At 64.5% G+C, this 438,745-nt stretch carries 457 protein-coding genes, 8 tRNA genes, 1 other RNA gene and 13 pseudogenes (2 of these 479 cut by a window edge); 255 read left to right on the forward strand and 224 right to left on the reverse strand.

The annotated features are described in order from the left end of the window. Together P1K32_RS13185 and P1K32_RS13190 are read right to left on the reverse strand one after the other, a co-directional pair. On the reverse strand, nucleotides 1-310 hold the 5' end (the start) of the coding sequence (locus tag P1K32_RS13185; protein ID WP_276250174.1) for a phytoene desaturase family protein. The gene continues 1,214 nt to the left of window position 1, outside the view; the window shows 310 of its 1,524 coding nt (coding positions 1-310); it begins with the start codon at nucleotides 308-310; the stop codon falls past the left edge of the window. 41 nt (nucleotides 311-351) lie between these two features. Continuing rightward, a complete protein-coding gene (locus P1K32_RS13190) occupies nucleotides 352-1,428 on the reverse strand; it encodes a Brp/Blh family beta-carotene 15,15'-dioxygenase (RefSeq protein WP_276250175.1) in 1,077 nt (358 codons plus the stop codon). Between the two features lie 198 nt (nucleotides 1,429-1,626). On the opposite strand from P1K32_RS13190, the gene P1K32_RS13195 reads away from it, so the two are divergent. Next, a complete protein-coding gene (locus tag P1K32_RS13195; protein ID WP_276250176.1) occupies nucleotides 1,627-2,244 on the forward strand; it encodes a zinc ribbon domain-containing protein in 618 nt (205 codons plus the stop codon). Here P1K32_RS13195 and P1K32_RS13200 read toward each other — a convergent pair. From P1K32_RS13200 to P1K32_RS13215, 4 genes are all read right to left on the reverse strand, one after another. Beyond that, nucleotides 2,226-2,678, reverse strand: coding sequence for a type II toxin-antitoxin system VapC family toxin (locus P1K32_RS13200; RefSeq protein WP_276250177.1), 453 nt, complete (start codon nucleotides 2,676-2,678; stop codon nucleotides 2,226-2,228). The genes P1K32_RS13195 and P1K32_RS13200 overlap by 19 nt on opposite strands. Next, entirely contained in the window at nucleotides 2,678-2,941 is a 264-nt protein-coding gene (locus tag P1K32_RS13205) for an AbrB/MazE/SpoVT family DNA-binding domain-containing protein (RefSeq protein ID WP_276250178.1), read from the reverse strand. The genes P1K32_RS13200 and P1K32_RS13205 overlap by 1 nt, the downstream gene beginning before the upstream one ends. 293 nt (nucleotides 2,942-3,234) lie before the next feature. Then, on the reverse strand, nucleotides 3,235-6,072 hold the full coding sequence (locus tag P1K32_RS13210; RefSeq protein ID WP_276250179.1) for a DEAD/DEAH box helicase: 2,838 nt from the start codon (nucleotides 6,070-6,072) through the stop codon (nucleotides 3,235-3,237). 85 nt (nucleotides 6,073-6,157) lie between these two features. After that, nucleotides 6,158-6,328: a DUF7331 family protein gene (locus P1K32_RS13215; RefSeq protein WP_276250180.1), complete on the reverse strand. Its 171-nt coding sequence runs from the start codon at nucleotides 6,326-6,328 to the stop codon at nucleotides 6,158-6,160. A gap of 632 nt (nucleotides 6,329-6,960) precedes the next feature. On the opposite strand from P1K32_RS13215, the gene P1K32_RS13220 reads away from it, so the two are divergent. From P1K32_RS13220 to P1K32_RS13235, 4 genes are all read left to right on the forward strand, one after another. Next, nucleotides 6,961-7,371: a CoA-binding protein gene (locus tag P1K32_RS13220; RefSeq protein ID WP_276250181.1), complete on the forward strand. Its 411-nt coding sequence runs from the start codon at nucleotides 6,961-6,963 to the stop codon at nucleotides 7,369-7,371. 100 nt (nucleotides 7,372-7,471) lie between these two features. Continuing rightward, nucleotides 7,472-7,768: a HalOD1 output domain-containing protein gene (locus P1K32_RS13225; protein ID WP_276250182.1), complete on the forward strand. Its 297-nt coding sequence runs from the start codon at nucleotides 7,472-7,474 to the stop codon at nucleotides 7,766-7,768. Between the two features lie 80 nt (nucleotides 7,769-7,848). Continuing rightward, nucleotides 7,849-8,082 carry a BolA/IbaG family iron-sulfur metabolism protein gene (locus tag P1K32_RS13230; RefSeq protein WP_276250183.1) on the forward strand — a complete coding sequence of 78 codons (234 nt, stop codon included), beginning with the start codon at nucleotides 7,849-7,851 and terminating at the stop codon, nucleotides 8,080-8,082. 38 nt (nucleotides 8,083-8,120) lie between these two features. After that, nucleotides 8,121-8,459: a glutaredoxin family protein gene (locus P1K32_RS13235; RefSeq protein WP_276250184.1), complete on the forward strand. Its 339-nt coding sequence runs from the start codon at nucleotides 8,121-8,123 to the stop codon at nucleotides 8,457-8,459. 55 nt (nucleotides 8,460-8,514) lie between these two features. On the opposite strand, the gene P1K32_RS13240 is transcribed toward P1K32_RS13235, so the two are convergent. Next, nucleotides 8,515-8,688: a DUF5786 family protein gene (locus tag P1K32_RS13240; RefSeq protein ID WP_276250185.1), complete on the reverse strand. Its 174-nt coding sequence runs from the start codon at nucleotides 8,686-8,688 to the stop codon at nucleotides 8,515-8,517. Between the two features lie 191 nt (nucleotides 8,689-8,879). Between P1K32_RS13240 and P1K32_RS13245 the strand changes: the two genes are divergently transcribed. Further along, nucleotides 8,880-10,802 carry a beta-CASP ribonuclease aCPSF1 gene (locus P1K32_RS13245; RefSeq protein ID WP_276250186.1) on the forward strand — a complete coding sequence of 641 codons (1,923 nt, stop codon included), beginning with the start codon at nucleotides 8,880-8,882 and terminating at the stop codon, nucleotides 10,800-10,802. Here P1K32_RS13245 and P1K32_RS13250 read toward each other — a convergent pair whose 3' ends face one another. Continuing rightward, nucleotides 10,803-11,855: a DHH family phosphoesterase gene (locus P1K32_RS13250; protein ID WP_276250187.1), complete on the reverse strand. Its 1,053-nt coding sequence runs from the start codon at nucleotides 11,853-11,855 to the stop codon at nucleotides 10,803-10,805. Between the two features lie 322 nt (nucleotides 11,856-12,177). Between P1K32_RS13250 and P1K32_RS13255 the strand changes: the two genes are divergently transcribed. Further along, on the forward strand, nucleotides 12,178-12,546 hold the full coding sequence (locus P1K32_RS13255) for a DUF7344 domain-containing protein (RefSeq protein WP_276250188.1): 369 nt from the start codon (nucleotides 12,178-12,180) through the stop codon (nucleotides 12,544-12,546). A gap of 12 nt (nucleotides 12,547-12,558) precedes the next feature. On the opposite strand, the gene P1K32_RS13260 is transcribed toward P1K32_RS13255, so the two are convergent. Further along, nucleotides 12,559-13,440, reverse strand: coding sequence for a universal stress protein (locus P1K32_RS13260; RefSeq protein ID WP_276250189.1), 882 nt, complete (start codon nucleotides 13,438-13,440; stop codon nucleotides 12,559-12,561). A gap of 173 nt (nucleotides 13,441-13,613) precedes the next feature. On the opposite strand from P1K32_RS13260, the gene P1K32_RS13265 reads away from it, so the two are divergent. From P1K32_RS13265 to P1K32_RS13280, 4 genes are all read left to right on the forward strand, one after another. After that, on the forward strand, nucleotides 13,614-14,150 hold the full coding sequence (locus P1K32_RS13265) for a hypothetical protein (RefSeq protein ID WP_276250190.1): 537 nt from the start codon (nucleotides 13,614-13,616) through the stop codon (nucleotides 14,148-14,150). A gap of 244 nt (nucleotides 14,151-14,394) precedes the next feature. Next, the gene (locus tag P1K32_RS13270) at nucleotides 14,395-14,940 is read left to right on the forward strand and encodes a hypothetical protein (protein WP_276250191.1); all 546 of its coding nucleotides are present in this window, start codon (nucleotides 14,395-14,397) and stop codon (nucleotides 14,938-14,940) included. Nucleotides 14,941-15,245: 305 nt separating this feature from the next. Beyond that, entirely contained in the window at nucleotides 15,246-15,788 is a 543-nt protein-coding gene (locus P1K32_RS13275) for a hypothetical protein (RefSeq protein WP_276250192.1), read from the forward strand. A 164-nt stretch (nucleotides 15,789-15,952) separates the two neighbouring features. Next, a complete protein-coding gene (locus tag P1K32_RS13280; RefSeq protein ID WP_276250193.1) occupies nucleotides 15,953-16,492 on the forward strand; it encodes a hypothetical protein in 540 nt (179 codons plus the stop codon). A 120-nt stretch (nucleotides 16,493-16,612) separates the two neighbouring features. Here P1K32_RS13280 and P1K32_RS13285 read toward each other — a convergent pair whose 3' ends face one another. Together P1K32_RS13285 and P1K32_RS13290 are read right to left on the reverse strand one after the other, a co-directional pair. Further along, the gene (locus P1K32_RS13285; RefSeq protein ID WP_276250194.1) at nucleotides 16,613-17,215 is read right to left on the reverse strand and encodes a class I SAM-dependent methyltransferase; all 603 of its coding nucleotides are present in this window, start codon (nucleotides 17,213-17,215) and stop codon (nucleotides 16,613-16,615) included. Nucleotides 17,216-17,264: 49 nt separating this feature from the next. Further along, nucleotides 17,265-17,987: a profilin-fold protein gene (locus P1K32_RS13290; RefSeq protein ID WP_276250195.1), complete on the reverse strand. Its 723-nt coding sequence runs from the start codon at nucleotides 17,985-17,987 to the stop codon at nucleotides 17,265-17,267. Nucleotides 17,988-18,506: 519 nt separating this feature from the next. On the opposite strand from P1K32_RS13290, the gene P1K32_RS13295 reads away from it, so the two are divergent. Together P1K32_RS13295 and P1K32_RS13300 are read left to right on the forward strand one after the other, a co-directional pair. Further along, on the forward strand, nucleotides 18,507-18,737 hold the full coding sequence (locus P1K32_RS13295; protein WP_276250196.1) for a hypothetical protein: 231 nt from the start codon (nucleotides 18,507-18,509) through the stop codon (nucleotides 18,735-18,737). Nucleotides 18,738-18,746: 9 nt separating this feature from the next. After that, nucleotides 18,747-19,163: a PIN domain-containing protein gene (locus P1K32_RS13300; RefSeq protein ID WP_276250197.1), complete on the forward strand. Its 417-nt coding sequence runs from the start codon at nucleotides 18,747-18,749 to the stop codon at nucleotides 19,161-19,163. 169 nt (nucleotides 19,164-19,332) lie between these two features. Here P1K32_RS13300 and P1K32_RS13305 read toward each other — a convergent pair. Beyond that, nucleotides 19,333-19,407 (reverse strand) — tRNA-Arg (locus P1K32_RS13305). A gap of 207 nt (nucleotides 19,408-19,614) precedes the next feature. On the opposite strand from P1K32_RS13305, the gene P1K32_RS13310 reads away from it, so the two are divergent. Next, the gene (locus P1K32_RS13310) at nucleotides 19,615-20,241 is read left to right on the forward strand and encodes an RAD55 family ATPase (protein WP_276250198.1); all 627 of its coding nucleotides are present in this window, start codon (nucleotides 19,615-19,617) and stop codon (nucleotides 20,239-20,241) included. On the opposite strand, the gene P1K32_RS13315 is transcribed toward P1K32_RS13310, so the two are convergent. Next, on the reverse strand, nucleotides 20,238-20,549 hold the full coding sequence (locus P1K32_RS13315; RefSeq protein WP_276250199.1) for a DUF5798 family protein: 312 nt from the start codon (nucleotides 20,547-20,549) through the stop codon (nucleotides 20,238-20,240). The two genes, P1K32_RS13310 and P1K32_RS13315, sit on opposite strands and share 4 nt — an antisense overlap. A gap of 125 nt (nucleotides 20,550-20,674) precedes the next feature. On the opposite strand from P1K32_RS13315, the gene P1K32_RS13320 reads away from it, so the two are divergent. Both P1K32_RS13320 and ffs read left to right on the forward strand, forming a co-directional pair. Beyond that, entirely contained in the window at nucleotides 20,675-21,088 is a 414-nt protein-coding gene (locus tag P1K32_RS13320; RefSeq protein WP_276250200.1) for a DUF7548 family protein, read from the forward strand. A 90-nt stretch (nucleotides 21,089-21,178) separates the two neighbouring features. Beyond that, nucleotides 21,179-21,489, forward strand: an RNA gene (ffs, locus tag P1K32_RS13325) — signal recognition particle sRNA. Nucleotides 21,490-22,220: 731 nt separating this feature from the next. On the opposite strand, the gene P1K32_RS13330 is transcribed toward ffs, so the two are convergent. Genes P1K32_RS13330 through P1K32_RS13340 form a run of 3 tightly spaced genes read right to left on the reverse strand, consistent with a single transcriptional unit; the run spans nucleotide 22,221 to nucleotide 23,683 of the window. Further along, a complete protein-coding gene (locus P1K32_RS13330; RefSeq protein ID WP_276250201.1) occupies nucleotides 22,221-23,102 on the reverse strand; it encodes a mechanosensitive ion channel family protein in 882 nt (293 codons plus the stop codon). Beyond that, complete coding sequence (locus tag P1K32_RS13335) at nucleotides 23,102-23,350, reverse strand: YhbY family RNA-binding protein (RefSeq protein ID WP_276250202.1); 249 nt, start codon at nucleotides 23,348-23,350, stop codon at nucleotides 23,102-23,104. Before P1K32_RS13335 ends, P1K32_RS13330 begins: the two co-directional genes overlap by 1 nt. Before the next feature lie 45 nt (nucleotides 23,351-23,395). Beyond that, complete coding sequence (locus tag P1K32_RS13340; RefSeq protein ID WP_276250203.1) at nucleotides 23,396-23,683, reverse strand: ribonuclease P protein component 4; 288 nt, start codon at nucleotides 23,681-23,683, stop codon at nucleotides 23,396-23,398. A gap of 88 nt (nucleotides 23,684-23,771) precedes the next feature. On the opposite strand from P1K32_RS13340, the gene P1K32_RS13345 reads away from it, so the two are divergent. Both P1K32_RS13345 and P1K32_RS13350 read left to right on the forward strand, forming a co-directional pair. Then, nucleotides 23,772-24,821, forward strand: a complete 1,050-nt coding sequence (locus tag P1K32_RS13345; protein WP_276250204.1) for a glycosyltransferase family 4 protein — start codon at nucleotides 23,772-23,774, stop codon at nucleotides 24,819-24,821. Between the two features lie 81 nt (nucleotides 24,822-24,902). Next, nucleotides 24,903-26,009, forward strand: a complete 1,107-nt coding sequence (locus P1K32_RS13350) for a glycosyltransferase (protein ID WP_276250205.1) — start codon at nucleotides 24,903-24,905, stop codon at nucleotides 26,007-26,009. Between the two features lie 56 nt (nucleotides 26,010-26,065). Here P1K32_RS13350 and P1K32_RS13355 read toward each other — a convergent pair whose 3' ends face one another. The 3 genes from P1K32_RS13355 to gatC all read right to left on the reverse strand — a co-directional run bounded on the left by P1K32_RS13355 (nucleotide 26,066) and on the right by gatC (nucleotide 27,974). Further along, nucleotides 26,066-26,233 carry a hypothetical protein gene (locus P1K32_RS13355; protein ID WP_220587967.1) on the reverse strand — a complete coding sequence of 56 codons (168 nt, stop codon included), beginning with the start codon at nucleotides 26,231-26,233 and terminating at the stop codon, nucleotides 26,066-26,068. Between the two features lie 181 nt (nucleotides 26,234-26,414). Further along, nucleotides 26,415-27,695, reverse strand: coding sequence for an Asp-tRNA(Asn)/Glu-tRNA(Gln) amidotransferase subunit GatA (gene gatA, locus P1K32_RS13360; protein WP_276250206.1), 1,281 nt, complete (start codon nucleotides 27,693-27,695; stop codon nucleotides 26,415-26,417). Further along, on the reverse strand, nucleotides 27,696-27,974 hold the full coding sequence (gene gatC, locus P1K32_RS13365; RefSeq protein WP_276250207.1) for an Asp-tRNA(Asn)/Glu-tRNA(Gln) amidotransferase subunit GatC: 279 nt from the start codon (nucleotides 27,972-27,974) through the stop codon (nucleotides 27,696-27,698). It abuts the gene before it with no gap. 225 nt (nucleotides 27,975-28,199) lie between these two features. On the opposite strand from gatC, the gene P1K32_RS13370 reads away from it, so the two are divergent. Together P1K32_RS13370 and P1K32_RS13375 are read left to right on the forward strand one after the other, a co-directional pair. Beyond that, entirely contained in the window at nucleotides 28,200-29,168 is a 969-nt protein-coding gene (locus P1K32_RS13370; protein ID WP_276250208.1) for a transcription initiation factor IIB, read from the forward strand. 120 nt (nucleotides 29,169-29,288) lie between these two features. Continuing rightward, entirely contained in the window at nucleotides 29,289-29,771 is a 483-nt protein-coding gene (locus P1K32_RS13375) for an NUDIX domain-containing protein (RefSeq protein WP_276250209.1), read from the forward strand. A gap of 291 nt (nucleotides 29,772-30,062) precedes the next feature. Here the strand turns inward: P1K32_RS13375 and P1K32_RS13380 are convergent, their stop codons facing one another. The 4 genes from P1K32_RS13380 to P1K32_RS13395 all read right to left on the reverse strand — a co-directional run bounded on the left by P1K32_RS13380 (nucleotide 30,063) and on the right by P1K32_RS13395 (nucleotide 33,500). Next, nucleotides 30,063-31,145: an asparagine synthase C-terminal domain-containing protein gene (locus P1K32_RS13380; RefSeq protein ID WP_276250210.1), complete on the reverse strand. Its 1,083-nt coding sequence runs from the start codon at nucleotides 31,143-31,145 to the stop codon at nucleotides 30,063-30,065. 3 nt (nucleotides 31,146-31,148) lie between these two features. Beyond that, on the reverse strand, nucleotides 31,149-31,835 hold the full coding sequence (locus P1K32_RS13385) for a PHP domain-containing protein (RefSeq protein WP_276250211.1): 687 nt from the start codon (nucleotides 31,833-31,835) through the stop codon (nucleotides 31,149-31,151). A gap of 127 nt (nucleotides 31,836-31,962) precedes the next feature. Next, the gene (locus P1K32_RS13390; RefSeq protein WP_276250212.1) at nucleotides 31,963-33,174 is read right to left on the reverse strand and encodes a TIGR04347 family pseudo-SAM/SPASM protein; all 1,212 of its coding nucleotides are present in this window, start codon (nucleotides 33,172-33,174) and stop codon (nucleotides 31,963-31,965) included. After that, the gene (locus P1K32_RS13395) at nucleotides 33,171-33,500 is read right to left on the reverse strand and encodes an Htur_1727 family rSAM-partnered candidate RiPP (RefSeq protein WP_276250213.1); all 330 of its coding nucleotides are present in this window, start codon (nucleotides 33,498-33,500) and stop codon (nucleotides 33,171-33,173) included. Before P1K32_RS13395 ends, P1K32_RS13390 begins: the two co-directional genes overlap by 4 nt. Before the next feature lie 325 nt (nucleotides 33,501-33,825). On the opposite strand from P1K32_RS13395, the gene P1K32_RS13400 reads away from it, so the two are divergent. From P1K32_RS13400 to P1K32_RS13415, 4 genes are all read left to right on the forward strand, one after another. Continuing rightward, a complete protein-coding gene (locus P1K32_RS13400; RefSeq protein ID WP_276250214.1) occupies nucleotides 33,826-34,203 on the forward strand; it encodes a helix-turn-helix domain-containing protein in 378 nt (125 codons plus the stop codon). Nucleotides 34,204-34,205: 2 nt separating this feature from the next. Continuing rightward, nucleotides 34,206-34,505 carry a DUF7521 family protein gene (locus P1K32_RS13405; protein WP_276250215.1) on the forward strand — a complete coding sequence of 100 codons (300 nt, stop codon included), beginning with the start codon at nucleotides 34,206-34,208 and terminating at the stop codon, nucleotides 34,503-34,505. Between the two features lie 64 nt (nucleotides 34,506-34,569). After that, a complete protein-coding gene (locus P1K32_RS13410; RefSeq protein ID WP_276250216.1) occupies nucleotides 34,570-34,863 on the forward strand; it encodes a DUF7521 family protein in 294 nt (97 codons plus the stop codon). Nucleotides 34,864-34,869: 6 nt separating this feature from the next. After that, nucleotides 34,870-35,139 (forward strand): glutamyl-tRNA reductase, encoded by a 270-nt coding sequence (locus P1K32_RS13415; protein ID WP_276250217.1) that lies wholly within the window; start codon nucleotides 34,870-34,872, stop codon nucleotides 35,137-35,139. On the opposite strand, the gene P1K32_RS13420 is transcribed toward P1K32_RS13415, so the two are convergent. Then, the gene (locus P1K32_RS13420) at nucleotides 35,136-35,546 is read right to left on the reverse strand and encodes a thiol-disulfide oxidoreductase DCC family protein (protein ID WP_276250218.1); all 411 of its coding nucleotides are present in this window, start codon (nucleotides 35,544-35,546) and stop codon (nucleotides 35,136-35,138) included. The genes P1K32_RS13415 and P1K32_RS13420 overlap by 4 nt on opposite strands. Beyond that, nucleotides 35,543-36,250 (reverse strand): YqjF family protein, encoded by a 708-nt coding sequence (locus tag P1K32_RS13425; RefSeq protein WP_276250219.1) that lies wholly within the window; start codon nucleotides 36,248-36,250, stop codon nucleotides 35,543-35,545. The genes P1K32_RS13420 and P1K32_RS13425 overlap by 4 nt, the downstream gene beginning before the upstream one ends. An 83-nt stretch (nucleotides 36,251-36,333) precedes the next feature. Here P1K32_RS13425 and P1K32_RS13430 point away from each other — a divergent pair, with 83 nt between their 5' ends. Beyond that, on the forward strand, nucleotides 36,334-36,930 hold the full coding sequence (locus P1K32_RS13430; protein WP_276250220.1) for a TetR/AcrR family transcriptional regulator: 597 nt from the start codon (nucleotides 36,334-36,336) through the stop codon (nucleotides 36,928-36,930). A gap of 60 nt (nucleotides 36,931-36,990) precedes the next feature. Further along, nucleotides 36,991-39,153 carry a phosphoribosylformylglycinamidine synthase subunit PurL gene (purL, locus tag P1K32_RS13435; protein WP_276250221.1) on the forward strand — a complete coding sequence of 721 codons (2,163 nt, stop codon included), beginning with the start codon at nucleotides 36,991-36,993 and terminating at the stop codon, nucleotides 39,151-39,153. Nucleotides 39,154-39,171: 18 nt separating this feature from the next. Here purL and P1K32_RS13440 read toward each other — a convergent pair whose 3' ends face one another. After that, nucleotides 39,172-39,363 (reverse strand): DUF7550 family protein, encoded by a 192-nt coding sequence (locus tag P1K32_RS13440; RefSeq protein ID WP_276250222.1) that lies wholly within the window; start codon nucleotides 39,361-39,363, stop codon nucleotides 39,172-39,174. Nucleotides 39,364-39,486: 123 nt separating this feature from the next. Between P1K32_RS13440 and P1K32_RS13445 the strand changes: the two genes are divergently transcribed. Then, nucleotides 39,487-40,488: a LamG-like jellyroll fold domain-containing protein gene (locus tag P1K32_RS13445; protein ID WP_276250223.1), complete on the forward strand. Its 1,002-nt coding sequence runs from the start codon at nucleotides 39,487-39,489 to the stop codon at nucleotides 40,486-40,488. A 112-nt stretch (nucleotides 40,489-40,600) separates the two neighbouring features. Further along, a complete protein-coding gene (gene hisF / locus P1K32_RS13450) occupies nucleotides 40,601-41,416 on the forward strand; it encodes an imidazole glycerol phosphate synthase subunit HisF (protein WP_276250224.1) in 816 nt (271 codons plus the stop codon). Here hisF and P1K32_RS13455 read toward each other — a convergent pair whose 3' ends face one another. Continuing rightward, nucleotides 41,417-41,665: a HalOD1 output domain-containing protein gene (locus tag P1K32_RS13455; protein WP_276250225.1), complete on the reverse strand. Its 249-nt coding sequence runs from the start codon at nucleotides 41,663-41,665 to the stop codon at nucleotides 41,417-41,419. Between the two features lie 164 nt (nucleotides 41,666-41,829). On the opposite strand from P1K32_RS13455, the gene P1K32_RS13460 reads away from it, so the two are divergent. Further along, complete coding sequence (locus tag P1K32_RS13460; RefSeq protein ID WP_276250226.1) at nucleotides 41,830-42,666, forward strand: hypothetical protein; 837 nt, start codon at nucleotides 41,830-41,832, stop codon at nucleotides 42,664-42,666. Nucleotides 42,667-42,668: 2 nt separating this feature from the next. On the opposite strand, the gene P1K32_RS13465 is transcribed toward P1K32_RS13460, so the two are convergent. After that, the gene (locus P1K32_RS13465) at nucleotides 42,669-42,953 is read right to left on the reverse strand and encodes a DNA-directed RNA polymerase subunit L (protein WP_220587942.1); all 285 of its coding nucleotides are present in this window, start codon (nucleotides 42,951-42,953) and stop codon (nucleotides 42,669-42,671) included. Nucleotides 42,954-43,056: 103 nt separating this feature from the next. Here P1K32_RS13465 and P1K32_RS13470 point away from each other — a divergent pair, with 103 nt between their 5' ends. Continuing rightward, complete coding sequence (locus P1K32_RS13470) at nucleotides 43,057-43,227, forward strand: hypothetical protein (protein WP_276250227.1); 171 nt, start codon at nucleotides 43,057-43,059, stop codon at nucleotides 43,225-43,227. Beyond that, nucleotides 43,224-44,201, forward strand: coding sequence for a magnesium/cobalt transporter CorA (gene corA / locus P1K32_RS13475; protein WP_276250228.1), 978 nt, complete (start codon nucleotides 43,224-43,226; stop codon nucleotides 44,199-44,201). The genes P1K32_RS13470 and corA overlap by 4 nt, the downstream gene beginning before the upstream one ends. On the opposite strand, the pseudogene P1K32_RS13480 reads toward corA, so the two are convergent. The 6 genes and pseudogenes from P1K32_RS13480 to P1K32_RS13505 all read right to left on the reverse strand — a co-directional run bounded on the left by P1K32_RS13480 (nucleotide 44,196) and on the right by P1K32_RS13505 (nucleotide 48,702). Next, nucleotides 44,196-45,421 (reverse strand): annotated as a pseudogene (locus P1K32_RS13480) (tripartite tricarboxylate transporter permease). The gene corA and the pseudogene P1K32_RS13480 overlap by 6 nt on opposite strands. Before the next feature lie 140 nt (nucleotides 45,422-45,561). Continuing rightward, the gene (gene rpl12p / locus P1K32_RS13485) at nucleotides 45,562-45,897 is read right to left on the reverse strand and encodes a 50S ribosomal protein P1 (protein ID WP_276250229.1); all 336 of its coding nucleotides are present in this window, start codon (nucleotides 45,895-45,897) and stop codon (nucleotides 45,562-45,564) included. 18 nt (nucleotides 45,898-45,915) lie between these two features. Then, entirely contained in the window at nucleotides 45,916-46,959 is a 1,044-nt protein-coding gene (locus P1K32_RS13490) for a 50S ribosomal protein L10 (protein WP_276250230.1), read from the reverse strand. Between the two features lies 1 nt (nucleotide 46,960). Beyond that, nucleotides 46,961-47,599: a 50S ribosomal protein L1 gene (locus tag P1K32_RS13495; protein WP_276250231.1), complete on the reverse strand. Its 639-nt coding sequence runs from the start codon at nucleotides 47,597-47,599 to the stop codon at nucleotides 46,961-46,963. A gap of 188 nt (nucleotides 47,600-47,787) precedes the next feature. Further along, complete coding sequence (locus P1K32_RS13500; RefSeq protein ID WP_276250232.1) at nucleotides 47,788-48,276, reverse strand: 50S ribosomal protein L11; 489 nt, start codon at nucleotides 48,274-48,276, stop codon at nucleotides 47,788-47,790. Nucleotides 48,277-48,501: 225 nt separating this feature from the next. Continuing rightward, nucleotides 48,502-48,702: a VNG_1110C family protein gene (locus tag P1K32_RS13505; protein ID WP_276250233.1), complete on the reverse strand. Its 201-nt coding sequence runs from the start codon at nucleotides 48,700-48,702 to the stop codon at nucleotides 48,502-48,504. 134 nt (nucleotides 48,703-48,836) lie between these two features. On the opposite strand from P1K32_RS13505, the gene P1K32_RS13510 reads away from it, so the two are divergent. From P1K32_RS13510 to artA, 5 genes are all read left to right on the forward strand, one after another. Further along, nucleotides 48,837-49,946, forward strand: a complete 1,110-nt coding sequence (locus tag P1K32_RS13510; protein WP_276250234.1) for an OBG GTPase family GTP-binding protein — start codon at nucleotides 48,837-48,839, stop codon at nucleotides 49,944-49,946. 67 nt (nucleotides 49,947-50,013) lie between these two features. Beyond that, the gene (locus P1K32_RS13515; protein ID WP_276250235.1) at nucleotides 50,014-50,460 is read left to right on the forward strand and encodes a TIGR04206 family protein; all 447 of its coding nucleotides are present in this window, start codon (nucleotides 50,014-50,016) and stop codon (nucleotides 50,458-50,460) included. Nucleotides 50,461-50,511: 51 nt separating this feature from the next. Continuing rightward, nucleotides 50,512-51,264 carry a VOC family protein gene (locus tag P1K32_RS13520; protein WP_276250236.1) on the forward strand — a complete coding sequence of 251 codons (753 nt, stop codon included), beginning with the start codon at nucleotides 50,512-50,514 and terminating at the stop codon, nucleotides 51,262-51,264. 759 nt (nucleotides 51,265-52,023) lie between these two features. Then, complete coding sequence (locus P1K32_RS13525; RefSeq protein ID WP_276250237.1) at nucleotides 52,024-54,246, forward strand: DUF7827 domain-containing protein; 2,223 nt, start codon at nucleotides 52,024-52,026, stop codon at nucleotides 54,244-54,246. A 127-nt stretch (nucleotides 54,247-54,373) separates the two neighbouring features. Next, nucleotides 54,374-55,375 (forward strand): archaeosortase A, encoded by a 1,002-nt coding sequence (gene artA, locus P1K32_RS13530; RefSeq protein WP_276250238.1) that lies wholly within the window; start codon nucleotides 54,374-54,376, stop codon nucleotides 55,373-55,375. On the opposite strand, the gene dph5 is transcribed toward artA, so the two are convergent. Then, complete coding sequence (dph5, locus tag P1K32_RS13535; RefSeq protein ID WP_276250239.1) at nucleotides 55,372-56,142, reverse strand: diphthine synthase; 771 nt, start codon at nucleotides 56,140-56,142, stop codon at nucleotides 55,372-55,374. The genes artA and dph5 overlap by 4 nt on opposite strands. 76 nt (nucleotides 56,143-56,218) lie before the next feature. On the opposite strand from dph5, the gene P1K32_RS13540 reads away from it, so the two are divergent. The 3 genes from P1K32_RS13540 to P1K32_RS13550 all read left to right on the forward strand — a co-directional run bounded on the left by P1K32_RS13540 (nucleotide 56,219) and on the right by P1K32_RS13550 (nucleotide 57,875). Further along, a complete protein-coding gene (locus P1K32_RS13540) occupies nucleotides 56,219-57,199 on the forward strand; it encodes a class I SAM-dependent methyltransferase (protein ID WP_276250240.1) in 981 nt (326 codons plus the stop codon). Nucleotides 57,200-57,275: 76 nt separating this feature from the next. Next, a complete protein-coding gene (locus P1K32_RS13545) occupies nucleotides 57,276-57,689 on the forward strand; it encodes a universal stress protein (RefSeq protein ID WP_276250241.1) in 414 nt (137 codons plus the stop codon). Between the two features lie 112 nt (nucleotides 57,690-57,801). Then, nucleotides 57,802-57,875, forward strand: a tRNA-Thr gene (locus tag P1K32_RS13550). 250 nt (nucleotides 57,876-58,125) lie between these two features. On the opposite strand, the gene P1K32_RS13555 is transcribed toward P1K32_RS13550, so the two are convergent. Continuing rightward, complete coding sequence (locus tag P1K32_RS13555; RefSeq protein WP_276250242.1) at nucleotides 58,126-58,650, reverse strand: DUF8173 domain-containing protein; 525 nt, start codon at nucleotides 58,648-58,650, stop codon at nucleotides 58,126-58,128. 78 nt (nucleotides 58,651-58,728) lie between these two features. After that, nucleotides 58,729-59,769: an NAD(P)-dependent alcohol dehydrogenase gene (locus P1K32_RS13560; protein ID WP_276250243.1), complete on the reverse strand. Its 1,041-nt coding sequence runs from the start codon at nucleotides 59,767-59,769 to the stop codon at nucleotides 58,729-58,731. Between the two features lie 219 nt (nucleotides 59,770-59,988). Between P1K32_RS13560 and P1K32_RS13565 the strand changes: the two genes are divergently transcribed. Then, on the forward strand, nucleotides 59,989-60,285 hold the full coding sequence (locus P1K32_RS13565; RefSeq protein ID WP_276250244.1) for a DUF7562 family protein: 297 nt from the start codon (nucleotides 59,989-59,991) through the stop codon (nucleotides 60,283-60,285). Between the two features lie 4 nt (nucleotides 60,286-60,289). On the opposite strand, the gene P1K32_RS13570 is transcribed toward P1K32_RS13565, so the two are convergent. Both P1K32_RS13570 and P1K32_RS13575 read right to left on the reverse strand, forming a co-directional pair. Further along, a complete protein-coding gene (locus P1K32_RS13570; protein WP_276250245.1) occupies nucleotides 60,290-60,532 on the reverse strand; it encodes a DUF7385 family protein in 243 nt (80 codons plus the stop codon). A gap of 32 nt (nucleotides 60,533-60,564) precedes the next feature. Continuing rightward, the gene (locus P1K32_RS13575; protein ID WP_276250246.1) at nucleotides 60,565-61,422 is read right to left on the reverse strand and encodes a cytochrome c oxidase subunit 3; all 858 of its coding nucleotides are present in this window, start codon (nucleotides 61,420-61,422) and stop codon (nucleotides 60,565-60,567) included. Between the two features lie 386 nt (nucleotides 61,423-61,808). Between P1K32_RS13575 and P1K32_RS13580 the strand changes: the two genes are divergently transcribed. Together P1K32_RS13580 and P1K32_RS13585 are read left to right on the forward strand one after the other, a co-directional pair. Next, the gene (locus P1K32_RS13580) at nucleotides 61,809-63,185 is read left to right on the forward strand and encodes a hypothetical protein (protein WP_276250247.1); all 1,377 of its coding nucleotides are present in this window, start codon (nucleotides 61,809-61,811) and stop codon (nucleotides 63,183-63,185) included. After that, complete coding sequence (locus tag P1K32_RS13585; protein WP_276250248.1) at nucleotides 63,182-63,439, forward strand: DUF7410 domain-containing protein; 258 nt, start codon at nucleotides 63,182-63,184, stop codon at nucleotides 63,437-63,439. The genes P1K32_RS13580 and P1K32_RS13585 overlap by 4 nt, the downstream gene beginning before the upstream one ends. Nucleotides 63,440-63,461: 22 nt before the next feature. On the opposite strand, the gene P1K32_RS13590 is transcribed toward P1K32_RS13585, so the two are convergent. The 3 genes from P1K32_RS13590 to P1K32_RS13600 all read right to left on the reverse strand — a co-directional run bounded on the left by P1K32_RS13590 (nucleotide 63,462) and on the right by P1K32_RS13600 (nucleotide 66,316). Continuing rightward, nucleotides 63,462-64,205 carry a DUF6517 family protein gene (locus tag P1K32_RS13590; RefSeq protein WP_276250249.1) on the reverse strand — a complete coding sequence of 248 codons (744 nt, stop codon included), beginning with the start codon at nucleotides 64,203-64,205 and terminating at the stop codon, nucleotides 63,462-63,464. Nucleotides 64,206-64,293: 88 nt separating this feature from the next. Further along, a complete protein-coding gene (gene cysS, locus P1K32_RS13595; RefSeq protein WP_276250250.1) occupies nucleotides 64,294-65,784 on the reverse strand; it encodes a cysteine--tRNA ligase in 1,491 nt (496 codons plus the stop codon). 58 nt (nucleotides 65,785-65,842) lie between these two features. Beyond that, complete coding sequence (locus P1K32_RS13600; protein ID WP_276250251.1) at nucleotides 65,843-66,316, reverse strand: DUF7523 family protein; 474 nt, start codon at nucleotides 66,314-66,316, stop codon at nucleotides 65,843-65,845. Nucleotides 66,317-66,557: 241 nt separating this feature from the next. On the opposite strand from P1K32_RS13600, the gene P1K32_RS13605 reads away from it, so the two are divergent. The 3 genes from P1K32_RS13605 to P1K32_RS13615 all read left to right on the forward strand — a co-directional run bounded on the left by P1K32_RS13605 (nucleotide 66,558) and on the right by P1K32_RS13615 (nucleotide 70,070). Next, a complete protein-coding gene (locus tag P1K32_RS13605; RefSeq protein ID WP_276250252.1) occupies nucleotides 66,558-67,880 on the forward strand; it encodes a hypothetical protein in 1,323 nt (440 codons plus the stop codon). A gap of 82 nt (nucleotides 67,881-67,962) precedes the next feature. Next, the gene (locus P1K32_RS13610; protein WP_276250253.1) at nucleotides 67,963-68,841 is read left to right on the forward strand and encodes a CbiX/SirB N-terminal domain-containing protein; all 879 of its coding nucleotides are present in this window, start codon (nucleotides 67,963-67,965) and stop codon (nucleotides 68,839-68,841) included. A 149-nt stretch (nucleotides 68,842-68,990) separates the two neighbouring features. Then, nucleotides 68,991-70,070, forward strand: coding sequence for a DR2241 family protein (locus P1K32_RS13615; protein WP_276250254.1), 1,080 nt, complete (start codon nucleotides 68,991-68,993; stop codon nucleotides 70,068-70,070). On the opposite strand, the gene P1K32_RS13620 is transcribed toward P1K32_RS13615, so the two are convergent. From P1K32_RS13620 to P1K32_RS13630, 3 genes are all read right to left on the reverse strand, one after another. Next, on the reverse strand, nucleotides 70,067-70,627 hold the full coding sequence (locus tag P1K32_RS13620; protein ID WP_276250255.1) for a DUF7524 family protein: 561 nt from the start codon (nucleotides 70,625-70,627) through the stop codon (nucleotides 70,067-70,069). The two genes, P1K32_RS13615 and P1K32_RS13620, sit on opposite strands and share 4 nt — an antisense overlap. Nucleotides 70,628-70,668: 41 nt before the next feature. Then, the gene (locus P1K32_RS13625) at nucleotides 70,669-70,863 is read right to left on the reverse strand and encodes a methytransferase partner Trm112 (RefSeq protein ID WP_220587893.1); all 195 of its coding nucleotides are present in this window, start codon (nucleotides 70,861-70,863) and stop codon (nucleotides 70,669-70,671) included. Nucleotides 70,864-70,926: 63 nt separating this feature from the next. Continuing rightward, a complete protein-coding gene (locus P1K32_RS13630) occupies nucleotides 70,927-72,303 on the reverse strand; it encodes an adenylosuccinate synthase (protein ID WP_276250256.1) in 1,377 nt (458 codons plus the stop codon). A 247-nt stretch (nucleotides 72,304-72,550) separates the two neighbouring features. Between P1K32_RS13630 and P1K32_RS13635 the strand changes: the two genes are divergently transcribed. After that, entirely contained in the window at nucleotides 72,551-72,856 is a 306-nt protein-coding gene (locus P1K32_RS13635) for a hypothetical protein (RefSeq protein WP_220587891.1), read from the forward strand. Between the two features lie 12 nt (nucleotides 72,857-72,868). Here the strand turns inward: P1K32_RS13635 and P1K32_RS13640 are convergent, their stop codons facing one another. Then, nucleotides 72,869-75,193 carry a DUF7527 domain-containing protein gene (locus P1K32_RS13640; protein ID WP_276250257.1) on the reverse strand — a complete coding sequence of 775 codons (2,325 nt, stop codon included), beginning with the start codon at nucleotides 75,191-75,193 and terminating at the stop codon, nucleotides 72,869-72,871. A gap of 140 nt (nucleotides 75,194-75,333) precedes the next feature. On the opposite strand from P1K32_RS13640, the gene P1K32_RS13645 reads away from it, so the two are divergent. The 3 genes from P1K32_RS13645 to ctaD are packed head-to-tail and all read left to right on the forward strand — an operon-like array spanning nucleotide 75,334 to nucleotide 77,966. Beyond that, nucleotides 75,334-75,729 carry a DUF7541 family protein gene (locus tag P1K32_RS13645; RefSeq protein WP_276250258.1) on the forward strand — a complete coding sequence of 132 codons (396 nt, stop codon included), beginning with the start codon at nucleotides 75,334-75,336 and terminating at the stop codon, nucleotides 75,727-75,729. A 47-nt stretch (nucleotides 75,730-75,776) separates the two neighbouring features. Next, the gene (locus P1K32_RS13650) at nucleotides 75,777-76,118 is read left to right on the forward strand and encodes a DUF6684 family protein (RefSeq protein ID WP_276250259.1); all 342 of its coding nucleotides are present in this window, start codon (nucleotides 75,777-75,779) and stop codon (nucleotides 76,116-76,118) included. Nucleotides 76,119-76,172: 54 nt separating this feature from the next. Next, nucleotides 76,173-77,966, forward strand: coding sequence for a cytochrome c oxidase subunit I (gene ctaD, locus P1K32_RS13655; protein WP_276250260.1), 1,794 nt, complete (start codon nucleotides 76,173-76,175; stop codon nucleotides 77,964-77,966). Nucleotides 77,967-78,051: 85 nt separating this feature from the next. Here the strand turns inward: ctaD and P1K32_RS13660 are convergent, their stop codons facing one another. Beyond that, nucleotides 78,052-78,207, reverse strand: a complete 156-nt coding sequence (locus P1K32_RS13660) for a hypothetical protein (protein WP_276250261.1) — start codon at nucleotides 78,205-78,207, stop codon at nucleotides 78,052-78,054. 231 nt (nucleotides 78,208-78,438) lie between these two features. Between P1K32_RS13660 and P1K32_RS13665 the strand changes: the two genes are divergently transcribed. Next, the gene (locus P1K32_RS13665; protein ID WP_276250262.1) at nucleotides 78,439-78,717 is read left to right on the forward strand and encodes a DUF7520 family protein; all 279 of its coding nucleotides are present in this window, start codon (nucleotides 78,439-78,441) and stop codon (nucleotides 78,715-78,717) included. Between the two features lie 133 nt (nucleotides 78,718-78,850). Here P1K32_RS13665 and P1K32_RS13670 read toward each other — a convergent pair whose 3' ends face one another. The 7 genes from P1K32_RS13670 to P1K32_RS13700 form a co-directional block, all read right to left on the reverse strand. Further along, nucleotides 78,851-79,714: a hypothetical protein gene (locus P1K32_RS13670; protein WP_276250263.1), complete on the reverse strand. Its 864-nt coding sequence runs from the start codon at nucleotides 79,712-79,714 to the stop codon at nucleotides 78,851-78,853. A gap of 57 nt (nucleotides 79,715-79,771) precedes the next feature. Next, the gene (locus tag P1K32_RS13675; protein ID WP_276250264.1) at nucleotides 79,772-81,460 is read right to left on the reverse strand and encodes a methylmalonyl-CoA mutase family protein; all 1,689 of its coding nucleotides are present in this window, start codon (nucleotides 81,458-81,460) and stop codon (nucleotides 79,772-79,774) included. Between the two features lie 168 nt (nucleotides 81,461-81,628). Further along, nucleotides 81,629-82,420, reverse strand: a complete 792-nt coding sequence (locus P1K32_RS13680) for a CBS domain-containing protein (RefSeq protein ID WP_276250265.1) — start codon at nucleotides 82,418-82,420, stop codon at nucleotides 81,629-81,631. A gap of 37 nt (nucleotides 82,421-82,457) precedes the next feature. After that, on the reverse strand, nucleotides 82,458-83,969 hold the full coding sequence (locus P1K32_RS13685; RefSeq protein WP_276250266.1) for a DHHA1 domain-containing protein: 1,512 nt from the start codon (nucleotides 83,967-83,969) through the stop codon (nucleotides 82,458-82,460). A gap of 34 nt (nucleotides 83,970-84,003) precedes the next feature. After that, nucleotides 84,004-84,432 (reverse strand): HTH-type transcriptional regulator LrpA1, encoded by a 429-nt coding sequence (gene lrpA1 / locus P1K32_RS13690; RefSeq protein WP_220587882.1) that lies wholly within the window; start codon nucleotides 84,430-84,432, stop codon nucleotides 84,004-84,006. A gap of 161 nt (nucleotides 84,433-84,593) precedes the next feature. Further along, nucleotides 84,594-85,532 carry a thiamine pyrophosphate-dependent enzyme gene (locus P1K32_RS13695; protein ID WP_276250267.1) on the reverse strand — a complete coding sequence of 313 codons (939 nt, stop codon included), beginning with the start codon at nucleotides 85,530-85,532 and terminating at the stop codon, nucleotides 84,594-84,596. A gap of 3 nt (nucleotides 85,533-85,535) precedes the next feature. Then, nucleotides 85,536-87,434, reverse strand: coding sequence for a 2-oxoacid:acceptor oxidoreductase subunit alpha (locus tag P1K32_RS13700; RefSeq protein WP_276250268.1), 1,899 nt, complete (start codon nucleotides 87,432-87,434; stop codon nucleotides 85,536-85,538). Between the two features lie 329 nt (nucleotides 87,435-87,763). On the opposite strand from P1K32_RS13700, the gene P1K32_RS13705 reads away from it, so the two are divergent. Together P1K32_RS13705 and P1K32_RS13710 are read left to right on the forward strand one after the other, a co-directional pair. After that, nucleotides 87,764-88,486 carry a DICT sensory domain-containing protein gene (locus P1K32_RS13705; protein WP_276250269.1) on the forward strand — a complete coding sequence of 241 codons (723 nt, stop codon included), beginning with the start codon at nucleotides 87,764-87,766 and terminating at the stop codon, nucleotides 88,484-88,486. After that, entirely contained in the window at nucleotides 88,483-88,662 is a 180-nt protein-coding gene (locus P1K32_RS13710; RefSeq protein ID WP_276250270.1) for a hypothetical protein, read from the forward strand. Before P1K32_RS13705 ends, P1K32_RS13710 begins: the two co-directional genes overlap by 4 nt. On the opposite strand, the gene P1K32_RS13715 is transcribed toward P1K32_RS13710, so the two are convergent. Next, nucleotides 88,659-89,444, reverse strand: a complete 786-nt coding sequence (locus tag P1K32_RS13715) for an N-acyl homoserine lactonase family protein (RefSeq protein ID WP_276250271.1) — start codon at nucleotides 89,442-89,444, stop codon at nucleotides 88,659-88,661. The two genes, P1K32_RS13710 and P1K32_RS13715, sit on opposite strands and share 4 nt — an antisense overlap. A gap of 104 nt (nucleotides 89,445-89,548) precedes the next feature. Between P1K32_RS13715 and P1K32_RS13720 the strand changes: the two genes are divergently transcribed. Together P1K32_RS13720 and P1K32_RS13725 are read left to right on the forward strand one after the other, a co-directional pair. Continuing rightward, nucleotides 89,549-89,764, forward strand: a complete 216-nt coding sequence (locus P1K32_RS13720; protein ID WP_276250272.1) for a DUF7557 family protein — start codon at nucleotides 89,549-89,551, stop codon at nucleotides 89,762-89,764. After that, on the forward strand, nucleotides 89,765-90,166 hold the full coding sequence (locus P1K32_RS13725; RefSeq protein ID WP_276250273.1) for a type II toxin-antitoxin system VapC family toxin: 402 nt from the start codon (nucleotides 89,765-89,767) through the stop codon (nucleotides 90,164-90,166). It begins immediately after the preceding gene. On the opposite strand, the gene P1K32_RS13730 is transcribed toward P1K32_RS13725, so the two are convergent. The 4 genes from P1K32_RS13730 to P1K32_RS13745 all read right to left on the reverse strand — a co-directional run bounded on the left by P1K32_RS13730 (nucleotide 90,167) and on the right by P1K32_RS13745 (nucleotide 94,566). Further along, on the reverse strand, nucleotides 90,167-91,321 hold the full coding sequence (locus P1K32_RS13730; protein WP_276250274.1) for an acyl-CoA dehydrogenase family protein: 1,155 nt from the start codon (nucleotides 91,319-91,321) through the stop codon (nucleotides 90,167-90,169). Nucleotides 91,322-91,443: 122 nt separating this feature from the next. Further along, nucleotides 91,444-93,120, reverse strand: a complete 1,677-nt coding sequence (locus P1K32_RS13735; protein ID WP_276250275.1) for a long-chain fatty acid--CoA ligase — start codon at nucleotides 93,118-93,120, stop codon at nucleotides 91,444-91,446. Between the two features lie 76 nt (nucleotides 93,121-93,196). Then, entirely contained in the window at nucleotides 93,197-93,796 is a 600-nt protein-coding gene (locus tag P1K32_RS13740; RefSeq protein ID WP_276250276.1) for a chemotaxis protein CheC, read from the reverse strand. A 101-nt stretch (nucleotides 93,797-93,897) separates the two neighbouring features. After that, nucleotides 93,898-94,566 (reverse strand): O-methyltransferase, encoded by a 669-nt coding sequence (locus P1K32_RS13745; RefSeq protein WP_276250277.1) that lies wholly within the window; start codon nucleotides 94,564-94,566, stop codon nucleotides 93,898-93,900. Between the two features lie 215 nt (nucleotides 94,567-94,781). Here P1K32_RS13745 and P1K32_RS13750 point away from each other — a divergent pair, with 215 nt between their 5' ends. Then, nucleotides 94,782-95,051: an HPr family phosphocarrier protein gene (locus P1K32_RS13750; RefSeq protein ID WP_276250278.1), complete on the forward strand. Its 270-nt coding sequence runs from the start codon at nucleotides 94,782-94,784 to the stop codon at nucleotides 95,049-95,051. A 1-nt stretch (nucleotide 95,052) separates the two neighbouring features. On the opposite strand, the gene P1K32_RS13755 is transcribed toward P1K32_RS13750, so the two are convergent. From P1K32_RS13755 to P1K32_RS13780, 6 genes are all read right to left on the reverse strand, one after another. Then, the gene (locus P1K32_RS13755; protein ID WP_276250279.1) at nucleotides 95,053-95,433 is read right to left on the reverse strand and encodes a PTS-dependent dihydroxyacetone kinase phosphotransferase subunit DhaM; all 381 of its coding nucleotides are present in this window, start codon (nucleotides 95,431-95,433) and stop codon (nucleotides 95,053-95,055) included. Next, nucleotides 95,433-96,137, reverse strand: coding sequence for a dihydroxyacetone kinase subunit DhaL (gene dhaL / locus P1K32_RS13760; protein ID WP_276250280.1), 705 nt, complete (start codon nucleotides 96,135-96,137; stop codon nucleotides 95,433-95,435). The genes P1K32_RS13755 and dhaL overlap by 1 nt, the downstream gene beginning before the upstream one ends. Then, the gene (dhaK, locus tag P1K32_RS13765; RefSeq protein WP_276250281.1) at nucleotides 96,134-97,132 is read right to left on the reverse strand and encodes a dihydroxyacetone kinase subunit DhaK; all 999 of its coding nucleotides are present in this window, start codon (nucleotides 97,130-97,132) and stop codon (nucleotides 96,134-96,136) included. The genes dhaL and dhaK overlap by 4 nt, the downstream gene beginning before the upstream one ends. Nucleotides 97,133-97,240: 108 nt before the next feature. Further along, nucleotides 97,241-97,831 carry a thioredoxin family protein gene (locus P1K32_RS13770; RefSeq protein WP_276250282.1) on the reverse strand — a complete coding sequence of 197 codons (591 nt, stop codon included), beginning with the start codon at nucleotides 97,829-97,831 and terminating at the stop codon, nucleotides 97,241-97,243. A 158-nt stretch (nucleotides 97,832-97,989) separates the two neighbouring features. Beyond that, on the reverse strand, nucleotides 97,990-99,246 hold the full coding sequence (locus P1K32_RS13775) for an MFS transporter (RefSeq protein ID WP_276250283.1): 1,257 nt from the start codon (nucleotides 99,244-99,246) through the stop codon (nucleotides 97,990-97,992). 56 nt (nucleotides 99,247-99,302) lie between these two features. Further along, the gene (locus P1K32_RS13780) at nucleotides 99,303-99,623 is read right to left on the reverse strand and encodes a hypothetical protein (protein ID WP_276250284.1); all 321 of its coding nucleotides are present in this window, start codon (nucleotides 99,621-99,623) and stop codon (nucleotides 99,303-99,305) included. 116 nt (nucleotides 99,624-99,739) lie between these two features. On the opposite strand from P1K32_RS13780, the gene P1K32_RS13785 reads away from it, so the two are divergent. From P1K32_RS13785 to P1K32_RS13800, 4 genes are all read left to right on the forward strand, one after another. Further along, entirely contained in the window at nucleotides 99,740-100,234 is a 495-nt protein-coding gene (locus P1K32_RS13785) for an Lrp/AsnC family transcriptional regulator (RefSeq protein ID WP_276250285.1), read from the forward strand. Then, complete coding sequence (locus P1K32_RS13790) at nucleotides 100,231-101,376, forward strand: pyridoxal phosphate-dependent aminotransferase (RefSeq protein WP_276250286.1); 1,146 nt, start codon at nucleotides 100,231-100,233, stop codon at nucleotides 101,374-101,376. Before P1K32_RS13785 ends, P1K32_RS13790 begins: the two co-directional genes overlap by 4 nt. A gap of 195 nt (nucleotides 101,377-101,571) precedes the next feature. Next, a complete protein-coding gene (locus tag P1K32_RS13795; RefSeq protein WP_276250287.1) occupies nucleotides 101,572-104,106 on the forward strand; it encodes a type II/IV secretion system ATPase subunit in 2,535 nt (844 codons plus the stop codon). Beyond that, the gene (locus P1K32_RS13800) at nucleotides 104,103-106,166 is read left to right on the forward strand and encodes a type II secretion system F family protein (protein WP_276250288.1); all 2,064 of its coding nucleotides are present in this window, start codon (nucleotides 104,103-104,105) and stop codon (nucleotides 106,164-106,166) included. The genes P1K32_RS13795 and P1K32_RS13800 overlap by 4 nt, the downstream gene beginning before the upstream one ends. 178 nt (nucleotides 106,167-106,344) lie before the next feature. Here the strand turns inward: P1K32_RS13800 and P1K32_RS13805 are convergent. Continuing rightward, nucleotides 106,345-106,416: transfer RNA gene (locus tag P1K32_RS13805), tRNA-Ala, on the reverse strand. Between the two features lie 150 nt (nucleotides 106,417-106,566). Here P1K32_RS13805 and P1K32_RS13810 point away from each other — a divergent pair. From P1K32_RS13810 to P1K32_RS13830, 5 genes are read left to right on the forward strand one after another with little or no spacing between them, the layout of a single operon-like run. Next, a complete protein-coding gene (locus P1K32_RS13810; protein WP_276250289.1) occupies nucleotides 106,567-107,148 on the forward strand; it encodes a DUF7287 family protein in 582 nt (193 codons plus the stop codon). A gap of 1 nt (nucleotide 107,149) precedes the next feature. Further along, nucleotides 107,150-107,734 (forward strand): DUF7288 family protein, encoded by a 585-nt coding sequence (locus P1K32_RS13815; RefSeq protein WP_276250290.1) that lies wholly within the window; start codon nucleotides 107,150-107,152, stop codon nucleotides 107,732-107,734. Further along, nucleotides 107,722-108,720 carry a DUF7261 family protein gene (locus P1K32_RS13820; protein ID WP_276250291.1) on the forward strand — a complete coding sequence of 333 codons (999 nt, stop codon included), beginning with the start codon at nucleotides 107,722-107,724 and terminating at the stop codon, nucleotides 108,718-108,720. The genes P1K32_RS13815 and P1K32_RS13820 overlap by 13 nt, the downstream gene beginning before the upstream one ends. Then, on the forward strand, nucleotides 108,713-109,153 hold the full coding sequence (locus P1K32_RS13825) for a DUF7266 family protein (protein ID WP_276250292.1): 441 nt from the start codon (nucleotides 108,713-108,715) through the stop codon (nucleotides 109,151-109,153). The genes P1K32_RS13820 and P1K32_RS13825 overlap by 8 nt, the downstream gene beginning before the upstream one ends. Further along, nucleotides 109,146-109,892, forward strand: a complete 747-nt coding sequence (locus P1K32_RS13830) for a DUF7289 family protein (RefSeq protein WP_276250293.1) — start codon at nucleotides 109,146-109,148, stop codon at nucleotides 109,890-109,892. The genes P1K32_RS13825 and P1K32_RS13830 overlap by 8 nt, the downstream gene beginning before the upstream one ends. A gap of 252 nt (nucleotides 109,893-110,144) precedes the next feature. On the opposite strand, the gene P1K32_RS13835 is transcribed toward P1K32_RS13830, so the two are convergent. Then, on the reverse strand, nucleotides 110,145-111,980 hold the full coding sequence (locus P1K32_RS13835; RefSeq protein ID WP_276250294.1) for a DUF7289 family protein: 1,836 nt from the start codon (nucleotides 111,978-111,980) through the stop codon (nucleotides 110,145-110,147). A gap of 92 nt (nucleotides 111,981-112,072) precedes the next feature. Beyond that, nucleotides 112,073-113,803: a DUF7289 family protein gene (locus P1K32_RS13840; protein WP_276250295.1), complete on the reverse strand. Its 1,731-nt coding sequence runs from the start codon at nucleotides 113,801-113,803 to the stop codon at nucleotides 112,073-112,075. Nucleotides 113,804-114,087: 284 nt separating this feature from the next. Here P1K32_RS13840 and P1K32_RS13845 point away from each other — a divergent pair, with 284 nt between their 5' ends. The 4 genes and pseudogenes from P1K32_RS13845 to P1K32_RS13860 all read left to right on the forward strand — a co-directional run bounded on the left by P1K32_RS13845 (nucleotide 114,088) and on the right by P1K32_RS13860 (nucleotide 116,566). Further along, entirely contained in the window at nucleotides 114,088-114,549 is a 462-nt protein-coding gene (locus tag P1K32_RS13845) for a 30S ribosomal protein S15 (RefSeq protein WP_276250296.1), read from the forward strand. Then, a pseudogene (locus P1K32_RS13850) lies at nucleotides 114,549-115,660 on the forward strand (hypothetical protein). The gene P1K32_RS13845 and the pseudogene P1K32_RS13850 overlap by 1 nt, the downstream one beginning before the upstream one ends. Next, nucleotides 115,657-115,932, forward strand: a complete 276-nt coding sequence (locus P1K32_RS13855; RefSeq protein ID WP_276250297.1) for a KEOPS complex subunit Pcc1 — start codon at nucleotides 115,657-115,659, stop codon at nucleotides 115,930-115,932. Before P1K32_RS13850 ends, P1K32_RS13855 begins: the two are co-directional and overlap by 4 nt. Next, nucleotides 115,925-116,566: a 30S ribosomal protein S3ae gene (locus tag P1K32_RS13860; protein ID WP_276250298.1), complete on the forward strand. Its 642-nt coding sequence runs from the start codon at nucleotides 115,925-115,927 to the stop codon at nucleotides 116,564-116,566. The genes P1K32_RS13855 and P1K32_RS13860 overlap by 8 nt, the downstream gene beginning before the upstream one ends. Before the next feature lie 62 nt (nucleotides 116,567-116,628). Here the strand turns inward: P1K32_RS13860 and P1K32_RS13865 are convergent, their stop codons facing one another. The 5 genes and pseudogenes from P1K32_RS13865 to P1K32_RS13885 form a co-directional block, all read right to left on the reverse strand. Continuing rightward, on the reverse strand, nucleotides 116,629-117,108 hold the full coding sequence (locus P1K32_RS13865; RefSeq protein WP_276250299.1) for a plastocyanin/azurin family copper-binding protein: 480 nt from the start codon (nucleotides 117,106-117,108) through the stop codon (nucleotides 116,629-116,631). Between the two features lie 135 nt (nucleotides 117,109-117,243). Further along, nucleotides 117,244-118,029, reverse strand: a complete 786-nt coding sequence (locus P1K32_RS13870) for a HAMP domain-containing protein (RefSeq protein ID WP_276250300.1) — start codon at nucleotides 118,027-118,029, stop codon at nucleotides 117,244-117,246. Then, nucleotides 118,022-118,570, reverse strand: coding sequence for a heme NO-binding domain-containing protein (locus P1K32_RS13875; RefSeq protein WP_276250301.1), 549 nt, complete (start codon nucleotides 118,568-118,570; stop codon nucleotides 118,022-118,024). The genes P1K32_RS13870 and P1K32_RS13875 overlap by 8 nt, the downstream gene beginning before the upstream one ends. A 179-nt stretch (nucleotides 118,571-118,749) precedes the next feature. Next, nucleotides 118,750-119,908, reverse strand: a pseudogene (locus P1K32_RS13880) (5-(carboxyamino)imidazole ribonucleotide synthase). A gap of 136 nt (nucleotides 119,909-120,044) precedes the next feature. Next, complete coding sequence (locus P1K32_RS13885; protein WP_276250302.1) at nucleotides 120,045-122,105, reverse strand: flippase activity-associated protein Agl23; 2,061 nt, start codon at nucleotides 122,103-122,105, stop codon at nucleotides 120,045-120,047. A 91-nt stretch (nucleotides 122,106-122,196) separates the two neighbouring features. Between P1K32_RS13885 and ribH the strand changes: the two genes are divergently transcribed. Genes ribH through P1K32_RS13900 form a run of 3 tightly spaced genes read left to right on the forward strand, consistent with a single transcriptional unit; the run spans nucleotide 122,197 to nucleotide 124,345 of the window. After that, nucleotides 122,197-122,601, forward strand: a complete 405-nt coding sequence (gene ribH / locus P1K32_RS13890) for a 6,7-dimethyl-8-ribityllumazine synthase (protein ID WP_276250303.1) — start codon at nucleotides 122,197-122,199, stop codon at nucleotides 122,599-122,601. Then, complete coding sequence (locus P1K32_RS13895; RefSeq protein WP_276250304.1) at nucleotides 122,598-123,758, forward strand: pyridoxal phosphate-dependent aminotransferase; 1,161 nt, start codon at nucleotides 122,598-122,600, stop codon at nucleotides 123,756-123,758. Before ribH ends, P1K32_RS13895 begins: the two co-directional genes overlap by 4 nt. Nucleotides 123,759-123,799: 41 nt before the next feature. Beyond that, a complete protein-coding gene (locus P1K32_RS13900; protein ID WP_276250305.1) occupies nucleotides 123,800-124,345 on the forward strand; it encodes a hypothetical protein in 546 nt (181 codons plus the stop codon). Here P1K32_RS13900 and P1K32_RS13905 read toward each other — a convergent pair. Beyond that, on the reverse strand, nucleotides 124,342-124,773 hold the full coding sequence (locus P1K32_RS13905) for an FAD synthase family protein (RefSeq protein ID WP_276250306.1): 432 nt from the start codon (nucleotides 124,771-124,773) through the stop codon (nucleotides 124,342-124,344). The genes P1K32_RS13900 and P1K32_RS13905 overlap by 4 nt on opposite strands. Further along, complete coding sequence (locus P1K32_RS13910) at nucleotides 124,770-125,267, reverse strand: Mov34/MPN/PAD-1 family protein (protein ID WP_276250307.1); 498 nt, start codon at nucleotides 125,265-125,267, stop codon at nucleotides 124,770-124,772. The genes P1K32_RS13905 and P1K32_RS13910 overlap by 4 nt, the downstream gene beginning before the upstream one ends. A gap of 570 nt (nucleotides 125,268-125,837) precedes the next feature. On the opposite strand from P1K32_RS13910, the gene P1K32_RS13915 reads away from it, so the two are divergent. Then, nucleotides 125,838-127,751, forward strand: coding sequence for a Hef-associated nuclease (locus P1K32_RS13915; protein ID WP_276250308.1), 1,914 nt, complete (start codon nucleotides 125,838-125,840; stop codon nucleotides 127,749-127,751). 108 nt (nucleotides 127,752-127,859) lie between these two features. Here the strand turns inward: P1K32_RS13915 and P1K32_RS13920 are convergent, their stop codons facing one another. Beyond that, entirely contained in the window at nucleotides 127,860-129,539 is a 1,680-nt protein-coding gene (locus P1K32_RS13920) for a phospholipase D-like domain-containing protein (protein ID WP_276250309.1), read from the reverse strand. Nucleotides 129,540-129,578: 39 nt separating this feature from the next. Continuing rightward, nucleotides 129,579-130,859: a HEAT repeat domain-containing protein gene (locus P1K32_RS13925; protein ID WP_276250310.1), complete on the reverse strand. Its 1,281-nt coding sequence runs from the start codon at nucleotides 130,857-130,859 to the stop codon at nucleotides 129,579-129,581. Between the two features lie 100 nt (nucleotides 130,860-130,959). Between P1K32_RS13925 and P1K32_RS13930 the strand changes: the two genes are divergently transcribed. From P1K32_RS13930 to P1K32_RS13955, 6 genes are all read left to right on the forward strand, one after another. After that, a complete protein-coding gene (locus P1K32_RS13930; protein ID WP_276250311.1) occupies nucleotides 130,960-131,619 on the forward strand; it encodes an AIR carboxylase family protein in 660 nt (219 codons plus the stop codon). Nucleotides 131,620-131,764: 145 nt separating this feature from the next. Further along, nucleotides 131,765-132,178: an NADH-quinone oxidoreductase subunit A gene (locus tag P1K32_RS13935; RefSeq protein WP_276250312.1), complete on the forward strand. Its 414-nt coding sequence runs from the start codon at nucleotides 131,765-131,767 to the stop codon at nucleotides 132,176-132,178. Next, nucleotides 132,171-132,863: an NADH-quinone oxidoreductase subunit B gene (locus P1K32_RS13940; protein WP_276250313.1), complete on the forward strand. Its 693-nt coding sequence runs from the start codon at nucleotides 132,171-132,173 to the stop codon at nucleotides 132,861-132,863. The genes P1K32_RS13935 and P1K32_RS13940 overlap by 8 nt, the downstream gene beginning before the upstream one ends. Further along, nucleotides 132,860-134,536: an NADH-quinone oxidoreductase subunit D gene (locus P1K32_RS13945; protein WP_276250314.1), complete on the forward strand. Its 1,677-nt coding sequence runs from the start codon at nucleotides 132,860-132,862 to the stop codon at nucleotides 134,534-134,536. The genes P1K32_RS13940 and P1K32_RS13945 overlap by 4 nt, the downstream gene beginning before the upstream one ends. Before the next feature lie 50 nt (nucleotides 134,537-134,586). After that, nucleotides 134,587-135,582, forward strand: a complete 996-nt coding sequence (locus P1K32_RS13950; RefSeq protein ID WP_419181069.1) for a complex I subunit 1/NuoH family protein — start codon at nucleotides 134,587-134,589, stop codon at nucleotides 135,580-135,582. Between the two features lie 37 nt (nucleotides 135,583-135,619). Continuing rightward, nucleotides 135,620-136,081, forward strand: a complete 462-nt coding sequence (locus P1K32_RS13955) for a NuoI/complex I 23 kDa subunit family protein (protein ID WP_220587819.1) — start codon at nucleotides 135,620-135,622, stop codon at nucleotides 136,079-136,081. A gap of 39 nt (nucleotides 136,082-136,120) precedes the next feature. Here P1K32_RS13955 and P1K32_RS13960 read toward each other — a convergent pair whose 3' ends face one another. Together P1K32_RS13960 and P1K32_RS13965 are read right to left on the reverse strand one after the other, a co-directional pair. Then, a complete protein-coding gene (locus P1K32_RS13960; RefSeq protein ID WP_276250316.1) occupies nucleotides 136,121-136,867 on the reverse strand; it encodes a response regulator in 747 nt (248 codons plus the stop codon). Nucleotides 136,868-136,996: 129 nt separating this feature from the next. Then, nucleotides 136,997-137,494 carry a PPC domain-containing DNA-binding protein gene (locus tag P1K32_RS13965; protein WP_276250317.1) on the reverse strand — a complete coding sequence of 166 codons (498 nt, stop codon included), beginning with the start codon at nucleotides 137,492-137,494 and terminating at the stop codon, nucleotides 136,997-136,999. 206 nt (nucleotides 137,495-137,700) lie between these two features. Here P1K32_RS13965 and P1K32_RS13970 point away from each other — a divergent pair, with 206 nt between their 5' ends. Genes P1K32_RS13970 through P1K32_RS13995 form a run of 6 tightly spaced genes read left to right on the forward strand, consistent with a single transcriptional unit; the run spans nucleotide 137,701 to nucleotide 143,922 of the window. Next, a complete protein-coding gene (locus P1K32_RS13970; protein ID WP_220587816.1) occupies nucleotides 137,701-137,970 on the forward strand; it encodes an NADH-quinone oxidoreductase subunit J in 270 nt (89 codons plus the stop codon). Further along, nucleotides 137,967-138,419: an NADH-quinone oxidoreductase subunit J family protein gene (locus P1K32_RS13975; protein ID WP_276250318.1), complete on the forward strand. Its 453-nt coding sequence runs from the start codon at nucleotides 137,967-137,969 to the stop codon at nucleotides 138,417-138,419. Before P1K32_RS13970 ends, P1K32_RS13975 begins: the two co-directional genes overlap by 4 nt. After that, nucleotides 138,419-138,724 carry an NADH-quinone oxidoreductase subunit NuoK gene (gene nuoK, locus P1K32_RS13980; RefSeq protein ID WP_276250319.1) on the forward strand — a complete coding sequence of 102 codons (306 nt, stop codon included), beginning with the start codon at nucleotides 138,419-138,421 and terminating at the stop codon, nucleotides 138,722-138,724. Before P1K32_RS13975 ends, nuoK begins: the two co-directional genes overlap by 1 nt. Nucleotides 138,725-138,726: 2 nt before the next feature. Continuing rightward, on the forward strand, nucleotides 138,727-140,832 hold the full coding sequence (gene nuoL, locus P1K32_RS13985) for an NADH-quinone oxidoreductase subunit L (protein ID WP_276250320.1): 2,106 nt from the start codon (nucleotides 138,727-138,729) through the stop codon (nucleotides 140,830-140,832). Then, nucleotides 140,833-142,362 carry a complex I subunit 4 family protein gene (locus P1K32_RS13990; protein ID WP_276250321.1) on the forward strand — a complete coding sequence of 510 codons (1,530 nt, stop codon included), beginning with the start codon at nucleotides 140,833-140,835 and terminating at the stop codon, nucleotides 142,360-142,362. It begins immediately after the preceding gene. Continuing rightward, nucleotides 142,363-143,922, forward strand: coding sequence for an NADH-quinone oxidoreductase subunit N (locus P1K32_RS13995; RefSeq protein ID WP_276250322.1), 1,560 nt, complete (start codon nucleotides 142,363-142,365; stop codon nucleotides 143,920-143,922). It abuts the gene before it with no gap. On the opposite strand, the gene P1K32_RS14000 is transcribed toward P1K32_RS13995, so the two are convergent. Together P1K32_RS14000 and P1K32_RS14005 are read right to left on the reverse strand one after the other, a co-directional pair. Next, the gene (locus P1K32_RS14000) at nucleotides 143,914-144,864 is read right to left on the reverse strand and encodes an MBL fold metallo-hydrolase (RefSeq protein ID WP_276250323.1); all 951 of its coding nucleotides are present in this window, start codon (nucleotides 144,862-144,864) and stop codon (nucleotides 143,914-143,916) included. The two genes, P1K32_RS13995 and P1K32_RS14000, sit on opposite strands and share 9 nt — an antisense overlap. A 63-nt stretch (nucleotides 144,865-144,927) precedes the next feature. After that, nucleotides 144,928-145,071, reverse strand: a complete 144-nt coding sequence (locus tag P1K32_RS14005) for a hypothetical protein (RefSeq protein WP_276250324.1) — start codon at nucleotides 145,069-145,071, stop codon at nucleotides 144,928-144,930. Between the two features lie 109 nt (nucleotides 145,072-145,180). On the opposite strand from P1K32_RS14005, the gene P1K32_RS14010 reads away from it, so the two are divergent. From P1K32_RS14010 to P1K32_RS14040, 7 genes are all read left to right on the forward strand, one after another. Next, nucleotides 145,181-145,450 (forward strand): DUF7553 family protein, encoded by a 270-nt coding sequence (locus P1K32_RS14010; RefSeq protein ID WP_276250325.1) that lies wholly within the window; start codon nucleotides 145,181-145,183, stop codon nucleotides 145,448-145,450. 46 nt (nucleotides 145,451-145,496) lie between these two features. Beyond that, a tRNA-Val gene (locus P1K32_RS14015) sits at nucleotides 145,497-145,571 on the forward strand. 477 nt (nucleotides 145,572-146,048) lie between these two features. Next, a complete protein-coding gene (locus tag P1K32_RS14020; protein WP_276250326.1) occupies nucleotides 146,049-146,360 on the forward strand; it encodes a helix-turn-helix domain-containing protein in 312 nt (103 codons plus the stop codon). Further along, nucleotides 146,353-146,844 carry a pescadillo ribosomal biogenesis factor family protein gene (locus P1K32_RS14025; protein ID WP_276250327.1) on the forward strand — a complete coding sequence of 164 codons (492 nt, stop codon included), beginning with the start codon at nucleotides 146,353-146,355 and terminating at the stop codon, nucleotides 146,842-146,844. Before P1K32_RS14020 ends, P1K32_RS14025 begins: the two co-directional genes overlap by 8 nt. Then, the gene (locus P1K32_RS14030; RefSeq protein WP_276250328.1) at nucleotides 146,841-147,077 is read left to right on the forward strand and encodes a hypothetical protein; all 237 of its coding nucleotides are present in this window, start codon (nucleotides 146,841-146,843) and stop codon (nucleotides 147,075-147,077) included. Before P1K32_RS14025 ends, P1K32_RS14030 begins: the two co-directional genes overlap by 4 nt. After that, on the forward strand, nucleotides 147,074-147,391 hold the full coding sequence (locus P1K32_RS14035; protein ID WP_276250329.1) for a DeoR family transcriptional regulator: 318 nt from the start codon (nucleotides 147,074-147,076) through the stop codon (nucleotides 147,389-147,391). Before P1K32_RS14030 ends, P1K32_RS14035 begins: the two co-directional genes overlap by 4 nt. Nucleotides 147,392-147,455: 64 nt before the next feature. Beyond that, on the forward strand, nucleotides 147,456-147,800 hold the full coding sequence (locus P1K32_RS14040) for a hypothetical protein (protein WP_276250330.1): 345 nt from the start codon (nucleotides 147,456-147,458) through the stop codon (nucleotides 147,798-147,800). 540 nt (nucleotides 147,801-148,340) lie between these two features. Here the strand turns inward: P1K32_RS14040 and P1K32_RS14045 are convergent. After that, entirely contained in the window at nucleotides 148,341-148,967 is a 627-nt protein-coding gene (locus tag P1K32_RS14045; RefSeq protein WP_276250331.1) for a tyrosine-type recombinase/integrase, read from the reverse strand. A gap of 881 nt (nucleotides 148,968-149,848) precedes the next feature. Further along, on the reverse strand, nucleotides 149,849-150,049 hold the full coding sequence (locus P1K32_RS14050; RefSeq protein ID WP_276250332.1) for a hypothetical protein: 201 nt from the start codon (nucleotides 150,047-150,049) through the stop codon (nucleotides 149,849-149,851). 298 nt (nucleotides 150,050-150,347) lie between these two features. On the opposite strand from P1K32_RS14050, the gene P1K32_RS14055 reads away from it, so the two are divergent. Further along, nucleotides 150,348-151,340 (forward strand): hypothetical protein, encoded by a 993-nt coding sequence (locus tag P1K32_RS14055; RefSeq protein ID WP_276250333.1) that lies wholly within the window; start codon nucleotides 150,348-150,350, stop codon nucleotides 151,338-151,340. An 81-nt stretch (nucleotides 151,341-151,421) separates the two neighbouring features. On the opposite strand, the gene P1K32_RS14060 is transcribed toward P1K32_RS14055, so the two are convergent. Next, a complete protein-coding gene (locus P1K32_RS14060) occupies nucleotides 151,422-152,435 on the reverse strand; it encodes a tyrosine-type recombinase/integrase (RefSeq protein ID WP_276250334.1) in 1,014 nt (337 codons plus the stop codon). Nucleotides 152,436-152,817: 382 nt separating this feature from the next. Here P1K32_RS14060 and P1K32_RS14065 point away from each other — a divergent pair, with 382 nt between their 5' ends. Continuing rightward, complete coding sequence (locus P1K32_RS14065) at nucleotides 152,818-153,381, forward strand: hypothetical protein (RefSeq protein WP_276250335.1); 564 nt, start codon at nucleotides 152,818-152,820, stop codon at nucleotides 153,379-153,381. Here P1K32_RS14065 and P1K32_RS14070 read toward each other — a convergent pair. The 3 genes from P1K32_RS14070 to P1K32_RS14080 all read right to left on the reverse strand — a co-directional run bounded on the left by P1K32_RS14070 (nucleotide 153,378) and on the right by P1K32_RS14080 (nucleotide 155,445). Further along, the gene (locus P1K32_RS14070) at nucleotides 153,378-153,725 is read right to left on the reverse strand and encodes a TRAM domain-containing protein (RefSeq protein ID WP_276250336.1); all 348 of its coding nucleotides are present in this window, start codon (nucleotides 153,723-153,725) and stop codon (nucleotides 153,378-153,380) included. The genes P1K32_RS14065 and P1K32_RS14070 overlap by 4 nt on opposite strands. A 155-nt stretch (nucleotides 153,726-153,880) precedes the next feature. Beyond that, a complete protein-coding gene (locus P1K32_RS14075; RefSeq protein WP_276250337.1) occupies nucleotides 153,881-154,255 on the reverse strand; it encodes a hypothetical protein in 375 nt (124 codons plus the stop codon). A 143-nt stretch (nucleotides 154,256-154,398) separates the two neighbouring features. After that, a complete protein-coding gene (locus P1K32_RS14080) occupies nucleotides 154,399-155,445 on the reverse strand; it encodes a phytoene/squalene synthase family protein (protein ID WP_276250338.1) in 1,047 nt (348 codons plus the stop codon). Nucleotides 155,446-155,630: 185 nt separating this feature from the next. Between P1K32_RS14080 and P1K32_RS14085 the strand changes: the two genes are divergently transcribed. The 3 genes from P1K32_RS14085 (at nucleotide 155,631) to P1K32_RS14095 (ending at nucleotide 158,306) form a co-directional block, all read left to right on the forward strand. Further along, nucleotides 155,631-155,864, forward strand: coding sequence for a DUF7996 family protein (locus P1K32_RS14085; protein ID WP_276250339.1), 234 nt, complete (start codon nucleotides 155,631-155,633; stop codon nucleotides 155,862-155,864). A 120-nt stretch (nucleotides 155,865-155,984) separates the two neighbouring features. Beyond that, the gene (locus P1K32_RS14090) at nucleotides 155,985-157,295 is read left to right on the forward strand and encodes a glycoside hydrolase family 68 protein (protein WP_276250340.1); all 1,311 of its coding nucleotides are present in this window, start codon (nucleotides 155,985-155,987) and stop codon (nucleotides 157,293-157,295) included. Nucleotides 157,296-157,400: 105 nt separating this feature from the next. Further along, nucleotides 157,401-158,306, forward strand: a complete 906-nt coding sequence (locus tag P1K32_RS14095) for a hypothetical protein (RefSeq protein ID WP_276250341.1) — start codon at nucleotides 157,401-157,403, stop codon at nucleotides 158,304-158,306. 21 nt (nucleotides 158,307-158,327) lie between these two features. On the opposite strand, the pseudogene P1K32_RS14100 reads toward P1K32_RS14095, so the two are convergent. Both P1K32_RS14100 and P1K32_RS14110 read right to left on the reverse strand, forming a co-directional pair. Next, nucleotides 158,328-160,441, reverse strand: a pseudogene (locus P1K32_RS14100) (GH32 C-terminal domain-containing protein). Between the two features lie 305 nt (nucleotides 160,442-160,746). Further along, on the reverse strand, nucleotides 160,747-162,573 hold the full coding sequence (locus P1K32_RS14110) for a hypothetical protein (RefSeq protein WP_276250344.1): 1,827 nt from the start codon (nucleotides 162,571-162,573) through the stop codon (nucleotides 160,747-160,749). A gap of 211 nt (nucleotides 162,574-162,784) precedes the next feature. On the opposite strand from P1K32_RS14110, the gene P1K32_RS14115 reads away from it, so the two are divergent. Continuing rightward, nucleotides 162,785-162,964, forward strand: coding sequence for a hypothetical protein (locus P1K32_RS14115; RefSeq protein ID WP_276250345.1), 180 nt, complete (start codon nucleotides 162,785-162,787; stop codon nucleotides 162,962-162,964). Between the two features lie 57 nt (nucleotides 162,965-163,021). On the opposite strand, the gene P1K32_RS14120 is transcribed toward P1K32_RS14115, so the two are convergent. Both P1K32_RS14120 and P1K32_RS14125 read right to left on the reverse strand, forming a co-directional pair. Further along, nucleotides 163,022-164,128, reverse strand: a complete 1,107-nt coding sequence (locus P1K32_RS14120; RefSeq protein WP_276250346.1) for an actin-like salactin — start codon at nucleotides 164,126-164,128, stop codon at nucleotides 163,022-163,024. A gap of 81 nt (nucleotides 164,129-164,209) precedes the next feature. Further along, a complete protein-coding gene (locus P1K32_RS14125; protein WP_276250347.1) occupies nucleotides 164,210-164,707 on the reverse strand; it encodes a FlaD/FlaE family flagellar protein in 498 nt (165 codons plus the stop codon). A gap of 172 nt (nucleotides 164,708-164,879) precedes the next feature. Here P1K32_RS14125 and P1K32_RS14130 point away from each other — a divergent pair, with 172 nt between their 5' ends. The 5 genes from P1K32_RS14130 to P1K32_RS14150 all read left to right on the forward strand — a co-directional run bounded on the left by P1K32_RS14130 (nucleotide 164,880) and on the right by P1K32_RS14150 (nucleotide 168,454). Beyond that, entirely contained in the window at nucleotides 164,880-165,773 is an 894-nt protein-coding gene (locus tag P1K32_RS14130) for a ParA family protein (RefSeq protein WP_276250348.1), read from the forward strand. 451 nt (nucleotides 165,774-166,224) lie between these two features. Further along, nucleotides 166,225-166,878: a chemotaxis protein CheW gene (locus P1K32_RS17695; RefSeq protein ID WP_349682120.1), complete on the forward strand. Its 654-nt coding sequence runs from the start codon at nucleotides 166,225-166,227 to the stop codon at nucleotides 166,876-166,878. Between the two features lie 80 nt (nucleotides 166,879-166,958). Further along, nucleotides 166,959-167,798, forward strand: coding sequence for an ion transporter (locus P1K32_RS14140; protein WP_276250349.1), 840 nt, complete (start codon nucleotides 166,959-166,961; stop codon nucleotides 167,796-167,798). A gap of 254 nt (nucleotides 167,799-168,052) precedes the next feature. Then, nucleotides 168,053-168,208, forward strand: coding sequence for a hypothetical protein (locus P1K32_RS14145; RefSeq protein WP_276250350.1), 156 nt, complete (start codon nucleotides 168,053-168,055; stop codon nucleotides 168,206-168,208). After that, on the forward strand, nucleotides 168,209-168,454 hold the full coding sequence (locus P1K32_RS14150) for a DUF7861 family protein (RefSeq protein WP_276250351.1): 246 nt from the start codon (nucleotides 168,209-168,211) through the stop codon (nucleotides 168,452-168,454). 15 nt (nucleotides 168,455-168,469) lie between these two features. On the opposite strand, the gene P1K32_RS14155 is transcribed toward P1K32_RS14150, so the two are convergent. Next, entirely contained in the window at nucleotides 168,470-168,997 is a 528-nt protein-coding gene (locus P1K32_RS14155) for a TrmB family transcriptional regulator (RefSeq protein WP_276250352.1), read from the reverse strand. 156 nt (nucleotides 168,998-169,153) lie between these two features. On the opposite strand from P1K32_RS14155, the gene P1K32_RS14160 reads away from it, so the two are divergent. Continuing rightward, nucleotides 169,154-169,447 (forward strand): DUF5658 family protein, encoded by a 294-nt coding sequence (locus P1K32_RS14160; protein ID WP_276252195.1) that lies wholly within the window; start codon nucleotides 169,154-169,156, stop codon nucleotides 169,445-169,447. A gap of 88 nt (nucleotides 169,448-169,535) precedes the next feature. Further along, nucleotides 169,536-171,332, forward strand: a complete 1,797-nt coding sequence (locus P1K32_RS14165; protein WP_276250353.1) for an L-aspartate oxidase — start codon at nucleotides 169,536-169,538, stop codon at nucleotides 171,330-171,332. 60 nt (nucleotides 171,333-171,392) lie between these two features. On the opposite strand, the gene P1K32_RS14170 is transcribed toward P1K32_RS14165, so the two are convergent. Next, nucleotides 171,393-172,424: a hypothetical protein gene (locus P1K32_RS14170; RefSeq protein ID WP_276250354.1), complete on the reverse strand. Its 1,032-nt coding sequence runs from the start codon at nucleotides 172,422-172,424 to the stop codon at nucleotides 171,393-171,395. Between the two features lie 149 nt (nucleotides 172,425-172,573). Here P1K32_RS14170 and P1K32_RS14175 point away from each other — a divergent pair, with 149 nt between their 5' ends. Further along, complete coding sequence (locus P1K32_RS14175) at nucleotides 172,574-173,185, forward strand: translation initiation factor IF-2 subunit beta (RefSeq protein ID WP_220587787.1); 612 nt, start codon at nucleotides 172,574-172,576, stop codon at nucleotides 173,183-173,185. Between the two features lie 42 nt (nucleotides 173,186-173,227). After that, nucleotides 173,228-173,635: a hypothetical protein gene (locus P1K32_RS14180; protein ID WP_276250355.1), complete on the forward strand. Its 408-nt coding sequence runs from the start codon at nucleotides 173,228-173,230 to the stop codon at nucleotides 173,633-173,635. Here the strand turns inward: P1K32_RS14180 and P1K32_RS14185 are convergent. Continuing rightward, the gene (locus P1K32_RS14185) at nucleotides 173,632-174,333 is read right to left on the reverse strand and encodes an SOS response-associated peptidase (RefSeq protein WP_276250356.1); all 702 of its coding nucleotides are present in this window, start codon (nucleotides 174,331-174,333) and stop codon (nucleotides 173,632-173,634) included. The two genes, P1K32_RS14180 and P1K32_RS14185, sit on opposite strands and share 4 nt — an antisense overlap. Nucleotides 174,334-174,418: 85 nt before the next feature. On the opposite strand from P1K32_RS14185, the gene P1K32_RS14190 reads away from it, so the two are divergent. Next, nucleotides 174,419-174,802: a hypothetical protein gene (locus P1K32_RS14190; protein ID WP_276250357.1), complete on the forward strand. Its 384-nt coding sequence runs from the start codon at nucleotides 174,419-174,421 to the stop codon at nucleotides 174,800-174,802. A gap of 34 nt (nucleotides 174,803-174,836) precedes the next feature. Here the strand turns inward: P1K32_RS14190 and P1K32_RS14195 are convergent, their stop codons facing one another. The 3 genes from P1K32_RS14195 to P1K32_RS14205 form a co-directional block, all read right to left on the reverse strand. After that, nucleotides 174,837-175,583, reverse strand: a complete 747-nt coding sequence (locus P1K32_RS14195; protein ID WP_379691437.1) for a pirin family protein — start codon at nucleotides 175,581-175,583, stop codon at nucleotides 174,837-174,839. Between the two features lie 54 nt (nucleotides 175,584-175,637). Further along, a complete protein-coding gene (locus P1K32_RS14200) occupies nucleotides 175,638-176,561 on the reverse strand; it encodes an LLM class oxidoreductase (RefSeq protein ID WP_276250359.1) in 924 nt (307 codons plus the stop codon). Nucleotides 176,562-176,743: 182 nt separating this feature from the next. Beyond that, the gene (locus tag P1K32_RS14205; protein WP_276250360.1) at nucleotides 176,744-177,454 is read right to left on the reverse strand and encodes a DUF502 domain-containing protein; all 711 of its coding nucleotides are present in this window, start codon (nucleotides 177,452-177,454) and stop codon (nucleotides 176,744-176,746) included. 167 nt (nucleotides 177,455-177,621) lie between these two features. On the opposite strand from P1K32_RS14205, the gene P1K32_RS14210 reads away from it, so the two are divergent. Further along, nucleotides 177,622-178,905 carry an ornithine cyclodeaminase, nickel-pincer nucleotide-dependent gene (locus P1K32_RS14210; RefSeq protein ID WP_276250361.1) on the forward strand — a complete coding sequence of 428 codons (1,284 nt, stop codon included), beginning with the start codon at nucleotides 177,622-177,624 and terminating at the stop codon, nucleotides 178,903-178,905. Nucleotides 178,906-179,159: 254 nt separating this feature from the next. After that, nucleotides 179,160-180,293, forward strand: a complete 1,134-nt coding sequence (locus P1K32_RS14215; RefSeq protein ID WP_276250362.1) for a YihY/virulence factor BrkB family protein — start codon at nucleotides 179,160-179,162, stop codon at nucleotides 180,291-180,293. An 83-nt stretch (nucleotides 180,294-180,376) separates the two neighbouring features. Here P1K32_RS14215 and P1K32_RS14220 read toward each other — a convergent pair whose 3' ends face one another. Next, complete coding sequence (locus P1K32_RS14220) at nucleotides 180,377-180,649, reverse strand: DUF7553 family protein (RefSeq protein ID WP_276250363.1); 273 nt, start codon at nucleotides 180,647-180,649, stop codon at nucleotides 180,377-180,379. Between the two features lie 359 nt (nucleotides 180,650-181,008). On the opposite strand from P1K32_RS14220, the gene P1K32_RS14225 reads away from it, so the two are divergent. From P1K32_RS14225 to P1K32_RS14235, 3 genes are all read left to right on the forward strand, one after another. Continuing rightward, nucleotides 181,009-181,554, forward strand: a complete 546-nt coding sequence (locus P1K32_RS14225) for a metal-dependent hydrolase (RefSeq protein WP_276250364.1) — start codon at nucleotides 181,009-181,011, stop codon at nucleotides 181,552-181,554. A gap of 106 nt (nucleotides 181,555-181,660) precedes the next feature. Then, nucleotides 181,661-181,906, forward strand: coding sequence for a DUF7127 family protein (locus P1K32_RS14230; RefSeq protein WP_276250365.1), 246 nt, complete (start codon nucleotides 181,661-181,663; stop codon nucleotides 181,904-181,906). Between the two features lie 90 nt (nucleotides 181,907-181,996). After that, nucleotides 181,997-182,992: a DUF368 domain-containing protein gene (locus tag P1K32_RS14235; RefSeq protein WP_276250366.1), complete on the forward strand. Its 996-nt coding sequence runs from the start codon at nucleotides 181,997-181,999 to the stop codon at nucleotides 182,990-182,992. Between the two features lie 6 nt (nucleotides 182,993-182,998). Here P1K32_RS14235 and P1K32_RS14240 read toward each other — a convergent pair whose 3' ends face one another. Genes P1K32_RS14240 through crtD form a run of 4 tightly spaced genes read right to left on the reverse strand, consistent with a single transcriptional unit; the run spans nucleotide 182,999 to nucleotide 187,377 of the window. Beyond that, complete coding sequence (locus P1K32_RS14240; RefSeq protein ID WP_276250367.1) at nucleotides 182,999-184,099, reverse strand: NADH:flavin oxidoreductase/NADH oxidase; 1,101 nt, start codon at nucleotides 184,097-184,099, stop codon at nucleotides 182,999-183,001. 53 nt (nucleotides 184,100-184,152) lie between these two features. Continuing rightward, entirely contained in the window at nucleotides 184,153-185,019 is an 867-nt protein-coding gene (gene cruF, locus P1K32_RS14245) for a bisanhydrobacterioruberin hydratase (RefSeq protein WP_276250368.1), read from the reverse strand. Beyond that, nucleotides 185,012-185,893 carry a prenyltransferase gene (locus P1K32_RS14250; RefSeq protein WP_276250369.1) on the reverse strand — a complete coding sequence of 294 codons (882 nt, stop codon included), beginning with the start codon at nucleotides 185,891-185,893 and terminating at the stop codon, nucleotides 185,012-185,014. The genes cruF and P1K32_RS14250 overlap by 8 nt, the downstream gene beginning before the upstream one ends. After that, nucleotides 185,890-187,377, reverse strand: coding sequence for a carotenoid 3,4-desaturase (crtD, locus tag P1K32_RS14255; protein WP_276250370.1), 1,488 nt, complete (start codon nucleotides 187,375-187,377; stop codon nucleotides 185,890-185,892). Before crtD ends, P1K32_RS14250 begins: the two co-directional genes overlap by 4 nt. A 149-nt stretch (nucleotides 187,378-187,526) precedes the next feature. Between crtD and P1K32_RS14260 the strand changes: the two genes are divergently transcribed. Further along, a complete protein-coding gene (locus P1K32_RS14260; RefSeq protein ID WP_276250371.1) occupies nucleotides 187,527-188,399 on the forward strand; it encodes a ZIP family metal transporter in 873 nt (290 codons plus the stop codon). A gap of 35 nt (nucleotides 188,400-188,434) precedes the next feature. Here the strand turns inward: P1K32_RS14260 and P1K32_RS14265 are convergent, their stop codons facing one another. Further along, on the reverse strand, nucleotides 188,435-188,677 hold the full coding sequence (locus tag P1K32_RS14265; RefSeq protein WP_276250372.1) for a hypothetical protein: 243 nt from the start codon (nucleotides 188,675-188,677) through the stop codon (nucleotides 188,435-188,437). 216 nt (nucleotides 188,678-188,893) lie between these two features. Here P1K32_RS14265 and P1K32_RS14270 point away from each other — a divergent pair, with 216 nt between their 5' ends. Continuing rightward, nucleotides 188,894-189,433, forward strand: a complete 540-nt coding sequence (locus P1K32_RS14270) for a cupin domain-containing protein (RefSeq protein ID WP_276250373.1) — start codon at nucleotides 188,894-188,896, stop codon at nucleotides 189,431-189,433. A gap of 466 nt (nucleotides 189,434-189,899) precedes the next feature. On the opposite strand, the gene P1K32_RS14275 is transcribed toward P1K32_RS14270, so the two are convergent. The 5 genes and pseudogenes from P1K32_RS14275 to P1K32_RS14295 form a co-directional block, all read right to left on the reverse strand. Continuing rightward, nucleotides 189,900-190,217: a transcription factor S gene (locus P1K32_RS14275; RefSeq protein WP_276250374.1), complete on the reverse strand. Its 318-nt coding sequence runs from the start codon at nucleotides 190,215-190,217 to the stop codon at nucleotides 189,900-189,902. A 32-nt stretch (nucleotides 190,218-190,249) separates the two neighbouring features. Beyond that, entirely contained in the window at nucleotides 190,250-190,885 is a 636-nt protein-coding gene (locus P1K32_RS14280; RefSeq protein WP_276250375.1) for a DUF8135 domain-containing protein, read from the reverse strand. After that, on the reverse strand, nucleotides 190,878-191,777 hold the full coding sequence (locus P1K32_RS14285) for a TFIIB-type zinc ribbon-containing protein (RefSeq protein ID WP_276250376.1): 900 nt from the start codon (nucleotides 191,775-191,777) through the stop codon (nucleotides 190,878-190,880). Before P1K32_RS14285 ends, P1K32_RS14280 begins: the two co-directional genes overlap by 8 nt. Before the next feature lie 69 nt (nucleotides 191,778-191,846). Then, entirely contained in the window at nucleotides 191,847-192,683 is an 837-nt protein-coding gene (locus P1K32_RS14290) for an RAD55 family ATPase (protein ID WP_276250377.1), read from the reverse strand. An 80-nt stretch (nucleotides 192,684-192,763) separates the two neighbouring features. After that, a pseudogene (locus P1K32_RS14295) lies at nucleotides 192,764-193,734 on the reverse strand (beta-ribofuranosylaminobenzene 5'-phosphate synthase family protein). Nucleotides 193,735-193,861: 127 nt separating this feature from the next. On the opposite strand from P1K32_RS14295, the gene ilvD reads away from it, so the two are divergent. Together ilvD and P1K32_RS14305 are read left to right on the forward strand one after the other, a co-directional pair. Then, a complete protein-coding gene (gene ilvD, locus P1K32_RS14300; RefSeq protein ID WP_276250378.1) occupies nucleotides 193,862-195,589 on the forward strand; it encodes a dihydroxy-acid dehydratase in 1,728 nt (575 codons plus the stop codon). Nucleotides 195,590-195,925: 336 nt separating this feature from the next. Beyond that, nucleotides 195,926-196,168, forward strand: a complete 243-nt coding sequence (locus P1K32_RS14305; RefSeq protein WP_276250379.1) for a hypothetical protein — start codon at nucleotides 195,926-195,928, stop codon at nucleotides 196,166-196,168. A gap of 5 nt (nucleotides 196,169-196,173) precedes the next feature. On the opposite strand, the gene P1K32_RS14310 is transcribed toward P1K32_RS14305, so the two are convergent. Next, a complete protein-coding gene (locus P1K32_RS14310) occupies nucleotides 196,174-197,286 on the reverse strand; it encodes a glutamate-cysteine ligase family protein (RefSeq protein ID WP_276250380.1) in 1,113 nt (370 codons plus the stop codon). A gap of 485 nt (nucleotides 197,287-197,771) precedes the next feature. Between P1K32_RS14310 and P1K32_RS14315 the strand changes: the two genes are divergently transcribed. Together P1K32_RS14315 and P1K32_RS14320 are read left to right on the forward strand one after the other, a co-directional pair. Then, nucleotides 197,772-198,230, forward strand: coding sequence for a hypothetical protein (locus P1K32_RS14315; protein ID WP_276250381.1), 459 nt, complete (start codon nucleotides 197,772-197,774; stop codon nucleotides 198,228-198,230). Between the two features lie 49 nt (nucleotides 198,231-198,279). Then, entirely contained in the window at nucleotides 198,280-198,954 is a 675-nt protein-coding gene (locus P1K32_RS14320; protein WP_276250382.1) for a 2,5-diamino-6-(ribosylamino)-4(3H)-pyrimidinone 5'-phosphate reductase, read from the forward strand. Here P1K32_RS14320 and P1K32_RS14325 read toward each other — a convergent pair. The 9 genes from P1K32_RS14325 to P1K32_RS14365 all read right to left on the reverse strand — a co-directional run bounded on the left by P1K32_RS14325 (nucleotide 198,951) and on the right by P1K32_RS14365 (nucleotide 207,971). Beyond that, nucleotides 198,951-199,235, reverse strand: a complete 285-nt coding sequence (locus P1K32_RS14325; protein WP_276250383.1) for a DUF7545 family protein — start codon at nucleotides 199,233-199,235, stop codon at nucleotides 198,951-198,953. The two genes, P1K32_RS14320 and P1K32_RS14325, sit on opposite strands and share 4 nt — an antisense overlap. Before the next feature lie 153 nt (nucleotides 199,236-199,388). Next, nucleotides 199,389-201,164 (reverse strand): histidine kinase N-terminal 7TM domain-containing protein, encoded by a 1,776-nt coding sequence (locus tag P1K32_RS14330; protein ID WP_276250384.1) that lies wholly within the window; start codon nucleotides 201,162-201,164, stop codon nucleotides 199,389-199,391. A gap of 76 nt (nucleotides 201,165-201,240) precedes the next feature. Then, nucleotides 201,241-202,137 carry a DMT family transporter gene (locus P1K32_RS14335; protein WP_276252196.1) on the reverse strand — a complete coding sequence of 299 codons (897 nt, stop codon included), beginning with the start codon at nucleotides 202,135-202,137 and terminating at the stop codon, nucleotides 201,241-201,243. Between the two features lie 16 nt (nucleotides 202,138-202,153). Next, a complete protein-coding gene (locus P1K32_RS14340; protein ID WP_276250385.1) occupies nucleotides 202,154-203,104 on the reverse strand; it encodes a DMT family transporter in 951 nt (316 codons plus the stop codon). Between the two features lie 16 nt (nucleotides 203,105-203,120). After that, nucleotides 203,121-203,876, reverse strand: coding sequence for an ABC transporter ATP-binding protein (locus P1K32_RS14345; RefSeq protein WP_276250386.1), 756 nt, complete (start codon nucleotides 203,874-203,876; stop codon nucleotides 203,121-203,123). Between the two features lie 2 nt (nucleotides 203,877-203,878). Then, complete coding sequence (locus tag P1K32_RS14350) at nucleotides 203,879-204,682, reverse strand: ABC transporter ATP-binding protein (protein ID WP_276250387.1); 804 nt, start codon at nucleotides 204,680-204,682, stop codon at nucleotides 203,879-203,881. Next, nucleotides 204,679-205,830, reverse strand: a complete 1,152-nt coding sequence (locus P1K32_RS14355) for a branched-chain amino acid ABC transporter permease (protein ID WP_276250388.1) — start codon at nucleotides 205,828-205,830, stop codon at nucleotides 204,679-204,681. Before P1K32_RS14355 ends, P1K32_RS14350 begins: the two co-directional genes overlap by 4 nt. A 1-nt stretch (nucleotide 205,831) precedes the next feature. Beyond that, entirely contained in the window at nucleotides 205,832-206,740 is a 909-nt protein-coding gene (locus tag P1K32_RS14360; RefSeq protein WP_276250389.1) for a branched-chain amino acid ABC transporter permease, read from the reverse strand. Nucleotides 206,741-206,747: 7 nt separating this feature from the next. After that, nucleotides 206,748-207,971 carry an ABC transporter substrate-binding protein gene (locus P1K32_RS14365; protein ID WP_379691209.1) on the reverse strand — a complete coding sequence of 408 codons (1,224 nt, stop codon included), beginning with the start codon at nucleotides 207,969-207,971 and terminating at the stop codon, nucleotides 206,748-206,750. A 168-nt stretch (nucleotides 207,972-208,139) separates the two neighbouring features. On the opposite strand from P1K32_RS14365, the gene P1K32_RS14370 reads away from it, so the two are divergent. Beyond that, a complete protein-coding gene (locus tag P1K32_RS14370) occupies nucleotides 208,140-208,967 on the forward strand; it encodes a proline dehydrogenase family protein (protein ID WP_276250391.1) in 828 nt (275 codons plus the stop codon). A 1-nt stretch (nucleotide 208,968) separates the two neighbouring features. On the opposite strand, the gene P1K32_RS14375 is transcribed toward P1K32_RS14370, so the two are convergent. After that, nucleotides 208,969-209,691 carry a helix-turn-helix domain-containing protein gene (locus tag P1K32_RS14375; RefSeq protein ID WP_276250392.1) on the reverse strand — a complete coding sequence of 241 codons (723 nt, stop codon included), beginning with the start codon at nucleotides 209,689-209,691 and terminating at the stop codon, nucleotides 208,969-208,971. A 169-nt stretch (nucleotides 209,692-209,860) separates the two neighbouring features. On the opposite strand from P1K32_RS14375, the gene P1K32_RS14380 reads away from it, so the two are divergent. The 3 genes and pseudogenes from P1K32_RS14380 to P1K32_RS14390 all read left to right on the forward strand — a co-directional run. Then, the gene (locus P1K32_RS14380; protein WP_276250393.1) at nucleotides 209,861-211,384 is read left to right on the forward strand and encodes an aldehyde dehydrogenase family protein; all 1,524 of its coding nucleotides are present in this window, start codon (nucleotides 209,861-209,863) and stop codon (nucleotides 211,382-211,384) included. A 317-nt stretch (nucleotides 211,385-211,701) separates the two neighbouring features. Then, on the forward strand, nucleotides 211,702-213,117 hold the full coding sequence (locus P1K32_RS14385) for an FG-GAP repeat protein (RefSeq protein ID WP_276250394.1): 1,416 nt from the start codon (nucleotides 211,702-211,704) through the stop codon (nucleotides 213,115-213,117). A gap of 55 nt (nucleotides 213,118-213,172) precedes the next feature. After that, nucleotides 213,173-213,340: pseudogene (locus tag P1K32_RS14390) on the forward strand (aldehyde dehydrogenase family protein); the annotation flags it as partial. Between the two features lie 188 nt (nucleotides 213,341-213,528). On the opposite strand, the gene P1K32_RS14395 reads toward P1K32_RS14390, so the two are convergent. Further along, nucleotides 213,529-213,717 carry a hypothetical protein gene (locus P1K32_RS14395; RefSeq protein ID WP_276250395.1) on the reverse strand — a complete coding sequence of 63 codons (189 nt, stop codon included), beginning with the start codon at nucleotides 213,715-213,717 and terminating at the stop codon, nucleotides 213,529-213,531. A gap of 444 nt (nucleotides 213,718-214,161) precedes the next feature. Continuing rightward, nucleotides 214,162-215,208, reverse strand: a complete 1,047-nt coding sequence (locus P1K32_RS14400; protein ID WP_276250396.1) for an NAD(P)/FAD-dependent oxidoreductase — start codon at nucleotides 215,206-215,208, stop codon at nucleotides 214,162-214,164. 102 nt (nucleotides 215,209-215,310) lie between these two features. Here P1K32_RS14400 and P1K32_RS14405 point away from each other — a divergent pair, with 102 nt between their 5' ends. From P1K32_RS14405 to P1K32_RS14420, 4 genes are all read left to right on the forward strand, one after another. Then, nucleotides 215,311-215,595, forward strand: a complete 285-nt coding sequence (locus P1K32_RS14405; RefSeq protein WP_276250397.1) for a DUF357 domain-containing protein — start codon at nucleotides 215,311-215,313, stop codon at nucleotides 215,593-215,595. A 78-nt stretch (nucleotides 215,596-215,673) separates the two neighbouring features. Continuing rightward, the gene (locus P1K32_RS14410) at nucleotides 215,674-216,507 is read left to right on the forward strand and encodes a DUF4397 domain-containing protein (RefSeq protein WP_276250398.1); all 834 of its coding nucleotides are present in this window, start codon (nucleotides 215,674-215,676) and stop codon (nucleotides 216,505-216,507) included. Nucleotides 216,508-217,131: 624 nt separating this feature from the next. After that, nucleotides 217,132-218,115, forward strand: a complete 984-nt coding sequence (locus P1K32_RS14415) for a transcription initiation factor IIB (RefSeq protein ID WP_276250399.1) — start codon at nucleotides 217,132-217,134, stop codon at nucleotides 218,113-218,115. A gap of 59 nt (nucleotides 218,116-218,174) precedes the next feature. Continuing rightward, nucleotides 218,175-218,354, forward strand: a complete 180-nt coding sequence (locus P1K32_RS14420) for a DUF7836 family putative zinc-binding protein (protein WP_276250400.1) — start codon at nucleotides 218,175-218,177, stop codon at nucleotides 218,352-218,354. A gap of 8 nt (nucleotides 218,355-218,362) precedes the next feature. Here the strand turns inward: P1K32_RS14420 and P1K32_RS14425 are convergent, their stop codons facing one another. Then, entirely contained in the window at nucleotides 218,363-218,773 is a 411-nt protein-coding gene (locus P1K32_RS14425; RefSeq protein ID WP_276250401.1) for a translation initiation factor IF-2 subunit beta, read from the reverse strand. Between the two features lie 175 nt (nucleotides 218,774-218,948). On the opposite strand from P1K32_RS14425, the gene P1K32_RS14430 reads away from it, so the two are divergent. After that, complete coding sequence (locus tag P1K32_RS14430) at nucleotides 218,949-219,185, forward strand: UPF0058 family protein (protein WP_220587732.1); 237 nt, start codon at nucleotides 218,949-218,951, stop codon at nucleotides 219,183-219,185. Between the two features lie 44 nt (nucleotides 219,186-219,229). Here P1K32_RS14430 and P1K32_RS14435 read toward each other — a convergent pair whose 3' ends face one another. Together P1K32_RS14435 and P1K32_RS14440 are read right to left on the reverse strand one after the other, a co-directional pair. After that, nucleotides 219,230-219,679 carry a DUF555 domain-containing protein gene (locus P1K32_RS14435; protein WP_276250402.1) on the reverse strand — a complete coding sequence of 150 codons (450 nt, stop codon included), beginning with the start codon at nucleotides 219,677-219,679 and terminating at the stop codon, nucleotides 219,230-219,232. A gap of 45 nt (nucleotides 219,680-219,724) precedes the next feature. After that, nucleotides 219,725-220,663, reverse strand: a complete 939-nt coding sequence (locus tag P1K32_RS14440; RefSeq protein WP_276250403.1) for a DMT family transporter — start codon at nucleotides 220,661-220,663, stop codon at nucleotides 219,725-219,727. A 227-nt stretch (nucleotides 220,664-220,890) separates the two neighbouring features. Here P1K32_RS14440 and P1K32_RS14445 point away from each other — a divergent pair, with 227 nt between their 5' ends. Further along, entirely contained in the window at nucleotides 220,891-221,679 is a 789-nt protein-coding gene (locus P1K32_RS14445) for a helix-turn-helix transcriptional regulator (RefSeq protein ID WP_276250404.1), read from the forward strand. Nucleotides 221,680-221,688: 9 nt separating this feature from the next. Here P1K32_RS14445 and P1K32_RS14450 read toward each other — a convergent pair whose 3' ends face one another. Continuing rightward, entirely contained in the window at nucleotides 221,689-222,312 is a 624-nt protein-coding gene (locus tag P1K32_RS14450; protein ID WP_276252197.1) for a uracil-DNA glycosylase family protein, read from the reverse strand. Nucleotides 222,313-222,464: 152 nt separating this feature from the next. Here P1K32_RS14450 and P1K32_RS14455 point away from each other — a divergent pair, with 152 nt between their 5' ends. The 5 genes from P1K32_RS14455 (at nucleotide 222,465) to P1K32_RS14475 (ending at nucleotide 228,771) form a co-directional block, all read left to right on the forward strand. Then, the gene (locus P1K32_RS14455; protein ID WP_276250405.1) at nucleotides 222,465-223,379 is read left to right on the forward strand and encodes a DUF6159 family protein; all 915 of its coding nucleotides are present in this window, start codon (nucleotides 222,465-222,467) and stop codon (nucleotides 223,377-223,379) included. A gap of 163 nt (nucleotides 223,380-223,542) precedes the next feature. After that, nucleotides 223,543-225,093, forward strand: a complete 1,551-nt coding sequence (locus tag P1K32_RS14460) for an acyl-CoA carboxylase subunit beta (protein ID WP_276250406.1) — start codon at nucleotides 223,543-223,545, stop codon at nucleotides 225,091-225,093. A gap of 93 nt (nucleotides 225,094-225,186) precedes the next feature. Further along, the gene (locus tag P1K32_RS14465) at nucleotides 225,187-227,037 is read left to right on the forward strand and encodes an acetyl/propionyl/methylcrotonyl-CoA carboxylase subunit alpha (RefSeq protein ID WP_276250407.1); all 1,851 of its coding nucleotides are present in this window, start codon (nucleotides 225,187-225,189) and stop codon (nucleotides 227,035-227,037) included. A gap of 93 nt (nucleotides 227,038-227,130) precedes the next feature. Then, entirely contained in the window at nucleotides 227,131-227,793 is a 663-nt protein-coding gene (locus P1K32_RS14470) for a DUF6517 family protein (RefSeq protein WP_276250408.1), read from the forward strand. A 36-nt stretch (nucleotides 227,794-227,829) separates the two neighbouring features. After that, nucleotides 227,830-228,771 carry a biotin--[acetyl-CoA-carboxylase] ligase gene (locus P1K32_RS14475; protein ID WP_276250409.1) on the forward strand — a complete coding sequence of 314 codons (942 nt, stop codon included), beginning with the start codon at nucleotides 227,830-227,832 and terminating at the stop codon, nucleotides 228,769-228,771. Here P1K32_RS14475 and P1K32_RS14480 read toward each other — a convergent pair. The 4 genes from P1K32_RS14480 to P1K32_RS14495 form a co-directional block, all read right to left on the reverse strand. Continuing rightward, nucleotides 228,766-229,224: a universal stress protein gene (locus P1K32_RS14480; RefSeq protein WP_276250410.1), complete on the reverse strand. Its 459-nt coding sequence runs from the start codon at nucleotides 229,222-229,224 to the stop codon at nucleotides 228,766-228,768. The genes P1K32_RS14475 and P1K32_RS14480 overlap by 6 nt on opposite strands. A gap of 62 nt (nucleotides 229,225-229,286) precedes the next feature. Then, nucleotides 229,287-230,306 (reverse strand): amidohydrolase family protein, encoded by a 1,020-nt coding sequence (locus tag P1K32_RS14485; RefSeq protein ID WP_276250411.1) that lies wholly within the window; start codon nucleotides 230,304-230,306, stop codon nucleotides 229,287-229,289. Between the two features lie 21 nt (nucleotides 230,307-230,327). Beyond that, entirely contained in the window at nucleotides 230,328-231,551 is a 1,224-nt protein-coding gene (locus P1K32_RS14490; protein WP_276250412.1) for an HD domain-containing protein, read from the reverse strand. Between the two features lie 48 nt (nucleotides 231,552-231,599). After that, nucleotides 231,600-232,130 (reverse strand): protein-tyrosine phosphatase family protein, encoded by a 531-nt coding sequence (locus tag P1K32_RS14495; protein ID WP_276250413.1) that lies wholly within the window; start codon nucleotides 232,128-232,130, stop codon nucleotides 231,600-231,602. Between the two features lie 141 nt (nucleotides 232,131-232,271). Between P1K32_RS14495 and cofD the strand changes: the two genes are divergently transcribed. The 5 genes from cofD (at nucleotide 232,272) to P1K32_RS14520 (ending at nucleotide 235,828) form a co-directional block, all read left to right on the forward strand. Next, the gene (cofD, locus tag P1K32_RS14500) at nucleotides 232,272-233,264 is read left to right on the forward strand and encodes a 2-phospho-L-lactate transferase (protein WP_276250414.1); all 993 of its coding nucleotides are present in this window, start codon (nucleotides 232,272-232,274) and stop codon (nucleotides 233,262-233,264) included. Further along, nucleotides 233,264-234,010 (forward strand): tRNA-dihydrouridine synthase, encoded by a 747-nt coding sequence (locus P1K32_RS14505; protein ID WP_276250415.1) that lies wholly within the window; start codon nucleotides 233,264-233,266, stop codon nucleotides 234,008-234,010. The genes cofD and P1K32_RS14505 overlap by 1 nt, the downstream gene beginning before the upstream one ends. Further along, nucleotides 234,007-234,846, forward strand: coding sequence for a triphosphoribosyl-dephospho-CoA synthase (locus P1K32_RS14510; RefSeq protein WP_276250416.1), 840 nt, complete (start codon nucleotides 234,007-234,009; stop codon nucleotides 234,844-234,846). Before P1K32_RS14505 ends, P1K32_RS14510 begins: the two co-directional genes overlap by 4 nt. Then, the gene (locus tag P1K32_RS14515; protein ID WP_276250417.1) at nucleotides 234,843-235,436 is read left to right on the forward strand and encodes a DUF447 domain-containing protein; all 594 of its coding nucleotides are present in this window, start codon (nucleotides 234,843-234,845) and stop codon (nucleotides 235,434-235,436) included. The genes P1K32_RS14510 and P1K32_RS14515 overlap by 4 nt, the downstream gene beginning before the upstream one ends. A 200-nt stretch (nucleotides 235,437-235,636) precedes the next feature. Beyond that, the gene (locus P1K32_RS14520; protein WP_220587714.1) at nucleotides 235,637-235,828 is read left to right on the forward strand and encodes a 30S ribosomal protein S17e; all 192 of its coding nucleotides are present in this window, start codon (nucleotides 235,637-235,639) and stop codon (nucleotides 235,826-235,828) included. A gap of 41 nt (nucleotides 235,829-235,869) precedes the next feature. Here the strand turns inward: P1K32_RS14520 and P1K32_RS14525 are convergent, their stop codons facing one another. After that, nucleotides 235,870-236,973 carry an Mrp/NBP35 family ATP-binding protein gene (locus P1K32_RS14525; protein WP_276250418.1) on the reverse strand — a complete coding sequence of 368 codons (1,104 nt, stop codon included), beginning with the start codon at nucleotides 236,971-236,973 and terminating at the stop codon, nucleotides 235,870-235,872. 332 nt (nucleotides 236,974-237,305) lie between these two features. On the opposite strand from P1K32_RS14525, the gene moaA reads away from it, so the two are divergent. After that, nucleotides 237,306-238,319 (forward strand): GTP 3',8-cyclase MoaA, encoded by a 1,014-nt coding sequence (moaA, locus tag P1K32_RS14530; protein ID WP_276250419.1) that lies wholly within the window; start codon nucleotides 237,306-237,308, stop codon nucleotides 238,317-238,319. A gap of 1 nt (nucleotide 238,320) precedes the next feature. On the opposite strand, the gene P1K32_RS14535 is transcribed toward moaA, so the two are convergent. From P1K32_RS14535 to P1K32_RS14545, 3 genes are all read right to left on the reverse strand, one after another. Beyond that, a complete protein-coding gene (locus P1K32_RS14535; RefSeq protein WP_276250420.1) occupies nucleotides 238,321-239,016 on the reverse strand; it encodes a hypothetical protein in 696 nt (231 codons plus the stop codon). A 115-nt stretch (nucleotides 239,017-239,131) separates the two neighbouring features. Continuing rightward, nucleotides 239,132-240,922 carry an Ig-like domain-containing protein gene (locus P1K32_RS14540; RefSeq protein ID WP_276250421.1) on the reverse strand — a complete coding sequence of 597 codons (1,791 nt, stop codon included), beginning with the start codon at nucleotides 240,920-240,922 and terminating at the stop codon, nucleotides 239,132-239,134. A gap of 465 nt (nucleotides 240,923-241,387) precedes the next feature. Then, nucleotides 241,388-241,693, reverse strand: a complete 306-nt coding sequence (locus tag P1K32_RS14545) for a hypothetical protein (RefSeq protein WP_276250422.1) — start codon at nucleotides 241,691-241,693, stop codon at nucleotides 241,388-241,390. 179 nt (nucleotides 241,694-241,872) lie between these two features. On the opposite strand from P1K32_RS14545, the gene P1K32_RS14550 reads away from it, so the two are divergent. From P1K32_RS14550 to idsA3, 23 genes are all read left to right on the forward strand, one after another. Beyond that, nucleotides 241,873-241,957, forward strand: a tRNA-Ser gene (locus P1K32_RS14550). Between the two features lie 19 nt (nucleotides 241,958-241,976). Further along, nucleotides 241,977-242,504 (forward strand): 30S ribosomal protein S13, encoded by a 528-nt coding sequence (locus P1K32_RS14555; RefSeq protein ID WP_276250423.1) that lies wholly within the window; start codon nucleotides 241,977-241,979, stop codon nucleotides 242,502-242,504. Next, nucleotides 242,504-243,019, forward strand: a complete 516-nt coding sequence (locus P1K32_RS14560) for a 30S ribosomal protein S4 (RefSeq protein ID WP_220587708.1) — start codon at nucleotides 242,504-242,506, stop codon at nucleotides 243,017-243,019. The genes P1K32_RS14555 and P1K32_RS14560 overlap by 1 nt, the downstream gene beginning before the upstream one ends. Next, a complete protein-coding gene (locus tag P1K32_RS14565) occupies nucleotides 243,016-243,405 on the forward strand; it encodes a 30S ribosomal protein S11 (protein WP_004516802.1) in 390 nt (129 codons plus the stop codon). The genes P1K32_RS14560 and P1K32_RS14565 overlap by 4 nt, the downstream gene beginning before the upstream one ends. Nucleotides 243,406-243,408: 3 nt before the next feature. Further along, nucleotides 243,409-244,191 carry a DNA-directed RNA polymerase subunit D gene (locus P1K32_RS14570; protein ID WP_276250424.1) on the forward strand — a complete coding sequence of 261 codons (783 nt, stop codon included), beginning with the start codon at nucleotides 243,409-243,411 and terminating at the stop codon, nucleotides 244,189-244,191. 102 nt (nucleotides 244,192-244,293) lie between these two features. Beyond that, nucleotides 244,294-244,378 (forward strand) — tRNA-Leu (locus P1K32_RS14575). A 24-nt stretch (nucleotides 244,379-244,402) separates the two neighbouring features. After that, on the forward strand, nucleotides 244,403-244,753 hold the full coding sequence (locus tag P1K32_RS14580) for a 50S ribosomal protein L18e (RefSeq protein WP_220587705.1): 351 nt from the start codon (nucleotides 244,403-244,405) through the stop codon (nucleotides 244,751-244,753). Then, on the forward strand, nucleotides 244,750-245,187 hold the full coding sequence (locus P1K32_RS14585; RefSeq protein WP_276250425.1) for a 50S ribosomal protein L13: 438 nt from the start codon (nucleotides 244,750-244,752) through the stop codon (nucleotides 245,185-245,187). The genes P1K32_RS14580 and P1K32_RS14585 overlap by 4 nt, the downstream gene beginning before the upstream one ends. Further along, entirely contained in the window at nucleotides 245,181-245,579 is a 399-nt protein-coding gene (locus P1K32_RS14590; protein ID WP_276250426.1) for a 30S ribosomal protein S9, read from the forward strand. Before P1K32_RS14585 ends, P1K32_RS14590 begins: the two co-directional genes overlap by 7 nt. Nucleotides 245,580-245,591: 12 nt before the next feature. After that, nucleotides 245,592-245,792 carry a DNA-directed RNA polymerase subunit N gene (locus P1K32_RS14595; RefSeq protein ID WP_166970841.1) on the forward strand — a complete coding sequence of 67 codons (201 nt, stop codon included), beginning with the start codon at nucleotides 245,592-245,594 and terminating at the stop codon, nucleotides 245,790-245,792. Then, a complete protein-coding gene (locus tag P1K32_RS14600; RefSeq protein ID WP_135303168.1) occupies nucleotides 245,789-245,968 on the forward strand; it encodes a DNA-directed RNA polymerase subunit K in 180 nt (59 codons plus the stop codon). The genes P1K32_RS14595 and P1K32_RS14600 overlap by 4 nt, the downstream gene beginning before the upstream one ends. After that, the gene (gene eno, locus P1K32_RS14605; RefSeq protein WP_276250427.1) at nucleotides 245,965-247,170 is read left to right on the forward strand and encodes a phosphopyruvate hydratase; all 1,206 of its coding nucleotides are present in this window, start codon (nucleotides 245,965-245,967) and stop codon (nucleotides 247,168-247,170) included. Before P1K32_RS14600 ends, eno begins: the two co-directional genes overlap by 4 nt. Then, complete coding sequence (gene rpsB, locus P1K32_RS14610) at nucleotides 247,167-247,985, forward strand: 30S ribosomal protein S2 (RefSeq protein ID WP_276250428.1); 819 nt, start codon at nucleotides 247,167-247,169, stop codon at nucleotides 247,983-247,985. The genes eno and rpsB overlap by 4 nt, the downstream gene beginning before the upstream one ends. A 157-nt stretch (nucleotides 247,986-248,142) precedes the next feature. After that, a complete protein-coding gene (locus P1K32_RS14615; RefSeq protein WP_276250429.1) occupies nucleotides 248,143-248,514 on the forward strand; it encodes a DUF5518 domain-containing protein in 372 nt (123 codons plus the stop codon). A gap of 48 nt (nucleotides 248,515-248,562) precedes the next feature. Beyond that, nucleotides 248,563-248,943 carry a DUF5518 domain-containing protein gene (locus P1K32_RS14620; protein WP_276250430.1) on the forward strand — a complete coding sequence of 127 codons (381 nt, stop codon included), beginning with the start codon at nucleotides 248,563-248,565 and terminating at the stop codon, nucleotides 248,941-248,943. A 50-nt stretch (nucleotides 248,944-248,993) separates the two neighbouring features. Further along, nucleotides 248,994-250,364 (forward strand): outer membrane protein assembly factor BamB family protein, encoded by a 1,371-nt coding sequence (locus tag P1K32_RS14625; RefSeq protein WP_276250431.1) that lies wholly within the window; start codon nucleotides 248,994-248,996, stop codon nucleotides 250,362-250,364. A 96-nt stretch (nucleotides 250,365-250,460) separates the two neighbouring features. Then, the gene (locus tag P1K32_RS14630; RefSeq protein ID WP_276250432.1) at nucleotides 250,461-251,798 is read left to right on the forward strand and encodes a cytochrome P450; all 1,338 of its coding nucleotides are present in this window, start codon (nucleotides 250,461-250,463) and stop codon (nucleotides 251,796-251,798) included. Between the two features lie 79 nt (nucleotides 251,799-251,877). After that, on the forward strand, nucleotides 251,878-252,255 hold the full coding sequence (locus P1K32_RS14635; RefSeq protein WP_276250433.1) for a ribbon-helix-helix domain-containing protein: 378 nt from the start codon (nucleotides 251,878-251,880) through the stop codon (nucleotides 252,253-252,255). Nucleotides 252,256-252,307: 52 nt separating this feature from the next. Next, on the forward strand, nucleotides 252,308-253,291 hold the full coding sequence (mvk, locus tag P1K32_RS14640; RefSeq protein WP_276250434.1) for a mevalonate kinase: 984 nt from the start codon (nucleotides 252,308-252,310) through the stop codon (nucleotides 253,289-253,291). Then, the gene (locus P1K32_RS14645; RefSeq protein WP_276250435.1) at nucleotides 253,288-254,031 is read left to right on the forward strand and encodes an isopentenyl phosphate kinase; all 744 of its coding nucleotides are present in this window, start codon (nucleotides 253,288-253,290) and stop codon (nucleotides 254,029-254,031) included. Before mvk ends, P1K32_RS14645 begins: the two co-directional genes overlap by 4 nt. 46 nt (nucleotides 254,032-254,077) lie before the next feature. Next, on the forward strand, nucleotides 254,078-255,271 hold the full coding sequence (locus tag P1K32_RS14650; protein ID WP_276250436.1) for a hypothetical protein: 1,194 nt from the start codon (nucleotides 254,078-254,080) through the stop codon (nucleotides 255,269-255,271). A gap of 275 nt (nucleotides 255,272-255,546) precedes the next feature. Then, nucleotides 255,547-256,893, forward strand: coding sequence for an RNase J family beta-CASP ribonuclease (locus P1K32_RS14655; RefSeq protein ID WP_276250437.1), 1,347 nt, complete (start codon nucleotides 255,547-255,549; stop codon nucleotides 256,891-256,893). A 2-nt stretch (nucleotides 256,894-256,895) separates the two neighbouring features. After that, nucleotides 256,896-257,936, forward strand: a complete 1,041-nt coding sequence (gene idsA3 / locus P1K32_RS14660; protein ID WP_276250438.1) for a geranylfarnesyl diphosphate synthase — start codon at nucleotides 256,896-256,898, stop codon at nucleotides 257,934-257,936. A gap of 44 nt (nucleotides 257,937-257,980) precedes the next feature. Here the strand turns inward: idsA3 and P1K32_RS14665 are convergent, their stop codons facing one another. After that, a complete protein-coding gene (locus tag P1K32_RS14665) occupies nucleotides 257,981-258,316 on the reverse strand; it encodes an OB-fold nucleic acid binding domain-containing protein (protein WP_276250439.1) in 336 nt (111 codons plus the stop codon). A gap of 109 nt (nucleotides 258,317-258,425) precedes the next feature. Between P1K32_RS14665 and P1K32_RS14670 the strand changes: the two genes are divergently transcribed. Together P1K32_RS14670 and P1K32_RS14675 are read left to right on the forward strand one after the other, a co-directional pair. Beyond that, nucleotides 258,426-259,355, forward strand: coding sequence for an ArsA family ATPase (locus P1K32_RS14670; protein WP_276250440.1), 930 nt, complete (start codon nucleotides 258,426-258,428; stop codon nucleotides 259,353-259,355). A gap of 45 nt (nucleotides 259,356-259,400) precedes the next feature. Next, nucleotides 259,401-261,131: a glutamate--tRNA ligase gene (locus P1K32_RS14675; RefSeq protein ID WP_276250441.1), complete on the forward strand. Its 1,731-nt coding sequence runs from the start codon at nucleotides 259,401-259,403 to the stop codon at nucleotides 261,129-261,131. Here P1K32_RS14675 and P1K32_RS14680 read toward each other — a convergent pair. Next, nucleotides 261,128-263,488, reverse strand: coding sequence for a PAS domain S-box protein (locus tag P1K32_RS14680; RefSeq protein ID WP_276250442.1), 2,361 nt, complete (start codon nucleotides 263,486-263,488; stop codon nucleotides 261,128-261,130). The genes P1K32_RS14675 and P1K32_RS14680 overlap by 4 nt on opposite strands. 219 nt (nucleotides 263,489-263,707) lie before the next feature. Here P1K32_RS14680 and P1K32_RS14685 point away from each other — a divergent pair, with 219 nt between their 5' ends. Both P1K32_RS14685 and P1K32_RS14690 read left to right on the forward strand, forming a co-directional pair. Beyond that, complete coding sequence (locus tag P1K32_RS14685; protein ID WP_379691220.1) at nucleotides 263,708-264,079, forward strand: Hsp20/alpha crystallin family protein; 372 nt, start codon at nucleotides 263,708-263,710, stop codon at nucleotides 264,077-264,079. 92 nt (nucleotides 264,080-264,171) lie between these two features. Beyond that, nucleotides 264,172-264,996 (forward strand): alpha/beta hydrolase, encoded by an 825-nt coding sequence (locus tag P1K32_RS14690; RefSeq protein WP_276250444.1) that lies wholly within the window; start codon nucleotides 264,172-264,174, stop codon nucleotides 264,994-264,996. Between the two features lie 153 nt (nucleotides 264,997-265,149). Here the strand turns inward: P1K32_RS14690 and P1K32_RS14695 are convergent, their stop codons facing one another. The 11 genes from P1K32_RS14695 to P1K32_RS14745 form a co-directional block, all read right to left on the reverse strand. Further along, a complete protein-coding gene (locus tag P1K32_RS14695; RefSeq protein ID WP_276250445.1) occupies nucleotides 265,150-266,223 on the reverse strand; it encodes an outer membrane protein assembly factor BamB family protein in 1,074 nt (357 codons plus the stop codon). Between the two features lie 335 nt (nucleotides 266,224-266,558). Then, a complete protein-coding gene (locus tag P1K32_RS14700; protein ID WP_276250446.1) occupies nucleotides 266,559-267,821 on the reverse strand; it encodes an outer membrane protein assembly factor BamB family protein in 1,263 nt (420 codons plus the stop codon). Between the two features lie 276 nt (nucleotides 267,822-268,097). Beyond that, nucleotides 268,098-271,226, reverse strand: a complete 3,129-nt coding sequence (locus P1K32_RS14705) for a DUF7286 family protein (RefSeq protein WP_276250447.1) — start codon at nucleotides 271,224-271,226, stop codon at nucleotides 268,098-268,100. Next, nucleotides 271,223-272,197 (reverse strand): DUF7284 family protein, encoded by a 975-nt coding sequence (locus P1K32_RS14710; protein ID WP_276250448.1) that lies wholly within the window; start codon nucleotides 272,195-272,197, stop codon nucleotides 271,223-271,225. The genes P1K32_RS14705 and P1K32_RS14710 overlap by 4 nt, the downstream gene beginning before the upstream one ends. Next, on the reverse strand, nucleotides 272,197-272,586 hold the full coding sequence (locus tag P1K32_RS14715) for a DUF7285 family protein (protein ID WP_276250449.1): 390 nt from the start codon (nucleotides 272,584-272,586) through the stop codon (nucleotides 272,197-272,199). The genes P1K32_RS14710 and P1K32_RS14715 overlap by 1 nt, the downstream gene beginning before the upstream one ends. A 46-nt stretch (nucleotides 272,587-272,632) precedes the next feature. Beyond that, the gene (locus P1K32_RS14720) at nucleotides 272,633-273,121 is read right to left on the reverse strand and encodes a DUF7283 family protein (protein ID WP_276250450.1); all 489 of its coding nucleotides are present in this window, start codon (nucleotides 273,119-273,121) and stop codon (nucleotides 272,633-272,635) included. A gap of 85 nt (nucleotides 273,122-273,206) precedes the next feature. Further along, entirely contained in the window at nucleotides 273,207-274,934 is a 1,728-nt protein-coding gene (locus P1K32_RS14725) for a secretion system protein (RefSeq protein ID WP_419181049.1), read from the reverse strand. A gap of 6 nt (nucleotides 274,935-274,940) precedes the next feature. Further along, nucleotides 274,941-276,857 carry a type II/IV secretion system ATPase subunit gene (locus P1K32_RS14730; RefSeq protein ID WP_276250452.1) on the reverse strand — a complete coding sequence of 639 codons (1,917 nt, stop codon included), beginning with the start codon at nucleotides 276,855-276,857 and terminating at the stop codon, nucleotides 274,941-274,943. A gap of 31 nt (nucleotides 276,858-276,888) precedes the next feature. Beyond that, nucleotides 276,889-277,341, reverse strand: a complete 453-nt coding sequence (locus P1K32_RS14735) for a DUF7311 family protein (protein WP_276250453.1) — start codon at nucleotides 277,339-277,341, stop codon at nucleotides 276,889-276,891. Then, nucleotides 277,338-277,973 carry a DUF7310 family coiled-coil domain-containing protein gene (locus tag P1K32_RS14740; RefSeq protein WP_276250454.1) on the reverse strand — a complete coding sequence of 212 codons (636 nt, stop codon included), beginning with the start codon at nucleotides 277,971-277,973 and terminating at the stop codon, nucleotides 277,338-277,340. The genes P1K32_RS14735 and P1K32_RS14740 overlap by 4 nt, the downstream gene beginning before the upstream one ends. A 131-nt stretch (nucleotides 277,974-278,104) precedes the next feature. Continuing rightward, the gene (locus P1K32_RS14745; protein WP_276250455.1) at nucleotides 278,105-279,160 is read right to left on the reverse strand and encodes an ATP-binding protein; all 1,056 of its coding nucleotides are present in this window, start codon (nucleotides 279,158-279,160) and stop codon (nucleotides 278,105-278,107) included. 74 nt (nucleotides 279,161-279,234) lie between these two features. On the opposite strand from P1K32_RS14745, the gene P1K32_RS14750 reads away from it, so the two are divergent. From P1K32_RS14750 to P1K32_RS14785, 8 genes are all read left to right on the forward strand, one after another. Beyond that, a complete protein-coding gene (locus P1K32_RS14750) occupies nucleotides 279,235-279,747 on the forward strand; it encodes a hypothetical protein (protein ID WP_276250456.1) in 513 nt (170 codons plus the stop codon). Between the two features lie 138 nt (nucleotides 279,748-279,885). Next, entirely contained in the window at nucleotides 279,886-282,498 is a 2,613-nt protein-coding gene (locus P1K32_RS14755; RefSeq protein ID WP_276250457.1) for a CARDB domain-containing protein, read from the forward strand. Between the two features lie 342 nt (nucleotides 282,499-282,840). Then, nucleotides 282,841-283,533 (forward strand): competence/damage-inducible protein A, encoded by a 693-nt coding sequence (locus P1K32_RS14760; RefSeq protein WP_276250458.1) that lies wholly within the window; start codon nucleotides 282,841-282,843, stop codon nucleotides 283,531-283,533. 220 nt (nucleotides 283,534-283,753) lie between these two features. Further along, nucleotides 283,754-284,827, forward strand: coding sequence for an ATP-NAD kinase family protein (locus tag P1K32_RS14765; RefSeq protein ID WP_276250459.1), 1,074 nt, complete (start codon nucleotides 283,754-283,756; stop codon nucleotides 284,825-284,827). Between the two features lie 104 nt (nucleotides 284,828-284,931). Continuing rightward, the gene (locus tag P1K32_RS14770; RefSeq protein ID WP_276250460.1) at nucleotides 284,932-285,966 is read left to right on the forward strand and encodes a phosphate uptake regulator PhoU; all 1,035 of its coding nucleotides are present in this window, start codon (nucleotides 284,932-284,934) and stop codon (nucleotides 285,964-285,966) included. Between the two features lie 150 nt (nucleotides 285,967-286,116). After that, nucleotides 286,117-286,344, forward strand: a complete 228-nt coding sequence (locus tag P1K32_RS14775) for a DUF7525 family protein (protein ID WP_276250461.1) — start codon at nucleotides 286,117-286,119, stop codon at nucleotides 286,342-286,344. Between the two features lie 45 nt (nucleotides 286,345-286,389). Next, nucleotides 286,390-286,614, forward strand: coding sequence for a DUF7123 family protein (locus tag P1K32_RS14780; protein ID WP_166970245.1), 225 nt, complete (start codon nucleotides 286,390-286,392; stop codon nucleotides 286,612-286,614). A gap of 55 nt (nucleotides 286,615-286,669) precedes the next feature. Further along, entirely contained in the window at nucleotides 286,670-287,101 is a 432-nt protein-coding gene (locus tag P1K32_RS14785) for an SRPBCC family protein (protein ID WP_276250462.1), read from the forward strand. A gap of 50 nt (nucleotides 287,102-287,151) precedes the next feature. On the opposite strand, the gene P1K32_RS14790 is transcribed toward P1K32_RS14785, so the two are convergent. Next, nucleotides 287,152-287,862, reverse strand: a complete 711-nt coding sequence (locus tag P1K32_RS14790) for a DUF4382 domain-containing protein (protein ID WP_276250463.1) — start codon at nucleotides 287,860-287,862, stop codon at nucleotides 287,152-287,154. A gap of 58 nt (nucleotides 287,863-287,920) precedes the next feature. On the opposite strand from P1K32_RS14790, the gene P1K32_RS14795 reads away from it, so the two are divergent. Next, nucleotides 287,921-288,727, forward strand: a complete 807-nt coding sequence (locus P1K32_RS14795) for a carbon-nitrogen family hydrolase (RefSeq protein WP_276250464.1) — start codon at nucleotides 287,921-287,923, stop codon at nucleotides 288,725-288,727. Between the two features lie 303 nt (nucleotides 288,728-289,030). Here the strand turns inward: P1K32_RS14795 and P1K32_RS14800 are convergent, their stop codons facing one another. Beyond that, nucleotides 289,031-291,238: an AAA family ATPase gene (locus P1K32_RS14800; protein WP_276250465.1), complete on the reverse strand. Its 2,208-nt coding sequence runs from the start codon at nucleotides 291,236-291,238 to the stop codon at nucleotides 289,031-289,033. A 160-nt stretch (nucleotides 291,239-291,398) separates the two neighbouring features. Between P1K32_RS14800 and P1K32_RS14805 the strand changes: the two genes are divergently transcribed. Continuing rightward, nucleotides 291,399-291,533 (forward strand): DUF7128 family protein, encoded by a 135-nt coding sequence (locus P1K32_RS14805; RefSeq protein ID WP_276250466.1) that lies wholly within the window; start codon nucleotides 291,399-291,401, stop codon nucleotides 291,531-291,533. Between the two features lie 126 nt (nucleotides 291,534-291,659). On the opposite strand, the gene P1K32_RS14810 is transcribed toward P1K32_RS14805, so the two are convergent. Continuing rightward, complete coding sequence (locus P1K32_RS14810; protein ID WP_276250467.1) at nucleotides 291,660-292,088, reverse strand: DUF5796 family protein; 429 nt, start codon at nucleotides 292,086-292,088, stop codon at nucleotides 291,660-291,662. Between the two features lie 94 nt (nucleotides 292,089-292,182). Between P1K32_RS14810 and P1K32_RS14815 the strand changes: the two genes are divergently transcribed. Together P1K32_RS14815 and P1K32_RS14820 are read left to right on the forward strand one after the other, a co-directional pair. Continuing rightward, complete coding sequence (locus tag P1K32_RS14815; RefSeq protein ID WP_276250468.1) at nucleotides 292,183-293,055, forward strand: shikimate kinase; 873 nt, start codon at nucleotides 292,183-292,185, stop codon at nucleotides 293,053-293,055. Then, nucleotides 293,052-293,339, forward strand: coding sequence for a chorismate mutase (locus P1K32_RS14820; RefSeq protein WP_276250469.1), 288 nt, complete (start codon nucleotides 293,052-293,054; stop codon nucleotides 293,337-293,339). Before P1K32_RS14815 ends, P1K32_RS14820 begins: the two co-directional genes overlap by 4 nt. On the opposite strand, the gene P1K32_RS14825 is transcribed toward P1K32_RS14820, so the two are convergent. From P1K32_RS14825 to P1K32_RS17700, 4 genes are all read right to left on the reverse strand, one after another. Next, nucleotides 293,336-293,689 carry a type II toxin-antitoxin system PemK/MazF family toxin gene (locus P1K32_RS14825; protein ID WP_276250470.1) on the reverse strand — a complete coding sequence of 118 codons (354 nt, stop codon included), beginning with the start codon at nucleotides 293,687-293,689 and terminating at the stop codon, nucleotides 293,336-293,338. The two genes, P1K32_RS14820 and P1K32_RS14825, sit on opposite strands and share 4 nt — an antisense overlap. Before the next feature lie 3 nt (nucleotides 293,690-293,692). Further along, the gene (locus P1K32_RS14830) at nucleotides 293,693-293,959 is read right to left on the reverse strand and encodes an AbrB/MazE/SpoVT family DNA-binding domain-containing protein (RefSeq protein WP_276250471.1); all 267 of its coding nucleotides are present in this window, start codon (nucleotides 293,957-293,959) and stop codon (nucleotides 293,693-293,695) included. A gap of 48 nt (nucleotides 293,960-294,007) precedes the next feature. After that, the gene (locus P1K32_RS14835) at nucleotides 294,008-295,066 is read right to left on the reverse strand and encodes a hemolysin family protein (RefSeq protein WP_276250472.1); all 1,059 of its coding nucleotides are present in this window, start codon (nucleotides 295,064-295,066) and stop codon (nucleotides 294,008-294,010) included. Nucleotides 295,067-295,555: 489 nt separating this feature from the next. Beyond that, a complete protein-coding gene (locus P1K32_RS17700; RefSeq protein ID WP_349682121.1) occupies nucleotides 295,556-295,729 on the reverse strand; it encodes an amphi-Trp domain-containing protein in 174 nt (57 codons plus the stop codon). 307 nt (nucleotides 295,730-296,036) lie between these two features. Between P1K32_RS17700 and P1K32_RS14845 the strand changes: the two genes are divergently transcribed. Further along, complete coding sequence (locus P1K32_RS14845; protein ID WP_220587664.1) at nucleotides 296,037-296,324, forward strand: PadR family transcriptional regulator; 288 nt, start codon at nucleotides 296,037-296,039, stop codon at nucleotides 296,322-296,324. On the opposite strand, the gene P1K32_RS14850 is transcribed toward P1K32_RS14845, so the two are convergent. Beyond that, on the reverse strand, nucleotides 296,321-297,568 hold the full coding sequence (locus tag P1K32_RS14850; protein ID WP_276250473.1) for an AI-2E family transporter: 1,248 nt from the start codon (nucleotides 297,566-297,568) through the stop codon (nucleotides 296,321-296,323). The genes P1K32_RS14845 and P1K32_RS14850 overlap by 4 nt on opposite strands. Nucleotides 297,569-297,646: 78 nt before the next feature. On the opposite strand from P1K32_RS14850, the gene P1K32_RS14855 reads away from it, so the two are divergent. Continuing rightward, nucleotides 297,647-298,915: an MgtC/SapB family protein gene (locus P1K32_RS14855; RefSeq protein ID WP_276250474.1), complete on the forward strand. Its 1,269-nt coding sequence runs from the start codon at nucleotides 297,647-297,649 to the stop codon at nucleotides 298,913-298,915. On the opposite strand, the gene P1K32_RS14860 is transcribed toward P1K32_RS14855, so the two are convergent. After that, nucleotides 298,912-299,241, reverse strand: coding sequence for a ribbon-helix-helix protein (locus P1K32_RS14860; protein ID WP_276250475.1), 330 nt, complete (start codon nucleotides 299,239-299,241; stop codon nucleotides 298,912-298,914). The genes P1K32_RS14855 and P1K32_RS14860 overlap by 4 nt on opposite strands. Before the next feature lie 81 nt (nucleotides 299,242-299,322). Here P1K32_RS14860 and P1K32_RS14865 point away from each other — a divergent pair, with 81 nt between their 5' ends. Beyond that, nucleotides 299,323-300,252, forward strand: a complete 930-nt coding sequence (locus tag P1K32_RS14865; protein ID WP_276250476.1) for an HhH-GPD family protein — start codon at nucleotides 299,323-299,325, stop codon at nucleotides 300,250-300,252. Between the two features lie 5 nt (nucleotides 300,253-300,257). Here P1K32_RS14865 and P1K32_RS14870 read toward each other — a convergent pair whose 3' ends face one another. The 3 genes from P1K32_RS14870 to P1K32_RS14880 are packed head-to-tail and all read right to left on the reverse strand — an operon-like array spanning nucleotide 300,258 to nucleotide 303,014. Further along, a complete protein-coding gene (locus tag P1K32_RS14870; RefSeq protein ID WP_276250477.1) occupies nucleotides 300,258-300,983 on the reverse strand; it encodes a universal stress protein in 726 nt (241 codons plus the stop codon). A gap of 2 nt (nucleotides 300,984-300,985) precedes the next feature. Continuing rightward, the gene (locus tag P1K32_RS14875) at nucleotides 300,986-302,416 is read right to left on the reverse strand and encodes an APC family permease (RefSeq protein WP_276250478.1); all 1,431 of its coding nucleotides are present in this window, start codon (nucleotides 302,414-302,416) and stop codon (nucleotides 300,986-300,988) included. Nucleotides 302,417-302,474: 58 nt separating this feature from the next. Next, a complete protein-coding gene (locus P1K32_RS14880; RefSeq protein WP_276250479.1) occupies nucleotides 302,475-303,014 on the reverse strand; it encodes a hypothetical protein in 540 nt (179 codons plus the stop codon). Nucleotides 303,015-303,098: 84 nt separating this feature from the next. Here P1K32_RS14880 and P1K32_RS14885 point away from each other — a divergent pair, with 84 nt between their 5' ends. From P1K32_RS14885 to P1K32_RS14905, 5 genes are all read left to right on the forward strand, one after another. Beyond that, complete coding sequence (locus P1K32_RS14885) at nucleotides 303,099-303,677, forward strand: NADPH-dependent FMN reductase (protein WP_276250480.1); 579 nt, start codon at nucleotides 303,099-303,101, stop codon at nucleotides 303,675-303,677. Between the two features lie 214 nt (nucleotides 303,678-303,891). After that, nucleotides 303,892-304,530 carry a YIP1 family protein gene (locus tag P1K32_RS14890; protein ID WP_276250481.1) on the forward strand — a complete coding sequence of 213 codons (639 nt, stop codon included), beginning with the start codon at nucleotides 303,892-303,894 and terminating at the stop codon, nucleotides 304,528-304,530. A 96-nt stretch (nucleotides 304,531-304,626) separates the two neighbouring features. After that, nucleotides 304,627-304,890 (forward strand): hypothetical protein, encoded by a 264-nt coding sequence (locus P1K32_RS14895; protein WP_276250482.1) that lies wholly within the window; start codon nucleotides 304,627-304,629, stop codon nucleotides 304,888-304,890. A gap of 75 nt (nucleotides 304,891-304,965) precedes the next feature. Continuing rightward, a complete protein-coding gene (locus P1K32_RS14900; protein ID WP_276250483.1) occupies nucleotides 304,966-307,164 on the forward strand; it encodes a DHH family phosphoesterase in 2,199 nt (732 codons plus the stop codon). 119 nt (nucleotides 307,165-307,283) lie between these two features. After that, the gene (locus tag P1K32_RS14905) at nucleotides 307,284-307,772 is read left to right on the forward strand and encodes a cupin domain-containing protein (RefSeq protein ID WP_276250484.1); all 489 of its coding nucleotides are present in this window, start codon (nucleotides 307,284-307,286) and stop codon (nucleotides 307,770-307,772) included. On the opposite strand, the gene P1K32_RS14910 is transcribed toward P1K32_RS14905, so the two are convergent. Beyond that, complete coding sequence (locus P1K32_RS14910; RefSeq protein WP_276250485.1) at nucleotides 307,757-307,897, reverse strand: hypothetical protein; 141 nt, start codon at nucleotides 307,895-307,897, stop codon at nucleotides 307,757-307,759. The two genes, P1K32_RS14905 and P1K32_RS14910, sit on opposite strands and share 16 nt — an antisense overlap. 108 nt (nucleotides 307,898-308,005) lie before the next feature. On the opposite strand from P1K32_RS14910, the gene P1K32_RS14915 reads away from it, so the two are divergent. The 5 genes and pseudogenes from P1K32_RS14915 (at nucleotide 308,006) to P1K32_RS14935 (ending at nucleotide 313,395) form a co-directional block, all read left to right on the forward strand. Continuing rightward, entirely contained in the window at nucleotides 308,006-309,667 is a 1,662-nt protein-coding gene (locus tag P1K32_RS14915) for a tRNA uridine(34) 5-carboxymethylaminomethyl modification radical SAM/GNAT enzyme Elp3 (RefSeq protein WP_276250486.1), read from the forward strand. Between the two features lie 8 nt (nucleotides 309,668-309,675). Continuing rightward, nucleotides 309,676-310,137, forward strand: coding sequence for an SRPBCC family protein (locus P1K32_RS14920; protein WP_276250487.1), 462 nt, complete (start codon nucleotides 309,676-309,678; stop codon nucleotides 310,135-310,137). 68 nt (nucleotides 310,138-310,205) lie between these two features. Next, nucleotides 310,206-310,919 (forward strand): MBL fold metallo-hydrolase, encoded by a 714-nt coding sequence (locus tag P1K32_RS14925; RefSeq protein ID WP_276250488.1) that lies wholly within the window; start codon nucleotides 310,206-310,208, stop codon nucleotides 310,917-310,919. 51 nt (nucleotides 310,920-310,970) lie between these two features. Continuing rightward, complete coding sequence (locus P1K32_RS14930) at nucleotides 310,971-312,005, forward strand: NAD(P)/FAD-dependent oxidoreductase (protein ID WP_276250489.1); 1,035 nt, start codon at nucleotides 310,971-310,973, stop codon at nucleotides 312,003-312,005. A gap of 26 nt (nucleotides 312,006-312,031) precedes the next feature. After that, a pseudogene (locus P1K32_RS14935) lies at nucleotides 312,032-313,395 on the forward strand (glycerate kinase type-2 family protein). A 35-nt stretch (nucleotides 313,396-313,430) separates the two neighbouring features. Here the strand turns inward: P1K32_RS14935 and P1K32_RS14940 are convergent. Further along, nucleotides 313,431-313,808: a truncated hemoglobin gene (locus tag P1K32_RS14940; protein ID WP_276250490.1), complete on the reverse strand. Its 378-nt coding sequence runs from the start codon at nucleotides 313,806-313,808 to the stop codon at nucleotides 313,431-313,433. A gap of 92 nt (nucleotides 313,809-313,900) precedes the next feature. Between P1K32_RS14940 and rqcH the strand changes: the two genes are divergently transcribed. The 6 genes from rqcH (at nucleotide 313,901) to P1K32_RS14970 (ending at nucleotide 320,924) form a co-directional block, all read left to right on the forward strand. Next, complete coding sequence (gene rqcH, locus P1K32_RS14945) at nucleotides 313,901-316,045, forward strand: ribosome rescue protein RqcH (protein ID WP_276250491.1); 2,145 nt, start codon at nucleotides 313,901-313,903, stop codon at nucleotides 316,043-316,045. 104 nt (nucleotides 316,046-316,149) lie between these two features. Then, the gene (locus P1K32_RS14950; RefSeq protein ID WP_276250492.1) at nucleotides 316,150-316,851 is read left to right on the forward strand and encodes a DUF4013 domain-containing protein; all 702 of its coding nucleotides are present in this window, start codon (nucleotides 316,150-316,152) and stop codon (nucleotides 316,849-316,851) included. A 123-nt stretch (nucleotides 316,852-316,974) separates the two neighbouring features. Next, on the forward strand, nucleotides 316,975-317,721 hold the full coding sequence (locus P1K32_RS14955; RefSeq protein ID WP_276250493.1) for a DUF4013 domain-containing protein: 747 nt from the start codon (nucleotides 316,975-316,977) through the stop codon (nucleotides 317,719-317,721). A 120-nt stretch (nucleotides 317,722-317,841) separates the two neighbouring features. Further along, nucleotides 317,842-318,555, forward strand: coding sequence for a DUF4013 domain-containing protein (locus tag P1K32_RS14960; protein ID WP_276250494.1), 714 nt, complete (start codon nucleotides 317,842-317,844; stop codon nucleotides 318,553-318,555). 38 nt (nucleotides 318,556-318,593) lie between these two features. Continuing rightward, nucleotides 318,594-319,661, forward strand: a complete 1,068-nt coding sequence (locus P1K32_RS14965; protein WP_276250495.1) for an mRNA surveillance protein pelota — start codon at nucleotides 318,594-318,596, stop codon at nucleotides 319,659-319,661. A gap of 105 nt (nucleotides 319,662-319,766) precedes the next feature. Continuing rightward, nucleotides 319,767-320,924, forward strand: coding sequence for a GAF domain-containing sensor histidine kinase (locus P1K32_RS14970; RefSeq protein WP_276250496.1), 1,158 nt, complete (start codon nucleotides 319,767-319,769; stop codon nucleotides 320,922-320,924). A gap of 3 nt (nucleotides 320,925-320,927) precedes the next feature. On the opposite strand, the gene P1K32_RS14975 is transcribed toward P1K32_RS14970, so the two are convergent. Both P1K32_RS14975 and P1K32_RS14980 read right to left on the reverse strand, forming a co-directional pair. Further along, nucleotides 320,928-321,689: an MBL fold metallo-hydrolase gene (locus P1K32_RS14975; RefSeq protein WP_276250497.1), complete on the reverse strand. Its 762-nt coding sequence runs from the start codon at nucleotides 321,687-321,689 to the stop codon at nucleotides 320,928-320,930. Nucleotides 321,690-321,878: 189 nt separating this feature from the next. Further along, nucleotides 321,879-322,733 carry an ArsR/SmtB family transcription factor gene (locus P1K32_RS14980; RefSeq protein ID WP_276250498.1) on the reverse strand — a complete coding sequence of 285 codons (855 nt, stop codon included), beginning with the start codon at nucleotides 322,731-322,733 and terminating at the stop codon, nucleotides 321,879-321,881. Between the two features lie 104 nt (nucleotides 322,734-322,837). Here P1K32_RS14980 and P1K32_RS14985 point away from each other — a divergent pair, with 104 nt between their 5' ends. Continuing rightward, complete coding sequence (locus tag P1K32_RS14985; RefSeq protein ID WP_276250499.1) at nucleotides 322,838-325,576, forward strand: ATP-dependent helicase; 2,739 nt, start codon at nucleotides 322,838-322,840, stop codon at nucleotides 325,574-325,576. Nucleotides 325,577-325,694: 118 nt separating this feature from the next. Here P1K32_RS14985 and P1K32_RS14990 read toward each other — a convergent pair whose 3' ends face one another. After that, nucleotides 325,695-326,612 carry a spondin domain-containing protein gene (locus P1K32_RS14990; RefSeq protein ID WP_276250500.1) on the reverse strand — a complete coding sequence of 306 codons (918 nt, stop codon included), beginning with the start codon at nucleotides 326,610-326,612 and terminating at the stop codon, nucleotides 325,695-325,697. Nucleotides 326,613-326,763: 151 nt separating this feature from the next. Between P1K32_RS14990 and P1K32_RS14995 the strand changes: the two genes are divergently transcribed. Next, the gene (locus P1K32_RS14995; protein ID WP_276250501.1) at nucleotides 326,764-327,225 is read left to right on the forward strand and encodes a PH domain-containing protein; all 462 of its coding nucleotides are present in this window, start codon (nucleotides 326,764-326,766) and stop codon (nucleotides 327,223-327,225) included. Continuing rightward, the gene (locus P1K32_RS15000) at nucleotides 327,222-328,793 is read left to right on the forward strand and encodes a PH domain-containing protein (RefSeq protein WP_276250502.1); all 1,572 of its coding nucleotides are present in this window, start codon (nucleotides 327,222-327,224) and stop codon (nucleotides 328,791-328,793) included. Before P1K32_RS14995 ends, P1K32_RS15000 begins: the two co-directional genes overlap by 4 nt. Nucleotides 328,794-328,806: 13 nt before the next feature. Here P1K32_RS15000 and P1K32_RS15005 read toward each other — a convergent pair whose 3' ends face one another. The 7 genes and pseudogenes from P1K32_RS15005 to P1K32_RS17820 form a co-directional block, all read right to left on the reverse strand. Next, entirely contained in the window at nucleotides 328,807-331,527 is a 2,721-nt protein-coding gene (locus tag P1K32_RS15005; protein WP_379691237.1) for an AAA domain-containing protein, read from the reverse strand. A 46-nt stretch (nucleotides 331,528-331,573) separates the two neighbouring features. Then, entirely contained in the window at nucleotides 331,574-331,948 is a 375-nt protein-coding gene (locus P1K32_RS15010; protein WP_276250504.1) for a DUF2237 family protein, read from the reverse strand. A 44-nt stretch (nucleotides 331,949-331,992) separates the two neighbouring features. Beyond that, entirely contained in the window at nucleotides 331,993-333,255 is a 1,263-nt protein-coding gene (locus P1K32_RS15015; protein ID WP_276250505.1) for an AAA family ATPase, read from the reverse strand. A 106-nt stretch (nucleotides 333,256-333,361) separates the two neighbouring features. After that, on the reverse strand, nucleotides 333,362-334,705 hold the full coding sequence (locus P1K32_RS15020) for a DUF7519 family protein (protein ID WP_276250506.1): 1,344 nt from the start codon (nucleotides 334,703-334,705) through the stop codon (nucleotides 333,362-333,364). 101 nt (nucleotides 334,706-334,806) lie between these two features. Further along, a pseudogene (locus P1K32_RS17810) lies at nucleotides 334,807-336,113 on the reverse strand (DUF58 domain-containing protein). A gap of 367 nt (nucleotides 336,114-336,480) precedes the next feature. Further along, nucleotides 336,481-337,032: pseudogene (locus tag P1K32_RS17815) on the reverse strand (DUF7269 family protein); the annotation flags it as partial. Next, a complete protein-coding gene (locus P1K32_RS17820; RefSeq protein ID WP_419181050.1) occupies nucleotides 337,029-337,670 on the reverse strand; it encodes a DUF4129 domain-containing protein in 642 nt (213 codons plus the stop codon). The gene P1K32_RS17820 and the pseudogene P1K32_RS17815, both read right to left, overlap by 4 nt. Before the next feature lie 1,198 nt (nucleotides 337,671-338,868). Between P1K32_RS17820 and P1K32_RS17825 the strand changes: the two genes are divergently transcribed. The 3 genes from P1K32_RS17825 to P1K32_RS15050 all read left to right on the forward strand — a co-directional run bounded on the left by P1K32_RS17825 (nucleotide 338,869) and on the right by P1K32_RS15050 (nucleotide 340,522). Beyond that, a complete protein-coding gene (locus tag P1K32_RS17825; RefSeq protein ID WP_419181051.1) occupies nucleotides 338,869-339,276 on the forward strand; it encodes a hypothetical protein in 408 nt (135 codons plus the stop codon). A 360-nt stretch (nucleotides 339,277-339,636) separates the two neighbouring features. Continuing rightward, entirely contained in the window at nucleotides 339,637-340,182 is a 546-nt protein-coding gene (locus P1K32_RS15045; protein WP_276250510.1) for a hypothetical protein, read from the forward strand. Between the two features lie 13 nt (nucleotides 340,183-340,195). Then, nucleotides 340,196-340,522, forward strand: a complete 327-nt coding sequence (locus P1K32_RS15050) for a hypothetical protein (RefSeq protein ID WP_276250511.1) — start codon at nucleotides 340,196-340,198, stop codon at nucleotides 340,520-340,522. An 8-nt stretch (nucleotides 340,523-340,530) separates the two neighbouring features. On the opposite strand, the gene P1K32_RS15055 is transcribed toward P1K32_RS15050, so the two are convergent. Further along, complete coding sequence (locus P1K32_RS15055) at nucleotides 340,531-341,481, reverse strand: zinc-dependent metalloprotease (protein WP_276250512.1); 951 nt, start codon at nucleotides 341,479-341,481, stop codon at nucleotides 340,531-340,533. Between the two features lie 43 nt (nucleotides 341,482-341,524). Further along, nucleotides 341,525-341,785, reverse strand: coding sequence for a hypothetical protein (locus P1K32_RS15060; protein ID WP_276250513.1), 261 nt, complete (start codon nucleotides 341,783-341,785; stop codon nucleotides 341,525-341,527). 159 nt (nucleotides 341,786-341,944) lie between these two features. Between P1K32_RS15060 and P1K32_RS15065 the strand changes: the two genes are divergently transcribed. The 6 genes from P1K32_RS15065 (at nucleotide 341,945) to P1K32_RS15090 (ending at nucleotide 347,018) form a co-directional block, all read left to right on the forward strand. Beyond that, nucleotides 341,945-343,003 (forward strand): M20/M25/M40 family metallo-hydrolase, encoded by a 1,059-nt coding sequence (locus P1K32_RS15065; protein ID WP_276250514.1) that lies wholly within the window; start codon nucleotides 341,945-341,947, stop codon nucleotides 343,001-343,003. Nucleotides 343,004-343,140: 137 nt separating this feature from the next. Further along, complete coding sequence (locus tag P1K32_RS15070; RefSeq protein WP_276250515.1) at nucleotides 343,141-344,289, forward strand: AI-2E family transporter; 1,149 nt, start codon at nucleotides 343,141-343,143, stop codon at nucleotides 344,287-344,289. A 77-nt stretch (nucleotides 344,290-344,366) separates the two neighbouring features. Continuing rightward, on the forward strand, nucleotides 344,367-344,549 hold the full coding sequence (locus P1K32_RS15075) for an LSM domain-containing protein (protein ID WP_220587619.1): 183 nt from the start codon (nucleotides 344,367-344,369) through the stop codon (nucleotides 344,547-344,549). After that, a complete protein-coding gene (locus P1K32_RS15080) occupies nucleotides 344,546-344,719 on the forward strand; it encodes a 50S ribosomal protein L37e (protein ID WP_220587618.1) in 174 nt (57 codons plus the stop codon). The genes P1K32_RS15075 and P1K32_RS15080 overlap by 4 nt, the downstream gene beginning before the upstream one ends. Nucleotides 344,720-344,728: 9 nt before the next feature. Further along, nucleotides 344,729-346,171, forward strand: a complete 1,443-nt coding sequence (purF, locus tag P1K32_RS15085) for an amidophosphoribosyltransferase (protein WP_276250516.1) — start codon at nucleotides 344,729-344,731, stop codon at nucleotides 346,169-346,171. A gap of 139 nt (nucleotides 346,172-346,310) precedes the next feature. Further along, the gene (locus P1K32_RS15090; protein WP_276250517.1) at nucleotides 346,311-347,018 is read left to right on the forward strand and encodes a DUF2270 domain-containing protein; all 708 of its coding nucleotides are present in this window, start codon (nucleotides 346,311-346,313) and stop codon (nucleotides 347,016-347,018) included. 83 nt (nucleotides 347,019-347,101) lie between these two features. Here the strand turns inward: P1K32_RS15090 and P1K32_RS15095 are convergent, their stop codons facing one another. The 3 genes from P1K32_RS15095 to coxB all read right to left on the reverse strand — a co-directional run bounded on the left by P1K32_RS15095 (nucleotide 347,102) and on the right by coxB (nucleotide 349,153). Beyond that, nucleotides 347,102-347,659, reverse strand: coding sequence for a DUF420 domain-containing protein (locus P1K32_RS15095; RefSeq protein WP_276250518.1), 558 nt, complete (start codon nucleotides 347,657-347,659; stop codon nucleotides 347,102-347,104). 45 nt (nucleotides 347,660-347,704) lie between these two features. Beyond that, nucleotides 347,705-348,262: a DUF420 domain-containing protein gene (locus P1K32_RS15100; RefSeq protein ID WP_276250519.1), complete on the reverse strand. Its 558-nt coding sequence runs from the start codon at nucleotides 348,260-348,262 to the stop codon at nucleotides 347,705-347,707. A 69-nt stretch (nucleotides 348,263-348,331) separates the two neighbouring features. After that, nucleotides 348,332-349,153 carry a cytochrome c oxidase subunit II gene (gene coxB, locus P1K32_RS15105; RefSeq protein ID WP_276250520.1) on the reverse strand — a complete coding sequence of 274 codons (822 nt, stop codon included), beginning with the start codon at nucleotides 349,151-349,153 and terminating at the stop codon, nucleotides 348,332-348,334. A 175-nt stretch (nucleotides 349,154-349,328) separates the two neighbouring features. Between coxB and P1K32_RS15110 the strand changes: the two genes are divergently transcribed. From P1K32_RS15110 to P1K32_RS15120, 3 genes are all read left to right on the forward strand, one after another. Then, complete coding sequence (locus P1K32_RS15110) at nucleotides 349,329-351,596, forward strand: DUF6789 family protein (RefSeq protein WP_276250521.1); 2,268 nt, start codon at nucleotides 349,329-349,331, stop codon at nucleotides 351,594-351,596. Between the two features lies 1 nt (nucleotide 351,597). Further along, complete coding sequence (locus tag P1K32_RS15115; protein ID WP_276250522.1) at nucleotides 351,598-352,119, forward strand: DUF7979 domain-containing protein; 522 nt, start codon at nucleotides 351,598-351,600, stop codon at nucleotides 352,117-352,119. Between the two features lie 111 nt (nucleotides 352,120-352,230). After that, on the forward strand, nucleotides 352,231-352,614 hold the full coding sequence (locus P1K32_RS15120) for a hypothetical protein (protein WP_276250523.1): 384 nt from the start codon (nucleotides 352,231-352,233) through the stop codon (nucleotides 352,612-352,614). A 24-nt stretch (nucleotides 352,615-352,638) separates the two neighbouring features. Here P1K32_RS15120 and P1K32_RS15125 read toward each other — a convergent pair whose 3' ends face one another. The 3 genes from P1K32_RS15125 to P1K32_RS15135 form a co-directional block, all read right to left on the reverse strand. Further along, nucleotides 352,639-353,457 (reverse strand): cytochrome c oxidase subunit 3, encoded by an 819-nt coding sequence (locus P1K32_RS15125; protein ID WP_276250524.1) that lies wholly within the window; start codon nucleotides 353,455-353,457, stop codon nucleotides 352,639-352,641. A 233-nt stretch (nucleotides 353,458-353,690) separates the two neighbouring features. Next, entirely contained in the window at nucleotides 353,691-355,952 is a 2,262-nt protein-coding gene (locus P1K32_RS15130; protein WP_276250525.1) for a CDC48 family AAA ATPase, read from the reverse strand. After that, complete coding sequence (locus tag P1K32_RS15135; RefSeq protein WP_276250526.1) at nucleotides 355,953-356,198, reverse strand: DUF7127 family protein; 246 nt, start codon at nucleotides 356,196-356,198, stop codon at nucleotides 355,953-355,955. A gap of 149 nt (nucleotides 356,199-356,347) precedes the next feature. Here P1K32_RS15135 and P1K32_RS15140 point away from each other — a divergent pair, with 149 nt between their 5' ends. Next, the gene (locus P1K32_RS15140) at nucleotides 356,348-357,130 is read left to right on the forward strand and encodes an alpha/beta fold hydrolase (protein ID WP_276250527.1); all 783 of its coding nucleotides are present in this window, start codon (nucleotides 356,348-356,350) and stop codon (nucleotides 357,128-357,130) included. Here the strand turns inward: P1K32_RS15140 and P1K32_RS15145 are convergent. Continuing rightward, nucleotides 357,127-357,813, reverse strand: a complete 687-nt coding sequence (locus P1K32_RS15145; protein ID WP_276250528.1) for a protein sorting system archaetidylserine synthase — start codon at nucleotides 357,811-357,813, stop codon at nucleotides 357,127-357,129. The genes P1K32_RS15140 and P1K32_RS15145 overlap by 4 nt on opposite strands. A gap of 194 nt (nucleotides 357,814-358,007) precedes the next feature. On the opposite strand from P1K32_RS15145, the gene P1K32_RS15150 reads away from it, so the two are divergent. Continuing rightward, nucleotides 358,008-358,541, forward strand: coding sequence for a DUF7504 family protein (locus P1K32_RS15150; RefSeq protein WP_276250529.1), 534 nt, complete (start codon nucleotides 358,008-358,010; stop codon nucleotides 358,539-358,541). A gap of 1 nt (nucleotide 358,542) precedes the next feature. Here P1K32_RS15150 and P1K32_RS15155 read toward each other — a convergent pair whose 3' ends face one another. Continuing rightward, nucleotides 358,543-358,983 (reverse strand): SRPBCC domain-containing protein, encoded by a 441-nt coding sequence (locus tag P1K32_RS15155; protein ID WP_276250530.1) that lies wholly within the window; start codon nucleotides 358,981-358,983, stop codon nucleotides 358,543-358,545. 121 nt (nucleotides 358,984-359,104) lie between these two features. On the opposite strand from P1K32_RS15155, the gene P1K32_RS15160 reads away from it, so the two are divergent. Further along, nucleotides 359,105-359,410 carry a PRC-barrel domain-containing protein gene (locus P1K32_RS15160; protein WP_276250531.1) on the forward strand — a complete coding sequence of 102 codons (306 nt, stop codon included), beginning with the start codon at nucleotides 359,105-359,107 and terminating at the stop codon, nucleotides 359,408-359,410. Here P1K32_RS15160 and P1K32_RS15165 read toward each other — a convergent pair. Beyond that, nucleotides 359,407-360,861 carry a DHH family phosphoesterase gene (locus P1K32_RS15165; protein ID WP_276250532.1) on the reverse strand — a complete coding sequence of 485 codons (1,455 nt, stop codon included), beginning with the start codon at nucleotides 360,859-360,861 and terminating at the stop codon, nucleotides 359,407-359,409. The two genes, P1K32_RS15160 and P1K32_RS15165, sit on opposite strands and share 4 nt — an antisense overlap. 165 nt (nucleotides 360,862-361,026) lie before the next feature. Here P1K32_RS15165 and P1K32_RS15170 point away from each other — a divergent pair. Both P1K32_RS15170 and P1K32_RS15175 read left to right on the forward strand, forming a co-directional pair. Next, nucleotides 361,027-361,100 (forward strand) — tRNA-Lys (locus P1K32_RS15170). 340 nt (nucleotides 361,101-361,440) lie between these two features. Next, nucleotides 361,441-361,677, forward strand: a complete 237-nt coding sequence (locus P1K32_RS15175; RefSeq protein WP_276250533.1) for a hypothetical protein — start codon at nucleotides 361,441-361,443, stop codon at nucleotides 361,675-361,677. 2 nt (nucleotides 361,678-361,679) lie between these two features. Here P1K32_RS15175 and P1K32_RS15180 read toward each other — a convergent pair whose 3' ends face one another. Beyond that, nucleotides 361,680-362,117, reverse strand: coding sequence for a GNAT family N-acetyltransferase (locus P1K32_RS15180; RefSeq protein WP_276250534.1), 438 nt, complete (start codon nucleotides 362,115-362,117; stop codon nucleotides 361,680-361,682). 43 nt (nucleotides 362,118-362,160) lie between these two features. Further along, nucleotides 362,161-363,645: an IMP dehydrogenase gene (gene guaB / locus P1K32_RS15185; RefSeq protein ID WP_276250535.1), complete on the reverse strand. Its 1,485-nt coding sequence runs from the start codon at nucleotides 363,643-363,645 to the stop codon at nucleotides 362,161-362,163. A gap of 267 nt (nucleotides 363,646-363,912) precedes the next feature. Between guaB and P1K32_RS15190 the strand changes: the two genes are divergently transcribed. The 7 genes and pseudogenes from P1K32_RS15190 (at nucleotide 363,913) to P1K32_RS15220 (ending at nucleotide 368,934) form a co-directional block, all read left to right on the forward strand. Next, on the forward strand, nucleotides 363,913-364,077 hold the full coding sequence (locus P1K32_RS15190; RefSeq protein WP_276250536.1) for a hypothetical protein: 165 nt from the start codon (nucleotides 363,913-363,915) through the stop codon (nucleotides 364,075-364,077). A 6-nt stretch (nucleotides 364,078-364,083) separates the two neighbouring features. After that, a pseudogene (locus P1K32_RS15195) lies at nucleotides 364,084-364,970 on the forward strand (DUF5794 domain-containing protein). Between the two features lie 506 nt (nucleotides 364,971-365,476). Further along, entirely contained in the window at nucleotides 365,477-365,704 is a 228-nt protein-coding gene (locus P1K32_RS15200; RefSeq protein ID WP_276250537.1) for a DUF5795 family protein, read from the forward strand. A 180-nt stretch (nucleotides 365,705-365,884) separates the two neighbouring features. Beyond that, nucleotides 365,885-366,065 (forward strand) — tRNA-Trp (locus P1K32_RS15205). A gap of 173 nt (nucleotides 366,066-366,238) precedes the next feature. After that, the gene (locus P1K32_RS15210) at nucleotides 366,239-366,445 is read left to right on the forward strand and encodes a DUF7563 family protein (protein WP_276250538.1); all 207 of its coding nucleotides are present in this window, start codon (nucleotides 366,239-366,241) and stop codon (nucleotides 366,443-366,445) included. A 121-nt stretch (nucleotides 366,446-366,566) separates the two neighbouring features. Next, complete coding sequence (locus tag P1K32_RS15215) at nucleotides 366,567-367,097, forward strand: hypothetical protein (protein ID WP_276250539.1); 531 nt, start codon at nucleotides 366,567-366,569, stop codon at nucleotides 367,095-367,097. Nucleotides 367,098-367,293: 196 nt separating this feature from the next. Further along, nucleotides 367,294-368,934, forward strand: coding sequence for a DUF7845 domain-containing protein (locus P1K32_RS15220; protein ID WP_276250540.1), 1,641 nt, complete (start codon nucleotides 367,294-367,296; stop codon nucleotides 368,932-368,934). 359 nt (nucleotides 368,935-369,293) lie between these two features. Here P1K32_RS15220 and P1K32_RS15225 read toward each other — a convergent pair whose 3' ends face one another. From P1K32_RS15225 to P1K32_RS15290, 14 genes are all read right to left on the reverse strand, one after another. Then, nucleotides 369,294-371,189 carry a hypothetical protein gene (locus tag P1K32_RS15225; RefSeq protein ID WP_276250541.1) on the reverse strand — a complete coding sequence of 632 codons (1,896 nt, stop codon included), beginning with the start codon at nucleotides 371,187-371,189 and terminating at the stop codon, nucleotides 369,294-369,296. 1 nt (nucleotide 371,190) lies between these two features. Further along, nucleotides 371,191-371,457, reverse strand: a complete 267-nt coding sequence (locus tag P1K32_RS15230; RefSeq protein WP_276250542.1) for a hypothetical protein — start codon at nucleotides 371,455-371,457, stop codon at nucleotides 371,191-371,193. A 244-nt stretch (nucleotides 371,458-371,701) separates the two neighbouring features. Continuing rightward, nucleotides 371,702-372,850: an ATP-binding protein gene (locus P1K32_RS15235; protein ID WP_276250543.1), complete on the reverse strand. Its 1,149-nt coding sequence runs from the start codon at nucleotides 372,848-372,850 to the stop codon at nucleotides 371,702-371,704. Further along, nucleotides 372,847-373,596, reverse strand: coding sequence for a hypothetical protein (locus P1K32_RS15240; RefSeq protein WP_276250544.1), 750 nt, complete (start codon nucleotides 373,594-373,596; stop codon nucleotides 372,847-372,849). Before P1K32_RS15240 ends, P1K32_RS15235 begins: the two co-directional genes overlap by 4 nt. Next, the gene (locus P1K32_RS15245) at nucleotides 373,589-375,271 is read right to left on the reverse strand and encodes a hypothetical protein (protein ID WP_276250545.1); all 1,683 of its coding nucleotides are present in this window, start codon (nucleotides 375,269-375,271) and stop codon (nucleotides 373,589-373,591) included. Before P1K32_RS15245 ends, P1K32_RS15240 begins: the two co-directional genes overlap by 8 nt. 1 nt (nucleotide 375,272) lies before the next feature. Continuing rightward, a complete protein-coding gene (locus P1K32_RS15250; protein WP_276250546.1) occupies nucleotides 375,273-375,596 on the reverse strand; it encodes a hypothetical protein in 324 nt (107 codons plus the stop codon). Continuing rightward, a complete protein-coding gene (locus P1K32_RS15255) occupies nucleotides 375,589-375,825 on the reverse strand; it encodes a hypothetical protein (RefSeq protein ID WP_276250547.1) in 237 nt (78 codons plus the stop codon). The genes P1K32_RS15250 and P1K32_RS15255 overlap by 8 nt, the downstream gene beginning before the upstream one ends. Next, complete coding sequence (locus P1K32_RS15260; RefSeq protein WP_276250548.1) at nucleotides 375,815-376,288, reverse strand: hypothetical protein; 474 nt, start codon at nucleotides 376,286-376,288, stop codon at nucleotides 375,815-375,817. The genes P1K32_RS15255 and P1K32_RS15260 overlap by 11 nt, the downstream gene beginning before the upstream one ends. Continuing rightward, on the reverse strand, nucleotides 376,278-376,682 hold the full coding sequence (locus tag P1K32_RS15265) for a hypothetical protein (protein ID WP_276250549.1): 405 nt from the start codon (nucleotides 376,680-376,682) through the stop codon (nucleotides 376,278-376,280). The genes P1K32_RS15260 and P1K32_RS15265 overlap by 11 nt, the downstream gene beginning before the upstream one ends. Nucleotides 376,683-376,764: 82 nt before the next feature. Beyond that, nucleotides 376,765-377,046: a hypothetical protein gene (locus P1K32_RS15270; protein ID WP_276250550.1), complete on the reverse strand. Its 282-nt coding sequence runs from the start codon at nucleotides 377,044-377,046 to the stop codon at nucleotides 376,765-376,767. Between the two features lies 1 nt (nucleotide 377,047). Further along, a complete protein-coding gene (locus tag P1K32_RS15275; protein ID WP_276250551.1) occupies nucleotides 377,048-377,497 on the reverse strand; it encodes a hypothetical protein in 450 nt (149 codons plus the stop codon). After that, nucleotides 377,487-377,831: a hypothetical protein gene (locus tag P1K32_RS15280; RefSeq protein ID WP_276250552.1), complete on the reverse strand. Its 345-nt coding sequence runs from the start codon at nucleotides 377,829-377,831 to the stop codon at nucleotides 377,487-377,489. Before P1K32_RS15280 ends, P1K32_RS15275 begins: the two co-directional genes overlap by 11 nt. Nucleotide 377,832: 1 nt before the next feature. Continuing rightward, entirely contained in the window at nucleotides 377,833-378,288 is a 456-nt protein-coding gene (locus P1K32_RS15285; RefSeq protein ID WP_276250553.1) for a hypothetical protein, read from the reverse strand. Between the two features lies 1 nt (nucleotide 378,289). Next, a complete protein-coding gene (locus tag P1K32_RS15290; protein WP_276250554.1) occupies nucleotides 378,290-379,747 on the reverse strand; it encodes a hypothetical protein in 1,458 nt (485 codons plus the stop codon). A 388-nt stretch (nucleotides 379,748-380,135) separates the two neighbouring features. On the opposite strand from P1K32_RS15290, the gene P1K32_RS15295 reads away from it, so the two are divergent. Next, entirely contained in the window at nucleotides 380,136-380,393 is a 258-nt protein-coding gene (locus P1K32_RS15295; RefSeq protein WP_276250555.1) for a DUF8053 family protein, read from the forward strand. A gap of 298 nt (nucleotides 380,394-380,691) precedes the next feature. On the opposite strand, the gene P1K32_RS15300 is transcribed toward P1K32_RS15295, so the two are convergent. Then, nucleotides 380,692-380,943, reverse strand: coding sequence for a DUF7692 domain-containing protein (locus P1K32_RS15300; protein WP_276250556.1), 252 nt, complete (start codon nucleotides 380,941-380,943; stop codon nucleotides 380,692-380,694). 871 nt (nucleotides 380,944-381,814) lie between these two features. On the opposite strand from P1K32_RS15300, the gene P1K32_RS15305 reads away from it, so the two are divergent. The 6 genes from P1K32_RS15305 (at nucleotide 381,815) to P1K32_RS15330 (ending at nucleotide 386,010) form a co-directional block, all read left to right on the forward strand. Beyond that, entirely contained in the window at nucleotides 381,815-382,021 is a 207-nt protein-coding gene (locus P1K32_RS15305) for a hypothetical protein (RefSeq protein WP_276250557.1), read from the forward strand. Nucleotides 382,022-382,149: 128 nt separating this feature from the next. Next, complete coding sequence (locus P1K32_RS15310) at nucleotides 382,150-382,380, forward strand: hypothetical protein (RefSeq protein WP_276250558.1); 231 nt, start codon at nucleotides 382,150-382,152, stop codon at nucleotides 382,378-382,380. Then, on the forward strand, nucleotides 382,377-383,372 hold the full coding sequence (locus P1K32_RS15315; protein ID WP_276250559.1) for a Cdc6/Cdc18 family protein: 996 nt from the start codon (nucleotides 382,377-382,379) through the stop codon (nucleotides 383,370-383,372). The genes P1K32_RS15310 and P1K32_RS15315 overlap by 4 nt, the downstream gene beginning before the upstream one ends. 171 nt (nucleotides 383,373-383,543) lie before the next feature. After that, nucleotides 383,544-383,822 carry a hypothetical protein gene (locus P1K32_RS15320; RefSeq protein ID WP_276250560.1) on the forward strand — a complete coding sequence of 93 codons (279 nt, stop codon included), beginning with the start codon at nucleotides 383,544-383,546 and terminating at the stop codon, nucleotides 383,820-383,822. A gap of 2 nt (nucleotides 383,823-383,824) precedes the next feature. Beyond that, nucleotides 383,825-384,589 carry a DNA adenine methylase gene (locus P1K32_RS15325; protein ID WP_276250561.1) on the forward strand — a complete coding sequence of 255 codons (765 nt, stop codon included), beginning with the start codon at nucleotides 383,825-383,827 and terminating at the stop codon, nucleotides 384,587-384,589. An 83-nt stretch (nucleotides 384,590-384,672) separates the two neighbouring features. Then, entirely contained in the window at nucleotides 384,673-386,010 is a 1,338-nt protein-coding gene (locus P1K32_RS15330) for a restriction endonuclease (protein WP_276250562.1), read from the forward strand. Between the two features lie 55 nt (nucleotides 386,011-386,065). On the opposite strand, the gene P1K32_RS15335 is transcribed toward P1K32_RS15330, so the two are convergent. The 5 genes from P1K32_RS15335 to P1K32_RS15355 are packed head-to-tail and all read right to left on the reverse strand — an operon-like array spanning nucleotide 386,066 to nucleotide 393,026. Next, nucleotides 386,066-386,797, reverse strand: a complete 732-nt coding sequence (locus P1K32_RS15335) for a M48 family metallopeptidase (protein WP_276250563.1) — start codon at nucleotides 386,795-386,797, stop codon at nucleotides 386,066-386,068. Then, a complete protein-coding gene (locus tag P1K32_RS15340) occupies nucleotides 386,794-389,763 on the reverse strand; it encodes a type I restriction endonuclease subunit R (protein WP_276250564.1) in 2,970 nt (989 codons plus the stop codon). The genes P1K32_RS15335 and P1K32_RS15340 overlap by 4 nt, the downstream gene beginning before the upstream one ends. After that, entirely contained in the window at nucleotides 389,763-391,103 is a 1,341-nt protein-coding gene (locus P1K32_RS15345) for a restriction endonuclease subunit S (protein ID WP_276250565.1), read from the reverse strand. Before P1K32_RS15345 ends, P1K32_RS15340 begins: the two co-directional genes overlap by 1 nt. Then, a complete protein-coding gene (locus tag P1K32_RS15350; RefSeq protein ID WP_276250566.1) occupies nucleotides 391,100-392,671 on the reverse strand; it encodes a type I restriction-modification system subunit M in 1,572 nt (523 codons plus the stop codon). Before P1K32_RS15350 ends, P1K32_RS15345 begins: the two co-directional genes overlap by 4 nt. 10 nt (nucleotides 392,672-392,681) lie before the next feature. Then, nucleotides 392,682-393,026, reverse strand: a complete 345-nt coding sequence (locus P1K32_RS15355; RefSeq protein ID WP_276250567.1) for a hypothetical protein — start codon at nucleotides 393,024-393,026, stop codon at nucleotides 392,682-392,684. Between the two features lie 161 nt (nucleotides 393,027-393,187). Here P1K32_RS15355 and P1K32_RS15360 point away from each other — a divergent pair, with 161 nt between their 5' ends. After that, on the forward strand, nucleotides 393,188-396,343 hold the full coding sequence (locus tag P1K32_RS15360) for an SIR2 family protein (protein ID WP_276250568.1): 3,156 nt from the start codon (nucleotides 393,188-393,190) through the stop codon (nucleotides 396,341-396,343). A gap of 199 nt (nucleotides 396,344-396,542) precedes the next feature. Here P1K32_RS15360 and P1K32_RS15365 read toward each other — a convergent pair whose 3' ends face one another. The 3 genes from P1K32_RS15365 to P1K32_RS15375 form a co-directional block, all read right to left on the reverse strand. Next, nucleotides 396,543-396,725 carry a hypothetical protein gene (locus P1K32_RS15365; RefSeq protein ID WP_276250569.1) on the reverse strand — a complete coding sequence of 61 codons (183 nt, stop codon included), beginning with the start codon at nucleotides 396,723-396,725 and terminating at the stop codon, nucleotides 396,543-396,545. Continuing rightward, entirely contained in the window at nucleotides 396,722-397,030 is a 309-nt protein-coding gene (locus P1K32_RS15370; protein ID WP_276250570.1) for a hypothetical protein, read from the reverse strand. Before P1K32_RS15370 ends, P1K32_RS15365 begins: the two co-directional genes overlap by 4 nt. Nucleotides 397,031-397,176: 146 nt before the next feature. After that, entirely contained in the window at nucleotides 397,177-397,551 is a 375-nt protein-coding gene (locus P1K32_RS15375; RefSeq protein WP_276250571.1) for a hypothetical protein, read from the reverse strand. 432 nt (nucleotides 397,552-397,983) lie between these two features. Here P1K32_RS15375 and P1K32_RS15380 point away from each other — a divergent pair. The 8 genes and pseudogenes from P1K32_RS15380 to P1K32_RS15415 form a co-directional block, all read left to right on the forward strand. After that, nucleotides 397,984-398,295, forward strand: a pseudogene (locus tag P1K32_RS15380) (PadR family transcriptional regulator); the annotation flags it as partial. 259 nt (nucleotides 398,296-398,554) lie between these two features. Then, nucleotides 398,555-399,181 (forward strand): hypothetical protein, encoded by a 627-nt coding sequence (locus P1K32_RS15385; RefSeq protein ID WP_276250572.1) that lies wholly within the window; start codon nucleotides 398,555-398,557, stop codon nucleotides 399,179-399,181. Further along, the gene (locus P1K32_RS15390) at nucleotides 399,178-399,444 is read left to right on the forward strand and encodes a hypothetical protein (RefSeq protein WP_276250573.1); all 267 of its coding nucleotides are present in this window, start codon (nucleotides 399,178-399,180) and stop codon (nucleotides 399,442-399,444) included. The genes P1K32_RS15385 and P1K32_RS15390 overlap by 4 nt, the downstream gene beginning before the upstream one ends. Further along, a complete protein-coding gene (locus P1K32_RS15395; RefSeq protein WP_276250574.1) occupies nucleotides 399,441-399,623 on the forward strand; it encodes a hypothetical protein in 183 nt (60 codons plus the stop codon). The genes P1K32_RS15390 and P1K32_RS15395 overlap by 4 nt, the downstream gene beginning before the upstream one ends. 169 nt (nucleotides 399,624-399,792) lie before the next feature. Beyond that, nucleotides 399,793-400,380: a J domain-containing protein gene (locus P1K32_RS15400; protein WP_276250575.1), complete on the forward strand. Its 588-nt coding sequence runs from the start codon at nucleotides 399,793-399,795 to the stop codon at nucleotides 400,378-400,380. Nucleotides 400,381-400,419: 39 nt separating this feature from the next. Next, a complete protein-coding gene (locus tag P1K32_RS15405; protein WP_276250576.1) occupies nucleotides 400,420-401,472 on the forward strand; it encodes a tyrosine-type recombinase/integrase in 1,053 nt (350 codons plus the stop codon). Nucleotides 401,473-401,824: 352 nt separating this feature from the next. Next, nucleotides 401,825-402,391, forward strand: a complete 567-nt coding sequence (locus tag P1K32_RS15410) for a DUF389 domain-containing protein (RefSeq protein ID WP_276250577.1) — start codon at nucleotides 401,825-401,827, stop codon at nucleotides 402,389-402,391. A 214-nt stretch (nucleotides 402,392-402,605) separates the two neighbouring features. Then, entirely contained in the window at nucleotides 402,606-402,881 is a 276-nt protein-coding gene (locus P1K32_RS15415) for a DUF8101 family protein (RefSeq protein ID WP_276250578.1), read from the forward strand. A gap of 32 nt (nucleotides 402,882-402,913) precedes the next feature. Here P1K32_RS15415 and P1K32_RS15420 read toward each other — a convergent pair whose 3' ends face one another. After that, nucleotides 402,914-403,267: a DUF7522 family protein gene (locus tag P1K32_RS15420; RefSeq protein WP_276250579.1), complete on the reverse strand. Its 354-nt coding sequence runs from the start codon at nucleotides 403,265-403,267 to the stop codon at nucleotides 402,914-402,916. A gap of 204 nt (nucleotides 403,268-403,471) precedes the next feature. On the opposite strand from P1K32_RS15420, the gene P1K32_RS15425 reads away from it, so the two are divergent. Next, complete coding sequence (locus tag P1K32_RS15425; RefSeq protein ID WP_276250580.1) at nucleotides 403,472-404,875, forward strand: FAD-dependent oxidoreductase; 1,404 nt, start codon at nucleotides 403,472-403,474, stop codon at nucleotides 404,873-404,875. Between the two features lie 333 nt (nucleotides 404,876-405,208). Then, nucleotides 405,209-406,561, forward strand: coding sequence for a DNA polymerase IV (gene dinB, locus P1K32_RS15430; protein ID WP_276250581.1), 1,353 nt, complete (start codon nucleotides 405,209-405,211; stop codon nucleotides 406,559-406,561). 24 nt (nucleotides 406,562-406,585) lie between these two features. Here the strand turns inward: dinB and P1K32_RS15435 are convergent, their stop codons facing one another. Then, nucleotides 406,586-406,933, reverse strand: coding sequence for a hypothetical protein (locus P1K32_RS15435; protein ID WP_276250582.1), 348 nt, complete (start codon nucleotides 406,931-406,933; stop codon nucleotides 406,586-406,588). Between the two features lie 211 nt (nucleotides 406,934-407,144). Between P1K32_RS15435 and P1K32_RS15440 the strand changes: the two are divergent. Next, nucleotides 407,145-408,919: pseudogene (locus tag P1K32_RS15440) on the forward strand (ATP-binding protein). A 72-nt stretch (nucleotides 408,920-408,991) separates the two neighbouring features. Here the strand turns inward: P1K32_RS15440 and tpiA are convergent. Next, a complete protein-coding gene (gene tpiA, locus P1K32_RS15445) occupies nucleotides 408,992-409,639 on the reverse strand; it encodes a triose-phosphate isomerase (RefSeq protein WP_276250583.1) in 648 nt (215 codons plus the stop codon). 110 nt (nucleotides 409,640-409,749) lie between these two features. Between tpiA and P1K32_RS15450 the strand changes: the two genes are divergently transcribed. Continuing rightward, a complete protein-coding gene (locus tag P1K32_RS15450; protein WP_276250584.1) occupies nucleotides 409,750-410,307 on the forward strand; it encodes a response regulator transcription factor in 558 nt (185 codons plus the stop codon). Here P1K32_RS15450 and P1K32_RS15455 read toward each other — a convergent pair. From P1K32_RS15455 to hisC, 4 genes are all read right to left on the reverse strand, one after another. Next, nucleotides 410,304-410,837 (reverse strand): multiprotein bridging factor aMBF1, encoded by a 534-nt coding sequence (locus tag P1K32_RS15455; protein ID WP_276250585.1) that lies wholly within the window; start codon nucleotides 410,835-410,837, stop codon nucleotides 410,304-410,306. The two genes, P1K32_RS15450 and P1K32_RS15455, sit on opposite strands and share 4 nt — an antisense overlap. Nucleotides 410,838-410,966: 129 nt before the next feature. Further along, nucleotides 410,967-411,575, reverse strand: coding sequence for a CDP-alcohol phosphatidyltransferase family protein (locus P1K32_RS15460; RefSeq protein ID WP_276250586.1), 609 nt, complete (start codon nucleotides 411,573-411,575; stop codon nucleotides 410,967-410,969). Further along, nucleotides 411,572-412,078 (reverse strand): adenylate kinase family protein, encoded by a 507-nt coding sequence (locus P1K32_RS15465; protein ID WP_276250587.1) that lies wholly within the window; start codon nucleotides 412,076-412,078, stop codon nucleotides 411,572-411,574. The genes P1K32_RS15460 and P1K32_RS15465 overlap by 4 nt, the downstream gene beginning before the upstream one ends. Then, a complete protein-coding gene (hisC, locus tag P1K32_RS15470; protein ID WP_276250588.1) occupies nucleotides 412,075-413,157 on the reverse strand; it encodes a histidinol-phosphate transaminase in 1,083 nt (360 codons plus the stop codon). The genes P1K32_RS15465 and hisC overlap by 4 nt, the downstream gene beginning before the upstream one ends. A gap of 133 nt (nucleotides 413,158-413,290) precedes the next feature. Between hisC and P1K32_RS15475 the strand changes: the two genes are divergently transcribed. Together P1K32_RS15475 and P1K32_RS15480 are read left to right on the forward strand one after the other, a co-directional pair. After that, the gene (locus P1K32_RS15475) at nucleotides 413,291-414,013 is read left to right on the forward strand and encodes a chemotaxis protein CheC (RefSeq protein WP_276250589.1); all 723 of its coding nucleotides are present in this window, start codon (nucleotides 413,291-413,293) and stop codon (nucleotides 414,011-414,013) included. 60 nt (nucleotides 414,014-414,073) lie between these two features. Beyond that, on the forward strand, nucleotides 414,074-414,523 hold the full coding sequence (locus tag P1K32_RS15480; RefSeq protein ID WP_276250590.1) for a transporter: 450 nt from the start codon (nucleotides 414,074-414,076) through the stop codon (nucleotides 414,521-414,523). 3 nt (nucleotides 414,524-414,526) lie between these two features. Here P1K32_RS15480 and P1K32_RS15485 read toward each other — a convergent pair whose 3' ends face one another. The 4 genes from P1K32_RS15485 to P1K32_RS15500 all read right to left on the reverse strand — a co-directional run bounded on the left by P1K32_RS15485 (nucleotide 414,527) and on the right by P1K32_RS15500 (nucleotide 419,974). After that, complete coding sequence (locus P1K32_RS15485; protein WP_276250591.1) at nucleotides 414,527-415,930, reverse strand: PAS domain-containing protein; 1,404 nt, start codon at nucleotides 415,928-415,930, stop codon at nucleotides 414,527-414,529. Between the two features lie 3 nt (nucleotides 415,931-415,933). After that, complete coding sequence (locus P1K32_RS15490; protein WP_276250592.1) at nucleotides 415,934-417,403, reverse strand: ATPase domain-containing protein; 1,470 nt, start codon at nucleotides 417,401-417,403, stop codon at nucleotides 415,934-415,936. Between the two features lie 84 nt (nucleotides 417,404-417,487). Next, nucleotides 417,488-419,125, reverse strand: a complete 1,638-nt coding sequence (locus P1K32_RS15495; protein WP_276250593.1) for a GMC family oxidoreductase — start codon at nucleotides 419,123-419,125, stop codon at nucleotides 417,488-417,490. A 75-nt stretch (nucleotides 419,126-419,200) separates the two neighbouring features. After that, nucleotides 419,201-419,974 carry a fumarylacetoacetate hydrolase family protein gene (locus P1K32_RS15500; protein ID WP_276250594.1) on the reverse strand — a complete coding sequence of 258 codons (774 nt, stop codon included), beginning with the start codon at nucleotides 419,972-419,974 and terminating at the stop codon, nucleotides 419,201-419,203. Between the two features lie 315 nt (nucleotides 419,975-420,289). Between P1K32_RS15500 and P1K32_RS15505 the strand changes: the two genes are divergently transcribed. Together P1K32_RS15505 and P1K32_RS15510 are read left to right on the forward strand one after the other, a co-directional pair. Next, complete coding sequence (locus tag P1K32_RS15505) at nucleotides 420,290-421,024, forward strand: NAD(P)-binding domain-containing protein (protein ID WP_276250595.1); 735 nt, start codon at nucleotides 420,290-420,292, stop codon at nucleotides 421,022-421,024. Beyond that, a complete protein-coding gene (locus tag P1K32_RS15510; RefSeq protein ID WP_276250596.1) occupies nucleotides 421,021-422,442 on the forward strand; it encodes a small ribosomal subunit Rsm22 family protein in 1,422 nt (473 codons plus the stop codon). The genes P1K32_RS15505 and P1K32_RS15510 overlap by 4 nt, the downstream gene beginning before the upstream one ends. Nucleotides 422,443-422,454: 12 nt before the next feature. On the opposite strand, the gene P1K32_RS15515 is transcribed toward P1K32_RS15510, so the two are convergent. Further along, nucleotides 422,455-423,468 (reverse strand): alcohol dehydrogenase, encoded by a 1,014-nt coding sequence (locus tag P1K32_RS15515; protein WP_276250597.1) that lies wholly within the window; start codon nucleotides 423,466-423,468, stop codon nucleotides 422,455-422,457. 221 nt (nucleotides 423,469-423,689) lie between these two features. After that, on the reverse strand, nucleotides 423,690-425,462 hold the full coding sequence (locus tag P1K32_RS15520) for a hypothetical protein (RefSeq protein ID WP_276250598.1): 1,773 nt from the start codon (nucleotides 425,460-425,462) through the stop codon (nucleotides 423,690-423,692). Between the two features lie 174 nt (nucleotides 425,463-425,636). Here P1K32_RS15520 and surE point away from each other — a divergent pair, with 174 nt between their 5' ends. The 4 genes from surE (at nucleotide 425,637) to P1K32_RS15540 (ending at nucleotide 429,148) form a co-directional block, all read left to right on the forward strand. After that, the gene (surE, locus tag P1K32_RS15525; RefSeq protein WP_276250599.1) at nucleotides 425,637-426,428 is read left to right on the forward strand and encodes a 5'/3'-nucleotidase SurE; all 792 of its coding nucleotides are present in this window, start codon (nucleotides 425,637-425,639) and stop codon (nucleotides 426,426-426,428) included. A 138-nt stretch (nucleotides 426,429-426,566) separates the two neighbouring features. Then, nucleotides 426,567-427,616 (forward strand): lysylphosphatidylglycerol synthase transmembrane domain-containing protein, encoded by a 1,050-nt coding sequence (locus P1K32_RS15530; protein WP_276250600.1) that lies wholly within the window; start codon nucleotides 426,567-426,569, stop codon nucleotides 427,614-427,616. 79 nt (nucleotides 427,617-427,695) lie between these two features. Continuing rightward, nucleotides 427,696-428,406 (forward strand): carbonic anhydrase, encoded by a 711-nt coding sequence (locus P1K32_RS15535; protein ID WP_276250601.1) that lies wholly within the window; start codon nucleotides 427,696-427,698, stop codon nucleotides 428,404-428,406. A gap of 22 nt (nucleotides 428,407-428,428) precedes the next feature. Further along, nucleotides 428,429-429,148, forward strand: coding sequence for a DUF7117 family protein (locus P1K32_RS15540; protein WP_276250602.1), 720 nt, complete (start codon nucleotides 428,429-428,431; stop codon nucleotides 429,146-429,148). On the opposite strand, the gene P1K32_RS15545 is transcribed toward P1K32_RS15540, so the two are convergent. The 4 genes and pseudogenes from P1K32_RS15545 to P1K32_RS15560 form a co-directional block, all read right to left on the reverse strand. Continuing rightward, complete coding sequence (locus P1K32_RS15545) at nucleotides 429,145-429,510, reverse strand: DUF5789 family protein (protein ID WP_276250603.1); 366 nt, start codon at nucleotides 429,508-429,510, stop codon at nucleotides 429,145-429,147. The two genes, P1K32_RS15540 and P1K32_RS15545, sit on opposite strands and share 4 nt — an antisense overlap. A gap of 65 nt (nucleotides 429,511-429,575) precedes the next feature. Beyond that, complete coding sequence (locus P1K32_RS15550; protein WP_276250604.1) at nucleotides 429,576-430,469, reverse strand: bifunctional methylenetetrahydrofolate dehydrogenase/methenyltetrahydrofolate cyclohydrolase; 894 nt, start codon at nucleotides 430,467-430,469, stop codon at nucleotides 429,576-429,578. A gap of 76 nt (nucleotides 430,470-430,545) precedes the next feature. Beyond that, the gene (locus P1K32_RS15555) at nucleotides 430,546-431,763 is read right to left on the reverse strand and encodes an outer membrane protein assembly factor BamB family protein (protein ID WP_276250605.1); all 1,218 of its coding nucleotides are present in this window, start codon (nucleotides 431,761-431,763) and stop codon (nucleotides 430,546-430,548) included. Between the two features lie 78 nt (nucleotides 431,764-431,841). Then, nucleotides 431,842-432,398 (reverse strand): annotated as a pseudogene (locus P1K32_RS15560) (hypothetical protein). A gap of 173 nt (nucleotides 432,399-432,571) precedes the next feature. On the opposite strand from P1K32_RS15560, the gene P1K32_RS15565 reads away from it, so the two are divergent. Together P1K32_RS15565 and P1K32_RS15570 are read left to right on the forward strand one after the other, a co-directional pair. Next, entirely contained in the window at nucleotides 432,572-434,020 is a 1,449-nt protein-coding gene (locus tag P1K32_RS15565; RefSeq protein WP_276250606.1) for a sulfatase, read from the forward strand. Continuing rightward, on the forward strand, nucleotides 434,020-435,465 hold the full coding sequence (locus P1K32_RS15570; protein WP_276250607.1) for a sulfatase family protein: 1,446 nt from the start codon (nucleotides 434,020-434,022) through the stop codon (nucleotides 435,463-435,465). Before P1K32_RS15565 ends, P1K32_RS15570 begins: the two co-directional genes overlap by 1 nt. A 36-nt stretch (nucleotides 435,466-435,501) precedes the next feature. Here the strand turns inward: P1K32_RS15570 and glyA are convergent, their stop codons facing one another. Further along, nucleotides 435,502-436,749, reverse strand: coding sequence for a serine hydroxymethyltransferase (gene glyA / locus P1K32_RS15575; RefSeq protein WP_276250608.1), 1,248 nt, complete (start codon nucleotides 436,747-436,749; stop codon nucleotides 435,502-435,504). A gap of 162 nt (nucleotides 436,750-436,911) precedes the next feature. On the opposite strand from glyA, the gene P1K32_RS15580 reads away from it, so the two are divergent. Beyond that, nucleotides 436,912-438,745, forward strand: partial view of a hypothetical protein gene (locus tag P1K32_RS15580; RefSeq protein ID WP_276250609.1) — the 5' portion only. Its footprint extends 242 nt past the window's final position; only the first 1,834 of its 2,076 coding nucleotides appear in the window; its start codon is at nucleotides 436,912-436,914; the stop codon falls past the right edge of the window.

The following is a 438,745-nucleotide window of genomic DNA, read 5'->3' on the forward strand; positions in this document are numbered from 1 at the left end:
GGTCGCCGTCCTTGTAGAAGACCCGGTACTGCGGGTCGAGCCGCGTGAGTTCGTAGTAGTCCGCGACCGACCGGTCGAAGTGGTCGAAGAACCGTTCGAAGGTCCCGGGCATCAGATACCACGACGGGCCGGTGTCGAAGGTAAACTCGCCGAGCTCCAGCCGGTTAGTGACCCCACCGAGCGAGTCGGTCCGCTCGAGGACGGTCACGTCTGCGCCGGCGTCGGCGAGCGTACAGGCGGCGGCCAGCCCGCCGACACCGCCACCGACGACGGTCACTGTCTCCTCGGTAAGCGGTGAGTTATCAATCATTGGTGATGGGCGTGTAGTAGATTATCCGCTATGCCGACCGGTCAGGGGACGTACCAGATGCCGCGCTCGCGGTCTGCCAGCCCCCCGACGACGACGTGTGGCAGCGCGATGATGCTCACGAAGATGCTCCAGAACGCCACGAGCCCCGGTAGCAGGCTGGCACCGCCGAGCGGCTGTGGGGCGAGCGTCCAGACGAGGGCCGCCAGCCCGAACGTGGCGATGCTGCCGGCGATGAGCACGCCCCACGCCCCCAGCGCGACCAGCCGCGGGTCGTCGGCATCGAGGAAGTCGAGCCAGCCGCGTTCGTCGGCCTCGACGGCCTCGTCGTCGATGGCCGTCGTCCGGGCGACCTGTCGGGCCGAGTACCAGAGCGGGAAGTACAGCCCGACCGCGACGACGACGGGGACGACCGCGAAGTACGTCACCAGCAGGAGCGTCTCCGCGGCGTCGGCGACGAAGGAGCCGGTTCCGGCCGACCGCCAGTACCCCAGTCCGAGGTGGGTAGCGAGCAGGCCGCCGAAGCCGACCCCGAGTGCGAGCCGCCTCGCCTGGAGGTCCCCGGCCACACCGGCGAGAGCACCGGGCTCGAAGATGCTCACCATGATGCTGCTGAAGGCATAGAACGTCTCCGGCCAGAATACCATGGGGACAATCATCACCGTCCCCCCACGGACCGCGGCGGCGAGCCACCGCTGTGGCCCCGTCCGGAGGTGGCCGGTGCCGTACAGCGCGTCCATGGCCTTCAGGCCGCCCAGGCCGCCTTTCGCCATCGCGACACTCACCGCGAGTGCCAGTCCGGCGACCGGGGCGAGCAGGAGGAGCCCGACGAACAGCGCGACCGAGAGCAGATACGCGCCGACGTAGCCCCGCTGGAAGGCCGCGGCTCGTCGTCTGAGGTTCTCGAAGTGTTCGTACCCGCCGTGGGGGAGGTTCATCGCGACCATCCCGAGCAGGTAGACGCCCGCCTGGACGCGCAGCGACAGCTCCACTCCGGCCAGTCTGCCGACCGCGAACCCGACCGCAAGCAGCAGTATCGCGACACGGGACACCGTCACGGGCGTTCCCCCGGCCGTGTCGCTGGCCGGGCGGTCGCGCCAGAATCGCCGTGTGTAGCTCATAGGTGACATTTGGTCGGAAAGCAGAATGAAATGGCCCCCCAAATCACTGGGTATCAACCAGCATAAATTACTTCTAACGGTCAGGAGTGACAACCACAGGCAGGCGGCAAGCGGACAGCTACCTCGGGGCCCAGTATGGATGGGAGACAGACCACACAAGCCGGACCACTCAAGCCCCTGGCGCCAGTACACCGGCCCATGGACGAGGGGACGGAATCGCTGACCTGTCCCGCCTGCGGCGTCGAGCTGGAACGGGCGGCGGTGAACTGTCCGGAGTGTGACGAGCAGCTGGTCTCCGAGGAGGTGGTGGAGCTACTCGACGAACGGATGGACGTGGCCTTCGAGTCGGGGCGTGCGACGACGCCCCGCTGGGCGGTCGTGCTGACGGGGCTGTCACTCGGTATCGCCGTGGCGCCGCTCGTCGTCTACGCGGCCGTCATCGCCGTTCCCGACCTCCCCGCCGAGGTGGTTGTCGGACTGGGACTGGCCGGCTGGCTCTTGCCGGCGGCAGCGCTCTCGCGGCTGCCGAACCCGAGCGCGGTGCTCTCCAGGGGCCTCTATCTCGTGGTCGGCGGTATCGGCGCGGTCGTCGTCGCTGTGGCGTACGACATGGTGTCGGCTGGGCCGTCTGCGCTGGGGGGCAACTCCGCCGCGGTCGCAGTTCTCGCTGTCCCGGCAGCACTCGCGCTCCTGCTGGCCCGCCGCGTCGCTGGCCGGGCGGCTCGACAGGCCCGCGGGGAACCGGGGCCGCTCCACGAGCGGGCGGGTATCGAGCCGGAGGACGACGCCTCCGAGCCTCAGGGCGAGACCGAGTGAAACTCCGAGAGAACTGCCTCGGGGACCGGGTTCACGTACTCAAAGGACTCGTCCGCACAGAGTCGCTCGAAATCCCGGTCGGTCGTGACGACCCTGTCGGCCTCTGATTGCCTGGCGAGTGCAATGTAGAAACAGTCGTAGACATCGTGGTTCTTCTCGGCGCTTATCTCGTAGGCGTCGAGGACTGTCTGCGTGTCGACAGTGGTCGATTCCATCGGATACTGCAGTAGCGAACTTACCGCGTTTCTCGCCTCGACCGTCTCGAACCCGATGTCTTCGAGTACCCACTGGACCCGAAGCGGTAGATACCCGAACATCAGGAGTGTCCGCTCGCCCTCCAGCGCGGGCACGAGCTCGCTCGCGACGTACTCGTGGCCCGGATGGTCGTCGACGAGCTGAATCGACAGCGCGTTTATATCAGGTAGTACCCGCATCACTGGCCACCGAACGTCGACTCGCCGGCGTCGCGGAACGCGTCCTCGCCCCACTCGTCCCTCGATTTTCCGGAGGAAAGTGTCTGTAACTCCGGGAGGTCACGGACGAGTCGGATATCGGTTCCCTCTCGTACGACGGTAAAGGACGTCCCCGCATCGAGCTGTAGTTCGTCACGTAGTTCCTTGGGAATCGTCAGTCGACCGCGGTCGTTGATTTCGGCCTCGCCGTACTCCTCGTCTCCCTGGCCGTCGGTCGAACTCATTTAATCATCACTGTGTGATCTGTGTGGACAAATCACCATAAATTCTGGTGACTACTATGGTCGTGTTCGTCTTCGGTGCTGTATCTGAGGGCCCGCTTCCGGTCTGTGGACTCTTCGGGTCCACTCAATGCTGTGCGACTCCCTTCGGTCGTCTGTCGTCTTTCGCGAAATCGGAGGTTTCGCGCAGTTCCAGATGACGCTACGCGCCATCTGTCTTTCGTCGAGCCGGGGGCTCGACTCAGTCCCGAAAGACGCTCCGCGTCTTTCGTCCTTCGCGAACGCCGAGCGTTCGCTCAGTCCCAGAAAGATTGCGTTCGCGCGTACTCGCGTTCCTGCCGGAGAATGTCCCGGTAGAACTCGTCTTCGTCCTCGCGTAAGCGATTGATGATACGGGCGGCGTTGTGCGGGCCGACGCCGCGGGCCGCCAGGGCGACGACGGCCTGCTTGCCGTGAGTCTGGACGAGCGACCCCGAGCGGTAGGCCCGCTCGGTCATCTTTTCCTGTTCTTCGTCCTTGTCGTCGGCCCGTACCGCCGTGACTACCTCGTCGGCCCAGGGGTTCAGGGCGGCCACCCTGGTCGAGCCACACTGGGGACACTCGGGCTGGTCGCGCACCCGGCCGACCTGCTGGCGCCGGTCCCACTCCTTGCAGTGCAGACACAGCAGGATGACGCGGTCGCTCTGGATGCGTTCTTTCACGGTCTGGATGACCGAGGCGTCGGCGTTCTCCGGCGAGAGCAGCTCCCGGCCCGAGGAGCGTCCGCCGGTGCCGATGGGGGTGTGCTCGCTCACCGTCTCCAGGGCGACGGCGCCGGACTGGAGGTCCGCGAGCAGTTCGCTCGTCTCGCTGATAGCGAGGTCCTCGTGGCGCACCTCGCGCAGGGCCTCCTCGTACATCGGCGTGTCTTCGAGCGCCGCGAGCAGTCGGTCGCGGCCAAACTCCGTCGAGCCGCGGCCGCGCCACCGTTTCAGCGAGCCGAACTTCGTGGCGACCTGGGCCAGTTTGAACTTCAGGGCGTCGGCGTTCTTCAGGCTCAGCTCGACCAGCGCGGCCAGGTGGTCGGGGTCCGTCTCCTCGAGTACCTCGAGTACGTCCCCGGCGGTGATACCCCGCGGAACCTCGAGTTCGACGCGGTAGGGGTCGACGTCCATCGCGACCGACGACCCCACCCGCTGGCCCAGCAACGCAGACAATACGCGCCCGAGCGTCTCGTTTATCTTGTGGCCCTGGCAGGCGTTGACCACGACTTCGCGGCCCTGGAACTCCACGAGCATCGTGTTCTCGTCGGGAATCGGGGGCTCGTGGCCGGCCAGTTGCGAGAGGCCGTCCGCGACGGTCTCGGCGTCGGCGTCGTAGCGACCGGCGACGTGGCTCGCGACCGAGTCGAGGGGCGCGCCGTCCTGGAGTTGCGTCCCGGCGACGCGCCGCAGTTCGCCGACTTCCTGGGCGACGGCCTTCGGGACCGGAATCTCCGAGCCGGTCCAGGACGGGACTTCGCCGGCGGGGTCCTCGATGGGCGAGACGGTGACGGTCTCCTCTTCCTCGTCGATGGTCGTGATGTGCCACATCTCCCCGCGCTGGACGAACACCTCGCCGGGCGTCGCGAAGTTGACGACGAACCGCTCGTCCAGGGTCCCGACCTGTTTGCCGGAAGCGACGTCCTCGACGTCGTAGGTCGCCTCGTCCGGAATCATCGAGAGGTTCTGATAGAAGTACTGCCAGGTGCCTCGTCGCTTCTCTAGCTGGTCGTGGTCCTCGTCCAGCCAGACGACGTTGTTGCGGGCGAGCTCGCGGACGACCGATTTGAACTGTGCCTCCTCGAGGTCACGGAACGGGTACGCCCGCGCGAGGATTTCGTAGGCCCGCTTGGCCCGAATTTCGCCGGCGTCCATCACCAGCCCGGCAATCTGGTTGGCCACGGTGTCGAGGCTGCCGTCGTGGATTCCCGCCGGTTCGACCTCCCCGGCGCGGGCCTGTCTGGCGATAGCCAGCGCTTCGAGGGTGTCGTCGGCGTGAGTCGTGACGACGGTCCCCGAGGAGCGCTGGTCGCGTCGGTGGCCCGCTCGGCCCACTCGCTGGACGAGCCGGGAGACCTGCCGGGGGCTGCCGTACTGGACCACGTGGTCGACCCGTCCCACGTCGATACCGAGTTCCATCGAGGAGGTACAGAGTAGCGCGTCGAGCTCGCCGGCCTTGAACTGGTCTTCGACCTCGATGCGGGCTTCCTTGGACAGCGAGCCGTGGTGGACCCCGAGGTCCGTCCCGAGTTCCTTGAATCGCGAACCCAGTGCCTCCGCTGTCTGGCGAGTGTTGACGAACACCAGCACCGATTCGTGGTCGTCTATCAGGTCGTCGATGAACCGGACGTGGCTGGCCGTCTCGGCGTCGGTGACGAGTTCGCTGGAGAGCCGTTCGTCGCGGTCGGTGACCCGCGGGCGGACGACTCGAACGTCGAGGCGGCTCCCGATATCCACCTCGATTATCGAGCAGGGGCGGCCGCCGGTGAGGAACTGTCCCACGGCGTCGGGGTCCCCCACGGTCGCTGAGAGCCCGATGCGCTGGAACTTGCCGGCCACTTCCCGCAATCGCTCCAGCCCGACGGTCAGCTGTGCGCCGCGTTTGGCCGCGGCGAGTTCGTGGACCTCGTCGACGACGACGTGGTCTACGTCTTCGAGTGCGACCCGCAGCTTCGACCCCGTCAGCATCGCCTGCAGTGTCTCCGGGGTCGTGACCAGGACGTCCGGCGGGTCGTCTGCCTGCTTGCCGCGCTGGTACTGTGTGGTGTCCCCGTGGCGAACGTCGACCTCGAGGCCGAGTGTCTCGCCCCACCACTCCAGGCGCTCTCGCATATCCCGGTTCAGTGCCCGTAGCGGCGTGATATACAGCGCACCGACGCCGAAACGGTCGTCGGTCTCGCTGGCGAGGGCATCCAGCACCGGGAGCATCGCCGTCTCTGTCTTCCCGGTGCCCGTGGGGGCGACGACGAGTGCGTCCCGGCCCTGGGCGAGGGTGGGGATGGCCTTCCGCTGTGGTTCGGTCGGCGTCGAAAAGCCCCGCTCGGAGAGTGCGCTCCTGACCGCCGGCCCCAGCTCGGTGAAGGCGTCGCGTCCTTGAGTCGCCCCGTCGCTCATCGGTACTCCGTAGCTACTACAGGCGGTTAAGCACATTGCGTCGGGCGGCGACGGAACCGTCAGCCGTCCCGTCCTGGGGCCGCCCTTACCGCCACTCGTCTAAGAGAACTGCGCTGTCGGCCTGAACCCAGGCGTTGTCGCTTTCAGTGTCGTAGATTATCTCACTGCTATCGGTCTTGAGGTGGCTGTACCGGTCGAAGCTGTCGGCGTCGACCGGTGCCAGGCCCTCGTCAGTGTCAGTCGGTCTGGTAGGCATAACGTTCCTGTCACCGTACAGTTCGATGCGAGCGTGTATAGCTGCGCGGTAACAGTACCGTTACCGGCCTGAAGCGTCAGGAAGGACGGTGCTACTATGATGCAGATAACAGCCGTGCGTCCCGGTTCGCCGTGTCGGGACGGGGCGACCGCTTGCTCACCGGTCGCATCGACCGGTCCGCTCGTCGTCGCAGTTCTAGTGACTGCGTCGCGCCAGCTGTCTGACCGAGTAGTGACTGTGTCAACAGCGGTGTAATTTCCAGCTGAAAACCACGCCGCTGCCCGGACGAAATATCATTTGGTTTAACAGAAGTGGCGTCGCGCTGGCACCGGGCAGGCGGCCGTCGGACCCCGCCCTCGCACACTCGAGCGGTGTCGCCCGGCGCCTGGCCGGCCCTCAGCTGGCCGCAACGACTGAGGGTGTTTGCCATCGGGTGTCTGACCACCGTGATTTGCCGAGTAAATGGTTCCTAACCGCCGCCTCGCCCTGTCGACCGCCGACGGAGTTCTCTCATACTGTTGGCTGTAAGTACGTGGAGATATTCGGCGCCTCGGGGCGCCGAATTCTTCCGTAATGTTACAGCCGACAGTATCAGCCGAAATGATTTTCCTCGGCCGAGGACAACTCTGTGTATGCCTGTCACAGACGAGGCCGAACTCAGTGAGATACTCGCTCTGGACCGCGTCGCGGTCGTCGGCTGTTCGACGACGGCCGGCAAGGACGCCCACGAGATACCGAAGTATCTCATAGAGCACGGGTACGACGTCGTGCCGGTCAACCCCTTCGCCGACGAAATCTTCGACCGCGAGTGTTACGACAGTCTGGCCGACATCCCCGGTGACGTGGATATCGTCGACGTCTTCCGCCCGAGCGATGAAGTGGCCGATATCGTCGACGCGGCGCTCGCTCGGGACGACGACGCCGTCATCTGGCTTCAACTTGGTATCCACGACGACGAGGCGGTGGCCCGAGCCGAGGCAGCCGGGCGACGCGTGGTACAGGACCGCTGTATGAAGCCGACCCATCAGGCGTTACTGGGCTGACTTGTAACGGTTCAAGTGAAGGTTTCTCTCGAGCTGACGGTAATTTTAACACTGTACTAACATATGATTATATGTGGGTGAAGCGCTACCGCAGTTTCGTATGGAAAACAGCAGTTCGCGGGTGGACGGGGGGCGGGATGGGGCCGGCCAGACGATTTCCAAGACGTTCGACTGGAGTGAGACGCCGCCCAGTGTCGCCGTCGTTCGACTCCTGAGCGTCGCGACGAACTCCGACCCGACGGCCGTCGAACCGCTGGCGGAGGCGATCGACCCCGACGCGCTCGACCGACTCCTGCCGTCGATGGACGCGGACTCGCACCTCGAGTTCACGCATAGCTGTTTTGCGGTTTCGCTGTACGGGGACGGACGGGTCGCAGTCGAGCCCGAGGATTGCTGACACCGGTTTATCGCTGGCCCGCGTTCGCCAGGCGCGTCGAGAGCCCAACTGTTTTGACCGCCTGCGGCGTTCCTGGGAATATGAACGCAGACGAAGTCGCAGCTATCATCGAGCGCGAGATCCCGGACGCGACTGCGACGGTGACCACACCGCGTGACCCAGACGACGACAGCCACTACGCGGTCGACGTGGTCTCGCCCGCCTTCGAGGGCCAGTCGCTGGTCGACCAGCACCAACTCGTCCACGACGCGCTGGGTGAGCATCTCACTCGGGACATCCACGCTATCGAGTTGACCACCAGCACGCCGGAGTGAGCGGTACGCATTTCCCTGCCGCCCCGTAACAGGCAGCTATGAGCTTCGAACCGGAGCAACTCTCCCGCGAGGAGGCCCACGCGAACGTCGAAGAGACCATCGAGAACAACGAGGTGGCCCTGTTCATGAAAGGGACCGAGATGATGCCCCAGTGTGGCTACTCCCGGAAGGCGCTCGGCCTCATCGGACAGTATCGCGACGACGTCGCGACGGTGAACGTCCTGATGGCGACGGAGGCCTACCGCGAGAAACTGGCGGAGTACAGCGGCCGCGAGACCGTCCCCCAGACGTTCGTCGACGGGGAGTTCGTCGGCGGGAGCGACATTCTGGAACAGCTCGACGACAACGGCGACCTGGCCGAGACGCTGAACGCGTAAAAACGGGGTCGGGCCGGGCTACTGGCGTCGCGTCGAAATATAGAACGGTTTCTGGCTAGTCGTCGTCTTTCATCTCGCCGAGTTTGTCGACGAGGTCGCTGGTCGACCCTTCGACTTCGAAGGAGACGTCCCCGTCGTGTTCGTTCTCGTGGACAGCGACGCCGTCGCTGTCGTCAGTGTCCACATCTTGGTCCTTCTGCTCGGACTCGTCGTAGCTACCAAAACCCATGTTGGATAACTGTGGCGACGAGTACTAAAAACGGTCGGTAGGGCCGGCTCTCGGCCCGTGGTAGCGAGTCCCAGTCCGATTTCCCGGGAGGGGAAGTTTCTTATCTGTGGTTGTCTTTCGGTATGACAACGACATTCGATAGCCGTTCGTTTTCGGACGGCCGACTCTCCAATCGTCGCTTTCCCCCATTCATGAGTACTGCAGACGAGACCTTAGAGAAGATCAAAGCACAGGTCGAGGACGAAACGCCAGACGATATCACAATCGCATCTGTCTCCTTCGAGGGGCCGGAACTGGTCATCTACACGCCCGAAGCCAAGGAGGTGGCCACGCGTGACGGTATCGTTCGGAACCTGGCACAGACGCTCCGGAAACGAATCAACGTCCGCCCGACCCAGGGCGCACTCGTCCCCGAAGCGGAGGCCGAGGCCATCATCGAAGACACCATTCCCGAGGACGCCGGCGTCCAGAATCTAGACTTCGACGGCGACACCGGCGAGGTGTTCATCGAGGCCGAAAAGCCGGGGCGGGTTATCGGGCGCCACGGCGAGACGCTGGACCAGATATCAGCGAGCGTCGGCTGGACGCCCGAAGTGGTCCGGACGCCGCCGATGGAGTCAAACACCGTCTCGAACGTCCGGAACTTCCTGAAACAGGAACGCAACGAGCGCCGGGACATCCTAGAGCGGGTCGGCCGCCAGATAAACCGGCCGAAAACGGCGGATGACGACTGGGTCCGCCTGACGACGCTTGGCTGCTGTCGCGAGGTCGGCCGGGCATCCTTTATCCTCTCGACGCCCGAGTCGCGCATCCTCATCGACTGCGGCGACAAGCCGGGCGCCGAGGGCGAAGTCCCCTACCTCCAGGTCCCGGAAGCCCTCGCGGCGGGGCCGAACTCCATCGATGCCGTCGTCCTGACACACGCCCACCTGGACCACTCCGCACTCCTCCCAATCCTGTTCAAGTACGGCTACGACGGACCCATCTATACCACCGCACCGACACGTGACCTCATGGGTCTCCTGACGCTGGACTATCTGGACGTGGCAGCCAAAGAGGGGCGAGCCCCACCCTACGAGAGCCAGCAGGTCAGAGACGCCCTGAAACATACGATTCCCCTGGAATTCGGCAACGTCACGGACATCGCCCCCGACATCAAGCTCACGATGCACAACGCCGGCCACATTCTGGGCTCGGCGGTCTGTCACTTCCACATCGGCGAGGGCCGCTACAACGTCGCCTTCTCCGGGGACATCCACTACACGGACACCCGCCTACTCGACGGCGCGGTCAACGACTTCCCGCGCGTGGAGTCGCTCATCCTCGAGTCGACCTACGGCGGGAAGAACGACTACCAGACCGACCAGGAGGACTCCGAGCGCGTCCTCAAGCGCGTCATCAACGAGGCCCACGAGAAGGAGGGGAAGATTCTCATCCCCGCCTTCGCCGTCGGTCGCTCCCAGGAACTCATGCTCGTGCTGGAGGAGGCGATGTCCTCTGGCGATATCCCGACGATGCCGGTGTATCTGGACGGGATGATACGGGAGGCGACGGCTATTCACACGGCCTATCCGGAGTATCTCCGCGAGAGTCTGCGGGACCGCATCCTCTATCAGGACGACAACCCCTTCCTCGCCGAGCAGTTCCAGCAGGTTGACGGCGGCGAGGAGATGCGACAGGACATCGTCGACGAGGAACCGGCCATCATCCTCACCACCTCCGGGATGGTGACCGGCGGCCCGGTCATGTCCTGGCTCCGGCTGCTCGGTGGGGACCCGGACAACACGATGGTCTTCGTCGGCTACCAGGCCGAGGGGACGCTGGGTCGCCAGATTCAGCGCGGCCAGGACGAGATCACAATGTCCGACAAGAGCGGCCCCCGGGCCGAGCGCGTGAGCTTGAAGATGGGTATCGAGACCGTCGACGGCTTCTCCGGCCACGCCGACCGCCAGGGTCTGGAGACGTTCGTCGAGACGATGCATCCGCGACCGGAGAAGGTCCTCTGTGTCCACGGCGACGAGAGCTCCACGAATCAGCTGTCCTCGGCGCTGTACCAGAAGTTCAACATGCGGACGTTCAATCCGAAGAACCTCGAGACGTTCCGCTTCGTGTAGCTACCCGTCATCCGCCTCGCCCACCCCATCGATGTTCAGCGCGCTCAGCAGCCTCGCCGTGATGACCTGGTCGACGATACCCATAAGCTGGGCGTCGTCGGTGGTGTACCCGGAGAAGATGCCCAGTTCGATAGTGCCGCCGGCCATCTCGCGGTGGCCCCCCGCGCTGCCGACGTCGTCGAACGCGCTGTCGAGCACCGACCCGATATGCACCCGCGAGTCGGTCGACCGGGCACTAATCTGAATCGTGTTCTCGACCAGCCCGAAGACGATGGCCGTCTCGACACCTTCCAGGGTCATCAGGTAATCTGCGGCCTGGGGAAGCGCGTCGCGCTCGCTGGTCCGGCCGACCTGCGAGATGAGCACCGACCCCGTGACCTGTCGGTTCTCGATGGCGTGGGCGATCGTGTCGACGGTCGCGCTGCTGACGGCGGGCGTCGAGAGCTGTCGGACCATCTTCGTCTCGCTGTACTCGTGGAGGTAGGCGGCGGCCTCGTACTCTTTGCGAGTGACGCCCCGAAGGAAGTCGAGCGTCTCCCGGCGGATGGCAAAGAGGAGGGCGGTAGCGACGCGTGGCGTCGGCTCTATCGGGAGCGCCCGGATGTACTCGGTCATGATGGTCGCCGTCGCCCCCACGGCCTCGCGGTTGTCGACGAACTGCGCCGAGATATCCTCGACCGGATGGTGGTCGATGACGACGTCGATACTGGTCTCGGGCGGTACGCGATTGTTCTCGCCGGGAATCGAGTGATCGACGAAGGCAAGCAGGTCTTCGGGCGGACGGTCTCGGACCATCTCGGGGCGGAACGGCTCCAGTTCGATATCGAGCAAGTTCACCAGCGCCCGATTTTGCTGGTGTGATATCTCCCCGCTGTAGAGGATGTGTCGCTCGTCGATGCCCGCGGCGGCGGCGATGGTGCCCAGGCCGACGGCGCTGGCCAGACAGTCGGGGTCGGGGTTGTCGTGGCAGACGATAGTGAGCGTCCCGCTGTCGCCCAGTAGCTCCCAGAGCCGCCGTGGTTTGCTAACAGAGAGTTCCGGATCAGGGCTCATACTTGTCTATTGGGTGGTCGACACCCGCCTTGAGACACCGCCGGCGGCTGCCCGCTCCCAAAAAGAAATTGGATATGCGACATAATAAACCCGTTCTCCGTGCCCGACATCGGGTGGTCTCGGACCGGGCTGGCCTGTCGGTTCGGGTCGCGTAAGCGGCGCCTACCGAATCAAGCACCGCGTTACCGGACGCGGGTCGGGGATTCGGGTGATATAACAAAACATCTGTGGGACATATTGATCGTACCGTGACGGAGACACCGCACTTCGATAGCGTCGCCAGGACCGGGCCGACCGCGGCTGTGGACGGGGGGACCTGACGATGGGTGGATTCGCCGACCAATCGGACGCGCCCGACGCCGAGACACTGCTTTCCAACCGGCGTCGTCGCTACCTGCTCTACTGCCTCCACCTGTACGCGAACCCGCTTGCGCTCCCGGACATCGCTCATCAGGTGACCGTCTGGGAACGACCTGACAGCCCGGGTGTATGCCTGAAAACCCGGCTCAAGACGTACATGTCCCTGTATCACGACCACCTGCCGAAGCTCGCGAGCGCCGACCTCGTCCGGTACGAACAGGACGAAGACATGGTGGAGCTGGGACCCAGCGTCGGCCGGATTACGCCGTCACTGGAGACGCGACTCCGGCGTGACATCGACGACTTGCTCGGCGCCGAGGGGTCGTTTTGAGCGGCCCCGTGCTCAGTCGCCGCCCTCGCTCACCGTCAGTACCGGCACCTCGGCGCGCCTGACGAGCGCTTCCGCGGTGCTCCCGAGCAGGACCCTGTCCAGTCCCGTTCGACCGTGGGTTCCCATCACCACGAGGTCGACGTCGTGGTCCGCGACGTACTCCAGCAAGTCGTGTTTGGGCCGTCCAGTCCGTACCGCAGTCACGGCCTCCACACCGGCCGCCGCCGCCTCGGTCGCGATGGACTCGGTCGCGTCCGTCGCCGCGGCTTCGAGTTCTTCGAGCAACCCGGCCGGGACGCTGACCTCGGCGCCCGTCGCGATGTCTCCGACGTTGACGACACTGACGGCGTGGACAGTGCTTCCGAAGGCGTCTGCGACCGCCACCGCGTGGCCCACCGCGGCCGCCGCCCGCCCGCTCCCGTCTGTCGGCACGAGGATATCGCCGTAGCCGTTACCTACCTCGCTTGCGTCGGTGGCTCGCACCGTCAGCACGGGCACCGGCGACAGTCGCAACACCCGTTCGGCCACGCTGCCCGTGAGGTACCGCCGGAGCCCGCTGCGCCCGTGGGTTCCCATCACCACGAGGTCGACGTCGGTGTCGCGGACGTACTCGAGTATCCCCTCGGAGGGTTTCCCAGTCGTCACCGCCGTCTCGACGTCGCCGTCGACTTTGGCCGCACGCTCTTCCAGCGCGTCGCGCTCGCTGGCGGTCCGTTGCTCGATGTAGTCGTCGTCGACACCGCCCGCCGAGAACGGGCCCGCGGCCGCCTCGATGTCGACGACCGTTAGCAGGTGGACCGTCGCGTCGAACGCCCCGGCAAGCAGTGCCGCGTGGTCGGCCGCGCGGTCGGCGTGGTCGCTCCCGTCGGTCGGCACGAGAATGTGGTCGTACATCTGTGCTTGTAGTTGGTTCGCTGGGCTGATAGTTGTGGGTGACAGTCGTCGTGTGTGGCCTGCTTGATTCCACTACTGAGAGGGTGTCCCAATCTCTCCGTGTGAGGCCAGTGGCTGTGATTTGACACTGCCGACTCCGAACTATTTTATTTCGACTTTGAATACAGCGTATCATGGGTGTTTCCCTCCCAGCGGTGCTTACTATCGCAACCGGGGTTGGACTGCTAGTTCTCGGAGTTGACGTGTCATTTCCTCGACGGGTGCGGTCAGCGGGCCGGTTCGACCTTATTGTGGGTGCGTTTCTCGCCGGCCTTGGGACTGGTATCGTATTACGACCGTTACCATCGAGCAAAAACCTTCTTTTACTCCCGTTTACGTTCCTCGTCGTCGGCATCTTCCTGTACCGGAATTATCTTCTGAAACCCACCCAGCACCGGGATAGAGACCTGTACAATTCGGCTCTCTCGGCTATTCCGGGTCTGGTTGGTATGATCGGCGCTGTTGTTGGCTCAGTTGCAATAGCTGTAGTCACGTATCTGATGGTTTTTCTGGTCTTTCTTGTCGGGTTAGCGAGCCTTCTATACGATGTCATTCGCCTCGCTCGAGGGAAGCAGGTGTACAAGCGCGATTTGGTGGTAGCGGCGACGCTTACACTGAACGGATATCTGTATGTTTGGATACCGTTTGCCAGTTTCTACCCGCCGCCGTGAGCTGGTGACAGCAGGACTGCGTTGACAAGTCTGTTACTGGCGCAGGAGTATCTCACAGCAACGTACTCTAAAGCTTCCGACACTGAACTCGCCATATCGTGGATGGTTCGATTTCTGCGGTTCTGCAGTGGTAACCATGACGTCCGGCCTGGGCAAAAATGAACGGCGCAGGCCGTCTCTGTTACCGGATTGCTGGTCGGGAGGCTGTCAGAAGTTTTTAATTCCTCTGAATAGGTTTGCAACTATGGCTGGCCACTCTATCGAATTCGGCATTTTGACTATCCTAACGGGGGTGGGACTGCTGGGACTCTGGGGAGAGCTATCGGACCGTCGGTGGCTTCGTTCCGCTGGGCAGTTCGACCTCGTCGCTGGCGGCGGCCTCGTCGTGCTCGGAATAAGTATATTGATCGTCGGCCTCCACGAGGACGGTGGTCCGTATCTGTTATACGTTCCGATATTCCTCGTAGGGTTGCTACTGCTCAGAACGTACTACGCACTGGAGCCTGCCGACCAGCGACGAGAGAGAGACGGTCTCAACGCGGCACTTCTGTCCGTTCCCAGCGCGTTTGCGATGCTCGGGTGCATCAATGGACTCGCTCTGATTGGGTTGGTGGCTCCGCTGGCGGCTACGCTGGCCAGTATTCTCGCGCTGTTGAGCATCCCGTACGACGCGTTTCAGCTGGCCAGAGGCGAAGCCGTGTACATCCGGGATGTCGTGACTGCGATACTGGTTCTGCCACTACCGTGGCTCTATCTCGTATATCTGCTGATGGGTGTGTACCCCGCCTGAGTAATCAGTGAGTTCGACTGGCGGTCGATTTGTCGATAGAAACCAGGGGTGCCGTTGCCATACCGTACGTTTCTACTGATAGGTGTCGACTTCCCGACGTGAGGACTGCGAACTTCACCGATTCTGGGACTCTTTGACGGTTCTGTGAACTCTGATAGATTGATTCGGGGGTAGATGATTTGGGCAATTAGTTCACGAGACACTCAATTTTATGCCGGTTGACTGACACCGGCCCAGTTACTGGTGTTCAGTCGGGTATACGACCGACCCAAACCATTTTATTACGATACTGGATGGGGTGTATCATGGACGTTTCGCTGCCTGCGGTTTCTACTATCGCAATCGGAGTAGGGCTACTGGTACTCGGTGTGGACTTCTCACTTCTACGCCGGGTGCGGTCAGCGGGACGGTTCGACCTCGCCACTGGTACCATTCTCGTCGTCCTCGGGACGATTATTCACGTGCGCGGACTGCAAGGAGCGACTCATTTTTTCATCATCCCACTTGTTTACTTTCTCATCGGAGTGGCCGTATTTCGGACGTATTACGAGCTAAATTCCGGCACTAGCCGGCGAGACAGAGATCTCCTCACTACGGCATTACCCGGAATTTTCGGTGTCTGTGGCCTGGGTAGTACAGTCCTGGAGGGGATTGAGGTATTCATAATAACGTATTTACTGGCGATTCTGACCAGTATCGTCGCTCTGGTGAGCCTGTTGTACGATGGGAGCCGCCTCGTCAGGGGCCTCGACGTGAAGAAACGTGACGTGCTGGTCGAAACGGCTTCGGTACCACTGGGTTATGCGTATACATATCTGACATTTATGGATTTTTACCCGCCACCGTGAACTGGCGGTGAATTCGGACCCCGATGGATATCTCTACCGCCGGTTCATGATATTGTATCAGATACGCAGTTTGGACAAAATACTCGTCACGACTGCTATATCCAATGTTGCAGTGCTCCCCATCTTCCCAAAGAATTTATTTCGAACTATACATCCCGAAAAGCATGGGCGACGGAACGGTCCTGTTTGGCATGTCGGCCGTCATTACGGGCCTCTTGTTCTATCTCCTCGGGACAGGGAAGATACGAATCCGGCCGGCAGGCTGGTTTGATTTTGTCGTCGGTACGTCGCTGGTCGGATACGGGACGTTCATGATATGGCGCGGCATCGGTCGCTTCGCTAGTTTCTATCCCGTCTTCTTTCTGTATCTGCTCGGTGCTCTCTTTCTAGTTCGGACGGACTATGTCAACGCCGCTGGCGCTGACCGGCGACGACGTGACCTCTTGAACGCGGCACTGCTAGGGATGCCGGGTGCGGGAGGTATGCTCGGTGTCCTCTGGGAAGGGAACGTGCTCTTTTACAGCTATCTACCCGCGGTCCCCGCCGCACTCGGTGGTGTATTGCTGTTGCTATGGGATACTGTTCGCGCGGCTCGCGGCGGAAACCTATACGTGCGCGACGTAATCGCAGCGGTGCTCGCTGTCCCGCTCCCCTTACTCTATTATTTCATGTTCCTGTTTGCCCTGGCAGGGATGGCTCCGTGATGTGTGTCATCTCGGAGCCGGAGTTGCGCGACCACCTCACATCGCAGAATTACTTCGACCAGCGCCGACTGCTGCCGGAGTGGCTGCACCGTCGCTGACCGCGGAATCGGTCGCAGGCGCTCACTGGTCCCGACGGAACACCCGCACCGTATCACGCTTGCGCTCTACTACCTCCGCCTCCTCGAACCCGAGGTCAGTGAAAATCGTTCGCCAGTCCCGGTAGTACAGCGGCAACTCGTCGTCGACGTGATTGGCGGTCCCGTACTCGCCGCTCTCGTTCTCGACGGTGATCAGTACATCGCCGGTGACTCGCGCCAGCTCGTCGAACACCCAGGTCTCGTCCGGATGGATGTGCTGCAGTGTCTCGACAGAGAAGACGGCGTCGAAGGCGTCCGTTTCGACCCCTTCCAGATACTCCTCGATGGTCGCCGCGTGGAACTCCCCCTCGGCCGCGAGCTCGGGGTACGTCTCGCGTAGGACATCGAGGGCGTCCGCGTTCACGTCGACACCCGAGAGCGCCGAGAACCCACTCTCTGCCAGCGCCGCGAGGTGGCGGCCGACGCCACAGCCAACCTCGAGCACACGTGCGTCCGGGCCCACGTACTGCGCTATCTTCGACCGAACCAACTCGCTCGTCTCGTCCGGGCCGTAGTGGGCGTAGTAGGTCGGCGAGTACTCGCCGGACCGGTCTGCCCACGCCTCCCGGACGTCATCTGAATCCACGTTCGTTCCCGGACCTCGCCGGGTATAGATGTACCGACACGCACAGCCCCTACAGTTCGACCGTCTCCAGGTCCGATTCCAGGCCAGCGACGTGGTCGTTGTACGCCGCGACGAAATCCGCAAAGAGCGGGGCATACTCGCGGATGTCCGCCGCCGACGGGGCCTCGTACTGCGAGAGCAGATACAGCCCGCCGGTGCCGCCTACCCGGAGATACGATGTCCCGTCCCGGTCCCACTTGAGCTCCCAGCGGGTCCCGCCGACCCGTTCGGTGAAGGTCCCGTAGTCCCCGCCCTCGTAGCGCTGGAGCTGTCGCGCGATGCGGTCACAGACGTCCCGGACCCGACCCAGTACCCTGTCGCGCTCGGCGACGACGCCGTCGGTGGTCGCCACCTCGGGGAAGTCGGTCGCGACGTCGTCGAGGACGCCCTCGTGAGTCGCGACGAAGTCGTTGAACCCCGCGACGAAGGCGTCGTAGTCGACCAGCGCGTCGGCCAGCGGCCCCGGCTCGGGCGGCTGCTTGGTCGAGATGACGTACACCTCATCGTCGCGTCCCGGGTCGTACCGCAGGTACTCCAGGTCGCCGCCCTCGTACTTGACGGTCCACTCGCCCCGGTCGGTCTCGATGGTCGCGGAGCCGTAGTCGCCCCCCTGCAGCCGGGCCAGTTGGTAGGCTATCTGTCCCGCGTGGTCCCGGACGGCCGCGACCAGTTCGTCTCGGTGTTGTGCGACCGCCGCGGCGTCGGCGGGGTCAGCCGGTGGCCACTCTGTCACACCTGCTCCTGTGCCCCGACGGAAATAACTGTGTGGGAACGGCCGGTCGGGCGTCTGTTCATACAGAAGTCACGGCGCTGCGGGATTTGAACCACGCGAACACCTCGCTGCGCTCGGTGCTCTCTAGTTCAAATCCCACAACCGACGCTCCTCAGCGCTCACTGTCGTTCGCGCAGAAGTCACGGGCGCCGAGGGATTTGAACCGAAGGAAGACTCGCTTCGCTCGTCTTCCAGGGTCCAAATCCGCAGTGCCGGTTCACGTCACCGACTCGCTACGCTCATCGGTTCGTTGCACGGGCGCTGAGGGATTTGAACCACGGTCGGAGCAAGCTCCTCCCTGATGCAAATCCCTCAGCCGACGCTCTTTGCTCGTCACGTCCGTTCCTCGCAAAATCACGGGCGCTGAGGGCGCTCGCTCGTCTGGCGAACGAATCCCCTTTTTCGGCGTGTGGCCGCTGAATTCGAGGGTCCCAAAATACACCGAAAGACACAGTAATCTGTGTGCCCGTAGGTTCCTGTATGCCTAGTATCACGGTCAACGTGGATGACGACCTCAAAGAACGAATGGAGGGCCACCCGGAAATCAACTGGAGCGAGGTCACGCGACAGGCCATAAAAGAAAAAATCGAGACGCTCGAAGTGATGGACGAGCTCACCCGTGAAAGCGAACTCACCGAGAGCGATGTGCAGGAAATCGCCGATAAAATAAACGAGAGTGGGCGTAAGCGCGTTGACGAGGAGTCGGCGTAGAGACGACGAATGAAGCTGGTTATTGATGCTAATGTCGTCATTTCTGCACTCATCGCTGATTCGAAAACGCGAGAACTCATCGTCACACTCGAACCCGACCTTCTGACACCCGCGTTCGTCCATGACGAAATCGAGAACTACGAGGAACTGATCGTGAAGAAGTCCGGGATGGAGCCGGACCGAGTGACTCAGTTCATCGACCTTCTGTTCCAGTATATCGAAGTCGTTCCTGCTGGTGACTTCCACCCGGCTATCGAGAGAGCAGACGCGGCAATCGGGGACACTGACCCAGACGATGTGCTCTATTTGGCGTGTGCGATTGCAAGCGATGCGGCTATCTGGAGTGACGATTCCGACTTCGACGAGCAGAATCTGGTCGAAACGTACTCGACGAGCGACGTCATTGACTCGTTCGACACACGCTGAACGTCTATTGATTTACTCACCGGTCCGCAGTGTAGATGAAGGAGAAACACCGGACGACACCACCTCTATTCGGAACCGTTCGCTGAACGAACGAAGGGAACTGTGATTCTAAACCCGAATTCGGACTTAGAAGCCTTTTGAGTCGAAAATTCGGGCGTATAAGCTGATACGGGCGCTGAGGGATTTGAACCCCCGACGGTTTGGTCCGAAGCCAAGCACTCTGTCCAGGCTGAGCTAAGCGCCCTGTGTTCAGACATAGGCCGGTGTTTCGGTTTAAACCAACCGATTCGTATCGGCGATGTGGGACCGACACACTGTGTGACCAGATGTCACTGGATAAATCAGGGGACGTGACCCTGGTCACATGGTAAATTCCGCCCCGAGCGAGCCAAAAACTCTATATGTATGTCAGGGGCACATGGTGGTACTTTCCGCCCTATCGTCCCAGTCTATGTACGAACTAGGTCCTCCGTTCAGCGACACACAGGTTCCACCGGGAACGAATATCCTGGTTTCGGGACCGCCACTGTCTGGCAAGCGCTGCCTAGCTATGGAGACACTCGCTGTCGGTGCCCGGCGCGACCAAGGGACGATTATCGTCTCGACGCGCGACAGCGCGGCCCGCGTCCACGATATGTTCGGGCCACTCGTCGACGGCGAGACCGACGTCGCTATCGTCGATGCCGTCTCCCAGCATATCGGCCGGTCTACCGACATCGACATGACGTCGTACGCATCCTCCCCGCGGGACATGAGCGAGATCGGTGTCAAGTTCTCCGAGTTCATCCAGTCGTTTTACACGGACCAACAGCGCGAGCACAACCGCGTCATGGTGGATTCACTGACGGCGCTGCTGCTGTACTCGAACCTCCAGACGGTGTTTCGGTTCCTCCACGTGTTCACCTCCCGCGTCGAGAACGTCGACGGGCTGGGGCTGTACCCCATCGAGTCGACTGCCCACGACGCCGAGACCCTCTCCACGCTCGACCAGCTGTTCGACGGGACTATCGAACTCGACGCCGACGGGACGGCGACGCTAAATCTACCCGACACCGACATCCGGACCGTGAGGCTCTAGTCGGTCGTCTCGGGCGCGGACTGGCTCTCGGCTGTCGTGACTGCGGAGTCGTCGGTCACCTCGGCGTCCTCGATGACTGCCTCGGTGAGAATCGCGTCCGTATCGAGGCCCTGCTCCTCCGCGATGGCTTCGAGCAGCGCCCGCTGTTCGGTCTGCTCCCGGTCGATATCCTCGACGCGGTCGCTGGTCTCCTCGACAGTGCTCCGGAGCTCCTGGAGCTGTTCCCGTTGCTCGTTCAGCTTCGTGTAGAGGTCGTCGGCCATGTCGGCGACTTTCTGGAGCTTCTTCGTGGTGGAACCAAGGCCCATACCCGGGGTATGTCCAGGGGCCATTTGCCGGTTTCGCTCGATGACCGGGCGAGGCGGACGTTCAGCTGTCCCCGGACCGCCAGCGTAACGTCGCTGTTAAGACGCCCGCGGCCCCAGCGCGGGGTATGAACGGGCTCCGGACCGGCCCGACGGTCGGTATCGTCGGGTGTGTCGCCTACCTGCTGGTTCTGGTCGCGCCGTATCTCATCGTCGAGACGACGAGCGCCGTCGGCGCCTACTACGGCGCGGGCGCGCTCTCGCCGGCGGTCGCAGCCGTCTTCGCACTGCTTGCGATTATCGTCCTCGCCGCCGGCCGCGAGGGTCGGACCGACCCGAGTCTCGCCGCCGGCGCGGGGCTCGTGCTGGGCGTCTGTATCCTCGGCGTGTCCCTCCTTTGGGCGACGACGGTACCGACGAGCCTGGTGTTGGGCCTGACCGAGTCGACGCTCATCGAACAGCACCGCTGGGCCGTGGTGGCCGCTGCCGTCCCGATACCACTGGGCGCCGTCTGGTTCGCCGTCGGGCTGGACCTCTTCTGAGGTTTGGGGCCGTCCCGCCGACAGCCAGGCCCCCGTCGGCGTGCGGTTTCGAAGTTTCGAAAGGCCCTTATGCGGTGGTGGCGGAATTCAGGATGGACTAGGTCGGGGGGTTTGGCCCCCCTCACTACCCGCACTATGGTCATCAGCGGGGACCGAACCCGGGGGCGTCCGGTCAGACGGACGCGGACCCCGTGAGCCAACGTGGAAGCCTCGTCCCGCGGGGACGGCGGTCCACGTGGTCGCATCTGCAGGGATGCGCTCACGTGGTTAAACGATGGCAGCCCGCCAGGCACGGAAGTGAGCAGCGGACCATCGAACACCCGTCGCTCGTGGGGTCGCGGGGTGGAGGAGGCAAACGGGATTACCCGCGTCCGAACGCCGGGCAATCCCGCTGTCCGTTCCATTCATCCAGCACCCACTTTTTACGTCGAGGGGTATCCTCGCGCCGCTACGCGGCGCTGCGGGTACCCCTCTCGCAAAAACTTGGGGAAAAACTGCCGGACGCTCATTTCATTCGCGTCCGGTGAAACCGCTCGCTAACGGCGAGCGGTATGCTCCCGCTGTGTTCCTGCCCTTCCCCGAGTCGCGACACGGCGGTCGCTCCCGGCCGGACGCTGTATACTGCCCAATTCTCACCGCTTAGAGCCTCAAATAGGGACTTATTGGTCATCTGTCTTCGGTGTGAACCGGCGGCCACAGTCCCCACACCGGTAGACTGGGCGCCAGCCGCCCCCGGTCTCGTACCGCTTCATATAGGCGTCGACTGCACCACAGTCCGGGCAGACTTCTGGTGGGTTCGACCTTCGATTTCCCATAGCGGTCCTTGTGGAGTTGCCACTGTAAGCGTGTGCAGTGTGCGTTCCGATAGGGGTGGCAGGGCCGCGAGTGCGCTCCGTCGCGCGAGCCGGGGAAGGGTAGGCTGGGCTCTAGCTGACAGAGAAATTTTCAAGTGCAGGTAGTATCCGGCGGCTGTGGCGCCGGTTCGACCGCGGCGAGGCGACCACCGCGTGCCTTCGGCACGCGACGGGAGCCGAAGCCGCGATTTTCCCCAAGTATTTGCCGCGGAGTCTTGTCGAGCGCAGTACGCTCGACCGCCGGAGCGTGCAAAAAGTGGGTAGCCGAAAAGTGGTCGTTAGTCGTTTACGGGCTCCGCGACGCTCTCGAAGTCGCCGACTTCCAGCCCGCCGCTGATAGTGCGGTTCGGGTAGGGGATGTCGATGCCCTCTTCGTCGAACCGCTCTTTGACCGCTTTGACGTACTCGGCGCGGGTCTTCACGAAGTCCGAGCGGCTGGGGTTGTCAATCCAGATGCGGGACTGCAGGCCGACCGAGGAGTCGCCCAGTTCCGTCAGGCGGACCGACGGGGCGGGGTCTTCGAGGATGCCCTCGTGAGCCTCGGCCTCTTCGAGGATGATGTCGGTCGCCCTGTCGATGTCGTCGTCGTAGCCGATACCGAAGAGGAACTTCAGCCGGAGCTGGTCCTTGGCGACGGGGTTCTTGATGACGTCGTCGGTCAGGTTCGAGTTCGGAACGGTCAGCAGTTCGTTGTCGAATGTGCGCACGCGGGTGACCCGGAGGCTGATGTCCTCGACGACGCCCGCGTTGTCGTCCCACTCGATCCAGTCGCCGATGCGGAACGGCTTGTCGGTGAAGATGAAGACGCCGGCGGCGAAGTTCTTCAGCACGTCCTGCAGGGCAAAGCCGATAGCCAGCGTCGCCGCGGCGCCGACGGTGGCGAGCGATTGCAGGAAGTCGTCGAAGCCCGCCATTCCGAAGGCGACAGTGACAGCGACAAACAGCAGCAGTATGCTAAAGACTTTCTTGATAGGTTTGCGCGCGTGCTGGTCGAGGTCCCGCGAGGAGAGCGACCGGTCGACGATGGGGGTCAGGACGAGCCGGCCGAAAAAGTAGACGGCGACGAACGCCCCGACGAAGACGATGGTGCTCGCGATGGTGTCCGCCACGCCGGCAGGGAGGAAATCGTCGAGTACCGCCGAGATCGCCGGGACCTGCATTATCGCTCGAACACAGCGGTATGTCCGCGGACCTGGACGACGTCAGCGCCCACGTGGTCGGCGAGGTCGTCGGCGAGTTCCTCGGTCGTGGTCCCGCCGCGAGCGGCGCGGAGGAACTTCACCTTCACGAACTGGCTGTCCTCGAGCTGGTTGCCGAGTTCGTCGGCGACTGACTCGACGCCGTGCTTGCCGACTCGGAGTGTCGCATCGAGGTCGTGTATCCGCTGGTCTCTGGATTTCGATGGCATAGTCGGACACTGACTATGGAGTTATTTAAATCCCGCACCAACAGGTCACGCGTAGGGATAGCGTGCCTGTTCGCCACAGTCACAGGTCACGACGACGTGGCCCGACTGGGTGCGCACTCGGGCGTTGTTTCCGGTGACGAGGAACGTATCGCAGGAGCGACAGATAGAGTGTGAAAAGTCCCGCGGGAGGCGCAATCGATGCCGCTCGGCGATACGGCGTGCCCGCCGGACGTACTCGCGGGCCCGTTCGTCACGCCCCTCGCGGACGGCGTCGCGGGCCATCGACTGCAGGCGTTCGATGCGCTCGCGGGCGATGGTCTCCTCGTCTGTCATCGGTCGGGAGTCCGGTCGCGGGGCCCAAACCCCTTCCGGACGGCGACGAGGCGGTAGCGTTTTGCTCGCGGCCGCTTTCCGACCGGTCGTGCGCGTCCTGAACTATCTGGAACTCGAAGACCGGCTCGACCGGTCGGGTATCGCCACCTCTGTCGACCACCAGCGCCAGGCGCTCGCCGACGCCGGTGTCGACGTTGTGACGTCCCCGTGGACGGACGGCCATCCGGGGTGGGCCGTCGGTGGGAAGCTGGCCTTCGACGACCCGGTCTTCGAGACGTACGACATCGCTCACTGCAACATGATCGGCCCGGGGTCGGTCGCGGTGGCCCGCCACGCGAAGCGCAACGACATCCCGCTCGTACTACATGCGCACGTCACTCGCGAGGACTTCCGGGGGAGCTTCCGCGGCTCGAACCTGGTCGCGCCGGCACTGGGCGAGTATCTGCAGTGGTTCTACTCACAGGCCGACCAGGTGCTGTGTCCCTCCGAGTACACGAAAGGCGTCCTCGAATCGTATCCCGTCGACGCCCCCATCGAACCAGTGACGAACGGTATCGACACCGAGCCACTCGACGGGTTCGATGCCTTCCGCGAGGAGTACCGCGACCGCTACGACCTGGAGGGGATGGTCGTCTTCGCCGTCGGGAGCGTCTTCGAGCGCAAGGGGCTGACGACGTTCTGCGAGCTGGCCCAGGGGACCGACTACGATTTCGCCTGGTTTGGCACCTACGACGACGGCCCACACGGCTCCGACGCGGTCAGGAAGTGGACCAGTGACCCGCCGGAGAACGTCACGTTCACCGGCTGGGTCGAGGACATCCGCGGGGCCTACGGTGCGGGCGACGTCTTCCTCTTTCCTTCGAAGGTCGAAAACCAGGGTATCGTCGTCCTGGAAGCGATGGCCTGTGGGAAGGCTGTCGTACTTTCGGATATCCCCGTCTTCCGGGAGTACTACGAGAACGGGCACGACTGTCTCATCTGCAGCGACCAGCGGGAGTTCCGCGAGGCGCTCGCACAGCTCGAAGCGAACCCCGACCTGCGCGAGCGCCTGGGCGAGAACGCGAAGGCGACGGCACGCGAGCACGGTCTCGACCGCGTCGGTGACCGGCTAGTCGAGGTGTACGAGGGCCTATTCTGAACCCAGGGCCGCGATTTCGGTCCGGTAGGGCCTAGCGGTCAATGGCAAGGGTTTAGCCGTTGGTCTGTCTACGCCGTCGCCATGGCACTGCCGCAGGTCGCTGCGTTCACCGACACCTACCTCCCGACGGTCAACGGCGTGACCTACACGGTCCAGACCTGGCGCGACCACTGGCAGGCCCGCGGCGGCCGCATGGACGTGGTCTACCCGCAGAGCGACCACGTTCCCGTGGCTGGCGAGTATCCCGTCCGGAGCCTCCCGTTCCCGTTCTACGAGGGGTACCGGCTCGGGATGCCACAGATTCCGAGCAAGGTCCGCAACGCCGACGTGGTCCACGCACACACCGCCTTCAGCCTGGGGATGGCCGGCAAGCGTCTGGCCGGGAAGATAGACGCACCGCTGGTCGCCTCGTACCACACCCCGACCGGCGAGTACGCCGAGTACGTCTCGAAGACGCACCTCGTCGAGTCGGCCGTCCAGTCCAGCGCCGAGCAGTACGAGCGGTGGTATCTCGACGGCGCCGACCGCATCATCACGCCGACCGAGCGCACCGCAGAGTACGTTCGCCGGACGCTGGGTGCCGACACGGCTGTCGAAGTCGTCTCCAACGGTGTCGACACGGACTTTTTCGCCCCGCCCGAGACCAACGACTTCCGCGAGCGATATGACCTGCCCGACGGGCCGCTGGTGGGTTACACTGGTCGACACGGCCACGAAAAGTGTCTGGGTGACATCCTCACGGCCTGTGCCGGGCTGGACGTGACCGTCGTCTTCGGCGGCGACGGCCCCGCGCGCGAGGAACTCGAATCGGCGGCCGCGACCAGCGACCTCGACGTCCGCTTTCTGGGCTTTCTGGACCGCGAGGAACTTCCGGATTTCTACGCGGCACTCGACGTCTTTGCCTTCCCGAGCCCGGTCGAGACCCAGGGACTTGTCGCCCTGGAGGCCAACTGCTGTGGGACGCCCGTCGCCGGCGTCGACGCGGGCGCCCTCAGCGACACTATCGACGACGGCGAGACCGGCTACAGCTACGAGGAGGGCGACATGGACGGGTTCCAGCGGGCCATCGAGCGGGTGCTCGACGAGATGGCGACGCTTCGGGACCGCTGTCTGGCCCGGCGCGAGGCTGTCAGTGTCGGCCACGCCGTCGACCGGCTGGTCGAGGTGTACGACGCGGTCCTGCAGTAGGTGCGGACGCCGATGCCGGTCACTGTTCGGTGGCGGTCGGCCACGAAAAACGGCGGTTACGACGTGTACGACCGGCCGATGGCGAAGCCGAGTCCTGACATGGCCCCCAGTACGAGGCCGAAGACGAAATCCCCCGTGGCGACGCCGTAGATGCTCCCGAGACCGGTACCTGCGGCGACGGATTTCGCCACCAGCGGCCAGCGAATAAAGTCGAGGGCGCTCATACCCTCACAGAGAGAGGCGGTCGGTAAAAACCTGTCAGTCCACCTTTTTCCTGCGGACACCCCCCACTTGGAAAAACGGAGTCTCGTCGAGCGCAGCGAGACAAGGCTCGTCAGAGCCTTCTCTAACGGTGGTCACAAAGGCCGAATTCTCGCCAAGGGCGCGAATTCGGTTCGGAAACAGTCAGGCCAGCGCGCTGCCGGCCCGGATAATCGTCTTCTCGCCGAAGGCCGGCCCAACGAGCTGGAGGCCGACAGGGAGCCCGTCGTCGGTCTCGCCGGCCGGGACCGAGATGGCCGGCAGGTTCGCCAGGTTCACCGGCGTCGTGTTGGCGTCGGCGAGATACATCGTCAGCGGATCGTCTAGGCTCTCCCCGCGCTTCATCGGCGGCACCGGCATCGTCGGTGAGGCGAGCACGTCGGCATCGGTTAGCGCCTCGTCGAAGTCCTGTTTGACCCACGCGCGGGCGTCCTGGGCCTTCTTGTAGTACTTGTCGTGATAGCCCGCCGAGAGCGCGTAGGTTCCGAGCAGGACCCGACGTTTGACCTCCTCGCCGAAGCCCGCCTCGCGGGACTGGGCGAACGACTCGTTCCAGTTGCCTTCGCCGCCGTCTTGTCCGTAGCGGACGCCGTCGAACCGAGCGAGATTCGAGGACGCCTCGCTCATGGCGATGACGTAGTAGGCCTCGACGGCGTGTTCGACGCTGGGGAGGTCGACCTCGTGGTAGCTCGCGCCCTGGGCCTCCAGCTCGTCGATAGCGTCCCAGAACGTCTCGACGACACGTTCGTCGGCGCCGTCCAGTAGCTCGGTCGGGACGCCGAGGGAGAGCCCGTCGACGTCGCCGTCTGCGGCCGCGGCGAAGTCGTAGTCGGTGCCGTGTTCGCGGGCGTCACGTGTCGTCCCGTCGCGCTCGTCGGGGCCGGCGATGACTTCCAGTAGCTCCGCGGCGTCCTCGACGGAGCGGGCGATGGGCCCTATCTGTTCTAAGCTGTTGGCGTACGCCACCAGGCCGTACCGGGAGACCAGCCCGTAGGTGGGCTTGATACCGACGACGCCGCAGAAGGCGGCGGGACAGCGGACCGAGCCGCCGGTATCACTGCCCAGTGCCATGTCCGCGTCGCCGGCGGCGACGACAGCAGCGGACCCGCCCGAGGAGCCACCGGGGACCCGCCCTTCGGCGGCCGGGTTCTCGACGGCGCCGTAGGCCGACGTCTCCGTCGTGGTGCCCATTCCGAACTCGTCCATGTTGGTCTTCCCGGGGATGGTCGCGCCGGCGTCTTTCAGGCGTTCGACGACCGTCGCGTCGTAGGGCGGGACGTAGCCGTCGAGCATCGCCGAGCCACAGGTGGTCTGGACGCCTTTCGTGGAGATGTTGTCTTTGACTGCGACGGTGCGGCCGGCGAGTGGCCCGTCGTCGGCGCCCTCGATGGTGTCGGTGGCGATGTAGGCGTTGTAGTCGGTCATCTACGACACCTTCGGGCCTTTGAACTGGCCGGCTTCCGAGTCGGGGGCGTTCTGGAGCGCTTCCTCCTGGGTCAGGCCCTCACGGACCTCGTCGGGGCGCATCACGTTGGTCAGGTCGGCCTCGCGGTCGGTCTCTGGCACCTCGTCGAGGGCCTCGAACGCGGCCAGAATCTCGCCGAACTGCTCGGTGAACCGCTCGACCTCCCCGTCGTCCAGGTCGATGCGGGCGAGGTCGGCGATGTGGGCGACCTCGTCGCCGTCGACAGCGTTGTCGCTCATGCGATTTCCGAGTACTGGCCCGGCGGTAAGCGTTTCGGAACCGCGAGCCCAACTCTTTTGGGTGGTTCACCATGCAGCAGTAATTTGCGCCGTAAACGCGAACAGTGGTTCGGAAAACAAAATCATAGCTTTGTGATTTGGGAAAAGTTTTAAGTTGCTCAGGCCACAACAGAAGAGTACAAGAGACGTTTCTCGGGTCCCCAGACCCGCCTGTTCGCCCAACCAATGACCGATACCACCATCCGTCGATACACGAGTGAGCGCGAAACCGAAGAGGAGCAGACCGAGGAAGACGAGTCACTGGTCTGTCCAGAGTGTGGTGGCTCGCTGCTCTCCGACAGTGAACGCGGCGAGACTGTCTGTGAAGACTGCGGTCTGGTCGTCGAGGAAGACGAAATCGACCCAGGCCCCGAGTGGCGAGCGTTCGACTCCAAAGAGAAAGACCAGAAGTCCCGCGTCGGCGCCCCCACGACCAACATGATGCACGACAAGGGGCTGTCGACCAACATCGGCTGGCAGGACAAGGACGCCTACGGAAACTCCCTGTCCTCACGCCAGCGCGAGAAGATGCAGCGCCTGCGGACCTGGAACGAACGCTTTCGCACCCGCGACTCGAAGGAGCGCAACCTCAAGCAGGCCCTCGGTGAGATCGACCGGATGGCCTCCGCGCTGGGGCTGCCCGAGAACGTCCGGGAGACCGCGAGCGTCATCTATCGGCGTGCCCTCGACGAGGACCTGCTGCCGGGCCGCTCCATCGAAGGCGTCTCGACGGCGTCGCTGTACGCCGCCGCCCGCCAGGCCGGGACACCCCGCTCGCTTGACGAGATCGCCAACGTCTCCCGCGTCGACAAGGACGAGATCGCTCGTACTTACCGATATGTGGTCCGGGAACTCTCGCTGGAAATCCAGCCTGCCGACCCCGAGAGCTACGTCCCCCGCTTTGCCTCCGACCTGGACCTCTCCGAGGAGGTCGAACGGCGCGCCCGCCAGCTCCTCCAGAACGCCAAGCAGGAGGGCGTCCACTCCGGGAAGTCGCCCGTCGGTCTCGCTGCGGCGGCCGTCTACGCCGCCTCGCTGCTGACAAACGAGAAAGTCACCCAGAGCGAGGTCAGCGAGGTCGCGAGCATCTCCGAAGTGACAATTCGGAACCGCTACCACGAGCTCCTAGAAGCCGAAGACAGCGTCCACCCCTAAGTTTCGGAGGCTGCTCTTCAGTGAGCACCTACTAACCGCGACTTTCTGGCTGGACACACGCCACCAGTCCGGATACGACGCTCCGAAACGCAGTTTTCCCCCGGACACGTCGACGCGCCTATGGAGACGACTCGCCATTTCGTCGCGACTATCTACGCCGTCCACGACGGAGCCGTCGCGTTGCACGAACACGACAAACTGGAGATGTGGCTGCCCGCCGGCGGCCATCTCGACCGGGACGAACTCCCCCACGAGGCCGCGCTGCGGGAGACAGAGGAGGAACTGGGGATGGCAGTCGACCTCGTCGCCCCACAGGAGGCGATTACGAGCGAGACAGTCCGATCGATTCCTCAGCCCCAGCACTTCCTGGTCGAGGATATCAACGTCGACCAGAACGGCGCGGTGGGCCACCAGCACATAGACTTCATCTTCTACGGTCACGCACCAACCAGGGACATCCAGCCCGGGCCCGGCGAGCAGCCGGCCGAGGACTGGACGTGGTTTACCGCCGCGGAACTGGACGCCTGCAGTAACGAGATTCCGGCGGACGTGGTCGAAATCGGTCAACGGGCCATCGAGGCAGTCGCTGACAGTCACACGTAGGTTCAAGTACGAACGGGCGACCACGGCCGCTCGTGCGCTGAGTAGTCATCACGGGCCGGCCTAGCGACGCTGGCGGCCGACCGGCTCGTGTTAGAGGCCGTCCGTTCGCTACTGCTCCGCGGTTCCCTTCGCTTCACGGGTCACTCCGTTCCCCGTCGTCGGGCGGCGTTGCCGCCCGACTGCTTGAGGGGACCGAAGGTCCCTCTCCGTTCCGTACCGAGGGCCGTGCCATGCCCGCCCCTCGCTTCGCTCACCGCATCGCTTCGTGGTCTCTCGGTGTTCGGGACCACGCTACAGCAAGGACTCGATATACTGACCCACGTGGTCGTCCATCCGGCGCTTGTAGCCGGCCTGGCGGGCCAGTCGGTCGAGTTCGCGCGCGGCCAGCGAACCGTACTGGGCGGCCTTCTTGTCCCGCATCGCGATGGCCTCGGGGAGTGACCCCAGCGCCGCCTGTCGGAGCGCCCACTTGCGGGTCTCGCCGTCGACGAGCATCTGGTCGTCGAGCCGCAGCGCGACCGACACGACGCGGTCGTGGAGCAACGGCGTCACTGGCTCGACCCCGGCCCCGCGCAGCGCCAGCACGTCACGGGGCAGCTGCTTGGGCAGCGTGTTGACGACCTCTCGCTGGGCACCTCGGACGGTGTCGGCCTCGACGCGGGGGTCCTCGGGCGCTTTCTCGACCTTGGCGTACCCGCCGAACAGTTCGTCGGCGCCCTGACCCAGCGCGAGGCGGTCGAACCCGTCGGCGGCGACGCGTTCGGCGGTCAGATACAGCGGCAGTGCTATCTGGACCGACATCGCGTCCGTCCGTCCCGTCGCGGCAGCGATCTCGGGAACCGCCCGCTCGATTGCGTCGTGTGTGAGTTCGACGAACCGAAGCTCGCGGTCGAGCAGGTCGGCCGCCGACCGCGCCGCTTCGACGTCGTGACTCTCCGGGAAGCCGGCGACGTACAGCGGCGCGTCGAGGCGAGCGGCAAGCAGTGCGGAGTCGACCCCGCCCGAGAAGGCGATAGCCAGGCCGTCAGTCTCGACCGAGTCGACGCTCGTCTCGACGGCGTCACGGACGCCTTCGACGGCAGTCGCCCGGTCGTCGAAGGGCTCGGGGTCAGGAAGCGTCCAGGCTTCTCGAAGCTCGCCGGTACCCAGAACTCGTCCGGCCGGGAACAGCTGGGGCGCCGGCAGGTCGGTGAGGTCGCGGCTCCAGGCCGGCAGGGTCCCCTCGCTCGCCCCTGCATCGACGAACAGCGGCTCCCGACCGAGCACGTCCCTGACCAGCACGCCGTCTATCGCACCGGCGAAGCCGGTCGTGCCGGGTAGCGGGTCGCCACTGGCCAGCGCGTCGCGCACGACATCTTCCGGTGCGCCACGCATCGGTCACTCCAGCAAGCCGTCAAGACGGCCCGTAATCCGGCGCTTGACGCCGCCGGCGGCCTGCCGTAAGCTGATGCGCCACGGCGTTCGTTCTCCCTCGACGGTGGTCCGTCCCTCGCGGATGGCGGAAAGAATCGCGGCGACCGACGCCTCGTCGGCGTCGACTGTCGTCACCGCCTGCCCGACCATCTCGGCGATGTGGGCGTCGCTCCCGGCGGTCATCGGGAGCCCGCGCCGTCTGGCGAACCGCTCGGCCTGGCGGTTCGAGCGCCCGGTGAGCAGGCGGGAGTTGTACACCTCGATAGCGTCGGCCGTCGCGAGCTCCTCCTTGGATATCTTATCGAGGACGCCGTGGCGGGACTCCTGGAACGGATGGGGAACCACGGCCAGCCCGCCCTGCTCGCGGATGCGGTCGAGCGTCGCTGCGAAGGACAGCCCCGTGGGAATCGCTTCCGTGATACCGATCGCGAGGACGTGTCCGGCCTCGGTGGTGACCTCCATCCCGGGGATGCCCACCAGCCCGTAGTCGGGGGCCAGCTCGGCGGCCCGGAGGCTGGCTTCGAGTTCGTCGTGGTCCGTGACGGCCAGGGCGTCCAGTCCCACGGCGCGGGCCTGTTCGAGGAGCAACTCGATAGGGTCCCGGCCGTCGTGGGACAGCGACGAGTGTGTGTGAAGCTCGACCGACAGCACGCTCTGAGGTAGCAATGGATGGGGCAAAAGCGCCCCGGTCCGCGTCCATACGAATTGTTGTAGAGTGTGAACGGTAGCGCCGGCACTGAGCTCGGCGCATACCGACAATTAGCTACAACATTCCGTATCAGTCCGACGCCACCCCGTCGAAGGGCCTCGAACCGGTCACTTCCTCGTCGGTCAGGTAGCACTGCGGGTCGGGCGCGAATGGGTCGTTTTCGACTGTCAGCGCGCGGAGTCTGGAGGCCCCGCGACACACCTCGGCGTACCGACAGTCCGCACAGCGCCCCGAGAGGTGGGCCTCGCGATTGCGAAGCGCCCCCAGGAGCGGGTTCGACTCGTCATCCCAGATGGCGCCAAAGGAGCGGTCCCGGACGTTGCCCAGCGAGTAGCCCTGCCAGAACTGCGTGAGATGGACGTTCCCCTGGTAGTCGATGTCAGCGACGCGTTCGCCGGTCGGGTCGCCGCCGTTGACCCGGAGATACTCGTAGACCCGTCGGGCCTGGGCCTCGCCCATGTGTTCCCGGGCGTACTCCACAAGATAGGCCGCGTCGGCGTAGTTGCCCACAAGCAGCGTCTCTATCTCTTCGCCTCGGTCGTGGTACGCTCGGGTCATGTCACAGACCTGTGTGACGGCCTCGCGGCGGTCGGCGGGCGAGAGGTCCGCGTCGACGATTTCGGTCCCGCGGCCGCCGTAGTCCAGGTGGTAGAAGCAGAAACGGTCGACGCCGACGTCGGTCAGCACGTCCACCACCCCTTCAAGATCGGCGGCGTTGCGCTCGGTGATGGTGTAGCGCAGGCCGGTCTTCAGGCCGGCGTCGAGGCTGTTCTCGATGCCCTGGACCGCGCCCTCGAAGGCGCCCTCGACGCCGCGGAAGTCGTCGTTTCGCTCGGGCAGCCCGTCGACGGAGACGCCGGCGTAGGCCAGCCCCGCATCGCGGAGCGAGCGAGCCCGCTCGGGAGTGAGTAGGGTCCCGTTCGTCGAGAGAACGGGCCTGATACCGGCGTCGGCCGCGTAGCCGACGAGTTCTTCGAGGTCCTCGCGGACGAGGGGTTCGCCGCCCGAGAACAGGACGACGGGCGCGCCGTAGTCCGCGAGGTCGTCGAGCAGTGCCTTCCCTTCGGCTGTCGACAGCTCCCCGTCGGCGATGCCGGTGTCGGCGGCGGCATAACAGTGGTCACAGTAGAGGTTACACTGCTTGGTGACGTTCCAGACGACGACTGGGCGGCGCTGTTTCCGGTCCCGTATCTGTCGCTTCGTCGATTCGTCGGCGGCGTCGTAGCGCAGGCCGTCCCCCTCGGCGTCAAGCCCGGTCAGCAGTTTCGAGACAGATATCATTCGGCCTCACCCCGGAGCGTCTCGTCGGTCATCCGGTCTGCATCCATCGTGGGCGCCGACTCACCGTCGTCCGGCTCGGCCGCCGCTGTCTCGCTGACGCCGAGGTCCCGCTCCTGGACCCGGACCGTCTCTTCGGCCGGGCAGAGCCACAGCGCAGCGGTCGCGTGTCCGAACAGCGTCGCGGCCTGGTCCCTGGCGACGGCGGCCGTCGGTGCGCTCACGCTGCCGACGTGGGTGAGCGGTTCCGATTCGGTCTCGCGGCAGAACACTTCCCACTCGCGAGTGGTGTCTCCGCGCGGGGCGTCGACGGTCTCCAGCGTTTCCATACCGGTGCCAGGGGTTGTCCGGAAAAAACGCTGCCAGTGCGTTCTCAGCGACTGGGAACCGTCGGGGGATGTCCCGACCCGGCCTGCCGAGGAGCTGTGCGACTCGACTTGGTCGGTCATACGTGGCGTTTCGCGACGGGGTGTCAAACCCTCCGAGGGGTGTTCCCGGACCGACAGAACTGTTCCCGGAAATTGGGAACGCCGGTTGTGTTTATATCACACGCTCTCCAAATTTTATGCCAACTCACCGAAACTACGCTGTAGCGGCCGTCATACTCACGAGCCGGTGAGACTAAATCCGTCGGGACAAGAACGCCTGTCAAGGATGGTCCGGGACCCCGCGGCGGACGACGAGACGCCGACACTGACGACGGTGCTCGACGCGCTGGACGACGAGGACTGTCGGACGATCGTCAGCGTGCTGGCGGAACCGATGACCGCAAACGAGATATCAGAGGCGAGCGGGGTCCCACTCTCTACGACCTACCGGAAGCTGGAACTGCTCACGGACTCCTCGTTGCTGTACGAGGGCGTCGAGGTCCGGTCGGACGGCCAGCACGCCAGCCGCTACGCCATCGACTTCGAGGAGGTCGTCATCGCGCTGGACGACTCCCGCGAGTTCGAGGTCGATATCGCCCACCGGGCCCGGTCGCCGGACCAGCGCCTGGAGAACCTCTGGTCGGAAGTTCGCAAGGAGACCTAACTATGGTACATATCCCAAGCTCGCAGATCGGTATCGTGGTCGCGAAGACACTTATCCTCATCATGGGTGGGCTCATCACCCATTTCTCGTACAGGGCATACCGCCGGACGGGGATGCCACAGCACCGGTGGCTCGCGCTGGGCTTCGGTGTCATCACCGTGGGTGCGATACTCGGTGGCGTGATTGACATCGCCGTCGGGACATACTTCGGCCAGAACCTGCTTTACACCAGCGTCCTCGTCTCGAGTTCGATGACCGCCATCGGCCTCGGAGTCATCCTCTACTCGCTGTACGTCCGGTAGCGTTCCCAGTTTTTGACAACGCGGACGACCGTATTTATTTCAGGGAGTGTCAGTATCGGGTAAGATGCCCTCGCTCAGCACGGTCTTCCTGGTGGCGGCCAAGACACTCACCCTCGCCTGTGGGGTGGTGTTGACGACACTGACGTACAGGGCGTACAGACGCACGCGCTCGACGGCGATGCGGGTCCTCTCGGTCGGTATCGGGCTGGTCACTGCCGGTGCGGTTCTGGCCGGAAGTCTGAACCAGCTGGCCGGAGTCCCCATCGTGGTGAGTACCACTATCGAGAGTGTCTTCACCGCGGCCGGGTTCCTGGTGATGACCTACTCGCTGTACTCGGACCGCCTGGCCGGCACCTGACCGACGATGGCAGTACCGGACGAGCCGGAGTCGACTGGCGTGGCGACGGCGCGAGACCGGCTGGACCGCGAAGCAGCGGCGGTCAGGACCGAGCAACTGGAGCAGGCACTGTCGCGGCTACGGGAAGAGGGAGACCTCACCGACGAGCAACGAGCCGCCGTCGAGGCGTTGAGCGAGCGCCTCGTTGACGGGCTCCTCGCAGCCCCGAGGGCAGGGCTATGCGATTCCGCTGACAGGGCCGCGGCGGCCCGGGCCGTCCTGGCGCTGTTCGACTAGTCCAGGAACCGGTCGCTGACGTCGTCGTCGGGCAGCATACACCGGTCCTTCCGGCCGAACACGTCGTACCGGTTGGCGGCGACGACGTCGTACAGCGTGTCTCGAATCGATTCGGGGACGGCGCGGCCCACAGCCGCGGCCCGGTAGGGCCAGCCGAGCAGTTCGGCGACCCGGATGACAGCGTCCGATTTCCGGTACACCTCGCCGTCCGCGACGAGGACGACGCTGTCGAGGTCACTCGGTGGGAGCCCGTGACCCGACAGCAACGCCTTGCCCGCCGCCGACTGCAACGGGGCGAAGTGGATTCGTCCCTCAGGGTCACGCGGGATGATGAACTGGACGACGCCGTTACAGAGGTTGCAGACGCCGTCGAACAGCAGGACGGGGTAGTCGCCACCGTCGCTCACGGCTCGCCCTCCGCCGGAGCGCGTCTGCTGGGCTCGGCGACCACGTCGAGGCCGGGGCTGTAAAAGCGGACCGGGTCGCTGTCGGGTCGGTCGAACCCGTCAGCCGAGCAGAGCGTGTCGGTCTCGACCTCCGCGCGGGCCGGATACAGCGTCCACGGGTCGTGGGCGACGTCGGTGTACCGGAGGGTGCCGTCCGGCGCCTCGGTGTAGAACCGGTAACGCTCGACGAGGAACTCGCCAAGCGGGTCCTCGGGGGCGCTGAAGGGTTCGCCGGTCGGCCAGTAGGTCGCCTCGTAGTGGGCGGGCCGCGCGCCCGGATGTTTGCGCCGGCTGCGGAACTGCACGCGACCGTCCGTCCACGACAGCGAGATGCGCGCGTAGTAGTACGGCAGGTGGTGGAACAGGCGCGCGCCGACGACGCTGCTGATGCCCTGTGCGTCGAGGCTGAAGAAGTAGACGCTCGGGACGCCATCGCGCGTGACGTAGGTCCGAACGTTGAGTTCGGGAAGCGGGACGCTGGCCCACTGTGGGAGCCCCTTCGGCCGGACATCGACGTTCGTAAACGGGACCACCGACAGCCACGCCGACCCGTCGTGTGTGTCCGGGGTCAACGCCTCGGGCAGGTGCGAGTCCATCAGAGCCGGGTCGACGGGCCAGTTCTCGAAGAGGAGATGGCGCCACCCCATCTCCAGCGGGAGGACCATAGGTATCCTTCGGCACCGAGGAGAAAAAAGGCCCTGTCACAGTACAACGAAACGCTGAAACGACTGAGCGTCTACTTGGCCGTATGACGAGCCCCGATATGGACCCGGAGGCCCGCGAGAGCGTCGCCGTCGCGGTCCAGCGAGCCCTCGCTCAGCACGGCTACGAGCGGCTGACGACGGCGAAAATCGCCGAAGAGTACGAGAACAGCGAGGCGGGGCTCTACTACTACTTCGACACGAAAGACGAGATGATTGCGGCCTTCCTCGACCGCGCCGCCGACTACCTGAGCGAGGACCTGCTGCGGGTCGAATCCGACGACCCGGAGGCGGCGTTGCGTGACGCCTGCGACTTCCTCTTTCGGACCCCCGACCACCAGTACGCCGGTATCGCCGTCGCCATCATGGAGCTGCTCTCGCACGCGCCGTACAACGAGACGCTCCGGGCGCCGCTGCTAGAGCTGGAGACGGCGTGTCTGGACGCGCTGACCGATATCGTCGCCACCGGGGTCGACCAGGGCGTGTTCCGGCCCGTCGAGCCACGCGCGCCCGCCGCGTTCCTGCTGGCGGCGGCCGACGGGTCGACGGGCATCGCCGTCGCCCTCGAGATGGACGTGAGCGACGACCTCCGTCAGGGCTGGACGGCCTACGTCGACAGCCTGGTCGCCGAGCCGGCCGACTGACCCGGGACTATCGCGCCCGCATGGAAAGCGATTTAGCCGGCCGGGGGCCACGCACACCTAATGAGCCTGTCCGACAGCGACCACGACATCGTGGTCGAGGAAATCGGTCGGGAGCCGACGCGAGCAGAGGCCGCGCTCTTCGAGAACCTCTGGAGCGAGCACTGTGCCTACCGCTCCTCGCGTCCGCTCCTGACTGCCTTCGACAGTGAGGGCGACCAGGTCGTCATCGGTCCCGGTGACGACGCCGCTGTCGTCTCCCTCCCGACCTACGACGGCGACGAGATGTACATCACGATGGGCGTCGAGTCCCACAACCACCCCTCCTACGTCGACCCGTTCGACGGGGCGGCCACCGGCGTCGGCGGTATCGTCCGGGACACCCTCTCGATGGGCGCCTACCCCATCGCGCTGGCCGACTGTCTGTACTTCGGCGAGTTCGAGCGGGAACACTCTCAGTACCTCTTCGAAGGCGTCGTCGAGGGCATCTCCCACTACGGCAACTGCATCGGCGTCCCCACGGTCACGGGGTCGGTCGCCTTCCACGAGGACTACGAGGGCAACCCGCTGGTCAACGTCTCCTGTATCGGACTGCTCGAACCCGAACGGACGATTACCGCCGAGGCCCAGGAGCCGGGCAACAAGCTGGTGCTGGTTGGGAACTCGACCGGTCGAGACGGCCTCGGTGGGGCCTCTTTCGCCAGCGAGGACCTCGCCGAGGACGCCGAGACCGAGGACCGCCCGGCGGTCCAGGTCGGCGACCCCTACGCCGAGAAGCTGCTCATCGAGTGCAACGAGGCGCTGCTGGACGAGGAGCTGCTAGAGTCGGCGCGTGACCTCGGCGCGGCCGGCCTCGGTGGCGCGTCTTCCGAACTCGTCGCGAAGGGCGGGCTGGGCGCTCGCATCGAACTGGACCGGGTCCACGAGCGCGAACCCAATATGAACGCCATGGAGTACCTGCTCGCGGAGAGCCAGGAGCGGATGGTGTACGAGGTCGCGCCGGAGAACGTCGACCGCGTGGCCGAACTGGCCGACCGCTACGACCTGGGCTGTTCGGTCATCGGCGAACTCACCGAAGCCGGCACGAACTACGTCTGTACGTTCGAGGGCGAGACGGTCGTCGACGTGGACGCCCACTTCCTCGGCGAGGGCGCACCGATGAACGACCTCCCGAGCGAGGAGCCGCCGATTCAGGAGCGGGACCTGCCGACGACGGCGATGGACGAAGCGTTCGCCCGCATCGTCGCCAGCCCGAACACGGCCTCGAAACGGTGGGTGTATCGTCAGTACGACCACGAGGTCCAGGTCCGGACGAGTATGCTGCCCGGCGACGACGCCGCCCTGCTTGCGATTCGGGAGTCTGGGACCGGACTGGCCTTCTCGGCCGGCGCGGACCCCAACTGGACCGACGCCGCGCCCTACGAGGGCGCTCGCGCCGTCGCCCTGGAGAACGCCACGAACGTCGCCGCCAAAGGTGCCGTGCCCCACGCCGCGGTCGACTGCCTCAACGGCGGCAACCCCGAGAAGCCCGACGTCTACGGCGGCTTCAAGGGTATCGTCGACGGCCTGGCAGACATGTGCAGCGAACTCGACGTGCCGGTCGTCGGCGGGAACGTCTCGCTGTACAACGACTCCGCGACGGGTCCCATCCCGCCGACGCCGACGCTCGCGCTGGTCGGGGTCAAGGAGGGGTACGACGCCCCGCCGATGTCGCTGTCGGGCGAGGGGACGCTCGTGGTCGTCGGCGACCTCGCACTGGAGGGCGAAGCCGACCCGCGACTGGGCGGCTCCGAGTACACGACCCTCTTCGGCGGAACCGACGCCTTCCCCGAACTGCCGGCCGACCCGACCGGACTCGTCGAGACCATCGCCGAAGTGGCCGACGAAGACCACGTGCTCGCCTCCCACGACGTGAGCCACGGTGGCCTCGCGGTGACGCTGGCCGAGATGGTCCACGACGAGGCCGGGGCCAGCGTCGACCTCTCGACAGTCGACCGCGGAACCCGCAAGCGGCTCCTGTTCAACGAACAGCCCGGTCGCGTCGTCTTCGAGACGACCGACCCCGCGGCGGTGCGGGAGGCCTTCGACGGCGTCGCCCCGGTGACCGAAATCGGCGAGGCCGACGGCTCGAACCACCTCTCGATTACAGTCAACGACGACCGGCTCCACTACGACGCCGCCGAGATAGCCGAGCTACGAGACACTATCGAGGACGAACTGGCCTGAAATAGCGGAAAACGTCTTCTACACGAGCGCCAGCGCGATACCGAACGTCAACACGAGGCCGACGAGCGCGACGGCGGCGCCCTGTCCGACCTGTCCCATCGTGAAGTCGCTCTGTGGCGCTGTCGAACGCAGTGGCGGCGCCTTCGCGGGCAGTTCGACGTGTTCTGGGTCGTAGTCGGGCCGGTCCTCGTCGTGGTGGTCGTCTGCCATACCTGATGATGTGAGAGCGACCACCTGTAACTGTCGGAGTCTGGCTCCCGACCGCGAGTAGTGGCGGATATCGACCACTGAAACCACCGAAACGGTTAGCCTATGGTATTGATATATCAGGGTATGTTCCGGGGTTCGGCACGTGGGGCCTCCACGGTCGTGGGAGTGTTACTGCTGGTCGGCGTCGTCGTCATCGTTGGCGGCGTCGTCGCGCTCGGTGCCCTGACATTTCTGGACGGCACCGGCGCGCCCCAGGCCACGGCGACGTTCGACTACGAGCAGACGCCGGCCGGGCTTCGAATGACACCCGGCGCTATCAGCACGACCGTCAGCGTCCAGCTCAACGGCCGCGGCGTGGCGACGTTCGGGCCCGAAAGCGCGGGCCAGTCGGTCCTGCTGCCGACGGCGCCCGGCGACCGGATTACGGTCGTCTCGCGTGACGGCGAACAGTCCGTACTGGTCGACCGGACCGTCGACGACCGCTCCGAAATCGGAGATTTCATCGCCTACTACCAGTTCGACGGCGAGGACGGCGACACGACGCTCGTCGACCGGTCGGGCAACGACAACGACGGTAGCCTTGAGGGCGACCCCGGGTGGAACGACGGCTCGCTCCAGTTCGATGGGACCGACGACTCGGTCGCTGTGCCCGACCTGGAGGCGCCCGAAGAGGGGGTCACCGAATACACTATCGCAATCAGATACCAGCAGGACGGGGGAGGCGACGCCCAGGAGCTGGTCGAACACATCGACGGCGACGACAACTGGCTGGTGACGCTGTGGGACGCTGACGGGGATACCCACAGAGTGCGGTTCCTCGCGAACAAGGGCGGTGGTGGGGGCTGTTCCGCCGGGAACTGTATCCAGACCGAGGATACCATCAGCGAGGGCGAGCAACACGTGGTCGTCGGGACTCTCGACGAGGACGAACTGGCACTGTACGTCGACGGGCGCAAGATAGGCACCGATGACTCTCCGGGTAATATAAGTATGGGCGACTTGCGAATCGGACGGGACAGCGAGACGCCCGGACAGTATTTCAGCGGCGAGATGTACGAGATACGGCTCTACTACACGGCCTTCGACGACGAGGAAGTCGAGGTCCTCACCGGCGCCATGGAGTAGTTGCGGCATACGGAACATTGTAGTCTCGTACCGGTATCGCCGGTAAACAGCTACAATATTCCGTATCAGTCGAAACGATGAAACGGCCGTGTAGCGAACCCACGAGTATTCAATGACGCTCACCAAGCGGATCATCCCCTGCATCGACGTGGACGTCGACGAGAACGGGGACGCGGCCGTCTACACCGGCGTGAACTTCGAGGACCTGGAGTACACCGGTGACCCGGTGGAGATGGCCAAGGCCTACAACGAGTCGGGGGCCGACGAGTTCGTCTTTCTGGACATCACCGCCTCGGCTGAGGGCCGCGAGACGATGCTCGACACCGTCTCGGCCGTGGCAGACGAGGTCTTCATCCCGCTGACGGTCGGCGGCGGCATCCGGACTCGCGACGACATCAAGGAGACGCTGCGAGCCGGCGCGGACAAGGTCTCGATAAACTCGGGCGCTATCGCGAACCCGGACCTCATCGACGAGGGCGCGGCTGCCTTTGGCAGCCAGTGTATCGTCATCTCGCTGGACGCGCGCCGGCGCTTCGACGGGCAGGGCGAACAGTACGTCGAGGTCGACGGCGAGTCCTGCTGGTTCGAGTGTACCGTCAAGGGCGGCCGCGAGGGCACGGGACTAGACGCCGTCGAGTGGGCCAAAGAAGCCGAGCGCCGCGGTGCCGGGGAGATATTCGTCAACTCCATCGACGCCGACGGCACCAAGGACGGCTACGATATTCCGCTGATGAAAGCGGTCTGTGACGCCGTCTCGACGCCCGTTATCGCCTCCTCTGGCTGTGGCGGCCCCGAAGACATGGCGGAGGTGTTCGTCGACGCCGGCGCCGACGCCGGGCTGGCGGCCTCTATCTTCCACTTCGGCGAGTACTCTATCGCGGAGACCAAACAGTATCTCGACGAGCAGGGAATCCCGGTTCGCCTGTAGTCACTCGGTGATAGTGACCGTCAGGTCGCCGTCGACGGTGACCATATATCCGTTGTAGCGCAGCGTTACCTCGACCGGCGAGCGGCCGCCCCGGTTTGCCCCTTCGAGTAAGGTGTCCAGTTCGTCCGGGTCGACAGCGTCGTACAGCGGCGTCTCGAGGTCTAGCGGGTCGACGCCCGCCCGTGCCGCGACCGCTTCGACCACCGCCTGGCTGGCTGATTGTGGCTCCCCCGTTGACCTGGTTCTCATCTAGTTCCTAGCCACGACAGGTGACAGCATAAATACACGGGAACATCTCTGCCCGTGTCATTTGCAACAAACGTCTGACGCGAACGGTTCGAGACGGGCTGGCGACCTCGGCGGGGGCTGCCCATGCCGCGACGCCTTTGTAGCTCGGTCACCTAGGGGCAGTGATGGAATGGCGGTGTGAGTGGTGCGAGAAACCACACGAGGAGAACGACCCGCCCTGTGACAACTGCGGGCACGGCAGTTTCGAGAAGGCGGTGACTCAGGTCAACCACGAGGTCGTCCCCGGCGGGACCGTCTGGATCTGTCAGGACTGTGGGCGGTCTCACCAGCGCAACTCCCCGCCGTGCAAGCGCTGTGGGAGCGCGGACCTACAACTCCGTGAAGGGCCGCCGGAGACGGACCCGCTGGACGAGATCGGCACCCGCTGGCTCGACGTCCTCGAACCGAAGTACGTCGCCGGCTACGCCGTCGTGGCGCTCCTGCTCGGTGTCCTGCTGCTGTCGGCGGTCGGTGTCATCTCACTGCCGACGCTGGGCGGCCCCGACGGACCGCCGCCGGTGCCCGAGGCGCCGGGTAGCGCCGACAGCGTCGGCGGGCTCTCGCTGACCGCGGTCGAGGACGCCTACGTCGCCGAGCTGAACGAGCGCCGCGAGGCCGAGAGCGTGAGCGCACTCGGCCGGAACGCCACCAGCGACGAGGCCGCCGCGTACTACAACAAGGCGACCGTGACCGACGCCGCCGGGGAGGGCGACGGGCCGGACCGGGAAGCCTTCGGCCGGTTCGAGCTCCCGTGTGACCAGCCAAGCGTCGTCAGCTATCGGGTCGCACCGGAGCGGACCGGCCAGCCGATAGGTGACTTCGAGAACGAAACCGCACTGGCCACTGCGCTGGTCGACAGCTACGTCGAGCGGGGCAACGCGTTCAGTGACGGCGACACTGTCGGCGTCGACGTCCACGCCGCGCCCGACGACACCGTCTTCGTCACGTACGTCGTCTGCTAGAATTACGCTGCAGCCTCGAACGCCTCGGTGAGGTTGTCTGCCTTCTCGATGACGCGGTCGGTGCCCGCTTCGAGGGCGTCGAGGGCGTCCACGTCCGACGCCGTCTTGATGGTCAGGACGGGGTCGGTCTGCCCACCGGACTGCTCGGGGTTGACGTCGTAGGTCGCCGCGGTGACGCCTTCGGTCTCCAGCAGCGCACCCTTGATGACGTTCATGAAGGTGTGGTCTTCGCCCGCAATCTCGATAGAGAGCTCCGTCTCCGACTTGTCGATGACGCGCAGGTCCATACCGAAAGCTACCGGCGCTTGTACCCATCAACGTGTCGCTTCTCCACAGGCTCCCCCAGCGGTCGGGAGTACGTTTTTATCTCGCCACGGTGATTTGGGGCGCATGAACGTCCTCTCGGTCCTCGGACTGGCGCTCACCGTCGGTGGGGTGGTCGGCTATATCGCGGGGACGACCGTCGCCTACCCCGGTCGCGCGTTCTCACTGACGGCGGTGATGACCGGCGTGACGCTGCTTGCGGTCGGACGGTCCGACGCCACGGAGGCGGCCGCGTGATATCGGCGCTGGTCTACGCCGGCGAGGAAGCGGTCGCCTACGACGACCTCACTGCGGCGCGACGGGCCGCCGGGACGACCTGGGTCCACGTCGCGGAGGCGAGCGACGAGGAGGTCGCGGCGGTCCAGTCGGCCTTCGACCTCCACCCGCTCGCTATCGAAGATATGCGCAGCGATGCGCGGGCTAAGACAGAGGAGTTCCGGGAGTACACCTTCGTCCTGTTGAAAGCCGTCAGTCTCACCTCCGGCGAGACCACCTTCGAGAAGGAGGTGACGACCAGACCGGTCGGCATCTTCATCGGCCGGGACTGGGTAGTCACGCTCGGCTTCGGCCCGCAGGGGCCGATACAGCGCGTGATGGACGCGGCCGAGCGCGGCGACGAGCGACTGCTCCAGCGGGGGCCGGATTTCACTGCCTGTCGTGCCATCGACGTCATCGTCGACGCGTACTTCGACCTGCTCGACGAGATAGAGACCGACATCGAAGAGATAGAGGAGGAGGTGACGGTCTCGACCGACAGCGAGACCATCGAGAAGATAAACGACGTCCGCCGGGACCTGCTCTCCTTTCGCAAACAGGTGTGGCCGGCCCGCGAGGCCGTCGGCCTGCTGGCACGGGGCGACCCGAAACAGATCCAGCCACAGACGGAGAAGTACTTCCGGGACATCTACGACCACCTCGTCCAGATTGCCGACCTGACAGAGACCTACCGGGACCTCGTCTCCGGCGCGCGGGACATCTATCTCAACACCGTCTCGCAGTCGACCAACGAGGTGATGAAAGTCCTCACCGTCGTCGCGACCATCTTCATCCCGCTCACGTTCGTCGCCGGTATCTACGGGATGAACTTCGCCGGCGGGCCGTACAATATGCCGGAGCTGGGCTGGCGCTTTGGCTACCCGGCGGCGATGCTCGGCATGATTCTGATGGGCGCTACCATGCTGTTGCACTTCCGCCGGCGCGAGTATCTATAGCGCCAGCGGGACCAGCAACACCCCCATGAGTGTCGCCCTCCGACAGCCCGTCGCCGGTGGCAGGTGGCCCAAAAGCGTCGCGGCGGCGAAGATACCGACACCGAGCGGGCCGGCGAAGACGGCCGAGAGAAGGCACAGGCCCACGAGCACGCCGACCGACAGCCTGGCCGGGTCCAGTCGCCCGATACGCCTGAGATAGCGGTCCCCGAGCCGGGGCACGAGCACGGCAGCGACGACCGCCGAGATGGCGACCGCGGCGAGCAACGCTGGCAGTGCGAGCGGGACGCTCGCACGGTCGAGCGCAACCAGGACACCGGTTCGAGGGTCGCCGAAGACGACCAGTGCGAACAGGGCGAACACCGCAGTCGCCGTGTTGACGCCGCTGGTCGTCACGACGAACGCTCGCGGCCCCCGCTGGGCGGTCAGGCCCAGCGCCAGCGTCGCGGCGACAGCACTGGAGACGCCGGGCAGATACCCGACGACGGCCCCGCATAGCGTCCCGATGGTCGCCAGCACAGCGACGGTGCGCCGGGGTGTCGTCACCGCCGCGTCGGCCTGTGGCGGGACGCCCTCGCCCTCGATGGCCGCCAGCAACACCGGCGCGCCGAACAGTCCCGAGAACACCGGGACCAGCACGTCCGCGACGGGGAGGGCCCCCACGACCGGCGCGTCGAGTACGGCGAGCCCGAGGGCGCCGCTCGCCCCCAGCGACACCAGGGCGCCGACTCGGCGGTCCCACCCCGGCTCCGAGAGCACCAGCAGTACCGCGATACTGCCGAGTACCAGCGGCAGGTGTGCGGTGACGAGCGGGTAGAGACGGACCATCAGCCACGTGACTGGGACCGCAAGCGGCACCGCAAGCACCACCGCACTGGCGCTTCCCAGCGCCGAGAGTCGCAACGCCTCCCGGCCCCGCCCCTCGATGACGAGCCGGTGACTGGGCAAGCGCCGGCGGCCATCGCCGGGTCGGGAACGCCCAGGGCAAGCGCCGGCACCACGTCCAGAAAGGTGTGGGTCACTCCCGCGGAAAGCATCGCCGCCCCGACGTAGACGCGCGGGCCCGGCACCGACCCTGCCGTCGCCGCCAGCAGGAGTGCGAGCGTATTGGCGTGGAGACCGGGGACCAGCCCGCTGACGGTCCCCAGACCGATGCCGGCGGCGATAGCCGCGAGCAGGGCGGCGACGCCGACGGGGTCGGCCGCGAATCTAACCGGGAGCATGGCCGGGGCTGGTCGCCCGCCCGTACTTGAACTTCCGTCCGCCGGCGTATCGCCGAGTGACTAACCGCTCCGGACAGCGCGGCCGCTTCCCGATGGCGTCAAAAAAGTATCTGGTTGAGACGGAGTCCGTCTGTGCCGATTTAACCGAACAGCTCGCCGAGGCCTTCGCCGTCTGCCTCGTCGTCGTCATCGTCGTCTTCTTCTTCGGCTTCGGCGACCTCTTCCTCGGACGGCTCGTCGTGGTCGGCCTCGTCGCCACCCTCGGCGGGTGCGGCGGCGCCGCCAGCGGCGACGGGTGCGGCGGCGGCCTGCTCGACGGCCTCCTCGATGTCGACGTCTTCGAGGGCGGCCACGAGGGCCTTGACGCGTGACTCCTCGACGGAGACACCGGCGGATTCGAGCACGTCGGTGAGGTTGTCTTCGTTGATCTCTTCGCCCGATTCGTTCAGGATGAGTGCAGCGTAAACGTATTCCATTGTTCTGTGTTGGTGTGGTTAGAACATCGCTCCGAGCGCGTCGCCGGCGTCTTCGTCGTCATCGTCGTCCTCGGCCTCGTCTGTCTCGGCCTCGGCGTCGTCGGCGTCCTCGGAGTCGGTGTCCTCGGTCTGGTCGTCAGCCTGTTCCTCTGCTGCCGGTGTGGCCTCCACGTCCTGGAGTTCCTCGGGCAGCGCGTCCGGGTCGTCGATCTGCGTGGCCAGGGCACGGAGCTGTGCGTCGGCCTTGCTGATGAGATCGGGGACGACCTCGGGGTCCTCGATGGCGGCCGAGAGCGCGAGGCTCTTGGCGTCGCCGGTCGCGGTCTGCAGCATCGTCGGGAGCGTGGTCGCGGTCGGGTACTCGGCGTTGACCGAGAGGTTGAACGCCCCGCTGACGGCTGCGGTGATGTCGCTCTCGTACTCCTCGACGTCGATTTCCAGCTCTTCGGGGTCAAAGAGCACGCCGTCGGAGAAGACGCCGCGGAGGTCGAGACCGACCTCTTTGGGCTCGATGTCGAGCTCGTTGAGGACGTTCGCGAGGTCCTGTGAGACCTCTTCGCCCGCGTCGAGCACGGTGGAGTCCGAGAGGACCTGAATCGACCCTTCCTGGATGCGAGCGTCCGCGCCGATGGACTGGAGCTCGCCGACGAACGGGCCGGGGTCGACGCCGGTGTCGCCCTCTGGCACGACGATGTCGTTCGGGGCGACCTCGCCGGCGCCGATGGGCGCGGGCGTCTTCGAGGCCTCCAGTTCCTGGTACAGCGAGAACGGGTTGCTGTCGGTGCCAATGAGCCCGACCTGGCCGGCGATGTGCTCGGTCAGGTCTTCGAGGCCGTCGTCGACCTCCTCGAGCGCGCGGACCAGCAGGGTGTTCCGGGAGACCCGAAGCTCCGCGGTGCCGTGCAGGTCACGGCGCATGTCCTGGAGCTGTCGGGACGGAATCCCGGCGATGTTGACGACGCCGACCGAGTCGTAGGACTCGATCATCTCGACGATGTCGTCGACTTCCTCCTGCTTCCACTGCGGGATGGTCTCTGTCTTGCGTTCGCCTTCGGCGCTCATATCAGGCCACCTCCACGGCGGGGCCCATCGTCGTCTTCACGTAGATGGTGTCGACGTTGAGCGGCCCCTTCTCGAGGTCTGCGTGCAGGCGGCGGACGATGACGTCGATGTTGTCCGAGATGTCCTCGGCGGACATGTCCTCGGCGCCCACGCGAGTGTGGAAGGTCCGACGCTCACCGCTGCGCAGCTGCACGGTGTTTTTCATTCGGTTGACGACCTCGACGACGTCGTCGTCGGGGTCGAGCGGTTCCGGCATCTTCCCGCGCGGACCGAGGACGGTCCCCAGATAGCGACCGATGTCCTGCATGAGTCCCTTCTCCGCGATGAAGAAGTCGGTCTCATCGGCCAGATCCTTGGCGGCGTCATCGTCGTCGCCAAGCTCTGCGAGTTCGTCCTCGTCGAGTACGTCGTCTGCAACTTCCTCGGCACGGAGGGCTGTCTCGCCCTCGGCGAAGACCACAATGGTGGTCTCCTGTCCGGTACCGGATGGAAGAACGACGGACTCGTCGACGCGGTTCGACGGGTCGTTAAGGTCTAAGTCGCGCAGGTTCACGGCGAGGTCGACCGTTTCGCGGAAGTTCCGCTCAGGTGCCTCCTCGAGTGCGCGAGAGACTGCGTTCTCAATTTCCTGGTCTGCCATTGTTCACCTCCGTAGTACGCCAAACGGCTTCTACGGGTCAGTGAAACAGGCGGATGCCTGTCTCGTCGGAGAAGAAGCCTATCGGGAACTTAAAGCCGTCGAACCGCCAGTCCGAGCCCCCGCCGGTGGGGACAAAACGGTCGCTGCTCGGATGGAAAACGCGGAGAAGACCGCACAAACCGAGTCGCTTACGCCGACGCCTGGGCCGCAAACTCGTCGTCGTACTCGCCGCCGTCGATGCGCTCCTTGAACTCCCGTGGGTCGTTACCCTCGATGGTGACGCCCAGTGATGCACAGGTGCCGACGACTTCCTTGGCGGCGTTTTTCAGGTCGTAGGCGAGCAGGTCGGACTGCTTTTGCTCGGCGATCTGCATGACCTGGTCGACGGTGAGGTTGGCGACGAACTCCTCGTGGGGCTCGCCACTGCCGGTGTCGAAGCCGGCCTCGTCCTTGACGAGTTCGGCCGTCGGCGGGACACCGACCTCGATGGTGAAGCTGCCGTCGTCGTCGTACTCTACGGTGACGGGGACTTCCGTCCCGTCGAACGCTTCCGTCTGGTCGTTGATATCCTGCACGACTGCCTGCACGTCCACGGGTGTCGGACCCAGCTCGGGACCGAGGGGCGGGCCAGGGTTGGCCTGCCCGCCGGGGACGAGCACTTCGATAGTTCCAGCCATGTCCAAGCAATCCCTCTCGGCGGTTTAAAGGATTGCGTTTCGGGGGGCGCTGCGTGAGGGCGACACACGATGTGGTCGGTAGCGGTAGCTGTAGCGGGAAGCATACCGCTCGCCTCTGGCGAGCGGTTTCCCCGGAATCGCCACAGGCGATTCCGGCCTTTTTCGCGAACGTTTTTCAAGGAGTGGTTCGCGCGAAGCGCGAACCCGACGATGAAAAAGGTTCGTTCACGCGAAGGTAACGCCGTTCATCGCGAGGAAGTCACCGGCATCTTTGATCTCGACGGGGGAGCCGATGATACGGACCTGTTCGTCCTCGGTGCGGACGGTGACGGTAAAGCGGGCTTCCAGCTCGTCACGGATCCCGTTTAACGCACCCGCAGGTAACAGAATCTGCGTGCTGTCACGGAATCGGTCCGCGTTCACCATTATCGGTTGCTGGTGGCGGGCGTCCTATAGGTGTGTCGAAATCTTCGGGGATTAACCATGGTAATCAAGGGGTCACGGGAGGCCTCGGCCAGGGAAGAAAGCCTTATTCGGTGTGCGCGGCCGACGTACACACAATGGGGCTCGAAGAGGAGATTCAGGAACTCGAAGACGAAATCGCCAGTACGCCCTACAACAAGTCGACAGAAGCGCATATCGGTCGGCTGAAGTCGAAGCTCGCGGAGAAAAAAGAGAAGTTAGAACAGCAGTCCGGGTCTGGCGGGGGCGGCGGCTACGGCGTCGAGAAACACGGCGATGCCACCGTCGCCCTGGTAGGGTTCCCCAGCGTCGGAAAGTCCACGCTGTTGAACGCGCTGACGAACGCCGAATCGGAGACGGGGGCCTACGAGTTCACGACGCTTGACGTCTATCCGGGGATGCTCAAACACAAGGGGGCGAACATCCAGATTCTCGACGTTCCGGGACTCATCGAGGGGGCCGCGGGCGGACGCGGTGGCGGCCAGGAGGTGCTGTCGGTTGTCCGCACCGCTGACCTCATCGTCTTCATGGTCTCGGTGTTCGACATCGACCAGTACGACCGCCTGAGCGAAGAGCTGTACCAGAACAAGATTCGCCTCGACGAAGAGCCCCCACGAGTCAACATCCGGAAGAAGGGGAAAGACGGGCTCTCTATCAACAAGGCCGCCGACCTCGAACTGGAAGAAGAGACCATCAAGGGCGTCCTGCGCGAGCACGGCTACGTCAACGCCGACGTGACCATCGGCGAGTCAGTCGACATCGACCGGCTCGTCGACGGCGTGATGGACAACCGCGTCTATCTGCCCTCCATCGTCGTGGTCAACAAGGCCGACCTCATCGAACCCGACTACCTCCCGACCGTGGAATCGGAGCTCGAAGAGCGCGATATCGACCCCGACGACGCTATCTTCATCAGCGCCGAGAAGGAGAAGGGGCTGGACGGACTCGTCGAGCGAATCTGGAACGAACTCGGCCTCATCCGTATCTACATGGACAAGCCGGGTCGGGGCGTCGACCGGGAAGAGCCCCTGATTCTCCGGGAAGGCGACACCGTCGATGACGCCTGTGAGAAACTGGGCGGGAGCTTCGACGAGCGGTTCCGCTTCGCTCGCGTCACCGGCCCGAGCGCGAAACACGACGAACAGCAGGTCGGTCGGGACCACGAACTGGCCGACGAGGACGTGCTTCGTATCGTCGCTCGACGGTAACGGTTCCGCGAAATGCCTCGCGTACGCGCATGACCGTACCTATGTGTCTCCGGTCCTCCGGTCCGGTATGGTCGCTGACTCGCGGCGTCGCCTCGCCGTCGTCGCTGTGCTGGGACTGCTCCCGTGGACAGTTCTGGTCATCGGCAGCGAGTTGACGCTGGTGTTTCCGGCCGGGCTCCTGAACACGAACCCGCTCCAGTTCGTCTCGATATACGACTACTTCCTCAGCTACACCGAGGGCCTGCCGTCGTTCATCCGGTCGTGGCGCACCGGCGTGTTGCTGTACGCTATTGCACTCCTGAGTGCGCTCTCCGGTGTGGTCTGGCGCGAGGACCCCCGCATCACCGCGCTGGCGCTCGTCGGTGCGGCGCTCTCACAGGTCGGCGTGTTCCTCGGGTTCAACAGGCGACTCGGGTCCCTCGCAGTACCGGTCGGGACAGTGTGCATTCTCGTGGCGGTCTGGTGGTACTACTGGCCGTTGCTCACCGCCGACGGAGCGCCGGACGACGACTGACTGACAGGAGCCGTCGGTACGCTTTTCGCCGTTCGGGCCGACCCTTCGACCATGCTGACACTCGACCATACGATGATGCGTGTCGAAGACCTCGAAGCGTCACTGGACTGGTATCAGGACTACCTCGACTACGAGGAGAAGGGGCGCTGGGAGGCCGAGACGTTCACGAACGTCTTCCTCGGTCCCGAAGACGTCCACGAGGAAGGCGCGCTGCTCGAACTCACGTACAATCACGACGACCGCACGTACACGCACGGGGACGCGTGGGGTCACATCGCCGTCCGCTGTGAGGACGTCTACGACGCATACGCGGAGCTGATGGACGCCGGTGTCGAGGACTACCGCGACCCAGACTCCTGTGGCGGCTCGTATGCCTTCGTCAAGGACCCCGACGGCCACGAAGTCGAAATCGTCGAGCGCGACCACGGCGCGAAGTGGAGCCTCGACCACACCATGCTGCGGGTCGAAGACGCCGACAAGGCGATCGGCTGGTACACCCGGAAACTGGACTACGAGATGTTCCGCCGGTCCGAACACTCCTCCTTTGCGCTGTACTTCCTGAAGCCTCGCGACGCCGCCGACGAGGCGATGTCGGTCGAGCTGACCTACAACTACGACGGCCGCAGCTACGACGTGGGCGACGCCTGGGGCCACGTCGCGGTTCGGACAGAGGACCTCCACGACACGTGGGAGACACTGATGCAGCGCAACGCCGAGGACTATCGCGACCCCGAGAGCTGTGACGACCGCTACGCGTTTACCAAGACCCCGCAGGGTCATGAAGTCGAGATTGTTAGGGAGTAGCGAGGTTTGCGCGAGCGGAGTGAGCGCAAACCTCGTACCGAAGCGGCGAACAAAGTGAGCCGCGGAGGAGTAGCGAGGAACGTGACCAACGGGAGTGTTCCTCGCAGCGAAGCGGTGAGTGAAACGAACCGCAGAGCAGTCGCGAGATGTCTCGTTTTGCGAGAAATCCCGTACCGGACCGGTGACCGCAGGGAACCGCAGCGGAGTAGCGAGGTTTTCCACAACGCGTAAAACTCCGAGGCGATGCGGTCAGCGAAGCGAACCACAGAGCAGTAGTGGAGCTCTCTCACTGCGACCAGTGGTGAGGGTTTGCCCACCGCTTTTGCATTGGCACCAGCAGTGAGCAAACGGCACTAAGCTGTGCGCGCTATGTAAACAACGGATAGGTACCAGCGAGTGACACCGTGACCGCCCGGCTGGTCAATGGCCGCAAGGGAGTGCGCTTAGCGGGGGAAATCCGGCTTCCCCTTGGTATTTGAACCCATGCTGTCAGACGCACGAATGACACATATCTGATAGTCGCCACAAAGCCCTTATACTGGCACAGGAGCGGCTCTATGCTTGGAATTCGGGTGTGGGGAACTATGTCATCCCACACCCTTGACCACAAAGCATTTATAACATCCGACGTAGGTTACATCCGTACCCCTACCCATGGCGCCAGAAGTGAGTACACCGGTTCGGTCTATGCGTGGTCGCGGTGACCACGTCCCGACCACGTGGAAAACGGCTGACGCCGCCCGATAGCAACCAACAACTATGACAAACAATTCAGACAAGCTCCGTAGCCTGATTCTGGCTGCGCTGATGGTCTTCTCGGTATTCGCCGGGTCCATCGCGCTGACCGGAAGTGCCGCTGCGCAAGCAGGCAACCTGAATTCTGGTTCCAGCTACTTCGCTGGCCAGGATGTAACGGCAGATAACCTTGACGACACTCAAGATTACCGCGTCCGTGCGGTCGAAGATGGCGAGCCCGGGACGCTCATCCGCACGCTGGATGCGTCTGGCAGCACGATCGAGTTCACGCTCGACGGTGAACTCTCCAGCGGTGACTTCGTCATCGTGGACGAGAGCGGTGACGTCGTGGTGTTCGACGATGGCTCCTTGCAGTCCACTGAAGAACCGACCGAGTCGAACACGAGTGACGCTGAGTTCGAAGTCGTCAGCCAGGACCTCACCGCTGAGTTCGAGGATTCCTCTGTCGGCAACTCCGGTGGCTCCGCCACAGTCGATTACGAGATCGAATCCGACAAGCGTAACGACTACAACGTCAACATCTCCGCCGACGGTCTTGACGATGAGGACCTCCAGGAGATCTTTGGCGACGCAGTCGAAGATGACGTCTCTGAGGACGACGACGTGATCGAAGTCGCTGGTGACACCGAGTTCAACCTCGACTTCGACGGCCAGGACGCTGACACCTACACGTTCGAAGCGAACGTGACGGACTCTGACGCATCCGACGCCGACGACATCGAAGTCACCGACACTGGCGATGCGTCGGCTGACTTCGATGACAACGTCTACGTGGACCAGCGCGGTGACATCGTCAACATCACCGTCGAGATGGAGAACACCGACGAAGCGACGATCCAGCTTGGTCAGGAGTCCAACAACGGCTACGCTCTCGTGGCCGAAGTCACGGACGATGACGAAGACGGTGTCGCATACGTCGAGTTCAACAGCTTCACGGCTGGGAACCCGAACGAGACCGAACTGGTCGCGGGTGACGACGACACGGACGTCACTGTCACGAGCGCTACCGACCTCGGTAACGAGCCGTCCGGTACTGACATCCTCGACTCGACCAACTACGACCTGTTCGTCACCGAGGGCTTCCAGAACTCGGTCAACAGCAACAACGCTGACGCCCGCGCAACGCTTCAGCTGAACGACGCGTCCGTCGACGACCTCCAGGTCTGGACGGCGCCTGAAGACACCTACGACGACCTCGACGGCGAGGATGCCGAGAACATCGACAACTACGTCGACAACAACCTCACGCAGACCGACTCCGTCGCAGCAGGCGACACGGTCGTCGTGCAGGTCCAGGCCTCCGGTCTCGAGGGCGCTCTCGAGAACCGCGACACTGGCGACTCGGCGTCTGTGCTGTACGGTCAGGCCTCCCAGGCTGACGCAAGCGACCGACTGGTCGGCCTGAACTTCGAGGGCCCGCCGGTTCCGAACCAGGACGAGCCGGAAGTTCCGGTCGGTGACCTCACCACCGAGAACTTCTCCGTCATCTACGATGACGAGAACGACCAGCACTTCGTTGTCGTCGACAGCACCGCGATGGTCGACACGTTCGAGAACGATACCGACTACGAGTTCGACGACGGTGACGAGTTCACCGCGAACTTCACGGTCTACGACAACAGTGACCTCGTCGACGACGACGCCACGGTTACTGGTGACTTCGACGTCGAAGACCGCGATGCAGAACTCGACACTAACGAAGACGACGAGATCGTCCTCGAAGCTGCTTCCGAGCAGGAAGTGACTGGTGAGACGAACCTCGCACCGGGCACCGAGGTCGACCTCGAACTCGACAGCGACACGAGCGGCGATCCGTTCGTGAAGCGGCCTGAAGCGGTCGTCCAGCAGGACGGCACCTTCACCGCGACCGCTGACTTCAGCGAGAACAGCGCTGGCTCCGAGTTCACTGCCGTCGTCACTACCGTCGACTCTGACGACTACGACGGTCGACTCGTCGACGCCAGCACTGACCCGGTGACGGATACGCCGGACACGGACACGGCAACGGAGACGCCGGACGAGCCGACGGACACGGACACGGCAACGCCCGAGCCGACGGACACGGACACGGCAACGCCCGAGCCGGACACGGACACGGCCACTGAAGGCGGCGACACCGCGACCGAGACCGGAACCAGCAGTGGTAGCGGGCCTGGCTTCACGGCCGCGCTCGCTCTCATCGCGCTCGTCGCTGCTGCGCTGCTCGCAGTCCGACGCAACAACTAACGGGACCGCCCCGTCCTTGACTTTCGAACTTTTTTGCGCGCTACTCCGGTAGCGGCCGCGCTGGGTGCTCGGCGCACACGTACGCCTAACGACAAAGCATTTAGGCCGGATTGGCAAAGGTAACACAATGCGTCTCCCCGTGCTTCAGTCGACCATCTCCGCTGGCGGGGTCTCTTTCGACCCGCTCGTCTGGTCGGAACCGCTGATGTGGGTCGTTCTCGCGGCGTTTCTGGGTAGTGCTGTCGTGGCCCGGTACGACGTGGAGTGGGCCCGCCGGGTCGCTGTGGCGGGCTGGGTCGCCTTCGGGGCGTTCTGGCTGGTCCTCATCCCGCATTTCACGCTGACACAGAAGAGCCTCATCGAGGGGGTCGGGAGTTTCGCGGCGGTACCGCTGTCGGTCTGGGCGGGTTATCACCTGTATCAGGGCCGGGACTCGCTGTTCGTGCTCACGCGAGCGGTGGGGCTGATGGGGCTGGTGTACGTCCCCTTCCTCACCATCGGCCCGCTACGTCAGGCCATCGTCGAATCTGTCGCCGACCAGACGGCGTTCCTATTGGCGCTGCTGGGGCTGGACCCGCTCGTCGTCGACGGACTATCCCATAACGGCGTCCCGATAGCCGACAAACCGTACCCCTACGACAGCACGTTCTGGTTCGAGGGCAACTCCCAGCCCATAACGTACACGATAATCCTGGCCTGTACCGGCATCGGAAGCATCGCCATCTTCGTGGGCGGTATTCTGTCCGTGTCGGCGCCGTGGCGGCGCAAGCTCCGCGCGCTGGCTATGACGGTGTCAGTCATCTACGTGTTGAACCTGGTCCGAAACGTGTTCATCGCCGTCTCCTTTGGCGAGCAGCGGATGCAGATATTCCCGGAGCTGGTGATGGCGCTGTTCAGTATCGAGGACCCCCAGATGGTGTCGTACTACGTGGCAGACCGTATCCTCGCACAGACGGGCTCGGTCGTCGCCATGGTGGCGATTACGTACTTTCTGGTCCGGGAACTCCCGGAAGTGACCGTGCTGGTCGAGGACCTCCTCTTCTTGGTGACGGGTACCGAATACGATCTGGCAGCGGCGCTCGACCAGAGCGGTGACCCGGAGGACGTCGCGTCCCCGAGCGACGATTAGTCGTCGGCGATAGCCGAAAGCGCCTCGTCTTCTATCGGATGGAGCTGTGCAGGTATCACCAGCAGATGGAGCGGGTCGCCGAAGGTCCGCTTTGCGAGCGCCGACAGTGAGTCGACGGCGACCAGCGGGTCGGGGCTTCCGGCGCGGGCGACGACGACGGCCAGCTGGTCGGGGAACGCCGCGGCGAGCAGTTCGGCAGCCTGGTCGGCGGTCATGTAGGTGTCGTCGCTTGCGGCCCAGTGGGGGTCGTCGACCTTGATGTCGAGATAGACGAGCGTGTGGAGGTCACGAGCCTGGTTGTCTTCGATAGTCGCGACGACGCTGTCCGGGACGCCATCGCCCCCGTGGGCCTTCTCGAAGGGCAGTGTCGTGGCCTTCCCGAAGCGGTAGTTCTGGAGCCCGGTGAGCGAGCCGGCGGCCGTCTGTGCGGTGGTGCCGTGGACGATGCGGGTCTCGATGCCGCGCTCTTCGGCCCGGATGCGCAGGTCGGTGTGGGTCGTCGAAACCATCGTATCCCCGGCGGTGAGGAAGACGACGTCCTCGCCCTGTGCGGCGTCGAGAACCGGCTCGGGGTCCTGTTCGACGCCGGCGCGGTCACGGACCTCGATGTCGGTGTCGTGGAACGCTTCCAGTGTCTCGAGGTCCGTCCCGACGAGGCGGCTGGTGTAGAACTCAGCGAAGATGCGGTCCGCATCGCTGATGGCGTCGCGTCCCTCGATGGTGACGGAGCGTTCGTCGTAGAGGCCGAGGCCGACGAAAGTGAGCATACCCGCCCGTCGGTCGGCCCGGGGGATAAAGGGCGCGAAGCGTCAGGCTTACCGCTCCCGACGGGGGAAAGAGCGCATGGGCGTTCCCTGCGTTCGCGTGCCAGTCACGGAGGGCGAGGCGACTCGCCAGCGACTGGCCGAGGCGGATGCCATCGACGACGGCTACGACATCACTGTCGAGGACGGCGTGCTGTACGTGCCAGTGACGGACCCTTCTGTGGTGCCAGACTGCTTCGATGTCGTGGAGTTCGACGCGCCGGTCCGGGAGGGCCAGACGATGCCGGCCGACGAGCTGGGCTTTGCGCCGAGCTACGAACGGCTCGGGGACCTGGTCATCATCGACGAGGACGACCACGAGCGTGCCCAGCGAATCGCGGACGCCATCGTGGCGTCGGACCTGCCAGTCGAGGGGGTGTTGAACCGCGCCTCGAAAATAAAGGGGACCGAGCGGGTCCGCGACTGGGAGATTCTGGCCGGTGAGACGACCGAAGTCGTCCACCGGGAGTACGGCTGTGCGTTCGAACTCGACCTCGCCGAGGTGTATTTCTCACCGAGGCTGGCGACCGAGCGCCACCGCGTGGTCGAGCAGGTTCGCGAGGGCGAGCACGCGTTCGATATGTTCGCCGGCGTCGGCCCCTTCGTCGTGCCGTTCGCAAAGCGCGGTGCGACCTGCGTCGGAACGGATATCAACGAGCAAGCTATCGAGTATCTCCGACATAATGCAGCGCGAAACGGTGTCATAGACCAAATCACGGCACTCTGTGGTGACGTCCGCGAGCTCGCGGCCGACTACGAGGGGTGGGCCGACCGTCTCGTGATGAACCTGCCACACAGTGCCGACGAGTTTCTGGCGACGGCAGTCGAGCTGGCCGGCGACGACTGCACGATACACTACTACGACATCCAGCCCGACACGGAGCCGTTCGGACCGGGCGAGCGGGCGATTCGGGCGGCTGCAGAGCCGGCCTACGAGGTGAGTATCGAGACCCGCCGGACCGTCCGGTCGTACGCCCCCGGCGAGCACAACGTCGTCATCGACGCCCGATTACGGCGGTGACGACCTGAGTGGCAAAAGTTACGGGGTCCCCCGCTGAATTTTTAGTCAACGGGACCCGACGGTCCCTTCCATTACAATGTACCGGATACTCGTCCCCGTCGATACGGACCCGGACCGAGCCCGCGGGCAGGCCGCCTTCGTCGAGGACCTGCCGACAGACGCGGCGAACATCGAGGTCGTCATCACCCACGCGCTCCCACCGGACGACGTCAAAGACCCCGACGACCCCGAAAGTCTGGCGGAGGTCGAGACTGTCGTCCTCGCGCGGGACTACCTCGAAGAGCGCGGCTACGACGTGACCCTCGCTGGGGCCCGTCTCCCGCCGGCCGACGGTATCCTCGACCTGGCCGAAGACCACGACGCCGACCACATCGTCATGGGGTCGCGAAAGCGCTCGCCGACCGGCAAGGTCATCTTCGGCAGCGTCTCCCAGCAAGTCCTGCTGGAATCGCCCGTTCCGGTCACTATCGTCGGGACGAAACCCGCTTGAAGACGGCCGCGATTCGCAATCCTTATTGCGGTTATCGGCACTATCCTGTATTGCCGAGTGGCACACTGTAGACGTGCTGTCGTAACGCGTGCTTGGTCGGGTGTGCCAATGCGCCGGTGTAGCTCAGACTGGCAGAGCGAATCCTTCGTAAGGATTAGGCCGAGGGTTCAAATCCCTCCACCGGCTTGCTTCTGCGACGAACGGACGTGAAGAGCGAAGCAACCATGTGGGGGATTTGAATCAGGAAGGAGCTCTGCTCCGACCGTGGTTCAAATCCCTCCACCGGCTCTTTCTGACCGAGTAACACGAGGTCGAGAGCGGTCTCTGTGGAGTGATTTGAACTAGACCGAGGTTCTGGGCTACGCGCAGGTTCTCGAGCGTAGTTCACAACCTCCACCGACTTTCTGCTCCGAAAGCGAGAGGGGAGCGACTCGAGTCACCCCAGATAGCCCCGCAACACGGCCCCGAAGCCGGCCGCGCCGATAGCGAACGTGACGATACCGCCGATACCGGTCAGCGTCAGCGCGCCGTTGATGCCGGCCCCGACGAGGAGCGGTTTCACCCAGCCGCCGTCGCGCCCGACGAGGCGCTCGCCGATGGCGATAAAGGCGATGGCGCCGCCGACCGCCCAGACGACGTACAGCACGATTGCGAGCGGGATTGCGACGATGATGCCGAAGATGGTGATCGCGAGCAGGAAGATCACGAGGGCGGAGAAAATCAGCGAGACGAACCCGTAGAGCAGGGAACTACCGGGCTCGTCGAGCAAAGCAGCCATCTTTCGCTCGGTGTAGTCGGGCGCGACGGCGACCAGAATCGCCCCGACGACCAGTGTAGTGAGGAAGGCACCGATAGCGCTCCCGACCAGATTAAGGAACGGGTTCGCGACCGGCTCTACTTGCGGGCCAGGGCCCGGGCCCATCTGTAACGCCCCGGTGACTAGCTGTGACGGAGCGGGCATACCTGTATACAGTCGGGCGGCAGTCAAAAGGGTGGGTGTGAACTAGCTGACGGCACGGTTCTCTGGGACCCTGGTCGCTCACGGAATGATGACTGCCCGCCCCTCTATCTCGCGCTCTTCGAGCTTCACCGCCACGTCGTTGATGTCTTCCAGGTCGTACTGGGTGGTGTGGAGGTCGACGGCGTCGCGTTCGACCAGCGCGACTAGCTCCTGCAGTTCGGCGTAGCGGCCGACGATGTTCCCCTGGTAGGCGAACTCGCCGTTGACGAGTGCCTGTGCGGGTTCGTGGATGTGGCCGCCGTAGCCGATGATGTGGTGGTCGCCGCCGGCCGCGACGATGTCGGGCGCCAGCGATGTCGTCTCGTCGGCGCCGACGAAATCGAGCACCTGGGCGGCACCGACGCCGTCGGTGATGCCCTCGATTTCGTTGGCCACGTCCTCGCTCGTCGGGTCGATGGTGTAGTGGGCACCGATGTCCTCCGCGAGGTCACGCGCGGCCTGTTTGATGTCCACGCCGACGATATCGGCGGCGCTCATCGCGTCGAGACACTGCAAACCGATGTGTCCGAGCCCGCCCACACCGATGACCACGGCCGCGTCGCCGGGGTTGAGGTCCCGGACCGCCTTCTTCGCGGCGTGGTAGGCGGTGATGCCGGCGTCTGCGTGGGGTGCGATATCGGCCGGGTCGACGCCGTCGGGCAGCGGGATGACCGACCGCTCGCTCGTGTGCAGCAGGTCCGCGAAGCCGCCGTCCGTCGTCAGCCCGTTGAACGCGTCGTTCTCGCAGTACATCGTCTCGCCCTGCCGACAGGGGCGGCAGGTCCCGCAGGTCTGGACCGGGTGGCAGATTACCTGGTCACCGGGTTCGACCAGCTGTACCTCTTCGCCGACCTCGACGACGGTCCCCGCGTTCTCGTGGCCCAGCGTCATCGGGAGTGGCTGTGGAACGTACGGTTCCCACATCCCCTCGATGATGTGGTTGTCCGTCTGGCACCAGCCAGCCCCCTCGACCTCGACGATGACGTCGTCGCTGTTTGTTACTGCTGGCTCGTCCACCTCGTCGATGGACAGTCCGTCCTCCATCTCGTCCGTGTACTCGTGTAGTCTGGCGGCGCGCATCTCGTAAATATAGATGATAAATCGTTATAAACTTCCGTCGTTAATTTCTCGGTCAGTGTCCCGAAAGGGCCGTGACGACCTCTCCCGGGTGTGTAGCCGCTCCCCATCACTGATAAACGACCCTCTAAGCTGGGGCACAAGAACGAGTGTGTGGAGCTGTGAACGCACGGACATGGCGACCACCGATGCTGTGTCAATCACGGAGGTGCGTGTGTAGCGATGAGTTTTCGGAACGCCTGGCACCGTGACGAGACGACCGTCACCTGTATCGCCTGCGGGGAGACTGTGGCGCGCTCGGCGGCCCGCGAGTACGACAAGTACGGCGACCGATGGGACCGCGAGCGCAAATCCTTCGAGTACCTCTGCAAGCCCTGTGACCGGGCGTGCTGTCACAGCCCGCGCGACGGGTTGGAGGACAGCCTCGTCGAAGCGGAGGGGGCGGAAACTGCCGAGGCGTTCGTCGCCCGCTACCTCGCGCTCGTTCGCGAGGACAGCGCACCGGCCAGGGAAGAGTGACCAGTCAGTGCGTGAGTACGAGCAGGTTATCGTCGGTCCGGGCGAGACAGAACGACGTACCCGGGTCGTCGAAGCTGTTGGTCCGTCGCTCGCTGACGAACAATCGCTCGAAGGGCTCGCCACAGGCCGGGCAGGCGAACCCCTCACGATTTTCCAGCGTCATCGTCCCGCGGTCCTGTTTGAGCAGTTTCAGCCCGTGGCGGTAGTCGTGGACGTCGAAGCCGTCGCTGACGTCTAACGTTTCCATGCAAACGCAAGAGAGGGGAACGTGCTTAAGCGTTAGACCACGTTCGCGCCGACGTAGAGGACGACGACCAGGAACACCCAGACGACGTCGACGAAGTGCCAGTACATCGAGGCGGTCGAGACCGAGGTGTGGCGCTCGGCGGAGTACTGTCCGTACCAGCCACGGACGAAGACGATACCCAGCAGGACCGCTCCCATCGTCACGTGCAGGCCGTGGAGCCCGGTCAGCCCGTAAAACGCCGAGCCGTAGATACCCTCACCGATGGTAAAGCCCTCGTGGACGATGAACTCGTAGTACTCGTACACCTGCCCGCCGATGAAGACGATGCCCAGCAGGAGCGTCACGCCCATGAGCTTCAGGAAGCGAGAGCGGTTGCCGTTCCGCAGTGCGATGTGGCTGTAGTGGAGGGTGACCGAGCTGGCAATAAGGATGAGCGTGTTGACGATGACGAGCGACCCCCACACCTCGGGGATGTCGGCGGCGAGCCAGACGTCGCTCCCGCGGACGAAGAAGTAGTAGACGAAGCCGGCGCCGAAGGTCGCCACCTCGGAGCCAAGGAACAGCAGCATCGCGAACTTCAGCGTGCGCCCGGAGTGGTGGTCGGTGCCCCGCTCCCAGAAGTCGACGACGAAGGCGTGATACAGCCAGCCGTAGATACCGACCAGGAACAGGCCGATGCTGCCGACGGTGGCGCCGGCGCCGATGGTCGTACTCACGAGGGCGTCTTCGCCCATCGAGAGGACGAACAGCGCCGCCCCAATGTATATCCCCGACCCGCCGATAGCCGTGATGAAGGGCCACCAGCTCGCCTCACCGAAGCCGTGTGGCCAGTCCTCGGTCGCTGGGAGGTGGTGTTCGTGCCCTCCCTCGTGTTCGTCGGATGTACTCATATCGCCCCCTTACGGACGGAGTATCAAAAGCCCATCCCATTGGCGGCGAGGTGCTGACCGGAGGGAAGCACCTCGAAGCGGAACGGCGAGCGGAGCGAGCCGTCGAGCGGGCGAGGATTCGAACGTAGTGAGATTCCTCGAGGCGGAGCGGGCGAGGCGTCGACCGACGGGAGACGTCTCGAAGTGGAACGGTGAACGTAGTGAACCGTGGAACAGGCGAGGAGAGCGAGGTATCGACCGAAGGGAGATACCTCGAGGCGGAACGGCGACCGGAGCACCGTGGATCGAGCGGCTGACCGAAGGGAGATACCTCGAGCCGTGTCTCAGCCGGGGCACGTGGCGCCGATGTCGGAAGCTACAGGGGGACGAGACTCGTAGGGCCGCTGATGACCACGCGACGCCGCGTCGTCGGCTGGCTGGCGGGGACGCTGTCGTTGCTGCTGGCGGCAGGGACCGTCTCGGCCCACGGGGGTAGTCTCGCGGGAGGCGGTCGCGAATCCATCACGGTGCCGACGTGGCTGTTCCTCTCGACGGGCGGCGCCGCCGTCGGAGCCTCGTTCCTGCTGGCCTCTTTCGTCACCGACCGGTCGTTCATCGAGCGTATCCACGACTGGGGTGCGCCGCTTTCGGTAAGCGACTCGCGACTTCCCGTATTGGGTGCCCGCGCCGTCGGCCTCGCCGGGTACGTGACCGTCCTCGGAATCGGCTTTTTCGGGCCGACGACCCCGCAGACGAACCTCGCCATCCTGCTGGTGTGGGTCGGCTGGTGGGCCGGACTGGCCATGACGACGTATCTCATCGGTAACACCTGGCGGCTACTGAATCCGCTCGATACCATCGCGCTGGCGCTCCCGTCGCTTGAGCGGGACTACCCCGCCCGCGTGGGCGCCTGGCCCAGCGTCGTCGGCCTGCTGGCGCTCATCTGGCTCGAAGTCGTGAGTCCGCTGGCCGACGACCCGCGCCTGCTGGCGACCGCCATCGTCGGGTACAGCGTGCTGACGCTGTCGGGGGCCGTCGTCTTCGGACGGGAAACGTGGTTCGCGGAGGCAGACCCGGTCGAACGCGTGTTCCGCTACTACGGCCGCGTCGCGCCCATCGGCCGGGCCGACAGCGGCCTCCGGCTGCGACTCCCCGGGATGGACCTCTCGACGCCGCGGTTAGTCGACGGCCGCGACGAGGTGGCTTTCATCGTCGCCCTGCTGTGGGGGACCACCTTCGACGGGCTGGTGACGACGCCTGCGTTCACCGACCTGACAACGCCGCTGGTGGAGGCCGGCCTCCCGCCACAGCTGCTCTATCCGATCGCGCTGGCCGCCGGATTCGGACTCTTCCTTGGCGCGTACTGGCTCGCCGTCCGGCTGAGCCGCCGGGCCGCCGACACATACCTCGACGAGACCGACCTCGCCGAGCGCTTCGCCCCGCCGCTTCTGGCCATCGCCGCGGGCTACCACTTCGCACACTACCTGGGCTACTTCCTCGTGCTCGCACCGGCGCTGTGGGTCACTCTGCTCTCGCCGCTGTCGGACCCCGGCGCGGTGCCCGTCTACGAGCCGCCGGGCTGGTTCGGTAGTGTCGGAATCGCCGCCGTCGTCGTCGGCCACCTCGTCGCGATCTGGGTGGCCCACGCCGCCGCCTACGAAACCTTCCCGTCACGGCTCCAGGCCGTCCGCTCACAGTACCCATTCATCGCCGTGATGGTGTTTTACACGATGACGAGCCTGTGGGTCATCACCCGACCGGAGGTGTCGCTCCCGTACTTATGACCGACGACTACGACGTCCCCGAGAACGCCGAGGCCCACGAGTGTCGCTACTGCGGGCGCCCCTTCGCCCGTGAGGAGTGGCTCGCCCTGCATCGCGGGCTGGACCACCCAGCACAGCTTGACGACGACGAAATCGCAGCGTTCCGGGCGGCCCACGAGGCAGAGGAGTCGGCGCTGGGGAACTTCCGACTGCGAGCGCTGGGCGCGCTCGTGGTCATCTACTTCTGCCTGTTGATGATCTACGCGCTGGTCTGAGACCGAAAAACGTGGCGCTCGCTCAGTTACCGTTGTGCTCGATACCTTCGAGCAGCTCGTCGACGTTCTCCTCTTCGTCTATCTCTTCCGGGTGGGCACCGACTGCGATGACGACGTCACCTTCGTGTTCGAAGCTGACGACGTGAAGCCTGACGTCTATCTCCTGGCCCTTTAGTTCGGTAGTCGCTGTGAACTCACTGACCTCGCGTTCATCGCCAAGGGACTCGGCGTTCCGGCTTCCGTCTGACTCGATGTCGTCAAGCTGCCCGGTCTGATCTGCCACCTGTTCGAGGATGCGGTCGCTCGACCAGCTCGCCGCGGGGTTGAGCGTCTGACCAGCTACCTTCGCACCCGGCGACGAGACGACAATAAACTGTTTGAGGTCGGCGACCTGGGTGTCACTGCTCGTCTCGTTCTCGATTTCTTGCTGGAGAGTTTCGTTCTCTGCCAGCCTCTCGTCTTCTGGTAGCGTCTCGTTTTCTGGTAGCGTCTCGCTGTCAACGACGTCCGCCAGCGAGCCGCCGCTGGTGTACCTGCTGACCTGGTTGACGATGCGGATAGTTCGCTCCTGGCCCAGGAACTCCACGTCGCGGGTGATAGACTGTTCAGAGGAATTGTTCAGTTCGTAGCCAGCCGAAGAGCGTGCGTCCTCTTCGACCGTAGCGTTGTTGGCCTCGAATTCGACTGTCTCGCCCGTTATCAGCCCGACACAGCCCGAGGAGACGACAACCAAGGCAACAATCGCTGTCAGTAGTATCCGTCGCATACCAGTAGTGAGTACATTACTCGATGATAAGTTTCGTGGCTCGGGCCGCGTAGAAGTCAGACGTTGGTAGGGGGCGACGCTCTCGCAGTCAGTTATTTTCACCGAGACGGTAGGTCGGTCCGTCGTCGGTGTCTTGGACCTCGACGCCCAGCGCTTCGAGTTCGTCGCGCAGTTCGTCGGCGCGTTCGTAGTTGCCCGCCGCTCGTTCGTCCTCGCGGGCCTGGAGGACGAGGTCGACGAGGTCGCCGGCCAGCGACACGTCGCCCCCTTCGTCGCTCTCGCCGAAGGCGAGCCCGAGGACGCCGCCGCCGAACTCCTCGAAGGTCTCGACGGCCCGCCGGAGCGCGACGTAGTCGTACTCGGTGTGGTCGTCGACGTAGGCGTTCACTTCGCCCGTGAGATCCAGCAGCGCGGTCATCGCCTCGCGGGTGTTGAAGTCATCGTTCATCGCTGCTTCGAAGGTCTCGCGTGCCTCGGCGACCGCCGCCCGGAGCCCGTCGTGGGTGACGGTGGCGTAGGCGTCGACGTCGTCACAGGCGTCGACCGCGCGCTCGTAGCCCCGCTGGAGGCGGTCCCAGCGCTCCTGGGCCTCCCCGATGGTCTCCTCGCTGTAGGTGGCTCTGGAGGTGTAGGCCGTCGACAGGAGGAACGTGCGAAGGACGTCCGGACCGAACTCTTCGACGGCTGCGTTCACTGTGAAGAAGTTCCCCAGTGAGGAGGACATCTTCTCGCCTTTCGTCTCCAGCAGCCGGACGTGGAGCCAGTAGTCCGCGAAGCGCTGTCCGGTTGCGGCCTCGCTCTGGGCCACCTCGTTCTCGTGGTGGGGAAAGACCAGGTCCTGCCCGCCGACGTGGATGTCGATGGTCTCGTCCAGATGGGTCATCGACATCGCCGAACACTCGATGTGCCAGCCGGGTCGGCCATCGCCCCACGGCGAGTCCCACGTCTGGGCCGTCTCACAGGCTTCCGCGGCGGGTGCGGCCTCTGGGTGCTGGTGGTCGGCGATGTCCTCCGGGTCGACGCCGCCGGCCTTCCAGAGGGCGAAGTCCGCGGGGTTCCGTTTCTCGCCGGTGGCCGCTCCCTGCGACTGCAGGTCTTCGACCGACTGGCCCGAGAGCTTGCCGTACCCCTCGAAGCTGGTCACGTCGAAGTAGACGGAGCCCGCTACCTCGTAGGCGTGGCCGCTCTCGATAAGCCGTTCGACGAGCGAGATAATCTCGGGCACGTGTTCGGAGACGCGCGGGTACACCTCCGCGCGGTCCAGATTCAGCGCCCGCATGTCCTCGAGTACCTGCTGGACGTAGTGGCGCGCGACGTCCGATTCGCTCTCGCCGTCCTCGCCGACGCGAGCGACGATTTTCTCGTTGACGTCGGTGAAGTTCTCGACGTGGCGGACGTCGTACCCCAACCACTCCAGCCACCGGGCGATCACGTCCACGTGGACCCACCCGCGGGCGTGGCCCAGGTGGGGCGGGTCCGACGTGGTGAGCCCGCAGTAGTACAGCAACACCGAATCGGGGTCGCGTGGCTCGAAGGGCTCTGTCTCGCCGGTCAGCGTGTTCGTCACGCGCAGCGTCATTACCTGCATTCACCAGACCGGGCCGCTTCAAGGCGTCGAAGCGGGCGAGACCGACTCGCTACCGACCGACAGCACCCTCGACGACACGGAGCGCGTCGGGGCCGTCTCGGCGTTCGACCGCGACGACGAGGGTCTCGTCGCCGACGCCGGCGGCTTCGGCGGCGATATCGGCTGCGCGAAGTCGCCCGAGCACGTCCCCGAGCGCCGCGGGTTCGAGGTCGCCGCTGGCGACGATACCGGTCAGCGAGCCGGCCCCGCCAGCCAGGCGGGTGTCGCCCACCACGAAGAGCGCGTCACCGTCGTCGACGTGGCCGAGGCCACTCTGCATCGAGACGCGCGCCTCGCTCTCGTGAGTCGGGTCGTCGGCCAGTTCGTCGGCGAACCGGCGCAATGCGGTAGCGAGGGCGTCGGTGTCGCCGTCGACGTCGAGCGTTCTGGCGGCTGCGGTGTAGTTGACGACACCAGCGGCGAGCGCGTCGTAGAGGAAGGGGCGCTCGCGGACGGCCTCGCGGGTGGCGGCGGCCAGTGACATGTGCCTCTCTGAGTCGGCAGGAACCAAAAGTGTGACCGGCACAGGTGGCGGCCGCGCTACCGGGCGAACCCGGCCAGCGGTCTCGTCGGTATCGACTCGGCCCACGGGGGCCGGGCAGTTCGCTCACAGCGATATCATCTAGTCCGCGTTCGAGCAGTGAAGATTTTTGTCCCTGGAGATGGAACCTTACTTAACTGGTGTCATCTGTGTGGGTGGACGGGTGTCATCTGGGGTGAAAACCGTGGGCCAAATCATCGAGGTAACCGACGACGACTCGCCGTCGGTACTCACCGACCGGGTCAGGGGGGGCTATCTGTCCGGCGAGTACCTGGCGGACGGGCCGGCGATAGACGCCGTCGAGGCCGACGAGACGGTTCAGTACGTGCTGACGAACCGGAAGCAGGGTATCGAGATAGAGAGCGGCACGTCCAGGCACGTGATTCCTGACAGCAGGTATCAGACCGTCGTGGTCGTCACGGACCGCCGGCTAATCGCGCTGGTCGGCAAGGTAGGCGGTGACGACCAGTTCACAATCGATTTCTCGGCCATTACCGGCGTAGCCACGAAGACGGACGGCCGAATCGGGAAGCTGTGTATCGACCGGGACGACGAAACGAGCTGGGGTATTCAAACGGCGGCCGACGGCCTCACCGAGGTGGCGGATTACCTCAAACAGCGGAGTGCGGCGTGTCAGGCCCCTGGTCGCGTACAGAGTGCGACCAAGTCGATTCAGGGCCTGTTCCGGACGACGTTCGGTTCGGCGAAGTCCTTCGAGCGCGACCAGGTGGCCGAACTCATACCGGCGGTGGCGGAGTCCCAGTCCGGGCGACCCGACACGGCGTCGGCTGGCTCCCCGTCGTCCACGGACGGTCGGGCAGCGGACAGGGACGACCAGTCCGACAAACCGGACAGGGAGACGGCGATAGACGACATCCTGCAGGCGCTTGCGAAGACCGACTGGCGGGCCCGTGGCGCCCGGGCCGAGAGCCCGTTCGACCTGCTCGCCGAGCGCGAAGACGAGCTGGTCGGTGTCGTCGTGCACTGCCCCGACGACGGGGAGATAGACCGGGACATAATCAAGCGCTGTGACGCGATTACGGGTGCGGCAGGTACTGACACCGTGATGCTTGCGACGACTGGCACAGTCCGAACCGTTGACGCGCGACTGGCCGCCGACCGTGGGGTCCGGCTCCGTAACGTGGCGACGATGAGTGACACGACGGACCCGCCGATGATTGAGGCCGTGACGGAGATGGTCAGCAGGGTGCTTTCGGATACCGGTTGGTCACTCCGTCCCGAGGCGTCGGGCCCGTTCGACCTGCTCGCCGAGTGTGGGGACGAACTGATGGGTGTCGTCGTCCACAGTCCCGAAGACGGGACTGTCAGGAGCAGCATCGAACACTGCGACGCGATTACGGGGGCCGCCGGAACCGACACGGTGATGCTGGCGACGACGGGAACGGTTCGTGACGCCGACGAGCAGCTGGCCGACGAACTCGGTGTTCGACTCGTCAAGTCGGACTCGCTCGCCCCGCGTCACGTGACGGAGATAGCAGACGAATAGGGCAGTATTGCCAGGGTGTCGCCTGCGTTGGTCCCGTTCGCGTGGCGAAGCCCCTAAGGCCGATTCCGCCTAAGGCCCCCCTATGGAGCAAGCGCTCGTCATCGCCGCCCACGGCTCGCACCTGAACGCCGAGTCGAGTACGCCGACGTTCTCGCACGCCGACACCATCCGCGCGACCGGCGCGTTCAGCGAGGTCAGAGAGTCTTTCTGGAAGGAGGAACCGCACTTTCGGGAGGCTCTTCGCACCGTGGACGCCGACGAGGTGTATCTCGTGCCCCTGTTCATCTCGGAGGGCTATTTCACCGAGCAGGTCATCCCCCGGGAGTTCCGCCTGGACGACTGGGACCCCGAGCTGTGGGACTCCGATGGCACGAGCGCAGATTTCGCCACGGTCACCGCCGACGACACCGGTCAGACCGTCCACTACTGTGGGCCGGTCGGCACCCACGATTCGATGAGCGACGTCATCGTCCAGCGCGCGAAGTCGGTGACCGGCGACCCCGGCGTCGGCGAGGACTTCGGCCTCGCGGTCGTCGGCCACGGCACCGAGCGCAACGAGAACTCCGCGAAGGCTATCGAGTACCACGCCGACCGCATCGCCGAGATGGGCCGCTTCGACGAGGTGAAGGCGCTGTTCATGGACGAGGACCCCGAGGTCGACGACGTGACTGACTTCTTCGAGAGCGAGGACGTCGTCGTCGTCCCGCTGTTCATCGCCGACGGCTACCACACCCAGGAGGACATCCCCGAGGATATGGGGCTGTGTGAGGACTACCGCGACGGCTGGGGCGTCCCCGAGACCGTCGACGGCCACGACATCTGGTACGCCGGTGCCGTCGGGACAGAGCCGCTGATGGCCGACGTCGTCCTGGAGCGGGCGGCCGAGGCCGGCGCCGACGTGAGCGCGGCCATCGAGCAGGTCCGCGGGGAGAGCGGCGCGGGGTCGGCGGCGGGCGACTGATACTGTCGGCTGTAACATTACGGAAGAATTCGGCACTACGGGTGCCGAATATCTCCACGTACTTACAGTCGACAGTATGAACGCCGGGGAGTGGCGGCAAGCCCCGACCGAACCGGCTAGCTTTTTTCACGTGAGTCCCGTGTTCCGGTATGGACGAGGACCCGGTGGACGCGCTGGTGGCTACCGCGCCGGACGGCATCGACTTCGACGGCCTCCGCGTCGAGGTCGGCGAGGACGGCTACACGTTCGAGACACCCGCCGAAGCGACCAGCGGGCTCGACGAGGACGCCCTTCAAGAGAAAGCAGCCGAAGACCCCCACGTGGGGAACTGGTACTTCTGGCACGCGGTCGCGCCACAGACGGACGCCCGGTGGGCGTTCCTGCGCTGGCTGGAAGGCGCCGAGGAGCACACCGTTCCGGACCGCTACGACGCGCTCGCCGACGGTCTGGCGACAGAGTGGGGCCAGCTACAGGTCACCGTCTCGCTCGACGGCGACCGCGGCCGAAGCTACGACCTCAGACACGTCGCGGACGCGGCGACTCCCGCCGACGAGCTGACGGCCCACGAGGACCCCCTCGATGCGCGCGACATCGCCAAGCACGACGACGACGGCGACTACCGCCCGCTGAAGACCGCGCCGTCGCTACAGACCGGCTGGCAGTTCCCCGACCTCGACGCCGCGGACGTCGTGGAAGCCGTCCACGCGTTCTATCCGGCGACGGTCCAGAACTGGCACCGCGAGCGCGAGGGCGAACTCGACGTCGACCACTGGCACGAGACCGTAGAACGCCAGACCGGCATCTACGGCGTCGTCCGCACCTGGGACCGCGGCGAGGGGTACGAACACGTCAACTGGGTCGCCGAGGCCTGTTGTGATGACTCCCAGTGTCTGAAACGCCGCGAGTGGGAGTACGACGAGGAGACGGAACTAGATGTAGACGGCGGCGACGGTGAGTTCCCCTGCCGGGAGCCCTGCTCGCTGGTCATCGCCGCCGCGCGCCAGTGGACGAAACTGGAGGGCGAGCAGGCCCAGACCTACGAGTTCGAACTGACACCGAGCGAGAAAGAGCAGGTCGAGGCGATTATCGACGCCGTCGCCGACGGCCGGGCCGGTGACATCCGCGAGGCCGACGTCTACGACGGCGCGAACCGCTACCGGACGCGGTTCCTGCGCGCGAAACTGTTCGACGACGACGGCAACCTCGCCGGGGTCGAGACAGACGACTAGCGCCGGTTCGCGACCACCACGGCGACGACAATCGAAAGCAGCACCAGCCCGAGGATAGCGACTGCGACGATGCCGCTTCCAGTGACCGCGCCGGCGCCGACCCCGAGCCCGACAGCCGCCCCGCTCGCGGCCAGCAGGGGGCCCAGCGGGACCGACCCGACCGTCGGAAGCTCTCTGTCGTCGGTCCGTGGCTGGGGTTTCGCCAGCTCCTCGTCGACCTCGACCGGTTCATCGGTGGCCACTGGCTCGGTCAGCACCACGTCGACGAGGCGGGTCGTCGCGCCGTAGGCGGTGACCACTTTCAGGTTCCCACGGGCGCGACCGTCATCGGTGCGTCGCACCCGGACTGCGCGTTCACCACCGCCCTCGACGTGGTGATTCGGGGCCTCGACGGCGGCCTGTTCGGAGAGCGCGTCGTCGAGATGGAGGTGGACGTGTGTGGACTCGCCGTGGTTGACCAGCACCACGTCGAAGCTGTCACTCGCCTCGAAGCTGTCGGGGACCGACAGGCTGTGGAGAGACTCCCGATTGACGTGGACAGTCAGGGCGTCGGACACTCTAGACTGTCTGTCACGCCGAAAGAAAAACCTTCAGGCGGTTACGCGGGGGCTTCCTCGCGCATGTCCGGCGGGAGGAGGTTCGGGATGCCGTCCTCGATGGGGAAGCGCTCACCGCACTCCGTGCAGGTGAGGGTGCCCGAGAGAATCTCCTCGTCGTCGCGCTCCGCGACGTCGAGGTCGAGGTCGTGTTTGTCCAGCGGACAGCAGATGATGTCCATCAGGTCCTCTTTCATACCCGCTGGTCGGAGCGGTAGGAATAAAAGGATACTGTCTGCCGACAACCCTGTCGTCCGTGCCTAGAATGGGCGCTCGCGGACGATAGTCTCGCCGCGGCCGGGGCCGACGCCGATGGCGTAGGCCGGCGTGTCCAGTTCGTCCTCGATGTACTCGACGTAGGTCCGCGCGTTCTCGGGCAGCGCCTCGAACCCTTCGCTTGCGGCCGCGCCCCAGTCGACTTCGGGCCAGCCGTCGAAGGTCCGGTAGGTGGCCTCACAGCGGCCCCACTCCTCGGTGGTGGCCGGCAGCGTGTGCAGCTCCTCGCCGTCTAGCCGGTAGGCGTCGCCGACCTTCACCTCGTCCAGTCCGGCCAGGACGTCGAGGTGGTTGATGGCGAGGCCGGTAAAGCCTGAGACGCGCGCGGCGTGGCGCAACATCGGCATGTCGAGCCAGGCGACCCGTCGGGGTCGCCCAGTGACGGTACCGTACTCGCCGCCCTCCTCGCGAATCTGGGTCGCGAGTTCCTCGTTTTCCCCTTCGCCCTGTTCTTCGTAGCCGGGCGTGTCGCCGACGACGCCGCCCAGCTCCGTGGGCAGGGGCCCGCTACCGACGCGGGTCAGGTAGGCCTTGACGATACCGATTACCTCGCCGCCGCCGACGACGCCGGGGCTGAGTCCGGTGCCCGTAGTGGCGCCGCCCGCGGTGGGGTTAGAGGAGGTGACGTAGGGGTAGTTCCCGTGGTCGATGTCGATGGTGGTCCCCTGGGCGCCTTCGAGCATCACGTTCTTTCTCTCGGCCATCTTCTCGCTGAGGAAGACGCTGGCGTTGACGGTCATGTCCTCCTCGGCGAAGCGCTCGCCGTAGTCGCGGAACTCCTCGTAGAGGGCGTCCACGTCCAGCGCTTCGGGGTTCTCCAGGTCGTCGGCGTCCATTCCGTAGACGTCCTCGACCACGGCGCGTTTCTGCGGGACGATGTACTCCAGTCGCTCACGGAGCACGTCGGGGTGTAGCAGGTCGCCGGCCCGGATGCCCCGGCGGCCGGCCTTGTCCTCGTAGGTCGGGCCGATACCCCGGCCCGTGGTGCCGACTTCGCTGTCGGATTCGCTCTTGACTTGCTCTTCGATACCGTCGAGCACGCGGTGGAACGGGAAGATGATATGGGCGCGCTTGGCGATACGCACGTCCGGGTCCAGCCCGCGCTCCTGGAGTGTGTCTAGCTCGTCGAACAGTGTTCGCGGGTTGACGACGCAGCCGTTGCCCAGCACGCCGACCTTGCCGCGGATGGCTCCGCTCGGAACCAGCGAGAGCTTGTACGTCTCGCCCTCGTGAACGACGGTGTGGCCGGCGTTGTCGCCGCCCTGATACCGCGCGACGACGTCCACGTCGTCGCCGTACAGGTCGACGATGCCGCCCTTGCCCTCGTCGCCGAGCTGTGAGCCGACGATGGTTACGGTCATCGACCGGACGTTCCGTCCACCATGATAAACAGATTACGGTCTCACAGTTACGACTGACCGGGGGCCAGGCTGCGCCCAGCGACCACCCGACGTCTCGGAGGCTCCCAGCGTGTGCTCGCGTACGCCAACACGCCCCATGTGAAACGTTACGACGGTTTTATCACCCCCCAATCTGTACAGTGAAACCGGCAAGGTCGGGTGTGTGAGGGTAACTTTTAAACCCACCCAACACAAGTTAACAATTGCCATGATAGACAGGCTTGAGAAGGAAGTCGACATGCTGGAGCGCCATCTGCAGGTGCTTCGCATGGTAATAGAGAACGAGCCTATCGGGATCGTGAAGATGTCCAACGAGACGGGCTACCCACACCACAAGGTTCGTTACTCCCTTCGCGTTCTCGAAGAGGAGAACCTCATCGAGCCCTCCAGCCAGGGCGCGATCACCACAGAACAGACCGGCGAGTTCGTCGACGACCTAGACGAGAAGATCGACGAGATCATCGACAAGCTCGAAGGGATGAAAATCGACGACGCCGCAGAGATAGAGAGCTAAGCGGTCTCTTTTCTAGAGTTCCGGGACGGCGAGGTGGAACTCTTTGTTTCGCGCTTCGAGCAGACAGAGGTGGTAGCCGCCCTTCCGCGAGAGGTTGACGAAGCTCTTGCGTTTGTCGCGGCTGAACAGGCCACTGGACGTGGCCTCCCGCGCCGTCTCCAGGGCCTCCGGCTCGAAGAAACTACTCGTGACGAGAAACGCCGCAGCCAGCGAGTCCGAGGCCGACCCGACTCGCTCCGCGTTGCGGACGATGTCGGTCATCTGGCCGTCGGTCGCGGGCTGGCGGGAGTCGTTGATGTTGGCGACCACGAGCGGATTACCCATCCGGTCGCGGACGACCACGTCGAAGGTCTCCTGTGAGCGGTGTTCCTGGCCGTCCTCGGTGTAGGTCACCGACACCTTCCCGTTGAGTTCGGCGCGGTCGATTTTCGGGATGGCGTCGTAGAGCACGCCCATCGCGCTCTCGTGGCCTGTGGTCTGTATCTCGTACAGCAGCTTCCTGACGAGCCAGTCGACAAAGCGGTACTGGATGCTCCTGCGGAGGAACTCCTCGAAGGCCTCGCCGTCGACGACCGCCTCCTCGGCGTCGAACTGGGTGTGATACTCCAGCCGGAGGTTCTCCTCGACCGACGCTCTGTCTGCGTTCCCGTTCTGGGCCGACTCCAGCGTGGCCTCGCCCTTGGAGTGGTAGCGAACGAAGAGGTTCGTCCCGTCGACGGCCTCCGCAGCCGAGAGCGTCTGTCCGTCCGGGGCGGCGCTCCCGGCCGCTGCCAGCTCCTCTTCCAGTCGCCGTATCTCCGCGCGGGCCTCCTCTAGCTCGCCGAGCAGCCGGTCGCGTTCGGCGGCGAGCTCTTGGTTCTCGGCCGAGAGGTCGCGTATCTCGCCTTCCAGCTCCGCGATCTCGGCCTCGCGGGACTCCAGCGTCGCCTGTAGCTCCGGGGACGGTGCCGACTGGGTGTCCCCGGTCGCTGCCGACGCCTCCGACCGTGGCTCGATCGGCTCGGCGTCAGCCGCTCCCGCCGTCGAGGACCGGTCGGCCGACGCGGGCTCAGCGGACGGAGACTCAGACGATATCGACTGCGTCGCCGTCGTCGTGGTCGTCGTCTGCTCCGGGGTGGAGCTCGACCGTTCGGGGTCCAGCGACGGAATCGACCGGGTTTCGAGGTCGCTGACCGCGTCGCTGTCGACCGCCGCGGCCGCGGTCTGGCGTTCCCCTGGACTCTCGTCCGTCGATACCGTCTCGGTCCTGTCTGTCGGGGGATCGGCCGTCTCGGCCTGCGTAGTCCGGCCGCCGGACGGCTCCGCGGGCTCTGTCCTGGCCGGGGCTGTCCCACCGTCGTCCGGTGCCGGTTCGGTCTCGGTCGGGGCAGGGTCCGCCGACTCGGGCGTTGCAGACTCCGCGTCGGTGGCCGGCGCCTCCGCCGTGGTCCCGCTGTCGGCCCCTGTTGCATTCGTCTCCTCGCGCCGTGTCCTGTCGACGGCCGTCCCCTGACTCGCACCGGCCGCTTTCGACCCCGGCGGGCCGGCCGCTCCGGCCCCTCGTTCGGCGACGTCCGTGGCAGCCGCCGTTCCGGGCCCGGCGTCGTCGCTCGGGCCCGGCCGGTCGCTCGCCATGGCCGCGCTATCGTCGGCGGATGAGTCCGAACCCGCCTCGCTAGCCGGCTCGGCCGCCTCCTCGGCTGGCGCGCTGTCTGGAGTCGTCTCACCCGACGCCGCTGTCACCGTCTCGTCCGCCGTTCCGTCGACCGCTGTGGCCGACCCAGCCACCGTCTCTTCGCTCTCGTCTGCCGATGGCGATGGTTCGGGAATCTCGACGGGCTCGATGTCGGCCGGCATGACCTGGTAGATACCCACTTCGCCGTCGGCCTGTTCGAAGGCGTCCTCGTCCGTGATGAGCCGCTGTGAGTTCCCGACCCATGCGACGCTCATCGAGCGCCCCTGGTGGTAGACCATGTAGTAGTCCCCCGAGAGCACGTTCTCGGACAGCTCGACGTATCCGGTGAAGCTCCCGTCTTCGAGCGTCCGGTCGACGTCCGATATCGGCGTGTCCTCGGTGTAGTACTGTGCCCGCGGGCTGTCGGCCCGGTCTTGCATCACGACCAGCAAGGGCAAGGCATCGTGGGGCGCTGCTCGTGCGGTGCCGTCGGCGCCATCGAAGGCCTCGATATCGCCGTCGAGGACGCCCACGACGGTCCCGTTCAGCATGAACAGCTGTGTGGGGCCAGTCGTGACGGCACCGGAGAAACCCTGGTCGGAGAGGGACCAGAGCCCGTCGTAGCCGCCGTCGAAGGGCACCGTGTCCCACTCGGATACTAGCTCTACCGTACGCATACTCATTACCTTCACCAAGCCGTATCGCAGACAAATAGTTTGTGCCACGTCTGACGCCGCGCGAACACGAGTAGATACTACCTGCTGTGACTACTGGCGGCAGGAGAGTCCGATGGGCATATCACGCCCCACACCCAACTGCGGGTATGGAAGAGCAACCCGGACTGAGCGACCAGTACCGGACGGCGAGTCCGTGGCCGGTGTTCGTCGCGCTGGGCCTTGTCCTCTCGGAGATAGGCGTTTTCATCGGGCTCTTTCCGGTGGCCGTCTTCGGACTCATCCTCTTTGGCGGCTCCATCGCCGGTATCCTCACCGAGTCGGGCTACGTGACGCGCCCGTGGCCGACACTGGTCGGCGTCGGCGTGGTGCTTGCCATCATCGCGGTCGGGCTGGCCGTCGCGTACGTCCCGACGGCCGACATCACGGTCGCCAACATCGGGTCGGGTCCCGTCTTGACCCGCCTCGTGGCCGTCGCGGTCGCCGGCGTCGTGATGGTGGCGATGGGCGGGGTCGGCTCGGTCATGGAACAGACGAAAGTCTGAGACAAACCAACAGCCTATTTACCGCCCCACGTCCAACGGCATGATATATGGGACTGTTCGGGTTCGAAAAGGAGACGCTGCTCGACCTCACTGTTAACGCCATTCCGCTCGGTATCCTCCTCTTTTTCATCGCGGCCTTTGCGGTCGTGAGTCCGTTCGGCCTCGACCCCGTCTTCAGCGGGCTGCAGTTCTCGCTGATGATCTCGATGTTCCTGCTGCTGGCGGTGCTCACGTACTACGCCGGCCGCGCGGTCGAGGACGCCGAACAGGCTGAGGAGGCCGCCGAGATAGCGGAATCGGACGCCAAAGCGGAGAGCCTCGAGGACGGCACAGAGACGACCGACGACGAGGCGGAGCCCGAAGGCGACGACGAGCTCCCCGAAGCGTAACAACCGGCCGGCGGAACCGCCCCTTTCATTATCACTCAGTCCTGACGTGCGTCTATGGCTGTAGGAGATCTAGTGCTGACGGGGTTGATGGCCGTCCTCCTCGTCGGCATCATCGCGTTACTCACGCGCATCGAGAACTGGCGGTCGTACACGCCGCTGGCCGGAGGTGGCACCGCGACTGGTGAGGACGCCGCCGTCCTCAACCGGGAGAAACCCGCGGGTATCATCCGCTGGCTGACGACTGTCGACCACAAAGACATCGGCTTACTGTACGGATTGTACGGCATCATCGCCTTCGCCGTCGGGGGTATCATGGCGATGCTTATTCGCGTCCAGCTCATCGCTCCGGGCGGAGCGATACTGGGAGCGAACGCGTACAACTCCATCCTGACGAGTCACGGCATCACGATGCTGTTCCTCTTCGGGACGCCCATCATCGCGGCCTTTGCGAACTACTTCATTCCGCTGCTTATCGGCGCCGACGACATGGCGTTCCCGCGTATCAACGCCATCGCGTTCTGGCTGCTCCCGCCCGCCGCCCTCCTCATCTGGGCCGGCTTCTTCTTGGCGCCGGTCACGGAGAACATGATCGAGCCGGCACAGACTGCCTGGACCATGTACACGCCGCTGTCCGTTGAGCAGGCTAACCCCGGCGTCGACCTGATGCTGCTGGGGCTGCACCTCTCGGGGGTCGCCGCGACGATGGGTGCCATCAACTTCATCGCGACCGTCTTCACCGAGCGCGGTGAGGACGTCAGCTGGGCGAACCTCGACATCTTCTCGTGGACCATCCTCACCCAGTCGGCGCTCATCCTCTTTGCCTTCCCGCTGCTTGGCAGCGCCATCGTGATGTTGCTCATGGACCGCAACCTCCAGACGACGTTCTTCGCCGTGGAGGGCGGTGGCCCGCTGCTGTGGCAGCACCTGTTCTGGTTCTTCGGCCACCCCGAGGTGTACATCCTCGTGCTCCCACCGATGGGCCTGGTCAGTCTCATCCTCCCGAAGTTCTCGGGCCGGAAGCTGTTCGGCTTCAAGTTCGTCGTCTACTCCACGCTGGCCATCGGCGTGCTATCCTTCGGCGTGTGGGCCCACCACATGTTCTCGACGGGGATGGACCCGCGACTGCGAGCGTCCTTCATGGCAGTCTCGCTGGCAATCGCGATACCGAGCGCCGTCAAGACGTTCAACTGGATTACGACGATGTGGAACGGCCGCCTTCGACTGGCCACGCCGATGCTGTTCTGTATCGGCTTCGTCGCGAACTTCATCATCGGCGGCGTCACCGGCGTCTTCCTCGCCTCGATTCCCGTCGACCTGGTGCTACACGACACCTACTACGTCGTGGGTCACTTCCACTACGTCGTCATGGGCGCTATCGGCTTCGCCGTCTTCGCCGGCATCTACTACTGGTTCCCGGTCTTCACCGGCCGGATGTACCAGCGCACGCTCGGGAAGGCCCACTTCTGGCTCTCGATGATCGGGACCAACCTCACGTTCTTCGCGATGCTGGCGCTTGGCTATCTCGGGATGCCGCGCCGGTACGCGACCTACGAATTCGACGGCGCAATCGCGCCGCTGGCACAGGTCAGCACCTTCCACCTGCTGGCCACTGTGGGCGCCTTTATCCTGCTTGTCGGCCAGCTCATCTTCGTCTGGAACCTGCTGCAGTCCTGGCTCGAAGGGCCGAAAATCGAGGACGGCGACCCGTGGAACCTCGAACGGGACGGGATGCTCGACAAGGAGTGGGAGTGGTACGACCGTAAGCTCGAGACGGCTATCACCGACGGCGGCGAGGACGAAGAGCAGTCCGCACTGACTGACGGTGGAAAGCCGAAATCGGACGATTGAGGCGGCCCTCGTCGGACCCCCGGTCCGACGGCGGTGAGCCCGCTGCGGGCAACCGGCCTGAGGACGACTGAGACAGCGCTTTTCGCTACTCTTCGAGTTGCTCGTAATCGGTCGTGAGCACCAGCAGCGTCCCCAGCCCGGAGGCCGCGACCAGTAGCGACAACGATTCCCCGGTCGATCCGGTGTAGTAGGCCACACCGGTGGTCGCGAAGCCGAGGAGGACGAACAGCGGGAGCCACACGCTTGTGGAGGTCGAGCGGGGCGGCCGTCATCTGGACTGTCTTACACGGACAGCGGGCGCGAAATAAGGCTTGGGGCGGTTCAGCTCGCGCCCGAGACCAGCACGATAGCGGTGATGAACATCATGATAGCGATGCCCGAAAGCACGATAAACAGGAGTTCCTTCTGTGACATACGCGGCCTTGGGGCCGGAAGTGAAAAAGGCTAATCGTCTCGCGCCCCAGTTTGGAGTATGAGTCAAGAGGTCGGCGAGACGCCCGGCGAGAAAGTCGTCGTCCAGATATACGTCATCATCGTCGCGCTGGCGGGCGTGATGGGCTTTGTCCTGGGGTCGATTCGACCCGCAGACCTCCAGCCGGCGCTGTTCGGCGTCATCGACCTGCCGCCGACGCCATTCGGTGTGGCGCTGTACGGGATGGTGACCGTCGGCGTCGGACTCAGTGTCATGCTGGGCCTGGTCATCTACGTCTCGCGCCGGACGGGCGCGGTCGAGAAGCGCGACCCACAGTGACTGGCCGGCCGACGGGCCCGGCGATCGGCGCTAATGTACCACGTAACTGATTTACACACCGACCGCACCGGCATAGTGTGTGCGTGTTGATTTTTGCCAGCTACTATAGACGAACCGGTCGATGTCTCGGCTGTCAGCTGATGTTCGCTACCTGAGCGACAGAGAGCCCGAAGCGGTCGGGCTGGTCGCCCTCTACGGCGTGGATATACAGCGCGGTCGAGATGGGCCCGTCAGTCAGCGACTTGAACGAGGCGGCCGCGAAGAAGCCCGCAAACGGGGAGAGCACGCCCAGTAGCAACACGGTCGTCGGTTCCATCGCCAGCGGGAACACGCCGAGATAGAAGCTCGCGATGATACCGATACCGCCGAACAGCCCGAGGCAAAAGAGAGCCCCCGCGATTTTACCGACGCTGTAGGAGACGGCGAACGCCTCGCCCCACTGCTTTTCGACGGCTTCCGTGACGTGTTGTGCGGTCGCCTGCGCGCTCGCGTCCTCGATGGCTATCGCTGGCGCCATGAACGTCGAGAGGACGTCCGAGCCCGCCATCGTTGCCGTTCCGGCCGCGTTGCCGACGCTGCCCATAGTGCCGGCCGCAAGGCGCCCGCCGTTGAAGATACCGGCGATGATGACGGTGCCGAGGACGATACGTTTGAGGTTCGTGAGTGCCACGAACAGGCCGGCAAGCGGCATCGGTCGACGACCCTGATACAGCTCGTGGAGTTCGTAACAGTAGGCGACTTTCATCGTCGTGATGAGCAAGGGGAGGCCGAGAAACACCATCGGCACGAGCAACACGAAGTAGATGCCCCAGACGACGGTCGAGTCCGGCAGTGTCGGGCCGACCGGCGTGGCCATGAACAGCGCGAGCGACGCAAAGCCCAACAACGTCCCGACGATGCCCAGCCCGGTCAGCATCGGGTAGACCAGGACGAACGGATGGGTGATTAGCGACCGAAAACAGCTTCCCGCGATTTTTAGTTGGTTTCCAAGCCCCATAGGTGGAAAATTCCGAGCCCGATATTAAACGCTATGGAACTGTCGGCTCACGCTCATTTACTTCCGGTAGCTGCCGTACTCCGATTCGAACACAGACATTATCTCACCCATCGTCGACTCGACTTTCACCGCGTCGACGACTGCCGGCATCACGTTCTCATCGGCCACCACACGCTTTCGAACCGCATCCAGTGCGCGCTTGACGGCGCCGTCGTCACGTCGCGCTTTCACTGCCTGGAGCCGCTCGCGCTGGCGTTCCTGGACGGCCTCGTCGACACGCAACAGCTCGGACTCGGGCTCCTCCTCGACCGTGTAGGCGTTGACGCCGACGACCAGTTCACCCTCGCGTTCGACCCGCTGCTGGTACTCGTAGGCCGAATCCTGAATCGCCCGCTGGAAATAACCCTGCTCGATGCCCGCGAGCACGCCGTCGCGCATCGACCCGTCGCCCAGTTCCTCGCGGATGTGCGCTATGTGGTCCATCGCCTTCTGTTCTATCTCGTCGGTGAGCGCCTCGACGGCGAAGCTCCCGCCCAGCGGGTCGACGATGTCGGCCGCGCCGGACTCCTCGGCGATAATCTGCTGGGTCCGCAGGGCGACCCTGACGGCCTCCTCCGAGGGCAGTGCCAGCGCCTCGTCGAAACTGTTGGTGTGCAGGCTCTGTGTCCCACCGAGCACGCCGGCGAGGGCCTGGATGGTCACGCGGACGACGTTGTTCAGCGGCTGCTGAGCGGTGAGTGATTGCCCGGCGGTCTGTGTGTGGAACTTCAGTTGCTTGCTCGCCGGCGCCTCGGCGTCGTACCACTCCTCCATTACCCGGGCGTAGATGCGACGGGCCGCTCGGAACTTCGCGACCTCCTCGAAGATGGCGTTGTGGGCGTTGAAGAAGAAGGAAAGCTGCGGGGCGAAGTCGTCGACGCCCAGTCCCCTCGCGAGGCAGTCCTCGACGTAGGCGAAACCGTCGGCGAGTGTAAAGGCAAGCTCCTCGACGGCGGTCGCGCCGGCCTCGCGGATGTGATAGCCCGACACCGAGACCGGTTTGAATCTGGGTGTCTCCCGGCTCGCGAACTCGATGACGTCGGTGACGAGCTTCAGCGATGGCTCCGGGCCGACGACCCACTCTTTCTGTGCGATGAACTCCTTGAACATATCGTTCTGGAGGGTGCCCCGCAACTGCTCGCGCGGGACTTCTCGTCGGTCGGCCAGGGCCAGATACATCGCGTAGATGACCGGCGCGCTCGGATTGATAGTGAAAGACGTCGACACCTCCGCGAGGTCGATGCCGTCGAACAGGCGCGCCATGTCCTCGAGCGTGTCGACGGCGACACCCTCCTTACCGACCTCGCCGTCGGCCATCGCGGCGTCCGAGTCCAGCCCCATCAGCGTCGGCATGTCGAAGGCCGTCGAGAGACCGGTCTGGCCCTCGTCGATGAGATAGTGAAAGCGCTCGTTTGTCTCCTCGGCGGTGCCAAACCCCGCGAACTGCCGCATCGTCCACTGGCGCCCGCGGTACATCGTCGGGTAGACGCCCCGCGTGTACGGTTCCTCGCCGGGAAAACCCAGGTCCGTCTCGTAGTCGGTGTCGGCGACGTCAAGGGGCGTGTAGAGCCGGTCGACGTCGAGGTTCGAGACCGTGGCGAAGCGCTCGCGCCGCTCGTCGGAGGCGTCCATGGCCGGGCCGAGGGTCTCTGCCTCCCAATCGGCTTTTGCCTCCCGTATCGCCCGTAGTTCCTCGTCGTCGTACATACCATGTGGTACGGTAGCTGTTGACAAGTTTGTTCTGCCCAGGGTTCCGTTCGGTCTCGGAGACGTCTCCCGTCAGTCGACGTCTCCCGCTGGACAGCACCGCACCTCCGCGGCTCCCGGTGGTCGCCGCGTCGGTATTGGAGACGTCTCCCGTCAGTCGACGTCTCCCTACTCTTGTAACCGCTCGGTCGTCTGTACGAGCGGGTGGCGGGCGTAATCGACGACCTCGATGTCGCCGATACACTCCAGTCCGGCCTCAGTGGCCGTCTCGGCCATCCCCAGGTCGACAGTCTCCTCGAGCACGATGACGTTTGCCTCCATCGCCCGGATGTCGAGCCGTTCGGCGGCCTTCACCCGGTGGTGGCCGTCAGCCAGGTAGAGGTGGCCGTCGTTGTCGATGACGACCAGGGGCTCGGCCAGCCCGCGTTCGAGTTCGTACACCCGCCCCTCCAGTTCGTCGGCGTACACCGTCGGCTGGGTCGGCGTGAGCGCGGCGAGGTCGACCATCCGGCGCTCGTCGTGGGTGGTGATGTCGTGGATGTTTGCAAGCGTGCGTGCGAGCTTCTCGACCTTGTCTGGGGTCGCACGCTCTATCTGTGAGCGGATGACGTCTGCGTTGGAGATGATGCCAACCAGGTTGCCGGCGTCGTCGACGACCGGGAGTTTCTGGATGCCAGACCGGAGGATGACCCGGGCGGCGTCCTGGACGGCCATCTCGGGGGCGGCGACGATGATGTCCTCGGTCATCACCCGGAACATCGGTTCGTGGTCCTCGGCGAGCAGGAGGTCCCTGGCGCTGACAAATCCCTCGACGCGTCGCCCGTCGGTGACGGGGAAGCCACTGAAGTCGTCGCTCTCGGCGATGCGTTTGGCCACTTCCGCGACGGTGTCGTCGAGGTCGACGGTCGCGACGTCGCGTGTCATATACTCCCCCACCGTCGGTCGACCCGTGTCTGCCATCACCGACCTTTGCCCAGCGAGTGGCAAAAAGACTCGCCTACCCGCTGTCGTGCTCGTCGGGCTGGGGTCGGGCTAGCCCGGCGTACTCGTCCGGCGTGTACTCCGTCGACCCGTTGACGCGCCCCAGCAGCCGGTGGGACCGGGACTGGACCGCGTCGAGGAAGCGGTCGTTGACGACAGAACTGACGATGCTGTGCAGCGACTCTTCCCGGTCGTCGACGCTGTCGAGCACGCCCAGCGTTATCTGGGCGCCGGCCATGTCGGCGTGGCCGCCCGCGGAGCCTATCTGGCCGAACGCGTCCCGCAGGGCCTCGCCGAGGTCGATATCGGCGCCGCGGGCCCGCGCCGAGACGTAAATCGTCCCGTCGAGAACGCCGTACACCATCGTCGCGTGGATACCCTCGAGGTCGAGCAGCCGGTCGGCGGCCTGTGCCAGCGCGTCGCGGTCCGAGAGCTCGCCGACACAAGAGAGCAACACCGACCCTTCCTCCTCTCGGTTGTCGATAGCGCGGCCGATGATAGCGAGCGTCTCGCCGCTGACGCTCGGGTCCTCGATGCGCTGGAGAGCGTCCATGTCCGCCCGCTGGACGAGCTGGGCGGCCGCTTCGAAGTCCTCTGCCGATACCTCCCGGCGGAAGTCCTTCGTGTCGACACGGATGCCAAAGAGCAGCCCGGTCGCGATGGACTCGGACAGTTCGACCTCCAGCCGCTGGAAGTAATCCACCAGGAGCGTACTCGTCGCGCCGACGCCGCTGCGCAGGTCGACGTAGCGCGCCTCGACCGGGAGTCGCGGCGGGTGGTGGTCGATGACGATGTCTATCGGGAGGTCTTCGGGGAGCTGGTCGTTGACGCCGGGCCGTGAGTGGTCCACCAGGGCGAACCCGTCGTAGGCATCGAGCGCCGCGTCGTCGCCGGGCTCTAGGTTCACCAGGTCGTACTCCAGGAGGTTCACGAACGCGCGGTTCTCCTGGTGGGAGATGTCGCCGTAGTAACACAGCGACACTGTACAGCCGGCTCTGGCGGCGAGTTCGCCCAGCGCGACGGCGCTCGCGATGGCGTCGGGGTCGGGGTTGTCGTGCGTGACGACCGCAAGGTGGCCGTCGATGTCGCGAAGCACCTGCTGGAGCTGTCGGGTGCGCGCGCCCGCCTCACCTACACACCGTTGCAGTCGCTCCGAGAGGACGGCTTCGGGGTCGACCACGCGGTCGGCGACAGCGTCGAGGCGACTGCGCTGGGCGTCGCTGGCCCCGTAACCGCTGTAACACAGCAGGAAGGCCTCGGGGAACAGCTCGGCGACGGTCTCGCCGGCTTCGACGGCGACGGCCGGGTCGTCGGTGGCGACAATCACCGTCGTCGGAGCGATGTCCAGCTTGGCCATCCCCGCCCGGTCGATGTCGTCCGTGACGGAGACGGCGATACCGTCCTCCCGGAGCGTCTCGGCGCGGTGCCCGTCGTCCGTGAGAACCTGCAGCTGCTCGTGGTCGCCGCTCACTGCGTGGATTATCGCTCTCGCTGTCGAACCGGCGCCAACAACCAACCGAGACGGCATAGACTCTCTCTGGTCCGGAGCGTCTAAAAACCCGTTACTTCAGCCGTTCCTGCAGGAAGGAGGGGTGGGCGGCCGTCACGCCGTCGAGTTCGAGTATCTCGTCTTCGATGACTGCGGCGAGGGAGTTCCCGTCGGTCGCGCGCACCTCCGCCATCAGCATATGGTCGCCACTGGAGGTGTACAGCGACTCGACGGCGTCGATATCGGAGAGCTGGCGGGTCGCCTCGACGTAGCGTTCGCTGGCCACGTCGATGCCGACCATGGCGATAGACTGGCCCGAGAGCTTCTTCGGGTCGATATCGGCCGAGTAGCCGACGATGACGCCCTCCTCTTCTAGCTTCTTGATATATTTGCGGACCGTGGGCTTCGAGACTTCCGCCCGGTCGGCTATCTCGGCGTATGATGCCTGCGCGTCCTCTTCGAGGACTGACAGGATACGACGCTCCGTAGACTCGACACTCATAGAGGGATATTTACCGTGGGTGAAAAAATATGTTCCGAATCAGTAACCCACTTTCGGGCCGCCGAGAACTCGCACGGCCTGTCCTCGCGGGCCCACGTCCGCTTCGGGAAACGTGGGGCCAGCGGGCGTCCCGATGTCCGCGTGGTCACAGCGTTGGCTGGTTACTTGTGGTGCTGGAGCAGGTTGTCGTAGGTCCGCTCCCACTCGGCGTCCTCGTCGAAGTACCGCTCTGCGAGCGGTTCCTCCGGCATCTCGCCGATAGAGCGTTTCTCCTGGCCGTAGGAGGGGCGCTCGTCCTCGATGTACATCCGACCGGTCAGCACTTCGCCCTCGTAGAGGCGCTCCTCGGTCTTTCGCATCATCTCGGCGGCTTCCGCCCGGTCCGAGACGTCGAAGTCGAACTCGTCGGACTGCTGGACGTCCGTGTACGGGACGTAGTGTTTCGCGTCCTTGTTCCAGGTCGGACACTGGGTCAGGAAGTCGATGTGCGCGAAGCCGTCGTGCTCGATGGCCTCGGCGATGATCTCCTTTGCCTGGTTCGGGTTGACCGCGGCCGTGCGGGCGATGTAGGTCGCGCCGGCGTTTAGCTGCTGGCTGAGCGGTCGAATCGGCGACTTCGCCGAGCCGTGGGGCTGGGTCTTTGACTTGTGGCCCTTCGGCGAGGTCGGCGAGGTCTGGCCCTTCGTGAGCCCGAAGATCTCGTTGTTGAACACGATGTAGGTCATATCGTGGTTCTCACGAGCGGTGTGGATGGTGTGGTTGCCACCGATACCGTAGCCGTCACCGTCACCGCCGGCGGCGATGACCTCGATTTCTGGGTTGGCTAGTTTCGCGGCCCGGGCGACGGGCAGCGAGCGGCCGTGGATGGTGTGGAAGCCGTAGCTGTTGAAGTAGCTGTTGAGCTTCCCGGAACAGCCGATACCCGTAAAGAGGGCGACCTCGTCGGGGTTCTTGCCCACCTCGGGCATGGCCTGTTTCAACGCCTTCAGGACACCGAAGTCCCCACAGCCGGGACACCAGGTGGCCTGTGGCTCGATGCCGGGCGTGAACTCGTCTCGCTCTATCTCTCGGTCCTCTCCGATTGCGCTGAATGCACTCATAGGTTAGTCACCTGCCGCTGGCAGGTACTTCATGTTGGTCGCGGCGAGGTCCTCGCCGTTGATGCTCGATTCGAACCCGTCGACGATCTCGGCGGGCTCGAAGGGGTTCCCGTTGTACTTCAGGAGGCTCGACATCTTGTCGCCGTACTTGCCGATCTCCTTCTGGGTCAGTCCGCGGAACTGGGCCGTGGCGTTCATCTCGACGACCAGGGCCTGGTCGACGGACTCGAGCCACTCGGAGACCTCCTCGACCGGGTACGGGGCCATGTCCGAGACGCCCAGCGCTTTCACGCTGTGGCCGTTCTCGTTGAGCCGGTCGACGGCCTCGAATGCCGTGTCCTGCTGGCTCCCCCACACGAGGATGCCGTACTCGGCGTCTTCGGGGCCGTGGTAGGTCTGGTGGGAGGCATTCTCGTCGAGGTCGGCGCGGATGTCGTCGAGCTTGTTCAGACGGCGCTCCATCTGAGCGATGCGGTTGTCGGGGTCCTCGCTGATGTGGCCCGACGGGTTGTGTTCGTTCCCGGTCGCGAGGTAGCGCCCGTCCTTCTGGCCGGGGACCGAGCGCGGACTGACGTTCGAGCCGTCTTCGGGCTCGTGGAGGAACCGCTGGAACTTGCCCGACGCGTGGTGGGCTGCGTCCTGAATCTCCTCCTCCGTGAGGACGGAGCCGGGGTCGGCGTTTGGCTCCTCGTCGAAGTGGCTCGCCGGCAGGTTCCGGAGCTCGCCCTGTATCTTCTGGTCGTAGATGACGATGGACGGAATCTGGTACTCGTAGGCGATACGGAACGCCGAGCGGGTCTGCGTGTAACACTCGCGGATGTTCGCGGGCGCGAACACGACCCGTGCGGAGTCGCCCTGTGAGGTGTACAGGACGTGTTCCAGGTCGGCCTGTTCGGGCTTGGTCGGCATCCCGGTCGAGGGACCAGCACGCATCGCTTCGACCAGCACGACCGGCGTCTCGGTCATCTCGGCCAGTCCGAGCGGCTCGGACATCAGCGCGAAGCCACCGCCCGAGGAACCGGACATGGATTTGACCCCCATGTGCGAGGCTCCGAGGGCGAGCGCCGCGGCGGCAATCTCGTCCTCGACCTGCTCTGAGATACCGCCGAACTCGGGCAGGTGCTGGGACATGATGGTGAAGACGTCGGTCCACGGGGTCATCGGATAGCCCGAGATGAACCGACAGCCCTCGTCGAGCGCGCCGTAGGAGATAGCGTTAGAACCCGAGAGAATGACCTGCTCCTCGTCGTGAGAGCCGTCCGGAACCTCGATGTCGTGGTCGATGTCGAGCTCGGAGGCGGCCTCGTAGGCGTCTTCGAGGACGGCGAGGTTGGCTTCCTGCATATCGCCGGCCATGTTCTGTTCGATGAGCGTCTCGAACTCCTCGGTGCCGATATCGAGGATAGCGGCGGTCGCCCCGATACCGGCCGTGTTGCGCATAATCTCTCGGCCGTGCTCTTTGGCGATGCCACGCAGGTCCATCGGAACGACGTGCCAGTCGTTCTCCTCGGCGGCCTCTTCGAGTTCGATCTCCTCGACGTCTTCCTCGTCTAGCAGCCCCTCGTCATAGAGGAGGACACCGCCCTCGCGGAGGTCGTCGAAGTTCTCGTACAGCGGTTTCAGCTCTTCCTTGCCGTAGTAGGCCTCGTCCTGTGGGTTCCGGGCGAAGGAGTCACCCAAGGCGAGCAGGAAGTTGTAGCCGTCACCGCGTGACTGTACATTCTCGTCCTTCGCGCGTACTTCGACGTACGTGTGGCCACCGCGGATACGAGACGGGTAATGCCGGTGTGTGAAAACGTGAAGTCCCGAACGCATCAGGGCCTTCGCGAAGTTCTGACTGGTCGAGTCGATTCCGTCGCCGGAACCGCCAGCGATTCGCCAGATTAGTTCGTTGTCTGTCATTGTGAAATCCTCGGCCCCAGCTCTGGTGCCGTACCGGAAGGTTGGGGGGCCACGACTAAAGATTTTCCACTACATCAAGTCCCATTAATCGTTATTATTCGGGCGAAGGCACCCTATTCTGGGTAAACTGCAATGATTAATCTCCGGAGTTTTCAGCCCGGCCGAAATAGTTGGAGCTCAGACAATTATCGCCCCGAATCTGGCTCGAGACCCGCGGTCGGCTCACACTGGCGACCGCGTGGCATCTCACTTGTCAGCAGGGAGCAGTGGACACCGCAGTCGCACTCGTCGGAAGGCCTAATGCCGTACCGGGCGTCTCTTCGATGTGAATGTCGCTCAGCGAACTCATCGCCGGCGTTGAAGCCCACGAGCAGACCCTGACGGTGTTCAACGCCGACGGGGCGGTCACCGACGACCTTCGGGACCGCTTTGCGGACCGGAACGTCCGGGTCGTCCGGGAGACGACCGGGAGCGGCCGGCCCGGCGAGTTCCTCACCCTCTCGGACGCCGACGGCGTCTACGCGGCGACGGATATCGACTCGTTCTACGATTCACTCGACGACCGCGAGCGCGTGCTGGGCGAGGACGCCGGTCACAGCCTCCTCGACCATCTGGACGAGACCCTCTTTACCTCCTGGTCTATCGAGCGGATGGTCGCCGCGTCCCGTGAGATAGAGGACCGCGCCTGGCGGGTCGGCGAGGGGTCCCTGTACGCCGGCTTTCAGACGCTCTCGACGCTGCAGGGCGAACGCGCGCTGTACGAGCGACTCGGCGATTCGGCAGTCGATGTCCACGCCTACGCGGTGCCCGATATCGACCCGCCGACCCACAGCACGTTCCAGCTTCATCTGGACCGCAGCGAGGAGATAGCGACGTCGTGGTTCGTCGTCTTCGACGACGGGACCGACGACGAGGCTACCACGCAGAAATGCGCGCTGCTGGCCGAGGAGCGCGAGCCCCGCGAGTTCTACGGCTTCTGGACGTACGACCCCGGGACGGTCGACTACATCGTCGACCACCTGGCGTCCCGGTACGGAACGGTCGAACAGTGAGCAGTCCCGTCGCCACGGCGACAGCGTACCGGATTGCAGAGACCGGCCAGCGCGTCAACGCCGTCGAGTTCGAACTGCACTTCCAGTTTGGCCTCTGGACCGTCGTCGACCGCGGCGAGGACCGCTGGGTCGTCCGGACACGCGACGGCGAGCGGTTGACGCTGTCGCCGCTCTAGACAACTGACTCGAACACCGAGAGGTCGTGGCCCAGTAGAGTCTCCGCGCTCGTCTCTCGCTCGATATCCCGACAGCGCGCCAGGCTCTCGCGCCAGGCGGCGTTGCTCCACAGAAGGCTCGTCGCCATCGACTGGCCCGCGTAGTTAGCCTCGACGTAGGCCTCGTCGCCCACCACGAGCAGCGGGTCGCCTGCCCGCTCGACGAGCGCACCCATGAGGCCGGGCGTGTGGCCGGGCAGGTGGAGCAGTTCGACGCCCTCGGCGAGGTGGTAGCTGTCGCCGTGGACTATCTCCCAGTTGAGGTCGTGGTCGAAGTCGCTCGCGAGGTAGGCGATAGAGCCCGCCGCCGTCTTCGCGCTGTAATAGGCGTAGGGGAGTTCCTCGCGATGGACGTAGATTGGCACGTCCGTCCCGGCGAAGTTCTCGAGGCCGCCGGCGTGGTCCAGGTGGAGGTGGCTCATGACGACGGCGTCGATGTCGTCGAGCGCGTAGCCGGCCTCGGCGAGGTCACCCTCCAGGGTATGCTCGTCGGCGTCGACGTGGGCGAAGGCCTCGTACAGCGGTGCGGGCCAGTAGCCGTCGCCGGCCTCGGGATGTGAGCCGGTGTCCCACAGTATCGTGCGCTCGGGCGTCTCGATGAGGAGGTTCCAGACGACGTACTCCTCGTACTCGTGGTCGGGGTCGCGGTTCGACGCCGTCGCGACGCTGGTCCCGTCGACGACGAAGCTCCGGTCGGCCATCACTCGCCCGCGGTCCAGAAACGTGACTTCGGGAGGTTCCATATGGGGTGTAGGGTGGCTGAAAAGAAAAGGGTGGGTCCGAACTAATTAGTATTGTCAGCCGCGTCACCGTAACTCATACAGGTGGCTGTACACACTGTATACACATGAGCACGATACGCGTCAGCGACGAAGTGAAAGAACGGCTCCGGGACCTCAAACGGGACGACGAGACCTTCAACGACCTGCTGGACCGTCTCAGTCGGACCGAGAAAGATGTCGAAGCCATCGCACAGTCCCTGCCATCCGTCGACGAGAGTGATATCGAGCGGATGGACGACGCCCGTGACCGATTGAACGACTCGCTGGAGAACCGCCGGTAGATGCTCGTCCTCGACAGGGATGTGCTGGTGAAGCTCCGCAACTCGGACCAAACAGTGGTCCAGCACCTCCAGCAGTACCGTACCGACGAGTGGACGATTCCGGCCCACGTCGCGTGGGAGTCATTTCAGTACCACGGGAGTCGGACCGATATGGTGCAGGAACTGCAGCATCTCCGAAATAGCTTCGACAGAATCCTCCCGTTCACAGTTGACACTGCCCTCGAAGCCGCGTATCTCGACGAGAAGCTACAGTCCCAGGGTGTCACCCTCGACCCGATCGACCTCCTGAATCTGGCGACAGCGCAGGAAGCAGGTGGCAGGTTCATCACACACAACAAGAACGATTTCGACCGTGGTCCAGTGCGGGACCTTGCGGATATAGATGTCGTACTGACGGACTGATCACTGCGGCGTCTGCCGATAGATGAGATTCCGCTGGATGTCGTTGGCGCCCTCGTAGATGACCGGAATCCGCGCGTCACGGAACACCCGTGAGATGCGGTTCTCCAGCAGCACCGACCGGCCACCGTGGAGTTGCATACCCTTCTGAGAACACTCCGTCGCGGCCTCGGTGCCGGCGGTCTTGGCCAGCGCGGCCCAGTAGCCGGCGTCTTCCTGGTTGGCGACGCGGCGGGCGGCGTCCCACGAGAGCGAGCGGGCCGACTGGAAGGATAGTTGCATATCGGCGAGCTTGTGCTGGACGGCCTGGAACTCGTCGACGGTGCGGCCGAACGCCTCGCGGTCGTGGACGAAGTCCCACGCCTCCTCGATGGCAGCGGCGGCGAGGCCGAGACCGTGGCCCGCGACGATGACCCGGCCGTGGTTGAAGAACTCCGCGAGCATGTAGAAGCCGGCGCCCTCGACGCCGATGAGGTGGTCCTCGGGAATGCGACAGTCGTCGAGGACGATGTGAGCCTGCTTCGAGGCCCGGAAGCCCATCTTCTCGGGGATGTGCTCGGCGTCGTAGCCGGGGGCGTCCGTCGGGACGATGAACATCGAGTAGTTGCCGTAGCGGTTGTTCGGGTCCGACCCTGTCTTCGCATAGAGGGTGACCCAGTCGGCCTCGACGCCGTTGCCGATCCAGTACTTCTCGCCGTTGATGACCCACTCGTCGCCGTCCTTCTCGGCACTCGTGTTCATCCCCGCGAGGTCGCTGCCGGTCTCGGGCTCCGAGACGGCGAGGCCTGTAATCTGTTCGTTCTCGGCGACGGGGCGGAGGAACTCCGCTTTCTGTTCCTCGCTGCCGTGGTCCTCGACGATTTCGGCGCCGAAGCTCGCAAGCTGGAGCGTCAGCGCGATACCGGCGTCGGCCCGGTACATCTCCTCGGCCATAGCTAGCACCTGCAGGAGGTCGTAGCCTTTTCCGCCCACCTCCTCGCCCAGGTCCTGTGCGACGAGGCCGGCCTCCATCCCGGCTTCGAGGACCTCCCAGGGGTACTCCCCGGACTCGTAGTAGTCGGCGGCCACTGGTTCGATGTGTTCCTGGGCGAACTCGCGGGCCTCGGCTTTCACGTCGCGGGCGTGTTCCGGCACCGGATACTCCGAAAGGAACTCCATACTCCTACCCATGTGCGGTGTCACCATATACCTCGTGAAACTGCAGAAAACCCCACTGGAGTTGTTTCTGAGTCCGGACTCGGCGGACTGGCGGCTACTCGCCCTCGAAAGCCCCGGGACGCCTACTCCGGCGCTGCCTCGTCTGGGACACGCCCCTCGACCAGTGACTCGTCGCTGTACTCTTCGCGCAGCACCTTCTTGTCGAATTTCCCCGTCGCAGTCTTGGGTATCTCCTCGACGGTGACGACGTTGTCCGGTACCCACCAGTTCGGGTACGTCTGTCGGATGTACTCCCGCAGCGTGTCGGACAGCGAGTCGACGCCCTCACCGCTCGGCACGACCAGCGCGAGCGGCCGTTCCTGCCAGCGCTCGTGGGGCACGCCGATGACGGCTGCCTCGGCGACGGCCTCGTGGCCCAGCAGTTCGTTCTCCAGTTCCTGTGAGGATATCCACTCCCCGCCGCTCTTGATGACGTCCTTGGCGCGGTCGACGATGTCGATGTAGCCGTCGGGGTCGACGGTGACGACGTCGCCGGTCCTGAGGTAGCCGTCCGCGAACTCCGCTTCGGTGGCCTCCGGCCGGGCGAAGTACTCCGTGGTGACCCAGGGCCCGCGGACGTGGAGTTCGCCGAAGGCCTCCCCGTCGTGGGGGACCGCCTTGCCCTCGTCGTCGACGACCCTGAACTCCAGGCCAGGCACCACGAGGCCCTGCTTGCGCCGCTTCGCCAGTCTGGTGTCGTAGTCGGTGTCGGCGAGGTCGTGTTTGACGTGCGAGACAGCACCGACCGGGGCCGTCTCGGTCATCCCCCAGGCGTGGACCAGCTCCACCCCGCGGTCGTCGAAGAAGCGTATCATCGCTTCGGGCGCGGCGCTGCCCCCGACCACCAGTCGGTCGAGCGAGGAGAGGTCGACATCGTGGTCCTTGACGTACTCCATCAACCCGAGCCACACGGTCGGCACCCCGGCGGTGACGGTGACGCCCTCGTCCTCGATGAGGCCGGCGAGGTCCGCGGGCGAGGGTTTCGGGCCGGGGTAGACGTGTTTCGCGCCGCCGGCGGTCGCCGAGAACGGGAGCCCCCACGCGTTGACGTGGAACATCGGCACGACGGGCATCACGACGTCGTCGTCGGCGAGCGGGATGCCCTGTGGCGACTGGATACCCATCGTGTGCGACCAGAGCATCTGCTGGGTGTACTCGACGCCCTTCGGCTGCCCGGTCGTACCGGAGGTGTAACAGAGTCCCGCAGGGCGGTCCTCGGCGAGTTCGGGCCAGTCGTAGGTCGTCGGCTGGTCGCCGATAAGGGACTCGTAGGCGACGGTGTCGAGGTCGGTCTCGGGGACCGACTCGCCCATCACCACGTACCGCTCGACCGTCTCGAACGGGTCGGGGTCGTCGGCGACGGCTCCCTCTAGTTTCGGCAGGAGCGACTCGTCGACGAAGACGGTCCGGTCGGCCGCGTTCTCGACGATGTACTGGATGTGTTTGTCGGGCAACAGCGGGTTGATGGTGTGCAGTTGCGCGCCCATCCCCGGGACGCCGAAGTAGGTCTCGAAGTGGCGATGGTGGTTCCAGCAGAACGTGGCGACGCGCGCGCCGCCATCACTGTCGGCCGACTCCGCGCTCTCACCGTAGCCCGCCCCGTCGAGGACGTTCGCCAGTTGCGCGACGCGGTCGCCGTACGTGTCGTAGTCGTAGCGGACGATACCCTCGTGTGATCGGGAGACGACCTCTGTTTCCGCGTACAACTGCCGCGCGCGCCACAGGAACGGCCTCAGTGTCTGGGGGGAACCACCTGGCATATGGTACCATACGACCCCGGCACACAAGAGTGTCAGCTAAATTATGGTGAGTGACCCGCACGTTGTCGATGGTCGCCTAGACTTCGATTTCCTGCATCAGACCGACCAGTTCCTCAAGCTCCGGGAACGTGTACACCTTGACGTTGATATCGGAGTCCAGCGCGTGGACCCGGGAGTCGAACATCAGCGCCATATCGTTGTCGCGGTCGCCGACGAGCTGGTCTACCATCCCGCTGCCCGGGCCGAAGGTGAAGTTCGGCGTGGAGATGTCGATAGTCGTATCCAAGACGTTCGCCCAGCCGTCGATGAAGCCGCTGGTCATGATGTTCCCGATCTCCTGGATTGCCGACCGCTCCATGTCGGTGAAGCCGCCCGCGTCGCTCGTCTCGCCCATATCGCCGATCATGCCGTGGGCGAGGTCCTTCGCGCTCCGGGCGTTGAACAGAAAGAGGATGTAGCCGTGGGGTTTCTCGACCATCTCGATGCTGATGCCGATCTGCTTCTCGTCGCCGATGTGGGTCTTGATATCGGGGATGTCGATGAAGTTTATCTTCGTTATCTCCATCTCGGTCTCCATCCCGGTCATCTGGCTCAGGTGGTTGGCGACGGTGTTGCCCCCCTCCTTTGCCATCTTGTTGAAGAGCCCGAGCTTCCTGATATCTATCATCAAACTCATAGTCAGTTGGCCCGAAATTTCGAGGCCTGCCACATAAGCTATACACCCCCATTTTCGATGCCGAGAATCGGAGGCTCCAGTGGGACTGTCCGTCGCCCCGCTCACTGCACCCGAACACTGACGGCGACGCCTTCACCGAGTGGCAGCAGGCCGGTCTCGAAGTCGGGGTCGTTCCGAACGCGTTCCAGATACGCGGCGATACCCTGGCTCGCGTCGCTCGCCTCGACCGACTCGCCGGCAAGCAGGGCCCGGATGTCGGCAAAGTCCAGCGGGCCGGCCTCGACGGCGTTGTCCGCGGCGACGACGCCACCGACCGGCACCTTCTCGCGGACGGCCTCGAACGCCTCGGTGTAGCGCCCTTTCTCGTTGTCGACGAGCACCACGTCGAAGGGGCCGTCGTAGCGGTCGACGACGTCGATGGCGTCGCCGTGTTCGAAGACCGCGCGGTCGGCGTAGCCGCCCCGCTTGAGGTACTCGCGGGCGTCCTCGAGTTCGTCGGCATCGATTTCGGTGAGCACTATCTCTCCGTCCGCGGGTATCTCGGGCGCCAGCCAGTACGCCGAGTAGCCAAAGCCCGAGCCGAACTCGAAGACCCGCTCGGCGTCGGTCAGGCGGGCCAGCAGGCGGAGCCACGCGCCGACGGCTGGACCCACCGTGGGAAAGCCCTCGCGGTCGGCTCGCTCGTCCATCTCCGCGATAATCTCGTCGGGCGCCGGCGCCAGCGTGCGGGCGAACTGCTCGGTCACGTCGGGGATGGGCGTCTCGTCCATACCGGCCGTGTGAGCGGTCGGCGGGTAAATCCTCGGTCACCGGGTCCGACTCTCGGATATGGTTCCAAGCGTGCGAGGGGCCGACCACGTAGCCAACCGATAGCACGACCGATAGATATCCCAGTGGCCGACTCGCGGCCCACTGCAGACGACCTGGCCAGTGAACAGTTTGGCGACCCCCGCATAGTAATGGTCGCCGGGCTCCTTGGTCAGCTATGGAACGAGACGTCGAGATCGTCCCCGAGGCCGGGCTGCACGCCCGACCGGCCTCGAAGTTCGTCCAGACAGTCAACGAGTACGATGCGTCGGTCGAGGTCGGACTCGCCGACAGCGGAGAACTCGTGCCCGCGAACAGTATGCTCTCGGTGACCGGACTGGGCGCGAAACACGGCGACGTGGTACGGCTCGTCGCAGCGGGCGACGACGCGGAAGCGGCGCTCGACGCGCTGGAATCGGTCCTCTCGACGCTGGAAGACGGGGACTGACCTAGAGCTTCTCGACACCGCGGGCCGCCTCGGCCTGCTCGCGGACCGACTCGACGGTGGCTTTCGGACTGGTCGCGGTGACAGCGGCGTTAACCGTCCCCTCCAGTACCGGCGCGTCGGCGATGACCGCATCGACTTCGCTCGACTCTATAGCGACCTCTGCGTTCATCACGGCGCTGCCGAGGTCGACGAGCACGACGACACCGTCGCCGCCGTCTGCCGCCTCGATAGCGGCCTCGATGTCGTCTGCGACCGTGCCGAAGCCGCCCTGGCCGTCACCGCCGACCGACTCGATGCGCGTCTCCCCACCCATCTCGCCGGCCACCGCTGCGATGCCGTCGGCGGCCGTCTGGCTGTGTGAGACGACGACGAGCCCGACCATCAGTCCTCGGTCACCTCGCCGTCAGGGATGGTCGGCGACTCGGCGTGGTCGGGCAGCTCCTCGGGGGCCTCGCCGTACTCCGTGGCCACGTCGAGCAGCTCCTCCATGATGTACAGCGTGCTGGTGGCGCCGGGGTCCTGGTGGCCCACCGAGCGCCAGCCCAGGTACGAGGCCCGACCCTTCGAGGCCCGGATGGGGACGGTGAAGTCCACGCCACGGCCCGCGGCGGCGACGGCCTTCGAAAGCGCCGCCACCGGCTCCATATCGTCGACTTCGACCGACTTCTTGAACGTGTGAACAGCCGGCACCAGCGCGTCGACCATGGTCTTGTCGCCGACGCGGGCGTCGCCGCGGTCCTGCACTTTCTCCAGATAGGTCTCCGCGAACGCGACGGCCGTTTCGGCCGTGATGCCGTCTTCGAGTTCGGGGCTGGCGAAGACCAGCGAACCGCCGTACAGCGGGCCCGACGCGCCGCCGACCTCCGACAGCAGTGTCTTGCCCGCCGTCTTGACGACGGCCATCGGCTCGGGCTCGTCGAGCTCGGCGACGGCCTCTGCGGCGGCGGCCCACCCGCGGGCCATGTTCCCGCCGTGGTCCGCGTCGCCGATAGCGGAGTCGAGGTCCGTCAGGTGGGACCGCTCGGTCTCCAGCCGGTCTGCGACCGCCGCGACCGCGGCGACGACGGCCTCGCCGTCGTCGCTCATTTCACCGTCAGCGCCGGCGTCTCCGCCGGCGCGCCGAGCAGTTCCTTCAGCTCCTCGTCGACGGCACAGACCGTGATAGAGCACCCCTCCATGTCCAGGGAGGTCATGTAGTCGCCCACCCAGGCGTCCCACGTCTCCAGGCCGTGGTCGCCCAGAATCTCCTGGAGCTTGCGGTTGACGACGAACAGCTCCATCTGTGGGGTGCCGCCCATCCCGTTGACGATTGTCATCACTTCCTGGCCCTCGTCGAGGTCGAGGTCTTCGAGGACATTTTGGGTGAGCTCCTCCGTGATATCGTCGGCGCTCATCACGTCGGTGCGCTCGACGCCGGGCTCGCCGTGGATACCGATGCCCAGTTCGATCTCGTCTTCGGGGAGGTCGAACGTCGCCTCGCCCTTCTCCGGTGTGATACAGGACGTGAGCGCCATCCCCATCGTGCCGACGTTGTCGATGACTTTCTGAGCGACCCGCTGGACCTCCTCTAAGTCCGCGCCCTCGGCGGCCTTCGCGCCGGCGGCCTTGTGGACGAGGATGGTCCCACAGACACCGCGGCGGCCCGAGGTGTACAGCGAGTCCTCGACGGCCACGTCGTCGTCGACGACGACCTGCGCGACGTCGGTCCCTTCCATCTCGACCATCTCGCCGGCGGTCTCGAAGTTCATCACGTCGCCCTCGTAGTTCTTGATGACCATGAGGACGCCCTCGCCGCTGTCGGCCGCCCCCACCAGTTCCTCTAACTCGTCCGCTGTCGGGGACGTGAACACCTCGCCGGCCGCGGCACCGTCGAGCATCCCCTCACCGAGGTAGCCCGCGTGGGTCGGCTCGTGGCCGCTCCCACCACCGCTGACGATGCCCACTTTCCCGTCAACCGGGGCGTCGTCCCGTACAAGCACCTTCGTGTCAGGAAGTCGACGAACCTGGTCCGGGTAGGCGGCCACCATTCCGTCTAGCATCTCGTCGACCACATTGTCCGGGTCGTTGATGAGTTTCTTCATAGTCCATGATTATGGACGCCACGCTGATACATAAACCTGCCCAGCAAATTACAACGGTCGTAGTTTTCGTTTAGAACACTTTTCAGAATGGCAGAAATAGACGCGGCCTTAGAGATCCCAGTAATCTGGCTCATTCCCCTCCATCCACTTGATGGAACAGCCCCGCGAGGGCTTCTCCGCGGCGGAAATCTCATCGCCGGACAGCAGCGTCTCGACGTGAGCGGCCATCTCCCGTTCGCTGGGGTCGTCGTCGGGGTTGGGTGCGTCGTCGAGCCGGCCGTGGTAGGCCAGCCGGAAATCGCCATCGTCGTTGTCAAAGAGGAACGGGTCGGGCGTACAGCGAGCGCCGTAGGCGGCCGCGACCGACTGGTCGGCGTCGTGGAGGTAGGCGTCGTAGTCGACGGTCCCGTCGGCCACGACCTCCTGCATCCGTTCGAAGGAATCGTCGGGGTACGCCTTCGGGTCGTTCGAGTTGACACCCACGACGGCGAGGTCGTCGTACTCTGCTGCCAGGCGGTTCAGCTCCGGTATCTTGGCCTTGGCGTACGGGCAGTGGTTGCAGGTGAACACGACGAGCAGCGCCTCGTAGTCGGCGAAGTCCTCGAGCGCGTACAGCCCGCCGTCGGCGCCCGCCAGTTCGAAGCCCGGCGCGCTGTCACCGCGCTGGAGCACGTCGGATTCGGAGTCGAGTGAGACCATGGTATGAGAACCTACACGGCCGGCTTGTAAAAGTCCGTGGCTGCCGGCCAGTGTTTAGTCTAGTAGCTATCGACTCACAGAGCCTGAAAGGGGCGACTGGCTGTTAGCACTCGATTTTCGTAACCAAACACGACACCGGAACGGTAAGACTGGCCCGTTCAATCGCCGGGCTGTGCGCCCCTCGCGACGGCCCGCCCACCGACCGACAGCACCACTCCGGTCAGTCCGATAGCGACGACGCCGAGCCCGGCGATAGCAAAGAAAACCGCCGCGACACCGAAGCGGCCGACGACCACCGACAGCACGGGCGGGGCGACGGCGGCGCCGCCGGAGATACCGATTGTCAGCAGCCCGAAGTTCTTGCCCGCGGAGTCCTCGGCCGAAAGCGCGTCGGCGAGGGCGGCTCTCGCGGGGCGGCTGCCGTCGACAGTCGCCGACAGGACGAGCACCAGCGCGAGCGCTCCGAGGACCGGAAGCGACCCAATCGCCAGCAGCCCGGCGACGGCGACGAGCGCGGCGTAGCCGCCGACGAGTACCGGGCCCGGCGCGTGTCGGTCGGTGAGCCAGCCGCCCCCGAAGATGAGCACCGCGCCGACGGTGAGCATCGCCGAGACGGCGAAGTTCGCAGTCGAGTCCGGAATTGCGTAGCCCGTCGACAGCAGCGTCGCGGTGTACTGTTTGATACCCCACCCCGCGGCCGACGTGCAAAACCACAGGACGGTGAGCGCGACGATGGGCGGCGAGGCGACCACACGCAGGAGCTCCCGACGGACGCGCGTGGTGAGTGGCGGATCACTGGCGGGCTCCGCCGCGGATGGCGCCGCATCGCTCGTCGGATGCGTGATATACCGGTCGACGTAGCGGTCGAAGGCCAGCAGACAGACGACCGCATAGAGGGTGCCGACGGCGGCGATAGCACCGATGGCCAGCCGCCAGTCCAGACCCAGCGTCGACGCCGCCGCGACGATGGCCGGCGGCGCGGCAAAGCCCAGCGCCCCGGTAAAGCCGTGGACGCTGTAGGCCCGCCCCCGCCGCTCGGCCGTCGTCGCCGCGCCGATGAGCGGGTAGTGTGCCGGGTGGTGGCCCGCGATACCAATCCCGGTGACGACGCTCGCCCCGAGCAGCCACGTGTAGCTCTGTGCGGTGGCAGTCAGGAGCGCCCCCAGCGCGCCGAAGGAAAGCGAGATAGCAAGTACCGGGGTCCGACCCCGGGAGTCCGAGAGCGAGCCAAACGGCAACTGCAGCGCCGTCACGACGACGCCGACGACCCCGAGCGCGACGCCGAGCTGGGCGTTCGTCAGACCGAGGTCGGCCCGTAGCGGACCGAATATCGGCGGCAACAGCATGAAATACGCGTGGTTGACCAGATGGGAGCCGCCGACGAGGCCGACGACCAGTCTGGACTGTGAGACCACTGTTTACGATGGTTCGACGGCGCTGACAAAGAACGGTCGGATTCCGTCGTCGACGCTCACTCGTCCAGTCGGGCGGCGATGGCATCGTCGAACGCGACCGCGGCCTCGAAGACCGCCGTCTCCGCGTCGACACTGAACAGTACCTCTTCGCCCTCGTCGGCGTGTTTCTCGAGAAACCCCATCTCGACGAGGTGGTCGAGGGTCCCGTCCAGGTAGAGGGACTTCAGGGCGACGCCGGCCTCGTCGCTGAGTTCGGTCTTCGTGTATCTGGTCGCCGGGTCCAGCCGCAGGAGCGTGTCGATGACGGCCGGCGCGTCGTCGTGAGAAGCGACGTGGCCCCAGCCGGTCTCGGGCGCGTCGTTCGCGTCGTCGAACATTATACTCCCTCTTTGGCTACTCCCAATTAAAACTCGCGTGTGTCTCGATCATTGCAGACTGTCACTGTGTCCCAGCGTTGAGCAAGGCTTTTGATAGTGACTGCCCGCCTCACTGTATGAGCAGCCCACGCGAGATTCTGGACCTGCTGGAGGAGAACGCCCGGTACACCGCCGAGGACCTCGCCCACATGACCGAGTTCACCGAGAGCGAGGTCGAGGACATCCTGGCGGAGCTCGAGGAGAGTGGCGTCATCAGGGGCTATCAGGCCGTGGTCAACTGGGACGCCCTGGAGACCGACGGCGAGCGGGTCCGGGCGACCGTCGAACTCAACGTCGCGCTCGACCGTGAGACCAACTACGGCGACATCGCCGACCGCATCGCGAAGTTCCCCGAGGTGACCTCGCTGCGGCTCGTCAGCGGCGACTACGACTTCGATCTCACCGTCGAGGGCGACTCGATGCGGGAGGTCTCACACTTCATCAGCGACAAGATAGCGCCCATCCCGGAAATCACCCAGACGGTGACCCACTACATCATGGAGTCCTACAAGGAACAGGGCATGGAGTTCGACGACCACGACGACGACGACAGGCTGTCGGTCTCACCATGACACTGGAGCCAGCCGACCGAGTCGACGCCGTGCCGCCGTCGGGTATCCGGCGGTTCTTCGAGCTGGCCGAAGAGATGGACGACATCATCTCGCTCGGTGTGGGTGAGCCGGACTTCTCGGCACCGTGGGCGGCCCGGGAAGCCGCGATTACGTCGCTGGAACGCGGCCAGACCTCCTATACGGCCAACAAGGGGAAACGCGAGCTTCGTGAGCGCATCTCGCGCTATGAGTCGGCACAGCACGACCTCGACTACGACCCGGACAATGAAATGGTCGTCACTGCGGGCGCGAGCGAGGGGCTCGACCTCGCCTTTCGTGCGCTGTTGAATCCCGGCGACAAACTGGCCGTGGCCCAGCCCTGCTACGTCTCCTACGTCCCCGGGGCGACGTTCGCGAGCGTCGACGTGGTCGACGTACCCACCCGCGTCGAGGACGAGTTCAAGCTGACCCGCGACGTGCTCGAAGCGTCCGGTGCGGCCGAGGCCGACGCGCTCGTCTACTGCTATCCGAACAACCCGACCGGGGCGACGATGACGGGCGAGGAGCTGCGCGAGGTGGCGGCGTTCTGCCGGGAGCACGACCTGGCCGTCTTCGCCGACGAGATATACGCCGACCTGACCTACGAGCACGAGCACACCTCAATCGCGACGCTGCCGGGGATGCGCGAACGGACCGTCGTGTTCAACGGGTTCTCGAAGGCGTTCGCGATGACGGGCTTTCGCCTGGGCTATGCGATGGGGCCCGAGGACGCCATCACGGCGATGAACCGCATCCACCAGTACACGATGCTGTCGGCGCCGACGACTGCCCAGTACGCTGCCATCGAGGCGCTTGACAACTGCCTCGACGAGGTCCAGGAGATGACCGCCCAGTACGACCGCCGGCGCAACTACGTCCTCTCGCGGTTCGAGGACATGGGCCTCTCCTGTTTCCCCGCTTCGGGCGCGTTCTATGCCTTCCCGGAGTGTCCGTGGGACGACGCCGGCGAATTCGCCGAGGCGCTTCTGCAGGAAGAGAAAGTCGCTGTGGTCCCCGGCACGGCCTTCGGGGAGGGCGGTGCCGGCCACCTCCGCGTCTCGTATGCGACCGGGCTGGACGACCTCAAGACCGCCATGAACCGCATCGAGTCGTTCGTCTCGTGAACTCCCAGGGTTACGGCCCTGGCTGCCCAACTCGAAACCAACCAGTTATCATCTGGAATATATGTGGCGAAAGTTTAAGTAAGATTGCTGTTGATACACGGGCATACTGTGTCTCACTACTCCGTACTGCCCGGTGTGGACGACAGCACCGAACTGGCGAGTAGATTTTTTACACAGGGCGTGAAGTGAACAACAATGGCAATAGAGGATACTAAATCAGGGACGGACGGGGCCGATGACGGGGTCACATCGCCCGACCGAACCGCGACAGTGGGGGAGTACACGTGGGAGGATCTCCGACGTGAACTCCACGACGGTGGTCCGTTCGACCGAGCCGACTATCTCGGGTTCGACCCCGAGACCATCGCGGACAGGCTCGAGGACGCGGCCGGTCTCGCAAAGGGCGTCAATCAACCGTTCGCCGAGTACATCGACCCGGAGACGACACCGGTCGTCAAGGGCGAGTACACCTGGGAGCACTTCAAACAGGAGTACTACTACGAGGCTGGCGCCAAGCCGTGGAACAACGGCGACCAGCCCCGCGACAAGCAGGGGAACGTCGTCCCTTTCGACGGCGAGTCGTACCTCGGTTTCGAGCCTGAGCAGACGGAGAACCGGCTCTCACAGGCCGAGGACTTCGCCTCCGAGCTGGACAAACTCGTCGACGAACGCACCGTCGACGTCAACCCCGAGCTAGACGAAGACGAGTTCTTCTCCACGCAGGAGGGTCACACGACGGTCGTCAATCGGTACGACCTCGAGAAGGCCGTGCCGCTCTCGAAGAAGTCACACTTCAAAGAGCTGGAGCGGTACTGGGTCAACAAACCGTACGCCTGCGCCATCATCTTCCAGTCCCGAAAAGAAAACGAGAAGAAGTACTACGTCATCGAACCGTATCTCAACCCCATCGAAGAGGACCTGCAGGGCTTCCTCTCGGGCAAACTCAGGACGGCTATCAAGTACTCCGAAGACGACGTCATCGTCAAAGGGTCCAACGCCGACCGGGCACAGGTCATCCAGCGCGAGGCCGAACAGCTCCTCTCGCGGTACGACCTGTATAAAGACTCCATCAGTGCGGGCGCCGGGTCGGGCTCGGGCGGGGGCGGGTTCCTCGACGGGCTCAAGGAGATGTTCAACGACACCGAGACGACCGCGCCGGAGGTGACTGGCCAGCTCGACGGCCTCTCAGTCCGGCCCGAACCGGCTATCCTCGCGGACGACCCTTCGAAGCTCACCGAGTACCAGGTCGAGAAGCTGCTGTACACGCTCAAACGGGACTTCATCGGCTACGGGCTCATCGACCCCATCAAACACGACATCAACGTTGAGGACATCTCCTGTGACGGGTACAACTCGCGGGTGTTCGTCTACCACACCGACTACGAGCAGATTATCTCGAACGTCGAACACGGCGAGACTGAGCTCGACGACTTCGTCGTCAAACTCGCCCAGCGGTCCGGGAAGGGTATCTCCAAGCGGCAGCCACAGATTGACGCCACGCTCCCGGACGGCTCGCGCGCCCAGCTGACGCTCGGTCGTGAGGTCTCCGACCACGGGACCAACTACACCATCCGCCAGTTCAAGGACGTCCCGTTCACGCCAATCGACCTCATCAACTGGAACACCTTCTCACTGGACGAGATGGCCTTTCTCTGGCTCTGTATCGAGAACAACAAGAGCCTCATCTTCGCCGGCGGTACGGCATCCGGGAAGACGACGAGCCTGAACGCCGTCTCGCTGTTTATCCCCTCGAACTCCAAGATCGTCTCCATCGAGGACACCCGCGAGGTCGAACTGCCCCAGCGTAACTGGGTCGCAAGCGTCACTCGCCCCTCCTTCGGGGACGACGACCAGGGCGACGTCGACGAGTTCGACCTGCTGGAGGCCGCGCTCCGCCAGCGCCCCGACTACATCGTCATGGGTGAGATCCGTGGTGAGGAGGGTCGGACGCTGTTCCAGGTCATGTCGACCGGCCACACCACCTACACCACCTTCCACGCCGACTCCGTCGGCGAGGTGATCAAGCGCTTTACCACCGAGCCCATCAACGTCTCGAAGACACTGTTTACGGCGCTTGACCTCGTCTCAATCCAGACCCAGACCCGTGTCGACGGGAGCAAGGTCCGCCGGAACAAATCGCTCACGGAGATCAACGAGTACTCCGCCGAGAACGACGAGATCAACGTCCGTGACGTCTACGAGTGGCGTGCGGAGACAGACGAGTACATCCAGATGGGCAACTCCAACACCCTAGAAGAGATCAAGTTCGACCGCGGGTGGACCCAGGAGAAACTCGACGAGGAACTGTTCAAGCGGAAAGTCGTCCTGGCCCACCTCATAGAGCAGGGCCTCAACTCCTACACGGAGGTCGCCGCGTCCATCCAGGCCTTCATCAACGACCCCGAGACCATCCTGACGCTCATCGCCAACGACCAACTGGAACGCTCCCTGGAGGACCTCCGGGAGATGGAGTCGGTCAAGATAGACATCGACCCCGAAAAGGAGGAGATGGTTCCCCGACCGGAGGCCCCGCCAGAGATGGTCGAGGAGACCAAGCAGGTACTTGACAACGCCGGGCCGCTGTTCAGCAAGTTCAAGAGCGGCGACACCCCGGACATCGTCTCCGCCCTGATGGACGGCAACGCGCTCGAAGACACCGACACCGAGGACGACGTGACGGAGTTCGGCCAGTTCGTCCCGAAGGCCGGCAAGGAGGCCGATAGTGGATGAGTCTGGACACGAAGGGCAAACGGCAGAACACGAAACGCCAGAAGGAGCTCGCGAGCGGTGGCGCCCTGGGTGACGCCTTCTATCCGGCCTACCAGCGGCTGTTCAACGAGGAAGGGGAGTTCGTAAACAGCGTCGAGGACAAGCTCGCCCAGGCCCGGATGGCCGACAACGTCGAGATGTTCCTCGCCCGGGCCCTCGCGGTCGGTATCATCGCCGGGGTCGCGCTCTGGCTCGTCGGGAGCCTGCTTGGCTTTATCGCGGTGAGTCTCTTTTTCGCGGGCAGCGGAGCACCGACGTTCATCGGTATCTCGATACAGAACGAGACGCTCCTGATGCTTATCGACACGCTGAAACTCCCCTTCATGGTCCTCGTGACCGGTGTGGTCTTCGGGGCCATCGGCTTCGGCGTGGGCTTTGGCTCGCTCGTCTCGATTCCCTACTTCCGTGCCAGCGCGCGCGAACGCGAAATCAATATTCTCCTCTCGGACGCCATCTCGTTCATGTACGCCCTCTCCGTGGGTGGGTTGAACCAGCTCGAAATCCTCCAGGCGATGGGCGAGGCCGAAGACACGTACGGTGAGGTCGCCCAGGAGTTCAAATCCATCGTGCTGGAGACGGAGTATTTCGATACCGACTACCGGACCGCGGTGCGCAACCAGGCTATTCAGACACCCTCGGGCGAGCTGTCGCAGTTCCTCACCGATATGCTCTCTATCATCAACTCCGGTGGGGACATGACCTCCTTCTTGGAGGACCAGAAGGAAAAGCACATGCGGACGACCAAGCAGGAACAGGAGAAGATGCTGGAGACCCTGGAGCTGTTCGGCGAGATGTATATGACCCTCTCGCTGTTCCCGCTCTTGCTCATCATCATCCTCGTCATCATGACGATGATGGGTAACGCCCAGCAGATGCTCATCTACGGCACCGTCTACGGGCTCATCCCGCTGACGGGTATCGCCTTCCTCGTTCTGGTCTCGACGGTGACCCAGGACGCTATCGGCGACGGCTACCTCCGACCCAACTCCGACGAGGAAGACGTCGTCGTCGACGAGGGTATCGCGGTGTTCAACCTCGGCCTCATCGAGTCCTACACTGGGACCTACAGCGTCTTCGACCGCATCAAGGGCCGGGAGGGGACCTACGAACTGGTCCAGATACTCAAGAAACCCCACCTGTTCTTCCGCGACCACCCGATGCTGGTGCTCGGGCTGACGATTCCGCTCTCGGTGCTTGCGCTTGTCGTGAGTATCGTCCTCGGTGAGGCACCACTCAGTATCAGCGGGATGGAAACAAATCCCGTCAGCGCCACGTTCTTCTGGGTGTACGTCCCGATGTACATCAACTTCATCCCGCTCGCGGTGTTCTACGAGTGGAACCAGCGCTCGCGGAAGGCCATTATCGGGAACCTCTCCGAGAACCTCCGGAAGCTCGCCTCCGCGAACGACACCGGGATGACGCTGCTCGAATCCATCAAGGTCGTCTCGGAGACCTCCGCCGGCAAGCTCTCCGACGAGTTCGAGACGATGCACGCGAAGGTGAACTACGGGACCAGCCTCAAAGACGCCCTGCGGGAGTTCAACAACAAGTACCACGTCCCGCGGATGGCTCGAACGGTCAAGCTCATCGCGGAGGCCCAGGAGGCCTCCAGTCAGATTCAGGACGTGCTCTCGACGGCGGCCCAGGCCGCCGAGAACCAGGACGACATCGACCGCTCCCGGAAGTCCCGGACCCGGATGCAGACGGTCATCATCATCATGACCTACCTGACGCTACTCGGAGTCATGGCACTGCTGAAGACGCAGTTCCTCGACGTGATGTCGGGGCTGACCCAGCAGGCCAGCGGTGCGGGCGGTGCCGGCGGTGCCGGCGGCGGTCAGTTCGGCGGGAACATCGACACCGACGCGCTGTCGATGCTGTTCTTCCACGCGGTCACGCTCCAGGCGTTGCTGTCGTCGTTCATCGCCGGCTACATCCGAGAAGTGAAGCTGCTGGCTGGCGTGAAATTCGCCGTCATCCTCTCGACGATTGCGCTCGTCGTCTGGATGGCTGTCGGGTAACCCCGTCACTCTCTGGGGCCGTTTTCACCTCGCCCGTTGTCGAAGTCAGTCAGTTCGAGCCGACCAAGAGCCGCGGCGTTAGCGGCCCGCTTATCGCTGACTCGCCGGCCTTTTCGTGAGCAAGGCGACGGAGAAGTGAAGGGGCCATTGGCTGATGGAGCGTAGCGACGGAAAGGAATGGACTCGCCGGGATTTGAACCCGGGGCCTCTCCCATGCCAAGGGAGTGATCTACCCCTGATCTACGAGCCCGCTTCGTATTACAGAGTATCCGACGACCTTTATTAAACCCATCGAACCAACGTCGGGACGGGAGTCGGTAGCGTGGTCAGCCACAACTGATAATAACCTCGGCGATAGTCCTTGATTAAACAGTTGTCGGGTCACAACGAGTCAACACAGATGAATACGCAGCGTAGTGATGAGTCGCAGAACCGTCGGTCGAGCCAGCCGACCGGCGACCGCGGACAGACGACGCTCGATTTCGCCATCGGCGTGAGCGTCTTTCTAGCGGTGTTGCTGTTCATCTTCCTGTTCATTCCAGGCATCCTCTCGCCGTTCACCGCGAGCGCACAGGACGAAACAGTCACGTCGAATCGTGTCGCGGACCAGCTGGCTAAGGGGACCCTAGCGGAGCCGGAAGCGCCGTACGTGCTTGACAGCTACTGCACCGAAGCGTTCTTCGCTGAGGAGAGTCCGTCGGACTGCCGGTTCTCCGATGGGTCACTCAGAACACAGCTTGGTCTGGGTCCGGGCAACCAGCAGGTCAACGTGAGTCTCCGCGGGAATCTCACGGCCAGTGGGGACGGCCAGGAAGTGCTCTACTGGGACACCACCGGCGACGACACGGGCCTGGTCGAGTCGTCGGGCGACACCCATCTCACACGTGGGGACCCGGTGCCGACGTCACGGCCGTCGGTCACGTCGGTCCGGGTGGTCACACTCGACGGCGAGGACGTGACGCTGTTCGTGGAGATGTGGTAAGATGCGAGGGCAAGCACACACACTGGAGGCGACGGTCGCTGGACTGCTCATGCTGTCGAGTCTCATCTTCGCGTTACAGATGACGGCCGTGACGCCGCTGTCCGCGAGTACGTCGAGCCAGCATATCGAGAATCAGCAGGGAGAAACGGGCCAGGGAGTGCTCGCCGTAGCGGCAGAGGCGGGGGCGCTGAAACCGGCGGTCCTCTACTGGAACAATAGCTCGGCACGCCACCACAACGTGGGCGCCCAGCGGTACTACACGAGGGGGCCACCCGAGAACCGATTCGGGGCGATGCTGGAGCGGGCGTTCGACGAGAACGGTATCGCGTACAACGTCTACTTCCGGTTCCAGGCCGCCGATGGCGACGACATCACTCGCGAGTACATTTACAGCGGTGTTCCGACGGACAACGCCGTCACGGCGACACACACGGTGACGCTGTGGGACGACGACCCGCTGTACGAGGAAGACGGCACCCCGAGTTCGACCCGGCTCAACACGGAAAACATGACCTACCCGATTCCCGACACCGGGGACAACCTCTACAACACGGTCCGCGTGGAGGTGGTCGCATGGCGAATCTGAGCCGGGACGACCGCGGGCAGATACTGCTCATTGCCGCGTTCGCGCTGGCAGTCATCTTCGTGGCGATGGCGCTCATCGTCAACTCGGCCATCTTCACCGAGAACCTGGCGACCCGGGGCGAGACAGCGGGCAGTGAGGGCGCGCTCTCGATGCGGGCAGACGTGACGGAAAATGTCGGCGAGGCAGTCGAAGCGGCCAACCGGAACGACGACGGGTCGGTCGACTCCGTCCGGGCGAGTATCCGGAATATCTCCCGGCAGACCGGGTATCAGTCCGCACGCTCCGGTCGGGTCGTCGACGTCTCCTACAAGTCCTCCAGGGAAGGAGAGCGAATCTACCAGGAGAACAACTCGAACTTTACAAACGCGGCGGGCGACGAGCGCTACCAGCTGGTCGGGAACGTCTCCCGGGTCGAGGACGCCAGCGGGACGCGAGCGTTCGTCATCGAGGCGTCCAGTATTGCGGACTCCACTGCACCGTTCGAGATCAGGGTTCAGGACAGCACCGCTGGCGGAAACGAGAACAGCTGGCGGGCTCGCATCTGGGACGCCGGTAGCGACACCGTCCACGTCCAAACGGTGAAAAACGACAGCGGGACCACTGTCACCGAAGACTGCAAAGTCACGACAGATAGTCCGGGAACGAACGTTACAATCGACGTCACTGGCGGGACTATCGACGGCGAGGAGTGTGACGCGCTGGGCACTAACTCGACCGGCGAGAACTTCCACTTTGGCGCCGGAACTGGGGTGACCCCCGGCACCGACGACACCTACGACATCTCCTTTGACAACGCCACCGAGATTACGGGCACGTACTCGCTGGTCGTCCACGATGGACCGGAAGACCTCGAACTCCTCGATGAGTCCGACGGTCCGAAGTCTAATGCCGCGCTCTACAACGTGACGGTCGAGTACACGTATCTCACTGCCGACCTTCGCTACGAGACAGACGTTCGGGTCGCCCCGGGTGAGCCAGATGTCTGATGCGCGTGCAGTCTCGACGACGCTGAGCTACGTGCTGGCTCTGGCTATCGCGACGTTGCTCATCACCGGGTTGATTACCGCCGGTGGGACCTACGTCGACAGCCAGCGCGAGCAGGTCATCAGGGACGAACTCAGGGTCGTCGGGCAACAAATCGCCGCTGACGTCGAACGGACGGACAGGCTGGTCAGGGCCGGTGATTCGGACGACCCGATCGTCACCCTGAACCGGACGCTTTCGAACAGGGTGACCGGCGCCAGCTACGAGACCACGCTGGTGCCGAGCGACCAGACGCTCGTGGTGAACACAACACAACCCGACGTGTCGATTCGAATCGGTCTCACGGTCGAGACTTCACTCAGAGCGACCTCGGCACGGGGTGGCGACGTCCAGATTCGCTACAGGGGCGACAAGCTGGAGGTGCGAAATGTCTGAGCGCGCCGTCAGCGAGGTCGTCAGCTACGTGCTGGTGTTTGCACTCGTCGTCTCCGCCGTGGGCGTGGTCTCCGTGAGCGGGCTGAGCACGCTCCAGGAGACGCGCAACGACGAGCAGATGGCCAACGCACAGAAGGCCTTCAGCGTGCTGTCGGACAACGTCGCCGACGTCCACCGACGCGACGCGCCCAGTCGCGCCACGGAGATCAGCCTCGGCGAGGCGAGGCTGGAAACGGGCAGTAACGTCACGATGCGTGTCTCGGTGCGAAACTCGAGTGACACAGTGCTGGACCGGTCGTGGAAGATACGCCCCATCGTCTACACCGGTGACGAGGGCCGAAAACTCGTATACGAAGGGGGCGCTGTGTTCCGCACCTCCAACGGGGGCGGTATCCAGGTCTCCGACCCGCCGTTCGTCGTCAACAAGGACAGCGTCCTCATCTCCGTGGTCGGATTGAACCGCCCCGACAGCCAGGCCTACAGCGGCTCCACGGTACTCATCCGCACCAAGAACCAGGGAACGTCTGTGGCGTACAGCAACACGGATAACGACGCGGAAAGCGTTACCGTCGAACTGCAAAACACCGATCAGCCAGGGCTCTGGCGGGACTACTTCGAGGGTGTCGGCTTCGACTGTCAGACGTCCGGGGTCGAGTGTTCGTACACCCCCGGATCCGGCTCGACTATCGACCAGACGTACGTCGTCTACCACGACATCGAGGTCGATATCGAGTCCTGACCGCAGACAGCTATCCGCGGACTGGCGTCCGCTCGTCGTGCTTTTGCGCCTCGAATCAGCACAGCTCCAGGAGCGTTTGCGCTTCGAACCAGACTAGCGCAACAAACCGCTGTATCCGTCCCCGATAACCGCTGAACCGGTATGTGGCGTTGGACTGTGCGACCCAGACCTACGACGGATGGTCCTGCCGTCGACGCTGGCAGGACTGTGGCGAACTGGGCCCGCGACGACGGACTCAGAGAGCCACCGGGGTCATCCGTCTTCGACCTGTATCTCGTTCGTCGAGGCGTGGATATACGTCACCCGGGTGATGGCGTCACTCTGTGTCAGCACCTGCTGGGTCCTGAGTGCCCGGTCGTAGTGGATGCTCCCACCGTTCCCTTTGGCGATTGTCGTCGTGCCAGTGAGTACCCCGCCGTAGATGGTCCCTTTGTCGAGCGTGACAGTGCCGGACCCACTGGTCCCTGGGGGCGCGAAGATGACGCCGACGTACTTCGCGAGGCCTTTGCTCCCCCCGCCCCCGTCACCGATCTGGGCGGAGAAGTCCTCCTGTCCGAACATACGGAACTGGGGCGCGTCGTCGCCCGCGTTCGTGATGTTGCTATTGGAGTCCATCGACAGCTGGTTCTCGTTTCCGCCGTCCCCGAGCACATAGACGCTTGCGGTGCCGTCGCCGACCACCTCGATGGTGGCGTTCGATTCGAGGGCGACGTTCTCTTGAACGCCGAGGTAGATGTCGCCCCCGGTAGTGTCGAGCGTTAGCGTGTCTTTATTACCTACTGTGATGTCTTGGAGATAGTACGACCCCGCGGGGAGTTCGGCCGTATCGGACGTGTAACTGACCGTCTCGTCGGTAATCGGGACGCCGTCGTCGTCGTTGTCGTTGTTCTGCTCGGTCTCGTTGACCTGGGTCTGGATAATGCCGTTTATCGCCGGCGCTTTGTCGATGCCGCTTATCTGGTCCACATCGCCTTTGATTTTGGTATTGCCCTCGCAGTTATCGCACCCGTCGGTGTGGCTGATATTGCCGGATATGTCCGGACTCCCGCCGCCGTTACCGACGTACACCTTCCCACCGGAGGTGACGTCACCCAGGATGTCCCCGCCAGAGCCGCCGCCGGAGCCCCCGCTGATATCCACGTCGCCCCCGTAGACGAGGTCGCCCTTCTCGGACGTGTCGCCGTTCGACTGTTGCTCGCAGTACCCCTCGTCCGTCCCATCCGAGTTGTAGCTGTTCGTGTAGATGTCTGGGCCACAGAGGTTCCCGGCGGCCCCGTTTATTTTGAAGGTCCCACTGGCAGAGAGACTCGCCGTCGCGGACGTGACTTTGGTGTTCTCCAGTGGCGTCACCAGCGCCAAAGTCACCTTGTTCTCAGGGTGGTCGTACTCGACTGCGCCGTCGGTTCGCGTCTTGAAGTACTCCCCCCACGCGCGGTAGTACTCGCTCGTGACGGAGACCTCGACGCGAGCGTTCTCCAGCGGATTGCTGTAGGCGCTGTTCTTGGTCCCGTTGGGGAAGTACCGCGTCGTCTGTGCGTTCGAAATGACGGCCCGGTCGCCGATGGTCCCGGAGGACCCGACCGTGACCAGCGGCAGGGTCAGCGTGGCGTCGCGGTAGTGGAACTCGGGCGGTGAGACCATGACGGCGTTGCCGTTCCCGTCGGAGCGCCACACACCGCCGCCCTGGTAGGCGATGGTGTCGCCGTTGTCGGTCTGGTAGCGGATTCGGCCCATTCGTTCCGAGAAGATGGTCGTCTCGTTTCCGTTCGTCTGGTTCGTGTACGACAGTGTCATCCGGCCGGCGTCGGCCTCGACGTCATATGAATTCGCCCGCCCCGAGGAGAGGTCGACACGCTGGACCTGGGAGTTCCCGAGCGCGACCAGTGCGGCCTGGGAGTCCAGTTGTGTCATCGCTTTCTCGGCGCGTTCCTCGTCGAGTGTCTCTTGCGTGCCGCCGATGGCCCCGGACCCGAGCGCCACAATGAGTGTCGTCGCCGCGATGACCAGCGCGAAGACGAGCAGAAATCCGAGTGGTCCGGCTTGCGCCCGTGGCTGGCGCTGGTCACCCTGACCCGAACAGGTTAGCATTGGGAATGTAAACGAAAGAGGGAGTAATAAGCGCGCTGGCCGAACTACCACCGCTGATAGCCGGGTCGAAAACTGTCGGTGGTTGGTCGGCCTCAGTCGGACGTGACGTTGACGCTGTTCTCCGAGATGTGGAGATAGGTCAGCGAGGGGCGCCTAGTCTCGCCGCCCTCGACGGCGGTAGTGTCGGCGAGGGCCTCGTCGTAGTGTATATTACCTTCGTTCATCACCTCGTCGAGATCACCGACGACAGCGCCAAAGATATCGTCGTGATTGTCCAGAGTAACCTGAACTCCGGCTTGGTCATCGTTCCCAGGACCATAGATTACTCCAGTAAAGTCGACGTTATCGGGGTCTTTTTTTCCGCCCTCGAGGTCTGCATCCCCATCCGGATTCATATAGAACCAGAACTGCTTCGCGTCATCTCCTTCGTTCGAAATGGACGTATTGTCATCGAGGGTAACTTCGTCCTCGACATAGAATTCGACTCGCCCGTTACCGATTACCTCTATTCGACTGTCAAGCTTGGGCTCGAAATCGTCTTCGACGTAGACTTCGATAGTCCCACCTTCTGGTTTGAGATACACCTGCCCTCCTCCATCAAAATTGATATTGTCTATATAATACTGGCCTGCAGTGAGGTTACACGGGTCACACGTACCGTCTTTCAGTGCCTCTATGTCATCCGTATGTGTATGGTTATCGTTGCTATTGGTCAAATTCGCCCGTTTATTATCTATCAAACCGGCAACAGAGGATGTTTCCGGAACCTCAGCCCCAGTCGATATCGACCCGTCTACTATGTCTCCATATTTTGATTCGTCGAAATTCCCGCTCACATACTCTAAATCACCACTAATTGTCTGCTGGCTGCCAGTTACGGTGATGTCTCCTTCTGCAACCAGACTTCCCAAGATGTCTACCTTGTTTCTGAGTTTGATGTTCCCTGCTGTGTAGATGGCGCCGTTCTCACCGCTTGAGTTGGCGTAGTCTCCTTCTGCTTCGGAAGAATCGTAACTATCGAAATCACCTTTGTTTTTATAATCAATAGTAGTCCCTGTTCCGCCTGATATCACCCCAGCGTTTACAGTCTGTCCCTCGGTCTCCACGGTGAGTCTGACCGTCGCAGTGTTGTTATCGTGGTCGTAGTCGACGGAGCCGGAGGTTCGCTCCTTGAAATAGCTCCCCCAAGCGCGGTAGAACTCGCTCTCGACGCTGACGGTGACGAGGCCGGAGTCCACCGGGTTCACGTCGTCACCGGTGGGGTAAGCTTTCTGGGTGTCATCGTGGGCGATGACCGCGGAGTCGCCGACGTAGTTCTCTCCGTCGACGGTCACGACCGGAAGGGTCAGCGTGGCGTCCCGGTAGTGGAACTCCGGCGGCGAGATCATCACCGCGTTCCCGTCGCCGTCGGACCGCCAGACGCCGCCGCCCTGATACGCGACCTGGGTGCCGCCGCCCTCGTAGTAGACCTTACCGAGATTCGTTTCCAGTATCTTTTCGGGGGGCCCGCTACTGGTCTCGTGCGTAATCGTCATCTGCCCGGCGTCTTCGTCCAGACGGTAGTCACCATCTTCCGACGTGCCGAACTCAACCATCTGACGCTGCGATTGGCCCAGCGCGACAAGCGACGCTTTGGAATCCAGTTGGGTCATCGCCTTCTCTGCTGACTGGGCGTTCAGTTGGTCCTGCGTGTCCGTGATTGCCAGCCCGCCGACCAGCAAGACCACCGTCGTCGCACCGATGACCAGCCCGAAGATGAGCACCAGCGCTATCGGACTACTCTGTCCCCGCCTTCCTCTATCGCTTGCCCCACCAACGGCCATAATACTTTTAATTAAGATTGCTATTATAAAAATGAGCGGGTCGCCTCACCAGTCGTAATTGGTGTTTTGCTCGGCGTTGCCACCGTCCCCAGATGGCAACGGTTTAGTTCCGTGACCGACGAGGACACGACGGGAACAGCACGACCGCAAATCTGACACGCCGTGGGATTCCACGGCTCGGGATTGCGGCCGTGTTTGGCATCGTAGGAATCGTCCTACAGACTGATGCCGATACGCCTCGCTACCGGCAGCGACGAGCGGTTCGTGCGGTTCCAACGAAAACTATGGCACGAATGCACACACGCCGTCGCGGCTCGTCCGACTCGGACAAGCCGGCGGCAGACGAACCCCCGGAGTGGAGCGACGTCGAGGAAGACGCCATCGAGGAGCGCGTCGTCGAACTCGCCGAACAGGGCCACTCGCCCAGCGAAATCGGCCTGAAGCTGCGCGACGAAGGCGTCCAGGGCACCCCGGTGCCGAACGTCAAGCTCGCGACCGGCAAGAAGGTCACCGAGATTCTCGAGGACAACGACGCCGAACCAGACTTCCCCGAGGACCTCCGGAACCTGATGAAACGCGCCGTCCGACTGCGCGACCACATGGAGGAGAACCCCGGCGACCACCAGAACAAGCGTGCGCTCCAGAACACGCAGTCGAAGATCCGCCGGCTCGTCGACTACTACCGCGGTGACGAGATCGACGAGGACTTTACCTACAGCTACGAGAAAGCTGTCCAGCTCCTGTAATGTCGGCTACCGGTCGGGACCAGGCGCCAGCCCCCTCGCCCAGTGACCTCGCCGCCGCGCTCAACGAGGCCGCCTTCGTGCGGCTCGTCAGCGACGCGACCGGCGACGCGCTGGCCGGTACGGGCGTCCTGGCGCGGGCACTGGCGGCCGACGACACGCCCTTCCAGGCGAGCGTCGTCGCCCCCTTCGCCGACCCCGACCGGACAACCGAGGCCGACGTGACTGTCGCGCTCGGCGCCGGCCACTCCACAGCCGACCACACGCTCTCAGCGCAGCCGGCCGCGACGGCCTTCGCCGTCGCCCGCGAACTCGGCGCAGTCCCGACCCCGTCCTCGCGCTGGCCGGCACGATCGCCGGCGGCGACGTGGACGGGACCGTGGCCGACGCCGCCGAGCGGTCGGGCCTCGAGCGCCGCCCGGGACTCGCCGTCCCGGTCGCGGATATCGCCGACGGACTGGCCCACTCGACGCTGCTGTCGGGGCCGTTCTCCGGTGACGCCGAGGCGGCACGAGCCACACTCGGCGAACTGGACCTGCCGGCCGACCCGACCGACGACGACCGTCGGCGCGTCGCGTCGCTGGTCGCACTAGCCGTGACCGAAGACGCCACTGAGCGGGCGACCGACTCCATCGCTCGGGGACTCCACCCCTACGTCGGCGGCCCCTTCGAGACGGTCGGCGGGTACGCCGACGTCCTCGATGCGGTCGCACGTCAGGCACCTGGCACGGGCATCGCGCTCGCGCTGGGCCACGCGGGTGTCCGCGAGAACGCGCTGTCGGCCTGGCGGACCCACGCCAGCGACGCTCACAGGGCCGTCGCCGCCGCGACCACGGGCCGGTACGACGGCCTGTTCGTCGCTCGCGGCGACGCGATGCCCGTGGGCACCGTCGCCCGGCTCGTCGCGGATTTCCACGCGCCCGAGCCGGTCACGCTCGTCGTCACCGACGGCGAGGCGGCCGCCCGCGCCACCGACGGCCGGGACGTGGCCGCGGCCATGCAGGCCGCGACCAACGCGGTCGGCGGTGAGACGGTAGGACAGGGCGAGCGCGCCCGCGCACAGTTCGACGTTCCGACGTCGGAACTCATCGAAGTGTTCCGGGAGGCAGTATGAGCGGGGTCGATATCCGCACGGATGGCGGCTCGTCCGCCACTGCGGAGCTTCGGACCAGCCACGGCTCGCCGACCGACGCCGAACGCGTCGCCGCGGCCGTCCGCCCGGACAACACCGCCGAGATGACCACCCGCGTCGAGGGCGAGACAGTGGTCACGGAGATAAGGCGTGACTCCACGAGCGGCCTCCAGTCGACCGTCGACGACTACGTCGTCAACCTCCGCGTCGCAGCACAGCTTACGACTGACACAACACAATCCAACCATGAGTGAACGAAGCGTTTCCAAGCGCAAACAGCAGAAACGGTGGTACACCGTGCAGGCTCCCGAGCAGTTCGACCGGGAGACGCTCGGCAAGACCACAGCAGACGAACCGGACAAGGTGCTCGGCCGCACCATCGAGACCACGCTGGGCGAGCTGAACAACGACGCCAGCGAGAACAACACCAAACTCACGTTCAAGATAAACGAGGTCGCCTCCGACACGGCCTACACGGAGTTCGTCCGACACGAGCTGACGCGGGACTACCTGCGCTCGCTCGTCCGCCGCGGCTCCTCGAAGGTCGAGGCCTTCATCACCGTGCTGACGACGGACGACTACCGCGTCCAGATTCAGCCGGTCGCCGTCACGACGAAGCGTGCCGACGCCTCCCAGGAGAAGGCCATCCGACGCGCGATGATCGACCTCGTCGAAGAGACGGCCAAGGACCGGACCTTCGAGGAAGTCGTCGACAGCGTCGTCGAGGGCCGCCTCTCCTCGGCCATCTACGGCGAGGCCAAGGACATCTACCCGCTCCGACGCGTCGAGATTCAGAAGACGACGCTCGAAGCCCGTCCCGAGGAAGTCGCCGCCGAAGAGGAGACGGCCGTCGACGTCGACGAAGAAGACGTGGACGTCGAAGCCTAACCGTTCGGGTCGAACAGTTTCCTTTTTATTGTCGAGCGCTGAGCGGCCGCGCTGTCACTACATCAGGTCGTCGGGGTCGAGTCGTCGTCTGTCGGCGTCCCGCCGCTACTCGTCTCGGTGGTCGCCTCTTCGCCGGTCACGACGATGGTCCCGACCATTTCCCCCGTCTCGTGGGGGATACAGAAGTAGGGGTACTCCCCGGGCACCTCGAAGGTGTGTTCGAACGTGTCGCCCTCGAACATCGTCCCGCCGGAGCTGTTGCCCCAGGCGTCGCGCGCGGCCTCTTCGCTGTCGAAGTCGCCAGAGGCGAAGTAGTCGGCGCCGTCGGGGAGCCCGCTCTCGTAGGCCGTCACCGAGTGGCCCTGCTTGTTCGTGTTGAGCCAGGTGACCGTAGTGCCGGCTGTGACCTCCAGCCGTTCGGGGCGGAACTCCTTCGCCCCCATCCCCACGTCGTAGTCAGTCGGTGTGCTGCCCCCGATACAGCCAGCCAGTCCGACTGCTGCCGTCGGTACCACCGCCCGGAGGAAAGCCCGTCGCTCCATACTCGCGTTCGGGTCCGAACGGACAAATGCCGCTCGGTCTCATTCGGTGCCGTCCGACCTGAATGACCGTCCGACCCCACAGCAGCGCACCCCTCCGGGCCCGCTTGTCGAACCGGCAATGGGAGTGGCCAGTTCCTACTCTTCGACCGCCGTGCTCGCGTTCGACAGGGACGATTCGTTTTCCGAGTCTGTCTCGAACCGGTCGAGGATGGCACTGAGCGGCGTGGCGTACCGCTGGAGGTCGTTCGCACGTCTGGAGACGTCGTTGAGCTCCGCCGACTGCTCTGCCACCGTCGCGCCGACGACCTGGGTCTCGGTCTGGATCCCCTCGCCGATCTTGGCGGCGTCCCGAATCTCGCTGGCCTGTTCTTCGAGACGAGCTATCTGGGGCTCGATGTCCGCGTCGGGGTGGCTCGCAGCGACCTCTTCGAGGGCCGCTGCGACCCCGTCTATGGTTTCGGATGCCGCCTGCAGCTGCTCGCGTTGCTCCCCGATGTCGCCGGAGATCGTCTGCATGGAGTCGATTACGTTGTCGCTGGCACGCCGGACCGTGTCGCTGCTCTCCTCGACGCCCACACCGGCCCCCTCGACTTCGTCGACGTAGGATTTGAGATGGTCTGTCGTCTTCTCCAGTTCGCTGACCATCTCGTTGAACCCCTCTGCGATGCTGTCCATCGCCTCGTCTTCACCTCGCCCCTCCATGCGAACGGTGAGGTCACCGTTTGCACACTGCTGCATGGTATCGGCGTAGGCCTCGGCTGTCCGCTGGGACGGAGCGCTCCGCTCGTCACCACCGGTTCGAGCGGCGTCTTGGTCTGTCTGGGTCTGTTCGGCGTCGTCAGATCCACCCGTGAACGCGTCGCGAATCGCTCCGAGTCCACGAGTCACCACGTTCGAGTTCGTATCTCCCCCGTTACTCATTTTGATGCACCTCGATTCGGCAGATATCGTCACCGTCTTTCATACACTGTGACTCCTCGATTGTCAGCTCTGTCTCGTAATGCGTGGCGGTCCCCTCCAGCAGCCCCTTGCCGAACTCACAGAGCTGTCGGTCGGACCGATAGAGAACGGCCACTCCGCCGTCGCCGATCGGCTCCGTCTCGAGTTCCGGCGGGGTGAAACCGCTGTCGGTGCGGGCCTTGAGCGACTGGTGAATCGTCTCCTCAACGTTGTTTATCAGGTCGAGTGCGCCCCACTCGTCGTCGAAGTAGATTCGGCCGTACATCTCCGCCATCTCAGCGAAGAGGAACTGACCGAACTCCCGCTGGAGCTCCGTGTCAGTCGCCTCTGATTCCTCCAAAAGGACCTGGTATATGTTCAGAAACTCTTCGTCGGGATAGTCGTCCATCCGTGTGAACTGGTTTCGCTCTATACCCGCGGCGTCTTTGACTGCTTCCCAGGTGCTGCGATCGTGCTGTTCGATAACGAACGACCGCAGCCCTGTCATCACGACTCCATGCATCTGAATACACCCATCAATGACTGGGGGCTTAAAAATTTCCTCTTAACTGAAGAAACAAATTGTGTCTGGTAACACAAACCAGGGGGCCGTTCGACCGCAGATCGCCTCATCACCAGGTCTCGGCGGTGCGGGCTGGTACTGCTCGTCCGTCCGTGGTCCGTCGGCGACGTAAACGGTTGTTACTCCGACTGAAAGGTCAGCCTGTCGCGCAGGTCCCGAACGTCTGAAAGCAACGTGGCTCGGTCGTCGTTGTCGTCGCCGGTCAGCGTGAGATGCCCCATCTTCCGGAGCTCGTACACCTCGTGCTTGCCGTACCAGTGGAGATGGGCGCGCTCGGTCGAGAGCACCGTCTCTGCGCCGTGCATGACCGCATCCTGGCGCTCCGGGACGTCGCCGAGGATGTTCGCTGAGACCGTCGGGTCCCGAATCTCGGTGGTCCCGAGCGGGTCACCGAGCACCGCCCGGATGTGCTGTTCGAACTGGGAGGTGTGACAGCCCTCGATGGTCCAGTGACCGGAGTTGTGGGGGCGCGGAGCGATCTCGTTGAGCAAGATCTCGTCGTCGCTCGTCTGGAACAGTTCGATACCGAAGACGCCCCGGCCCGCCATCACGTCGAGGACGTCTACCGCAACCTCGCGGGCACGCTCGCGGACTTCGGGGCTCGCTCGCGCCGGCGCGACGCTCTCGCGGAGAATCTCCTCACGGTGGACGGTCTCGGTGACGGGGAAAGTGTCACGCTCGCCGTCGCCCAGACAGCCCATCACCGCCAGTTCCCGCTCGAAGTCGACCATCGCCTCGACCATCGCGGGCCCGGCGATGTCGGCCATCGCGGCCTCGACCTCGTCGGGACCACCGACCGGAACGTTGCCCCGACCGTCGTAGCCGCCGGTGCGTGCCTTCAGCATGGCGGGATAGCCCAGTTCGTCGCAGGCCTCGCGAAGCTCCTCGGCCGTATCGACGCCGCGGAACTCGGGGACCGGGACGCCGGCCTCGGCGAGTCGGCGCTTCTGGACGAGCTTGTCCTGGATGGTCCGCAGGGTCTCCGGGGCCGGATGGACCGGCGTCCCGGTTTCTTCGGCGACCCGCTCCAGCACGTCGGGGTCGGCCAGTTCGATTTCGAAGGTGAGGACGTCGGCGCGCTCGGCCAGCTCCCGGAAGGTCGATTCGTCCTCGAACCCGCCGACGAGCTGGTCGCGTACCACCGGTGTGGCCGGGCAGTCGGGCGTCGGGTCGGCGACGACCAGCTCGACGCCCAGCGGCGCCGGCTTCGCCGAGCATCCGTCCGAGCTGCCCCCCGCCAACCACGCCCACGGTCGGGCCGGGCGACGTTCGTGTCATACGACGCTCTATCGTTGGGGACCGCTTAAGCCTTTGAATGTTACCCCGCCGTCCCGTTGTCGACGGCGATTGTCAGTCCGCCGTCCCGTTGTCGACGACGCTTGTCAGTCCGCCGTCCCGTTGTCGACGACGCTTGTCAGTCCGCCGTCCCGTTGTCGACGGCGTCCTCGTTCGTCCAGACCGTGAACACGTTCCGGTCGCCGGTGGTGCGCAGCCGGTAGCTCTCGCCCTCGTAGCCGGCCGCACGTAGCTCTTCTTCGGGCACCGTCGGGTCGAAGTTCTGAGTGATGATGACCGGCGAGGTGCGCTGGTCCGCCAGCGATTCGAGGTTCCGTTCGCTGTTCTCGCAGTCGACGTCCATCTCGTCCGCGGCGAAGTACCACGGCAGCGGCAGGGAGTTGTACCACATCAGGCAGGTCGGTCTGGTGTTCCTGTAGGCATCGTCCCACTCGTCGCGTTCCGGGCCGACGTAGGCATTGTAGCGGTCGTGCTGGTTGCCGGACTCGCCGTAGTAGACCACCACGTCACTCGAGCCGTTGTTGGCCGTCGCGAGCCGGTCCATCTCGCGGAGTTCGTCCTTGAGCTCTGCGTTCGGCTGAGCGTACTGGACCATCGGGTTCGAGTCCTCGGTGGTGTTTGTGTACACCTGCCCCACGCCCGCCTGCGTGACCAGCACACAGAGCGCAAAGAGGACCAGCGTGGCGCTGCCGAAGCCGGACAGGTCGTCCGTTGCCAGCGACTGGCTGGCCCAGCGGAAGACGGCGGCCAGCGCGACTGCTGCCGGGACCGCAAGCGGGACGACCATGTGGGCGGCGAGCCACGGTGCGCCGATGTCGGTCCCCAGCGGGTAGCCAAAGATGGAGACAAAGCCCGCGTAGAAACAGAACGGAATCAGGTGCCGAGGCGTGGTGATGCCCAGTCTGTCGAGGAGGTAGCCCACGCCCGCAAGTGCCGCTACGACACGTGATCCCTGTACCAGCGCAGCGGTCGACGTCCAAAAGTGCTTCATATACGTATCGAAGGGCTTCATATCGCTGAACGGCCAGAACCACTTCCCGCTCGACTCCGAGGAGCCTCCCTCGCCGGAGGGCAGCCAGTTGCTCCACTGCTCGACGACGCGGTCGATAGTGGTTTCGAGCAGTTGCGGAAACAGCGCCGGGTTCGTGATACCCTCCCAGAACCCGACGTAGCCGGGGGTGGTAGCCGCCAGCGCCGGATGGCTTTCGATACCGTCGATGCCGGCGCCGCGTGGCGCATAGAAGAACAGCGAGACGAGACCGAACGCGAGAACGGCGAGGACGATGTGTCCGACGTAGGCGCCGGCGGTGAGCAAGGCGTCGTCGTGGCGCGCCCGGAAGCCCCGAACGACACCGACGACCCGTCCCACGTCGCCTTTCACCCGACCGACGATGCGGTTGCGGACCGCGCTGGCGGACGGCGGGCCTGAGGCGAACTCGACGGGGGCGAACCGGTCCGGCAGGACGGCGGCCGCGATGCCGTTGACCTGTCTCGGGAGCAGGAACCCGATGGCGTCCCGAAAGCCGTTCGGTAGTCCCAGAATCTTCGCCAGCAAGAGTCCGGTCGCGCCGAGCCACGTGGCCACGTAGATGAGCGCGTTCTCCTTCGAGGCAAAGCCCAGCGCGAGAAAGACGCCGGCCGCGTACATATACCGGGCTTTCCGGGTGTCGTAGAGCCGAACGAGGAAGGCGAAGGCGGTGAACATGAAGGCCGCGACGAGGACGTCGCTGCGCATGAACCGGGAGTAGTACAGCAACACGGGGTCGAGCGTGAACAGGAGCGCGAGCGCGACGATCTCGCTCCGGTTCAGGTGCTCCCGCAGCAGCAGCGCAGTCAGGGGGAGCAGGGCGCCCACGACGGCGACGGGTAGGCGCATCGCAAAGTCCGAGGGTCCGATGAGCCCGAACAGCCACCGGTCGACGTGCTGGATAAAGGGGCCGTGGATGATGTAGCGGTAGGCGAAGTTACCCGTCTCGCCGTAGTGCCAGGCCCAGTACGCGACCCGCCCTTCGTCGAAGTGGGCCACGCGGTAGCCCAGCGAGACGACACGAAGCGCGAGTCCGAGCAACGTGATAGCGACGACCAGTTTCACCGTCGCGTGGTCGTCGCTGTCGAGCCACGACTGGCCACGGCGACGGAACTGCTGGAGGGCGGGCACGACACCGCTCGACCTAGACATTACCGGGTCCAAGACGAGCGGGGATTAGAATCTTTCTGGTTTCCCGACACGGAACGGTAGTTCTTTACGCCCGAGTGTCCCCACACCGCGTATGGTGCAGCTCGGACTGGTCGTCGCTCAGTACGACAAACACGGGGACGTTATCGACGCGATGCACGAGTCGGCGCGCGCAGCCGCAGAAGATTCGGGCGCAACTATCGCCGAGACGCTCTCAGTCCCCGGGGCCTACGACACGCCGCTTCCGGCCGACCGGCTGGCGCGGCGTGACGATATCGACGCCGTCGCGGTGCTGGGGGTCGTCATCGAGGGCGACACGGACCACGACAAGGTCATCACCGAGGCCGCCGCTGGAGGGCTCACAGACGTCTCTCTCCAGCGGGACACGCCCGTCACGCTGGGCATCATCGGGCCGGGCATGAGCAAGGACGAAGCCGAGGCCCGGACCCACAAAGGTGGGTCGGCCGTCACGAGCGCCATCGAACTCGCAAAACTATGACTATGGACTTCGCTTCACGGGTCGGACGTGTAGAGCCGAGTGCGACACTCGCGATCAGCAACAAGGCCGCCGAACTGGAGGCCGAGGGCAAGGACGTCGTCGACCTGAGCGTCGGCGAACCCGACTTCGACACGCCCGAGAACATCAAGCAGGCAGCGAAAGACGCCCTGGACGCGGGCCACACCGGGTACACCTCCTCGAACGGTATCCCGGAACTGAAGGAGGCCATCGCGGCAAAGCTCCACGACGACGGGCTGACCCAGTACGAGGCCGACAACGTCATCGTCACGCCCGGTGGCAAGCAGGCCCTCTACGAGATATTCCAGACCGTCATCGACGACGGCGACGAGGTCGCCCTGCTGGACCCGGCGTGGGTCTCCTACGAGGCGATGGTGAAACTCGCCGGCGGCTCGCTGACCCGCGTCGACACCGCGCCCCACGACTTCCAGCTAGAGGGTGCGCTCGACGACCTCGCCGACGCGGTGTCGGACGAGACGGAACTGCTCGTCGTCAACTCCCCGGGCAACCCCCACGGAGCAGTCTACTCCGAGGCGGCCCTCGAAGGGGTCCGGGACCTCGCCGTCGAGCACGACATCACCGTCATCTCCGACGAGATTTACAAGGAGATAACCTACGACGGCGTCGAGGCCGTCTCGCTGGGCACGCTCGACGGGATGGAAGACCGGACGGTGACGCTCAACGGCTTCTCGAAGGCCTACTCGATGACCGGCTGGCGGCTCGGCTACTTCGCAGGCCCCGAGGAGCTGGTGTCCCAGGCGGGCAAGGTCCACTCGCACTCGGTCTCCTGTGCGGTGAACTTCGTCCAGCACGCCGGCGTCGAGGCCATCACGAACACCGACGACGCCGTCGAGGAGATGCGCCAGGCCTTCGCCGAGCGCCGGGAGTTCCTGATGGGCCTCTTCGAGGACCACGGCGTCCACGTCCCGGAACCCCAGGGCGCGTTCTACATGATGCCGGAAATCGCACCCGATGGTGACGATACCGAGTGGTGTGACAAGGCCATCTCGGAGGCCCAGGTCGCGACCGTGCCGGGCACCGCCTTCGGCACGCCCGGCTACGCGCGCATCTCCTACGCTAACAGCAAGGAGCGACTCGAAGAAGCGGTCGACCGGCTGGCCGAGCACGGTCTAATATAAGAATACTAACTGTTTTTGCCGCGGGCGACGGAACGGGTGGTATGCCAAGCAGACGTGCAGTGCTGTCGCTGGTCGCCGGTGGCACACTCTCACTCGCCGGCTGTGGCGGGTCCGCCGAAGGAACGGAGCGTGACTTCGGACTGACGACCACTGGGACCGAGGGCGTTTCCGGGCAGGCGGTCGGTATCGAACTGACGGCCCGAGGCGTCGGTGAGCTCACGTACCGCGTCGACGCCCTCCCGTCGGGCTGGCAGGTGACACAGGGGGATTTCGACCCCGGACCGACCTCGGTCCGGGAGATGTACCCGCCGGAACTGCTCTGGGAGCCCCCCATAGGGACGGTGACCGGGTCGTTCATCGTCGAGATAGGCTCGAAAGCCGCGCCCGGAGAGTACTCGCTCCCCGTCGAAGCCCGGGCCGGCGAGTCCGACGAGACCGTCGTCTCGACGGCGGTTATCACCGTCGAGGGACAGACCGGGAGTCCCTCGCCAGACGAGCAGGATGGGACCCCTTCGCCACAGGAGCAAGATGGGGGCCCCTCTCCACAGCAATCGACGGAGCGTCAGTCCCCACGTGGGACTGACTAGTCGCCCCGCTCTGCGAGAATCCGGTCGATGATGCGACCGGTCGAGAGCAGCCGTTCGGGGTCGTCCCTGTCGAGCGGGCTCGCCCGACGAATCTCGCAGTCGATACCACGTTCTGACAGCGCCGTTTGCAGGCGCTCCTCGTCGTGGTGCTGGTCGTACCCCAGCGCGATGACGTCCGGGTCGATACGCTCAATGGGGACGAAGATGTCCTCGGGGTGGCCCAGGTGGGACTCGTCGACGGGTTTCAGCGCCCCCACCATCTCCCGGCGCTGCTCGTCGGGAATCACGGGCGGTTCTTTGTGCGTGACGTTCTCCGAGCGGGCGATGATGACGTGGAGTTCCTCGCCCATCTCGGCGGCGTCTCGCAGATAGTGGACGTGACCGGGATGGAGCAGGTCGAAGGTGCCCTGCGCGACGACGCGGGTCACGAGTCGAACTCCTCCTCCCGGAGCTCCTGGTCGATGTCGTGCTGGTCGAAGTCGAAGAACGTCTCCTCGGGTGGCTCGATGTCCAGAACGGGCAGGTCGACCGGTTCACCGTCGTTGTCGAAGGCCTGCCAGTCCCCGGGCCCGTACGGGTAGCCCACGATGATGTGGACGTCTCCCCGTCCGAAGGTGGCCAGGTCGGCGTCGCTCGGCCGGAGGACGCCATTGGGATGTGAGTGTATCGACCCCGCCGCGCGCATGTCGTTTGGCACCATGTTCGTCTTGAGGGTCGCACTCACCGGGTCCGACTCGGTCCCCGGGATGACGAGCACGTCCGTCAGGACGGTGCCGTCCCGGTCTAGGCCGACCTTGCGGGCCTTGTCGCCCCGCAGCAGTCCCATGTACTCGTTCGGATGCGTGTCCTCGGACGCGGCCCGCGCGAAGTCCAGTGCCGACTCGGCGATACCGAGAATCTCGCCCGAGCGAAACAGCCCCATGCTCTCTGGTGTGTTCGGACCGGTTCTAAGCGTTCCGCTCTAGGACTAGTTGGGGATTCTGGCGACGAGAGCAGCTCTCCGAACTATGACCGCCAGAAAGCCCCGAACCGTTCGGCTCGGGGGGCTCGCTGTCGTCCGAGAGGGCGTAGCCCTCTCGTGATCACGAAAGACGCGCAGCGTCTTTCGAACGACGCGCCTCGCCTCCCGCCGGTCGGCTGCGGTGCTTGCGTCGCCCGCCGTCCTCAGAAATCTACGATTTCTGATGGGCTGCGGGAGAGCAAAGCTCTCCCGAACGTCGCCGAACGGTTCGCCCCTTTCAGTCCCACCCGCAGCCGATTGGGTATCCGGCATGGGCGGGAATGAAAGGGGCGGCGGGCTGAACGAAGGCGGCCGACGCAAGCACCGGAACGAACGAGGTGAGTTAGGAGCGCAGCGAGTCCCCCGAGTTCAGCCCGTCGGGGCTTTCTGGCGGTTGTCATCCATAGTGGCCATTACGACAGTACTGAACCCGATACTTGCTAGCCAGCGATTTCGAAGAGTACAAACCGGCGAGTGTCGAAGTGACGGCAAATGTCTTCGCCAACTGGCACCGACGACGGTGCCGAGGCTCCCGATTCGGGAGCCACCGTCTATGATCTCGCCGCTGGCTGTACCGCTGACGACGTCGACGTGGGTTCGCGCTACCGTGCCACGGTCAACGGCGTCGTCGACTACGGGGTCTTCGTCGACCTCTCCGATGCCGTCTCCGGGCTCGTCCACGACTCGAACCTCCAGGGGACCTACGAGGAGGGCGACACGCTCGTCGTCGAACTCGGGGAAGTGCGCTCCGACGGCGACATGAGCTTCGAGGAGGTCGAGGTGACCGACTACGAGACCGAACACGTCCCCCACGGGACCGCCGCCGATGTCGACGCGCTCGGTGACGCGACCGGCGACACCGTCGTCGTTGAGGGGGAGGTCGTCCAGATCAAACAGACCGGCGGCCCCACCATCTTCCAGGTCCGCGACGGGACCGGCGTCGTGCCGTGTGCGGCCTTCGAGGAGGCCGGCGTCCGGGCCCACCCCGACGTGGAAATCGACGACGTCGTCCGGGTCTCCGGCCGCGCCGAGGAGCGCAACGGCGGCGTCCAGGTAGAAGTGGACGCGCTGGCGCGCCTCGAGGGCGACGAGGCGGTCGACGTCGAAGCCACCCTCGCGGACGCGCTCGAGGCGGCGGCCGAGCCCGCCGACATCGACCCGCTCGTCGAGTGGCCAGCCTTCGAGAAGCTGTGGGAGGACCTCCGACAGGTCGCCACCGAGCTCCGAAAGACCGTTCTGGAGGGCCGCCCCATCCGGATGCGCCATCACGCCGACGGCGACGGCCTCTGTGCGAGCGTCCCGCTGCAGGTCGCCCTCGAACGCTTCATCGCGGACCACTACGAGGACGGCGACGCGCCCCAGCACCTCCTCAAGCGCCTGCCGAGCAAGGCGCCCTACTACGAGATGGAGGACGTCACCCGGGACCTCAACTTCGCGCTGGAGGACCGCACCCGGCACGGCCAGAAGCTCCCGCTGGTCCTGATGCTCGACAACGGCTCGACCGAGGAGGACACGCCGGCCTACCGGAACCTGCGTCACTACGACATCCCCGTGGTCGTCGTCGACCACCACCACCCGGACCCCGAGGCCGTCGAGCCGTACATCACCGAGCACGTCAACCCCTACCTCCACGACGAGGACTACCGCATCACGACCGGAATGATGTGTGTCGAGCTGGCACGGATGATCGCGCCTGACCTCACCGAGGAGCTCCAGCACGTGCCGGCCGTCGCCGGGCTCTCGGACCGCTCGGAAGGCGAGGCGATGCCGGACTACCTCGGGCTGGCGGAGGAGCGAGGGTACGACGAGCGGGACCTGCGGGACATCGGTGAGGCGCTCGACTACGCGACCCACTGGCTGCGCTACAGCTCGGGCGACCAGCTCATCACCGACGTGCTCAACGTCGACTGCGACGACCGACAGCGCCACACCGAGCTCGTCGATCAGCTGGCAGAGAAGGCCGAGCGCGACGTCGACCAGCAACTCGACGCCGCGATTGAACACGTAGAGCACGAACGCCTCGACAACGGCGCGCATCTCTACCAGATCGACGTCGAGAACCACGCCTATCGCTTTACCTACCCCGCGCCCGGGAAGACGACGGGCGAGATCCACGACGCGAAGGTCGCCGAGACCGGCGACCCCGTCATCACCATCGGCTACGGCCCCGACTTCGCCGTCCTGCGGTCTGACGGCGTCCGGCTCGACATCCCCCGCTACGTCACGGAACTGACCGCGGAGGTCGACGGTGGCGGCGTCTCGGGTGGCGGTCACCTCGTCGTCGGCTCGATCAAGTTCGTCAAGGGCATGCGCGAGACGGTCATCGACGCCCTGGTCGAGAAGATGGCCGATGCGGAGATCGACGAGGAACTGGCGAGTTCGACGGCGCTGCCCGACGACGTCTGATACTGTTGGCTGTAAGTACGTGGAGATATTCGGCGCCCCGAGGCGCCGAATTCTGCCGTAATGTTACAGCCGACAGTATGACGCGGCGACGGCACTTTTCAGAGAGCTCTATCGCGTAAAGCGGACGCGCCGAGCGGCCAGCCCGGCGACCACGAGCGCGCCGAGAACGGCGGCCGCGATGCCAAGCGGGACCGACGGCCGCCCGCCGTTCCAGTCGCGCTCGAACACGCGGCCGAAGTACGCCGCGACCTCGGGGCCGTGCAGGACGAGCACCACCTCGCGATTCGCCGTTGCGGCCTGCTCGTTCCAGTTAAGGCTCCCCAGGACGACCCGGTCGCCGTCGAGTATCGCGCCCTTCGCGTGTATCTTCGCGTAGCGGTCGCCCGAGTCGGCCACTTTCGCGGAAAGCGGCGCGCCAGTCCGCTCTGCCCACTCGTCGAACCGCTCGACAGTCTTCCGGTTCTCCTCGCGGACGTACCACGCCGAACTCAGGAGGAGTCGGACCTCGACACCGCGTTTCGCGGCCCGCCGGAGCGCCCGCATGAGCGGGGCCTCCCAGTCCCCGACAGTGGGCTGAATCACGTCGATTGAGTCGTTGGCCGCGTCGATTTCGGCGACCAGCGAGTCCTGGGCGTTGTCGGGCGTCACCAGCAGTTCTGTCCGCTCGACCGGGACCGTCGTCGCGTCGAACCGGGACGGATAGCTGCCGTTTGCCGGTTCCCCGCGCTCGAACGACCGGCCCTCGCGGTAGTCAGCCCACACCACGGCGTCGCGCCAACCGGCGTCCGCGCGGAACGTCGCCGCCAGCCCCTCCACGACACGGGACTGGTTCGTCGTCACGCCCCAGCCGCGACTGCTCTTTCCGCCCGTCCCCGCTGGCTTCCAGTTCTCGGTCAGGACGACTGCGCGGTCGTCGGCGACGGCGTACTTCGCGTGATGGTAGCGATACCGCGCCCGCGGCCCGGCGACGACCCGAACCTCGATACCGGCCTCGTTGAGCCGGTCCAGCGTGGTCGCTTCAGCCCGGGTGCGCCCGCCGACGGGGTCGCCTTCCAGCAGTACGCGAACCTCGGCCCCCCGGCGCTGTGCGTCGATGAGCGCGTCAGCGACCCGGACAGAGGAGAGCGTGTAGCCCGCGAGGTAGACGCGAGCGGTCGCGTTCCGTATGGGTGCGAGCGGTGCCTTCGGCGCGTCCGGAAGCGTGAACGCCCGGACCTCGCCGGGGCCGCCCCTGACGACGGGGCGGTCGGTCGCACCGAGCGGTCGCCAGCGAATCGTCGACCCAGCGACGACGCCCAGCTCGCCCTCTTCGGTGTCGCTGTAACGAACGCTCGCGACTGTGGTGTCGTTCCGGGTGAGCCGGACGCTGTCACCGCCGTTTGCGAGTGACGGCGCGCTGTCCACCCCGACGACGGGATAGTCGGTGAGGTTCCGGACGGCATCGGGAGCGTCGGTCACGGCGACCCGGCCGCTCATCGTTCGGTTCGGGAGCGCTGTCGTCGTGTCGCCGTCGGTGAGCGCGTAGCCACCGAGCGCGGTTCCGTTCGGGAGAGCGAGCACGACGAACTCGCCGCGGTCGCCGCCCCGGACGGGGTCCGGGTAGATGGCGTGGATATCGGGGCGTGTGTTCTGCGTCCCGGACGCTTCCGCGGGTGCGATTGCCGGCCCGGTAGCTGACTTGGTCAGTGATTCCGGGGTGTCGCCAGCGGCCGGGAGCGGGCCGACGAACCCGCTAGTCAGGAGCCCACAGCAGACGAGGACGGCGACGGACAGGCGGCGGAGTCGCATCGGCGGGGCTGGCCCCGCCTTCGGTCAAAAGGGTTCGGCTTACGCGCCGGCGGCCTTCTCGGCTTCGGACTGGACGAGATACGCGCGGTCGTCGGTGTATTTGGCGGCTTCCTCGAGTGCGCCCTCGGTGCCTATCTGGCGGAGCGCCCACGCGGCAGAGGCCCGGACCTCGTCGCTGTCGTCCCCTTCGAGGACGTCGGCCAGGGGCTCGACAGCGCGGGTGTCGCCCAGCAGGCCCAGCGTGCGCGCGGCGACCGAGCGCACCTCGTCGCTCTCTGCCGCGAGCCGGTTCGCGACCGGCTGGACCGATTCTTCGCTCCCGATGGCGCCCAGCGACCGGAGCGTCACCTTCTGGAGTGCGGGGTCGCCGTCGCCCTCGATGAACTCGTGGAGCGTCTCGCAGGCGCGGTCGTCGCCTATCTTCCCGAGCACTTCGATGGGGCCCTTGTTGCGCTTCTGGGCGAGCTCGTGCATCTTCTCGAAGGCCGGTTCGGCGTCGCTGCCCAGATGATAGAAGATATCGAGGAAGTACTCCTCCATGAAATCCGAACCCAGCTTGTCGAAGGCATAGAGGACCAGTTCGAGGTTCCCCTCTTTGGCGTGGAGCTTGGCGGCGTTCCACTCGGGCGGGAAGTCCTTCCGGTTCTCGTTGGTCAGAATGTCGTAAAAGCCCTTGGCGTCGAGCTGTTCCTGAACGGTGAGGTCGCTCCAGACCTCGGCGGCGTCGAGGTCCGCCTCCAGCCCTTCGGCGGCTTCCAGCAGGTCCGCGATGGTGTCTGCGTCCGCGTCGGCGTCGAGGTCGGCGGCAGTGACCGCTTCGGCGACCGAGCCGACGGCGTCGGCAGCCGCCTCGAGGTCCTCGCCGATATCGACGTCGCGGTCGAGATAGTCGGCGACCTCGGCGAGGAACGATTCGACGGCGGCGAGCGCGTCCTCCTCGCCGTCGTCGGTCCACTCGCTGTCGGTGAGCGTCGTCTGTGCGTCTTCGAGAATCCCGACGACGTCCTCGGCGTAGGGCCCGCGCTGTGCCTCGAGGTCGTCCCGAAGGTCCGAGAGCCGCGACTCGATTTCCTCGGCCGGGTCCTCGGCCTCCTCGTCGTCCTCGTCCGGTTCCGGGAGCCCTTCGACGTCGCTCTCGGTGCTGTCGAGGCGCTCCTCGACGCCGTCCAGGGCGGCCTCTGTTTCGGCCGCTTCGAGTTCCTGTTCGGCCTCGTCGAGCCGTTCGTGGAGGTCTTCGGCACTGACCGTCGTGTCAGGCACGTCGCTGGTTTCCTCGTCGGCGGGCTCGGAATCCGCCGTCTCGTCGTCCCCGTTGCTCATGTACGCAGGTGTGTGTGTCCGGGCTAAGAGCGTTTTCCTTTCCGGACCGACGCCAGCCGAAACCGTTTGCATTAGGTGCGACCGGCGTGGATGGCCGACCATGACCGCCGACAGCGTGCAGTCGATAATCGACCAGCTCCACGAGGAAGCCGAGATGGACCTCCCGGCCGGCGAGACGCCCGATATCGGCATCGTCATGGGTTCGGATTCGGACCTGCCGACGATGGCCGGCGGCAAGGGGAAGCGCCCGGGCGCCTACGCCGCCCTCGCCGACGAACTCGGGTTCGAAGAGCAGACAGAGTACACGGACGCCCCGGACGCCCGGTTCACGTTCGAGACGTTCGTCTGCTCGGCCCACCGGACCCCGGACCTGATGTACGCCTACGCGGAGACGGCCGAGGCCCGCGGCATAGACGTCATCATCGCGGGCGCGGGCGGCAAGTCGGCCGACCTGCCCAACATGACCGCCAGCATCGCCTATCCGCTGCCTGTCATCGGCGTTCCCGTTCAGGAGAAGTCCGTCGACTCCGTCATCGGGATGCCACAGGGCGCGCCCATCACCGCCGTCGACGCCGGCAAGTCGTTCAACGCCGCACTGACTGCGGTCCAGATGCTCTCCCGGCAGCACGACGAACTGCGCGACCGGCTCGTGGACTACCACCAGAGCCTGCAAGAGGGGGTCGGCGAGGTCTCACGGGACCTCCACGAACTGGGGACGCCCGGGTTCAAAGACCAGTACTGGGACGCCGACGACGAATAATACCACGGCCTCACTCCTGGGGTCCTGACAGGGGGTCGTACACAGATAGACGTAACTGTCCGAGGCGCCCGAATTCCGCCGCCGTGGCGGTTATCAACCCTTATATGCGAGTACTCCTAACCGTCGCACGATAGGAGATTCCGGAATGAGTAATCCATGGATTGCCATCGGTGCGCTCGCCGTCGTAGCCCTCGCGATACCCATCACGATGATGTTCGTCTCGAGCCTGCTGCGACCGAGCGTCCCCGAACAAGGCAAAACCGCCACCTACGAGTCCGGTGAGGTGCCGACTGGCAGCAGCCAGAAGATCAAGTTCAATATCCAGTACTACATGGTCGCGCTGCTGTTCGTCGTCTTCGACATCGAGACCGTCCTCATCTTCCCGTGGACGGTCATCTACCGCGACGCCGTCGGCGCGGTCGGGATGACGAGGGCGCTCCTGCCGATGGTCGCCTTCATCGGTATCCTCGCCGTCGGACTCGGCTGGGCATGGCGCAACGGTGCAGTCAGATGGGTGCGCAGTTCGCGCGCCACGAAGGGGGCAGACACGTATGAGTAGTGACCAGACACCACCGGCAGTGAAGGACGTATCGACCCAGGAAGCCCGGATGGGCGAGGGTGCGGACGACCGGTTCAACTCGACGCTGCGAGAGGCGTTCGGTTCGACGCCGTTCATCCTCACCAAGTTCGACCAGTTCATGAACTGGGTTCGTGGCTCCTCGATGTTCATGCTGCAGTTCGGTATCGCTTGCTGTAGCATCGAGATGATCGCCACGTACGCCATCAAACACGACCTGGACCGCTTCGGGGCCGGGATTCCGCGGGCGTCGCCGCGACAGGCCGACGTCATCATCGTCCCGGGGACTATCGTCTCGAAGTTCGCCCCGCGCATGAAGCGGGTGTACGACCAGATGCCCGAGCCCAAGTTCGTCGTCTCGATGGGCTCGTGTACCATCTCGGGCGGCCCGTTCCAGGAAGGCTACAACGTCGTCAAGGGCGCCGAGGAGGTCATCCCGGTCGACATCCACGTTCCGGGGTGTCCGCCGCGACCCGAGGCGCTCGTCTACGGCGTCGCCAAGCTCCAGGAGCGCATCGCCAACGGCGAGTCCTCGCCGGTGACGGTCAAGCCTTACGAGCTCGAACAGTTCGGCGACCTGGACCAGGACGAACTCGTCCAGCACCTCGCCGACGAAATCGACGAGGACGACCTCGTGATGCGGTACAACTGGGACGATTCGCCATGAGCCTAGAGAAACCCACCACACCGGCCGAAATCGGCGTCACCGAGGACGGGCTGGACTACGACGCGCTGGCGGACCTGCTCGGCGGTCACGTACTAGACCGCGAAACCCACGTTAACGCGGAAGGGTTCGTCATCCGTCCCGACGAAGTCCAAGACGTCCTCTCGACGCTGAAGACCGAAGCCGGTTTCGACCACTGCGCCTGTGTCACGGCCCAGGAGTACGACGACCGTTACGAGTCTATCTACCACCTGCGGAAGTACGACGACCCGACACAGGAGCTGTCCATCGTCGTGCCCTCGCCCAAGGACGACCCGCACAACCAGTCGGGCGCCCGCGTCTACGACACTGCAGACTGGCACGAGCGCGAGGCCTACGACCTGGTCGGCATCGACTACGACGACCACCCGGACCTCCGCCGCATCCTCCTGCCCGACACCTGGCAGGGCCACCCGCTCAGCCAGGACTACAACCAGAGCCAGCCCCAGATCGTCACGCTGCGGGAGAACGCCAATCCGCTGCAGGACGACAAGCGCAGCGAGGACGACCCCGATACGATGTTCGTCAACATCGGACCACACCACCCGGCCACCCACGGCGTTCTCCACGTGAAGACGGTGCTGGACGGGGAGCAGATAGCCGACATCGACCCGGATATCGGTTACCTGCACCGCTGTGAGGAGCAGATGTGTCAGAACGGGACCTACCGGCACCAGATAATGCCGTACCCGGACCGCTGGGACTACGTCTCTGCGGGCATCCTCAACGAGTGGGCCTACGCGCGTGCGGCCGAGGACCTCGCCGACATCGAGGTTCCCGAGTACGCACAGGTCATCCGGACGATGTCCGCCGAGCTGTGTCGAATCGCCGCGCACATGCTCGCGCTGGGGACCTTCGCACTGGACGTCTTCGGCGACTTCACCGCCATCTTCCAGTACGCGTTCCGCGACCGCGAAGTGGTCCAGAACATCCTCGAGGACCTCACCGGCCAGCGGCTGATGTTCAACTACCTCCGCCTCGGTGGGGTGGCCTGGGACCTGCCCGAGCCCCGCGAGGAGTTCTTCGAGAAGGTCCGTGACTTCCTCGATGACCTCCCCTACAAGCTGGAGGAGTACCACGACCTCATCACGGGCAACGAGATCTTCCAGATGCGCTGTGTCGACACGGGCGTTCTCTCGCCGGAGCTGGCCAAGTCCTACGGCGCGACCGGCCCCGTCGCCCGCGGGTCGGGCGTCGACTACGACCTGCGACGGGACGACCCCTATGGCTACTACGACGAGCTGGACTGGAACGTGGTTACGGAGACCGGCTGTGACAACTTCAGCCGCGTCCTCGTCCGAATGCGCGAGGTCGAGGAGTCGGCCCGCATCATCGAGCAGTGTGTCGACCTGCTCGAACAGTGGCCCGAGGACGACCGTGAGATTCAGGCCAACGTCCCCCGGACGCTGCGTCCGGACCCGGACCGAGAGATATACCGCGCCGTCGAGGCCGCGAAGGGCGAACTCGGCATCTACATCCGCTCGGACGGCACGGACAAGCCGGCCCGGTTCAAGATTCGCAGTCCGTGCTTCTCGAACCTCCAGACGCTGCCCGAGATGTCCCAGGGCGAGTACATCCCAGACATGATTGCCTCGCTCGGTAGCCTCGACATCGTGCTCGGGGAGGTGGACCGCTGATGGCGCCCGAGTCGGCTCCGCTTCCCGAGACGCTCGCGGAACTCGCGGGCATGGACCCCAATAGCGTCCCGGTGATGATTCTGATGAGCCTCATCGGCGCGGCCCTCATCGGCACGCTGATGATGACCAACACGGCCCTTGCGGGACCGTGGGCAAAGCGGAAGATCACGGCCGCGTTCACCGACCGCATCGCGGTCGACCGAATCGGCCCCTTCGGCCTGCTCATCATCGTCGCTGACTCGGTGCGACTCCTCTCGAAAGAGCTCATCGTTCCCGAGGGCGTCGACCGCCCGGCGTGGGACCTGGCACCGCTACTAATCGCGAGCTCTGCGCTGCTTGGCTTTGCCGTCATCCCGATGGGGAACGGGCTGCATCTGGCCGACCCCGAAGTGGGTCTGGCGTACGTCTTCGCCACGGCCTCGATGGCTTCCGTCGGTCTGGTGATGGCCGGCTACGCGTCGAACAACAAGTACTCCTTCCTCGGCGGCCTGCGTGCGGTCGCACAGAACCTGGCCTACGAGATTCCCCTGATTCTGACGGGGGCCTCCGTGGTCATCTTCGCCGGCTCGCTCCAGATGAGCGAGATCGTCGCGGCTCAGAGCCAGACGCTCATCGGCCCGCTTCCGTCGTGGTACGCCTTCGTCAACCCCTTCGCGTTCGCTCTGTTCATGATAGCGAACCTGGCCGAAGTGGGTCGGAACCCCTTCGACATCCCGGAGGCGCCGACGGAGATTGTTGCCGGCTACCAGACCGAGTACTCCTCGGTGTATTTCGTCCTCATCTACCTGGGCGAGTTCATCCACATCTTCCTCGGTGGCGCCATCATCGCCACCATCTTCCTCGGAGGGCCGGCTGGTCCGGTGCTGCCGGGCATCGTCTGGTTCCTCATCAAGATCTGGGGCGTCTTCCTCTTTACCCAGTGGGCGCGCTCGGCCGTCCCGCGTGTCCGTATCGACCAGCTCATCGAAATCGGCTGGAAAGGGATGCTCGTGCTCTCGCTTGCGAACCTGCTGTTGACTGCGGTTATCGTCGGGGTGATCGCCTGATGACCGCCGCGATTGCGACCGCTGGAGGTACCTACCAATGATTGGCATCATGAAATCCATGGCGACGACGATGAAACACGCCCTCGACGGGGAGACGTTCACGGTGGAGTACCCTGACGTCGCCCCCGAGGTGAGCCCCCGCTTCCGCGGCGTCCACAAGTTCAGCCAGGAACGGTGTATCTGGTGTCGACAGTGCGAGAACGTCTGTCCGAACAACACCATCCAGATCGTCCAGGACGACCAGCGCAACGGCGAGCAGTACAACCTCCACATCGGCCAGTGTATCTACTGTCGACTGTGTGAGGAGGTCTGTCCCGTCGACGCTATCCTCCTGACCCAGAACTTCGAGTTCACCGCGGACACGAAAGACGAGTTCGCCTACGACAAAGAGCAACTCAAGAACGTCCCGTGGTACAAGGACATCGACCCGCTGGAATCGCGCGAACCGGACCGCGGTGCGTGGATCGGCGAAGGCGACGGCGAAGTCGACTATCAGTAGCGACTCGCCGCGACCACTTTTTCAGTTCGGTACCATCTGTCACCCGTCCGATTCGTCGAGTTCCGAGACGGCGATACGGAGCCGTCCGTCCTCCAGCGTCGTCACCATCTTCGATTCGGTGAAGGTGGTGCCGTCCGCCCGGAGCCCCTCGCTGTGGCCGCGCCACCTACCCCCGTCCCGGACGACGGGCCAGACGTGTGTTCGGATGTGTTCGACTTCCTCGTCGGGGTGGAGCTCTGCCCAGTGTTTGCCCGGTATCTCCTCGGGGTCGTAGCCGTAACAGTCGGCGTAGCTCTCGTCGGCGTCCCGGTAGTGGCCGTCGCGCCCGACTACACCCACACCGTCGAGTTCGGTCTCGCTCGTCGCGTCGAACTGACCGTCCGAGTCCACGGCGTGTCTGACGCGGCGACCGAGCATGGCGTACTGCTCCGCGCCGTGGCCCTTCCGGAGATAATCGGTGACCTCCGCGCTGATAATCTCTCTGGCGACCTCGTTCGTCTCCTCGCCCGAGAACAGCAAGACGGGTAATTCGGGATGGGTCTCGCGGACGCGTTCCAGCAACTCGATACCGTTCATCCCAGGCATCCGGTAGTCGGAGATGAGACAGTCGACAGTCGCGTCACCGCTCTGGATAGTCTCGAGCACCGCTGTCGCGGACGTCTCGGTCCTGACGCGACAGTCGAGCCCGCTTCGCTCCCGTTCCAGATACAGTTCGACGAGCTCACATAGCCGCGGGTCGTCGTCCACGTGGAGTACGCGTATCGGGTCGCCCGACGAGTCCGACATCGTGTGAACTGATGTCTAGAGGCAAGATAAGCTTTTGCTCGCAGCGCTACCCGGTGAAAAGATCGGGCGGTCGAGAACCCGCAGGCTCACTGGCTTGGTGGAGTCAGCGTGGCGACGGTGGTGACGCAGTCACCGCCACAGTTTGAGCCCAGTGACGGGGTCGGTCTCGCGGTCGCCGTCGTTGACACGCTCGTCCCACGACTCATCGGTTCGCAGCACCGGCGTCTCGGCCGCTTCCCTGGTGAAATCCGTATCGAAAACGCGCATATACACCTCGCCGACGAACACCGTCCCCGCGTTCAGATGGCCGGCGACGACGGAGCCGTCGGACTGCGCGAGCACGGCGTGTGTATGGGCGTACGGTGCGGGTTCGTCGCCCTCAATCTGTGCGACGTTGCCCGCACACGATGCCACTTCCATCGGCTCGTCGAACCTCGTCGGGCCGTACGAACACGACGTCTGGTCGTAGAACGACACCTCCGCGTCCGTGAGACCGCCGATGGCGGTGAACCAGGCCGCATCGCCGTCCGCGGCCGCGTACATCGCTTCCAGTTCTGCGCGCCAGTCCTCGCCAGGTTTCATCGTCCCGACGTACTCTCCGACGGACTGGACGGACCGGATTTCCATTACGCGTATCTAAATTTAATCGGTGAAGTAGCTACCGAAACAGCCGGCAGCCCAGGTGTTCCATCAGCTGTCGACGAGCCGACTGATATCGGGGGCTCTGCGATGTTGTCCCCTGGATTTCACGTCCAGTCGCGTCTATCACGCGCTCGCTCGCGCGAGGCGAAAGAGGAATCTTCAAAGGGCCGCCGCCAAGAGAGTCAACCAAGATGGCACTGTACGAGTCAATCGCGTTCGCGCTGTTCGCTCTGGTGACGGTGGGCAGCGCGGCCGGCGTCGTGTTAGTCCGTGACGTCTGGCATTCGGCGCTGTTACTGGGCGTCTCGTTGGTCAGCGTCGCCGTGTTCTACGTGTTGAACATGGCGGCGTTCGTCGCAACGATGCAAATCCTCGTTTACGTGGGCGGTGTCCTCATCCTCATCACGTTCGCCGTGATGTTGACCCGAGAGGACGAATCCGTCATCGAGGTGACGCCATGACGAACCGACCCCGACTCAACACCGAGGGGAGCCTGGTCGCCGGACTCGCCGCCGTGGCGCTGTTCGTCGTCCTCGGAACCGTTTTCCTGACCGCCTCGTTCCCCGTCCCGGCGGGCTTTCCCGACGGGGCCGCGGTAACGAAGAGCCTCGGCGCGGCGATGTTCGACATCGCGCCGGGACAGCTCATGGACGACGGTGAGGCGGCCATCCCCGGTGAGGGGTTCCTGGTCGCGTTCCTCCTTATCGGCGTCCTCCTCGATGCCGCACTGGACGGTGCGGTGATGCTCGCAAAGCGCGAGGAAGCCGGTGAAAACGTTGGTCTCGGCTCCGGTGCGGACGAGCCAGCGGACGCCGTCGCCGCCGACGGCGGTGAGCAGGCCGATGGTCTGCGAGCCTCGTCGGACCCACGGTCCGACGGCGGCGAACGCGCCGATGGGGGTGACAACTGATGGCGGTCGCTGCTCAGTACTACCTCCTGCTGTCGGCCGCGATCTTCTGTATCGGCCTGTTCGGTGTGCTGACGCGACGGAACGCGCTCATCTTCCTGATGTCGGTCGAGCTGATGCTCAACGCGGCCAACATCAACTTCGTCGCGTTCTCGCTCCAGCACGGCAACCTCACCGGACAGGTCTTTGCGCTGTTCGGGATGGCCATCGCGGCCGCCGAGGTGGCCGTCGGTATCGGCATCATCCTCGTTCTGTACCGCAACTTCAGTGACGTGGACGTGACCAAAGCGACGACGATGAGGTGGTAACGATGGCTGCATTCACATACGCTCCGGCAATCGTCCTGCTCCCGTTCGTATCGTTCCTCGTCGCCCTGTTCCTGGGCGACCGGATGCCCAAAGGCGGCGCCCTCGCCGGTATCGCGGCGACGGGACTGTCGCTCGTGCTCTCTATCTGGGTGGCCCTCGACGTGGCCGGCTTCGTCGGGTCGAGCACGTCCTACAACGAGTTTATCTACACGTGGGTCGCCGGGGTCGATTCCATCACGCTCCGCTTTGGCCTGCTGCTTGACCCGCTGTCGGCGCTCATGCTGCTTATCGTCACCCTCATCGCCTTCCTGGTCCACATCTTCTCGCTGGGCTATATGAACGACGAGGGCGAGACTGGCCTCCCGCGCTACTACGCCGGACTCGGCCTCTTTACGGCCAGCATGCTCGGCTTCGTTGTGGCCAACAACCTGTTGATGGCCTTCATATTCTTCGAGCTGGTGGGGCTGTGTTCGTATCTCCTCATCGGCTTCTGGTTCCGCGAGGACGGCCCGCCAAGCGCCGCGAAGAAGGCGTTCCTGGTCACCCGCTTCGGTGACTACTTCTTCCTCATCGGCGTCGTTGGCATCATCGCCACGTTCGGCACCGGCCTCTTTGCCCCCATCCGCGAGGGCGGCCAGGTCGTCGAACAGAGCTTCCCGGCGCTGGCCGAGGCTGCCATCGTCGACGGCGCGACCGGACCGATTGCCATGCTCGAGACCGTCGGCATGGGCCCGCAGGCGTGGTTCACCGTGCTGGGCCTGCTCGTGCTCGGCGGCGTCATCGGGAAGTCCGCGCAGTTCCCGCTGCACACCTGGCTCCCCGACGCGATGGAAGGCCCGACGCCGGTTTCGGCGCTGATTCACGCGGCGACGATGGTCGCGGCCGGTGTCTACCTCGTCGCGCGGATGTACGGGTTCTACGCAATCTCGCCGACGGCGCTCGCGGTCATCGCGCTGGTCGGTGGCTTTACCGCCCTGTTCGCGGCGACGATGGGCGTCGTCAAACAGGAGCTCAAACAGGTCCTCGCGTACTCCACCATCTCCCAGTACGGCTATATGATGCTCGCACTGGGTTCGGGTGGCTACGTGGCCGCGGTCTTCCACCTGACGACTCACGCCGTCTTCAAGGCGCTCCTGTTCCTCGGCGCGGGGTCGGTCATCATCGCCATGCACCACAACGAGAACATGTGGGACATGGGCGGCCTGAAAGACCGGATGCCAGTGACCTACTGGACGTTCCTCTCGGGCTCGCTGGCACTGGCCGGTATCGTTCCCTTCGCCGGCTTCTGGTCGAAGGACGAGGTCCTGTACGAGGCGCTCATCCACGGGTTCGGGAGCTCGAACGGCCTCGGCCCGGTCTACCTGCTCGCGTACACGTTCGGGCTGCTTGCGGTCTTCATGACCGGCTTCTACACCTTCCGCATGGTGTATCTCACCTTCCACGGCGAGCCCCGGACCGATATCGCGCGTGACCCGGTCTCGGTCGGCTGGAACGTCAAGGGCCCGCTCTCGGTGCTTGGCGTGCTCGCAGCGACGGTCGGCTTTATCAACATGGCGCCGGTCGCGAAGCTGACTGGCGCACATATCGACTTCCTCCACAAGTGGCTCAACGGGCCCGACGAGGGCGGCTGGCCGGCAGCGCTCAACACCGGGTTCCACCACTACGAGGTGCTGCTCAAGGACGTCGCCGGTGTCGGTGTCGGCGAACCGCTGGGCTCTATCGGCACGCTGCTGGGCTCGGCGGCCCTCTCGCTGGCGCTTGCGCTTGCTGGCCTGCTCGTCGCCCGCTCGCTGTACAGCGGGCCCGAGCCGGTCGAACACACGGACAAGCTCGGCGGTGTGAAGACCATACTCATGCACAACTACTACCAGGACGAGTATCAGGTGTGGCTCGCGACCGGGCTCACGTACCCGGTCGCCCGCGCGATGGACAAGTTCGACCAGGGCGTTGTCGACGGCGTCGTCAACGGCGTCTCCTCCGTGAGCCTCTTTGGCGGCCGTCGGGCCCGACGCATCCAGTCCGGCGTCGTCAGCAACTACGCGACGCTACTGACCCTCGGGCTCGTGCTCTTGCTGGTCGTCTTCGGGCTCGCCGGGGGGTGGTTCTGAATGCTGGTCGAGACCCTCCTGCTGGTGACGCTGCTCGGTGCGGGTATCGTCATGCTTGCGCCCGACCGCTTCGCTGGGAAGCTCGCGGCCGGCATCAGCGTGATTCCGGTCGCGCTGACGACCTACATGTACTACGTGTTCCTGACCGACTACAACGGCGCCGGGAACGCCTTGCTCTCGCCCGGTGAGGTCGCCTTCGGGACCCAGATTCCGTGGCTCAACCTGGGCGAGTACACCGTCCAGTACTACGTCGGTCTGGATGGCGTCAGTATGCCGCTGCTCGCGCTGACGACCATCCTGACCACGCTGGCCATCGTCTCGGCCTGGACGCCCATCGACGAGCGCCAGTCCCAGTTCTACGGACTGATGTTACTGATGGAAGTGAGTCTCATCGGTGTCTTCACCGCGCTGGATTTCTTCCTCTGGTTCGTCTTCTGGGAGGGCGTGCTCATCCCGATGTACTTCCTCATCGGCGTGTGGGGTGGCCCACGCCGGAAGTACGCAGCTATCAAGTTCTTCGTCTACACGAACGTCGCCTCGCTGGTGATGTTCGCGGGTCTCTTCGCCCTCGTGTTCGCGACCGACGTGACGACGCTGTCCCTGCCCGCGATGGCGACGGCGTTCCGGGGCGCGACCGGCCTGCCCACCTTCGCCGGCTACAGCCTGGCGACGATATCCTTCGTCTTGATGTTCATCGGCTTCGCGGTGAAGGTGCCCGTCTTCCCGCTGCACACGTGGCTGCCCGACGCCCACGTCGAGGCGCCGACGCCGGTGTCGGTGATGCTTGCCGGCGTCCTCCTGAAGATGGGAACCTACGCACTGCTGCGATTCAACTTCACGATGCTGGAGGCGACGGCCCGCCAGCTGGCGGTGCCGCTGGCCATCGTCGGCGTCGTCTCGGTCATCTACGGCGCAATGTTGGCCCTGGCCCAGCGTGACCTCAAGCGCATCGTGGCGTACTCCTCTATCTCGTCGATGGGCTATGTCATCCTGGGGCTGGTCGCCTTTACCCCGCTCGGGATGGGCGGTGCGACCTTCCAGATGGTCGCCCACGGGCTCATCTCCGGGCTGATGTTCATGACGGTCGGCGTCATCTACAACACGACCCACACGCGCATGGTGGGCGATATGTCCGGGCTCGCAGACCGGATGCCGTGGACGGTCGGCATCTTCGTCGCGGCGGCCTTCGGCTACATGGGCCTGCCGCTGATGGCCGGCTTCGCTGCCGAATTCTTCATTTTCCAGGGCGCGTTCAACGCGGCCACGCTGGGTGCGAGCGCCCCGGTGCTCACGTCGCTGGCGATGTTCGGCATCGTCATCGTCGCGGGCTACCTGCTGTGGGCGATGCAGCGCACCCTCTTTGGCGGCTTCAACCTGGAGACTGACTACGAGGTCGGTCCCGCAGCCGTCCACGACGTGGCGCCGCTTGCTGTCCTCCTGTTGCTCGTCATCGCACTGGGTGTCGCTCCCGACCTCTCGCTGGACATGATACAACACGCTGTTGCCCCACTCACCGGAGGTGGTGCATAGATGGTCGACCCGACGTGGCTCGCGACTGCGCCCGCACTCGCCTTTGGCGCAGCGGCGCTCGTGCTGTTGCTTGCCGACAGCATCGACCCGGACACGACGAACACCACTGTACTGGGCGGTATCGCCGTCGCCGGCTCGCTCGGTTCGCTGGCCGCCGCGGTGTACCTGCTGTACGGCGGCGTCGGCATTCCGACCGGTGAGGGCGGGAGCGGTCCGGCCGTCCTCTTTGGCGGGCAGCTGGTCGTCGACCAGATGGCGCTTTTCTTCATGACCATCGTCGCGAGCGTCACCGCGCTGGTGACCCTCGCCAGCATGGACTACGTGCGCGAACACGCCTACCAGGCGGAGTTCTACTCGCTGGTCCTGCTGTCGGCGACCGGTATGAGCCTGCTCTCGGCCGCGAACAGCCTGGCGACGGGCTTTGTCGCCTTCGAGCTCGTCTCGCTGCCCTCGTACGCCCTCGTGGCCTTCCTGAAGAAGAACCGCGGGAGCGTCGAGGCGGGGCTGAAGTACTTCCTGATCGGTGCGGTCTCGTCGTCGGTGCTGGCCTACGGCATCTCGCTTGTGTACGCTGCGACCGGTGTGATGCGATTCGACGCCGTCGCGACGGCCATCCAGTCAGGCACCGTCCAGACCGTCGTCGACGGGAGCATCGAGGCACAGGCGAGTGGCGCCTCGGTGCAGATGTCCATCCTCGGCGTCGGTATCGTGATGATTATCGGCGGGCTCGCGTTCAAGATGGCCGCCGTCCCCTTCCACTTCTGGGCGCCGGAGGCCTACGAGGGCGCGCCCGCGCCGATATCGGCGTTCCTCTCCTCGGCTTCGAAAGCTGCGGGCTTCGTGATTGCGTTCCGCGCGTTCGCCGTGGCCTTCCCCATCGGCGCGCTGGCCGAGACCGGCGGCGCGGTCGACTGGTTCGTCGTCTTCCAGGTGCTCGCCATCGCGACGATGTTCATCGGGAACTTCGCCGCGGCGACCCAGGAGACAGTCAAGCGGATGCTGGCCTACTCCTCGGTCGGCCACGCCGGCTACGTCCTCATCGGACTGGCCGCGCTGACCGCCACCGGTGACGGCATGGCCCTGTCAATGAGCGCCGGGATGGCCCACCTGCTTGTCTATGGCTTCATGAACACCGGCGCGTTCCTCTTTATCGCGCTGGCGGAGTACTGGGGCGTCGGCCGACGCTTCGAGGACTACAACGGCCTGGGCAAACAGGCACCCGTCGCCTGCGCGGCGATGACGGTGTTCTTGTTCAGTCTGGCCGGCCTGCCCATCGGCGGCGGGTTCTTCTCGAAGTTCTACCTGTTCCAGGCGACCCTGAACGTCAGCGCGTGGTCGCTCGCGGCCGCACTCGTAATAAACAGCGCCCTGTCGCTGTTCTACTACTCACGGGTCGTCAAGGCGATGTGGATAGAGGAGCCCACGGGCGAGCGGACGATCGAATCTTACCCGACGGGGCTGTACACCGCCATCGTCGCGGCGGCGGTCATCACTGTGCTCCTGATTCCCGGCTTCGGCTACGTCTCCGAGGTCGCCTTCCGCGCCGTCGAACTACTGTAGCTCGTACACGAACACGCCGCCGCTCGACCGCTTTTCGACGCGACCCCGTTCTTCCAGCACGTCCAGGTGGCCAACAGCCTCGCTCATGCCCGCGAAATACTCCGTGGCCGGGAGGTCACCGAAGAGGGCCGTCATGACGTCGACGGGTGTCGTCGCGCCCTCACCGACGATGTCGGCCACCTCGCCGCTGCGCTGGTCGTGTTCCTCGAGGACGGCGTCGATACGCGCTCGCGGCGACTCGACCGGCTCGCGGTGGCCCGTCAGAAAGCGGTCGTGGCCCTGCTCCCGGAGCCAGCGTAGCGACTCGTTGAACGCCGGGAGGACTCGTGGCCGCTGGCCGCCGGCCGTCGGCGGTGGCTGCAGGAAGGGATTAGGCGTTATGTCGACAAGCACCGTGTCGCCGACGAGGGCCTCGCGGCGACCCTCGTGGTCGTACGAGAAGATGCGCTCGCCGACGGCGTGGCCGGCGACACTGTCGACCGTGAGGGGTTCGTCGTCGACGGTGAGGGTGTCACCGGCGTCGAGTTCGCGGTCCGTGTCGACGCTCTGTGCGTAGGGCAGAAAGGCCTCGGGAAGCTGTGTGACCGCCTTTGCGGTCTCTCTGGAGATGCCACAGCGCTCGAAGAAGTCCGTGAAGTAGGACTGCTCGTATCGGAGGCGGGCACCGAAATCCCGCATGATGTCGGCCCCTTCAGAGCTGGCCAGTACCCGCGCGCCGGCGTCCCGGAACCGGTGGGCCAGCCCGAAGTGGTCGGGGTGTGGATGTGTGACGAGCACTTGCGAGATGTCGCTGGGCGCCAGCTCGCGGGCTTCGAGAGCCTCCAGCAGCCGGGACCACGCTTCCTCGCTGTCTGGTCCCGGGTCGACGATGGTTCGGCCCGCGATGTAGGTGTTGACCGCACCCACCTGGAACGGCGTCGGAATCGACACCCGTGTGAACATATCCCGACCTAACGCTGTACCGGTGAAAACAGTTCGTACACCGGCGACGGTAGCGTGACCAGTTTACAGGCCGATGAAGTCGTCCAGCTCGACGTCGTCGAGGCGGCCGTCACAGACGGCACACGAATCGATGTGCTCCGGTGCTTGCCCCCCTTCCATGTGCAAGTTGCCACACTCTGTACAGACCTCGAATTTTGCTTGTAGCATACGGGAGAGTGATTTCGCTGTATCTCATTTGTGCCTGCGTCCAATCAAATGCTATCTGGTAACAAAGGTCGCCACAAAGGCTATATCTGTTCTCCGCGAAAGGACAGATATGAATAGACACTTCGAAGACGCTCGGTACTACCTCAAGCGCGCTGGCGAGACCGCAGGCAAAGGCGTCAAAGCGGAGCTCGAACCGGTCGAGGCGCGGTTCCGGGAACTCACTGGGACCGAGGAAGAACCCGAACCGAGCCGACTGGAGGCCGTGAAAGCCGACCTGAAGACGCTCCAGGAGCGCGCCGAGGGTGAGGCCGAGACCGCTATCGGACAGGCCCGCGAGCGAATCGGGAACTACCGCGGGAAACAGGCGCCGGAAGCGTAATCGGAACGCAATTCTTAAAGTAGCCCCTCGTATAGCTACGGGTGCCGGGTTGGTGGTCTAGTCCGGTTATGACATCGCCTTCACACGGCGAGGGTCGGCGGTTCGAATCCGCCCCAACCCATTTCTTCCATTCCTCTTTCCAAAGGACCAGACAGCGCGCCTGTGCTTAAGTACTGCAATGGGTATCACGACTACATTCGATGAAGCCGCTTCCTTGGGGTGTCTCCCGTGAGGTGGTTTCACTCAGGGAACAGAGTATTGAGTAATAAATCTTTGTATGAGGGGGATTTTGCGCGTGCGAGCTAATTCTTAATTGGTGAAGTATCAGTACTGCCACATTATGTCGTGAACACAGGCGGCGTGGCGCGTGTGTGGTCAACACCTGCGTCTCTCAGAACACATACACTATATACAATACACTCGACCAACAGAAATTATCTCTAAAAGTCACTATTAGTGCTTACTGAGCCGCTACCATCACTGATGAGGGTGAATATGAAAACTTGCAAATTACTCATTATCTACAAGCACTTCAACTGTTCTGTACTTTATAATTAGAGACAGTTTAATGCTGGATTAGAGACTTGATAATCAATAGATGACTCAGACGACTGAAGAAGCTGTGTTACTGGCCCTTGAAACAAGAAATGACCTTTTCCAGAGTCTGCATGAAATGCTCAGCAGTGACAATTATGTGGAAGTTCTGATGGCACTTGAAGAGGGGAAGACCCAAACGGAAATTGCAAACGAGGTAGGAACAAGTAGTGCTACTGTCTCTCGTGCGGTGGGTGAGTTGGAAGATTTTGAATTGATTGAGGAAGGAGAAAACGGCTACAAGAAGACCTTGCCCGCACTTGACCATCCCATGATTCAGCACTTCTATCAGACGGAGGTGCTGAACAGTGAGTGAAGATACTGACGATATTTTGCGTGATATACGTCGGTGGCTCAAGATAATAGGAATACAAGAAGCTAAACCTATACTCACAGAAGCTCTCTCATCCGAAGACCCAGAGGAAGAGCGTGACCTCAGAATAACTTATCACCTTACAGATGGAGAGCATGGCACTCGTGATATTGCGGAGCTGATTTCTTACTCAAGATACTGGATTATGTCTCGTTATGAAGAATGGTCAAACATGGGCGTTATTGAGAGAAATGCGCCAAATTCCCCCTACCATCACGTTATTAGCTTAGAGGAAGTGGGAATTGAAGTGCCAGATATACCAGAGCCAGAAGATGATGACTCGGAAGGAGAGGCTGTAGAAAGACAGGAAGACGATGACTCGGAAGAAGAGGCTGTAGAAAGACAGGAAGACGATGACTCGGGAGAAGAGGCTGTAGAAAAGCAGGAAGAAGATGTAAAAGGCGCCTCACTGACGGATTATCAATGATGGATGAAGAATCAAAGGAACTTCTTGAAAGTATTGACAACCGGCTGAAATGGTTACTTCAACTTAGAGTAGAAGAAAAATTCGACGATGGAGCTACGAACAAAGAAAAAGTGAAAATGTTATACCATATGGGTTTTGCGAATGAAGAAATGGCTGAAGTGGTAGGCACTTCGGAAAGTAGTATTCGAGGAACAGTCTCAACGCTTCGCAGTGAGGGAGAGATTAATTCATGACCAACGAAGAGATTCTTGCCGAACTGCGAACCATTCGGACACTGCTTGCGCTTGAGAAAGAAGAAGAATTGAATGGAATACTGAATGGCCTTGACGAAGTTGAGCAAGCCCTTGTTGGAGAAATTGATGATGAATGGGGTTCACTGGCCACCGAGGAGATTGCTGAAGAGTGTGATGTAGGTGAAAGAACCGTCAGAAGGCGAGTCGGAAATTTGGAAGAGATACATCTTATTGAGCGGCAAGGAAATCGTTCTGGAACAAAGTACAGAGAAACTGGCCTGTTGAGAGCCGCAGAGTTGATTACGTCTGAGTAATATCATACTTAAAATGCCAAATGATAATGACCTTCTACGTGAGTTGAATCAAAAAGTGAATAATATGCAGAGAGATATCAATGATATTCAGGGAGACGTGAATATTTTGTCTACACTCAATAAAGAGCGCCACAGAGATGATTTAATCAATCTGATTGAGGGGAAATTTGGGCGCTCAACAAATAAACGACGCGTCTGGTATTACTCGAATGGTGAGCGTGACCCTGAAGACTTGTCTGAGGAGGCAGACATTCCAATTGGCAGTGTATACCAGTGCGTCTCAGATTTGAATCGTGAAGGTCTACTAATAAAGAATGAGCGGGACGGAACAGTGTTCTACGAAAAAGCTGAGATTTCATTAGATATTGGTCTTGAAGACCGTCTCGAAGACGATATTGAAGACCTGTGACTCTCTCACCAACGGTATATTTTGGGGCATGGACGACCGCTCTGCTGGTTTGGGGAACACTATCATACAAATATTACGAAAAGTGGGAAAAGCAACCTTCCAAAGTCGGTGACAAAATTCGTCGGGTAAATGCCCGAAGTGGATATAATCAGAGCGTTGGCAGGGAAGAATTAGTCAAAGGCCTTAGAATACCTTGGAAAAGGAATGAGCTGAAACGATTTGCTGAAAATAATAGTATTAGCGTCTCTGAGTACATTACAGAGATACATCAAAGAGTTGGCCATCCTGAATATCTTTTTTTCGTTTTGTTATTCCATGCTACTGGCTTTGTTTTCACAATTAGCGGAATCTCGTATTTGGCTCCGGGAGGTATCCTCTCAGCAGAAATCTACTTGCTAATGGTCTATAGTTTATTTGTCGTTAGTTTTGGACTCTACTGGCGTTTTTAAACTAAGCTCTCACAATCGAGTAAAATGATGAAACTCAGGAAGACTGAAAATGGGGTAAACACAGGCGACGCACCATCACAGCATGCCCGACCTACACCCGGTCGAAGTGGCTGTATGTCCGTTCTGTAGTTACAATCGTTGCGTGCCTGAGACGCTTTGTAACATCATAGAGTGTATTCCCTTCCTCCCGATTGAGCATCCTATATGCAACGCTGTGACGTAGCGTATGCGGGCCTATCTCCGAAGGTTCTCCTCTTCCTCGAACAGTGTACGGTCGTACCTCAGCGGCTTCTGCGGCTTCTGAGACGACATTACGGACACTCTCTGTAGTCATTCGGTCAGATTGGCGTGATGGGAACAACGCGGGCGATTCACGCCAGCGTGTATTGAGGTACTGCCTCAAAGTCCGCACTGTATCACTGGCAAGCTCAATCTCAGTGTACTGAGGGGTGTTGTCATTTGGATAGTCTTTCTGAACTTCTGCGGGGAGCCTCAATACACCATCATCTAAATCCAGCATTTCCACATCTACAGACACTCCCTCGCCTACTCGAAGACCTGTATCATAGAGGAGTGCTATCAGAGAGTCATTTCTTCCAGCCAAATAGTCGGCACTCTCGCGTGTGGTCGCATCTCGTATATCCTCGACCTGCTCTGGCTTGAGCCATACCTGTGCTTTTGCACCCTGCTCAGTTTGGGAATTTGTAGATTCTGGCATTGAGTGTTTGTCTCTTTATATGCATTCCTCCCCCAATCACTTGTGAGTTTGGGTTTTCATTAATAAAATCCAAAACTCACTTCCCGGACAAATTTACTACAACAGGAAGCACACATTGTCGAAGAAAACATCCGGGGGGTACAGGCTTTTTTTTAAACGCACCAATTCGGTTTAGGTTCTGCGCCCACTAGTCCAGACTCTGAAAATCTTCGAAATATTCCCCAGAAATAGGGTATTTTGATACTGTTAATTGTACGAGAGTTTCTGTGCCCTCATCGGACTGTATCTTAGAAACAACCTCATAGAGCTGTTCTATAATTCACTAATCTCAATCCGAGATACATTGAATGAACCTTCTACAATTACTGCCACTCTGCTCCACTCGATGTGTGAACACAGGGGGACCGACAACGCTAACAGCATAATGCTGTGGCGGTTATGGTCTGCCGCGCCTGTGTTTACTGCGGTTCACTATTAGATGCTATTTTGTGTTGCTCGGCAAGGAGTAGATTCAGTCGGCCAAGCACTTCACCAGACACTACATGGCCGAATTAAGTATCCAGTCGTTGGCAAGTATGGTCGGAGGGCGGCGACGATTCCCTTGCGGTTTCGAGCCGCCCGACTATTTCTTAATAACTCACTTTCTGTATTTCTTCTAAACAGCCTATGAACGTCCCATTGATAGTGTTGCCACAAGGCTGGAGAACCAGTACCAGCAGTAGCCTCTCGACTACTCCTCCCCGCGCCAATGGGGTACGTTCCGTTTCGAAGGTCCTCAAAAGGATTCTTCCATCGTTTCGATGGCCTAACGTCGCTCTGGGGTGTCGCATTGCCTCTCCAAGCTGGCGACCCTTGGCGGATTCAGAACACTGATTTCGAAATCAGCGGTCAGTCAACTGCTCTCGAAGCTCAGCCTGCTTCTGCTTGATTTCTTGTTCATGAGCGGCCTGTTCCTGCTTCTCGGTCGGCCTTGAGTCCCAATGCTTCAGTAGCTTAACAGCGCCATCCTGAAGCGAACCATCGCCTATCGATTCGATACGGTCTTGAACATCAGTACTCAGCACGCAAAGAAAATCACTCATCCTTGTTTAGCACCTGTTCGCAGAATTGTTCAATTGCATCACTATATCGGATATGTGTCGTTCCAAATTCAGCCATACAAGCTCGGTTCAGTTCTTTGTGTGCTTGGTCTGAGAGCATCACAGATTTAGTCAATTTTTCAGTCATATTATAAGAAGATGTGAATAGCTTCACTCTCTTCACTATACTTGTAATAAGAGTTCACTTATAAAGGGGCAAAGGTTATAACCGAAATTCCTCAGCTATGATTTCTTCATAAGGTAACAAAGACTTTTTTGATGGGGATTGTACGGTAATTCCATGACTGAGCGTGTCTATCCGTTCCTAAACTTGACTCTACCTGAAAATGATGTATATACGAATGATGAATATGGTATTAGAATTGAGCCCATTGAGGGCGCTAACGAGTTTGAAGAAAATCGTCGGGAACTTGATTCAGAATACAGGAGTGGATACTGGCACACGGCTAATGTGTACATAGACCAACCGAAGGATGAAGCGGACAAAATCGCCAATGCTCTTTCAATGATTCTTTCGTTCACTCTATCAAGGGATGTAACGTTCAATGGCAGGTTCCCAGAGAATACAGAAGATGCACCCTTCCTTCGAATGTCTACAGCTACGTTTGATATTGATAATACCAACAATCCGTTAGTCAAAGGTCTGATAACAGGTAAACCAAATCCCGGTGTGAAACTTGGTCCGTTTCTTGATGTGGTGCTTGATGAAGTATTACCCCTATCTGAAGCCGAGCGTAAGGATAAATTAAGTCCAATATCGCAATTCTTGGAAGCCAAGGCCTCTGTCTTTGCTTCTACTGAATTTTTACTGATGTGGGTAGCTGTTGAGTCATGTGCGAATGAGAATTATGAATCGTACAAAGAATCTGTTGGTGACCTATTTAATGAAGAAGAGAGGCAACGCATCCAAGATATTGTTATAGAAACAGCTGAACAAGAATTTGATGAAAAGAAGGTTGATTTCTTAGAAAGGCGATTTAGACAAAACTATCTTTATGAGTATGGGATTGACCTAAAAATCAAGATTTTCCTTGAATATCTGGATATCGGGTTTGATATGGATGAGATTGAAGAGATAGTCAAAGAGTCGAAAAAGATACGGAATCTTGTTGTTCACGAAGCTGATTCTGGGAAGCTAATTAATGAAGAATTGAACCGATTAGGCGAATTACGGAAGATACTGATTTATATCATCCTTAGGCGTATTGGGGTGGATAAAAAAATGCAAGAAAGGCTCGTCACTCCAATGTTTCCCGGTCCTGAAATTTCGTAGTCCAATTCTCTGGTCTCTTGTAAAATCCCTTAATTAACCATCCAGAACGTCGAAAATCGACGTTTAGAATAAACCTCCAACTTAGATGTTATCGAGGTAGTCTTTCCGATTCAAGCGCCTATCTTCGAGTGTTCGAGCATCGTAGTGCTCTTCCAGAGTATCCACAGAGACAGACATACGCTCTGAGGCGATTTCTTTGGGAACGTTGCCATTCAGATGTGCAGTAATTGCCCCTCTTCTCACCGGATGAGGTGAGAGGCTTGATGGACATTTTGAGTAACTGTCTGCCATCATCGCTTCGCACTGCTCTGTGTCTCGGTCATGGGGACACTCCTCACCGAACCAACATGGACGTGTAACTTTATATACATGATGCTGAATCGAAGTCGCGTGTAAGCGTCCTTTCCGAGACGTGAGTAGCGGGCGTCTCCCGTGTTCACCCGACACCTCAAAGCGATTCTCTTGTATATAGTCATCAAGAGCTTGCGCGAGTCGGTTATCAGACACGGTGATGTTACGCTCGCCGTCCTCTTTGAGTTTGAGCGGTGTATCAGTCTCGGGCCTATGCCGGACGCTAAGATATCCCTCGGACGAGTGCCAATCATCAACGTCCAAGGCGTGGAGTGCTCCACGTCGCATACCAGAATGCCAGAGAATGTGGAAGATGATATGGCTCCTCGAAGCCCAATGAAACCGACAGAGATAATCAATTAACTTCTCTGCCCGCTCCCTCTCTATATACTCCTCTCTGACCTTCTCACCTTTCGAGACACGGGGCACTATTATTTTGTCAGCTATTCCTTCCTCTACTGCATCGACTGACTCACACCAACGAATGAATACGCGGAAAGTCCGAAGGTGCTGTTCAAGAGTAACAGAGTTTACACCCCCTTCCGAAATCCGCCAATTCTTGAAGACTTCTGCGAGCCTGCCAGTCATATCATTCATATTGTCGAGACCTTCCTCATCGGCCCACAGTCGGAATTGTTTCAGGCGGTAACGGTGGTTCTGGATAGTACTCTTCGTTGCATCATGTTCTCTTGATTTGAGGTACTGTTCTACTGCGTCCTTCGGGGATAGCGGTTCAAGTGACATGGTTGATAGGAAACCATCTCACACGAGATTTTGCCCACGTCGGCGGTTCTTGCGTGTCCTCCGCTTGCTGAGGACCGCAAGGACGAGCGGACGCGTAGCGTGCGCGACTTTCGAATCCGCCCCAACCCATTTCTGACGCCGACTGCGACGGACGAAGTGAGGAGCCAGCGGCGTCTGCATGGGAGACAAGGGTTCGAACCCTGGCAGTCGCGCGCAGCGAAGCGAGCACGTCTGCCTCCGGTGAGAATCCGCCCCAACCCATTTCTACTGCCGTCGCCGGCGGCTCGAAGCCAATAGGGATTAGTGGCAGTGATGGTCGCCGTCGTGCACTCGCGGCTGTCACTGCCAAAATATGTAATTTACTGGGCCCCAGTGCAGGCGTATGGACGACGAGCCCCTCCACGAGCAGATGGAGACGTACGAACACCTTGCGAGTGACGCGGCCGAGGCGGCCAGGAAGCGCGACGAGGCGGCCACTGAGATCGGAGACCGGCTCGCGGCGGCGATCACCGAGGCAGTCGAACAGGAAGGCGCCAACGTCGTCCAGAGCGGTCAGTCGACCGATGGTCATCGGTATCACTTCACCGCGCGGCTCGACCGGGCTGCGCTGGTAGCAGGGTTGACCGAGACGCTGCCGGACGGGTTCGTGGTCTCACACGTCAACGACGACGGGACGATGAGTGTCGAGTGGACCGGCAGCGACAGGACGCCGGGGAAACGAGAGCGTGGCGCCATCCTGAAAGCAATCATCGCTGAGGAGATGGTACTCGACAGCGATGGGCTCATCGAGAGCGTGCCGACGAGAGAGCTGGTGCTCGCTCGGGCGGTCGAGCTGGGGGTCGACGAAGACGATGCGGCGGCCCGGTTGAACCGGCTCGCGACGCTCGACGTCGTGGACCTGGCGGAGGGACGTGTCTACCCCGACGAGAACTTCTCGCGGTACTAGGCTCGCCCCTCGAAGGTCGCGTCGGCAGAGGTGTGGCCGCGGTTAAACGAGGTGACCGTCGCCCGGATGGGTTCGCCGACCGAACACGACGATGGCACGCCGTCGGTAAACAGAACGAATCCTTCGACCTTGCCGACGGCGACGCGGTCGCCGGAGTGGTGGTCGGTAAACTCTGTGATGCCGAACTCGTAGGTCCCACCGATTTCGACCGGCGGGTCACGTTCCTGTGCGGCGTCGTGGGCGCGTTTCGACGCGCTGGCTTTGGCTGACCCGCGCCGCCAGAGCACGACGACTAGTAACAGGACGACGAGGCCGGCGCCGCCGGCGAGCAGTGGGAGTTGCATACGGTGGTCTGGAGCGCCGGGCTCCTAATAGGTTGCAGCATCACGATAGTCAGAGCCCGAACCGGTCGAGCAGGCCGGCGCCGCAGGCGAGCAGTGGGAGTTGCATACGGTGGTCTGGAGCGCCGGGCTCCTAATAGGTTGCAGCATCACGATAGTCAGAGCCCGAACCGGTCGAGCAGGCCGCCGCCGTCGTCTGTCGCAGGCTCGTAGTCCCAGTCGGTCGGCAGCTCTGCGGCCAGTTCGGCGAGCTCCTCGTCGTCGAAGCGCGGATCCTCGCTGGCCGCCTCGAGCCAGTCGGCCCACTCCTCGGCCGAGAGCACCCCGCGGGATTCGGGTTCCCACTGGTCGACGAGTGCCTCGCGGTCACGGAACGGGATGTCCATGCCACTGTCTCCCCAGTACAGCGGCGAGAGCTTGAACGCGTGGTCCTCGCTATCGAGCCACACCAGCCGGTAGGGGTAGTCGTTGTAGAGGAACACGTCTTCGGGCGTTACCTCGTCGCCGTTGGGGAGTTCGAGCGTGTCGGGCATATCGAACGCTTCGGCAAGCCACGGCTTCATACTGCCGGCTGTGGGTTCGCATAGCGTTCCCAAATGGGACAGCCAGTCCTCACAGCGTTCTGTGCGAAAGGGGAATGTCGGGAGTGGCCCGCCCACGGGTGGATTCGGTGTCGTCAGTACTCGTGGAGTGGCTGCTTTCTGATGCGGGTCCGCAGGTCGCCGATGGGTGGCGCACTGTCGCCGATGAACTCCTGGCAGACCGCGTGGACCTCGTCGCGGGTGATCTTGACGTTGCCCTGCTCGATGACGTCGGCGGGCCGTTCGCGGAGTTCGCGGATGGTGCCGACGGCGAGCAGGAACGGGATAGCCCACGCCGAGAGCGTGTTGCCGCGGGTCTCTGGCATCGCTTCGAGCCACGTCTGGGCGCCGTCGAGGTACCCCTCGGCGCGGGCGGTGACGCGCTCGATGACCGGGACCAGCGACTCGACGTTGTCGGAGTCGCCGACGTCGCTGTGGTCTAGGCCCTCCTCGTCCAGCAATTCTAGCGGGAGGTAGACGTTGTTCTCCTCCTCCATATCGGTCGCCGCGTCCTTGGCGACGTTGACGAGTTGGAGCAAGAGCGCGAAGGCGCGGGCGTTGTCCTCCATCTGCTCGGTCTGTTCGGGCGTGGCTTCGTGGGAGACCAGCGCCGTCACGAGTGTCCCGACGGTGCCGGCGGCGTACCAGCAGTACTCCTCTAACTCGTCGAGGGTCTTGATACGCAGACCGCCCTCGTCGGCGTAGCGGTCGACAAACATCGCCATCCCGTCGACGAGTTCGCGAACCGGTCCGCGGATGCTCTCCAGGGCGTGGCTATCGAGCGAGCGGAAGACGCCTACGGCGCGGGCGGCGTTGTCGACGACCTCCCAGTCGTCGGTCAGCGTCGCCGGCAGCCACTCGCCGACGGCGTCGTCGAACGTTCTGACGGACGCGTCGGCGTCCGGGTCGAGGGTCTGGCTGTACAGTCGGAGGAGCTCTGACTGGGCAGCGGGGGGGATGTGTCCGGCATCCTCGATTGTGTCGGCGACACGGCAGAGAAGATATCCGACACAGATATCGCGCGCCATCGGCTCGTCGAGTTCCGAAATTGTCAAGCTAAACGTCCGTGACACTCTGTGGACGGCGTCGTAGCACCACTCAATGTCTTCTTGTGACGGCCGGCCAGTGTGGTTCTGAGACATTCCCGTCACCCGGGTTAAGGCATACTGTAATAAAAATGGGTTGGCTACGGAGTCGCCGTGGGCCACTGTGTCGATGGTGTCCCGACGCTCCGTGTCGGCCCCTGATGTGGCCGAAACGCCACCCCTAAATTCCGCAGTCCCATACGTCGGGTTATGCGAACCGGGCACGCGGCGGGGGGCGGCCGATGAACCGCAACGAGATAATCATCCTCGGGTTGACCGTCGCCGCGGTGGTCATCGTTCCCGGCCTCGCCAACGGCCTTCTGAGCCAGTGGGGGTATCCGTGGGTCGGCAGCGCCGTCTGGGCGATGGGATACGGCCTCGGCGTCGTGTTCATCTGGTACGAGTGGATTCGCCCGCTCGACATCACGGGGCCGGAGGGTGTCGGGTACGAGGAAGACAACTCGGCGGACAAGTAGGGAGGCTGGGTCCAGCACGCTCGCGAGCAAGCCACCCACCGGCCGGCGGGTGGTGAACATATACAACGCCCGTTGTACCCGCTGCGAAGTTTTATTTCGGTCCTTCCCATCCACAGGGGTATGAACGAGTTCTCGCCCGGTGAGGGCGCGCAGGGATTTCGCGCCCGCGCCGGCTGGACACGCGAGCAGGCCGCCGGTCTCGAACGAACCGCGGAGACGACCGCGCCGGTGTTCTACCCGCCCGAAACCGACCAGATGCCACATCTGCACATCTGGGACACGTGGTTCCTCCGCGAGCGCGACGGCACGCTCGCCTCGGTCGACGGCTACCGGGTGTGTTTCTCGCTGACCGCGCCGGCGGCGCTCCTGCCGGGGAAACGCCACGACGTGGCCACAATCCGTGCGTTCTACTCCGCGGACGGCCGCGAGTGGCACGACGCGGGGCCGGTGTTTTCGGATGCGCTGGGACAGCGCCAGTGGGCCGGCTCGGCGCTGTACGACGACGGCGACGTGTATCTGTTCTACACGGCGGCCGGCACGGACGGGGCCGAGGAGCTGACCTATTCACAGCGTATCGTCGGCGCCAGCGGCGGACGGGTCGACACCGCCGACGGCTTCGAACTCCGTGGGCCCTGGACTCACCACGAACTCCTCTCTCCCGACGGCGAGCGGTACGAACGCGAAGAGCAGTCACGGGCGATGATATACACGTTCCGGGACCCGTGGTTCTTCGAGGACCCCGAGACGGACGAGACGTGGCTCCTCTTCGAGGCCAACTCGCCGGTCCCGGAGGGAAGCGACCGCTTCGACGGCGACGCCGCGAAACAGGCGTTCAACGGCAGCGTCGGCATCGCCCAATCGCCGACCGGCGACCCGCTGGAGTGGGAGCTCGAAGCGCCGCTGCTGGACGCCGTCGGCGTCAACCAGGAACTCGAACGCCCCCACGTGGTCTACCGCGACGGGCTGTACTACCTCTTTATCTCCAGTCACCGCCACACCTTCGGCCCAGAGCTTTCGGGCTACGACGCGCTGTATGGTTTCGTCGCCGAGGAGCTCCGCGGCGAGTACGTCCCACTCAACGGCTCGGGCCTGGTCGCGACCAACCCGGCGAACGCGCCGTTCCAGGCGTACTCGTGGATGGCGTTCCCCCACGATGGGGAGCTGTTGGTCCAGAACTTCTTCAACTACTTCGACTTCGCCGGCGAGACGCTCGACGAGATTGCCCACCTCACCGAGAGCGAGCAGCGGCGACGGTTCGGCGGGACGCTCGGGCCGACGCTGCGAGTCGACGTCTCGGGCACACGGACCGAAATCGTCGGCAAACTCGGTCACTGGGAGATTCCGATGGCGGGCGAATCCCTCGGGCCGACCGAGCGCGACCTGCTCGCCGGCGCACAGGCAGACGACGAACGCGGGGGCTACGGGCCCTGAACGGTGCCCGGCGTCCGGGTGGGGACGGCACTCACCTGACAACTGCCCATCAGTCGCCCGTTCAACTTTAGTCCTCATGGGTCATACAGGCCGTACATCCTGTCTATGCGAGGAGAACCCGTCGCCGTTCTGGAGCACCACCAGTCGGTGGTCATCGGCCATGCCGGCGTCGCCTCCGTCGGTGAGACGCTCGGAATGGTCCCCGGCATTACGGCGCTCTCGGAGCCGCCGAGCCCGTCCCAGGACCGCTCCTCTATCACCGTCTTCGCCACCGACTTCGCGAACGGGACCGTCCCGCCGACCGAGTGGCTAGAGCGCCTGACAGAACGGGAGGGCGTGACCATCGCGGTTGTGGGGGCGCCCGCGACGGCGGACGAACTGGACCCCACGACTGCACGGGAGATAGCCCGCCTTCGGTCGGCCGTCGACGCGACCGTGGTCATCCCGCCGGGCTACCATCGGCGGGGCATCCGGTCGGTCGTGACGACGCTCCACGAACTGGTCGCCAGACCGGGGGTCATCAACCTGGACCCGGCGGACGTCAGGACGGTGCTTGGAAGCGGGACGGCGGCGGCCATCACCACCGGTACCGCGCGGGACACCGGCGACGTGGCGGCCGACGCGGTCGAGGCGGTCGAGGCGGCGCTTTCGGCGCCGTACACTGACGTCGACAACCTCGGGTCGATACTGGTCAACCTCGTCGGGGGCGAGGACCTGACGCTGGCGGCCGCCGTGGAGGCCGTCGACGGCATCGAGGCGTCGATTCCCGACGACGCGGTCCTCATCTGGGGCGCCGCCGTCGAAGAGTCCGTCTCGGCGGTCCACGCGCAGGTCGTGGCAAGCAGCGACACCACGCCGATGTTCGACCGCGTCCTGACCGAGGCGCGCCAGCCGGCGGCGGGCGAGAACTGCCCCCGCTGTGGCGGCCACGTCGCCGTCTACACCCTCGGCGAGCGCGAGACCGCCGCCTGTGACGACTGCGGCTACAGCGGCACGAGCACCACCCTGTGAGATAGCGCCAGCCGAGCGACCCTACGAGCGCCAAGCGCTGTCTAGCTCCCAACAGTCGAGGTCGGTCACAGTCGCGCTCCCGCCGACAGTAGCCAGCGAGATACCTGTCGCGTCCGTGCGCTCTGGGTAGACGCGGCTGGTGAGACAGCGGCGTTCGTTGGCGAACACCTCGACGATACTCCCGTCGACGAACACGTGGAGCGACAGCGGCGCGTCGTACGGTGTCACCGTCATCCGCTGGCTGTCGGTCGTCGCTTCGGGCGCCGTGCTCGCCTGCGTGCGGTCGACCACGACCTCGCTGGTCGCGGTGTAGCGTATCGGGGTCCGCTCCTCGCCGTCGGGCGTCTCCAGCACGCGGAGTTCGACGGCGTCGGCGTCCGTCAGCTGGACCGTCGCCTGCAGCTCGAACTGCCGGCTCCGGACGTCGAGTTCGTGGCACCCGCCCGCGCGGAGTCGGATTTCGTCGCGATGGTCGCCGTTGCCGCGCAGTTCGGTGAGTGCCGGGGCGGGCCGCTGTCGGAGCCCGCCGTCTTCGGCCAGCGACAGCTCGCGGGGCACCGACAGCGACCCGGACCAGCCGGCGTCCCACTGGGCGCCGATGTCACGCGCCTCCTTGACCCATCCCCAGGTCAGCGTCCGGCCGTCGTCGGTCCACATGGACTGTGGGGCATAGAAGTCGCCGTGGTCGAGCCGACCCCGCTGCTCGACGGCGAACTCGCCGTCGGCGTACTGGCCGAGAAAGTACACCACGTCCTCGTAGTTCGAGACGTGCAGCAGCTGTTTTTCGCCGAAGTCGAGCAGCTCCGGACACTCCCAGACGGTCCCCGCCGTGTCGCGGTCGCCGGTCAGGACGGGGCCCCGGTATTCCCACTCGCGCAGGTCCGTCGAGACGTACAGCAGCGCCGCGCCACCGCCGTCTTCCATCCCGGCGCCGATGAGCTGGTGCCAGACGCCGTCCTCGCGCCAGACGCAGTGGTCCCGGAACTCGCCGTCCCAGTCCTCGGTCCGTAACACCTCGGGTTCGGCGGGCAACTCGTCGATGACTGGGTTGTCGGGGTCCTTCACCCACGAGGTGAGCGAGTCGTCGGTCGAGGTCGCCAGACACGGGAGCTGTGCGGTGCCGCGCCCGCCGGTGTAGAGGATAGTCGCGACCCCGTCGTCGTCGACCGTACAGCCCGACCAGCAGCCGTCGCGGTCCGGGCCGTCGGGCGACGGCGAGAGGGCGACCGGGCGGTCCTCCCAGTGGACCAGGTCGTCGCTGACCGCGTGGCCCCAGTGTATCGTGCCGTGGAACGGGCCGGTGGGGTTGTACTGGTAGAAGACGTGGTACCGGCCGTTCCAGTGGACAAGCCCGTTGGGGTCGTTGAGCCAGTTCGCGGGCGGGGAGACGTGATAGCCCGGTCGGTGGGGGTCGTCGTCGAGGCGCTCGCGCATGGCCGACAGCGTCGCGCTGCCCTTCGGCCGGCCGGTGAGCGGGACCGACCCCTCGTCCGCCAGGAAGGAGACGGCGTCGGCGACGAGCGTTTCCCGGTTGCCCCGGCAGACGTCGTGGGTCGGCTGCCGAAAGGACAGCGCCGAGCCGATGCCGACGACGCGGCCGGCACCCGGCTGCCAGGAGACGACCGACCGCTCTGTGACCGCCTCGTGGTCGCCCCGGGCCGTGCTGGCCAGCACGTCCCCTCCGTGGGTGCGACCGTCTCGTAGCGGGCGTACGGGGCCGTCACACCGGCGCCCCGGGTATGGACGCGGAGCGTATCGAACCCGGCCGCTATCGGATGGTCGACGTACAGTCGCTTCCACAGCGGGCCCGTCGGTTCGGTGACTTCCGCCCAGCCCACGGCGTCCGGGCCGACGCCGTCGAACCCCAGCGGTTCGACCGCGGTCATCGCGGCAAGCGTCAGCAGGAGTGCGCCGCCATCCTGCACGAACTCGGACAGCGGCCCACCGTTGGTTACTGTCGCCGGGTCGACCGGGTCGACACGGTGCCACCAGAGCACGTCGTACTCGGTCGGGTCGAACGAGTCCGGCCGACAGCGGGCCACCGCCTCGAACCGGGATTTACACCAGTCGTACGCTGCCGACTGCTCGGCGTCAGCGTCGTCGACGAGACAGCCGATGCGGAGCGTGGCTCCCATTGGACACACTCGAACACGCAAATATAAAAACGCTCGGCAACTGTTCGATTTCGCTTCTGCTCGGTTCTGATTGACTCACTGACCGTCGTGTCCGGAATTGTCCGACCGTCGTCAGGCCAGTCGGACGGCGCGGGCCTCGGACTTCCAGTCGATGACCGTCTCGTGACAGCGCGGGCAGACGAACTCCGTGAGCTTGGTTGTCTCGTCGTTGTACGTCATTCGTGTACCACAGGCGGAACAGTCCATTATAGATGATTATACTCCTTGCATGAGAATAAAGCTTCGCCGACCATGGTACACACGGCTCACTGGGCTGGTGCTGGGAGGGTCAACCCCTGCGAGTCCACGATAGCGGCCAGTGACTCCCGGTCGAGCAGGCGGACGTCGCGCTCCGTGGCCGTCTGTTCGACGTCGTCTGGGACCGGCGTCGTGGTCGCGAGCATGACGGCGTCGGTCCCGGCGGCGCCCGTCACCTGTGCGCACTCGGTGACAGCCGCCCTGTCGCCCCCGTCGCTGACGACCACGCCCATCCGGTCGGCCCCGCGCGTGGCCAGGAGGTCGAACGGCGTCCGCGGACTGGCGGCCTGTGTCTCCCACCCGGTCGCGGTCAACGCCTCGGCGACGAGGCCCGTCACCGCCGGCCCGTCGAGTCGCACCAGCCGCTCGACGGTCTGTCCCGGACCGCTGTCGGCCGTCGGTGGTTTGATCGCGTCGGCAATCTCCGTCGGCCCCTCGACGTCGCCCAGCGTCGCCGAGACCTCGTAGGCCGGTTCGTCGTCGGACTCGATGCGGTCCGCCCCGGGGTCCTCACCGTCACGTGCGGCCCGGGCCCGGTCGATGCGTCGCTGGAGCGCCTCGACGTCTGCTTTCAGGTGTGGGACCGCGTCTCGGTAGCTCTCGGCCGCCGTTTCGAGCGCTCCGTCGAAAGCCTCGGCCGCCGTCGCGAACTCCTCCAGTGCGGCCTCGTACTGCTCGGCGTCGGCGTACCAGTCTCCCGCCCGTCTGGCCTCCTCGCCGACGGTCCGCTGGGCCGCCGCGAGGCTCTCGGCGACGGTGGTGATACGCTCCCGGAGCCGGTCGGGGTCGCCCCGATAGAGGCTGTCGCCGTCGCCCTCGGCCGCGGTGAGTGCCAGTCGATAGCCCGACAGCGCCGTCTCCCAGTGGGCGGCGGCCTCAGCCGGGTCGTCCGCCGCCACGGCCGCTCTGTCGGCCGTGATAGCCGACGGCAGCGGTGAGTCGTCGATATCCACGACCAGTCGGTCGACGCGGTTGCGCTCGACGCGTATCGCGTGAGGGTCCTCGAGCCGACGCTCCCCCTCGGTCAGCGCCGAATCGTACTCCTCGCGGGCCCGCTCGAACGCTTCGCGTGCGCCGTCGTAGTTGCCGGCTCGGAACAGGCGGTCGCCCCTGGCCGCCGCGTCTCTGGCTCGCGCGACGTGGATGGCTCCGAGCGTCGCGACCCGCTGTGCGACCACAGTCTGGGTCCGGTCGTGCAACGCGTTCCCGGGATGGTCCTTGCTGAACCCCACAGCTCTCGACCGGGCGCTCTCGACGGCGTCTCGGGTCTCGCGGGCCGCCGAGAGCGCCCGGTCGTACTCACCGTCCCGCTGGAACCGGGCCGCCGCCGAGAGCCCGTCTTCGACCACGGAAAGCGACGCCTCGACCGCTCGCCAGGCGGCGGCCGTCTCTTCTAGATAGGCCGCGAGCGCGTCCAGTCCGTCGGTCCCGGTCGGAATATGCCACGTCGTGTCGTCGTCACGCTCGACGGTGAGCTCGCCGTTCCGCCGGCCGCTAGTCGCCGCCACGTCGGTGACAGTCGACAGGGCGATACTGGTCTGCTCGTCCCCCTCGCCACGCCCCACGAGCACGAGTAGCCGGCGGTCGGTGACGACCACGACGGTCCGATGGCTGCTGTCCGGTTTGACCTGGGCCGTCTCCGTGGCCGATTCGACCGTGACCCCGCGTTTCCGGTTCGTGAGCACGTACTGCATCGTCTCGTCGTCCTTGACGAGCGCGACCGCTGGTTCGTCCGCGAGATAGCCCGTAGAGAGGAACCCACCCCCTCCGGTCCGGCTGAGCACGCCCGGCAGCTCGTCGTCCTCCCAGCTATTTAGATTGATAATCCGACCCATTAGTAGCGGTTACACCACCAGATACTAAGATACTCACTTATCTATTCTGATATTCCGATATTAATGTATCCATTTCTGTGCTAAATATTGCCAACTGGAGCCAGATCCGACCGCTGTCAGCTTTTTTCCCACGTGTGTATCACACTGGCCGGCTGGCCGACTGACGCGCGTCTGACTTGGCTTTAGGTATCAGGGCCCCAAACGGTGACTCATGGCCGGTGTCAGACAGGGAGTCACGGGAGAGCACAACCAGGCTGGGGACGGCGAGGCGCCGTCGGCCCTCCGTATCGACACGGACGTCTTCACAGCGCTGACAGCGACGGCCGGGGACAGCGGCGAACCACTCATCGTCGGCTGGTTCGACTGCTGGCGTTCGAACGATACCAGCTGAAACGATTCACATACCGCCCGCACGAACGCGGTCGGGTCTCGGTTGCGTTGTGATAGATTAGCTGTTCTCGACGAGTCTGGCAGCGATGCGCTGGGCGCCGACAGTGGGCGCCTCGTCGGGCTTTTCGGCCGCCGTCGCCTCGATGTCGCGGTTCAGCTCCTCGCTGAGTCGCTCTTCGAACTCCTCGACGATACCAGGGATACAGGCCATCCCCCCGGTGATGACGATTGGCCGGTCCAGGGCCAGCTGGTACACCTTCATGTAGTCGTTGGCCAGTTCCGGGAGGAAGGTGTTGGCGAGTTCGTCGACGGCGTCGTCGAGATACTCGTCGACGGCGTCCATCACCGACCGCTCGATGGTGAACTCGTGGGTGCCGCCGCCGGGCTGCTGGATGATGTCGGTAAAGGGTTCGAAATCGAGGAAGTCGGCGTGTTCTTCCTTGTACTCGCGGGCGGTTTGTGTGTCGATGTTGACGCGGCCCTGGGTCTCCTCCTCGACGTAGTTGGCTATCATCCGGTCGACCTCGTTGCCGGTTACCGCACCCGTGGTGAAGGGCGCGAGCTGTTCGCCCCGGCGGTACGCCGAGGCTTCGAGGTTCGTCGACCCCATGTTCACCGAGATGAAAATCTCGTCGATGGCCTCGAGGTCGTCGCCGAAGGCGGGGATGGAGCCACACAGGGACTCCGGGTAGCTCTCCATGAGTTTGAGACCGATACCGGAGTCCTCGATGACCGATTTCAGGTTCTCCAGTCCAGCGGGGTTGTCGATAGTCGGAATCGCGTAGACGACGCCGCTGTTTGCGGGGATGTCGTTCGCCTCGATGAGCGCCTCGAAGAACGTCTTGGTCATCTCGGCGCGGTCCTTGTCTTCGGGCAGGCCCGAACGGAGCATGTACTCGACGCGGTCGGGGTACTCGCGGGCGGCCTCTTCGCCGTACAGTACCTTCTCCTCGCCGGTCAGGGCGTCCTCGTAAGTCGCCATACAGGTCAGCGTCCGGATGATGCGGTTCTCGGTGCCGTGGTTGTCGGGCAGGGCGATGACAGTCCGGGTGCTGCCGAGCTTCACACCGACCGGAACCGTCCCCCCGCTCGTACTGGTGTCATCCGAGGAGTCGTCCGCCGTCGACTCCTCTTTGGCGGCCTCCGCCGCGTCGTCGTCACTCATATACGGTCGCCAGTTGTCGCTGCCCCGGTATATAACCTCACGTCAAGAATCAGCGCCGATAATGACCCGCGCGAAGGCCTGTTATGTCATGGCGGTGAGTTTCGCGACGTAGACCAGGCTCAGCATATGATCGTCGACACTGAGGTCGTTGCCGTCGTTCGTCGCCGTCTCGTCGATACCCAGCAGGTAATCCGACAGGTCCGACCGGACCCCCTCGGTGATCCAGTCGATGGACTCGTAGTACGCAAGCGCCTCGTCGGCGCCCTGGTATCCCGAGTGCATCAGCAGGAACTCCAGCCACTCGAAGACGACGAACTCGGCGGCGTAGGTCTCGGGCAACGCGGCGAGATACGGTTTCTCCTGGCTCTCGCCCGAGAGGAAGGGGAGCAACTCCCGATACAGGCCCGACCGGAAGGAACTGCCTGCCAGCATCTCCTCGTCGGCATCTTCCAGCCCCATCTCCAGATTGGCCGGGTCCGGAACGTCCTCGTCCTCGGACAGCCCGCCGTTGCGCTCGCCGCGCTGGCGAGCCATCTTCCGCAGCTCGTCCAGGTCGTAGTCGCGCGGGTTGATAGTCATGCTATCCCTATTTCAACTCCGTGAAGTTAAATCTTGCAGTCGGTCTGACGGCCGTCAGACGCCGCCAGACGGCCGCTCGATGGCGAACCGTATGCAAACGGTGAGTTACGCGTTTGATAATCGGGGGCGTATTTTTATACCGGCCGACCTCCGACATTCGGACAGTTCGACGATGAACCGGGGTTCAACGGCTGGCCCTGCCCGGATCTGCGTGACAAACGCGAAGGGCGGGACCGGCAAGACGACTGTAGCTATCAACGTAGCCGGGGCGTTGAGCGACCGGGGCCGGGACGTCCTCTTCGTGGACCTGGACCCGCAGGGGAACGCGACCGAGGGACTGGGACTCGTCGACGCCTACGACGCCCAGCCCCCGTCGCTGTTCGACGCGCTGACGGGCGACCCCAAGGTACTCTCCGAGATAATCACCGACCACGAGGAGATGGACGTGGTTCCGTCCAACATCGATATGTTGCAGGCGGAACACGAGCTGACCATCGCCGATCTCATCGCCCGCATCGACGGCCGCGGAATCGACGTCGACCCGGCGGTCCTCTCACAGTTCGCGATAAACGTCTCCCCGGAGATGGTCAGTGGGAGCCACGCGCTCGATACGCTGGACCGGGCGCTCGATACGGTGTCGGGTTACGACTACATCATCATCGACTCGCCGCCGTTCTACGGCAACCTGACCGACACCGGTGTCTTCGCGGCCCAGCACGTCCTCGTGCCGGCGCTGGCGGAGGCCACCTCCGAGCGGGCCATCGAACTGTTGATGGACCAGATGGTCGCCCTGGAACAGCAGGCCGACATCCAGGTAGAGATGCTGGGCGTCGTCGCCAACCGCATCGAGACGACCTCCGAGGCCGAGACGATGCTGAAGTGGTTCAAGGCCGCGTTCCCCGACAGCCCGGTGTGGCAGGTCCGCAAACGTGTGGCTCTCCAGCGGGCCTACACCGAGGGGAACTCGATTTTCGGGACCGAGGAACAGTGTGACATGGCCGATGTCTTCAGCGACATCGCGGCGCGGTTCGACGAGAAGTTCGGCTACAACAAGGTGACAGCATGAGCGACGACCGCATGGACAGAGCAGAGCGCATCCGTAATATGCGCGAAGGCAACCGAGGTACCGACGACCAGACAGACGACGATACGGCTGACAATGCCGAGGACGCCCAGTCTGCGTCGACCGACGACGACGGCTCGGCTGCCGAAGCGTCGACGACCGGCGGGACCGAGGACCGTGACACGAGCGCCGACGAGCCCTCGACCGGCGGGACCGACGACACCGGCTTCTCGTCGCTGACGAGCGAGAGCGGCGAGGAGTCGTCGGCGACAGAGACGGCAGGCACGGCCTCGAAGGCCGCCGAGGCGGTCGAGACTGAGACCGATTCTGACGACGGGGTCGACGCCAGCGACGCGCAGGCAGCCGCCCAGCGAGCGGCCGAATCCGCCGCCCAGGTCATGGGCGGCGAGACAGCCCCCAGGGTGGCACAGACGCCGGGGCGGAGACAGACGGCGTGGCGAACACCGAACCGGCTCCAGACGCCGAGGCTGAGAGTGACGGTCCGGCAGTCTCGGCGGGTGCCACGGGCGCCAGCACGGTCCCCGGCGACATCAGCGGCGTCGAACTCCCCGACCAGCAACTGCTGGAGGAGGCGATGGCCACCTCGTCGGTCGAGACCACCGAAGGCGGCGCCCGCGCGGCGATGGAGGGGAACACCACCCAGTCCGAAGAGGTGGTCCGTGTCCTGGAGTTCTCGCTGGGCGAGGAGTACTACTGTCTCGACATCGAGTACGTCGAGGAGATCGTCAAGCGGGACGCGGTCACGCGGGTGCCCAACACGCCCGATTTCGTCGACGGCGTCGTCGACCTGCGCGGCCAGATAACCACCATCCTCGAACCGAAGGAGATGATGGACATCGAGGGCGAGGGCGAGCAGAACCTCATCATCGTCTTCGACCCCGAGCAGTTCGAGGACCAGGGCGCCATCGGCTGGGTCGTCGACGAGGTCCGCCAGGTCGTCCCGGTCCCCGAATCGGACATAAACCATCCGCCGGTCGACGCTGAGTATATCAACGGCGTCGTCGACCGCGAGGAGTACGACCAGTTCGTCATCTGGGTCGAACCCGAGGACGCGCTGGCACAGGCGACCGCGACTGAAGACGACTAGGCCACCTCGCCGTCCGGTCTCGTTCTACGATATCGCTCCGAACCCGAGGGCCTACGTAGCTGCCACTCTCTCAAACGTGTATGCTGGCTGATTCGCCGTCGGCCGACGACGGCTTCCGACAGCAGGTCCGTTTCTACCTCCTGGACCACGAGAGCTATCTCGGGAAGGCTATCGACATCTCGCTGCTCGTGCTCAACCTCCTCTTCGTCGCGGTGTACGTCGCCCAGACGTACCCGCTGGCGTCGGAGACCAGGACGTTACTGTGGCGTCTCGAAGTGGCTATCGGCGTCGTCTTCGCCCTGGAGTACGCGCTTCGGCTCTACGGCGCCGCCGACCGCTGGGCCGAGTTCTTCAACGGCTACACGATGGTCGACCTCCTCGCTATCCTCCCGACGTTCGTCTTGGTCGCGCTCCCGGTCTCGGCGGTCCCGTTCAACGTCGGATTCCTGCGGGTCCTCCGCGTGATTCGAGTCATGCGGTTCTACCGCTTTACCGACGACGCGGAGTTTTTCTTCGGGACGATAGACGACAACACGCTCCGATCGGTGAGGCTCCTGCTGACGGTGCTGGTGCTGTTTTTCGTCTCCGCCGGCCTGTTCTACAGCGCCGAAGTCGGGACCAATCCCGACGTGACCACCTTCGGCGACGCGTTCTACTACGTCGTCGTGGCCATCACGACCGTGGGCTTCGGCGACATCATTCCGGTCACGCAGGCGGGCCGGTGGGTGACGGTCGGGGCGATAATCGTGGGCATCATCGTCATCCCGTGGCAGGCCGGGAAGATTGTCCGGGAGTGGCAAACGAGGGACAAGGTCGAGGTCACCTGCCCTGACTGTGGGCTCTCCAGCCACGATGCCGACGCCTCCCACTGCAAGGCCTGTGGCCACCTCATCTATCAGGAGTACGACTCACGGGAGTAATGACCTCGAACCCAGGTACGAACGCTTTGCCCTCCCGCGAGCGCTGTCGACGCGCGAGGCGTGGCTGGACCCGTTCGACTGGTACGCCGAGATGCGTACCGATTCGCCGGTCCGGTACGACGAAAACCGACAGTGCTGGGACGTGTTCCGGTACGAGGAGGTCGACCGAATTCTCGACGACCCCGAGACGACGCCGAATCGCCCGCCCCCTGAGTGTCGTACGGCTTTTTTATCTCGCCGGACGAGAGTCCTGTATGGCACTCAGCGACTACCTCGACGAGGTCGAGCCGGTGACGATGATGCTCGTCGGCTTCGTCCTGTTCGTGTTCCCCGAACCAGCGACCTCCGCCCTCGGTGCTGGCCTGCTCCTGCTGGGCAGCGTCTGGTGGTTCTACGAGTGGGGCCGGTAAGTGGCCCACGACCGCATCCACGCGAGGGAGCCGACCCACCACGTCGACCGCTGGTCGGTCGGACGAGTCGAGTCCGTCGGTGAACGCGACGGCCACTGCGTGGTCGAGGTCGCGGCGGCCGACGGCGAGACGGTCGAGCTGGTGGTAACCTTCGCTATCCGGGACCTGTTCCTCTCGAGACTCGATATCGAGAAGGGCGACTCACCGGTCGGCGAGCGGGTCTGGTACCGGAAACGCGGCGGGTAGACGACCCGCGAGCGGTTACTCCGGTTCCTCGACCGGCGCTTCCAGCTTCGCGACGTCCAGAATCAGCGTGTTCGACGTGTCGTCGATGGCCTCGATGGTTCCCGCGACGACCAGCCCCGAGAGGGGCAGCGGTCCCGCGGCGACGGCCTGCCCGACGCTGAAGTCGGCGACCGACTGCTGGAGGTGCAACTCGGCGCGACAGCTCTCGGGGTGGTGGACGCTCTTGAACGTGAGCCGGTCGACTGTCACGTCAAGGCGCTCGTAGTCGTGGGCGACGGTGACGGCCGCTGTCTCGTCCAGTGGCTCCCGCCCCAGCGCCTCGAAGGCCAGCTCGGTCGGTTCGTAGCCGCCGGCCGGCCCGGAGACGCCCTCGACGACGCCGAGCTGGGCGAGCCGCTGCATCTGGTTCTGGATGGTACCGAGGCTGCGGTCGACTTCGTCGGCGACGACCTGTGCCTTGACTGGCCCCTCCCCCGGGCGGTGCTGGTTGACCAGGGCAGTCAGGGTCTGCTCCTGACTCGTGGTCAGGTCGATCTGGACCATACCATTGGTAACGCGAGCGCGCTGATATGTGTGTGGATACTGTCGGCGCTTGCACCCGAGCGCTCAAATGCCTCGGGACCTTGCTTTCGGGCAGTGCCGGTCGTCTCCACCGCCGAGAGCGACGACGCGCTGTTGACGCTGCGCCGGGAGCGGCGCATGACCCGGGGCCACGCCGCCCTCTGGGCGCTCATCCTCGCGACTACCGTGGCCGACATCCTCCTGACGATGGTCGGGCTGTCGGCGGGGCTACGCGAGGGCAACGTCGTCATGGCGGCTATGCTCGCCGAGTTCGGCCTCGCCGGACTGTGGCTCGTGAAGTTCGCGGCGATGGCGTGGCTGGTCGCCGGCTGGGCGCTGCTCGACGACCGAAACGCCGCCGTCTTCCTGGCGCTTTTCGCAACTGTGACCAGTGCTGTCGTCGTCTCGAACGCGCTGTTACTGTTCTGGTGACGCTGTGACAGCCGGGTCTACCACGAATAAATAATCTCAATCACACGCGCGCGCGAGGCTTATCAGTGTACAGCCCCTATGTATGTTCATGCGAGACCGCCTGCAGACGGCCGAAACAGTGGCTGATAGCGACGACTTCATCGACCACGAGACGGTGTCGGTGTCGGTGCTCGTCGTGGGCGCGGGCGCGGCAGGTGCCCGGGCCGCGATAGCCCTGGCCGACGCCGGCGTCGAACCGCTGGTCATCGGCAAGAGCGACCACGGCGACGCCCACACGACGTGGGCGGCCGGCGGTATCAACGCGGCGCTGGGGAGCTTAGACCCCGAGGACGACTGGACGGTCCACGCGGCCGACACCCTCGACGAGGGCCACTACATCAACGACCCGGAGGCCGTCGAGCTGACGGCGAAACACATGCCCGACCGCATCCGGGAACTGGCCGACTGGGGGATGCCATTCGACCGGACCGAGGACGGAAAGATAAACCAGCGCTACTTCGGTGCCCAGTCGTTCCGGCGCACCTGCTTCGTGGGTGACCGGACCGGCGAGGCGATGCTCGACACCCTCGTCGCGAAAGCGCGGGACATGGACATCCCCTACCGGGACAACGTGATGGTGACGCGCCTGCTGACCGACGGCGAGCGGGTCGCGGGGGCGATGGGCTTCGACATGGAGAGCGGTGAGTTCGTGCTCTTCCGGAGCGACCACGTGGTGCTTGCGGCCGGGGGGTCCTCGGCACTGTACGAACGCCACTCCTCGCGCGAGGACGAGAACAACGCTGACGGCCCGGCCCTGGCGCTCGGGGCGGGGGCGCGGCTCATGGACATCGAGTTCGTCCAGTTCCACCCGACCGGGATGGTCGGCGCCCGCTACGGCGAGGAGTGGGACGGGCGCCTCGTCACCGAGGCCGTTCGGGGCGAGGGCGGCCGGCTGATAAACGCCGATGGCGAGCGGTTCATGGAGAAATACTCGCCCGACCAGATGGAACTGGACGCCCGTGACGTGGTCGCCCGGGCCATCGCCCAGGAGATACGCGAGGGTCGGGGCACCGACAACGGCGGCGTCTATCTGGACATCTCCCACCGAGACGACCAGTACATCACGGACCGCCTGCCGTCGATGTACGAACGGTTCCAGTCACTCGGCGTCGATATCACCGAGGAGCCGATGGAGGTCGCGCCGACGGCCCACTACTCGATGGGCGGGGTCGACATCGACTTCGCGACGGGCGAAACCGGCGTCCCCGGACTCTACGCCGTCGGCGAGACGGTCGCGGGGGTCCACGGCGCCAACCGGCTCGGTGGGAACTCGCTGGCCGAGACCGTCGCTATCGGCAAGCTCGTCGGCGAACACGTCGCCGAGGTGGTCGACGACCCTGCGCCGCCCGTCACTGACAGTCAGCGCGCGCTCGCCCAGCGGGAGTTCCACGCGCTCGCGGACCTGGCGGACAGCGACGGCCAGGTGACGGCCCGCGAGCTGCTCGCTGACCTGGGGGACATCCTCTGGGAGCACGCCGGCATCCTCCGGGACGAGGCGTCGCTGCGGGAGGGGCTGGCCGAACTCGACGCCCTCCGGGCGCGGACGGCCGACCTCAGTATCGACGGCGACCGCACGAGCCGCGACTTCGAGTTCGCCGTCGACCTCTCCTTTAGCCTCCCGATAGCCGAGGCCATGCTCCGGGGCGCACTCGAACGGACCGAGTCACGCGGCGCACACTACCGGACGGACTACCCCGACACTGACGGCGACTGGCGGCGAAACATCGTCGTGAGCGAGGAGCCGACGGGACTGGACCTGCGGACCCGCGGCGTGGCCGAGCCCAGCCCCGAGGTTCAGGACGCCGTCGACACCGGCTACGAACTGGATTACCACCACCTCGAATAACCGCTCCACCGCTTTTCAGCGCTGTCGGGCGGGCCGTGGAAGCCGACTCTCCCCCGCTCGCTATTCGCGCTCGTCGCCGTCCGCTTCTTTGTCGCTGTCCGCCTCGGCTTCAGTGTCCACTTCGCTGTCCTCCGCATCCTCGCTCGTGTCGGTGGTTTCGCCGTCTGTCTCCGTCGAGTCGTCGGTCGCTTTCGCCGCTGTGGCGTCGTCGGCCGTCGTGTCGTCGTCACAGCTGCCGGTCCGGAGTGTGAGCGGCTCGCGCAGGTCGAGGGCGGTCCGGTCTGGGTCCTCCCGGTCGCCGGAGAGCAGCTCCCACGACGTTATCTCGCCGTCGTTCGGCGTGTCCTCCAGTTCGGCCTCGTCGTTGAACGCGGGCTCGATGCGGAGCTCGAGGTCGTCGACCGCGAGCCCGCGCAGCGCCCCACCGTCGGTCCGGCCGGTGGTCCACCACCAGTCTATCTCGTCGGTTCGCGTGCGCTCTGTGGTCTCGTTCTGGTCCGTCTCGGTCAGGTTGCCCTCATCCTCGGTCTCGTTTTTCTCCGACTCGCTCTCGCTATCGTCATCCTCGATCCCGCTCTGGTCCGTCTCGGTCTCGCTCTCGTTCTCGCCGGACCCGTTGTAGTCGTCCGTTATCGTGCTCTCGTTTGCCTCCAGAACGGTCCCGTTGACCTCCCACGTGTCGACGTTAGTCTCGGCGTCGTAGAGGTCGTCCTTGACCGCCCAGGTCGCCTTCCCGGGAATGCCCGTGATTTCGAAGGAGACCTTTCCGCCAGGGGTCCCGTCGTCGGCCGCGTCGTGGACGACGACGAGACTCAAGCCATCGGGGCCCCGATAGAGACACAGGAGGCTCGTCTCCGGTTCCTGTAACTCACGGGTCCCCTCGGAGCTGTACGAGCGCTCGTCGAGTCCCCACTCGTAGAACGCCTCGACCGGTTCGTCACCCGAGAGCGGAACCACCGGGTAACAGTCGCCGTCCTGCTCGACGGCGAACGTGCGGTGGTCGTCGGCGTCAGTGGTCGTGGCGAGGCCGAGACCCCCGAGGGCGGCCGCCGCTGCAGTCAGGAACCGTCTGCGTGTCCCGTGTCTGGACATACTGCTCGCAACTGGGACGAATTGATTTGTTATCGGGAACTTAGCTTCGGTTGCAGTGGCTTACGAACGAACGCATCTCGGTAGCGACGGACTGTCGGTGCGAGCGGCTATCACGGAACGCCTTTAGGCTCGAACCCCCTCCCTCCGGTATGAACTACGAAGCCGCACTCGACAGAGCATACGACGTGCTCCCGGACCAGCCACGCGAGGCCGGTGAGCGCCTCTCCATCCCGGAGCCGGAGGGACAGACCGACGGCGCGTTCACACGACTGACGAACCTCGAAGCCATCGCCGACGCCCTCTCTCGGGACGCCCAGCACCTCCACAGCACCATTCAGCGCGAGTTCGGGACTAACGGGCAGTTCGACGGCGGCGAGGCCCGCTACAACGGCTCGTTCGACATCGCAGACTTCCAGGCGGCGATCGACGCCTACACCGCCGAGTACGTCACCTGCTCGGAGTGTGGCCTGCCCGACACCGTCCTCAAGACTGAGGACGGCGTGGACATGCTCCGCTGTCAGGCCTGCGGTGCCTTCCGTCCTGTCTCGAAGGGCTCTAGCAACACGACCCAGCAGAACACGCCCACGCTCGAAGAGGGCGAGACCTACGAGGTCAAGATTACCGGTACCGGCCGCGAGGGCGACGGTGTCGCCGAGAAAGGGAAGTATACCATCTTCGTCTCCGGCGCCCGCGAGGGCCAGGTCGTCAACGCCTACATCGAGTCCATCAGCGGGACGCTCGCATTCGGTCGCGTCCAGTAACGCCCCATAGAGATATTACGCCGGGCCGTCGATTGAGTCGCTATGGCGATGGGACAGGCCCGCGCGTACGGAGTCAGTGTGCTTCTCGTTGCGCTCGGTTCGGTGCAACTCGCTGCCGGCACGGTCGAGCTGCTGGTCGGTCTCGAAATGGGACTGACGACAGTCATCGCGGTCGGGAAACTCACCGTCGGTTTCGCCCTGTTACTGGCTGCCCGGTACGTCGCGCAGCTGCGAAAGCGCGGGCTGGCACTGGCACTTCTCGGCCTCTCGGGCGTCGTGGTCGTTTATTTCGGCCCGCTCCTGGCCGGTGAGCGGACGCCGCTCTCGCTTGGTAGTGTCGTCTTCGCGCTGGTTTTGATCGTGTATCTGTTCATTCACGAGGACGCCTTCGGCCCACAGCCAGAGCGCGAACTCACCGAAGAGACGAACACCCACGAGTTCATCCGCTAACCATCGACTGGCTCGATGATATCCGGCGAGTCGTTGCTGGGGCTGTTGACGGCCGTCGATATCGGATAGGTCCGCATCGGGCCGTCGTAGGGGCCAAGCAGTTCGGCGGCGGTATCGGTGTCGCCGGTGAGCCACTGTGATTCCTCGTCCGGGTCCAGAATCACGGCCATCCGATGATGGAGGTCGGCAACTGTGTCGTTTGGCTCCGTCGTGACGATTGTGAACGTCTCGACGACATCGTCCTGGCCACCCTGGTCGCCACTCGCACCGAATTCACCGAGTCCGGTCTGGCGCTGTGGCGGCTCCCACCGCTCGTAGAGACCGGCCATCGCGAAGAGGTCGTCGTCGGGCAGGGCGACGCGGTAGGGCTGTTTGCCGCCGTCTTCCGCCACCCACTCGTACATCCCGTCGGCGGGCACCAGGCATCTTCGGGACTCGTAGGCGTCGGCAAAGGAACGCTTCTCCGAGAGGGTCTCCGCCCTGGCGTTGATGTAGCCGTGGTCGTTCTTCTCCTCGGCGAAGGACGGCACCAGACCCCACTCCATGCGCTGAATCCTGTCGGGGTCCTCGCCGGTGATGACGGGGAGCGACTGGCTCGGGGCGGCGTTGTAGCGGGCCTCGAACTCGAAGTCGAAGGCGGCGTCGAAGCGGGCCTCGATGTCTGCGGGCGGCGCGAACAGGCTGTAGCGGCCACACATACACGTTGGCACGGCCCCACCGGGCAAAAGCCCTCGGCGTTGCCGCCCGCGATTTTAAACGGTATCACGACCTACACTCGCCAAGATGACGGGCGCCCCCTCGTTCTCGATTCCGACCCGGCCGACTCGACGATACCCCCACGGCAGCGGCGTCGAGTACGAGGGCGGCACGGAGTTCGAGCTGATTCCGGACAGCGAGTACACCGAGTCGGAGCTCGCGACCGTGGTCACCGATATCCTCGCCGATGGGCCGTACCGCTACGGCGACTTCCACGACCTTCCGATGCCGCTGTGGCTGGTCCGCGACGAGGACACGACCGACGTGTTTCGCGTGGCGGTCCGGGACGGGACCGTCCGCCTGCACGTTCTCCCCGAGACCGAGTCCGCAGGGCTTCGGCGGTTCTACGAGCGGCTCAGTGCGGCCGACAGCTCGATATCGTGGGCCGTCGACCGGCGGATAAACGGCTGAGTGGTCTCACACGCGTACGTTAAACGAGCCCGTCTCACCGGCCGATTGTGCCCTGCCGCGTGACCGGTGCCGTCGGGTCGATACTGAACGCGACCACCACGGCGTCGGTCGTCGCGGTCATCGTCTCGCCGCCCGACACCAGCAGGCCGCTCTCGGCCCGTTCGAAATCGGTGTCGACGACCGTGACCGCGCCCTCGAAGACGTAGAAATACGTATCCCAGCCGTCGACCGTCGGAAACTCGACACTGGCCCCCTCGGCGAGCCGAACGTCGTGGCAGTGGACCTGGTTGCGGACGAACGCCGGCGCCGCCGTCCCCTCCGGACCGAACAGGTGTCGCCACTCGCCCTCTACCGGCGTCGGAATCGGCTCGTGCTGTATCGTCGGTTCAAGCCCGAGGCTGTGTGGCCGGACGAAGATCTGTAACATACGCAGCGGCGGGTCCCCGGCGAGCGTGCGCTCCTCGTGCCAGAACTCCCGTCCAGCGTTCATCACCAGCAGGTTGTCTGGATCGGTGACCAGTTCGTTGCCCTGCCGGTCGTCGTGGCGCATGACGCCATCGGGGACCCACGAGACGATCTCCTCGTCGCGGTGGGGGTGCATCCCGATGAGCGTGTCCGGGTCCATGAACGACTCGACAACCGTCGCCAGCGGCCCGTAGCCGTGGTCCTCGTGGTCGGGGTGGTTCCGGCCGGGGAAGTTGAAGTGGATGCGGAACTTGCCCTGGTCCTGCGAGATAGTCGTTCTGGGGGCTTTGTACAGCGATTTCGACTGTGTCACGATACCGCAGGTTCGGGCCGGAGCCGGATATACGCCCCGGCAACAGCGCAGCCGGGTTCAGCGTTCCGCGATGATTTCGGTCGCGAACGTCTCCATCGCCGCCCCGGGGTCCTCGGCCTCCAGCCCGACGATGGCGTGGTCGAGCCCGTACGCTTCGAGCCGGCGGAAGTACTTCCGGAACCACTCGACACCGGCGCGGTAGCCAAGATGCAGCGGTTCTGGCTCTGCGGTCGGGTCCTCAGCGAGGGCCACACGGACGGCGATGGCGAAGGGCTTGTCGGTCGTCCGCTCGCGCCAGCGCTCCAGATACGATTCGAGTGTCGATTCGGGCAGATGGTAGAACAGCCAGCCGTCGCCGTGGTCGGCGATCCACTCGTCGGACTGGCGGGCGTTGCCCGTCGGCAAGAGTGGGAGCGTCTCGGTCGTCGGCTTCGGCAGCACGTCGAGCTCGCCGTCCAGACGGCCCCACGACCCCTCGATTTCGGGGAACGCCTCGCGCCAGATGGTCCGAAGCGCGGCGACGCGCTCGCGGACCAGTTCCCCACGCTCCTCGGGATCGACGCCGAAGGCCGGATACTCCGGGTCGCGGTCCCCGGAGGCGACGCCCAGCACCAGTCGGCCGCCGGAGAGCCGGTCGACGGTTGCGGCCGATTTGGCCACGTGGACGGGGTGGCGAAGCGGCAGGACGACACTCGACGTGCCCAGCGCGATCTCGTCCGTGTGGGCGGCCAGATGCGAGAGGAACGGCCACGTGTCGAACGCCCCGCCGGCGTCTCCGAACCGGGGCCAGAAAGTCGGGACGTCCCTGGCCCAGAGGCCATCGAAGCCCAGCGACTCGGCGCGGGTCGCCAGCCGCACCTCCTCGTCGATTGCCGGGGTCGCCTCGCGGACGCCCGTCAGGGGCAGTCCCAGCCCGACGGAGAGTCCGTCACCGTCGAAAAGCCGCCGATAGCCGGCGTTCTCGTAGCCGCGTCGGGTCATTGGCGGCTATACCCGCTGGAGACGTATCCGTGCTGGGGTCGCAGGTTCCGTCGCAGTCCTCGGCTGGAGAGGAACCGTCTGCTGCATACAGGGCGTGTCTCTCGCACAGAATCGTCTCCAGATTCGATGGAATCGGAGCGGTCGAAACAGGGGCACAATGTACCGTCGCGGGTCCGTTCGTATCAGCTGTCTTTTTTCACTTTGTCCAGGTCGACGGGGACATCAGGTGGGTGATCGTCGATTTCGACCGCGACGCCGAAAGAGACGATCGACGAGATTCCCTCCTCGACGGAGAGGTCAAGTCGGTAGACCTCGTCCTCGGACAGGTGGAGAATGAACCCGCCCATAAATGGATTCGGTCCCATCGGCAGGAAGACTGTGAGCATATCGTCCTCTTCCGTTACCCGTTCGATCATCTCTGGGGGGCGTGACGTCTGGAATGCTATCGAATAACATCCCTCTTTCGGATACTCCACGAGGAGTACGTCTTTAAAATTCTGGGTATCCCCTTCGAGCAACATCGTACTGATCTGGTCTAGCGGGCTGTAGATGGATCGAATACCTGGAATCTGTGCCATGGTGGTGTCCAGGCTCCGTTTCAATCGGTCCCCACCGATGCGAGATTCGGTGAACGCCCCCACGAAGAGGATGATACCGAACAGCACGACAACGGCTATCAGCTTTGAGACGAGTGGAGACGTGTCCCCTGGCCCCATCTGAATCGGGATGACCAGTGGATTCAGTAGCTGTGAGAGGAAGTTGACGATAAATAGAAACAAGATTGCGGTGACGAGAACGGGCAGAACAATCGCAGTTCCGGTTACAATCGACTTGCGAAAGTAGTTACGGATACTTAATCTCAGGTTCCCGTATGTCTTGCTATCGTTTCCCACAAATTAGTTCTCTACGATGCGAACTAAAAACTTACCTGTGGCCGTACCTCCCCTGTCGTAGAACGAACAGTGTTGTACTCGGTGAGGCGTCCCGGACCTCGCCCTGAGACGCGCACCGGGGCCGGGCGTACCCTAACCGTCTTTATTTCACGGTACCACGGTACTGTATGACGGTTTCTCGCGAGGTGGAACTGGAGGGCCACATCATCGACTCGGCGACGCTGGGAACCGCCTTCAGTATCGTCATGGACATGGGCGGCTCCTTTACGGTCGAGGCGTTCGATATCGGCCGGCGCAAAGAGGAAGTGTCCTACGCCAGACTGCTCGTCGAGGCCGACGACGAGGCGACGCTGCAGTCTATCGTCCACGAACTCCACCAGCACGGCGCGAACCCGGCCGACCCGACAGATGTGACCCTGGAGCGGGCGCCGGCCGACCGGGTGGTCCCGCACGGATTCTACTCGACGACGAACCACCCGACGTTCGTCCGCTACGAGGACGAGTGGCTCCCCGTCGAACAGATGGAGATGGACTGTGCTATCGTCGTCGAGGACAGCGCGGATCCACCGTCCGTGGACAATGCGAGCGGGCAAAGCCCGCGAGCGAACGGCTCGGATGGCCCACGCGCTTACACCAAGGTCCTGAACGCCGTCGAAGCGGGCGACCGCGTCGTCACGGGCGACACCGGCATCAGGGTCGAACCGCCGGAACGACCTCGGGACTCGGGCGGGGCCTTCGGCTTCATGCAGGGCGGGGTCTCGGCCGAACGGCCCTCCGAGTCGACTATCCGGCAGATAGCGGGCGCGATGCGGGAGACCAACGAGGCGGGTGGGAAGGTCCTCGCCGTCTGCGGGCCGGCGCTCATCCACTCCGGCGCCCGTGAGGACCTCGCTCGCCTCGTTCGAGAGGGCCACATCGATATGCTCTCTGCCGGCAACGGCTTCGCCGTCCACGACATCGAGCGGGACCTCTATGGCACGTCCCTGGGCGTCGATACCGAAACGCTGGACCACGCTCGTCACGGCCACAAACACCACATCTACGCCATTAGCGAGGTCATTCGCGAGGGCGGCATCGAAGCGGCCGTCGAGTCGGGGACAATCGAGTCTGGGGTGATGTACGAGTGTGTCGTCAACGACCGCCCGTTCGTGCTGGCGGGCTCTATCCGCGACGACGGCCCGCTGCCCGACACCATCACCGACGCCGTCGACGCACAGAACGCCATCCGAGCGCAGGCTCACGAGGCCGATATGGTACTGATGCTCTCGACACTGCTGCACTCCGTCGCTGTCGGCAACTGTCTCCCCTCCACGACGCCGGTCGTCTGTGTGGATATCAGTCCCGCCACCGTCACGCAGCTGGTCGACCGCGGCTCCGCGCAGGCGGTCGGGATGGTCACCGACATCGGCACGTTCGTGCCGCTGCTTGCGGATGAGCTGGGCGAGGAGTAGGACCACGAGCGGCCCAACGGGCCGCGAGTGGATTTTTTCGCCCACGTTTTTCGAGGACGGGTGCGCGAAGCGCACCCGACGATGAAAAAGGTGGATCGCGGACGTTCGTGCCGCTGCTCGCGGAGGAACTGGTGGGGGAGTAGAGGCCACGAGCGGCGCGAGCTGGTCGTGGTATGTAGCGAGTAACAACCCCGAAACCACTGGACGTCGAAGTCGCATCACACACTCTTTTCAATATAGCTACTATTCGGGCCATGGTCACTCAGTCCGGCGCAATCGACTTCGGGAAGCGAGTCGTCTCGGACTTCTCCGAGAAGAACGTCTCCTTCATGGCCGCGGCGCTGGCCTACCACGCGTTCATCTCGCTGGCGCCGATGCTCCTCCTGTTGTTTCTGGTCCTGACGACGTTCGGGACCGGGCTGGAGGAGCGAATCGCGGCTATCGCGGGCAGGTGGTTGCCGGGTCCGATAGCAGATATCGTGACACAGCTGTTACGGGGCAACGCTGACGGAACTGGGGCGGGGGTTATCGGGCTCGTCGTCCTCCTGTGGGGGACGCTGAAGATATTCCGCGGGCTCGATACGGCCTTCTCGGAGATCTACGAGACGGTCGATGACAACACGCTGGTGGACAAGTTCCGCGACGGCCTGGTCGTCTTCGTCGCGCTCGTCCTCGCGCTCGTCGCGATGATAGCCTCAAGCATCGTCCTGGGCGGGCTGGTCGCACAGATTCCCTACAGTCAGGCGCTGACGCCCGTGGCGCTGATAGGCGGGCTGGTCATCGCGTTCTACCCGATATACTACGTGTTTCCGGACGTAGACGTCGGCTACCGAGACGTGCTTCCCGGCGTGGTCGTGGCCGCGGTCGGCTGGGGGGCGATGCAGGGCCTGTTCCAGCTGTATCTCTCCGTCGCGGAGCCGGGGTCGGGGAGCTTCTTCGGCGGCGTCGTGGTTGTCGTCACCTACCTCTACTTCTCCGCGCTGGTGCTCCTGCTGGGCGCCGTCATCAACGCGGTCGTCGGCCAGCACTCGCTGGGCGGCCCGGGCGGTGTCGGTCGCTCGGAGGCACACTTCGAGACTGAACGGACGGAGACGCTCGACTCGGCGGAGCTGGTCGCCTACCTCGCAGACCTGCGGTCCGAGTTGCTCTCCGAACACGGGACACGCAGGCGGTCCGACCTCGCCGGGGAGCGTCCCCACCCGACAGGTGATATCGAACTGGTTGAGCGCTCGACGACCGAAGGGGAGTCAAACCAGTGGCAGTTGATACTCCGCTGGCCGTTCTCGGACGACGAGCTCGTCGAGTACATGGCGTCCCGGACTGGCGACGAAGCGAGCGAGCCCGCCGACGCGGGCGCCGCCAGAGGCGAGACGACCGCCGACGACTGATACTACCGGTTGTAACAAACTGACGGAATTCGTCACCCCGGGGTGGCGAATATCTGTACGAACGTACAGCCGGCAGTATGACCTCAGACCCCTTCGAGGTCCGAGCGGTACTCGTTGATAGCGTCGTCCGCGTCGTCGATAGCGTCGGCCACGTCGGCCCCGTCACCGCTCTGGAGGTCGTTCAGCGCCGACTGGATGCGGGCGAGTCGACCGTGGTCGGGGCCGCGGTCGGCGGTCGAGAGCCGCTCTAACTGGCCGGCGAGCTCGCCGAGGCGCTCGCTCGCGTCGTCGTTTCCGGTGTTCCCCGCGGCCGATTCGAGCAGGTCACTGGCTGTCGCGAGTTCGTCGCGTGTCATGCCTTGAGGTTTCGGGATGTGAAGTATAACAGTTCCTTTCGTGGAGGTTCCTGCACCTATCTGTGAGACGGGCCCGATTGCGTCCGCGTCGCACACTGGCGCTCGAGTCGAGGTATCGTCGGCGTCGTATCGGCCGCTGACGCCGCGGTACCCCTGAGGGACGTCTACCCGGAGATCCAAGTAATGGAAAGCGATACATACCGGCAGATGTCGGGACAGGGCTGGGGACCATACGGCTCTGAGGGTGCGTAGCTTCTGTACAGACGACCCTTTCTCGTAACCACTGGGCCAGCTACTGCAGCCGAGCCGGAGCTATCTGGCACGAACCCTTAACCCGTCGTTTCCGAACCAGTAGGACGATGTATCCGCCGGGTCACGTCGGGCTTACCGCGCTCTTGTTCGCGCCGCTTGTGTACTGGTTTCGGGTTCGGGGTCGCCGGGCGGCCGCGACGGAGTGTCTGGGGGTGGCGCTCGCGCTGGCCGTGCTCCCCGACATCGACAAGGTGTGGCCGGGGCTTGTCCACCGCGGTGTCACGCATACACTGCTTGCCGCCGTGGTCGCCGGCGCGCTCGTCGTTCTCCTCTTCCGGGCGCCGGCGGCTGGCTCGCCGGGCCTCGGTGGCGAACATCCCGTCGTCTGCTATCTGGTCGGCGCAGCCGGCGTCGTTTCTCACCTCGTCGGTGACGTCATCACGCCGATGGGCATCCAGCCGTTCTTCCCGGGCTCTCGACTGGTCTACTCACTGGACCTCGTGCAGGCCAGTTCCCCGACGGCGAACCTCCTGCTGATCGTAGCCGGTTGCGCGACGCTGCTGTGCAGTTACCGTATCCCGGTCGGCGCGGTGGTCGAGGCGGGTGGCGCCGAAGAGTCGGCGCCGGTACGCCCGCTCTCAGACCAGCGCTAACCGCCGGACTGCTGTGCCTCGTTCGACCGCGACCCGCGCTGTCGACACGTTCGGCGCCTGCCAACCGTCTCCCTATGCCGGTAGCGACCCTACTGTGGACTGTCAGATGGACGCGACCAAGCAACAACACGAGCTGCACGTCTCGCGCACCGAACACGACGACGGGTGGACGGTCGCCGCGGACCTGCACCCGCTCGCCGACGACGACGTGACCGTCGAACTCATCGATGAGACCGCCGTCGTCGCTATCGACACGCCGATGCTCCGAACCGAAATCGACGTCGACCTGCCCGACAGCAGCGGGACGGCGACGCTGCGAAACGGCGTCCTCGTCGTCGAGCACACCTCGTAACACCGTTTTCTCCGACCGCTCACGGCCGGTAGGAAGTAACGACGCGCGACTCCACAAGAGATTTCACCCGCTTGGCGGTAGCTGTGTGCAATGACAACGCCGCCGGAGAAGCTACCGACGCTCAGTGGCTCCGTGCCGCCGGCACGGGAGTGGGCACGGACGTTCGCTATCGGTATCTGTATGGGCACTGCCGACGCCGTGCCGGGTGTCTCTGGCGGGACCATCGCACTCATCGCCGGCATCTACGGCCGGCTCATCGCGATGATAAACGCCATCACGCCGACCCGCATCGTGACCTTTCTCCGCTCGTTGACGCCGCTTGACGGCGGGCTCGACCTGCGCGGGGCGCTCTCTATCTTCGACGAGATAGATGGCTGGTTCGGGCTGGCGCTGGTCGCCGGCGTCGGGACAGCTGTCGTCCTGGTTACCAGAGCGGTCCACATCCTGAACAAGACCTACCCGACGCTCCTCTTTGGCTTCTTCTTCGGGCTCATCGCCGCCTCCGCGGTGGCCCTGCTGCGGGAGCTCACTGTCGACTCCGCGTTCCAGGTCGCCGCCGGCGTGGTCGGATTCACTATCGCGTTCCTGCTGTCCGGACCCGTCACGTTCCTCGAAAGCGGCGGGCTCGTCGTGATTTTCGTCGCCGGTTCGGTGGCGGTCAGCGCGATGATACTCCCCGGCATCTCCGGTTCGCTCATGCTGGTCATCCTCGGCCAGTACACGTTCATGTCGGACACGCTCAGCCGGTTCATCGACGGCCTCGTCGGGGCCGTAACGGGCGGGGCCACCGCGACGCTCGTCGACGACGCCGTCCTCGTCACCACGTTCATCGCCGGGGGTTTCGTCGGCCTGTTCACCGTCTCGCGGGTCGTGCGACGGGCCCTGGACCGGAACCGTCGTGCGACCATGACGTTTCTCGTTGCGCTGGTCGTGGGGGCGTTGCGCGCACCTGTCCAGGAGGTCCGGAGCGAAGCCGGCTTCTCGACCGAGGTGCTGATTGCCTTTGTCGCCGCCGCAGTGGTCGGCAGCGTCTTCCTGCTCGTGCTGGACTGGTACGCTGTCGACCTCGACTTGGACTCGGTGTGAGTCCGGTCAGAACCCGAACGCACGGCGGTACTGTGGCGGCCCCTCGATGTCGTCGGTCGCGTCGAGCGCCTGTGCCGCGTGGAGTGTGAAGTACGGGTCCCGAAGGTGTTCGCGCCCGACGATGGCCAGGTCCGCCCGGTCATTGGCGATGATGGCCTCTGCCTGCTCTGGCGTGGTGATACCGCCGACCGCGCCGACGGTGATATCGGCCTCGGTCTCTCGGCGGATACGCTCGGCATAGGGAAGCTGGTAGTTCGGCCCTGGGTTCTCAGGCCAGGAGTTCGGGCTGATTCCGCCGCCGCTGACGTCGATGAGGTCCGCGCCCACGTCGGCCAGGTCGTCGGCCAGCCGCACAGAGTCCGCGACGGTCCAGGACTCTCGCTCCGGGAGCCAGTCAGTCGCTGAGATGCGGACGAAGACGGGCCTGTCGTCAGGCCAGACCGCCCGGACCGCGGCGGTGACCTCGCGTGTGAGCCGTGTCCGTCCCTCGAAGTCGCCGCCGTAGCCGTCCTCGCGGTGGTTGGTCACCGGCGAACAGAACTCGTGGAGGAGATAGCCGTGGGCGGCGTGGACCTCCGCGACCTCGAAGCCCGCCGCCAGTGCGCGCTCGGCGGCCGCGCGGAACGAGTCGACGACCGACTCGATGTCGTCTCGGGTGAGCCGCTCTGTCGTCGGCGCCTTGTCGTCGTAGGGCCAGGGCTCCTCGGAGGGGCCGACGACGTCCCAGCCGCCCGCGTCGGGCTTGAGCGGCTCGTGGCCGTCCCAGGGCCGACTCGTCGAGGCCTTCCGGCCGGCGTGGGCCAGCTGGATGCCGGGGACGCTGCCCTGGTCGCGGACGAACTCGGTGATGGGTGCAAGCGCCGCGGTCTGCTCGTCGGTCCAGATACCGAGATCCTCGGGGGAGATGCGTCCGCGGGCCTCGACGGCGGTGGCCTCGGTCATTACGAGCCCGGCGCCGCCGACGGCTCGGGAGGTGAGATGGGTCCGGTGCCAGTCCGTGGCGACGCCGTCCCGTGCGTCACAGGAGTACTGGCACATCGGAGAGACCATCACTCGATTGGGTATCGTCGTCTCTCGCAGCGTCAGGGGGGTAAACAGGGCTGCCATCGACAGACGTTCACCGGCGAGTCTGATAACTGCCGGGGTCCCGGAACCGACCGTTACCGCCAGACGGCGCGGCCAAGACGGGTCTCCGAGAGGTCGAAGTCGAAGCGTTCGGTCTTCAGGAGCCCGGCTCCCAGCAGCGCGGCCAGCGCGACCGGTATCCAGTTGGCGTAGAAGAGGTTGATACCGCCCCACAGGAGGACGAAGCTCACCAGGTCGTCGAGCATAAACTCACACTCCTCGAGCCGGCGCCGCAGGCCGGCCCGGTCGAAGCCGAGGTCGAAACACAGGACGGCGACGGCCCCCGACAGCAGCCAGCCGAGGTAGTTCGACCACGGGACCCCGTAGAACTGCTGGACATCGTAGGCCCAGAACCCGATGCCGACGGCACCGGGGTCTAACACCAGGTCGACGAGGATGACCGTCGCCAGCGTCGCCAGCAGCCGAAGCGGCGTCGATTCGGCCCGCTCACCGAACAGCAGCAGGACCAGCAGGTAGGCGTTCAGGACAAGCGGGAAGAAAAAGACCGGCAGGCCTAGTGGCACCTCGCCAAACAGCATCGGCCCGAGGTCAACACCGTATGTAAATTCGCCGTAAGGCCAGCCGGTGCGGACGCCGATGAGTTCGATACCGTAGGAGTACAGCGTCAGCGCGACGAGTGCGACGGTCGCTTTGCGGTCAAGCAGCGGCGTGACGCCGGCCACCAGCGGCAGGCGCATCACTAAAGTCCCGAAGAGGACGAAGAACGGATTGAACGCCAGCGGCGGCGGTAGCAGCCCCTCGGCGCTGGCCAGCAGCGTCACCGCGCCCACGAGGGGAAAGACGACGGCGATGGTAAAGCGGTGCTCGCGGACCAGCGCGTCGAGTCGCGTGGCCGCGTCGTGGCGGTCCCGCGGCAGTGACCAACTGACCCCATCAGCCATACAGCATCACCCACAGGCCCACGAGCGTAAAGGCCATCCCGACGAGCGTGTTGATGGCCGGATACCACCAGTAGGCCTCGTCGATATCGACGCCGACGGCGAGGATGCCGAAGACGAGCCCCGGATAGACGAGCAGCAGGCCGCCGAACACCCAGTGAGTGTAGGTGAAGACGAAGGCCGCCGAGAGCCAGCACATCACGCAGTAGTAGTAGGTGTTGGACTCGCCCAGGAACGTCGCGGTCGTCTCGATGCCGGCCTCGCGGTCCGGTTCGATGTCGGGAATCGCGGAGAAGGTGTGCATCCCCATGGTCCAGAGCCATGCGCCGGCGACGGCCGTCGCGGGCGGGGCGACCCCCTCGATAGCGGCGTAGGCGACGACGCCCGGGAGGATGTACAGCCCGTTCGACAGCGAGTCCAGAAACGGCGTGGTCTTGAACCGAAGGGGCGGCGCGGAGTACTCTATCGAGAGGGCGGCCCACGCGAGGAGCGCAACCGCGCCCAGAGTCGGAAGCCACGGCAGGAACCCAGCGGCCAGCAGCCCCGAGGCGACGATGGCGGCCACGACGACCCGGTCCCCGCGGTAGCTGACCTCGCGGCCCTCGTCTTTCTTGGGGTTAACCTGGTCGATGTCACGGTCGAAGACGTCGTTGACGCCATAGAGGAAGACGTTCGCCGGAATCGTGAAGTACAGAAACAGCGCGATAGCCAGCGGTGAGAACAGCTCTCCCGGCCCGTCGGCGGCGTACGTGACGGCGACGACGACGGGACCGCCCTGGTAGAGCCAGAAGCGGGGTCGCGAGAGCCAGAAAAGGTAGCCCGGCCGGCTCTCCTCGCCCGGGAGCACGGTACTGAGTCGGTCCGTCACGGTACTCATTCGTGGTCGTCGATGAGGCGCTGTGCCGTGTGTTCGCCGCTGATGAGACACATCGGGACGCCGACGCCGGGCGTCGTAAAGGAGCCGGTAAAGTAGAGCCCGTCAACGGCCGAGGAACGGTTGTTCGGGCGCAGGAGTGCGGTCTGGCGCAGCGTGTGAGCCAGGCCCAGCGCCGTGCCCTCCGTGGCGTTGTACCGCTTCCCGAAGTCGGAGACGGCGAACTGCTTCTCGTAGACGATGCGGTCACGCAGGTCGACGCCGGTGTTCTCGGCGATATCGGCCAGAATCTTCTCGCGGTACTCCTCGCGGACGGTGTCGCCGTCGTGCAGGCCCGGGGCGATGGGGACCAGCACGAAGAGGTTGGAGTGGCCTTCGGGGGCGACGCTCGGGTCGGTCTCGCTGGGCACACAGAGATAATAGGCCGGCTCGTCGGGCCAGTCGGGCTCCTCGAAGATGTCGTCGAAGTGGGGCTCCCAGTCGGTCGGGAGCACGAGCGTGTGGTGGGCCAGCGGCTCCACATCGCCCTCGACGCCCATGTACATGAGGAAGGCGGAGGGCGCGTAGGTCTTTTTCTCCCAGTAGTCGTCGTCGTACTGGCGTTCGTGGTCGGGCAGGAGTTCCCGCTCGGCGTGGCCGTAGTCGGCGTTGACGACGACCTCGTCGGGGTGGTAGGTGTCGCCGCCGACCGTCTCGACGAGGAAGCCGTCCTTGCGACGGCTTATCTCGGTCACCTCGCTGTCGGTCTGGTAAGTCACACCCATGCTCTCGCCGAGTTCGACGAGCGCGTCGACGACGGCACCGATGCCGCCGTCAGGGTAGTAGACGCCGAGGTTGAAATCGACGTGGCTCATCATGTTGTACAGCGCCGGCGTGTTCTTCGGCGACCCGCCGAGGAACACCAGCGTGTACTGCATTATCTGCTGGAGCTTGGGGTGGGTGAAGTAGTCCTCGACGTGGCCCTGCATCGACCCCAGCAACTGGAGCCCGATTGGCGCGGCCGTCATCACGTCCAGGTCGACCCAGTCCCGGAGCCGCGAGCGGTCCTCGTAGACGAACTTGTTCATCGCCGTCTCGTAGTGGGTCTCACTGGTCTCGAGGTACTCCTCGAAGGCCTCGCCCGCGCCGGGTTCGTAGGACTCGAACAGTTCGCGCATCTCGTCGTTGTTCCCGGTCACGTCCAGCCGGTCACCGTCCTTGAAGTAGATGCGGTAGTGGGGGTCAAGCCGTTCGAGGTCGTAGTAATCGCTGGGTTCCTTGCCGAAGTACGCGAAGAAGCGCTCGAAGACATCGGGCATCAGATACCACGACGGCCCCATGTCGAAGGTGAATCCATCGGCCTCCAGCCGGGAGGCACGCCCTCCGACCTGTTCGTTCTTCTCCAGTACTCGGACATTCGCACCGGCGTCGGCCAGATAGCAGGCCGCCGAAAGGCCGCCAAAGCCGCCGCCCACCACGACAACCTCGTCTCCGGACAGGTCACTCATTGTTGGTCTCTCGGGCCCGGAGCGACAATAAAGGCGCGCCAAACAGGGTTGGTGTGCGAAAGCGACTCAGGGCACTCGCTCCGGTCCGGCATCGCAGATACTCGCGAGGACCGACGGACTTATTAGTAACAACAGGTTTATATCGACTAATGGCTATTAACGACCACTCTATTTTTAATAACTCGGGCGGATACTCCCTGCTCGGGGTCGCGAGTGTCGTCGCCTTGCTCGTTCTGTCGGGCCTCGCGGTCACTGGCGGCGCCCAGAAGGTGCTCGTCATCTCCTGGGTCGCCTTCGTGGCGATGGGACTGGGCGCGTGGCTGGGCGCACGCGCGACGGAGACGAGCCCGTACCGACTCGTGTGGGGGTACGGCCTCGCGAGCGGCGCGATGGTCACCTCGGCGGCAATGTTCCTCGTCCCGCAGGCGATGGGGCTTGGCACCGCCGCCGGCACCCCCCGAATCGGCGGTATCGGTATCGCTGCGGGTATCGTCGCCGGCTACGGGACCCATACTATCGGCCACCGGCTCACCCACGTCGAGACGAGCTTCGATACGACGACGGCGGCGATCACCGCCCACGCGCTGTCGGCTGGGCTCATCATCGGGCTGGTGTACGCCTCGATGCCGTCGCTCGGACTGCTGCTCGGGCTGGCTATCGTCTCCCACAAGGGGCCCGCGGGCTATGCCGCTGCCCGCCGACTGGTCCGTGAGAACAACTCCGCGACCGCGCTCTTGCTCCCCGCGGCCGGCGTCGGCCTCACGGCTATCCCGTCGGCGCTCGCCCCGGTCCCGGCCAGCCCGGCTGCCAACGCTATCGTCTTCGGCTTCGCCGCCGGCATCTTCCTCCACGTCGCGATGGACTTTCTGCCGAACTGTGACGCCGGCAGCGAGATAGACGAGGTCTGCTCGCTGGAGGAACACTCCCACGACCTGCTTGATGAACTCCGGACCCACGGCGTCGGCTCGACCGTCCTCGGCGCCGCCGTCGTCGTGCTGGCGTGGGTCGCTCTCTCGGCGTGAACGGCCGTGAAAAAGGAACGGGGCTGTCAGGAAATTCATCGACTGCGGCCGCTGACTGCGGCCTCGTCGGCGCTGTCCGCACCGCCCGGCGTCAGGCCGCGTATCGTCTCGCCGATGCCGTCCATCGCCCCGCCGGGCATCGACCCGATTTCGCCGAGGATATCGCCGACGAACCCGGGAACCTGCTCCGGGAGGCCGCCCGGCGGGCCGACCAGCGCGACCGTCTGTACTGCGTCGTGTACGACCGTGAGAACCGCCAGCGGGTGTGTTTCGAACATTGCAGTTTCCCCTCGTGACGACATCGGTATAACCGGAGGCGACGCTGCAGTCGATTTCTCACCGAATTTCGGCCGGATTCACCCCGTTCAGACCGAGCTAAACAGTTCGTCTCGGCGGCGCTGTTCGAGGCCACCCACTCACGGCCGTCCCGCCGTGGCGCGCGCCGCCCCGGCGAAAAATGTTTTAGCCATTTGTGAGAACCACGTCGCAGTGAAATGTCTGACCAGTCTGACGAGTCACCCGACCTGACCCCGCAAGAACTCGACCACACGCACCTCCCCGACCAGACGATGTACAAAATCGACGTTGCGGCCGCGAGCCACTTCGAACAGGGCGGCGAGGACATCGAGACGTATCCCCTCGCTATCACGAACGAGTTCAAATTGCTCTACTTCGAGATGGCCCCGGGCGCGACCATCGACTGGCACACCCACACGCCGGCATTCGACGAGGTCTGTCTCTGTCTGGCCGGTGAAGCGAGGTTCACGCTCGAACGCGAGGACGGGAGTCACCAGGTCCTCGAAGCGGAGCCGCGCGAATCGATGTATATTCCCGGTGGCGCGCGTCACAAAATCGAGGCCGTCGGCGACGAGCGCCACGAGGGACTCGTCGCGATGCCGTCGGACCCGGTCGCCAGGGTGGAGATGCTCGAAGGGGCCGCGCCCTACCGGATGGAAGACTGGCCCGTCGCGCTGTGGGTCGACCGCAAGCGGGACGAGGTCGTCGAGAAGGACGACGACGCCGTCTCGACGTAACCGATTATTCCAGCGCGGACATTTCCGAAAGAAATATGTATCATAATCAAGCGGTATATTAGAAATGGGAGTTATACAGGCTCTTGGGAAGCGGATGGCTCACGTCGTTGCTGCTACAGCAGTGCTATTAAGTGGAATGTCTCTTAGTGCCTTTGCGGTTAATTCTGGTCGGTGGCTTCTACTTATACCGGGCCTCCTGCTCCTGGTAGGGGGCTGGATTTACTGGCAAATCCTGGTAGAAATATAGGTATATAATATCAAATAGCCAAATTGGGTCTCATTTATCGACGGTGAAGTCACAGCGACGTGATCCAACAGACAGTGTGACACAGTTGTCGTGGACTCTGGAACTGTCTCTTGGTCTAACGGTTGGTTCGACTATTAATAGTATTCGTGCAATTGACTACTCTGTCACAACTCTCAAAACAATCCGCTAATCTTCCGAGAACAGGTTTTCAGACTGGCATCAGTTGTACTCTCGCCACCGGTACCCACACTCCTGGCACTTGAAAAACCGCGTCGGCGGCTCGTCGGCCGCGCCGGTCTGTTTGATGGTGTACCACGCTTTGGTGTGGCCACAGTCGTCACAGACGACGTCGTCGGCCGTCGGTTTGCCCTCGAAGTTGTCGCCCTCCTCGGTCTCGATGAGCTCGTCGCCGGACTGCTCTTGCGTGCTCACGAAATCACCGTCGCTGTCCTGGGCTGTCGTGTAGCCACAGCTCGAACACTGCATCACGCCGTCTTGCTTTTTCATCATCGACCCGCACTCGTCACAGAACTGCATGTGCGGTAATCGACGACCCCCGCAAAAGTGTCTTACCCCTCGTCTTCGAGTTCGCGCTGCTCGGCGACGACGGGACAGTTCAGCAGCCGGACCGTCTCCATATCGAGGTACTCGATTATCTCGGCTTCCTCGTGGGTGCAGTGGGCGTTTGGCGGGCTGGAGAAGAACTCGCACTGCTCGCAAAAGCGGTGTTTCGACACGTCGGTGTAGCGAGTGCCTTCGACGGTCTTCGTCTCGGGCTCTTCGTCCAGCGATTCCCAGACCTCGTCGGCGTCGACGCTCTCCACGTCGACCGACTCGAAGGCGCTCTCGCCCTCGCCGAAGGGGTTTCCATCGCGGCCCTCCATCCCCGCAAACGGGTCCTCGCCGTCGAGCGGGTCGCCCTCGACCGGCTCGCTGGCACCGCTCCCCTCGGCGGGCGTCGTGCCCGGGCCGCTCTCGAAAGGGTCGTCCTCGTCGATGAACTCCTCCTCGAAGGCGGGCTCGTCGGTGTCGCCCGGGTCGGACCTATCCGAATCCTCCGCGGTCGGCTCATCGCCCCCTTCGGAGGCCCCGTCGTCTGCCGTCTCGTCCGGCCCGACGTCACCGAGGCGCTCGAACGGGTCGCCCTCGCGGTCCGCTGGGTCCTCGAGGTTTTCGAACGGGTCGTCGCCGTCGTCGTCACTCATCGGTCGGCCCCGCCTCTAGCTGTGCGGCGGTGACGAGCGACGCTTTCTTGCGGATGATACCTCCCTCGGGCTTGACGTCCGAGACCGTCGAGCCGCAGTGGGGACACTGCGGGTCGGTGAGCAGTCCGATTTCGACGCTCTCGCCGCAGTTCTGACACGATGCCGATGAGATACCCTCCTGTGCGGCGGCGCGTTTGATGCGGTCTATGGCCTTCTGGTGGGCGTCGCGGCCCCCCTGGTCGTCCCGCAGGTCGTTGACGACCCAGGCGACGCGTTTGAGCTTCTCTTCGGTGTCGTCGAGTCGCTTCTCGAACTCGTTGAAGTAGGTCTCCAGCTCGTCGACGCGCTCGGTCTGGGCGGTCAGGTCACCCTCGAACTCGTCGCGGACCGCGACGAGTTCGCGGTTCAGGTCGGTGACGTGCTCGTCGAGTTCGCCGACCGCCTCGAAGGCGTCGTGGTCTGCGGGCGCCTTGCCGTCCAGTTCGCGTTTGAGCTGGACGACCCGCTGGCGAACGTCGGTGATCTTCTCGCCGAAGTCGTCTTCGACCTCGTCCAGCCGCCCCTCGACGCGGGACTCGACCGCGTCGGTGATATCGGGGAGCCGGTCCCGGACTGTCGAGTCGACGCGCTCCTCGAGGACGTCGTCGACGGCCGCCGCGACGGCGGCGTCGAGTTCGTCCTGCATCGCGTCCTCGACGCGGGCCTCGACGTTGAGCGCGGTCGCCAGGTCGCCCCCGTCACGCTCCGTCGTCGTGCGGTACGCCGCCAGCAACTGGGTGACCAGCTCCTCGCGCGGTTCGCCCAGTTCCCGCGAGCGCTCGTCGAGCCACTCGTCGAGCTCCGGCGGTAGTTCGACGGCGACCACCCCCTCGTCGGTCGACTCACTGGCCATTACGTGCCCTTCTACGGACGAGATAGTTAAGGGTTTGCTGCCAATTTCAGGAGACGAGACTGAGAACTGCTAGCGTATCTTCCGGACGTCGCTGATGTCGAAGCCGGCGTCGCCGAGTTCGGTCTCGAACTGGACGATGTTCTCGTCCTCTATCTGGGAGAGGACGCCGCGGAACTGCTTGACGACGAGCGTCCGGGCCCGCGTGGACCCGCCCGACTCCCAGGAGAACTCCATGGTGCCGTGGGCGGCCTCGGAGAGCTGGCCCGTCCGCGTCGCCGAGAGGGTCTCGTGGTTGAGATGCAGGAGGATGAGCCCGCCCCACTGGTGGGCGGCCTTCTGGATGCCCGAGACGAGGAAGGTGATGTCGGCCCAGTCGATGTCTTCGCCCATCGCCGCCACCAGGTCCGACAGGGAGTCGATGACGACGAGGTTGTTCGGGGCGATGTTGCTGAGTCGATTCCCCAGGGCGCCCAGCAGGTCCTCGCGCTCGTGGCGCGCCCTGAGGTCCTTGATGTTGGGAGTTTCGTCGGCGTACCACTCTCTGGGCACCGGACTCATGTGGAAGTACCGCTCGGACATGTCGTGGAACTGGACACCGGCGAGTCCGGCGTCCAGTACCTCATCGTCCATCGCCAGCCGCATCTCGTCGGCGAGCTGGCCCTCGCTCGCGGTAAAGGAGAGGTAATGGACCGCCTCGGGGAGGACCGCCTTCTCCGCGGGGTCGCCGTAGTAGAGGTCGAACAGTTCGGGGTCCTCCTCGGCCATCCCGTTGATGACCGCGCTGGTGTGCATGAACTCCCGCGAGCCGGCACCGGCCTGCCCCGAGAGCAACACGACGCTCCCCGTCGGCGCGCCCCCGTTGATGATGGAATCGAGCTGCTTGACACCGAAGGGGATGCGGTCCATACACGCTTTCGCTACTGTGACCGCTTAAACGCTTGGCCCGGATTCTGGCCGGCGATAATCGGCATCCTCGGCCAGGGCTGTCACTCGTCGTCGTCGAGCGTTGCCCCGGTGTTTCGCGGAGCGGCCACGTGGACCTCGCCGTCGACGCCAGCCGCCTCCAACGCGTGGTAGCCCGCCTCCTTCGCTTCGCCCATCCCGTCGGTGTCGGTCAGGCCCCACACCGTCGGTCCCCACGAGGACTGGCCCGCGCCGGTGACGGTCGGCGCGTCCGCGAGGTGTTCGACGATGCCGCCCGCGGGCGGCCGGTAGACCCCGCCCTGCTCGTCGGCGTACCACGCGCCGTTCAGCCGGCCGAGCCGCGCGGCCGCACCGCCGAACTCACGCCGGCTGCGGGTCGCGATGGCGGGCAACAACCGGCGGGTGAGCAGTGCGGATATCTGGTCAGCGATGCCGGGGTCGGCCCGCTCGATGGCGGTGCGCATACTGCGGTCCTCGGCGCTCCCGCTCTGGCCGGGGTCGGTGTCGGGAACGACGAGGAGAAACCGCCAGTCTGCGGGGACGTGGTGGCTCGCGACGACGGGTGGAACGTCCCAGTCGCCCTCGGCCGGCGGCTCGTGGGTGAACCGCTCGGTCGGATGGCCGCCGTCGACGACGAACCCGCCCTGTTCGAACGTCGCGACGCCGACGCCGCTGCGCCCGCCCCGCCCCAGCCGCGCGCCACGGTCCGGGCGTCGGCGGTCAGGTCGTGTGCGCGGGCGACGGCGATGAGTGTCGCCAGCGCGAGCTGGGTTCCGCTGCCCAGGCCCACGTGGCGCGGGAAGCGCTGGCGGACCCGTACCTCCGCACCGGCCACGTCCAGCACATCTACCACCCGCCGTGCGTAGGGCTCGGCCGCGTCGTCGTCACAGTCCAGCGCGTCGGCCGGCTCGGCCTCGACGATCAGCTGTGGCTCGTCGAGTGCGAGCCCGACACCGCCGTAGAGTCGCTCGTGGGCCAGCGAGAGGTTCTGGAAGCCAAAGTGCAGTCTCGCCGCCGTCGTGACCGTCGCCATTACCGGAGGGTCGCGGTGGCGCGGAAAAGAAGCTACCGTCACCGGAGGGTTTCGCCAGCGCGACCGGGACGTGGGACGGTACCACGAGTACAAGTTGTTTAAGGTTCCCCACAGCCTTCGACGGTGTATGAGCAAGCAGGCAGAGCGTGAGGGGTCGGGCAAGGACCCGAACCTGCGGAGCACCGAAGTCACCGAGGGCGTCGAGAAGGCGCCCCATCGCGCGATGTTCCGGGCGATGGGCTACGACGACGAGGACCTCGATTCGCCGATGGTCGGCGTCGCCAACCCCGCCGCGGACATCACCCCGTGTAACGTCCACTTAGACGACGTGGCCGACGCGGCCTACGAGGGAATCGACGACGCCGGTGGGATGCCCATCGAGTTCGGCACTATCACCATCTCCGACGCGATTTCGATGGGGACGGAGGGGATGAAAGCCTCGCTCATCTCCCGTGAGGTCATCGCTGACTCCGTCGAACTCGTCTCCTTCGGCGAGCGGATGGACGGGCTGGTCACCATCGGCGGCTGTGACAAGAACATGCCCGGCATGATGATGGCCGCTATCCGGACGGACCTGCCGAGCGTCTTCTGCTACGGTGGCTCTATCATGCCCGGCGAGCACGACGGCCGCGAGGTCACCATCCAGAACGTCTTCGAGGGCGTGGGCGCCGTCGCCGACGGGGACATGAGCGAGGACGAACTCGACGAGATGGAACGCCACGCCTGTCCCGGCGCGGGCTCCTGTGGCGGGATGTTCACCGCGAACACGATGGCCTCCATCTCCGAGACTATCGGCCTGGCGCCGCTCGGGTCCTCGGGCGCGCCGGCCGAACACGAGGACCGCTACGAGATCGCCGAGGAGGCTGGCGCCGTCGCCATCGACGCCATCGCGAACGACCGGCGACCCTCGGACATCCTCACGCGGGAGTCCTTCGAGAACGCCATCGCGCTCCAGGTCGCCACCGGCGGGTCGACCAACGCCGTCCTGCACCTGCTGGCGATGGCCGCCGAGGCCGACATCGACCTCGACATCGAGACGTTCAACGAGATCAGCAAGCGAACGCCCAAGATCGCCGACCTCCAGCCGGGCGGCACCCGCGTGATGAACGACCTCTTCGAGGTCGGCGGTATCCCGGTCGTCCTGAAGGCCCTCCTCGAGGCGGACCTGCTCCACGGCGATGCGATGACGGTCACCGGCGAGACGCTGGCCGAGGGACTCGAACGCATCGACCCGCCGGCTATCGAGGACCTCGACGCCGACTTCCTCTACACCGTCGAGGAACCGAAGAACGAACAGGGCGCCATCCGCATCCTCACCGGCAACCTCGCCCCCGACGGCGCGGTCATCAAGATCACCGGCGAGGACCACCTCCACCACGAGGGCCCGGTCCGAATCTTCGACGACGAGGAGAGCGCTATGCAGTACGTCCAGGAAGGGAAAGTCGAGTCCGGCGACGTCATCGGCATCCGCAACGAGGGCCCGCAGGGCGGGCCCGGGATGCGGGAGATGCTCGGTGTCACCTCGGCGGTCGCCGGCCAGGGCCACGCCGAGGACGTCGCGCTGTTTACCGACGGTCGGTTCTCCGGGGCCACTCGCGGGTTCTCTATCGGCCACGTCGCTCCCGAGGCCTTCGCCGGCGGCCCCATCGCCGCGCTGGAGGACGGCGACACCGTCACTATCGACATCGACGAACTGGAACTCTCGGTCGACCTCACCGACGAGGAGATAGCGGAGCGACTCGAAGACCACGAGCCGGAACCCCACTACGACAGCGGGGTCCTCGCGAAGTACCACCGCGACTTCGGCTCCGCGGCCAACGGCGCGGTCACCAACCCCGGCGCGAAGTGGGATTGAGCGAACCCGAAGAGTTCGCGAGGGTCGGAAGACGCGCGGCGTCTTCCGGAACTGAGCGCGGTCAACAGTTTCCGTCCGGAATACCCTTCTGCCGCTGTGAGATAGTGTACGTCGACCGAAGGGAGCCGTTTCTCGGGACCGACCGGAGGGAGGTCCCGCTTTTTCGCCCACGTTTTTCGAGGAGGGGGGTTGCGGGCCGGTGGCCCGCAACCGTATGACGTGGCGGCGCAGCCGCCACGCGGTGCCCGCAGCGCGCTCGAAGAGCGCGCGAGGACACTCGACGAAAAAAAGCTGGATGCGCAACATAGGAGTACGCTGGGACGGTAATGGGGCGTAGTGACCGAGACGTACGTCTGTTCGCACTGTGAATCGACCGTCACCCGCCCCTTCCAGATACGGTCGATAATCCGCACCTGTGACGAGTGCCATGAGAACGGCCGCTTTCTCCACGAGTCGCTGGTCGAGTCGCTTTCCTCGCTGCCCGCCGACGAACTGCCAGAGGAGTGGGAGTCGATGCCGCTGGACGAGCGGTTCGAGACGGCGCTGCGGGAGGGGCTCATCCGGCTGACCCGGGAGTAGCGGCGTCAGTCTGCGCGCATCGACTGTGACTCCGTCAGGTCCCGTTCGAGCATCTCCGCGTATCTGAGCCGGCGCTGCCGTGCCTGGGACACCGACAGCATCCCACGGTCGTCATGCTTGATGGAGATCGGGTCGTAGGCCGCGACGTCGAACCCCATCCGTTCGAGATAGCCACACAGCGACTCGGAGGCGAGCCCGTCACGGATGGCGGCGTTGACGTACTCCAGCACGTGGGTGAACTCCGGGAGGACGATCTGGCCGTCGGTGACACGGCCGGTCTCGCCCTCGATGCGGACCTCGGCGTCTCTGAGGTGGGCGACCGTCCTGGCCACGGTGTCGGCCAGCGCGACGACGCTGCTGGGCAGGGCGGTGTCCGGTGAGCGCCACTCGACGGTCCCGAACTCGGCGCGGAGCTGGACGGGCGTCCAGACCGCGCTCTCGGGATCGAACGAGGACGTGAACGTCTGTCGGTCGATACCCGCCTCCAGTGCCGCCCGCTCGAACTCCTCGTATCGGCGCTGGAGCCGGCGGTCCCAGTCCTCTCGGGACTCGATGTAGCGCCAGAGCCGCCCCTGATGTGCCAGCCCGTCGTATGCCATCCATCGGTAGAGCTTCGACCGGGCGCCGTCGGCCAGTGGCCGGCCGCGGAACCGACGCGCGGAGTTGACGAGCGCCAGCGCGGGGTCTAACGCGACCAGCGTGTTGAGTTGGTCGATGGCACGCCCCGGGAGCTGTTCGACGTGGATGTGGGTACCCGCACAGTGGCGAACGTACTCGAAGTCCGAGCCGATAATCTCCTGCTGTATCCGCGTCCGCTCGCTGGGCAGGTCCGCTATCTCGTCGTGGTTTAACGGTGTCGCGAGTGGGACCAGCCCCAGGCCGTGTTCGTCCGCGACCGCGAGGACCTTGCCGATGCGCTCGAACAGTTCGGCCCGGAGCTGTGGCGTCGTCTCACACGGTGTCGTCTTTATCTCCAGGACCGGTTCGACGAACTCGCGTTCGACGCCCGGAGCGGCAGCGACGAGCGGACCCGGTTCTGTGAGCCGCCCGTCGCTGTCGATGACCCAGTATTCGACCTCGATGCTCCGTCGTATCGGTTCAGGTTGGGTTTCGGACACGGTGCGTGCGGTATCGGTGGCGTCGCGGCCACCTCGTGCGGTGTCGTTCGGTGCCGGTGGGCCCTGCGACTGACCGACCGGCTGGGTATGTCTCGGCGACTGTTCTCGTGCTCGGCCGACCGTAATCGGGGCCCGAGCGGATAGCGGTCCGTCTCAGCCGTCCGGTGTGTGAAGGATGAGCATATCTTAGCACATGGCAGAGGTTGTGTAAAATATTGCGTACATATGGCCCAAAATTCCTATAATACATTAATATCTACGGGTACTTGCCGAGATACGCTTGATAAATTTACGAAGCGGTTCGGAACCCGTCCTGTCAGTCCGCTCTGAGGAAGCCCGTGTTTTTATATCCGATACCGGGGATTCCGTGTGTATGGGTCGCATACCGACGAGGGGAGCTACTGGTGCCGATGGTCCGCGTTCTCGGGCGTCAGGGGGACCGCTGGCCGTGGCTTCAGCCGGTGATACTCGGCGGGTGAGATAGCGTGGGCGGGTTGTTTGGGTCCAAACCCTCCGACGCACACGTCGTCTGGCGGAGCGGTCGGGACAACGACGGCAAGAAGCGGTTCGACTTCGAGTATCTGGAGCTGTGGGCCGCCCACTTCGGCGCGGACTACGAAGAGTGGGAACGCGTTGACCACGCCCGCGGCGACGAGCCGCGCCGCCAGCACGTCTGTGTCTTCGCACGGACACGCGGCGGCCAGACGGCGGTTTCGCTGGGCGGGGAGTCCTGGGACATGGGCGCCGTCGAGAAACCCCGGACGTTCGTCGAGATAGACGAGGCGGGACTGCTCCGCCTCCAGGGGTGGGCGACCGAGACGACACTGGACGTGGACGAGCTGGTCGTCGACGGTGCGACGCTGAAGCTCCGGACGGCCGACGGGGAGACGAAGTCGGTCGACACCCGGAAACTGGCCTCCCGTCCCGACCGGGGGACGGCGTAGGCGAACGGAACCGAAACCCGTTTTCCGGTCACCCCCCTGCGCCCACTGTATGCACGTCGTCGTCAACGCCGCGATGAGCGCGGACGGGAAGCTCGCCTCTCGCCGGCGCGAACAGCTGGCCATCTCCGGGCGCGAGGACTTCGACCGCGTCGACCAGCTCCGGGCCGACAGCGACGCCGTCATGGTCGGCGTCGGGACGGTGCTGGCCGACGACCCGTCGCTGACAGTCAAGGACGCCGACCGACACTCCGCGCGACTCGACCGGGGCGAACCGAGAAACCCGGCTCGCGTCGTCGCCGACTCGCGTATCCGGACGCCGCCGGACGCGACTGTGTTGGACGACGACGCCGAGACGTACCTGCTCACCAGCGAGGCCGCACCGACCGATTTCATCGAACAGATGGAGGAGGCCGGCGCGTACGTCCTGGCGGCCGGCGAGGACCGCGTGGACCTCACGACCGCGCTTGCGAAGCTCGAGGGCGAAGGTGTCGAGCGGCTGATGGTCGAGGGTGGCGGCGAGCTCATCTTCAGCCTCTTCGGGGCGGGACTGGTCGACGAACTCCGCGTCTACATCGGTGCGAAGGTGCTTGGCGGCCGGGACGCGCCGACGCTGGCCGACGGCGACGGCTTCGTCGAGTCGTTCCCGGAACTCTCCCTGGAGACCGTCGAGCGGGTCGACGACGGCGTGTTGCTGACCTGGGCCGTAGAAGAAAGCGACGGTTAGTGGTCGTGACCGGTCAGCTCGGCGAAGGAGGCGCCAAAGCGCTCCTCGAAGAGGTCCAGCGTGAGCTCTTCGAGGTCCTGAATGCCCTGGTCGGCCTCGCCCTGGCCGTGATGGACGGCGCCGTGGATGCGCTGGGCCAGCCCGAACATCGCGATGTCGCCGACGACGGCCGGGTCCGTCTCGTCGTTCTCTCGCAGCAGGTCGAGCAGTTCGGTCGGCACGGTCAGTTCGTCTTCGTCCTCGTCGCTCTCGATGGTGAGTGTGACAGTGTCGTTTGCCATGCACCCCGATTCGCCGACCGGACAGAAGGGTCTGTCGGGTCAGGGTCCCGGCAACACCCCACTGTGACACAACTTCGTGCCCATCGGTAGCGACGACGGGAGTCCCAATCCCGGTCAGGGGCAGGATCACACTCGGGAGGGCACGAGATGGGGCTACCGCGCGGGATCGATACCGGTGATTTCGATCCGGAATCCGCCGGTCGCGCTGTCGGTCGCCCGGACTGACCACCCGTGGCTCTCGACGACTTCGGCGACGATAGAGAGGCCAAAGCCTGTCCCATCCTCGCGGGTGGTGTAGCCGTGCTCGAAGAGGTCCGCGTCCGCCTCTGCCGGAACGCCGGCGCCGTCGTCCTCGACGAACAGTCCGATGGTGCCTCGGCCGTCAGTCTCGAACGTGCCGACCCGAACGGTCACGGGCCGGTCGTTGTGGTCGGCCGCGTTCCGATAGAGGTTCTCGAAGACGTGCAACAACTGGTCGCCGTCGGCAAGAACGGTCGTCTCTTCCAGGTCATCGAGTTCCAGCGTACTCTCTCCCATGGCCGTGTGGCCCCAGGCCGCCCGGGCGAGTTCGGCGAGGGCAACCGGGTCGGTCGGTTCGACGGCGCCACCGGCGCGGGCTATCGTCAGGATGTCCTCGACTATATCCCCCATTCGGTCGAGGTTCCGGGCTATCGGTTCGAAGTGTTCTGAGGAGAGGCGCTGACGCACCAGTGCCAGCCGACTCTGGGCGACCATCAGCGGATTGCGGAGGTCATGTGAGACGACGCTGGCGAACCGTTCGAGACGCTCGTTTTGCTGCTCTAACTGTCGGCTGTACTCGACCTGTCCGGTCACGTCACGGAAGATCAGGAGCTCCCCTTCGCGGTCGGCCGTCGGAGACCGTATCGGGGACACCTGCACCTCGAAGTGCTGTGGACCGCTCGCTGGAACCGGCTCGGGAACCGTGTCTCCGTCGTGGGCGTCGTCCGTCGCCGGTATCGTCACTGTCTCTCCGTCCAGTCCATCGCCGAGGCGATTCTGCACTATGGGTACGGCTGCGAAGAACTCCGCGACGGGCATGAGTCGCCATCCTCGACTGATGCCGACCAGCCCCCGTACAGCCTCGTTGGTGTCGACGACGCGCCGGTCCTCGTCGAGCATGACTACCGGGTCCTCGAGGGCCTCCATGAGCCGCTGTCGGCCGACGGGGACGACCCGGAACAGTCGATACCGGAAGATGGCGATGGCGAAGGCGACACTCGTGACGAGAAAGCCAAAGTCAGAGAGGGTCCACGACGGGGGAACGATACCGAGAAACAGCAGGGTGTTGACGGCTGCTGGGGTCACCATCCCGACGATGAGCGCCCCGGTCTGGCCTGCCTGGAGGTCAGTTCGGTGTCGGATCAGATATCGAAAGAGGATGGCTGCACCCAGCAACGCGGACGCGTAGATAGACAGCTGGTGTATCAGGAACGGCAGCTTCAGGTCCCGTTCGAGGATCACCCACTGCTCGAAGGTGATGCCCAGCACGGACACCGGCCCCCGCGTCGCGAGGCCGACGAAGTCGTACATGAACTCGGGGGCGAGGGTAAGCACGGCGGTGAGTCCGCCCACGTGGACCGCGGCGAGCGCCACGAACCACCGGTTCACCCAGCCCTCGTTCTCGGTGTAGACGAGGATGAACCAGAGGCCGCTGTAGATGCCAAGCGGGATGCTGATGGCGTTAGAGAAGTTATACCCGAGCTTGAGTAGCTCCGGAACCGTCGTGAGCTTGACGAAGATGACGCTCAGTTCCATCAGCGAGAGCGTCGACAGATACCCGACGAACGCGAACAGCACGGGCGACCTGTCGTGTCGCAGATACCGGTAGACGGCGTAGGTCAGCAGCGAAACCAGCAGACAGAAGATTAGTATATTGACGCCAAGAAGCGGCGTAACCTGGAACACCACGATAGGCGATATTGCGCACGTCGGATAATAAGCGTACTCACAGCGCGGTGGGCCGACTGGGGCCACTGTCCTCCGCTCATCCGTCGGTAGCAGTCACCGCGATACCCACGAGGACAGCGACGCCGCCACCGACGGTGAACAGCGTCGGGGCCTCCGACAGCAAGAGGAAGGCCAGCAGGGTCGAGCCGACGGGTTCACCGAGCAGTGAGACCGAAACGACGCTCGACCGGAGGTGCGCCAGCGCCCAGTTGATGACCGTGTGGCCGAAGATACCGGGGCCGAGCGCGAGACCGACAAAGAGGCCCCACTCCCGGCTCGGATAGCCGGAAAGCGGCGCCCCCTGTGCGAGGACGATGGCGAACAGGACGGCGGTACAGACGCTGTAGACGACTACGACGTAGGGGACCAGCGAGACGCGCTGGCGCAGTGACCGACCGGCGAGGACGTAGCCGGCGGCCATCACCGCGCCCAGCAGCGCGAGGGCGTTCCCGTACAGCGGCGCCGGCCCGACGAGCACGCCGGTCAGCAGGTCGCCAAGCGCCATCACCACCATGCCGGCGACGGCGACGAGGATGCCGCCGACGATGCGGAGACCCAGGCGCTCGTCGAGCAGGAGCCACGCCCCCAGCGCGACAAAGAGTGGCTGCGACTGGACGAGGGTGACGCTCGCTGCCACGCTGGTCCAGGTCAGACTCTCGAACCAGGCGGCGAAGTGGACCGCGAGCGCGACGCCCGACAGCGTCGCAAACAGCAGGTCTCGGCGACCGATGCGGCCGAATTCGCTCCGGTAGCGCCAGAGTGCGACCACCGCGAGCGGGAGCGTCGTAAACAGGACGCGGTAGAAGGCAGCGACGGTCGAGGGTGCCTCGCTGAAACGGACGAGGATGGCCCCGGTGCTGACGGCGACGACGGCGACGGCGAGTCCGACGCCGGGTGGTACCGACTCGTCGAGTGAGGCAACGGCCCCGCGCATCTGTCTCCCGTCCGGTTCACTCACGCAGTTCACTCCCGTCACCGTGTCGTTTCCGCGCTGGCTCGTCGGCCCGTTCGCGACTGACGACCCAGACGCCGGCGCCGATAGTGAGGCTTCCGGCGACGAACCACGCACCGACCTGCTCGTCGAGCAGTGCCGCCGCGAGCCCCGTCCCGACGACCGGCTGGAGGAAGTAGAAGACGGCGACGGTCCCGGCCGGGACGTACTCTAGGCCCTTGTACCAGAGGTACCAGGCCGCGGCCGTCGACCCGAACCCGAGAAACGCGACCGAGAGCAGGGACGGCCAGCCGAGCGGTATCGTGGCGATACCGCGACCCAGATACCACAGTTCGACGACGGCGAGGGCACCAAGCATCGGGGTCGCAGCGATGGTCGAGTAGGTCGCGGCGGAAAGCGCCGAGTACTTCCGGACGACCGCCACGCCCCAGACGGTGTAGCCGGCCCACGCGAAACTCGCCACGACGAGCAGCGCCACCCCGGCGGCGTTCCCGACGGCGATACGGCGCAGGTCGTACTGGCCGGCGACGACGACGGCGGTCCCGAAGGCGGCGAGCGCGATACCGAGCGCTTTCGTCGTCGTGACGCGCTCGCCCAGCAGCGCCCCAGAGAGGAGGACCACGAAAATCGGCGTCAGCACCGTCAGTAGCGAGCCCTGGCTCGCGTTCGTGAGCTCGGTGCCGAGAAACTGTGCCACGATAGTGACGGTCACCCAGCCGCCGAGACCAACCAGGGCCGGCCAGTCCTCCCGATCGGGTGTCGCCGTTCCGTCGCCGACGAGCCGGAAGCCGACCCACAGCGCCGCCGCGCCGAGCGCGACACGGAAGAACCCGAGCGTCACCGGCGGGACGAGCGCGAAGCTCCACTTGCTGACGACGAACATCACGCCCCACAGCACGGCCGCGGCGAGCGGGCCGAGAGCGAAGGCGTATCGTCTGAGCCCCCGCACGGTCAGTGAGTACCGGTCATCCGCCGAGGTAGAGCTTCGACACCTCGTCGTTGTCCAGCAGCGAGTCGGCCTCGCCGCCAAAGCGGACGGTCCCCTGGTCGAGGACGTAGCCGCGGTCGGAGATACCGAGCCCCTCCGTGGCGTTCTGTTCGACCATCAGGATGGCCGTGTCCAGGTCGTTGACGGCCTCGACGTGGCCGAAGACGTCTTTGGCGGTGTTGGGGGCCAGCCCCGCCGACGGCTCGTCGATGAGCAACACGTCGGGCTCCATCACGAGCGCGCGAGCGAAAGCGAGCACCTGTCGCTGGCCGCCAGAGAGGGTCTTCGCTTTCGCCGTGCGCTTCTGGTCGAGCAGCGGGAAGCGGTCGTAGAGCGTGTCCATGACCGATTCGAGGCCGCTGTCGCGGGCGACCCCGCCCATCCGGAGGTTCTCGTCGATACTGAGCGAGCCGAAGACGTTGTCCGTCTGTGGGACGTAGCCGATGCCCTCACGGACGATATCTTCGGGCGCCATCCCGCCAATGTCCTCGCCGTGGTACGTGACCGACCCCTCCCAGGGGGTCAACATCCCGAACACCGTCTTGAGGACGGTCGATTTCCCGGCCCCGTTGGGGCCGATGAGACAGACAATCTCCTCTGCGTCGAGATGTAGCGAGCAGTCGTCCAGTACCTGTACTTCGCCGTAGCCGCTGTCGACGCCCGACAGTTCGACGACGTGGTCGGTCGGTTCGGCGCTCGCGGTCTCCTGGGTCGTGGTAGTGTCTCCCGTCATGGTTATCCGAGGTACGCGTCGATGACGCGGTCGTCGCTCTGGACTTCGTCGGGTCGGCCCTCCATCAGCACCGACCCCTGGTCGAGGACGATGACCGGGTCGGCCAGTTCCATCACGAACTCCATGTCGTGTTCGATGAGCAACATCGTCGTTCCCTGCTCGTTGAGCCGGCGAATCTGCTCTGCGAGTTTGTTCCTGAGGGTGGGGTTCACCCCGGCGGCGGGCTCGTCGAGCAGCAAGATTTCGGGCTCCGAGAGCATCGCACGGGCCAGCTCGACCAGTTTCATCTGGCCGCCAGATATCTTGGTCGCGGGCTGGGTGGCCAGATGGTCGATTTCGAACTCCTCCAGGATGCGGTCGACGTCGGCCATGTTCTTCGACTCGGCCTCACCGACCTCGCCGGGAGCGGTAAACAGCTTCAGGAACGACTCACCGGGCTGGTTGCGCGGCCCGACGAGCATCGCCTCCCGGACCGTCATTCCCTCGAGTTTCCGAGGCGTCTGGAAGGTCCGAATCAGGCCGTGGTCGGCTATCTCGTAGGGCTCCTGGCCCGTGACGTCGGTCCCGTTGACCGAGACGCTGCCCTCGTCGGTCTCGTAGAACCCCGAGATGAGGTTAAAGAGCGTCGACTTTCCGGCCCCGTTCGGACCGATGAGCCCCGTGATGGTGCCCCGTTCGACCTCGAAGGTCGCGTGGTCGGTCGCGACCAGCGCGCCGAAGGTCTTGACGAGGCCGTCGACGCTGAGGACCACGTCGTCTTTCGACATCGTCGCTGCCGTCTCCGTGTCGGTGGTTTGCTCGCTCATTTTTCACCTGCCTTGGTCTCTCGCACGCCCGAATCCGGTTGCTGGGGCGTCTCGTCGACGGTCCCTGGCCAGATAAGCTCACGCTGTGGGGGCAAGACGCCCTGCGGACGGAAGCGCATCAGCAAGACGATGATGACCCCGATAGCCAGGAGGCGAATCGGGGCGGCATCGAGCGGCAGGGCTCGTGTCCCCTCCTGGATAGCGACGATGACGACCCCGCCGAAAAGCGCGCCGCGGTTGGAGCCGCTGCCGCCCAGGATGACCGCGACCCAGACGTAGAACGTCGTGATGGGGTCGAGGTCGCCCGGGCTGACATAGAGGTTCAGGTGCGCGTAGAAGACGCCCGCAAGCGCCATGATGAGGCTTCCGAGGACGAACGACTGCATCTTGAAGCTGTACGTGTTCTTGCCCAGCGCGCGGGCGAGGTCCTCGTCGGAGCGAATCGTCCGGAGGACGCGGCCCCAGGGCGACCGGTGCGCACGCCGCAGGACCAGGTAGCTCACGCCGACGAACGCGAGCACCAGCGCGACGTTCGACAGCGCCTGCCAGAACGACGTGCTGAGAACCGTAGCACCGGGGCCGGAGCCGAAGACGAGCGTCGGCATCGTCTCCGGGAACGTCCCCAGGACCGGCCATCCGTCGAAGAAACTCGGGATACCTCGGACCCCGGCGCTGCCGTTGGTCCAGTCGTCCTGGTTGAGGACGATGAGGCGGACGACCTCGGCCAGGCCGATAGAGGCGATAGCGAGGTAGTCGGCCCGGAGCCGGAGCGTCGGGATACCGATGAAAAGCGCCAGTATCGCCGCGAGGGCCAGCGCGGCGAGCAGTCCCACGACGGGGGGGAGGCCGCCCGCTATCGGCGAACCGCTCGCGCTGGCCAGCGCGGTGCCGTAAGCGCCGATACCGAAGAACGCGGCGACACTGAAGTTGATGAGGCCGGAAAAGCCCCACTGGGAGTTCAGCCCGAGCGAGAGCAGCGCGTACATCCCCGCGATGCCGACGAGATAGAGGAAGTACGTCGGGGTGAGCCCGCCGGTGAGCAGGCTCACGAGCAGCGCGCCCGCGAACAGGACGACGCCGGCGGTGACCCCCTTCTCGGCGACGGTGAGGTCGGTCCAGTACCCTTTCGGGTCCTCGACGAGCGACATCTCAGCTCGCCTCCCCGGCGATACCGCTCGGCCGGAACAGCAACACGACCACCATGATGACGAAGGCTATCGCGTTGGCGTACTCGATGCCGATGGGGATGCCGATGTCAGACAGCAGCGGGGTCAGCTGGTTTATCATCCCGATGAGGAACCCGCCGAGCATCGCGCCGTACACTGACCCGATACCGCCGAGGATGACGGCGGCGAAGATGAGCAAGAGGAGATTGAAGCCCATCCGCGGCGTGAGCTGGCTGTACAGCCCGAGGAACGCGCCGCCGGCACCGGCGAGTCCGGCACCGATGACCCAGGTCCACAGTTTGATGCGGTCGGTCCTGATCCCGCTGACGCGAGCCAGGTCCGGGTTGTCGGCCATCGCGCGCATCTTCCGACCGAGGTCGCTGTACTGCAAGAGGACGTGCAGGCCGGTGACCAGCGCGGCCGCGGAGACGACGATTGCCACGTCGTGCTGGGTGACCCGGATGCCGTAGGGAACCAGCGCTTCGATGGGGCGAAGCGACTGGATCCCGTACCGCGTGGACTGCGCGCCAAAGCCGAGCTGGACGACCGAGCGGTAGATGAAGGCCAGCCCGATAGAGGCGATGAGCAGCCCGATCGAGTCCAGGTCCATCCCGTCGTAGACGACCTTCTCCGTGACCACCGCGACGAGTGCGGCCATCGCGATTCCGGCCACTAAGGCGACGAAGAATCCGAACGGCAAGCCGAGGACTGTCCCGCCGAGACCGCCGATGGCGCCGAAGGTGACCAGCGACGTGTAGGCGCCGATGGTCATCGTGTCGCCGTGGGCGAAGTTCGCGAAGTTCGCGATACTGTACACCAGCGACAGGCCGATACTGCCCAGCACGATGATGCTGCTGTATACCAGCCCGCTGGCGAGTTGGTCGAGTACCATCGGTCGGTCAGGAACTGATGAAGTCGACGCCCTCGTAGCTGTGGTCCTGCACCTCGAGAACCTGCAGGAAACCGACCGGGTCACCGTTCTCGTCGAAGTCGATGGGCCCGCTGACGCCCTGGTAGTCCACGTCGCTCGGGCCGCCCCCGTCAGAGAGAATCTCGCTTGCGGCCTCGAAGGTCGTTACCTCTTCGCCCTCTGGTCGGGTCACGTCGCGGACCACGTCACCCAGGGCCGCCCCGGTAAAGGAGTCCGCGGCCTGGATGGCCAGCGCCGCGTTGACGACACAGTCGTAGGCGTAGGCCGCCCAGGAGGACGGTGACTGGTCGTACTCGTCCTCGAAGGCGGAGGCGAAGTCCTTGTAGTTCTGTTCCTCTTCGCGCGCAGAGGGGACGACTATCTTCATGCCTTCCATGCTACCTTCGGGAGTGTTCTCGAGGACGTTGTCGCCCGAGACGGAGTCGGCGCCGTACATCATCGGTTCGTAGCCACTGGAGTAAATCTCGTCAACCATCGTCGAGAACTCCGCCTGATAGGTGATAAACAGCCAGGCGTCGGCGTCGGAGCCGTTCATCTCGGAGATGACCGAAGAGTACGACGACTGCTCCTGGTCGTGGGAGTTGTCGTAGGCGACGGAGCCGTCCCAGGCGTCGAGGAACTCGTCGGCCAGACTCTCCCCGTAGTCGTTGTTCACGTACGTGACTGCCACCTCGTCGTAGCCGTCCTCAGCGATGATGTCGGCGAGTGCGGTCGCCTGCGTGCTCCCGGGCGGTGACATACGCAAGAGCCCGGGGAACTCCGTCAGCCCGAGGCCCGTGGAGTTCTGGCTCAGCTGGACCACGTCCGTCCCTTCGATGACGCTCTCGTAGATAGCCAGCGAAACGCCGGAGCCCACCGCACCGATGAGGAAGGGAACCTCGTTCTGGTTGACCAGCTTCTGGGCGGCCGAAATGCCGCCCTGATTCTCGCTGCCGGAGTCCTCGACAGTGACCTGTAACTCGCTGCCGCCGATACCGACGTCGTTGACCGCCGAGACGGCGAGGTCTTTCCCGCGCTGGTTCCGTTCGCCGAAGGCCGAAAGCGACCCCGTCTGGGCGTCGACCATCCCGATTTCGTACGCTTCCTCGCCGCCCCCGGAGCCGCTGCACCCTGCCAGGCCGGCGATTCCGACACCGCCGGTCAGTTTCAGCATCGTCCGTCGGTCTATCGAACCCGTGTTATATTTTCGCATGGGTGATTCAATGGTCACCATAGATGTGCCTCAATGGTGCCCCTACCATGGTCGGGCGAATCTGATTTCAACGGTGATTCAGCCCCGCTCCCGTTGATTTCTTGTCGTTCCTGTCAGAAAGTTTTGGTAGGGTCCGGATATAGGATGGCAGACTCCGTGTGAACGTGTATGATACCCCCTATCGCGAACAACTTCGTGGCCGGTGAGACCGCGAAGGAAGCGCTGGACCACGTGGAAGAGCTGAACGCACGGGGCGTGAAAGGAATCCTCAATCTGCTGGGCGAACATTACGAGGACCGAGCGGACGCCGACGCGGACGCCGAGGCGTACATCGACCTCGCCGAGGGACTGGCCCGCCGGGACCTCGATGGGTGTCTCTCGGTCAAGCCGAGCCAGATAGGGCTCGAAGTGGGCGACCACGCCTTCGAGGAGAACCTCGAACGCATCGTCGACGCCGCCGACTGCTTCGTCTGGGTCGATATGGAGGACCACGACACCGTCGACGTGACCCTCGACGCCTTCGAGCGCCACGCTCGCGAGACGGACGGTAACGTGGGCGTCTGCGTGCAGGCGAACCTCAGGCGAACCGGCGAGACCCTCGAACGGCTGGCCGACTGTCCGGGGAAGGTCAGACTCGTGAAGGGCGCCTACGACCCGCCGGCCGAGATTGCCTACAAAGAGAAGTCGAAAGTCGACGAGATGTACCGGGAGTATCTGACCTACATGTTCGAACACTTCGACGACGGTATCGCCGTCGGGAGCCACGACCCCGCGATGATAGACCTCGCCAGAGAGCTCCACGAGGAACACGGGACCCCCTTCGAGATTCAGATGCTCACGGGCGTACGCGAGAGCGCCCAGTTCGAACTGGCCGAGGAGTACGAGGTGTACCAGTACATCCCCTACGGGAGCAAGTGGTTCTCCTACTTCTACCGGCGTATCCGCGAGCGCAAGCAGAACGCGCTGTTCGCGCTGCGAGCCGTCGTCAGTTCGTAATCTACGGGTCCAGCAGCTTCGCTTCGGCCTTTCTGAGGTGTTCTAGCAGCGTGGTCTTCGAGACGCCGAGGTCGTCAGCCAGCTCGCGCGTGTCACACTGCCGTGGCCACTCGTAGTACCCCGCCTCGCGTGCGTGCTCGAACACGTCACGCTGTTTGGCGGTGAGCGTATCGAGTCGCTGGTCCCGGGCGGTCGTGTCGGCGGCCTCGCCCGTGGTGATGGAGTCGACTGTGACCTCTGCGCCGGCCTGCTCGCGAACCCGCTCCAGGGCGTCGTCTATCTGGGAGCGCTCGTCCACGAAACAGACCTGCCACTCCTCGCGCCCGTTCTCGATGCGGACCGGGGCGTTGTGGACGAAGCCGTGTTCCAGCAGTGTCGGACAGACCATGTCGTCGGGGTCGTACTCGAGGAAGAACTCCCGGACGACGTTCCCAGGGGCGTTGCGCTCGCGCCCGAAGCGCTCCTGGAGTTCCGAGAGCTCGCCGGCGTGCTCGGAGTCCCGAATCGCGTCCAGGAGATCGCTCACCGCCGATTCGTCGTCGGCGAACGCGGTGAACAGCCCCTTGACCTTGCCACTGTGGTTCCCGTCGGTTTTGGGCGAGGTGTAGATGGAGTGGGCCAGCACGCCGCCGGTGGTCTCCCCGGTCGCCTTGATAGCCCAGCAGTTCGGATGCCACAGGTCGAGGGTGAGCCACGTCGGGGTGGTCTGGTCAATCGCAGCCATAGGTACAATTCACGTTGTAAGTGTATCCCTGTGTTGGCATACCAAACCACCACCGACCATGGTCGGGCGAACGGAAAAAACGGCTCCTGTGACTCCACAGGCGCCCTACTGTCGGTGCCCGTCCATGGTCGGACGGGTGTTTTGGACTGGTACGTCCGTATGTGGACCAATGGCAGAGACGTACCAGCACTACATCGGCGGTGAGTGGGTCACCGGCCACAGCACGGAGACGTTTGAGAGCGAGAACCCGGCGACTGGTGAGTCACTGGGGGAATTCCAGCGCGGCACATCAGCAGACGTCGACCAGGCGATTTCGGCTGCAGATGAAGCCTACGAGGAGTGGCGCGAACTCTCTCGTATCGACCGCGCGGAGTACCTCTGGGACGTCTATCACGAGCTCCGGGCTCGGACAGACGAACTCGGCGAAATCGTCACGAAGGAGTGCGGCAAGGAGATAAGCGAGGGCCGGGCGGACGTGGTAGAGGCCGCCCACATGGTCGAGTGGGCCGCCGGCGACGCCCGACACCCGAGCGGCGACATCATCCCCTCGGAGATAGCGGCCAAGGACGCCTATATGCGACGCAAGCCACGGGGCGTCACCGGCTGTATCACGCCGTGGAACTTCCCCATCGCTATCCCCTACTGGCACATGGCCGTCGCGCTGGTCGAGGGCAACACCGTCGTCTGGAAGCCCGCAGAACAGACGCCCTGGTGTGCCCAGATCGTCGCGGAGATGTTCGAAGACGCCGGCATCCCCGAGGGCGTGTTCAACATGGTCCAGGGCTTCGGTGACGCCGGGGCCGCTATCGTCGACGACGACCGCGTCCCGACCGTTCTCTTCACCGGGTCGGCCGAAGTCGGCCACCAGATTGCGGACTCGGTCGGCGGCGAGTCCGGCAAACGGGCCGCCTGCGAGATGGGTGGGAAAAACGCCGTCGTCATCACCGAGGAAGCCGACCTGGACACCGCCGTCCACTCGGCCGTGATGTCCTCGTTCAAGACCACCGGCCAGCGCTGTGTCTCCTCCGAGCGGCTCATCGTCCACACGGACGTCTACGAGGAGTTCAAGGAACGGTTCGTCGAAATCGCGAGCAAGGTCGCGGTAGGTGACCCCCTGCAGGAGGACACGTTCATGGGTCCCCTCATCGAGGGCGAGCACCTGGAGAAAGTGACCGAGTACCGCGACCTCGCCCGCGAGGAGGGCGTCGAGGTGCTGGTCGACCGGACCGAACTGGACGCCGACGAGATTCCTGACGGCCACGAGGACGGTCACTGGGTCGGGCCGTTCGTCTACGAGGCCGACCCCGACGCCGACCTGCGCTGCACCAAGGAGGAGGTGTTCGGCCCCCACGTCGCCCTGCTTCCGTACGAGGGCGACATCGAGCGCGCCGTCGAGATTCAGAACGACACCGACTACGGTCTGGCCGGGGCTATCGTCTCCGAAAACTACCGCCAGATAAACTACTACCGCGACCACGCCGAACTCGGATTGGCCTACGGCAACCTCCCGTGTATCGGCGCCGAGGTGCAACTGCCCTTCGGCGGCGTCAAGAAGTCCGGCAACGGCTACCCCTCGGCCCGCGAGATAATCGAGGCCGTCACCGACCGGACCGCATGGACGCTGAACAACTCCAAAGAGATTCAGATGGCACAGGGACTGTCGGCCGACATCATCACCGAAGACGATGACTGAGACCGTCACGGTCTGCGGGCAGTGTGGGGAATCGGTGCGGCCACGAAACGGCCTCGAACGCTGCGAGCAGTGTGGCTGGGTTCCCCGCCGTGGTGCGGACTGATAGTGATTATTGTAGCGACTTACCTACCAGGCGACCTCGGGGTCGGCGGTATCCGGAAATAATCTACAATAATCACTATGACGCCAGGGCAGTCGTTTTCCCGGAGATAGGTTTCCCCCGCTACGCTCCAGTGCTTTCCTATTAGGGAGTCCGAGAGTTCACATATTACATTATAAGACAAGGAATTTATTACTATTGTCGCAGACAAAAGGATATGGCGCCATACCGTCGCCGATTCATCGGTTCCTGTATCGCGGCCGGCATCGGTGTACTCGCTGGCTGTTCGACGAGTTCCGAAGACGACAGTGAGTCACCAACCGACGGTCAGCCGACGGAGACGACGACACCGGTTCAATCACCGACAGAAACGCTCAGTACGACTACACCAACCCCGTCGACACCGACTGAAGAAGATTCGGGTAGCAGTGAACAACCCAGACTCTACGCCGAGGACGTCGAGGGGACGACTCTCCTCGGTGGCTCCGTGGCGGTATCGGACGACGGAGATACCGCTCTCGCCGGTGCGTCGTGGGATACGACCAACGGCAGGATGGCGGGCGCGGCGTACGTCTTCGAACGCTCGGGCGGGTCCTGGAGCCAACAGGCCCAACTCCTGGCCGACGAGACCAGCGAGCGTGATAATTTTGGCGGGGCCGTGGCGATGTCGGACGATGGGAGTGTCGCCCTCATCGGCGCCGACAACGACGACGACCCACACGGCGCCGGCGGTGGGTCGGCGTACGTGTTCGAGCGAGCGGACGGGTCCTGGAGCCAACAGGCGCAACTCGCGGCCGACGACGGCACCGGTGGCGTGACCGGCACGTCGGGCGGGAACGACTATTTCGGCGAATCGGTGGCGCTGTCGGGCGATGGGAGCATCGCTCTCGTCGCCGCCGCAGACGAAAACGAAAACGGCACAGGGGCAGGGGCAGTATACGTGTTCGAGCGAGGGGATGGGTCCTGGAGCCAGCAGACCAAGCTCCTGGCAGACGACGGTAGCAGGATCGACCAGTTCGGTTCGTCCGTGGGCCTTTCGAGGGATGGGAGTCTCGCTCTCATCGGCGCCTCGCATGACGGCGACTGGGCCGGGTCGGCATACGTGTTCGAGCGCTCGGGCGGGTCGTGGAGTCAGCAAACCAAACTTACGCCCGATGACGGTGACAGTGATGACCGATTCGGCAATTCAGTAGCGATATCGGACGATGGGAATCTCGCTATCATCGGTGCCCTGTTCGACCGCTCTACCGCCAGTGATGCGGGGTCGGCATACGTCTTCGAGCAGTCGGGGGGTTCATGGAGCCAAGAAGCCAAGCTCACGGCCGACGACGGCGACAGTGAAGACCACTTCGGTTCGTCCGTGGATATATCGGGCGACGGGAGTACTGTCCTGACCGGCGCGTACGGTGACGAGGACCCAAACGGCGAGGAAGCGGGGTCGGCATACGTGTTCGAGCGGTCGAGTGGGTCGTGGAACCAACAGGCAAAACTCGTCGCCGGCGACGGCGAGAGTGAAGACGAGTTCGGCGGTTCAGTTGCGGTGTCTAGTGATGGGAGTACCGGTCTCGTCGGCGCCAAATGGGACAACGAACCCGTCAGGCATGCAGGGTCGGCGTACGTCTTCGACATATAGCCACATCGAACAGCCGACAGACTCAGTCGTCGGCTTCCGCGGTGGCTCCGGACACCACCTCGCGTACGAGAACATCCCGTGTATCGGTGCGGAGGTCCAGTTACACTTCGGCGGCGTGAAGAAGTCCGGCAACGGTTACCCTTCGGCCCGGGAAATCATCGAGGCTGTCACCGACCGGACCGCCTGGACGCTGAACAACTCCAAGGAGATTCAGATGGCCTAGGGGCTCTCCGCGGATATCATCACCGAGGACGATGACTGAGGCCGCCACCGTCTGTGCGCGGTGTGAAGAGCGGATCCACTCCCGGGGCGGGGCCCCGGTCTGTGACGCCTGCGGGTGGGTGCACTGCCGTGGCGCGGACTGACCCGCGCTCGTACGGTACGTACCACCCAAGGCGCTTATTGCGCCGGTTAGCTCGCAATACCGACGCCGCCGCCGAGTATAACCTCGCAGTTCCCGCAGGCAATCACGTACATCTTCTTCGGCGCGCCGAGCGAAAACATTTCGGTCCCCTCTGTATCTATTTCGATAAACTCGACATCGTTGTCGGCCGTGATTGACGCCTCACAACCGGGACACGTAGTTTCGTTACTGTGCATTATTACCCCGCGCCATAGGATCCGACGCCGCCACCCAACATTCGGTTACACTGTCCGCAACTCATGATGAAGTAACTGCTATCCATTCCAAAAGTAATGGAAAGCCCTTCGTCTTCATTCATCTCCGTGAACGTAACGTCTCCGGCGGTCGAGACTGTGTTCCCACAGCCGGGACAATGAGCCATACAGATTGTCATCAGCTGACGAGTATATTTATTTTTTTGGGTCGTGGAACGGTTACAACCGGCTGTGATAATGTCCCTTGTCGGCAACGAGAGTCACGGCAGAACGGGAGCCCACCGACAAGCCCACCGCTTCAGCGGTGGGTCGCTGACACTGGTCGTTTCGCAGTGCCGACGACGCGCTCTGTGTCTCGCACTCCAATCGTAGCAGAACGCACAGCGTACACCGCTCCTGCGGAAAAGCGAGGCTACAACGGCAGTATCAGTCGTCGGCTTCCGCCGCCGCTTCGGATTCCGCGTCGGCTTCGGGCAGGTCTTCGAGGTACTCGTCGGCGTCGATGGCGGCCTTACAGCCCATCCCCGCCGCCGTCACGGCCTGCTGGTAGTGGTAGTCGACGACGTCGCCGGCGCCGAAGATACCCTCGACGTCCGTCGCGGTCTGACCGCCGCCCTTGCCGCCCTTCGCGACGATGTAGCCCGTCTCGTCCAGTTCGACGTCGGTGTCTTCGAGGTAGTCGGTGTTTGGTGTGTGGCCGATGGCCATGAACACGGCGCCGACGTCGAACTCAAAGGTCTCGGTCCCCTCGTCGTCGAGGTTCTCGGAGGGGTACCCCTCGTCGTTCCGGGCGAGGGTGACGTGGTCGACGCCGTCCTCCTGGGAGCCGTGAAGTTCCAGCAGCTCCGTGTTGCGCATAATCTCTATCTCGCCGGCGTCGACTTTCTTCTGGACCTTGTCTATCCAGTAGTCCTCGGCGCGGAACTCCTCGCGGCGGTGGGCGATGTAGACGGTGTCGGCGAACTTCGTGAGGAAGTGGGCTTCCTCCATGGCCGCGTCGCCGCCGCCGACGACGAGCATGTCTTCGCCGCGGAAGAAGGCGCCGTCACAGGTCGCACACGTCGAGACGCCATAGCCCATCAGCTCGTCCTCGCCGGGGACCCCAAGCGTGCGGGCGCTTGCACCGGAGGCAGCGATGAAGGCGTCGCAGGTGTAGACGGTCCCGTCCCGGAGCTCCACCCTGAAGGGGCGCTCGTCGTCCTCGACCTCGGTGACGATGCCGTGTTCCAGGTCCGTTCCGAACTGTTCGGCCTGCTCTTTCATCTTGTTGATGAGGTCCGGTCCCGACAGTCCTTCGGGGAAGCCGGGGTAGTTCTCGACCTCGCTGGTCAGCGTGAGCTGCCCGCCCGGCTCGTTGCCCTCCAGGACGAGCGGGTCGTTGTTGGACCGTGCCGCGTAGATGGCTGCGGTGAGCCCGGCGATACCGGTCCCCGCGACGATGAGCCGTCGGTGTTCGATAGCGTCGTCGGTCATGGCTCCCGGTTGGGTACGATTCGGTTTGTAGGTTGCGCTGTCGTCCCGGGCGCACACGGCCTGGGGCGACAGGCTTAGGGCTGCCCCGTCGTTTCCCCGGATATGGCCGCCGACCTTGCGGAGAAGACCGACCGCTACGAGGGACTGCTCGCCGAGGCCGTAGACGCCGCCGAGATTGCCCCGCCCGAGGGGACGCCGATGCACGACGCCGCCCTGGAGTGTGCGGAGATGGCGACGTCGTATCTGGCGGACGGCCGCCACTTCCGCGAGGAGGAGGACCTCGTCAACGCGTTGGCGGCGTTCTCCTACGGACACGCCTGGCTTGACGCCGGTGCCCGTATCGGCCTCTTCGACGTGCCCACAGAGGGGCACCTATTTACGCAGTGAGCAGTCGGAGCCCAATTCTAGTTAGGTTCTAGGAATGATTTACGTACTATCAGTCCTTTGGCTCTCCTGGGTAATATCATGGAGCCAACAAGACGCGGTGTACTGCGGGGTATCGGAGCGGGAACAGCCGTACTGGTGGTCGGGTCCGGGACCGCAGCCGCCCAGGACGACGAGGGAGACGGCGACGCGAAGGTCCGGGTCGCCCACGCGTCGCCGGACGCGCCGAACGTCGACGTGTTCGTGGACGACGAGAAGGTCCTCGAAGACGTGCCCTACACCACTGTGAGCGGCTACCTCGAACTGCCCGCGGACGCCTACGAGGTGACTATCGCGGCCGCCAGCGACGCCGAGGAACCGGACGACGCCGAGACGGTCGTCTTCCAAGAGGACGTCACCTTCGAGGGCGAGGACTACACCGTCGCGGCCATCGGCGAACTGGAGCCAGACGTGAGCGACGAGGAGTTCCGCGTGGCTGTCTACGAGGACAGCCTCGGCGTCCTCGACGAGGACACCGGCCGAGTGCGTATCGTCCACGCGTCGCCCGACGGCCCCCCTGTCGACGTGAGGGTCGTCGACGACGACGGGGCGACAGTGCTGACGCTCGCGGAGGACATCGAGTTCAGCGAAGCCAGCGAAAACGTCGAGGCTGAGTCGGGGACCTACTCCGTCGCGGTGTTCCCGACCGGTGCCGACGAAGACCTCGACGAGGCTGTCTTCGGCCCTATCGACGTCGAAGTGCGTGACGGAGAAGTACTGACGGTGTTCGCTATGGGCTTTATCACCGAGGACGAAGAGCCGGAGTTCGAGCTGGTGACCGCCGACGAGGAAGCGGCGCCGTTCGGTCGGGGTGGCGGCCGGGGACGCGGACCGCCCGAGGACGCCGACGATTGCGACACCGACTCCGACCACTGAGGGCTACACGCTCGTCGGACGAGTAGGCCTGCCTGGCGGGCGTCTCACGGGGTTGCGTAGTGGGTCTGGCTTCCCGAGTGGTAGCTCCTTGCAGCCGCCACTGGAAACTGAACGGGCGCAAAAACATCCGGCGGACGACGCCGTGATTTCTGTCTCCGTGTTCGTCTCTCTCGGATTTCTTCCGGTACTGAGAGCCTAGCTGTCGGCTGTCGCGTCTCAGTAAACTGCGGGAGAAGGCTCGAAAACTGGGGTCATTTGGGTGACAGTCCGGCTCTAGTTAGGTAACTCGCTTTTTACAATATACGCGTTAAGTAGTGGTGTGCGGAAACTGTCGTGACAGCGCGGATAGCGCTCACCGTCGGTACCTCCGGCCTCGCCGGTCCTGACGACCAGCGGCTCCGCGCCGGGCGCTATCGGTATCGTCGCGCTACTGGCGGTCGTCACCGCGGCGCTGCTCGCCGCCCGGAGCCAGTGATAGCCCCGGAACCATCGGACTCCCACAATGCGATCCGGTACCACGGGTGCCGAAATCTTTATATGCTTTTCGGACTAACTATAGGTAAGAGAAAATCGGTAAGTGATGTTTGAACATTACGGATAAGGCAATACCGGTCCCCCACCATCATGAGTGAATCACCAGTACGCAGCAACACGAGGGAACGAACACAGAACAAGAACGTTAGCGAGGAAGTCGACGAGCAGACGGAGGAGCGCCAGGACGTCTGCCCCGAGTGTGGCGGCGATGTCGCGACGGACACCGAACACGGCGAGACGGTCTGTAAGGACTGCGGGCTCGTCATCGAAGAGGACAGCATCGACCGTGGTCCCGAGTGGCGGGCGTTCGACTCCGCCGAGCGCGACCGCAAGTCCCGCGTCGGCGCCCCCACGACCAACATGATGCACGACAAGGGGCTGTCGACCAACATCGGCTGGCAGAACAAGGACGCCTACGGCCGCTCGCTGTCCAGCGAGCAGCGCCAGAAGATGCAGCGCCTGCGCACGTGGAACGAGCGGTTCCGCACCCGCGACTCCAAGGAGCGCAACCTCAAGCAGGCCCTGGGTGAGATAGACCGCATGGCCTCCGCGCTGGGGCTGCCCCAGAACGTCCGCGAGACCGCGAGCGTTATCTACCGCCGGGCGCTGGGCGACGACCTGCTCCCGGGCCGCTCTATCGAAGGCGTGGCGACGGCCGCGCTGTACGCCTCCGCACGGATGGCAGGCAGCCCCCGGTCGCTCGACGAGATGGCCGTCGTCTCACGGGTGGATAAGATGGAGCTTACCCGGACCTACCGCTACATCGTCCGCGAGCTGAACCTCGAGGTCCAGCCCGCCGACCCCGAGCAGTACCTGCCGCGGTTCGTCTCGGACCTCGAGCTCACCGACGAGACCGAGCGCCGGGCCCGGGAACTCATCGAGCGCGCCCGTCGGGGCGGTCTGCTCTCGGGCAAATCACCGGTCGGGCTCGCTGCCGCGGCCGTCTACGCGGCCGCCTTGCTCACCAACGACAAGGTGACCCAGAGCGAGGTCAGCGCCGTGGCCAACATCTCCGAGGTCACGATTCGGAACCGCTACAAGGAACTGCTCGAAGCCGACGACGTTCCGGCGTAGTCTCGATACTACGGCCGACGGAATCTTTTTGTGAGTTCCCGCGTGTGTCATTGTTACACATGGAAGAAGCCTATGTGCGATTACGCTGTCCGGAGTGTGACAAGGACTGGGAGTCGACCCCGTCGGAGCTCCCGACCCACGACACCGTCTACCACTGTCCGAACTGCCACGCAAGCCGTCGGCTCGCCGTGTTTACCCGGACTGACCAGGATCTCCAGACCCTCAAAGGCCTGCAGTAAGTCGGCGTCTAGTCCTCACTCGGCGTGGCTGATTGGGCACCGCAGGCTTCACATCGCAGCACCGTCACGCCGTTCTCTTTCTCCAGTCGCGTATCGGGGAGGCCACACTCCGAACAGCGGACGAAGCCCTCGACGTACGCCTCGATAGCGTCGCCGATGCGGTCCGCGTCGAAGGCGCCAGTTATCCGGGCGCGACCGCTTTCGTCGATGTGTCCGCTCGTGCCGACCTCCCGCTGGAAGAACTGCAACAGATGACTCGGTTCCCGGCCGAGGCGGTCACACAGCGTCTGGAAGTTCTCGACGACGGTGACCGACCCCTCCTGTCGGACGTCCGGGTCAGGGACGGAGAGTCGTTCGTCCGTGCCGGTGACGTCGGACGTCTCGCTCGCCGCTCTGTCGAGCATGTCGTCGTAGTTCATACACGGTGGTCGTCGGGCAGTCTTGAAAAACCTTTCAACCGCGGAGGGGGTTCCCAGACGGCCCCTGATTTCCGGGTGTTCCGGACCTGTTCTTCACGTTCTATCATGTCGGGGGAGTGTGTTAACCCCCCTCAGAGTAGTACTATAACCCCTCGGTTTCTAGCAGAGGGTGACCATGAAGAAGCAGGAGCTTATTCACCTTCACGGCCTGCTTGCACAAGTACAGAACCACTACGAAGCGGAGTCGGGTTCCGAAGTGGAACACGACGAGTACGCCGAACTCGGCGTCAAGCCGACATCGATCCACAAGTCGAAAACAGACCACAAGGCCGCCGTCTTTGCCATCGCGAACGGTATCACCTCGGAGATGACCGCCGAGGAGAAAGAGCCGGTTTCTGCCGCCGCGGACTAAGATTCGATTTTCTCCACTCCGTCTGCTACCCCCGTAGCGACAGCTCACTCGTCGATAAGCTCTTCGAACTCGGGGAGCACGTCCCCTTCGGCCGACTCCGTGTCCGCATCCGCCGTCTCGCTCTCCTCGTCCGTGTCCGTTGCTTCGTCCTCTTCGTCGGGGAGTCGCTCTATCTCTACGATGTCGAGGGGGATGTTCGTCAGTCGCTGCCCGATCTCCTTGCGCGCGATGCGGGAGGCGTGTTCGTCGCGCTCGACGTTGAACACCGTCATCTCCAGTTCGAGCGCGACGAGGCTCTCGTCGGCCGCGATGAAGGCCGGTTCGAGCTGCTCGTGGCAGTGGGGACACACTCGCTCACCCATGTTGATCTCGACGTAGTTCAGGTCCGGGTTGAGCATCTCGCCAGTCTTCGAGATGGCGATGCGGACGGCCTCGTCGGCCGTGCCCACGTCGTAGACCGGGACGGCAGCCTCGACGACAACTCTGCAGTCCATGGCAGTATGTTCACTGGCCAATAGTAAGAAGGTTCGCCCGGCTGACTAGTCGGCGTCGACGTAGTCGGTGTTCCGACGGGGTGGTTCGTCCGAAAACGGCATCGAGATAGACTCGCTGCCGAGAATTGCGAACCCAGCGAAGACGACCAGGAAGCCGACGCCAGCGAGCGGTGCGATGGTCTCGCCCAGCAGCGCCCACCCGCCCAGCGTCGACACGACTGGGACGACGTAGAACACGAGGTTCCCGTTGGTCGCGCCGGCGCGGTCGAGGAGCCCGAAGTAGGCCACATAAGCCACGGCCCCGGCGAAGACGCCGACGTATCCGAGCGCGAGCACGGCGGGGAGGCCCCACTGAATCGCGGCCACGGATTCGCCCGCGCCCAGGCTGAGGACGTGACAGAGCGCCGCACCGACCGGCAGGCCCCACGCCGTTCGGACCGTGCTGTCGAGCGTGCCACCGCTCCGGCGGATGAGGACGCTGCCCAGCGCGCCGGTGACCGCGCCGCCAAAGAGCAACAGCTTGCCGATGCCACCGTCGGCGAACATCGCCGGGTCGGGGTTGACGACCAGTGCGACGCCGACGAGGCCGACGGCGAGACCGACCGCGCCGCGCGCCGAGAGCCGCTCGTCGGAAAGCAGCAGGGCGGCAAAGACGGGGGTCAGAATCGGGTTGAGGCTAAAGAGGATGGCGCCCACGGCGCTGGTCGCGTCCGCCTGGCCCACGAACAGGAGGGCGTTCGTCAGGCCGAGGACGACCAGCCCGGTCGCGAGGATGCCGGCGATATCCTCACGCCCCGGACGCAGCGCTGCGCCCGAACGCGTGAGGAGGACGTAGGCTCCCAGTACGACCGCGGCGACGTCGTAGCGCAGCGCTACGAACAGCAGCGGCGGGAACTGTGCCAGCCCCGCTTTCGTCGCGACGAAGGTCCCACCAAAGAGGACGCTCACCAGCGCACCGAGCAGGATGGTTTTTCGTGATACCAATATTATACTACCTCCCGAGGGAGAGTGGAAGGGCCGGGATACTTCACCAGAAAACCGAAAGAGGGCGACTGTTCCATTGTACTTCCTCGTACGGTGGGCAGCGGTATAGGTCCGTTCAGAAATCCTTACACGTCGACCGAGATCCGACAGCCTACCCCCTCGATTTCACGGCGTGCAAGGATTTCACGACACGAAAACTGTTTGTGTCGGGCCGGTCACCGAGCGGTATGGAGGAGACGCTTTCGGAGATAGAGTTCCTCGCGCTCTCGCCCAACCGGGTCACCGTGCTCGAGTCCCTCGCGGACGGTCGGCGGAGCCGGTCGGAGCTGGCCGAGGCGACGGGGGCCTCACAGGCGACGCTCGGTCGAATTCTCGGCGACTTCGAGGACCGAGAGTGGGTCGTGCGGACCGAGGGTGCCTACGCGGCGACGGCGACCGGCCGACTCGTCGCCGAGGGGTTTCGCGACCTGCTCGACGTGATGGCGGCCGAACGGGAGCTGCGCGACGTGGTCGCGTACCTGCCGACCGAGGCGATGGATTTCGACCTCCGCCATCTGGCGGACGCGAGAATCGTCACCCCAACCGAGACGCGACCGAACGCGCCGCTCCAGCGACTGCTCGGACTCATGCGGGCGGCGTCGTCGGTGACGGCCTTCTCGCACGCGCTCAACGACCAGAGCCTCTCGGTGGTCGCGGACCGACTCGGGGATCAGGAGTTCGAGGCGGTGCTCACGCGGGGCGCCGTCGACTCACTGGTCGCAGACGACACGCTGCGGAAGCGACTTCGTCGCGTGGTCTCGGCCCCGTCGGCCGGCGTCCGGGTGGCCGAGGACGATATCCCGGTGGCGGTCACCATCGCTGACGACGTGGTCAACGTACTGGTCCGGGACGACCGGGGCGTGGTGCAGGCGTCGGTCGATACGACCGACGACGCGGTCAGGGAGTGGGCCGAGCGGCGCTACGAACACTATCGCGTGCACTCGGAGCCGTTGACGCCGGACTCTCTCGAACCGTAGTCCGGGTCCTCACCGCACCCGCCAGACGTCGTCGTTGGGCAGGAACCGTCCGAGCTCCGCCTCCTGTCGGTAGTCCGTCGCCAGCAGCGCCGTCAGCGCGGCCACCAGCGCGTCCTCGTCGGCGTCGGTCCAGTCGGCCGGCTCCTTGATGGGGTAGACCAGCCAGCCGCTGCCCCGGACCTCCGTCGCGTGGAGCCGCTCCATGTCGACGTCGTCGGCGCGCTCGGGCGTCATGTTCGCGAAGACGTGTCTCGTCGCCCGCTCGCCGACAGGGAACAGGACGTGAGAGGTGATGGCCCGAATCTCCGTGTCCAGCAGCGGTTCGTGGTCGGCGTAGTCCGCCGCCGTTGGGTCGCGGTCCCCACACATGTACAGATAGGAGAGGTACGTCTTCTCGACGGTCGGGGGCGTGCCGGTCTCGCTCAGCAGGCCGCCCGCGACGAGCGCCCGCTGGAGTCGTTCGGCGGCCGGGGTCCCGGTAAATGGGATGCCCGAGTCGGTACCGCCGTGGACGCGGGGGTTGTCACCGATGACGTGGAAGTCGGCGTTGGCGTCACCGTACCCCGGGACGAACGGCTCACACGGCGCCTCGAAGCCAAAGGGGTTGTGCAGCGTTGCCGTGATGTTCTTCACGGACGTGGTGAGGAGCGAGGCGGTCAAAACTTCGACGGTTTCCGCCATTGTTCCGGTTCGATGGTCCCGATTCCGTCACGTCTAGCGACGGAGCCGACCGGCGTCCTCTATCGGACCAATAATCATAAGTACCGTATTGGTGTACCCCGGGTATGTCAATTGGTTCTCAATCCCGGAGCTTCGGGTTCTTCGACCGGCTCAAGACGGGCTGGACGCTGACGAAAGATAGCACCGGTGTGATTCGCACACATCCGAAACTGATGGTGTTCCCGTTGCTTGCGGCGATTTCGAGCGTTTTCTTTCTCGTTCTCCTGTTTCTCCCGCTCGCCCTCGCGGGCGTCATCGGCGGTGGTCTGGAGTACGTCGTCCTCTTTGTGTTATACTTCATCACGACGTTTTTCAGCACCTACTTCTCGGCCGCACTCGTCTACGCGGCCAACGAAGCGTTCCACGGCCGCGAACCGGGCATCCGTGACAGTATGCTCGCAATCAACGGTCGACTCGGTCCGATAGTCGTCTGGTCGCTGATATCAGCGACGGTGAGTATCGTCTTCCGGATGCTCGAAAACTCCGACAATCCAATCGCCGGCATCCTGCGGTCGCTGTTCGCCGTCGGGTGGTCCATTATGACGTTCTTCATCGTCCCGGTCCTCGTCTTCGAGGACGTCTCGGCGCGTTCGATGTTCACGAAAAGCGGGGCCGCGTTCCGGAACACGTGGGGCGAAACGCTGGGTGCCGGGTTCGGTATCAGCGCTATCGTCGTGGGCTTCGGCCTCTGTCTGGTCGCTGTGTCGGTCGCGATCTCGCTCCCGGTCGCGGCTTTTTTCCCCGGGCCTGGAATCCTGATTGGGGTCGTCTTAGTCGCGCTCGCGCTGGTGTTTACGTATCTGGTCAGCCAGACAATCTGGGGCATCGCGAAGACGGCGCTGTACGTCTACGCCGACGAGGGTATCAAGCCTGAACAGTTCGACAACTTCGACTTCGAGACGCTCGGCGGTCGAACCGCACAGAAGGCGACGACGGGAACCCCCTCTGACGGAACTCCGAACACGCTATCCTCCGACTGACTTACGGTCACCGCTGGACGGACCCAGTGAACGGGGACAGCGTTACGTTCGTTTCGCGGGGCTCCGGAGGGGTGTCACTGATCGGGGCCGGCCCGCCGGGCAACGCTTTTCTCACCCGGCCCCCACGCACCGGTATGTTCTGGTCCCGGACCGGTGACCGCAGATGAGCCACGAGGACCGCATCGAGGACCTCCGCGAACGAAAGGCAGCGGCCGAGAGAGGCGGGGGCGAGGAGCGCATCGAGTCCCAGCACGAGAAGGGCAAACTCACCGCACGCGAGCGCATCGACTACTTCCTCGACGACGGCTCCTTCGTCGAGATAGACGCGCTGCGCGAGCACCGCTCGACGAACTTCGACATGGACGAGAAACAGGTCCCCGGCGACGGCGTCGTCGTCGGCTACGGGAAGGTACACGGCGAGCGGGTCTACGTCTTCGCCCACGACTTCACCGTCTTCGGCGGCTCGCTGGGCGAGGCCTTTGCACAGAAGGTCTGTAAGGTGATGGACAAGGCCATCGAGAACGGCTCGCCCATCGTCGGGCTGAACGACTCCGCCGGCGCGCGCATCCAGGAAGGTATCGACTCGCTTGCGGGCTATGCCGATATCTTCCACCGGAATCAAAAGGCAAGCGGTGTCGTCCCCCAGATCTCGGCCATCATGGGCCCGTGTGCGGGCGGTGCGGTGTACTCGCCCGCGATAACGGACTTCGTCTACATGGTCGAGGAGACCAGCCACATGTTCATCACCGGTCCGGACGTCATCGAGACGGTCACCGGCGAGGAGGTCGGCTTCGACGAGCTGGGCGGGGCGAAGACCCACGCCACCGAGTCCGGTGTCGCACACTTCACCGCGGCCGACGAGAAAGACGCGCTGGACGACATCCGTTACCTGCTCTCCTATCTCCCGCCGAACAACGTCGCGGACCCGCCCCGCGTCGACCCCTGGGACGACCCCGAGCGCCGGGACGAGAGCCTGGTCGAGACGGTGCCCGACGCCCCGCAGAAACCCTACGACATGACCGAGGTCGTCGGGAGCGTGCTCGACGAGGACTCCTTCTTCGAGGTCGGGAAAGACTTCGCCCGGAACATCGTCACGGGTTTTGCCCGACTGGACGGTCACTCGGTCGGCGTCGTCGGGAATCAACCGCGCGTGAACGCCGGCACGCTCGACATCGACGCCTCGAAGAAGGGCGCCCGGTTCGTCCGCTTCTGTGACGCTTTCAACATCCCCATCGTCACGTTCGTCGACGTGCCCGGCTTTATGCCCGGCAAGGACCAGGAGAAAAACGGTATCATTACCCACGGTGCGAAGCTGCTCTACGCCTACAGCGAGGCGACGGTACCGCTACTGACGGTCATCACCCGCAAGGCCTACGGCGGCGCCTACGACGTGATGGCCTCGAAGCACATCGGCGCCGATATGAACTACGCCTGGCCGATGGCCGAGATCGCCGTCATGGGCCCCCAGGGCGCCGTGAACGTCCTCTACAGCGACGAACTGAAAGACGCCGAAGACGTCGAGGCCCGACGCCAGCAGCTCATCGACGAGTACCGCGACGCCTTCGCCAACCCCTACACCGCGGCCGAACGGGGCTTCGTCGACGACGTGCTCGAACCCGCCGAGACCCGGCCACGGCTCATATCGGACCTGGAACTCCTGCGGGGCAAGCGCAAAGACCAGCCCGACCGGAAACACGGCAACATCCCGCTGTAGGTGTGCCGTCGCGGCGGCCGCTGCCCTCGTGGGTCGCCGGGCCGGCCGGGCTTTCCGCCTAGGTTTATGAGGCGAGTCTCGGTATGAGCGAGTATGTTTGATAAGGTGCTCGTCGCCAACCGCGGGGAGATCGCGGTGCGTGTCATGCGCGCCTGCGACGAGTTGGGCATCGGGACAGTTGCGGTCTACTCTGAGGCGGACAAACACGCCGGCCACGTTCGCTACGCCGACGAGGCGTACAACGTGGGGCCGGCACGGGCAGCCGACTCGTATCTCGACCAGGAACAGATAATCGAGACGGCCCAGCAGGCCGACGCCGACGCCATCCACCCCGGCTACGGCTTCCTCGCCGAGAACGCGGACTTCGCCCGGAAGGTCGAAGCCGCCGAGGGGCTGACGTGGATCGGCCCCGCCGGCGACGCCATGGAGAAACTGGGCGAGAAGACGAAAGCCCGCAACATCATGCAGGAGGCGGACGTGCCGATCGTCCCCGGGACCGATCCTATCGACGACCCCGAGCGGGTCAAAGAGTTCGGCGAAGAGAACGGCTACCCCGTCGCTATCAAGGCCGAGGGCGGCGGCGGCGGCCGCGGGATGAAGATCGTCCACAGCCCCGACGAGGCCGAAGAGCAACTGGAGTCGGCCAAACGCGAGGGCGAGGCGTACTTCTCGAACGACTCGGTCTATCTCGAGCGCTACCTGGAGAACCCGCGCCACATCGAGGTCCAGATTATCGCCGACCACGAGGGCAACGTCCGCCATCTGGGCGAGCGTGACTGCTCGCTGCAACGGCGCCACCAGAAGGTCATCGAGGAAGGCCCGTCGGCCGCCCTCTCGGACGAGCTACGTGAGAAGATCGGCGAGGCCGCCCGTCGGGGGGTCCGCGCGGCCGACTACTACAACGCCGGGACCGTCGAGTTCCTCGTCGAGGAGGACCCCGAGCGAGGGCCCAACGAAGAACTGGACCCCGACACGAACTTCTACTTCCTCGAAGTGAACACCCGCATCCAGGTCGAACACTGCGTCACCGAGGAGATAACGGGCATCGACATCGTCAAGTGGCAGATTCGGGTCGCCCAGGACGAGACCCTCAGCTTCGCACAGGAGGACGTCGAGATAGAGGGCCACGCGATGGAGTTCCGCATCAACGCCGAGAACGCGGCGAAGGACTTCGCGCCGGCACAGAGCGGCGAACTCGAGGTGTACGACCCGCCCGGTGGCATCGGCGTCCGGATGGACGACGCGCTGCGCCAGGGCGACGAGCTGGTCACCGACTACGACTCGATGATAGCGAAGCTCATCGTCTACGGCGCCGACCGGGACGAGGCCATCGCCCGCGGGAAACGCGCGCTGGCGGAGTTCGACGTCGAGGGGTTCCCCACCGTTATCCCGTTCCACCGGCTGATGCTCACCGACGAGGAGTTCGTCAACTCCACCCACACGACGAAGTACCTCGACGAGACCCTGGAGAAGTCCCGCATCGAGGCCGCCCAGGAGAAGTGGGGCACGGAGACCGAACCCAGCGAGGCCGACGAAGACGAGGAGGTCGTCGAGCGTGAGTTCACCGTCGAGGTAAACGGCAAGCGCTTCGACGTCGATCTGGAAGAACACGGCGCCCCGCCGATAAACGTCGGCGACGTGGATACGTCGGACGGCGCCAGCCGGCCCGACCGCCCCGGCGGTGGCTCCGGCGGCGGCGGTGGCGGGGGCGGCTCCAGCGCGGAGGGCCAGGAGGTCACCGCGGAGATGCAGGGCACGATTCTCGAAGTGAGCGTCGACGAGGGCGACGAGATAGGGGCCGGCGACGTGCTCTGTGTCCTCGAAGCGATGAAGATGGAAAACGACATCGTCGCCGAGCGCGGCGGCGTCGTCAACGAGGTCGCCATCGGCGAGGGCGACTCCGTCGACATGGGCGACCTGCTCTTTGTCATCGGCTCCGAGTAGCACCCCTCACGTTCACCCGTTTTCGCTGTCACGTCCTGCGATTCCGTCTGCGTCTCAAAAACCCTATAAGAGTCACTGGTAGAGTTCCCGACGATGAGACTCAGACGGACCGGGGCGGTCCTCGCTGTCTGCGTGCTCCTGTCGGTTGCGGGCTGTACGGGGTTGCTCCTGCAGGAGGAGACGCGATTCGTCGCGGGTGAGGCGAACGTGAGCGATGCGGACGAACTGGCCTACACCCACAACACCACCGAACGGCAGAACGTCACACGGTCGGTCGAGGCGGCCGGGCAGGAGCGGGAAGTAACAGTCTCGAACCACGCGGAGCTGTACGTCAACCACACCGCAGACGGCTCACCGGGGGCCGCGTTCGCCGTCGTCAGCTCGCCCCAGGTCCGGCTGTTCGGGGAGGAGATGAACCCGGTCGCCGACTGGTCACATCGGGACATCCTGACGGAGGTCTCGGGGCAGTTCGACCAGTACGAGAACCTGACCGACATCGAGGAACGGGAGACACGAGAGGTCACTATGCTCGGGAAAGAGGCAGACGTGCGCGTGTTCAACGCGACGATGGTCGACGATAACGAGACCAGTCACGACGTGGTCGTCAGCGTCGCGAAAGTGGAACACCAGGGGGATTACGTCGTCGCCATCGGCATCCGGGGGATGAACGGCGCCGACCTCTCGGCGTCAGACGGTGACACCGGCGCCCTCGTCCGCAGGGTCGAGCACAAACGGGGCCCCACCGGCACGCGATGACACGCGTTTTTTAGCCCACCGGGCCAAGCGGTCGCTATGCACGAGACACGCGAGCGGGTGCTTGCCGCCATCGCCGACGGGCCGGTCTCCGGGCCGGAGATCGCGTCGCGACTCGACGTCTCCCGGGCGGCGGTCTGGAAACACGTCGAGGCGCTCCGAGAGGCGGGGTTTACCATCACGAGCGAGGACGACGGCTACCGCCTCGCCGGGGTCCCCGATTTCGGCGGGCCGGCCGTGGCGTACGAACTCGACGCCCCCTTCGAGATAGAGTACCACGACGCCATCCCGAGCACGAACGCCCGTGCCCGCGAACTCGCCGACGAGGGCGCGACAGACGTGGTCGTCCTTGCCGACGAACAGACCGGCGGCCGCGGTCGGCTCGACCGGACCTGGCACTCACCCAGCGGCGGTATCTGGCTCTCGGTCCTCTTTCGACCCGACGTGCCGATGGCGGCCACGCCGGTCTTTACGCTGGCGGCCGCCGTCGCGGTCACGCGGGCGGTCCGGGAGGCGGGCGTCGAGGCGGTTATCAAGTGGCCCAACGACGTGCTCGTCGAGGTCGACGGCGAGGAGCGGAAACTGGTGGGTATCCTCACCGAGATGGAGGGGGAGGCCGACCGCGTCTCGTGGGTCGTCGTCGGCATCGGTATCAACGCCAACGTCGACCCCGACCCCCTCCCGAGCGAGGCCGACGCGACGAGCCTCTCGGCGGTCCGGGGCGAGCCGGTGAACCGACGCCGGTTCACCCAGCGGGTGCTGGAGACGTTCGACACCGTCGGCACAGACCCCGAGGCTATCCTAGCGGAGTGGCGCGAGTACGCCTCGACGCTCGGTCGCGAGGTCCGCATCGACACCCCGGACGGCGAGGTCGTCGGCGAAGCCGTCGACATCGAGTATCCGGGCTCGCTCGTGGTCGAAACTGGCGGTGAGCGTGTCACCGTCGCGGCCGGTGACTGCGACCATCTGCGACCGTTATGAGGGAGCGGCTTCGGCCTCCGTCTCACCCTCGCTGATCGGCACCGTGACCACCGGAACCGGGGCGGCGCGCACGACGCGCTCTGCGACGCTCCCCAGGAGCAGCCGGTCGATGCCACCGCGCCCGTGGGTGCCCATGACGATGGTGTCGCAGTCGTGTTCTCGGGCGTACTCGACGATTTCGCCGCTTGGGTTCCCGTCCCTGATTGCGGTTTCGACGCGCGCGTCGCCGGCGCGTTCGGTGAACTCAGACAGCGCCAGTTCGCCCTCTTCTCGGAGCATCTCCGTCACGCCGTCCCACGTCGATTCGACCGGGAGCGTCGCGAAGCTCCCGGTGTCCAAGACGTAGAGACCGTGGAGTACCGCGTCGTGGACGGTGGCGAGTTCCACCGCGTGGTCCACGACTGACTGCATGCTGGGTGACCCGTCCGTCGGTACCAGTATCCGGTCGTACATACGCTATTGTAGGCCCGCCGACAGCATAGTAGTTGGTATGAGCTACCAAACCACGATTTGCCCTACCCAGCCAACACGACCCGCTCCACGTCGGCGGTCTCGGCCCGGCGGACGACGGCCCGGATCGGGTCGTGGACGCCACAGAGGTTGTCCGAATCGCCGTCGAGCACGCAGAGCCGAGCGGGTTGGCCCGCCTCGACGAGGCCACCGTCTATCCCGGCGATATCGGCGCCGTTGACCGTGGCCATCCGAAGGATATCGCGGGCCGAGAGGTCGTACAGTTGCGAGGTCAGCGCCATCTCGCGGAACATCGACGGGCTGTTGAGAAAGACGTTGTCGGTCCCAAGCGCGACCGTCGTACGCTCGGCCAGCGCCTCGACGGGCGGCTGTCCGACGCCGGTGGTACAGTTCGACCGCGGGCAGACGACGACGGGTATCTCGCTGTCGGCGACCCGGTCCATGTGTAGCTCCTCGGCGTGGACCATGTGGACCAAGAAGTCCGGGACGAGGTCCAGCGCCGGGTTGATGTCGGCGCTATCGACCTCGCCGGCGTGGATGCCAAAGAGCTTGCCGGCCTCGCGTGTCGCCCGGCGCTCGGCCCCGAAATCCGCGTCGTTGGCACCGCTGGCCCCGAATCCGTCGGCCCGCTCCATCGCCTTGACCGTCTTCCGACCGAGGACGACGCTCTCCAGGTCCGACCCCTCAAGCGCGGCCATGATGGCTTCTACCCCGTCGACACCGCCCTCGCGGAACTCGACGAACGCGCCGGTTCCGGACTGTTCCATGTACGACAGCGACCGAGCCATCGCCGCGACCAGTTCCTCGTGGTCGGCCGCTCGGAGGAGGCGGTGTTTCAGCCCCTCGGGCGGGGCGACGAGTTCTTGCAGCGTGAGCCCCTCGCCGGCCTCCTTCGCGATGGAATCGCCGATGTGGGTGTGGGCGTTGACGAAGGCCGGACAGACGATGGCGTCGCTGTCGACGCTGGCTTCCTCGACGGCGGCAATCTCGCCGTCCTCGACGACGACGCGGCCCTCGACCGGCTCGAACTCGCGCCCACTGAGGACGATGCCATCGATAATCATACCAGTATCTCTCTGCGTGGCTCAGTTAAATTCGTCGAGGGTGGCGTGGATACCGCGTCGCACGTCGCGGACGCGCGTCCCGTCCAGGTCCAGCCCGAGCTGTCGGACGGCCGCCTCGCCGACCCGCTCGCTGTCTGCCGACGGCGCGTACACGCCCAGCCGCCACTGGTCCGTCTGGGCGGCCCGGATGGCGTTGACCAGCGTCGACTGCTCGCCCAGCCGACGGACCTCCCCGTTGACGAGCACCCGACTGGACGACTCCGTCATCGAGGGCGCCGCGGGGATATCCAGGACGACGGCCGCGGGCGAGACGTTCGCGGCGTCGGCTATCTCCGCTTCCAGCTCGCGGATATCGTCGTGGTCGGCCGCCAGCAGCTCGTCGGGCACGGCCTGTCGTTCGGCCCACACCGCCCGTTTGAACAGGTCGCGTTCGCTCAGTCGCCGGGCGTACTCGCTCGTGGCGTCGCTCCCGCGCAACCCGACCAGCAGGTCGCAGTCGTCCCACCGCCTGAGTTCCCCGGCGGTCACGTCCGTCTCCCGCAGCAGCCGCTCGGTCCCGCGACGCAACATCGACTTGGCGATGCGGGCGACGTGGTGGGCGTAGACGGTCGGGTTCATGAGCGCCCGCGCGAGCAGCAGCGACTCGGCCGTCTGGACGTTCCCCTCGTCGAGCACCAGGTCACCGTCGACGAACCGAAGCTCCCTGACCAGCCGCTCGTGGTCGATGGTGCCGTAGGGGACGCCGGTGTGGTGGGCGTCCCGAACCAGGTAGTCCATCCGGTCGACGTCGAGTTCGCCCGAGACCAGCTGGCCCAGTTCCCCCTCGCCTCCGACCAGCCCAGCGACCTTCGACGGTGAGAGGTCGTGCGCCGACAGCACGCGCGCCACCTCGCCGCGGTCCAGCAGCTCGGCCACGTCGTCGTGGTACTTGCCCGTCTTCCGGTGGATTATCGCCTCGATGTTGTGGCTGTAGGGGGAGTGGCCCACGTCGTGCAGCAGGGCCGCTGCCCGCACTCGCTCGGCCTGTCGCCCCTCGATGCCGAGATGGGAGAGCGCGCGGTCGGCCAGGTGGTAGACCCCAAGCGAGTGCTCGAAGCGAGTGTGGTTGGCCGAGGGGTAGACCATCGTCACGGTCCCCAGCTGCTTGACCCGGCGGAGCCGCTGGACCGGTGGCGTCTCCAGCAGGTCGGCGGCGACGCCCTCGACCGCGATGTGGTCGTGGACGCTGTCCTTGATAGTCGTCATACTCTCCGTTGACCGGCGGCGGGCAAAACAGTACTCCCGGCAGACGGGCTACAGCCGGGCGACAGTACCCAGTAGCGCATACAGTTCGTCTTCGGTCGCGTTACCTGTCTTGACGGCGTCAAGCGGGTCCCGGCCGTTGTCCGTGACCGTCTCGATGGCGCGTTCCGGACCGTAATCCCGGTTGTAGACCAGCCAGGCGGCCAGTACCTGCCCCGTCCGACCGATACCTGCCAGGCAGTGGACGACGACCGGTTGCTCCGCCGCCCGGCTCTCGGCCAGGAACGGGAGTATCTCTTCGACGAGGACCGTCTCGGGAACCAGGTGGTGGTCACGGACTGGCGCGTGCAGGACGTGCTCTGCCTCGAAGGCCTCGTAGTAGTGGTCGAGGATAGCGCCGCAGTCGTCCAGTTGACAGCCAGTCAGCAGACAGCAGACCCGGTCGATACCTTCGGCTCGCATGAACTCTATCCAGTCGTCGATGGCGGCGGTGTGGTTGGCGGCCGAGTGCCAGCCCGGTGTGCAGGCCCCGTAGACGTAGGTCTCGTCCGGGGCCGCCGGCGCGAATCGGTGTGCGTTCACGGTGGATTGACACCTAACACGTCAACGCAGATGGTCAACTGTATTGAGTCTACCCGCGCAGTTCTCAGCAGTGATTCTACGGTGCCTGAGACGACGGCGGGAGGGCCACGCTTATACCGCCTGTCTCCCCTACGTCGGCGTATGGTTACGTTTCTCGCCGGCGGGACCGGCACGCCGAAGCTGCTCTCCGGTGCCGGCGACGTGTTCGCCCCCGAGCGGACCACGGTCGTCGCCAACACCGGCGACGATATCGAGCTGGGCGGGCACCTGGTCTGTCCCGACCTCGACACGGTGCTGTTTCTGGACGGCGGCGAACTCGACCGGGAGACGTGGTGGGGTATCGCCGACGACACCGCGAAGACCCACGACGAACTCCACCGGCTGGCGGCGGCGGCCGACCTCCCGACCGGCCCGCAGTACCTCCCGGCAGACGCCCAGACCAGCGGGCGCGACATCGCCCGACATCGGCGCTTTTCCGGCGTCGCTGAGTTCATGCACATCGGGGACCGGGACCGCGCGGTCCACGTGACACGGACCTCGCTGCTCGATGCGGGCCATTCCCTGACCGAGGTGACCCGGCGGCTGGCAGATGCCTTCGGGCTCGAGCGGGCCCTGCTGCCGATGAGCGACGACCCTGTGGCGACGATGATTCACACGCCCCAGGGCGAGATGCACTTCCAGGAGTGGTGGGTCGGCCGGAACGGCGCACCGGCCGTCGAGGACGTCGAGTTCCGCGGCGGCGATCGGGCGACGGCGACTGACGCCGTCCTGCAGGCGCTCGAGGACTCCGTCGTCGTGGGTCCGTCGAACCCCGTCACGTCGCTGGGACCGATGCTCGCCGTCGACGGCATCCGCGAGGCCCTGAACGAGACGGACGTGGTGGCAGTCTCCCCGTTCGTCGAGAACGAGGTCTTCTCCGGCCCCGCCGCCGACCTGATGGCCGGGACGGGTCGAGAGCCCAGTACGGCCGGCGTCGCTGAGGCGTACCCCTTCGCAGACGCGTTCGTTCTCGACAGCGACGACGGGACGGCAATCGACCGACCGATCGTCCGGACGGACACGACGCTCGATGCCGAGGGCGCCTCCGAGCGCGTGGCCCGCGCGGTGGCCGACGCGCTCGCGGAGGTGGCCTGATGTTCCGCCCGCGGGTCGCACTGGCGAGTCTCAGCGGGGAGGCCGACGCCGACTGGGCGCGGGCCGTCGCCGACCACGTCGGCGGTGCGTTTCTGGGTGGTATCGCGCTGGACGACGCCACCCGCGCGGCCGCCCGGGCGATGACTGACCGGGACCGCTCGGAGTTCCTTCCCGAGGACCCGATTGCATTCGTCGACACACAGCTCGAAGCACTCGCCGAGGCGCCGCTCCGCGGGGCGTTCAACGTCCGCAGCACGACGCTTGGCCCCATCGAGCTCGCCGCTGGCGTCTGCCGGGACCACGGCGCTGTCCTCGAGCTGAACGCCCACTGTCGGCAGGACGAGATGTGCACCGCCGGCGCTGGTGAGACACTATTGAGGGACCCCGAGGCGCTCGCCCAGCAGGTCCGGACCGCCGCGGCGACGGGCGCCACCGTCTCGGTGAAGGTCCGGGCAGAGGTCGATAGCGTCGACCTGCCCGGACTCGCACAGCGACTCGAAACTGCCGGTGCCGACGCCGTCCACGTCGACGCGATGGACACAGAGTCCGTCATCGCCGATATCGCGGCCGCGACCGACCTGTTCGTCGTCGCGAACAACGGTGTCCGGGGCTCGCGGACCGCACGTGAGTACTTCGAGTACGGCGCCGACGCCGTGAGCGTCGGCCGGGCGAGTGACGACCCGGATGTGCTGGCCGCCGTTCGCCAGACGGCCGAGGACTATGTCGCACAGGAGGCCACGGGATGAGCGACCGAACGTCGGTCCAGAACGCCGAACTGGCCCTGTTGCTCGAGGTCACCGGGACGCCAAAGCCCGGCAATGTTGACCGCGAACGGGACTTCGACGACCTGCGCTTCGAGCACTTCATGGCCGGCGCCGTCGGCGCGCGGCCCGGGCTGGCCCTGGCGGCCGACGGCGAGCCGGTGGGACAGGCGTTCGAAGCCGCCGTCGTCGGCATGGCCGACCAGTCGGCGGGCAACACGCAATTTGGGGCCCTGCTCCTGCTTGCGCCGCTGGTCGCCGCTGCGAGCGAGGGGGACCTGACGCCTGCCGGAGCCGACCGCGTGGCCCGAGGGACAACTGTCGCTGACGCGGCCGACTTCTATCGAGCCTTCGAACACGTCGACGTAGCCGTCGACGACCCGCCAGATGGGATGGAACCGCTGGACGTTCGTCGTGGGAGCGAGGCGATTCCGGAGCTAGAAGCGCAGGGGCTCACGCTGTTCGACGTGATGGCCGAGAGCGCCGACGTGGACGGTATCGCCGCCGAGTGGGTTGGGGAGTTCGCGCGGGTGTTCGAAGCGGCCGAGGCGATACTGGCCGACGACGGGCCGGTCCCCGACCGCGCCGCGCGCCTCTTCGTCGAGTTGCTGGCAGAGGACGCCGACACCTTCGTCGTGACGCGCAACGGCCCCGACGCCGCTGCCGAGGTCCAGCGTCGCGCCGAGGCGGTGCTCGACGGCGAGGAAGATGCAACCGCGCTGGCCGAGGAACTGGTCGCCCGCGATATCAACCCCGGAACGACAGCTGACCTGGTGGCCGGCGCGCTGTTCGTCGCACTCGAACGGGGGCTGGTGGTATGACGGACCCGGCCGAATCGGGCTGGCCCGTCGAACTCGCTGGCGTCACGGAGTCTGTGGTGACGACTCTTGGCCCGAACGACCTCTGGAACGTCGCCGCCCTGGGACTACACGAACCCGACGATGGCGGTCCAGTGACGGCGACGACGTGGGGACGGACCCGAACCTGGCGGAACTTCGACGAGCGCGGCGGGGGGTACGTCCAATTCACGCGGGACCCCGTGGACTTCGCGGAGGCGGCGCTGTCGGTCCGCGAGGAGTCCGAGCCGGTCCTCGCGAGTGCCGACGCGTGGGTCCGGGTGAGCGTCGAGCGTCTGGCCGAGGGCGAGGACGGCGGGACACAGTGGGTCGAGTGGGTGCTCCACCCCGAGGAATCGCGGGTCGAACGGCGCGTGGTCCCCACCACGAACCGTGGCCACGCCGCCGTGGTCGAAGCGACCGTCGCCGCATCGCGGCTGGACGTGCCAGCCTACGACCGCGACGAGATGCTTTCTCGGCTTGCGTACTTCGAGTCGGTCGTCGAGACGGCCGGGAGCGAGCGCGAACGGGCGGCGTTCGACCGTGTGCGCGAGCTCGTCGACGCGGAGTGGTAGCCCGGAGATTGCGAGCAGGCGACACCGTGGTGTTCGGGACGAAACACCGGTTCGTGGTGGCGTGCGGTGTCGCACAACCGCGGGACACGCCACCCGTCTGGTCAGCGCATGGGGCCGTCTGGTCCCGTTCCCGGTGATAAACGTTCGCGCGCGGTCACGAAGTCGAACCCTTTTTGAAGGGCAGCAGGCAACATTGGCGCATGGCAATCAAACCCGCCTACGTCAAGAAGACAGGGCGACTCATCATGGAGAAGTACCCAGACGCCTTCGGCGCCGACTTCGAGCACAACAAGGAAGTCGTCACCGAGGTCACGAACATCGAGTCCAAGGGCGTCCGTAACCGCATCGCCGGCTACGTCACGCGCAAGTACAACCGCCCGGTCGAAGCGTAATCCGGTCTTCTATCCAGTTCTCGAACCCCCCGTAGCGGCAGCTACTGCTCGGCCTGACTCTCTTCGTCCGTCTGGTCGGCCTTCGCCGCCTGGTCCGGGACGCTCCGGCTGTCGGACTGGCGCTTGCGGTGGATGATGCCCTGCATATTGGCGGTGTTGGCAGCTATCTCGCGGAACGCGTCGCCGGTCGCGCTCTCGTCGTCGAGCACGAGCGGTTCGCCGCTGTCACCGCCCTCGCGGACGCTGGGGTCAAGCGGGACTTCGCCGAGGAACGGCATATCGGTCTCCGCTGCGAACTGGTGCCCGCCGCCGCTGCCGAAGATGTCGTGGCTGCCGCCACAGTCGGGACAGACGAACGTGGACATGTTCTCGACGATTCCGAGCACCGGTGTCTCGTGGCGGCCGAACATCCGGAGTCCCTTGCGAGCGTCGTCCAGTGCGACCTCCTGTGGCGTGGTGACGATGACGGCCCCGGAGACCGGGACTCGCTGGAGCATTGTCAGCTGTGTGTCGCCGGTGCCCGGCGGCAGGTCCACGATCATGTAGTCCAGGGTCCCCCAGAGCACGTCCGACCAGAGCTGCGTGAGGACGTTGTCGACCATCGGCCCGCGGAAGATGACCGGGTCGTCCTTGCCGACGAGGAAGTCCATGCTCATCAGCTTCATCCCGTACTTCTCGACCGGGATTATCTCGTCTTCTTCGGTGGCTTGCGGGGACTCGTCAGCGTCTAACATCCGCGGCACGTTCGGTCCGTAGACGTCGGCGTCGAAGAGACCGACACGCGCGCCCAGACGCGAGAGCCCGGCTGCGATGTTCACGGCGATAGTCGACTTGCCGACACCGCCCTTGCCGGACGCGACGGCGATGACATTCTTGACGTTTGGCAGTGGGTCTTCCTCCTCGCTGACGCCGCGGTCGACGCTCGCCGAGAGGTCGATGCGCCGGTCGAGGCAGTCCAGCGCTTCTCGGACGGTGTTTGCCATCCCCGTTTCCGTCGGTGAGTAGGGCGCACCGAGCGCGAGGTCGATGCGTATCTCCTCGTCGTCTATCTCGATGCTGTTCACGAGGCCCAGCGTCACGATGTCGTCGCCCAGGTCCGGGTCCTCGACCGCCCGGAGCCGCTCGCGGACGTCCTGCTCGTTCATACCTCCGGTAGGCCGTGGAGGTGCGATAAGGATTGTGACGTGGGGAGAGAGATGACGACCGCAGGGAGTCATCTCTGAGCGCGCGAGCGGCGCAGCCGCGAGCAGCGAGGGACCGAACAAAGTGAGGTCCCTCGTAGCGGAACGGCGAACCAAGTGAGCCGTGGAGCAGCGAGCCGTCGAACGAAGTGAGACGGCTCCGAACAAGCGAGCGGGGAGCGCAGCGACCCGCGAGCAGAGCGTAGCTAAACGCAACTGGACTACCCCCAACGGCAGTCTGGAGAGATTTGGTACTGTGTTGTCGTTTTATACAGTTGGGGCCAGTACGGCCGCCCGTGCTAGAGGACGGTCACGGTCGCGAAGTCTCACAGGTCCGCGTCTCCCTGACCGACCGGTGTAACTTCGACTGCGTCTACTGTCACAACGAGGGGCTGGGGGACACGCGCGGGCCGATGGAGGCCCAGGACCACGAGATGGAGACCGACGACGTGGTCCGGTTTCTGGAGGTCGCCCGTGAGTTCGACGTCGAGGCCGTCAAGTTCACCGGCGGTGAGCCGATGCTGCGTGGTGACCTGGAAGAGATTATCCGCCGGACTCCCGACGGAATGGAGGTGTCGATGACTACGAACGGAACCTTCCTCCCCGGGCGCGCGCCGGACCTCGTCGACGCGGGTCTCGACCGAGTGAACGTCTCCCAGGACGCCATCGACCAGGAGGCCTTCGCCGAGATAACCAAGAGCGGCGCCTACGACCAGGTCATCGAGGGGGTCGAGGCGGCGCTCGATGCGGGCCTTGACCCCGTGAAGCTCAACATGGTCGTCTTCGAACCCACCGCGGGGTACGTCCCCGAGATGGTCGACCACGTCGCGAAAAACGACGGGCTCCGGCTCCAGCTCATCGAGTACATGCCCGAACTCGTCGGCCGCCCGGAGTGGGCCATCGACATCCAGCGGGTCCACGACTGGCTGGCCGAACAGGCCGACCGTATCGAGGTTCGGGAGATGCACGACCGCAAGCGATATTGGGTGGGCGCCGACGACGGATCGGGCGAGGGGATGGTCGAAATCGTCGACCCGGTCGAGAACACCGACTTCTGTGACAACTGCCACCGCGTGCGCGTGACCCACGATGGTAAACTGAAGGGGTGTCTCAATCGCACCGACGACCTCCGCCCGATGGGCGAGATGACGAAAGACGAAATCCGCGAGACCTTTCGCGAGACCGTGGCGAATCGGGTGCCGTACTACGGCGAGTACATGGTCCAGGACGACGACGGCGAGTGGGTCGTCAACGAGGAGTACATAGAGCGCGGCCCGGTCGAGGAGCCGATGGCCGCCGACGACGACTGACTCAGTAGCCGTAGTAGATGGCGAGTGCCTTCAGGATGCCGTAGATGACGGCAATCGGGAGGACGACGAACATGAGCAGCGGCCGGAGCAGCCCCCACGGAATCAAACCGCCATCGCTCTGATCCGCCGTACCGGTTCGCGTCGCGGTCCGCGCGTCACCCCGCATCCGTTCTGTGTTCGTCTCGGTCTCAGCCGCTGGTGTTTCGGCTTGCGGTGTCTGCATCGGTGTACGTGTCGCAGTCGCCGTGGCTGTTGGCGCTGACGTCGGTGTCGGCGTTGCCGTGGGAGTCGGCGTCGGCGTTGCCGTGGGAGTCGACACCTCCCCGTCGAAGCTTCCGTCGGGGAATGTCAGGTCCAGTCGTTCGACCTCGCTCTCGGGGTTTGGGTCTGTCTCCGCGGCCCGTGGTCCGTCCGCGCTTTCGACGTGGAAGGTCACGTTCGAGTCGATACTGCTACTCACGCGGAGTTTCTCACCGCTGGGGTCGGAGCTCCCGTACTCGCCGTTGGAACCGACGGTAATGCTGTCCTGGGCCTCGCCGTTGGCCACGGCGACGATGACTATCCCCCGCGGGGCGTCGGTCCCGTTCTCGGATTCGGCGACGCCGTAGTAGGAGTTGGGCGGGGCCGGCTGTCCGAGGACTGGTCCCGTTCCGACGGTTGCGAGTGCTATGACAGCGAGAACGACGACGAGTACCACGACTGTCCGTTTTACCTCGGCATTCATTTCAGTGGCTTTGAGTGTGGGTCATCATCCGCGGTACAGCAAAATGCATTGCGATTCAGGCAGCAATCGAGGCGTCCGGCGCGCGGTTTCAGCTCCCCTGGCTCGGTTCGTAATCGGCCGCTTCGACGATGCGGACCTCCTCACCGGACTCGACGTAGACGTAGTACCCCTCGTAGGGGCCGACCTTGGCATCGTTGTTCTTCACGAACGCAGAGGCGTCGGTGGTTCCGCTCGGCTCGCTTAGCGGCTCGGTCTCGTCTCGCTCGTAAATGTCCACATTGCTGCTGCTCACGTCGAACGCGTCACCGACGTCCGAGTTGACGCCGACCTCGTCCACATCGTTCAGATCTGGTGTCGCCCCGATGAGGTTGTACCCTTCGTCGAGATACCTGGAGTTGAGTTCGCCGGTCTCTGCGAAGGTGTATCCGACGCGGGCGGAGTCGTTGACGCCGTTGAGGTAGTAGGCCGAGCCGGCCCGCTTTTCCTCCGGCGTCACCCACGACGAACTCTCTGGGTCGTACGTGAGCGCACTGTTGACGTACTGGTACTCGACGGCGGTGGCGTCCATAGGGGTGGATTCGATCTGGTATCCCGCCTCGAGCGCGTTCGCCTCGTGGACGAGTGTCACTTTGTCGGTCGCGGACTCGGCATCTGCTTCGGTGATCTCGACCGTCGTTTCGCCTGTGGTCGTGCTGTTCGCTATCTCGTTCGGGTCGATGGTGGCGTCGATCTCGCCGTCGTCGACATCGACGGTGAACGCCGTTCCGCCGATATCCAGCGTCGCCTGTTCCGTGGCCGCCCCGGGGCCGCTGGCGATAGCGTTTCCGCGGGCGTCGGTGACGCCAGTGGCGGTCACGACCACCGAGCTGTTCGCGTCTTCGACCACGCCGAGGAACTGCTGGTGGACGTTGAGTTTCTCGACCGAGTCGATAGCAGTCTCCAGTGTCAGCGTGTCGCTGCCGGTCTCGCTGTTCCCGAACGCGTCGGTCGCGTTGACGGTCAGCGAGACGTCCCCGTCGCCCGTCGAGAGTTCGGTGACGTTGAACGAGCCGACGTACGTATCGCCCTCGGACTGCACGAGCGTCACCGAATCGGCGGTGTGGAGCGCCGAGGAGTCGACGGTGACTGTGTCGACGCCGGCTGTCGCGTCAGTGACGGTCGCCGAGACGTCGACCTCGTCGCCCTTCTCGACGGTATCGTCGCCGCTCCGCTCGGTGACGTTGACGTCACTGACCGTCGGCGCGGTGGTGTCGACGGTGTAGGTGACTTTGAGCGTGTCGTCGTCGCTGTAGGCCTGTGGTCCGTCGAGATACGAGCGTTTGTTCCCGGCGTCGTCGTAGACGCGCGCGATTACCTCGTAGCTCCCGTCGTCGGTTATCCCGCTGGTGTCGTACGTCCAGTCAGTCGTGCCGCTTGCGGTCACCCACGTCCGCGAGTCCTGCCAGGTGTCGCTTTCGGGGTCGTAGTACCGGCCGTCGCTCTCGTTCTGTATCGAGAGCTCGACCCTGTCGAGGGTGTTCTCGTCGCTGGCGGTGCCCGATATCGTCGGGAACTCGGTTCGGTTCTCGTTCGGAGTCGGCGAGTCGATATCGACGGTCGGCCGCTTCCCATCGATGACGAAAGTCGTCGTGTCCTCCGCGTTGTCGAACGACGCCCCCTCGTCGGCCATCAGTGTCGCCGTTCCGTTGTTGAGCTCCCCGTTGATACCCAGGGCACCCAGGTCGATGGTGGTCGTGAAATTCGTCGAATCGACGGACTTCGTCACCGTCTCCGCGTTGTCGTTCTCGGGGTCCTGGATGAGGAAGGTGACATCTCCGGTACTGTTCACTGTCCCCTCGACCGTAATTGTCCCGTCCGGTGCGACGGGGTCGTCGGTCACGGTCAATGAATCGGTGGCGACCGCCCCTGTGGCGCTACCGGCGAATGGTGCGGTTGCTGCGGACAGTGACACCACCACCAGTATCGAGAGCGTTATGCCCTGTACAGCCGTTCGTGTATTGTGTCGTATCATTTGTGTTGATACCCAGTCCCCACCTGTGGCGTCCGGCGCCGTTCGGTAGCCTGAATACTCCGGTCTATAATCAACTCACGTCCACACTCTGATTAGTAGTTTTGGCTGAAATTATTACAGATGAAAATATCTCCTGGTCGAAGTGGAACGATATGCTGGGATAACTAGCATTACGGGCGTTGGGGCCCATGTTGACCATCGAGTGGCCGATGAAATCGAGTTCAAAAGTAGATATTCGGCCGAACATGATTTTTCCTGTCACTGTCACACAGCCGACACTGCCATCACTGTCGGTGTCGACATCGCGCGCGTACGCACCGAGCGTCATAGCCGCTACGGTCGCCGGAAAGTGTACGTGACGGTCGCGTCGTCCGCGCGGACATGTATCTCGCCGGCGTCGTGGTCGAATCGGAGTTCGTCGGCTGGGCCGTCGAAACCGTGCAGCGGCATCCCGCTGTCGACACATCCCTCGGCGTCGACGGAGAAAAACGCCGACCGGCTAAACTCCACGAAGAGCGTTCCGTCCCGGGTTTCGGTCACGCGGTCCGTGCCGGCGAACTGTTCGAGATGCTTCCGAAGGGGCTCGCGGTCTGTCGGGTCGACAGTCTCGCCACCGTCGGCAGTGGGTTCGTCGGACATACAGACAGTTGGCATGCCGGCCACTACTGGCTTGTGCCAGTGTCACTCATGGTCCACACTCACGCGTCCGAGCCCCTTCGTTGCGTTTAAATACAACCCCGAGATACGTACGAACAGACTCGTGTAGGGGGACCGGCTCCCGAGTCCGTGTGCTGCGGGCGCGAGTATCAAGCAAGCGTGTCGTGGTAGCCAAGCCTGGCCCAAGGCGCAGGGTTGCTAACTCTGTGGCGTACAGCCTCCTGGGTTCGAATCCCAGCCACGACGCTCACCCAACCACCAACATATGAGTGCAGAAGACCCAGACGCGGGCGAAGACGTGGATGAGGAGGAGGACATCCGCTACTTCGTTCGCATCGGACAGACAGACCTCGACGGCACGAAGTCCGTCGAGCGAGCACTGACAGAACTGAACGGCATCGGCCACCGCGCCGCCCGCATCATCGCCCAGCGCGCTGACGTGGACCGCCGCGCGGTCTTCGGTAAGCTGGACGACGACGTCATCGACGAGGTCGTCGACCAGGTCCAGAACTTCGCCGACAACGTCCCCGAGTGGATGACCAACCACCAGAAGGACTACTTCACCGGTGAGACCACCCACGAGACGGGTAACGACCTCCAGCTCACCCGTCGGCAGGACATCAACCGCATGAAGATGATAGACTCCTACCGCGGCGTCCGTCACAAGCGCGGCCAGAAGGTCCGCGGCCAGCGCACGAAGTCCACCGGTCGTACCGAGGGGACCATCGGCGTCAACGTCGAGGCCATCAAGGAAGAACAGGCAGAGGAAGCTGCCGCGGAGGATGACGAATAATGGCGCTCGGTTCCAACACGAAGTTCTACGAGACGCCGAACCACCCCTACCAGGGCGAGCGAATCGCCGACGAGAGCAACCTCCTCGGCCGCTACGGCCTGAAAAACAAGGAGGAGCTCTGGCGCGCCCAGTCCGAGCTGCGTGGCTACCGCCGCGAGGCCCGGAAACTGCTGGGCAGCACCGAGGGGACCGACCTCGAGGCCGAGGAGTTCCTCGCCCGCCTCAAGCGCTACGGCATCCTCAACGAGCAGGACCAGCTCGACGACGTCCTGTCGCTTGACGTCACCGACGTCCTCGAACGCCGGCTCCAGACGGTCGTCTACCGCAAGGGCTACGCGAACACGCCCGAGCAGGCGCGACAGTTCATCGTCCACGGCCACATCGAGCTCGACGACGCACGCGTCACCCGACCGTCGATGAAGGTCGACGTGGCCGTCGAGAGCTCGGTCGGCTTCGACGAGAACAGCTCGCTGTCGGACGAACTACACCCTGAGCGCGCGGAGGCCCAAGAATGAGCGAAGAGACCGAAGACATCTGGGGCATCGCCCACGTCCACGCATCGTTCAACAACACCATCATCACGATTACGGACCAGACCGGCGCGGAGACGCTCGCGAAGAGCTCCGGCGGGACGGTCGTCAAGCAGAACCGTGACGAAGCGTCGCCGTACGCGGCCATGCAGATGGCCGAGGTCGTCGCCGAGAAGGCCCTCGACCGCGGCGTCGAGGGCGTCGACGTCCGGGTGCGTGGCCCCGGAGGGAACCTGCAGACCTCCCCAGGGCCGGGCGCCCAGGCCACCATCCGAGCGCTGGCTCGCGCCGGCCTCGAAATCGGCCGCATCGAGGACGTCACCCCGACGCCCCACGACGGCACCCGCGCACCCAAGAACTCCGGGTTCTAACCAATGACACAGGATTACGAGGTTGAGTTCGTCGAACGCGGCGAGCGGGAGTCGCTCGTGCTCGTTCGTGGCATCACGCCGGCCTTCGCCAACGGCATCCGCCGGGCGATGGTGGCCGACGTGCCCACGTTCAGCATCGACACCGTCCGCGTCATCGAGAACACCAGCGTGATGTTCAACGAGCAGATCGGCCTCCGACTGGGGCTGGTCCCGTTGACTACCGACCTCGACGACTTCGAGCTTGGTGACGAGGTGACGCTGTCGCTGTCCGTCGACGGGCCGAACACGGCCTACTCCAGTGACCTCGTCTCCAGTGACGCACTGGTGGAACCCGCCGACGACAACATCCCCATCATCGACCTGAAAGACGGCCAGCGCCTCGAAGTCGAGGCCGACGCCGTCCTCGATACGGGGAAAGAACACGCCAAACATCAGGGCGGCGTGGCCGTCGGCTACCGACACCTCCAGCGCGTGGAGGTCGTCGGCGACAGAGGCGAGTTCGAGGACGAGGAACCCAACATCCTCCGGGGCGTCATCGAGGAGGGCGCGGCCGAGCACGCCGCAGACCCCGACGCCACGGACGGTGACCTCGTCCCGACGAGCGAGTTCGGCAACGACCTCACCCAGCGGTATCCGGGCAAGGAGGTCGAGGTCACCGACGTCGAGAACGCGTTCGTGTTCCACGTCGAGACCGACGGCTCGTTTACCACCGACGAACTCCTGCTTCGCGCGGTCGAGACGCTACGCGACCGAGCGACAGAGCTGAAAGACGCGGTCCAACTGTAACGCCAATGTCCCGAAACACCCCTTCGACGCCGATGACCGCCCGCTCCCCGAGCGCGAGGACCGAAAGGGGTTTTACGGGGCATCAAGAACCAACTAATGCGAGCAGGGATAGCCAAGTTTGGCCAACGGCGCAGCGTTCAGGGCGCTGTCCCGTAGGGGTCCGCAGGTTCAAATCCTGCTCCCTGCACTTTTACTCCCAAGGAGGAACCCTATGAGCAAGACGAATCCGAGACTCAGTAGTCTCATCGCCGACCTGAAGTCGGCCGCCCGCAACTCGGGCGGCGCAGTCTGGGGCGACGTCGCCGAGCGGCTGCAGAAGCCGCGGCGAACACACGCGGAAGTCAACCTGGGCCGCATCGAGCGGTACGCACAGGAAGACGAGACCGTGGTCGTTCCGGGCAAGGTGCTCGGCTCCGGCGTCCTGCAGAAGGACGTCACCGTCGCCGCCGTCGACTTCTCCGGAACCGCCGAGACGAAGATCGACAAGGTCGGAGAGGCTGTATCACTAGAACAGGCAATCGAGAACAACCCAGAAGGCTCCCACGTCCGGGTGATTCGATGAGCGTCGCCGAATTCGACGCCGACGTCGTCGTCGACGCCCGCGACTGTATCATGGGCCGGGTCGCCTCACAGGTGGCCGAGACGGCGCTCGACGGGCAGACCGTCGCCGTCGTCAACGCCGAACGCGCGGTCATCACCGGCCGCGAAGAGCAGATCAAAGAGAAGTACAAGAAGCGCGTCGACATCGGCGCCGACAACCAGTACTTCTACCCCAAGCGACCGGACGGTATCCTCAAACGCTCCATCCGTGGCATGCTGCCCCACAAGAAGCAGCGTGGCCGCGACGCGTTCGAGAACGTCCGCGTCTACGTGGGTAACCCGCACGACGAGGACGCCGAAGTGCTTTCGGGGACGTCACTGGACCGACTCTCGAACATCAAATTCGTCACGCTCGCGGAAGTGAGCGAGACACTCGGAGCGAACAAGACATGGTAACGAACACGTCTGGCAAAAAGAAGACCGCCGTCGCTCGCGCCACCATCCGCGAGGGCGAGGGTCGCGTGCGTATCGACTCCCAGCCGGTCGAACTGGTCGATCCGGAGCTGGCTCAGCTGAAGATGCTGGAGCCGTTCCGCATCGCAGACGAGGACCTCCGCGGCGACGTCGACGTCGACGTCTCCGTTGAGGGCGGCGGCGTGATGGGGCAGGCCGACGCGGCCCGCACTGCCATCGCCCGCGGCCTCGTCGATTTCACCAACGACGCCGAGCTCCGCGACGCGTTCATGGAGTTCGACCGCTCGCTGCTGGTCAACGACGTGCGCCAGTCCGAACCCAAGAAGTGGGGCGGTCCCGGCGCCCGGGCCCGCTACCAGAAATCCTACCGCTGAGGTGACCAGGATATGATGGTACCGGTCCGGTGTTTCACGTGCGGTAACGTCGTCGGCGAGCACTGGGAGGAGTTCAAGGCCCGCACCCGCGAGGCCGAAGAGCCAGAGGACCCCGAGATGGTCCTCGACGAGCTCGGCGTCGAGCGACACTGCTGTCGCCGGATGCTCGTCTCGCACAAAGACCTGGTCGACATCGTCGCTCCCTATCAATGAACGCACAGGAAAGCCGATACGAGAAGGCCCGCAAACTGGGAGCGCGAGCGCTCCAGCTGGCCCACGGCGCACCCGTGCTCATCGAGACGGAACACACCCAGCCCATCCTCATCGCGGCCGAGGAGTACGACGCTGGCGTCCTTCCGTTCACCGTCAAACGAGGTGACCACAAATGACGCTAATCACTGACATCCGACTCCGCCGCGTCCTCGACTCGCGTGGCAACGCGACAGTCGAGGCCGACGTTCTCACCGAGAGTGGGGGCTTCGGTCGCGGCAAGGCACCGAGCGGCGCAAGCACCGGCGAGTACGAGGCTCTGGAACTGCCGGCTCAGGAAGCCATCGCGAACGCTCGCGAAGATGCGCTTCCCCGCCTCGTCGGCGAGGTTCACGCCGGCAACCAGCGCGACGTCGACAACGCGCTCCGGGCCGCAGACGGCACGGACGACTTCTCCAGCATCGGCGCCAACTCCGCCGTCGCCATCTCGATGGCGGCCGCCGCGGCCGGCGCCGACGTGCTCGGCGCCCCGCTGTACCAGCACCTCGGTGGCACCTTCCGTGGCAACGAGTTCCCGACGCCGCTGGGTAACATCGTCGGCGGCGGCGAACACGCCGCGGACGCCACCAACATCCAGGAGTTCCTGTCGGCTCCCATCGGCGCGCCGAGCGTCGAAGAGGCCGTCTTCGCCAACGCGGCGGTCCACCAGGAAGTCCACGACATCCTCGCCGACCGGGGTATCCCGGCTGGCAAGGGCGACGAGGGCGCCTGGGCGCCGTCGGTTTCGGACGACGAGGCCTTCGAGATTATGGCCGAGGCCGTCGAGACCGTCGCGGACGACGTCGGCTTCGCTATCCAGTTCGGTCTGGACGTCGCCGGTGCGGAGCTGTACGACGACGAGGAGGACGGCTACGTCTTCGACGACGGCGTCAAGTCGACCGACGAGATGATCGACTACATCGCCGAGAAGGTCGAGGAGTACGACCTCGTCTACGTCGAGGACCCCCTCGACGAGAACGACTACGAGGCCTTCGCCGAGCTGACCGACGAAGTCGGCGACCAGACGCTCATCTGCGGTGACGACCTCTTTGTCACCAACGTCGAGCGCCTGCAGACCGGTATCCAGCAGGGTGCTGGCAACTCCATCCTCATCAAGCCCAACCAGATCGGGACGCTCTCGGACGCCGTCGACGCTATCGAACTGGCGACCGAGAACGGCTTCGAGTCCGTTGTCTCCCACCGCAGCGGCGAGACCGAGGACACCACCATCGCACACCTCGCCGTGGCGACCGGCGCGCCGTTCATCAAGACGGGCGCCGTCGGTGGCGAGCGCACTGCCAAGCTGAACGAACTCATCCGTATCGAGGACAACGCAGTATGAGCGGCAACGAGAAAGAAGGTCTCGACGCAGAGGAGTCGGAGTTCGACCCGTCCGAGGAGGACGAGGCAGAGCCCGACGCCGACGCGGAGACCGAAGAAGTCGAACAGCCCGCCGACGCCGACGAGGCCGAGGCAGCAACAGCTGACAAGGAGGCCGCCGACGAGGTGGCAGCCGAAGCCGAGGAAGAGGACGCCCCCCAGCTCGACGAGGACGTCATGCCCGACGAGCAGAGCGAGGCTGACCTCCTCATCCCCGTCGAGGACTACCTGGGCGCCGGTGTCCACATCGGGACCCAGCAGAAGACCCAGGACATGGAGCGGTTCATCCATCGTGTGAGGACCGACGGGCTCTACGTGCTGGACGTCTCGATGACGGACTCCCGGATTCGGACCGCAGCGGACTTCCTGGCCAACTACGAGCCCGAGCAGATTCTCGTGGCTTCCTCGCGCCAGTACGGCCGGTTCCCGGCCGAGAAGTTCGCCGACGCCGTCGGCGCTCGAGCCCGCACGGGTCGATTCATCCCCGGGACGCTGACGAACCCGGACTACGACGGCTACATCGAGCCGGACGTCGTGGTCGTCACCGACCCCATCGGCGACGCCCAGGCCGTCAAGGAGGCCATCACGGTCGGCATCCCTGTCATCGCTATGTGTGACTCCAACAACACCACGTCCAACGTGGACCTGGTCGTCCCGACCAACAACAAGGGGCGAAAGGCGCTGTCGGTCGTCTACTGGCTGCTGGCCAACGAGACGCTCGACCGCCGCGGTGCCGAGCCGTCCTACGGTCTGGACGACTTCGAATCCGAACTCTGATCGGTCGATTTTCCCTTTTCGCGACGGCCACCAGTGCCGACAGCGGCCGTATTGACCACGGACCGAGCGTGCTGGCCACGCTCGCTGGGACGTGTGACTGTAATCGGGTTTTCACTCACCCAAAGCCATACTACCCCCGACGGTGTAGCGAGCGGCGATGGCAGAACACGACACCCTCCTCAACGCCGTCATCGGCGCCGTCGTGAGCATCGTCCTGAGTTTCGTCCCCTTTTCGACGCTGCTGGGCGGGGCAGTCGCCGGCTACCTCGAGGGCGGGACCCGCTCGGACGGGCTTCGAGTCGGGGCTATCTCGGGGGTCCTCGGCCTGGTGGTCGGTGCCGTCTTCTTCGGGCTCTTCGTCCTCTTTTTCGGCGTGTTCTACGTCGGCTCGGGCGCGCCGGGGGCGTTCGGTGCCTTCGGCCTCCTGTTTTTCTTCTTCGCTGCGGTCATGAGCGCGCTCTACACCGTCGGGCTGAGTGCGCTCGGCGGCTGGCTGGGCAACTACGCGAAGTACGAGCTCGACATCTGAGCGGGCGGCCACCACATTATATATCCGCCGACGTCGACACCCATCGGTATGCGTGAGACCTTCGTCGACGCGGGCTGGGGCGCGCTGGTGACGCTGGCGCTCTCTATTTTCCCGTTCTCCTCGGTCGTGGGCGGGGCCGTCGCGGCCAACCGCCACGGCGGTGGCTACCGGAGCGGCCTGTGGGTCGGGACGCTGGCCGGGGTCGCCGCCATGATTCCGCTGCTTGCGCTGTTCGTCCCGTCGCTGTTCGTCGCCGGACTGCTGGGTGTCGGTATCTCACCGTCGTCACCGGGGTACGGTGTCTTCCTCGCTATCGTGTTCGGGTTCTTCCTCGTGTACACCGTCGGGCTGAGTGCCCTCGGCGGGCTGGGCGGCGTGTGGGCCAGAGGGAACACCGACTGGAACCTCGACCCGGTTCGGTGGTTGTAGCTCGTTCCGGGCCGCAAAGATACTTTAATTATCAGGGAGAATGTTCCCGTATGACCGACCGACGACTGACCCGGCGGCGCCTGCTGAAAACGCTTTCACTGGCAGGTGCGGCCGCGCTCTCCGGGTGTTCTGGGCAGACGTCCCCGTCGTCCACGCCGACTATCTCGGGGACCGAAACGAACGAATCAGCCGACGGGGCAAAAGGCGGGATACCGATGTTCCGCTACGACGCGGCGAACACCGGCCACCGACCGGACGGTACGGGACCGACCGCTGAGGGTACAGAGACGTGGCGCGTCGAGACTGACGGTCCGGTACGGTCCAGCCCCGCAGTCGTCGACGGCAGTGTCTACGTCAGCTCGGTGGACGGGGTCGTCTACGCTCTCGGCGACGGTGGCCGGGTGCGCTGGAATACGGAGATCGGACAAGCCGGAATAAGTAGCCCTGCAGTGGTCGACGGGACCGTACACGTCGGAGGCAGTGACGGTCTCTACGCGCTGGCGGCGGCCGACGGTTCAGAGGAGTGGCAGGTCGACACACCCGGCCCAGTTACCAGCAGCCCCACCGTCGTGGACGACGCCGTCTACGTCGGGGACAACGAGGGTACGTTGCTCGCATTCGAGAGGACCGGTGCGGAACGGTGGCGACGCGAGCTGGCCGGGACAACAGAGCGCAACGGTCGGCGGGACCCATCGGAGAATCGACTGTCCGTTGGCGGCCAGCAGGCACAGTCCGCCGGTGACGCCGTGAGTACGCCAGCCGTCGACGACGGCACGGTGTACGTCGCCACTGCGAAAGAGCTGTACGCCGTCGACGCGGACAGCGGGGAGCCACAGTGGTCGTCCCGGTTCGACACCGCTGCAGGTACGGACGGGAGCCGAGTGGAGCGCCTGTCCGGTGGGGACTCGACAACCGGTGTCGAACGGCTCCAGACCACCAGGACCGTCCCGAGCAGTCCCGCAGTGGTCGACGGGGTCCTCTACGTCGGTCAGTATCCGGATACGGCTGCCGTCGACGCCGCGAGCGGTGAACGTGTGTGGCAGGCTGGCACTCCCTCGCGGACCGATGGGGCCGCGGCGGAACCGCCCCAGTCGCGGCTTCAGGTCGCGACTGTGCTGATGGGTAGTCCGGCGGTGGCGGACGGTCGCACCCTCGTCGGTGGTGACCGATTCGTCGGGCTCGAGACCGAATCTGGGACCGTCGAGTGGGAACGGTCCCTGTCGGTCAGGAGCAGTCCGGCGGTCGTCTCGGAGACGGCGTACGTCGGGACGACGGATGGCAGTGTCGTCGGGCTCGACGCGGAGTCGGGAACCACGGAGTGGAGCGTCGACACAGCCGGGTCAGTCGTCAGTAGCCCCGCGGTCCACGACGGCACCGTTTACGTCGGCGACCTCGATGGCTGGGTGTACGCATTCGAGTAGCAGGGCCGTCGTGGGGACGCCACTCCGCGTGGGAACTGCGCCGTCTCGGTCCCATTTGGCACGCAATTCAAACGTGTTGAGTCCTAACCCGGCCCAATGGCAGAAACGCCACCCGGACCGAAAGGCGAACCGCTGTTCGGGAGCAGTCGGACCTACGCCTCGGACCCGTTCAGATTTATCTCGGCGTTAGAGGACGCATACGGCGACGTGGCCTACTTCGACATGGGCCCGTTGGAGACGGTGATGCTGTCGGACCCGACCGCTATCGAGCGAGTGCTGGTCTCGGAGGCCGACCGATTCCGGAAACCGGACTTCCAGGGCGACGCGCTGGGGGACCTGCTGGGCGATGGCTTGCTGCTCTCCGAGGGCGACACCTGGGAGCAACAGCGTCAGCTGGCGAACCCGGCGTTCTCGATGCGCCGGCTGGCGGGGATGGCCGACCGCATCACCGACCACGCCGAAGACCGGCTGGCCGACTGGTCTGAGGGGGACGTGGTCAACGTCGAGCGGGCGATGACACGGACCACGCTCGATGTCATCCTCGACCTGATGATGGGTGTCCAGCTGAGCGAGGAGCGCGTCGAGACGATAGAGGAACAGCTGCTCCCGCTGGGCCAGCGATTCGAGCCGGACCCGCTGCGTTTCGCCGCGCCGGAGTGGATGCCGATGCCCGACGACGCCGAGTTCGACGCGGCCGTCGAGACCCTCGATGGCATTCTCGACGACATTATCGCGGTGCGCGAGCGGACGGCCGGCAGCGGCGACGACGGCCCGATGGACTTCCTGTCGGTGCTCATCCGCGCCCGCGACGACGGCGTCGAGAGCCCTGAGCAACTGCGCGACGAGATGATGACGATGCTGCTTGCGGGCCACGACACCACGGCGCTGACGCTGACCTACACGTGGTTCCTGCTTTCTGAGCACCCCGACATCGAGCGACGGGTCCACGAGGAGCTGGACGCGGTCGTCGGCGAGGGCCGCCCCGGAATGGAACACGTCCGGGAACTGGAGTATCTGGAGTGGGTCATCCAGGAGGCGATGCGGCTGTACCCGCCGGTGTACGTGATGTTCCGCGAGCCCACCGAGGACGTGACGCTGTCGGGCTACCCCATCGAGCAGGGAATGACCCTGATGTTGCCACAGTGGGGCGTCCACCGCTCTGAGCGGTTCTACGACGACCCCGAGACGTTCGACCCGGAGCGGTGGCGACCGGAGCGAGCGAAAGAGCGGCCCCGCTTTGCCTACTTCCCTTTCGGCGGCGGCCCGCGCCACTGCATCGGCAAGCACCTGGCGATGCTCGAGGCCCAGCTCATCGTCGCGGCGACGGCCCAGCAGTACGAACTGGAGTTTCTGGGCGAGACGCCGCTGGAACTGATGCCCTCGCTCACCGCCCATCCCCGCCAGGAGATGTCGTTCCGGGTCCGCGAGCGGTAACTCGCCGCCGGGTCCGAACTGTTGGAAAGCTTGCACGCTGAGGTGAATTTATAATCACGCACTGTCTGGGTCGAACAACGTGGTCAAATCAACAGTTCGCTTCCCCGAGGCGGTGATGGACCGCGTCGAGGAGATGGTCGAGGACGACGTCTTCTCGAGCAAGTCGGAGTTCCAGCGCTTCGCCGTGGAGTACGTCCTCTCGGAACTCGGCGAGTACGAGGCCGAGATGGTCGACTTCGATGAGATACGGAGCGAACTGTTCGCCTCGGGGCCGGCGACCGCTGACGGCCACGACGACGCCGAACTGAACGAGGCCTTCTACGAGAACGCGGCGCGTGTCAGGCAGTACGCCGTCCGGGGCGATATCGAGACCGCCGAGGAGTACATCGATACGGCCTACCCCGTGACCGACCCGCGCTGTCTGTTGCTCGACGACCTGCTAGAGGCATATCGCTGACCGCCGGCCTGCGTCCGAAAACACCTAACACCCTGCACGCACAGGCTGGGGTATGGTCACGTCGAGCGCTCCCGGCAAGGTGTACCTGTTCGGGGAGCACGCAGTCGTCTACGGCGAACCGGCGGTCCCGTGTGCCATCGAACGCCGGGCCCGCGTCACGGCCGAAGAGATAGACGAAGGGCTGGTCGTCCACGCCGAGGACCTCCAGCTCGACGGCTTCACCGTCGAGTACGTCGGCGACGACACCGACCACCCCGACGTCGACGCGGAGAACTCCCTGGTGGAGGCGGCCACGGGCTACGTCAACGAGGCCGTCGCCCAGGTCAGGGACGCAGCAGACGCGCCCGATGCGGGCTTCGAGATATGGATAGAGAGCGATATTCCGCTGGGTGCGGGTCTTGGCTCGTCGGCGGCGGTCGCCTGTGCGGCCATCGACGCGGGCTGTCGCGAACTGGGCGTCGAACTGTCGCCCGAGGAGATAGCCGACCGGGCCTATCAGGTGGAAGCGGCGGTCCAGGACGGGGAGGCCTCCCGCGCGGACACGTTCTGCTCGGCGATGGGCGGGGCGGTCCGCGTCGAGGGCGACGACTGCCGTCGCGTCGATGGGGTCGGGAACCTGCCGTTCGTCATCGGCTACGACGGCGGGGCCGGCGACACCGGACAGCTCGTCGCGGGCGTCCGCGAGCTCCGCGAGGAGTACGACTTCGCGGCCGACACCGTCGAGACAATCGGTGATATCGTCCGGGAGGGCGAGGCCGTACTGAGGACCGAGGACACGGAGACGCTGGGCGAGCTGATGGACTTCAATCACGGCTTACTCGGGGCGCTGGGGGTGTCCTCTCGCTCGCTAGATACGATGGTCTGGGCGGCCCGCGACGCGGGCGCTGTGGGCGCGAAGCTCACCGGCGCCGGCGGTGGGGGCTGTATCGTCGCCCTCGACGAGACGGACGCCGCACTGACGGCACTGAAGTACACGCCGGGCTGTGACGAGGCGTTCCGAGCGGCACTGGACACCGAGGGGGTCCGGGCGGAGTGACCGTCGTCCTGAAACTCGGTGGGAGCGTCGTCACCGAGAAAGACCAGCCCGAGACCGTCGACGACGACGCGCTCGCGTCGGCCGCCGACGCCGTCGCAGCCAGCGACGAGCGGCTGGTCGTGGTCCACGGGGGCGGCAGTTTCGGCCACCACCACGCCGCCGAGTACGGCGTCAGCACGACCGAAGGGACCCACGACGCGGCCGGGGTCACGGCCATCCACGGCGCGATGAAACGGCTCAACGACGCCGTCGTCACGGCGCTGGCCGAGCGGGGTGTCCCCGCCGTCCCGGTCCACCCGCTCTCGGCCGCGAGTCGAGATGCCGCGGGGGCGCTGGCCCTCCCGACCGAACAGGTTCGGACGCTGCTCGCGGAGGGCTTTGTCCCCGTCCTCCACGGTGACCTCGTGGCCCACCGGGGCGAGGGGACCACTGTCCTGAGCGGCGACGAACTCGTGGTCGAACTCACCCCGGCGGTCGAGGCCGACCGGGTCGGCGTCTGTTCGACGGTCCCGGGCGTCCTCAACGACGAGGGCGAGGTTATCGACCGCATAACGGCCTTCGACGAGGTGGCGTCGGCGCTGGGCGCCAGTGAGGCGACGGACGTATCGGGCGGGATGGCCGGGAAGATACGGGCGCTGCTCGCCCTCTCATCGCCGGCCCACGTCTTCGGCCCCGAAGCCCTCGGCACCTTCCTCGCCGGCGGCGACCCCGGGACGACCGTCGCTGGTAACAACGCGTGATACTGCCGTCGTAACCTATTTGACCGCAGTTATCATTTGTGCGACTATGTCTGCTGCTGGGTTATCAGATGTCTACCGATACGGTGTCCGCTTCGTCGGCTATCTCCTCGCGGTGACGCTGGTCGCCGGTGTCTTCGTGGGCGGCGGTGTGGCCATCGTGGGCACGCAGGGACTCAGCTCCGTCACCGGTGGCGGGGCGACCGGTCCCGTCGTGGCGGCTATCGCGCTCGTCGCTATCGGCGTGTTGCTCCTCCTGTCGGGACTGTCCGGGCTGGCGTACAAACTCGTCGCCGACGCGACGATGGCCGGCCTCGTGCAGGGCCGGGCGGTCGACGTGGCGGCCACCGAGACGGCCGACGCGACCGACGACGAGGAGGCGGCTACCGACGATGACACCACTGAGGATACTGCCGGAGCCACAGGTGCAGCCCCACCGGCCACCGACACAGTGGACGACGAGTCATCGTCCGACGGCACCGATGACGTTACCGAGACGGTCCGGGAAGAACCGGAACCCGCCGAGGGCGGGACTGGGACCGACTCGCCGCCGGAGCCTTCCACCGACGAACAGACCGTCGTCGAGTCCCCTGAGCCAGAGAGCCAGCCCGAACCACCAGCGGACGCGACCGGAACTGACGAAGCGGTCACGCCCGCGGACGCTGCGCCCCGGCCCGACGAACCCGTACTGGACGACGAGAGCGGTGCCGTGACCGAGAAGTCCCCGACGGAGACGACCGACTCGACCGAGTGGGTCGAACAGTCGACCACAGCCGGTGAGGACGATGGGATAGCAGCGAGCGACCCCGAGTCGGCTGGGACGACAGAGAGCGACTCCGGACCGACAGAGACCCAGCCAGAGGAGTGGTCGCCGCCGGACCCGTCGGAGTTCGAGACGGCGGTGCCCGCCGAAAGCGAGGCCGATGACTCCGGGGCCACGGGCCCGACAGACGAGTCCTCGTCTGCCGAAGAGTCGCCGGGCTGGGAGATGGAAGAAAGCGGCGACGAGTCACCGGACACCCCCCGGACGGCCGATGACCTCTTCGGCGAGACGGACGACGACGGCGGAGAGGAGTCGGTCGAGGACGTCTCGGGTCTGTTCTCCGGGGACGAGGAGACACCGGAGGGTGACAGCGGTGACGACGAGGGTCCCGAAGACCCCGACGACGAGCCCGGCGAATCGACACCCTTCGAGACGAAATCCGATAGCGATCCCCTCTCTGACGCGCTCGAGGACTCGTAGTCGCCGACGACTCGCGAGGGCGGAACCCACACCGTTTTATGAACTCGCGTTGTAGGCGCTGATAACCGAGCGCACGGCCGCCCGCGACGGGTCGGCGGCCGGCAGACGACGGGACCAGTCGTCGGGACGCGAGTCCTCTGCGACGGACAGCGAGGCTACGGGCGACACCCGGCCGGCCTCGTCGTCCACAGGAACCGAGACGCCGTTTCAGCCGTTACCGTCGTTGCCAGCCCCGACCGCGTGCTCGCGGGCGGCTCCTACTCGGAGCTATAACCATGGAAGTCGAAATCGCAACAATTGGCGGATACGAGGCTGTGGGCCGACAGATGACGGCCGTCCGAGCGGGCGACGACGTCGTCATCTTCGACATGGGCCTGAACCTCTCGAAGGTACTGATTCACGACAACGTCGAGACCGAGCGGATGCACTCGCTCGACCTCATCGACATGGGCGCCATCCCGGACGACCGGGTTATGTCCGAACTCGAAGGCGACGTGAAAGCTATCGTGCCGACTCACGGTCACCTGGACCACATCGGCGCCATCTCGAAGCTGGCACACCGCTACGATGCCCCCATCGTCGCGACGCCGTTCACTATCGAGCTGGTCAAACAGCAAATCAAGGGCGAAGAGAAGTTCGGGGTCCAGAACGACCTCCAGAAGATGGAGGCCGGCGAGACGATGCAGATCGGCGAGCGGACCGAACTCGAGTTCGTCAACGTCACACACTCCATCATCGACGCCATCAACCCCGTGCTCCACACCCCCGAGGGCGCCGTCGTCTACGGCCTCGACAAGCGGATGGACCACACGCCGGTCATCGGCGACCCTATCGACATGAAGCGGTTCCGGGAGATCGGCCGCGAGGGCGAAGGGGTGCTCTGTTACATCGAGGACTGTACCAACGCCGGTAAGAAGGGTCGAACACCGTCCGAGTCCGTCGCTCGACGACACCTCAAGGACGTGATGACGAGCATCGAGGACTACGACGGCGGTATCGTCGCCACGACGTTCTCCTCGCACATCGCCCGCGTGAAGAGCCTCGTCGAGTTCGCCGAGGACATGGGCCGCCAGCCGGTCCTGCTGGGTCGCTCGATGGAGAAGTACTCGGGGACTGCGGAACGACTGGACTTCGTTGACTTCCCCGACGACCTCGGAATGTACGGCCACCGCAAGTCCGTCGACCGCACGTTCAAGCGGATTATGAACGAGGGCAAGGAGAACTTCCTGCCCATCGTCACCGGCCACCAGGGCGAGCCCCGCGCGATGCTCACCCGTATGGGTCGCGGCGAGACGCCCTACGAACTGGACGACGGCGACAAGGTGCTGTTCTCGGCCCGGGTCATCCCGGAGCCGACCAACGAGGGGCAGCGCTACCAGTCCGAGAAGCTCCTGGGCATGCAGGGCGCACGCATCTACGACGACATCCACGTCTCGGGCCACCTCCGCGAGGAGGGGCACTACCAGATGCTCGACGCCTTGCAGCCACAGCACGTCATCCCGGCCCACCAGAGCCTCAAAGGGTTCTCGCCGTACGTCGACCTCGCCGAGGACTTCGGGCTCAAGGTCGGTCGTGACCTGCATATCACCCGCAACGGGAACATGATCCAGCTCACCGAATAAGTATGTCAGAACGCCATCAGCAGGTCGAACAAGCAATCCTCGCCCGTCGCGAGCGGATTAACGAGGCGCTCCCGGAGGAGCTACCGGTCACCCGGCCAGAGGGACTCTACGAGGCGACTCGATACCTGCTCGACGCCGGCGGGAAGCGGCTTCGTCCGACGGTCCTCCTCCTGGTCGGTGAGTCGCTGCTTTCCGTCGAACCGCCGGAGGCCGACTACCGCGCGTTTCCCACGCTCGACGACGGGGAGGCCGACCTGCTGTCGGCGGCTATCGCCATCGAGGTCATCCAGACCTTTACCCTCATCCACGACGACATCATGGACGACGACGACCTCCGACGCGGGGTCCCGTCCGTCCACAAGGAGTACGACCTCTCGACGGCTATTCTGGCCGGCGATACGCTGTACTCGAAGGCCTTCGAATTCCTGCTTTCGACCGGCGCGGCCCACGACCGGACCGTCGCCGCGAACAGGCGCCTGGCCGAGACCTGTACGCGAATCTGTGAGGGCCAGTCGCTCGACATCGAGTTCGAGGCACGCGATGCGGTGACACCCGATGAGTACCTCGAGATGGTGGAGCTCAAGACCGCTGTGCTGTATGGCGCGGCGGCGGCCATCCCGGCGACCCTGCTGGGCGCCGACGAGGAGACCGTCGAGGCGCTGTACAACCACGGCCTCGACGTCGGGCGGGCGTTCCAGATTCAGGACGACCTGCTCGACCTGACGACGCCCTCCGAGAAGCTCGGCAAACAGCGGGGGTCTGACCTCGTCGAGAACAAGCAGACGCTCGTGACGCTGCACGCCCGCCAGCAGGGCGTCGACGTCGCGAACCTGGTCGACACCGACTCCGTCGAGGCGGTCTCCGAGGCCGAAATCGACGAGGCCGTCGAGACGCTCCGGACGGCGGGCTCTATCGAGTACGCCCGTTCTCGCGCCCAGGAGCTGGTCACCAGCGGCAAGGAGAACCTCGAAGTCCTCCCGGACAACGAGGCGCGTGACCTGCTGTCCGGTATCGCGGACTACCTGGTCGAACGCGAGTACTGAGCGGCGACACTGTTACGCGCCCCCAGTGGAGTTCGGGCTAGTCGTTAGTTGACCGAGACGCTCTCTGCGGCTATCGTCACGTTCGCACCGGGCATACTACTCGTATCGCTCGCGACACCCTCGACGGTCACACAGTCGCCCTCGGAGACGTCGTCTTGGCTCTGGACGAACGCCGTATCGGTGCCGTCGTCGATGGTGAACGACCCCTGACCGGTCTCAGTCACTTCGCCGGTGACTGACACCTCCCCGCTCGCCTCGGCTATCTCCGTCTCGCCGGGGCTACATCCGCTGCCGCCGAGTATCCCGCCACACCCAGCGAGGCCGACCATCAGTCCGACTGCTACGAGCCCGTACGTCCGAACACCTGTGTTTCGAGACATATTTCACAGTAATTCTTGTGATATAAAAATCAACGTGTCGGTGTGAGACACAGTCGAACGGTCCCACCGACACCGGAGAGTTATGTCTGTCTGATACTAACGGGGAGCCGTGACAGAGTTCGTCCTCTACGGCGGCAAAGGAGGGGTCGGAAAGACGACCGTCGCGGCGGCGACCGGCTTGGAACTGGCCCGCGAGGGGTTCGAGACACTGGTTGTCTCGACGGATCCGGCTCACTCGCTGGGCGACGCCGTCGAACAGTCCATCGGCGCCGAGCCGGTCGAGATACGCGACCGGCTCTGGGGCGTCGAAATCGACCCGCAAGCGGGTGTCGACCGCTACGAGGTCATCTTCGAGGCGCTGGCCGAGGAGTTCGACGACGCCGGTATCCACCTAGACGAGGAGCAAGTCGCCGAGCTGTTCAGTTCGGGCGTCTTACCGGGCAGCGACGAGCTCGCCGCTATCGACGGGCTGGCGACGTACGTCGACGACGACCGGTTCGAGCGGGTCGTCTTCGACACTGCGCCGACTGGCCACACGCTCCGCCTGCTCGATCTTCCGCAGGTGATGGACCGCGGGCTGGCGACTGCGCTCGATTTGCGCGACCAGGTCCGCCGGAAGGTCGACACCGCTCGGACCATGCTGTTCGGGCCGATGGGACGCAGACGCCGCGAGGAAGCCGACAGCTTCACCCAGATGCGCGACCGGATGGAACGGGTCGGCGAAGTGCTCCGGGACCCCACCCGAACGGAGTTCCGCGTCGTGACCATCCCCGAGACGATGGCCGTCCGCGAGAGCGAACGGCTGGTCGCCCAGCTGCGGGAGTTCGAGGTCCCGGTGGGGACGCTGGTCGTCAACAAGGTCATCGAGGACCCCGGCGACTGTGAGCGCTGTCTGGGAAAGCAGGCTGTCCAGGAGGAGTCGCTGGCCGCACTTCGGGAGTCACTGCCTGTACTGGCGGTCTGGACCGTCCCCGACGAATCCGGCGAGGTGACCGGACTGGCGGCGTTGGAGCGGATCGGTACACATATTGGCGGCTGACCGAACCCGACGGCGTTTTGAGGCCGCCCACCGGACCGTTCGACCATGGACGACGACTTACGCCAGCGTATCGAGGAGGCCGCCGAGACGAACGCCCTCCTCAACGCGGTCAAACACGACAGTGAGGCACAGGTCGGGGCTATTATGGGGCCGCTGATGGGCGAGAACCCCGAGTTCCGGGAGTACGGCGACGAGATTCCCGGTATCATCGCACCCGTGGTCGAGCGGGTCAACGGAATGGATAGCGAACAGCGCCGAGAGCGCATCGCGGAACTCGCCCCCGAGAAGTTAGACGAGATAGAGAGCGAGGACGAGGGCGACGACCACCCGTTGCCGGACCTCCCGAACGCCGAGGACGGCGAGGTGCGGATGCGCGTCGCTCCGAACCCCAACGGCCCGTGGCACATCGGTCACGCGCGGATGGCCGCCGTCATCGGCACGTACAAGGACCGCTACGATGGGGAGTTCATCTGCCGGTTCGACGACACCGACCCCGAGACCAAGCGCCCGGACCTCGACGCCTACGACGCGATTCTCGACGCTATCGAGTATCTCGGCTTCGAGCCCGACGACGTGGTCAAAGCGAGCGACCGCGTCGATGTCTACTACGACCACGCCCGCGAACTCATCGAGCAGGGCGGGGCCTACACGTGTTCCTGTCCGCAGGGGGAGTTTTCCGACCTGAAGAACAGCGGCGAGGCGTGTCCCCACCGCGAGAAAGACACCGAGACCGTCGCCGAGGAGTTCGAAGCGATGGTCGACGGCGAGTACGAGAGCGGCGAGATGGTGCTGCGGGTCCGGACCGACATCACCCACAAGAACCCCGCGCTGCGTGACTTCGTTGCCTTTCGGATGATAGACACCCCTCACCCGCGCGAGGAGGCGGCACAGTACCGCTGCTGGCCGATGCTCGACTTCCAGAGCGGCGTCGACGACCACCTGCTCGGTATCACCCACATCATCCGCGGTATCGACCTGCAGGACTCCGCGAAGCGACAGGGCTTCGTCTACGACTACTTCGGCTGGGAGTACCCCGAGGTCGTCCACTGGGGCCACGTGCAGGTCGATGCCTACGACGTTTCGATGTCGACCTCGACCATCGGCGAGCTCATCGCCGAGGGCGAACTCGACGGCTGGGACGACCCGCGCGCGCCGACGGTCGCCAGCCTCCGACGGCGCGGCATCCGGGGCGAGGCGCTCGTCGACGCGATGGTCGAACTCGGGACCTCCACCTCCGACGTCGACCTCGCGATATCGTCCGTGTACGCCAACAACCGCGAACTAATCGACGACGACACCGACCGCGCGTTCTTCGTCCGCGACGACGAGGCGTTCGGCGGGCTCGTCGAACGCCAGGTCGTCGGTGGTCCGGACGCCGGCCACCCGCCGCTGCATCCCGACTTCGAGGACCGAGGCCGGCGGGACATCCCCGTCGACCCCGGCGTCGTCGTCGAGGGCGACGACCTCCCCGACCACGGCGACCGCGTCTGGCTCAAGGGCTACGGCTGCGTGCGACACACCCGCGACGCGTTCGAGTACGTCGGTGACGACATCACGGCGGTCCGCGAGGAGGGTGTTGACGTGGTCCACTGGGCACCGGCCGACGGCCCCGAGCTCCGACTGCGAACGATGGACGGCGACGTGACCGGCGTCGCCGAGCCGGGCTATCTCGACTACGAGGCCGACGATATGCTCCAGTTCGAGCGAATCGGCTTCGCCCGCGTCGACCGTGTCGACCCCGACGGCGAGTCGGTCGCCTACTTCGCGCATCCCTAGACACTGAACTCGAACCGGGCACCACCGCTCTCACTCTCCGTGACGTCGACGTGCCAGCCGTGGGCGTCCGCGATGGTCTGGACGATTTCGAGCCCGAAGCCCGTCCCGTCCTCGGCAGTCGTAAAGCCTGATTCGAACACCATCTCGGCCGTCCCGTCCGGGATACCCGTCCCGTCGTCGGCGACGTAGAACCCGTCGGGCAGCGCCCCGACGGTCACGGTCACGGGGTCGGCCTCTGTCCCGCCGCCGTGGGTTACCGCGTTGCTGAACAGGTTTTCCAGTAGCTCTACCGCGCGGTCGGGGTCACAGTCGAGGACCGGTGGGTCGGCCACCGCGAGTCTGCCGGCTCCGGTCGCGACGTTGCCCCAGGCCCGTTCGGCCAGTCGCTCTATCGACACGCGTTCGGTCTCGCCGATATCGCGACCCTGTCTGGCCAGCGTGAGCGTGTCCTCGATGAGCGCTTCCATCCGGGTCAGTGCGCTCTCGGCGTCGTCGATATGGGACGTGACGTCGGCGTCGCCCGCCCGCGCCAGCTGGAGATGGCCGGTCGCGACCTGGAGTGGGTTCCGGAGGTCGTGGCTGACGAGGCTGGCGAACTCGTCTAACCGCTCGTTCTGTCGCTCGAGCCGGCGCTGTCTGGCCTTCTGTTCGGTGATGTCCGCGATGATGGAGACGGTGCCGACGATGTCGCCGTCCGTGTCCCGTATCGGTGCGGCCGACACGCTGGTCGGTATCGTCCGCCCGTCCTTGCGCTGCAGTTCGGTCTCCCAGCCTGTGAGGTGTTTCCCGTCCTGTATCTGTTCGTGCTGGTCGAGTAATTCGTCGTAGTTGTCCTCGGGGAGAATCGGAAGCTGCTCGCCCCGGACTTCGTCCGCCCTCCAGCCGAACAGCGACTCCGCGGCGGGGTTCCAGACATCGACGATGCCTGCCGTGTCGTGGGCGATGATGGCAAGCGGTGAGGCCTCGACGAGCGTCTCCAGGCGCTCGGTCGTCTGTGCCAGTTCGGACTCGATGGCCTTCCGCTGGCTGATGTCTCTGATGATACCCACCCGTCCGACGTCGCCCTCGTGGAGTTCGACCGGCGCCAGGTCCAGTTCGCAGGGGACCTCGGTGCCCGAGTCCGTCCGTACCGTCGCCTCGGTGTGGTCACTGAACCCGCCGTCGGTGACCGTCGGCTCCGGCCCGAGGACCACTGATATCGGCTCGCCGACGAGGGCCTCGCCGTCGTACCCCACCAGCTCCGCGAACGGCTCGTTGTACCGGACGATGCGGTCATCATCGTCGAGGACGTAGACCGGCTCGGTGACGGAGTCGAAGATGAGCTTGTACTGTTCGAGGCGCTGCTCGCGGTGTTTCCGGTCGGTGACGTCCCGAAGCACGACCAGCGTGCCGACCTCGTCGTCGAAGCGGTCGGTAAAGGAAGTCGTCTCGACCTCCAGAAACCGTTCCTCGCCGTCGACCGTCACCGACAGCTCCTCCCAGTCCCGGTGGCCGTCCTCACCGGCCTGTAACCGCTCCCAGTCTTCGATCACCGAGCCGATCGGCTGGCCGACGAGTTCCTCGTCTGCGAGCAGCGTTCTGGCGGCAGGGTTGACGTCGCTGACGCGGCCGTCGACGTCGAGAATCAGAGTCCCGTCGCCCATGGTCTCGACGACGGTCGAGTGAGCCGCCGGGACCGGGTCTAGCGTCTTGAACGTGTAGAGCCCGGCCGCCAGTGCCACGCCGGAGATACCCCAGGCGAAGATTGTCGCGTCCTCTGGGACCTGGAGGAAGTACCGCTGGGTGAGTGCGACGGTCCATGGGGCGAGTCCCGCAACGAGCACCGCCGCGGCCTGTGTCCGGTAGAGGTGACGCGACCGAACGAACAGCTGGATGAGAACGGTGGTCCCGGCCAGGGCCGTCACGAGTATGGTCCCCATGTGTACGAGGAACAGTGGCGTTATCTGTGCCTCGGTGGCGTGGAGCAACGAGCCCATCGTCCCGGCCGCCGGTAGTTCCAACAGCCGCATTCCGGGCAGCAGGAAGCCAACCGCGACGAGGAGCGGGTCGAGCGCGAGCAGTCCAACGATGCGCCGTGTCAGCGACCGGTCGAAGTTCGCAAACTGGAGCGCGGCGTAGAGCCACGAGATAGCGACGACGCCCTGTGCGACCGTCGCGACCTGCCAGTAGAGCACCTGCGACGACAGCGACGTCGCGGCGACGTCTCGGGCGTACGTGAACGCGCCGACCGCAAGCGCCACGTGGAACAACACCAGAGGCGTTCCACCGGGGCTGTCACGCCGGCGCCACGCCAGCGCGACGAACAGTGTCGAGACGCCGGCGAGAAAATACAGGGCCAGAACGAACCGCTCGTACATCAATTCCCTAAATATGGGCTATTTCTCTCCTTTGTTCTATCGATACGCCGTGGGCGGTCGTCAAGCACTATGCAACGTGATATCGGCTGGCAGCTGCCCGGTCGATTGTTGCAAAACCCTATGATAGCGGCCGTTCCTGAGGGATGTCGAACAGTAGCATAGTTCGTGGTATTTATTACGAACCGCTAGCAAATCTCGAACATAACAGAGGTGACAGCAATGGCGCTTCCCACGACCACACCGAGTTCGTGGATGCGAGAACTCGACCTTCCGGGACAATTCTTCGAGACAGGTGCGGACGACTACGAACTGTACGAGGAAGACGGTGAGTTCGTACTGAGCGTCGAGCTCCCCGGGTTCGACGTTGCGGACATCGACGTCACGTGGGACGACGGCATGCTGAACATCGCCGCGAAGACCGAGGACGCCCAGCGGAACCAGCGCCGCACCTACCACCGGCGCTTCCGGTTCCCCAAGCGCGTCGACGACGAGGCAATCGGCGCTCGGTACCGCAACGGCATCCTCGAAGTCAGGCTCCCGGTCACACAGGGGGCCACGGCCCGGGGCAAGCCCATCGAAATCGAGGGGTGACGCCCCGCGCCGTCGCGACCGATTTGTTGCTTTCGGACGAGTCGACTGTCGCTCTCAACGCGTTTTTATTTCGGCCGACCGGACTGGCGACCGTGAACACACCCGAGGAGACGACGGTCACCGTCAGGCGAGACGTCCCCTTCCACGCGGTCGACGGTGAGACCCTCCGACTGGACGTGTACGAATCCACGGCGAGCGCCGCACCGAAACCCGCTGCCGTGCTGGTCCGGGGCGGCGGATTCACGGTCGGGGACAAGGGCGAGTTCGCCCGCCACGCCATCGACCTCGCCGAAGCCGGCTATCTCGTCGTCGAACCCCAGTACCGACTCGCGCCCGAGCACACGTTCCCCGCGGCGCTGGTCGACGTGAAGGCTGCTATCGAGTGGTGTCGCACCGAGTGCGAGCAGGTGGACCCACAGCGCGTCGCCGCCGTGGGTCACTCCGCCGGCGCGAACCTGGTGGTGCTCGCAGCGGCGACGGCCGACGACCCGGCGCTCGAACCCGAGATGTACCCCGGCGCGTCGTCGGCACTTTCGGCGGTGGTGGGCTACAGCGGTATCTACGATTTCCGCATGGGACTGGACGACCGCCGGGAGACGTACCTGGGCGGCTCACCGGAAGAACTCCCGGCAGCCTACGACCTCGCCTCGCCGGTCGAGCAGGCCGACATGTCGATGCCGCCCACACTCCTGCTCCACGGCGAGGACGACCGCGTGGTCGACCCACAGCAGTCGGCGATACTGGCCGAGACGCTCGATCCGCTGACCACGGTCGACCATCGCGTGGTTCCCGGCGGTCACGGCTTCCCCTTCGACGGGGCTCACTACGAGTCGACATACGACCGCACCGCGGAGTTCCTGAAAACACAACTGGAGACTCCCGAGCCCGGTGTTCGAGACAACCCGGACGGGTACTGACGGATATTTCGACGTCCGCCACGACGTAGCATCACTGTGGACTGTCTCCGTCGCCCGTTACTCGAACGCGCGAAGCGCGCTTTTGAGGCTCAAAAACACCATACTGGCAGCCGTCTCGAAGGCGCATACTCGCCGTCCTAGCCAGGCGTTCGCTTATTCGATAGCGTGGATATCCCCTCTCCAGGTACTGGCGTATATGGTGCCATCGACGATAGCTACCGGTTCACCCGGGTCGGCGTCGATGTCGTACTCCCATTGCTCGCTCCCGTCCGCTGGGTCGAGTGCTACGAACCCATCGAAGTCTCCGCCGAGATACAGACTATCGTCGGCAACTGTTGGGGAGTATTTCGATGTCCCCGCGTCGACCTCCCACTCGATGGTGCCGTCGTCTTGGGCTAGCGAGAACACGCGACCGTCCGCACCGGCGGCGTAGACGGAGTCGTCGTCGACGGCCGGCTGTCGAGTCTCGGTATCGACCTCGGTCCGCCAGAGTCGGGAGCCGTCGCTGGCGTCGATAGCGTATATCGCCGCTCCACCGTCACCATCATACGGCTTCAGACCGCCGGCGTACAGCGCTCCGTCGTGATACACCGGTCGCTGCAGTAATGCGGTGTCATTTTCCATGAAGGACCTGAAATCCTCGACCCATTCCTCGGAGCCATCGTCGCTGTTGAGGGCGTATAGGAGGGCCTCGTCTTCGAAGTAGACCGTTCCATCAGTGACGATTGGCGCCGAGATAGTCCCAGTCAGGTCCTTGTATTCCCAGCGAACGTCTCCGTTCGAGACGTTGAGCGCGAGCAACTTTCCTTTCGCGTCCCCCCGATAGCTCTGGCCGACATACACCGTGTCATCGACTACAGCGACGCCGCACGATGTCTCGAGACTGGTCGTCCCACTGTCGTGTGTCCATAGTTCCGTTCCATCGGCAGCGTCGATAGCATGGACGACACCGACGTTGTCACCGGCGAATACGGTGCCGTCTGCGACCGCTGGCTCTCCCGGGAAGTCGCCGGGGTCGATATCGTACGTCCATAGTTCGGACCCATCCTCGGCGGATATTCCATACACCGTTCCGCTATCCCGTGAGGTCTGGTAGATGGCGCCATCTGCGACGATGGGGCTGTTGTAGAAAGTGGGCTCGAACTTGACGCTCCATTGCTCGGTCGGGTCGTCCGGGCCGGACTCCTCGGACAGATACCCGTTCCGCTCGGGCTTGCCCCCGAACATGGGATAGGAACCGCTCATGCCACTGTTCGATGTGCTTCCGGACCCGTCGCTCGGACTGTCAGTTCCGTCTTCTGTTCCGCCTCCCGTTCCGTCTTCACCACCACAGCCAGCGAATGCAGCGACGCTGCCCGTAAGTACTGTGCTTAGAAACGCGCGACGACCCGTTCGTGAATTCATAATCATAGGTATCGAGACGATCATTTAAAAATAGTGATTATACCGTTAATCTAAACTCTCTAACCCTGGTTAATTCCATATAGAACGCTCACCATCCAGGACGAGTGCGGCTGTCACCGAGAGGCGTTCCGTCAATATGGGCTTATTCTACGTATCAGTCACTCGATTCTGTGTACAGTTCCTCGATACGTGCTGGCGTAGATAGTTCCGTCGACTACTGCAACCGGTTCACCCGGGTGACCATTAGTGTCGAACCGCCACTGCTCGCTGCCGTCAGTCGGGTCGAGCGACACCACCGTATTGTCATCGCCGCTGACGTAAAGCGCTTCATCCGTGAGCGTGGGAGAGAAGCGTTCGGTGTTCGCGTCGACCTCCCACTCGATGGTCCCGTCGTCCGCGGCCAGTGAGAAAACCTGCCCCTCTGCACCGCTAATGTAGACGGAGTCACCGTCGACAGCGGGTTGCCGAGTGTCGGTGTCGACCTCGGTCCGCCAGATTCGAGAGCCGTCGCTCGCGTCGATTGCGAATACGGCACCAGCCCCGTTCCCGTCGTACGGTCCGAGGCCGCCTGCATACAGTGTACCATCGTGATAGACGGGTCGTTGGAGTAGCGTGGTATCCGATTCTAGATAGGTCAAGATCTCTTTGGACCATTCTTCGGAGCCATCGTCGGTGTTTACGGCGAAGAGGGTACCTTCGTCTTCGAAATAGACGGTTCCGTCAGCGACCACTGGTGCGGACATAATTCCGATCGCTTCCTGGTGTTCCCAGCGGATATCTCCGTTCGAGACGTCGAGTGCGACCAGTTTCCCGTTTGCCCCACCTTGATTGGTCTTGGCTACGTACAGTGTCTCATCGGCTACAGCAGGGCCTCTCAACGTTTCGAAATTACTATTGCCTGTGTCGTAGACCCACTCTCGCTTGCCAGTAGCTGCGTCGATGGCGTGAACCTTTCCGACTTTTCCTCCGACGAACACTCTCCCGTCAGCAACAGCCGGTTCTGCTGGGATCTCTGTACTCTCGAGATCGTAGGTCCACAGTTCGGAGCCATCCTCGGCCGATATCGCATACAGCGTTTCGCTGTCACGGGACGTCTGGTAGATGGCGCCGTCTGCGACGATAGGACTGTTGTAGAAACTGGGCTCGAACTCGACGCTCCACTGTTCGGTCGGTTCGTCTGGCCCGGACTCCTCGGACAGATACCCGTTCCGCTCGGGCTTGCCCCCGAACATGGGATAGGAGCCGTCCATGCCACTGCTCGATGCGTTTCCGGACCCGTCGCTCGGACTGTCAGTTCCGTCTTCTGTTCCGTCTTCTGTTCCGTTTCCTGTTCCGTCTTCACCACCACAGCCAGCGAGTGCAGCGACGCTGCCCGTAAGTACTGTGCTTAGAAACGCGCGACGACCCGTTTGTCGACCCATGCGCGTGAATACTCTGGTCACCATTTAAAAGTTTACATCGACACGACCAAATATAATCGAGGTCCCCGGAGATATTTATGAAAATATTAGCATACTGGAGATGCTGAACATACGTCAATATACATCAGCTGAAAGCTGGTGAACGGTTCGACCCCGGAGTGTCGAATCGGGTCGAGAGTAAATTATCGGGGGCGTTAGACGGATTACGGTAATCTCGTACCGGTATCGCCGACCTCCTGGTCGGTCGATACCCGATCCACGGCACGGCGACCCGTATCAGTCGTCCAGGATGTAGTTACAGCTCCCGTCTCCGCCGTCGTATTCGGGGCCGACTGCGCCCCAGGTATCAGAGCAGTCCCACCAGCCACCGCGACTGGCGCTGCCTCTATCGCCGACACCGAGTTTCCCCCTCGGCATACGGAGTTTACTCGGAACGACCGCGACTACAATCGTGGAACTCTCGAAGTTTATCGGTTTCACCCGACCGACTTCGCGCTTGTCATCCTCGATATCGAGTTCGACGGGCCGGTCATCCCGGACGTAGGTGGTCGACCCGGTCGTGCTCGCGTCACCGGTCTCGGCCCGGACCTCGAAGCGGGCGTACTCCCCGTCGACCTGGACGTTCCACGAACTGAGTGTCATAATCCAGTATCCCGGCGGCCACGGCGTTATCGGCAGACCGGGCCACGGGAGGATGATGTTGTCGTACTTCGCTCCCAGTGGCGCGTGGGCGTCGCGTGCCTCCGAGTCCATCGGGCCCGCGTCAGACCGACGGACAGCGGGTGCTTCACTCGCTGAGACACTGGTTCGCGAGAGATAGGTCGGCGACCCGTCCACCTCGTAGGTGACGTCCCCGAGCTCTGGCGAGCCTTCCAGTTCACCGGGCTCTGTGTCGACACCACCGTTCAGGATGTCCTGGGCCAACCCCAGTGATTCGTCGAGTGCGCTGTCAACGCCTTCGACCTCGTCGCCGATACTGGAATCTATCGCGTCATCGACCTTGCCGGTGGCCTCTTGCTGCTGGGACTCGGTGTATTCGGCCCATTCGATGGTCTTGTCGATGTAATCATTCCGCAGTTGTGCCCGTGCTTTCCCGGGTGCACTGTCGTACCTGCTGTCGACGTCTTCGGTGACGTAGTCGTCACGATCTCCTCTGAGATCGGTTTTCATTTCCGCGAGTGGTTCGTCGGACGTGACCATATCCAGTCGACTCTGTGTGACCGCGTATTCCTCGTCGATGACGTCCTGTCTGGTCTCGGCCAGTTCGTCTTCGAGCCAATCTTCCAGCTCGGCCCTGTCGTTCGGACTGACGCTTACGTCTACATCGGTGCTGTATCCGACCTGGTTCTCCATCTCGCTGGTCGACTCGACATCGGTCGCAGTTATCGAGGAACGGATGGCACTTTCGACGTCAGACTCGCTCGGTCCACTGGCACCGAACACCTGATCCGCAGCGTCCTCGTGCACGTTGCCGAAGTTGTTCGTCCCCGCGGGGCCGTCACCACCCGACTCGTAGGCGTTTTCGATGCCGCGTGACCGAATGTCAGTGTCAGTGCTGTGGTCCGCCGTGACGTCGATACTGACGGAGTACTCGATGTCGGAATCGTCTTCGGTCGTCTTGTCCTTAGTCTCCGTGCAGCCGGTTTCGTTCTCGTCCTCACACGGCACTTCGACTTCTTTCTCCCAGTCGGTTTCGACGTGCACGTTGTTATCGACCGTTACGTCCACGTCGTATACGTCGCTCTCCTGGCTCGTGGTTTCCGTCGGGCCGCGGTCGACGTCGACGGTCACCTCGTTGTTCGTTATCGTCTCATCTGTGTCGACTGCCTCCCATTCCGAGCCCGGTGACGGCGCGCTCGGACTGGTACCGCTGCGGGTCGCACCCCCGTTGTCGGTAGCCGAGACGTCGACAGAGTACACCTCATCGATGGTCTCGTCGATTTTCTCTTCGAAGTCCAAGTCTTCACCGTCCGGCCCGGTCAGGTCCGATACCGAATCTTGCTCCTCCGACGTATCGTTGTCCCCGAATCGATCTTCATAGTTATCAGGCTCCTGGTCGCCGGAAATAGACATCTCTTCTTCGACTTCATTTGCAACGTCCGAGTACCCCGACACTTCGTAGTAAGCCGCCTGCGCGAACGGCTCTACGGTGACTGTCTCTTCCTGTGAGAGCGTATCGGAGTTGCTCGTGAGGATGTCACTGGTCATTTCCTGAACCGTCGGTGCGGAGGGGAACGAGCCGTCGGCGTTACCGAAGAACGTCCACGAGAGACCACAGATATTGTCATCGCTGAACAGCTCTTCTGCGCTGGTCCCTAACTCCTCGGAGAGCGCATTTTCCGTCTCGCTGTCTATATCGTCTTCATCGGTGAGATTATCACCTCTACTGTTGGCGTCTTCGTCCGGATTATCACCAGTGTACGCTTGCTGAACAGAGTGCAACGTTGAGTAGCCAAAGCACATCCACCGGCCGTTCATGACCCTGTCGCTCATGGGGTCTTTGGTACCGAACGTCGACTCCTGGACGGAGTAGATGGCGTCGTTGGCCAGGATTTCCGTGTGTCGGTTCTCGTTGACAGTTGGGAACGCTCTGTCCCAGCTACCCGGCTTGGGGGCGCGGTCGAAGTACGTTCTCGCGTAGGCGTTCGGGTACGCTCTGATAGCGAACTTTCGGCCGAATCCGCGGAACCGTTCGTCACCGCTGAAGCCAGGCTCGAAAAAGCCCATCTCGAGGCGGTCCTCGTAAGTCTGTGTGCGCTCGTGGACCTGGAACACGGTCGAGGCCACGGTTACCGACTGCGACTCGGTCTGTTCGCTGAGTACCTCCCCGTCGCGTTCGACGGTGGTCTCGATGCTATCGATGGAGACCTCGACAGTCCCGTTCTCGATGTCGTCGTTGTCGTATCCGGCGTCGAGTTCGACCCTGTCGATAGCGGCCCTGACGCTGCTCTTGCTGTTTTCGACCTCGGGCAGCGAGCTAGAGACAGTGGTGTTCGAGCTCAGTTCCTGGCTCTGATTTTCCAGCTGCGACTGCATCGTCAGATAGATTCGGAGCTTGATGTATCGCTTGAACACCGCGTCCTCGTACCCTTCGTCGCCCGAATCCAGACTGGGCGGTTCGACGCCGTCACTGACCGGCGTTCCGGTCCCGGCCTCGGTCACTGGGGCTCTGGCGCTGTCACGAAACGCCGTGAGCGCGCTCTGGCGGAGTGTCGCCTCCGAAGTCGACTGCCCTCGTTCCATGGCGGCGCCGACGTTTATCTCCGTTTCGGGGTCTTCGCGCTGGTTCAACACTGTCACTGCAGTGGTACTCGTTATCAACAGCAGTACACCTATCATCGCGAACGGAATGCGGGCCCGTTCGTCGAGATTGAACGATATCGTCTTCGGTCGCTTCTTACTCATGTGTTCCAGGTCTCGATAGTTATTGTCACTCGTTCGGTCGATACTCGGTCGGCCAGCTCGGCTCCGCTCTCGATTTCGTCCGCGTCGTAGCTCTCGTTCATGTCCGCAGCGATGGCGCTCGTCAGATTCCCACCACTGGACGTGGCAAGCCGCTCGTTAGCTGTCGTCGCATCGGCACCGGTCCGGCTGAGCGGGTCCGAACCGTCTTCGGGGTCGAAATCTTCGCCCACGATATCAGCCATCCGGAGATAGCGATACACTGCCAGCGACCGCTCGAAGCGCTGTGCTTCGAGCGACAGCTGCATCTCCTCAGGTGGGAAATACCCCTCGATTATCGCTTTGGCGACGGGTTCGGCGGCCGCCTGCCAGTCGATTCTAGACGGGCTGTATGCGCTCTCTATTTTGCTTTCGTCACTCTTTGGAATCGAGCTCGGGACCGTTATCGTCTCCGTGCTCACGTCGGCATCGCCCGGGGGCGTCGGTCCGTACTGCTGGCGACCCTCTATCTCAGCGTCTTCGTACGGACGCCATATCGCGGTGACCCGCGCGTCCGAGTTCGTCGCACTCAACATCTCGAGGGTCTGTCCCTCGACGGCACGCGAGTATCGCACGCCCTCCTTCGTGAGGAGCTCAGTGTCCCCTGCGTCATCGCCGGCCGTGTCATTGAAGCGGGCGTTCACCACAGTCGCGGCCGCTATCTCCCCGGCGACGGAGCCGTAACTCTGGCGTTCGTAGGCGTCGTCGCTGTATCCCTTATCATCGAACTCCTCCTCGTCCCGAATCGGGATCAGCGAGTAACTCGTGTTCATCGTCGTCCCAGCCAGCGTGTTCGCCGTCCGTTCTGCCGTCTCCGGCGTATTGGCACTCCCGGTGTCCAGAAAAGCCATCACAATCCCGATACTCGCCGTAATCAGGAACAGTGCCATCGCGACGTCGACCACGGTGCTGATTCCGCGTGTTCGAGGTCGCATCAGTCCCAGACCTCCACTGTCAGCGTGCCACCGTCTACGTCGGCGGGCCCGACTTCCACAGGAATCGGTCGCTGTGCGCGCTGGGGGTCGTCGGGGCGCTCGACGTCACTCATTCGCTGGCCGTCGCTGTCGAACTTGTGTTCTTCCTCTGTGACGGTCGTGTCACCTTCTAACCTCGTTACGGAGACGTAGACGATGTTGCCCTCCGGGAACGTCTCCGGTGGAAGGCTGGCAACCGGTGAGCCGTCGTCGGGGTATCGACCGTCCTCGTTGATTTCCTCCCAGACCCGATCGAGGGTTACCTGCTCGATGGCCTCGTCGCTGCCGCCCGGCAGTACGTCGGTGATGACGTTCCCGTACATTGCCAGTCCGACTGCGAGGAACGTCACTGCGATGAGCGCCGCTAGCGGTTCTGTCTGCCCTCGTGTCGTTCCGTCAGAAGTCGACGAGCGTAACACTTGCATCACCCCACGTTACCTTTCGAACTCGAAGCTGTCCACTGGCGGACCGCCACGCTGGGTCACCGTCCGAAAACGCGCTGTCCTGTGCGGTCTCAACGTCGGTCCTGAACGTGCTTTTCGACGTGTACGTATCGTTAATTGAACCGCTGGCCAGTACCTCCGCGAGCTTATCGTTTCCGTGAACCGGTGCTAACGTCCCGAACCGAACCGACGATGTCGACGTGCCGTACTGGTTTTTCAGCCCGATTCGTTTCCCATCGACCCAGAACTGCTCGGCTCGGTGGTCCTGCTTGCCGTACTCCTCATAATTACTGCCGGCGACCTCGTTTATCTGGTTCATAGCCCCCTCTGCATCGGGACTTAAGCCGGACGGAAATCCCAAAGCCACACCAGCGACAGCGACACTGATGATGGAGACGCCGATAAACACGTACCAGGCGTCTGCGGGCGCTTCTAAATCCATGCCGAGATTCGATTCGTGATGGTACTTAAATTCAAGCTAGTATAGAGATTATTTCATATGTAATTCAAAAATAATTCCACTCCGACTACACCGGCGCGTCGGAGCCGGCGATGACGCCGACGGCGACGGAGGCGATGAGGTAGATCGGTATCGCGAAGATGAGCGCGCGCCCGACTCGGTAGCCGATGAGGGAGCGGTCGAGGCCGTGACGGAGCGCCATCGACAGCGTCGTCAGGATAACCGCGAGCGTGATGATGTAGACACCGATGACGATACCGAGCTGGTCCGTCGGCAGCGCCGAGCCGCCTTCGACGGCGTTCGCTCCTTCGCCGACCATTCCGCTTGCCAGTCCGACGGTGGCTCCGCCGACGAGCGGCCCGAAGAAGGAGGCCGTGTTCGTGAGCGTCCCGGTCACCATCGCGAGCTTGCGTTTGGTCCGGCGTTCGACTTCTCGCAGCTCCTCTAGGTGGTCAGCCATCGAGACGATGGCCTTCCCGGCGGGCTGGCCCTCGTCGGCCGCGATCGCCAGCAGCGCAGCGGTCCCTTCCGTTCGAATCGAAGGGATGTCCTTGAGCGCTCCGTACTGCCCGAGGAACGCTTCCTCGACAGTTGTCTTGAGCCGTTTCTGGATACCGGCGGCGTCGTCGAACACGTCGCCCGTCTCGCCCGGGACACGGTGGCCTGCGTGGTCGATCGCCGACTCGACGGCCTCGTTCTCGGAGACCTGTCGACCGACGATGTACAGCGCGTCGACCAGGTGCTCCTCTACGTCTTTGACGTACTCGCGGACCTCCTTGATGGGGCTGAAGTACCCGACCAGGGTGAACCCGGCCCCGAGACCGATGCCGGCAAGCGGTGCGAGATGCCTGGAACCGATGATGATTGCCAGTGCCGCCCCACAGACACCAGCGAGTGCCCCGTAGACGAACGGTGGCCAGGTCCGGTCGGGGACGTCGGGATGAGACCGCTTGACGTCAGGCGGTGGGAACGCGACGGGCCGTCGCACCAGCAGCCAGACACTGGCTGCGATGAGCATTATGGGCAAGACGACGTTGTAGACGACCACGAAGAACCAGATGGAGACCGGATACCCCGCCAGGGAGGCGGCCGGGACGAGCGCGACCAGCGCGAGCGGGAGCATGACGCCGAAGGCGTACAGCGCCGTGGTCGGCCCTCGGATGGCCGCGGTGAACTCCGCCATCTGGTCCCGGGTGCCATTTAGCACCGCTGCCATCGCCCGGCCCAGTGTCCGGTCGCGTTCGCCCTCGGGTGCCTCCTGCGCGGCCGACAGCAGGTGCGAGGACCGACGCAGCGCCGGGAAGTCCTCGGCCCAGTCCTCCGCGAAGCTGATGAGCCCGGATTCGGGCGTCCCGATGGATCGGTCGATGTGTGACTCCAGGCTGGTCGCGAGCGGGCCGTCCCCGGTCTCGGCGGCGAACCGAACGGCGTTCTCCGTCGCCGGTTGGATATGCATCCGCAGGACGGCGCGGCCGATGAGGTCCGGTGTCTCACCCAATGCCCGCGTCCGTCGCAAGGCGGCCAAGAGATGCGGCGCCGAGTGTGCCGCGTGCATGACCAGGAAGGAGACGACCACACAGATGACGAGGACGGCCACCAGCGGGACGGGCGTGTAGACGAGCGGCAGCGGCAGGAAAAAGGCGAAGATGCCCGCGACGTAACCGGCCCGAACGAGCTCTTCGGGCGCGTATTCGGGCTCGATGAAGGCGATGGCCTCGACGAGCTCGTCGCTCACGTCGACGTCGTCCGGATACATCGCGGCCAGCGCCAGCACCAGGCTAGCCATCTTTCCCATCGGTACTCACCCCTGTCTGTGGTCCGCATACGCCGGGGCGACTTCGTGTGGCCCCGTCACGCCGTCTTTCGCGAGGTCCTCGATGAACTCCGTGCGCTCGTCGATGTCTGCCCGGATGTCCGCGTACTCCTCGGCCGGGCCCGTCAGTCGATGGATGAGCCGGCTCTCACCCCGGTCGATGCGGCCCGTCGATTTGGCCTGGTCGCCCTCTATCTCGTAGAGGGACTCAAAGTAGATGCCGTCCTCGCGGACGATGACTTCCTCGATGGCCGAGAGCCGTCGCTTGCGTCCGTTGGGGGTCTTGTACGCCTGCACCGTGACCACGAGGTCCGTCGCGCCGAACGACGAGGGCGGGACGTCGAGGTCGGAGACGACCCGCTCGAAGACGGAGTCGGCCCCGTCACCGTGGATGGTCCCGAGCACCGCGTTGGCGTTTGCACCGACGCGCATCGCCTCGTAGAGCACCTGGGCCTCTTCGCCCCTAATCTCACCGACCACCAGCGCCCCGTCCCCGAGACGCAGTGCGGTCTTCAGCGCGTCCGCGGCCGAAATCTCCGGCCCGCTCCCGGTACCCGTCCGGAGCGCCTGTATGTCCCGGTCCACTTCCTGTAGCGGGTTCACCGGCAACTCCGGGGTGTCCTCGATGATGACTGTCCGTGTGTCCGGGGCGAGCTCGTACAGCAGCGTCCCGAGCAGCGTCGTCTTCCCGGCCCCTCGCGTCCCGGCGATAAGTGCCGCTGCGTTGCGCTCGATGGCCACCGAGAGGAACGCGGCCGCCTCGGCCGGCATCGTCCCGTTGGCGACCAGTCCCGGCAGCGTGAACTTGTCGTCGGCCTGTTCGCGGAAGGCGAAGGCGACGCCTTCCGAGACCGGGTCGGTCACCCCGGCGATACGGACGCCGGTACCGTTCTCCAGGTCGGCCTTGGCGTCCACGGTCGGGCTCGCCCGCGAGAACGCCCGCCCGCTGGTCCGGCGGATACGCGAGGCGAGCGCGCCGACGCCCTTCTCGGTTATGTAGACGTTCGTCGTCATCGCCTGGCCGTCTACGACCACGCGTACCGGGTTCGCGCCGACCGGCGAGGTGACGTAGATGTCCGTGACGCTCGGGTCCGCGAAGATGTCCTCGAGGATACCGTACCCCTCCGTGTGTTTGGCGAGCACGGCGGTCAACACCGGGTCGACGTCCTCGTCGGTCACGTGTTTGATAGCCCTCGAAGCCGCCCGCTCGCCCTCGACGATCCCGTTAGCGATGGCCTCGTAGGCGTCCATGAGAACCGTCCGCTCCTCGCTCGACAGCGTGAGGTCCACCAGGTCAAGCGAGTAAAAGGGAACGCTATCGGACCGCTCGTAGATTCTGGCCTCGCTGCCGGTCTCCAGCTCGCGGACTTCCGAGAGGCGTGCGTCTTCGGTCATCGACCGGTCCACGTAGTAGTTGGCGACCGTCAACCCGACGAACGGGGACAACACCTGCTCGTAGGAGTCGACCCCGCCGCCGGCGCGTACGAGTTCGGACTCGATGCCGATGTCGGCGATGGGGCCGACACGCGAACGGAGCTCTGTCGCGACGCTGAGCGGGTCCTGGGACGCCTCGGTCGCCAGCCGCTGGTCTCGCTTACCGACCAGTTCGATGAACCGACCCGCCGCGGTCAGCAAGTCGACACCGTCCTGCAGGTAGCGGTACTCACGTCCGTTGCGGTGGACGTGTATCCGCTCGACCCCCCTGTCGGTCAGTTCGTCGATGACCGTCTGGCGACACTCGACGCTCTCTGCGAGGTCCCCCGAGCAGTCGTCGGCGTCGACGACCAGTGTCCCGTCGTCGACCGACACCGAACAGTCACATGGGTCCTCGTCCCCGTCGCCTCCGAACATAGAGAGGGAATCGAGGCCGAGCATGGACTGCAGTGAGCTAGCGTTTTCCGACATGCCGGGACTCGCCCCGTCTTCGGACTTAAAATTAGGCGCGGGACAGCACGACGACCGCCGTTTCGTTGTGCCGTTGCAGTTCGAGGCGGTAGTCGCGCTCACCGGTACCCCGGAGCGACGACGTGTTCTCGAACTCGTTGTTGACGATGGGGGCATCGATTGTAGTTTGCTGGTCGGTGCCGCCCTCCAGCCGGTAGCGAAGGATGCTGAAGTTCTCCGAGTGTCGCTCGATGCGGAACTTCGCTAACGGTACCGAGGTCAACGAATCGTCCGGGAACGTGAGTGTGACCGACCGCTGTGGGCCCCTGACACCGTCCGGCGGGACCTGTTCGTTTTCCACCAGCGACACGGACGCCGTGGACAGCTCCGAGACCTGTTGCTCGACGATTTTCTCGCTGTTGGTCATCGCACCGCGCTCTATCGCCGGGACGGAGACACCGATGATAGCGACTGTCAGCAACACGGCGACGACTACGCGTATCATTTAAATAGCGACGCGAGGAACCCGTCGTCTTCGTCGTCCGGTTCCTCCTCCGCCGGTGACTCGCCGTTTACGAGAGTGCCGGACCCCCTTGCGGTCGTCGTCACGGGCTTCTCACTGCTCCCGTTCTTGGACTCGTCGTCGCCGAACACGCCTGTCAGCGACGACATCAGGCCGTCCTCGTCGTCGTCGCTGTCCTCGTCCGGGACGATATCTTCGACCGTCTGTTCGAGGTCAGTCCGGCGCGACCCCGTGTCGTTCGCCTGAATCATCGTGTTCTCGGGGCCCTGGTCTGCGTTGCCCGACGGGGTCTGTGCGGCGGTTTCGCCATCGACCGCCCGTTCGAGGTCGTCCACGCGGTCTTCGAGTCGGTCGACGGCCGCATACGCCGCGCCCGCCTGCTGCTCGACGTTCTCGTTGACCGATCGGACGTTGCTCACGTAGCCGTCCAGCGCGTCGTGTATCCCCTCGAGTTCGGCCACCCGTTCTTCGATAGAGTCGAGACGCTGTTCTACCCGGTCTATATCGTCCGCGAGATCTGTCAGGTCGGCGATGTCGTTCAAGTCGTGGTCGCCGTCGGTGACGGTCCGCTCGACGGCGGCCAGTCGTTGTTCGATCCGATCGATATCCGTCATGGCCTGATTACGCACCTCTTTGTACTTAAACCTCAGATTTTCGAGGCGAGAAAAAGCCTCTCAGACGGTGTGGTGTCGGATGACGCGCACTCGGGGCCGACCCAGACCGGGGCGTCACGACACCGTCTGTCTCACTCCTCCAGGGTGACGTCGCTGGCGTTCGGGCTGTCACCGCCGTGGGGCGTGGCCCGCCGCCGTATCTGTGCCGCGTGGACCGTCTCTGTCGAGTCGTCGATGATGACGACCTCCCCGGGGCCGGTCGGCAGTCGCTCCCCCAGCGACGATTTCATGTACGTCGGCTGGGCGGCGTCGAGCGCCTCCAGGTCCACTTCGGAGGTCAGGCGATGGGAGATGAGGATGTCGGACTGGGAGACGGCCACTTCGGGGACGACGCTCGGGCGCTGGGTCGCCATGATCAGGCTCACACCGGGTGCGCGGCCACGCGTGAGGATAGTCTCAAGCGCCGACCGCGCGACGCCCTCGAAGAAGGTGTGGGCCTCGTCGATGAGCACCCACGGGAGCCTGGGGATATCTCGGTCCACCCGAGCGCGGTACAGCGCCTCGCCGATACCGCGGGCGACGGCGTTCATCGGCGCCGAGTCGAGCCCGGAGACGTCGACGACCGTAATCTCGCTCTGGCCCAGGTCAGCCGCGGTCATACCGTCCTCGTCGAAGACGCCCCACGACTCGGCGAGGCTGATGTGGTTGGTCGCGGCCCGCTTGTCCACTTTCGGTGCGTCGGTCTCCTCGACGTGGGCGCGCATCTCAGCGAGCGAGTCGCAGTTCCCGGCGGCCTGCCAGACGAGCCCGCCCGCCCCGCTCTCGGGGGACAGCCCCAGCAGCGCACACCAGGATTTGGGGTCGAGCGACCGCGGCGTCACGGCCGGGTCGTCGACGACCGTCGTCGGCACCGGCTCGCCGTCGGCCTCCTCGCCCAGCGTGTCGAAGACGCCCATGGGGTCGATGATGACCGGCGCGACGCCTCTCGCCCGCGCGAGCGATTCCGCGATGACGCCCAGGGTGTAGGACTTCCCGTACCCACGCTTCCCGACGATGAGCATGGCGTGGGGACCGTCGAGGTCGATGTGCAGCGGCGCGCCCTCGCTTCCGTCGAGGGCACGGTACGACCCCAGGTCGCCGGCGGGCCCGAAGTCGATGCCCTCCTCTCGTCCGATTACGAAGCTCACGACGGCCTTTGCTGCGGATTCATATTTCAATCTTGGCTCCAAAGTTTAAGTCAGAAGACGGAACCAAACTGGGCATGCAGAGGCTGACAAAGCTCTGGCGTGACAACCGTGGTATCGAAGGACTCCCAATCAGACTGGTCATCGCGCTCGTCGTCGGCGTGGCGAGTCTGGCCATCATGACGAGTATTCTCGGCGGACTGCCGACGTTCGAGACGACTGAATTAACATACGAACTTGACGATGGTGAAGAAGCCACCGTTACCGACGCTCAGAGTCGTTCTTCGGCCAAGGAGCTGAATTTCAATGTTGTGGACGAGAACGGTGAACCAGTCAACGGTGTACAGGTAGTCATCGAAGGTGGGTCGGTCTCGACTGTTGGTGGCACGTACGTCGAAAGCACCGGTGAGGATTCGAACGAAGTCGATATTACGTTCGCTGACGACGACGCCTCGTCGGCAAGCCCGGATGTCGAGACTAACCTCCGCGCCGACCAGAACAAGGGGACGCTGAAAGTTTCCCTCCAGCCACCGTCTGACGGGAACTACGAGGACGAACAAGACAACCCGGAGATTCTCGTTACGGCGTAACTCCGGACTGGCGCCCCTTTTTGAGCGGAGTATTCAGCACCAGAAAGCTTATACTAGCTAATTTTGATACTGTAATCATCCTCCATGCTACTAACCAATAGCCGACTTGGGTCAGCCGTATTCACGGTCGTTCTGGTCGTGAGCACGGTCGCAGTCGGGTTCCCGGGAACAGCCGCGGCACAGGAATCGACACTCGACGAGATGGACGGCAGTGGGACCGAAGAGGACCCGTACGTGGTCACTAACGTCGACGAGCTCCAGGCGATGAACGAGGACCGGGACGCCCATTACGTCCTCGGCAACGACATTGACGCTAGCGATACGGAGAACTGGAACGATGGTGCCGGATTCGACCCCGTCGGTGACGACGAGAACAAATTCACGGGGAGCTTCGACGGCCAGAATCATTCGATAAGCGGACTTACAGTAAACAGGCCGACAGAAGGGTTTGCGGGTCTGATTGGCGTGTCTGACGGCACGGTCGAACACCTTTCGCTCGTGGACGCCTCGATGGTGGGAACCGGGAACGTCGGCACTGTCGTCGGGGCAAACAACGGTGGAACCATCCGAAATGTGCACGCGAGCGGTACCGTCGACGGTGAAGTTACTGTGGGTGGGCTCGTCGGCGGTAACAACGGGCGTATCGTCATGTCGGGGGCTGCTGTCGAGGTCGACGCAGAAAAACGAAATTCCGGTGGACTCGTCGGTACACAGGCTGACGGGACGCTCACTCAGTCGTACGCCTCAGGTGACGTGACTGCCAACAAAGTTGTCGGCGGCCTTGTGGGTTCGGCAATTGGTGGCGAAATGCAGTCGGTCTATGCAATGGGCGATGTCGATACGACAAGGAGAGCTGGCGGACTCATCGGGGAAAACCAGGGTACCAGTGTGGTCGAGGCGTATTCGACCGGTACCGTGACCGCTGAGTACAACGTCGGTGGCCTCGTCGGTTGGGTCGAGACCAGAGAAAGTATCCAGCGCACATACACAACTTCTTCTGTGGCAGGAACCGACGATAGCAACGGCCGATATGGAAACGTAGCGGGCCAGGTACTCAATGATGACCCGTTCACCGATATCTACTACGACACGGACGAAGCGACGCTCGAGAAGACGGTCGGAACCGGTGGTGACGACGTTTCTGATGGAGCGATAACGGGAGTATCTACGGACGAGATGCAGGGAACGGCCGCCCGCGAGAACATGGACGCGCTGAACTTCGGGCCGGCATGGACCGCAACCGACGAGTACCCGGTTCACAACTGGGCCGTCGAGAACGTCTCGTTCTCGCTGAAAGACACCCGCGTGGCACGTGGGAACGCCACCGACGCGACGGTCACACTCGACCTCGCCGATGGTCGCACCGTCACGGCAACGGAGACGGCCAGCTACGAGACCAACAACTCCGTCGCGTCAGTCTCGGATGGCACCGTCGAGACCACAGAGACCGGGACGGTGAACGTTACGGCCTCTATAGCCGGCGAGACGAAAACGGAGACGCTGGAGGTGCTCGAACCGCCGAACATCTCTGCGACCGCTGCCTCGATAGACGAAGACCTCGTGGCCCAGGGTGTGACCGTGCCAATCGAGACGACGGTCGTCAACACTGGCGACATCGCCGGTGAGGACACGGTCGACCTGCGAGTCGACGGCGAAACGGTCACAGAGGTCACCGTCTCGGGCGAGCCCGGTGACGAGCAGAACGTCACGGTCGACTGGGAGCCCGAGTCGCTGGGCAGCTTCGACGTCGCGGTGGACGACGCCAGCGCCGGGACGGTCGAAGTGGTCGAACCACCGGAGCTCACAACGGAGACCGCGTCGACGAACGTCTCTGCGGTCAGCGCCGGCGCGTCGGTGCCGGTGTCGGCGACTATCGCCAACGACGACCGGCTGCGCGGGGCGCGAAACACCACGCTGAGCGTGGACGGCGAGAACGTCACGAGCGAAGAGGTCTCGGTCGACGCGGACAACGAGACGACGACATCGCTCGACTGGACGCCCGAGCAACCGGGCACCTACGACCTCGCCGTGGACGGCGTCGACGCGGGTACCGTCGAGGTTGTCCCGGCCGACTCGGTCGCCGTCGAGAACGTCTCTACCCCGGAGAACGCGACCGCGGGCGAGTCCTTCGATGCGAACGTGACTGTGAACAACACGGCGGATATCACAGTCAGCGAGCGGCTGCGACTGACAAGCGGTGGCGAGACGGTCGGCGCGACGAGGGCGGAACTGCCCGCTAACGAGACGACGACGGTGACGGTCTCGGGTGTCGTCGCCGACGCAGGCGAGACGACGCTGTCGGCCGAATCAACGAGCAGTTCGGCGTCGGCCGACCTGTCGGTGCTGGAACCAGCTTCGTTCGCTATCACGGAACTGGACACGCCGTCGTCGGTGACGGCCGGTGAATCAGACAGCGTCACAGCGACCGTCGAGAATCAGGGCGGCGTCGCGGGCTCACAGACCGTGGCGCTGTCGCTGGATGGCGAGGAAGTCACGAGCGAGACGGTCGAGCTGGCGGCCGGTGGGTCGACGACTGTCTCCGGTGACATCTCGCCGTCGTCCGCTGGCGAGTCACAGGTCACTGCAGAGACCGACGACGACAACCAGACTGCGACGGTGACCGTCGAGGCGGCTTCGACGCCCACCGAGTCAGGCGGGACCGACACCTCCAGCGGGAGCGGCCCCGGATTCGGTGTCGCAGCGGCCCTCCTGGCGCTGCTGGCCGGAGCTGCGCTGCGTCGGCGGCGCTGACTGACGACGTTCGCAGCTCCATCTTCTGCTGTCGCGGTCGTGTTTACTTTCCCAGCGATTGGCGCTGAGAGCCAGAAAGCCCCACCCGTAGCCGGTTGATCAGCCGACATGGGTGGGACTGAAAGGGGCCGCGTTCTCGGCGAACCCCGGCGTCCGCGGCTCCGCCGCGTGGCTCGGGAGAGCGTATCTCTCCCGGTGACGCAAGCACCTACTGGAGCGCAGCGAGCCGCGGGAGCCGAGAACGCGGGGGCTTTCTGGCTGTTCGAACTCCAAGTATCTTAATTACACACGACCGCTGGCGCGAGCAGACAGTATTAGTAGCCGGCAGTCCTACCGCGACCCATGCGCGTCGCGGTGGTCACAGTCGGGGACGAACTGCTCGTCGGCGAGACGGTCAACACAAACGCCGCGTGGCTGGGTGAACAGCTGCGGGACCGCGGTGTCACCGTCGAGCGGATGACCACGCTGCCCGACCGGACCGCCGACATCGCCCGCGTCGTCAACGAGTATCACGCCGACTACGACGCCGTCATCGTCACCGGCGGGCTGGGCCCGACCCACGACGACGTGACCATCGAGGGAGTCGCCGCCGCCTTCGGTCGCGAGGTCGTCGAGAGCGACGAGGCTATCGAGTGGCTGGCCGAGTACGGCGGCTACAGCCGCGCGGACCTGACCGAGGGGACCGGCGAGTTGCCGGCGGGAAGCCGGATGCTCCCAAACCACGACGGCGTCGCGCCGGGCTGTGTCGTCGAGAACTGCTATGTCCTCCCGGGAGTGCCCTCGGAGATGAAGCGGATGTTCGCCGAGGTGGCCGACGACTTTGCCGGCGAGGCCCGCCACGTGGTCACTGTGGACGCGGCCGAACCCGAGAGCGCGCTGCTCGACCGCATCGGGAAAGTCAGGCAACTGTTCCCGGTGAAAGTCGGTAGCTACCCCGGTGAGTACGTGACCGTACGGTTCGAGGGGACCAACGCCGAGGCCGTCGAGGAGGCCGCGGCGTGGCTCCGCGAGCGGGTCGACCCCGTCGAGGAGTGAGACGGTCGGTTGTATCGACGGCCCGGACTACCGGTAGAGGTAGGCCAGCCAGCCGAAGGTCAGGGCGATACCACCGAGGCTGACGAAGGCGCCGGCGGCGTTGATGACGTCGGGCTGGACGCCGGTCGCGAGGGGTTCGAGCATACTGCTCCTTCTATGGCCGCTGTCTTGAAAGACACGCTCCCGTGCGGCTTTTGCCGCCGGGCGCAGTACCCGGTGTATGCGCCGTATCGCTGTCGTCGTCAACCCCATCGCCGGGATGGGCGGCCGGGTCGGACTGAAGGGGACCGACGGGAAGGTCGCGGAGGCACGGGAACGGGGCGCCGAACAGCGGGCCCCCGACCGGGCTCGCGAAGCACTCGACTCGCTGGCCGAGGTCGGCCGGGACATCGAGGTGGTGACCTACGGCGAGCCGATGGGCGCGGCTATCGCGAGGGACGCGGGCTTCGACCCGGCCGTCGTCGGTGAGCCCGAGGACGCCGAGGCGACGGCGAGCGCGGACACGCGGGCGGCTGTCAGGGCGTTCGTAGCGCGGGAGGTGGACTGCATCCTGTTCGTCGGCGGCGACGGCACCGCAGTCGACGTGGCCGAGACGCTCGAGGAACTCGACGCCGATACCCCTATGCTCGGCGTCCCGGCGGGGGTGAAGGTTTACTCCTCGGTCTTCGGCGTCTCGCCGCGGGCCGCCGGACGCATCGTCGCGACCTTCGAGGAGACCGAGCCCGCCGAGGTCAACGACATCGACGAGGACGCCTTCCGCGGTGGTGAGGTGGTGACCGAACTCCGGGCCGTGGCGACGGTGCCGGTCGCCGAGCAGCGCCAGTCGGCCAAACAGCTGGGCGGGGGCACCGTCGAGACGCTCGCAGAGGGTGTCGCCGAGAGCGTCGAGGACGGTGTCACGTACGTCCTGGGGCCGGGCAGCACGGTCGGTGCTATCAAGGAACGGCTGGGCTTCGATGGGACGACGCTGGGCGTCGACGTCTGGCGCGACGGCGAGGTTGTCGCGCTGGACGCCGGCGAGTCGGACATCCTCGCGGCGCTCGGTGACCGGAACGTCATCGTGGTCTCACCCATCGGCGGCCAGGGCTTTGTCTTCGGCCGAGGGAACCAGCAGCTCTCCCCGGCGGTCATCGAGCGCTGTGATATCGAGGTGGTCGCCTCCCGCCGGAAGCTCGACCAGCTGGGCGCGTTGCGGGTCGACACCGGCGACCCAGACCTCGACGCCGAACTCACTGGCTGGCTCAAGGTCCGCGTGGGACGGTACGAACGTCGACTCGTCGAGGTGCTGGCATGACGGTCATAGACTGATGTTTCGCCTTTCTAAATGATTGTATATCCTGCGGCAGATTATATGCCGTATAGTGAAGATTAAGGTGTCCCGTGCGTAACCAAGGGCATATGGAAACGCGGAAAGTTCAACGACTCGGGCCGTCGACGCTGGCGATGACGCTCCCGGCCGAGTGGGCGAGCGCCCACAACGTCGAGAAGGGCGACGAAGTGTCGCTGCGGATGGGTGGGAAAGGGACCCTGACCGTGATGCCGGAATCGGTCCAGACCGAGGAGTCTGAGGCCATCATCCACGCTGAGAACTTAGACTCGGACGCCGTCGAGCGCGCTATTGTCGCACAGTACGTCCTCGGCCGGCGCATAATCCACGTCGAGGCGCCAGAGGACCAGACCCTCGAATCCGCACACATCAACGCCGTCTACAACGCGGAGACCCAGCTGATGGGGCTGGGCGTCATCGAGGAGACTCCAAACAGGATAACAATCCGGTGTTCGGTCGACCCGGAGGACTTCACGCTGGACAACCTGCTCGAACGCCTCGAATCGACCGGCTCGACTATGCGCAACGAGGCCGTCAAGGCGCTGGCCCACGGCAACCCTGACCTCGCAGAGCGGGCGCTTAACCGGGAGCGACAGGCCAACAAGATATTCGTGCTCCTGCTGCGGCTCATCTTCACCTCGTACCAGAACCCGAACCTCGCGCGGGCGGTGGGCCTGGACGACGGCTTCCCGCTCATCGGCTACCGCTCTATCGCGAAGAACCTCGAACTCACGGCCGACAACGCCGAGGACATCGCCGAGATCGCACTGGAGACTAACGACCACTCGCTGGACGTCGATAGCTCGACCATGCGGCGCATCCGAGATTTCACCGAGGAGGTCAACGAGATAACCGAACTCGCCGTGCAGGCGGCCGTCGAGCGCGACTACGACACCGCCATCCAGGTCCGCAAGAGCTACGCCGGCATCGACGACAAGGAACACGACATCCTCACCGACCTTCCGGAGATGGACAACGAGGCCCTGCTCCAGGTCCGCGAGGTGCTGGTGAGCCTCCAGCAGACCGCCGAATACGCCGTTCGGAACGCGGAAATCGCGACGAACCTCGCCCTCGACGAGGAGTCCGAACACACGACGATCCAGTAACTGGGCTCGATGAGCGGCGACAGCGACACCGGCAGGTGTCCCCGCGGAGCGTTCCCAGCGGCCCGGCAACTCGCTCAGTACCTCCTGTCCCGACCGGCGAGCGGTCTGTCCCCCGAATGAACTAAGTGCGCCACGACGGAACTCCCGGCCATGACAACTGAGTCGGCTACCGACATGGGCATCGGGCTCGGCGCGCTGTTTGGCATCGTGGCCCTCCTCGGTGCGGGCGTGACTGCCGTGACCAGCTACAACTACGCCATCCGCGACGCACAGGGACTCGACACCGCGGGGCTGTTGACAAACAGCGGACTCGCCTTCGGGGTCGCGATTGTGGCCGCCTCACTGGCGCTCGTGGCCATTCACGTCTACGCCGAATGATGTGGTAAAAGCAACCATTAAGAACGCTCGGCACGTAATTTGAGTATGGTGGATTTCAGCGAGGAGGACCGCCGCATTCTTGAGTACCTCCGTGAGAGCGTCTCGCGCGGGGAGAGCTACTTCCGCGCGAAGAACATCGCCTCTCAGCTCGGGCTCTCGTCGAAACAGGTCGGTGCCCGACTGCCGCGCCTCGCCGAAGAAGCCGACGAAGTAGATATCGAGAAGTGGGGACGGGCCCGCTCGACCACCTGGCGCGTCACCACGAGCTAGGCGGTCACCGTCGGCCAGTCGGTGGATTCATCCGGGTGCACGCCCGATTAACGGTATGACTGTCCGGGTCGAACGAACGATGAGAGTGGCGGCCAGTCCCGAACGCGTCTGGGAGTTCATCGGCGACCCCGACCAGCGTGCCCGGCCCATCAGTGTCGTGAAAGACTGGGAGATACACGACGCGGACAACGCGACGTGGCACGTTTCCCTCCCGATTCCCGTCATCGACCGGACTATCGCTATCGAGACTGAAGACGTCGAGCGACGGGAACCCGAGTACGTCCGCTTTATCGGTCGGTCGAAGGTGTTGCGGGTCCAGGGCGAACAGGAACTAGTGCCAACCGACGATGGCGGCACGCGGGTGACAAACCGATTCATCGTCGACGGCAAACTCCCCGGTGTCGAGCGCTTTTTCAAAAAGAATCTCGACGAGGAGCTACAGAATCTCGAAGCGGCGCTCAGGGAGTACCTGGAACTGGAGGCCTGAACGGTCTCTCACAGCCGTTCAGTCGTACCGAACCGTTCGGCTGCCGATATCTACGGTGCCCCGTAGGCGACCCGTCTCGTAATCGAGAGTTCGTACGCGTCTCCGGAGAGTGCTTTCCGTGCGGCTATCGTATACGTGAAGTTCTGGTACCTGTCGTCCGAGATTTCCCGCTCCTCGACTTCGGAGACCGGCGGCTCGTAGTCGAACGATGCGGTACCGCCCTCGGAGAGTTCGCTCTCCTGAACGGTGACGTATATGTCGATACTCAAGTACGTACCGCTGGGGAACGGTTCGGTGTCGAGGTAGGTCTTGCCGTCGTCCGGAAGGTCCGCGAAGTCGAGGTCAGTGTCTTCGATGCGGACTGTCACGTCGTCGGTGTCGCTGCCGCCGACGAACTCGATGCGGTCGAAGTCCACGGTGAGCGTCTCGAAGTCCTCGGTTTCACTCTCGATGGCGAAGGTGATTTCGGTGTCCCGCTCGGACGACGTCTCGACTTCGGGTAAACTGTCTTCGGTGTTGGTCGGGGTCGCAGTGTCTTCGCCGTCTGGAGTGTCTTCTTCGTCTCCGGTGTCGCCGCTGGTCGGGGTCGCAGTGTCTTCGCCGTCTGGAGTGTCTTCTTCGTCTCCGGTGTCGCCGCTGGTCGGGGTCGCAGTGTCGTCCTCGTCGCCGCCGGTGTCGGTGTCTCCGAAGCAGCCAGCCAGTGCCGTAGTCACTGCCCCACCGGCGAGACACAGGTACTGTCGTCGTTTCTGTCTGGACATATCACGTAGGCCGAGCGCACCCGTTTATTTTTATCGGGCTAGGTGCGTAACCTGTTCTATGAAGCTCGGACTCGCTCAGTTGCGTATCGAGCCGGCCGATATCTCCGGTAACCGACGACGCGCGACCGAGGCCGTCGAGCGAGCCGCCGCCGCGGGCTGTGACCTCGTCGTCCTCCCGGAGCTGTTCACCGTCGGCTACTTCGCGTTCGAGGCCTACCAGCGCACCGCCGAGGGGCTCGACGGCGAGACGCTCGCGGAACTGCAAAGGGTCGCCGCCGACCGCGACGTCGCGGTACTCGCCGGCAGTCTCGTCGAGGACCTCGAACAGAGTCGGGCGGCCGGCTTCGACGTTCCGGCCGACGACGGGCTGGCCAACACGTCGGTGTTCATCGACCGCGAGGGAAACCGGAGAGCAGTCTACCGCAAGCGCCACCTCTTCGGGTACGACTCGTCCGAATCGGAGCTGCTCGTCCCCGGCGAATCGCTGCCGACCGTTGATTTCGGGGGCTTTACCGTCGGCGTGACGACGTGTTACGACCTCCGGTTCCCGGAGCTGTACCGCCGGCTCGTCGAGGCGGGTGCGACGCTGGTGCTGGTCCCCAGTGCGTGGCCCTATCCGCGCGTCGAACACTGGGAGCTGCTCCCCCGCGCTCGCGCCGTCGAGAACCAGCTGTACGTCGCCGCTTCCAACGGCGTCGGCAGCTTCGAGGAGGCGACGTTGCTCGGCCGGTCGACCGTCTACGACCCCTGGGGGACGACGCTTGCGAGCTCTGACGACGACCCCGCGCTCGTCACCGCCGATATCAGTCCCGAGAAAGTGACAGCGACACGCGAGGAGTTCCCCGCGCTTGCCGACCGGCGCTGACCGCGCCTTTTTTATCCATGGGCGCCAATTATTTATTGCCGGCAAGGCGCTTTTCACGTCAACGCCGGTTACTTAGCCCGTCTCGCTGCTCGGCCACACGGCGTCGCTCGTCCGCCAAAGGCTGTCCGGACAGCCTTTCACCGCTCCTCGCCAGCGACGCCTCGGCCATCGCTTCGAATCCCGTCTCCAGCGCTCTCAGGAGCACGTAGCGCTCACGGTGTGCATAAATCTGCTCTGACAAACTGACGGAATTCCACACCCCCCGGAATAGCGAATATCTTTCCGAACGCACAGCCGGCAGTATTAACGGTCGACAGCCCGCGCTATCGCCCGGCGGAAGTGCTCGCCGGTGATGCGGACCTCGTCGGCCCGGTCGGTGGCTTCCGCGGGCCCCAGCTTGTCGGCCATCTCGCGGATGGCGAGCATCGACGCCTCCCGGACCACAGCCTCCAGTTCGGCCCCCGAGTGGCCGGACAGCTCCGCCGCCAGGTCCGTCACGGAGACGTCCTCGGAAAGCGGTTTGCCGCGGGTGTGGACCGAGAGAATCTCCTCGCGGGCCGCGGCGTCGGGCGCTGGCACCTCGACGTGCTGTTCGAGCCGGCCCGGCCGCAGCAGGGCGTCGTCTATCATGTCCCGCCGGTTGGTCGCCGCCAGCACCACGAGGTTTGGGTTCTCGGTGATGCCGTCGAGTTCGGCCAGCAGCTGTGAGACGACCCGTTCGGTCACTTCGTTGCCCTGCCCGCGGTGGCTCGCGATGGCGTCGATCTCGTCCAGGAAGATGATACTCGGTGCGGTCTGGCGGGCCCGCTCGAACAGTTCCCTGACCGCTTCCTCGCTCTCGCCGACGTAGCGGTCCATGATTTCGGGGCCGGCGACGTGGATGAAGTTCACGTCGCTCTCGCCGGCGATGGCCCGGGCGAGCAGCGTCTTCCCGGTCCCCGGCGGACCGTACAGCAAGATACCGCTTGGCGGGTCGGTGTTCGTCGCCGCGAACAGCTCGCTGTAAGACAGGGGCCACTCGATTGCCTCGGTCAGCGTCTGTTTGGCCTCCGTGAGCCCACCAACGTCGTCGAAGGAGACTTCGGGTGACTCGGCGACGTACTCCCGCATCGCACTGGGTTCGACGAGCGCAAGCGCCGCGTCGAAGTCAGACTGGGTCACAGCCGGCCCCTCGCTGTCTCCACCGTCGCTATCGTCATCAGCGTCTGCTGGCGGGTCCTGGCCCCTCGACCGTTCCGACCGTTCGCGCTCGTTTTCGGCCCGGAGCGAGGACATCGCGGCCTCCGTCGTCAGGGAGGCCAGGTCCGCGCCGACGAAGCCGTGGGTCTGGGCCGCGATGCGGTCTAGGTCGACGTCGTCGGTCAGGGGCATCTCGCGGGTGTGGACGTCCAGAATTTCGCGGCGACCGCTCTCGTCTGGGACGCCGATTTCGACCTCGCGGTCGAAGCGGCCGCCCCGACGAAGCGCCTCGTCGACGGCGTCGACACGGTTGGTCGCACCGATGACGACAACGCGACCGCGCTCTTCGAGCCCGTCCATCAGCGTCAGCAGCTGAGCGACGACGCGGTTCTCCATGTCGGCGTCCTCGTCCCGGGAGCCGGCGATGGAGTCTATCTCGTCGACGAACAGAATCGCGGGGGCGTTCTCCTCGGCGCGTTCGAAGGCCTCCCGCAACCGCTCCTCGCTCTCGCCCTTGTACTTCGAGACGATTTCGGGCCCGGAGATGGTGTCGAAGTAGGCGTCGACCTCGTTGGCGACGGCCTTCGCGATGAGCGTCTTGCCGGTGCCGGGCGGCCCGTGCATGAGGACGCCGCTGGGCGGGTCGATACCAAGCTCGCGGAACCGCTCGGGCTCGGCCAGCGGCATCTCTATCATCTCGCGGATGCGGTCCAGCTCCTCGTCCAGCCCGCCGATGTCCTCGTAGCTGACGCCGGTCGCCGTCTCGGCCGTCCCGGCGTTTGCCGCCATGGCAGACGTGGACTGCTCGGCGCTGGCAGCGTCCCCACTGTGGGTTGACTCGTCGATGTTCGGCAACACCGTCACGTCCGTCTGCGGCGTGACACGCACCGCGCCGTCGGGCTCGGTCGAACGGACGATGAAGGTTCCGAGCCCGTCTATGTGGGTCCGTTCGCCGGCCTGGACCATCTGGTCGACCAGCCGCGTCCGGACCATGTGGGCGTACTCGTCGGTGCCGGGCAGTGGCTCCAGGGGCTGGATGCTGATGTCCGTCGCCTCCGTCACCGACCCCGCCCGGACGCGGACGGTGTCACCGATGTTGACGCCGGCGTTGGCCCGCGTGTCCGAGTCGATGCGGACCGTGGCGCCGTCCCCGTCGCCCGGCCACACCTTCACCACGGTCATCCCCTCGCCCTCGATGATGACGGGCGAGCCGCTCAACACGCCGAGTTCGCTACGCACGGACTCGGGAAGGCGTGCGATACCCCGACCTGCATCGCGCTTGTGGGCGCCCTCGACCGTGAGTTCGACGCTCTCGCCGCCGTTCCCGCTCATACTATCGACTAGCTCTCCACCACCCTTGAGGGTTCCCGTTGACATTTCAGATATCTGTCCGGTTCGCGCTGCCAGGGGTCAGCGGTGGTGCCCTCCCTCGCACCGCTCTCGCGAACTGTCGCGGGAAAACAATTTACCGCCCGACGATAGAGTGTCTCACATGGTGGTCACTACCGAGCGCGACGAGATGACTTGGTACAAGTGTGAGACCTGTGGTCTCATGTTCGACGACCAGGCGGACGCGATACAACACGAGGAACACTGCGACGACGAGGACCCCTCGTACCTCCAGTAAGGGGCAATCAGACAGTCGTTTCGGAGGGACCAGTATTACAGTACCTTGCGCTCGGGTGGCTCCAGCCACGCTCTCGACAGAAACGCGCGCAAAAAAGCGGCTCACTCGCAGGGCTCGCTCGCCGCCCTACTCCGCTTCGACGATTTCGAAACTGCGCTCACCCATTTCGTCTTCTTCGAAGACGAACACGCGGCCGTCGGTCACGTCGTAGTCGACGGTCACCTCGACGCGCATCTGGTGGTCTGTGACCGTGACGCCGGGGAACAGTTCGTCCTCCTCGCCGTCCTCTAAGATGACTCGGCCGACGCCGCTCTCCTCGATGATGTCGTCGTGGGTCCGGAGGTCGTTGACGTACACCATGATACCGGATGTCTCCGTCTTGTCGGTGATGAGGACGTGCGTGTCCTTGCCCGGTGCCGTGGTCACGCTCTCCTCGGCTTTCGTGGGGACGCCGTGGTAGAAGGCGGTCCGGCCGTCGAGGTACTCCACGGCGATGCCGTCCTCAGTCAGCTCCACCGAGACGGTGTCAGGCGGGATGTCCGAACGGTTGGTCATACAGGCCGGTTCTCCCTCCGCGGGCAAAAACGGCGCGCTGTCGGAATGACCGCTTTCGCAGATAGTAAATACGCCGGGCCGGGAGAGACGAGCGATGGAAGGGCAAGCACGAGCGCCGGCGGCCGGGACGGTCCTGAACGCGCTGGCGACGGGACGGGGCTCGGCGTTCGCTATCGACGAGTACACCACTGCGACCGTGGAGCTGTCCACGGAGCGCGAGGACGTGACCGGCGAAGTCGCGGGGGCGCCCGACGCCGATACGCGACTCGTCGAACGCTGCGTCGAGTACGTCATCGACGCCCACGGCGGGGCCGTAGGGATGCCCGCGGTTTCGGGCGGGACGGTTCGCACCGAGAGCGAGGTACCGATGGCCTCCGGGCTGAAGAGTTCGAGCGCGGCCGCGAACGCCACGGTGCTGGCGACACTCGACGCGCTCGACGCGACCGAACGGATGACCCGCGAGGACATGGCGCGGCTGGGGGTGATGGCCGCCCGTGACGTGGGCGTCACGATCACGGGCGCGTTCGACGACGCCTCGGCGTCGATGCTGGGCGGCGTCACTGTCACCGACAACGAGAGCGACGACCTGCTGGCCCGGGCGGAAGTGGACTGGGATGTCCTCGTCTGGACCCCCCCGGAGCAGTCGTTCTCGGCGGACGCGGACGTGGACCGCTGCCGGCAGATTGCGCCTATGGCCCGTCTCGTCGAGGACCTAGCGTTGGACGGCGACTACCAGCGCGCCATGACGGTCAACGGGCTGGCGTTCTGTGCGGCGCTTGGCTTCGACACCGAGCCGATAGTCGAGGGGCTCTCGCAGGTCGAGGGCGTCTCGCTGTCCGGGACCGGCCCGTCCTTTACCGCCGTCGGCGACCGCCAGGCGCTCGAACAGGTCAGGGAGTACTGGGACGAACGACCCGGAAAAACCTTGTTGACGACCACGCAAACGGAGGGAACACAGACACAATGAGCTCGAACCCAGAAGAGATGTCACTGGACGAACTGCGCGAGGAGATACGGACTATCGACCGTGAAATCGTCGAGAAGATCGCCCAGCGGACCTACGTCGCCGACACTATCGCTCAGGTCAAAGAGGAGCAGGGGCTCCCGACGACCGACGAGTCACAGGAACAGGCCGTCATGGACCGCGCCGGCGAGAACGCCGAGCGGTTCGACGTCGACGCCAACCTCGTGAAGGCGACGTTCCGCCTGCTCATCGAGCTGAACAAGGTCGAGCAACGGGAGTCCCGCTAGACTTCCTTCAGACCGAGGCTGTATTCGAGTGCCTCATCGACTTCGTCCATACGAGACTCCGGGACGGAGCCGATATCGGTTTTGATACGATGCTCGACCGAAACCGTGCGAATCTGACTACAGAGAGCGACCGAATCCTCTCGAAGCGGGGACTCCGCTGCAGAGATATATACCTCGAACGGATACAGGTCGTCCCCTCGAGAGGTCGTTAGCGGAACGATGATGGTCGTCGGGGCGTTCTCGTTGCCGATGTCGTTTTGCACGACCAGACAGGGTCGTGTTCCCCGTTGCTCGGAACCTTCCGTCGGGTCGAGCGAAACAATGACGATGTCTCCGCGGCGAACGTCCATAGATTACCACTCAGGGATATCACCGAGGTACTCGTCGGCCTCGCGTGAGACACTGTCCATCTCCTCGGCGATGGCTTCGGATTCCGCTGCGCGTCGCCGGTACCCCTCAGCGAGTTCCTCACGGGAGAGGGGCCTTTCGATGATGATTTTCCCGTCTTCCTCGTGGACCAGTACCTCGTCACCGCCGTGGATACCCAGTTTCTCTCGTAGTTCTTTCGGCAGCGTGACTTGCCCCCGTTCACCGATTTTACGCTCCTTGCTTTGCGTCATACATATTCATATCATATTCATACCCAAGCCTCTTTCGCCTCGGAGGGGTCACTCCTGTAGTTCGATATCGAGGGGGTCTTCGATTTCGCCCATTATCGCTTCGAGCGCATCTGTCGCGGTGACCAGGCCGACGATATCCGAGTTCTCGCTCACGAGCGCGAGTTCCTGGTGTTCGTCCTGAAACCGGTCGACGACGTCGCTTATCGGCGTGTCACTGGGGACGGTCATCGGGGTCGCGGCGATATCCTCGACGGTGACCGCCCCACACCGCAGCTCGTCTATCGCATCGACGACCGACGGGACGTAGACGATGCCGCGGAAATCAGTCAGGTCGTCGCCGACCACCGGGAACCTCGTGTGCGGGCTGTTTCCGATCCGCTGGCGGTTGGTCTCGACGGACGCGGTCGTCGAGAGGAACACGATATCCTCGCGGTCGGTCATGACCTCACTGACGGCCTGTTCACCCACGGTGAAGGCGTTGAGTATCTCGGCTTTCCGTTCGTCGGCGATATCGCCCTTATCGAGCGTGGAGCCGAGCCGGTGGCGCAGGTCGGCCCGGGATTCGATGCGGTCGGTCTCTGTTTCGAGCCACGCACCGGTCATCTCGATACCGAACAGTCGGAGCGTCCACTTGGCGACGCCATCCCCGACCCAGATGACCGGGTACAGGATTTTGGCGAACCAGTACAGCGGTGTCGCACCGTACCGGGCGACGAACTTCGTGCGTTCGACGCCGAGATACGTCGGCGTCTGTTCCCCGTGTGTCAGGTGAAGCAGATTGATGATGAGAAACGCGAGAACGCCACCGGCACCGATGGACGCGAGCAACGTGTTCTGGAAAAACGGGTCGATGAGTGTCGCAAGCGCTGGTTCCGCGACAATTCCCACGGCGATGCTCGTCGCGGAGATGCCGACCTGGCAGCTCGTGAGATAGATCTCGAGATCGCTGGTCATCTCCCAGGCTCGCTGTAACCCCGGCGCATCGAATTCTGATTCCGAGTACTGCCGGACCCGGGTCAGTGCGAACTCGATGGCGACGAAGAACCCGTTTGCCAGGATGAGCAAGAGGCCGGCCGTCAGGCGAAGCGCCAGTTCGAGGCCGTTCATATGGTATCACTTCGAACTGTGGTCTCAAGACATTTGACGGCGCCACGTCACACCCACAGATCGATTAACGGGTCCCGAGCGCTCGGCCGGTCGTTCCCCGAGAGTAGTCGTCAGTCGTCGGCGCCGCCGGGACACCACGTCGAAACGGCCCCGCGGGCCGCTGCATGAACGAACGGAACGCTCACAGAACACTGGCCACTGTCAGTCATCTGGTGTCGAAGCGATTACGCTCGTCCATCACTTGCATGGCCGAAACGTTTCAGACAGCGGCCATATCGCCAGAGGGCCGGTACTTTTAAGTCACTCACTCACTTTCTATCTGATGACGCTTCGCTTGGAGGGCCGAAGCGTCAGCGGGGACCAATTCAGGGCGGCAAGCGGCCGCATTTTCGGCGGCCGCTTTCCACTTACTTCGCTGAGAAATGTCAGACAGCCACGCGACCACGGGGTCGACGTATCTACAGTAACGTACAAGCGACGCGTTCTCGGTTACTCGATGGCGAGACTCCCGCCCTCGCTCACGTTCTCCGGCCACTCCGGCTCTACTTCGATGCCCGGCTCGCCGTTCCCGTCGGTCGGGCCCTCGCGTTCAGCTCTGACCTCGAACGCCACCACGCCCGGCGGGCGCGTGCTGACGGATTGGGCGCCCGCACGCAGCGTCACGCCGGTGCCGGATTCCAGCGAATCCGCGAGCGTCCCAAGTACTCCGGGACGGATGCACGACCCATCAGCTTCTCACTTTCGAACAGCGTCTTTTCTGGCAAAGGAGGTCGCGCCAGGAGATACCAGCACCGCCGCTCAGAAGCCGTCGCATGACGGGAAAATGAACTGTCTTCACAACTCCCCGACATGCCTCTGCCTGGATTTAGAAGTACGCTACGACCGGTCCCGGCCACGCACTTGTGCTTGAAACTCGCCAGTCCGACATATTTAAATGGTTCTGTCCCTGATATATGAGTAGACGCAGACGATGTACGATTTGACCGGCTTTCAACGGGATCTCCTCTACGTTATCTCGGGCCACGAAGAGCCCCACGGCCTCGCTATCAAGGAGGAGCTGGAGGCCTACTACGAGAAAGAGATCCACCACGGCCGGCTCTACCCCAATCTCGACACCCTCGTCGACAAGGGCCTCGTCGAGAAGGGCCAGCGCGACCGACGGACCAACTTCTACACGCTGACCCGCCGCGGCCGACGTGAACTCGACGCTCGCCGTGACTGGGAGAACCAGTACGTCGATACCGAGGCCGACGCCTAGGAAGGGTCTTCGGCACCCGGCGTCGGCGCGGGGTCCTCGTCACGCTGGGGCTCTGGCACGTCGTCTATCTCCGGGTCTCCGACATCTTCGCCCACGAGATTCGTCGGGTCGACGCCGCTGGGGCTGGCTTCCCCCTCGACGATGACTGGCAGGACGAATCTGGCGAAGTGCGCGACCAGTACCAGTATCATCGGCGCGAGGAAGAGCCCGTACCACCCAAAGAGGAACGGGCCCAGAACGTACGCGATCATCAGCGTCCCCGTGTGCAGCCCGGGGTTCGAGACGACCTCAGGCGTCGATTCAGCCGTACCGAACGGCCCGAGCGGGAGCGCCCCGCCGCCGGAGACGTAGGGCCGGACGACGAGGTCCGGTATCGTGTCCACGACGACGAACGCGACGCCGACGAAGAGCGCGACGAACCACCACCCCTCGCCGTCGAGTCCCGCAGTGACGGCCAGATAGATGGCCATCGGGACGTAGACTATCTTCATCCCGATGACGGGGATGAGACTCGCCGCCCCCGCGAGCACCCCCGTCAGGGCGGGGTAGGGCACCGAGAGACCAGCCGGTGCGACGACGTCCACGACGCTGAACGCGATCGCCCCGATGGCGCCCGTGACGATGGCGTTCAAGATATTCCCGTAGAACACCTTGTGGAAGCTCCGGTCGACCTCGTGGAAGTAGTGGTCTAACACGCCACGGTGGTCGAGAAAGCCCTTGACCCACTCGGCAAAGCGGGGGCCGTCCCGGAGCAGGTAGAACGCCAGCGCGAACATCACGAACGCGTGGACGAGCCCCGTCCCGACGACGCCGAGATAGCCGACGAACTCTCCCAGCGTGTCGACGACGGTTCCCGGACCGGCCGAAGCCGTGAGCAGCGTCTGGGGGTTCTGAACCACCTCGGAGACGTTGATGTACGGCTCGACGGCGTCGGCGTAGGGCCCGACGTCCGTCGTCTCGGCGAAGCGGCTGAACTCCTGGACCGCTATGGCCAACGTGTAGTACAGCAAGACCAGCACCGGCAACGCGAGCAGGAACAGCGAGAGCAGCGCCGACACCGTCCGCTGTTTCACACGGCGCTGGACCCGGCGGTAGAGCGGCCGTGTCGCGTAGTAAATGAAGATACCGAAGACGAACGTACCGATAAACGAGTACGTAACGAACAGTATCGCGGCGGCCAGTACGACCCCAAAGCCAATCCAGAACGCCCGTGGCCAGTCGATATCTACGTCGTACTCGGCCATGATACGGGATTTCGCTGTAGAAATAAAAAGCTACCTCGTCGGCCTACACGCTTAGTCGCTCCAGGCCATAGGTCTCCCGTGCAGACTTCGATACAGCTGGCCGCCCCGGGCATAGACGAGGGAGTCCTGCGAATCCTCCTTGCGTGTGCGCTGGGGATGTTCCTCGGGCTCGAGCGGGAGTGGTCCCAGAAGGCCGCGGGCATCCGGACGTTCGCGCTGGTCAGCCTGCTGGCGGCCGTCTTCACCGTCACCGAACACGATACCCTGCTCGTTCTGGGCGGGGTGCTGGTCATCGTCCAGGGCATCCTGCTCGCCGTTCAGGGGCTGCGAGCCGAGGAACCGACGCTCTCGCTGACGACGTCCGTCTCCCTGCTCGTGGCCTACGGCGTCGGCGCCGTCGTCGCGGCGGGATACATCCTGGAGGGCGTGACCGTCGCCGTCCTCTCGTCGCTGTTGCTCGTCCTGAAGCGGGAACTGCACAGCTTCGCCTGGGGGCTCAGCAAGCAGGAACTCCGTTCGGGAACCGAGTTCGCTATCCTCGCCTTTGTCATCTATCCGCTGTTGCCCGCCGACCCCGTGCGCATCCCCGGCGACATCCTCAACGTGACCATCGAGCTGCGCGTCGTCTGGCTCATGGTAGTCTTCGTCGCGGGCATCGGCTTCGTCAACTACGCCATCGTCCAGACATACGGCGGTCGCGGTATCGCCGTCACCGGCTTCTTCGGCGGGCTGGCCTCCTCTACGGCCGTCGTCGGGACGATGATAGACCACGTCCGCCAGCAGCCCGCCGCCGCCTCCTACGCCGTCGCCGCCATCCTGCTGGCCGACGCCGCGATGGCGCTGCGGAACCTGCTCATCACCGTCGTCTTCACCCTCGAGAGTGGGCTCTTGCTCGCGCCGCTGCTTCCGCTGGCTGCCGTCATCGTCGGGAGCGTCGCCGTCGCGGCCTACACTGCCGACTGGTCCGAGGAGGTCGAGATGGACCTGACCAGCCCCTTCTCGCTGCGGGGCGTGCTGGCCTTCGGCGGCGTCTTCTTGCTGGTGGTCGTCGTCGGCAGCGTCGCCAGCGCCCGCTTTGGCACCGCTGGCCTCTATGTCACCTCGGCGCTCTCCGGGCTGGTCTCCAGTGCCGGTGCGACCACCTCTGCCGTCCTGCTGTACCGCGGCGGCGCCATCGACGAGACGACGGCGATGCTCGCTATCCTGCTCGCCACCGCGGCCAGCATCGTCGTCAAGGCCGCGATGACCGCCCCGGGGCCCGACCGGAGCTTCGCCGGACGCGTCGCTATCTGGAGTACCGTCGTGCTCGGCGGCGCGTCTGCGCTGGCCGTCGCGATGCTCGCCTAGAACTGGTATCGCCGGTCGTCGTTGTCCTGTGCCTGCGGGAACTGGTTGCCCCCGGCCATCTCGTCGAAGGTCATCCCCGAGAGGAACTCGTCGTAGGTGCAGTCAAAGCCCGACCGGAGGTGAAAGTCCAGGGTGCCGCGCTCGACGGTCGACTGGAACAGCATATGGACGGCCCGTCGGAGTAGTTCGTCGGTGTCGGCGGGGTCCAGCGCGACCGAGAGCATCGCCAGCTCGTTGCGCGTCTCCCGGTCCAGCGACACCGACAGGTCATCGTCGAAGTCAGCGTACCGGTCCTGCATCTCGTCTTGCAGTTCGTCGAGGGTCATGCTTCACCGAAGGGCCAGCCCGTAAAAACGACTTGCGACTCGACCACCACACACAAATCATCGAGGTCCAAAGAGCCGCCAATGAGCGAGCAGACGGGAGACGAGAACTTCCTCCCGAACGACGTACCAGCGGTCCAGAACGCCCTCGTCGAGTGGTACGAGGCCGACCACCGTGACTACCCGTGGCGGCAGACTGACGACCCCTACGAGATTCTCGTCTCGGAGGTGATGAGCCAGCAGACCCAGCTCGACCGCGTCGTCGCGGCGTGGGAGAACTTCCTGGAGCAGTGGCCCACGGTCGAGGAGCTCGCGGCGGCCGACCGCGGCGACGTGGTGGGCTTCTGGACCGACCATTCGCTGGGGTACAACAACCGCGCGAAGTACCTCCACGAGGCCGCCCGGCAGGTAACTGAAGAGCGAGACGGCGAGTGGCCTCGGGACCCGAACGGCCTCTCGGAGCTGATGGGCGTCGGCCCCTACACCGCCAACGCGGTCGCTTCCTTCGCGTTCAACAACGGGAACGCCGTCGTGGACACGAACGTCAAGCGCGTCCTCTACCGCGCTTTCGACGTACCCGACGACGACAGCGCCTTCGAGGAGACTGCCCAGCGACTCATGCCCGAGGGCCGCTCTGAGGTGTGGAACAACGCTATCATGGAACTGGGCGGGGTGGCCTGCGAGAAGGCGCCCGACTGCGACGGGGCACAGTGCCCGTGGCGCGAGTGGTGCTCGGCCTACCAGTCGGGCGATTTCACCGCGCCAGACGTGCCCACCCAGCCGGAGTTCGAGGGGTCGCGCAGACAGATGCGGGGGCGCGTCATCAGCGTGCTCAACGAGTACGACGAACTCGCGCTCGACGAACTCGGGCCGCGGGTGCGGGTCGATTACGCCCCGGACGGCGAGTACGGCCGAGAGTGGCTGCGCGGTCTGCTCTCGGACCTGGAATCGGACGGGCTGGTAACGCTCACGGACGGTGCCGAGGCGACCGTGGCGACACTCAGCCGGACGTAGCCGGCTCAGGACGACTCGCTCTCCTCGCGCTGGACCACGAGCACCGGCCCCAGGAACCGCTCGGCGAGCTGGTCGGCCGGCATCCCGAACACGAAGGTCGTCAGCGACGGGTCGGACTCGCCCATGACGACGGCGTCGAAGTCCTCGGCGGTCGCGGCGATGGCCGCGAGCGGTTTCTCCGCGGTCTCGACGCGCGTCTCGATAGCGGACTCGGGGACGCCGAACGTCGTCAACCGGTCGACGACGCCGTCGAGGAACGTCTCGATATCGTCCATGCTCTCGTCGGCTTCGGCGACGTGGTACAGCGTCACGTCGACGTCCATGGCACCGAAGAGGCCTGCGACGACTTCCGCCAGTCGACCCACCCCGATAGTGCCACGGACGGCGACGAGCACGTCCGTGGGCGGGGCGGTAGCGTTGGGAACGAGGACGGCCAGACAGTCGTGTTCGTCGATTATCCTGTCGAGCGTCTTCTGCCCGTCGTGTGTAAACACCAGCCGCTGGTCGACGGTCGCGCCCGCGTCCTCGAACAGCGAGGCGAACTTCTCGAGTCGTCCGTTGGCGCGCTCCTCGAACTGCATTCGAGCCTGCCCTGTCGCTGTCTGGTCCGGAACGACGTGATACCCGAGCAGGACGACGTGGGCGTTGGCCAGGAGTTCGGGGACGCCTTCGGGAATCGATTCACCTTCGAGTACACGGACCGGGACGAGTACGGATGGTCTGTCAGTCATTGTCAGATTGCTCCTTGCAGCGTGACGTCGCTCGCGTAGTACCGGTACCAGAGATACGAGAGAATCATGACCCCGAGCCCGACGACGATAGAGGCCGGCTGCATGAACGCGACGAGGCCGAAGCTGGCAAGGGCCCCGATAGCTGGGACCACCGGGTAGCCCGGAATCCGATAGCTCGGGGTGTACCAGTCCGGGTTCCGTCGGCGCAACACCAGCAACGCGACACAGATGAGGCCGTACATGACCAGGTGCAGAAAGGAGGCGACCTCCGCGAGGAGCTCGACCTCGCCGGTCGCGACGAGGACGAGAATCGGGCCGCCGGCCGCGAGCAGGGCCACGTGTGGCGTGCCATAGCGGAGGTTCACCTCGCTCGCTTTCCGGGGGAGCAAGGCGTCACGGCTCAGCGCATAGACGGCCCGGGAGGCCGAAAGTATCGACGCGTTGGCGCTGGAAAAGGTCGCCAGCAGCCCGGCTAACAGTATCGCGACCGCACCGGGCAGTCCGAGGAACTCCCGCGCGACCTCGACCATGGCGGTCTCGCCGAAGGTGCCCAGCCGGTCCGCGCCGAACGCGCTCGTCGCGACGAAGATTGTCACGACGTAGAACACGGTGACGATGACGACGGACCCTATCATCGCGCGCGGGAGATTCCGGCTCGGCTCCTTTATCTCCCCGGCGACGGTGGCCACCTGTGCGAAGCCGAGATACGACGTAAAGACCAGCGCGGCGGTGGTCAACACCGGGAACGTTCCCTGGGAGAAGAACACTTCCGGCGCGCTTTGCCGGCCGAACACGCCGAACGCATCGAGGACGCCGTACGTGAGAAACACCGTCAGTACCACGAGCAGAATCCCGACGACGTAGTTCTGGAGTTTGGCGGTGTTCTCGGTTCCGCCGATGGAAAGCGCCGTCAGTACCACCCCGAACAGAAGTGCGATAACGACCACTGGGTCGGCGCCGAGTTCGATGCCGACCTCGGCCAGCACAGCGGTCGCGTAGTGGCCCAGGCCGATGAGATAGAACGCCGAGGCAAACACCAGCCCAAGCCACAGCCCCAGGCCTACAATCGCGCCAGCGGCGGTGCCCAGACCCCGCGAGATGAAGTAGTAGCCGCCCCCGCTCCGTGGCATCGCTGTCGCCAGTTCGGCGGTCGGGAGCGCGACGAGGAGCGCGATAACGCCCCCGATAGCGAACGACAGAGAGGCGGCCGGGCCGGCCGTGCTGGCCGCGAGACCGGGGAAGACGAAGATACCGGCCCCGATCATCGTCCCGATGCCGATAGCCAGCCCGCCGACGAGCCCGATGGTCCGCTCGAGTTCGGTCTCCTCGTCGTGAACGATGGCCTCGTCGGTGACAGTCTCGGGCTCCTCGACCGGCGTCTCACCGGCGACGTTCTCCCCGGACACCCCGGGACCAACAGGCTGGTCGGCCATAGATGTATGTTACCGCACATCTGGGATAAAACCGGTGTCCCGGGCGGGGACGACGCTCCTACTCGGCGGCCCTCCGACCGAGCAGCGGCGCCGCGACGCGTCGGACGGCGTGACTGACTTTCCGCCGGGTCCGGGACCGAGAGTCGTAGTCGATACTGTGGCTGTCGAACCACGCCTGCATGGACGCGGACCCGGCCTCTCGGTCGATACCGAGCTGTTTCGCGTGCTTGACCGGGTGGCGACGCCAGTTGTACTCCCAGTGGGCGTAGACGTCGAGACGGTCGTCGTCATGTCGGCTGAGGATAACGTGGAGCTGTCGGTCCGACAACGGCGCGCTACGATAGGTCCAGCTTCCGTTCGGGTCCGCCCCCACTGGCGGCTGGTGGTACCAGCTGACCGGGCCCCACGCGAAGCCGCCGGTAGACAGCGCCCGCTCGAACTCGTCCATCGGCACGTCGACCGTCCCGGCGTAGCCCGACCGGTGGAGCCGGAACTCCGGCCGGCCGACCCGCCGGGCCAGACGGGTCAGCGGCGGTCCTACGAGGTGTCGAACGCGATACGGAATATCGGGCCGGATATCCGCGATGGTCGGTCGCATGGGCTGACTACGAGTGCGAGCCCTACGAAAGTGGGGACCGGAATTACCGCTACCCCTTTGGATCGTCGCTGTCTGCGTTGACGCATGGCACGACCACACGTCGTCGGGGTCGTTGGCAGTCTCCGCGACGGGAGCTACACCCGCGTCGCCGTCGAACGCGCCCTGGATGCGGCCAGCGAGGCCGGCGCCACGACCGAACTGCTGGACCTCCGCGAGTACGACCTGCCCGTCTTCGACGCGGACGACCGCGAGGCGGGCGACGCGCCCGAACTCACACGCACCATCCACGAGGCCGACTCGATACTGCTCGGAACGCCAGTCTATCACGGCTCGTACTCCGCCCCGCTGAAGAACGCGCTCGACTACTGTAGCTTCGACGAGTTCGAGAACAAGACGGTGGGCCTGCTGGCCGTCGCCGGCGGCGGATTCCCCATCACCGCGCTGGAACACCTCCGCTCTGTCTGCCGGGCGCTGAACTGCTGGGTCATCCCCCACCAGGCCGCGGTGCCGCGAGCCCGAAACGCCGTCGAGAACGGGGCGATTACCGACGAGGGAATCGACGAGCGCGTCGCGCGCCTGGGCGAGGAGGCCGTACAGTACGCCAACATCGAGCCGGACCCGCCGTGTCTGGAGAGCACGGAAAATGTCGGAGCGGGTGATTAGCCGTGCGGACGCTATGTCCAAGCCGTAAGCATCCGGTTCGAAGGAGCAGATGATTAGCCCTGAGGGCCGTGTGCCCGAACTCGTGAGCATCTGCTCCGCAGGTGCAGCGACCGAAGGCGCCGACGATTAGCTGCTCACTGTGTGGTACCGGGCCCCCTCAGATAATGGAGCGGAACTCGCAATTGTCTTACTGACCGAGTCCGCAGACACACCCGTGACACAGTGGGTCGAGACCACCGGCACGGGGCGCGACCGCGGGCCAGTGGCCATCGTGCGCGCCTGGGCGGAAGTCCTCCGGCGACCGCGACGGTTCTTCCGGACCGGCATCGCCCCCGGTGACCAGGCGCCGGGCCTCATCTTCGCCTCGCTGGTCGTCCTCGTCGAGGAGCTGGGTCGCTTTCTCGTCGTCGAGCTCGCGTCACGTGGCCTCGTCTCTACGGGACCGTTCCCCTACCCCGCCATTGGCGACTTTCCACCGGGCGTGGCCGTACTTGCCCTCCTGGGTATCATCGTCTTCGTCGCGCCCATCACGGTCCACCTGACGGCGGCGATACAGACGCTCTTGCTCGTGCCCACCGCGCCCGACCGGGGCGGTATCAGCGAGACGGTCCAGGTCATGTGCTACGCGATGGCTCCCTGCATCGTCGCGGGACTTCCCGTCCCGGAACTGCGCGTCCTCGTCACGCTGTGGGGTGCGGCGCTGTACGTCGTCGGCACGGCCGTCGTCCACGAGCTCAGTCTGCCGAAAGCGGTCGCCGTTGGAGCCCTCCCCGCTGCGATCATCTTCGGCTACGGCTTCCGGGGCTTTGACGCACTGTCGGCGCTCGGGATACTGCCGGCTATAAGTTCGTAAAGATATTCGCACCCCTTGGGTGGCGAATTACTTCAGTTTGTTATAGCCGGCAGTATGAGTGCGAGCGGATTTTAGTACGGAGCCCGAAGGTGGGGTATGCTCACGCTCGACATCGACCAGTTTATGCTCGAACTCAAGGACGGCGCGTTCAAGAACGTCGGCCCGTCGAACAAACAGGCGACGGTCAAGATGTACGACGTGGAGGGAGTCGACGTTCGCGAGTACGGCGACAAGCGCGTGAAACTCGCCTTCGAGGACGAACAGGGAAGCGAGATAGAGGTCGCGCTGTTCCCGGAACAGGCCAGCGCCGTTGCAGACGGCCTGCAACTGCTCGAATCGGAGAGTGAGGTCTTCGAGTGAGGGCCCGGTACGCTCGGGTTTTCTCGCGCGGCGAATTCGACAACAGTTTTAGGCCCCACCTGCTTGCATCGGTCAATGGGTTCGTGTATCATTTGCGGCACATCCGTCGACGGACACATCTGTGACCTCCACGAGGAGGACGCGTTGTTCGAGTTCCGAGGGAATAGCGCCGACCAGCTGAACATTGGTCGATACTACCGCGGCAGCGTGGACGGCTTCGCCGAGTTCGGCGTCTTCGTCGACATCGGCGACAGCGTCACCGGCCTGCTCCACCGTAGCGAACTGGACCAGCGGCTCGACTCGCTGGACTGGGAGCCGGGCGACGAGGTGTACGTCCAGGTCAAGAACGTCCGCGACAACGGCAACGTGGACCTGGGCTGGTCCATCCGACAGGCCGAACGCGAGTTCCGCGGCGTGCTCGTGGACGACCCCGACGTGGGCCACTCCACGCTGCTGGAAGAGGACGAGTCGGGAAACGCTGACGGGGACGGGGCGTCTGCTCAGTCCCCCGACACGTCCGCAGACGCGTCGGACGACACTGCCGCCGAAGACGATGCGGTCGAGGCAGCGACTGACACCGACGCCGCCGAGACAGACGCAGAGCCCGCGGAACCGGAAGCGGGTGACGTGAGTCAGATGGGCGACGACAACCGGGTCTCCGAAGCTGGCGGCTCGTTCGGTTCGAACGGTGACGACGAGCAGTCCCCCGACGAGACGGCCGAGACGGACGCCCCGAGTGGTAGCGCGGCCGTCGTCGAGGCCGAGGAGGAACTGGAGACGGTTCCCGTCGGCGCCCTCGCGGACCACGTCGGCGAGGACGTCCGACTGGAGGGCGAGGTCGTCGGAATCCGCCAGACCTCCGGCCCGACCGTCTTCGAGCTACAGGACGAGACCGGCACCGTCGACTGTGCCGCGTTCGTCGAAGCAGGCGTGCGCGCTTACCCCGACGTCGAGGAGGGCGAGTTCGCCCGGCTTGATGGCGAAGTGCGCGAGCGACGGGGCGAGCTCCAGGTCGAGACCGAGGCGCTCACCGTCCTCGACGACGACGAGCGCGACGAAGTCGAACAGCGCCTCGCGGACGCGCTCGACGACGAGGCCCGGCCCGACGCCGTGGAGCCCCTGGCCGAGGACGACACCGTCGAGGCCCTCTCGGCGGACCTGGTCGAGGCGGCCACCGAGATTCGCAAAGCGGTGCTCACCGAGCGTCCGGTCATCGTCCGCCACACCAACACTGCCGATGGCTATCTCGCGGGGAGCGCGCTCGAACGCGCGACGCTCCCCTTAGTCACCGACCAGCACCGACGCGCCGACGCCCAGTACCACTACTTCGACCGCCGACCGCTGGAGGGCGGCGTCTACGACATGGACGACGCCACCAAGGACGCCTCCCAGATGCTCGACAACCGCGAGCGTCACGACGAGGCCCTTCCCCTGTTCGTCTTCGTCGCCGCCGGCGGCACCCGCGAGAGCCTCGACGGCTTCGACCTGCTGAACGTCTACGGCGCGCCGACCGTCGTCGTCGACGACATCGAGGTCGACGGCGCCGTCACCGACGCCGTCGACGCGGTCGTCTCGCCGAGCCTGGCAGACGCCCCGGACACCACCGCGACGACGCTCGCGGCCAACGTCGCGGCCCACGTCAACGAGGACGTGCGCGCAGACCTCCAGCACCTCCCCGCGGTGAGCTTCTGGGAGGACGCTCACGAGGCCTACGTCGACCTCGCGAGCGAGGCCGGCTACGACGCCGAAGCGCTCGCCCAGCTACGCGAGGCCGTCGCGCTGGAGGCCCATTACCAGTCCTACGAGGACAAGCGCGAGCTCATCACCGACCTCGTCTTCGGCGACGACGAGACCGACGTCGGCGGGCTGGCCGGTCACGTCGCCGAGCAGTTCCGCGAGAAGGTCGACGAGGAGGTCTCGACCGCCGTGGCCAATCTGGAGTACCACACGGTCGCAGAGGCGGACATCGCCGTGCTCGACACGGACGCCTACTCCCACCAGTACGAGTTCCCGCCGGAGACGCTCCTGCTGGACGAACTCCACCGCTCGGTTCGCGACGAGGTCGACGCCGTGGTCGGCGTCGACACTGACACGCTGTACGTCCGGACCGACGCCGACATCGACCTGCACGAACTGGTCGCCGACGTCGACGAGAGCGTGCCCGAAGGCGGTGTCACCACCCGAAGCGTCCGTGACGGCTCGGTCCGCTATCTGGCCGGCGAGCGCGACGCCGTGCTCGACGCGACGCTCGAGCGACTGGCCGACGACCTGTAACGACACAGGATTTTTCTTTCCGACCGCTGTCGACCCTACTGTCGGCTGTAAGTCGCAGAGATATTCGCCACCAGTGGGTGGCGAACTGTTTTAGTTTGTTACAGCCGGTAGTAGCAGATATGAGCGACGGCCCTGTCAATGCTGCCGAACTGGAGTGGACCGAACACGACCGCGGCGACCGCCAGTTCAAGCGCAAGAAACTCGCCGAGGCGGCCGGTGGCGAGAAGCTCGGCACGAGCCTCTACGAGGTGCCGGCCGGCAAGCGGCTGTGGGTGCGCCACTACCACGAGGGCAACGAGGAGTCGATCTATGTGCTCGACGGGGAGGGCACACTCTTTCTGGGTCCCGACGAGACCGAGCATCCGCTCGAAGCCGGTGATTACGTCGCCCTGCCGCCCGGCGAGGAGAGCTGTCACGACATCGAAGCCGGCGACGACGGGCTCCGCCTGCTGATGAGCGGGACGATGGAAGAACCCGACATCACTGTCTATCCCGACCGGGATATGGTCGGCCTCTACGCCGGGTCCCCGCCGGGTGGCGACAGCGAGGAGCGGTCGCTATCGACGTATCTCGACCGGCACGCCGAGCTGGACTACTGGGAGGACTGACTGCCCGAGACTTTCCCGACAGCCTTCTTCGCGCCGTAGTAGGCCCACTCGGCGGAGTAACAGAAGACGCACCCGCGGAACGTGGGGCGTGCGGTGTCGTCGGCGTCGGCGGTTTCAGTACTCATATACGCGTATCTGGGCCGCTCACGACTTCAATCCAGTGGGCGTGTGCGGGCTCGCCGCAGGCCCGAGCGACACGCTTATTCGGCCGTGACAACCAGTTCCGGTAAGCGATGAGCACGGAGACGACGGAGCCAGAGGAGACTGAGGCTTTCCAGCAGGTGTGTGCGGAGCTGGTAGAGCGCATCCTCGCCGGCGAAGTCGAGCGCGACGACGTCGAGAGCGCGAAGATAGACGTCTGCCGGGAGTACTCGGCCCCGAAGGTCCCGCAGAACTCCGAACTGCTCGACTACGCCCCGCAGGAGCACCGCGAAGTGCTGGAGGAGGTGCTCCAGCGCAAGCCGGTTCGGACGGCCTCGGGCGTCTCGCCAATAGCGATTATGACCTCCCCGCACCGGTGTCCACACGGGAAGTGTCTCTACTGTCCCGGCGGCCCAGACTCGGAGTTCTCCTCGGCCCAATCGTACACCGGCCACGAGCCCGCCGCGGCCCGCGGCGAGCAGAACGACTACGACCCCTACGGGCAGGTGACCCTGCGGCTCAATCAGCTCCGGGAAATCGGCCACCCCGTCGACAAGGCCGAGCTCATCATCATGGGTGGGACGATGACCGCCCGGAGCCACGACTACCAGGAGTGGTTCGTCAAGCGGGCCATCGAGGCGATGAACGACTTCGACCCCGAGGCCGACCCCCAGCCAGCGGAGGGCGTCAGCTTCGCGGAGAACCGGGACGACTACGAGTTCCGGTATCTGGAGGACGTCATCGCCGAAAACGAGGCCGCCGACGTGCGCAACGTCGCGACCACCTTCGAGACCAAGCCCGACTGGTGTGACCCAGAGCAGATAGACCGGATGCTCCGCCTGGGCGGGACGAAAGTCGAGGTGGGCGTCCAGACGACCTTCGAGCGCATCAACCGCGAGATGCATCGGGGCCACGGCGTCCAGGCGAGCATCGACGCCAACCGACGGCTCCGGGACTCGGCGTTCAAGGTCGGCTTCCACATGATGCCCGGGCAGCCGGGGATGTCCAAGGAGATGTGCCTGGAGGACTTCCGGCGCATCTTCTCGGAGTCGCGCTGGAAACCGGACTACCTCAAAATCTACCCGACGCTCGTGGTTCCGGGCACTGTCACCTACGACTGGTGGAAGAAAAACGACTTCGACCCCCTGAACAACGAGGAGGCCGCCGAGCTCGTCGCCGAAATCAAGGACATGATTCCCCGCTACACCCGTCTCCAGCGCGTCCAGCGGGACATTCCGGCGGATTTCATCGAGGGCGGCGTCTGGAAGTCCAACCTCCGCCAGCTAGCCTGGAAGGAGATGGAGAAACACGACTGGTCCTGTGACTGTATCCGCTGTCGCGAGGCTGGCCACTCCGAGGAGGTCGCCGAAGACGTCGAACTGAACGTCATGACCTACGAGGCCTGTGGCGGCACGGAGCATTTCATCTCCTTCGAGGACTTCGAGACCGACGTGCTCGTGGGCTTCTGTCGGCTTCGGTTCCCCAATGACCCGGTTCGTCGCGAACTGGAGGACGCCGCGCTCGTTCGGGAACTCCACGTTTACGGCAACTCCGTGGGTGTCGGGCAGTCCGCCGGCGACGGTGACCACCAGCACAAGGGGTACGGCAAGCGCCTGCTCTCGAAAGCCGAGGAACTGGCCCGCGACGCCGGCTTCTCGAAGATTGCGGTCATCTCCGGCATCGGCGTCCGTGAGTACTATCGGAACAAGCTCGAGTACAAACAGGACGGCCCGTACGTGAGCAAACAACTGTAGGGCGTTCGATGGGCCGTATCGTCAGGGAGACACGGATAGAGGCGCCCCGCGAGCGCGTCTTCGACCTCGCGCGTCACGTCGAGGCCCACGTCGCGACGATGCCCGAGGAGCGAGCCGAGGGTGCGACCGGACTGCTGGAACGGGGCGACCGCGTCACCTTCAGACAGCGCCAGTTCGGCGTGCCGTTCTCGCTGACTGCCGAGGTGACCGAGATGGACCGTCCAAGGCGGTTCGAGGACGAGCAGCTGTCGGGCGTCTTCGGCTCGCTGGTCCACACGCACACCTTCGAGCACGTCGAGGGTGAGACAGTGATGACAGACGACGTCCGGTTCACGATGCCGCTGGCTCCCCTGGGCCGACTCGGGGCGCCGGTCGCCCGATTGCGCCTGAAGGCGCTCGTCGACTATCACGCCGAGGCATTGCGAGAACTGGCCGAAAGCGACGGCTGGCGTCGGTTTCTCGACGAGTAAGTGGTGCGTGACAGACAGTTCCACTCACGATACAGTGCCGTTTTGCTCGCCCGTCCCCTCTAGAGAGTATGGTCCGAGAGCTTCGGCCGGGCGTCTGGTTGCTGGAACTGGGCCTGTTCCCGCCGCTGGCGTCGAACGCCTACCTCGTCGATGGGGGCGCGTTCGAGGCGGGGCCGGACAGCCTGACGCTCGTCGACACCGGCCTCTGGTGGAACGAACCCACCGTCCGCGAGGAGCTCGCTGCGGTGGGCTACGCCCCGGCCGACCTCGACCGCGTGCTGGTCACCCACTACGACCTCGACCACGTCGGCGGGCTCAACCGACTCGTCCCCGAGTTCGACGGCCCGGTCGCCGTGGGCCGTGCCGACCTCGACCTGCTGGAGCGACGCGCCCACCCCGAGTGGCTCCACCACAAGGGCCTCTTTCACCGGGTGAGCCGCCGGCTCTTCCCGCTGCCGGACCTCCGGCTCGAACCGCTGGACGACGGCGACACCGTCGGTGGGTTCACGGCCCACCACACGCCGGGGCACAACCCGGGCCACGTAGTGTATCACCACGAGGGCGCGTCGGCGGCCTTTCTGGGCGACCTCGTCTGGGCGGGCGACGACAGCGGCCTGACGACGCCGTTCTGGGGGGATTCCTACGACATGGCCCAGTTGCGCGAGAGCGTCGCGGCGCTTTCCGCGCGGATTCCGGGCTTCGAGGTCGCAGCCATGGGTCACGGCGACCCGCTGGTGACCGGTGGCCACGACGCCTTGCGAGCGCTGGCCGGTCGGCTGTGACACTGGCCGACGGCTCCGGGTTATTTACTCGCGCCGCCCCACTGTTGGGACATGACATCCAAGCTTGCCATCGTCGGTGCGGGTGGGGCGGGTGCGGCCGCGGCCTACGCGCTGCGGGACGCTCCGGTCGAGGTGACAGTCTTCGAGAAGAGCCGCGGCGTCTGTGGCCGCGCCGCCACCCGACGGAACGACGACTGTACCTACGAGTACGGCGCGAACTACCTCAAGGCCGACGACGAGCGCGTCACCGAACTGGTGACCGAGACCCTTCCGACCGACGGGCTCGTCGACGTCGCGGCGCCGATTTACGCCTTCGAACGCGACGGCGATATCGGTGAGGGACGGGACAGCGACGGCCACAAGTGGACCTACGAGTCCGGCATCACACAGCTGGCAAAGCGGCTGTTCGCCGAGAGCGAGGCGACCGTCCACAACGGCGTCAGAGTCGAGACGCTCGACCGCGAGGCCGACGGGTGGCGCGTCCACGACGCCGACGAGACCGACCACGGCCACTACGACGCCCTCTTGCTCACGCCGCCGGCGCCACAGACCGCCGACCTGCTGGGCGAGGCTGACTGGGACCACGACGACTGCCGCGACCTCCGCCAGACCGTCGCTTCGGTCCCGTACCGGACTGTCATCTCCGGGATGCTCCACTACCCCTTCGAACTCGACGTGCCGTGGTACGCCGCCGTCAACACCGACAAGACCCACGACATCGGCTGGGTCGCCCGCGAGGAGTGCAAGGCTGGCCACGTCCCCGACGGCGAGTCGCTCCTGCTGGTCCAGATGAACGAGGGCTGGTCGGTCGCGAACTACGACGCCCACCCCGACCGACTGGTCGAGGAGATTGCCCAGCGGACCGCCCACTTGCTGGACGACGACCGGCTGACCGAGCCCGACTGGACCGACCACCAGCACTGGCGATACGCTCAGCCCGAAGACGGTGTGGACCGCGGGACGCTCGCCCCCGCGGCCGACCACGACCTCTACTTCGCCGGCGACTGGGTGGCCGATGAGCCGCGCCTCCACGCCGCCGTCCGCAATGGACTGGAGGTCGGCGAGACGCTCGCCGAAGAACTCTGAGACGACCGCTCGCGCGTGTCACACAGATGATTCACAACCGAGAGTCACTCCCCGAGACACCGCAACACGCGACAGCGCTGGCCTGCCTCGAAGCCGGTATCGAGGCCGCCCATCCCGAGCGGGTCGTCAGCGCCGCCCTCGAGTTCGACGGCACGACCCTCGAAATCGGGTCGGAGAGCCACGACCTCTCGTCGTACGAGTCGGTCCTGGTCGTCGGTGGCGGGAACGCGGCCGCCCACGTCGCTGCGGTGCTCGAAGACATCCTCGGCGACGTGCTGGACGGCGGTGTCGTCGTCACCGACGACCCCCGGCCGACGACCGTGGTCGACGTCCGCCCGGCGGCCCATCCGGTGCCGAGTCGGCGGGGCGTCGAATCGACGGGCGAACTGCTCGCGCGGGCGGCGTCGGTCGGCCCGGACACGCTCGTCCTGGCCGTCGTCACCGGCGGCGGCAGCGCGTGCATGGTGGCGCCCGCGAGCGGTATCAGCCTCGCCGACCTGCAGGCCACGACGAACGCGCTGCTTGCGAGCGGGGCGTCCATCCACGAGGTCAACGCCGTCAGGAAACACCTCTCGGAGATCAAGGGCGGTCAGCTCGCCCGCACGCTCGCACCGGCGCAGGTCTCCGCGCTCGTCCTCAGCGACGTCGTCGGTGACGACCTCGACGTCATCGCCAGCGGGCCGCTCGTGGCCGACCCCACGACCTACGCGGCCGCCCTCGACGTGCTCGACTCCTACGACCTCACAGTCCCGGAGCCCGTTCGGGAACGACTGGAAGCGGGCGCCGCAGGGGCCATCGAGGAGACACCCGGTCCCGACGACCCGGCGTTCGAACGGGTCACCACGCATCTCGTGGGCACCAACATGACCGCGCTGGCGGCCGCCCGCGAGGAAGCGAGCGAGCGGGGGTACGAGACCCTCGTCCTCTCCTCGCGGATACGGGGCGAGGCCAGGGACGCCGCTCTGGCCCACGTCGCCGTCGCCGAGGAGATTGCCGCGACTGGGAACCCTGTCACGCCGCCGGCGGTCGTCCTCTCGGGCGGCGAGACGACCGTCACCGTCAGCGGTGAGGGGCGTGGTGGCCCAAACCAGGAGTTCGCCCTCGCCGCAGCACTGGCGCTGCCGTCAGCGGCGGTTCTCGGCGAGGGGCTGGACGGCCCCCGCAAACGGTGCTCGCCGCGGTCGACACGGACGGAATCGACGGCAACACCGACGCCGCTGGCGCGCTCGTCGACGGCGACCTCATGACCGACCCCGGGGCCGCCAGCCGGGCGCTCGACGACAACGATGCGAACGCCTATCTGGACAAACACGGTGCACTCATCGAAACCGGCCCCACGGGGACGAACGTCAACGACCTCCGTGTCATCGTCGTCGGGTCGCCCGACTGAGATAGCGTGTCGTCGCTCGCTTCGCAGCGAGGGACTCAGTCGTCCTGGTCTGGCTCGGCGAGTAAGTCCTGCTCGTAGGCCGCGACCGCCTCGACGACGGCGTCAGCGTCGTCGTCGGCCACGTCGAACTCGTCGAGACTCCGGTACAGGAGCTCGACGGCCCGCTGGATGTGTGCCGGGGTGAACGGGACGTCGATGTGGGCCTCGCGAATCGGCTCCGCGTCGTACGTCTCCGGGCCGCCGGCGGCCTCACAGAGGAAGTCGGTCTGTGTCCGCCGGAGCTTTGCCAGGTCCGACCCCTCGAAGAACGGGCCGATGTCGTCGTCGGCAACCAGTCTGTCGTAGAAGTCGTCGACGACGGCGCGGATGCCGTCGTGGCCCCCGAGCCGCTCGTACAGCGTCTCCTGTGCCATGTGAGGATTAACAGCGCAAGCGGACTAAACGATTCTGAAGTGGACCTGTGCTGTCCCGATAGGCATTAGGGCGGGCGCCGACAGCCACCGATATGGACCACAAGCGGGAGCTGACGAGCGTCGACCTCGCCGCCCTGGAGACGGAACTGGGCGAGTACACCGGCGCCAAGCTCGACAAGGCCTATCTCTACGCCGAGGACGACCTCGTGCGGCTCAAGCTGCGGGACTTCGACCGGGGTCGCGTCGAGTTCATCATAGAACTCGGCGACGTGAAGGGCGCGTACGTCGCCGACGCCGACCACGTCCCCGACGCGCCCGGGCGGCCGCCCGACTTCGCGATGATGCTGCGGAACCGGCTGTCGGGGGCCGACCTCGTCCGGGTCGAACAGTTCGAGTTCGACCGCATCCTCGAACTGGAGTTCGACCGGGAGGACGGGTCGACGACGGTCGTGGCGGAGCTGTTCGGCGACGGGAACCTCGCCGTTCTCGACGGGCACGGCGAGGTCATCGACTCGCTGGAGACCGTGCGACTGAAATCCAGAACCGTGGCGCCGGGGACCCCCTACGAGTTCCCCTCCGCCCGGTTCAATCCCCTCACGGTCGACTACGACGGGTTCGTCGCCCGCATCCGCGACTCGGACGCCGACCTCGTCCGGACGCTTGCGACCCAGCTCAACTTCGGCGGCCTCTACGGCGAGGAGCTGTGTACGCGGGCCGGTATCGACTACCACGAAGCGGTCGAAGACCTCACCGACGACCAGCTGGAACGCCTCTACGAGGTGGTCTCGGAGTTTGCGTCCGTACTCCGTGACGGGCCGCTTGACCCGCGGGTCTACTACGAGGAGTTAGACGAGACCGACGACGACGGTGAGCCAGAACGGCGCCGCGTCGACGCCACCCCGGTGGCCCTGGAGGAGTACGAGCACCGCTACAGCGAGCCCTTCGAGACGTTCAACGGCGCGCTCGACGACTACTTCTATAACTTCCAGCGCGAGGAGGAAGTCGAGGGCGGCGAGACGACCAAGCCGGATTTCGAGGGCGAGATATCGAAGTACGAACACATCATCCGCCAGCAGCAGGAGGCCATCGAGGACTTCGAGGCCGACGCACAGGCCGAACGCGAGAAGGCGGAACTCCTCTATGCCCGCTACGACCTCGTCGACGAGGTGCTCTCGACGGTCCAGAACGCCCGCGCCGAGGACGTCCCGTGGGACGACATCCAGGCGAAGTTCGCGGAAGGCGCCGAGCGGGGCATCCCGGCCGCAGCGGCCGTCGTCGGCGTCGACGGTAGCGAGGGGACGGTGACACTGGACATAGACGGGACGCAGGTCACGGTCGACGCGGACACCGGCGTCGAGAAGAACGCCGACGAACTGTACAAGCAGGCAAAGCGCATCGAGGGCAAGAAGGAGGGCGCGCTGGCGGCCATCGAGGACACCCGCGAGGACCTCGAAGCGGTCAAAGAGCGTCGCGACCAGTGGGAGGCCGACGACAGCGGCCCCGACCAGTCCGACGACGAGGCCGATGACGGCGAGCACGAACCGACCGACTGGCTCGCCGAACCGTCGATTCCCGTCCGGAAGAACGAGCAGTGGTACGAGCAGTTCCGCTGGTTCCACACCTCGGACGGCTATCTGGTCATCGGCGGCCGCGACGCCGACGACAACGAACAGATAGTCCAGAAGTACCTCGAACGCGGTGACAAGTTCTTCCACGCGCAGGCCCACGGCGGCCCGGTCACCGTCCTCAAAGCGACCGGCCCGAGCGAGTCCGCAAAGGAGGTCGACTTCCCCCAGTCCTCGCTGGAGGAGGCCGCGCAGTTCGCCGTCTCGTATAGCTCGGTCTGGAAGGACGGGAAGTTCGCCGGCGACGTCTACATGGTCGACCCGGACCAGGTCTCGAAGACGCCCGAGAGCGGGGAGTACCTGGAGAAGGGCGGCTTCGCGGTGCGTGGCGACCGGACGTACTTCGAGGACACGCCGGTGGGCGTCGCCGTCGGCATCCAGTGTGAGAACCGCACACAGGTCGTCGGCGGCCCGCCGGCAGCCATCGAGGACGATGTCGCCACGAGCATCGAAGTCGAGCCCGGTCAGTACGCCCAGAACGACATCGCGAAACGACTCTACCGGGAGTTCAAGTCGCGATTCACGGACGAGTCGTTCGTCCGCAAGGTCGCCAGCCCCGACCTGATTCAGGAGTTCCTGCCGCCGGGCGGGAGCCGGATGGTCGAGAAGTAGCACGGCTCACGCAGGCTTATATACTTGTCGGGCGTAGTATATGTAGGTACAAGACGACGAGCCGCGCGGACAGGGCGACTCGGCGCCGGGTATCGGGAGCCATCATGTTTCAAGAAGCCCTAAACTACCCACGGAACAGCGACAGCGCGGTGAAGAACGTAGCCATCGGGGGACTCCTGCTCTTGTTGAGCTTCCTCGTCGTCCCCGCGTTCTTCGTGCTCGGATACGTCGTCCGAACGCTGCGAACGGTCTTGCACGGCATCGAGGAGCCGCCGGCGTTCGACGAGTGGGGTGACCTGTTCGTCGACGGGCTGAAAGCCTTCGCCATCGGACTGGCGTACTCGCTCGTCCCGGCGGTCATCGCTATCGTCGCTGTCGTCACGAGCGGCGCGACGCTCGGACTCACCGGTCCGGGCCGTAGCGGCGGTCTCGTGGTCGGGCTCATCGCGCTCGGTGCGCTCGCTCTGTTGACCGTCGTCTCGCTAGCGCTCGCCTACGTCCTGCCCGCGGCCGTCGTCGCCTGGGTGCGAACCGACAACCTCGGGGCGGCGTTCTCGCCGGGAGAACTGCGCGTGTACGTCTTCAGCAAGACCTACGCCACCGGCTGGGTCGTCGCCGTCGGTATCAGCCTGCTGGCCAGTATCGTCTCGGGCGCGCTCGGTGCCGTCTTCGTCGGTGCGCTGCTGGCCCCATTCATCACGTTCTACGCGAACGTCGCGGGGGCACACGCCATCGGGACGGCGGTGCGGGAGATGCCCGCCGTCGAAGACGGCAGCGAGATGCCGGTCAGCCAGCCCGCTGACTGAACAGGCAGTCCGGCCGTTTGCCCACAGACGTCTCGTAAATTATATACAACCGACATCTGGATAGAAAGTCGTCTTCCCGGTGACGGAGTGCTGTCTCCAGCACCGGGGGCGGGATACACACCGATGGCTCAGGACACGACGCAGGATTTCGAGGACGCGATTCGCTACCCGTGGACGGGTGACCGAAACGTCGAACGCATCGCTATCGGCGGGCTGCTGGGTATGTTTGGCTTCCTGTTCGTCCCGATACTGTTCGTCTACGGCTACAACCTCAGGGTGCTGCGAAACGTGATGGCCGGTGAGACGGAGACGGCCCCGGCGTTCGACGACTGGGGAGCCTTGCTTGGCGATGGACTGTCCGCATTCGTCATCGGCGCCGTCTACTTCGGGGTACCGTTCCTGCTCGTCGCCGTGGGGTGGATAGCGTCGTTCTTCGCGTTTTTCGCGGGTGCTGGCATTGGGGGCGACGGGGCCGCGTCCGCCGGGGCTCTGCTGGGCTTTTTCGGGCTGTTCGTCGTCCAGCTTCTCGCCGGTGTCCTCTTCCTCGTCGCCGGGTATCTCCTGCCCGGCGCGGTCGCGGCGTACGTGCGGACTGACACGCTCGGCGCGGCGTTCTCACCGTCTACGGTCCGGACTATCGTCACGAATCGGGACTACGCGATAGCGTGGCTGTTCGCGTTCGCTATCAATATGCTCGCGGGGCTCGCGACCAACGTGGCAATGGTCACTATCGTGGGCATCCTGTTCGTTCCGTTCATCAGTTTCTACGGCCAGGTGGCCTGTACCTACGCTATCGGGCGGGGGGTCGCGGAGATTCCGCTCGACGGTGACAGCGACGAAGAGTGGACCGCGAACCAGCCCACGGCCTGAGCGGTGCTACTCTGCGGGGAGTTCCCAGCAGAGCTAAGGATAAAATTTATGCCGACATTTTCTAAAGCGTAAATCGTCACACCGAGCGGTCACGCGACCGTGGCGGTCAATACAAGAGCTATGTTAGAGGACGCAATCGGCTATCCCTGGCGAGGCGAACAGAACGTAGCGCGCATCCTTATCGGCGGGATTCTGGGTGCGCTCGTCTTTTTTATCGTCCCGCTGTTCCTGGGGAACGGCTATCTCGTCAGGGTGGTCCGACAGGTAGCTGTCGGCGACACGGAGACGCCGCCGGCGTTCGACGACTGGGGAGAGATGTTCGTCGACGGTCTGGTGTCGCTGCTCATCATGTTCGTCTACATCCTCGTTCCGTCAGTAGTTTTCACTGGCCTGCTCGTCGGTATCTCCTCGGTACTCGATACCACCGGTACCGGCGGCGGGGCAATCTCCGGGATGGCTGTCGCCCTGTTACTCGTGTTCGGACTGGTCGCGCTGCTCATGGCGCTTGCGGCGCTGTATCTCCTCCCGGCGGCCTGGGCGGCCTACGCGGTGACCGGCAAATTCGGCTCGGCCTTTTCGCCTTCGACGCTCCGGACCGTGGGGGGTGACAAACGATACCTTGTGGGCGTGTTGATTGCGGTCGTTATCCACTTCGTCGTTCAGTTCGTTTCTAACATGATGTTCTTGACTATCGTCGGCATCCTGGTGATTCCGTTCATGGTCTTCTACGGCAACGTGGCCAGCGCCTACGCTATCGGGGCCGGGGTGGCCGAGACGGGACTCGTCACTGACCAGCGCGAACCGGAATCGAATGTCGGCCACTCCCCGTACTGAATAGCAGGGCACTTGAGGCCCGGCGGCGGAGTTCAGGTATGCAGATACAGAGCCGGCAGGCCACCGGCGAGGGTCGCGAGCGCGTCGAACTGGTCCCCGAGACGCTCGATGACCTCTGGCACCTCTCCTACATCGTCGAGCCCGGCGACCACGTCTCCGGCGACACCACCCGCCGCATCCAGCGCAACGACGACAACCTCCGTGACAAGGGCGGCGAGCGAGAGCCGATGTGGCTCGAAATCGAAGTGACCGACGTGGAGTTCGCGAAGTTCGCCAACCGGCTGCGCGTCGGCGGAGAAATCGTCGACTGCTCCCGGGAGGACCAGCTGGGCTTTCACCACACGCTCAACGTCGAGGAACACACCGAGTTGACCATCGAGAAACGGTGGAAACCGGACCAGGACGACCGGCTCGAAGAGGCCGTCGAGTCCACGGAGAACCCAGACGTGGCCATCGCGACGGTCGAGGAGGGTGAGGCCCACGTCCACACCGTCGCCCAGTACGGCACCGAGGAGCGCGCGACCATCACCTCGACGACCGGCAAGGGCGACTACGCCCGGCCGCGCGACGAGCTGTTCTCGGAACTGGCCGACGTGCTCAAACGGCAAGATGTCGACGCCTACATCCTCGCCGGCCCGGGCTTTACCAAACAGGATGCGCTGGATTACTTCAGCGACGCGATTCCGGACATCGCCGAACAGATAACCGTCGTCGACACCGCGGCTGTCGGGGACCGCGGCGTCCACGAAGTGCTGAAACGCGGCGCCGTCGAGGACGTCCAGCAACAGACTCGCATCGCCGAGGAGGCCGACCACATCGACGAGCTGATGGCTCGTATCGGCGAGGGGAGCGAGGTGGCATACGGTCCCGAAGAGGTCGCCAAAGCCGCCGACTTCGGCGCTATCGAGACCTTGCTCGTCCTCGACGAACGCCTCCGGAAGGAGCGGGCCGGCGAGGGCGACTGGGACGTCGACGCCGACCGCATCATCGAGACGACCGAGCAGAAAGGCGGGTCGGTGACGGTCTTCTCGGCGGAGTTCGCCCCCGGCGAGCAGCTCGCGAACCTCGGTGGTATCGCCGCGTTGCTCAGGTACCGACTCGAGTGAGCGCCGGCGGGGAGGGCGGTTCGAAGTATCGATTCTGGTAATCGTCCGGCCCATTTTTTATACTGTTACCGAGTAATAGCAGACGAATCGGGGGGCCACGATATCATGTCATTCGAAGAACAGCAGGATTTCGCGAGACAGGTCGCCGACCTCAACAAGTACGGGCAGGCGCTCAACCGGTGTGAGTCCGTCGAAGAGGTCGTCTCCTTGACGCTGGAAGCGATGTCGCTGCTGTTCCAGTTCTCCTACTCCACGTTCATCGAGGTGCGCGAAGGGGAACTCGAAGTGGTCCACAGCACGAACCCGCGGCTGACACAGGGCGGCAAACCGGGCCCAGTCGCCAGGGAGGCCTTCGAGACGGGCGAGACCGTCACCACCACCGGGACGGAGGCCGGCCTGAATAGCGACTCTGAGGTGACTGCGACGCTCGCGGTCCCGGCACAGGTCGGCGGCGAGGTGACCGCTATCCTCGTCACCCGCTCGACCTCGGTGGATACGTTCGGCGAGGAGTACAGCCGCCCACTGGAGATTCTGGCCTCCCACGCGGCCACGGCCATCAGTAACATCCGCTCGCGCGAACGGCTCGAACGAGCCCGCCAGGACCTCGAGACGCGCAAGGAGATGATAGAGATGTACGACCGCCTGCTACGGCACGACCTGGGGAACGACCTCCAGATTATCGCCGGCTTCGCCGACGCCGTCGCGAGCGAGGTAGAGGGCCAGACCGCCGAGTACGTCGGCAAGATACAGCGGGCCGCCGAGAGCTCCGCCGACCTCATCGAACGGGTCGGCAACCTCGTCAGCACGCTCGAAGAGCAAGACGAGCCCGAGCCACGGGACCTCAGGTCTATCCTCGAGGCGACGGTCACCGAGGTCGACGCGAACTTCCCGGAGCTGACGGTCGATTTCGACCCCGAGGCCGCCGACTATCGCGTCTACAGCGGCGAGTTGCTCGACTCCGTGTTCACGAACCTCCTCTCGAACGCCGCCGTCCACAACGACGGTCCGGTCCAGATGGACATCTCGGTCGAGGAGACGGGCACCGACACCGTCGTCGTCGTGTTCGCGGACGACGGCGCGGGCGTCCCCGAATCTATCCGCTCGGAGATATTCGAGATGGGTGCGAAAGGGCCCGACAGCTCTGGGACCGGGTTCGGGCTGGGCTTCGTCCGCGCGCTCACGGAATCCTACGGCGGCGGGGTGACGGTCGGCGAGAGCGAGATGGGCGGGGCGGAGTTCCGCGTGACGCTCCAGCGTGCGTGACGCTCAGACGCTCTCGACCGTCATCGATACGCCGTCCTCGGCGAAGCGAACGTCGCCGTCGTAGGCCTCGCCCAGCGACGCCAGCATCTCCTCGTGGCGCCCCTCGGTGTGTGGGTACAGGTGGTTCAGGTAGACCCGCCCGACGTCGGCGTCGGCCGCGGCCAATGCGCGTCCGAGGCTCGTCGGTGTGGGGTGGTTCGAGACGTCGACGTCGTCGGGAAAGGAGCAGTCGTGGACGAACACGGCCGCGCCGTCGGCGAACTCGACGAGTTCCGGAAACGCCTCCGAGTCGCCGCTGAGCGCGACCGTGGGTCCACCGCCTGACGGCGTGAGTCGATAGGCGAAACACTGCATCGAGTGGCGGGTCTCCAGCCACTCGGCATCGAAGCCGGCAAGCCGTATCGTCGGTTCGTCGATATCGACCAGCCGAAGGTCCATGCGGTCTTGCATGTACTCGTGGACCGACAGCAGGTCAGAGACGAGCGCGACCGTGCCGGGCGGTCCGGCGATGGTCAGTTCGGTCTCGCCGGCCAGCCAGCGCGCTTTCAGCAGCACGTCGAGGTCCGAAACGTGGTCGAGGTGGTGGTGGGTCAACAGGACGGCGTCGACGCCTTCATAGCCAGTGTCGGTCCGTGCGAGCGCGTCCAGCACGCCGCTGCCACAGTCGACCAGCAGGGCGCCAGCGTCGGTTTCGAGCAGCGTTCCGGACTGTGCGCGGCTCCCGGTCGGCAACGCGGCCCCGGTCCCCAGGAAAGTGAGTCGCATAGCTCGGCTATGCGGGGGGAGGGCCAAATTGGTTGGTGCGCCAGCGGGTGAGTGGGTGGATGGCCGTCGACGGAGGGTCAGAGACACGTGGGCAAACGCGTCATTCGACGGCCTGTGTATGGCTACTGACGGGACTCCCAAAAGGACATCTGAGGCTCAAAAAACGATTTGAGCGACCGAAAGCGGTGGTCACGACGTGTAGGCCCACGTCACACCGACAACGGCGAGGACGAGGAGCCCGCCGAGGAAGAACGCGACCCCCGGTTCGAGGTCGGCCCCGCCGCCACTGGCCACGGTCGTAGCGGTCTCGACCGCCTCCTGTGCTGTCTCGACGGGGGTCGAGGGCTCGGGTGTCGGCGTCTCCGTCGGCGTCTCTGTCGGCGTCTCGTTGGCCTCCAGAATGCCGACGCCACCGCCATCGTCCGTCGGTTGCGGGGTATCGGTCGACGCCGGTTCCGGGGCTTCGGTCGATTCCGCTCCCGATTGAGCCTCGGCCGAGTCTGGAGTCGGAGTCGACTCCGGCGTGTTCGCCGTCTCGTTGGCGCCGGCACCGCCGGGCTCGGAACCCGACCCGCTGGGGCTCTCGGGCGAGCCAAACAGCCCCGGAATCGTCCCGAAGACGGCCTGCACCATGACACTCGCCGCCGTGAGCAGGCCGATAGCGGGGACGAACCGCTCGACCAGCGAGCGCAGCGTCCGCTTGCTGTCGGGCGTCCCGACGAAGACGACGAGCGGGTCCTCCGGCGGCTCGTACACCGTCATCTCCTGGCCCTTCTCGGAGTACTGGGTGCCGGCGACCGCGATGAGCTCCTCGCTCTCTAGCTTCTCCAAGTGGTAGGAGACCTTCTGGATGGACATATCGAGACGATCGGCCAGCTCGGAGGGGGTTCCGGGCTCCTCGTAGACGGCGTTGAGGATGTCGCGGGCCGTCTCCGAGCCGAGTGCGTCGAAGACGGACGCGACGTCCTCGTCGACGCCGACGACCTGTAACTCACCGTCCTGTGAGGTGCTCGTGTCGGGGCCGCGGGAGGGCAGGAGGGACATATCGCAGAGACGAACGGCCAGTGTAATGAATTTCGTGGAGCGGGGTTTGACCGACAGGCCGTGCGGAACCCACTTGTCCGTCCGCGCCAACTGCTATCCAGACGATGGACCCGCGCGAGCGACTCGCCGCGACGGACCCTCCCTTCGACGCGGCGTCGGTCGATATCGACGACGCCGACGTGCTCGAACCGCTCGCGCCGGTGGTCGCGGAGTGGTGGGTCGAGCAGTTCGGCGAGTTCGTCCCCGACAACGGCGGCTTCTTCACGCCGCCCCAGACGGAGGCGATCCCGCTCATCCACGAGGGCACGAACGCGCTGGTCTGTGCCCCGACCGGCTCCGGGAAGACGCTCGCCTCCTTCACCGCCATTATCAACGAGCTGTTTACGAAGGCTCGCGAGGAAAGCCTCGACAACAGCGTCTACTGTCTGTACGTCTCGCCGCTGAAGTCACTGGCCAACGACATCCACCGGAATCTAACAGTACCTCTCGAGGGTATCACAGACAAGCTGGACGAACGGGGCGAGGCCGTCGAGATTCGCCACGCCATCCGCCACGGCGACACGAGCAGCGCCGACCGGCAGGCGATGCTCGAGACGACGCCCCACATCCTCAACACGACGCCCGAGACGCTGGCGATACTGCTCAACTCGCCGAAGTTCCAGGAAAAACTCGAGACGGTCGAGTACGTCGTCGTCGACGAGATTCACAGCCTGGCGGAGAACAAACGCGGCACCCACCTCTCGGTGTCCCTGGAGCGACTGGAGCAGATGACCGAGGGCTCGCCGACGCGCATCGGCTGTTCGGCGACGGTCGAACCGCTGGAGACGGTCGCGGAGTTCCTCGTGGGCCGCGAGGCGCCCGGTGGCGACCCCCGGCCGTACGAAATCGTCGACACCCGCTTCGTCCGAGACCTGGACGTCGAACTCTCCTGTCCGACCGACGACCTCATCGACACGCCGACCAGCGTCGTCACCGACCGGTTCTACCGGCAGCTCCACGAGCACGTCCAAGACCACACGAACACGCTCGTGTTCACGAACACCCGTTCGGGCGCCGAGCGGGTCCTCCAGAACCTCCGGGAACGCTACGACGACTACGACCAGGACAACTCGGGCTGTCACCACGGCTCGCTCTCGAAGGACAAACGCCACGAGATAGAGGGCGCACTGAAAGCGGGCGAGCTGGACGTGGTGACGACCTCGACCAGTCTCGAACTCGGTATCGACATGCCCTACATCGACCTCGTCGTCCAGGTCGGCTCGCCCAAATCCGTCGCCGCACTGCTCCAGCGCGTCGGCCGCGCCGGCCACCAGCTCGGCGAGACCGTCGAAGGGCGTGTCGTCGCGCTGGACCGCGACGAACTCATCGAGTGTGCGGTGATGCTCGGAAAGGCGACCGACGGCTTCGTCGACCGGGTGTTCATCCCAGAGAACGCCCAGGACGTGGCTACCCAGCACGTCTACGGAATGGCCATCAATCAAGTCCGCCCCGAATCTGAGGTCAGGGGTATCCTCGAACGGGCGTATCCCTACCGCAACTACACGGACGAACAGTGGGAGCAGCTCTGTCGGTATCTGACCGCCGATTACCCCGGGATGGAGGACAAGAACGTCTACGCGAAGATATGGCGCGACGCCAACGACCCGCCCGACGGCGAGTACCACTACGACGAGTACGCGGTGGACGAGCCACTCGTCGGCAAGCGCGGCCGGCTTGCGCGGGTCATCTACATGACCAACATCGGGACCATCCCGGACTCCTTTACCTGTGACGTCATCACCCGCAGCGGCGACGAGTGGGTCGGGCAACTGGATGAGTCCTATCTGGACAAACTCGAGAAGGGCGACGTCTTCGTCCTGGGCGGGTCGAACTACGAGTACCGGTACCGGCGCGGCTCGAAAGTGTACGTCGACCCGACGGCGGCCCGACCGAACGTCCCCTCGTGGTTCTCCGAGCGGCTCCCGCTCTCCTATGACCTGGGCCGGGAGGTACTGACGTTCCAGCGTGACCTGCTGGCGAAGCTCGAAGCGGGCGGGCTCTCTGAGGTCCGCAACTGGCTCAGAACCTTCCCGCTGGACGAGCATTCTGTCCGTGCTATCGCGCGGATGTTCAGCGAACAGGTCGCCTACGCCGGCAGTGAGTCGGTCGCGACGGACGAGCGCCTGGTCGTCGAGGAAGCGATGGACCACGACGAGTACGAACGCCACTACCACGTCCACTCGAACTACGGGCGGCGGTTCAACGACGGCTTCTCGCGCCTGCTCGCCCACCGAATCGCCCAGGCCGCCAACGCCAACGTCCAGGTCGCCGTCGCCGACAACGGCTTTACCCTCTCGATGCCGCTCAACCGGAAGGTCGACATCGAGCGCATCGTACGGGACATCGACCCCGGCGAGGTCCGTGGAGACCTGCGTGCGGCCCTTTCCGGGACGGACCTGCTCCAGCGGTACTTCCGCATCAACGCCACGCGCTCGCTGATGATTCTCAAACGCTACAAGGGGTACGAGAAATCCGCGAGCGAACAGCAGGTCTCTGCGGAGATGCTGCTTGGCTTCGCCGAGGACCTCGGGGATTTCGCTGTCGTCGAGGAGACCTACCGCGAGATTCTGCAGGACAAGCTCAACGTCGCCGCCATCGAGGCCGTGCTGACCGATATCGAGCGCGAACGGGTGGACGTGACGACGATTCGCGTGGACTCGCCCTCGCCGCGTGCGTTCGGGCTGGCGACCCTGCTGGCAAGCGACGTGGTCCTCGCCGAGGACGAGTCGGCCGTGCTCGCGGAGTTCCACCGGCGGGTGATAGCGAAAATCGAGGGCGACGACGCAGTCGCTGTGGACGATTGAGGGCGTCGGCGCCGCACAGGACAAACCGCTTCCTGTTCGCTGTCTGGACGAGTCGTAGCTTCGAGGGGTTGCGCGGGGACCGATAGCAACGGACGTTGCGAAACCAGCCTGAGAGGACTCAGTTCATCTCGTCGTCGTCGCTCATCGACTCACCCTCGCTCATGGAGTCCTTTGGCGTCAGCGTCACCGTGATAGCCTCCTCGACGGCCGGGTAGCTGTGTCCGTCGTCGACCTGGCTTATCGGCCGAACCACGCCGCCCTCGTCGTCGCCCTGGTCGAAGCTGTCCTGGGCGGGCGCCTGGTCGGGGCCTTCGCCCGGTGGCTCCGCGTTGGGCTCCGTGCCGGCGTCGAGGAGGGTGACGCTAGCTGTGACGTCGCCGGAGACCGGCTTGCCGTCCTCGGGCCAGAGCGGGATGCCGCCCTCGCCCGCAGAGTAGAAGAGGTCGTTGGACGGGACGAACATACTCGCAAAGGAGAGTTTCTGGCCGGGCGTGGCCTGGACGTCGAACTCGAAGGCACCGCCCGGCGCGATGGGCGGCGCGCCGGGAACCTCGCCCATCGGGTCGTTCGGGTCGGCAACTGTGTCGTCGGGGTCGAACGTTCCAGAGTGAGCGACGCCGTCGTCCATCCCGTCGAGTTCGTCGACGAGTCCGTCTTCGCCTTCGAAGCCGCTGGCATGACCGGATTCGGCCAGCGCTTCGAGCCCGATAGAGGCCGCCTCCCCCGCTGTGTAGATCGGGTTGTCGCCGGAGTGAACCGCGTAGGCGCCCGGCGTGAGCCAGATGGCGCCGCCAGTTGGCGTCTCGGCACCGTAGAAATCCGTGGGCGCGACGTTCTCGATGCGGACGGTGACGGTCGTCTGTTCTATCATGCTGCCCTCGGTCTCGGTCAGCTGCTCGTCCATCGTGGTCATGTTCTCAGCGGTTCCGTCCGCGGTACCACTCCCTCCGGTGTCACCGCTACAGCCGGCGAGGGCGAGCGCGGCCGCACTCCCCGTCGCGGCGATAAATTTCCGTCGAGTCGAACTGTCTGACATTGCGTCTGGCCGGACGGAAGGGCCTTGAATAGGCATTTTTCTACATTCGGGGCGACTCTGTTCCAATTTCCCCCAGACTCTCTTCGGAATCGGTCTCCCCTGCGCAATCGCGGTCCGTACCATTAATCCGGCTCTCGGCCCACGACATCGTATGGAGTCGCTGCATCCGCGAGTCAGACTGCTGTGGACCGGTCGGACGGCCCTCAGTAGCCTGGTTCTCGTCGGCCTGGTCGTCGTCGCGGACCGGTTCGTCCTCTCGCTGCCGGTCGAACTCGCAGTCGCTGGCTGGGTGATTCTCACCGCGCTGGGCGCCGTCCACGCCGTCTTCGCCCACCGAATCTGGCGGTTCGAGCTACAGGACGACGCGCTCTTCCTCGTCCGCGGCGTGGTGACACGAACCGACACGTCGGTCCCGTACGTCAGGGTCCAGCACGTCGACACCACGCGCGGCCCTGTCGAGCGAACCGCCGGACTCGCCAGTGTCGTCATCTACACCGCCGGCTCGCGCGGCGCCGACATCACGATACCGGGACTGCGCCCCGAGCGGGCGACCGAACTGCGCGAACGGCTGCGTGACCTCGCCGGCGAGAGCGAGGCCACGGACGCCGTATGAGACGGCTCAACCCTCTCAGTGGCGCCCTGCGCGTCGGTCGCGGGCTGCTCCAGGGCGCCTTCTTCGGCGTCATCGCCGGGACCACGCTGGCCGGCTTCCTCGGCCTGCCCCCAGCGGCCGCCCCGCTACTTGTCCCGGCGCTGGCGCTGGTCCTCGGGGGCTTCGCGCTGGCGCGATACTACCGGTTCACGTACGAAATCGAGGGGGACACGCTACGGGTCGAATCAGGCGTCATCGCCCGGCAGTCCAGAGAGATACCGCTCGGACGCATCCAGAACGTCGACAGCAGACAGGGCGTGGTGAACCGCGTGCTCGGGCTCAGCGTCGTGGCCTTCGAGACTGCGGGCGGGGCCACCACCGAGGCGACACTCGACGCGGTCGCCGAATCGGAGGCCGACCGGCTCCGCCGACTCGTCCAGCGCCACGGTGAGTTCGAGGAGACGGAACCGGCCGGTGAAGCGGACGCGGACGGCGCCGGAGCGTCGGCTGACCCCACCGCGCGTGCCGACGAGCGGTCCGGCCGCGTCGATAGCGAGGAGCTGTTCAACTTCACCACCCGGGACCTGCTGACCTACGCCGTCGTCTCGGTGCGGCCGGCTGCACCCGCTTTGCTGCTGGTAGGGCTGCCTCTCGGCATCGACGCCCTGCTGACTGTCATCCGGTTCAATCTGGGGCTGGTCGGGGCCCGCCCGACGGTGTCACTTTCCGTCCTGGACGCCCTCGGACCGCCGCGACTGGTGGCACTCGTGGTCTTTACCGCCCTGCAGTTCCTGCTGGCCGCCCTCGTCTTGAGTATCGTGTTGACCGTCATCGAGTACTACGATTTCCGGCTGGTCCGGGAGGGAGATGACTTGCGGTACGAGCGGGGACTACTCCGTCGGTACAGCGGCACCATCCCGCTGTCGAAGGTCCAGACCGTCTCGATACGGGAGAACGCTCTGATGCGCCGGTTCGGATTCGCCACGTTGGCCGTCGAGACCGCCGGCTACAGCGGTGGGAACCGGGAGTCCGGCCAGGGCGTCGCTATCCCGATGGCCCCGCGACCGGTAGTCTACGACCTCGCAGCGGACATCGAATCGTTCGGCGACCTCGACTTCGAGCGGGCGCCGACGCGGGCCCGTCGTCGGTACGCCGCCCGCTTTGCCATCGTCGCCGGCGTCGTGACGGCTGTCGGCTACGCTGTCGATACGTTCCTGTTCGGGAGCGGCTACTGGTGGCTGTTGCTGAGCCTCTTCCTCGTGGTCCCGCCCGCGGCACACCTCCGGTGGCGACACCGCGGTATCGCCCTGGACGACGACGTGCTGGCGACCCGAACGGGGTTCTGGCGCCAGACGACCCGTATCGTCCCGTACTACCGGGTCCAGACGGTGTTCGTCGGCCGGTCGCCGTTCCAGCGCCGGCGCGACCTCGCGACGGTGACGGCGGACACGGCGTCGACGAGCACCATCGTCGGCGGGTCAGCCCGGGCCTACGACGTCGACGACGAGCGGGCCACACAGCTGCGCGAGATACTTCGCGAACGGCTCTACAGCGACTTGTTGGCGAGAAAGCACGACCGCGACGCCTGACTGGCCTTCACGGTCACCGCGCCCATTCGACCATCCGGCCGTAGACGGGGTCGGTCCCGAGGACCTCGGCGTCGCCCACCAGAACGAGCGCCTTCTTCGCCCGGGTCAGCGCGACGTTGATGCGCCGGTAGTCCTCGAAGATGGGGCCTTCGAGCGCGCCGGTGGCGACGAAGGAAACCACGATGACCTCCTTGCTCGACCCCTGGAACCGGTCGACCGTGTCGACGGCCACGTCGGGGAGGCGTCGATTCAGCTCGGCGACCTGCGCGCGGAAGGGCGCGATGACGCCGATGTCCTCGGCGGGCACACCCGCCGACCGGTAGGCTCCGACCACCTCGGCCACGGCGTCGGCCTCCGGGGGATTGGTGTTGCCGGTCTGGCTGCCGTCCGGGTCGACGAAAGCCACGCTGTCGCGCAGATGGGCGGGCAGCCCTTCCATCGCAACGCCGTCGAGATCGTCGATTTGCTGGGCGGCCACCGCGCCCGTCGCCGGGCGTAACTGACCGTCGTAGAACTCCCGCGAGGCGAAAGCCTGGATTCGCTGGGCCATCCGGTACTGGCGGTCCAGCATGACGCCCGCTTCCGGGAACGCCTCGATGAGTCGCTCGAACAGCGACGTCGAGAGGGTCTCGTCGTCGGATTGCACGACGGGCGGGAGCTGCTGGTGGTCGCCGACCAGCACGAACCGGTCGGCGAGTGTCGTCGCCGCCAGCGTCCCCGGCTCGGTCAGCTGGCCGGCCTCGTCGACGACGGCCGCGTCGAACGATTGGCTCTGCATCGCCGTCCCGCCACAGGTCGCGGTCGTCGCCGCGACAACCTGTGCGTTCTGCAGTGTGCCCGCACATTCGTCAGGGTCGCCCGACTGCTCTAACCGGTATTGCTGCATGTCCTCGCGGACGCCGCTCTCGGTACCCACGCGGACGATGTCGGTGTAGCCCTGCTCCTCGAGCGCTTCGATGGCGTTGTCGACGGCCCGGTTGGTAAAGGCCGACAGGAGTACCCTATCGCCCTGTTCGACCAGCGCCCGCACCATCCGGGCCAGCGTGTACGTCTTACCCGTCCCGGGCGGGCCATGCACCAGCGCGAAGTCCTCGGCCCCGACGGCCAGCTGGCAGGCCTCGTTCTGGGCGTCGTTGTTGTCGATGAACGTCTCCGCGACGGGCTCGAATTCGGGCTCTCGCCGGCCGAAGAGCACGTCCTTGCGCTCCGGTGGCTGCGTGAGCAGTGCGTCGTGGAGCGCGTTCTGGAGCCGGTCGGTCGTGATTTCGGAGGGGTAGACGTCCAGCCGACGCAGGTCAAGGGGCTCGTCGGTCGTGACGACGATTTCGCCCTCGCTCAACCGTTGTACTCGCCCCAATTCGGCGTCGCCGCCGACGGGGTCGCCGTCGCTCGCCATCACGTAGTCGCCCTCGCGAATCTTCGAGACGGCGCCGGTCCCTTTCGCTCGAAGTTCCCACTGGCCGCCGTCGAGTTCGGTGCGGCCAGTCGGCTCCAGGGCCACGAGCGCGCGGTCGTCGTCGGCCCGTTCCTCGGGGGTCTGTTCCCAGAGCTTGGCGTACTCGCGGTGGACCGCACGGCGCTCGGCCTCGATAGCCCGGTAGAACCGCTCGAAGTACTCGCGTTCCTCGTCGGGGATGGCCACACCCACCTGCCCGGCCTTTGACTCCTGGTCCAGCCGGCCAGAGACCGCCATACAGGTGTCCTGTTCGAAGCAGTACTCGCACTTGGCGTTGGCCTCGTACCCTGTCGGCACGCCTGTCTCGTGTTCCATCGCCGCGATAGCGTTGCGGGTCCGGACGACGTATTTCAGCAGGCCGGCCCCGATGGAGAACTCCTTTGCCGGCGAGAGGTCCCCGCTCTCCTCGTTCCGGTCGACGGCGGCGTTTTTCGTATAGAGGAGCGTGCCGGTGTCGGGCGCCGCCTCGATTGGCGTCTGTGTCGCGCCGCCGTCGCCGGCCATCACCGCGCTCGCGTCCAGTGACTTCGCCGCGCGCTCGCCCAGCATCAGCGCGTAGGCGGTCGCCTGAATCTTGTCCTGGAAGCGCGGGTCACGTTTGGTGTTCTTGCCGGTCTTGAGTTCGACCGGCATCCCGCGGCGGACGGCGTCGGCCCGGCCCTTCATCCCGTAGCGCTCGGAGATGAGCGTCATCTCGGAGCGCCACTGGTCTTTCTCAGTGAGGGTCCCCTGATTCAGCCACCCTTCGATGGCCTTCGCGTGGTCGCGGACGTCACCGGCAACGCCGTCGGCGGTCCGGCCCAGCAGGCCGATGTCCAGCCCCGCCTCGTGGACCTGGTCCTCGATGGCCGTCTCCACGTCCCGGCCCCGCAGGAGGTCGCCGAACACCTCGTGGACGACGGTCCCCTTGACGAGCGGGTAGGCGAGTTCGGCCCCGTCGAGTTTGCGTAGATAGTACATCCGGGGACACTGCACCCACGCCCGGATGTCGGTCACGTCGACGAGGAACGAGGGCTCGACGACGATAGTCGAGTCGCCGCCGACTGAATACTGCGTCTCGCCCTGGTACTGGCGCTCGTCGGGGTCGTAGACGGCCAGTTCCATCCCGGCGTCGAGATACTCGGCGGTCTCGGTCCACTTGCCCCACAGCGTCACGGTCGTCGGCTCGCCGGCGCCCCTCTCGGGTCGCAGCGTCACCTCACAGAGCTGGCTCTCACCGTACTGCGTGTTGACGGTCTTGGGGTCTTCGACGTCGACGACGACACCGCGCAATTGCACGGGCATCACAACGACTGGGGTCGGAAAAACGCTGTCGGTCAGTCACTCACTCGTTCCCGTCATGGGCGTACTCCCGCAACGTCTCCAGTGAGACGTCTTCGAGGACGTCCTCGCTCGTGGCCGCCAGATTGACCGGCGGCGCCGTGCCGGCCTCGTGGGCCTCTATCCAGCGTGGGACACAGACACACCAGTGGTCGCCCGGCTCCAGCCCCGGAAAGTCAAGCTCCGGCCGTGGGGTCACGAGGTCGTTGCCCTGTGCCTTGCTGTACTGCAGGAACTCTTCAGTCATCACGGCACAGATCTCGTGCCGGCCGGGGTCACGCTGCAGCGGGTAACAGTAGCCGTCCCGCATGAACCCAGTCGTCGGGTCCATCGAGCAGGCGGCGAGTTCTTCACCGAGGACGTTAGTCTCGCTCTCCATGGTTGCCTTCCCGGGCGGCGACCCAAAACCGTTTGGTCGCTTGGCTACTCCTCGCCGTCCCTGAACAGCTCGCCCAGCTCCTCGGCGTCGTCGTCTGATTCCGCATCCGCGTTCTCGCCGGACTGGTCGGCTGCGCCGGCGTCGGTGTCGGACGAGGGCCCCTCGTCGTGCCCGTCGACCCGCTGGCTCCCGGACGGCTGTGGTTCCGGCTGGCGGTCGGCCTGCTCGCTCCCCTGCCCGGCGCGGTCCGTGTCGCCACTCTCGCCAGGCGCATCCGGGTCGAGCTGTGCGGCCCCGCCCTCGACGGTCGAGGTGCCGTTTTCACCCACCGACGGCGCGTCCGGCGAGACGGCGGGCACGTCCACGCTGTCGAGCACCGACCGGACGATGTCGTCGGGGTCGACGTTTTCGACGGTGGCTTCGGTCGTCAGGATGAGGCGGTGGCTCATAGTCGCCCGGGCCATCCGCTTTACGTCCTCCGGCGTGGCGTACTCGCGGCCGTCGATGACGGCGCTTGCCCGGACCGCCTCGAACACACGCTGGACCCCGCGTGGGGAGACGCCAATCTCGGTGCGGTCGTCCTCGCGGGTCGCCCGGGCGAGGTCGACGATGTAGCGGCGCACCTTCTCGTCGACGCGGATGTCCTCAGCCAGCTCCTGCAGTTCGAGCACCGTCTCGGGCGTCACCACCGGGTCGACGCTTGGCGCGAGGGTTCGTCGGCTGGCCCGCATCTCCAGTAGGCTCATCTCCCCGTCGACGTCGGGATACCCCATCGAGGTCTTGACGCTGAAGCGGTCCCGCTGGGCTTCGGGCAGGCGGAAGGTCCCCTCCTGCTCGACGGGGTTCTGCGTGGCGATGACGACGAACGGCTCGGGCAGGTCGTGGGTCGTCCCGTCGATACTGACCTGGCGCTCCTCCATCGACTCCAGCAAGGCGGCCTGTGTCTTCGGTGGCGCGCGGTTTATTTCGTCGGCCAGGGCCACGTTCGTGAAGACGGGACCCTTCGAGAACTCGAATCGGCCCTCGTGTTCGTTGTAGATGTTCGAACCGGTGACGTCGGCCGGGAGCAGGTCCGGCGTGAACTGGATTCGGGTAAAGGTGAGACCGAGCGACTCCGCGAGGACGCGGGCCAACACGGTCTTGCCGGTCCCCGGGACGTCCTCGACGAGGACGTGACCGCGAGCGATGACGCCCGCCAGTGTCTCGTACAGGACGCGCCGCTCGACGACGACGGCCTCCTCCACCCTGTCGACGATGTCCCGACAGCGCCCGGCAGCGACCTCGGGCGTCAGGCTCGGTTCGTTCATACCCGTGGGTCGGCCGCCGCTCTCATGAAAGTAGCTCATTCCGCGAGCGAGCTGCTATCGGTCGCTTCCGAGTTTTTTCTGCCCCAGCGGCCCGGATAGAACGCGGTCACCCTCGCAGCCCGACGGCCACCAGCACGACGCCGAGAACTGCCAGCCCCATCGTGGTGGGCGACCCGATTCCCGAGCCGACCGACCGGCGCGCGAGGTCGAGCACCGTCAGTCCGGCGACGGCGACCAGCCCGATGCCGACCGCGACGACGCCGTGGTACAGTTCCAGCCGCCGCGTCTCCGGGATGTGCCCCAGCTCGGCGGTGATTCCCAGTCCGAACGTTCCCACGTCCCAGGCGACGAGCCCGCCCGTGACTGCGGCGAAGACGAACAGCGGCGGGAACCCGTAGATGCCGCCGCCCAGTCCCATCGCGACCAGCCCGGCCGCGACGACTGCCGGCGCGGCGGCCCGGCCGGGGAGTATTCCGACGTAAAAGCCCAGCAGGACACCGGTGAGGACCACGTAGACGACCAGCGGGAGCACCGGGACGAGAAAGAAGAACGTGACGCCGACGTAGCCCAGCCGGAGGAAGGTCGGGATAGCGACCAGCAAGGCGGCGGAGTAACAGACTGCTGCGGCGCCCGCCCCGACCGTCTGCGTCGAGAGGGTCTCGAAGCCCGCGGTCGCACTCCGGGTCACCCAGGCGAGGACCGCCAGGAGCAGGGCCAGCGCGGCGATACTGCCAAGGGGAATCGCCGTCAGTTGGCTCAGCACGACTATCGGCCCGCCGACGAACGGTCCCGACAGGAGCGGCTGTACCGTTCCGGTTACGAGGCCCAGGAACCCGACGACGAGGGCCACCAGCGCGACCGCCGTCACCCGGAGCAGTGTGGATTTGAGCCGCCGGTACCTGGCTCGTGCGGCCTCCCGACGATGGACCGGCGTCAGTTCGATAGCCGGGAACGCCCGGACCGCGACGTAGAGACAGACGGCTGCGATGGCGAGCAGTCCGACCAGGCCGAAAAAGGAGACGACTGGACCGGTCCCACGCGTCAGCGACAGCACTACTTCTCGGCCGAGAAGGCCCACGCCGGCGACGACCCCCAGAACGACCAGCCACACGACGAACAGCAGGTACGAGAGCCCGCTCTCGACGAGCGTCGTCCTGACCGTCGGCTGGTCGAAGGCGTCGTTCCAGCCGGCGGTCACGCCGAACATCGCAGCAAGGCCACCGACCACGAGCGCGGCGACACCGAGGCTCTGCAGGGCCACCAGGCCGCTGACCCCGACCAGCGCGGCGAGGACGACCGCCGCCGGGAGAAAGAGCAGGTGGCCGAGCACTGTGGGCTGCAGGCGGTCCCGGGACAGCAGCGCCATCCCGGCCGACACGAGCCCGACCTGCAGCGCGAAAGAGGTGAACATGAGCGGCTTGCCGACGATGCCGCCGGCGGCGGCGAGCACCGCGACGACGACGACGGCGATGACGGTCAGGCTGGCCCCCGCGGTCGGCCCTCGTCGCCGACGGCGGACGGGTTGTCGAGGCGCGTCCCACCGATGGCCATTCAGGACCCACCTCCCGCGCGGACGCTGTCACCGGCCCGGTGGGCCTCGACGGCGAAGGTCGCTTCGAGGATGGTCGGCAGCGGCGTCCCCGGCGCCAGTCGATGGTTCGGGCCCCGCCGGCCTGACAGCGGGCCAGCCGGGTCCGGCGCCGGACCTGTTCGTACTGGCCGCTGACCGTGTTCGACGCCACGATATCGGGCGAGAGCACCGTCCGTGACTGGCCCGTCCCGGACCACTGTTCGACCATCGCGACCGGCGCGTCGTCGAGCAGTGGCGAGACAAGCACGAACTGGGCCTCCCGCCCGACCAGGCCGCCGAGCTTCCGGGCCTGCCGCGTCGGGTCTCGCTCGCTCGCCGGCGCCGCGTCGATGGCCTCGCCCAGCACCGCGATGGCCCGCGAGCGCTGTTCGCTCCCGCTGCCCGGCGGCAGCCACACCAGCCCGCCCGGGCCGTCGCCGTCGACACCGACGACGGCGACGGCGACGTCGTGCCCGGCGCCCAGCAGCGTGTTGAGCGCCCGCGTCGCCGCGTACGCGCCCAGCTCGACAGCCGTCGGGCGGCCCGGCCCGGCGGCCACCCGCGCGGCTTCCCGGGCGTCCAGCACGAACACGACCGTCGCCGACACCTGCCGGTCGTAGTTGATAGTCGAGAGCTCCCCCTGCTTGGCGTAGCCGCGCCAGTCGATGCGACCGGCGGGGTCGCCGTGGCGGTACTCCCGGGTGGAGTGGAAGGTGAGCCCCTCACCGGGCGAGTCCGTCGTGAGCCGCCCCACACGAGTGTCGCCCACGTCTGACAGCGGCGGCGCGTCGGCGTCCAGCCGACAGACCAGTCGCGTGTCGCCCGCCGGCGTCCGGTCGGCCGTCGCCACGGCCCCCGCGCCGGAGCCACGGACCCGCAGGCGGGCCGGCGGGAAGTCGAACTCGCCGCGGCGGGCCACGACCAGATAGGAGAGGGTCAGCGTCTCGCCGGGTTCGAGCGTCTGTCCGCCCCTCGGTGTCCCTTGCATCACTGCGAGGGCCTCGGGAACGGGGTCGACGACGCGCAGGTCCGAAACCGTCCGGTCTCCGTCGTTGGTCACGGAGAGTGTGACAGTCACCGGGTGGCCCGGCGGTGCGACGCGCGGGTCGACCTGCCGGGTGGCGGTGAGTGTCTCCGGCACGGCGGCCGTCGAGACCGAGCCGTAGGCCACGTAGGCCAGCGGAATCGTCGCGGCAAGGAGCAGGGTCCCGTTGCCCTCGAAAGCGCCGACGAAGCCCAGCAGGGCGGTTGCGACGACCGCCCCGCGCCAGCGGACCCGCCGGACCATCAGTCGTCACCCCCGAACGCTCGGTCGGCCACGCGACCGGGTCACTGTCGCCGTCCGTCGGCTGCGTGTCGCCGTCACGCCCCTGGTCCGCTGTCGACCCCGGGCCGCTGCCCGCGGCCGCCTCGCGCTCCGGTGTCACATCGGATCCGTCCGGGGACGACGCCCCGTCTGGACTGTCTTTCTCGTACTCCGGGGCACCCACCGACGCACCCCCTTCGACGGCCCGGCGCAGCCTCCCGTCGGTGGCCCGCTGGAGGTCGTCGAGCGTCGGTTCGACCACGGGCATCGGCCGGGGAGCCCGCTGGCCGACGACCGGCGGCAGCGCCGCGTCGGCCGCCCGGGCGACGGCCCCGACGGCGCGGGCCGTCCGGTGACGGACGGCTTTCCCGGGGAAGAGCCACGCCCAGACCCGCCGTCGGAGTGACCGTTCCGGGGGGACGACGTTCTCGTCGAGGACGGCCGCGGCGACGGGGTCGTCGGTCCAGGACCCGTCGGCGAGCGCCGCATCGATACGGTCGCTGTCCCAGCCGCCCCGGCGCAGTGCCGCGACGAGCGTCTCCCGAAGCGGCGCTCTGACCGTCGCCAGCCCCGCCTGGACTGTGTCCTCGCGGGCGTCGCTCGCGGCCGTCTCGATGACGTCAGACAGCTCGGTCCCCGAGATGGGGTCACTCTTCTGTGTCGACTCCGGCCGCTCGTCGACGATGGCGCCGCCCTCACTCCAGGGAGGGGGAGCGAACTCACCGCCGCTCGGCGAGTGCACGAGCTTCCAGAGCGCCAGGCCGAACACGAGCAACCCACCGACAACGGCAATCCAGGGCGGGACTCGTGTCGCGGGCTCGGTCGCGAGCAGACCAAGCAGCGCGCCCAGCACCACCAGCAGCGTTCCGAGCCCGGAAAGCAGTATCGTGAGCCGTCTCATTCTCGCTCCTCCTCGGCCCCATCACGGGCGCGCTCGATTTCGTCGATGGCCGTCCGCGCCTGCGACTGGCGCTCATCTGCGGGCCGGCCGCCGTACTCGACGTCGCGGAACGCTTCGGTCAGTCGCTCGACTGGCCCGCGGGGCAGTCCGCGCTCGACGGCCGCCCGGGACACCTCGGCGGGCGTCTTCGTCTGCCAGGTCCCCGGCAGGACCCAGCTCGCGAGCCGTCGCCAGAGCCGGCGTAGCGTCGGCACCGTGCCGGTATCGGTCGACCGGCCTGACCCGGTCGCTGTAGCGTCGTCGGCATCGCCGGCCACAGACGCTGTCGACTCCCGCCCACTGAGCCACCAGCCCAGACAGGCCAGAGAGACCACTGCGGCAGCGACCAGGAAGCCGCGCCCGCCGAAGGCGTAGGTGGCGCCGGCCACGAGCGCGACGGCACCGACCGCCGCGGCGACGCCACGCAGCGGGAGCGAACGCAGCCAGGCCGCGAGTCTGCCGGGAACCGAACGGAGCCAGCGCCGAGTCGCACCGCCAGTCCCGAGAGTGAGGTCGGCAGCGTTCGGAGCCACGCCGCGAGCCGCCGAGCGCCCGCCCGGGTCCAGTCCACCAGCGATTCGAGGGCGCCGACGACCCATAGCACGGCACGGCTGCACCACTGGAGGAACGCGGAGACGAGCCCGACGGTCGTCGCACCGCCCGAGGCGAGGGTCCGTCGATAGCGATACAGCCCGACGAGCAGGACCGAAGCCGCCGCGATACCAAGCCCGAGGCGCTCACCGAGGACGTAGCCGACGTACAGCGTCCAGACGCCGGCCCACCCGTACGCGAGTCGCCGGGCGGCCCCCAGCCGCGCCATCGGGCGGTCACCGCCGTCGTGACGGCTGTGAGAACCGCCAGCAACAGCGTCAGACTGATTGTGAGCCAGTAGGCCAGCCACAGCGGGACGGTGGCCGACTGCGGGCCGACGGCGGCCGTTACCGTCCCGCTGCCCGACACCGGGAGTCGGAACGAGGCCGTCCCGTTCGACCCGGTGGTCCCCAGGCGCTGTCCGTCGAGGGCCACCGAGGCGTTCTCGACGGGGTCGCCGTCGCGTGTCACCACGACGGTCGCCCGCTCTCCGGGGACGACCAGTCGCGGCACGAAGCGAACTGAGAGCTGCGGGATGGTGATGGTCGTGTTGCCGCGGATCTCGCCGCGACTGACCGTCACCTCGGTGCGCTCCCTGTCCGGCACTGTCAACTCGTACCGACCGTTCTCGTCTGTCCGGCCGACCTGGGTGCCGTCGACCGCGACGCTCGCGTTCGGCATCGCCACCCCGGCCACCGTGGCCTCGAGGGTAACTCTCGACCCCGCAACCGGATCACCGTTGATGCGAATTGTGACGTCGCTCGGAAGGTCGTACTGGCTGGAGTTGTTGACGCCAGCCGGCTCGTTCGTCTGTGTGATCGGGGCCGTCTGGATCGCGGGCCCACCGGCTGCGCGGGGTGCAGCCACTCCGACAGCGCCGGCCACACCGACCGCGGCCGCCCCGCTACCGATAGGCGATTCGGTCGCCGGTTGGTCCCCCCGGCGCGGGAACCGACAGGGCTCGTCGGTCGGTGACTCGACTGTCACGTTCAGGTCCGTCACGAACGGGGCCGTCCCAGTCACCGCGCCGCTGTCTCCCGTGCGACCGACGAACCGACCGTTGAACCACACTCGGACGCCGGCCACCGGCCGGGTGTCGACTGTGACCCGCACGGTGGTCTGGGTCCCCGGCTTCGGGCTCCCACTCACGACGGCCACACAACCCGTCTGTGGAGGTTGCGACCGGAGCGTTCGGTTGCTCGGCCAGTGGGTATCGTTCGCATCGGCGGGCCGACGTGTGCTGTTCTCGTCTTCGACGTACTGGGTCCCGTTCTCGTCCTCGACATAGCGCGTCCCGTTTTTCTCGGCGACCCACTGGGTCCCGTTGCGGTCGCTGACCCACCGCGTGCCGTTCTCTTCGACGACCCACTGCGTGCCGTTGCGCTCTGCGACCCACCGAGTGCCGTTCTCCTCGGTGACCCACCGCGTCCCGTTGTGTTCGACGACCCTTCGGGGGCCGTCGTCGTCGCTGACCCACCGAGTGCCGTTCTCTTGGACACGCCACCGATCGCCGTCCTCGTCGGTGACCCAGTGGGTGTCGTTCTCCTCGGCGCCACGGCGGCGTTCGCCGTCGGTGCGCCTCGCGTGCTCGTCGTCGGCCGTTCTGGGCGGTAGTGTGCCTATTTCGCCGCCTTCGTTGCCGTCACCAGCCGTCGGTTCACCCGATGACCTCTCGCCCCCATCACCGTCTTCGCCCTCGCCCTCACCTTCGCCGGGGCCGTCACCGCCCAGCCCCCCTGCGCCGACGACGGGTGCGAGAAACGCCGCCGCGATCAGCCCGAAGATGCAGATGCCGACCAGGAGAAGCTGACGGCTGTCGACGCCGCTGTCACCGCCGTCGCCGCCTGTGGCTCCCACGCGTAGACCCCTCTGATTCGGTGGTCGAAGTTACGTGTCACTGGACCCGGAACTGTAATCAATCCCCGGCATCTGCTGACCGATGGCTTCATTCTGGCCGGGATCCAAAGCCGGCCTATGCGCGTCCGCGACTGGCAGGACATCATCGAAGACGTGATGGACAGCAACGCTGACCCCGGCGGGTGGCGTGCCGTCGGGGGCGACCGTGCGGGGGGTATCGGCGAGGACATGTACATCGGCCACCCCTCGGCGGGGGTGTACCAGCTCAAGACCTACGCCAAGAACCCGATGTCGGTTCAGGGGGTCGGGTCGCAGGTCGCCCGGAAGATAGACGACGACATCGACCCGCTGTTCCCGAACGAGGGCACCGGCGTCTTCGGGGTGCAAAAGGGGCCTGAAGACGAGGACGACGCCGAGGAGAAGGCGAAGAACCTCGAGACGGTCCTCGAAACGCACGCCGACGCGCCGACGACGCCGAGAGCACTCGTCGAGGATATGCTCGACGCTATGGACTCGCCCGCCTACGGCCCCATGGAGTACGACCAGTACGACCGCCCCGACCGGATGGACGACCTGACCGACACCTTCGAGGAGGCCGAACAGCTGCTGGAGGCGGAGTTCGAGGACGTCATCGAGGAAGACGTCGAACGGGGATTTTACTGATGGGTGCCCGCTGATGGTCGGCCCATCGATAACGAAGGCGGACCGCGAGAAGTTCCTCGTCCGGCTGAAGGTCGGCTTCGCGCTGCTTGTGGGCGTCTCGATGGCGATGGTGGCGCTGTGGGGGTCGAGTGGACCGCTGGTCGCGCTGGGCGCCGGCGTCGCCGCGACGCTGGTCGGTGGCTTGCTCGCCGAGTTTACCTTCCCCGACAGCATCGCCGAGACGCCCTACGAAGACGACCGCGAGCGCGGTCAGAAACCCGGAAAGAAACTCCAGGAGCGGCGTGAGGAACAGTCGGCGGAGCGAGAAGAGCGAGCGTCCGACCGGAACGGCCCACGGTAACGACAGCCTCAGTCGAGCACGCGCTCGACCCACAGCCGCGGCGTCTCTATCTCGTCGTCGGTCGGCAGCGTCTCCGGCGAGTCCCAGACCCGGCCGGCGGCGGCGACGCCCCGCATATCGGCGACCTCGTCGAAGAAGGCCTTGCCGCGTTCGTACTGCTGGCGTTTCATGCCGAGGCCCAGGAACCGTCGGACGAGCTGGGCGACTGGCCCACGGCCTTTCCGTCGCTCGTCGACCTTCCGGCGCAGGTCGTCGTACTCGTCGTCGAAGGCGCGGTCCATCAGCAGCTCGGCGTACCCCTCGACGGCGGTCATCGTGGTGTCGAGCTGGCCCAGCGAGTCCCGGTCCAGTTCGCCGCTGGAGAGCTTCTCGATGGTCTCTTCCATCGTCTCCTCCATGTGGTCCGAGAGCCACGGCGCGGCCCCGAACTCGGCGGCGTGGGTCACCTCGTGGAACGCGATCCAGCGGCGAAAGCGGTCCCCCTCGACGCCGAGCTGGCCGGCGACGCGCTGGATGTTGGGTCGGACGAAATACAGCGCGTGGTCGTCGTTGTCCGCGAGCAAGAGCGGGTCGTACTGGCCCAGGACGTTGTTCCCGAGGAAGGAGAGGGCAAAGGCCATCGAGCCGGTGTTGACGACCCGGGCGACGCCCGGGATGAACTCGGCCTGCTGTTCGATGGGGGCCATCACGCGCTCGAAGGTCGCGACGTTGGCGTCTATCCAGTGGTGGCGGTTCTGAATCTCGACCGTCGCCGGCAGGTCGAAGTCGAGTTCGCCGACCGCCCTGACCCGGTCTCGCGCGTCGCGGACGTCCGTGGTGAACCCCTCCGTCTCGGCGTCCGAGAGTGTGAGGTCGCCGGCGTCTGTCGACCCCTTGGCGGCCTCGGCGACCGCCTGCCAGTCTATCGGTCCGTCACCCGTCGCTCCGGCGACGGCGCGGACACTGTGATATAATCCCATACTCGGTCAACGGCTCGGGGCGTCATATGCCTTCGCCTGCCGCTCAGGCTTCCGTCTCGATACCGGTCGCCTCGTCTCTGCTGCCCACCTCGATATCGGACGCCCCGTCGCCGCCGCTCAGCCTCTTCGCAGCCACGGCCGCGACCACGAGCACGCCCAGCCCCAGGACCGCAAACAGGCCAAGCGGGGCGCCGCCGGAGTCACTGTCGTCTGATTCTGTGTCGTCGCTTCCGCCGACGCCGGGGGCGTTGGCCGTAAACTCCGAGCCGTCGAGGTGCAGTTCGAATATCGTGATGTCAACCATACTGACACATCGAGTGCTCGACTCTTAGTGGTTGTGCTATAGTAGCCATTGAAAACCAAAGCACACCCGACCGCACTGCCGTCGTGCGGTCGGTGTGTGAACCGTTTCAATTGTTACGATACCCCTGATATTCATGACCGGCGACGGCAAAGGCGGGGTATGGACGACCGACGACGACAGTTACTGGAGGAACTGCTCTCGACGCCCGGCCCGTCGGGGTACGAGGCGAACAGTCAGCGGGTGTGGGTCGACTACGTGAGCGAGTTCGCCGACGAGGTCCGAACCGACGACTACGGCAACGCCGTCGCGACCCTCTCGGGGGGCGATACCGAGGTGGCGCTGGCCGGTCACGGCGACGAGATCGGCTTCATCGTGCGGGACCTGACAGACGACGGCTACGTGCGCATGGGGCGCATCGGCGGCTCGGATAAGACCGTCTCGCGAGGCCAGCACGTCACGATTCACACCGCCGACGGCCCCGTCGACGGCGTGGTCGGTCAGACGGCCATCCACCTCCGGGAGAACGACGACGACGGCGTTCCCGACGTGGCCGAACAGCACGTCGACGTTGGTGCGAGAGACGGCGACGAACTCGCGGAACTGGTCGACCGCGGCGACCCCATCACGTTCCAGCAGACGATCACTGCACTCGAGAACGGGCGGCTCTCTGCCCGCGGGATGGACAACCGCGTCGGCATCTGGGCGGCCGCCGAGGGGCTGCGACGCGCGGCCAAGCAGGGCGTCGACGTGACTGTCCACGCCGTCTCCACGGTCCAGGAGGAGGTCGGCCTCCAGGGCGCGAAGATGGTCGGTTTCGACCTCGACCCCGACGTCGCTATCGCCGCGGACGTGACCCACGCGACGGATTCGCCGGACTCGCCGGGCAAGCGCTCGACCGGCGTCGAACTCGGTGAGGGCCCGGTGGTCTCCCGTGGCAGCACCAACCATCCGATCGTCGTCGAGGCGCTGCGGGCGACCGGCGAGGACGCCGACATCGACGTGCAGCTGCAGGCGACCGGCATCCGGACCGGTACCGACGCCGACGCCTTCTACACCGCTCGGGGCGGCATTCCGTCGGTCAACGTGGGGCTCCCGAATCGATATATGCACACGCCGGTCGAGGTCATCGACGAGGGCGACCTGGACGCCATGGCGGACCTGCTTGCGGGGTTTGCGGTGCGCGCACCGGACCACGCCCCGTTCGAAGTCGGCGTGTAAGGAAGTCCTACCGACGTCTACGGCCGGTAACGGACCTATAACCAACCGCGTGGGGCCCGATGGGTCATGCATGCTCGCCGCTCGCTGTCGGCGGATTGTGCGACGGATTCTGCCTGGACGGGGCCCGGTTTCGTAGTATGGACTGGCCAGACTCCAGAAGCCGCAGCGCGTGGTGGGCCGTGGCCGCCGTGCTGGGCGCTCTCACTGGCTGGATCCTGTATACGTACATCGGGACGTTCGTCCTAGGCCTGTTCCTCTACTACGTGGCCCGGCCGGCCTACCGCCGGTTCAGAAAGAAGTCGAGGCCCAGTATCGCGGCCGCAACGGCCCTGCTGGCGCTTGCGGTACCGGTCGTGTTGCTCCTGGGATACACGCTCGCCATCGCGGCCCAGGAGCTCGCGCGCCTCCAGCGGACCGTCGACCTCGGCCCCCTGACAGACCAGCTCGAACCGTATCTGGACGTCTCCGGGGTCGTTCAGGACCCGCAGATGCTGCTCCGAAACCCGGATATCGTTGACGCCGGCCAGCTCGTCGCCGAGGGGGCACTGGGGTACGTCCCTATCGTCGGCACCGCGCTCATCAACCTCTTTCTGGCGCTGGCCGTCGCGTTCTACCTGCTCCGTGACGGCCCCCGACTCAGTCAGTGGGTCCAGGAGACGTTCGACGACGGTCAGGGATTCCTGAACGTCTATCTGGAGGCGGTCGACACGGACCTCGGAAGCGTCTACTTCGGCAACATCCTCAACGCCTTCGCTATCATCGTCGTCGCCACGTTCGTCTACATCGTGTTGAACTTCGTTGCGCCTGCGGAGGGGATACCCTATCCCGCACTCCTGGCCGTCCTGGCCGGCGCCGCGAGCCTGATTCCCGTCGTCGGGATGAAACTCGTCTACGTCCCGGTATCTATCGGGCTGTTCACGCGGGCCTTCCTGCAGGGCGACCCGCTGTGGTTCCCCGTTGTTTTCGTCGTCGCCACCGTCGTCTTCGTGGACTTCATCCCCGACCTCGTCCTCCGCCCGTACGTCTCGGGACGGAACCTTCACGTGGGCCTTGTCATGATAGCGTACATCATCGGTCCGCTGCTGTTTGGCTGGTACGGGCTCTTTCTGGGGCCGCTCTTGCTCGTGGTCATCTACCACTTCGCGCGGCTGGTCCTCCCCGTGCTCATCGACGGCGACGGCGTCGAGGCCATACCGGCGCCGACGACCCGGGACCTCGAGGAACGTTCGGAATCCGAAGGGAACGCCGAACGCGACGACGACGGTGTCGACAGCGACCCCGCGTAGCCGTCGGATGTTCGGCTGTTGACCAATGCCGCCCGCCAAGCGGTACGTTTAAGCGCCAGTCACGACGCCAACCGAACATGAGTGGACGACCGCTGGACGTGCTCGAAGCGTCGCTCGGCGAGGCCGTCACCGTACAGCTAAAGGGCGGCGAGATATTCGAGGGCACGCTGACCGGCTACGACCAGCACATGAATCTCGTGATTGAAGACGAAGACACAACGATTATACGCGGCGATAACGTCGTATCCATCAACCCATGACTGGTGCAGGAACCCCGAGCCAGGGCAAGAAGAACACCACGACACATACGAAATGTCGACGGTGTGGCAACAAATCGTATCACACAAAAAAGAAGGTCTGCTCGTCGTGCGGCTTCGGCAAATCGGCGAAACGACGTGACTACGAGTGGCAGTCGAAAGCCGGCGAATAACTCATCACCATGCACGAGAAGTGCGGCGTTGTTGGTATTGCACTCGAAGACCGAGACGCCGCCCGGCCCCTCTACTACTCTCTGTACGCCCTCCAGCACCGCGGCCAGGAGTCCGCCGGTATCGTCACCCACGACGGCTTCCAGCAGCACAGCCACGTCGAGATGGGACTGGTGGGCGACGCCTTCGACCCCGGCGACCTCGAGTCGCTGAACGGCCCGAACGGCATCGGCCACGTCCGCTACCCCACTGCGGGCAGCGTCAACGCCTGCTGTGCCCAGCCCTTTTCGGTCTCGTTCAAATCCGGCTCGCTGGGCCTCTCGCACAACGGGAACCTCGTCAACGCCGACGAAATCGGCGACGAGCTGGCTGACCTTGGCCACGCCTTCACGAGCGACGGCGACACCGAGGTCATCGCCCACGACCTCGCCCGCAACCTGCTGGAGGAGGACCTCGTCCGCGCGGTCAAGCGGACGATGGAGCGCATCCACGGCTCGTACTCGCTGACGATTATGCACGACGAGACCGTGCTGGGCGTCCGCGACCCGCAGGGGAACCGCCCGCTGGTCATCGGCGAACTCGAGGACGGCTACGTTCTCACCTCCGAATCTGCCGCCATCGACACGCTCGACGGGGAGCTCATCCGGGACGTCCGACCCGGCGAACTCGTCGTGCTCCACGACGACGGCACCGGCTACGACACCTACCAGCTCATCGAGCAGGAGAACACGGCCCACTGCTTCTTCGAACACGTCTACTTCGCGCGACCGGACTCCACCATCGACGGGAGTCTTGTCTACGAGGTACGACGTGAACTGGGCCGCAAGCTCTGGGAGGAATCCGGCGTCGAGTCAGACGTCGTCCTCCCAGTGCCCGACTCCGGTCGCGCATTCGCCTCGGGGTACGCCGAGGCCGCCCAGGACGACGGGTCGGAAATCGAGTTCGCCGAGGGGCTGATGAAGAACCGCTACGTCGGCCGCACCTTCATCATGCCGACACAGGACGAGCGCGAACGCGCCGTTCGCCTGAAGCTCAATCCGATAAAGTCGACCATCGAGGGGAAGAAAGTCACAATCATCGACGACTCCATCGTCCGTGGGACCACCTCAAACCAGCTCGTCCAGCTGCTGAAAGACGCCGGCGCCGAGGAAGTGAACGTCCGCATCGGCGCGCCGCCCATCATCGCGCCCTGTTACATGGGCATCGATATGGCCTCCCGCGACGAGCTCATCGCGGGCGACCAGTCGGTCGCCGACATCCGAGAGGAAATCGGCGCCGACTCCCTGTCGTATCTCTCCATCGACGCCATCGCGGAGACGCTGGCGACCAGCAAAGCTGACCTCTGTCTTGGCTGTGTCACCGGGGAGTACCCCTACGACATCGAGGGCGAGGAGACCGACCGCGACGTCGCCCGACCCGACATTAGCGGACAGCCAAAGCCAGCAGACGATTAGGGGGACGTCTTCTCGAGCAGATTCTTCGTAGCAACGAACCTCCAGCGGTTGCTTCGGCCGACAGTGGTTTCCGTCCTGTCATACATTCAACTTGTGTGCACGTACGACAGACCGACCGAACCGCGCACGGGGGCCGACCGTGACCGAGAAAGACGACACCGAGTTCGACGCGACCGACCCCGAGGCTCGCGAAGTCGGCCAGACGGCCGCCACGGACGCCGAGGAGTTCCTCTCACTGATGCCACACTACTACCGGGGGGAAGTCTCGACGAGCGGGAACCTCCTGTCGCGGCTCGACCTGACCATCGACTGGGCCATCGTCCTCGTCACAGCCGTTCTCGCGCTGGCGTTTCAGGGCGGGGACGTGGCCGCGTACCTCCTGCTCATCGGGATACTGGGTGTCACGCTGTTCCTCTTTTTCGACGTCCGTCGCTATCGGGCCTTCGACGCGAGTCGGGCCCGTATCCGCGTCCTGGAGGAGAACCTCTTTGCGAACTCGCTGGACCCCGAGGCGGCGCCCATGGCGGAGTGGCGACGTGAACTCGCGGCGGACCTTCGGACGCCGACGTTCAAAGTCTCTTACTTCGAGGCGCTCTCCCGACGGCTCCGAAAGGTGTACTACCCGCTGTACGTCCTTCTTGGCGTCGCGTGGGCGTTCCGTATCTCGCTGTACACGCCCGAGCAGTCGTGGGTCGAGACCGCGTCGATTCCGGGCCTCGCTGGTGCGCTCGTCGTCGTCACTGTCGCGGTCTTCTTCCTCGTGGTGACCGCCTTCACGTTCTGGCCACAGGAACGCGAGGCGCGTGGCGAGTACCACGGTGAAGTATCCGGGAAATGGAAGCGTTGACGCGTCTCGCTCTGCTCGCGGGTCACTTCGTTCCCCGCACGCTATTTCGCGGTTCTCGCGACCATCGGGAGCGAGAACCGCGCTCACCAGATAACGTACAGCATCGCGTAGACGACGATACCCAGCGAGAACGAGATCAGCCACAGCGTCGCGGCGACCTTTCCCGCACGCGGGTGGTTCGTCTGCGAGAGCTCGGCCACCGGGTAGCTCGCAGCCAGCAGGAGGGTGTAGTAGACCGCCGGGATGGCGACGATGGCGAGCAGTATGTGGATGGCCAGTAGCGGGAAGTAGACGTATGTCTCGACGACGGCCGGCCCGGTGAAGTCCGTCGGGCCCAGCAAGGTGACGCGATAGAGATACAGGACGAGAAACGCCACGAACAGGCCGAAGGTAGCGACCATCAGCCGACGGTGGCGCGCTACGTCGCCGCGACGAATCGCCCGGATACCGGCGACGATAGTTCCGATGGCGGCGGCGCTGACGACGGCGTTGACCGTCGGGATGGCTTCGAGGACCGAATCCGGGGCGCGTGGGAGCAGTGCGCTGGGGATGGCACCGCCGACCGCACCGAAGACTAGCGCCAGCGAGACAACTGTCAGGACACCGGTGACCGCGGGCACCTGCTCGCGTACGTCGAACATAGCTGTCGGTTAGCGATACCCGATAATGTGGGTTGTGAACTCCGCCTACCACAGGAGGTGTAACATCGCGTAGATGACCAGCCCGGAGCCAAACGTCAGAAGCCAGAGCGCCGCGGCCACCCGGCCGGCCCCGGCATGGCGGGTCGCAGGCAGGGTCCCGCGGGGGTTCGTCACCCCGACGAGGAGCGCGTAGTACACCGCGGGGAAGGTTAGTAACGCGACCGCCGCATGGCCGACCAGCAGCGGGAGATAGAGATACGTTTCGACGACCGCTGGGCCGGCAAAGGCCGTGGGACCGACGACCGCCAGCCGGTAGAAATCCACGGTCAGGAAGAGCCCGAACAGAAGAAAGCTGACCACCATCAGCGTCCGGTGGCGGTCGACGTCGCCCGCCCGTATGGCTCGGAGCCCCGCGAGAATCGTCCCGATGGCGGCGGCGCTGACGGCGGCGAGAGCGTGGGGAATCACGGCCATGACCGTCGTGGGGGCACGCGGGAACAGCGCCGACGGCACGACCCCGGCTATCACGACCAGTACGATAGCGAACGAGACCGCCGTCAAGACCCCGGTGAACTGGGGCACGTGGTGGCGCGCCTGGTGCATATTAAATACTTCGTTCGGCGTGGTAAAATCAATTGTGTGGGAGGGTCACCCACACCGAGAGTATCCGGTTCAGGCCGGTCGCGCGACCGAGGCGGCGGTCGCGTTCGCACCATCGGTCGCGTTCGCACCATCGGGCGAGGTCGTGTTGTCCGCTCCGTCGGGCGCAGTCGTGTTGTTTGCCCCGGTCCCGCGTTGTTCGTCGAGCCAGTCGTCGTACTCGGACTGGTTGAGGACGACGACGTCGGCCTGCATTCGGCTGTGGCCCGAGCCACACAGCTCCGCACAGTAGAGCCGGTACGTGCCGGTCTCGGTCGGCTGTGTCCGTGCGACCGTCTCCTGGCTCGGGAAGATGTCCTGTTTGACGCCGAAATCCGGTATGTAAAACGAGTGTATCACGTCACTTGAGCGCAACCGGAACGTGACGTCGGTGTCTTTCGGCAGGTAGAGCGTCTCGCTCGTTGTCACGTTCGAGTCGGGGTAGCTGAACTCGTATCCCCACTGGTAGGTCAGGACGTCGACCTCCATCTCGTCGCCCACGTCCCCCCCGTCGGACGCACCGGCCGCTGCCGGCGAGATGTAGGGGTTCGCCAGCACGAAAAAGCCCGAGACGCCGACGAAAACGAGGATAGCACCGGTCGCCGCGGTCCAGGTGACCTCAAGCGCCGGGTCGTCGATGGTCGGTCTCGGGTCGTCGTTGTTGTGGAAGCGGTAGATGGCGTAGACGAGCATCAGTTCCACGAACAGTGTCAGCGGGAGCGCGACGTACAGCAGCTGTTCGTTGAGCTCGTCGATGGCCGCCCGGTTGACCGACTGGGCGGCCGCGGGCGTGCTGAACACCACCACACCGAGGGTGAGAACACAGAGCCAGGACAGGGCGCGACTGAGACGCATTGGACACAACTTACGGCGGGGGTATCAAATAGCTTGGCCAGTTGCGCCCGACTGTCACCCCGACACATACCGACCGTCGTCGCGTAGTTTTATGTCGATGGCTCCGTGAGAATCGAGTAATGCTTTCACCGACCGATACGCTAACTACTGCGGCTCTGAGGACGGTTCACCGACGATGATGAACCGCGCCGTAATCGAAGGGTCCGCACTGGCGCTTCTCGCGCTTGGGATCATCACGGTCTGGTTTCGGGCCCGCTACAAGGCCCGGCCGGCCAGTGACGGTGGCTACCTCACTCGCGAGGAACTCCAGTTCGAACTCGGCCGCCTCCAGGACGAGGTGCTGCGGTGGCTGACGACAACGAACCACCGCGAAATCGGCATCCTCTACATCGCCTTCGGCACTATCGCGGCCCTCTGGGGCGGGATGGACGCGATGATGCTCCGCACCGAACTGCTGACCCCGCCAGCGGACATCTGGACGCCCGAGACCTACAACGCCCTGTTTACCACCCACGGGCTGACGATGCTCATCTTCTTCGTCCTGCCCGTCTTCTTCGGTATCGGGAACTACTTCCTCCCGCTGCTCATCGGGGCCGACGACATGGCGTTCCCGCGGGTCAACGCCATCGGCTTCTGGTTGCTGCCCCCCGCCCTGTTGATGGCCCGGTTCGGGCTCATCGTCCAGATCGGCGGGCAGGTCCTCAGCCTCTTCCTGCCCAAGGAACAGATTCTCTTCTTCCTCTCGCTCCGTGAGGTCAGCGTCGGGTGGACGCTATACGCGCCCCTCTCCGTGGTCCAGCCAAACCCGCAGATCGACCTCCTGTTGCTCGGCTTGCACCTGAGCGGTATCGCGACGACGGTGGGCGCCATCAACTTCATCGCGACGGTCATCTACGAGCGGGCAGACGGCGTGAACTGGAGCAACCTCGACATCTTCTCGTGGAATATGCTGGTCACCAGCTCCATCGCGCTGTTTGCGTTCCCGCTGCTGGGCAGTGCCCTCGTGATGCTCCTGCTCGACCGGAACCTCGGAACGACGTTCTTCGCCACGGAGGGCGGCGGTCCGGTTCTCTGGCAACACCTGTTCTGGTTCTGGGGCCACCCCGAGGTGTACATCCTCTTCCTGCCGGCGACCGGGCTGATGAGTCTCATCCTGCCGAAGTTCGTCGGCCGAAAGCTCTTTGGCTATCAGTTCATCGTCTACTCGACGCTTGGGCTGGCCGTGATGTCTTTCGGTGTCTGGGCCCACCACATGTTCACCTCCGGTGTCGACCCGCGACTGAAGGCCTCTTTTATGGCTATCTCCATCGCTATCGCCGTCCCGAGCGCGATCAAGGTGTTCAACTGGCTCACGACGATGTGGGACGGCAACATCAGGCTCTCGGCACCGTTTATCCTCTGTGCGGGCGGTATCGGGACCTTCATCATCGGCGGTGTCACCGGGGTCTTCCTCGCAGTCATCCCCATCGACATCCTCTATCACGGCACTTACTACGTCGTGGGTCACTTCCATCTCATCGTCGTCGGTATCATCCCGATGCTGATGATAGCCTCGTCGTACTACTGGTACCCGATTCTGACGGGCCGATGGTACGACCGGCGTCTGGCGAAGTTCCAGTCGGGGCTACTCATCGTCGGGGCCTTCGTCACGTTCATGATTCTGCTGGTCATCGGCGGGATAGGGCTGCCGCGCCGGCAGGCCATCTACCCGCCAGAATATCAGCTCGCACAGCAGATCGCCACCGTCGGCTCCTACGTCATCGGCCTCTCGGCCGTGATGTGGCTCTATAACATGCTCGTCTCGTACTGGCGCGGCGACGTGGTCCAGTCCACCGACCCGTGGAACCTGAAGGCGACGAACCAGTTCACCCGCGAGTGGCAGTGGTTCGAAGAGCGGATGGTCGAGAAGTACGACATGGAACCGGCCCAGCCCGAGACCACCCGGCGCTCGTACGCGCCGGAACTGGAGCCGATGGGGCTGCTCGGCGGCGTCGGCAGTGTCGCCCAGAACGTCTACCGAAACGCCTCGATGGCCGCTGTCGCGGGCTTTATCGGCACGTTCCTGATGACGGGCGGCATCGGGACCGCCATCGTCATCGGTGTGTTAGACCCCGCTTCCTTCGCCGAGATATCGGAGCTTGTCGGGCTGGGGACGAGTGTGATAATCGGCGCCGTGCTGTTCCTCGCCGGCGGGACCATCATCTGGCCGCTCCTCTTTCTCTCCTTCCAGGAGTTCCTGCCCGGGCGGCGGATGTTCGAGACCGGACTGGTGTTCGCGTCGCTGGTCGCGACCGGTTTCTCCGTCGCGTTCTACACGGACCAGACCGGGCTTGCGTTCGTCGGCTACCTGACGTTCGTCTTCGTCGCCCACTGGGCCTACGGGCTCGGTCTGGCAGTGACCTTCCAGTTCCTGCGGTCCCGACGGACCGACATGGGGGCCTGAGATGAGCGACGAGTCGATCCTCTTTACCTACATCGCGCCGTTCGTGGGCGTCCTGGTCGTGGCTGTCGGCATCGGCGCCGCTGTCCCCGGCGGCTACGCCATCATCCAGGAGGACATCACCACCTGCGACCAGCCCACGATGGCAGTCGAAGGGGCCGACGAGACCGTCGAGCGGTTCAACGAGTCACAGCCGCGAAATCTCCCGGTACTCCAGTACGAGAACCTCTCAGAGGCCGAGCAGACTGCGTTCGACGAAGCGCTGGAAGACCCACAGGGCGAGGCCCGCGTCGCCGGTGAGTTCCCGAATGGCGACACCATCCGAAACGGCTCCATCATCGTCTACGAGGGCGAACGCCACTACGCTACCGTCGTCGCGGAGAACCCCTGCTTCGTCGCGCCGGAGCTGCAGTTCCCGCTTGGCGTGTTCGCCATCATCTTCGGCGTCATCGGTATCCTCAGCCCGCCTATCTACCGGAAGCTGGTGGAACTAGAAGAGCGGGCGAACGTTGACGACCGCAGGTAGACTGTCCGGACCGACGTTTTTTGTCACTCGGAATTCCTTTAGTGTGTAAAGGTAGCTTTCCACACGTCCGTCGAACCATCCCTCCAGACCCGGAGACGCTACCGCGAGTAGATGAGCAATTCCATCGGCGTCGGTGGCGTCGGCCTCTTCGTCGGGACACTCACAGCGATATTTGCCCCCAGTACCGTCAGCGACATGTTTCTCTTTGGCGGCGTCGGGGCCTACTATCTCGGTATCTCCTCCTATCTGGTCCTCTGGCGGCGCTCGGGCGTTCGACTGCTGGACGAACGGGAGGCGGAGATAGAACGGCGGGCCAGCCAGATAGTACTGCTCACGCTGATTACGGTCACGCTGTTTGCACTCCCGGCGGACCTGCTTTTCGACGTGACTGGTGACTTCGAGGTTCCGATGGCACTTCGAGGAGCTATCTGGGGGACGCTGCTGCTGGCGTTCGTGCTGGTCGTCTCTGGGTACGTGGAGTCGAAAATGCAGTAACATGTCGCGACTGCCGGGCTTGCACTACACCGACGCGCCGACGTAGAGGACCACGACGAGGAAGATCCACACCACGTCGACGAAGTGCCAGTACAGCGACGTCGTCCTGATAGCGGTGTCGTGGCCCGGGCCGTACTCGCCACGGAGCGAGCGGCCGAAGGCGATGGCGATGAGCAGGACGCCCAGCGCGACGTGGAGCCCGTGCAGGCCCGTCAGACCGTAGAACGCGCTCCCGAGGACGCCGCTGGTCAGCGAGAACCCTTCGACGACGAGCAGTTCGTAGTACTCGTAGACCTGCCCCCCCAGGAAGACGACCCCAAGCACCAGCGTCGCACCGAGCAAGCCGAGGAACTTCTTGCGGTCGCCCGCTTCGAGCGCGTGGTGGCCGTAGTGGATGGTGAAGCTGCTGGCGACCAGCAGGGCGGTGTTGATGAACACGAGCGGCGTCAGCAGGCCGTGACTCGCCTCCCAGGCGCCGGCCCGGACGAACGCGTAGTAGATGAACCCGGCCGAGAACGTCGACAGGTCGGAGGCCAGAAAGAGTATCATCGTCGTCGTGTAGAGGTCGGCCCCACCGGTACCGTGACCGCCCGCCGGGGCGAGAAAGGCCTCGTAGGCCCAGCCAAAGAGGCCCGCGACCATACCGACCATGCCGACGCCGGCGAGCCCGACGGGAATCACAACGGGAACGAGGTCGAGCCCGACGAAGAAGAATCCGGCCCCCAGATACAGCATGCCGGCGCCGACGGCCGCGATGAGCGGCCAGCGGCTCCGGTGTTCGTGATGCTCGTCGTCGTGGTCCTCGGCGGCGTGTTCGCCGCCGGTACTGAGCCAACCAGACATTACCAGTAGCTGGGGACGCTGTCGTTAAATAAGTGGTCGGGTGCAGGTCACGCGATGGAAAAGAATCAGTCCAGCGGTGCGGTCAGCATACGCGCGAGCGAAGCGAGCGCGGTTCACTGCCGAAGCGGGCGTCGCCCGCTGAGGCAGCCTTTTTTTAGCGTAGATTTTTACGGCGAGAGGTGCCCACAGCGGCGCGAAGCGCCGCGAGGACACCCGAGCCGTAAAAAAAGGTACTACTGGAACGTCCGTCCGACCTTGTCCTCTTCGAGGTCGGGTTCGGCGGTGTCGAAGCGCTGTTCGATCTCGTCGTAGCGCTCGCGGGTCTCGTCGGTGACGCTGGGGCCCACTTCGTCGAGCGCGTGCTCGAAGTGGTCCATCGTCACGCGGACGTTTCCGACCGAGTCACCGATGTCCTCGGGGTCGACGCTGTTGATGAACTCCCGGGTCGCGGCCATCGACGCCTCGCGGCAGACGGCCTCGATGTCGGCGCCGACGTAGCCGTCGGTCCGGCGGGCCAGACTGTTGAGGTCGACGCCGTCGGCCAGCGGTTTGTCGCGGGTGTGGACCGCGAAGATGGCCCGGCGGGCCTCCTCGTCGGGCACCGGAACGTGGACGTGCCTGTCCAGGCGACCGGGGCGCAGGAGTGCGCTGTCGATGAGGTCCGGCCGGTTGGTCGTCGCGACGACGACCACGTCCTCCATCTCCTCGATACCGTCGAGCTCGGTCAGCAGCTGGGAGACGACCCGTTCGCCGACACCGGAGTCGGTCTGGCCGCCGCCACGCTCGCCGGCGATGGAGTCTATCTCGTCGAAGAACACCACCGTGGGGGCGTTCTCCCGGGCCTTGGCGAACACTTCGCGGACGCCCTTCTCGGACTCGCCCACGAACTTGTTGAGCAGTTCGGGCCCCTTCACCGAGATGAAGTTCGACTGGGCCTCGTTAGCAACGGCCTTCGCGAGCAGGGTCTTGCCCGTGCCCGGCGGGCCGTACAGCAGGACGCCCTTGGCGGCATTGAGGTCCATCGCCTCGAAGACGGAGCCGTACTCCAGGGGCCACTGGATGGTCTCGCGGAGCCGTTCTTTGGTGTCCTCGAGTCCGCCGACGGAGTCCCAGGTGACGTCGGGGACCTCGACGAAGACCTCGCGTAGCGCGGAGGGCTCGATACCCTTCATCGCGTCCTTGACGTCGTCGTCGGCAATCTCCAGCTTCTCGAGCACTTCGGCGTCGATTTCCTCCGATTCGAGGTCGAGCTCGGGGCGGATGCGCCGGAGCGCGTTCATCGCCGACTCCTTCGTGAGCGTGGCGAGGTCGGCGCCGACGAAGCCGTGGGTGTTCTCCGCGTAGCTGTCGATGTCGATCTCCTCGGAGAGGGGCATCCCGCGGGTGTGGACCTGGAGGATCTCCTTGCGGCCCTCCTTGTCCGGGACGCCGATCTCTATCTCGCGGTCGAAGCGGCCACCGCGGCGCAGCGCCGGGTCGATGGCGTCGACGCGGTTGGTCGCGCCGATGACGATTACCTGCCCGCGCTCCTCGAGCCCGTCCATCAGGCTGAGCAGCTGGGCGACCACGCGGCGTTCCACGTCGCCCTGGGTCTCACCGCGCTTGGGCGCGATGGAGTCGATTTCGTCGATGAAGACGATAGCGGGGGAGTTCTCCTCGGCCTCTTCGAAGACCTCACGGAGCTGTTCCTCGCTCTCGCCGTAGTACTTCGACATTATCTCCGGGCCGGAGATGGTGGTGAAGTACGCGTCTATCTCGTTTGCGACGGCTTTCGCCATCAGGGTCTTCCCGGTCCCCGGCGGGCCGTGAAGCAAGACACCCTTCGGCGGTTCGATGCCCAGTTGCTGGAACAGCTCGGGGTGGCGCATCGGCAGCTCGATCATCTCGCGGACCTGTTCGAGTTCGTCGTCCAGGCCGCCGATGTCCTCGTAGGTCACGTCGGGCGACTCGGGACTTGCCGCGCCCTCGCCTTCGCGTATCTGTTCGGCGGGCTTCTCGCTGACCTGAATCTCCGTCGAGTCGGTGACGACGACGGTTCCGGACGGAGCCGTCTCGGCGATTCGCAGCGGAATCTTCTGGCCTGACATCGAGGAGAGCGGCCCGAGGCCGAAGCTCACGGGCACGGTCTGGCCCTGCGTGACGGCCTGGCCGCTGAGGTTGTTGCGAATCATCGGCCCGACGTTGCCCCGGACCCGGAGGTTCTGGGGCAGGGCGACGGTCACGCTGGTCGCGGGCTTGACGTCGGCCTTCTCGACGGTCACGGAGTCGTCGATGCCGACGCCGGCCTCCTGGCGGAGTTGGCCGTCGATTCGGACGATGCCGTTGCCGTCGTCCTCGGGGTAGCCCGGCCACACGCGGGCGACGGCGCGGTTCTTGCCCTCGAGGACGATGTAATCACCGTTCTCGAGGTCCATCTCGTCCATGGCGGCCCGGTCGATGGCCGCGAGGCCGCGTCCTGCGTCTTTCTGCTTGAGGGGTTTGACTGTGAGTTTCATCTAGTGTGCCTCCTCGTCTGACAGTTCGATAGTGAGAACGCCGTTGTTGATAAACGCCCGTGCGTCGCTCTGGTCGGGCAGGGGCTGTTCGTACTGCTCGTCACCGGTGACGAGAATCACGGTGTCGTCCACGACGTCCACGGTGGTGTCGTCGGCGACGCCCACGTCCGCAGCGAGCACGACGTGGTCGTCGTACTCGAATCGGCGGACGGACATCTCGTCGAACAACTGTTGGTCTGTGTTCATGCTAACTATAGGTAAGTGCGATAAGTATATAAATCTATCGCCTAGAACCACCCTATAGCGGCGATTCTAGGTTAGTTGCTTGAATGCGGTTCACACCGTGGGCGTATGACTCGGGTGTTTTTATTCGCTGTGTTTGCGTAGATGCGTGTATGGACACAGTCGCACACCACGGGCGGACCACGGCCTACCGGAACGCTCCCGGCGACGGGTCTGGTCCGGTGGCGCTCTACGTCCACGGGAGCGGTGGGACACATCGGCTCTGGAGTCACCAGTACCGACCCGAGGGACCGGCACACCCGGCCGTCGCGCTCGATTTGAGCGGCCACGGCGACTCCGAGGACGTCGCGACTGTCCCGGGCAGCGACACGCTCGACGCGTACGCCGAAGATGTCGCCGCCGTCGCCCGCGCGACCGACGCCGACGTGCTGGTGGGCAACTCACTCGGGGGCGCAGTCGCCCAGTGGGTCGCTCTGGAGGCCGACTGGCGGCCCGACGCGCTCGTTCTTTCGGGGACCGGCCCAGCGTTACCCGTCTTCGACGGACTACTGGCGTGGCTCCAGGACGACTTCGAGCGGGCTGTCGACTTTCTGCACGGGCGCGACCGGCTCTTTCATACCGACGACGAGTCACTGCGTAGCCCCTCTCGGGACCAGCTCCGCGCTGTCGGGCGCCGCGTCACCCGCCGGGACTTCCAGACCTGCGACCGGTTCGACGTGACTGGCCGACTTTCGGCCATCGATGCGCCGACGCTGGCGCTGTGTGGCGAACACGACAGACTGGCCCCCAGGAGCGACCACGAGGCTCTCGCCCGGGAGCTTCCACTCGGGGAGTTCGCCGTCGTGGCCGACGCCGCGCATCTGGCGATGCTGGAGCGGCCGTCGGCGTTCAACAGCGTCGTCGCGGGGTTTCTCGCGGACGTGCTCGGGGCTTAGTCGGCCCAGTAGTAGCGCGGGCCCAGGGCGAAAAACAGGAGCGCAACGGCGAGCATCAGCCGCGGGAACGCCCGACCGAGCGCGGTCGGGACCACGACGGCCCCGAAGAGGACGACACCCATCGGCCCCACCGTTTTGACGCCGGGCTTGGGATAATCGAAGGGCGAAACCTGCGCGACCGCGAGCACGGCCGCACCCACCGTGATAACAACGGGGCCGGTTATACCGGCCAGATAGGCCGTCGCCAGCAGTATCGCCCCCAGGGAGTTGGGCATCCCCGGTCGCTCCTCGGCGCCGTCGAAGTAGGTCGTATAGAAGGCCGTCCGGAGGATGGAGAAGACGGCGTACAGCGAGGCGACGGCGAGCAGACCGACGGAGACGAGCGCGGGCGGCTCGCCGACCGCGCCGTAGGTCGACCGCAATACGACGTAGACGAACAGGCTCGGCGTGACACCGAACGAGAGCACGTCAGTGATGGAGTCGAGGAGCGGCCCCACGTCGGAGCTTTCCCCGTTACGGGCCGTGATACCGTCGAGCGCGTCGACGATGACCGACAGCAGGATGAGCCGCGCGGCGAGGTGGAGGTCGGTAAATGCCACGACCCCGGCGGCGAAGCCGACGACCGCGTTACACAGCGTTACGGCGTCGGCCCGGCTGAGTCGGCGATGCACCCTGAAGCTCATGGTTGGCGGTGGACCACCGGCTACATGAAAGAGTCGAAAGCGGACCGCCGTTCGAGACGCGCTCTGGACCACATGTCACAGTAATTGTCATTGATGTACACACAAGTCATTTATACGTGAGAGTGAGTCCTGAACAACAAGGGTAGTATCCATGTGGGGAGTAGCATCAGGGCCGGGGAGTGGGGTGGCACGGAGTGAGCGCTAACGAAGACACCCTCCAGCCGGAGCTGTCGCTGGAGCAGGGGTCACAGCTCCTCCTGTCGCTGTCGTCAATGCAGTCGCCGATCGCTCACCTGCCGGCCGACGCATCCCGGAACGTCATCGTCGTCTCCTCGAAGCCGTCGGCGACCGTCGCCGACCGGCTCGCAGACGAGGGAGCAGAGCTTTCGGCCGTCGCTCACATCCCGGTCTCGGGAGCCGAAACGGAGTACGAGGGACCGATGTGGACCTGTGACCCGCTTGTGCCCGACGACCTCACCGGTCTGAGTATGCGTCTCTCCAGGGCGTTCGAGGCTCTCGGTGAGGACGGCTATCTACTCGTCGAGAACCTCAACGTCTTTCTCATGTACGCCGCGGAGGACCGCGTGGTCCGGTTCGTGGACCACCTGACGGAGCTGGCCGAGGACCACGCCATCACGGGAATATATACGCTGGTCGGGGACGCCGTCGGCGAGGAGACCTGTGACAGGCTCCGCCTGAGCGTCGACGCCGAAGTGGACCGCCGCTGAGCTAGCGGATGTCGTCGTCTGTGAGTTCTCTCGCACGGCGGGACAGCCCGACGTTCATCTGCTCGAAGCCGCGGCGAATCCGTCGTTCGAACCGGGCCAGAACCGGGCCCGCCATCGCCCCGCTGAACTGTTCGGTCTGGACGAACCGCGTCCCACCGCCCTCGAGTGGCTCAAGCAGGAACGCGTGGTCGGCCTCGACACCGAACAGCCGCGAGCGCCATCGGAGCGCCCGCTCGGGTTCGACGGCCGTAATCTCCGGGGCGATAGGGACGCTCGGAAGGCCGGGGATGGAGAGCCACACGGCGACGGTCTCGCCGACGGTGAACTCGCCACGGACCGAGAGCAGCGTGTTCCACTGCGGGTAGGCCTCGGTGTCGGTCAACACCGACCAGACAGTCTCGGGGGCGGCCGGAATCTCGACGGACACGCTGACCTCGGGCATCGCCCGGGTTACGGTCTCAGCGGTGAAAAGGCCCCGGACACTGTGCAGTCATGGTCCGAACCGAGGACGCCCGTCTGACGCGCAATGAACATTTAATACCCGCCCGGTACTGAGACGGGGTATGGAAACTGAGAAGATTCCTCAGGAGATTACGACGCTGGTGGGTCGGGAAGTGTATTCGAAAAACGGGGTCTTCGTCGGCGAGGTCGAGGACATCCGCCTCGACCTGGACCGACAGACTGTCACGGGCCTGGCGCTGCACCAGCTGAACAACGAGCTGTTCTCGTCAGAGGCACGGAGCGCTCGCGGGGTCATTATTCCGTACCGCTGGGTCCAGGCCGTCGGTGACGTAGTCATCGTCAACGACATCGTCGAACGACTCCACCAGCCAGACGACGAGACGGACGAAGAAGAGGTCCCGGCCTAGTTCCCGTTCGAGCCCTCGCCGCTATCGACGCCCATCGCCTCGAAGAGTTTTCGTTTGACGGCTTCTTCGGTCAATTCCAGCAGCGTGTCGCGGTTGTCGTCGCTCGTATCCAGCCCGGTGAAAATGCCCAGCGGAATCTCGACGCTGGCGTCCGTCGAGTGGCCCGCCGTCTCGCCCATCTCGCCGAAGGCGTCGGCGAGCACCTTCCCGATGTTCATACGGATGTCCTTCGAGCGAGCTGCGAGGTAGATTGTGTCGTCGGCGATAGCGAAGACGGCGGTGGTGGTGATACCTTCCAGGTTGAGGAGGTGCTGGGCCGCCTGTGAGAGTGCATCCCTGTCGCGGATGAAGCCCGCGTTCGAGACGAGATGGCTCCCCTGAACCTCTCGGTTCCTGATGGCTTCGGCGAGGACGTCCAGTGTCTCGGGACTCATCGACGGCGACTCGACCTGTTCCAGGGTATCGTGGTCGGCGAAGGGGTACAGATAGGCGGCAGCAGTCAGGTCCGCCGGCGTCGTGTCGCGTTTGAAATCCAGCGTCTCGGCGCGAATACCGTACAGCAGCGCCGTGGCAACGGTCTGGTTGAGCGTGAGGTCGAGCTCCTGGATGTACTTCGTCAGAATCGTCGAGGTCGCGGAGACGTTCGGCCGGATATCGGAGAACGCGGCGTCGTACTCCTCGTCGTGCTCGTAGTGGTCGATGAGGATGTCGATCTCGTCGACGCTCACCTCACCCCCTTTCGCCACGTCGACGAGTGCGAACGTATCGAACTCGGACAGCTCGACCTCATCGCGAGAGGCGAGCTCGATGCCAAGCAGGTTCACGAACGCGCGGTTCTCCTGGTGGCCGATTTCGCCCTCGTAGATGATATCCGCCTCGACGTCGCGACTCTCCGCGATGGCCCGCAGTGCCGCCGCCGACGCGATAGAGTCAGGGTCCGGCGAGCGATGGATGAGAATCGCCATCCGCTCTTCGGTGGCGTCGATGACGTCGCCCAGCTGTGAGGCCTTGTACTCCAGTTCGCCAGTCTCCAGCGCACGGAGCGCCGAGTCGGCAATGACCGCCGAAGGGTTGATAACCACGTCGGCACCGAGTTCGGTCAGTTCGTCGGCCGAGACGGGGTCGTCCGCGCGAGCGACGATAAACTGCTCGCCGTCGGCTGCGCGGATGTTCCGGACTGCCTCGGCGTTGGCTGTCACGTCCGGTGACATGATGAGGATGACGTCCCGGTCGTGGACGGTCTCGGCGACATGTTCGTCCTCGATGTCGGCCTGCTGGGCGTTGAGGTCCTGGTCGCGGAGCGCTTCGACGCGACCCTCGTCGGCGTCCAGAATCAGGACGTCTTTCCCTTCGTCGACGAGTTCCTCCGCCACGGCGTGTCCCACGCTCCCACACCCGAGGATGGCGTAGGTAGACATCGACGCCATCGTAATGCCACTGGCAGCACTCATTGGCAAGCAGTGTGGTCGGCACACACTTATATTACACCGTCTCCGCGGTCTGTCACGAGACCAACCGCAATTGTCGCTGGGCCCGCACGAAGATGAAAACGTGACCGCCGGCCGCCAGGCCGAAAGGAAACGTATATACAAACCCCTCCGTAATCGATACACGCAGGGCCGGTAGCTCAGTCTGGCAGAGCGACGGCCTCTTAAGCCGTCGGTCGAGGGTTCAAATCCCTTCCGGCCCGTTTTCCTGCGAACGGCAGTGAGCAGTGACAACACCAGTAGGGTTTGAATCAGGGAAGAGCTTCGCTCTGACCGTGGTTCAAATCCCTTCCGGCCCGTTTCTGCGACGAAACTACGTGAGGAGCAAAGCGGCTATGAAGCGGTTTGAACCCCGATGACGCAGCGGTCGAACGAAGTGAGACCGACCGTCTTCCGACGGTTCAAATCCCGAGAGACGACGCCGTCTCTCGACCTTCGCAAACCCTGCGGGTTCGCTCAGTCCCTTCCGGGCCGTTTTCCTGCGAATGATAGGGTGGCGCCCCCACCACAAAACATTTTCAACTGAATGTCGAACGAGAATTAATGCTCCTCCAACTATTGCAGATACCGGGTGGCCCCGAGTTGCTCATCATCTTCCTCATCGCGTTCTTCCTGTTCGTCATAACGGTCGGCATCACCTACTGGGTGTACACCGACGCGACGGAACGGGGCAACGACAACGCTACTCTCTGGGCGATAGCGACCTTTGCGGGACTGTTTATCCTCGGCCCGCTCGGTGCTGTGGTCCCGCTTGCGTACCTGGTGGTCGGCCGCGAGTAGCCTCACGCGAGCCGCCGTCGCATCTCGACGTGGGGGATGCCGGCTTCTTCGAACTGCTCGCCGACCGACTCGTAGCCCAGTTTCCCGTAGAACCCCCGGACACTGACCTGGGCGTGCAGCGTCGCCGAGGTCGCTCCAGCGTCCCTGGCTGCCGACTCGGCGACGTTCATCACTTGGCGACCGAGTCCTTCGTCGCGATACTCGGGGCACACCGCGACGCGCTCGATTTTGGCCGTCGACGGGTCGGGAAAGCGAACGCGGGCAGTGGCGACCGGGTCAGCGTCGTCGGTGAAGACGACGTGTGTCGCCGCGTCGTCGCGGCCGTCCATCTCGACGGCCTCCTCGACACCCTGTTCCTCTATGAAGACCCGGCGCCTAACAGTGTGGGCCAGCGAGATAGTGTCGGCGTCACTGCCGACGTGACGAGTGTAGTTGGTCATACGAAAACTGCGGCGGCTGCGCTGGAGAACGTTGTGCCGGTACTCAGTTGTCGGGGCTGTAGTTCGGCGCTTCGTCCGTAATCATCACGTCGTGGGGGTGACTCTCCTGGTGGCCGGCCGAGGAGACGCGGACGAACTCCGACCGCTCCTTGAACTCGGGGATGGTCTCGGCGCCGACGTAGCCCATGCCCGACTGCATCCCGCCGACGAGCTGGTGGAGCTCGGAGGCGAGCGACCCCTTGTAGGGGGTCGCGGCCTCGACGCCCTCGGGGACGTACTCCTCGCTTTCGTCGTCCTCTTTGAGGTATCGCTCGCCGCCGCCCTCGTTCATCGCGCCGACAGAGCCCATGCCGCGGTACTGCTTGTACTTCTTGCCGTTCATCTGGATGACGCGGCCGGGGGCCTCGTCGGTACCAGCGAAGTACGAGCCGAGCATCACCGCGTCCGCGCCGGCGGCGATGGCCTTGATGGCGTCTCCGGAGTACCGAATACCACCGTCGGCGATGACGGGGACGTCGTGCTGGCTGGCCACGTCGGCGACCTGTGAGACGGCAGTTATCTGGGGCATCCCGGCGCCGGTGACGACGCGGGTGGTACAGATAGAGCCGGGACCGATACCGACTTTCACGCCGTCGGCGAAGTCGACGACGGCCTCGGCGGCCTCGCTGGTGCCGATGTTGCCGACGACGACGTCTGCCCCGACGTTCTGTTTTATTTCGCGGGCGCTGTCGATGACGTTCGCGTTGTGCGCGTGGGCACAGTCGATAAAGAGCACGTCCGCGCCGGCCTCGTCGGCCGTTTCGGCCCGGTCGACCTCGAACGGTCCGACAGCGGCGCCGACGCGGAGGTGGCCGCCGTCGTCGCGGGCGGCGTCGTCGTACTCGCGGCGCTTGAGCACGCCGCGCATCGTGATGAGGCCGACCAGTCGGTTCTCGTCGTCCACGATGGGGACGCGCTCAATCTTGTGGTCGTACATCAGTTCGAGCGCTTCCCGCGGGGTGACGTCCTCGGAGGCGGTGATGACCTCGTCGGTCATGGCCTCGGTGACGGCGTCGGACTCGCCGACCTCGAGGTACGGCCGGATGTCGGTCCCGGAGATGATACCCAGGACCTCGCCGGTCTCGTCGTCGACGACGGGGGCGCCGGAGACGCCCTTCCGGTCCATCATGGTGTCGACCTCTCGGACGGTCTGTTCGGGGTGGGCCGTGACGACGTCGCGGATGATGAGCTCGTCGTAGCGCTTGACGCGCTCGATTTCGGCGGCCATCTCGTCGGCGTCCATGTTGCGGTGGAGCACGCCCAGCCCGCCCTGGCGGGCCATCGCGATAGCCATGTCACTCTCGGTGACAGTGTCCATCGCCGCGGTGAGCACGGGGACGTTCAGCTCGACGCTCTTCGAGACGCGTGTCGCCGTGTCGGCTTCGTCCGGCTCGACCCGGGACTCTTTCGGCCGCAGCAGTACGTCGTCGAAGGTCAGCGCCTCCGGAACGCGGAGTTTCTCGGAGAAAGGCTCGGAATCGTTCGCCATGTAAGTCGTCCATGACCGCCGGCCAAAAACGTTGCGAGACTCCTGTGGACTGTGGTGGGGTCGCATACCGTAGGGGCTGTGAGGGGGGTGTCTGACGTTGTGACTGAGAGGGCCTGCCTACCCTGGCTGTGCGTTTGTGGGTTGTTTTCACATTTGCCGACATCCCGCTACACTCGTCCAGTTGTATGTGTCTATTTCCCACGTTTCACGGTGCGTGGTCCCGCCTCTCACACAACGCTTATACCCTTTTGAAAGTTAATTATAGATATGCGCTGCTCCCACCCCACCAGCGACCTCACCGACCGGCAAGCCCCGTGTGCTACGACGTCGGCAAACACATTTTCGGTGGGCTTCGGGACGTGGAACCGCCAGTCCGGCGGTGTCGACCACGCGGCAGCCACCCGAGGGGAATCGGGGTATCCCCAGCACTGACACGCGATGAGTAGCTCCAGACACCCGGTCGCGCTCGACATCGAGCGGCAGGTCGGCCGCGGCGGCCGACTGCTCGCGACGGTGATGGGCCTCCCGCTCGTGGACGGTATCTTCCCCGTGCTCGTCCTCGCGGGCGCGCTTACGACCTGGACCGGTATGCTCGAGGTCGGCCTGCTCGTCTTCGGTGGCTCCGCGATGGTCGCAGTCGTCCTCGCGGAGATGGACGGCACGCCCCGGCAACAGGCCAAAGCCGTGTTGCTCATCGGCGCCGTGCTGATTCCGGTGGCGATACTCGAAGCCGCCCTCGCGCCGACCATCGCCGGCGTCGTCCACCTCGCGACGTTCGAGCGCTTCGCCGGCATCGTCATCCTGGCCATCGCGGCCCAGACCGCAAGCGCCCGCATCGGCGAGGTGCTCCCCGGCCCGCCATCATCGTCGGCCTGGGCCTGCTGGCCAGTGTCGACCCTGCCGGCGCGGAGCTGGTGGTCGAGGCCAACCCCGAGATGCTGGCCCGCGCCGCCGCGACCGCCGGTATCGGTGTCGCCTTCGCCCTCGTGGTCGCGCTCGCCAGCCCGTGGCTGCGCAACGCTGTCGACATCGACCGGTTCCGCTTTGGCAGCGCCGTCGCCCTGGGCGTGCTCGCACTCTCCGTGCTCGGCCTGCTCCCCACCCAGGCCCCGGTCGCCTTAGCAGTACTCGGCGTCACCGCCCTGCTATCCTTCGACCCGGAGAACGCCCGCACGCGACACCAGGAGTACCACCCCGACGCGGTGGATCTCACCGCGGCGTTCTCCGACGGCGGCGCGTCACAAGGAGTGGCCGCAGACGAGCGCACCGACGACGGCGCGAAAGTGGAGTACGACCCGGACCAGGAACGCGCGCCGTGGCTCTAGGAACGACTTTCGCCTGTTTTTGAGATTCCATCGTGAGTGCTGACAGCCAGAAAGCCCCCATGCTCTCGACTCCCGCGGCTCGCTGTGCTCCTCGGCCTTCGGCCTGCGGTGCTTACTTCGCCGGGGTTCGTCGAGAGCATGGCCCCTTTCAGTCCCACCCGTAGCCGGTTGGTCAAGCAGCGCTGGGTGGGACTGAAAGGGGCGGCTGGCTGAACGAAGGTGGACGACGTCCTCGCGAGAGCTCCGCTCTCGCGGGATGATGAAAATCGCTTCGCGATTTTCAGATCACAAGGACCACAGCGAGCGCAGCGAGCGAGGACCGCAGCGAGGCCCCCGAGTTCAGCCAGCCGGGGCTTTCTGGCTGTTTGCAGTGGCGTTACCTGGTTCTGGTGCGGAGACTTTCTGGCTGTCAGGAGTCCGATTGAGAACCTCATAGGTCAACGCCAGCCTCGCTGCAAGAATTGCTAGAGGGGAAGATTTAGGCGGCCGACGCTCCGCTCTCCGGTATGGCCGACAACCGCGTGGTACAGGGGCGTATGCAAACCCCTGCGAGCCTCGCCGAACTCATCGAAGGCGAGAGCGTAATGGACGCAGAACCGATTGAAGACGCCGACCGGGAGTGCCCGGACTGTGGCGAAAACGTCCTCTCGGTGGGCTATATGCCCTCCGCGCTGGAGTTCGTCACGGGCTACAAGTGCCAGGAGTGCGACTGGTCGGAGACCGACCGGGACTGAGCGAACGCGTAGCGTTCGCGAGGGTTGGGAGACGCCTGTGTCGTCTCGCAGGACTGAGCGGAGCCTTCAGCTCCGATGGTCGAGAGACGCCTCGCGTCTCTCGGGACTGATACTTCCAGCGGCGGCGGTCCGTCCCGCAATCGAAATCCCTTTAGTACTAATCGGCATACGACGGAGTGCGGGGTCGTGGCCTAGTCCGGGAAGGCGGCTGACTCCAGAGGCCACGCGCCAGGGACGACAATCCGAGGGCTGATATACTGAGCGACCGGCTGATCACCGGCTCGCGACGATGACCCTCTGGAGTTCCGAGGCGCTGGTTGGAGATATCAGCCGATCGGGGGTTCAAATCCCTCCGACCCCATACCGTTTATAAAGGTAGCAGTAATTTTTGCTGCTTCCTTCACCGAGGTGATGAGCGATGAGCGGCGTGATTGCCCCCGACGAGGGGCTGCCGCTCATCTGCGAGTTCTGTGGCTGCGTGATTCCCGAGGACGGGCGCGACTGTCCCGCCCTCGATGACGGGAGGTGCCGTCCATGAGCCCGCAGTGCGACAACTGCGGGGCACACGTCTCCCCGGTGTTCAAACGCGCCCGGAGCGACAACGACGGCGTTCTGCACGGCTGTCCGGAGTGCACCAGCCCAGCGACCCGTGCCCGTGACTGTGCCGGCGTCTCGTCGGCTTACCAGCAGCGCACGGACCCGGACGGACAGACCATCGCGACTGACGGAGGTGACGTGTAGATGGCGGTCCGTCAGGTCGTCGAGTGTGGGCAGTCGGCCCAGCTCGTCGACGGGGCCGGGCTGTGCCCGCGGTGTGGCCTGCCCGTCGCTGGCCCGTCCCACGACACGGGAGGCGTCTGAGATGCCGTCACAGAACCAGCCTGCCGACACCAGCGACCGGCTCCGCTGTCCGAGCATCGTCGAGCGTATCGGCGAGGACCCGGCCCGCTGGCTCGACTGGGACCTCCTGGCCGACCCCCAGCGTGCCGAGATGGTCCGGACGCTCATCGACGGCATCGAGACCGTCGAACGGCTGCGAGCGTGGCGCGCTGTCGAGCGGAAGCTCGCCAACGACGACCACAACGACGGCGCCCGGAACCCCCTTGAGGAACCGCGGGCGGCCATCATGCAGCGCCTGGACCAGCGCGAGGAGTGGCTCGAACTCCATGGCGAACGGTGCGACCGGCTGCCCGACGAGATCGACAAGTCCTGTGAGTGCTGTGACTCCGATGGCTTCGTGACCGCTGCCGAGCTGCGGGAGCGCCGCGAAGAGGAGTCTGCCCGGCGGATTTCGGGATACGACCCTGCCGGCGTCGACACCAGCAAGACCTCGCCCAAGACCGAGGCGACCGGCCTCGATGCCTTCGCGACTGACGGGGGTGTCGAGCAGTGAGTTACACCTTCCGGCTCGGCTGGTATCTCTGCCCCGAGTGTGGTTCTCGCCTCGAAGAGTCCAGTGGTCCCGACGGCCTCCATGCCTGCCGGTGTCCAGAGTGTGAGTGGGGAACTGTCTACGACCCGAACGCCCACGAATGGGCTCGCGATGAACTGGAGCTTGTTCCGACCGAAGAGCGCTCGGGGTGGTCGGCGTGAGCCGAGTCGAACCGGCGACACACGAAGCGCTGGCCCACCTCTACTACGCCCCGGTCGACACGGGCGACGACGCCCTGGTCGATTACGACGGCCTCGACCCGTACTTCGCGCTGACGAAGCTTCTCATCGCAGAGTACGACGGCTACGCCGAACTCCAGGGCGTCGAAATCAACGGCGAACTGTGGGATATCCGGCTGAACTATCACCAGTCCGGTATCGCGCCCCGTCCTCAGGACGACCTCGACGTCGAGCGACTGTACGAGCTGGATATCAACGTCTCGGGCTACGGCGAGCGGAAGTGCCACTACACGGTGAAGCCGCGGTTCCCCGAGATGCGCCACCACGAGTCCGGTGACCGAATCACGACACCGTTCGACCACACCGACCCCGAGACTGGCGTCTGTGTGAAGTGCCAGCCGGCGAACATGGCACTCGACGAGGTCGCCGACCTCTGGCCTCGGTTCGTTTCCGAGCTTTCGATGAACGCCGGCCAGGGCATCTACCACGGCTACTTTCAGGCGCCGTTCGACGGCCGGATTTCAGCGCTGGAGCGGTATGTCAGGATCACTCGCACGATGAACGAGAAGCTCATCAAGACCGGTGGCGTGCTCGACCGGATGGCGATGCTCCTGTCGGACGCCGACGGGACGAAAGGCGAGTACACCTGGGATAACGAGCGCGAACGCGGGTATCACCACACGGTCAAACACGGCTCGACCGGCGCTCGCGAGTTGATACAGCACCATCGCCTCGGTGGGCAGGTCAAGAGCTACCTGCCCGAGAACCCGGAGAACTTCGAGGAAGACGATGCGATGTACCACCCGAAGGTCGGGACGAAGTTCGTGAAGGGACGTACCGCCAGCGGCTCGGTGCCATGGTCCGAGCGCCACGACGTCGTTCGCGAGCTCGACGAGCGACTCCTGTCGATTCTCTCCTGGGCCGACGTGCCGACCCAGGCCGGCGGGACGACCTACATCTCGGACTGGCACTTCGACGCCGAGGCTGCCGACTCGCCCGTCTCGGTTCACGAGACGCCGCTGCCCGAGCTCAAGGCTCAGCAGGAGCACCTGTTGATGACGGTGCTGCGAGACATGACGCCGGCCGACCAGGAGTTCACCGAGACCGTCGCGACCGACGGCGGGATGCACGTCGACGAACTCACCGAGGAAACCGGCTACTCGCGTTCGGAGCTGTATCGCGCGCTCAAGCGCCTGCCCGGCCTGCTGGAGAGTGACAACGGCCACGTGCAGTTCACCAGCGAGAAGCTCCGCCAGGAGGTCTCGGCGCTCATCGAGTCCGTCGAGTCCAGCATCGAGTCGGCCGTCGACCGCGCGGCGAAGATCGTCGACATGGACCTCCGCCAGTCGGCCTCGTCGGCCTTCGACCGCTGGCTCGCGAAGTACGGCGCCGAGGTCGACTGGCCCGACCACGAGGGCGAGACGCCCGTCGTCCGCATCGACACCGTGCTCTCGGAGTACAAGAACACGAACTCGCTGCCGTACTACGAGCCGGTGTTTCAGGAGATGATTGACGCCTGGCGTCGCGACGGTCGCGACGTGGCCGACCTGCTGGCAGCGACGGTCCACGTCAATATTAGCGGGAGCGAGATGGAACGGACGCTCGCGACGCTCCGGTAGCGCGGCCCTGGCGAGAGGCATCACTGTCGTTCGGTTCCGTCTTTTATATACCAGTCGTCGCGTGACGGCCTAACCCCCATTTCCTTTGCAGTCGCTACCCCGCCTGTTCAGCTGTTCTCGCCAGTTCTGTGTCGCTCGCTATCCCGCTCAGCGGGACGCACCCCTTAGCGGGTGTGCCTAAGGGCACGCCCCTGCGGGGCGCAAAAATACACACCGCTCCGCTGCCGCAGACTCCAGATGAACCAGTAGAAACGAAGGGGTTCAGACGCCAGTGCGTCGCCGCCCACACGCCGGGCACCACTCACACGCCTGGATGGCCGCACAACGGATGCACGCGACCATCGCGTCGTCAAGCGTGCTCACGGTCTGAGCCTCCTGGCGGCCGACGAGACCGCGTTCCCGAGCTGGCCGTTCCCGAAGCGACGGTACGCGAGATAGCCGACGCCTCCGACCAGCACCACACCGACAACTGGCGAGCCGCCACCGCCGTCGGACCCGGTCGGGCCTATAAATCCGCTGGCAGATTCACCGTCGAATCCGGTCGATCCCTCGAAGGTCGACCCGTTCTCATACTCGCCCGAGTAGTCGAACGTCCATCCCTCGTCAGCCGCAGTTCCGTTTGTCGCGTTCGACGGGATTTCCGTCTCGTAGTAGCTCGTCGGGTCGTCGAACTCGCGAGTCTCGTTGTAGACTACGCTGCCGGTGTCATTCTTTATTTCGAGGTTGACATTCGTCACCTCCTCGTCAGTACTGAATCCGACTCCTGTGCTGTTCCCGTCGGTCAGATTGTTCTGTGAGTCGTTGATTCGAGTGAGATGGGGTTTGATGCCCTCCTCGGTCGTATTGCCGATGACCTTTTGGCGCGGTCCGCCGGGTTTGATCGTCAAATCCGACGGATAGTACTTACCTCGGAACTGGTATTGCGTCTCCCAGACAGCGCCCGATTCCGACCGAACAGTGAGGCCATAGTACGTTTCTTTCTCCAGTGACGCACTGATTTTGTCGTCGCCGTTGAACTGGTTGGATATTGGGTCTGTATCACTGCTGAAGCGGGCCGTACTCGGGTTCTCGAACAGGTTTTGCTCGGTCTGGTCGTCGACGGAGACGGAGACTTCCTTTTTATCCTCTGAGGAACTCCCAGTATTCACGCTATCCCCTGTTGCGAATTTGTCGATAGTGAAGGACGCCCCGTCACCGCCCACCCGGAATTCAGCAATGTCTGATACTCCAGAGTCCCGAGTGCTAAATCCATCTTCAGAGGCTATTGTTTCCCCAGTATCTGCTCTCACAACCTCTGCGTCGAATGTGGAATCCCCGGTTGAGGTTATCGTTACTATATAGGGAACATCCGACTCGGCTTCTACCAGTGGGTAATTGACAGTATCAGGGAGCTCAAGCGTTATATCGCCATCTATGATTCCCACAGAGGTAAGTAAATACCCACCACTCCCCCAAATTGAGACTTGTTTGGCGTTCGGGGATTTACTTACATCGTCGGCTTTAATCCGAAATGATAGTGACTCCGAGTTTAGGTTGTCGTACTCTATTCGTTGGTAGGCACCGGCTTCGTATCTGAGCGAGCGATCTCCTTCTAGTGGGTCATCAGTTTCCGCCTTCCATTCCGAAGCGTCAGTATCTCCTGTCCAGCTACCCAGCAAAGGGTCATCCTCAAAGTCTTCGAATACCGTTTCATCCGAACTCGCACCTACTTGGCCCACCGAAGCGTAGTTAGCGACTGGGACAGCAACGGTTGTTAGCACTATTCCGATTGCCAGGGAGGTTTTTGCCAGCTGCCGAATCTCAACCGTTCCGAGTGCCGACCAAATCAATCGGTCAAATCGACCATAGCACGCCAGCGCGACAAGCCCGACTATCAGACTGGTCGACGCCAATTCCGCCCAGATGACGCCTTCAGGCAGTAAAGACTGTGACACTGCCCATGCGTCTGTTAGCGCATTCAAGACGAGCGCACTCGCAGGCACAGCCGCCCAGCGACGGTTCGCGTACCGATGAAGCAACCGATAGAGCCCCGAGACAAGTAGCGCAGCCAGAACGCCCCATCCACGCATTCCAAGTGTCTCGATAAGCCACCGCGAGACGGGATTAGTCTCGGTCGCCATCCCTGTCCCGACCATGAGCGCCGTCATCGAGACCGCGACCCACGAGGCGACGTGTGCCGTCGCTTCGAGTCGCCGCAGTGTCACCGCATCGGTCAGTTTGCTGTACCACGTCCGTAGCTGCTTGCTGTTGTACATCTCAGAGTGCCTCCGTCAGTTGGTTGAATGCCTGTCCGACCTCGACGACGCCGCTCACTGAACCCAGCACCAGTAGCGCGAGCACGATAGCGCCGACGACGGCGAACGTGCGCGAGTAGCGAGCGATGACCTGGAAGACGCCCGCGAGCTCGTGGAGATACCACAGCCCGACGACGCCAGCCGTGAGGACGCCGATGACGACACCTTCCAGCCCGAGGACGCTGCCGAGGAACCCGAACACGGCTTTCGCGATTTCGTACGCGACCACGCTCACGCACCTCCGCTCGCGAAAACGCTCGCGCGGGGTCGGCATGCGTGGCTCCGCGTCTGGCCGCACACAGTACTGTATGCGCCCAGACACCCGCCCGCCCGGGGGGACCCCTGTGCGCCCAACAGATACACGCGCGCGTTAGGCAGCGCGCTCGCGCTCGTCGAGCGCGCGACGTGCGCCCGATATCGAATTCGAACCCCGGCCTTCGAGCGTCGAGTTGTTTTTAAAATCGAACTCGAGCTCATCGACCCACCTCGATTTTGAGCTTGTAATCGGTCGGACTCGGCATATCCTTCCAGCGGAAGGGGTCGAAATGCGTCTCGTTGTACATCAGCGCCTTGCCGATGGGGAACTCGTCGGTCATCTCGTAGTTCATCGGCACCGTCTCGAAGCCGACCACGTCCGTCGAGGTCGTCGGATTCGCCGTCCCTGGCATCTGTATCCGCCAGCGAATCTTGTGGCGAATCGCCTGGTGGATGTCGACCTCGCTGTGACCGAACAGAAAAATCGAGAGGCCGAACTTTCGAGCGTCGACCCAGAGGTCTTTCAGCAGTTCGACTTTCTGGTACGTGCCGAACTGGTCTTTACGCGCGCTCTGCGGTGCGATATCGCCTATCTCGTCGCAAATCCATGTCGTCCAGTGGTGCGGGCCGTGGTTCACACGAGCGAGCGCCCACGCGAACCACCAGTGGTTCGCCGGGTCGCTCTCGTGAAACAGCGTGTCGCGCTCCGGCGGCGTGTCGTAGACTTTCTCTGGGTCCTTGTCGAGAATCTCCTGACAGCCCCGAAGCTGTGGGTCAGGGTAGACGACGTGGAACTGCCCCGCGTCGAGATGGTTCCGGTTGAGGTCCACCGGGTCGCGGTAGCGTCGGACCTCGCGAACGATTCGCTCCAGCTGGTCGATGTCCAGCTCCGCCGCCGGGTCCGTCGGGTCCTTGCTCTCCAGGCGGACAGTGACGTCGACGCCTTTGGGCAGGCACAGCACCGTCCAGGGCGCGAGTGGCAGCCACTCGCTCCGGCTCGTCGAGCCCCGCCAGACGACTTTCTCGTCGTTGGCTTCGAGCATCCGGACCGCGATGTAGTTCCCGAACGTCGACTTCCCCTTCCCTGGTTTCCCGCGGGCGAGGAAGTCCGTGCCGCCGGCTATCAGGTCGCCGCCAGCGTCCCAGGAATGTTCCCAGCAGTTCGGGATGACGCCCTCGTACTCGAAGGCATCTGGGTCCCAGGCCGGAATCCCGAACGTCTCGCGCATCGAGCGCGCATCACTCCAGCGCGACGTGTTGCCCGTCGCCTGGTAGGTCGTTCGGACCGGTTCGTCGAACTGGTGGAGAATCTCCTCGGTCAGCTCGGCGTCGGCTGTGTCGTCGGTACTCCAGTCTATCGAACTCATGCGAATTGGGCCTCCTTAGATTCGGTTTCGGCGTCTGCGACCTCCGCGGCGTTGTTGGCGAGTTTGCGGATGCCGCGTCGGAAGTTCGGCAGGAGCTTGTCGGCCGCCAGAATGCGCCGGGCGCGCTCGTGCTTGGCCGCCTGCCCGCACAGAATCTCGACGGCGACCTCGTCCCGGACGAGCTCGCGCATCCACGCGCCCGAGGCCTCGCCATAGCTCGCCATAATCACGTCATCGAGCCACCGCGAGATTTCCTCGCGCTCGTCGAAGCCATCCAGCAGGTCGGTCAGCGCGGTCGCCTGGCGCTGGTCCCACTCACGCAGCGACGGGCGCATCGCGACCGCCGACTGCTTGTCCGGGGCGTGGGCGTCCTCGTCCTCGGCGCTGTCGACGTACTCCGTGGCGCTGGTCCGGAGCGTCCGGAACGCGTGCTGATAGGCGCTGGTGACGTGTTCGGTCAGCCAGAGCTCGCGGCCGCGTCGAGCGCGCTCGTCGTCGATGCCCTCGTGGGGACGCACCGATGCGACGACGAACATCCCGAGCTTCTCGCCCATCAACTCGCGGGGCAGGTCCTCGTAGACCTGCGCGTCTATCTCGCCGATTGTGCGGACCGTAATCTCCTGTAGCCACGTCAGTAACCTTCGCTGTGACCTGAGGCCGCCGCGGTACTCGTCTTTCAGGTCTCTGATATCGTTGTGTAGCGTGACGAGCGCCGGTCGGTAGTTCTCGAAGGCGGCGCTACTCATCGTCATCACCCCGGTGGCCGTTCAGCCGTTCACCGTCGCCCTCGTCAGCGTCCGAGGCGACGCTCGCCGGGACCTTCTCGTCTCGGTCGAGCAGCTTCTCGAAGACCGTCCGCTCGTGGTCTTTGACCTCGCGGTCGATATCGCGCTGTTTGTCGATGCGCTGCTCGTCGAGCTTCTCTTTGAGTTCGTCGAAGTGTTTCGCGTCGTCGACGTCCTCCTCGAAGCGAGCCATCGTGCCGTAAGCCGTCCGAAGATGGGCGGGCGCGGGGTTGACCGCAGCCACGCCGTCAACCGGCTCAAGCGCCCAGACGGCGAGACCGGCAACTGTGAGCACGGCCGTTGCCAGCGGCCAGACCGGTCCCGTGATTGTGCCCGACAGCAGCGCCCAGGCCGACAGACAGACGCCCCCGCCGACGAGCGCGTACTGCATCGCGTGCTCGCGAGAGAGTTCGGGCAGGTTGACGCGCCAGCCCTCCGGCGAGTAGTGCAGTATCTCGTCGGCTTCGGGGTCGGTCAGGAACCACTCGTCGAACTGTCCCTGCATCGGGACTCGCGTGCGCAGCTCCTCGACGTTCTCGATTTTCGCGGCCTTCCCGAAGACGCGGGCCAGGAACGGGAACAGGCCGGGTTTGACGACCTGGACGCTGCCGTCGGGCGTTCGGACTATCTTCTCCACCTGTGATTCCGCGTCGACGATATCCCACGCCTCATCGCCAGTCGGTGAGTCCGTGTACGACAGCGTGAGTCGCGTAAACAGCGCCTTCGAGACGTTCGTCTCGTAGGTCTCCAGCAGGATGATAGCGAAGACGCCGACAACGTACAGCGCCAGGATAATCGGCGCGTTGACCACGAGGTTCGCGACGCTCTCGTACAACACCAATGCGCCCAGGCCCGTTCCTATCGACAGGACGATGAGCCACGGCGCGTAGCCGTACTGCGGGCCGATGCCGGCCGTCTCCAGCGCCCGCTTTATCGCCCACCCAGCGGCGAAGCCGCCGACGATGATGATCAGCAGGAAGTCGGTGACGACCGACGCCAGGTAATCGCCCTGGCTGTTGATGTCGGCCGACTGCGTGGTCGCGATACTCTTGTGTGCGAACGTCCATCGCGCGTAGTCTTCGCCCTCGATCCACATCGTGACCTGCGTGGTCTCGTCGTTCTGGCGCAGCGGGATTTTGACCGTGGGCCGACCACGCTCGAAGGTCACCTCGTGGGTAGCAACAGAGACGTTCCGGGCGACCGGTTCCTCCGTGGTCGTGTTGCCCTGACGGACCGTCTTGGTGCCCTTCTCCCAGTACGCGACTTTGACCTTGTGGTCGCGGTCCTCGAAGGTCCACGTCCGCAGGTAAATCGCGTTCCGGCCGATGGTCGTCCCCGGCGCGAGGTTCTTGCTCCCCTCGTCGCTGCCGGGTTCGGCGAACGGATTCGAGGCGGGCCAGTAGACTGCCCAGTAGGCGCGTTCTTTCCCCATCCGGACGCCATCCGGAGAGTTGGCCTGCCGGGCGCCGTTGCGCTGGAGCTCCTCCAGCGTCAGCTCGCCGTCGTCGCTGGCGTTGCTCGTGTTGTCCGCGGTCGGCGTCGCCGTCGGGGTCGGGCTCTGCTGGGCCCCGACGGTACCGACGAGCGGTGCCGCGACCAGCAGGAACACCGCCAGCAGCGCGATGAACGTTCGCATCTTACTCGCGTTCCTCCTTCTCGACGATCCAGTGGGCGCCGACGACGAACGCCGCAGCCGCCAGCACCGGCACCGGGTCCGAGACAACCGGGCCGCCGCCCATCGGCGACAGCAACAGCGCCACGGCGACACTGGCGACCGTGGCGACGGCCATCGTTCCCGAGACGAGGAACGACGCGGACCCGGTGTCCGAGCTCGTCGAAGAGCGGATGGTCGGGTCGTCGCCCTCGCCGAGCAGGCGCTCGATGGTCCAGTAGACCAGGATTGCGCCCAGCAGTAGCGCGCCGACCAGGCGGATGCCGGTCAGCGGGATGGCCTCAAGCATCGCTGCCCTCCAGCTCCCGCGCCCGGTTGTCGACGTGCTTGAGCCCCACGAGCGGGCCGGTCACGGCGACCAGCGACGCCGCCGCGAGTATCGACGACCCCATCGCGGTGGCGTAGCCGGCGAGCCAGCCGGCCGCGCCCATGCTCCCCAGGACCAGCGTGGTCTCGGGCAGTAGCTCGCGGTCAGCGAGCGTTCGGAGTGCTGGCGAGTCAGCCCGGTCACTCGACACGCTGGCTCACCTCCGCGGTCGCCGCGGTCGCCTGGTGGTCGTCGCTGGTGATAACCGCCCGCGTGTCTTCGCTGGCGCACTCGCCCGAACAGTAGAGGTGTTCGGTCGTCTGGCGCTGTGCGACGACCGACACCGGTCCGAGCGAGATGCGACGCGGCCGGCCACTCATGCGGACGAGGACAGCCTCGTCGGCCGTGTCTCGGCTGGAGTGTACCCGGACGTGTGCGCCGCAGTGTTCGCAGGTGCCCTCCTCGTCGGGCGTGGCGTTGTCGTGGGCCAGCGCGGCGCCGATGAGGGCGACGAAACCGCCACCGACGAGTCCTGCAATCGGGTCCGCTCCGGACAGCAGCCACTCACCGGCGCTGGTGGCCACGATGCCGATGCCCAGGACCGCCAGGCCAACACCGAGCCAGCCGCCGACCGAGAGGTCAGACAGCCGTGCGTCGTCGACGCTAAGAGCCAATGCTGTCCACCCCCTGGGCGATGAACACGATACCGACAATCGCCAGCGCGATGCCGATGTACTGGTCGCCAGTGATGACGATGCCGCCAGAGATGCCGAGCCAGCCGAGGCCGATGGTGCCGAGGTTGCTCACCGTGAACGGGTGCGCGACGACGAACTCGAACACCATGCTCGTGATGTCGGCGAGCTGCAGGAGTCCGGTCGCGCCGGCCGTGAACGCGCCCAGCACGATGGCGAACGTCCAGCGACCGGTCCGGGCCGCGGCCCGGCCGATGTCGTCGCCCGTGCGTCTGTAGGCGACGAAGAACCGAGCCAGCAGGATAAGCCCGCCGACGAACATCGCCAGCAGCAGGCCGCCGATGATATCCAGCGGCCCGAGGTTCGTCAGTGGCATCGTGCCACCCCCCGGGTGCGGGTGGTATTACGCGCTCGACGTGAGCGGTGTCGGTGCGTCTCTCGATGCGTCTCTTGGTGTGTCATCTGTTTTCGCTCCAGTTTTTGATGCGGCCGTACATCCGGTACAGCAGGACTGCGACGTAGACGATGGCACCAGCCACGAGGAGTTGCGTGCCGAGGCTCTCGTAGCCGAACTCCGGGAGGATGGTCGAGGCCATCGTCGCGATGGCAGGGAACCACAGTCCCGATGTGTCGATGATAATCGTCCAGAGGTCGAGCGGGAGATAGCCGATACTCCCGAGTGCGCTGCCGATGACCGCGACGGCCGTGTACGGACTCTGCAGTAGTTCTTGTGCGTCCATGCTATCTCAGCCCCAGGAGGTCGACCAGGGAGGAGCCGAGCGGCAGCTCCCCAATCACAGCGATAAGCAGGCGATACGTGGCGTACAGCAACAGCGCAGTCAGCGCGGCGCCGATGGGTGGCCCCAGCGGGCCAGCAGCCATGACAGTCGTCGCGACGGCGTTCGTAAACACGCGTCCAGCGCCCAGAATCGGCGTCGTAACCGTCTGGAGCGAAGTGACCAACAGGATTGCCGAGCCTCGGAAGTAGCCCGCAACGGTATCGAACACCAGCAGTATCGAGCTCACGAGATACTCGCCGAATCCGAGTGCGGTCGCGACGAGATACGTCGAGATGAACCCGAAAATGAACCGTCGGGGGTTCCGGGCGAACTCCGTCAGTGTATCGACGAATCGGACCAGTGGCGCCAGTCGCCGAACTACTTCTGTCGCCGAGAGGTCGTCATCTGACACGGCTGACCACCTGCGCTATCGAGTACGTCGTCGCGAGCACGATGGCTATCGCCACGAAATAGCCGAACGGGCCAGCCGACGTGACGAAGCCTATCGCTCCGGTCCATGAGGCCTGGATTATGCTCGGGAGTGCGCCGTAGACGACCGCTATCAGGTCGCCGTAGTAGTTCCCGAGGAAGCTCAGGAACATAATCGGGATATCGGCCAGCGAGAGGAGCACGTCGACGGCGCCCTGGAAGTACGCCAGTACCGAGGCGCCAATTAGCACACTCCAGAGGCGACCCCAGCGGACGCGAACGCCGTTCTCTCCGACAAAATCGCCAGCCTCGACCATCCTACTCCTCCTCCTCTTCGGGGCCGGTGAAGCCGGGCGTCGGGATGTCGAACGGGATGCCGGGCACGAAGTTGCCGGTGCTGTCCTCGCTCACGTACGCCGTGACGAGCCACAGCGCCAGCAACACGGCGCCGACGCCGAGCGCAAACGTGAACGGCCCGATGTTGAACGCACCGTCTGGACCGATAGAGAGCGCTGTCGCCAGTGCGCCGAACTCGATTATCTGGCCGGCGCCGCCGAAGATAGCACCCACGAGGTCGCCGCCAGCGTTCGCGAGCGCTGACAGCGGGATGATAATCACGTCAGCAACCGTGATTATGCCCGATGCGATTGCGGAGCCGATAGCGAGGAACACTGCGCCGAAGCCCTGGATGATGATGCTGGCGAGATTGTCAGCTTCGGCTGCCCGGTCGAACAGATCGCTGACGCGTCCGCCACCTGCTCCAGAGGCAGACATGCTATCCGCTCCCGAAGATGCGTCGGAGTCCCAGGCCGCCGACGATGGCCGCGCCAGCGCCAGCGATCCAGCTGAGGATGCCGCTGCCACCGGAGCCGCCGGTCGGCCCGAACGCGCCGCCAGTCGCCTGGAGCGCACTCACTTCGTCGTCCTTCAGCGAGACGACCATGTGGACGCGGTAGGTCTCGCCCGACGCGGCAACGCCGATGGTCGCGGTCTCGTTGACCGAGCCCAGTTCGCTCTTCCAGCTCGTGTAGTCGTCATCGCTCAGGTTGCCGAAGCCTTCGTCACTGTCGACGTTGGTGGCGACCTCCGCGGTCGCGTAGCGGTCCTCGACGAATCCCTGCTCGTACTCGACGGTCAGGTCGCCGTGGCTCAGGTCGATAGCCGACGGGACCGAGAGGTCGGCGTACAGGTCGAGTTCGCTCGGGTAGGAGCGGTCGCTGTCGCCGAACTCGGTCTGGTAGTCGCCCTCGTCGGTGAGGTCGCTGAAGCGGTACTCGACGTCGTAGACGCGCAGGTCGTTGATGGTCGCGTCATCGTACATCGGCCCGAGCGAGTCGATGCTCGTGAGGTCAGCGACGCCGCCCTCGTAGTAGTTCGTGACCGTCGTGTCCTCGCCGTCGCGCTGAATCTCGCCGAGGTCGCGCTCGCTCTTGCCGTCCAGGTCGAGCCCGGCGATGGTGACTTCGGCGTCAGCGTCCGACGTGACCACTTCGACGTGGGCGATTTCGTCGAGGTCGCCGGAGCCTTCGAGGTCGTCGACCTTGCTCTGGAAGACGTAGCCGTCGCCGGTGCTGTTGGCGATGGTCGTCTCGCCGTCGGCGTCGGCGCTCTCGGATATGTTGGCGCTGCGGTAGTCGCCGTCCTCATCGACGGCGCGAATCTCGACCTCGCTATCGGCCGAGAGTTCGTCGACGTTGACGACCGCCATCATGACCCGCTTGTTGGGGTCGCTGTCGATGTCGATGTCGTCGCTGATGTTGGCCGTCGCAGACTCGCCGGAGGCCGCAGTAGCGTCGATGTTGACGCGCTCGATGCCGTTACTGTCGGCCTGCGACACGTCGACGCTGGAATCTGTGTCCGATTCAGTCGTCCAGTCGCTTGAGTTGGCCCACGTTGCCGAGTTGCCGCTCTCGTCGGCCGTTCGCGGGAACTGGTCGTAGGCGTCTGCGTCTATCTGGTCGAAGCGCACACCGACCGGCGTATCCTGTGAGTCGTTGACCGTCGCCGGGAGTTCGGCGATGTTGCCGTCGTCGTCGTAGTACTGCAGCGAGCTGTTCATCTCGCTGCGGTCGTGTTCAGCGACGGTGAGCTCGTCCTCGTGGATTGTCGGGTCGGGTGTCTTGTCGTTCTCGAAGTCCAGGTCTGGGCCGCTTGCCGACTGGGCGGCGACGAGCCCGGACGTGCCGGTAACTACTGTCAGGGTCAGGAAAACCGCGAGTATCGCTTTTCTCATTCGTTGTGGTGGCGGTTTCGGGCGCCAGCCGTGGTCGTCGTCGATGCCTGCGGGAGAGACTGCATTACAGCCCTCCCGCCAGGAGCGAGGCGCCGATGTCTCGGGACGCGCCGGCCGCGTCTCGGCGATGCCGAGCGCGTCGCTCCTCGCTCAGGTCTCGGTAGTCGATTCGCCAGTTCGGAGGGTTAGGTTCGCCCGCGCCCTCTTGTGGTTCAGTGCCGCGTTCGTGGTCGTGGTCCATGGGTAGGGGTACGACCCGCGGGTTCGCCGCGGGCTATTCGCGCGACCACGGTGTCCGGTAAAAAGGCGCGTCTGAGTGCACTCGCGTGTCACCGCAGGTGCCACGTAAGTTACGTTTAAGTGCCAAGCCGTGGCCCTCCGCGTGACGATGCAAAAGCTACAGAATCGGGATGGGTCCGGCGTCGTGACGATTCCCAAAGACGACCTCGAACGCGATGGGCTCCTCGATGACGATGGCGAGCCCTCGGAGCACCATCTGACCGTCGACCGACTCGGCGAGCGGGCCTACGTGGTCCGTGTCTGTGACGGTGACGTCCCCGAGCTGGCTGAGTGTGAGGTCGTTCGGCGATTGGCCGCCGAGCGTATTCTCGACGAGGACGTGTTTGGTGAGCGGCGAGGTGAATGATGCCGGATATCGAGCACAGCCGCGAGTGTCGGAACTGCGGCGCGGAGATCTAACAGTACGAGCGGTGGCACGAGTGAGGGTACATCCCGTGGGGTGTGTCGTGAGCGGCACTATATTTATTCAGCATCCATGACTACCCTGATTCAATGTTTCAGTCGGCCTATAACGGCATTCCATGGTGGACAGAGCCAGTCTTGATGATTATGGGTTTCATCGTGTTTGTAGCCGTTGTCTGGGGAATCTTTCGATAATCGGGGTGTCTGCTAACGTCGTAGCTCTTGAGGAACGGGAAATGAGGTTACCGTATCTCAACCTTCTGTCGAACGTCAATCTCCAGCGATAGCGCCCGGTCCAGGGCGTCGGCCAGCTCGCGCTGCTGGCCACGGGTGAGGTCGTCCCGGCTCAGAAAGTCCTCCAGCACACCCGCGAGTCGGGCCATATCGTCACAGGCGAGCGCTACGGCATCGCTTCGGTTCCGGTCGTAGAGGTCGGCGGCGCCCTGGATAGCGTCGAGGCGGTATTCGTTCCCCTCGTCGAAGCGAATTCTCATCGATTTTGGCCGGTCACGTCCCATGCTCGTGAACACGAGCGCGATATCCTAGATTTTTGCGGTGACTGAAACGGCGATTGCTTATATACTCACTCCGAATCAGGTAGGTTGTCGGCCGTGAACGAGCAGGCGCGACCGTCGCGACCGGGTGCTGGTGAACACGGCGAGCGACCGTTCGTGTTCATATTCGGGATTCGGCTGAAATCGAGACGCGACCCCTGGGAGATAACAATTGTAGAAGGGCAGTCGAGTTGTTATTCGTTGTCTCGGTATTGGTCACTATCTGTAGTTCCTCGTCCACTTATTTCTAAAACTTTAGTCGCCAATTCTGACGTTCTACTGGTAATAATCCCAACTAAAGAAATAAAAACCGCTCCCAAAAACAGGAAGACCATAATATAATCTTCGCTATTCATATTGTATATCAAACCCAGAATTCCGAGCAGGTGAATCAATATTAGAACCACAAATGCAATAGAAAAGTAATGATTGAGCTGCTCTAATTGTGGTCGGTCATAATCAAACATATCCTCTTCCAGCTCATGTTGGTACTTTAGAGCGAATTCGATTGACGGGTAGATTAGCCCGCAGAGTGCGAGAATTAGATAGAGTAACTCACCAGTATAGTGAAATAGATAACCATGAATGACTGAGGGGTATAGGAGTAAAACGGCCGTGTGTTCTTCAAATATATAGGGAACATCACTCACAGCCATATACGTGGCCAAAATAAAGCGAGGAACGACATAGTATTGAATATTTATAACATATTGGAAACTTGCTAGAAGGTCATCTACTCCAATCGTTCACTTTCACTTCCACTCTGCACCCGTGGCTCGCCCTCTTTACAGAATCCTTGCTCTAGCAGGGTATGGGAGCGACCTACGACGACGAGGTAGTCAGAGACCACGAACTACATACCCACAAGCAACACTGGACGACGATCGTCCTCGAAGAACAGGACGACGGCAACTGGCTCGCCACCCAGGGCGGCGTTGCCGTCGAGGGTCACGGCGAGACCGCGGCCGAGGCGGCTGCCGAGTACTGTCGGAAGATTTCGGAGGCGGGCGATGAGTAAGGCCAGTCAGTCCGAGCTGTCCGTCGAGTATCGGTGCCGCGCCTGTACCCATGCATTCGCGGATTCGCTGGTCGGTGTGGTCAATTGCCCTCGCTGTGGGTCAATCGACAACCACGAACAGATCGGCCATGGGCTCGAATGAGCGACTCTCCAAGCAGGAGCGGAATAAAATCTCCCGCCAGATAGCGAACGGCTGGCGGATGCGGTGTCCACGCGGGCACGCCTCGATCCAGGACAACGACGGCCCGACGGTCTACTGCGGGGCGTGCAACGAGGGGTATCACTACGCTGAGCTGATGGACGCCAGCGAGTCGGGTAATACGGTGGTCGTCACACCGCCCGAGCAGCGCGACCGATGATAACCGATGCTCGGGCGCTACGGCCCGATTTCCTGCCGCGTGACTTGCACCACCGAGACGGTCACATCGACCATCTCTCCGCCGTGCTTGCCCCGTCGGCGCTGGACCAGGCTGAAGACGTGTGTCTGTTCGGTCCCAGCGGCGCCGGCAAGACGACGCTCGCCAAGTACACGATATCCCAGCTGGAACGGGAGGTACTGGACTTCCGGTGGGGGTACGTGAACTGTATGGCCGACAACTCGCGGGCTGCAGTGTTACACGAATGCGTTCGCGAGATTGGACTCGGGGCCGACCTGAAGCGAGAGGGAACACACTCCTCGCGAGCGTTGGACCGATTGCGTCGGTGTGAGGACCAGATTATACTCGTCCTGGACGAGATAGCCGTTCTGGATGAGCAGCCGCTGTTGGCGCTGTGGGAGGTGCCCAACGTCTCGCTCGTGTGTATCACCATCGACGAGGACGAGTGGTTCACGGCACTCAGCTCACAGGCAAAATCTCGGATGCAGAGCGCAGCGACGATACGGCTGGACAAGTACAGCCACGGTGAGCTGGTCGATATCCTCGAGAGTCGGATTGCGCACGGGCTGATCGGGTCGCGTGTCGACGATAGTGCCGTCGAGTCGATTGCCGACCTCGCTGCCGGTGACGCTCGGCGGGCCATCGCGATTCTCCGCCGGGCAGCTGACCGAGTGGAGACGCGCGAGTTACGTCGGCTGACGACCGGCGTAGTCGACGACGTCGTCGAGGACGCCGAGGCCGAGATGCGCGAGCGCCGTGTGCGTTCACTCGGGACCCATCAGCGGCTGCTGTATCAGATTATCGACGAGGCCGGCGAAATTGGAGCGGCGACGCTGCACCAGCGGTACGAAGCGCGGTCGTCGTCGCCGAAATCACGGCCGAGTCGTCGGCGGTATCTCAAGAGTCTCCGGCAGTACGACCTGATCGAGACGACTGGAAGGGGGTCGGCGACTCGGTACTGTTCACTGGGATAATCGACAGACAGCGCCGTTCCCGTTCACTCCCGTTCACGTCCCGTTCATCGGCCGAATATAGACCGTTCTGGACCTGAATCGCCCGATCTGGGCATGGATTTTGGCGATTTTCGGCTCCCGTTCACGCGGCCGCTTCAGCGTTTTACTAGTCGGTCTAGTTCGAGTCGGTGTATGGCGCGTACACAGCGACCGACGCGGAGTATAACCGCGAACATCGACGGCGAGACCGTCACCATCCGAGTGTTCGATACCGACCCGGAGTACGCCAGTCGTATCGAGGTCGACGCTGGCGAGAAGTGGCTGTTCGGTATCGACGCAGAGGGTGTGCCGTCGCCGCTCACGACGACTGCGGCAGCCGAGCTGCACAGTGCTGTCGACCCACCGGTGTGGGTCCTGGACCTGCTTGCCGACCATGCGGGCGTTCACGTCGACGAACTGGGGGCGGTCTGACCGTGGCCGACGCCGTCTTTCCCTTCCCTGGTGGGAAAAGCCGGCTGGCTTCGTGGATTCTGGAGCACGTCCCGGAGCACCGCTGTTTCGTAGAGGTGTTCGGTGGCGCGGCTGGTGTGCTGGCGAACAAAGACCCCGAGACGAGCACCGTGGAGGTGTACAACGACCTCGACGAGGACCTCGTGCACTTCTTTCGCGTGTTGCGGGAACAGCCCGAGGAGCTGGTCGAGTGGCTCTCGGCGGTCCCGTACTCGCGGGCGGTCTATTCAGAGTGGGCGAAAGCGTACTATCGCGGGTACCGCCCGAAGGACGATGTCAAGCGGGCCGGCCAGTTCTTCTATCTGCGCTACACGCAGTGGGGTGGCGGGTACGATTCGGTCAACGGCTTCGCGACGAGCAAGGTCTCGAGTCGGGCGGTGAGTTTCTCGAATAAGATTGAACGGCTTCGGGAGTTCGCCGAGCGATTCGACGACGTCGTCCTCGAGAATTTGCACTGGCGCGACCTCGTCGAGAAGTACGACGACGCGGAGACGGTGTTCTACTTCGACCCGCCGTACGTGGGCGCCGAGGCGTACTATCCGGCCAGCGATATCGACCACGGCGAGCTGGTCGAAGTGTTGGGTGGACTGGATGGGTATGGGCTCTGTTCGTATCAGGAACTGCCCGACGGCGCTAGGGAGTTCGAGGTGCTGGCGCGGGGCGAGAAGACTTCATCAACAGCGGTAAGAGCGGGTCAGCGAACGAAAAGCGACAGCATCTGCTGTTGAATTACACGCCATCTTTGGGCTAATATCGCCACCTGGCGGTTCCCCGATGGACTTATTTTCCTGACCAATTTGCTAGGCTAGAAATGGCCGGTGTCGTGATTTTCACAGCAGGGCGCGAGGACGCCTACGAGGACTATCTCCGCTCGGTCCAGGAAGGGTACCAGCCGTCGGAACTCAGTGAGTTTCTCGACGAGGAGTTTACCGCCAGAGCCAGTGAGGATGAGCCGATTCGTCTCTGGGGGACCTCTGTCGCCGACAAGTGGCAGAACGTCGAACAGGGTGATATCGTTCTCGTGTACCGTGACGGTGGCTTCATCGCGCAGGCACGAGTCCTGAACACGCTCGACGATTTCGACCTCGCCGAGCATCTCTATGATATCGAGGGGAACCCGTGGGACATCGATAACGCGTGGCAGTATCTCACTTTCTTCACTGACTTCGAGGAGATAGACGTCGACATCGAACCGTTCAACGAACTCGTCGGCTACGACGAGAGTTACCGACCCCAGGGATTCACTCGTGTCGCTGACAGTCGGATTCAGGACGTGCGGGAGGCCTACGGGTCGGTCGAGACGGCGATTAGCGAGCTCACCGAATCGGGGTCGAAGGTGCACATCGTCGACGATGATGAGGACGACGATGAGACCGACAGTGAGAACGTCGAGATGGCACTGGGTTCCCGCCTCGTCGACGCCAGTCGGGACGGCTCGGACCCGGACACCTTCGAGCAACTGGTTGCGAAGGCGTTCTCACGGCTGGGTTTCGACGCGCAGTGGATCGAAGGCGGTGACGACACCGACGTCCAGGTGACCGACCCGGTCCACGCGATTATCGAGGTCAAAGCCCGCGGTAGTGGGTCGTTACAGTCGCCAGATGCCTCCCGAATTCGCGGCCACCGGGACGCACGCGGGGCCGAGCACGCGGTGGTAGTCGCGCCGGGCTTCCGGCCGGCCGCTATCGACGACGGCAACCGGGACGGGCTGGTGTTGCTGGACGCCGAGCGGCTGGGGGCGCTGGTCGAGCGAGCGGACCGCTACGGGCTGACGCCCGAGGCAATCGCGCCGGTGTTGTTCGAGCCGGGGGCGTTCCAGGACGACCGCCTCGACGAGATCGACGACATCATCGGGGCTCGACTCGCGGCCGCCGAGCAGCTGGTGGCCGTCCTCGACGCGCTGGAGCGGGGCGGCGGGTGGCACACGGCGACCGAGATTCATCACATCCTCGTCGGGATGCTCGACGACGGCGTGCCCGACACTGCGGCAATCGAGGACTCGCTGGTGATGCTGTCGCATCCGGCGCTCGGGGTCGTCGAGCGGGGCGAGGACGGGTATCGGCTGACGACCTCTGCGGCGGTTGGGCGGGAGGTCCTGGAGAAGTATGGTGGTCTATTTGTAGAGGATTCTGTTGCGCATGGTAGCTGAAGTAGAGTCGACCAACTAATCATCGAATTGTATCGCTCAACCCGGAGTAAGGAGATTAGACAGTCAGTGTGTTCCCGTTGAGACGTAGCCACTCACGTCGGTCCTCGTAGTCGGGAATAACTGAACCCACTGTGTTCCAGAACCCTGCTGAATGCCGGTCATGTTTCGTGTGGGCGAGCTCATGGACGACGACGTAATCCTGAATCCGAACGGGGGCAAGAACCAGCCGCCAGTGGAGACGAATAACACCGTCCTCGTATTCGCCCCAACGGTCGTCGAAGTCAGTAACTTCCACGGATACGTCGGTTGCCCCAAGTTTCGGTCCGTGGGTCTCAAAACGCTCTCGCAGTTCGTTCTCTGCTTGCTTGTAGTACCAGTCGACCACAGCCTGTCGCTTCCGCCGGACACTCACTCCGTCAGCGGGCTTGTCGAATCGGTGGACTTGTAGAGTAAACTCGTTCCCGTCGAACGAAACCGTCGGTTCGGGGACATCGGCCTCCTGAACCTTCAAACGATACTGACGGCCCCGATAAAGTAGCTTCTCCCCACTCAGGAACTCCTTGTCTAACGGCGGGTCAGACTGCTCGCCGAGTCCGTACAGCGTTTCGAGTATCCACGGCTGTTTGTCATCAAGTGTTGACTCAACATCCGAAAGTGTCGCACTCATCGGTGCCTGAACGGTCAACTCCATTGAAGAGTCGATTGACAGCCCGATTGTCTCGCGGTCTTCCGACCAGTCAATCTCGTAGGGAACGACAGTCTGGCCGATGTGGTATTGGCGGGTCATTTGTAGTGGGCGCGAGCGAGTTCAATGACGCTGTTTGTCAGGGCGTCTCGTTCTTCGCTGGTCAGATCGAGGTCAGACTTGTAGAGTTGAATCTTCACCTGTTTCCGGAGCTTGTTCTGTACGTTCACCTTCTGTTTCCACTCAACGACGGAGACGATGTCTTCGACTTTGGCGACGATTTCGCCGGTCAGTTCGAGGAGTCGTTCCTCGTCGACATCCCGGTCGTCCGTTCGGAGCGTGTCTTCGAGGGCGTGGTAGAACGACAGTTCTGTCGAGTCGTCGAGACCCTTCTCGCGGGCCTGCTGATCGCGGTTCCGCATCTCGCTGAGGATATCCCGTAGCTCTTCGATGACTTCCCGGTCGGTCAGGCGACTCTCCTTGTACTGTTCGATGAGTTCCTCGACGCGTTCCTGTAGGGACTGGTAGTGGACAGGGTCCTCGTCATACCGGACGTTGATTTCGTGTTCGAGAGCGTGGCGCATCTCACTGGCCCTGGCCTCGTCATCCTGTAAATCGTCTAGCCGGCTCTCGAACTCTCCGCTCTCCATGACTGAGACCGGCTCATCGTTGAGCACCTCGATACCGGACGACCGAATGTGGTCGTGGATGAGCTTGCGAACCTTGGCCCCACAGCCTTCGAGATTCATCGAATCGTCGCGGTAGCGTTCCTTCGCCCGGCCGTAGATGTGACTGAGACGGTCAAGGTCCTGTTTGTAGGGGTTGGCAGCGGGGTCGGGGAGGACAATATCCATTAGCTTCGAGAACCGCTTGAAGGCGTTCATAAAGTCGATACGGGTATCCTCGGGTTCGAGAGTTTGAAGACACGCCTCAACGTCGTCGAGATCTTCGAAGAACGAGACCGTCTTGTTGTGGGCGGCTTCGAGTTCCGGTTCCTTGTCCTCGAAGGGAATCATCGCCCGTTCCACGTCGTCGGTGCTGAACATCGCCAGCGCCTCTTTCAGGTCGTCAGAGACGCCGTAGTAGTCGACAATTAGACCGTAGTTCTTGTCCTCGAAGGGCCGATTGACCCGCGCGATTGCCTGTAGGAGATTATGCTCGCGGAGCGGCTTATCGAGGTACATCACTTGCGCGACTGGAGCGTCGAACCCCGTCAGCAGCATATCACAGACAATGAGCAGCTCCACGTCGCCGTGTGGGTCGACGAACTGTTCTTTGTAGTTGCTGAGTTCGCTGTCCGACGGTGCCCAGTGTTTGACCTCCTCGGGGTCGTTGTGATCGTGGGAGATGACGACGCGTGACTCCGGGCCGTTGAGTTCATCCAGTCTCTTCTTATACCGGATGGCGGCGCGTTTGCTGGGCGTGACGACGAACCCTTTGAACGGCGGGGCTATCTGGTCCTCGAAGTGGTCGACGATGTCCAGAGCGACGCGTTTGATTCGAGACTCGGCTTCAGCGAGGTCCTTCTCGCGGGCGTATCGCTTCTTGATTTCGGCCTTCTCGTCTTCGTCGTACTCGTCAAACACACGGTCAAACACTCTATCGAGGTCCGCGCCTTCGAGGTGGATGTCGGCCAGTCGGCCCTGATAGAGTATCTCGACGGTCGTGTCGTCTTCGAGCGACTGGTCGATGGTGTAGGTGTCGACGTAGTTCCCGAAGGTCCGGCGAGTGTCCCGCTCGTCCTTCTCGATGGGCGTTCCGGTGAAGCCGACGTAGAAGGCTTCGGGAAGAGCGGTCCGCATGTTGTTCGCCAGCTGCTTGTACTGGGTCCGGTGGGCCTCGTCGACCATCACGTAGATGTCCTCGTCGCGAGACAGCACGGGGAACTCGTCTCCCTCGTCGTCCGTGGTCTGGAACTTCTGGATGAGCGTAGTGATGGTCTCTCCGGCGTTGTGCCGGAGCTTCTCCCGGAGGTCGTCGATGTCTTTGGCCTTCTTTGGGTTCGGGAAGCCACAGCGTTCGAAGGTGGCGTGAATCTGGTCGTCGAGGGCTGAACGGTCAGTGACCAACAGTAGCGTCGGGTCGGGTTTCGCCCGGCGGAGTTTCAGCCCGAGGAACAGCATGGTCAGGGACTTCCCCGACCCCTGAGTGTGCCAGATGACGCCGCCCTGTGCTTCCTGTCGGCCGCGTTTGTCGATTCGTTCTAGCGCCTTGTGGACAGCGCGGTACTGCTGGTACCGGGCGACCATCTTCACGGTCCCGCTTTGCTTGTTCTCGAAGACGGTGAAGTGGCGGAGCTGGTCCAGCAGGCGCTCTGGTTCGAACAGCGCGTACAGCATCCGGTGCTGTGGGGAGACGTAGTCGACGCCGAAGCGGTCGGCGAGTATCTCGTCGGTCGCAGGGTAGGGGTCTCGCCAAGGCTTATACTGGTTTTTCGGCGTCTTGTAGGTCCCCATGACCGCGCCTTCGTACCACGTCGCCACAGAGAACTGGTTGTAGCGGAACAGCTCTTCAGCGCCTTCGCTCCCGGTCTCTGTCCGTTCGTTCTGATACCGCTGAAGCTGTTCCAGCGCGTCGCTTCTGGGTTCGGCGACTGTCGGTGACTTACACTCCATGACCCCCAGTGGAAGCCCATTGACGAACAGGACGATGTCGGGCTTGATGGTCTCGACAGTGCCTTCCACACGGAACTGGTTGAGCGCGAAGAAGTCGTTGTTTTCCGGGGTCTCGTAGTCGATGAACTTCACCGTCTGGTGTTTCGCGCCGTGGCCGCGGTCCTGTTTGACCGAGGTGTGTCGGACGAGCTTCTCGTGTATCTCTTCGTTCTCGTCCATCGCGCTGGTCCCGGCAACCTGCTGAATCTCGCGGACGACCTTATTCAGGTTGTTCTCGGTGAGCCACGGATTCAGGTCTTCGACGGCGTCGCGGAGTCGTGGTTCAAGTACAGCCGAGGATTCGGTCTCACGGGGGTCTTCCCACATCGTTTGTTGCTGGTCGACGACATCCCACCCGAGTTCGTGGAGGGTATTGAGAGCAGGACGTTCGGACTCGGTGTACTCGTTGGGCATTACTCGGGGTTGACGCGAACCTTGCCAGTCAGAAGGTCCTGCATGAGGCCGCGTTTAACATTTTTTAGTTCTCTCATGTACGACCGTTCCTCGTCCAACTTTTTAGAGGCCGAATCCAGTCTTTCGGTGATCTTTTTTTGTTCTTTCAAGCTGGTGGGGTGAGGAATTGGCACCTTTCGCAATGCACCCAATGTGATTTCATTAAATGTGGATCCCTTTGTCCGAGCGTCTATCAGAGATTGGACGACATTTGACCGGATTGCCCACAACAAATACCGGTTATCTATCGAATCATCAGGCGAAATTCGAGCAGTACCTTGCGTAAGGTTCCCCCCGTCTAATTCTGGTGGAACTTGGTGTACGACACCGACGGTAGCTCGAATGGCAATTACGAGTTCTCCTTCTCGGATTTCCGAACGACTGTAATCTTCGGCGATTTCTGATGAAGTTCGGCTTAATCCTTCTAATTTTAGTTCTCCATCCGTCATATCTCCCGTCTTGATATAGGGAATACCATCCTCAACATGCGGCCCTGCTTGCACAATTCCGTATGTTACATCCTCTTGGCAGAGTTCTTGTAGCGATGATACTTCCCAACCAGATGGAATCTTACACCGCCTGACTTCATCATACAGCCCTGGATTGGAATTAGGGGATGGACGTAACTTCCCTTGCTCGCTTATTCCACGTGGAATAAAGTCGTTCAATAACCCACGTTCTATATCTTCCGTCCTATCAATTATCTTGTTAGTTTGTTGTATCTGCTCTTCAATTTTGGAAAGGACCTCCACGATACGGCGCTGTTCAGATAATGGTGGCAAAAGTAGTGGCAGAGACTTCAGATCTGAAGTTATCATCCCCTGGATAGTACTTCCCTGACTGTACCTATCCCGTATTTTTGACTGGTTAAAAAGCAGATACCAAGTAACGAAGTCGGGATCTACACGTTCTTCGTCGAGAACTATTCCCGTCAAGTCCTGGCTGATGGCAATTTCCTTTGTCGTTCGACCAACATTAGCGACATTTACACGGGTTCCAAACAGGATACTTCCCTCTGGGACGAGAGAAGCAGAGCTACTCTCAAGCCCTTTTTTTGTAATGAAATCCTTTTCTCCGTCGAATTGAGGCCCCTCAACAACAGCGCACGTCGTCCATGGAATACTGCCGCCCCAGTAATCCTCGTTATCTGAGTCTGGCGTACCGCCAGAAATGAATCTCGACGCTACTTCATCAATCGTTGTTACTGTCCACTCTTTCGGTATTGCGAGTTTCTCAGGTCCGATTTGGACGATTTGATGTCCCTCCCGAGAGGGGTTGGAATCGCTCGATATCTGACTCATTTGTATTCCAGTTCCTCCATGTACTCTTGTAGTTCAGCGTCAGTCTGTCGACGTTCCTCGACCAGGCGATCTAACTCTTGGAGCTTTTCACTCACGTCGATGGGGTCTTCCGGTTCAGTCGTATCGACGTACCGCGGGACGTTCAGATTCCAGTCGTTCTCTTCAATCTCATCCATGTCCACCAGCCTGCTGTGGTGGTCCTCTTCACGCCCTATGAGGTGCGTCTGAGCAAGGTAGTCGAGACCCGCTTTGGTTAGCTCATTCTGGTTGGAAAGTTCCTCGAACACCTGTACGCCGGACTCCCGAAGCGTCTGGTCCTCGGCATAGATGAACTGGACCTTCCCCTCCAGTTCCTCTGGCTTGTCCTTGTTCAGAATCAGGATACACGCCGACGATGAGGTATTATAAAACAGGTTTTCCGGCAGCGCGATAACTGCTTCAACAAGGTCTTCTTCTAAGATTGGCTTGCGAATTTTCTTTTCCGACCGCGACCGGAACAGGACGCCGTTGTCCATGACGATACCGGCCTTGCCATCCTCCGAGAGGGAAGCAAGCATCAACTGAATCCACGTCCAGTCGCCGCGGTTCGACGGCGGTAGACCGTATTCGAAGCGATTGTACGGTTCGTTCTCTTGGACCCACTCCTTGCTCCATTTCTTCTGGTTCCACGGGGGGTTGGCGACGACGCGGTCGAACTGTTCGAGTTCGTCGTGTTCAGTGACGAACTTCGGCTCAGTAATTGTGTCTCCCTTCTCTATAGTGGCGTCCTGAAGCTCATGCAGCAGGACGTTCATCTGGCCGATAGCCCACGTATTGAGGTTCTTCTCCTGACCGTACAGAGAGATATCGTCGCGGTCGCCGCCTTCTTCTTCGACGTGCTGGGCGGAGTATATGAGCATCCCACCGGAGCCACAACAGGGGTCGTAGACGCGGTCGCCCGAATCGGGGTCGACACACTCGACGAGTAGCTGGACGACTTCGCGGGGCGTGTAGAACTCGCCGCCCTTCTTGCCGGCGTCGTCAGCGAACTGGCGGATGAGGTACTCGTAGGCCCGGCCGAAGATGTCCGGGTCGTCGAGGTCGGCGTTGCGGTAGCGGTGCTTCGAGAAGTGGGTGACCAGCTCATCCAGCGTCGCGTCGGCGAGGCGTTCCTTGTCGTTGTAGTCGACGGTGGTGAGGACCCGCTCGGCGATGGCGTCGTTCTCGTCCTCGACGGCTTCGAGGGCCTTGTTCAGTGCCGCACCGATGTCGGTGTCCTGTTCGGCGATGTGGTCCCACCGCGCCCGTTCAGGGACCCAGAACTCTTCGTGGAGGTCGCGGTCGTCCCGGACGATCTCCTCGTCGATACCAGTCTCTTCGATGATCTCCTCGGTCTCCTCGTCGAACCGGTCGTTGATTCGTTTGAGGAAGAGCAGTCCAAAAATGTAGTTCTTGTAGTCAGAGGCGTCGATACTTCCGCGTAGGATGTCGGCAGCTTCCCAGAGATGGGAGCGTAGTGTATCGAGGTCCAATGTGTCGCTGGTATCGCCAGCGACTCCCGGTAGCGTCTCTTGTTCGGGCTCACTCATGCTGGTCAATTCATGAGTGAGTCACGGGAAATAGCTTATTACTAGTAGCGGGACGTCGGCAGGTTCTGGCGGTGAAACTACTGGGTAATTCCCCGGGTGACCAGCCCAGCTGGTCGTGGCACCACTCGATATGTGGGCGTCGCATCGAGCTGATACGGAGTGCTGGCGGGCCGTCGTTGGGGTTGTCCAGATTGCCGTCGCCTAGGAGGAGCCCCCGGATGGTCTCGTGGTGGGTGTCGTCGAGGTCGCGATAGGTACAGGACTGGTTGCGGGCCCAGTGGCCCGCGAGGCGCTGGAAGTCGGTGTCACACTGGTGGCAGACGCCGCCGCGGTCGTCGACGATCCACTCGGTCATGGGTTGGGGGATGAGTGGTTGAGAGAGTAAATATTGATGGGTATCAGTATGCCGGAGCAGCTCAGTACCGTTTTGAAGTTTAACAAACAATAACCTCGTCAAGGAGTCAGTTGTCACAGCAGACCTAGACTTAAGTATTAAGTCAAACTGTAAACGGTTGTATGGACCAAGAGCACCTTGACGATTTAGCGGATAAAATCGCGGATGGTAAATGCGTCTTGTTTACTGGTGCAGGCGTGTCTATCAATGCTGGTGGGCCAAATTGGGATACTTTGTTACAAGACACTATGCAGCATTTTGAGTATTCTACTAGATTAGCCGAACCAGAGGATCTAGATGGTGAGCATGAAATTGAACACTTTCGTGTATTCTCCGATATTGTCCGAAAAAATTCTGCAGAAGAGGTACACCAATTTGTCCGTTCAGAATTGGAGGATATTGAACTCAGTGAGCCCGTAAGATCTTTAGCGCGGCTTCCTTGGCATGCAACATTCACTACGAATTATGACCGCTCTTTAGAAAACGCATTAATTTCCGAACAGAATAACCAAAATATTAGAGTAATTAAAACAGGTGATGAATTCCCGTCTACTGGTCATCCTGCCAATCTACTTTGTGTTAAATTGATGGGAAGCCTTGAGATCCCAGCTGGAGAGAAAGGCTCAATGGTTATTACGAAGGGTGAAAAGACCAAAGCTTTTGACGAAAAATCCAGAATTTTCGATGTATTGATGGGACAGGTTTCGAACCTCTCTGTTCTATTCTTGGGGTATTCTTTCAGAGATGACATTTTTACAAACCTTCTAGAGCGAGTAATAGTCGACCAAGGCGAACCAAAAGTAGATCACTATGCGTTATTCCGAGATTGGGATGATTATGATGAAGATGACCAATATTATTTAGAAAGCAGAGGAATTAAGCCAATCTCTGGAAATTTATCAGATTTTGCACCTGCCCTAATAGACGAGGTATCTGCAAGGGATCCAGATGATCCCAGAATCAAGGGGGTCCGAATCGGGAATAGTGTAGTAAAAGTGTCAAAAGATGATGTGGGCGAATTATTGGAGACACAAAACCCGATATTCAAAGATAGATTTAAAGAAGACATTTCTGCAAAGGACTTTTTTAAGGGAAAATCTGATAGTTTCTTACCATTTGACAAAGGGATGCATTTCCAGAGGGACCAAGAAGATAAAATCCTTAATCGCTTTCATAAATCAAATACCTCTATAGCAATTGTCTCTGGGCCACCAGGTGCAGGGAAAACTTTCCTAATTAGATCTGTTGTTGAACGACTAGTTAGAGAACAATATGCGCTCGCAATGGAGATTCTTAGTTCGAATCCTGAACCAATTCCAGACTCGTCTAAAGTCAAACAGTTCATTTCAGCAGTTGATTCTGAGACAAGTAAAAAAGGAGTTGATGGACCTGACAGTTTAGTGCTATTTTCGACCGGATATGTTGAAGATCGTCATCTCTTCAAGTTCGAAGAATTGCAAGAGTCTATTGATATAGACATTTATCTTTTATTTGAAACTTCTACCGGATATTCACAACCAAGTGGTCTAAAAACCGTTCTTGAAATATTCGATATTAATGAGAAAGTTAGTAAAGAAAGAGAAGAGGAATTTAAAGACTATATAATTGACACTACTAATAGCACAAAGTTAGAGTCAGTAAGTGCCCCTGAAGTCGACGCAATTTACGAGGATGATAATCGCTTCCTCCCAGTAATGTATAGGGCGGTACACCCAACAAAAGAGTCAGTTAATCAGATAATAAATGAGGAGCGAGACTCCATAGAATCTGATGTTGTATCTGTATTATTAGAATATGTCGCTGTGGCGTCATCTGTTGAGATCGACATCCCTCTCCCAGTCTGCGTAAAAATCCTCAACAAATTCCATGGTTTTGACCTATCATATCAAGAGCTTGAAGAAGATATAAGAGAAGAAGGTAGCTCTCTAATAAACAAATCGTATGATTCAAGAGGCACACACTATGTTTCACTTTATCATTCGGTTGTTTCAGGACATATTTGTAAAACTCTGAATCAAGATAGAATTGACCAGCATCTGGTTCGAATGGCAAAGGCAACAGACCTCCGTTTGGATTTACACGCAAATTTCGCTCAAGAATTGCTGATATTCAAGGGTTCAAAGAAGTATCCTTTGTCGGAGGTCCCATATTCAGTAGAAGCGCTTGAAAAAGCATTTGAAGCAAAAAAAGAAGAGCAACCTGCGAGACCGATTATTCACCATATGGCGAAGTTCCTTTTCGAGATTGGCAAAGACTCTACTGTATACTTGGACCTATTAAAAGAGGCTAAACAGGAGTCTGATGAGACCTATGCCATGGATGAACCGGTAGAAAATATTCTCACTACTCTAGCTGATTTAACTTGGAAATCAAAAAAGGAGTCGCTAAAAAACCGTCAATATCCCAACGAAGAGATAGAAGAAATATTCCGTCATCTACGCAAAGCGAGATCGATTGAAAGTGGATTGTATTCCTACACCAACCAAGCCAAAATACTGGCTGAATTAGCTTCGGCAAAAGAGGGAGATGAAAAAATGAAAATATTCAATGAGTGCCTTGAAGTAATCAATAGTGGGTTAAAAAAGGATGCTGACCGTGAAGGCAAGCGTATGCTAAAAGAGGCTCGGGTGAATATTTGGCAAGATATTGAGGAAAATTTGGAGAAAGCAAAGGAATATGCAGATGATTTAATAAGAACGGAGGATGACGGTCGAGGTTACTATATTTTGGCTAATGCTGTATACCATGAAGAAAAAGATTATGAACAGGCCTTAGAATACCTCAGCACTACTTTATCAGCTGGATCCTACCCTACCGGGGCTTTGGCACTGAAAATCAAGATACTATTAGAATTAGATTCCGAGGACTATGACCAACTGTATGATCTTGCTAAAGAGTTAGATCGGAGAGGTGGGTATGAGGGGGACTGGGAATCGGTTTACCATGTGGCTTCAATTTATTGTATAAATGGTGATGTTGATAGAGCCGATAAGAAGTTTGAAGAAGCATTCCGCATGGCACCTGATTCGGCAAAGTATAGGGCCGATATTCATTGGATGGATGGTGGTTCCCGAAAAACGTTCACTGGCAAAGTGAGCGAGGCGTCATCTACTCGTGGGTTCATTTATGACCACGGTATCGACGGAGTTCGAAACAGGTTGTTTTTCGATCCGCGAAAAAAGAATACACAAAAGGATCTTAGGTCTGGTATGCCGGTAGAATTTGAATTGGGGCTGTCTCCTAAGGGGCCCCGTGCTTGGGACGTTCGACCCCAATAGTTTGGAGCATTTTCAGCGTAATAATCTGAGTCCATATCTCAAAAAGACCGAGTACGAACCTCATGAGACGTTTGATTATGGCCAAATACGGGCCTGCGTCATCGCCCAGCAGATTTTGGTGGCTTCCTCGCGCTAGTACGGTCGGTTAGCCTTATATCAACGAAGATATTTCTTCTCGATAGGAAATTTTAATTGATGGTCAAATACGCCCCATCGACGTGATTACTTCTCGCCCAGTCACGCGCCATGTGCAGCCGGTCCAAACCGCCTCTACACGCTCAAAACCACCGTCCGAGCGCGGCTCGAACTCGACTTTCCGCTTCGGACCACGAACAGGCTCGTAGACGAACCCCCTCGCATCCGCAACCGACGAGCCGTTCATGGGTCCAGCCCCCGCTTCAGGTCACCGACGAGCGACCCACCAACACGCGGGCCGACAGCCCACCCACGCTGTCCACGCACGTGTTCGCACCAATCAGCCAACGATGCACACGGCGTCTGGGCCAGCTCGAACTTCTCTGCCCCATCAACCGAACAAACATCGCGAGGCACCACGGCGACCGCGCGCTCGTAGCTGTCCCAGTAGTGCGCGCAACCGTCGCCGTCGACGCCGATGAAGAGACCGGGCGATTGCGTCAGTAGTTCGCGTGCGATACGTTCTTGTGAATTCGCTTGCGTAGTAGCCATTGGTTCTTACCTGGAACCACGCGCCTCGGTGTACCAGCACCGGGGCGATTTCGTGAGAAATCGACCAGCGGCGCGTGTGTTCCTATGTAGTAGTCACTATCCGTGGGCACTTAGACTTTGTGTTAGCAAACACAAAATAGGGCTAGCTATTCGTATTCTTCGACAACTCGCTGTTTGCCCTGCTCAGATATCAAGTAGTTCGCTCTACCGCCTTCATCTGGCCCCATCTCTTCAATATCTCCGTCACGGTCGATAGACACGCGTTTCAAGTCGCCAGATTCCACCAATCCAGACAGTTTGTTCTGGAGAGTGCCGTAAGAGAAGGTAACATCCTCATTCAGAACCATTCCGCCGAAAACCTGCCGCGGCTGGAGAGGGATATCATACTCCGACATAAACCTCAGAATCTGCAGCTCTGTGTCAATCTTCGGCACATCCCCATCATCAGAGGCTCCCATATTGTCTCCATCGGATTCCCTCCAGAAACTATTGCTGGCACATTTCTGTATTTGCTCAACCATATTTATGTTTGCTAACGCAAAATACTAAGTAGTTGCGCCCTTGACTGTCTGAGCAGGTCGACGCGGTCGCTCCTCGGGTGTCGCTCGGAAAACCGAGTGCGACGCCGTGGTGCAACACGGGCGCCGCGTCGGTCGAAACAGCATGAACGCCATCGCCACCGGGAGTCTTGAAACCTCCCCACGATTGCACCGCCGACCGACCACGTACTCGGGTAGCCACCGCTCCCGTTCACGTCCCGTTCATTCCCAAATCACCAGAGGGCGGCGTTCCCGTTCACTCCCGTTCACGTCCCGTTCACGGGTGAAACGGGCGATAGAACCACTGAAAGGCCGAAGCTCGCCAAACTACCGGCATATTTTGCGCTCCCGTTCACGCGGCCGCCGCAGACTCTTGGCGGCATCGCACTTCCGGCCCACCATGGGTGAGACGGCATGACCACGTACCACGAGCTGACGGGCTTTCGCCGGGACTGCCTGCAGGCCATCGCGGCCGTCGACGAGGAGCCCTACGGCCTCGCGCTGAAGGCGTGGCTCGACGAGCGCTACGAGACCGACATCGGCCACAGCCGCCTCTACCAGAACCTCGACCGGCTCGTCGAGGACGGCCTCGTGACGCGCGAGCCCATCGACGACCGCACGAACGCATACCGCCTGACCGACGCCGGCCGCGCAGTACTGCGGGCCCAGGCCCGCGACCTCGCGGACGTGACCGACGACGCGCCGCTGGTCACCGACGGCGGCGAGGACGAACAGGTCCCGGCGGTCTTCCAGACCTACGAGGACGGCGCCGAGTTCGAGACCGACGAGAGTGGGGCCATCACCAACCACGACGAGCTGGTCGAGGCCGGCCAGACCTACCGCGAGATACGGCTCCTGTCGCGCCAGACCGTCGAGACCTACGACGTGACCGTCGTCGACGAGGCCCACTCGCTGTGGTGTGACGCAGTGGCCGACCTCGACCCGGGCGAGTCACTCCGCGCCGACGAACTGCGAGGTGAGACCGATGACTGAGTGGACCTGGCGCGATTTCGACACCCACCTCATGCAGGAGGGGACGACCCGCAACGACTACTTCCACGCCGTCACGTCCTGCCCGCGCATCAAGGACCCCGAGCTGACCGTCGACCGCGAGGCGTCCTACGTCGCCTACCACGAACCTGAACCGTGTGCGACCTGTCACCCAGAGGTCCCGACCGGCGACGGCGCCGACGAGCTGGTCATCGTCTCCGCGCGCTCGGATCGCACGCGGTACCACCGTCGCGAGGACTGTTACTACGCGGCCCAGATGCCCGAGAGCGAGCGCATCCGCATCTCGGAGGCCAACGAGGAGGGGCTGGAGGCGTGCAAGCGCTGTGCGGCCCACGAGCGCGAAGACGTCCAGGACATCGAGGTCTGTCCCGAGTGTGACCGGACGATGATTCAGTCCATCGTCGGCTCCCAGCGGACCGCCTCGAAGGTCGACGCGGACTGGCGCTGTAACGCGCCCGACTGTGGCGCCCGGTTCGACGAGCCGGCTGTCCGGCCGCGCAAGCGCAGCAAGGGCAACAACCCCGGCGGGCTGGCGGGGAAGCTCATGCAGGCCGACCCAGAGGACGTGAGCGCCGAGCACGCGGGGGGTGGGTCGGCGTGACAGGCGACCTCCGCAGCCCTGCCGAGAAGCACCTCGCTGGCGAGACCGAGGTCGAGTTCCAGTGTGGCATCGCCGCGAGCGACCACATCGACCCATCGGAGCCCGAAGCCTGCCCACACGAACCCGAGACTATCGAGCTGGACGAGCCAGCCTACGTCGACGAGAACGGTCGGATTCATCTCTCGGGCCGGCCGGTCGAGTGTCCCGAGTGTGGCCAGCCCTTCGAGTTCGAGTTCAACGGCGTTCGGGTGATGTTCCCATGACCGACTACGGGCTCGATATCGACGAGGTCGGCGTGCCACGCGGCGAGGGAGAAGCCTGGGACGACCTCGCCGACCGGCGCCGTCGCGAGCGTCGCCAGTCGTTCGCCTGTGCACTCTGTAACGAGTCTCACGACTCCCGCGGCGACGCCACGCGGTGCTGTTCAGAGCGGTTCGAGTAACACGACGGTGCGGCTGGGCCCACTGGTGGCGGCTCGGTTCGATTCCGAGCGGGCCTCTCGACAGCGGGCGTGTCTAGCTTGGAACCCTGGCACGCCCGCTGTCGGGGAAGAGACCCATGCAAACACAGAGCGAATATCATACTGAAACTGTCGGTGGGGTGGTCGACGAATGAGCGACGTCGACTGGCCGGCCGGCTTCGAACGAACCGACCCCGAACAGCGAGACACGAACGGGAAGTACCGCGTATCACTCCACGAGGCCGTCGACGAACTGGCGGTGGAACTGGACCGGTTGGATGTCGACGACTGGCGACTCGAGACGGCGATGCGCCACCAGTCCAGGAATCCGAACTACCCGTACGCGAATCAGTCCGAGCCAGCGGATTCCAGCGTCGTCCTACGCTGGTCGATGGACGGCGAGCAGTTCGCCGTCGCCTGTGACGCGTACAGCCGCGTCCGTGACAACGTGCGAACCGTGGGCCTGTACGTTCGCGAGAAGCGCAAGATGGAGGCCCGCCCGGTCACCACCGGCGAGAGCGAGTTCGCGAACGCTCGCCTGCCGAGTGGCGAGGATGGCGCTATCGTCACCGACCGGTCGGCCCACGAGGTGTTAGGTGTCGACCGCGATGCCACGCCGTCCGAAATCAGACGCGCCTTCCGCGAGCGGGTGAAGGAGGCCCATCCGGACCACGGCGGCAGCGAAGCCGAGCTCCAGAACGTTCGGGAGGCCCGTGAGGTGTTGCTCGATGATGAGTGAGTCGCCATCGACACACAGTGACTCGGCTGGGAGGTCCCGATGACGGCGCCGCCTATCGATAACCCCGGCGACCTCTCGGTCCGCCAGGTCTACGAGCAGTTCCTCGACGCCAAGCAGCTGGACTACACGGAGGAGACGCTGCGGGACTACGAGACCCGTCTCCGACAGTTCGTCCGCTGGGCCGAAGACCAGGAGGACATCACCTGCATCGGCGATATCACCGGCTGGCATCTGGAGCAGTTCAAACTGTACCGCCAGGGGCAGGACCTGGCGCCGACGACGATGAAGGGCCAGATGACCTCGCTGAAGGTCTGGCTGGAGTACGCCGCCGGCATCGAGGCCGTCGACGATATGCTGCCGTACAAGGTCAACATCCCGACGCTCAGCCGGCGTGAGGAGACCGACGACACGCTCCTCGAACCCGATGAGGCCCACCGCATCCTCTCGTACTATCGGGAATCACGCGTCGAGTACGCGTCGAACGGCCACGTCGCGCTGGAGATCGCGTGGTACACCGGAGCGAGATTGGGGGCACTCCGGGGCATCGACCTGGAGGACTACGACCCCGAGAAGGAACTCATCTGGTTCCGCCACCGACCGCCGGCGACACCGCTCAAGAAGAAGGACCAGGGTGAGCGGCCAGTCGGCCTCCCGACAGCCGTCTGTGAGGTCCTGGACACGTACATCGAATCGGTCCGGACGCGCAAACGAGACGACAACGGTCGCGAACCCCTGTTCTGTGGTCGCCAGGGCCGGCTGGCCCAGTCCACACTCCGAAACTGGCTCTATTCGGCGACCCTGCCGTGTGTCTACACCGCCTGTCCGCACAGCAAGGAGCCACGGAGCTGTAAGTGGACCCAGCTGAACCACTCGAGCAAGTGTCCGTCGTCACGCTCGCCCCATCAGATTCGGACCGGGAGTATCACGTGGCAACTGAACCGCGGTCTTTCCTTCGAGGCTGTCGGCAAACGGGTCAATAGCGACCCGGATACGCTGCGCCGATACTACGACAAGGCAGCTGAGGTCGAGAAGCTCGAAGCCCGCCGTCGCGATTTCGTCAGCAAACTTGGATTCGCCGACAATGACAATTAGAACCATCGCGCCGTCCGTCGAATCGCAAATATACCTATCAATTCCTCGGGAACGCCTAACCCTCCGACCCCACTCCGTTCTTCAAATTTTCTAAAGGTAGCAGACATATAGCGGCTGTTTTCGGATTTTCTGCGGAGGGGGGAGTTTCATACTAACAGTTCTGCCAGTTCAGCGTGGTCAGCGTGAGTGTAATATTATGCACGATAGTTCATTAACACATGCTCTCGGATAGTCACAATTGTTTCAACTGGTAGACACGTACCGCTTCGTAATCTGCCCCGGGGTCTCACTTACCGAAAAGTGCGAGAACAAGAACGAACAGGTCGCACTTGATAGCTCGTATCTGATTCTGATGACGATGTCCGGCGTGCTTGCCGGCGTGGCGCTCCTCACAAACTCGATTCCAATCCTCATCGGCGCGATGGTCATTGCACCGGCATTGACGCCGCTGGAACTCGTCTCCGCTGGCCTTGCTGCCAACCGGTTTGATCGAGCCGGATTCGGGGCCAAGGTCGCGTTGGTCGGGCTGTTGGCCGCGACTGCGGGGGCTATCGTGACGACGGTGACACTGAACACGACAGGCGTGCTCCCGCCTGCGGAGAACCTCATCGATAAACCGCTTCTCGAGCAACGGATTACGGCCGGCTGGTTCAGTGTCGTTGCTGCCGCCGCGGCGGGTATCGCAGCGGGGGTAACGACTGACAGGGAACGGCAAGACACGCTCGTCGGCGTCGTCGCGGCCCTCGCACTCGTCCCGGCCGCCGCTGCCGCGGGGATAACGTTACTATCACGAGCGCCGGCCAGGGCCAGTGGCGGCCTACTCCTGCTGGTCCTCAATGCAGGCATGGTCGTGATAACCGGGACGGTGACACTCTGGCTCGGCGCTCGTGGCGACCGGGAAGCGGACACAGCCAACTAGGGATGCGATGTACCTCTCGCCTGTTTCGAACGCCCATACCCAATCCGGCGATGAGACCGGCTGGGCGTCGGTCGTCACGCTGTGACCGATTCGTTGATGGTGGCTATCGCGCAATGTCGCCACGTGAGTGCTGGAGAACCGATAGCGGGTCGGTGTCCATTCCTCCCTGGTGGCGACACCCCAGAGCTATACACCCGGAGGCGAACACATAGCCGTGCCCGACGACCTCCCGAGCGACGTCCACGCAGTTCTCACACAGCTCCTCGACGAGACCGAAGCGGCGATACAGGCCGAGGAGTTCGACACCGTTCGACAGACGATTGAAACCGCCACGACAGTCAGCCAGAATAAGCTCCCGGAGAGCGACCGCCGGGCGCAGTTACTGCACGGCTGTGGAGCGGTCACCGCTGCGATAGCCGCCGAGGACGGCGTCGACGCTGACCTCACAATCGAGTACGTACGAGCGATGGCCCAGCGACTCCCACAGTGACCACGCCTCGCCGCGTTCGGTGACCGTTCTGCTCACGTCTCTATCTCGTTCTCCGTGCAAATTTCGACGAACTCCCCAAGTGGCAACAGCGCGTCGGGCTCGATAGAGATGAACACACCTCGCATCGACCCGCGGACGAAGTGGAAACACATCGCCTCCTCGAAGCTGTGCATCGTACAGTCGAGGCGGCCGACGTCGAAGACGTCTTCCAGATACTCGGTTCCCATCCCCTCCAGAATCAACTCCTCGTGTATCTTATCGAAAATTCGGGGTTTGGCTTTGATATCATCGCGCTCGTAGACTAGCTCCCATTCTTTCTCCTCGTATGTGGCAACGGCCCGGAGATTGTCGCCGACCTCGCGCTGGAGCGCTTCGAGGAGTGCCATACAATAACATACAGGGAAAGAACGAATAAAAACACGGGTTTCCAGAGCGGGTCGTCAAAACCACCGAGAAGTAGCGGGAGAGTCCGGTGGGACACACGCCTACACACTGTGTCGATTGGGTGTTCGGTGATTGTACAAATGCGAGCCGAGAAAATATGAGTTATCAGTCTGGAGAACACGCGTTCAGGTAGCGAGAGAGAAAGCATGTCAGGGAAATATGATCTTGTAATCGTCGGCGGGGGAATCAGCGGGGCATCGCTGCTGTACACGACCGCGAAGTTCACCGATATCGACTCTATCGCGCTCCTCGAGAAAGAAGAAGAGGTCGCGGCCATCAACTCCCACCACACGAACAACTCCCAGACGCTGCACTTCGGCGACATCGAGACGAACTACACCCTCGAGAAGGCCGAGGAGGTCAAGGAGGGCGCCGAACTGCTTGCGGGCTATCTCGAAAATTACGACCCGGACCGCGAGATGCACGCCAAGCGCTCGAAGATGGTGCTGGCAGTGGGCGAGGAGGAGGTCCCACAGCTCGAACAGCGGTACTACGACGAGGGCTTTGGCGACCTGTTCCCGAAGCTCCGGCCCATCGGCCGCGACGAGATCGCGGACATCGAGCCGAAGGTCCTGGAGGGTCGGGACCCCGACGTCGATATGCTCGCGCTCCAGACGCCCGACGGCTACGTCGTCGACTACGGGCAGACGACGAAGTCCTTCGTCGAGCAGGCCGAGGAGGAGGCAAACGTCGACGTCTACACCGGGACAGAGGTCACGGACATCACGCCGACACTCGACGGCTACACCATCGAGACGACCGAGGGCCGCTTCGACTGTGATGCGACGGTGGTCGCCGCCGGCTCCCACAGCCTCCAGATGGCCAAGGAGCTGGGCTACGGCGAGGACAAGGTCTTGCTCCCCGTCGCGGGCAGTTTCTTCCTGGCGGACGACCTGCTGAACGGGAAGGTCTACACCCTGCAGATGAAGAAGCTGCCCTTCGCGGCGGTCCACGGCGACGCCGACGTCCACGACGACTCCATAACCCGTTTCGGTCCGACGGCGAAGCTCGTCCCGGCCTTAGAGCGGGGCAACATCTCGACCGTCTCCGATTTCCTCGACGTGTTCGGGCTGAACGCCGCCGCCTTCCTCAGCTACGCCAACATCCTCTCGGACAAGGTCCTCCTGCCCTACGTCCTCCGGAACCTGCTCTATGACCTCCCGGAGGTCGGGCCGCGGCAGTTCCTCCCGCACGTCCAGAAGGTCGTCCCGAGCGTCGAACTGGACGACATCGAGCGCGCCAAGGGGTACGGCGGTGTCCGTCCACAGATCGTCGATACGAAGGCAAAGTCCCTGGACATGGGCGAGGCGAAGATCGTCGGCGACGACGTCATCTTCAACATCACGCCGTCGCCGGGGGCCTCGACGTGTCTCAAGAACGCGATGCGGGACACCCACACCCTCCTGGACTTTCTCGACGGCGAGTACGAGTTCGACGAGGCGGCCTTCCGCGAGGAAACTATCGGACACTTCCCGTACGGTGAGGGCGTCCAGGCGCCGAGCGCCTCGGATGGCGACACCGTCGACGAAGTGCCGGCCAACGACGACTGAACCGCCGGTGCGCCCGACCCGACCGACCCGCTCCTGATATCTGTATCGCTACGTTTTCCCGAAGTCGCCGCGGAACGTTCTGCGACACAACGACAACTGAGAACGACCACTGTCGTCTCGGCGCCCGCGAGAACCCTCGAATATCTGCGTAGTGACGGCAACGAGCGCCGAAAAAAGAACTTTCTTATCGGGAGCAGTTGATTCGGACCTTGGGGGGCCTGGATGTGGCATAGTGCACCCGCCAGTACCCCCTGATACGACCGGCGAGCCTCGCGGCCGTCCGTCGGCGCCGCGGACGGAGAGGTTTTCACAGACGACGTGTATCACCCTGCTATGGACGCCGCGCGACTGCCCGGCACCGCCCGCCCCGACCAGGTGGTCGCCCACGTCGATATGGACTGTTTCTACGCGGCCTGCGAACAGCGCCGGGAGCCCGACCTGGACGGGGAGCCACTGGTCGTCGGGATGGGCTACGAGGGCGGCGAGACCCACGGTGCCGTCGCCACGGCGAGCTACGAGGCCCGCGAGTACGGCGTCGAGTCGGCGATGGCCATCTCCGAGGCGCTCGAACGGCTCCCCCGGCGAGCCGACGCCGAAGATGAGGACGCCGAGGCGACGGGCATCTACCGGCCGGTCGATATGGACTACTACGAGTCGGTCGCTGCGGAGGTCAAGGAGATACTCCACGCCGAGAGCGACACCGTCCGGGAGGTCAGCATCGACGAGGCGTACCTGGATATCACCGACACCGTCGACTGGGACGGAATCGCCGAGTGGGCGAGCGAGCTGCGAGCCACCATCGAGTCCGAGGTGGGCGTCGTCGCCAGCGTCGGCGTCGCCCCGACCATGAGCGCCGCGAAGGTGGCCAGCGACCGGGAGAAGCCGGACGGACAGGTGGTCGTCGAGCCGGGCGAGGTACGGCCGTTCTTCGACGACCTGCCGGTCGAGGAGGTCCACGGCGTCGGGCCGGTGACCGCCCGGGAACTGGCCGGACTCGGTATCGAGACGGCCGGCGACCTCGCCGACGCGGACCCGGAGGTTCTCGAGAACCGTTTCGGGGAGCGCGGTCGCGAGATACGCCGGTACGCCCGTGGGGAAGACACCAGGGAAGTTACCCCGCGTGGCGACCCAAAGAGCCTCTCACGGGAGTCCGCCTTCACCGAGGCCGTCGAAGACACAGACGAGAAACGGCGGAAAGTCACCACGCTCGCCAGAGCCGTCGCGGACCGGGGGGGCCGGAAGGGCGCTCGCTACCAGACCGTCGGCATCAAGGTGGTCGAACCGCCGTTCGATATCAACACCCGCGCACGCTCGCTGCCGGGCCCCGTGGCGGATGCGGACCTCGTCGAGTCCATCGCGCTCGATTTACTGGGGGAGTTTGCCGACCGGCCGGTACGGAAGCTCGGGGTCCGCGTCTCGAACCTGGACTTCTCGGCCGGCGAGCAGGCCAGTCTCACCGGATTCGAGGGCGCGGCCGGCGGAGGGACCGACGAATCTGCCACCGAACCCGACCGAAGGGACATGGAACCGGACCCGGAGCTGACGGCGGACGGACAGGCGAGTCTGACTGCCTTCGACGGTGACTATTCGGGTCCGAGCGAGGACGCGACGCCCGAAAGCGCCGCGGAGACGGACGCATCCGAGCGGGACCCGGACGGGCAGGCGTCGCTTGGCGACTTCGGGTAGGCAGTCGGAAAGCGGCCCGGGGGCTTAGGAAACACCGTTCTCCAGGTTCTCCAGGAGCTTGCCCACGAACAGCCCCGCTCTCGGCGAGATTGTGTCTTCCTCGGGGACAGTCGTCGGATGGGCCGCGAGCGTCTCGACGAACTGCTCGCTGTGGGTCATCGCCGACAGCATGTCGACCACGTCGACGACGAGGCCCTCGTCGGAGGTGTCCATCCCCGGATACCGCTCTTTCTGACTCTCGGCGTAGGTGATGGTCCAGGCCGGACCGCCCACCGCGGTGACGATATCCTCGAGCGGGCCGACGGCCAGCCGGCCCTCCGGCGTGCCGACGAACACGGTATTGTCCTCGACAAACGTCTCGTAGCGTGCCATACAGTCCCACTCCCGCGCTCGGGTCGAACGAGACACGCCACCAACATAGCCCTTGTCACGGGCCGTCACACGGAACGATGTCGGGTCTGGACACCAGCGACTCCCCAGGTCGGTATCCACTGCCCAAAGGCGCTGGCGAAGGTATCGGCCCGCTGACGCTCGTCTGACGGAGAGTTATGGGGCCTGCACCGCTCTCTGTGGACAAGAACGCATGGCAGAGACTGAACACATCACCGTGGCCGACACGAGCGCCGGGCCCGGCGGGATAGAAGACCCAGGCCAGTCCGTCGACATCCCGGTGGTGGAGCTACTGACCGGCCGGGGGTTCATCACCGGCAAGTCCGGTTCGGGCAAGTCAAACACCACGAGCGTCGTCGCCGAGAAGCTGCTGGACAACGGCTTTGGCCTGCTCATCGTCGATATCGACGGCGAGTACTACGGCCTCAAAGAGGAGTACGAGATACTCCACGTCGGCGGCGACGAGGAGTGTGACATCCAGGTCACCGAGGAACACGCGGGCAAGATAGCCTCGCTCGCGCTCGAACAGAACGTCCCCATCATCCTGGACGTCTCCTCGTTCCTGGACGAAGAGGAGGCAGAGAGCCTGCTGACCGAGGTCGCCAAACAGCTGTTCGCCAAGGCCAAAAAGCAGAAACAGCCGTTCCTGATGCTGGTCGAGGAGTGCCACGAGTGGATTCCCGAGCAGGGCAGCATGGGCGAGGTCGGGAAGATGCTCATCAAAATCGGGAAGCGCGGGCGGAAACACGGCCTGGGCATCGTCGGCATCAGCCAGCGCCCGGCCGACGTGAAAAAAGACTACATCACCCAGTGTGACTGGCTGGTGTGGCACCGACTGACGTGGAACAACGACACGAAGGTGGTCGGGCGCATCCTCGACAGCCAGTACGCCGACGCCGTCGAGGACCTAGACGACGGCGAGGCATTTATGATGACCGACTGGGCCGAGCAAGTCAGCCGGGTGCAGTTCCACCGCAAGCAGACCTTCGACGCCGGCGCCACCCCGGGTCTGGACGACTTCGAGCGCCCCGAACTCAAATCCGTCAGCGAGGACCTCGTCTCCGAACTCGAGACCATAAGCGAGGAGAAACAGGCCACTGAGAACCGGATCTCGGAACTGCGCGAGGAACTGGACAAGAAGAACTCCCGCATCGCCGAACTTGAGGCCGAGCTGCAGGACGCCCGGGACCTCCAGCGGATGGCCGAGCAGTTCACTGACGCGCTGCTTTCTCACGTCGAAGGGTACAACCCAGGCCGCACGGCGAAAGACGAGATGCGGCGCAAGCGCGAGCGGTTCGCGGACCCACCGGCGACAGAGGGCGGCGGCGGGACCGCGACGGCTAGCGGTGAGGCAGCCGACACCGACGCGGAGGATGACCCGCCGGACACGACCTCCGGTGGCGGCTTCGGCGACGCGTTCAGCGCCTTCGCCGACGACGACGTCGCGATGAACGGGGGAGCGAGTCGAGCAACGGCGCCACAGCGAACGGCGCCAGCGCCGACGGCGCGACGAAGAACGGGTCCGGCCCCGAGGACACGACCACGCAGGGGAGCTCCGACGCGGCCCTGGAGGCCGCGCTCGCGGCCGTCGCCGAGGAGGACGCAGGCGACGATGAGCACTCCGACGAGCCAGAAACGGAGAAACCCGCCGCGGTTCGCGACATCGAGGCCGACATCCGGGACCTGGACGAGAAGACCGGGCGGATGCTCGCCTACTACAAGGAACACGGCCCGGGCACGCCGCTTAACGCCCACTTCTCCGCGGGCGGGTCGGGCGACCGGACCGCCGCCTACGCTCGGAACCGGACGCTTCGGCTCCGCGGGCTCATCGAACACGTGGGTCGCGGGAAGTACGACTACCGGTTGTCGGCCCTGCTGTGCGAGGAGGGCGAGGACATCGACGCCGAGACGGCCACCGAGTACGCGTCACAGATTGAGCGGACCGTCGTCGACGACGAGACGAGCTGAGCAGTCGATTTCTCGCAGCTGGTGCTTACCGTCAGTCGGTCGAAAAAGTGTGTGCGTTTGCCGGGTCGAACGTCAGTTCAGCGGCTCGACGAGGTCTTCCAGGGCGGCACGCGGGTCGTCGGCCTTCGCGACGCCGCTTGCCAGCAGGACGCCGGTCGCGCCGAGGTCGCTGGCGGAGACGAGGTCCTCGCCGGTCGAGATGCCGGCGCCACAGAGCACGTCCACGTCGCCGTCCACGCGGGCTGCGGCGTCGACGGCGCCGGTGACGATGTCGGGGTCGGCCTTGCTGACGGGCGTGCCGGTGCCGATGAGCTCCGGCGGCTCGACGGCGACGGCGTCGGGACCGAGCGCCGCGGCGGCGCCGATCTGTTCGGGGTTGTTCGCACAGACGATGGTCTCCAGGTCCGCGCGGTCGGCCGCGTCGAGCGAGGCGTCGATATCGGCCAGCTTGAGGCGGTTCTCGGAGTGGTTCAGCATCGTCCCCTCGGCGCCGGCGTCGGCGACGGCCTCGGCGAGCGTCGAACCGGTGTGGCTGCCGTGCTCGTTCGGGCTGACGTGCTGGGCCCAGGTCTCGACGCCGGTCTCGGCGACGGACTCGATGTTGGCCGCCTGGGGGGCGACGGCGACGCGGACGCCGGAGTCGTCGGCGACGTCGGCCGCGGCGGTGGCTACCTCTATCGGGTCACACGGATACGCCTTGAGGTTGACAAGGACGAACATGGATGAAGACGCGAACGCCGGGGGGAAATAGATTGCGTGTTCGCGGTTCCCTCCGCCGCCAAGCAGTGAGGATTAAGAGACTGCGGCCTGTAGCCATCGAGAGATAACCCGTGAGCTCAGGCGACGCCCCTCCGACCGTACTCATCGTCGAGGACGAACAGCACCTCGCGGACCTCTACACCGACTATCTCGCAGACAGCTACGACGTCCTGACGGCCTACAGCGGCGAGGAGGGTATCGAGCGCCTCTCCGAGGACATCGACGTCGTCCTGCTCGACCGCCGGATGCCGGTCGTCTCGGGCAACGAGGTGCTGGCAGAAATCGAGGAGCGGTCGCTCCCCTGCCGGGTGGCGATGGTGACCGCGGTCAACCCCGACTTCGACATCATCGAGATGGGCGTCGACGACTACCTCGTCAAGCCCGTCACCCGGGCGGAACTCACCGAGGTCGTCGAGCGCCTCCAGAAGATAGCCGCCTACAACGAACAGCTCCAGGCGCTGACCACGCGCAAGCTCAAGCGCAACGTCCTCCAGGTCGAGAAGACCCAGACGGAGCTCGAACGGAGCCAGCGGTACCGACAGCTCCAGAACGAAATCGCCGAAATTGCCGACCGCGTCGACGAGTTGGCGGCCGACCTCGACGTCGAAGAGAACGACCTGCGGCTCTAGTCCTTTCGCTTTACGACGTCACCCAGCGTGTAGCTCCCGTCACTGGAGCCACTCGACCACTCCTCGTCGTCGGCGCTCCCGCCCGCGCTCAGGTCGATGCCGAGCGATTTCTCGATTTTCGTTCGCACGTCGTCGCTGGGCAGTGAGTTGCCCTGTTCGAGCTTCCGGATGAGGCTCGCTTTCTCGTTGAGTTGCTGGGCCAGCTCTTTCTGGCTCAGCCCCTTGGACTCCCGGGCCGACCGTATCTGGTCGTCGAAGTCCTGTGCGATCTCGTCCATCTCGTCGAACATATCCCGTCGACGGCCGGAGCCGCCGCTCGAGGAACTGGACGAGGACGAGCTGGACGAGGACGACCCGCTGGACCCGCTCGACGAGGTCGAGTACTTCGTCGACGTGGACGAGGAGGAGTCCTCTGTCTTGAGCTCGGTACCGAAGTCGGTACACTCGTCACAGACGTCGAGTTCGGCCCCCTCGATTTTGACGCGGTTCGGAGAGGAAACCTCCTTGCCGCACATCTCGCACTGAACCATACGGCGAGGTTCGAGATGGTCCCGTATAAATGGTGCGCTGGGGTAGGAGAGGTGTCAGTTGTTCGTGTCGTCCCTGGCAGCGAGACCAGTAGCCGCCAGCATCGCTGCGTATGCAACTCCGACGTGTGTTCAATCCAGCGCCTTCATCGCGTAGTAGAACCGCTGGAGTGCGGTGACGTGACCGACGACGGCGAAGACGACGAGCAGCCAGCCGACGGGGTCGAGTCCGAGTCCGACTGGCCGGACGAACGCGGCGATACCGGTCACGACGCCGACGAGCGCGAGGCGGTCGGCGCGGCCGAGCAGTCCGCCGTAGACGCGGTCGAGCCCGACGGCCTGTGACTGGGTGCCCAGATAGGAGGTCATCAGAACGCCCGTGACCGCAGCGATGCCAAGCGCCCACTGCCCGATGCCCGCCGCCAGGCCGACGATGATGACGATGTCGGCGTAGCGGTCCAGCACGTGGTCGAGCAGGTCGCCGGCCGAGGAGGCGACGTTCAGCTCCCGGGCGAGCGCGCCGTCGACGAGGTCGAGCCAACCGTTCAGGAAGACCAGCACGGCGCCGGCGAGATACAGCAGCGGCTGGCGGGGAGCGACGGCGTAGACGCCACCGGCGGCGACGGCGAGGGCAAAGGCGATGACGCTGACGCCGTTTGGCGAGAGGCCTACCGTTCGGGCGGCCCCGACGAACGGGTCTAACGCGCGGTCGGCCACGTGGCGGAATCTATCGAGTGTCATAGCCAGTCGACGTAGGAGACGGTGCCGGCGCTCGGTTCGCGCTCGCCCGCGACGACGGCCGCTATCTCGGCGGCCACCTCGCTGGGCTCGCGGTCGGTCGTGTCTATCTCGTAGACGTTCTCGGTGCCGTGGTGGTGGACGGCCTCCGAGAGGACGACGTCGAGGGCCTCGGACTCCGCATTTTCGTAGGCCTTCGAGTCAGAGTCCCCGCGCTCGCGGAGACGGGAAACGACGGTGTCGGGATGGGCCCGCAGGACCACCACGCGGTCGGCCTCGAAGTTGTGTGCGAGGTGCGATTCGACAATCACGTCCTCGCGGCCGTCGAGCCACTCGGCGAGGGCGTCCATATCCGCGACGAGACTGCCCCGCTCCTCGTCGGTGCCCGTCGAGAACCCCTCCGATTTGATGACGTCGTTGAGGTTAATCACGTCGCGGTCTGTCTCCAGTAGCTCCGTCGCCGTGGTCTTGCCCGTCCCCGGGGTGCCGGTGACGGCGATTCTCACTGGCCGACCTCCGCGATAGCGTCGTTGAGGACAGAGACAGCCTGCTTCGTGTTAGGCTCCGTCCCGCAGGTGATTCGGATGCACTCGGGCAGGCCAAACGAGGAGCAGTCACGGACGATGACGCCCTCGGCCTGCGCGTAGTCGGCCACCGCAGCGGCGTCGCCGACCTCGGCGAGGACGAAGTTCCCGGCGCTGTCCCAGGTCGGGGCGTCGAGTTCCTCGTAGATGTACTCGCGAGCCCACGCGGCCGTCTCGACGCTGCGCTCGACGTGGTCGTCGTCGGAAAGCGCCGCCAGGCCAGCCCGGCAGGCAAGCTCGCTCGCGGAGAAGGGCGTGTTGATGCGGGCGTAGGCGTCGGCCCACGTCTCGGGAACGAGCGCGTAGCCCAGTCGGACGCCGGCCAGCCCGTAGGCCTTCGAGAACGTCCGCAGCAGCGCCACGTCGTCGCGCTCGTCGAGTAGCGGGCGTGCGCTCGGGCTGTCGGTGAACTCGCCGTAGGCCTCGTCGACCAGTGTCAGCGTCTCCTCGTCTGTTCGCTCGGCGATTTCGCGGACGGCCTCGGTCGTGAACTCCTTCCCGGTGGGATTGTGCGGGCTGGTCAAGTAGACGATGCGCTCGCCGTCGTAGTCTTTCAGCACCGCGTCGGCGGTCTGGGCGAAGTCGTCGGCCTTCGAGAGCGTGTACTCCTCGACCTCGCCGTGGTGATAGCGAGCGCTCATCGGGTAATAGGCGAAGCCGGGCCTGGGGACTAGTACCTCGTCACCGGGGGAAAGCATCGCCCGGGCGAGACAGTCCAGCGCGCCGTCGCCGCCGTTGCCGAGCCACACCTGTTCGGGGTCGGCGTCCCACATATCGGCGAGACGCTCGACCAGGTCGGCGTGGGACGACTTCGGGTAGTGGTGCATCCGCTCGGCCGACTCGCGGATGGCCTCGACGGCTCGGGGACTGGGACCGAACATGTTCTCGTTCGACGATAGCTTCACCATCGCGTCGGGGTCCAGACCGAGCTCTCGGGCGACTTCCTCGATACCGCGACCCGCCCGGTAGGCGGTGTGCGCGGAGAGGTCCCGTGGGTTCATGTACGGGCCAAGCGGGCCGGACGGCTTAAGCGTGCACATGTGGCCCGACACTTCCCGTGTGCGCGCTCGTTATCACGAGCGATACCCGTGGCCGAAAGGGTAAGACAGTATGGGGTGAGTGTCGGGTAAGAGAATGCCACTGCTCATCGACGTCAGGAAGCTCTCGCTCATCACTGACCTCATCCAGGACGGCGCCGAGCAGGTGGCCGGGTCGCTGGCGGAACTGGCCGGCGTCGAGGCCAGCGTCGACATCAAGAGCCTCTCGTTTGTCCAGCCGGACGATATCGTGATGGAGATGGGGGCAGGACAGATTCACAGCGCGCGAATCCGGCTCACCGAACCGCCCTACGGGGTCTTCCTGATGACGTTCTCGACGGAGACGGCGGCGGAAATCGCGCGGCTGATGACCGGAACGCCCGTCGACGGCGAGTTCACCCAGCTCCAGTCCTCGGCCCTCCAGGAGATGTGTAACATCCTCACTTCCGGCTTCATCGACGGCATCGCCGACACCCTGGAGACGACCATCGACATGGGGACGCCGACGGTGGAAGCAGACAGCGCGGCAGCTATCGCCGACGCCGCGCTCTCACACGTCCGACGGGACTCCCTGACCATCGTGCTGGACTCGCTCGTCGATATCGAAGAGACGGACGTGGCCTTCTCGCTTCGGATCTTCCTGATTCCGGACCCCGGTTCCTTCGTCCACCTCATCGACCAGCTCGACCGTGACGTGGAGACCGGCGAGCCGACGAGTTCGGAGACCGCCGCCGTCGAGAAGCTGGATATGGACGCCGACGTCGGGGTTTTCGACGACACCAGCACGTCGAGCGGGCGCGGGGACACGCACGAGAGGTAGTAGCCGTGGTGCCGCGCTCGATTACATGACGTTCAAGGGGGAGTGGGCTAACCGCTCTGTATGAGTCTCATCGACACCGCGATGTACGTGATACATCTCGTCTTCGCGGGGCTGTGGTCCGGCACCGTCCTGTTTACCAGCTACGCCGTGATTCCGGCGGCGCTCGACGGAGACCTCCGTGCTGGGTCGCTGGCGGCGATGACCGGGAAACTGAAGACCGTCTCCAGAGCGAGTTCGCTACTCCTGTTGCTCTCGGGCGGCCACCTCGCCGGGACCCTCTACACGGTCGAGAGCCTCTTTGGCTCCACCCGGGGGTACCTCGTTGTCTCGATGGTCGCGCTGTGGTTCGTGCTGTCCGGACTCGTCGAGGTCGGCGCGTCGAAGCTCTCGGACGGGACGGCCCAGCAGAAGGTCCGCCAGCCCGCCGCCGAGGCCCGTCCGTTCCTGCTTGGCGCGTCGGTGGTCGCGCTGGCCCTGCTGGTGGTCGCCGGGCTCCTCCTCGGGCTGTAGTCCTCAGCGAACCGGAATCGTCACCGCGACGGTCGTCCCGCTCCGGTCGGCTCGGATGTCGACGTCACCGCCGACGTGGCTGACGAGCCAGTAAGCGAACCACAGGCCCAACCCCGACCCGTGTTCAAGCGGTTTCTCCGTGCCCGCCCGAAGGACGCGCTGCTCTCGGTCGGGGATACCAGGCCCGTTGTCGACGATAGTCACCGTCCCGGTCGACCCGTCCGAGGCCACGTGTATCGCGACGCGCGGCGTGGCCGCCTCGGAGTGGGTGACGGCGTTCTCGACGAACTCGCGGACGGCGGGAATCGCCTTTGCGTCGACGGAAAGCGGCTCCGACGGTCCGTCCTCAATGCTGATTGCTGCCTCAGGGTTCGACTCGGAGACGTCTTCGGCGATGTCCGCGACGGCTGTCATCAGGTCCGACTCCGCCCCCGGTTCCGCCAGCGAGCTGGCGAGCAGGTGCTTTACGCGGTTGGCCTTCTCGCTGATACCGAGAAGCGACGCCATGCTGTCGCGAATCACGTCGAGATGTTCGACAGCCGAATCATCGTCTATCTGGTCTTCGAGCACGTCGGCGCGCCCGACGATCGTCGTCCCGCTGTTGCGGAGGTTGTGACGGAGTATCCGGTGAAACACCGCGAGCTGTTGCTCGCGCAGCCGCCGGTCAGTTATCTCCTCCTGTATCCCGACGAACCCGCGTATCTCGCCGTCGTCTGCTTCGATGGGCGAGATGGTCTGTGCGGCGATGAACCGCTCGCCGGATTTCCGTTCGTTGACTATCTCGTCGGCCCAGATGTCGCCGCTCCGTATGGTCCCCCAGAGCTCGTCGTAGAACGTCTCGTCTTGTTCACCCGACTTGAGGATGCGCGGGTTCCGGCCCTCCGCCTCGTCGGCCGCGTATCCGGTCATCTGCTCGAAGGCCGGGTTGACGTACTCGATAGTTCCCTCCGGGTCGGTCACGAAGATGGCGAGACCGGCGTGTTCGACCGCTTCCTCGAACCGGCGCAGTTCGGCGTTGCGCGCCCGGAGGTCCCCGGCGAGTTCCTCCGTCTGTGACCGCCGGACGAGGAGGTTCGACAGGGTCCGGAAGAAGGCCTGCCGGTCGACCGGAGCCCGAACGACCTCGTTGACGATGAGCGGGCGGTCGGTGTCGTCGATGTCGGGCAGCGTGACGCTGACGGGACTGCGGTCCCGGCGGACCAGCACCACCGGACAGAACACCGGGTCGAGGTCGCGTTTCAGCTGTGCCAAGCGCTCGCGGTACCGCGAGAACGACGCGTCGTCGACCACGTACAGGTCGGCCTCCCGGACCGCCTCGTCGGTGACCGTCTCGTGGCGTTCGCCCACCAGCGTGGACAGCGCGTCCCGGTTGGCCTCGTCGGCCAGGAGGAGCTGGACAGTCGCCATCGCTCAGTCAGTCTCGGAGCGTTCGGGGATGCCCTCGAACACCCCGTGCATTCCGGAGACGGGCTCGCCGACCTCGAGGCCATCGGCCGTAATCTCGAACCGACGCGGGACCGTCTCGAACCCCCCGACGCGCTTCTTCAACACGCCGACGACCCGCTGGAGCTCTCCCTCTACCTCGATGTAGTTCTGGAAGACGATGTTGTCGGCCAGGTAACTGACACTCTCGCTCGTGGGCTCGGGCAACCCGGTCACCTCACGTCGCTGGTCGACCAGAATCACTGACGCGTTGGCCCGGACGAGCCCCTGGATGAGCGCCCTGAGCCTGCTGCGCAACTCGACGCCGTCCTCCCCGCCCTTGATGGCGTTCTTGTACCCCGCGATGCCGTCGATGACGACGAGTTCGACGTCGTGGTCACGGACGTGGGCCCTGACCTGATGGGCGAACTCCTCGGGGGACAGTGCCAGAGCGTCTATCTCCTCGACGAACAGCGACCCCGCCTCGCGCAGGTCCGAAACCGGGAGGCCGAACGTCTCGGCCCGATAGACGAAGGTCTCGATGGACTCCTCGAAGAGATACGCGAGCGCCGGCTGCCCCGACGCGGCCGCGTTCGCCAGGAACTGCGTGGCAGTGGTCGACTTGCCGACACCGGCCGGACCGCTGAGAATCGTCACCGTCCCGCGTTCGATGCCGCCGGCAAGCAGAGTGTCGAGTTCTGGGAGCCCCGAGCTGAACTGCGTCGGCTCGAACAGTCGGTCGCCGCCCCCGTCGGCGCCGGTCGGGTACACCTCGACGCCGCGTTCGCGTATCTCCATCCCGTGTGAGCCGTCCCGTTGCCCGACCCCCCGGTGTTTCGGGACACGGATTCGCCGTCCCGCCTTCTCTCCGTCGTGACTGAGGACGACGACTCCGTCGCTGAGGGATTTGAGCTGCGTGTCCGTCCGCTCGCTGGGCGTCTTCGTCGCCAGGACAGTCGTCCCCCGGTCTTTCAGGAAGCGAGCGAACGAGATGAGTCGCTTGCGGAACTGGTACTCCGTCGGTTCGAGATACTGGAAGTGGGTTATCGGGTCTATCAGGATGCGGTCCGGATCGACGGCCTCTATCTCCCGTCTGATGTCCGAAATCAGGTACCCGTCCTCGATGTCCTTCGGGTTGACCACGTCGTACGACCCGGACTCGGTGAAGAACTCCGATTCGGGCCCGACGTCCAGAAACTCGGCGTCCTCGATGTCGATGCCGAGGTTCGCCGCGTTGGCACGGAGGTCGGGGGCCGACTCCTCGCTGTGGATGAACAGGACCGTCTCGCCGGCGTCGATGCCCGCTCTGAGAAACTGCGTTCCGAGCAGCGTCTTGCCAGACCCCGGTGGCCCGATGACGAGGTAGAGCCGGCCGTCGACGAACCCGCCGTTGAGGAGCGAATCGAGGCCGGGAACGCCGCTCGAACGCTGCCTGAACCGGCGGCCGGACGGATTCATACCACGGTATTACCCACTCCAGGATATAAATGCTCCAGTCGGTTCCCGGGAGATGAACACGCCGACGACCTCCCCGAGCGCTCTTTAGAGCCGCTCGCCGACGTGGTCGGCGCATTTCAGCGCCAGCGCGGCGATAGTGAGCGTGGGGTTCATCGACCCAGCGGTCACGAACACCGAGGAGGAGGCAATAGAGAGGTTCGAGTGGTCGTGGCTCTGCATCTGCGGGGTCACGACACTCGCAGACGGGTCGGTCCCCATCCGGGTTGTCCCCATATGGTGGTAGGCCGGCCCGGAGCCGCCGTCGACGTTGGCAGTCCAGGCGATGTCGACGCCCAGTTCGTTCAGGACCGCATGCTGGATGGCGTTGGCCCGCGAGATAGAGCGTTGCACCCGGTCGCCCCACGACCACTGGATGTCGGGGACGGGGTTGCCGTGGTCGTCCGTCGTGGTCGTATCGAGCGTGACCCGGTTCTCACGTCGGGGCGCCATTCCGACCAGCCCGCCCATGGCGATGCTGTTGCCGTAGGCCGACCGGAGCTGGCCGAGCATCGAGTCGCCCCAGTCGTCGCCCTCGAGCGCGATCTCGACCGGCGACGGACCGGCGTAGTTGAGAAACTCCAGCTTGATAGGCGAGAAGGACTCGTCGCTCTCAGCGACGAACGTCTCGCCCGTCTCGACGTGTTCGACGGCGCCGCCGGGGTCGTCGTAGAACTGGTGACTCTCGCTGGTGATGAAGCCGACGTGGTTCTGGCGGGTGCGCTCGTCTACGGTCCCTCCCGCGCCGGCAAAGAGGTGGTCCATGAAGTACCTGCCCACGGCGCCCGACGAGTTGGCCAGCCCGTCGGGGTGGTCCTCGTTTGCCGACAGCAAGAGGAGGCGGGGAATCTCGATGCCGCCCGCGGCGAGGACGAACTCCCGTGCCTCCTGGCGGTGTTCCGTCCCGTCGGGGGTGACGTAGACGGCGGCGCTGACCCGGCCGTCGCCGTCGGTCTCGAGGCGCTGGACCGGGACCCGGTCGATGACTGTCGCGCCCGCGGCCTCCGCGTCCTCGATGTGGACGGTCGCGTCGTACTTCGCGCCGGAGGGACAGACCGGCTGACAGGTGCCGTAGCCGACACACTGGCTCCGCCCGTCGTAGGACTCGGAGTTGCGGGCGTTCGGAACGGAGTGCATCGTGATGCCGAGGCGCTCACAGGCCTCCGCGAACAGCGAGTCGCTGTAGGAGGGTTTGAATCCCGGCATCGGCCAGGTCGGGTCATCCCGCAGGGGCGCGAAGGGGTTGTCTCCGGTCCCTGCTACGCCCAGGGCCTTCTCGGCCTCGGCGTAGTACGGCCGGAGGTCGTCGTACTCGAGCGGCCAGGCCGGGTCGTCGTTGTCGTGGCTGCCGTCGAAATCGCTGGGATGCATCCGCATCACCATCCCCTGCCAGTGGAGCGTCGACCCGCCGACGCCCTTGACGCGGGCGACGTTGAGCGGGTAGGTCCGCTCGCCGGTGTTGGAGTAGTCGTCGCGCTCGCCGCCCATCTCCCAGACGCTCCCGGGTTCGCCGGGCCGAATCGACTGCTCCAGCTGCCCCTGGCGTTCGTCGAAGTCGAAGCGACGGCCGGCCTCCAGTATCGTCACGTCGTGGCCGTCGCTCGCGAGGCGGTTCGCGACGAGGGCGCCCGCCGGGCCCGCACCGACGATACAGACGTCCGCCCGGTCGGTTGGCGCTCGTTGCATCGCGTGTGGATTAGGCAAACCTAAACTTAGGCGTTGCCATCGATGGGCGGTAGTTGCCACCGCTGATTCCGGGAATTACGGAATCTTGACACTGTGTTCGAGCGTGCCGATGCCCTCAATCTCGACTTCGACCTGGTCGCCATCTTCCAGCGGACCGACGCCGGCCGGCGTCCCGGTGGCGATGACGTCGCCGGGTTCCAGCGTCATGTACTCGGTTATCTCGGCGATGAGTTCCTCGACGGAGAAGACGAGGTTGTCACGCGAGGAGGACTGCTTCGTCTCCCCGTTGACCCGACACTCTATCGCGGCGTCCTCGGGGACGTGTTCCGGCGTCGCGACCATCGGGCCGATGGGACAGGCGTTGTCGAAGGCCTTGCCACGGACCCAGTTTTGCTCCTTGTTCTGGTCGTCCCGGTTCGAGATGTCGTTGACGCAGGTGTACCCCGCGACGACGTCCATCGCACCGGTCTCAGAGACGTTCTTACACTGCTCGCCGATGACGACGCCCAACTCGGCCTCGTAGTCGATGCGCTCTTTCCCGGCGGGCATGGTCAGCGTGTTCCCGTGGGAGGCGACGGCGTTCGGTCCCTTGAGGAACAGCATCGGCCGCTCCGGAATATCGCTCCCCATCTCCTCGGCGTGGTCTGCGTAGTTGCGCCCCAGACAGACTATCTTCGTCGGCTCACACGGCGGGAGGATATCCACCTCCGCGGGGTCGTAGCTCTCGTCCCCGAACGCGATGCGGCCGTAGGGCCCGGCGGCCGCAGTGACCACGGGCTCCCCGTCTTCGATAGCCCAGCGGCCGCCGCGGACGTTCCCGGCGGAGTCGCGAAATCGGACGCGTTTCATGTTTCTGGCGACTCGGCGGCGACGGATAAGCGTTTAGGAGCGACTAGCTACCAGTCCGCACGGAATTCGACAGAAGTCTAACAGCGACTCGTCGCCTGTTCAACCGCAGCCTTGTTCTACCGGTGGTTTTCACTCAAGAAAACTGGTCGACCCAAAGCCAGAAAGCCCCCGAGCTAAGGACTTCCGCGACTCGCTGTCGTCCGAGGTTAGCGTGCCGGGGCTTGCTGGCTCTCTGAACTGTTCTCTGCCTCATTGCACACTACTTCTGCGGACCGACCGAACTGCTTTTGAGAGGCCGCGGGCTACGCTCGCTTCATGAACGTCCTCGTCGTCGGTGCCGGGTCGATGGGGCAGTGGTTCGCCCGGACGCTGTGCGAGCACGCCGACGCGACCGTCGCCTTCACCGACACCGACAGCGACGCCGCCCACCGTGCCGCCGACCGCGTCGGCGGTCGGGCCGTCCCCACCGACACCGGGGAGCGGTTCGACGTGGTCTGTCTGGCCGTGCCGATGCCGGTCGCCCGCGTCGCCATCGAGGAGTACGCGTCGCTTGCCGCCGAGGCCGTCGTCGACGTGACCGGGAGCATGACCGACCCGCTCTCGGCGATGGCTGAGACGGTCCCGGACCGTCAGCGCGCGAGCCTCCACCCGCTCTTTGCCCCGGCGAACGCGCCGGGGAGTATCGCCGTGGTCGCGCCCGCTCGCGGCGACGCCGTCGACGCCGTGCTGGACGCGCTCGCCGCCGCCGGCAACGACACCTTCGAGACCACGTCGGCCGAACATGACCGCGCGATGGAGTCGGTCCAGGCGACGGCCCACGCCGCCGTGCTGGCCTACGCGATGGCCAGCGACGAGGTGCCCGAGCGGTTCCACACGCCCGTCTCCGCGGGTCTCCAGTCACTCGTCGACCAGGTGCTTGGCGGCGAAGCGCACGTCTACGCCGATATCCAGCACGCCTTCGAGGGCGCCGACGCCGTCGCCGAGGCGGCCCGAGAACTGGCCGACGCCGACCACGACGCGTTCGTCGAGCTGTACGACGAGCTATCATGAACCCCGAAACACGACAGCAGATACGCGAAAACGCCCAGTACCTCCGCTCGGTCCGCCCGCTCGACCCCGAGGAGATATTCGAGTACGTCGAGGGCCAGCCCCACCCCGCCGTCGTCCGGCAGGTGCTCCGCGAAGAGGCCGTCGACCTGGCCCTGGTCGAACGCGAGGACGGCACGTTCGTCCCGGCCCCCGAGGGGCCGCTCTCGGTGTCGGTCCACGGCGTCGAGCGGTTCCCGCCCGAACACGAACAGCGCGTCGAGGCGCTCCTGACCGACGCCTACGGCGACGACTGGGCCGACGGTGACAGCGGTGACCGACTCCGCGAGCGGGTGCGGGACATCAAGGAGCGGTATCTCCACCGCGAGCGCGTCGAGTACGACGCCCTGTCTGCCCACGGCTACGCCGTCTACCACCTGCCCGACTACTACGCCGTTGCCACGTACGCGCTGGCCGAACTGGCCGCCGACGGGCTGCTCCCGTCTCGGCTGCGAGTGCTGGATGTCGGCGCAGGTGTCGGTGGGCCCGCGCTGGCCCTGGCCGACCTGGTCGAGGCGGCCGGCGGCCTGCTCGACTACCACGCCGTCGAGCCCAGCGCGGCCGCCGACGTACTAGAGGCCGTCGTCGGTCCGGTCGATGGGAGCCGTGACGTGACGGTCCACCGCGAGACTGCGGAGGCGTTCGACCTCGACGGCGCGGTCGCTGACGGCGGCCCGTTCGACTTGCTGCTGTTCAGCAACGTACTGAACGAACTCGACGAGCCCGCGGCCGTTCTCGAACGGTATCTGGACGGCCTGGCCGCGGACGGCACCGTCCTCGCGCTGGAACCCGCCGACCGGAACACCGCGACTGGCCTGCGCGAGATAGAGCGCGCTGTCGCCGACGACGGGCCCGCGACGGTGTACGCACCGACTATCAGGCTCTGGCCCCACCAGTCTCCCGACAGCGAGTCGTGGTCCTTCGAGGTCGAGCCGGATATCGAGGTCCCGCCGATGCAAAAGCGGCTGGACGACCCGGCCGGTGGCACCGGCGAGTTCGTCAACGTCGACGTCCAGTACGCCTATAGCGTCCTGCGAACGGACGGCCGCCGGGCTATCGATATCACGCCCGACCGGGCCACCCACGCACCGATGGCCGACGCCGAGAACTACGTCACCGACCGGGTGAACCTGCTGGCTATCAAACTCAGCCACGACCTCTCCGAGGAGGGGTCCAACCCGCTCTACCTGCTGGGCGACGGTAGCCAGCAGACGGACCACTTCGCCGTCGTCACCGACCCCTCGCTGCTGAACGACGACCTGGGGGCTGCAGAGTACGGCGACCTGCTCTCGATTCAGAACGCGCTCGTCCTCTGGAACGACGACGAGGAAGCCTACAACGTCGTGGTCGACGGCGAGACCACGGTCGACCGGGCGCGGTGAGAGCTGCGCGTCTCAGTCGGCGCCGGGCTCCAGGACGACCCGAAAGCGGGCCTCGTTTGCGAGCATCCGCTCGTAGGCGTCTTCGACCTCGGTGAGCGGATAGGTCTCTATCTCCGGCGTCACGTCGCGGAGGGCGCTGAACTCCAGTGTGTCCTGTGAGTCATGGGCGTGGCCTGACGCCCACCCTTCGACGCCCGAGCGTGCGCCGACGAGCTGCTGTGCGTCGACCTCGATGGGTTCGCCCGGGACCCCAACGACCACGACCGACCCGTCCGTGTCGAGGCCGCCGACGACGGAGCTGATGGCGTCGCTGGCCGGCGCCGTCCCGAGCACGACTGACGCGCCGCCGAGTTCCTGGAGGCGCTCTGCCGGGTCGTGTGCAGTGGTGTCGACGAAGTGGTCCGCGCCGAGCTCCATCGCGAGCGACTCCTTGTCGCCGCTCCGTGAGAGCGCGACCGTCTCGAACCCCGCTGCGTGTGCGTACTGGACCCCGAGGTGGCCGAGGCCGCCGATACCCTGCACGGCGACGAGGTCGCCCGGTCGTGCGTCCGTGTTCCGCAGGGCGTTGAACGTGGTGACACCGGCACACAGGAGCGGCGCGGCGTCGGCGGCATCGAGGCGCTCGGGGACGGCTGCGACGGCCTCGGCGGGGACCGTCACGTACTCGGCGTAGCCGCCGTCGTAGGTGAGCCCGGTTATCTCGCCGTTCTCACACTGCTGGAAGTCGCCGCGGCGACACGGCTCACAGCTGAAACAGTGACCGCCGTGCCAGCCGACGCCGACACGCTCGCCTGCGCTTAGTCGGTCGACCCGGTCGCCGACGGTGTCGATACGACCGGCTATCTCGTGGCCCGGTACCCGCGGATAGCTGACACCGGGATACGTCCCCTCCTTGACGAAGGCGTCGCTATGACAGATACCGCAGGCATCGACCTCGATGCGGACCTCGCCAGGCCCGGGCTCGGGAATCTCCCGCTCGACGAGTTCGAAGTCCTCTCCCGCGGCTGGAACGGCGACGGCTTGCATTTGTTGAGGCACGGTAACAGGTAGGCTGGGAATACAGGAAAAGACGGGGGTTGCGAAACGGAGTCGCTCCCGACGGACTGGACAGCGACGTCACGCGACTCGACCCCGCAGCCAGGACCCTGACAGACGATACCACACCTACCAGTCAGTGGGGTTTCTGGCAGGGCCACAGGCGGCGTACTGGCGGGCCGACCACCCTGTCGGCGGACGCCGTCCCACTCTCAGTGGACTGCTTTGGACAGTTCGGCCCCGGCTTTGAACTTCACCTCGTTCGATTCGTCGGCGGCACCGACGAGATGGAGGACCGGCGCGTCGAGGGCTGTCACGACGCAGTGCGGGGTGACAGTGGCGTCGCCGTCGTCACAGTCGCCGCTTCCGGCGAGGGCTTCCCGGGACTGGACGCCCCAGCAATACAGCTCTCCGTCGGCCCTGCAGACCGGGTGGGAACCGTCCGGAAGGTACTCCGCGTCCGGGTCGTACGGCGCCTTGACCGTCATGTCCGCGTACTTCGTCCGCCCGGGCCGTTTCCGGCGCTTGCTGTCATCACCCGTCGAGTTGAGCTCGACACCGCCGCTCTCGACGTCCGAACGCGTCACTCCCGCGACGATGTTCGGGCCGTCGGCAACCAGGAGGGTCGCGGTGTCCTCGTAGAGTGCGCCGTCGTCGAGGAGCCACCCACCCGCGAAGACGAGCTGGTCCTCGTGACGAATCCGTCGGACGTAGAACAGCGCGGGCATAGGGAGTGGACACTCCGGCGGCCTCGCCGCCGCTGGACAGACCAGCGTCGGCGTCACGCTGGCCTCGCCAGCGCGCCGCTCCTCGCCCCAGGAGTCCAGCGTCTCCGGGACCCTCACCGAGCCGTCGTCGGAGACAAACAGCATCGCTGCCACGTCCTCGGCCGCAGGTGTAGCGCCGGTGACGACGACGCCATCGGAGGTCTCGAACGCGGCCACGGCGCGCGTTTTCTTCTTTTGCTCGTCGAGGGTCGCCGTGAGGAGGTCCCGACACGCCAGGTCCCGGTGGACCGCGACCGTCCGGTCGCTCTCCCCGCAGCGCTCGGCGCCGCGTTCGCCGACGAAGTAGTCCAGCACGCGCCGGGGCGTGAGTTCGTCCGCCAGCGCGGTGTCGCCGCCCCGGACACGGGCATCGGGGAGGCTGACGACGAAGCGCTCGCCGATGGTCGGCTCACCGTCGAGATACTCGTAGAGGGGTTCGGCGGCGTCAGAGATGCCGTCGCCGTCGCTGTCCAGGTCCTCTGACAGCCGCTCGATGTCGCTGTCGACGATGCGCCGGGCTTGCTGGAGCGAACGGGCTGCCTGGTCCCACTCCCCGGCGTTCACGCTTGCGCGGGCGTCCTCGGCGAGCCCCTTGCGTATGTCGGCGTTCTCTCGGACAGTCATGCAGACGTCCGAGGGACAGCCGTCGAGTTCCGCCCGGACTTCGGTCGTCGCGTCGGCGAAGGCGTCGAGGGCTTTCTTCGCGTCCGTTTTCGACTGGTTGGCGACGGCGTCGATAGCCCCATCCAGGTGGACCGACAGCCCTCGCTCCATGTCCAGGACCAACACGAGCACGCCAGTGTCGCCGTCCTCGTCGTCGGGCCCCGGCCACCAGACGGAGCTCGGTTTGTTCGAGCGCGAGGAGTTGTAGTCCCGGGCCTTGGTGGGCGCGCTCGTACTCCACCCCTCGATGTCGATGCTCCGGGCGTCGGCCTGCAGGGTCGGCGGCACGTACCGGACCTCGACCGTACCGCTCCGGTAAAGCTGTCCCCCTTCGCCAGCGTCGAGCGTGTCGTCGCCGGTGTAGAAGGCGGCCGGGGCCGCGGTTCTGGCCGTCACCACCCGTTCGCTCGCGCTGCCCAGCAGCTCTTCGAGCGCGGAACAGCCGGCCAGCGCTCCCAGTGCGAGGGCCCCACCGGCCGCGAGAACGCCTCGCCTCCTCGCGAGATGCGCTCCGCTGTCGCCCCGTTCTATATCTGTATAACTTCTCAAGTTCATTACCATATAATATAATTCACGCATATATATCGTAGTATGCTTTTCGTCTGTCCATTCCCGGCCAGTTCGGACCCAAGACACACGGAGTTGCGAGGCGGTGAGCCCAGTTAGCCGCGCGCTCGGAGCGGACCCCCCAGGCAGTGGCTTTTTCTCCCGCAGGGCCACAGACGGCGTATGGACGAGCCGACCATCCTGCTGACGAACGACGACGGTATCGAGGCCGACGGGCTTCAGGCAGTATACGAGGGGCTCTCGGCGGTCGGCGACGTGGTGACGGTCGCGCCGGCGACCGACCAGAGCGCCGTCGGACGCACGCTCTCTCACGAGGTCGACGTGTGGGGCCACGAGATGGGCTACGTCGTCGAGGGCACACCATCAGACTGCGTCGTCGCTGGCCTGGAGTCGCTGGCGCCGGAGACGGACCTCGTAGTCGCGGGGTGTAACCGCGGGGCCAACCTCGGGGCCTACACCCTGGGACGGTCCGGAACCGTCAGCGCCGCCGTCGAAGCGACCTTTTTCGACGTGCCGGCGATAGCGGTCTCGATGTACATCCCCGTGCGCGAGGACACGGACTTCACGGCGATAGACGATGGTGACCTGCGCTACGACGAGGCGGTCCGGGCGACGCGGTACCTAGCCGAACACGGCATCGAAGCCGGCGTCTTCGACCAGTGTGACTACCTCAACGTCAACGCGCCCGTCGCCGACTGGGGCCCTGCGCCACTGGTTGTCACGCGCCCCTCGCTCGAATACGAGATGACCGCCGAGCGCAACGGCGACGCCGTCACGCTCCACGACCGCATCTGGGAGCGGATGGCTGACGGCGATATCCCGGACCCGGAGGGGACCGACCGTCGGGCCGTCGTCGACGGGGCCGTCAGCGTCTCCCCGCTGACGGCGCCCCACACGACCGAACACCACGACGCGCTCGACGAACTGGCAGACGGGTACGACCCGACGGCCTGATACTGCCGGCTGTAACGTACTGACGTAATTCGCCACCCCGGGTGGCGAATATCATTGCGAACTTACAGCCGGCAGTATGACCGCACCGACAGCGACGACCCACTGGATTGATAGGCCTCGATAAATCAGGAACAGAGGATGGCCACGGTTTCGAAAGAGCGGGCCGGATACGGGCGGCTGCTGCTCGGGGTGGGACTCGCAGTCGTCCTGCTCGGCGGCCTGTTTCTCACGCTCGACGTGCACGCGATTCTCGGGGCCCTCTCGGACGCTGACCTCCGGCTGGTGGCGCTGGCGGCGGCGCTCTCCCTGCTGGCCCAGCTGTGCTGGAGCCTGACGACGACGACGATTCTGGAGGGCGTCGACGGGTCGCTGCCGCGGCGTCGCATCCAGCTTGGCTACCTCTCGGGGACCTTCGGGAAACAGGTGCTGCCCTTTGGCAACGCCGGCGGGTCGGCGATACTGGCCTACGTCATCGCCGAGGACCTCGACCGTCGGTTCCGGGATATCTTCGCCGCGGTCACCGCGAGCGAACTGCTGGTGTTCGTGGGCTCGGTCGGCGTCGCGATGATAGGCCTCGTCTCTTTGTTCGTCAGCCCGTACGCCGGGCTGCCGAAACCGCTCATCCTCGCGGTGTTGACCGTCACCGTCCTGGCGCTTTCGGTCGGTGGCGCTCTCCTCGCCTATCGAATCCACGTGGTCGGGACCGTCGTCGAACGCGTGGCCTGGCTCCTCAGAGCGACCATCGGCCGTATCTCGGTCCGGGTCCGTCGCTCGCTCGCGCCCGACCGCGTCCGCTCGGGGACCGACTCGTTCCTGGCGGCGTTCGGGACGGCGACGGGGGAGACCCGCCGGCTCGTCGTCGCAGCGACGGTTGCGGTGCTTGGCTGGCTCGCCTTCTCCATGGCGCTGTACGTGGGGCTGCTGGCGGTCGGCGCGCCGATACCGCTCGGCTTCGCGCTGTTCGTGACCCCGGCCGCCGGGGTGGTGACGCTGCTACCGACCCCCGGGGGGCTTGGCAGCACCGAGATCGGGCTCACTGCGGCCATCGCGGTGGTCGTCACGACCCCGCCGGCCGTCGTGGCAGCCGGCGTCATTATCTTCCGGCTCGTGACCTACTGGCTGGTGGTCGCCGCCGGCGGGCTGGCCTCGCTGTATCTCTCGGCGACCGTCTGGCACGCGCTGGACTGAACGGGCTGTTCGGCACCGAACCCCAGGACGGCGGCAACCGTCATCAAAGAATATACTGTTGGCGCAACTCTTGCAAACCATGCACGAGACCGTCGTCGAGATGTTGGCGCGAAACGCCGAACACGCGGAGAAACCGAACGCGCGCTTCGACGACATCCAGAACACCCAGTTCCCGGACGCGGTCACCATCTGCTGTTCCGACTCCCGGGTCCTGCAGGACGATATGTGGGGTAACGACGTGCCCGGCGAGATATTCACCGTCGGCAACATCGGCAATCGGGTCACACAGCCCACGAGTATGGGCCATCTCGTCTCCGGGGATGTGATGTTCCCGCTCTGGAACACCGACACCAAAGTCGCCGTCGTCGTCGGCCACACTGGCTGTGGCGCGGTCACGACGGCGTTTCAGTATCTCACCGAGGACGTCATCCAGCCCCGCGGGGTGAAATACTGCCTGGAACAGCTCAAACCACACCTCAAGGAGGCACTGGAGGTCCTTCCTCAGGACGAGCTCTCCGACGTGGCCGCCATCAACCACCTCGTCGAGTACAACGTCGACCACCAGGTCAGCCGCCTCGTCGAGAGCGAAGACGTTCCCGAGGGCGTGACCGTCGTCGGCGCCGTCTACGACTTTCAGGACGTCTATTCGGACCAGCGCGGGACGGTCCACGTCATCAACGTCGACGGGGAGACCGACGTGGCGACGCTGCGCGAGGCGAACCCGGACATCGCCGACCGTATCGGTCGCCTCTGGGAGTACGGCCGGAGCCTGCCCGCGGAACAAACTTGAGGGCGGCGGCCCGAGAACGGGTATGAAAATCCGTGGGGACCGCGAGTGCAAGTCCTGTGGGACCCGGTGGTCCTACTACGACAGCGGGAGCGTCGCCTGTCCGGAGTGTGGGAGTGTCCACAGCGTCGGCGTCGACGACCCGACCGAACACACCGACAGCCCGGTCGAACTGGACCTGACGCCGCTTCGAAACAAGGTAGACGAGGTGACGACCGACGAACTCGCCCGGGACGCCGCCGAGGCCTGCCGGGAGTACACCCGGAAACGGGGGTTCATCGACACCGGCCGGCTGCAACCGCCCGACGAGACCTTCGTCGCCGCCACCGAACTGGGTGCGGTCGCCGCTGCGTTCGCCCGGCGGGCCCGCCCGAGCGACGCCGCGGAGCTGTACGTCCTGGACCTCCTCGGCGGCGCGGACCGTGGCGAGCGGCCCGGCCACGAGGCCGTCCCCGACGCGTTCCGCGCGGCGTTCGGGCTGGCGATGGCCGACGCCGTCGACAGCTACCAGCGCGACGTCCGCAGCTACCTCGACGACAACCCGGACGAACACGCGCGGCGGCTCTCGGGGCGGATTCGGGACCACCGCAAGCGAATCGAGGCCCTGGACGGCGACGTCGACCCCGCCGACGCGAACCGCCTCATGCACGCCGCCCGCGACCTGGGCCGCTATATCAACGGCGACGAGAACGCAGCGGTCACCGCGGACAACTGGCTGTCGGGGCTGGAGGGGGACGTGCTCTAGTCACGCCGGTCCTCGGTCGCCGGTCCCTGTTCGAGGTCGGCCGTCGTCTGTTCGGTGGCCGCTTCGGCGGCCTCGGTCTCGACCGGGGTCGCGCCGCCGCGGTCGGAGTAGTTCGTCCGCCCCTCGCTGTCCCGGGGCATCTGTGAGAGTATCATCTGTCGGACCGATTCGCCGGAGTCGAAGGTGTCGTCGATGTATCCGAGCAGTTCCTCGACGGAAATCGGGTCCGCGTTCGTCCGGTCGACCTCGCGGTCGCCGTGCCACTTGACGAGTTCCGCGGTCGTGATCGGATACGAGATATCTTCGAGGACCGGATTGATGCCGGTGAAGTCCACACCTTCGACGTGTTCGGGGTCGTCCATGGCAGCGGTACGGCGACCTGACTCCCCAGTCTAGGGCTTGCGAGCGAAAGGCGAGTTTTGCCCGCTCAGGGTAGGTCGACGTCGACGTCGTGTTGCAGGCCGGTGGCTTTCACCGTGTTGTACAGCAACATCGCGCGGGTCATCGGGCCGACGCCGCCGGGAACGGGGGTGATAGCGCCGGCTTTCGCCTTCGCGCTCTCGAAGTCGACGTCGCCGACCAGCTCGTACCCCTTCTCGTTGTCAGCCTCCACGCGGTTGATACCGACGTCGATGACCGTCGCGCCTTCCTTGACCATCTCGCCGTCTATCATCTCGGGGACGCCGGCTGCGGCGACGAGGATGTCCGCGTTCCGGGTCTTCTCGGCGAGGTCATCGGTCCGGGAGTGACACACCGTCGTCGTCGCGTTGCCGCCCGGCGCCTTCTGGATGAGGAGGTTCGCCATCGGCTTGCCGACGATGTCCGAGCGACCGACTACGACGGCCTCCTTCCCTTCGGTGTCGACGCCGGCCGACTCGATGAGCTTCTGGATACCGTGGGGCGTGCAGGGCTTGTACCGGGCGTCGCCGGCCACGAGCCGGCCGACGTTCTCAGGGTGGAAGCCGTCGACGTCCTTCCGGGGGTCGATAGCCCGCAGCACCTGCCGGTCAGAGACGTGGTCCGGAACGGGCATCTGGACGAGGATACCGTTGACCTCGTCGTCGTCGTTCAGGTCGGCAACGGTGTCGTACAGCTCCTCAGCGTCGGCCTCGGGGTCGATTTCGATGTCCAGGGCCTCGATGCCGACCTCCTCGCAGTCGGACTGTTTCATCGAGACGTACGTCTCGCTGGCGGGGTCGTCGCTCATCAGCACGGTCGCCAGTGTCGGGGTGTGGCCCGCGTCGGCCAGCTGGTCGATGGCCGTCGCGAGGTCGTCCCGAATCGACTGGGCGACGGCGTTGCCGTCGATTATCTCGGTCATACCAGACAGGGGACGCTCCCGGGGCAAAAGGGTCACTATACGAGTGCCCCCCGCACATCGCGACTTCGGCAGACGGCTACTGTTCCGACAGCGCGTAGACGGCGCCGTCGTGTCCGCCGACGTACACCGTCCCGTCGACTACTGCCGGGGTCACCCGGTGTGAGTCCCCTGTCTCGTAGGCCCACTGTTGTGTTCCGGACTCGGCGTCGACCGCGTACAGGCTGCCGTCTATGCTGCCGAAGTAGAGCGTTCCATCGACCAACAGGAGTCCGCCCCAGATGTTACCGCCGGTCTCGAATTCCCACTCGGCCGAATACTCGTCCTCGGGAACCGCCAACAGCGTCTCGCCGTTGGTGACGTAAATGTAACCGGCACCCACGACCAGCTTCGAGTTCGCCCGCACGTCCGGGCCGTAGCTCTCCGTCTCCTCGCCCGTGGACGCGTCGATAGCTACCAGGCCGGCGACGAGTTCATCCACCGCCACGTACACTGTGCCATCGACGACGACCGGATAGGAAAAGGCGCCCGCACCCGAATAGGTCCACTCCATGTCGCCAGTGGCGCCGTCGAGGGCGTACAGTTTGTGGTCCTCACCCCCGGACACGCCGGTGCCAAAATAGAGGGTGCCGTCGGCCACTGCCGGCGAAGTGTGCAACACCTTGTCCGTCTCGAACTGCCAGCGCTTGTCACCGGTCGTGGCGTCGATGGCATACATGACCCCGGATTCCGCCGAGATGTTTCCGACGCCGACGTAGACGGTGTCGTCAGCGACCGCCGGAGCCATCTTCACGGACTCGCTCGTGTCGAACGACCACTGCTCGTTTCCGGTGTCGGCGTCGATGGCGTACAGGTTGTCGTCGTCGCTGCCGACGTAAACGGTGCCGTCGGCGACAGCGGGCGCCGACTGAACCCGGTTATCGGCTTCGAACCGCCACTGCTCGGACCCGGAGCGCGCGTCCAGGGCGTAGAGATTCTCGTCGTCACACCCGATGTAGACCGTACTGTCGACGACCGCTGGCGCGGACCACACCAGTTCGTCGAGGTCGAACCGCCACTGCTCGGTCACGCTCTCGGTCGGTCCTGTCGTGTCCAGGGTGCCCGTGTTGGCCGCGTCGGCGCGGTACATCGGCCACTCGCCGTCGACTGAGCCGGAACTGTCCGGCGACTCTGTGGGGCTAGTGGCAGTTCCCCGTGTCCCCTCGTCAGTTCCCCCGCCGGTACAGCCCGCCAGTCCCGTGATACCCGCCCCGACGGCGGTAACCAGATATCGTCGCCGCGTCGTTCGTCCGGCCATTATATCTCCCCGCTCAGATGGAGCAATAAAAACAGTTGATATTTCCGGCAACTGATTCGGAGGCCGATGGAGGCCTGTTCACGGACAGTCGCGCTCGTCGACGGCCCGGCGTTCGCGCCCCGGTCTGACCGCGTTCGTCTCGCCGCCGGGCACCGTAACGGTCATCACCCGCCCGCCGTAGCCGTGGGTCTGGTCGTGGCCCCGAACCACCACACACGAGACGCTGCCGGGGACCGATATCGTCTCAGAGCGGGTGAACGGCTCGGTGCTGTGAGCGTGCAGGAGGTCGCGCCGCCCCAGCTGCTCGCCGTCAAGTGTCTCGACCTGCCACCAGTTCGCGTAGCCGTCTTCGCCGTCATCGTCCTCAGAAATCGGAGATTTCTAATGGGCTGCACAAGAGCTTCGCTCTTGTGAACGTCGTGGTAGAGGGTCACGTCGAACCGGTACTCTCCGTCGCCCTGGTCCTCCATAGCCACCTCGGTGACGTTGGCCTCCCGGAGGTCGAGGTCCCGTGTGACCGTCCCCGAAGCGCCGGTTTCGGTCCCCTGCTCGTCGCTGGAACTCGAACAGCCAGCCAGCGACGAGAGCAGGACCGCACCGCCGCCGAGCACCGACCGCCGTGTCGGCGTGATCATACGCTTCGTTCACAACCCGGCAACAAAAATCACCGGCGGGTGTGTACCGTCGCTGTCCTGCGGTCCGGATAAAAAAGGCCGTCACCTGCAAGCACCAGCGTCTAGTAGAATGACTGATACAACCTGACTGTGTATCAACATATTGACTTGCTGTCACTGGTGGGTGACGGCGTATGACCGATACAGACGACCCCAATATCGTCCTGTTCGTGATGGACACGATGCGGGCCGCCGAGACGGTGCCCGCCGACCCCGACCTGACTCCGAACCTCGCCGCACTCGCCGAGTCCGGCGCCGAGTACACGAGCGCATTCGCCACGGCGCCCTGGACCCTCCCGTCCCACGTCTCGATGTTTACCGGGACCTACCCGTCGAAACACGGTGCCCACGCCGACCACACCTACTTCGACGGCTCGCTCCCGACCATCGTGGACGCCTTCGCCGACGCCGGCTACGAGACGGCCGGCGTCTCGAACAACGTCTGGATAACCGACGAGTTCGGTCTCACCGATGGGTTCGACGTGTTTCGCGACGACTCCGAGCGGACCGACGCCTGGAGCGGCACCGGCTCGCTGGGCCACCGGGCGACCAACGCCGTCCGCCGGAGTCGCCTCGGGGGACCGACCTTCGAGCGGCTCCGACGGCTGGTGACCGTCGGCGGCGAGACCGACGACGGCGCGGCCGCGACGGTCGACTGGGTGGCCGACTGGCTGGACGGACGCGATTCCGACGACCCGTTCTTCCTGTTTGCTAACTGCATCGAGCCGCATCTGGAGTATCGCCCGCCCGCGTCCTATGCCCGCGAGTTCCTCCCGGAGGGGTGGAGCTACGACCGCGCGATGGCGCTGCGACAGGACCCCCGCGAGTACGACGTGGGTCTCTTCGACTACACCGACGAGGAGTGGGAGGTCATTCGGGCGCTCTACCGGGCCGAGATATCCTATCTCGACACCCAGGTCGGGCGTCTGCGGGCCGTCCTGGAGGCCGCCGGTGAGTGGGACGACACCGTCTTCGTCGCCGTAAGCGACCACGGCGAGAACGTCGGCGAACACGGCTTTCTGGGTCACCAGTACAGCCTCTACGATACGGTGTTACAGGTCCCGCTCGTCGTCCACGGCGGCGACTTCTCGGCCAGGCACGTCCGCACCGACCGGCTGGTCCAGCTCGCCGACCTGGCCCCGACGCTGCTTTCCGCGGCGGGTATCGACGCCCCCGACCTGCGGTCGGCGTCACAGGCGCTGTCCTTCCACCCGACCGACGGTGTCGAGCCCCGCTCGCAGGTCATCGCCGAGTACATGCGCCCACAGCCGGCCATCGATGTCCTGGAGGAGAAATTCGACAACGTCCCCCAGCAGCTCTATGACTACCAGCGCACGCTGCGGGCCGTACGGACGGACGCCTACAAGTTCGTCCGTGCCGCTGACGGGGCCGAATGGCTCTACGACGTCCGCGGTGACCCGGGGGAGCGAAACGACATCTCGGCGGCGAACCCGCGTCGGACGGCCGAGCTGGCCGCCACACTCGACGAGTGGCTGGGGAGTTTCGACGAGGCCGAGGCCGACGGCAGCGTCGACGTCTCGGACGCGACCGAAGACCGCCTCGCCGACCTGGGTTATCTCTGATGGCCGAGACGACCCGACCGAACGTCCTGCTGGTCTTGACCGACCAGGAGCGCCACGACCTCGTCGACCCCGGGGGCGTCCCCGTCGAGACCGAGGCCATCGACGGGCTGGCCGCCGATGGCGTCCGCTTCAGCCACGCCTTTACCCCCATCAGCATCTGCAGCAGCGCCCGGGCCTCGTTACTGACGGGGCTGTACCCCCACAACCACGGGATACTCAACAACGTCCACGAACCGGACGCCGTCCGGACGGACCTCGCCGAGACTATCCCGACGTTCGGGACGGCACTCCGTGAGGCGGGCTACCGGAACGCCTACGTCGGGAAGTGGCACGTCGGCCGGACGGAGACGCCCGAAGACTTCGGCTTCGACTACGTTGGCGGGAGCGACGACCACCACGACGAACACCTGGAGTCGGGGTTCGAGAGCTACCAGCGCGACTACGGCGTCGACCCCGAGGCGGTCGAGCCACGGGACCCGGTGTACGCGACCTTCGACGACTCGCGTGACCTGCTGGGCGGGACACTCCCGATTCCGGCCGAAGCGACCCGCTCGGCGTTCAATGCCGAACTGACGCTCTCGCGGCTGGAACAGCTCGCAGACGCCCAGGAGCCGTTCTTCCACCGCGTGGACTTCCAGGGCCCACACCACCCGTATCTCGTCCCGGAGGCCTCCGCCTCGCTGTACGACCCCGACGAGCTCGCTCCCTGGCCGTCGGACGCCGAGACGTTCGACGGCAAACCCCAGGTCCAGGCGAACTACCGCGACTATCGCGGCGTCGAGGAGCTCGACCGAAAGGAGTGGGACCGCCTTCGGGCGCTGTACATGGGCTTCATGCACCACATCGACGACCAGATAGGCCGTATTCTGGCGAAACTCGACGAGCTTGGCGTCGCCGAGAACACGCTCGTCGTCCACGCTTCCGACCACGGCGACTTCACCGGCGGCCACCGGCAGTGGAACAAGGGGCCCATGATGTACGACGACACCTATCGTATCCCACTGGTCGTCCGGGGGCCCGGCGTGGCCGGTGAGGGGCGTGTCTGTGACGACCTCGTCTCGCTGATGGACCTCATGCCGACGTTTCTCGAGGCGGCCGACGCGCCGGTGCCCGCGGACCTCGACGCGGAGAGTCTCTGGCCGCTGCTGGGTGACGAGGACAGTGCGAGCGGCCGTGACGCGGTCTTCGGCGAGTACCACGGCGACGAGATGGGGCTGTACTCCCAGCGGATGGTCCGGACGAAACAGTACAAGTACGTGTTCAACGCGCCCGATATCGACGAGCTGTACGACCTCGACGCCGACCCCAACGAGCTACAGAATCTCGTCGACCACTCCGACTATCGCGACGTTCGCTCGCGGCTGCGCGAGCGGCTGGCCGAATGGATGCACGAGACAGATGACCCCATCGCACAGTTCACGACGCGACATCTGCACGGGACGTGAACTCGGCGACGGGACAACAACCGATTTGCGGGCGCCTTACTCGTACAGCGGGTACTCGTCGGTGAGTTCGTCGACGCGTTCGCCGACTTCGGCGACCACGCTCTCGTCGTGGGGCGCCTCGACGACCTCGTAGATGAGGTCGGCGACCTCGCGGCAGTCGTCCTCGTCGAAGCCACGCGTCGTCAGGCCGGGGGTGCCCGCGCGGATGCCCGAGGGGTTGAACGCCGAACGCGTCTCGCCGGGGACGGTGTTGGCGTTGAGGACGATGCCAGCCTCCTCCAGTGCCGCTTCGACATCCTTGCCCGTGGTGTCCGGGTGGGACGGACGCAGGTCGATGAGGACGAGGTGGTTGTCGGTGCCATCGGAAACGAGGTCGAGGCCGTGTTCCTTGAGTCGGTCGCCGAGGGCGACGGCGTTGTCGACGGTCTGCTGGGCGTACTCCTCGAAGGCCGGTTCGAGGGCCTCCTTGAAGCCGACGGCCTTGCCGGCGACGTTGTGCATCAGGGGGCCGCCCTGGGAGCCGGGGAAGACGGCGGCGTCGATGTCGTCGGCGTACTCCTCGTCACACATGATGATGCCGCCGCGGCCGGCCCGGATGGTCTTGTGCGTCGAGCCGGTGACGAAGTCGGCGACACCGACGGGCGACTCGTGGACGCCCGCGGCGACGAGTCCGGTGATGTGCGCGATGTCGGCCAGATGGTAGGCGCCGACTGCGTCGGCGGCCTCCTGGATGCGACCGAAGTCGACCTCGCGCGGGTACGCGGAGTAGCCCGAGACGATGATGTCCGGCTCGAACTCCTCGGCGTGCTCGTGGAGGCCCTCGTAGTCGATGTAGCCCGACTCCTCGTCGACCTCGTACTGCTCGACCTCGTACACCTGACCGGCGAAGTTCGCCGGGTGGCCGTGTGAGAGGTGGCCGCCGTGTGTCAGATCCAGTGAGAGAATCTTGTCGCCGGGTTCGAGGACGCCGAGATAGACGCCCATGTTGGCCTGCGAACCGGAGTGGGGCTGTACGTTGACGTGGTCGGCGCCCCAAAGCTCCTTGGCGCGGTCGATCGCCAGCTGTTCGACGTCGTCGGCAAACTCACAGCCGCCGTAGTAGCGCTCGCCGGGGTAGCCCTCGGCGTACTTGTTGGTGAGCTCAGAGCTCTGGGCTTCCATGACCGCCTCGGACACGTGGTTCTCGCTGGCAATCATAGCCAGCGTGTCGTTCTGGCGTGCCCGCTCGCCTTCGAGTGCGTCTGCGACAGCAGGGTCCGCTTCGCGGACGGTGTCGTAGCTCATGTGAGTGGGTCGGGACCGGCCCGTCAATAATCTACCCTTTGCCCGTGACCGTGTGAGCAGCTGGCAGATTTTCATCCGGACACGGACCCGGATTATGTCAGTAGGAAATGCGTACCTGGTTATCAGTACGTATATAATGAATAAGCCTACAGTACATAGTACATGGTCTCTTGGGGGGTGGCAGGTACGGCCGCGGAGCAGGGGACTGCGGCCAAGACTGCACGACAGGACCGCTCAGGAGTATCGACAGTCCTCGCGCAACTGAACGAGCGACGGGAGTGTCCACCTGAGACGATTCCGCGTGCGACGACCGACTGCGTACGCGGGCGGACCGCCCGCCTCCGCGTCCCCGGCACGGAACCCACGGTTGCTGCGCTTGACTGTGACGCCCAGTATACACTGACTAGCCCCTCTGAACTGCCGGAGGGTGCGTATCTTCTCTCGGTCACTGTCCAGACCGCAGACGGTACTCGCGACGGGAGCCCCCTGACGACACAGCAGGGGCGTATCCACGTCCGCTTCGACGGCCCCGCATCACTGCGGCCCACGGCGGGCGACACGATCGTGTCACTGTGGGACTCACAGCAGGTGTCTGTCGGCGTCGGCGAGTCGACGTCTATCGGCCCGGCCCACATCGAGGTGCCGGAAACGCCCCAGGGGCTGGCGACGGGTATCTCACACATGAGTGCGGCCCACCACACGCTGAGCCCGTCACGCTCCCATCCCGGCCAGCGTGGCCACCCGCCGCTGTTGACGACAGGGGAAGACACGGCTATCCCGACCGAGCTGGCGAACACGAAGCCCGAGACGGGTATCGAACTGCGGGCGCCGGCCTGTGTCGAGTCGCTGTTCGTGCTGGCGCCGCTTGCGTACTACCTGGGGGCCGACGTGACAGTCGGCGACCGGAAACGGGTCGTTCTCACCGCTGCGGACGCCGACGTCTACCACGAGTTCGGTCCGTTCCCGGACTTCCAGGACGAGGTGGCGTCGATGGTCCAGCGGCTGTTCTATCTGGACTGTCTTGTCCGACGGATGAATCCCGAATCCGACCCCGAACTGCTGGAGCGGTGTTCGCTGGACCCGGAGACAGTGCGGTCGTTGTCACCGGCGGGGCGCCTGGAGCGGTATCTGTCGACGCCGACCGACGCCGTCGACGCCGCGGTGCCGGAGTGGCACCTCTCGACGCACACGCAACCGTCGCTCGAACGCGCTCGCTGTCTCCCTTTCTTGCTCGATAAGCTCTCGCTCATCTACCTCTCGAACGGCTCGGAACTGGAACGGTGTGACCTCCTGGAGAAGACACTCTCGGACTCGTACACCCGGGGAGAGGCCGAAAAAACGGCGATGGTGGAACCGACCGGCGGCGTCGGACGCGTCCACGGCTGGCTGGCGCCCGGGACGCCCATAGACGCGTTCAAGACGACCCCCTCGGCCTACGAGAACCGCTACCGCTATCGGAAGAAAGAGACCGACCGGCTCCAGCTGTCCGTAGTGTTGAACGACATGGAGATGTCGGACGAACGCCACGCCGTCTCGGAGATATACCGGGCGGCCGACCTCCCGATGGACGTCACCGTCTCCAACCGGCTGACGACGGGCGAGCTCGCTGACGTGTTCGAGTCGGAGAACGATTTCGTCCACTTCATCGGCCACTGTGAGGATGACGGCCTGTGCTGCCCGGACGGGACCCTCTCGATGTCGTCTCTGTCGGAGTCACGCACGCGAACGTTCTTTCTGAACGCCTGTGGCTCCTACCAGCAGGGACTGGCCCTCATAGAGCAGGGTTCCGTGGCCGGGGCCGTCACGTTCGCAGACGTCCTCGACAGTCACGCAGCGATGGTCGGGACCGCCTTCGCCAGGCTGCTCTCGAACGGCTTCAGCATCCAGCGAGCGCTGCAACTGGCCCGGCGTCGCATCATGATGAGCAAAGACTACGCCGTCGTCGGCGACGGTACGTACGCGCTGCTGCCGGGGCCGACAGACCCCGTCGTGGTGA

The organism is Haloarcula rara (assembly GCF_029338235.1).
GTDB lineage: Archaea > Halobacteriota > Halobacteria > Halobacteriales > Haloarculaceae > Haloarcula > Haloarcula rara.

What these genes read in the sequence shown, in the direction of transcription:
- P1K32_RS13190 (WP_276250175.1), bottom strand. Translation starts at nt 1,428, where the DNA reads ATGAGCTACACACGGCGATTCTGGCGCGACCGCCCGGCCAGCGACACG.
- P1K32_RS13195 (WP_276250176.1), top strand. Translation starts at nt 1,627, where the DNA reads ATGGACGAGGGGACGGAATCGCTGACCTGTCCCGCCTGCGGCGTCGAG.
- P1K32_RS13200 (WP_276250177.1), bottom strand. Translation starts at nt 2,678, where the DNA reads ATGCGGGTACTACCTGATATAAACGCGCTGTCGATTCAGCTCGTCGAC.
- P1K32_RS13205 (WP_276250178.1), bottom strand. Translation starts at nt 2,941, where the DNA reads ATGAGTTCGACCGACGGCCAGGGAGACGAGGAGTACGGCGAGGCCGAA.
- P1K32_RS13210 (WP_276250179.1), bottom strand. Translation starts at nt 6,072, where the DNA reads ATGAGCGACGGGGCGACTCAAGGACGCGACGCCTTCACCGAGCTGGGG.
- P1K32_RS13215 (WP_276250180.1), bottom strand. Translation starts at nt 6,328, where the DNA reads ATGCCTACCAGACCGACTGACACTGACGAGGGCCTGGCACCGGTCGAC.
- P1K32_RS13220 (WP_276250181.1), top strand. Translation starts at nt 6,961, where the DNA reads ATGCCTGTCACAGACGAGGCCGAACTCAGTGAGATACTCGCTCTGGAC.
- P1K32_RS13225 (WP_276250182.1), top strand. Translation starts at nt 7,472, where the DNA reads ATGGAAAACAGCAGTTCGCGGGTGGACGGGGGGCGGGATGGGGCCGGC.
- P1K32_RS13230 (WP_276250183.1), top strand. Translation starts at nt 7,849, where the DNA reads ATGAACGCAGACGAAGTCGCAGCTATCATCGAGCGCGAGATCCCGGAC.
- P1K32_RS13235 (WP_276250184.1), top strand. Translation starts at nt 8,121, where the DNA reads ATGAGCTTCGAACCGGAGCAACTCTCCCGCGAGGAGGCCCACGCGAAC.
- P1K32_RS13240 (WP_276250185.1), bottom strand. Translation starts at nt 8,688, where the DNA reads ATGGGTTTTGGTAGCTACGACGAGTCCGAGCAGAAGGACCAAGATGTG.
- P1K32_RS13245 (WP_276250186.1), top strand. Translation starts at nt 8,880, where the DNA reads ATGAGTACTGCAGACGAGACCTTAGAGAAGATCAAAGCACAGGTCGAG.
- P1K32_RS13250 (WP_276250187.1), bottom strand. Translation starts at nt 11,855, where the DNA reads ATGAGCCCTGATCCGGAACTCTCTGTTAGCAAACCACGGCGGCTCTGG.
- P1K32_RS13255 (WP_276250188.1), top strand. Translation starts at nt 12,178, where the DNA reads ATGGGTGGATTCGCCGACCAATCGGACGCGCCCGACGCCGAGACACTG.
- P1K32_RS13260 (WP_276250189.1), bottom strand. Translation starts at nt 13,440, where the DNA reads ATGTACGACCACATTCTCGTGCCGACCGACGGGAGCGACCACGCCGAC.
- P1K32_RS13265 (WP_276250190.1), top strand. Translation starts at nt 13,614, where the DNA reads ATGGGTGTTTCCCTCCCAGCGGTGCTTACTATCGCAACCGGGGTTGGA.
- P1K32_RS13270 (WP_276250191.1), top strand. Translation starts at nt 14,395, where the DNA reads ATGGCTGGCCACTCTATCGAATTCGGCATTTTGACTATCCTAACGGGG.
- P1K32_RS13275 (WP_276250192.1), top strand. Translation starts at nt 15,246, where the DNA reads ATGGACGTTTCGCTGCCTGCGGTTTCTACTATCGCAATCGGAGTAGGG.
- P1K32_RS13280 (WP_276250193.1), top strand. Translation starts at nt 15,953, where the DNA reads ATGGGCGACGGAACGGTCCTGTTTGGCATGTCGGCCGTCATTACGGGC.
- P1K32_RS13295 (WP_276250196.1), top strand. Translation starts at nt 18,507, where the DNA reads ATGCCTAGTATCACGGTCAACGTGGATGACGACCTCAAAGAACGAATG.
- P1K32_RS13300 (WP_276250197.1), top strand. Translation starts at nt 18,747, where the DNA reads ATGAAGCTGGTTATTGATGCTAATGTCGTCATTTCTGCACTCATCGCT.
- P1K32_RS13310 (WP_276250198.1), top strand. Translation starts at nt 19,615, where the DNA reads ATGTACGAACTAGGTCCTCCGTTCAGCGACACACAGGTTCCACCGGGA.
- P1K32_RS13315 (WP_276250199.1), bottom strand. Translation starts at nt 20,549, where the DNA reads ATGGGCCTTGGTTCCACCACGAAGAAGCTCCAGAAAGTCGCCGACATG.
- P1K32_RS13320 (WP_276250200.1), top strand. Translation starts at nt 20,675, where the DNA reads ATGAACGGGCTCCGGACCGGCCCGACGGTCGGTATCGTCGGGTGTGTC.
- P1K32_RS13330 (WP_276250201.1), bottom strand. Translation starts at nt 23,102, where the DNA reads ATGCAGGTCCCGGCGATCTCGGCGGTACTCGACGATTTCCTCCCTGCC.
- P1K32_RS13335 (WP_276250202.1), bottom strand. Translation starts at nt 23,350, where the DNA reads ATGCCATCGAAATCCAGAGACCAGCGGATACACGACCTCGATGCGACA.
- P1K32_RS13340 (WP_276250203.1), bottom strand. Translation starts at nt 23,683, where the DNA reads ATGACAGACGAGGAGACCATCGCCCGCGAGCGCATCGAACGCCTGCAG.
- P1K32_RS13350 (WP_276250205.1), top strand. Translation starts at nt 24,903, where the DNA reads ATGGCACTGCCGCAGGTCGCTGCGTTCACCGACACCTACCTCCCGACG.
- P1K32_RS13355 (WP_220587967.1), bottom strand. Translation starts at nt 26,233, where the DNA reads ATGAGCGCCCTCGACTTTATTCGCTGGCCGCTGGTGGCGAAATCCGTC.
- gatA (WP_276250206.1), bottom strand. Translation starts at nt 27,695, where the DNA reads ATGACCGACTACAACGCCTACATCGCCACCGACACCATCGAGGGCGCC.
- gatC (WP_276250207.1), bottom strand. Translation starts at nt 27,974, where the DNA reads ATGAGCGACAACGCTGTCGACGGCGACGAGGTCGCCCACATCGCCGAC.
- P1K32_RS13370 (WP_276250208.1), top strand. Translation starts at nt 28,200, where the DNA reads ATGACCGATACCACCATCCGTCGATACACGAGTGAGCGCGAAACCGAA.
- P1K32_RS13375 (WP_276250209.1), top strand. Translation starts at nt 29,289, where the DNA reads ATGGAGACGACTCGCCATTTCGTCGCGACTATCTACGCCGTCCACGAC.
- P1K32_RS13380 (WP_276250210.1), bottom strand. Translation starts at nt 31,145, where the DNA reads ATGCGTGGCGCACCGGAAGATGTCGTGCGCGACGCGCTGGCCAGTGGC.
- P1K32_RS13390 (WP_276250212.1), bottom strand. Translation starts at nt 33,174, where the DNA reads ATGATATCTGTCTCGAAACTGCTGACCGGGCTTGACGCCGAGGGGGAC.
- P1K32_RS13395 (WP_276250213.1), bottom strand. Translation starts at nt 33,500, where the DNA reads ATGGAAACGCTGGAGACCGTCGACGCCCCGCGCGGAGACACCACTCGC.
- P1K32_RS13400 (WP_276250214.1), top strand. Translation starts at nt 33,826, where the DNA reads ATGGTCCGGGACCCCGCGGCGGACGACGAGACGCCGACACTGACGACG.
- P1K32_RS13405 (WP_276250215.1), top strand. Translation starts at nt 34,206, where the DNA reads ATGGTACATATCCCAAGCTCGCAGATCGGTATCGTGGTCGCGAAGACA.
- P1K32_RS13410 (WP_276250216.1), top strand. Translation starts at nt 34,570, where the DNA reads ATGCCCTCGCTCAGCACGGTCTTCCTGGTGGCGGCCAAGACACTCACC.
- P1K32_RS13415 (WP_276250217.1), top strand. Translation starts at nt 34,870, where the DNA reads ATGGCAGTACCGGACGAGCCGGAGTCGACTGGCGTGGCGACGGCGCGA.
- P1K32_RS13425 (WP_276250219.1), bottom strand. Translation starts at nt 36,250, where the DNA reads ATGGTCCTCCCGCTGGAGATGGGGTGGCGCCATCTCCTCTTCGAGAAC.
- P1K32_RS13430 (WP_276250220.1), top strand. Translation starts at nt 36,334, where the DNA reads ATGACGAGCCCCGATATGGACCCGGAGGCCCGCGAGAGCGTCGCCGTC.
- purL (WP_276250221.1), top strand. Translation starts at nt 36,991, where the DNA reads ATGAGCCTGTCCGACAGCGACCACGACATCGTGGTCGAGGAAATCGGT.
- P1K32_RS13440 (WP_276250222.1), bottom strand. Translation starts at nt 39,363, where the DNA reads ATGGCAGACGACCACCACGACGAGGACCGGCCCGACTACGACCCAGAA.
- P1K32_RS13445 (WP_276250223.1), top strand. Translation starts at nt 39,487, where the DNA reads ATGTTCCGGGGTTCGGCACGTGGGGCCTCCACGGTCGTGGGAGTGTTA.
- hisF (WP_276250224.1), top strand. Translation starts at nt 40,601, where the DNA reads ATGACGCTCACCAAGCGGATCATCCCCTGCATCGACGTGGACGTCGAC.
- P1K32_RS13455 (WP_276250225.1), bottom strand. Translation starts at nt 41,665, where the DNA reads ATGAGAACCAGGTCAACGGGGGAGCCACAATCAGCCAGCCAGGCGGTG.
- P1K32_RS13460 (WP_276250226.1), top strand. Translation starts at nt 41,830, where the DNA reads ATGGAATGGCGGTGTGAGTGGTGCGAGAAACCACACGAGGAGAACGAC.
- P1K32_RS13465 (WP_220587942.1), bottom strand. Translation starts at nt 42,953, where the DNA reads ATGGACCTGCGCGTCATCGACAAGTCGGAGACGGAGCTCTCTATCGAG.
- P1K32_RS13470 (WP_276250227.1), top strand. Translation starts at nt 43,057, where the DNA reads ATGAACGTCCTCTCGGTCCTCGGACTGGCGCTCACCGTCGGTGGGGTG.
- rpl12p (WP_276250229.1), bottom strand. Translation starts at nt 45,897, where the DNA reads ATGGAATACGTTTACGCTGCACTCATCCTGAACGAATCGGGCGAAGAG.
- P1K32_RS13490 (WP_276250230.1), bottom strand. Translation starts at nt 46,959, where the DNA reads ATGAGCGCCGAAGGCGAACGCAAGACAGAGACCATCCCGCAGTGGAAG.
- P1K32_RS13495 (WP_276250231.1), bottom strand. Translation starts at nt 47,599, where the DNA reads ATGGCAGACCAGGAAATTGAGAACGCAGTCTCTCGCGCACTCGAGGAG.
- P1K32_RS13500 (WP_276250232.1), bottom strand. Translation starts at nt 48,276, where the DNA reads ATGGCTGGAACTATCGAAGTGCTCGTCCCCGGCGGGCAGGCCAACCCT.
- P1K32_RS13505 (WP_276250233.1), bottom strand. Translation starts at nt 48,702, where the DNA reads ATGGTGAACGCGGACCGATTCCGTGACAGCACGCAGATTCTGTTACCT.
- P1K32_RS13510 (WP_276250234.1), top strand. Translation starts at nt 48,837, where the DNA reads ATGGGGCTCGAAGAGGAGATTCAGGAACTCGAAGACGAAATCGCCAGT.
- P1K32_RS13515 (WP_276250235.1), top strand. Translation starts at nt 50,014, where the DNA reads ATGGTCGCTGACTCGCGGCGTCGCCTCGCCGTCGTCGCTGTGCTGGGA.
- P1K32_RS13520 (WP_276250236.1), top strand. Translation starts at nt 50,512, where the DNA reads ATGCTGACACTCGACCATACGATGATGCGTGTCGAAGACCTCGAAGCG.
- P1K32_RS13525 (WP_276250237.1), top strand. Translation starts at nt 52,024, where the DNA reads ATGACAAACAATTCAGACAAGCTCCGTAGCCTGATTCTGGCTGCGCTG.
- artA (WP_276250238.1), top strand. Translation starts at nt 54,374, where the DNA reads ATGCGTCTCCCCGTGCTTCAGTCGACCATCTCCGCTGGCGGGGTCTCT.
- dph5 (WP_276250239.1), bottom strand. Translation starts at nt 56,142, where the DNA reads ATGCTCACTTTCGTCGGCCTCGGCCTCTACGACGAACGCTCCGTCACC.
- P1K32_RS13540 (WP_276250240.1), top strand. Translation starts at nt 56,219, where the DNA reads ATGGGCGTTCCCTGCGTTCGCGTGCCAGTCACGGAGGGCGAGGCGACT.
- P1K32_RS13545 (WP_276250241.1), top strand. Translation starts at nt 57,276, where the DNA reads ATGTACCGGATACTCGTCCCCGTCGATACGGACCCGGACCGAGCCCGC.
- P1K32_RS13555 (WP_276250242.1), bottom strand. Translation starts at nt 58,650, where the DNA reads ATGCCCGCTCCGTCACAGCTAGTCACCGGGGCGTTACAGATGGGCCCG.
- P1K32_RS13560 (WP_276250243.1), bottom strand. Translation starts at nt 59,769, where the DNA reads ATGCGCGCCGCCAGACTACACGAGTACACGGACGAGATGGAGGACGGA.
- P1K32_RS13565 (WP_276250244.1), top strand. Translation starts at nt 59,989, where the DNA reads ATGAGTTTTCGGAACGCCTGGCACCGTGACGAGACGACCGTCACCTGT.
- P1K32_RS13570 (WP_276250245.1), bottom strand. Translation starts at nt 60,532, where the DNA reads ATGGAAACGTTAGACGTCAGCGACGGCTTCGACGTCCACGACTACCGC.
- P1K32_RS13575 (WP_276250246.1), bottom strand. Translation starts at nt 61,422, where the DNA reads ATGAGTACATCCGACGAACACGAGGGAGGGCACGAACACCACCTCCCA.
- P1K32_RS13580 (WP_276250247.1), top strand. Translation starts at nt 61,809, where the DNA reads ATGACCACGCGACGCCGCGTCGTCGGCTGGCTGGCGGGGACGCTGTCG.
- P1K32_RS13585 (WP_276250248.1), top strand. Translation starts at nt 63,182, where the DNA reads ATGACCGACGACTACGACGTCCCCGAGAACGCCGAGGCCCACGAGTGT.
- P1K32_RS13590 (WP_276250249.1), bottom strand. Translation starts at nt 64,205, where the DNA reads ATGCGACGGATACTACTGACAGCGATTGTTGCCTTGGTTGTCGTCTCC.
- cysS (WP_276250250.1), bottom strand. Translation starts at nt 65,784, where the DNA reads ATGACGCTGCGCGTGACGAACACGCTGACCGGCGAGACAGAGCCCTTC.
- P1K32_RS13600 (WP_276250251.1), bottom strand. Translation starts at nt 66,316, where the DNA reads ATGTCACTGGCCGCCGCCACCCGCGAGGCCGTCCGCGAGCGCCCCTTC.
- P1K32_RS13610 (WP_276250253.1), top strand. Translation starts at nt 67,963, where the DNA reads ATGGAGCAAGCGCTCGTCATCGCCGCCCACGGCTCGCACCTGAACGCC.
- P1K32_RS13615 (WP_276250254.1), top strand. Translation starts at nt 68,991, where the DNA reads ATGGACGAGGACCCGGTGGACGCGCTGGTGGCTACCGCGCCGGACGGC.
- P1K32_RS13625 (WP_220587893.1), bottom strand. Translation starts at nt 70,863, where the DNA reads ATGAAAGAGGACCTGATGGACATCATCTGCTGTCCGCTGGACAAACAC.
- P1K32_RS13630 (WP_276250256.1), bottom strand. Translation starts at nt 72,303, where the DNA reads ATGACCGTAACCATCGTCGGCTCACAGCTCGGCGACGAGGGCAAGGGC.
- P1K32_RS13635 (WP_220587891.1), top strand. Translation starts at nt 72,551, where the DNA reads ATGATAGACAGGCTTGAGAAGGAAGTCGACATGCTGGAGCGCCATCTG.
- P1K32_RS13640 (WP_276250257.1), bottom strand. Translation starts at nt 75,193, where the DNA reads ATGAGTATGCGTACGGTAGAGCTAGTATCCGAGTGGGACACGGTGCCC.
- P1K32_RS13645 (WP_276250258.1), top strand. Translation starts at nt 75,334, where the DNA reads ATGGAAGAGCAACCCGGACTGAGCGACCAGTACCGGACGGCGAGTCCG.
- P1K32_RS13650 (WP_276250259.1), top strand. Translation starts at nt 75,777, where the DNA reads ATGGGACTGTTCGGGTTCGAAAAGGAGACGCTGCTCGACCTCACTGTT.
- ctaD (WP_276250260.1), top strand. Translation starts at nt 76,173, where the DNA reads ATGGCTGTAGGAGATCTAGTGCTGACGGGGTTGATGGCCGTCCTCCTC.
- P1K32_RS13665 (WP_276250262.1), top strand. Translation starts at nt 78,439, where the DNA reads ATGAGTCAAGAGGTCGGCGAGACGCCCGGCGAGAAAGTCGTCGTCCAG.
- P1K32_RS13670 (WP_276250263.1), bottom strand. Translation starts at nt 79,714, where the DNA reads ATGGGGCTTGGAAACCAACTAAAAATCGCGGGAAGCTGTTTTCGGTCG.
- P1K32_RS13675 (WP_276250264.1), bottom strand. Translation starts at nt 81,460, where the DNA reads ATGTACGACGACGAGGAACTACGGGCGATACGGGAGGCAAAAGCCGAT.
- P1K32_RS13680 (WP_276250265.1), bottom strand. Translation starts at nt 82,420, where the DNA reads ATGGCAGACACGGGTCGACCGACGGTGGGGGAGTATATGACACGCGAC.
- P1K32_RS13685 (WP_276250266.1), bottom strand. Translation starts at nt 83,969, where the DNA reads ATGCCGTCTCGGTTGGTTGTTGGCGCCGGTTCGACAGCGAGAGCGATA.
- lrpA1 (WP_220587882.1), bottom strand. Translation starts at nt 84,432, where the DNA reads ATGAGTGTCGAGTCTACGGAGCGTCGTATCCTGTCAGTCCTCGAAGAG.
- P1K32_RS13695 (WP_276250267.1), bottom strand. Translation starts at nt 85,532, where the DNA reads ATGAGTGCATTCAGCGCAATCGGAGAGGACCGAGAGATAGAGCGAGAC.
- P1K32_RS13700 (WP_276250268.1), bottom strand. Translation starts at nt 87,434, where the DNA reads ATGACAGACAACGAACTAATCTGGCGAATCGCTGGCGGTTCCGGCGAC.
- P1K32_RS13705 (WP_276250269.1), top strand. Translation starts at nt 87,764, where the DNA reads ATGTCGCTCAGCGAACTCATCGCCGGCGTTGAAGCCCACGAGCAGACC.
- P1K32_RS13715 (WP_276250271.1), bottom strand. Translation starts at nt 89,444, where the DNA reads ATGGAACCTCCCGAAGTCACGTTTCTGGACCGCGGGCGAGTGATGGCC.
- P1K32_RS13720 (WP_276250272.1), top strand. Translation starts at nt 89,549, where the DNA reads ATGAGCACGATACGCGTCAGCGACGAAGTGAAAGAACGGCTCCGGGAC.
- P1K32_RS13725 (WP_276250273.1), top strand. Translation starts at nt 89,765, where the DNA reads ATGCTCGTCCTCGACAGGGATGTGCTGGTGAAGCTCCGCAACTCGGAC.
- P1K32_RS13730 (WP_276250274.1), bottom strand. Translation starts at nt 91,321, where the DNA reads ATGGAGTTCCTTTCGGAGTATCCGGTGCCGGAACACGCCCGCGACGTG.
- P1K32_RS13735 (WP_276250275.1), bottom strand. Translation starts at nt 93,120, where the DNA reads ATGCCAGGTGGTTCCCCCCAGACACTGAGGCCGTTCCTGTGGCGCGCG.
- P1K32_RS13740 (WP_276250276.1), bottom strand. Translation starts at nt 93,796, where the DNA reads ATGAGTTTGATGATAGATATCAGGAAGCTCGGGCTCTTCAACAAGATG.
- P1K32_RS13745 (WP_276250277.1), bottom strand. Translation starts at nt 94,566, where the DNA reads ATGGACGAGACGCCCATCCCCGACGTGACCGAGCAGTTCGCCCGCACG.
- P1K32_RS13750 (WP_276250278.1), top strand. Translation starts at nt 94,782, where the DNA reads ATGGAACGAGACGTCGAGATCGTCCCCGAGGCCGGGCTGCACGCCCGA.
- P1K32_RS13755 (WP_276250279.1), bottom strand. Translation starts at nt 95,433, where the DNA reads ATGGTCGGGCTCGTCGTCGTCTCACACAGCCAGACGGCCGCCGACGGC.
- dhaL (WP_276250280.1), bottom strand. Translation starts at nt 96,137, where the DNA reads ATGAGCGACGACGGCGAGGCCGTCGTCGCCGCGGTCGCGGCGGTCGCA.
- dhaK (WP_276250281.1), bottom strand. Translation starts at nt 97,132, where the DNA reads ATGAAGAAACTCATCAACGACCCGGACAATGTGGTCGACGAGATGCTA.
- P1K32_RS13770 (WP_276250282.1), bottom strand. Translation starts at nt 97,831, where the DNA reads ATGGTCTCACTCGACTCCGAATCCGACGTGCTCCAGCGCGGTGACAGC.
- P1K32_RS13780 (WP_276250284.1), bottom strand. Translation starts at nt 99,623, where the DNA reads ATGTTCGACGACGCGAACGACGCGCCCGAGACCGGCTGGGGCCACGTC.
- P1K32_RS13785 (WP_276250285.1), top strand. Translation starts at nt 99,740, where the DNA reads ATGAGCAGCCCACGCGAGATTCTGGACCTGCTGGAGGAGAACGCCCGG.
- P1K32_RS13790 (WP_276250286.1), top strand. Translation starts at nt 100,231, where the DNA reads ATGACACTGGAGCCAGCCGACCGAGTCGACGCCGTGCCGCCGTCGGGT.
- P1K32_RS13795 (WP_276250287.1), top strand. Translation starts at nt 101,572, where the DNA reads ATGGCAATAGAGGATACTAAATCAGGGACGGACGGGGCCGATGACGGG.
- P1K32_RS13800 (WP_276250288.1), top strand. Translation starts at nt 104,103, where the DNA reads ATGAGTCTGGACACGAAGGGCAAACGGCAGAACACGAAACGCCAGAAG.
- P1K32_RS13810 (WP_276250289.1), top strand. Translation starts at nt 106,567, where the DNA reads ATGAATACGCAGCGTAGTGATGAGTCGCAGAACCGTCGGTCGAGCCAG.
- P1K32_RS13815 (WP_276250290.1), top strand. Translation starts at nt 107,150, where the DNA reads ATGCGAGGGCAAGCACACACACTGGAGGCGACGGTCGCTGGACTGCTC.
- P1K32_RS13820 (WP_276250291.1), top strand. Translation starts at nt 107,722, where the DNA reads ATGGCGAATCTGAGCCGGGACGACCGCGGGCAGATACTGCTCATTGCC.
- P1K32_RS13825 (WP_276250292.1), top strand. Translation starts at nt 108,713, where the DNA reads ATGTCTGATGCGCGTGCAGTCTCGACGACGCTGAGCTACGTGCTGGCT.
- P1K32_RS13830 (WP_276250293.1), top strand. Translation starts at nt 109,146, where the DNA reads ATGTCTGAGCGCGCCGTCAGCGAGGTCGTCAGCTACGTGCTGGTGTTT.
- P1K32_RS13835 (WP_276250294.1), bottom strand. Translation starts at nt 111,980, where the DNA reads ATGCTAACCTGTTCGGGTCAGGGTGACCAGCGCCAGCCACGGGCGCAA.
- P1K32_RS13840 (WP_276250295.1), bottom strand. Translation starts at nt 113,803, where the DNA reads ATGGCCGTTGGTGGGGCAAGCGATAGAGGAAGGCGGGGACAGAGTAGT.
- P1K32_RS13845 (WP_276250296.1), top strand. Translation starts at nt 114,088, where the DNA reads ATGGCACGAATGCACACACGCCGTCGCGGCTCGTCCGACTCGGACAAG.
- P1K32_RS13855 (WP_276250297.1), top strand. Translation starts at nt 115,657, where the DNA reads ATGAGCGGGGTCGATATCCGCACGGATGGCGGCTCGTCCGCCACTGCG.
- P1K32_RS13860 (WP_276250298.1), top strand. Translation starts at nt 115,925, where the DNA reads ATGAGTGAACGAAGCGTTTCCAAGCGCAAACAGCAGAAACGGTGGTAC.
- P1K32_RS13865 (WP_276250299.1), bottom strand. Translation starts at nt 117,108, where the DNA reads ATGGAGCGACGGGCTTTCCTCCGGGCGGTGGTACCGACGGCAGCAGTC.
- P1K32_RS13870 (WP_276250300.1), bottom strand. Translation starts at nt 118,029, where the DNA reads ATGAGTAACGGGGGAGATACGAACTCGAACGTGGTGACTCGTGGACTC.
- P1K32_RS13875 (WP_276250301.1), bottom strand. Translation starts at nt 118,570, where the DNA reads ATGCATGGAGTCGTGATGACAGGGCTGCGGTCGTTCGTTATCGAACAG.
- P1K32_RS13885 (WP_276250302.1), bottom strand. Translation starts at nt 122,105, where the DNA reads ATGTCTAGGTCGAGCGGTGTCGTGCCCGCCCTCCAGCAGTTCCGTCGC.
- ribH (WP_276250303.1), top strand. Translation starts at nt 122,197, where the DNA reads ATGGTGCAGCTCGGACTGGTCGTCGCTCAGTACGACAAACACGGGGAC.
- P1K32_RS13895 (WP_276250304.1), top strand. Translation starts at nt 122,598, where the DNA reads ATGACTATGGACTTCGCTTCACGGGTCGGACGTGTAGAGCCGAGTGCG.
- P1K32_RS13900 (WP_276250305.1), top strand. Translation starts at nt 123,800, where the DNA reads ATGCCAAGCAGACGTGCAGTGCTGTCGCTGGTCGCCGGTGGCACACTC.
- P1K32_RS13910 (WP_276250307.1), bottom strand. Translation starts at nt 125,267, where the DNA reads ATGGGGCTGTTTCGCTCGGGCGAGATTCTCGGTATCGCCGAGTCGGCA.
- P1K32_RS13915 (WP_276250308.1), top strand. Translation starts at nt 125,838, where the DNA reads ATGTCTTCGCCAACTGGCACCGACGACGGTGCCGAGGCTCCCGATTCG.
- P1K32_RS13920 (WP_276250309.1), bottom strand. Translation starts at nt 129,539, where the DNA reads ATGCGACTCCGCCGCCTGTCCGTCGCCGTCCTCGTCTGCTGTGGGCTC.
- P1K32_RS13925 (WP_276250310.1), bottom strand. Translation starts at nt 130,859, where the DNA reads ATGAGCAACGGGGACGACGAGACGGCGGATTCCGAGCCCGCCGACGAG.
- P1K32_RS13930 (WP_276250311.1), top strand. Translation starts at nt 130,960, where the DNA reads ATGACCGCCGACAGCGTGCAGTCGATAATCGACCAGCTCCACGAGGAA.
- P1K32_RS13935 (WP_276250312.1), top strand. Translation starts at nt 131,765, where the DNA reads ATGAGTAATCCATGGATTGCCATCGGTGCGCTCGCCGTCGTAGCCCTC.
- P1K32_RS13940 (WP_276250313.1), top strand. Translation starts at nt 132,171, where the DNA reads ATGAGTAGTGACCAGACACCACCGGCAGTGAAGGACGTATCGACCCAG.
- P1K32_RS13945 (WP_276250314.1), top strand. Translation starts at nt 132,860, where the DNA reads ATGAGCCTAGAGAAACCCACCACACCGGCCGAAATCGGCGTCACCGAG.
- P1K32_RS13950 (WP_419181069.1), top strand. Translation starts at nt 134,587, where the DNA reads ATGGACCCCAATAGCGTCCCGGTGATGATTCTGATGAGCCTCATCGGC.
- P1K32_RS13955 (WP_220587819.1), top strand. Translation starts at nt 135,620, where the DNA reads ATGATTGGCATCATGAAATCCATGGCGACGACGATGAAACACGCCCTC.
- P1K32_RS13960 (WP_276250316.1), bottom strand. Translation starts at nt 136,867, where the DNA reads ATGTCGGACTCGTCGGGCGACCCGATACGCGTACTCCACGTGGACGAC.
- P1K32_RS13965 (WP_276250317.1), bottom strand. Translation starts at nt 137,494, where the DNA reads ATGGAAATCCGGTCCGTCCAGTCCGTCGGAGAGTACGTCGGGACGATG.
- P1K32_RS13970 (WP_220587816.1), top strand. Translation starts at nt 137,701, where the DNA reads ATGGCACTGTACGAGTCAATCGCGTTCGCGCTGTTCGCTCTGGTGACG.
- P1K32_RS13975 (WP_276250318.1), top strand. Translation starts at nt 137,967, where the DNA reads ATGACGAACCGACCCCGACTCAACACCGAGGGGAGCCTGGTCGCCGGA.
- nuoK (WP_276250319.1), top strand. Translation starts at nt 138,419, where the DNA reads ATGGCGGTCGCTGCTCAGTACTACCTCCTGCTGTCGGCCGCGATCTTC.
- nuoL (WP_276250320.1), top strand. Translation starts at nt 138,727, where the DNA reads ATGGCTGCATTCACATACGCTCCGGCAATCGTCCTGCTCCCGTTCGTA.
- P1K32_RS13990 (WP_276250321.1), top strand. Translation starts at nt 140,833, where the DNA reads ATGCTGGTCGAGACCCTCCTGCTGGTGACGCTGCTCGGTGCGGGTATC.
- P1K32_RS13995 (WP_276250322.1), top strand. Translation starts at nt 142,363, where the DNA reads ATGGTCGACCCGACGTGGCTCGCGACTGCGCCCGCACTCGCCTTTGGC.
- P1K32_RS14000 (WP_276250323.1), bottom strand. Translation starts at nt 144,864, where the DNA reads ATGTTCACACGGGTGTCGATTCCGACGCCGTTCCAGGTGGGTGCGGTC.
- P1K32_RS14005 (WP_276250324.1), bottom strand. Translation starts at nt 145,071, where the DNA reads ATGCTACAAGCAAAATTCGAGGTCTGTACAGAGTGTGGCAACTTGCAC.
- P1K32_RS14010 (WP_276250325.1), top strand. Translation starts at nt 145,181, where the DNA reads ATGAATAGACACTTCGAAGACGCTCGGTACTACCTCAAGCGCGCTGGC.
- P1K32_RS14020 (WP_276250326.1), top strand. Translation starts at nt 146,049, where the DNA reads ATGACTCAGACGACTGAAGAAGCTGTGTTACTGGCCCTTGAAACAAGA.
- P1K32_RS14030 (WP_276250328.1), top strand. Translation starts at nt 146,841, where the DNA reads ATGATGGATGAAGAATCAAAGGAACTTCTTGAAAGTATTGACAACCGG.
- P1K32_RS14035 (WP_276250329.1), top strand. Translation starts at nt 147,074, where the DNA reads ATGACCAACGAAGAGATTCTTGCCGAACTGCGAACCATTCGGACACTG.
- P1K32_RS14040 (WP_276250330.1), top strand. Translation starts at nt 147,456, where the DNA reads ATGCAGAGAGATATCAATGATATTCAGGGAGACGTGAATATTTTGTCT.
- P1K32_RS14045 (WP_276250331.1), bottom strand. Translation starts at nt 148,967, where the DNA reads ATGCCAGAATCTACAAATTCCCAAACTGAGCAGGGTGCAAAAGCACAG.
- P1K32_RS14050 (WP_276250332.1), bottom strand. Translation starts at nt 150,049, where the DNA reads ATGAGTGATTTTCTTTGCGTGCTGAGTACTGATGTTCAAGACCGTATC.
- P1K32_RS14055 (WP_276250333.1), top strand. Translation starts at nt 150,348, where the DNA reads ATGACTGAGCGTGTCTATCCGTTCCTAAACTTGACTCTACCTGAAAAT.
- P1K32_RS14060 (WP_276250334.1), bottom strand. Translation starts at nt 152,435, where the DNA reads ATGTCACTTGAACCGCTATCCCCGAAGGACGCAGTAGAACAGTACCTC.
- P1K32_RS14065 (WP_276250335.1), top strand. Translation starts at nt 152,818, where the DNA reads ATGGACGACGAGCCCCTCCACGAGCAGATGGAGACGTACGAACACCTT.
- P1K32_RS14070 (WP_276250336.1), bottom strand. Translation starts at nt 153,725, where the DNA reads ATGCAACTCCCACTGCTCGCCGGCGGCGCCGGCCTCGTCGTCCTGTTA.
- P1K32_RS14075 (WP_276250337.1), bottom strand. Translation starts at nt 154,255, where the DNA reads ATGCCCGACACGCTCGAACTCCCCAACGGCGACGAGGTAACGCCCGAA.
- P1K32_RS14080 (WP_276250338.1), bottom strand. Translation starts at nt 155,445, where the DNA reads ATGTCTCAGAACCACACTGGCCGGCCGTCACAAGAAGACATTGAGTGG.
- P1K32_RS14085 (WP_276250339.1), top strand. Translation starts at nt 155,631, where the DNA reads ATGAACCGCAACGAGATAATCATCCTCGGGTTGACCGTCGCCGCGGTG.
- P1K32_RS14090 (WP_276250340.1), top strand. Translation starts at nt 155,985, where the DNA reads ATGAACGAGTTCTCGCCCGGTGAGGGCGCGCAGGGATTTCGCGCCCGC.
- P1K32_RS14095 (WP_276250341.1), top strand. Translation starts at nt 157,401, where the DNA reads ATGCGAGGAGAACCCGTCGCCGTTCTGGAGCACCACCAGTCGGTGGTC.
- P1K32_RS14110 (WP_276250344.1), bottom strand. Translation starts at nt 162,573, where the DNA reads ATGGGTCGGATTATCAATCTAAATAGCTGGGAGGACGACGAGCTGCCG.
- P1K32_RS14115 (WP_276250345.1), top strand. Translation starts at nt 162,785, where the DNA reads ATGGCCGGTGTCAGACAGGGAGTCACGGGAGAGCACAACCAGGCTGGG.
- P1K32_RS14120 (WP_276250346.1), bottom strand. Translation starts at nt 164,128, where the DNA reads ATGAGTGACGACGACGCGGCGGAGGCCGCCAAAGAGGAGTCGACGGCG.
- P1K32_RS14125 (WP_276250347.1), bottom strand. Translation starts at nt 164,707, where the DNA reads ATGACTATCAACCCGCGCGACTACGACCTGGACGAGCTGCGGAAGATG.
- P1K32_RS14130 (WP_276250348.1), top strand. Translation starts at nt 164,880, where the DNA reads ATGAACCGGGGTTCAACGGCTGGCCCTGCCCGGATCTGCGTGACAAAC.
- P1K32_RS14140 (WP_276250349.1), top strand. Translation starts at nt 166,959, where the DNA reads ATGCTGGCTGATTCGCCGTCGGCCGACGACGGCTTCCGACAGCAGGTC.
- P1K32_RS14145 (WP_276250350.1), top strand. Translation starts at nt 168,053, where the DNA reads ATGGCACTCAGCGACTACCTCGACGAGGTCGAGCCGGTGACGATGATG.
- P1K32_RS14155 (WP_276250352.1), bottom strand. Translation starts at nt 168,997, where the DNA reads ATGGTCCAGATCGACCTGACCACGAGTCAGGAGCAGACCCTGACTGCC.
- P1K32_RS14160 (WP_276252195.1), top strand. Translation starts at nt 169,154, where the DNA reads ATGACCCGGGGCCACGCCGCCCTCTGGGCGCTCATCCTCGCGACTACC.
- P1K32_RS14165 (WP_276250353.1), top strand. Translation starts at nt 169,536, where the DNA reads ATGCGAGACCGCCTGCAGACGGCCGAAACAGTGGCTGATAGCGACGAC.
- P1K32_RS14170 (WP_276250354.1), bottom strand. Translation starts at nt 172,424, where the DNA reads ATGTCCAGACACGGGACACGCAGACGGTTCCTGACTGCAGCGGCGGCC.
- P1K32_RS14175 (WP_220587787.1), top strand. Translation starts at nt 172,574, where the DNA reads ATGAACTACGAAGCCGCACTCGACAGAGCATACGACGTGCTCCCGGAC.
- P1K32_RS14180 (WP_276250355.1), top strand. Translation starts at nt 173,228, where the DNA reads ATGGCGATGGGACAGGCCCGCGCGTACGGAGTCAGTGTGCTTCTCGTT.
- P1K32_RS14185 (WP_276250356.1), bottom strand. Translation starts at nt 174,333, where the DNA reads ATGTGTGGCCGCTACAGCCTGTTCGCGCCGCCCGCAGACATCGAGGCC.
- P1K32_RS14190 (WP_276250357.1), top strand. Translation starts at nt 174,419, where the DNA reads ATGACGGGCGCCCCCTCGTTCTCGATTCCGACCCGGCCGACTCGACGA.
- P1K32_RS14200 (WP_276250359.1), bottom strand. Translation starts at nt 176,561, where the DNA reads ATGACCCGACGCGGCTACGAGAACGCCGGCTATCGGCGGCTTTTCGAC.
- P1K32_RS14210 (WP_276250361.1), top strand. Translation starts at nt 177,622, where the DNA reads ATGACGGTTTCTCGCGAGGTGGAACTGGAGGGCCACATCATCGACTCG.
- P1K32_RS14215 (WP_276250362.1), top strand. Translation starts at nt 179,160, where the DNA reads ATGGTCACTCAGTCCGGCGCAATCGACTTCGGGAAGCGAGTCGTCTCG.
- P1K32_RS14220 (WP_276250363.1), bottom strand. Translation starts at nt 180,649, where the DNA reads ATGACACGCGACGAACTCGCGACAGCCAGTGACCTGCTCGAATCGGCC.
- P1K32_RS14225 (WP_276250364.1), top strand. Translation starts at nt 181,009, where the DNA reads ATGTATCCGCCGGGTCACGTCGGGCTTACCGCGCTCTTGTTCGCGCCG.
- P1K32_RS14230 (WP_276250365.1), top strand. Translation starts at nt 181,661, where the DNA reads ATGGACGCGACCAAGCAACAACACGAGCTGCACGTCTCGCGCACCGAA.
- P1K32_RS14235 (WP_276250366.1), top strand. Translation starts at nt 181,997, where the DNA reads ATGACAACGCCGCCGGAGAAGCTACCGACGCTCAGTGGCTCCGTGCCG.
- P1K32_RS14240 (WP_276250367.1), bottom strand. Translation starts at nt 184,099, where the DNA reads ATGGCAGCCCTGTTTACCCCCCTGACGCTGCGAGAGACGACGATACCC.
- cruF (WP_276250368.1), bottom strand. Translation starts at nt 185,019, where the DNA reads ATGGCTGATGGGGTCAGTTGGTCACTGCCGCGGGACCGCCACGACGCG.
- P1K32_RS14250 (WP_276250369.1), bottom strand. Translation starts at nt 185,893, where the DNA reads ATGAGTACCGTGACGGACCGACTCAGTACCGTGCTCCCGGGCGAGGAG.
- crtD (WP_276250370.1), bottom strand. Translation starts at nt 187,377, where the DNA reads ATGAGTGACCTGTCCGGAGACGAGGTTGTCGTGGTGGGCGGCGGCTTT.
- P1K32_RS14260 (WP_276250371.1), top strand. Translation starts at nt 187,527, where the DNA reads ATGGCTATTAACGACCACTCTATTTTTAATAACTCGGGCGGATACTCC.
- P1K32_RS14265 (WP_276250372.1), bottom strand. Translation starts at nt 188,677, where the DNA reads ATGTTCGAAACACACCCGCTGGCGGTTCTCACGGTCGTACACGACGCA.
- P1K32_RS14270 (WP_276250373.1), top strand. Translation starts at nt 188,894, where the DNA reads ATGTCTGACCAGTCTGACGAGTCACCCGACCTGACCCCGCAAGAACTC.
- P1K32_RS14275 (WP_276250374.1), bottom strand. Translation starts at nt 190,217, where the DNA reads ATGCAGTTCTGTGACGAGTGCGGGTCGATGATGAAAAAGCAAGACGGC.
- P1K32_RS14280 (WP_276250375.1), bottom strand. Translation starts at nt 190,885, where the DNA reads ATGAGTGACGACGACGGCGACGACCCGTTCGAAAACCTCGAGGACCCA.
- P1K32_RS14285 (WP_276250376.1), bottom strand. Translation starts at nt 191,777, where the DNA reads ATGGCCAGTGAGTCGACCGACGAGGGGGTGGTCGCCGTCGAACTACCG.
- P1K32_RS14290 (WP_276250377.1), bottom strand. Translation starts at nt 192,683, where the DNA reads ATGGACCGCATCCCCTTCGGTGTCAAGCAGCTCGATTCCATCATCAAC.
- ilvD (WP_276250378.1), top strand. Translation starts at nt 193,862, where the DNA reads ATGAGCAAGCAGGCAGAGCGTGAGGGGTCGGGCAAGGACCCGAACCTG.
- P1K32_RS14320 (WP_276250382.1), top strand. Translation starts at nt 198,280, where the DNA reads ATGCACGTCGTCGTCAACGCCGCGATGAGCGCGGACGGGAAGCTCGCC.
- P1K32_RS14325 (WP_276250383.1), bottom strand. Translation starts at nt 199,235, where the DNA reads ATGGCAAACGACACTGTCACACTCACCATCGAGAGCGACGAGGACGAA.
- P1K32_RS14335 (WP_276252196.1), bottom strand. Translation starts at nt 202,137, where the DNA reads ATGCGCGGGGCCGTTGCCTCACTCGACGAGTCGGTACCACCCGGCGTC.
- P1K32_RS14345 (WP_276250386.1), bottom strand. Translation starts at nt 203,876, where the DNA reads ATGACGGGAGACACTACCACGACCCAGGAGACCGCGAGCGCCGAACCG.
- P1K32_RS14350 (WP_276250387.1), bottom strand. Translation starts at nt 204,682, where the DNA reads ATGAGCGAGCAAACCACCGACACGGAGACGGCAGCGACGATGTCGAAA.
- P1K32_RS14355 (WP_276250388.1), bottom strand. Translation starts at nt 205,830, where the DNA reads ATGTCGCTCGTCGAGGACCCGAAAGGGTACTGGACCGACCTCACCGTC.
- P1K32_RS14360 (WP_276250389.1), bottom strand. Translation starts at nt 206,740, where the DNA reads ATGGTACTCGACCAACTCGCCAGCGGGCTGGTATACAGCAGCATCATC.
- P1K32_RS14365 (WP_379691209.1), bottom strand. Translation starts at nt 207,971, where the DNA reads ATGCGAAAATATAACACGGGTTCGATAGACCGACGGACGATGCTGAAA.
- P1K32_RS14370 (WP_276250391.1), top strand. Translation starts at nt 208,140, where the DNA reads ATGATACCCCCTATCGCGAACAACTTCGTGGCCGGTGAGACCGCGAAG.
- P1K32_RS14375 (WP_276250392.1), bottom strand. Translation starts at nt 209,691, where the DNA reads ATGGCTGCGATTGACCAGACCACCCCGACGTGGCTCACCCTCGACCTG.
- P1K32_RS14380 (WP_276250393.1), top strand. Translation starts at nt 209,861, where the DNA reads ATGGCAGAGACGTACCAGCACTACATCGGCGGTGAGTGGGTCACCGGC.
- P1K32_RS14385 (WP_276250394.1), top strand. Translation starts at nt 211,702, where the DNA reads ATGGCGCCATACCGTCGCCGATTCATCGGTTCCTGTATCGCGGCCGGC.
- P1K32_RS14395 (WP_276250395.1), bottom strand. Translation starts at nt 213,717, where the DNA reads ATGCACAGTAACGAAACTACGTGTCCCGGTTGTGAGGCGTCAATCACG.
- P1K32_RS14400 (WP_276250396.1), bottom strand. Translation starts at nt 215,208, where the DNA reads ATGACCGACGACGCTATCGAACACCGACGGCTCATCGTCGCGGGGACC.
- P1K32_RS14405 (WP_276250397.1), top strand. Translation starts at nt 215,311, where the DNA reads ATGGCCGCCGACCTTGCGGAGAAGACCGACCGCTACGAGGGACTGCTC.
- P1K32_RS14410 (WP_276250398.1), top strand. Translation starts at nt 215,674, where the DNA reads ATGGAGCCAACAAGACGCGGTGTACTGCGGGGTATCGGAGCGGGAACA.
- P1K32_RS14415 (WP_276250399.1), top strand. Translation starts at nt 217,132, where the DNA reads ATGAGTGAATCACCAGTACGCAGCAACACGAGGGAACGAACACAGAAC.
- P1K32_RS14420 (WP_276250400.1), top strand. Translation starts at nt 218,175, where the DNA reads ATGGAAGAAGCCTATGTGCGATTACGCTGTCCGGAGTGTGACAAGGAC.
- P1K32_RS14425 (WP_276250401.1), bottom strand. Translation starts at nt 218,773, where the DNA reads ATGAACTACGACGACATGCTCGACAGAGCGGCGAGCGAGACGTCCGAC.
- P1K32_RS14430 (WP_220587732.1), top strand. Translation starts at nt 218,949, where the DNA reads ATGAAGAAGCAGGAGCTTATTCACCTTCACGGCCTGCTTGCACAAGTA.
- P1K32_RS14435 (WP_276250402.1), bottom strand. Translation starts at nt 219,679, where the DNA reads ATGGACTGCAGAGTTGTCGTCGAGGCTGCCGTCCCGGTCTACGACGTG.
- P1K32_RS14445 (WP_276250404.1), top strand. Translation starts at nt 220,891, where the DNA reads ATGGAGGAGACGCTTTCGGAGATAGAGTTCCTCGCGCTCTCGCCCAAC.
- P1K32_RS14455 (WP_276250405.1), top strand. Translation starts at nt 222,465, where the DNA reads ATGTCAATTGGTTCTCAATCCCGGAGCTTCGGGTTCTTCGACCGGCTC.
- P1K32_RS14460 (WP_276250406.1), top strand. Translation starts at nt 223,543, where the DNA reads ATGAGCCACGAGGACCGCATCGAGGACCTCCGCGAACGAAAGGCAGCG.
- P1K32_RS14465 (WP_276250407.1), top strand. Translation starts at nt 225,187, where the DNA reads ATGTTTGATAAGGTGCTCGTCGCCAACCGCGGGGAGATCGCGGTGCGT.
- P1K32_RS14470 (WP_276250408.1), top strand. Translation starts at nt 227,131, where the DNA reads ATGAGACTCAGACGGACCGGGGCGGTCCTCGCTGTCTGCGTGCTCCTG.
- P1K32_RS14475 (WP_276250409.1), top strand. Translation starts at nt 227,830, where the DNA reads ATGCACGAGACACGCGAGCGGGTGCTTGCCGCCATCGCCGACGGGCCG.
- P1K32_RS14480 (WP_276250410.1), bottom strand. Translation starts at nt 229,224, where the DNA reads ATGTACGACCGGATACTGGTACCGACGGACGGGTCACCCAGCATGCAG.
- P1K32_RS14485 (WP_276250411.1), bottom strand. Translation starts at nt 230,306, where the DNA reads ATGATTATCGATGGCATCGTCCTCAGTGGGCGCGAGTTCGAGCCGGTC.
- P1K32_RS14490 (WP_276250412.1), bottom strand. Translation starts at nt 231,551, where the DNA reads ATGACGACTATCAAGGACAGCGTCCACGACCACATCGCGGTCGAGGGC.
- cofD (WP_276250414.1), top strand. Translation starts at nt 232,272, where the DNA reads ATGGTTACGTTTCTCGCCGGCGGGACCGGCACGCCGAAGCTGCTCTCC.
- P1K32_RS14505 (WP_276250415.1), top strand. Translation starts at nt 233,264, where the DNA reads ATGTTCCGCCCGCGGGTCGCACTGGCGAGTCTCAGCGGGGAGGCCGAC.
- P1K32_RS14510 (WP_276250416.1), top strand. Translation starts at nt 234,007, where the DNA reads ATGAGCGACCGAACGTCGGTCCAGAACGCCGAACTGGCCCTGTTGCTC.
- P1K32_RS14515 (WP_276250417.1), top strand. Translation starts at nt 234,843, where the DNA reads ATGACGGACCCGGCCGAATCGGGCTGGCCCGTCGAACTCGCTGGCGTC.
- P1K32_RS14520 (WP_220587714.1), top strand. Translation starts at nt 235,637, where the DNA reads ATGGCAATCAAACCCGCCTACGTCAAGAAGACAGGGCGACTCATCATG.
- P1K32_RS14525 (WP_276250418.1), bottom strand. Translation starts at nt 236,973, where the DNA reads ATGAACGAGCAGGACGTCCGCGAGCGGCTCCGGGCGGTCGAGGACCCG.
- P1K32_RS14545 (WP_276250422.1), bottom strand. Translation starts at nt 241,693, where the DNA reads ATGTCCGACGAACCCACTGCCGACGGTGGCGAGACTGTCGACCCGACA.
- P1K32_RS14555 (WP_276250423.1), top strand. Translation starts at nt 241,977, where the DNA reads ATGAGTGCAGAAGACCCAGACGCGGGCGAAGACGTGGATGAGGAGGAG.
- P1K32_RS14560 (WP_220587708.1), top strand. Translation starts at nt 242,504, where the DNA reads ATGGCGCTCGGTTCCAACACGAAGTTCTACGAGACGCCGAACCACCCC.
- P1K32_RS14565 (WP_004516802.1), top strand. Translation starts at nt 243,016, where the DNA reads ATGAGCGAAGAGACCGAAGACATCTGGGGCATCGCCCACGTCCACGCA.
- P1K32_RS14570 (WP_276250424.1), top strand. Translation starts at nt 243,409, where the DNA reads ATGACACAGGATTACGAGGTTGAGTTCGTCGAACGCGGCGAGCGGGAG.
- P1K32_RS14580 (WP_220587705.1), top strand. Translation starts at nt 244,403, where the DNA reads ATGAGCAAGACGAATCCGAGACTCAGTAGTCTCATCGCCGACCTGAAG.
- P1K32_RS14585 (WP_276250425.1), top strand. Translation starts at nt 244,750, where the DNA reads ATGAGCGTCGCCGAATTCGACGCCGACGTCGTCGTCGACGCCCGCGAC.
- P1K32_RS14590 (WP_276250426.1), top strand. Translation starts at nt 245,181, where the DNA reads ATGGTAACGAACACGTCTGGCAAAAAGAAGACCGCCGTCGCTCGCGCC.
- P1K32_RS14595 (WP_166970841.1), top strand. Translation starts at nt 245,592, where the DNA reads ATGATGGTACCGGTCCGGTGTTTCACGTGCGGTAACGTCGTCGGCGAG.
- P1K32_RS14600 (WP_135303168.1), top strand. Translation starts at nt 245,789, where the DNA reads ATGAACGCACAGGAAAGCCGATACGAGAAGGCCCGCAAACTGGGAGCG.
- eno (WP_276250427.1), top strand. Translation starts at nt 245,965, where the DNA reads ATGACGCTAATCACTGACATCCGACTCCGCCGCGTCCTCGACTCGCGT.
- rpsB (WP_276250428.1), top strand. Translation starts at nt 247,167, where the DNA reads ATGAGCGGCAACGAGAAAGAAGGTCTCGACGCAGAGGAGTCGGAGTTC.
- P1K32_RS14615 (WP_276250429.1), top strand. Translation starts at nt 248,143, where the DNA reads ATGGCAGAACACGACACCCTCCTCAACGCCGTCATCGGCGCCGTCGTG.
- P1K32_RS14620 (WP_276250430.1), top strand. Translation starts at nt 248,563, where the DNA reads ATGCGTGAGACCTTCGTCGACGCGGGCTGGGGCGCGCTGGTGACGCTG.
- P1K32_RS14625 (WP_276250431.1), top strand. Translation starts at nt 248,994, where the DNA reads ATGACCGACCGACGACTGACCCGGCGGCGCCTGCTGAAAACGCTTTCA.
- P1K32_RS14630 (WP_276250432.1), top strand. Translation starts at nt 250,461, where the DNA reads ATGGCAGAAACGCCACCCGGACCGAAAGGCGAACCGCTGTTCGGGAGC.
- mvk (WP_276250434.1), top strand. Translation starts at nt 252,308, where the DNA reads ATGGTCACGTCGAGCGCTCCCGGCAAGGTGTACCTGTTCGGGGAGCAC.
- P1K32_RS14650 (WP_276250436.1), top strand. Translation starts at nt 254,078, where the DNA reads ATGTCTGCTGCTGGGTTATCAGATGTCTACCGATACGGTGTCCGCTTC.
- P1K32_RS14655 (WP_276250437.1), top strand. Translation starts at nt 255,547, where the DNA reads ATGGAAGTCGAAATCGCAACAATTGGCGGATACGAGGCTGTGGGCCGA.
- idsA3 (WP_276250438.1), top strand. Translation starts at nt 256,896, where the DNA reads ATGTCAGAACGCCATCAGCAGGTCGAACAAGCAATCCTCGCCCGTCGC.
- P1K32_RS14665 (WP_276250439.1), bottom strand. Translation starts at nt 258,316, where the DNA reads ATGTCTCGAAACACAGGTGTTCGGACGTACGGGCTCGTAGCAGTCGGA.
- P1K32_RS14675 (WP_276250441.1), top strand. Translation starts at nt 259,401, where the DNA reads ATGGACGACGACTTACGCCAGCGTATCGAGGAGGCCGCCGAGACGAAC.
- P1K32_RS14680 (WP_276250442.1), bottom strand. Translation starts at nt 263,488, where the DNA reads ATGTACGAGCGGTTCGTTCTGGCCCTGTATTTTCTCGCCGGCGTCTCG.
- P1K32_RS14685 (WP_379691220.1), top strand. Translation starts at nt 263,708, where the DNA reads ATGGCGCTTCCCACGACCACACCGAGTTCGTGGATGCGAGAACTCGAC.
- P1K32_RS14695 (WP_276250445.1), bottom strand. Translation starts at nt 266,223, where the DNA reads ATGTTCGGGGGCAAGCCCGAGCGGAACGGGTATCTGTCCGAGGAGTCC.
- P1K32_RS14700 (WP_276250446.1), bottom strand. Translation starts at nt 267,821, where the DNA reads ATGGGTCGACAAACGGGTCGTCGCGCGTTTCTAAGCACAGTACTTACG.
- P1K32_RS14705 (WP_276250447.1), bottom strand. Translation starts at nt 271,226, where the DNA reads ATGAGTAAGAAGCGACCGAAGACGATATCGTTCAATCTCGACGAACGG.
- P1K32_RS14710 (WP_276250448.1), bottom strand. Translation starts at nt 272,197, where the DNA reads ATGCGACCTCGAACACGCGGAATCAGCACCGTGGTCGACGTCGCGATG.
- P1K32_RS14720 (WP_276250450.1), bottom strand. Translation starts at nt 273,121, where the DNA reads ATGGATTTAGAAGCGCCCGCAGACGCCTGGTACGTGTTTATCGGCGTC.
- P1K32_RS14725 (WP_419181049.1), bottom strand. Translation starts at nt 274,934, where the DNA reads ATGGGAAAGATGGCTAGCCTGGTGCTGGCGCTGGCCGCGATGTATCCG.
- P1K32_RS14730 (WP_276250452.1), bottom strand. Translation starts at nt 276,857, where the DNA reads ATGTCGGAAAACGCTAGCTCACTGCAGTCCATGCTCGGCCTCGATTCC.
- P1K32_RS14735 (WP_276250453.1), bottom strand. Translation starts at nt 277,341, where the DNA reads ATGATACGCGTAGTCGTCGCCGTGTTGCTGACAGTCGCTATCATCGGT.
- P1K32_RS14740 (WP_276250454.1), bottom strand. Translation starts at nt 277,973, where the DNA reads ATGACGGATATCGATCGGATCGAACAACGACTGGCCGCCGTCGAGCGG.
- P1K32_RS14750 (WP_276250456.1), top strand. Translation starts at nt 279,235, where the DNA reads ATGCAGAGGCTGACAAAGCTCTGGCGTGACAACCGTGGTATCGAAGGA.
- P1K32_RS14760 (WP_276250458.1), top strand. Translation starts at nt 282,841, where the DNA reads ATGCGCGTCGCGGTGGTCACAGTCGGGGACGAACTGCTCGTCGGCGAG.
- P1K32_RS14765 (WP_276250459.1), top strand. Translation starts at nt 283,754, where the DNA reads ATGCGCCGTATCGCTGTCGTCGTCAACCCCATCGCCGGGATGGGCGGC.
- P1K32_RS14770 (WP_276250460.1), top strand. Translation starts at nt 284,932, where the DNA reads ATGGAAACGCGGAAAGTTCAACGACTCGGGCCGTCGACGCTGGCGATG.
- P1K32_RS14775 (WP_276250461.1), top strand. Translation starts at nt 286,117, where the DNA reads ATGACAACTGAGTCGGCTACCGACATGGGCATCGGGCTCGGCGCGCTG.
- P1K32_RS14780 (WP_166970245.1), top strand. Translation starts at nt 286,390, where the DNA reads ATGGTGGATTTCAGCGAGGAGGACCGCCGCATTCTTGAGTACCTCCGT.
- P1K32_RS14785 (WP_276250462.1), top strand. Translation starts at nt 286,670, where the DNA reads ATGACTGTCCGGGTCGAACGAACGATGAGAGTGGCGGCCAGTCCCGAA.
- P1K32_RS14790 (WP_276250463.1), bottom strand. Translation starts at nt 287,862, where the DNA reads ATGTCCAGACAGAAACGACGACAGTACCTGTGTCTCGCCGGTGGGGCA.
- P1K32_RS14795 (WP_276250464.1), top strand. Translation starts at nt 287,921, where the DNA reads ATGAAGCTCGGACTCGCTCAGTTGCGTATCGAGCCGGCCGATATCTCC.
- P1K32_RS14800 (WP_276250465.1), bottom strand. Translation starts at nt 291,238, where the DNA reads ATGAGCGGGAACGGCGGCGAGAGCGTCGAACTCACGGTCGAGGGCGCC.
- P1K32_RS14805 (WP_276250466.1), top strand. Translation starts at nt 291,399, where the DNA reads ATGGTGGTCACTACCGAGCGCGACGAGATGACTTGGTACAAGTGTGAG.
- P1K32_RS14810 (WP_276250467.1), bottom strand. Translation starts at nt 292,088, where the DNA reads ATGACCAACCGTTCGGACATCCCGCCTGACACCGTCTCGGTGGAGCTG.
- P1K32_RS14815 (WP_276250468.1), top strand. Translation starts at nt 292,183, where the DNA reads ATGGAAGGGCAAGCACGAGCGCCGGCGGCCGGGACGGTCCTGAACGCG.
- P1K32_RS14820 (WP_276250469.1), top strand. Translation starts at nt 293,052, where the DNA reads ATGAGCTCGAACCCAGAAGAGATGTCACTGGACGAACTGCGCGAGGAG.
- P1K32_RS14825 (WP_276250470.1), bottom strand. Translation starts at nt 293,689, where the DNA reads ATGGACGTTCGCCGCGGAGACATCGTCATTGTTTCGCTCGACCCGACG.
- P1K32_RS14830 (WP_276250471.1), bottom strand. Translation starts at nt 293,959, where the DNA reads ATGACGCAAAGCAAGGAGCGTAAAATCGGTGAACGGGGGCAAGTCACG.
- P1K32_RS14835 (WP_276250472.1), bottom strand. Translation starts at nt 295,066, where the DNA reads ATGAACGGCCTCGAACTGGCGCTTCGCCTGACGGCCGGCCTCTTGCTC.
- P1K32_RS14845 (WP_220587664.1), top strand. Translation starts at nt 296,037, where the DNA reads ATGTACGATTTGACCGGCTTTCAACGGGATCTCCTCTACGTTATCTCG.
- P1K32_RS14850 (WP_276250473.1), bottom strand. Translation starts at nt 297,568, where the DNA reads ATGGCCGAGTACGACGTAGATATCGACTGGCCACGGGCGTTCTGGATT.
- P1K32_RS14860 (WP_276250475.1), bottom strand. Translation starts at nt 299,241, where the DNA reads ATGACCCTCGACGAACTGCAAGACGAGATGCAGGACCGGTACGCTGAC.
- P1K32_RS14865 (WP_276250476.1), top strand. Translation starts at nt 299,323, where the DNA reads ATGAGCGAGCAGACGGGAGACGAGAACTTCCTCCCGAACGACGTACCA.
- P1K32_RS14870 (WP_276250477.1), bottom strand. Translation starts at nt 300,983, where the DNA reads ATGACTGACAGACCATCCGTACTCGTCCCGGTCCGTGTACTCGAAGGT.
- P1K32_RS14875 (WP_276250478.1), bottom strand. Translation starts at nt 302,416, where the DNA reads ATGGCCGACCAGCCTGTTGGTCCCGGGGTGTCCGGGGAGAACGTCGCC.
- P1K32_RS14880 (WP_276250479.1), bottom strand. Translation starts at nt 303,014, where the DNA reads ATGCGACCGACCATCGCGGATATCCGGCCCGATATTCCGTATCGCGTT.
- P1K32_RS14885 (WP_276250480.1), top strand. Translation starts at nt 303,099, where the DNA reads ATGGCACGACCACACGTCGTCGGGGTCGTTGGCAGTCTCCGCGACGGG.
- P1K32_RS14895 (WP_276250482.1), top strand. Translation starts at nt 304,627, where the DNA reads ATGCTCACGCTCGACATCGACCAGTTTATGCTCGAACTCAAGGACGGC.
- P1K32_RS14900 (WP_276250483.1), top strand. Translation starts at nt 304,966, where the DNA reads ATGGGTTCGTGTATCATTTGCGGCACATCCGTCGACGGACACATCTGT.
- P1K32_RS14905 (WP_276250484.1), top strand. Translation starts at nt 307,284, where the DNA reads ATGAGCGACGGCCCTGTCAATGCTGCCGAACTGGAGTGGACCGAACAC.
- P1K32_RS14910 (WP_276250485.1), bottom strand. Translation starts at nt 307,897, where the DNA reads ATGAGTACTGAAACCGCCGACGCCGACGACACCGCACGCCCCACGTTC.
- P1K32_RS14915 (WP_276250486.1), top strand. Translation starts at nt 308,006, where the DNA reads ATGAGCACGGAGACGACGGAGCCAGAGGAGACTGAGGCTTTCCAGCAG.
- P1K32_RS14920 (WP_276250487.1), top strand. Translation starts at nt 309,676, where the DNA reads ATGGGCCGTATCGTCAGGGAGACACGGATAGAGGCGCCCCGCGAGCGC.
- P1K32_RS14925 (WP_276250488.1), top strand. Translation starts at nt 310,206, where the DNA reads ATGGTCCGAGAGCTTCGGCCGGGCGTCTGGTTGCTGGAACTGGGCCTG.
- P1K32_RS14930 (WP_276250489.1), top strand. Translation starts at nt 310,971, where the DNA reads ATGACATCCAAGCTTGCCATCGTCGGTGCGGGTGGGGCGGGTGCGGCC.
- P1K32_RS14940 (WP_276250490.1), bottom strand. Translation starts at nt 313,808, where the DNA reads ATGGCACAGGAGACGCTGTACGAGCGGCTCGGGGGCCACGACGGCATC.
- rqcH (WP_276250491.1), top strand. Translation starts at nt 313,901, where the DNA reads ATGGACCACAAGCGGGAGCTGACGAGCGTCGACCTCGCCGCCCTGGAG.
- P1K32_RS14950 (WP_276250492.1), top strand. Translation starts at nt 316,150, where the DNA reads ATGTTTCAAGAAGCCCTAAACTACCCACGGAACAGCGACAGCGCGGTG.
- P1K32_RS14955 (WP_276250493.1), top strand. Translation starts at nt 316,975, where the DNA reads ATGGCTCAGGACACGACGCAGGATTTCGAGGACGCGATTCGCTACCCG.
- P1K32_RS14960 (WP_276250494.1), top strand. Translation starts at nt 317,842, where the DNA reads ATGTTAGAGGACGCAATCGGCTATCCCTGGCGAGGCGAACAGAACGTA.
- P1K32_RS14965 (WP_276250495.1), top strand. Translation starts at nt 318,594, where the DNA reads ATGCAGATACAGAGCCGGCAGGCCACCGGCGAGGGTCGCGAGCGCGTC.
- P1K32_RS14970 (WP_276250496.1), top strand. Translation starts at nt 319,767, where the DNA reads ATGTCATTCGAAGAACAGCAGGATTTCGCGAGACAGGTCGCCGACCTC.
- P1K32_RS14975 (WP_276250497.1), bottom strand. Translation starts at nt 321,689, where the DNA reads ATGCGACTCACTTTCCTGGGGACCGGGGCCGCGTTGCCGACCGGGAGC.
- P1K32_RS14980 (WP_276250498.1), bottom strand. Translation starts at nt 322,733, where the DNA reads ATGTCCCTCCTGCCCTCCCGCGGCCCCGACACGAGCACCTCACAGGAC.
- P1K32_RS14985 (WP_276250499.1), top strand. Translation starts at nt 322,838, where the DNA reads ATGGACCCGCGCGAGCGACTCGCCGCGACGGACCCTCCCTTCGACGCG.
- P1K32_RS14990 (WP_276250500.1), bottom strand. Translation starts at nt 326,612, where the DNA reads ATGTCAGACAGTTCGACTCGACGGAAATTTATCGCCGCGACGGGGAGT.
- P1K32_RS14995 (WP_276250501.1), top strand. Translation starts at nt 326,764, where the DNA reads ATGGAGTCGCTGCATCCGCGAGTCAGACTGCTGTGGACCGGTCGGACG.
- P1K32_RS15000 (WP_276250502.1), top strand. Translation starts at nt 327,222, where the DNA reads ATGAGACGGCTCAACCCTCTCAGTGGCGCCCTGCGCGTCGGTCGCGGG.
- P1K32_RS15010 (WP_276250504.1), bottom strand. Translation starts at nt 331,948, where the DNA reads ATGGAGAGCGAGACTAACGTCCTCGGTGAAGAACTCGCCGCCTGCTCG.
- P1K32_RS15015 (WP_276250505.1), bottom strand. Translation starts at nt 333,255, where the DNA reads ATGAACGAACCGAGCCTGACGCCCGAGGTCGCTGCCGGGCGCTGTCGG.
- P1K32_RS17820 (WP_419181050.1), bottom strand. Translation starts at nt 337,670, where the DNA reads ATGGGTCGTCGGCGCCCTCGAATCGCTGGTGGACTGGACCCGGGCGGG.
- P1K32_RS15045 (WP_276250510.1), top strand. Translation starts at nt 339,637, where the DNA reads ATGCGCGTCCGCGACTGGCAGGACATCATCGAAGACGTGATGGACAGC.
- P1K32_RS15050 (WP_276250511.1), top strand. Translation starts at nt 340,196, where the DNA reads ATGGTCGGCCCATCGATAACGAAGGCGGACCGCGAGAAGTTCCTCGTC.
- P1K32_RS15055 (WP_276250512.1), bottom strand. Translation starts at nt 341,481, where the DNA reads ATGGGATTATATCACAGTGTCCGCGCCGTCGCCGGAGCGACGGGTGAC.
- P1K32_RS15060 (WP_276250513.1), bottom strand. Translation starts at nt 341,785, where the DNA reads ATGGTTGACATCACGATATTCGAACTGCACCTCGACGGCTCGGAGTTT.
- P1K32_RS15065 (WP_276250514.1), top strand. Translation starts at nt 341,945, where the DNA reads ATGGACGACCGACGACGACAGTTACTGGAGGAACTGCTCTCGACGCCC.
- P1K32_RS15070 (WP_276250515.1), top strand. Translation starts at nt 343,141, where the DNA reads ATGGACTGGCCAGACTCCAGAAGCCGCAGCGCGTGGTGGGCCGTGGCC.
- P1K32_RS15075 (WP_220587619.1), top strand. Translation starts at nt 344,367, where the DNA reads ATGAGTGGACGACCGCTGGACGTGCTCGAAGCGTCGCTCGGCGAGGCC.
- P1K32_RS15080 (WP_220587618.1), top strand. Translation starts at nt 344,546, where the DNA reads ATGACTGGTGCAGGAACCCCGAGCCAGGGCAAGAAGAACACCACGACA.
- purF (WP_276250516.1), top strand. Translation starts at nt 344,729, where the DNA reads ATGCACGAGAAGTGCGGCGTTGTTGGTATTGCACTCGAAGACCGAGAC.
- P1K32_RS15095 (WP_276250518.1), bottom strand. Translation starts at nt 347,659, where the DNA reads ATGTTCGACGTACGCGAGCAGGTGCCCGCGGTCACCGGTGTCCTGACA.
- P1K32_RS15100 (WP_276250519.1), bottom strand. Translation starts at nt 348,262, where the DNA reads ATGCACCAGGCGCGCCACCACGTGCCCCAGTTCACCGGGGTCTTGACG.
- coxB (WP_276250520.1), bottom strand. Translation starts at nt 349,153, where the DNA reads ATGCGTCTCAGTCGCGCCCTGTCCTGGCTCTGTGTTCTCACCCTCGGT.
- P1K32_RS15110 (WP_276250521.1), top strand. Translation starts at nt 349,329, where the DNA reads ATGATGAACCGCGCCGTAATCGAAGGGTCCGCACTGGCGCTTCTCGCG.
- P1K32_RS15115 (WP_276250522.1), top strand. Translation starts at nt 351,598, where the DNA reads ATGAGCGACGAGTCGATCCTCTTTACCTACATCGCGCCGTTCGTGGGC.
- P1K32_RS15120 (WP_276250523.1), top strand. Translation starts at nt 352,231, where the DNA reads ATGAGCAATTCCATCGGCGTCGGTGGCGTCGGCCTCTTCGTCGGGACA.
- P1K32_RS15125 (WP_276250524.1), bottom strand. Translation starts at nt 353,457, where the DNA reads ATGTCTGGTTGGCTCAGTACCGGCGGCGAACACGCCGCCGAGGACCAC.
- P1K32_RS15130 (WP_276250525.1), bottom strand. Translation starts at nt 355,952, where the DNA reads ATGAAACTCACAGTCAAACCCCTCAAGCAGAAAGACGCAGGACGCGGC.
- P1K32_RS15135 (WP_276250526.1), bottom strand. Translation starts at nt 356,198, where the DNA reads ATGAACACAGACCAACAGTTGTTCGACGAGATGTCCGTCCGCCGATTC.
- P1K32_RS15140 (WP_276250527.1), top strand. Translation starts at nt 356,348, where the DNA reads ATGGACACAGTCGCACACCACGGGCGGACCACGGCCTACCGGAACGCT.
- P1K32_RS15145 (WP_276250528.1), bottom strand. Translation starts at nt 357,813, where the DNA reads ATGAGCTTCAGGGTGCATCGCCGACTCAGCCGGGCCGACGCCGTAACG.
- P1K32_RS15155 (WP_276250530.1), bottom strand. Translation starts at nt 358,983, where the DNA reads ATGCCCGAGGTCAGCGTGTCCGTCGAGATTCCGGCCGCCCCCGAGACT.
- P1K32_RS15160 (WP_276250531.1), top strand. Translation starts at nt 359,105, where the DNA reads ATGGAAACTGAGAAGATTCCTCAGGAGATTACGACGCTGGTGGGTCGG.
- P1K32_RS15165 (WP_276250532.1), bottom strand. Translation starts at nt 360,861, where the DNA reads ATGAGTGCTGCCAGTGGCATTACGATGGCGTCGATGTCTACCTACGCC.
- P1K32_RS15175 (WP_276250533.1), top strand. Translation starts at nt 361,441, where the DNA reads ATGCTCCTCCAACTATTGCAGATACCGGGTGGCCCCGAGTTGCTCATC.
- P1K32_RS15180 (WP_276250534.1), bottom strand. Translation starts at nt 362,117, where the DNA reads ATGACCAACTACACTCGTCACGTCGGCAGTGACGCCGACACTATCTCG.
- guaB (WP_276250535.1), bottom strand. Translation starts at nt 363,645, where the DNA reads ATGGCGAACGATTCCGAGCCTTTCTCCGAGAAACTCCGCGTTCCGGAG.
- P1K32_RS15190 (WP_276250536.1), top strand. Translation starts at nt 363,913, where the DNA reads ATGCGCTGCTCCCACCCCACCAGCGACCTCACCGACCGGCAAGCCCCG.
- P1K32_RS15200 (WP_276250537.1), top strand. Translation starts at nt 365,477, where the DNA reads ATGGCCGACAACCGCGTGGTACAGGGGCGTATGCAAACCCCTGCGAGC.
- P1K32_RS15210 (WP_276250538.1), top strand. Translation starts at nt 366,239, where the DNA reads ATGAGCCCGCAGTGCGACAACTGCGGGGCACACGTCTCCCCGGTGTTC.
- P1K32_RS15215 (WP_276250539.1), top strand. Translation starts at nt 366,567, where the DNA reads ATGCCGTCACAGAACCAGCCTGCCGACACCAGCGACCGGCTCCGCTGT.
- P1K32_RS15225 (WP_276250541.1), bottom strand. Translation starts at nt 371,189, where the DNA reads ATGTACAACAGCAAGCAGCTACGGACGTGGTACAGCAAACTGACCGAT.
- P1K32_RS15235 (WP_276250543.1), bottom strand. Translation starts at nt 372,850, where the DNA reads ATGAGTTCGATAGACTGGAGTACCGACGACACAGCCGACGCCGAGCTG.
- P1K32_RS15240 (WP_276250544.1), bottom strand. Translation starts at nt 373,596, where the DNA reads ATGAGTAGCGCCGCCTTCGAGAACTACCGACCGGCGCTCGTCACGCTA.
- P1K32_RS15245 (WP_276250545.1), bottom strand. Translation starts at nt 375,271, where the DNA reads ATGCGAACGTTCATCGCGCTGCTGGCGGTGTTCCTGCTGGTCGCGGCA.
- P1K32_RS15250 (WP_276250546.1), bottom strand. Translation starts at nt 375,596, where the DNA reads ATGCTTGAGGCCATCCCGCTGACCGGCATCCGCCTGGTCGGCGCGCTA.
- P1K32_RS15265 (WP_276250549.1), bottom strand. Translation starts at nt 376,682, where the DNA reads ATGCCACTGACGAACCTCGGGCCGCTGGATATCATCGGCGGCCTGCTG.
- P1K32_RS15270 (WP_276250550.1), bottom strand. Translation starts at nt 377,046, where the DNA reads ATGGACGCACAAGAACTACTGCAGAGTCCGTACACGGCCGTCGCGGTC.
- P1K32_RS15280 (WP_276250552.1), bottom strand. Translation starts at nt 377,831, where the DNA reads ATGGTCGAGGCTGGCGATTTTGTCGGAGAGAACGGCGTTCGCGTCCGC.
- P1K32_RS15285 (WP_276250553.1), bottom strand. Translation starts at nt 378,288, where the DNA reads ATGTCTGCCTCTGGAGCAGGTGGCGGACGCGTCAGCGATCTGTTCGAC.
- P1K32_RS15290 (WP_276250554.1), bottom strand. Translation starts at nt 379,747, where the DNA reads ATGAGAAAAGCGATACTCGCGGTTTTCCTGACCCTGACAGTAGTTACC.
- P1K32_RS15295 (WP_276250555.1), top strand. Translation starts at nt 380,136, where the DNA reads ATGCAAAAGCTACAGAATCGGGATGGGTCCGGCGTCGTGACGATTCCC.
- P1K32_RS15300 (WP_276250556.1), bottom strand. Translation starts at nt 380,943, where the DNA reads ATGAGAATTCGCTTCGACGAGGGGAACGAATACCGCCTCGACGCTATC.
- P1K32_RS15305 (WP_276250557.1), top strand. Translation starts at nt 381,815, where the DNA reads ATGGGAGCGACCTACGACGACGAGGTAGTCAGAGACCACGAACTACAT.
- P1K32_RS15310 (WP_276250558.1), top strand. Translation starts at nt 382,150, where the DNA reads ATGGGCTCGAATGAGCGACTCTCCAAGCAGGAGCGGAATAAAATCTCC.
- P1K32_RS15315 (WP_276250559.1), top strand. Translation starts at nt 382,377, where the DNA reads ATGATAACCGATGCTCGGGCGCTACGGCCCGATTTCCTGCCGCGTGAC.
- P1K32_RS15320 (WP_276250560.1), top strand. Translation starts at nt 383,544, where the DNA reads ATGGCGCGTACACAGCGACCGACGCGGAGTATAACCGCGAACATCGAC.
- P1K32_RS15330 (WP_276250562.1), top strand. Translation starts at nt 384,673, where the DNA reads ATGGCCGGTGTCGTGATTTTCACAGCAGGGCGCGAGGACGCCTACGAG.
- P1K32_RS15335 (WP_276250563.1), bottom strand. Translation starts at nt 386,797, where the DNA reads ATGACCCGCCAATACCACATCGGCCAGACTGTCGTTCCCTACGAGATT.
- P1K32_RS15340 (WP_276250564.1), bottom strand. Translation starts at nt 389,763, where the DNA reads ATGCCCAACGAGTACACCGAGTCCGAACGTCCTGCTCTCAATACCCTC.
- P1K32_RS15345 (WP_276250565.1), bottom strand. Translation starts at nt 391,103, where the DNA reads ATGAGTCAGATATCGAGCGATTCCAACCCCTCTCGGGAGGGACATCAA.
- P1K32_RS15350 (WP_276250566.1), bottom strand. Translation starts at nt 392,671, where the DNA reads ATGAGTGAGCCCGAACAAGAGACGCTACCGGGAGTCGCTGGCGATACC.
- P1K32_RS15355 (WP_276250567.1), bottom strand. Translation starts at nt 393,026, where the DNA reads ATGACCGAGTGGATCGTCGACGACCGCGGCGGCGTCTGCCACCAGTGT.
- P1K32_RS15360 (WP_276250568.1), top strand. Translation starts at nt 393,188, where the DNA reads ATGGACCAAGAGCACCTTGACGATTTAGCGGATAAAATCGCGGATGGT.
- P1K32_RS15365 (WP_276250569.1), bottom strand. Translation starts at nt 396,725, where the DNA reads ATGAACGGCTCGTCGGTTGCGGATGCGAGGGGGTTCGTCTACGAGCCT.
- P1K32_RS15370 (WP_276250570.1), bottom strand. Translation starts at nt 397,030, where the DNA reads ATGGCTACTACGCAAGCGAATTCACAAGAACGTATCGCACGCGAACTA.
- P1K32_RS15375 (WP_276250571.1), bottom strand. Translation starts at nt 397,551, where the DNA reads ATGGTTGAGCAAATACAGAAATGTGCCAGCAATAGTTTCTGGAGGGAA.
- P1K32_RS15385 (WP_276250572.1), top strand. Translation starts at nt 398,555, where the DNA reads ATGACTGAGTGGACCTGGCGCGATTTCGACACCCACCTCATGCAGGAG.
- P1K32_RS15395 (WP_276250574.1), top strand. Translation starts at nt 399,441, where the DNA reads ATGACCGACTACGGGCTCGATATCGACGAGGTCGGCGTGCCACGCGGC.
- P1K32_RS15400 (WP_276250575.1), top strand. Translation starts at nt 399,793, where the DNA reads ATGAGCGACGTCGACTGGCCGGCCGGCTTCGAACGAACCGACCCCGAA.
- P1K32_RS15405 (WP_276250576.1), top strand. Translation starts at nt 400,420, where the DNA reads ATGACGGCGCCGCCTATCGATAACCCCGGCGACCTCTCGGTCCGCCAG.
- P1K32_RS15410 (WP_276250577.1), top strand. Translation starts at nt 401,825, where the DNA reads ATGACGATGTCCGGCGTGCTTGCCGGCGTGGCGCTCCTCACAAACTCG.
- P1K32_RS15420 (WP_276250579.1), bottom strand. Translation starts at nt 403,267, where the DNA reads ATGGCACTCCTCGAAGCGCTCCAGCGCGAGGTCGGCGACAATCTCCGG.
- P1K32_RS15425 (WP_276250580.1), top strand. Translation starts at nt 403,472, where the DNA reads ATGTCAGGGAAATATGATCTTGTAATCGTCGGCGGGGGAATCAGCGGG.
- dinB (WP_276250581.1), top strand. Translation starts at nt 405,209, where the DNA reads ATGGACGCCGCGCGACTGCCCGGCACCGCCCGCCCCGACCAGGTGGTC.
- P1K32_RS15435 (WP_276250582.1), bottom strand. Translation starts at nt 406,933, where the DNA reads ATGGCACGCTACGAGACGTTTGTCGAGGACAATACCGTGTTCGTCGGC.
- tpiA (WP_276250583.1), bottom strand. Translation starts at nt 409,639, where the DNA reads ATGTTCGTCCTTGTCAACCTCAAGGCGTATCCGTGTGACCCGATAGAG.
- P1K32_RS15455 (WP_276250585.1), bottom strand. Translation starts at nt 410,837, where the DNA reads ATGGTTCAGTGCGAGATGTGCGGCAAGGAGGTTTCCTCTCCGAACCGC.
- P1K32_RS15460 (WP_276250586.1), bottom strand. Translation starts at nt 411,575, where the DNA reads ATGACACTCGATAGATTCCGCCACGTGGCCGACCGCGCGTTAGACCCG.
- hisC (WP_276250588.1), bottom strand. Translation starts at nt 413,157, where the DNA reads ATGAACCCACGGGACCTCTCCGCGCACACCGCCTACCGGGCGGGTCGC.
- P1K32_RS15475 (WP_276250589.1), top strand. Translation starts at nt 413,291, where the DNA reads ATGCCACTGCTCATCGACGTCAGGAAGCTCTCGCTCATCACTGACCTC.
- P1K32_RS15480 (WP_276250590.1), top strand. Translation starts at nt 414,074, where the DNA reads ATGAGTCTCATCGACACCGCGATGTACGTGATACATCTCGTCTTCGCG.
- P1K32_RS15485 (WP_276250591.1), bottom strand. Translation starts at nt 415,930, where the DNA reads ATGGCGACTGTCCAGCTCCTCCTGGCCGACGAGGCCAACCGGGACGCG.
- P1K32_RS15490 (WP_276250592.1), bottom strand. Translation starts at nt 417,403, where the DNA reads ATGAATCCGTCCGGCCGCCGGTTCAGGCAGCGTTCGAGCGGCGTTCCC.
- P1K32_RS15495 (WP_276250593.1), bottom strand. Translation starts at nt 419,125, where the DNA reads ATGCAACGAGCGCCAACCGACCGGGCGGACGTCTGTATCGTCGGTGCG.
- P1K32_RS15500 (WP_276250594.1), bottom strand. Translation starts at nt 419,974, where the DNA reads ATGAAACGCGTCCGATTTCGCGACTCCGCCGGGAACGTCCGCGGCGGC.
- P1K32_RS15505 (WP_276250595.1), top strand. Translation starts at nt 420,290, where the DNA reads ATGAACGTCCTCGTCGTCGGTGCCGGGTCGATGGGGCAGTGGTTCGCC.
- P1K32_RS15510 (WP_276250596.1), top strand. Translation starts at nt 421,021, where the DNA reads ATGAACCCCGAAACACGACAGCAGATACGCGAAAACGCCCAGTACCTC.
- P1K32_RS15515 (WP_276250597.1), bottom strand. Translation starts at nt 423,468, where the DNA reads ATGCAAGCCGTCGCCGTTCCAGCCGCGGGAGAGGACTTCGAACTCGTC.
- P1K32_RS15520 (WP_276250598.1), bottom strand. Translation starts at nt 425,462, where the DNA reads ATGAACTTGAGAAGTTATACAGATATAGAACGGGGCGACAGCGGAGCG.
- surE (WP_276250599.1), top strand. Translation starts at nt 425,637, where the DNA reads ATGGACGAGCCGACCATCCTGCTGACGAACGACGACGGTATCGAGGCC.
- P1K32_RS15530 (WP_276250600.1), top strand. Translation starts at nt 426,567, where the DNA reads ATGGCCACGGTTTCGAAAGAGCGGGCCGGATACGGGCGGCTGCTGCTC.
- P1K32_RS15535 (WP_276250601.1), top strand. Translation starts at nt 427,696, where the DNA reads ATGCACGAGACCGTCGTCGAGATGTTGGCGCGAAACGCCGAACACGCG.
- P1K32_RS15540 (WP_276250602.1), top strand. Translation starts at nt 428,429, where the DNA reads ATGAAAATCCGTGGGGACCGCGAGTGCAAGTCCTGTGGGACCCGGTGG.
- P1K32_RS15545 (WP_276250603.1), bottom strand. Translation starts at nt 429,510, where the DNA reads ATGGACGACCCCGAACACGTCGAAGGTGTGGACTTCACCGGCATCAAT.
- P1K32_RS15550 (WP_276250604.1), bottom strand. Translation starts at nt 430,469, where the DNA reads ATGACCGAGATAATCGACGGCAACGCCGTCGCCCAGTCGATTCGGGAC.
- P1K32_RS15555 (WP_276250605.1), bottom strand. Translation starts at nt 431,763, where the DNA reads ATGGCCGGACGAACGACGCGGCGACGATATCTGGTTACCGCCGTCGGG.
- P1K32_RS15565 (WP_276250606.1), top strand. Translation starts at nt 432,572, where the DNA reads ATGACCGATACAGACGACCCCAATATCGTCCTGTTCGTGATGGACACG.
- P1K32_RS15570 (WP_276250607.1), top strand. Translation starts at nt 434,020, where the DNA reads ATGGCCGAGACGACCCGACCGAACGTCCTGCTGGTCTTGACCGACCAG.
- glyA (WP_276250608.1), bottom strand. Translation starts at nt 436,749, where the DNA reads ATGAGCTACGACACCGTCCGCGAAGCGGACCCTGCTGTCGCAGACGCA.